At 58.3% G+C, this 461,373-nt stretch carries 384 protein-coding genes, 1 other RNA gene, 1 pseudogene and 1 riboswitch (2 of these 387 only partly in view); of the genes and pseudogenes, 212 read left to right on the top strand and 174 right to left on the bottom strand.

What is annotated here, in order from left to right; translation table 11 throughout:
• The 6 genes from QCD60_RS08645 to QCD60_RS08620 all read right to left on the bottom strand — a co-directional run.
• Positions 1-799 carry the start of an HlyD family type I secretion periplasmic adaptor subunit gene (locus QCD60_RS08645; protein WP_279784301.1) on the bottom strand. Its footprint begins 977 nt before the window's first position, so the window shows 799 of its 1,776 coding nt (coding positions 1-799); it begins with the start codon at positions 797-799; its stop codon lies beyond the left edge, outside the window.
• A 3-nt stretch (positions 800-802) separates the two neighbouring features.
• Positions 803-2,929, bottom strand: coding sequence for a peptidase domain-containing ABC transporter (locus QCD60_RS08640; protein ID WP_279784299.1), 2,127 nt, complete (start codon positions 2,927-2,929; stop codon positions 803-805).
• An 88-nt stretch (positions 2,930-3,017) separates the two neighbouring features.
• On the bottom strand, positions 3,018-3,335 hold the full coding sequence (locus QCD60_RS08635) for a hypothetical protein (protein ID WP_279784298.1): 318 nt from the start codon (positions 3,333-3,335) through the stop codon (positions 3,018-3,020).
• Positions 3,336-3,351: 16 nt separating this feature from the next.
• Positions 3,352-4,926, bottom strand: coding sequence for a TolC family protein (locus tag QCD60_RS08630; RefSeq protein WP_279784296.1), 1,575 nt, complete (start codon positions 4,924-4,926; stop codon positions 3,352-3,354).
• A 198-nt stretch (positions 4,927-5,124) separates the two neighbouring features.
• A complete protein-coding gene (locus QCD60_RS08625; RefSeq protein ID WP_279784294.1) occupies positions 5,125-6,861 on the bottom strand; it encodes an ATP-binding protein in 1,737 nt (578 codons plus the stop codon).
• Positions 6,858-7,538, bottom strand: a complete 681-nt coding sequence (locus tag QCD60_RS08620; RefSeq protein WP_279784292.1) for a response regulator transcription factor — start codon at positions 7,536-7,538, stop codon at positions 6,858-6,860. The genes QCD60_RS08625 and QCD60_RS08620 overlap by 4 nt, the downstream gene beginning before the upstream one ends.
• A gap of 243 nt (positions 7,539-7,781) precedes the next feature.
• Here QCD60_RS08620 and QCD60_RS08615 point away from each other — a divergent pair, with 243 nt between their 5' ends.
• From QCD60_RS08615 to QCD60_RS08505, 23 genes are all read left to right on the top strand, one after another.
• Positions 7,782-8,399 carry a hypothetical protein gene (locus QCD60_RS08615; RefSeq protein WP_279784290.1) on the top strand — a complete coding sequence of 206 codons (618 nt, stop codon included), beginning with the start codon at positions 7,782-7,784 and terminating at the stop codon, positions 8,397-8,399.
• 133 nt (positions 8,400-8,532) lie between these two features.
• Positions 8,533-14,796, top strand: coding sequence for a hypothetical protein (locus tag QCD60_RS08610; RefSeq protein ID WP_279784288.1), 6,264 nt, complete (start codon positions 8,533-8,535; stop codon positions 14,794-14,796).
• 469 nt (positions 14,797-15,265) lie between these two features.
• Positions 15,266-15,745: a type VI secretion system tube protein Hcp gene (locus QCD60_RS08605; protein ID WP_279784286.1), complete on the top strand. Its 480-nt coding sequence runs from the start codon at positions 15,266-15,268 to the stop codon at positions 15,743-15,745.
• Positions 15,746-15,832: 87 nt separating this feature from the next.
• Positions 15,833-16,855, top strand: coding sequence for a hypothetical protein (locus tag QCD60_RS08600; protein ID WP_279784284.1), 1,023 nt, complete (start codon positions 15,833-15,835; stop codon positions 16,853-16,855).
• A gap of 5 nt (positions 16,856-16,860) precedes the next feature.
• Positions 16,861-17,211 carry a hypothetical protein gene (locus QCD60_RS08595; protein ID WP_279784282.1) on the top strand — a complete coding sequence of 117 codons (351 nt, stop codon included), beginning with the start codon at positions 16,861-16,863 and terminating at the stop codon, positions 17,209-17,211.
• Between the two features lie 223 nt (positions 17,212-17,434).
• Positions 17,435-17,791 (top strand): hypothetical protein, encoded by a 357-nt coding sequence (locus QCD60_RS08590; RefSeq protein ID WP_279784280.1) that lies wholly within the window; start codon positions 17,435-17,437, stop codon positions 17,789-17,791.
• Between the two features lie 52 nt (positions 17,792-17,843).
• Complete coding sequence (locus tag QCD60_RS08585; RefSeq protein WP_279784278.1) at positions 17,844-18,119, top strand: hypothetical protein; 276 nt, start codon at positions 17,844-17,846, stop codon at positions 18,117-18,119.
• A gap of 2 nt (positions 18,120-18,121) precedes the next feature.
• On the top strand, positions 18,122-18,472 hold the full coding sequence (locus tag QCD60_RS08580; RefSeq protein WP_279784276.1) for a hypothetical protein: 351 nt from the start codon (positions 18,122-18,124) through the stop codon (positions 18,470-18,472).
• 52 nt (positions 18,473-18,524) lie between these two features.
• Positions 18,525-18,755 carry a hypothetical protein gene (locus QCD60_RS08575; RefSeq protein WP_279784274.1) on the top strand — a complete coding sequence of 77 codons (231 nt, stop codon included), beginning with the start codon at positions 18,525-18,527 and terminating at the stop codon, positions 18,753-18,755.
• 130 nt (positions 18,756-18,885) lie between these two features.
• A complete protein-coding gene (locus QCD60_RS08570) occupies positions 18,886-19,155 on the top strand; it encodes an AsnC family transcriptional regulator (protein ID WP_279784272.1) in 270 nt (89 codons plus the stop codon).
• A gap of 5 nt (positions 19,156-19,160) precedes the next feature.
• Positions 19,161-19,454 carry an Lrp/AsnC family transcriptional regulator gene (locus tag QCD60_RS08565; RefSeq protein WP_279784270.1) on the top strand — a complete coding sequence of 98 codons (294 nt, stop codon included), beginning with the start codon at positions 19,161-19,163 and terminating at the stop codon, positions 19,452-19,454.
• Between the two features lie 43 nt (positions 19,455-19,497).
• Entirely contained in the window at positions 19,498-20,454 is a 957-nt protein-coding gene (locus QCD60_RS08560) for a LysR family transcriptional regulator (RefSeq protein ID WP_279784268.1), read from the top strand.
• 177 nt (positions 20,455-20,631) lie between these two features.
• The gene (locus tag QCD60_RS08555) at positions 20,632-20,979 is read left to right on the top strand and encodes a RidA family protein (protein ID WP_279784266.1); all 348 of its coding nucleotides are present in this window, start codon (positions 20,632-20,634) and stop codon (positions 20,977-20,979) included.
• A 60-nt stretch (positions 20,980-21,039) separates the two neighbouring features.
• A complete protein-coding gene (locus QCD60_RS08550; protein ID WP_279784264.1) occupies positions 21,040-21,891 on the top strand; it encodes a PhzF family phenazine biosynthesis protein in 852 nt (283 codons plus the stop codon).
• Between the two features lie 195 nt (positions 21,892-22,086).
• Positions 22,087-22,236, top strand: a complete 150-nt coding sequence (locus QCD60_RS08545) for a hypothetical protein (protein ID WP_279784262.1) — start codon at positions 22,087-22,089, stop codon at positions 22,234-22,236.
• A gap of 152 nt (positions 22,237-22,388) precedes the next feature.
• The gene (locus QCD60_RS08540; RefSeq protein WP_279784260.1) at positions 22,389-23,408 is read left to right on the top strand and encodes a zinc-binding alcohol dehydrogenase family protein; all 1,020 of its coding nucleotides are present in this window, start codon (positions 22,389-22,391) and stop codon (positions 23,406-23,408) included.
• A 12-nt stretch (positions 23,409-23,420) separates the two neighbouring features.
• Positions 23,421-24,212 (top strand): fumarylacetoacetate hydrolase family protein, encoded by a 792-nt coding sequence (locus tag QCD60_RS08535; RefSeq protein WP_279784257.1) that lies wholly within the window; start codon positions 23,421-23,423, stop codon positions 24,210-24,212.
• 507 nt (positions 24,213-24,719) lie between these two features.
• Positions 24,720-25,508, top strand: a complete 789-nt coding sequence (locus QCD60_RS08530; protein WP_279784255.1) for an alpha/beta fold hydrolase — start codon at positions 24,720-24,722, stop codon at positions 25,506-25,508.
• 196 nt (positions 25,509-25,704) lie between these two features.
• Positions 25,705-26,100 carry a VOC family protein gene (locus QCD60_RS08525; protein WP_279784253.1) on the top strand — a complete coding sequence of 132 codons (396 nt, stop codon included), beginning with the start codon at positions 25,705-25,707 and terminating at the stop codon, positions 26,098-26,100.
• A 108-nt stretch (positions 26,101-26,208) separates the two neighbouring features.
• Entirely contained in the window at positions 26,209-26,721 is a 513-nt protein-coding gene (locus QCD60_RS08520) for a 2TM domain-containing protein (RefSeq protein WP_347950186.1), read from the top strand.
• A 36-nt stretch (positions 26,722-26,757) separates the two neighbouring features.
• Positions 26,758-27,189: a hypothetical protein gene (locus QCD60_RS08515; RefSeq protein WP_279784251.1), complete on the top strand. Its 432-nt coding sequence runs from the start codon at positions 26,758-26,760 to the stop codon at positions 27,187-27,189.
• A gap of 98 nt (positions 27,190-27,287) precedes the next feature.
• Positions 27,288-27,641 (top strand): VOC family protein, encoded by a 354-nt coding sequence (locus QCD60_RS08510; RefSeq protein WP_279784249.1) that lies wholly within the window; start codon positions 27,288-27,290, stop codon positions 27,639-27,641.
• On the top strand, positions 27,613-28,047 hold the full coding sequence (locus tag QCD60_RS08505; RefSeq protein WP_279784247.1) for an MAPEG family protein: 435 nt from the start codon (positions 27,613-27,615) through the stop codon (positions 28,045-28,047). The genes QCD60_RS08510 and QCD60_RS08505 overlap by 29 nt, the downstream gene beginning before the upstream one ends.
• 401 nt (positions 28,048-28,448) lie before the next feature.
• On the opposite strand, the gene QCD60_RS08500 is transcribed toward QCD60_RS08505, so the two are convergent.
• The 3 genes from QCD60_RS08500 to QCD60_RS08490 form a co-directional block, all read right to left on the bottom strand.
• Positions 28,449-29,054: a LysE family transporter gene (locus QCD60_RS08500; protein ID WP_279784245.1), complete on the bottom strand. Its 606-nt coding sequence runs from the start codon at positions 29,052-29,054 to the stop codon at positions 28,449-28,451.
• A gap of 83 nt (positions 29,055-29,137) precedes the next feature.
• Complete coding sequence (locus tag QCD60_RS08495) at positions 29,138-29,986, bottom strand: AraC family transcriptional regulator (protein WP_279784243.1); 849 nt, start codon at positions 29,984-29,986, stop codon at positions 29,138-29,140.
• A gap of 116 nt (positions 29,987-30,102) precedes the next feature.
• The gene (locus tag QCD60_RS08490) at positions 30,103-31,020 is read right to left on the bottom strand and encodes a LysR family transcriptional regulator (RefSeq protein ID WP_279784241.1); all 918 of its coding nucleotides are present in this window, start codon (positions 31,018-31,020) and stop codon (positions 30,103-30,105) included.
• 177 nt (positions 31,021-31,197) lie between these two features.
• On the opposite strand from QCD60_RS08490, the gene lysA reads away from it, so the two are divergent.
• The gene (lysA, locus tag QCD60_RS08485; RefSeq protein ID WP_279784240.1) at positions 31,198-32,445 is read left to right on the top strand and encodes a diaminopimelate decarboxylase; all 1,248 of its coding nucleotides are present in this window, start codon (positions 31,198-31,200) and stop codon (positions 32,443-32,445) included.
• 108 nt (positions 32,446-32,553) lie between these two features.
• On the opposite strand, the gene QCD60_RS08480 is transcribed toward lysA, so the two are convergent.
• The 3 genes from QCD60_RS08480 to QCD60_RS08470 all read right to left on the bottom strand — a co-directional run bounded on the left by QCD60_RS08480 (position 32,554) and on the right by QCD60_RS08470 (position 36,613).
• The gene (locus tag QCD60_RS08480; RefSeq protein WP_279784238.1) at positions 32,554-33,258 is read right to left on the bottom strand and encodes an HNH endonuclease; all 705 of its coding nucleotides are present in this window, start codon (positions 33,256-33,258) and stop codon (positions 32,554-32,556) included.
• A 299-nt stretch (positions 33,259-33,557) separates the two neighbouring features.
• Positions 33,558-34,946: an aspartate aminotransferase family protein gene (locus tag QCD60_RS08475; RefSeq protein WP_279784236.1), complete on the bottom strand. Its 1,389-nt coding sequence runs from the start codon at positions 34,944-34,946 to the stop codon at positions 33,558-33,560.
• 161 nt (positions 34,947-35,107) lie between these two features.
• Complete coding sequence (locus QCD60_RS08470) at positions 35,108-36,613, bottom strand: aldehyde dehydrogenase (RefSeq protein WP_279784234.1); 1,506 nt, start codon at positions 36,611-36,613, stop codon at positions 35,108-35,110.
• A gap of 355 nt (positions 36,614-36,968) precedes the next feature.
• Between QCD60_RS08470 and QCD60_RS08465 the strand changes: the two genes are divergently transcribed.
• From QCD60_RS08465 to QCD60_RS08430, 8 genes are all read left to right on the top strand, one after another.
• The gene (locus tag QCD60_RS08465) at positions 36,969-37,778 is read left to right on the top strand and encodes a gamma-glutamyl-gamma-aminobutyrate hydrolase family protein (RefSeq protein ID WP_279784232.1); all 810 of its coding nucleotides are present in this window, start codon (positions 36,969-36,971) and stop codon (positions 37,776-37,778) included.
• A gap of 321 nt (positions 37,779-38,099) precedes the next feature.
• The gene (locus tag QCD60_RS08460; RefSeq protein WP_279784230.1) at positions 38,100-39,497 is read left to right on the top strand and encodes a glutamine synthetase family protein; all 1,398 of its coding nucleotides are present in this window, start codon (positions 38,100-38,102) and stop codon (positions 39,495-39,497) included.
• Positions 39,498-40,405: 908 nt separating this feature from the next.
• A complete protein-coding gene (potA, locus tag QCD60_RS08455; RefSeq protein ID WP_279787901.1) occupies positions 40,406-41,551 on the top strand; it encodes a polyamine ABC transporter ATP-binding protein in 1,146 nt (381 codons plus the stop codon).
• Positions 41,548-42,453 carry an ABC transporter permease subunit gene (locus tag QCD60_RS08450; protein ID WP_279784229.1) on the top strand — a complete coding sequence of 302 codons (906 nt, stop codon included), beginning with the start codon at positions 41,548-41,550 and terminating at the stop codon, positions 42,451-42,453. Before potA ends, QCD60_RS08450 begins: the two co-directional genes overlap by 4 nt.
• On the top strand, positions 42,440-43,261 hold the full coding sequence (locus QCD60_RS08445) for an ABC transporter permease subunit (protein WP_279784227.1): 822 nt from the start codon (positions 42,440-42,442) through the stop codon (positions 43,259-43,261). The genes QCD60_RS08450 and QCD60_RS08445 overlap by 14 nt, the downstream gene beginning before the upstream one ends.
• A 213-nt stretch (positions 43,262-43,474) precedes the next feature.
• Positions 43,475-43,751, top strand: a riboswitch (yybP-ykoY riboswitch).
• Positions 43,752-43,761: 10 nt separating this feature from the next.
• Positions 43,762-44,340: a manganese efflux pump MntP family protein gene (locus tag QCD60_RS08440; RefSeq protein WP_279784225.1), complete on the top strand. Its 579-nt coding sequence runs from the start codon at positions 43,762-43,764 to the stop codon at positions 44,338-44,340.
• Positions 44,341-44,436: 96 nt separating this feature from the next.
• The gene (locus QCD60_RS08435; RefSeq protein WP_279784223.1) at positions 44,437-44,820 is read left to right on the top strand and encodes an STAS/SEC14 domain-containing protein; all 384 of its coding nucleotides are present in this window, start codon (positions 44,437-44,439) and stop codon (positions 44,818-44,820) included.
• Between the two features lie 169 nt (positions 44,821-44,989).
• The gene (locus tag QCD60_RS08430; protein WP_279784221.1) at positions 44,990-45,385 is read left to right on the top strand and encodes a VOC family protein; all 396 of its coding nucleotides are present in this window, start codon (positions 44,990-44,992) and stop codon (positions 45,383-45,385) included.
• 92 nt (positions 45,386-45,477) lie between these two features.
• Here QCD60_RS08430 and QCD60_RS08425 read toward each other — a convergent pair whose 3' ends face one another.
• On the bottom strand, positions 45,478-46,206 hold the full coding sequence (locus tag QCD60_RS08425) for a GntR family transcriptional regulator (protein WP_104153793.1): 729 nt from the start codon (positions 46,204-46,206) through the stop codon (positions 45,478-45,480).
• Between the two features lie 371 nt (positions 46,207-46,577).
• Between QCD60_RS08425 and QCD60_RS08420 the strand changes: the two genes are divergently transcribed.
• Complete coding sequence (locus QCD60_RS08420) at positions 46,578-47,336, top strand: hypothetical protein (RefSeq protein ID WP_279784218.1); 759 nt, start codon at positions 46,578-46,580, stop codon at positions 47,334-47,336.
• Positions 47,337-47,438: 102 nt separating this feature from the next.
• Here the strand turns inward: QCD60_RS08420 and putP are convergent, their stop codons facing one another.
• The gene (gene putP, locus QCD60_RS08415) at positions 47,439-48,932 is read right to left on the bottom strand and encodes a sodium/proline symporter PutP (RefSeq protein WP_279784216.1); all 1,494 of its coding nucleotides are present in this window, start codon (positions 48,930-48,932) and stop codon (positions 47,439-47,441) included.
• A gap of 803 nt (positions 48,933-49,735) precedes the next feature.
• On the opposite strand from putP, the gene putA reads away from it, so the two are divergent.
• A complete protein-coding gene (putA, locus tag QCD60_RS08410) occupies positions 49,736-53,698 on the top strand; it encodes a trifunctional transcriptional regulator/proline dehydrogenase/L-glutamate gamma-semialdehyde dehydrogenase (protein ID WP_279784214.1) in 3,963 nt (1,320 codons plus the stop codon).
• A 185-nt stretch (positions 53,699-53,883) separates the two neighbouring features.
• Positions 53,884-54,249: a phosphotyrosine protein phosphatase gene (locus QCD60_RS08405; protein ID WP_279784212.1), complete on the top strand. Its 366-nt coding sequence runs from the start codon at positions 53,884-53,886 to the stop codon at positions 54,247-54,249.
• A 54-nt stretch (positions 54,250-54,303) separates the two neighbouring features.
• Here QCD60_RS08405 and QCD60_RS08400 read toward each other — a convergent pair whose 3' ends face one another.
• The 4 genes from QCD60_RS08400 to QCD60_RS08385 form a co-directional block, all read right to left on the bottom strand.
• Positions 54,304-55,692 carry an esterase-like activity of phytase family protein gene (locus QCD60_RS08400; protein WP_279784210.1) on the bottom strand — a complete coding sequence of 463 codons (1,389 nt, stop codon included), beginning with the start codon at positions 55,690-55,692 and terminating at the stop codon, positions 54,304-54,306.
• Between the two features lie 258 nt (positions 55,693-55,950).
• Positions 55,951-57,390: an AdeC/AdeK/OprM family multidrug efflux complex outer membrane factor gene (gene adeC, locus QCD60_RS08395; RefSeq protein WP_279784208.1), complete on the bottom strand. Its 1,440-nt coding sequence runs from the start codon at positions 57,388-57,390 to the stop codon at positions 55,951-55,953.
• 1 nt (position 57,391) lies between these two features.
• The gene (locus QCD60_RS08390) at positions 57,392-60,544 is read right to left on the bottom strand and encodes an efflux RND transporter permease subunit (RefSeq protein ID WP_279784206.1); all 3,153 of its coding nucleotides are present in this window, start codon (positions 60,542-60,544) and stop codon (positions 57,392-57,394) included.
• Between the two features lie 11 nt (positions 60,545-60,555).
• Positions 60,556-61,755 carry an efflux RND transporter periplasmic adaptor subunit gene (locus QCD60_RS08385; RefSeq protein ID WP_279784204.1) on the bottom strand — a complete coding sequence of 400 codons (1,200 nt, stop codon included), beginning with the start codon at positions 61,753-61,755 and terminating at the stop codon, positions 60,556-60,558.
• A gap of 444 nt (positions 61,756-62,199) precedes the next feature.
• On the opposite strand from QCD60_RS08385, the gene QCD60_RS08380 reads away from it, so the two are divergent.
• The gene (locus tag QCD60_RS08380; protein ID WP_347950185.1) at positions 62,200-62,886 is read left to right on the top strand and encodes a TetR/AcrR family transcriptional regulator; all 687 of its coding nucleotides are present in this window, start codon (positions 62,200-62,202) and stop codon (positions 62,884-62,886) included.
• A 12-nt stretch (positions 62,887-62,898) separates the two neighbouring features.
• Here the strand turns inward: QCD60_RS08380 and QCD60_RS08375 are convergent, their stop codons facing one another.
• From QCD60_RS08375 to coaBC, 4 genes are all read right to left on the bottom strand, one after another.
• Positions 62,899-63,591, bottom strand: a complete 693-nt coding sequence (locus tag QCD60_RS08375; protein WP_279784201.1) for a DUF2461 domain-containing protein — start codon at positions 63,589-63,591, stop codon at positions 62,899-62,901.
• 189 nt (positions 63,592-63,780) lie between these two features.
• Positions 63,781-65,175, bottom strand: coding sequence for a phosphomannomutase/phosphoglucomutase (locus QCD60_RS08370; protein ID WP_279784199.1), 1,395 nt, complete (start codon positions 65,173-65,175; stop codon positions 63,781-63,783).
• 107 nt (positions 65,176-65,282) lie between these two features.
• A complete protein-coding gene (dut, locus tag QCD60_RS08365; protein WP_104153770.1) occupies positions 65,283-65,741 on the bottom strand; it encodes a dUTP diphosphatase in 459 nt (152 codons plus the stop codon).
• A gap of 57 nt (positions 65,742-65,798) precedes the next feature.
• Positions 65,799-67,082 carry a bifunctional phosphopantothenoylcysteine decarboxylase/phosphopantothenate--cysteine ligase CoaBC gene (coaBC, locus tag QCD60_RS08360; RefSeq protein WP_279784196.1) on the bottom strand — a complete coding sequence of 428 codons (1,284 nt, stop codon included), beginning with the start codon at positions 67,080-67,082 and terminating at the stop codon, positions 65,799-65,801.
• 249 nt (positions 67,083-67,331) lie between these two features.
• Between coaBC and QCD60_RS08355 the strand changes: the two genes are divergently transcribed.
• The 6 genes from QCD60_RS08355 (at position 67,332) to QCD60_RS08330 (ending at position 74,513) form a co-directional block, all read left to right on the top strand.
• On the top strand, positions 67,332-67,799 hold the full coding sequence (locus QCD60_RS08355) for an HPP family protein (RefSeq protein ID WP_279784194.1): 468 nt from the start codon (positions 67,332-67,334) through the stop codon (positions 67,797-67,799).
• 127 nt (positions 67,800-67,926) lie between these two features.
• A complete protein-coding gene (gene radC, locus QCD60_RS08350; protein ID WP_104153768.1) occupies positions 67,927-68,601 on the top strand; it encodes a DNA repair protein RadC in 675 nt (224 codons plus the stop codon).
• Positions 68,602-69,213: 612 nt separating this feature from the next.
• Positions 69,214-70,536 carry a surface lipoprotein assembly modifier gene (locus QCD60_RS08345; protein WP_279784190.1) on the top strand — a complete coding sequence of 441 codons (1,323 nt, stop codon included), beginning with the start codon at positions 69,214-69,216 and terminating at the stop codon, positions 70,534-70,536.
• On the top strand, positions 70,523-71,401 hold the full coding sequence (locus tag QCD60_RS08340; protein WP_279784188.1) for a FecR family protein: 879 nt from the start codon (positions 70,523-70,525) through the stop codon (positions 71,399-71,401). Before QCD60_RS08345 ends, QCD60_RS08340 begins: the two co-directional genes overlap by 14 nt.
• 159 nt (positions 71,402-71,560) lie before the next feature.
• Positions 71,561-73,576 carry an autotransporter domain-containing protein gene (locus QCD60_RS08335; protein WP_279784186.1) on the top strand — a complete coding sequence of 672 codons (2,016 nt, stop codon included), beginning with the start codon at positions 71,561-71,563 and terminating at the stop codon, positions 73,574-73,576.
• Positions 73,577-73,715: 139 nt separating this feature from the next.
• The gene (locus QCD60_RS08330) at positions 73,716-74,513 is read left to right on the top strand and encodes a hypothetical protein (RefSeq protein ID WP_279784183.1); all 798 of its coding nucleotides are present in this window, start codon (positions 73,716-73,718) and stop codon (positions 74,511-74,513) included.
• A gap of 26 nt (positions 74,514-74,539) precedes the next feature.
• Here the strand turns inward: QCD60_RS08330 and QCD60_RS08325 are convergent, their stop codons facing one another.
• From QCD60_RS08325 to QCD60_RS08305, 5 genes are all read right to left on the bottom strand, one after another.
• On the bottom strand, positions 74,540-75,514 hold the full coding sequence (locus QCD60_RS08325; RefSeq protein ID WP_279784181.1) for a calcium/sodium antiporter: 975 nt from the start codon (positions 75,512-75,514) through the stop codon (positions 74,540-74,542).
• Between the two features lie 424 nt (positions 75,515-75,938).
• The gene (locus tag QCD60_RS08320; RefSeq protein ID WP_279784179.1) at positions 75,939-77,783 is read right to left on the bottom strand and encodes a sigma-54-dependent Fis family transcriptional regulator; all 1,845 of its coding nucleotides are present in this window, start codon (positions 77,781-77,783) and stop codon (positions 75,939-75,941) included.
• Between the two features lie 230 nt (positions 77,784-78,013).
• Entirely contained in the window at positions 78,014-79,144 is a 1,131-nt protein-coding gene (locus tag QCD60_RS08315) for an NAD(P)-dependent alcohol dehydrogenase (RefSeq protein WP_279784176.1), read from the bottom strand.
• Positions 79,145-79,160: 16 nt separating this feature from the next.
• Positions 79,161-80,624, bottom strand: coding sequence for a benzaldehyde dehydrogenase (locus tag QCD60_RS08310; RefSeq protein ID WP_279784173.1), 1,464 nt, complete (start codon positions 80,622-80,624; stop codon positions 79,161-79,163).
• A gap of 186 nt (positions 80,625-80,810) precedes the next feature.
• Positions 80,811-81,434, bottom strand: a complete 624-nt coding sequence (locus QCD60_RS08305) for a class I SAM-dependent methyltransferase (protein ID WP_279784171.1) — start codon at positions 81,432-81,434, stop codon at positions 80,811-80,813.
• A 315-nt stretch (positions 81,435-81,749) separates the two neighbouring features.
• On the opposite strand from QCD60_RS08305, the gene cysP reads away from it, so the two are divergent.
• The 4 genes from cysP (at position 81,750) to QCD60_RS08285 (ending at position 85,601) form a co-directional block, all read left to right on the top strand.
• Positions 81,750-82,751, top strand: a complete 1,002-nt coding sequence (gene cysP, locus QCD60_RS08300) for a thiosulfate ABC transporter substrate-binding protein CysP (RefSeq protein ID WP_279784169.1) — start codon at positions 81,750-81,752, stop codon at positions 82,749-82,751.
• Positions 82,752-82,756: 5 nt separating this feature from the next.
• The gene (gene cysT, locus QCD60_RS08295; protein ID WP_279784167.1) at positions 82,757-83,587 is read left to right on the top strand and encodes a sulfate/thiosulfate ABC transporter permease CysT; all 831 of its coding nucleotides are present in this window, start codon (positions 82,757-82,759) and stop codon (positions 83,585-83,587) included.
• Between the two features lie 12 nt (positions 83,588-83,599).
• Positions 83,600-84,448: a sulfate ABC transporter permease subunit CysW gene (gene cysW, locus QCD60_RS08290; RefSeq protein WP_279784164.1), complete on the top strand. Its 849-nt coding sequence runs from the start codon at positions 83,600-83,602 to the stop codon at positions 84,446-84,448.
• Between the two features lie 67 nt (positions 84,449-84,515).
• Positions 84,516-85,601 carry a TOBE-like domain-containing protein gene (locus tag QCD60_RS08285; RefSeq protein WP_279784162.1) on the top strand — a complete coding sequence of 362 codons (1,086 nt, stop codon included), beginning with the start codon at positions 84,516-84,518 and terminating at the stop codon, positions 85,599-85,601.
• Positions 85,602-85,672: 71 nt separating this feature from the next.
• On the opposite strand, the gene QCD60_RS08280 is transcribed toward QCD60_RS08285, so the two are convergent.
• From QCD60_RS08280 to QCD60_RS08270, 3 genes are all read right to left on the bottom strand, one after another.
• Positions 85,673-86,704, bottom strand: coding sequence for a hypothetical protein (locus QCD60_RS08280; RefSeq protein ID WP_279784160.1), 1,032 nt, complete (start codon positions 86,702-86,704; stop codon positions 85,673-85,675).
• A gap of 128 nt (positions 86,705-86,832) precedes the next feature.
• Positions 86,833-87,222 carry a phasin family protein gene (locus QCD60_RS08275; RefSeq protein ID WP_279784158.1) on the bottom strand — a complete coding sequence of 130 codons (390 nt, stop codon included), beginning with the start codon at positions 87,220-87,222 and terminating at the stop codon, positions 86,833-86,835.
• 241 nt (positions 87,223-87,463) lie between these two features.
• Positions 87,464-88,663, bottom strand: coding sequence for a hypothetical protein (locus QCD60_RS08270; RefSeq protein ID WP_279784156.1), 1,200 nt, complete (start codon positions 88,661-88,663; stop codon positions 87,464-87,466).
• A 192-nt stretch (positions 88,664-88,855) separates the two neighbouring features.
• Here QCD60_RS08270 and argH point away from each other — a divergent pair, with 192 nt between their 5' ends.
• From argH to QCD60_RS08220, 10 genes are all read left to right on the top strand, one after another.
• Positions 88,856-90,271, top strand: a complete 1,416-nt coding sequence (gene argH / locus QCD60_RS08265; RefSeq protein WP_279784154.1) for an argininosuccinate lyase — start codon at positions 88,856-88,858, stop codon at positions 90,269-90,271.
• A 35-nt stretch (positions 90,272-90,306) separates the two neighbouring features.
• Positions 90,307-91,122, top strand: a complete 816-nt coding sequence (mutM, locus tag QCD60_RS08260; protein WP_279784152.1) for a bifunctional DNA-formamidopyrimidine glycosylase/DNA-(apurinic or apyrimidinic site) lyase — start codon at positions 90,307-90,309, stop codon at positions 91,120-91,122.
• A 271-nt stretch (positions 91,123-91,393) separates the two neighbouring features.
• A complete protein-coding gene (locus tag QCD60_RS08255; protein ID WP_279784150.1) occupies positions 91,394-91,609 on the top strand; it encodes a hypothetical protein in 216 nt (71 codons plus the stop codon).
• 170 nt (positions 91,610-91,779) lie between these two features.
• Positions 91,780-92,247: a hypothetical protein gene (locus QCD60_RS08250; protein WP_279784148.1), complete on the top strand. Its 468-nt coding sequence runs from the start codon at positions 91,780-91,782 to the stop codon at positions 92,245-92,247.
• A 28-nt stretch (positions 92,248-92,275) separates the two neighbouring features.
• Positions 92,276-92,752 (top strand): hypothetical protein, encoded by a 477-nt coding sequence (locus tag QCD60_RS08245; protein WP_279784145.1) that lies wholly within the window; start codon positions 92,276-92,278, stop codon positions 92,750-92,752.
• Between the two features lie 332 nt (positions 92,753-93,084).
• Positions 93,085-93,405 (top strand): hypothetical protein, encoded by a 321-nt coding sequence (locus tag QCD60_RS08240; RefSeq protein ID WP_279784143.1) that lies wholly within the window; start codon positions 93,085-93,087, stop codon positions 93,403-93,405.
• Positions 93,406-93,416: 11 nt separating this feature from the next.
• Positions 93,417-94,046: an SMI1/KNR4 family protein gene (locus QCD60_RS08235; RefSeq protein ID WP_279784141.1), complete on the top strand. Its 630-nt coding sequence runs from the start codon at positions 93,417-93,419 to the stop codon at positions 94,044-94,046.
• Between the two features lie 63 nt (positions 94,047-94,109).
• On the top strand, positions 94,110-94,940 hold the full coding sequence (locus QCD60_RS08230; protein ID WP_279784139.1) for a M15 family metallopeptidase: 831 nt from the start codon (positions 94,110-94,112) through the stop codon (positions 94,938-94,940).
• Positions 94,941-95,065: 125 nt separating this feature from the next.
• Positions 95,066-95,446, top strand: coding sequence for a VOC family protein (locus tag QCD60_RS08225; protein WP_279784137.1), 381 nt, complete (start codon positions 95,066-95,068; stop codon positions 95,444-95,446).
• A 98-nt stretch (positions 95,447-95,544) separates the two neighbouring features.
• Positions 95,545-95,901 carry a cupin domain-containing protein gene (locus QCD60_RS08220; protein ID WP_279784135.1) on the top strand — a complete coding sequence of 119 codons (357 nt, stop codon included), beginning with the start codon at positions 95,545-95,547 and terminating at the stop codon, positions 95,899-95,901.
• A gap of 84 nt (positions 95,902-95,985) precedes the next feature.
• Here QCD60_RS08220 and QCD60_RS08215 read toward each other — a convergent pair whose 3' ends face one another.
• From QCD60_RS08215 to QCD60_RS08200, 4 genes are all read right to left on the bottom strand, one after another.
• On the bottom strand, positions 95,986-97,146 hold the full coding sequence (locus QCD60_RS08215) for a lactonase family protein (protein ID WP_279784133.1): 1,161 nt from the start codon (positions 97,144-97,146) through the stop codon (positions 95,986-95,988).
• Positions 97,147-97,409: 263 nt separating this feature from the next.
• A complete protein-coding gene (locus tag QCD60_RS08210) occupies positions 97,410-98,345 on the bottom strand; it encodes a substrate-binding domain-containing protein (RefSeq protein ID WP_279784131.1) in 936 nt (311 codons plus the stop codon).
• Between the two features lie 22 nt (positions 98,346-98,367).
• Positions 98,368-100,344 (bottom strand): methyl-accepting chemotaxis protein, encoded by a 1,977-nt coding sequence (locus tag QCD60_RS08205; protein WP_279784129.1) that lies wholly within the window; start codon positions 100,342-100,344, stop codon positions 98,368-98,370.
• Between the two features lie 200 nt (positions 100,345-100,544).
• Positions 100,545-101,450, bottom strand: coding sequence for a DMT family transporter (locus tag QCD60_RS08200; protein WP_279784127.1), 906 nt, complete (start codon positions 101,448-101,450; stop codon positions 100,545-100,547).
• Positions 101,451-101,622: 172 nt separating this feature from the next.
• On the opposite strand from QCD60_RS08200, the gene QCD60_RS08195 reads away from it, so the two are divergent.
• Positions 101,623-103,056, top strand: a complete 1,434-nt coding sequence (locus QCD60_RS08195; RefSeq protein ID WP_279784125.1) for a PLP-dependent aminotransferase family protein — start codon at positions 101,623-101,625, stop codon at positions 103,054-103,056.
• A 17-nt stretch (positions 103,057-103,073) separates the two neighbouring features.
• Here the strand turns inward: QCD60_RS08195 and QCD60_RS08190 are convergent, their stop codons facing one another.
• The gene (locus QCD60_RS08190; protein WP_279784123.1) at positions 103,074-103,688 is read right to left on the bottom strand and encodes a nitroreductase family protein; all 615 of its coding nucleotides are present in this window, start codon (positions 103,686-103,688) and stop codon (positions 103,074-103,076) included.
• Position 103,689: 1 nt separating this feature from the next.
• On the bottom strand, positions 103,690-104,625 hold the full coding sequence (locus QCD60_RS08185) for an EamA family transporter (RefSeq protein WP_279784121.1): 936 nt from the start codon (positions 104,623-104,625) through the stop codon (positions 103,690-103,692).
• 80 nt (positions 104,626-104,705) lie between these two features.
• On the opposite strand from QCD60_RS08185, the gene QCD60_RS08180 reads away from it, so the two are divergent.
• The gene (locus tag QCD60_RS08180) at positions 104,706-105,221 is read left to right on the top strand and encodes a MarR family transcriptional regulator (protein ID WP_279784119.1); all 516 of its coding nucleotides are present in this window, start codon (positions 104,706-104,708) and stop codon (positions 105,219-105,221) included.
• Positions 105,222-105,264: 43 nt separating this feature from the next.
• Here QCD60_RS08180 and QCD60_RS08175 read toward each other — a convergent pair whose 3' ends face one another.
• Positions 105,265-107,133 (bottom strand): TonB-dependent receptor, encoded by a 1,869-nt coding sequence (locus tag QCD60_RS08175; protein WP_279784117.1) that lies wholly within the window; start codon positions 107,131-107,133, stop codon positions 105,265-105,267.
• 462 nt (positions 107,134-107,595) lie between these two features.
• Here QCD60_RS08175 and QCD60_RS08170 point away from each other — a divergent pair, with 462 nt between their 5' ends.
• On the top strand, positions 107,596-108,981 hold the full coding sequence (locus QCD60_RS08170; protein WP_279784115.1) for a GntP family permease: 1,386 nt from the start codon (positions 107,596-107,598) through the stop codon (positions 108,979-108,981).
• A gap of 60 nt (positions 108,982-109,041) precedes the next feature.
• Here the strand turns inward: QCD60_RS08170 and QCD60_RS08165 are convergent, their stop codons facing one another.
• Positions 109,042-109,494, bottom strand: coding sequence for an isoprenylcysteine carboxylmethyltransferase family protein (locus tag QCD60_RS08165; RefSeq protein ID WP_279784113.1), 453 nt, complete (start codon positions 109,492-109,494; stop codon positions 109,042-109,044).
• Here QCD60_RS08165 and QCD60_RS08160 point away from each other — a divergent pair.
• The 3 genes from QCD60_RS08160 to QCD60_RS08150 all read left to right on the top strand — a co-directional run bounded on the left by QCD60_RS08160 (position 109,493) and on the right by QCD60_RS08150 (position 116,287).
• On the top strand, positions 109,493-109,660 hold the full coding sequence (locus tag QCD60_RS08160) for a hypothetical protein (RefSeq protein WP_279784110.1): 168 nt from the start codon (positions 109,493-109,495) through the stop codon (positions 109,658-109,660). The two genes, QCD60_RS08165 and QCD60_RS08160, sit on opposite strands and share 2 nt — an antisense overlap.
• A gap of 239 nt (positions 109,661-109,899) precedes the next feature.
• Positions 109,900-114,726, top strand: coding sequence for an NAD-glutamate dehydrogenase (locus QCD60_RS08155; protein ID WP_279784108.1), 4,827 nt, complete (start codon positions 109,900-109,902; stop codon positions 114,724-114,726).
• 346 nt (positions 114,727-115,072) lie between these two features.
• Positions 115,073-116,287 (top strand): aspartate aminotransferase family protein, encoded by a 1,215-nt coding sequence (locus tag QCD60_RS08150; RefSeq protein ID WP_279784106.1) that lies wholly within the window; start codon positions 115,073-115,075, stop codon positions 116,285-116,287.
• Positions 116,288-116,396: 109 nt separating this feature from the next.
• Here QCD60_RS08150 and QCD60_RS08145 read toward each other — a convergent pair whose 3' ends face one another.
• A complete protein-coding gene (locus tag QCD60_RS08145) occupies positions 116,397-117,404 on the bottom strand; it encodes an AraC family transcriptional regulator (RefSeq protein WP_279784104.1) in 1,008 nt (335 codons plus the stop codon).
• Positions 117,405-117,829: 425 nt separating this feature from the next.
• On the opposite strand from QCD60_RS08145, the gene QCD60_RS08140 reads away from it, so the two are divergent.
• The 7 genes from QCD60_RS08140 to QCD60_RS08110 all read left to right on the top strand — a co-directional run bounded on the left by QCD60_RS08140 (position 117,830) and on the right by QCD60_RS08110 (position 125,591).
• Positions 117,830-119,077: a dienelactone hydrolase family protein gene (locus QCD60_RS08140; RefSeq protein WP_279784101.1), complete on the top strand. Its 1,248-nt coding sequence runs from the start codon at positions 117,830-117,832 to the stop codon at positions 119,075-119,077.
• 6 nt (positions 119,078-119,083) lie between these two features.
• Positions 119,084-119,890, top strand: a complete 807-nt coding sequence (locus tag QCD60_RS08135; RefSeq protein ID WP_279784098.1) for an SDR family oxidoreductase — start codon at positions 119,084-119,086, stop codon at positions 119,888-119,890.
• A gap of 78 nt (positions 119,891-119,968) precedes the next feature.
• Positions 119,969-121,204 carry a styrene monooxygenase/indole monooxygenase family protein gene (locus QCD60_RS08130; protein WP_279784097.1) on the top strand — a complete coding sequence of 412 codons (1,236 nt, stop codon included), beginning with the start codon at positions 119,969-119,971 and terminating at the stop codon, positions 121,202-121,204.
• Between the two features lie 75 nt (positions 121,205-121,279).
• Positions 121,280-121,816: a flavin reductase family protein gene (locus QCD60_RS08125; RefSeq protein WP_279784095.1), complete on the top strand. Its 537-nt coding sequence runs from the start codon at positions 121,280-121,282 to the stop codon at positions 121,814-121,816.
• Between the two features lie 208 nt (positions 121,817-122,024).
• Entirely contained in the window at positions 122,025-122,957 is a 933-nt protein-coding gene (locus tag QCD60_RS08120) for a transporter (protein ID WP_279784093.1), read from the top strand.
• Positions 122,958-123,071: 114 nt separating this feature from the next.
• Positions 123,072-124,565 (top strand): methyl-accepting chemotaxis protein, encoded by a 1,494-nt coding sequence (locus QCD60_RS08115; RefSeq protein ID WP_279784091.1) that lies wholly within the window; start codon positions 123,072-123,074, stop codon positions 124,563-124,565.
• Between the two features lie 27 nt (positions 124,566-124,592).
• Positions 124,593-125,591, top strand: a complete 999-nt coding sequence (locus QCD60_RS08110) for an AraC family transcriptional regulator (RefSeq protein WP_279784089.1) — start codon at positions 124,593-124,595, stop codon at positions 125,589-125,591.
• Here QCD60_RS08110 and QCD60_RS08105 read toward each other — a convergent pair.
• Positions 125,588-126,619, bottom strand: a complete 1,032-nt coding sequence (locus tag QCD60_RS08105; RefSeq protein ID WP_279784087.1) for an AraC family transcriptional regulator — start codon at positions 126,617-126,619, stop codon at positions 125,588-125,590. The genes QCD60_RS08110 and QCD60_RS08105 overlap by 4 nt on opposite strands.
• A gap of 361 nt (positions 126,620-126,980) precedes the next feature.
• On the opposite strand from QCD60_RS08105, the gene QCD60_RS08100 reads away from it, so the two are divergent.
• A complete protein-coding gene (locus QCD60_RS08100; protein ID WP_279784085.1) occupies positions 126,981-127,595 on the top strand; it encodes an endonuclease NucS domain-containing protein in 615 nt (204 codons plus the stop codon).
• 53 nt (positions 127,596-127,648) lie between these two features.
• Entirely contained in the window at positions 127,649-128,521 is an 873-nt protein-coding gene (locus QCD60_RS08095; RefSeq protein WP_279784083.1) for an HNH endonuclease signature motif containing protein, read from the top strand.
• Between the two features lie 83 nt (positions 128,522-128,604).
• On the opposite strand, the gene QCD60_RS08090 is transcribed toward QCD60_RS08095, so the two are convergent.
• Positions 128,605-131,490: an HD domain-containing phosphohydrolase gene (locus QCD60_RS08090; protein ID WP_279784081.1), complete on the bottom strand. Its 2,886-nt coding sequence runs from the start codon at positions 131,488-131,490 to the stop codon at positions 128,605-128,607.
• 333 nt (positions 131,491-131,823) lie between these two features.
• Here QCD60_RS08090 and QCD60_RS08085 point away from each other — a divergent pair, with 333 nt between their 5' ends.
• Entirely contained in the window at positions 131,824-132,420 is a 597-nt protein-coding gene (locus tag QCD60_RS08085; RefSeq protein WP_279784079.1) for a hypothetical protein, read from the top strand.
• A gap of 58 nt (positions 132,421-132,478) precedes the next feature.
• On the opposite strand, the gene QCD60_RS08080 is transcribed toward QCD60_RS08085, so the two are convergent.
• Together QCD60_RS08080 and QCD60_RS08075 are read right to left on the bottom strand one after the other, a co-directional pair.
• Entirely contained in the window at positions 132,479-133,882 is a 1,404-nt protein-coding gene (locus QCD60_RS08080) for an 8-oxoguanine deaminase (RefSeq protein ID WP_279784077.1), read from the bottom strand.
• Between the two features lie 266 nt (positions 133,883-134,148).
• Positions 134,149-134,640 (bottom strand): universal stress protein, encoded by a 492-nt coding sequence (locus QCD60_RS08075; RefSeq protein WP_104151879.1) that lies wholly within the window; start codon positions 134,638-134,640, stop codon positions 134,149-134,151.
• Between the two features lie 215 nt (positions 134,641-134,855).
• Between QCD60_RS08075 and QCD60_RS08070 the strand changes: the two genes are divergently transcribed.
• Positions 134,856-135,779, top strand: a complete 924-nt coding sequence (locus QCD60_RS08070; RefSeq protein WP_279784073.1) for an AraC family transcriptional regulator — start codon at positions 134,856-134,858, stop codon at positions 135,777-135,779.
• Here QCD60_RS08070 and QCD60_RS08065 read toward each other — a convergent pair.
• On the bottom strand, positions 135,754-136,524 hold the full coding sequence (locus QCD60_RS08065; RefSeq protein ID WP_279784071.1) for a helix-turn-helix transcriptional regulator: 771 nt from the start codon (positions 136,522-136,524) through the stop codon (positions 135,754-135,756). The genes QCD60_RS08070 and QCD60_RS08065 overlap by 26 nt on opposite strands.
• Before the next feature lie 96 nt (positions 136,525-136,620).
• Here QCD60_RS08065 and QCD60_RS08060 point away from each other — a divergent pair, with 96 nt between their 5' ends.
• The 7 genes from QCD60_RS08060 (at position 136,621) to QCD60_RS08030 (ending at position 145,768) form a co-directional block, all read left to right on the top strand.
• Complete coding sequence (locus tag QCD60_RS08060; RefSeq protein ID WP_279784069.1) at positions 136,621-137,442, top strand: inositol monophosphatase family protein; 822 nt, start codon at positions 136,621-136,623, stop codon at positions 137,440-137,442.
• Between the two features lie 190 nt (positions 137,443-137,632).
• A complete protein-coding gene (locus tag QCD60_RS08055) occupies positions 137,633-139,201 on the top strand; it encodes an ABC transporter substrate-binding protein (protein ID WP_279784066.1) in 1,569 nt (522 codons plus the stop codon).
• A gap of 3 nt (positions 139,202-139,204) precedes the next feature.
• Positions 139,205-140,158, top strand: coding sequence for an ABC transporter permease (locus tag QCD60_RS08050; RefSeq protein ID WP_279784064.1), 954 nt, complete (start codon positions 139,205-139,207; stop codon positions 140,156-140,158).
• Positions 140,155-141,006: an ABC transporter permease subunit gene (locus QCD60_RS08045; RefSeq protein ID WP_279784062.1), complete on the top strand. Its 852-nt coding sequence runs from the start codon at positions 140,155-140,157 to the stop codon at positions 141,004-141,006. The genes QCD60_RS08050 and QCD60_RS08045 overlap by 4 nt, the downstream gene beginning before the upstream one ends.
• On the top strand, positions 141,003-142,454 hold the full coding sequence (locus QCD60_RS08040; RefSeq protein ID WP_279784060.1) for an ATP-binding cassette domain-containing protein: 1,452 nt from the start codon (positions 141,003-141,005) through the stop codon (positions 142,452-142,454). Before QCD60_RS08045 ends, QCD60_RS08040 begins: the two co-directional genes overlap by 4 nt.
• Before the next feature lie 284 nt (positions 142,455-142,738).
• A complete protein-coding gene (locus QCD60_RS08035) occupies positions 142,739-144,730 on the top strand; it encodes a methyl-accepting chemotaxis protein (RefSeq protein WP_279784058.1) in 1,992 nt (663 codons plus the stop codon).
• Between the two features lie 123 nt (positions 144,731-144,853).
• A complete protein-coding gene (locus tag QCD60_RS08030; RefSeq protein WP_279784056.1) occupies positions 144,854-145,768 on the top strand; it encodes a glutaminase in 915 nt (304 codons plus the stop codon).
• 84 nt (positions 145,769-145,852) lie between these two features.
• Here the strand turns inward: QCD60_RS08030 and QCD60_RS08025 are convergent, their stop codons facing one another.
• Positions 145,853-147,148: a nitrate regulatory protein gene (locus QCD60_RS08025; RefSeq protein WP_279784054.1), complete on the bottom strand. Its 1,296-nt coding sequence runs from the start codon at positions 147,146-147,148 to the stop codon at positions 145,853-145,855.
• A gap of 153 nt (positions 147,149-147,301) precedes the next feature.
• Entirely contained in the window at positions 147,302-148,822 is a 1,521-nt protein-coding gene (locus QCD60_RS08020; protein WP_279784052.1) for a TrkH family potassium uptake protein, read from the bottom strand.
• A gap of 327 nt (positions 148,823-149,149) precedes the next feature.
• Here QCD60_RS08020 and QCD60_RS08015 point away from each other — a divergent pair, with 327 nt between their 5' ends.
• The 3 genes from QCD60_RS08015 (at position 149,150) to QCD60_RS08005 (ending at position 151,003) form a co-directional block, all read left to right on the top strand.
• The gene (locus tag QCD60_RS08015) at positions 149,150-149,578 is read left to right on the top strand and encodes a DMT family protein (RefSeq protein WP_347950184.1); all 429 of its coding nucleotides are present in this window, start codon (positions 149,150-149,152) and stop codon (positions 149,576-149,578) included.
• Positions 149,579-149,759: 181 nt separating this feature from the next.
• A complete protein-coding gene (locus tag QCD60_RS08010) occupies positions 149,760-150,395 on the top strand; it encodes a hypothetical protein (protein WP_279784050.1) in 636 nt (211 codons plus the stop codon).
• The gene (locus QCD60_RS08005) at positions 150,392-151,003 is read left to right on the top strand and encodes a hypothetical protein (RefSeq protein WP_279784048.1); all 612 of its coding nucleotides are present in this window, start codon (positions 150,392-150,394) and stop codon (positions 151,001-151,003) included. Before QCD60_RS08010 ends, QCD60_RS08005 begins: the two co-directional genes overlap by 4 nt.
• 93 nt (positions 151,004-151,096) lie before the next feature.
• Here QCD60_RS08005 and QCD60_RS08000 read toward each other — a convergent pair whose 3' ends face one another.
• The gene (locus tag QCD60_RS08000) at positions 151,097-151,834 is read right to left on the bottom strand and encodes an HNH endonuclease signature motif containing protein (protein ID WP_279784046.1); all 738 of its coding nucleotides are present in this window, start codon (positions 151,832-151,834) and stop codon (positions 151,097-151,099) included.
• Between the two features lie 124 nt (positions 151,835-151,958).
• Positions 151,959-153,449: a RimK family protein gene (locus tag QCD60_RS07995; RefSeq protein WP_279784044.1), complete on the bottom strand. Its 1,491-nt coding sequence runs from the start codon at positions 153,447-153,449 to the stop codon at positions 151,959-151,961.
• A gap of 206 nt (positions 153,450-153,655) precedes the next feature.
• Between QCD60_RS07995 and rimI the strand changes: the two genes are divergently transcribed.
• Positions 153,656-154,804: a ribosomal protein S18-alanine N-acetyltransferase gene (rimI, locus tag QCD60_RS07990; RefSeq protein WP_279784042.1), complete on the top strand. Its 1,149-nt coding sequence runs from the start codon at positions 153,656-153,658 to the stop codon at positions 154,802-154,804.
• A gap of 150 nt (positions 154,805-154,954) precedes the next feature.
• Positions 154,955-156,298 carry a PAS domain-containing methyl-accepting chemotaxis protein gene (locus QCD60_RS07985; RefSeq protein WP_279784040.1) on the top strand — a complete coding sequence of 448 codons (1,344 nt, stop codon included), beginning with the start codon at positions 154,955-154,957 and terminating at the stop codon, positions 156,296-156,298.
• Positions 156,299-156,377: 79 nt separating this feature from the next.
• Here the strand turns inward: QCD60_RS07985 and QCD60_RS07980 are convergent, their stop codons facing one another.
• Both QCD60_RS07980 and QCD60_RS07975 read right to left on the bottom strand, forming a co-directional pair.
• Positions 156,378-156,713, bottom strand: coding sequence for a hypothetical protein (locus QCD60_RS07980; RefSeq protein ID WP_279784038.1), 336 nt, complete (start codon positions 156,711-156,713; stop codon positions 156,378-156,380).
• A 126-nt stretch (positions 156,714-156,839) separates the two neighbouring features.
• A complete protein-coding gene (locus tag QCD60_RS07975) occupies positions 156,840-157,706 on the bottom strand; it encodes a LysR substrate-binding domain-containing protein (protein ID WP_279784036.1) in 867 nt (288 codons plus the stop codon).
• Between the two features lie 202 nt (positions 157,707-157,908).
• On the opposite strand from QCD60_RS07975, the gene QCD60_RS07970 reads away from it, so the two are divergent.
• From QCD60_RS07970 to QCD60_RS07960, 3 genes are all read left to right on the top strand, one after another.
• Positions 157,909-158,613 (top strand): glutathione S-transferase family protein, encoded by a 705-nt coding sequence (locus tag QCD60_RS07970; RefSeq protein WP_279784034.1) that lies wholly within the window; start codon positions 157,909-157,911, stop codon positions 158,611-158,613.
• Positions 158,614-158,788: 175 nt separating this feature from the next.
• Positions 158,789-160,612, top strand: coding sequence for a hypothetical protein (locus QCD60_RS07965; RefSeq protein ID WP_279784032.1), 1,824 nt, complete (start codon positions 158,789-158,791; stop codon positions 160,610-160,612).
• Positions 160,609-161,091 (top strand): type III secretion system chaperone, encoded by a 483-nt coding sequence (locus tag QCD60_RS07960; RefSeq protein ID WP_279784030.1) that lies wholly within the window; start codon positions 160,609-160,611, stop codon positions 161,089-161,091. Before QCD60_RS07965 ends, QCD60_RS07960 begins: the two co-directional genes overlap by 4 nt.
• Positions 161,092-161,177: 86 nt before the next feature.
• On the opposite strand, the gene QCD60_RS07955 is transcribed toward QCD60_RS07960, so the two are convergent.
• The 11 genes from QCD60_RS07955 to QCD60_RS07905 all read right to left on the bottom strand — a co-directional run bounded on the left by QCD60_RS07955 (position 161,178) and on the right by QCD60_RS07905 (position 172,052).
• Positions 161,178-161,636 (bottom strand): hypothetical protein, encoded by a 459-nt coding sequence (locus QCD60_RS07955; RefSeq protein WP_279784028.1) that lies wholly within the window; start codon positions 161,634-161,636, stop codon positions 161,178-161,180.
• 163 nt (positions 161,637-161,799) lie between these two features.
• A complete protein-coding gene (locus QCD60_RS07950; RefSeq protein ID WP_279784026.1) occupies positions 161,800-162,726 on the bottom strand; it encodes a DUF2167 domain-containing protein in 927 nt (308 codons plus the stop codon).
• Positions 162,727-162,879: 153 nt separating this feature from the next.
• A complete protein-coding gene (locus tag QCD60_RS07945) occupies positions 162,880-164,544 on the bottom strand; it encodes a phosphoethanolamine--lipid A transferase (RefSeq protein WP_279784024.1) in 1,665 nt (554 codons plus the stop codon).
• A complete protein-coding gene (locus tag QCD60_RS07940; protein ID WP_279784022.1) occupies positions 164,541-165,398 on the bottom strand; it encodes a phosphatase PAP2 family protein in 858 nt (285 codons plus the stop codon). The genes QCD60_RS07945 and QCD60_RS07940 overlap by 4 nt, the downstream gene beginning before the upstream one ends.
• A complete protein-coding gene (locus QCD60_RS07935; RefSeq protein WP_279784020.1) occupies positions 165,383-165,739 on the bottom strand; it encodes a diacylglycerol kinase in 357 nt (118 codons plus the stop codon). The genes QCD60_RS07940 and QCD60_RS07935 overlap by 16 nt, the downstream gene beginning before the upstream one ends.
• Before the next feature lie 328 nt (positions 165,740-166,067).
• A complete protein-coding gene (locus tag QCD60_RS07930) occupies positions 166,068-166,502 on the bottom strand; it encodes an META domain-containing protein (protein WP_279784018.1) in 435 nt (144 codons plus the stop codon).
• 57 nt (positions 166,503-166,559) lie between these two features.
• A complete protein-coding gene (locus QCD60_RS07925) occupies positions 166,560-168,905 on the bottom strand; it encodes an FdhF/YdeP family oxidoreductase (RefSeq protein WP_279784016.1) in 2,346 nt (781 codons plus the stop codon).
• 22 nt (positions 168,906-168,927) lie between these two features.
• Positions 168,928-169,794, bottom strand: coding sequence for a formate dehydrogenase accessory sulfurtransferase FdhD (fdhD, locus tag QCD60_RS07920; protein WP_279784013.1), 867 nt, complete (start codon positions 169,792-169,794; stop codon positions 168,928-168,930).
• Positions 169,795-170,100: 306 nt separating this feature from the next.
• On the bottom strand, positions 170,101-170,619 hold the full coding sequence (locus tag QCD60_RS07915) for a DUF6515 family protein (protein WP_279784011.1): 519 nt from the start codon (positions 170,617-170,619) through the stop codon (positions 170,101-170,103).
• A gap of 161 nt (positions 170,620-170,780) precedes the next feature.
• Complete coding sequence (locus QCD60_RS07910) at positions 170,781-171,305, bottom strand: hypothetical protein (protein ID WP_279784009.1); 525 nt, start codon at positions 171,303-171,305, stop codon at positions 170,781-170,783.
• A gap of 30 nt (positions 171,306-171,335) precedes the next feature.
• Positions 171,336-172,052: a TetR/AcrR family transcriptional regulator gene (locus QCD60_RS07905; protein WP_104156152.1), complete on the bottom strand. Its 717-nt coding sequence runs from the start codon at positions 172,050-172,052 to the stop codon at positions 171,336-171,338.
• A 469-nt stretch (positions 172,053-172,521) separates the two neighbouring features.
• Here QCD60_RS07905 and QCD60_RS07900 point away from each other — a divergent pair, with 469 nt between their 5' ends.
• The 3 genes from QCD60_RS07900 to QCD60_RS07890 all read left to right on the top strand — a co-directional run bounded on the left by QCD60_RS07900 (position 172,522) and on the right by QCD60_RS07890 (position 175,064).
• Positions 172,522-173,598: a BMP family ABC transporter substrate-binding protein gene (locus QCD60_RS07900; RefSeq protein ID WP_110186007.1), complete on the top strand. Its 1,077-nt coding sequence runs from the start codon at positions 172,522-172,524 to the stop codon at positions 173,596-173,598.
• A 94-nt stretch (positions 173,599-173,692) separates the two neighbouring features.
• Entirely contained in the window at positions 173,693-174,652 is a 960-nt protein-coding gene (locus QCD60_RS07895) for a 2-oxoglutarate and iron-dependent oxygenase domain-containing protein (protein WP_279784005.1), read from the top strand.
• A gap of 145 nt (positions 174,653-174,797) precedes the next feature.
• Positions 174,798-175,064 carry a hypothetical protein gene (locus QCD60_RS07890; protein WP_104156155.1) on the top strand — a complete coding sequence of 89 codons (267 nt, stop codon included), beginning with the start codon at positions 174,798-174,800 and terminating at the stop codon, positions 175,062-175,064.
• A gap of 38 nt (positions 175,065-175,102) precedes the next feature.
• On the opposite strand, the gene QCD60_RS07885 is transcribed toward QCD60_RS07890, so the two are convergent.
• From QCD60_RS07885 to atzF, 12 genes are all read right to left on the bottom strand, one after another.
• On the bottom strand, positions 175,103-178,255 hold the full coding sequence (locus tag QCD60_RS07885) for an efflux RND transporter permease subunit (protein WP_279784002.1): 3,153 nt from the start codon (positions 178,253-178,255) through the stop codon (positions 175,103-175,105).
• Between the two features lie 3 nt (positions 178,256-178,258).
• Complete coding sequence (locus tag QCD60_RS07880) at positions 178,259-179,350, bottom strand: efflux RND transporter periplasmic adaptor subunit (RefSeq protein WP_279784000.1); 1,092 nt, start codon at positions 179,348-179,350, stop codon at positions 178,259-178,261.
• Positions 179,351-179,601: 251 nt separating this feature from the next.
• Positions 179,602-181,191, bottom strand: a complete 1,590-nt coding sequence (locus tag QCD60_RS07875; protein ID WP_279783998.1) for a GGDEF domain-containing protein — start codon at positions 181,189-181,191, stop codon at positions 179,602-179,604.
• Positions 181,192-181,197: 6 nt separating this feature from the next.
• On the bottom strand, positions 181,198-181,734 hold the full coding sequence (locus QCD60_RS07870; protein ID WP_279783996.1) for a molybdopterin-dependent oxidoreductase: 537 nt from the start codon (positions 181,732-181,734) through the stop codon (positions 181,198-181,200).
• A 359-nt stretch (positions 181,735-182,093) separates the two neighbouring features.
• The gene (urtE, locus tag QCD60_RS07865; protein WP_279783994.1) at positions 182,094-182,789 is read right to left on the bottom strand and encodes an urea ABC transporter ATP-binding subunit UrtE; all 696 of its coding nucleotides are present in this window, start codon (positions 182,787-182,789) and stop codon (positions 182,094-182,096) included.
• Between the two features lie 11 nt (positions 182,790-182,800).
• Complete coding sequence (gene urtD / locus QCD60_RS07860) at positions 182,801-183,661, bottom strand: urea ABC transporter ATP-binding protein UrtD (RefSeq protein WP_279787899.1); 861 nt, start codon at positions 183,659-183,661, stop codon at positions 182,801-182,803.
• Positions 183,662-183,666: 5 nt separating this feature from the next.
• On the bottom strand, positions 183,667-184,803 hold the full coding sequence (gene urtC / locus QCD60_RS07855; RefSeq protein ID WP_279783993.1) for an urea ABC transporter permease subunit UrtC: 1,137 nt from the start codon (positions 184,801-184,803) through the stop codon (positions 183,667-183,669).
• A 2-nt stretch (positions 184,804-184,805) separates the two neighbouring features.
• On the bottom strand, positions 184,806-186,341 hold the full coding sequence (urtB, locus tag QCD60_RS07850) for an urea ABC transporter permease subunit UrtB (RefSeq protein WP_279787898.1): 1,536 nt from the start codon (positions 186,339-186,341) through the stop codon (positions 184,806-184,808).
• Positions 186,342-186,565: 224 nt separating this feature from the next.
• Positions 186,566-187,822 (bottom strand): urea ABC transporter substrate-binding protein, encoded by a 1,257-nt coding sequence (gene urtA / locus QCD60_RS07845; protein WP_279787897.1) that lies wholly within the window; start codon positions 187,820-187,822, stop codon positions 186,566-186,568.
• 242 nt (positions 187,823-188,064) lie between these two features.
• Positions 188,065-188,796, bottom strand: a complete 732-nt coding sequence (locus QCD60_RS07840) for a GntR family transcriptional regulator (RefSeq protein WP_279783990.1) — start codon at positions 188,794-188,796, stop codon at positions 188,065-188,067.
• Positions 188,797-188,823: 27 nt separating this feature from the next.
• Complete coding sequence (gene uca / locus QCD60_RS07835) at positions 188,824-192,465, bottom strand: urea carboxylase (RefSeq protein WP_279783988.1); 3,642 nt, start codon at positions 192,463-192,465, stop codon at positions 188,824-188,826.
• Between the two features lie 21 nt (positions 192,466-192,486).
• Complete coding sequence (gene atzF, locus QCD60_RS07830) at positions 192,487-194,301, bottom strand: allophanate hydrolase (protein WP_279783986.1); 1,815 nt, start codon at positions 194,299-194,301, stop codon at positions 192,487-192,489.
• Between the two features lie 835 nt (positions 194,302-195,136).
• Here atzF and QCD60_RS07825 point away from each other — a divergent pair.
• The 3 genes from QCD60_RS07825 (at position 195,137) to QCD60_RS07815 (ending at position 197,804) form a co-directional block, all read left to right on the top strand.
• The gene (locus QCD60_RS07825) at positions 195,137-196,186 is read left to right on the top strand and encodes an NAD(P)-dependent alcohol dehydrogenase (RefSeq protein WP_279783984.1); all 1,050 of its coding nucleotides are present in this window, start codon (positions 195,137-195,139) and stop codon (positions 196,184-196,186) included.
• 26 nt (positions 196,187-196,212) lie between these two features.
• Complete coding sequence (locus QCD60_RS07820; RefSeq protein ID WP_279783982.1) at positions 196,213-197,325, top strand: alpha/beta hydrolase; 1,113 nt, start codon at positions 196,213-196,215, stop codon at positions 197,323-197,325.
• Positions 197,326-197,462: 137 nt separating this feature from the next.
• Complete coding sequence (locus tag QCD60_RS07815; RefSeq protein WP_279783980.1) at positions 197,463-197,804, top strand: cyclophilin-like fold protein; 342 nt, start codon at positions 197,463-197,465, stop codon at positions 197,802-197,804.
• Positions 197,805-197,863: 59 nt separating this feature from the next.
• Here the strand turns inward: QCD60_RS07815 and QCD60_RS07810 are convergent, their stop codons facing one another.
• Positions 197,864-198,406, bottom strand: coding sequence for a TetR/AcrR family transcriptional regulator (locus tag QCD60_RS07810; RefSeq protein WP_279783978.1), 543 nt, complete (start codon positions 198,404-198,406; stop codon positions 197,864-197,866).
• A 527-nt stretch (positions 198,407-198,933) separates the two neighbouring features.
• On the opposite strand from QCD60_RS07810, the pseudogene QCD60_RS07805 reads away from it, so the two are divergent.
• Together QCD60_RS07805 and QCD60_RS07800 are read left to right on the top strand one after the other, a co-directional pair.
• Positions 198,934-199,560: pseudogene (locus QCD60_RS07805) on the top strand (Fe-Mn family superoxide dismutase).
• Positions 199,561-199,665: 105 nt separating this feature from the next.
• Positions 199,666-200,397 (top strand): SDR family oxidoreductase, encoded by a 732-nt coding sequence (locus QCD60_RS07800; protein WP_279783976.1) that lies wholly within the window; start codon positions 199,666-199,668, stop codon positions 200,395-200,397.
• 373 nt (positions 200,398-200,770) lie between these two features.
• On the opposite strand, the gene QCD60_RS07795 is transcribed toward QCD60_RS07800, so the two are convergent.
• The gene (locus QCD60_RS07795) at positions 200,771-201,124 is read right to left on the bottom strand and encodes a hypothetical protein (RefSeq protein WP_279783974.1); all 354 of its coding nucleotides are present in this window, start codon (positions 201,122-201,124) and stop codon (positions 200,771-200,773) included.
• 255 nt (positions 201,125-201,379) lie between these two features.
• On the opposite strand from QCD60_RS07795, the gene QCD60_RS07790 reads away from it, so the two are divergent.
• From QCD60_RS07790 to QCD60_RS07775, 4 genes are all read left to right on the top strand, one after another.
• Positions 201,380-201,847 carry a hypothetical protein gene (locus tag QCD60_RS07790; RefSeq protein WP_279783972.1) on the top strand — a complete coding sequence of 156 codons (468 nt, stop codon included), beginning with the start codon at positions 201,380-201,382 and terminating at the stop codon, positions 201,845-201,847.
• Positions 201,848-201,976: 129 nt separating this feature from the next.
• Complete coding sequence (locus QCD60_RS07785) at positions 201,977-202,951, top strand: AEC family transporter (protein WP_279783970.1); 975 nt, start codon at positions 201,977-201,979, stop codon at positions 202,949-202,951.
• 83 nt (positions 202,952-203,034) lie between these two features.
• Positions 203,035-203,571: a GNAT family N-acetyltransferase gene (locus QCD60_RS07780; protein WP_279783968.1), complete on the top strand. Its 537-nt coding sequence runs from the start codon at positions 203,035-203,037 to the stop codon at positions 203,569-203,571.
• Between the two features lie 91 nt (positions 203,572-203,662).
• Entirely contained in the window at positions 203,663-204,559 is an 897-nt protein-coding gene (locus tag QCD60_RS07775; protein WP_279783966.1) for an alpha/beta hydrolase, read from the top strand.
• A gap of 19 nt (positions 204,560-204,578) precedes the next feature.
• On the opposite strand, the gene QCD60_RS07770 is transcribed toward QCD60_RS07775, so the two are convergent.
• From QCD60_RS07770 to QCD60_RS07760, 3 genes are read right to left on the bottom strand one after another with little or no spacing between them, the layout of a single operon-like run.
• Entirely contained in the window at positions 204,579-206,138 is a 1,560-nt protein-coding gene (locus QCD60_RS07770) for a DHA2 family efflux MFS transporter permease subunit (protein ID WP_279783964.1), read from the bottom strand.
• Between the two features lie 21 nt (positions 206,139-206,159).
• Entirely contained in the window at positions 206,160-207,314 is a 1,155-nt protein-coding gene (locus QCD60_RS07765; RefSeq protein ID WP_279783962.1) for an HlyD family secretion protein, read from the bottom strand.
• Between the two features lies 1 nt (position 207,315).
• On the bottom strand, positions 207,316-208,794 hold the full coding sequence (locus QCD60_RS07760; protein ID WP_279783960.1) for an efflux transporter outer membrane subunit: 1,479 nt from the start codon (positions 208,792-208,794) through the stop codon (positions 207,316-207,318).
• 259 nt (positions 208,795-209,053) lie between these two features.
• Here QCD60_RS07760 and QCD60_RS07755 point away from each other — a divergent pair, with 259 nt between their 5' ends.
• A complete protein-coding gene (locus tag QCD60_RS07755; protein ID WP_279783958.1) occupies positions 209,054-209,659 on the top strand; it encodes a TetR/AcrR family transcriptional regulator in 606 nt (201 codons plus the stop codon).
• Between the two features lie 111 nt (positions 209,660-209,770).
• On the opposite strand, the gene QCD60_RS07750 is transcribed toward QCD60_RS07755, so the two are convergent.
• From QCD60_RS07750 to QCD60_RS07735, 4 genes are all read right to left on the bottom strand, one after another.
• Positions 209,771-210,322 carry a glycine zipper 2TM domain-containing protein gene (locus QCD60_RS07750; RefSeq protein ID WP_279783956.1) on the bottom strand — a complete coding sequence of 184 codons (552 nt, stop codon included), beginning with the start codon at positions 210,320-210,322 and terminating at the stop codon, positions 209,771-209,773.
• 241 nt (positions 210,323-210,563) lie between these two features.
• Entirely contained in the window at positions 210,564-211,880 is a 1,317-nt protein-coding gene (locus tag QCD60_RS07745) for an adenylate/guanylate cyclase domain-containing protein (RefSeq protein WP_279783954.1), read from the bottom strand.
• 321 nt (positions 211,881-212,201) lie between these two features.
• Complete coding sequence (gabT, locus tag QCD60_RS07740) at positions 212,202-213,479, bottom strand: 4-aminobutyrate--2-oxoglutarate transaminase (RefSeq protein WP_279783952.1); 1,278 nt, start codon at positions 213,477-213,479, stop codon at positions 212,202-212,204.
• Between the two features lie 139 nt (positions 213,480-213,618).
• Positions 213,619-215,097: an NAD-dependent succinate-semialdehyde dehydrogenase gene (locus tag QCD60_RS07735; RefSeq protein ID WP_279783950.1), complete on the bottom strand. Its 1,479-nt coding sequence runs from the start codon at positions 215,095-215,097 to the stop codon at positions 213,619-213,621.
• Between the two features lie 148 nt (positions 215,098-215,245).
• Here QCD60_RS07735 and QCD60_RS07730 point away from each other — a divergent pair, with 148 nt between their 5' ends.
• The 7 genes from QCD60_RS07730 to QCD60_RS07700 all read left to right on the top strand — a co-directional run bounded on the left by QCD60_RS07730 (position 215,246) and on the right by QCD60_RS07700 (position 223,827).
• Positions 215,246-216,190 carry a LysR family transcriptional regulator gene (locus QCD60_RS07730; protein ID WP_279783948.1) on the top strand — a complete coding sequence of 315 codons (945 nt, stop codon included), beginning with the start codon at positions 215,246-215,248 and terminating at the stop codon, positions 216,188-216,190.
• A 128-nt stretch (positions 216,191-216,318) separates the two neighbouring features.
• Positions 216,319-218,013: a thiol reductant ABC exporter subunit CydD gene (cydD, locus tag QCD60_RS07725; protein ID WP_279783946.1), complete on the top strand. Its 1,695-nt coding sequence runs from the start codon at positions 216,319-216,321 to the stop codon at positions 218,011-218,013.
• The gene (locus tag QCD60_RS07720) at positions 218,013-219,656 is read left to right on the top strand and encodes an ATP-binding cassette domain-containing protein (protein ID WP_279783944.1); all 1,644 of its coding nucleotides are present in this window, start codon (positions 218,013-218,015) and stop codon (positions 219,654-219,656) included. The genes cydD and QCD60_RS07720 overlap by 1 nt, the downstream gene beginning before the upstream one ends.
• 471 nt (positions 219,657-220,127) lie before the next feature.
• A complete protein-coding gene (locus tag QCD60_RS07715) occupies positions 220,128-221,156 on the top strand; it encodes a TRAP transporter substrate-binding protein (protein ID WP_279783942.1) in 1,029 nt (342 codons plus the stop codon).
• Between the two features lie 266 nt (positions 221,157-221,422).
• Positions 221,423-221,998, top strand: coding sequence for a TRAP transporter small permease (locus QCD60_RS07710; RefSeq protein WP_279783939.1), 576 nt, complete (start codon positions 221,423-221,425; stop codon positions 221,996-221,998).
• Positions 221,995-223,320, top strand: a complete 1,326-nt coding sequence (locus QCD60_RS07705) for a TRAP transporter large permease subunit (RefSeq protein ID WP_279783937.1) — start codon at positions 221,995-221,997, stop codon at positions 223,318-223,320. Before QCD60_RS07710 ends, QCD60_RS07705 begins: the two co-directional genes overlap by 4 nt.
• An 84-nt stretch (positions 223,321-223,404) precedes the next feature.
• The gene (locus tag QCD60_RS07700; protein ID WP_279783935.1) at positions 223,405-223,827 is read left to right on the top strand and encodes a universal stress protein; all 423 of its coding nucleotides are present in this window, start codon (positions 223,405-223,407) and stop codon (positions 223,825-223,827) included.
• A gap of 148 nt (positions 223,828-223,975) precedes the next feature.
• On the opposite strand, the gene QCD60_RS07695 is transcribed toward QCD60_RS07700, so the two are convergent.
• Positions 223,976-224,992 (bottom strand): LacI family DNA-binding transcriptional regulator, encoded by a 1,017-nt coding sequence (locus QCD60_RS07695; RefSeq protein WP_279783933.1) that lies wholly within the window; start codon positions 224,990-224,992, stop codon positions 223,976-223,978.
• Positions 224,993-225,129: 137 nt separating this feature from the next.
• On the opposite strand from QCD60_RS07695, the gene iolE reads away from it, so the two are divergent.
• The 3 genes from iolE to QCD60_RS07680 all read left to right on the top strand — a co-directional run bounded on the left by iolE (position 225,130) and on the right by QCD60_RS07680 (position 227,928).
• The gene (iolE, locus tag QCD60_RS07690) at positions 225,130-226,023 is read left to right on the top strand and encodes a myo-inosose-2 dehydratase (protein ID WP_279783931.1); all 894 of its coding nucleotides are present in this window, start codon (positions 225,130-225,132) and stop codon (positions 226,021-226,023) included.
• Between the two features lie 74 nt (positions 226,024-226,097).
• Positions 226,098-227,270: a Gfo/Idh/MocA family oxidoreductase gene (locus QCD60_RS07685; protein ID WP_279783929.1), complete on the top strand. Its 1,173-nt coding sequence runs from the start codon at positions 226,098-226,100 to the stop codon at positions 227,268-227,270.
• 193 nt (positions 227,271-227,463) lie between these two features.
• Positions 227,464-227,928: an ABZJ_00895 family protein gene (locus QCD60_RS07680; protein ID WP_279783927.1), complete on the top strand. Its 465-nt coding sequence runs from the start codon at positions 227,464-227,466 to the stop codon at positions 227,926-227,928.
• Between the two features lie 111 nt (positions 227,929-228,039).
• On the opposite strand, the gene iolG is transcribed toward QCD60_RS07680, so the two are convergent.
• Together iolG and QCD60_RS07670 are read right to left on the bottom strand one after the other, a co-directional pair.
• Positions 228,040-229,056 (bottom strand): inositol 2-dehydrogenase, encoded by a 1,017-nt coding sequence (gene iolG, locus QCD60_RS07675; protein ID WP_279783926.1) that lies wholly within the window; start codon positions 229,054-229,056, stop codon positions 228,040-228,042.
• On the bottom strand, positions 229,053-230,216 hold the full coding sequence (locus tag QCD60_RS07670) for a Gfo/Idh/MocA family oxidoreductase (RefSeq protein WP_279783924.1): 1,164 nt from the start codon (positions 230,214-230,216) through the stop codon (positions 229,053-229,055). Before QCD60_RS07670 ends, iolG begins: the two co-directional genes overlap by 4 nt.
• A gap of 159 nt (positions 230,217-230,375) precedes the next feature.
• Between QCD60_RS07670 and QCD60_RS07665 the strand changes: the two genes are divergently transcribed.
• A complete protein-coding gene (locus QCD60_RS07665) occupies positions 230,376-231,182 on the top strand; it encodes an AraC family transcriptional regulator (RefSeq protein WP_279783921.1) in 807 nt (268 codons plus the stop codon).
• A gap of 43 nt (positions 231,183-231,225) precedes the next feature.
• On the opposite strand, the gene QCD60_RS07660 is transcribed toward QCD60_RS07665, so the two are convergent.
• On the bottom strand, positions 231,226-231,540 hold the full coding sequence (locus QCD60_RS07660) for an antibiotic biosynthesis monooxygenase (RefSeq protein ID WP_104153703.1): 315 nt from the start codon (positions 231,538-231,540) through the stop codon (positions 231,226-231,228).
• 621 nt (positions 231,541-232,161) lie between these two features.
• Here QCD60_RS07660 and QCD60_RS07655 point away from each other — a divergent pair.
• On the top strand, positions 232,162-232,473 hold the full coding sequence (locus tag QCD60_RS07655) for an XRE family transcriptional regulator (RefSeq protein ID WP_279783916.1): 312 nt from the start codon (positions 232,162-232,164) through the stop codon (positions 232,471-232,473).
• 137 nt (positions 232,474-232,610) lie between these two features.
• Here the strand turns inward: QCD60_RS07655 and QCD60_RS07650 are convergent, their stop codons facing one another.
• Positions 232,611-233,135: an AidA/PixA family protein gene (locus tag QCD60_RS07650; RefSeq protein WP_279783914.1), complete on the bottom strand. Its 525-nt coding sequence runs from the start codon at positions 233,133-233,135 to the stop codon at positions 232,611-232,613.
• Between the two features lie 451 nt (positions 233,136-233,586).
• Between QCD60_RS07650 and QCD60_RS07645 the strand changes: the two genes are divergently transcribed.
• Entirely contained in the window at positions 233,587-234,300 is a 714-nt protein-coding gene (locus QCD60_RS07645; RefSeq protein ID WP_279783912.1) for a LuxR family transcriptional regulator, read from the top strand.
• Positions 234,301-234,353: 53 nt separating this feature from the next.
• Here QCD60_RS07645 and QCD60_RS07640 read toward each other — a convergent pair whose 3' ends face one another.
• The 6 genes from QCD60_RS07640 to QCD60_RS07615 form a co-directional block, all read right to left on the bottom strand.
• On the bottom strand, positions 234,354-235,622 hold the full coding sequence (locus QCD60_RS07640) for a DUF1302 family protein (RefSeq protein WP_279783910.1): 1,269 nt from the start codon (positions 235,620-235,622) through the stop codon (positions 234,354-234,356).
• Positions 235,623-235,753: 131 nt separating this feature from the next.
• Positions 235,754-236,620: an outer membrane lipoprotein-sorting protein gene (locus QCD60_RS07635; RefSeq protein WP_279783908.1), complete on the bottom strand. Its 867-nt coding sequence runs from the start codon at positions 236,618-236,620 to the stop codon at positions 235,754-235,756.
• A gap of 62 nt (positions 236,621-236,682) precedes the next feature.
• Positions 236,683-239,253 carry an MMPL family transporter gene (locus tag QCD60_RS07630; protein ID WP_279783906.1) on the bottom strand — a complete coding sequence of 857 codons (2,571 nt, stop codon included), beginning with the start codon at positions 239,251-239,253 and terminating at the stop codon, positions 236,683-236,685.
• Positions 239,254-239,328: 75 nt separating this feature from the next.
• Entirely contained in the window at positions 239,329-240,078 is a 750-nt protein-coding gene (locus QCD60_RS07625; protein ID WP_279783903.1) for a hypothetical protein, read from the bottom strand.
• A 19-nt stretch (positions 240,079-240,097) separates the two neighbouring features.
• Positions 240,098-240,961 (bottom strand): ThiF family adenylyltransferase, encoded by an 864-nt coding sequence (locus QCD60_RS07620; protein WP_279783901.1) that lies wholly within the window; start codon positions 240,959-240,961, stop codon positions 240,098-240,100.
• A gap of 255 nt (positions 240,962-241,216) precedes the next feature.
• The gene (locus tag QCD60_RS07615) at positions 241,217-241,978 is read right to left on the bottom strand and encodes a sulfite exporter TauE/SafE family protein (RefSeq protein WP_279783899.1); all 762 of its coding nucleotides are present in this window, start codon (positions 241,976-241,978) and stop codon (positions 241,217-241,219) included.
• A gap of 292 nt (positions 241,979-242,270) precedes the next feature.
• Between QCD60_RS07615 and QCD60_RS07610 the strand changes: the two genes are divergently transcribed.
• Positions 242,271-243,224: an aldo/keto reductase gene (locus QCD60_RS07610; RefSeq protein WP_279783897.1), complete on the top strand. Its 954-nt coding sequence runs from the start codon at positions 242,271-242,273 to the stop codon at positions 243,222-243,224.
• A gap of 13 nt (positions 243,225-243,237) precedes the next feature.
• Here QCD60_RS07610 and QCD60_RS07605 read toward each other — a convergent pair whose 3' ends face one another.
• The 6 genes from QCD60_RS07605 to QCD60_RS07580 form a co-directional block, all read right to left on the bottom strand.
• Positions 243,238-244,155 carry a LysR family transcriptional regulator gene (locus QCD60_RS07605; RefSeq protein ID WP_279783895.1) on the bottom strand — a complete coding sequence of 306 codons (918 nt, stop codon included), beginning with the start codon at positions 244,153-244,155 and terminating at the stop codon, positions 243,238-243,240.
• 116 nt (positions 244,156-244,271) lie between these two features.
• Complete coding sequence (locus QCD60_RS07600) at positions 244,272-245,723, bottom strand: aminoacyl-histidine dipeptidase (protein WP_279783893.1); 1,452 nt, start codon at positions 245,721-245,723, stop codon at positions 244,272-244,274.
• Positions 245,724-245,799: 76 nt separating this feature from the next.
• Entirely contained in the window at positions 245,800-246,960 is a 1,161-nt protein-coding gene (locus tag QCD60_RS07595) for a GGDEF domain-containing protein (RefSeq protein WP_279783891.1), read from the bottom strand.
• A 169-nt stretch (positions 246,961-247,129) separates the two neighbouring features.
• The gene (locus QCD60_RS07590; protein WP_279783889.1) at positions 247,130-248,275 is read right to left on the bottom strand and encodes a GGDEF domain-containing protein; all 1,146 of its coding nucleotides are present in this window, start codon (positions 248,273-248,275) and stop codon (positions 247,130-247,132) included.
• 177 nt (positions 248,276-248,452) lie between these two features.
• The gene (locus QCD60_RS07585) at positions 248,453-249,616 is read right to left on the bottom strand and encodes a GGDEF domain-containing protein (protein ID WP_279783887.1); all 1,164 of its coding nucleotides are present in this window, start codon (positions 249,614-249,616) and stop codon (positions 248,453-248,455) included.
• 152 nt (positions 249,617-249,768) lie between these two features.
• Complete coding sequence (locus tag QCD60_RS07580) at positions 249,769-251,271, bottom strand: carboxypeptidase M32 (RefSeq protein ID WP_279783886.1); 1,503 nt, start codon at positions 251,269-251,271, stop codon at positions 249,769-249,771.
• A gap of 202 nt (positions 251,272-251,473) precedes the next feature.
• Between QCD60_RS07580 and QCD60_RS07575 the strand changes: the two genes are divergently transcribed.
• Together QCD60_RS07575 and QCD60_RS07570 are read left to right on the top strand one after the other, a co-directional pair.
• Positions 251,474-252,136, top strand: a complete 663-nt coding sequence (locus QCD60_RS07575) for an NlpC/P60 family protein (RefSeq protein ID WP_279783885.1) — start codon at positions 251,474-251,476, stop codon at positions 252,134-252,136.
• Between the two features lie 169 nt (positions 252,137-252,305).
• A complete protein-coding gene (locus tag QCD60_RS07570) occupies positions 252,306-253,082 on the top strand; it encodes a fused MFS/spermidine synthase (protein ID WP_279783884.1) in 777 nt (258 codons plus the stop codon).
• A gap of 13 nt (positions 253,083-253,095) precedes the next feature.
• Here the strand turns inward: QCD60_RS07570 and QCD60_RS07565 are convergent, their stop codons facing one another.
• Genes QCD60_RS07565 through QCD60_RS07555 form a run of 3 tightly spaced genes read right to left on the bottom strand, consistent with a single transcriptional unit; the run spans position 253,096 to position 256,192 of the window.
• The gene (locus tag QCD60_RS07565; RefSeq protein ID WP_279783883.1) at positions 253,096-253,683 is read right to left on the bottom strand and encodes a histidine phosphatase family protein; all 588 of its coding nucleotides are present in this window, start codon (positions 253,681-253,683) and stop codon (positions 253,096-253,098) included.
• Positions 253,680-254,855 (bottom strand): glycosyltransferase family 4 protein, encoded by a 1,176-nt coding sequence (locus tag QCD60_RS07560; RefSeq protein ID WP_279783882.1) that lies wholly within the window; start codon positions 254,853-254,855, stop codon positions 253,680-253,682. The genes QCD60_RS07565 and QCD60_RS07560 overlap by 4 nt, the downstream gene beginning before the upstream one ends.
• The gene (locus QCD60_RS07555; protein ID WP_279783881.1) at positions 254,843-256,192 is read right to left on the bottom strand and encodes a glycosyltransferase family 4 protein; all 1,350 of its coding nucleotides are present in this window, start codon (positions 256,190-256,192) and stop codon (positions 254,843-254,845) included. The genes QCD60_RS07560 and QCD60_RS07555 overlap by 13 nt, the downstream gene beginning before the upstream one ends.
• Before the next feature lie 324 nt (positions 256,193-256,516).
• Here QCD60_RS07555 and QCD60_RS07550 point away from each other — a divergent pair, with 324 nt between their 5' ends.
• From QCD60_RS07550 to QCD60_RS07525, 6 genes are all read left to right on the top strand, one after another.
• Entirely contained in the window at positions 256,517-259,135 is a 2,619-nt protein-coding gene (locus QCD60_RS07550) for an ATP-binding cassette domain-containing protein (RefSeq protein ID WP_279783880.1), read from the top strand.
• Positions 259,136-259,217: 82 nt separating this feature from the next.
• Positions 259,218-261,467 (top strand): mechanosensitive ion channel family protein, encoded by a 2,250-nt coding sequence (locus QCD60_RS07545; protein WP_279783879.1) that lies wholly within the window; start codon positions 259,218-259,220, stop codon positions 261,465-261,467.
• 132 nt (positions 261,468-261,599) lie between these two features.
• On the top strand, positions 261,600-263,171 hold the full coding sequence (locus QCD60_RS07540) for an FMN-binding glutamate synthase family protein (protein ID WP_279783878.1): 1,572 nt from the start codon (positions 261,600-261,602) through the stop codon (positions 263,169-263,171).
• A 182-nt stretch (positions 263,172-263,353) separates the two neighbouring features.
• Positions 263,354-263,848 (top strand): CesT family type III secretion system chaperone, encoded by a 495-nt coding sequence (locus tag QCD60_RS07535; protein WP_279783877.1) that lies wholly within the window; start codon positions 263,354-263,356, stop codon positions 263,846-263,848.
• Between the two features lie 27 nt (positions 263,849-263,875).
• Complete coding sequence (locus QCD60_RS07530; protein ID WP_279783876.1) at positions 263,876-264,067, top strand: hypothetical protein; 192 nt, start codon at positions 263,876-263,878, stop codon at positions 264,065-264,067.
• Positions 264,068-264,126: 59 nt separating this feature from the next.
• On the top strand, positions 264,127-264,930 hold the full coding sequence (locus QCD60_RS07525) for a YopT-type cysteine protease domain-containing protein (RefSeq protein ID WP_279783875.1): 804 nt from the start codon (positions 264,127-264,129) through the stop codon (positions 264,928-264,930).
• Positions 264,931-264,946: 16 nt separating this feature from the next.
• On the opposite strand, the gene QCD60_RS07520 is transcribed toward QCD60_RS07525, so the two are convergent.
• Complete coding sequence (locus QCD60_RS07520) at positions 264,947-265,933, bottom strand: acyltransferase (RefSeq protein WP_279783874.1); 987 nt, start codon at positions 265,931-265,933, stop codon at positions 264,947-264,949.
• 248 nt (positions 265,934-266,181) lie between these two features.
• Here QCD60_RS07520 and QCD60_RS07515 point away from each other — a divergent pair, with 248 nt between their 5' ends.
• Together QCD60_RS07515 and QCD60_RS07510 are read left to right on the top strand one after the other, a co-directional pair.
• Positions 266,182-266,847, top strand: coding sequence for an SWIM zinc finger family protein (locus QCD60_RS07515; RefSeq protein WP_279783873.1), 666 nt, complete (start codon positions 266,182-266,184; stop codon positions 266,845-266,847).
• Positions 266,848-267,059: 212 nt separating this feature from the next.
• On the top strand, positions 267,060-267,983 hold the full coding sequence (locus QCD60_RS07510) for a HEPN domain-containing protein (protein WP_279783872.1): 924 nt from the start codon (positions 267,060-267,062) through the stop codon (positions 267,981-267,983).
• Between the two features lie 146 nt (positions 267,984-268,129).
• Here QCD60_RS07510 and QCD60_RS07505 read toward each other — a convergent pair whose 3' ends face one another.
• The 3 genes from QCD60_RS07505 to QCD60_RS07495 form a co-directional block, all read right to left on the bottom strand.
• The gene (locus tag QCD60_RS07505) at positions 268,130-268,786 is read right to left on the bottom strand and encodes a GAD-like domain-containing protein (protein WP_279783871.1); all 657 of its coding nucleotides are present in this window, start codon (positions 268,784-268,786) and stop codon (positions 268,130-268,132) included.
• The gene (locus tag QCD60_RS07500) at positions 268,787-273,670 is read right to left on the bottom strand and encodes a polymorphic toxin type 15 domain-containing protein (protein ID WP_279783870.1); all 4,884 of its coding nucleotides are present in this window, start codon (positions 273,668-273,670) and stop codon (positions 268,787-268,789) included.
• A gap of 371 nt (positions 273,671-274,041) precedes the next feature.
• Positions 274,042-275,940, bottom strand: a complete 1,899-nt coding sequence (locus QCD60_RS07495; protein WP_279783869.1) for an alkaline phosphatase PhoX — start codon at positions 275,938-275,940, stop codon at positions 274,042-274,044.
• Between the two features lie 414 nt (positions 275,941-276,354).
• Here QCD60_RS07495 and QCD60_RS07490 point away from each other — a divergent pair, with 414 nt between their 5' ends.
• Entirely contained in the window at positions 276,355-277,626 is a 1,272-nt protein-coding gene (locus QCD60_RS07490; RefSeq protein WP_279783868.1) for a hypothetical protein, read from the top strand.
• Here the strand turns inward: QCD60_RS07490 and QCD60_RS07485 are convergent, their stop codons facing one another.
• On the bottom strand, positions 277,627-278,655 hold the full coding sequence (locus tag QCD60_RS07485; RefSeq protein ID WP_279783867.1) for an LLM class flavin-dependent oxidoreductase: 1,029 nt from the start codon (positions 278,653-278,655) through the stop codon (positions 277,627-277,629).
• A 313-nt stretch (positions 278,656-278,968) separates the two neighbouring features.
• Here QCD60_RS07485 and QCD60_RS07480 point away from each other — a divergent pair, with 313 nt between their 5' ends.
• From QCD60_RS07480 to QCD60_RS07470, 3 genes are read left to right on the top strand one after another with little or no spacing between them, the layout of a single operon-like run.
• Positions 278,969-279,631, top strand: coding sequence for a CsgG/HfaB family protein (locus QCD60_RS07480; protein WP_279783866.1), 663 nt, complete (start codon positions 278,969-278,971; stop codon positions 279,629-279,631).
• A gap of 15 nt (positions 279,632-279,646) precedes the next feature.
• Positions 279,647-279,991 (top strand): DUF4810 domain-containing protein, encoded by a 345-nt coding sequence (locus QCD60_RS07475; protein WP_279783865.1) that lies wholly within the window; start codon positions 279,647-279,649, stop codon positions 279,989-279,991.
• A gap of 13 nt (positions 279,992-280,004) precedes the next feature.
• Positions 280,005-280,673, top strand: a complete 669-nt coding sequence (locus tag QCD60_RS07470; RefSeq protein ID WP_279783864.1) for a DUF799 domain-containing protein — start codon at positions 280,005-280,007, stop codon at positions 280,671-280,673.
• A gap of 234 nt (positions 280,674-280,907) precedes the next feature.
• On the opposite strand, the gene QCD60_RS07465 is transcribed toward QCD60_RS07470, so the two are convergent.
• Positions 280,908-281,918 (bottom strand): NAD-dependent epimerase, encoded by a 1,011-nt coding sequence (locus QCD60_RS07465; protein WP_279783863.1) that lies wholly within the window; start codon positions 281,916-281,918, stop codon positions 280,908-280,910.
• Between the two features lie 235 nt (positions 281,919-282,153).
• On the opposite strand from QCD60_RS07465, the gene waaA reads away from it, so the two are divergent.
• The 3 genes from waaA to gstA all read left to right on the top strand — a co-directional run bounded on the left by waaA (position 282,154) and on the right by gstA (position 285,329).
• Complete coding sequence (gene waaA, locus QCD60_RS07460) at positions 282,154-283,392, top strand: lipid IV(A) 3-deoxy-D-manno-octulosonic acid transferase (RefSeq protein WP_279783862.1); 1,239 nt, start codon at positions 282,154-282,156, stop codon at positions 283,390-283,392.
• Between the two features lie 85 nt (positions 283,393-283,477).
• Positions 283,478-284,347: a UTP--glucose-1-phosphate uridylyltransferase GalU gene (gene galU / locus QCD60_RS07455; RefSeq protein WP_104152021.1), complete on the top strand. Its 870-nt coding sequence runs from the start codon at positions 283,478-283,480 to the stop codon at positions 284,345-284,347.
• 367 nt (positions 284,348-284,714) lie between these two features.
• Positions 284,715-285,329 (top strand): glutathione transferase GstA, encoded by a 615-nt coding sequence (gene gstA / locus QCD60_RS07450; protein WP_279783860.1) that lies wholly within the window; start codon positions 284,715-284,717, stop codon positions 285,327-285,329.
• A gap of 65 nt (positions 285,330-285,394) precedes the next feature.
• On the opposite strand, the gene QCD60_RS07445 is transcribed toward gstA, so the two are convergent.
• The 6 genes from QCD60_RS07445 to QCD60_RS07420 form a co-directional block, all read right to left on the bottom strand.
• Entirely contained in the window at positions 285,395-285,757 is a 363-nt protein-coding gene (locus tag QCD60_RS07445; RefSeq protein ID WP_279783859.1) for a hypothetical protein, read from the bottom strand.
• A 117-nt stretch (positions 285,758-285,874) separates the two neighbouring features.
• On the bottom strand, positions 285,875-287,152 hold the full coding sequence (gene tviB / locus QCD60_RS07440; RefSeq protein WP_279783852.1) for a Vi polysaccharide biosynthesis UDP-N-acetylglucosamine C-6 dehydrogenase TviB: 1,278 nt from the start codon (positions 287,150-287,152) through the stop codon (positions 285,875-285,877).
• A 64-nt stretch (positions 287,153-287,216) separates the two neighbouring features.
• On the bottom strand, positions 287,217-288,014 hold the full coding sequence (locus QCD60_RS07435) for an ABC transporter permease (protein ID WP_279783850.1): 798 nt from the start codon (positions 288,012-288,014) through the stop codon (positions 287,217-287,219).
• Complete coding sequence (locus QCD60_RS07430) at positions 288,011-288,592, bottom strand: ATP-binding cassette domain-containing protein (protein WP_279783848.1); 582 nt, start codon at positions 288,590-288,592, stop codon at positions 288,011-288,013. Before QCD60_RS07430 ends, QCD60_RS07435 begins: the two co-directional genes overlap by 4 nt.
• Before the next feature lie 174 nt (positions 288,593-288,766).
• The gene (locus QCD60_RS07425) at positions 288,767-289,435 is read right to left on the bottom strand and encodes an ATP-binding protein (RefSeq protein WP_279783846.1); all 669 of its coding nucleotides are present in this window, start codon (positions 289,433-289,435) and stop codon (positions 288,767-288,769) included.
• A 26-nt stretch (positions 289,436-289,461) separates the two neighbouring features.
• A complete protein-coding gene (locus tag QCD60_RS07420; RefSeq protein ID WP_279783844.1) occupies positions 289,462-290,547 on the bottom strand; it encodes a response regulator in 1,086 nt (361 codons plus the stop codon).
• A gap of 708 nt (positions 290,548-291,255) precedes the next feature.
• Between QCD60_RS07420 and QCD60_RS07415 the strand changes: the two genes are divergently transcribed.
• The 14 genes from QCD60_RS07415 to QCD60_RS07350 all read left to right on the top strand — a co-directional run bounded on the left by QCD60_RS07415 (position 291,256) and on the right by QCD60_RS07350 (position 310,879).
• On the top strand, positions 291,256-291,741 hold the full coding sequence (locus QCD60_RS07415) for a chemotaxis protein CheW (protein ID WP_279783842.1): 486 nt from the start codon (positions 291,256-291,258) through the stop codon (positions 291,739-291,741).
• Positions 291,722-293,293 (top strand): CheR family methyltransferase, encoded by a 1,572-nt coding sequence (locus tag QCD60_RS07410; RefSeq protein ID WP_279783840.1) that lies wholly within the window; start codon positions 291,722-291,724, stop codon positions 293,291-293,293. Before QCD60_RS07415 ends, QCD60_RS07410 begins: the two co-directional genes overlap by 20 nt.
• Complete coding sequence (locus QCD60_RS07405; RefSeq protein ID WP_279783838.1) at positions 293,290-293,877, top strand: chemotaxis protein CheW; 588 nt, start codon at positions 293,290-293,292, stop codon at positions 293,875-293,877. Before QCD60_RS07410 ends, QCD60_RS07405 begins: the two co-directional genes overlap by 4 nt.
• A 10-nt stretch (positions 293,878-293,887) precedes the next feature.
• The gene (locus tag QCD60_RS07400; protein ID WP_279783836.1) at positions 293,888-295,642 is read left to right on the top strand and encodes a methyl-accepting chemotaxis protein; all 1,755 of its coding nucleotides are present in this window, start codon (positions 293,888-293,890) and stop codon (positions 295,640-295,642) included.
• Between the two features lie 41 nt (positions 295,643-295,683).
• Positions 295,684-297,561 (top strand): methyl-accepting chemotaxis protein, encoded by a 1,878-nt coding sequence (locus QCD60_RS07395; RefSeq protein WP_279783834.1) that lies wholly within the window; start codon positions 295,684-295,686, stop codon positions 297,559-297,561.
• 10 nt (positions 297,562-297,571) lie between these two features.
• Positions 297,572-300,109, top strand: coding sequence for a response regulator (locus tag QCD60_RS07390; protein ID WP_279783832.1), 2,538 nt, complete (start codon positions 297,572-297,574; stop codon positions 300,107-300,109).
• A 6-nt stretch (positions 300,110-300,115) separates the two neighbouring features.
• A complete protein-coding gene (cheB, locus tag QCD60_RS07385; protein ID WP_279783830.1) occupies positions 300,116-301,153 on the top strand; it encodes a chemotaxis-specific protein-glutamate methyltransferase CheB in 1,038 nt (345 codons plus the stop codon).
• A gap of 52 nt (positions 301,154-301,205) precedes the next feature.
• Positions 301,206-304,361 carry an EAL domain-containing protein gene (locus QCD60_RS07380; RefSeq protein ID WP_279783828.1) on the top strand — a complete coding sequence of 1,052 codons (3,156 nt, stop codon included), beginning with the start codon at positions 301,206-301,208 and terminating at the stop codon, positions 304,359-304,361.
• A 537-nt stretch (positions 304,362-304,898) separates the two neighbouring features.
• On the top strand, positions 304,899-305,360 hold the full coding sequence (locus QCD60_RS07375) for a cyclic nucleotide-binding domain-containing protein (protein ID WP_279783826.1): 462 nt from the start codon (positions 304,899-304,901) through the stop codon (positions 305,358-305,360).
• Between the two features lie 7 nt (positions 305,361-305,367).
• A complete protein-coding gene (locus QCD60_RS07370; RefSeq protein ID WP_279783824.1) occupies positions 305,368-306,027 on the top strand; it encodes a hypothetical protein in 660 nt (219 codons plus the stop codon).
• 269 nt (positions 306,028-306,296) lie between these two features.
• Positions 306,297-307,547: an adenylate/guanylate cyclase domain-containing protein gene (locus QCD60_RS07365; protein WP_279783822.1), complete on the top strand. Its 1,251-nt coding sequence runs from the start codon at positions 306,297-306,299 to the stop codon at positions 307,545-307,547.
• 185 nt (positions 307,548-307,732) lie between these two features.
• Positions 307,733-308,920 (top strand): glycosyltransferase, encoded by a 1,188-nt coding sequence (locus QCD60_RS07360; RefSeq protein WP_279783820.1) that lies wholly within the window; start codon positions 307,733-307,735, stop codon positions 308,918-308,920.
• Between the two features lie 65 nt (positions 308,921-308,985).
• Positions 308,986-310,131, top strand: a complete 1,146-nt coding sequence (locus QCD60_RS07355; protein ID WP_279783818.1) for a glycosyltransferase — start codon at positions 308,986-308,988, stop codon at positions 310,129-310,131.
• Positions 310,124-310,879, top strand: a complete 756-nt coding sequence (locus QCD60_RS07350) for a polysaccharide deacetylase family protein (protein ID WP_279783815.1) — start codon at positions 310,124-310,126, stop codon at positions 310,877-310,879. The genes QCD60_RS07355 and QCD60_RS07350 overlap by 8 nt, the downstream gene beginning before the upstream one ends.
• 53 nt (positions 310,880-310,932) lie before the next feature.
• Here QCD60_RS07350 and QCD60_RS07345 read toward each other — a convergent pair whose 3' ends face one another.
• The gene (locus tag QCD60_RS07345) at positions 310,933-311,412 is read right to left on the bottom strand and encodes a GNAT family N-acetyltransferase (RefSeq protein ID WP_279783813.1); all 480 of its coding nucleotides are present in this window, start codon (positions 311,410-311,412) and stop codon (positions 310,933-310,935) included.
• 509 nt (positions 311,413-311,921) lie between these two features.
• Here QCD60_RS07345 and QCD60_RS07340 point away from each other — a divergent pair.
• Entirely contained in the window at positions 311,922-312,920 is a 999-nt protein-coding gene (locus tag QCD60_RS07340) for a rhodanese-related sulfurtransferase (protein WP_279783811.1), read from the top strand.
• 116 nt (positions 312,921-313,036) lie between these two features.
• Here the strand turns inward: QCD60_RS07340 and QCD60_RS07335 are convergent, their stop codons facing one another.
• The gene (locus QCD60_RS07335; RefSeq protein WP_279783809.1) at positions 313,037-313,912 is read right to left on the bottom strand and encodes a LysR family transcriptional regulator; all 876 of its coding nucleotides are present in this window, start codon (positions 313,910-313,912) and stop codon (positions 313,037-313,039) included.
• 185 nt (positions 313,913-314,097) lie between these two features.
• Here QCD60_RS07335 and QCD60_RS07330 point away from each other — a divergent pair, with 185 nt between their 5' ends.
• Positions 314,098-315,306 carry an MFS transporter gene (locus QCD60_RS07330; RefSeq protein WP_279783807.1) on the top strand — a complete coding sequence of 403 codons (1,209 nt, stop codon included), beginning with the start codon at positions 314,098-314,100 and terminating at the stop codon, positions 315,304-315,306.
• A 15-nt stretch (positions 315,307-315,321) separates the two neighbouring features.
• Here the strand turns inward: QCD60_RS07330 and QCD60_RS07325 are convergent, their stop codons facing one another.
• Positions 315,322-315,876, bottom strand: a complete 555-nt coding sequence (locus QCD60_RS07325; RefSeq protein WP_279783804.1) for a GNAT family N-acetyltransferase — start codon at positions 315,874-315,876, stop codon at positions 315,322-315,324.
• Positions 315,877-315,881: 5 nt separating this feature from the next.
• Positions 315,882-316,355 (bottom strand): Lrp/AsnC family transcriptional regulator, encoded by a 474-nt coding sequence (locus QCD60_RS07320; protein ID WP_104152046.1) that lies wholly within the window; start codon positions 316,353-316,355, stop codon positions 315,882-315,884.
• A gap of 256 nt (positions 316,356-316,611) precedes the next feature.
• Here QCD60_RS07320 and exbB point away from each other — a divergent pair, with 256 nt between their 5' ends.
• The 6 genes from exbB (at position 316,612) to QCD60_RS07290 (ending at position 323,196) form a co-directional block, all read left to right on the top strand.
• On the top strand, positions 316,612-317,631 hold the full coding sequence (gene exbB, locus QCD60_RS07315) for a tonB-system energizer ExbB (RefSeq protein ID WP_279783801.1): 1,020 nt from the start codon (positions 316,612-316,614) through the stop codon (positions 317,629-317,631).
• A gap of 2 nt (positions 317,632-317,633) precedes the next feature.
• Complete coding sequence (exbD, locus tag QCD60_RS07310) at positions 317,634-318,062, top strand: TonB system transport protein ExbD (RefSeq protein ID WP_104152047.1); 429 nt, start codon at positions 317,634-317,636, stop codon at positions 318,060-318,062.
• On the top strand, positions 318,059-318,916 hold the full coding sequence (locus QCD60_RS07305) for an energy transducer TonB (protein ID WP_279783798.1): 858 nt from the start codon (positions 318,059-318,061) through the stop codon (positions 318,914-318,916). The genes exbD and QCD60_RS07305 overlap by 4 nt, the downstream gene beginning before the upstream one ends.
• Before the next feature lie 500 nt (positions 318,917-319,416).
• The gene (gene leuA / locus QCD60_RS07300) at positions 319,417-321,075 is read left to right on the top strand and encodes a 2-isopropylmalate synthase (protein ID WP_279783796.1); all 1,659 of its coding nucleotides are present in this window, start codon (positions 319,417-319,419) and stop codon (positions 321,073-321,075) included.
• A 263-nt stretch (positions 321,076-321,338) separates the two neighbouring features.
• A complete protein-coding gene (locus QCD60_RS07295) occupies positions 321,339-322,178 on the top strand; it encodes an AraC family transcriptional regulator (RefSeq protein WP_279783794.1) in 840 nt (279 codons plus the stop codon).
• 97 nt (positions 322,179-322,275) lie between these two features.
• On the top strand, positions 322,276-323,196 hold the full coding sequence (locus QCD60_RS07290) for a DMT family transporter (protein ID WP_279783792.1): 921 nt from the start codon (positions 322,276-322,278) through the stop codon (positions 323,194-323,196).
• A gap of 21 nt (positions 323,197-323,217) precedes the next feature.
• Here QCD60_RS07290 and QCD60_RS07285 read toward each other — a convergent pair whose 3' ends face one another.
• A complete protein-coding gene (locus QCD60_RS07285; protein ID WP_279783789.1) occupies positions 323,218-324,522 on the bottom strand; it encodes a D-amino acid dehydrogenase in 1,305 nt (434 codons plus the stop codon).
• A gap of 103 nt (positions 324,523-324,625) precedes the next feature.
• Between QCD60_RS07285 and QCD60_RS07280 the strand changes: the two genes are divergently transcribed.
• Positions 324,626-325,531: a LysR substrate-binding domain-containing protein gene (locus QCD60_RS07280; protein ID WP_279783787.1), complete on the top strand. Its 906-nt coding sequence runs from the start codon at positions 324,626-324,628 to the stop codon at positions 325,529-325,531.
• Here QCD60_RS07280 and QCD60_RS07275 read toward each other — a convergent pair.
• The 3 genes from QCD60_RS07275 to QCD60_RS07265 all read right to left on the bottom strand — a co-directional run bounded on the left by QCD60_RS07275 (position 325,514) and on the right by QCD60_RS07265 (position 328,230).
• A complete protein-coding gene (locus tag QCD60_RS07275; protein WP_279783785.1) occupies positions 325,514-326,179 on the bottom strand; it encodes a glutathione S-transferase in 666 nt (221 codons plus the stop codon). The genes QCD60_RS07280 and QCD60_RS07275 overlap by 18 nt on opposite strands.
• Before the next feature lie 38 nt (positions 326,180-326,217).
• Positions 326,218-327,180: a YihY/virulence factor BrkB family protein gene (locus tag QCD60_RS07270; protein ID WP_279783783.1), complete on the bottom strand. Its 963-nt coding sequence runs from the start codon at positions 327,178-327,180 to the stop codon at positions 326,218-326,220.
• 276 nt (positions 327,181-327,456) lie between these two features.
• The gene (locus tag QCD60_RS07265) at positions 327,457-328,230 is read right to left on the bottom strand and encodes a ferredoxin--NADP reductase (protein ID WP_104156110.1); all 774 of its coding nucleotides are present in this window, start codon (positions 328,228-328,230) and stop codon (positions 327,457-327,459) included.
• A 311-nt stretch (positions 328,231-328,541) separates the two neighbouring features.
• Between QCD60_RS07265 and QCD60_RS07260 the strand changes: the two genes are divergently transcribed.
• On the top strand, positions 328,542-328,973 hold the full coding sequence (locus QCD60_RS07260) for a potassium channel family protein (protein WP_279783780.1): 432 nt from the start codon (positions 328,542-328,544) through the stop codon (positions 328,971-328,973).
• Positions 328,974-329,090: 117 nt separating this feature from the next.
• On the opposite strand, the gene QCD60_RS07255 is transcribed toward QCD60_RS07260, so the two are convergent.
• Positions 329,091-329,639 (bottom strand): GNAT family N-acetyltransferase, encoded by a 549-nt coding sequence (locus QCD60_RS07255; protein WP_279783778.1) that lies wholly within the window; start codon positions 329,637-329,639, stop codon positions 329,091-329,093.
• Complete coding sequence (locus tag QCD60_RS07250) at positions 329,636-330,673, bottom strand: serine/threonine protein kinase (RefSeq protein WP_279783776.1); 1,038 nt, start codon at positions 330,671-330,673, stop codon at positions 329,636-329,638. Before QCD60_RS07250 ends, QCD60_RS07255 begins: the two co-directional genes overlap by 4 nt.
• A 314-nt stretch (positions 330,674-330,987) precedes the next feature.
• Here QCD60_RS07250 and QCD60_RS07245 point away from each other — a divergent pair, with 314 nt between their 5' ends.
• From QCD60_RS07245 to map, 3 genes are all read left to right on the top strand, one after another.
• Positions 330,988-331,428 carry a carboxymuconolactone decarboxylase family protein gene (locus QCD60_RS07245; protein ID WP_279783774.1) on the top strand — a complete coding sequence of 147 codons (441 nt, stop codon included), beginning with the start codon at positions 330,988-330,990 and terminating at the stop codon, positions 331,426-331,428.
• Between the two features lie 175 nt (positions 331,429-331,603).
• Complete coding sequence (locus tag QCD60_RS07240; protein WP_104156105.1) at positions 331,604-331,822, top strand: ParD-like family protein; 219 nt, start codon at positions 331,604-331,606, stop codon at positions 331,820-331,822.
• Positions 331,803-332,588, top strand: a complete 786-nt coding sequence (map, locus tag QCD60_RS07235; RefSeq protein ID WP_279783771.1) for a type I methionyl aminopeptidase — start codon at positions 331,803-331,805, stop codon at positions 332,586-332,588. Before QCD60_RS07240 ends, map begins: the two co-directional genes overlap by 20 nt.
• Before the next feature lie 128 nt (positions 332,589-332,716).
• On the opposite strand, the gene QCD60_RS07230 is transcribed toward map, so the two are convergent.
• Together QCD60_RS07230 and QCD60_RS07225 are read right to left on the bottom strand one after the other, a co-directional pair.
• Positions 332,717-333,124: a DUF2000 domain-containing protein gene (locus tag QCD60_RS07230; RefSeq protein WP_279783769.1), complete on the bottom strand. Its 408-nt coding sequence runs from the start codon at positions 333,122-333,124 to the stop codon at positions 332,717-332,719.
• Positions 333,125-333,197: 73 nt separating this feature from the next.
• Positions 333,198-334,109, bottom strand: a complete 912-nt coding sequence (locus QCD60_RS07225) for a DMT family transporter (protein WP_279783768.1) — start codon at positions 334,107-334,109, stop codon at positions 333,198-333,200.
• Positions 334,110-334,238: 129 nt separating this feature from the next.
• Here QCD60_RS07225 and QCD60_RS07220 point away from each other — a divergent pair, with 129 nt between their 5' ends.
• Positions 334,239-335,168, top strand: coding sequence for a LysR family transcriptional regulator (locus QCD60_RS07220; protein WP_279783766.1), 930 nt, complete (start codon positions 334,239-334,241; stop codon positions 335,166-335,168).
• Between the two features lie 193 nt (positions 335,169-335,361).
• Positions 335,362-336,708 (top strand): DEAD/DEAH box helicase, encoded by a 1,347-nt coding sequence (locus tag QCD60_RS07215; RefSeq protein ID WP_279783764.1) that lies wholly within the window; start codon positions 335,362-335,364, stop codon positions 336,706-336,708.
• 15 nt (positions 336,709-336,723) lie between these two features.
• On the opposite strand, the gene QCD60_RS07210 is transcribed toward QCD60_RS07215, so the two are convergent.
• The 7 genes from QCD60_RS07210 to QCD60_RS07180 form a co-directional block, all read right to left on the bottom strand.
• Complete coding sequence (locus QCD60_RS07210; RefSeq protein WP_279783762.1) at positions 336,724-337,350, bottom strand: TetR family transcriptional regulator; 627 nt, start codon at positions 337,348-337,350, stop codon at positions 336,724-336,726.
• A gap of 136 nt (positions 337,351-337,486) precedes the next feature.
• Positions 337,487-337,933 carry a hypothetical protein gene (locus QCD60_RS07205; protein ID WP_279783760.1) on the bottom strand — a complete coding sequence of 149 codons (447 nt, stop codon included), beginning with the start codon at positions 337,931-337,933 and terminating at the stop codon, positions 337,487-337,489.
• 4 nt (positions 337,934-337,937) lie between these two features.
• Positions 337,938-338,396 (bottom strand): cytochrome c, encoded by a 459-nt coding sequence (locus tag QCD60_RS07200; RefSeq protein WP_279783757.1) that lies wholly within the window; start codon positions 338,394-338,396, stop codon positions 337,938-337,940.
• Positions 338,389-338,934, bottom strand: a complete 546-nt coding sequence (locus QCD60_RS07195; protein WP_279783755.1) for a methylamine dehydrogenase light chain — start codon at positions 338,932-338,934, stop codon at positions 338,389-338,391. The genes QCD60_RS07200 and QCD60_RS07195 overlap by 8 nt, the downstream gene beginning before the upstream one ends.
• 37 nt (positions 338,935-338,971) lie before the next feature.
• Positions 338,972-339,562, bottom strand: coding sequence for a methylamine dehydrogenase accessory protein MauD (gene mauD / locus QCD60_RS07190; RefSeq protein ID WP_279783754.1), 591 nt, complete (start codon positions 339,560-339,562; stop codon positions 338,972-338,974).
• A 9-nt stretch (positions 339,563-339,571) separates the two neighbouring features.
• Positions 339,572-340,102 carry a MauE/DoxX family redox-associated membrane protein gene (locus QCD60_RS07185; protein ID WP_279783751.1) on the bottom strand — a complete coding sequence of 177 codons (531 nt, stop codon included), beginning with the start codon at positions 340,100-340,102 and terminating at the stop codon, positions 339,572-339,574.
• Complete coding sequence (locus QCD60_RS07180) at positions 340,099-341,253, bottom strand: amine dehydrogenase large subunit (protein WP_279783749.1); 1,155 nt, start codon at positions 341,251-341,253, stop codon at positions 340,099-340,101. The genes QCD60_RS07185 and QCD60_RS07180 overlap by 4 nt, the downstream gene beginning before the upstream one ends.
• 1,217 nt (positions 341,254-342,470) lie before the next feature.
• On the opposite strand from QCD60_RS07180, the gene QCD60_RS07175 reads away from it, so the two are divergent.
• Positions 342,471-344,600, top strand: a complete 2,130-nt coding sequence (locus QCD60_RS07175; RefSeq protein ID WP_279783747.1) for a FepA family TonB-dependent siderophore receptor — start codon at positions 342,471-342,473, stop codon at positions 344,598-344,600.
• A 186-nt stretch (positions 344,601-344,786) separates the two neighbouring features.
• Here QCD60_RS07175 and QCD60_RS07170 read toward each other — a convergent pair whose 3' ends face one another.
• Positions 344,787-345,392, bottom strand: coding sequence for a LysE family translocator (locus tag QCD60_RS07170; protein WP_279783745.1), 606 nt, complete (start codon positions 345,390-345,392; stop codon positions 344,787-344,789).
• Positions 345,393-345,536: 144 nt separating this feature from the next.
• Between QCD60_RS07170 and QCD60_RS07165 the strand changes: the two genes are divergently transcribed.
• The 3 genes from QCD60_RS07165 (at position 345,537) to QCD60_RS07155 (ending at position 348,709) form a co-directional block, all read left to right on the top strand.
• Positions 345,537-346,985, top strand: coding sequence for a PLP-dependent aminotransferase family protein (locus QCD60_RS07165; protein WP_279783743.1), 1,449 nt, complete (start codon positions 345,537-345,539; stop codon positions 346,983-346,985).
• Between the two features lie 203 nt (positions 346,986-347,188).
• The gene (locus QCD60_RS07160; protein WP_279783741.1) at positions 347,189-347,422 is read left to right on the top strand and encodes a DUF3820 family protein; all 234 of its coding nucleotides are present in this window, start codon (positions 347,189-347,191) and stop codon (positions 347,420-347,422) included.
• A 120-nt stretch (positions 347,423-347,542) separates the two neighbouring features.
• Positions 347,543-348,709, top strand: a complete 1,167-nt coding sequence (locus QCD60_RS07155; protein WP_279783739.1) for an aldose 1-epimerase family protein — start codon at positions 347,543-347,545, stop codon at positions 348,707-348,709.
• A 39-nt stretch (positions 348,710-348,748) separates the two neighbouring features.
• Here the strand turns inward: QCD60_RS07155 and QCD60_RS07150 are convergent, their stop codons facing one another.
• Complete coding sequence (locus QCD60_RS07150; RefSeq protein WP_279783737.1) at positions 348,749-349,312, bottom strand: cysteine hydrolase family protein; 564 nt, start codon at positions 349,310-349,312, stop codon at positions 348,749-348,751.
• Between the two features lie 104 nt (positions 349,313-349,416).
• On the opposite strand from QCD60_RS07150, the gene QCD60_RS07145 reads away from it, so the two are divergent.
• Entirely contained in the window at positions 349,417-350,403 is a 987-nt protein-coding gene (locus QCD60_RS07145) for a helix-turn-helix domain-containing protein (protein WP_279783735.1), read from the top strand.
• Positions 350,404-350,406: 3 nt separating this feature from the next.
• On the opposite strand, the gene QCD60_RS07140 is transcribed toward QCD60_RS07145, so the two are convergent.
• From QCD60_RS07140 to QCD60_RS07120, 5 genes are all read right to left on the bottom strand, one after another.
• Positions 350,407-351,147, bottom strand: coding sequence for a DUF1223 domain-containing protein (locus tag QCD60_RS07140; RefSeq protein WP_279783734.1), 741 nt, complete (start codon positions 351,145-351,147; stop codon positions 350,407-350,409).
• Between the two features lie 226 nt (positions 351,148-351,373).
• The gene (locus tag QCD60_RS07135) at positions 351,374-353,116 is read right to left on the bottom strand and encodes a flotillin domain-containing protein (RefSeq protein WP_279783732.1); all 1,743 of its coding nucleotides are present in this window, start codon (positions 353,114-353,116) and stop codon (positions 351,374-351,376) included.
• 72 nt (positions 353,117-353,188) lie between these two features.
• Entirely contained in the window at positions 353,189-353,863 is a 675-nt protein-coding gene (locus tag QCD60_RS07130) for a YqiJ family protein (RefSeq protein ID WP_104156087.1), read from the bottom strand.
• Between the two features lie 53 nt (positions 353,864-353,916).
• Positions 353,917-354,591, bottom strand: coding sequence for a PspA/IM30 family protein (locus QCD60_RS07125; RefSeq protein WP_279783729.1), 675 nt, complete (start codon positions 354,589-354,591; stop codon positions 353,917-353,919).
• A gap of 309 nt (positions 354,592-354,900) precedes the next feature.
• Complete coding sequence (locus QCD60_RS07120) at positions 354,901-355,650, bottom strand: EF-hand domain-containing protein (RefSeq protein ID WP_279783726.1); 750 nt, start codon at positions 355,648-355,650, stop codon at positions 354,901-354,903.
• A gap of 306 nt (positions 355,651-355,956) precedes the next feature.
• On the opposite strand from QCD60_RS07120, the gene QCD60_RS07115 reads away from it, so the two are divergent.
• Positions 355,957-356,682, top strand: coding sequence for a response regulator (locus QCD60_RS07115; protein WP_104156084.1), 726 nt, complete (start codon positions 355,957-355,959; stop codon positions 356,680-356,682).
• Positions 356,666-357,985 (top strand): ATP-binding protein, encoded by a 1,320-nt coding sequence (locus tag QCD60_RS07110; RefSeq protein WP_279783723.1) that lies wholly within the window; start codon positions 356,666-356,668, stop codon positions 357,983-357,985. The genes QCD60_RS07115 and QCD60_RS07110 overlap by 17 nt, the downstream gene beginning before the upstream one ends.
• A 99-nt stretch (positions 357,986-358,084) precedes the next feature.
• On the opposite strand, the gene QCD60_RS07105 is transcribed toward QCD60_RS07110, so the two are convergent.
• Entirely contained in the window at positions 358,085-359,431 is a 1,347-nt protein-coding gene (locus QCD60_RS07105) for a sigma-54 dependent transcriptional regulator (protein ID WP_104156082.1), read from the bottom strand.
• Between the two features lie 169 nt (positions 359,432-359,600).
• Between QCD60_RS07105 and QCD60_RS07100 the strand changes: the two genes are divergently transcribed.
• Positions 359,601-360,557 carry a magnesium transporter CorA family protein gene (locus tag QCD60_RS07100; protein ID WP_279783721.1) on the top strand — a complete coding sequence of 319 codons (957 nt, stop codon included), beginning with the start codon at positions 359,601-359,603 and terminating at the stop codon, positions 360,555-360,557.
• A 73-nt stretch (positions 360,558-360,630) separates the two neighbouring features.
• Here QCD60_RS07100 and QCD60_RS07095 read toward each other — a convergent pair whose 3' ends face one another.
• A complete protein-coding gene (locus QCD60_RS07095) occupies positions 360,631-361,602 on the bottom strand; it encodes a hypothetical protein (RefSeq protein ID WP_279783719.1) in 972 nt (323 codons plus the stop codon).
• On the bottom strand, positions 361,541-362,497 hold the full coding sequence (locus tag QCD60_RS07090) for a DMT family transporter (RefSeq protein ID WP_279783717.1): 957 nt from the start codon (positions 362,495-362,497) through the stop codon (positions 361,541-361,543). Before QCD60_RS07090 ends, QCD60_RS07095 begins: the two co-directional genes overlap by 62 nt.
• A 65-nt stretch (positions 362,498-362,562) precedes the next feature.
• Here QCD60_RS07090 and QCD60_RS07085 point away from each other — a divergent pair, with 65 nt between their 5' ends.
• From QCD60_RS07085 to QCD60_RS07075, 3 genes are all read left to right on the top strand, one after another.
• A complete protein-coding gene (locus tag QCD60_RS07085; protein ID WP_279783714.1) occupies positions 362,563-363,474 on the top strand; it encodes a LysR family transcriptional regulator in 912 nt (303 codons plus the stop codon).
• Positions 363,475-363,692: 218 nt separating this feature from the next.
• Positions 363,693-364,730: an NAD(P)-dependent alcohol dehydrogenase gene (locus QCD60_RS07080; RefSeq protein WP_279783712.1), complete on the top strand. Its 1,038-nt coding sequence runs from the start codon at positions 363,693-363,695 to the stop codon at positions 364,728-364,730.
• Positions 364,731-364,985: 255 nt separating this feature from the next.
• Positions 364,986-365,882, top strand: a complete 897-nt coding sequence (locus tag QCD60_RS07075) for an AraC family transcriptional regulator (RefSeq protein WP_279783710.1) — start codon at positions 364,986-364,988, stop codon at positions 365,880-365,882.
• Here the strand turns inward: QCD60_RS07075 and QCD60_RS07070 are convergent, their stop codons facing one another.
• The 4 genes from QCD60_RS07070 to QCD60_RS07055 form a co-directional block, all read right to left on the bottom strand.
• The gene (locus QCD60_RS07070; RefSeq protein WP_279783708.1) at positions 365,883-366,635 is read right to left on the bottom strand and encodes an ABC transporter permease; all 753 of its coding nucleotides are present in this window, start codon (positions 366,633-366,635) and stop codon (positions 365,883-365,885) included.
• Positions 366,632-367,573 carry an ABC transporter ATP-binding protein gene (locus tag QCD60_RS07065; RefSeq protein WP_279783706.1) on the bottom strand — a complete coding sequence of 314 codons (942 nt, stop codon included), beginning with the start codon at positions 367,571-367,573 and terminating at the stop codon, positions 366,632-366,634. Before QCD60_RS07065 ends, QCD60_RS07070 begins: the two co-directional genes overlap by 4 nt.
• Positions 367,570-368,733, bottom strand: coding sequence for an ABC transporter permease (locus QCD60_RS07060; RefSeq protein WP_279783704.1), 1,164 nt, complete (start codon positions 368,731-368,733; stop codon positions 367,570-367,572). The genes QCD60_RS07065 and QCD60_RS07060 overlap by 4 nt, the downstream gene beginning before the upstream one ends.
• Positions 368,734-368,820: 87 nt before the next feature.
• Complete coding sequence (locus QCD60_RS07055) at positions 368,821-369,741, bottom strand: ABC transporter substrate-binding protein (RefSeq protein ID WP_279783702.1); 921 nt, start codon at positions 369,739-369,741, stop codon at positions 368,821-368,823.
• A 317-nt stretch (positions 369,742-370,058) separates the two neighbouring features.
• Between QCD60_RS07055 and QCD60_RS07050 the strand changes: the two genes are divergently transcribed.
• A complete protein-coding gene (locus QCD60_RS07050; RefSeq protein WP_279783700.1) occupies positions 370,059-370,931 on the top strand; it encodes a hypothetical protein in 873 nt (290 codons plus the stop codon).
• Positions 370,932-371,037: 106 nt separating this feature from the next.
• Here QCD60_RS07050 and QCD60_RS07045 read toward each other — a convergent pair whose 3' ends face one another.
• Positions 371,038-373,224, bottom strand: a complete 2,187-nt coding sequence (locus QCD60_RS07045; RefSeq protein WP_279783698.1) for an NAD(P)-binding protein — start codon at positions 373,222-373,224, stop codon at positions 371,038-371,040.
• A 401-nt stretch (positions 373,225-373,625) separates the two neighbouring features.
• On the opposite strand from QCD60_RS07045, the gene QCD60_RS07040 reads away from it, so the two are divergent.
• The 8 genes from QCD60_RS07040 (at position 373,626) to QCD60_RS07005 (ending at position 388,870) form a co-directional block, all read left to right on the top strand.
• Positions 373,626-380,162 (top strand): hybrid sensor histidine kinase/response regulator, encoded by a 6,537-nt coding sequence (locus QCD60_RS07040; RefSeq protein WP_279783696.1) that lies wholly within the window; start codon positions 373,626-373,628, stop codon positions 380,160-380,162.
• Between the two features lie 21 nt (positions 380,163-380,183).
• Positions 380,184-381,104, top strand: coding sequence for a diguanylate cyclase (locus QCD60_RS07035; protein ID WP_279783694.1), 921 nt, complete (start codon positions 380,184-380,186; stop codon positions 381,102-381,104).
• A gap of 224 nt (positions 381,105-381,328) precedes the next feature.
• Positions 381,329-382,489 (top strand): glycerate kinase, encoded by a 1,161-nt coding sequence (locus QCD60_RS07030; protein ID WP_279783692.1) that lies wholly within the window; start codon positions 381,329-381,331, stop codon positions 382,487-382,489.
• 45 nt (positions 382,490-382,534) lie between these two features.
• The gene (locus QCD60_RS07025; RefSeq protein WP_279783690.1) at positions 382,535-384,268 is read left to right on the top strand and encodes an alpha-amylase family glycosyl hydrolase; all 1,734 of its coding nucleotides are present in this window, start codon (positions 382,535-382,537) and stop codon (positions 384,266-384,268) included.
• 423 nt (positions 384,269-384,691) lie between these two features.
• The gene (locus QCD60_RS07020) at positions 384,692-385,693 is read left to right on the top strand and encodes a TRAP transporter substrate-binding protein (protein WP_279783688.1); all 1,002 of its coding nucleotides are present in this window, start codon (positions 384,692-384,694) and stop codon (positions 385,691-385,693) included.
• Between the two features lie 104 nt (positions 385,694-385,797).
• Positions 385,798-386,442 carry a TRAP transporter small permease gene (locus QCD60_RS07015; RefSeq protein ID WP_279783686.1) on the top strand — a complete coding sequence of 215 codons (645 nt, stop codon included), beginning with the start codon at positions 385,798-385,800 and terminating at the stop codon, positions 386,440-386,442.
• Positions 386,439-387,722: a C4-dicarboxylate TRAP transporter large permease protein DctM gene (gene dctM / locus QCD60_RS07010; RefSeq protein WP_104156065.1), complete on the top strand. Its 1,284-nt coding sequence runs from the start codon at positions 386,439-386,441 to the stop codon at positions 387,720-387,722. The genes QCD60_RS07015 and dctM overlap by 4 nt, the downstream gene beginning before the upstream one ends.
• Before the next feature lie 278 nt (positions 387,723-388,000).
• Positions 388,001-388,870, top strand: a complete 870-nt coding sequence (locus tag QCD60_RS07005; RefSeq protein ID WP_279783683.1) for a carboxylate/amino acid/amine transporter — start codon at positions 388,001-388,003, stop codon at positions 388,868-388,870.
• A 53-nt stretch (positions 388,871-388,923) separates the two neighbouring features.
• On the opposite strand, the gene QCD60_RS07000 is transcribed toward QCD60_RS07005, so the two are convergent.
• The 3 genes from QCD60_RS07000 to QCD60_RS06990 all read right to left on the bottom strand — a co-directional run bounded on the left by QCD60_RS07000 (position 388,924) and on the right by QCD60_RS06990 (position 396,134).
• Complete coding sequence (locus QCD60_RS07000; RefSeq protein ID WP_279781589.1) at positions 388,924-390,255, bottom strand: IS4 family transposase; 1,332 nt, start codon at positions 390,253-390,255, stop codon at positions 388,924-388,926.
• Between the two features lie 112 nt (positions 390,256-390,367).
• Complete coding sequence (locus QCD60_RS06995) at positions 390,368-393,757, bottom strand: mechanosensitive ion channel domain-containing protein (protein WP_279783681.1); 3,390 nt, start codon at positions 393,755-393,757, stop codon at positions 390,368-390,370.
• Positions 393,758-393,812: 55 nt separating this feature from the next.
• Positions 393,813-396,134 carry an ATP-binding protein gene (locus tag QCD60_RS06990; RefSeq protein ID WP_279783679.1) on the bottom strand — a complete coding sequence of 774 codons (2,322 nt, stop codon included), beginning with the start codon at positions 396,132-396,134 and terminating at the stop codon, positions 393,813-393,815.
• 371 nt (positions 396,135-396,505) lie between these two features.
• On the opposite strand from QCD60_RS06990, the gene QCD60_RS06985 reads away from it, so the two are divergent.
• Positions 396,506-397,450: an AEC family transporter gene (locus QCD60_RS06985; protein WP_279783677.1), complete on the top strand. Its 945-nt coding sequence runs from the start codon at positions 396,506-396,508 to the stop codon at positions 397,448-397,450.
• Between the two features lie 59 nt (positions 397,451-397,509).
• Here QCD60_RS06985 and QCD60_RS06980 read toward each other — a convergent pair whose 3' ends face one another.
• Positions 397,510-397,971, bottom strand: a complete 462-nt coding sequence (locus QCD60_RS06980; protein ID WP_279783675.1) for an EVE domain-containing protein — start codon at positions 397,969-397,971, stop codon at positions 397,510-397,512.
• A gap of 221 nt (positions 397,972-398,192) precedes the next feature.
• Between QCD60_RS06980 and QCD60_RS06975 the strand changes: the two genes are divergently transcribed.
• Positions 398,193-398,324: a hypothetical protein gene (locus QCD60_RS06975; protein ID WP_279305890.1), complete on the top strand. Its 132-nt coding sequence runs from the start codon at positions 398,193-398,195 to the stop codon at positions 398,322-398,324.
• Positions 398,325-398,387: 63 nt separating this feature from the next.
• Here QCD60_RS06975 and QCD60_RS06970 read toward each other — a convergent pair whose 3' ends face one another.
• The 4 genes from QCD60_RS06970 to ltrA form a co-directional block, all read right to left on the bottom strand.
• Positions 398,388-399,059, bottom strand: coding sequence for a 5-formyltetrahydrofolate cyclo-ligase (locus QCD60_RS06970; protein ID WP_279783673.1), 672 nt, complete (start codon positions 399,057-399,059; stop codon positions 398,388-398,390).
• A gap of 215 nt (positions 399,060-399,274) precedes the next feature.
• A non-coding RNA gene (gene ssrS, locus QCD60_RS06965) (6S RNA) lies at positions 399,275-399,458 on the bottom strand.
• 48 nt (positions 399,459-399,506) lie between these two features.
• Entirely contained in the window at positions 399,507-399,824 is a 318-nt protein-coding gene (locus QCD60_RS06960) for a cell division protein ZapA (RefSeq protein WP_104156060.1), read from the bottom strand.
• 363 nt (positions 399,825-400,187) lie between these two features.
• A complete protein-coding gene (ltrA, locus tag QCD60_RS06955) occupies positions 400,188-401,876 on the bottom strand; it encodes a group II intron reverse transcriptase/maturase (RefSeq protein ID WP_279783670.1) in 1,689 nt (562 codons plus the stop codon).
• 1,459 nt (positions 401,877-403,335) lie between these two features.
• On the opposite strand from ltrA, the gene QCD60_RS06950 reads away from it, so the two are divergent.
• Genes QCD60_RS06950 through gcvH form a run of 5 tightly spaced genes read left to right on the top strand, consistent with a single transcriptional unit; the run spans position 403,336 to position 408,232 of the window.
• On the top strand, positions 403,336-403,914 hold the full coding sequence (locus QCD60_RS06950) for a UPF0149 family protein (protein WP_279783668.1): 579 nt from the start codon (positions 403,336-403,338) through the stop codon (positions 403,912-403,914).
• A 52-nt stretch (positions 403,915-403,966) separates the two neighbouring features.
• Positions 403,967-405,307, top strand: a complete 1,341-nt coding sequence (gene pepP, locus QCD60_RS06945) for a Xaa-Pro aminopeptidase (RefSeq protein ID WP_279783666.1) — start codon at positions 403,967-403,969, stop codon at positions 405,305-405,307.
• Positions 405,307-406,584 (top strand): 2-octaprenyl-6-methoxyphenyl hydroxylase, encoded by a 1,278-nt coding sequence (ubiH, locus tag QCD60_RS06940; RefSeq protein ID WP_279783664.1) that lies wholly within the window; start codon positions 405,307-405,309, stop codon positions 406,582-406,584. Before pepP ends, ubiH begins: the two co-directional genes overlap by 1 nt.
• A 12-nt stretch (positions 406,585-406,596) precedes the next feature.
• The gene (locus tag QCD60_RS06935; RefSeq protein ID WP_279783662.1) at positions 406,597-407,814 is read left to right on the top strand and encodes a UbiH/UbiF/VisC/COQ6 family ubiquinone biosynthesis hydroxylase; all 1,218 of its coding nucleotides are present in this window, start codon (positions 406,597-406,599) and stop codon (positions 407,812-407,814) included.
• A 25-nt stretch (positions 407,815-407,839) separates the two neighbouring features.
• Entirely contained in the window at positions 407,840-408,232 is a 393-nt protein-coding gene (gene gcvH, locus QCD60_RS06930; RefSeq protein ID WP_104156056.1) for a glycine cleavage system protein GcvH, read from the top strand.
• A gap of 101 nt (positions 408,233-408,333) precedes the next feature.
• Here gcvH and QCD60_RS06925 read toward each other — a convergent pair whose 3' ends face one another.
• Complete coding sequence (locus tag QCD60_RS06925; RefSeq protein ID WP_279783658.1) at positions 408,334-409,212, bottom strand: HDOD domain-containing protein; 879 nt, start codon at positions 409,210-409,212, stop codon at positions 408,334-408,336.
• 230 nt (positions 409,213-409,442) lie between these two features.
• Between QCD60_RS06925 and QCD60_RS06920 the strand changes: the two genes are divergently transcribed.
• Positions 409,443-410,639 carry a class I SAM-dependent rRNA methyltransferase gene (locus QCD60_RS06920; RefSeq protein WP_279783656.1) on the top strand — a complete coding sequence of 399 codons (1,197 nt, stop codon included), beginning with the start codon at positions 409,443-409,445 and terminating at the stop codon, positions 410,637-410,639.
• Positions 410,640-410,743: 104 nt separating this feature from the next.
• Here QCD60_RS06920 and maoP read toward each other — a convergent pair whose 3' ends face one another.
• Both maoP and QCD60_RS06910 read right to left on the bottom strand, forming a co-directional pair.
• On the bottom strand, positions 410,744-411,103 hold the full coding sequence (gene maoP, locus QCD60_RS06915; protein WP_104156053.1) for a DUF413 domain-containing protein: 360 nt from the start codon (positions 411,101-411,103) through the stop codon (positions 410,744-410,746).
• Positions 411,104-411,262: 159 nt separating this feature from the next.
• The gene (locus QCD60_RS06910; protein WP_279783653.1) at positions 411,263-412,126 is read right to left on the bottom strand and encodes a LysR family transcriptional regulator; all 864 of its coding nucleotides are present in this window, start codon (positions 412,124-412,126) and stop codon (positions 411,263-411,265) included.
• A gap of 352 nt (positions 412,127-412,478) precedes the next feature.
• Here QCD60_RS06910 and QCD60_RS06905 point away from each other — a divergent pair, with 352 nt between their 5' ends.
• From QCD60_RS06905 to hemW, 5 genes are all read left to right on the top strand, one after another.
• Positions 412,479-413,519, top strand: a complete 1,041-nt coding sequence (locus QCD60_RS06905; protein WP_279783650.1) for an NADP(H)-dependent aldo-keto reductase — start codon at positions 412,479-412,481, stop codon at positions 413,517-413,519.
• Positions 413,520-413,545: 26 nt separating this feature from the next.
• Entirely contained in the window at positions 413,546-414,253 is a 708-nt protein-coding gene (locus tag QCD60_RS06900) for a response regulator (protein ID WP_104156050.1), read from the top strand.
• 49 nt (positions 414,254-414,302) lie between these two features.
• Positions 414,303-415,709, top strand: a complete 1,407-nt coding sequence (locus QCD60_RS06895) for an ATP-binding protein (protein ID WP_279783647.1) — start codon at positions 414,303-414,305, stop codon at positions 415,707-415,709.
• Positions 415,710-415,814: 105 nt separating this feature from the next.
• Complete coding sequence (rdgB, locus tag QCD60_RS06890) at positions 415,815-416,405, top strand: RdgB/HAM1 family non-canonical purine NTP pyrophosphatase (protein ID WP_104156048.1); 591 nt, start codon at positions 415,815-415,817, stop codon at positions 416,403-416,405.
• Positions 416,406-416,502: 97 nt separating this feature from the next.
• Entirely contained in the window at positions 416,503-417,642 is a 1,140-nt protein-coding gene (gene hemW / locus QCD60_RS06885; protein ID WP_279783644.1) for a radical SAM family heme chaperone HemW, read from the top strand.
• Positions 417,643-417,881: 239 nt separating this feature from the next.
• Here hemW and QCD60_RS06880 read toward each other — a convergent pair whose 3' ends face one another.
• Positions 417,882-418,514 (bottom strand): arylesterase, encoded by a 633-nt coding sequence (locus QCD60_RS06880; protein ID WP_279783642.1) that lies wholly within the window; start codon positions 418,512-418,514, stop codon positions 417,882-417,884.
• Between QCD60_RS06880 and QCD60_RS06875 the strand changes: the two genes are divergently transcribed.
• The 3 genes from QCD60_RS06875 (at position 418,495) to QCD60_RS06865 (ending at position 423,121) form a co-directional block, all read left to right on the top strand.
• Positions 418,495-419,181, top strand: a complete 687-nt coding sequence (locus QCD60_RS06875) for an ABC transporter ATP-binding protein (protein WP_110185603.1) — start codon at positions 418,495-418,497, stop codon at positions 419,179-419,181. The genes QCD60_RS06880 and QCD60_RS06875 overlap by 20 nt on opposite strands.
• Complete coding sequence (locus tag QCD60_RS06870) at positions 419,168-421,708, top strand: FtsX-like permease family protein (RefSeq protein ID WP_279783638.1); 2,541 nt, start codon at positions 419,168-419,170, stop codon at positions 421,706-421,708. The genes QCD60_RS06875 and QCD60_RS06870 overlap by 14 nt, the downstream gene beginning before the upstream one ends.
• Before the next feature lie 531 nt (positions 421,709-422,239).
• On the top strand, positions 422,240-423,121 hold the full coding sequence (locus QCD60_RS06865) for a nucleoside-specific channel-forming protein Tsx (RefSeq protein ID WP_279783636.1): 882 nt from the start codon (positions 422,240-422,242) through the stop codon (positions 423,119-423,121).
• A 153-nt stretch (positions 423,122-423,274) separates the two neighbouring features.
• On the opposite strand, the gene QCD60_RS06860 is transcribed toward QCD60_RS06865, so the two are convergent.
• Positions 423,275-424,615, bottom strand: coding sequence for a HAMP domain-containing sensor histidine kinase (locus tag QCD60_RS06860; RefSeq protein WP_104156043.1), 1,341 nt, complete (start codon positions 424,613-424,615; stop codon positions 423,275-423,277).
• Between the two features lie 17 nt (positions 424,616-424,632).
• The gene (locus tag QCD60_RS06855) at positions 424,633-425,343 is read right to left on the bottom strand and encodes a response regulator (protein ID WP_104156042.1); all 711 of its coding nucleotides are present in this window, start codon (positions 425,341-425,343) and stop codon (positions 424,633-424,635) included.
• A 302-nt stretch (positions 425,344-425,645) separates the two neighbouring features.
• Here QCD60_RS06855 and QCD60_RS06850 point away from each other — a divergent pair, with 302 nt between their 5' ends.
• On the top strand, positions 425,646-428,429 hold the full coding sequence (locus QCD60_RS06850) for an EAL domain-containing protein (protein ID WP_279783629.1): 2,784 nt from the start codon (positions 425,646-425,648) through the stop codon (positions 428,427-428,429).
• Positions 428,430-428,495: 66 nt separating this feature from the next.
• Here QCD60_RS06850 and QCD60_RS06845 read toward each other — a convergent pair whose 3' ends face one another.
• Complete coding sequence (locus QCD60_RS06845) at positions 428,496-428,867, bottom strand: diacylglycerol kinase (RefSeq protein ID WP_104156899.1); 372 nt, start codon at positions 428,865-428,867, stop codon at positions 428,496-428,498.
• Positions 428,868-428,928: 61 nt separating this feature from the next.
• On the opposite strand from QCD60_RS06845, the gene QCD60_RS06840 reads away from it, so the two are divergent.
• Together QCD60_RS06840 and gshA are read left to right on the top strand one after the other, a co-directional pair.
• Positions 428,929-431,259, top strand: coding sequence for a Tex family protein (locus QCD60_RS06840; RefSeq protein ID WP_279783623.1), 2,331 nt, complete (start codon positions 428,929-428,931; stop codon positions 431,257-431,259).
• Positions 431,260-431,491: 232 nt separating this feature from the next.
• Positions 431,492-433,057: a glutamate--cysteine ligase gene (gshA, locus tag QCD60_RS06835; RefSeq protein ID WP_279783621.1), complete on the top strand. Its 1,566-nt coding sequence runs from the start codon at positions 431,492-431,494 to the stop codon at positions 433,055-433,057.
• A gap of 68 nt (positions 433,058-433,125) precedes the next feature.
• Here the strand turns inward: gshA and QCD60_RS06830 are convergent, their stop codons facing one another.
• From QCD60_RS06830 to hemC, 4 genes are all read right to left on the bottom strand, one after another.
• Entirely contained in the window at positions 433,126-434,367 is a 1,242-nt protein-coding gene (locus tag QCD60_RS06830; RefSeq protein WP_104156896.1) for a heme biosynthesis HemY N-terminal domain-containing protein, read from the bottom strand.
• Positions 434,368-434,369: 2 nt separating this feature from the next.
• Positions 434,370-435,500, bottom strand: coding sequence for a uroporphyrinogen-III C-methyltransferase (locus QCD60_RS06825; protein WP_279783617.1), 1,131 nt, complete (start codon positions 435,498-435,500; stop codon positions 434,370-434,372).
• Between the two features lie 307 nt (positions 435,501-435,807).
• Positions 435,808-436,611, bottom strand: a complete 804-nt coding sequence (locus tag QCD60_RS06820; protein ID WP_279783615.1) for a uroporphyrinogen-III synthase — start codon at positions 436,609-436,611, stop codon at positions 435,808-435,810.
• On the bottom strand, positions 436,608-437,558 hold the full coding sequence (gene hemC, locus QCD60_RS06815; RefSeq protein WP_279783612.1) for a hydroxymethylbilane synthase: 951 nt from the start codon (positions 437,556-437,558) through the stop codon (positions 436,608-436,610). Before hemC ends, QCD60_RS06820 begins: the two co-directional genes overlap by 4 nt.
• Positions 437,559-438,075: 517 nt before the next feature.
• Here hemC and QCD60_RS06810 point away from each other — a divergent pair.
• From QCD60_RS06810 to QCD60_RS06800, 3 genes are all read left to right on the top strand, one after another.
• Positions 438,076-438,456: a DUF423 domain-containing protein gene (locus QCD60_RS06810; protein ID WP_104156892.1), complete on the top strand. Its 381-nt coding sequence runs from the start codon at positions 438,076-438,078 to the stop codon at positions 438,454-438,456.
• Positions 438,457-438,524: 68 nt separating this feature from the next.
• Positions 438,525-438,728 (top strand): sulfur carrier protein ThiS, encoded by a 204-nt coding sequence (gene thiS / locus QCD60_RS06805; protein ID WP_279305891.1) that lies wholly within the window; start codon positions 438,525-438,527, stop codon positions 438,726-438,728.
• Between the two features lie 75 nt (positions 438,729-438,803).
• Positions 438,804-439,589, top strand: coding sequence for a thiazole synthase (locus QCD60_RS06800; protein WP_279783604.1), 786 nt, complete (start codon positions 438,804-438,806; stop codon positions 439,587-439,589).
• A gap of 106 nt (positions 439,590-439,695) precedes the next feature.
• Here QCD60_RS06800 and QCD60_RS06795 read toward each other — a convergent pair whose 3' ends face one another.
• The 3 genes from QCD60_RS06795 to QCD60_RS06785 all read right to left on the bottom strand — a co-directional run bounded on the left by QCD60_RS06795 (position 439,696) and on the right by QCD60_RS06785 (position 443,240).
• Positions 439,696-440,898: a DUF1501 domain-containing protein gene (locus QCD60_RS06795; RefSeq protein WP_279783602.1), complete on the bottom strand. Its 1,203-nt coding sequence runs from the start codon at positions 440,896-440,898 to the stop codon at positions 439,696-439,698.
• Positions 440,899-440,910: 12 nt separating this feature from the next.
• Positions 440,911-442,101, bottom strand: coding sequence for a DUF1800 domain-containing protein (locus tag QCD60_RS06790; protein WP_279783600.1), 1,191 nt, complete (start codon positions 442,099-442,101; stop codon positions 440,911-440,913).
• A 200-nt stretch (positions 442,102-442,301) separates the two neighbouring features.
• A complete protein-coding gene (locus QCD60_RS06785) occupies positions 442,302-443,240 on the bottom strand; it encodes an exopolyphosphatase (RefSeq protein WP_279783598.1) in 939 nt (312 codons plus the stop codon).
• A 291-nt stretch (positions 443,241-443,531) separates the two neighbouring features.
• On the opposite strand from QCD60_RS06785, the gene trmB reads away from it, so the two are divergent.
• Positions 443,532-444,251 carry a tRNA (guanosine(46)-N7)-methyltransferase TrmB gene (gene trmB / locus QCD60_RS06780; RefSeq protein WP_279783596.1) on the top strand — a complete coding sequence of 240 codons (720 nt, stop codon included), beginning with the start codon at positions 443,532-443,534 and terminating at the stop codon, positions 444,249-444,251.
• 5 nt (positions 444,252-444,256) lie between these two features.
• Complete coding sequence (locus tag QCD60_RS06775; RefSeq protein ID WP_279783594.1) at positions 444,257-444,589, top strand: 2Fe-2S iron-sulfur cluster-binding protein; 333 nt, start codon at positions 444,257-444,259, stop codon at positions 444,587-444,589.
• Positions 444,590-444,769: 180 nt separating this feature from the next.
• Here the strand turns inward: QCD60_RS06775 and argA are convergent, their stop codons facing one another.
• Together argA and argE are read right to left on the bottom strand one after the other, a co-directional pair.
• Complete coding sequence (argA, locus tag QCD60_RS06770) at positions 444,770-446,104, bottom strand: amino-acid N-acetyltransferase (protein ID WP_279783592.1); 1,335 nt, start codon at positions 446,102-446,104, stop codon at positions 444,770-444,772.
• Between the two features lie 88 nt (positions 446,105-446,192).
• The gene (gene argE, locus QCD60_RS06765; RefSeq protein ID WP_279783590.1) at positions 446,193-447,356 is read right to left on the bottom strand and encodes an acetylornithine deacetylase; all 1,164 of its coding nucleotides are present in this window, start codon (positions 447,354-447,356) and stop codon (positions 446,193-446,195) included.
• A gap of 206 nt (positions 447,357-447,562) precedes the next feature.
• On the opposite strand from argE, the gene QCD60_RS06760 reads away from it, so the two are divergent.
• The 4 genes from QCD60_RS06760 to QCD60_RS06745 all read left to right on the top strand — a co-directional run bounded on the left by QCD60_RS06760 (position 447,563) and on the right by QCD60_RS06745 (position 455,699).
• On the top strand, positions 447,563-448,906 hold the full coding sequence (locus tag QCD60_RS06760) for a deoxyguanosinetriphosphate triphosphohydrolase (protein ID WP_279783588.1): 1,344 nt from the start codon (positions 447,563-447,565) through the stop codon (positions 448,904-448,906).
• A gap of 69 nt (positions 448,907-448,975) precedes the next feature.
• Entirely contained in the window at positions 448,976-450,064 is a 1,089-nt protein-coding gene (locus tag QCD60_RS06755; protein WP_279783586.1) for a CYTH domain-containing protein, read from the top strand.
• A 267-nt stretch (positions 450,065-450,331) separates the two neighbouring features.
• Positions 450,332-451,351, top strand: a complete 1,020-nt coding sequence (locus tag QCD60_RS06750; protein WP_279783584.1) for a two-component system response regulator — start codon at positions 450,332-450,334, stop codon at positions 451,349-451,351.
• 13 nt (positions 451,352-451,364) lie between these two features.
• Positions 451,365-455,699, top strand: a complete 4,335-nt coding sequence (locus QCD60_RS06745) for a PAS domain-containing hybrid sensor histidine kinase/response regulator (protein ID WP_279783582.1) — start codon at positions 451,365-451,367, stop codon at positions 455,697-455,699.
• Between the two features lie 28 nt (positions 455,700-455,727).
• Here the strand turns inward: QCD60_RS06745 and QCD60_RS06740 are convergent, their stop codons facing one another.
• Positions 455,728-456,195 carry a hypothetical protein gene (locus QCD60_RS06740; protein ID WP_279783579.1) on the bottom strand — a complete coding sequence of 156 codons (468 nt, stop codon included), beginning with the start codon at positions 456,193-456,195 and terminating at the stop codon, positions 455,728-455,730.
• A gap of 165 nt (positions 456,196-456,360) precedes the next feature.
• Here QCD60_RS06740 and QCD60_RS06735 point away from each other — a divergent pair, with 165 nt between their 5' ends.
• On the top strand, positions 456,361-456,657 hold the full coding sequence (locus QCD60_RS06735; protein WP_279783577.1) for a winged helix-turn-helix domain-containing protein: 297 nt from the start codon (positions 456,361-456,363) through the stop codon (positions 456,655-456,657).
• 150 nt (positions 456,658-456,807) lie between these two features.
• The gene (glnE, locus tag QCD60_RS06730) at positions 456,808-459,741 is read left to right on the top strand and encodes a bifunctional [glutamate--ammonia ligase]-adenylyl-L-tyrosine phosphorylase/[glutamate--ammonia-ligase] adenylyltransferase (RefSeq protein WP_279783575.1); all 2,934 of its coding nucleotides are present in this window, start codon (positions 456,808-456,810) and stop codon (positions 459,739-459,741) included.
• A gap of 110 nt (positions 459,742-459,851) precedes the next feature.
• Here glnE and QCD60_RS06725 read toward each other — a convergent pair whose 3' ends face one another.
• Positions 459,852-460,847 carry a branched-chain amino acid aminotransferase gene (locus QCD60_RS06725; RefSeq protein ID WP_279783573.1) on the bottom strand — a complete coding sequence of 332 codons (996 nt, stop codon included), beginning with the start codon at positions 460,845-460,847 and terminating at the stop codon, positions 459,852-459,854.
• Positions 460,848-461,362: 515 nt separating this feature from the next.
• Between QCD60_RS06725 and waaF the strand changes: the two genes are divergently transcribed.
• Positions 461,363-461,373 carry the beginning of a lipopolysaccharide heptosyltransferase II gene (waaF, locus tag QCD60_RS06720; protein WP_279783571.1) on the top strand. The gene runs 1,021 nt beyond the window's last position, so the window shows 11 of its 1,032 coding nt (coding positions 1-11); the start codon lies at positions 461,363-461,365; its stop codon lies off the right edge, out of view.

The following is a 461,373-nucleotide window of genomic DNA, read 5'->3' as shown; positions in this document are numbered from 1 at the left end:
GCTGTTCGGCTGCCAGCCGGGCCATCTGCGCCTGAGCAGCGTTTAGCTGCTGGCGCACACTGTGCTGGTCGGCTTCGGCCACCGAGGGATCGAGCAGGGCCAGCAGCTGCCCCTGTCTGACGGCTTCACCTTCCTGCACCTTCACTTCTTTCAGCAGTGCCTGATCAAAACTCTGCACCACCATGGTCGGCACATCGGTGATCAGCCTGCCATGGCCGCTGATCACGGTCTGGGTTTTTGCCACGGCCGCCCAGGCAATCAGGCTCAGCAGCGCCGCACACAGGACCGGTACGGTCCAGCGCAGCAGCTGCGGCGCTTCATGCTGTTGCAGCAGCAGGTAGTCGGGGTTGAAGGCGCTGATCTGTGGCTCGGTAGCCGGTAGCAGTGAGGTGCTAGCCGCAGGTGCTGCCGTGGCGGCGGGCGTGATACGGGCCTGCTCCAGCAACTGCCGGGCGTAGTCGGCATCTTCCGCCATGCGGGCGATGATGGTATCGCGGTCGATAATCTGCAGGCGCGTCAGGGTTTCCGCCACGGCGTTGTAACGGCGTGGGTTGAGAGCAACCAGCTCGCTGTCGGCCAGCAGACTGCCAGCACCCAGACTGTCGCCGACGTCCACCTCGTCGCCATTGGGGCGCATCAGCGCCACCCGACCACTGACGATGCGATAGGCCTCGCGTGGGGCGCTGTCGAGGGCGTAGATCAGCTCGCCGGGGGCGAATTCCAGCAGGGGTGTGTCCCTGCTGTCGGCGTGATCGTCAACAGGAGAAATGATGGTAGGCACGGGTTGTGGTGCGTTCATGGCTTACCCCTGAGGATGCTGGATGCGCCACAGGCCGCGGTACAGGGCACAGCGTGACAGCAAGGTGGCGTGAGGAGCGAGGTCGAGCAGGCGACCCTGGTTGAGCACGGCGATCTGATCCATATCAGTCAGCATCGACAGGCGGTGGGAAATCTGGATCACGGTACGCTCGCGGCTGATTTGCTGCAGGCTCTTGCGGATCGCCGCTTCACTTTCCGGATCGAGGGCGCTGGTCGCCTCATCGAGAATCAGAATGCGCGGGTTGACCAGCAGCGCGCGGGCCAGTGCCAGCCGCTGGCGCTGGCCGCCGGACAGATTACCGCCGTGTTCTTCCAGCGGCGTGTCGTAGCCCTGTGGCAGCTGTTCAATGAATTCGTGGGCCTGCGCCTGTTTAGCCACCTGAATCACCTCATCCAGACTGGCCCAGGGCCGTGCCTTGGCGATGTTGTCGCGCACGGTGCCGCGGAACACCATGGCCTCCTGACTGACTACGCTGATCTGCCCGCGCAGGTGGCTGGCGTCGTACTCGCGCACGTCCTGACCGTCGATACGTACCAGACCGCTGCCCGGCTCCAGCAGGCCCAGCAGCAGCCTGACCAGTGTTGATTTGCCGGAACCACTGCGGCCGACGATGCCGAGGCTCTGCCCGGCCTTGAGCGACAGGCTGAGCTGGTCCAGCGCCGGACGCTGGCGGTCGGGGTAGCAGTAACTGAGATTGTCGATATCGATCTGGCCGCGAACCGGGCTGGTCAGGCCGCCTTCCTTCTGTTGCGCCGGTGCCTGATTAAGCAGGCGGGCGAGCATGCCCAGCGAGATGCTGGTCTGCTGGAACTTGCTCAGCAGCTGTACCAGCTGCACCAGCGGCGACGTCACCCGGGCAGACATGATGTTGAAGGCAATCAGGGCACCGGCGGTGAGCTGGTTGTCGAGCAGCAGCTGGGTGCCGACCCACATGCACACCACGTACATCAGTTTCATCAGCAGCTGGCTGACTTCACCGGCCAGCACCGTACGGCGACCGATCAGGTACTGCAGACGGGTAGCCTGCGCCGAGCTTTCCAGCAGCTGGCGTTGCTGGGTGGATTCCAGCGCCAGTGATTTGACCGTCTCGATGCCCTGAATGGTTTCGGTCAGCAGCGCCTGACGGGCGGATTCCGCCTCATACAGACTGACCAGCCGTGGTTTGTTGCTCCAGGCGCTGATCAGGGTAGTCAGGGCGATCAGGGCAGAAAACACCAGAACGATCAGGGTCAGCTGCCAGCTGAAGAAAAACAGGGTGGGCAGGATCACCACCAGCGCCAGCAGCTCGATCAGGGTCAGTAGCAGGTTGCCGGTGAAGAACTCGCGGATCTGCTGAGTCTGCTGAATATGCTTGACCAGCGTACCGGCCGCGGTGCGCTGGAACAGCCCCAGTGGCAGCTGCAGCAGGCGGCGGAAGCTGAAGGCAGTGGCACGCATATCCAGCCGGCTGGTGGCATGCAGCAACAACAGGCTGCGCAGGCCGCCGAACAGGGCATTGAACAGCAGGGCAATCAGCACTCCGGCAAACAGCACATGCAGGGTGTCGAGATTGTGGTAGGTGATGACCTTGTCGAACACCACCTGGGTGAAGATCGCCGGGGTAAAGGCCAGCACCTGCAGAAACAGCGCCAGCAGAATGACCTGAGTGAACAGCCCGCGCTGCTGACCGATTTCGGCGACGAACCAGTGCCAGCCAAAACGGGTGCTGGCCTGCTCGCGGCTTTCATCGCGCTTGAGCAGCAGCGCCTGCCCGGTGTAGGCCTGCTCGAAACGTTCGCGCGGCAGCCAGGTCAGGGCCACATCGGCCGACAGCGGGTCGAGAATCTGCACCTGCTCCTCGCCATCGACATGGCGGACGTTGACCACCAGTACCGACAGGCCATTGCGCAGCCGGGCAATCAGCGGCAGGGCATCGCTGGCCTTGAGCAGCGCACGCCAGTCCAGACTCAGGGCGCTGGCCTTGAGACCGAGCGCGGTGGCAATACCGGCCAGCGCCGGATAGGCCACTTCGGCATCGGTGATGGCATGGTCACGCTTGAGCTTTTCCACCGTGGTGGTGTGCCCCAGCTGGCGACCGGCCAGTACCAGACATTTCAGCGCTGAGTCCATGGAGTGTTCACTGCCTGTTTACAAAAGTTAAAGGGGTTTGTCGTCCTGCTGCGTTGCGTCGTTCAGCTGTGCTGAACCACGGCGGCGATCAGGCAAAGTTAGCGCTGCCCTGGGCACGCTGTACCGGTGGCGGGCTGTCCTGCTCCGCGCCGATCTGCAGCAGGGTCTCGTCAGCCGGCTGGCGGCGCTGCAGCAGGCCCTTGCCTTCCATCTGGCGCACCAGCTTGTCGAGGGTGTTGTACATCTGCAGAAAACCTTCCGGTGAGACCACCAGCCGTTCCACCACTTCGCGGGGTGGTTTGTTCTGCTCGTCACGGGCGCCGGCGGTGTAGCTGAACAGATCCATGCGGATCAGGCCGGAGACGATGGAGACTTCCTGGATACCGTCGATCAGTGTCTGTTTCATGGTCAGTGCTCCTGAATCAGGGAGTGGGGGTGCTTAGTGCCAGCGCCAGAGGCGCCGCCGGGTGAGCCGTAGCGGATGTGCTGGCCAGCGCGGCAGGCTGGATCGCCAGCAGCTGCTGTTGAATCTGTGCGGGCAGCTGCTGCCAGTACTGGCGCAGCTGCTGCTGTGAGCTGCTGGCGGACTCGGCCGCTCCGGCCAGGACCGCCGCAGGCACCAGCTGGATACCGCTGGCCTGCAACAGCTGCCAATAAGCCTGCAGCATGTCCTGACGGGCCTGATTGGCCGTCACCTGAGCCTGAATGGCCTGCACTTCAGCCCGGGCCCGGTCCAGCTCATCGTCTTCGTAGAAGGGCGTACGGGTGCGGCGGATGGCGGCGATATGCTCGGCAGCAGCGGCGCGCTGCTGACTTTCCAGCCAGCTGTCATGGCTCATCTGCAGGGCTTCCCGTGAGAGCCGTACCTGCTCGACAGTGAGATAACCCAGCGCCAGCTGTTTCAGCTCCAGCTGCTGTTGCTGCAGCACGATCTGCTTGTGCTGGACCACGGCAGACACCAGCCCGAGCAGATTGAACGCCAGGCTGAAGCCGTGCTGCTGCCAGCTGGGCGGGTCGAGGTTGATGTCGGTGTCGTATTCCCTGGCGTAGAACAGCTGCAGCCCCGGCAGGGCGCTGGTCCAGGCCATCCGCGCCTGTTCCCGCAGCAGCCGGGCCTGAATGTCGTTCTCGCGCAGATCATTGCGGAAGTAGAGGGCGTGCTGCTCCAGCTGATCTTCCGGTACACCCAGCAGGGCGCTGACCAGATCGGCTGCCGGCAGGCTGGTGTCATCGGTGGCAATCTGCACACGACGACCGGCACTGGCCAGCTGGGTGCCGAGGTTGCTGGCAGCCTTGTCGCCACGCAGGCGGGTGGTGCGAATCTGTGATTTCAGTGCCAGCAGGGTGTCGGCGTACTGCGCCAGCACCAGCGGGTCACGCAGCTGTGCCTGCTGCAGGCGTTGCAGCAATGCCTGAGTGCTGTCGATGCTGGCATCCGCGCGGTCCAGTGCGGCGGCCTGCTGCTGAAAATCGGCCAGTTGCTGCCATGCCACCAGGGTGTCACTGGCGACCTGATCGGCGGTGTCCTGATAGCGCTGGCGGTAGACCAGCTGGCGCTCACCGGCCTGCTGGGCTTTCAGCCATTGTCCGGCCAGTGCCAGTACGTTCCATGACACCTGCGCGGCGTAACTCTTACGGTTGAGCGGGTCGCTGCTGTCTTCCACCCGGTCGCGCAGGGTGTAGCCCGCCTGCACGCTGAAGTCGGGCAGCATCTGCAGCCGTGCCATGTCCAGCTCACCGCTGGCCAGCAGGGTGTCGAGGGCACTGACCTTGAGGCTGAGGTTGTTGTGCAGGGCGACGCTGACCGCCGCCGCGGCATCCAGCGGGGCTGCGGGCAGTTGTCCCTGCAGGGCTGGCATGGCCTGCTGCTGGCGGGCGACCCTTTGCTGCACATCCGCGGTGAGCGGCGCCACTTTCCCGGCACAGGCACTGAGCAGCAGGCTGGCAAGCAGCATGGCGGCAGGGCGCAGGCAGGCAGGAACGGTGGTGTGGTGCATGGTGAGACCCCTGTTAGCTAGAACGGCTTGCCGATCTTGCTGCAGCGGTCACTGGCGGTGGAAAAGCCGGTCGGCCTGCCCGTTCAGCTGGGCTAAACGGCATAGCGCGGTGCTTTTCGCCTTAGCGGACGCTGGCGCGTGAGATCGTGAGCTCGTTCGGGAACCCGTTACCGCTTCCGTAGAAGCGGTGGATGGGCGTCATACTAGGTGGGTCTCGGCGTGGGAACCAATTACAGTTTTGTCATGGAACGGCACGGTTTTCTGTCGGTTTTCCGTGCCTTCGGGGGCGGGCAGGGCGGGTAAGGTGAGGCGGAAACAGGCTTCGCCCGGCTCGGCGTGGAGCAGCACCAGATCGCCACCGTGGGCGCGGGCAATCTCGCGGGCAAGACCGAGACCGAGGCCGAGTCCATCCACCCGTCGTTCACCGCCCTGGCGGGCGATCTGCTGGGCACGGGGCATATCCGGTGTGCCCCCGTGGCGCCGTTCCGGCTGGGTGACGGTGGTGGGTATGCGGTAGAAGCGATCAAACAGGTGGTCACGAAACTCAATAGCGATACCCACCGAGGCGTTAGCCAGATCAAGGCACCAGAGATCACCCTGCCGGTGCGCCACCAGCCTGATCCAGCCTTCGGGCCGGCCGTATTTGATGGCATTGCTGATGAGGTTGTGGAACACCTGCCGCAGCAGGTCCGGGTCACCGCTGATCACCAGAGGACGCGGTACCTGCCAGTCAAAGTCGCGCTCTGGCGCGGCCATGGAGTAGTCCTCTTCCAGCTCCTCCAGCATGGCGTAAAGGTCAATGGGGCCTCGTTGCAGCGGCAGTCGTCCGGCGTCGGCCTGTGCCAGCAGCAGCAATTTGCCGATGATGGCATGCAGACGATGCGTCTCCTCCAGCAGTTTGCTCAGGGTGCTCTGCAGCGCTGAACCATCCGGCGCCTGTTGCAGTGCCTGTTCCAGCCCGGCATGGAGAATCATCATCGGTGTTTTCAGCTCGTGGGCGGCGTCACCGGAGAAGCGTTTGGCCTGATGGAAGCTGCGCTCCAGCCGTTCCAGCAGGGCGTTGAAGACGGCCACAATGGCTGCAAACTCGCGGTCATTATCAGCGTCTGACAGACGCTGGGTCAGATCAGCCACGTCGATACTGGCAATGTTGTCGCTGAGGTGACTGACCGAGCGCAGTGCCCGTCCCGCTACCACCCAGGCACCGAGCAGCATCAGCAGCAGCGCCGGTGGTACTACGATCCACAGCTGGCTGAGACTGATCAGCAGCTGGGTGCGCACCAGATCAAGATTCACCCCGGCGTAGACCTTCCACGCCGGATGCTCGATACCGCCCATGCGCCAGCGCACGCCGTCCACTTCGACCGTGCGCATGTCCACCTTCAGGTCTTTGTAGTACGGCGGCGCGGGGATGCGGTCCAGCTGCTGCTGTTGCATCTGGCCGTGGGGTACAAAGTTCCGTTCTTCATCGTAGGGAGGTGGCCGGTCAGCAGGCTGTGGGCGTTCTGCTCCGGCGGCTGGGGGCGGTGGGCTGGCCGGTCGCGAAGAGGGCTGACGGACATGAATGCTGGCCACCGGCGGCAGCTGCTCGGGTTGCAGATGCACGGGCCAGGTCTCGCTGCGAAAGGCCACCTCACGGTTCTGATCAAGGGCCAGCAGTAATACCCGCTGTGAGTCAGTGTTGGCCGGGGTGTAGCCACTGAAGGCGCCATCGAGCTGCTGGTAAATCGTTGGCCATACCTGACGGGGCAGGCGGCGGGACAGCTCGCCGGCGAATTCGGCGTACAGTGCGCCATCGATCTGCTGCAGCCGCTGCTGCAACAGGATATGCCAGGTCATGGCGGTGAAGATGGCCAGACTGAGCAGGGTAAGCAGCGCCGCCTGAAGGGCGACGCGCAGGCGAAAGGAGCGCAGGCGCAGGCTGGGAAATTTCACATCGAGCCATCCGGTTTGTTCAGACGGTAACCGACCCCCCTTATGGCTTCGATGGGGGTAGCACCCGTTTGTTCCAGTTTCTTACGTATGCGCCGGATGCAGACGTCCACCACGTTGGTCTGGGGGTCGAAGTCATAACCCCAGACATGTTCGAGAATCTGGGTGCGGGTAAACACCCTGCCGGGAGAACGCATCAGGTACTCCAGCAGGTTGAATTCGCGACCGGTCAGCTCGATCACTTCACTGCCGCTGCGGACTTCGCGGCTGAGGCGGTCGAGGGTGAGGCCTCCCAGACTCAGGGTGTTCTGCCGCTCACCAGTGGCTCGTCGCAGCAAGGCCAGCATGCGGGCCACCAGCTCTTCCACGTAGAAGGGCTTGGCGAGGTAATCGTCGGCACCGAGGTTGAGACCTTCGATACGGTCATCCAGCTCGTTGCGGGCGGTCAGCAGAATCACCGGCGTGGTGCTGCCCTGTTTGCGCAGTGCCTTGAGAATCGACAGGCCATCACGCCCCGGCACCATGATGTCGAGCAGAATGACATCGAAGGTGCGGGTGCTGGCGTAGTCCATGCCGGTGTTGCCATCGGCACAGTGATCGACACGAAAGCCCTGTTCTTTCAGACCTGCACAAACAAATTCAGCGATACGTTGTTCATCTTCGATCAGCAAAACATTCATTGGCTGAGTCGGGCTCCAGATATGTCGGTATGGCTCTGTACATCGCAATGACGGGGCTGACCGGCAGATTCTGGTGCCTGTCCGTCTGCTGTCGGGCCTTGTGCTCGCAGCAGAACGGACTGCAGTTATCTTGCCGCAGAAGTCGCCCCGTCTTCGATGACATTTTTGTCATCATTATGCACAGAATCATGTCATCCACACGCGTTTTACTGACCCTGCCAGATAACCAGAAGGGGACAGGGGATGGACTACGCAGCCAGTGTGCAATGGCTCGGAACAATGCGCGAAGACGGCGCGCACAACGCCAGTCAATTCGGCTTCGAGCTGGCCTGTGCGGTGGCTGCCCAGCCTGGTGGCCGCCGCCTGCTGCGCTGCCTGCAACCGCAAACCGGCGCGTTACAGTGGCTGCTGACCTTTGCTGGCGAACAGCCGCTGCAGCAGTTTTTCGATGACAGCCACGATCTCTGGTTCAGCCATTTCAGCCAGCTGACCAGCAGTGAATCCCCGACCACCCTGCGTACCCTGCTCAGCAGTTACCGCCAGCCTTTGCGTCAGGCGCGGGTGCTGCTGCAGTTCATCTTTCCGCTGCGCCAGAGCGCCCGCCTTGAGCACCTCGCCGACCAGCTGATCCCGGCGGTACAGGAAGCCCAGCACTATGCCGGTTTTATTGGTGCCGAAGTGCTGCTCAACGTGCAGGACAACAGCCTGCAGTTGCTGCTGTTCTGGCACGACAGCCAGGGTTGCCAGCGCTACACCGCCGACAAGCCCGCCATTATCACCCGCGCCATCGAGCAGCTGGCGGCGGTGATGTACAAGCCCCAGGCCTTCGTGGTGCTGGGCGTCAGCGGCGGCACACAGTGATTGTTAACAGCGGCACCCGAGCGGTGCCGCTGTGCGTTTTTCAGGTATGGGTTACGGGTCGAGCATCACAGGCCTGGTCACAACAGGACGCCAAGAGTCGCGACAGGATGTCGCCTGTTTGAGGAATGACACCATGAGTGTATGGAGTTGGATTAAAAAGAATGTAGTCGACCCGGTCGTCAGTGCAGGGGAAGACCTGTGGGATGACATCGGTGACGATCTGAACGATATCGGTGAGGCGTTCAGTGATCTGGGTGATGATCTGGAAGATCTGGCGGAGGATATTGCCGCGCTGGGTTACACCAACAAGAACCTGGGTAACGGTAACAATACCTATACCTCCTCGTCCCTGGGCGCCAATATCATCGACGGCGAGGGCGGTAACGACACCATTACCATCACCGCCGGTGCCTATAACAAGATCAGCGGTGGCTCGGGCGACGACACCCTGATCATCAAGGTGGGTGGCTACAACAAGGTCGATGGCGGCACCGGTAACGACACCATCAAGCTGTACTTTGGCCTCGACAACATCGTCACGGGCGGCGATGGCAACGACAAGATCTACCTGTACGCGGCGGCCGTGGCGGACATCAACGCCGGTTCAGGCGACGACTACGTTTACAGCAACGCCGGTTATAACGACGTCACCCTCGGCTCCGGCAATGACAGCGCCAGCCTGAACGGCGGTTACAACAAGGTCAGCGCCAGCAGCGGTAACAACAGCATCAACGCCAACGGTGGCGCCAACAAGGTGACCGTCGGTTCCGGCAATGACACCGTCAAGGTCTACGGCGGCAGCAATACCGTCACTGACAGCGGTGGCACCAACGCCTTTACCCTTGGCGGTGCCAGCAACACCCTGACCTCGGGCAGCGGTGCTGACACCGTGACCGCCGATGGTGCCTATAACAGCATCAAGACCTACGGCGGCAACGACAACATCAGCGTGACTGCGGCCAGCAACACCGTCTATGCCGGTGATGGCAACGACACCGTCAGCGCCACGGCAGCCTACAACAAGATCTATGGCGAAGGCGGTGATGACACCATCAGCACCACTGGCGGCTATAACAAGATCGATGCAGGTTCCGGCAACGATACCGTCACTGCCTACGGTGGTTACAACGATATCGACAGCAGCTCCGGCAACAACAAGGTCACTGCTTACGGTGGCGGCAACGATGTCAAGGTCGGCTCCGGCAATGACACCATCAAGGTCTACGGCGGCAGCAACAAGGTCACCGACAGCGGCGGTACCAACAGCTTCGTACTGGGCGGCGCCAGCAACGTGCTGACCTCCGGCAGCGGGGCCGATACGGTGACCGCCGACGGTGCCTATAACAGCATCAAGACCTACGGCGGCAACGACACTATCAGCGTGGCAGCGGCGGCCAATATCATCGATGCCGGTGAGGGGGATAACACCGTCTCGGCCAGCGGTGGCTACAACACCGTCAGTGCCGGCAGCGGCAGCGACAAGGTCACCGCCTACGGTGGTTACAACGACATCAGCATCGGTAACGGTACCAACACCGTCTATGCCGCTGGTGGTGGCAATGAAGTCACTGTTGGCAGTGGCAACGACAAGGTGGAAGTGTACGGTGGCAGCAACATCGTCACCGATTCCGGCGGCACCAACACCTTTACCTTTGGTGGTGCCAGTAACATTCTGACCTCCGGCAGCGGTGCCGATACCGTGACCGCCGACGGCGCCAGCAATGTCATCAAAACCTACGGCGGTAACGACAATATCACCGTCAATGCCGCCTCCAACGTGGTCAACGCCGGTGACGGTGACAATACCGTGACCGCCAACGCCGCCAGCAACGTCATCACCACCGGCAGCGGTGCTGATACCATCACCACCAAAGGCGGCTACAACGATATCAGTGCCGGAGATGGCAACGATACGGTCAACGCCTACGGTGGCTACAACAACATCGATGTCAGTAACGGTAACAACTACGTCTATGCCGCCGGTGGTGGTAATGAAGTAGATGCCGGTACCGGCAACGACACCATCAAGGTCTATGGCGGCTACAACGTGGTCGATGCCAGCAGCGGCAACAACGAAGTCTATGCGGCAGGCGGTGGTAACGAAGTGACCGTCGGCAGTGGCGACGACAAGGTCACAGCCTACGGTGGCAGCAATATCGTGACCGACAGCGGTGGCAATAACACCTTCGTTCTGGGCGGTGCCAGCAACGTGCTCAACTCCGGCGACGGTGTTGACAGCGTCACCGCCGACGGCGCCAGCAATGTGATCAATACCAGTGGCGGTGCCGATACCATCAGCGTCAATGCCGCCTCCAATGTGATCGATTCCGGCAGCGGCAACGATACCATCACTGCCAACTCGGCCAGCAACGTCATCACCACCGGCAGCGGTAACGACTATGTGGAAGTCAATGGCGCCAGTAACGTCATCGATACCAGTGGTTCTGCCGAGTATGGAACCGTCTACACCACCACCTACAAGACGGTGAAGGTGTTCGGTACCACCATCAAAATCCCCACCATCACCGCGAGCCAGGCCCAGATCAGCGATGACAGCGATACCGTGTATGCCGCTGGTGGCAGCAACGTGATCAATGTCGGTGACGGCACCAACAAGGTGACCGCTTACGGTGGCAACAACTACGTCACCGCAGGCTCCGGTAACGACACCATCGTGGCCGACGGCGGTGCCAACGAAATCGACGCCGGTGCAGGTAACAACAGCATCGAGGCGGCCGGGGCGGCGAACGTCATCACTACCACCAGTGGTAACGACAGCATCACCGCCTGGGGCGGCGCCAACGTTATTGAAGCGGGTAACGGCAAGAACGACATCACCGCCGGTGGCGGTGCCAACGTCATCACCACCGGTTCCGGCAAGGACAGCATCAATGCCTATGGCGGTGCCAACGTCATTACCAGCGGCGGTGGCAACGACACTATCCGTGCTTACGGCGGTGCCAACGTGGCCGTAGTCGGTAGCGGCAAGGATGATGTTATTGCTCTGGGCGGTGCCAACGTCATCACTGCCAGCGATGGCAATGATCAGATCATTGCCGCCGGTGGTGCCAACGTTGTGGTCAGCGACGGTGGTGACTCCACCGTGATCATGGGCGGCGGCCTCAACGTCGCCTACCTCGACGGCGGTAGCAACCTGGTCGGTGCGCTGGGCAGTACCAATGCGCTGCTCAGCGGTGGCGGCAACAACACCCTGATCGGTGTGGGGGCGGCCAACCTGATGTTCAGCAACGGTGGCGACAACCTGATGGTGGCTGCCGGTATCGGTAACCTGCTGGTGGCGGCAGAAGGTGATAACACCATGATCGCCCTCGGTGGCGGTAACGTGGTGCTGACTGAGACCGGTTCCATCATTGAAGGTCTGAGTCAGGGCCTCGGCGATCTGCTCAGCGAGGCCATCGACAGTGATGATGCCGATACCGTGATTGAAGCCGGGGTGGAGTACATCAAGGACGCCATCAATACCGGCTCCGGCGATGATATCGTGGTGGCCATCGGTGCGGGCAACCTGGTCTACACCGGTAAAGGCAATGACGTTGTCACCGCCATTGGTGCGGCCAACGTGCTGCTGGCCAACGGCGCCGATACCATCACTACCGCCATTGGTGAAACCAACGTGGTGCTCAATACCGCGGGCGATAACGTGGTCACGACGGTCGGTGCCAACAACGTGGTGCTGCTGGGTCTCGGCGATGGCCTGACCTGGCTGGCCGATACCCTGGCTGATAGCACCGACAGCGATGCACTGGATACCGTCAGTGAGTTCCTCGGCGACAATCTGGCCACTGGCGCCGGTACCGACATCGTCACCACTATCGGCTCGGTCAACGTGGTCTACACCGGCAGCGGCAACGACGTGATCACGGCCCTCGGCAGCACCAACGTACTGTGGTCAGGCACCGGTGATGATGTGGTGACGGCGATCGGTTCCAGCAACATTATCTACGGGGATTCAGGCTCCGACGTGATTACCGCGATTGGCTCCACCAACATTGCGGTCACCGGCGCCTATGACGAAATCGCGGCGACCGCGGTGGGGCTGGTCGACTCCCTGACGGCGGGCATCTATGCCACCGATCTGGTGAATGAGGCCGGGCTGTCCTCGGCGGCCGAAAGTGACGGCGGTACCGATGTTATCACCGTCATCGGCTCCACCAACGTCGTGCTGACCGGCAGCGACAGCAGCGTGATCACTGCTCTTGGCAGCAATAACGTGCTGGTGTCCGGCGCGGGGGATGATGTCATCACCGCCGTCGGCACCTACAACGGTATCGTCGCCGGCAGCGGCAATGATGTGGTGACGGTACTCGGTAACTACAGCGCCGTGGTGGCCGGTGAAGGCAATAACGTGGTGACGACCCTGGGTAAGGCCAATATCGTTACCGCTGGCGACGGCAATGACGTCATCACCACCATCGCCATGGGCGGTGACAGTGCCAACGTTAACGTGGTGTCTGCGGGTGACGGCAACAACGTGGTGACCCAGATCGGCACCTACAACGTTGCCGTGACCGGGGCCGACGATGACGTGCTGGTGATGGTGTCTACTTCCAGCAATTCCACGTCTACCAGTACCGCGGAAGAAGCCAGCGAGGAGGCCACCAGCACCTCGACCACTACCACCACCTACAGCACCGAGTTCAACATCGGCTGGACCGGTGACGGTGATGACGTGGCGGTGATCTACGGTGAGCACAACGTGGTGCTGACCGATGCCGGTGACGACACCATCGTGGTACTGGGTAGCAGTGGCACGCTGAAGAGCGTCACCGAAACTGAAACCACCGATACCGCCACTGAGGCAACTTCGACCAGCAAGTCGTCCATTACCGTCGATACCGGTTTCAACTTTGTTGAGAGCGGCAGCGGTGATGACACTCTGATCCTCAACGGTGAAACCACCATCGCCGTGGCCGACAGCGGCGACGACCTGATCGTCTCCAATGCCACCAACAACGTGGTGCTGGGCGGTGACGGCAACGACGTGATCATCGGTCTGGCGCAGTCCACCGTCTTCAATACTCTGGAAAGTCTGACCGAGAACGACTACACCAGCTGGAGCGACTGGGGCTCGGCACTGATGAACGCCAAGTATGTCGGGTCACAGCTGTACAGCTTGGCCAGCGGCTCCTTCGGTGATCTGAACCTGATCGGTAACGTGCTGATGGGCGGCGACGGTGACGACACCATCTTCGCTACCACCGCCGGTACCTATATCTCCGGTAACGACGGTGACGACGTGATGATCGGTCTGGGCTGGGGGTTGCTCGATACCCTCTTGCTGGACGGTGCCGACAGCCTCAACTCGGTATGGGAAAGCATCGGTGACGGCTTCGACGCCATTACCGAATACCTGACCGATACGCTGGTGGAAGATCTGTACGACGTCTGGGACAGCGTCGCCGGAGATATTTCCGACGTGCTGGACAGCGTGGTCGCGGCTACGGACAGTTTCGGTGACGATCTGGACAGTACGGCCAATACCGCGATTGGCTACCTCAATGACATCACCGGGCTGGATCTGGCTGATGTGGATATCGGCGATGCCCTGTCTGATCTGGTGGATGAAGGCGCTGACAGCCTGTCTTCCGCCATCAGCTCCATCAGCAGTGCCTTTGAGTATGTGGCCGATGCCGATGTCAGCGATGCCATCGACAGCGCCCTGTCGACCGCTGCCGATGGCGTCAGCACCGGTATCGACTGGACCTTCGATGGTCTGGACTGGATTGCCGAGCAGCTGGGCTTTGACAGCACCGGTCTGGCTGACTTCGATGATTTCGAAGGGCTGGTGGCCGCCATCATGGTCTACGAGATCGCCTACAACTACGCCGGTGACAATGACCTGTCCGGTGGTGCCGGTAACGACACCCTCTATTCCGGCATGGGCAACGATGACCTGCGCGGCGGTGAAGGCACTGACACCTACGTCATCTCGCTGGGCGATGGTAAAAACACCGTGTACGAAGAGGCCGGTGGCAATGATGTGATTCAGATTGCCGCCAACACCTTCTTCGACAAGGACATGACCAGTGACAACGTCTACACCGCCATTGATGGCAGTGATCTGCTGATCAACTACGTGGTGGATGGCGAATCCTACGCGCAGGTGACGATCAGCGATTACGCCAGTGTCGATGTGAAAGAACTGCAGCTGGTGGACAGCGATGGCAACACCGTCTCCACCCTCAGCATGGACCAGCTGGTGGCACAGGCAGATAACGCCAACACCAGCTTCGACATGGCAACCGTGTGGACCTCGGAAAACCTCGACCAGTTCGCTGAGCTGCTGTTGTCTGCCCTGACCGGCAGCAGCAGTACCGACACCACGGTCGATACCTATACCACCGCCACAGATGCCGGTCTGGAGGCGGCTGCGTAACGATGTTCTGACCGTTTGTCTGCAGGGGCTTCGGGCCGGCATGCGAGCCCGAACTCTCTGCAGGATAAACAGAAAATTACCTGCTGTAACAATAAAGGCCTTCTCCCGGATAATTCCGGCAGGAGGCTTTTTTCTTATCTGGATCAGTAAGTTATATCGTATTTAAGGGCGCTGGATTGTTGCCTGTAACAGGATGATGAGAAACATTTGTTTACCAATAATGCTCAATGCACTAAGGTAAGGCCCGCAACATAAGGGGCCCTCATTGACGAGGGTAATCCTCAAGGATGATCAGGTTGCCCGTCGGACAGAGAATGCATCGGTCCGTGCTGTACAGGGAACGTGGCTGGCATTCGCGAGGGGAGATAATGAGTGGGGCTGGGGCTGTACTGAGCGCCAAGACACCACCGTCGAACAAGGAAGCCCGCTCCATGAGCGGTTATCAACCCCCCATGCTTAGGAGAAAAGCATGCAAAGTAATACCTACCTGAACTACGAAGGCATCAAGGGCGAAACCTCTGCCGAACAGTTCAAAGACATGATCACCCTGCTGTCCATGGACTGGGCTATCGACCGTGTGGTAACCGCGCATACCGGTACTGCCATGGACCGTGAAGCCAGTGCTGCACGTCTGGGTGACATCACCATCACCAAATTCCAGGACCGCTCCTCTCCCGACCTGTTCAAGGAATCCACCATTGGCAAAGCCAAAAGTGCGATCTTCCACATGACCAAGCAGGGCGACAAAGTCGAAGAAATCATGAAGATCGAACTGACCGACGCCATGATTTCTCACTACAGCGTATCCATTCAGGATGACCGTCCCGTAGAGACCATCCGCATTTCTTACACCGAAATGATGATGACCGTGACCCCCACCGACGACGACAACAACGTCATGGCGCCGTTGGTCTACGGTTACAGCGGCCTCAAAGGCCAGCAGATGTAATCAGGAGACTGATTACGCTGTGCGAAAAGGCTCCCTCGGGAGCCTTTTTCTTATCGGCTTTGCCCTTGTCAGCATAAGGACAACCTCATGGGCCAACGCTGTATCGCCGGCGCCACGCGCCAGCTCAAACCCGGTGAATTGACCTCTCCCGACGCCTGGGAATGCTTTCTGCAAGACAACCCTCATTTGCGCCACAACGCCGTTATTCATCCTGGTACTCCCTATGTGGTGCGCACCTCGACTCGTGCGCCGGGCCACCAGTGCCTGGCGCAGCTGAATGAACTGACCGGCCTCACCCCCGGCGAGCGGGCCAATATCGCCGAACTGGTCAGGCAGCTGGGCCTCGAAGGCACACTGGCGCTGGCCGACTTCTATGAAGAGAGCATGGCACCGATCAACCACCACCTTGCTGAATGGCGTGACCAGCACTGGCGTGATGGTATCGGCGCCGCAGCGGGTGGCTGGGCAGCACGCAACACGGTGCTTATGGATCAGGTGACCGCCTATGAACAGGCCCTGCGGGACGTGCGCAAGGCCCACCAGAACAAGCAGCCTGCGCACGTACTGCGCCGTGTTGAAGGCGATACGCGCGCCGCGTGGCGCCGGCTGAATGAACAGTTCAGGGTGGCGCTGGAAAAACACTTCGCCAAAGTCAAAGGACGCGGCACGATCTGGAGCAGTGCTGACCGTGGCATTGACATCGCCAAAAGCCACCGCGACGACACCAAACTGAACCTCAGCGGCTCGCGGGATATTGCCCTGCTGCGCGGGCTGGCCCGCGCCTCGAACATCGCGGGTAACAGCATGCTGGTGCTGGAAGTGGGGGCGCGAGGTAAGAAAGTCGTGGACCAATACCGTCAGGGCGGCGACTGGATGCGCACCGCCACGGTGCAATCGACGGGCTTAGCTTTAGGGTTTTTAGGAGGAGCTTTAGGTGCAGGACTGGCCGCTGACGCTGCGGTTGCGATTGGCTTGGCGGCCACGCCACTGGGCTGGGTGATGGTGCTGGGGGTGGGGATTGCTGCCGCGTACTTTGCAGCTTCGGCTCTTGATACGGGCGGCCAATGGGCCTCATCCAGTATCTATGACCGCCGTTTTAATAGCTGGTAAAGACGATGAGTGAGCACTATCAGGGCATCTTCCTTATCGTGTCGATGGTAATTTTCATGTCTACCTGCTTATCAATGCTGATTTTCTCGCGCTTTAGCATGAGGCGCATTGAGAGAAAAATGGTGCAGGAAGGACTGGAATTACCGCGATGGGATGGTTGGGGCGGTTACCGAGTATATTTTTATGCCTCAAGCATTCTGTGGCGGCGTAAGCCCGAAAAAATGCCTTTTGTCAATGCTGAAGCCACACGCCGCCTGGCGACCAAGACAGACTGGTACCTGGCGCTATGGTATTGGGTGTCGGGGGTATTTTTTTTACTCTGCGGCGTTATCTTCGCGATATTTATTGATAAGTGATAGCAAGACCTCTGCCCGGTTGGGCAGAGGTCTTGTTTTTTCTGGGAGGGGTAGTGTTGGCATCTAATGCCGCAGTTGCGATTGGCTTAGCCGCAACACCGCTGGGCTGGGTGATGGTGCTGGGCGTGGGGATTGCTGCTGCGTACTTTGCTGGGTCTTTAGGGGACCACATTGGTCAATGGGGATCATCCAGTATCTATGATCGAAGATTGAATAGCTGGTAATGATGATGAGTGAGTACTACGGGTGGATATTCCTGATCGTGTCGATGGTAATTTCAATGTCCTGTTTTATCTCATTGCTGATTTTTTCGCGTTTTAGCATGAAGCGCATTGAACGGAGAATGGTGCAAGAGGGGCTGGCGTTACCGAGGTGGGACGGATGGGGAGGTTATAGAGTGTTTTACTATGCCTTCGCGATTGTGTGGCACTACAAAGCGGAAAGAATGCCTTTGATCAATGCTGAAGCCACACGCCGTCTGGCGACCAAGACAGACTGGTATCTGGCGTTATGGACTGTTGTATCAGGCGGAGGTTTTTTGCTCTGCCTTATCATCTTCGGGATTTTTATTGATAAGTGATGGCAAGGCATCTGTTCGGTTGAGCAGATGCCTTGTTTTTTGGAGGCAGCTCATGCCTGACGAAAACGGTAGAGGCGGCGACGGGATGCGTACCGCCACGGTGCAAACCACCGGACTGGCCACTGGTGTCGTGGGAGGATATGTGGGAGCAACGTTGGCATCTAACGCTGCGGTTGCGATTGGCTTAGCCGCTACCCCGCTGGGCTGGGTGTTGGTACTGGGTGTGGGGATTGCTGCTGCTTACTTTGCTGGTGCAGGCTTCGATTGGGCAGGGCAGAAATTGTCATCATCAATTTATGATCGCACTGGCATCTTTAGCGGATGGTAAATATGCACTACTCATTCGAAGACTACCTGTTGCTTGTCTTTGGTGCCGTGATGTTGTCCTTCTGCTTCTCATTGCTGATTTTTTCGCGCTTTAGCATGAAGCGAATTGAACGGAAAATGGTGCAGGAGGGGCTGGAGCTACCGAGTTGGGACGGATGGCGAGGCTACAGAGTAGGGTATTATGCCTTCGCGATTGTGTGGCACTACAAAGCGGAACGGATGCCTTTGATCAATGCTGAAGCCACGCGACGCCTCGCTACCAAGACAGACTGGTATCTGGCGTTATGGACAGTTGTGTCGGGGGCGGGGCTAATGATCTGTGTCGCTATTTTGAAGATTTTTTTTGATGACTAATGACAAGGCATCTGTTCGTTCGGGCAGAGGCCTTGTTTTTTGGAGGCAGCTCATGCCTGACGAAAACGGTAGAGGCGGCGACGGGATGCGCACCGCCACGGTGCAATCGACGGGCTTGGCTGCCAGTGTTGTGGGTGGCTACTTTGGCGCGGGAATGGCCACTGAAGCGGCCATTGCGATTGGCCTGGCCGCCACACCCCTGGGCTGGGTGATGGTGCTGGGGATTGCTGCTGCTTATATATGTAGATACCAAGCCGCAGGCTTTGGCATCCGATATCTATGATCGCAAGGGCAGATTTAGTGGATGGTAAATGTGGACTACACCTATGAAGAGAATGTGCAGCTAATTTTTGGGGTTTTATGATGTCCCGCTTTCTTTCCTGGCTGTCGATTTCAGAAGGTGATTGCACCAATTGTCAGAAGTTAACTGCACCAGAGGAAACCGTTACATCAGACCGGTGTTTGCGTTCTGCCCTACAGCATCTGTTGAAATCTTTCACGGCCGCTCGTCTCTTGACGACCAAATCGGGCAGGCGGACGATATTGACCGCCAGATACTGCGGGTGCTGGCAAGTGATGGCCGAGTGAACAATCAGCAGTTGGCCGAGCAGGTCAACCTTTCGGCGACGCCGTGCTGGAATCGAGTCACAGCCCTTGAGGAGGCCGCGGTCATCAGCGGCTAGCTGCCATGCTCGATCAGCATACCCTGGGCCTGCCGGACATCGTGATTATCGAAATCACGCTGGAGCGCCACGACGAGATATTCGGCCGCGTTGGCAAAGCGCTGGTCGAGCTTCCGGAAGTGATGGAAGCTTATCTGGTCACCGGAGAGTACGACTATCTGATCATGGTGGCAGTTGCCGGCACCGTCGGCTACGAGTGCTTTCTCCGAGAAAAGCTGTACAAACTTCCCGGGCTCCGGCACAGCCGTTCAACGTTCGCACTGCGCTGCCTCAAGCGCATTCATTCCGTGCTGCCGTGAACACCAGACACCTTCGATCAAATTGCGACGTCAGGATTTGCCCATGACCAAATTGGACAACCGCCATATCGACGAGATGGCCGCTTTGCTGGCGCTCGCCGCCACCCATTCCTTCGCCGCTGCAGGGAAAATGGTTGAACGCCATCCAACCATCATCTCGAAACGCATTGCTTCGCTGGAAGTGCGCCTGGGCGTTCGTCTGGTTGAGCGGACGACACGGCAAGTGCAACTGACCGATGTCGGAAAGCGTTTGGCCGACAAATTCAGAGCGGCAACAGACCTGATCCACGAGGCGCAACAGGAGGCAGCCGAGACGGCGGCAGAACTCCAGGGATGCTTGAAGTTGGCGTTGCCGGCGACAATGGGACGCTTGTGGCTTGCGCCCCAATTGCCGTTTTTTATGGCACAGCACCCGAAATTGGAACTTGATGTCGATTACAGCGACGCCTTCGTCGATCTTGTGGAGGGAGGATTCGACGCTGCCATTCGCATCGGCCATCTGCCCGATAGCGGATTCGTGGCGCGCAAGCTCGCCGATCATCGGCGTATCCTTACCGCCTCCCCGAGCTATATCGAGCGCTACGGCATACCACGTGAGCCCGCAGACCTGCTGACGCATAACTGCCTCGGCAATCCGCGCCTCAACTCCTTTCCCATCTGGCGCCTGTCTGACGGAGGCCGTGTAGAAATGATTCGTACGTGTGGAACGCTGCGGACCAACGACAGCATGGCATTGCTCGAAGCGGCGCGGGCCGGGATCGGCATTCTGGGCGCCGGCGAATGGCTGCCCGCTCGCGACCTTGCTGCGGGCACATTGGTTCGTGTCCTGCCTCAATGGGCTTTCGATGGTGATGGCGGCATCTACCTCGTCCGACCATCGCGTCGCTACGCTTCCGCGCGTACGGAAGCCTTTGTTGCCTGGATTGCCGAGATCTTTCGTTTGATCCCGTGGTCCGGTCCTGAGCAGCGGTCACATGATGGAGAATTGACTGCACGATAGCTGCACCTGATGCAGCATTGATCTGCATTTGAGACGGATTGTGTCACCTGACGCGAGTGCGCCAAAATACGTGCCCACACAGCCATAATGCCAAAGCCCAAAGAGGTGAAATGGCTTTCCACACGTGGCGGGTTTTCGTTGCGTTGGGTCTGGCTTTGCTCAAAAGGATGCTCACTCATGCCACATCTTTCTCCTGCCATCCGGACGGGTTCACTGCTTTTCCTGTCGGGCCAACTCGCATTTGACGATCAAGGCCAAATCGGGGGAGATATTGAAGCCCAAACCGCATTGACTCTCGAACATCAGTTCGCCGTGTTGGCCCAGCACGGCCTATCCCCTGAAAACGTAGTAAAGGCAGGCGTGTGGCTCACCGAGCCGGGAAATTTCCAGCGATTCGACCAGGCCTTTGCACGCGCTTTCGGTACGCACCGCCCTACGCGCTCCACCGTGATTTCCCAGCTTGCGATTGAAGGGGCATTGGTCGAAATCGATCTGATCGCGTCCTTTGAGCCGCTTGATCGCTAAGCCCGGTGCGGGAATGCGTGCCAGCCTCAATCATCGGAGAGAATGGAAAGGAGCAGGAAAATGATCGTCCAACACATTTCGGCCTTCTCGAACGGATCACAGGGCGGCAATCCTGCTGGTGTCGTACTTTGCGACGAGATGCCGGACGCTGCCGTGATGCAGAATCTGGCGAAGGACGTGGGTTATTCCGAAACCGTCTTCGCCACGCCAGTCGAAGGGGGCTGGCGGGTACGCTATTTCGCTCCTGACGTCGAAGTCGATTTTTGCGGGCATGCCACCATAGCACTCGGTGCCGCTCTGGCGCGTCGTGTGGGTGCGGGCTCCTTCACGCTGAAACTCAACCGCGCCGACATCACCGTCGAGGGATACTTGTCCGAGACGGCTTGGGGCGCATCCTTTCAATCACCGCCGACACGCAGCGGCCCGGTGTCGGACGCGGTATTGAACGAAGCCCTGGCTCTGTTTGCTTTGGACAGAGGTGCGCTGGATCCCCGGATACCGCCGGCGATAGCTCATGGCGGCGGCGATCATCTCATTCTGGCCCTCAAGGACCGGGAAACACTTCGCACAATGCACTATGACCTGGAAGAAGGTCGGAAGCTGGCTCAACGCCAGGGGGTGCTTACCTTCAGTCTGCTCTACGCCGAGCAGCCAAGAGTATTTCACGCGAGAAACCCCTTCCCCCTGGGCGGCGTCTATGAAGACCCTGCCACAGGCGCCGCAGCCGCCGCGCTGGCGGGTTATCTGCGAGACATCGGCTGGCCGCACGAAGGCTCAATCGTGATCTGCCAGGGTGAGGACATGGGCATTCCATCCCGCCTGCAGGCCGACATCACCTCGCAACGCGGTTCAAGCATCCGGGTATCCGGCGCAGCCAGATCCATTCGAGCCTCCCAGGAGGCGCCGTCGTGACGCCCGAGCAAAGGCTCGCATCATTGAATATTGTTCTGCCACCGGCCCGATTCCGGCAGGGCAGTACCGTCCGACACGTCTCGTCGGAAACATGCTCTGTCTTTCCGGGCAGGGGCCGCGAGACGCAAAGGGTTCGTTTCTGACCGGGCGGCCGCGGGCCGATATCTCGAGAGGAAGGGTGTGCGGCGGCACGCAATGCCTCTGCAACTGCTATCGGCGGCGAAGGCGGCACTGGGAGAGATCTCTCGCGTGGAAACAGGCGTCAAGGTGTTTGGCATGGTGAATGCTGAAGCGGACTGTGTGGATCACGCACGGAGGGAGCGGGTGCTCGGATTTACTGGTTGAAATATTCGGTGACGCGGGTTGTCACATCCGCTCAGTCGCTGGCATGGGATCCCTGCCCTTGGGGATGACGGTCGAAATCGAAGCGATCTTCTCGGTGAAATCCCAATGATCCGCGCAATCAATCGAGTTGAAATCACGGTAAAGGAATCACGATGAAAGCAGTTGGTTACTGGAAAAAAGGGTTGGCAATTTCCGATCCACATTCGCTTGAGGACATCGAGCTTCCAGAGCCTGAAAAGCCGACAGGCCGGGATATTCTGGTTAGAGTGCGCGCGGTTGCCGTCAATCCGCGTGATATCAAGAGTCGCATGAGCATCGAGCCATCGGGAGGGAAGCCGGTGGTACTTGGCTACGATGCGTCGGGCGTCGTCGAAGCGGTTGGAGAACAGGTGGAATTATTCCGGCCTGGCGACGAGGTCTTTTATGCGGGCGTTCTTGATCGTCAAGGCTGCAATGCCGAATTGCAGCGGGTGGATGAACGGATCGTCGGCCGCAAGCCTTCGACCATTAGCCATGCTGCCGCCGCGTCCCTCCCGCTCACCAGCCTGACCGCGTGGGAGATGCTTTTCGACCGGCTTCAACTTCCGATGGGTGGCGGCTCCGGCGAGGCGCTTCTGGTCATCGGTGGTGCCGGCGGCGTGCCCTCGATGGCGCTTCAGTTTGCCCGGCAGCTCAGCGACGTAGCCGTCGTTGCGACAGCCTCACGGCCAGAAAGTCAGTCTTGGGTACGTTCGCTCGGTGCACAACATGTTGTCGACCACTCCCGCCCACTGGCCGCGCAAATAGCAGCAATCGAAGGGCTTGCTCCCGTCAGCCGAATTTTCTCGACGCATACGAATACGGCCAGTTGGGCCGAAATGGCGGCGATCATCGCACCGCAGGGGCGCATCGGACTGATTGATGACCCCGACCCCCTCGACCTGCGCCTGATGAAGTTCAAGAGCGTTTCGATACATTGGGAGGCGATGTTCACCCGGCCGATGTTTGCCACCGTTGACATGCAACGGCAGCACGAGATCCTCAATACCGTGGCCGACCTGATCGACGCAGGAAAGCTGCGAGCTACCGCAGTAACGGACTACGGCAGCATCAATGCCGCAAATCTCAGACGAGCACACACCGCGCTCGAAGCGGGGCACGTCATCGGCAAAATCACCCTGTCCGGCTTCTGAGGGAGCGATTCAATGGAAATCGGATCAGCAAAGGCTGCGTCAGAACTCCTGGTACGACATTGGAAAGAGGGCGCGGTGCTGACATCCCTGCCACCCTCTGTGCGTCCGGCGAACCGGGAAGAAGGGTATCTGATCCAGGGGCAAATCGAAACGCTGAGTAACAGGCCGCTATTTGGCTGGAAGATCGCCGCAACCAGCACGGCAGGTCAGCAGCATATTGGTATCGACGGGCCAATTGCAGGCCGTCTGCTCGAAGAAATGGTGCACCATAACGGCGATGAAGTTCCGTTTGGCGCGAACCGAATGCGCGTCGCGGAAGCTGAGTTTGCCTTCCGTCTGGGACGAGACCTGCCGCCGCGCGTAGGTGGCTATGAAATGGCTGAGGTGCTTGACGCGATCTCCGGACTTTATCTCGCAATCGAGATACCCGACTCACGTTATGCAGATTTCGTCGCTGTCGGCGGCCCGCAGCTAATTGCTGACAATGCGTGCGCTCACCGATTTGTACTCGGTCCTAAAGCGCCCGCAATCTGGCGGCAACTCGATCTGGCGTCGCATCGCGTGGCCGGCAAAGTCGTGGGTCGTCTGGCGCGTGAAGGGGTCGGGTCAAACGTGCTCGGTGACCCGCGTATCGCTCTAACGTGGCTCGCCAACGAACTGTCCTCAATTGGCGTCACATTAGCAGCCGGTCAGACAGTCACGACAGGCACATGCCTGATCCCGCTCGACGTGAATCCTGGTGACGTGATTTCGGCCGATTTCGGTGTCCTTGGCCAAGTGGCCTGTCGCTTAACGGACCATTGAGTTTGCTTCCAACTTGTCACTGGAGGTGTCGCTCAGTCGCCATTGCTGCCCTTACAGAAGCTGGTCGATACTCAGTTCAACTGCGACGTCGGAGCCTGAGCCAGCACTAATTTATTGCACAGAAAGAAAAGTGTTCTGCATCAGACATGTGACCAAGCCTTGGCACTGTTGGGTCTTTGGTGAGACTCTCGCTCGGACGGCGCCTGGTGACCAAGACAGACTGGAACCTGGCGTTATGGTATTGGGTGTCAGGGGGGGCATTTTTTGCTCTGCGGTATTATTTTTTCGATCTTTATTGATCAGTAATAGCAAGGCATCTGTCCGTCACTTAACAGGTCGTTGAAAATCTATCTGCGTTGCCGAATACCGCGTCAAAAACAGGCTCAAAATGCTCATTTAGTCCATTAAACTCCGCTTTTTCGCCTGTTTCTTGTGCCCTCGGGGTATTTCCTTGTCTCGGTTGCCCCGATAACGTTTTTCAACAGCCTGTTAAAGGAACTATGCCCGATGTCTTACCCGCTGCTGCGTCTGTTGTGCTGGTCAGTACTGACCTTGCTGCTCATTTATCTGCTGATCTGTGCCGGGCTTTTTCTGTGGCAGCGCTCGCTGCTGTATTTCCCCCAGCCCAGCCATTATCGGGATGCCGCTCATACACTGATGCTGCCGGTGGCGGGTGCGACACTGCAGGTGACTACCGAGGTGCGCCCGGGGCCGCGGGCGCTGATCTACTTCGGCGGCAATGCCGAAGATGTCTCTCTTAATCTGGCTACCTTTGCTCAGGCTTTCCCTGACCGGGCAATCTATCTGCTGCATTACCGGGGCTACGGCCAGAGCAGCGGTGAGCCGGGTGAAGCGGCGCTGCAGCAGGATGCACTGGCGCTGTTCGATCAGGTGGCGCAGCAGCATCAGGATATTGCCGTGATTGGCCGCAGCCTCGGCAGCGGGGTGGCTACCTGGCTGGCCAGTCAGCGCCCTGTGTCGCGACTGGTGCTGGTAACACCTTATGACAGCATTGAAGCTGTGGCCGCCGGGCAGTATCCCTACGTGCCGGTATCCTGGCTGCTGCGCGATAAATATCTGTCGTGGCGGGATGCCCCGGCCATCACCGCCCCGACGTTGCTGCTGGTCGCCGCTAATGACCGGCTGATTCCGCCTTCCCACAGTCAGCGCCTGCTGCAGGCGTTTCGTCCCGGTGTGGCACAGCTGACGACGCTGGCCGATACCGATCACGCCAGCATCTCCACCAGCCCGCACTATCTGCCCTTGTTGCAGCAGGGGATCGGCTCTCCTCCCTAGCACAGGTTCTTGATCAGCCGTCGTCGGCCACAGGGCGTTCGCAGTTGTTTCAATTCGGCGCCGGGGTGCGGCGTTTCAGCCCGGCTGGTCTAAGCTGAATGGGCCTGTCGGCGGGAGACATCATGCAGTTCCTGACGCGGTTCACAGAACAATAACCAGTGGTTGAGTCGCCACCCTTTACTCAGGAGCCCATGCCATGAATCCTGTCGTCCATTTCGAAATGCCCTATGACGATGCTGAGCGTATGCAGACCTTCTACACCGCCGCCTTTGGCTGGCAGATGCAGGCGCTGGGTGAACAGATGGGCCATTATGTGCTGGCCACCACCACCCGGATGGACGCCAACCCCGGGATGCCTGCCGGGGCGATCAATGGCGGTTTCTATCCCAAGCGGGCAGACTGTCCGCTGTATCCGTCGGTAGTGATTGCGGTGGCTGATATTACCGAGGCCATGGCCAAGGTCAGTGTCGCAGGGGGTGAAGTGCTGGGTGAGCCGATGGAAATCCCCGGTATCGGGTTGTATGTGGCCTTCCATGACACTGAGGGCAATCGCGTCAGCATGCTGCAGGCATTTCCTCAGACGAGTATGTAACTATTTGATTTTTATGCAGTGTCAGGTTGATGTCGGCTGGCTGTCGTCACCCCGACAGCGGGTTTTCCGGCAAGGTTGGCAGTGAACTTCGAGACGAGAGAGGAAGGGATGATAGTACGCAAGTTACGGCTGCAACGGGGATGGTCACAGGAGCAGCTGGCACAACTGACGGGGCTTAGTGTGCGGACTATTCAGCGTATAGAGCGCGGCCAGAACCCCGGTCTGGAAAGCCTCAACGCCCTTGCTGCCGTGTTCGAAGTGCCTTTGAGCCAATTGCAAACGGAGAACGCTATGCCTATTCACACATCAGGCAGCCAGCCGGCACCGACCGAATCCGCCCATAGCACAGCAGGGCTGAGCCTGCAGGAACAGCAGGTCATGGAGCAGGTACGTGACATCAAGGGGTTTTATTCCCACTGCATCAAGTACGCGCTGATTATCAGCCTGCTGTTTGTGATCAACCTGTCCACCAGCCCCGGCCATATCTGGGCATGGTGGCCCATGCTGGGCTGGGGTATCGGCCTGGCCTTTCATGGTCTCAACGTGTTTGAAGTATTTCAGTTTTTTGGTCCGGCCTGGGAAAAGCGTCAGGTCGAAAAACGTCTGGGGCGCAAGCTGTAAAACCCGTACAGGCAGGGATGCAAGGAGTGTCAGGGAATGAAAACACACTGCGATTGCTGCAGCGGCAGGCTGCAGGCCACAGACCGCCGGGCATGGAAGCTGCGTTGTGAGCAGTGCGGTGCCCGCTACAAGGCGCAGCGTCTGATGCCTGCCACGGGGCGGCGCCTGCGGACTTACCCCTGGCTCACCTTTGCGGTGGTGGTACTGCTGCAACCGCAGATCATGGCTCTGTGGCTGCAGCCGCTGGGGCTGACGGTCACGCCGCTGCAGTCGGTCGGCGTGCTGTTGCTGTTTGCCCTGCTTTGGGGTAGCTGGCTTTACCGTATGTGGCGCCGGCTGATACCGGTCAGTTATCAGCTGATCGAAGCCCCTGAATGGGTGCTGCGCCGTCAGGATTTCTGGTGGCTGCTGTTTACCCTGCTGATGGCGCTGTGGGCGGCGACCAGTCTGTGGTCTGGCGCGCCTTAGGGCAGACTCCTGCTGTAGTCTGTGAGCAACACCTGTTCGTCAATAACGACCGCTCGTCAAACAAAACAGTAATAACAAGAACGATGGAGATACCGAGCATGAATGCGCACCATGCCCTGAATTACGTGGAGTTCGCTGCCTGTGATCTGCAGGCCAGCAAAGCGTTTTTCACCGAGGTCTTTGGCTGGCACTTTGATGACTACGGCCCGGACTACACGGCCTTCAGCGAAGCCGGGCTGAACGGCGGCTTCTATCGTGCCGAGCGCGCTTCGCGGGTCGCTGACGGGGCCGCCTTGCTGGTGCTCTACAGTGACAGTCTGGAGCACAGCCAGCAGCGGGTGGAACAGGCGGGCGGAGTGATCAGTACGGCGATTTTTGCCTTTCCCGGCGGCCGCCGCTTTCACTTTATTGAGCCCAGTGGCAATGAACTGGCAGTGTGGTCTGATCGCTGAACCGTTGTTGTCCAGAGGTGCCATGATGACCATCGGTTTATACGCAGGCCTGCTGGGCCTGATCTATATCTTCCTGTCTTATCGGGTGATTGCCGGGCGCCGTCACTATCGGGTGGCGCTGGGTGACAACCACATCGCCCCGCTGCAGCGGTGTATTCGGGTGCACGGTAACTTTATGGAATACGTGCCCTTTGCCCTGATATTGCTGCTTTTGCTGGAACTGAATGGCATGCCGCCGCTGTTGCTGCACCTGCTGGGCGGCCTGCTGGTGCTCGGCCGTGTGCTGCATGCCTATGGGGTGAATGCTGAGCAGGAGAACCTGCGCTTTCGTATCAGCGGGATGGTGGCCACGATCAATGTGCTGCTGGTGGCGTCGCTGGTATTGATAGGTTCGGCGCTGGGGTGAACTGGTTGTTTGTGAAGGATTGAGGGCGGTGCGGTTCGTTGCATTCACCACACCTGGCGTGGAGTTCATTCGGCTGTAATCCGGTGCGATTCGTTGCACCCTGCGTGGAGTTTGTGTGTAGCTATCCGGTGGGGCTTGTATTTGCCGTTGCGGCTTCAGTAGGGTGTGGTGAGGTACGAACCGCACCGCACCGTCAAGCCCCTTGCCCCCCTCAGCCGAGCTGACCCAAGTACACCTGCTTATAGGCCAGCGAGCCCGCGGCAAACGGTAACAGCGCCGCGATTCGTTGCACTCATCACACCCTGCGTGGAGTGTGGTGTGTCGCTATCCTGCCGTTGCGGCTTCAGTAGGGTGTGGTGAGGTACGAACCGCACCGCACCGTCAAGCCCCTTGCCTACTCCTCAGCCGAACTGACCCAAGTACACCTGCTTATAAGCCAGCGAACCCGCGGCAAACAGTAACAACGCCGCCATCAGCATATTGAACAGACGCAGATAGCCCGGATGCTGCAGGCGTTTCCCCAGTACGGCACCGGCTAGCGCATAGCTCAGCGGTGCTCCTCCGGCGAGGACGGCCAGCACCCCACATAACAGCAGCAGCTGACTGCCATGAGCACCGATAGCTGGCAGATGAATAGTGGCCAGCGGCAGCGTGGCGGCCAGCCCTTTGGGATTCAGCAGCTGCATCAGCATACCGTCGCGCCCGCTCAGGGCTCTGACCGACTGAGGCTGCACCTCCACCCTGAGGCTGGCGATGGCAATCTTCACTCCCAGATAAGCGATATAGAGACAGCCCAGAGCGCTGATCAGCGTCAGCCGGGCAGGGGTGATCAACCCCGCCCCCAGCAGGCTGAACGCCAGCAGCGGGATAAAAATGCCGAAACCCACGCCCACACAGAACCCCAGTGTTTGCCTGCCCTGGCCGTGCAGTCCGGCATTGAGCGCCAGAAAATTGACCGGACCGGGCGAATACATAATGCCAATGGCATAGGCGAACACATCCAACATGGTGAGTCCCATTTGTGCAGAGAAACAGAGAGCGCAGCGCGGATGCGCTGCTCAGAACAGGTGCTGAGGCTGAGCGCTGAGGTCTATGCCGAGTGCTGCAGGCAGCTCTGATACTGACGCGGCGTCATGCCATAGATGCGCTTGAAGCGGCGGTTGAAATGGCTGAGATCGGTAAAACCGTGCTGCAGCGCGACGTCTTCCAGCTTGCCCCCTGCCGACAGAGCGGAGCGGGCGGCATTGATGCGGCAGTTGAGCACGTACTGATGCGGCGTGATGCCAAACTGCTGCCGGAACAGCCGCAAAAAGTGGTACTTGGACAGATTGGCGGCGGCACTGATGGCATCCAGATTGATGTCTTCGTGCATGTGCGCCTGAATAAAATCCCTCGCCCGGCGCAGTAGCCGGTCGGTGCGGGGGCGCTGGGTGGATTCGGCCACACTGCCTTCACGCTGAGCCAGCCGTTCAGCGATACCCAGCAGTTGCTGTTCCTGTTCGATCTGGCTGCCCTGACCGCGCTGGATCATCTGCCCCAGCGTCTGCAAATGCTGGCGTAACGGTTCATCCCACAACAGGGTATCGCTGGCGCGAAAACGGCACTGTTCCGGGTGACGTACCGTTTTGCCCGAGACCGATGCCACCAGCGGGCCGAGTGTTTCCGGCGGGACATACAGCATCTGATATGACAGCGGCACCTCGCCGCCGGAGTTGCCGTCGTGCACTTCTTCCGGGTTGAACATGATGATCTGCCCGGGGTGGCTGCGGTGATGATGACCGCTGCTGAAGAATTCCTGCATCCCCGTCAGGGTGATACCAAAGGCGTGCTCTTCATGGGCATGACGGTCGTAGTGGAAGTCGTCCATATCGGCATGCAGCAGGGTGACGCCGGGCAAATGGCGGCTGCTGCTGAACTGAAACTGATTGTGATCGGTCATGGACGCCTCCTTTCCCGATTAGCCATGGCTGTTGAGTCCGTCATGGTCTGATGATCGAGAGGATGTACTGTAGCGCGTTCGGCGGCAGCGCACTTGGATAAAATTGCTCACTGCCGTCAGCCCGGCAGCTGCGCCAGCCGGGTGCTGATCTGCCCGGCAACGTCCTGCAGTGCACCGGTAAAAGCAGCGACCAGCGGCGATGGCGGGCGATGCAGAGGCCGCACCAGACTGACAGTAAAGGGAATGGTTACGCTGAAGCGCCGCACCAGCACACCCTGAGCGGCGTAGTCCAGCGCGGTCAGCGGGTTGACGATGGCCAGCCCGATGCCCTCGCGCACCATGGCGCAGACGGAGGCAGCGCTGTGGGTGTCCATCACCAGCTGGCGTTCGATGCCATGACGGACAAAGGTGCTGTCGATCTGCTGGCGGTAGCTGTCCAGTGCCGACAGGCTGATAAAAGGCTGGCCGCTGAAGTCTGCCGGTTCCAGCACTGCTTTGCTGGCCAGGGCGTGGCCCGGCGGCAGCACACAGACTTCATCCAGCACCATCAGCGCATCCAGCTCGGTGCCCTGCGGCGCCTGCGCCACTTCGGTCAGGCCGAGGTCATAGCGCTGGGCGGCCAGCCATTCCTCCAGCAGTGGTGACTCCTGCGGGGTGATGCTGATATTGACCTTGGGGAACTGCTCAACAAAGTGGCGGCATACCTGCGGCAGCAGTGACTGGGAAAACACCGGCAGGCAGGCAATGGCAAGCTGACCCTGATCAAACTGGCGCAGGGTGGCCGCGGTGTTGATGATGCGTTCCAGACCAAAGTAGGCGCGCTGCACTTCCTCAAACAGCAGCAGGCCCTGTGCCGTCGGGCGCAGGCGGCCCCTGCTGCGCTCAAACAGCGTCATCTGCGTCAGATATTCAAAGCGTGCCAGCTCGCGGCTGACGGTGGGCTGTGAGGTGTTGAGCATAGCGGCCGCGGCGGTGACGCTGCCACTGGTCATCACCGCACGAAAGACTTCGATATGGCGCAGAGTGACTGACATAAGCGCTCCTCAATAGCATCGCTGTGCAGTGGAAATGAGCTCCACCTTATATCAGATATGAATGACCTGTAGAAAAATTGATATTTTTCTGGAGGATTGCCGCCGTGCTTCAATACGCCTTTATTTTTTGGCTGCGGGTTAATCCGCCGCTGCCCACGCAATGCAGGAGTTAGCACGATGAGTACGCTGTCAGACCAGCAGATCGCCACCCTGGCGCAACAGCAGGGCACCCCGCTGTGGTGCTACGACGCAGCGGTGATCCGCGCCAAGGCGGCCCAGCTCAAGCAGTTCGATACCGTGCGTTTTGCCCAGAAAGCCTGCTCCAACATTCATATTCTCAGCCTGATGCGCGAGATTGGCATCAAGGTGGATTCGGTCTCGCTGGGTGAGCTGGAGCGAGCCAAACGTGCCGGTTACCGCCTGACCACCACCGAAGGGGAAGCGGAAGTGGTGTTTACTGCCGATCTGTTTGACCGCCAGACCCTGGAACGGGTGGTGGCCGATAAGATCGAAGTCAACGTCGGCTCGCTGGATATGCTGCACCAGCTTGGCCCGCTGTCGCCCGGCCACCGGGTGTGGATTCGCGTCAACCCCGGTTTTGGCCACGGCCACAGCCGCAAAACCAATACCGGCGGCGAGAACAGCAAGCACGGTATCTGGCACACCGAGCTGCCACAGGCGATTGCCGCCGTGCGTCAGTACGGCCTCAAACTGGTCGGCCTGCATCTGCATATCGGCTCCGGTGTGGACTATGACCACCTGCAGCAGGTGGGCGAGGCCATGATCGGGCTGGTCAAACTGGCGGATCACGATCTGGAAGCAATTTCCGCCGGTGGCGGCCTGTCGATCCCTTACCGTGACAGCGATGAGCCGGTCGATACCGCCCATTACTTCGAGCTGTGGGACGCCGTGCGCCAGCGTATCGCTGACCATCTGGGGCATCCGGTACGGCTGGAGCTGGAACCGGGTCGCTTCCTGGTCGCCGAGTCAGGCGTGCTGGTGGCCGAAGTGCGGGCCAGCAAATATATGGGTAGCCGTCACTTCACGCTGGTGGATGCCGGTTTTAACGAGCTGATGCGCCCGGCTATGTACGGCAGTTTCCACCGCATTTCCGTCGTGGCGGGGGATGGCCGTGACCTGAGTGACGCTGAGCTGCAACCGACCACCGTGGCCGGGCCCCTGTGTGAATCCGGTGATGTCTTTACGCAGGGTGCGGAAGGCGTAGTGGAAAGCCAGGATCTGCCCGTCGCGGCAGTGGGTGATCTGGTGGTGTTCCACGATGCCGGTGCCTATGGTGCCACCATGTCTTCCAACTACAACAGCCGCCGCTATGCCACGGAATATCTGGTGGACGGTGATGCATCACGGGTGATTCGCCGTCGTCAGACGTTTGAGGAATTGCTGGCAGCGGAAATGCTGGATTGATAACACTGACCACGCCATTTATGGCGAGGGAATACTTTTGAGATACATACCTTCGGTGTGATAACTCAAACTGTGGGGCGCTAAATATGCGTCCCCAGGTATTTCTTGCTAGGCGCTGCGAAAGATGAAACGGCGATGAAAGTCCATGTACACCTGATGTTCTACTTTCAAGCTCACTGACATTGACGAAAGAATGCCTAACTGCTCAGGAGCGTGAAGCTGGGGAGATATGAGTATGTTTCCAGATTCACTGAAGGATATGAGTCCTGCATCGAATGCTTTATCGATATTAGGCAACAGAAGTAAACCATTGTAGCGGTCTAGCCTTTCAGTATTTGATGATTTGCACCAAGGTTTGATGTGTGATGCCACTAGCATCGATATATCGTTGTAACCTGTTACAGCGCAACCACCCCAAAGTGATATCAATTTCTGTCGGAAATTTCCCTGCCCTATCCTAGTGTTAAGTAATGTCGCCTTCTCTGTCGTAGTAACGCTATCTTGGAGCAATATTGCTTCAATATCTGTCTCAATATCTGAGTCAAAACCCTCCTGTAAGTATTCTTCATACTTGTTGAGTGCGCTGGCATACATATTGTGGCCACGAGTGTTTCGTTCTTGGTACAGCGGCAGTTTTCTTATATCTAGAGCAATGGACTTGAAGCGGCTATAACTCAAAATAGAAGTTATTGGGCCATCTATGATTCCGTTATCTATGGCCCACTCGGAAATAACACCGCTGATAGCACTATTATATTTTCTGATGGATGATTCGGATAAATCACGAAACCTCATCCAGCTTTCAAACGTCATGATCGACTCCACTTCTTTGAAAGATTACACAGTGTTCAATAGTAGCCTGAGCGAAGATTATCTATGAAGCGCGTCAATTGATTTTACTAAGGCATATTTGTTTGGTTTTAGCCTTAACACCTATTTCTTATTTTTAACAGTTATTTGCTGATATTAGCCCATGCACTGCTGGCAACTACTAGATTCACAATAATGAGATGAGCGCTCGATAAAAAAGCCCGGATAGATCACTCTGGCCGGGCGGGGTAAACAGAACGCAGTGATTACAACAGGTATTCGGTGACGGCTAATAACAGTGATCAGCTCGCGATGGAGCGGGCGGTCAGGTCCAGACACTTCCATGCCTTGCTGACCAGCTCATCGACCTGCGCGTGGCTGATGATAAAGGGTGGAGCGATGATCATGGTGTCGCCGACGGCGCGCATGATCAGACCGTTCTGGAAGCAGTGCTCGCGGCAGCGCATACCGACGCCCTGTTTGCTGTCAAAGCGGCGGTGGCTGGCCTTGTCGGCCACCAGTTCGATGGCGCCAAACAGGCCCAGACCACGTACTTCACCGACCAGCGGATGTGCCTGCAGCGTGCGCAGCTGCTGCTGCAGATAAGGGCCGATGTCGTCTTTGATGCGGGTCACCAGATGTTCCTGGTGCAGGATAGACAGATTGGTCAGTGCCGCAGCACAGGCCACCGGATGCCCGGAGTAGGTGAAACCATGGTAGAACTCCCCGGCATCGCCCATCAGCACGTCACTGACCCGCTCGCTGACCATGACTCCACCGAGGGGGATATAACCCGAGGTGATTCCCTTGGCGACCGGCATCAGGTCGGGTTTGACGCCGAAATAGTCAGCACCGAACCATTTGCCGGTGCGGCCAAAGCCGCAGATCACTTCATCGGTCACCAGCAGGATGCCGTATTCATCACAGATCTTCTGGATTTCCGGCCAGTAAGTCGCAGGGGGGATGATCACACCGCCTGCGCCCTGAATCGGCTCGCCGATAAAGGCTGCCACCTTGTCGGCACCGATCTCTTCGATGGTGTCGCGCAGTTCGCGGGCGCGCAGCAGGCCGAACTCTTCCGCTGACATGTCCTGACCTTCGCCGTACCAGTAAGGCTGGTTGATATGGACGATATCGGGAATCAGATGGCCCATCTGCTCATGCACCACGCCAAAGCCGCCGAGGCTGGCGCCACCCAGGGTGCTGCCGTGATAGGCATTTTTACGCGAGATGACGACCCGGCGCTGCGGCTGATCGAGCAGCTGCCAGTAGCGCCAGATCATGCGCAGTACGGTGTCGTTGGCTTCGGAGCCGGAGCCGGTGAAAAACACCTGCTTGAAGCGCGGTGCCAGTGCCGTCAGCTGGCTGGCCAGCTCGATGGCTGGCGGATGGGCGGTCTGGAAAAAGTTGTTGTAGTAGGGCAGCTGCAGCATCTGCGCATAGACCGCATCGGCAATTTCCTTGCGGCCATAGCCGACATTGACGCACCACAGCCCGGCCATGCCGTCGAGTATCTGGTGGCCATCGACATCCCAGACATAGGCGCCTTCAGCGCGGCTGATAATGCGTGAACCTTTGCCGGCCAGCTCCTTGAAGTCGGTAAAGGGATGCAGGTGATGCTGGCGATCGAGGTGTTGCCACTCTTCACGAGTACGCTCGGGGTGTGCGGCAGTGCTCATCGGGTTGTTCATTGCAACGCTCCATAGGGTTGGCTGCGCGAAGCCTTATCGGACGAAATTGCCGGGCGCACTGCTCCGACTGCCGGTGGCTGGGCCATCAGCAGTACAACGCTGTTCGGAGTGCAGTGATACGGCCGGCCAGCGGGCTGGCCGGGGCGCAGCGAATAGCTGTCTTAACAGCCGGTTAAGCGAATCCAGGTGGTCTTGAGTTCGGTGTACTTGTCAAAGGCATGCAGCGATTTGTCGCGGCCGATGCCCGACTGTTTGTAGCCACCGAAGGGCACGGTGATGTCGTCGGCGTCATAGCAGTTGACGTACACCACGCCGGCACGCAGACCACGGCTGATACGGTGGGCGGTATTGATATTGCTGGTCCAGACGGCAGCCCCGAGGCCATAGCACACATCGTTGGCTACCTGCAGGGCTTCATCGGCATCCTTGACGCGGATGGCCGCCAGCACCGGGCCGAAGATTTCTTCCTGAGCGATGCGCATGCGGTTGTTCACATCGCTGAAGACCGTGGGTTGCACAAAGGCGCCGCCGGTGTCCTGCCGCACCTGCTGGCCACCCAGATAAAGGGTTGCACCTTCTTCCTGACCGATACGGATATAGTCCAGCACCCGTTCCATATGTTTGTGTTCCACCAGCGCTCCGAGCGAAGTGGCCGGGTCCAGCGGATCGCCGGGCTGCAGGGTGGCGGCGACCTCAGCAATTTTTGCCAGCACCCGGTCATAGACCTTTTCATGCACGATCAGGCGCGAGCCTGCAGTACACATCTCGCCCTGATTGAAGAAGATGCCCCAGGCGGCTGCGGTGGCGGCGGCGTCGAGGTCTTCGCAGTCGTCGAGAATGATGTGCGGTGATTTGCCGCCACATTCCAGTCCGACCTTCTTCAGGTTGGACTGACCGGCATACTGCATGAATAGCTTGCCGACATCAGTGGAGCCGGTGAATGCCAGCGCATCCACATCCATATGCAGGCCGAGAGCCTTGCCTGCCGTCGGGCCAAAGCCCGGCAGCACATTGAGCACACCCGCAGGAATACCGGCTTCCAGCGCCAGTTCCGCCAGACGAATAGCCGTCAGTGGCGACTGCTCGGCAGGCTTCAGCACCACCGAGTTGCCTGCGGCCAGCGCCGGGCCGAGTTTCCATGCGGCCATGATCATGGGGAAGTTCCAGGGCACCACCACGGCCACGACGCCGACCGGCTCACGGGTAATGGTGGCCAGCGCGTTGCTGGCGGTGGGAGCGATTTCGTCATAGATCTTGTCGATAGCTTCACCGTACCAGGCGATGCAGCGAGAGGTAGCGGGGACATCCACACTCAGGCTGTCGCTGATGGGTTTACCCATATTGAGGGTTTCCAGCAGAGCCAGTTCGTCAGTGTGCTCATCAATCAGTGCCGCCCAGCGTTGCATGATGCGCTTGCGCTGGCCCGGTGCCATGCCTGCCCAGCGGCGGTCTGCAAAGGCGCGACGGGCGGCTGCGACGGCGACATCCACATCAGCGGCGTCGCACTCGGCGACCTCACCCAGCGGCTGGCCGTTAGCCGGGTTGATGGGAGTAAAGCATTTACCGGACAGGGCGTCGCAGGCGTTGCCATCAATAATGGCCTGACCGGGAATACGGATGCGGTGGGCGAGAGCCTGCCAGTCGGCAAGGGTTTTACTGTTGCTCATGGTTATCCTCTCTGGCCGGAGCGGCGTAGCGTGCTGCTCGACGTGCCCATGGGGTGGCTGGGACGGATCTGCGAGTGACCTGACGGGCGGTGTTGGCTGCCATGCTGTTCTGAGTGTCACTGCAGAGGGGTGTCAAATTTGTGATCACAGGTTAGCACCGGGATAATGTGATCACAATATCGTGATGCCGACAAAAAGCCAAGGTGAGCCATTCTGCTGCCCTGAGGGCGCCGTAAAATCCGCCCTTAGCCTTGCTAATTCATGGGGTTAGCAGGGGGTGAAAATCGAGTGCTTGACAAGATTTCTAAAAAAGTGATCACTATATCTGTGTTCGGTAACGCGGTTGGAGGTGTTTATGGGCGAGCAGCGCCCGTTAATCGGAATTCAGGCCGATGTGTTTTTAAACGGCCAGGCCCCCTTTCACGGGGTGGGGGAGAAATACATCAACGCGGTGATCCATGGCAGCCAGGCGCAGGCCATGCTGATTCCCGGACTGAGCTTTGAGCAGGACGGACGCGAACTGCAGCAGGTGGATGATGATTACCTGCGCGATCTGATCTCTCGCCTTGATGGCCTTTTTCTTCCCGGCAGCCCTTCCAATCTCAACCCCCAGCATTACCACGAATCCCTGCTTCATCCTGATTCCCCTGCTGATCCTCAGCGCGATGCCACCAGCCTTCGTCTTATCCGTCTTGCCATTGAGCAGGGCGTGCCGCTGTTTGCCGTTTGTCGTGGCTTTCAGGAGCTGAATGTGGCACTGGGCGGCAGCCTGTATCAGGCGGTACATGAACAGCCCGAACTGCAGGATCATCGTGAAGACAAGCATGCCAGCCGGGCTGAACAGTATGCGCCCGCTCACGAGGTGACGCTGGTGGCGCATGGATTGCTGGCCAGCTGGCTGAGCTGCACACGCTGGAAGGTGAACTCCCTGCACGGTCAGGGGGTGAAGCAGCTGGCGCCGGTGTTACGGGTTGAGGCCCGTGCCGATGATGGTTTGATTGAAGCGGTCAGCCTGCCTTCGGCAGCGGCGCTGGTCGTCGCGGTGCAGTGGCACCCGGAATGGCAGTTTGCCGATGATGCGCTGTCTTCTGCGCTGTTCCATGCCTTCGGTGAGGCAGCGCGGTTGCGGCAGGCGCAGCGTCTGGCCACCAGCGGCCGCCGTTAGTATCGGTTTACGGCGTAAGCATCACGGCTTACTGCATAAGCATCACCGTTGCGTAATTAGACAGAGGTTTGGCTTACGCCAATGACCACCATGGATCCCCCGGTTTCTGCCGGCGATGCGGTGGAGGAACCACCCCCCGCGTCGACACGGCGCCGGTCCCGAACCGGCAAACAGCATTACCAACAAAGTACACAAGCGGGTCACCCAATAACGTATGACAGCTACATTGATAGCGGCCCGCACAGCACGATAGTCAGGCTCAACGCCTGAGCCGGATGTCTCTCCTGGGTGAAGACATCGGGCTTCATGAGGAGAGAGAAAATGTCGAGTGAGAGCACTATGGTTGCCGGTAGTCTGCAGACGAACCTGGACGATGCCCATGCTTTCCTCAATCAGCACCCCGATATCGAGGTGTTTGAATTGCTGATCCCCGATACCAACGGTGTGGTCAGGGGGAAATGGGTGCCGCGCAGTGCGGTGCCGAAGGTGCTGTCCAGCGGTATCCGTCTGCCCAGCTCCATGTTCGCGCTGGATATCTGGGGTAACGACGTATCGGAAAGCGGGCTGGTGTTTGAAACCGGTGACCGCGACGCCCTTTGTCTGCCGGTCAGTCGTTCCCTCAAGGAAGTGCCCTGGCTGAAACGCCGCACCGCGCAGATCGTCATGTCCATGTATGAGTCTGACGGTGCTCCGTTCTTCGGTGATCCGCGCCACCGTCTGCAGCATATCTGTGATCTGTTCAAACAGCTGGGGCTGACGCCGGTGGTGGCGATTGAGCTGGAGTTCTATCTGCTGGACCGTGACCCTGCCGCTGATGGCCGTCCGCAGCCACCCATGTCGCCTACCACGGGCCGTCGTCAGTTCACCAATCAGGTGTACGGTATCGAGGAGCTGCATGAGTTCGAGGACTTCTTCGACGGTATCTCCCGCGCGGCTTCCACCCAGGACCTGCCGGTGGATACCACGGTGGCCGAGCAGGCGCCGAACCAGTATGAAATCAACCTGCATCACGTCGCCAATGCGGTGCAGGCAGCGGAACACGCCATTCTGCTGAAGCGGGTAATCAAGGGGGTGGCTCAGGCCCATCAGATGAATGCGACCTTTATGGCCAAGCCATACGGCGATCTGGCCGGTAACGGTATGCACATCCACTTCAGCCTGATTGATCAGGAAGGCCGCAACGTGTTCGATAACGGCACGCCCACCGGCAGTGATCTGCTGCGTCAGGCCATCGCCGGTCTGACTCACTCCATGGCGGACAGCATGGCGCTGCTGGCACCGAACATTAACTCTTATCGTCGTTTCCAGGCGGGCAGCCATGCGCCGGTGCATCCGTGCTGGGGCTACGACAACCGGAGTACCGCAATCCGTATTCCATCTGGTGAGCGTTCGGCGATCCGTATCGAACACCGCGTGGGCGGTGCCGATGCCAACCCCTTCCTGTCGATGGCTGCAGTGCTGGCGGGCGCCTATCACGGCATCGTCAACAAGATGGAGCCGCCACCCGCTACCGTGGGTAACGCCTATGCACAGCATGAGGCGTCACTGCCGGACAATCTAGCCGATGCATTGCTGGCCTTTGAAGAATCAGAATTTATTAAAGAATATTTTGGTGAACCGTATCAGCGCCTATATAGCGCGTGTAAATGGCAGGAATTGGCGACTTTCGGAAGTCAGGTAACGCAATTGGAATATGACTCCTATTTGCGCACCGTGTAATTAAAAATAGCATGCGCTATTTTGGGGCGATCTGGTTTTTGGATACCTGTTTTGGTGCCTTGAACAGATCGCCCTTTTTATTTGTGACTGAATAAGCGTTGTCTGCTGCTGATTACCTTTCAGCTCAGGCATCATCTTTATGGAATTTATGTAACGTATTGAACATGCTGGTTTTTTGTTGCGATGCAGTAGTGTGGTCTGGGCGTTGGATATAGGGTGAATATTAAGCTGAATTTTTTCAGTTATATATTCTTCAATATTCCCATGGGGGTATTTTTAGAAATAGATGTTAGTTATTGGTAGTAATGTTTTATTGAGCTAAAACTGAAGATGGATGGGAAAGTATTTATCTGGTTTTTTAGCTCATGCACACTGAATTGGACTAATAAAAATAATTCGTCTTTTATATTCTTCGGCATAGCTTGTGCATAGTGGTTTTAGGTATAGATAACGGGATTATCAAATACGTGAGCCCTGGAGCGTGAACACGTTCCCGGCTGTTGCAGGCTGACCGCAAACCCACATCGCCGGTGGAATATTTACCGGTGACTCTGCGGTGCAGCGGGCAGGTTGATCTGCGGTGCAGCGGCTCGCTGCACAGATGAACGCAAAACCTTGTTCTAGCACTGGCGTCTGCTGTGCTTTCTGATATAAAGCGCGGTTTGGTTGCACATGTTCCGTCAGGCAGACTCTGTTACTCTTGGCGGTTCAGTAGCGTGGTAAGCGGCAGTCAGGCTGACTGCACAGGCTCCACGCGTCACAGGTTTACGATTCGTCGCAGAGATACGTCAGGTGCCGGTCAGCCGGCGCTCAGTGCCAAGCATCAGGCCGTCGAAGTATTAAAGGTTTCGGTAGCTCCCCCGGCGGTGGGGTCGCCAACAAGTATAAGTCAGGAGGTTATGTCGATAATGAATGTAGCTACCAGCACCGCTGCGATGGCGGACTCGGCCAAGAGGCCCGAGCAGACGATCCTGCAGATTCAGCAGGTCACCAAGATGTTTGGCGATACCAAGGCCGTCAATGATGTCAGCCTGGATATTCGTAAAGGCGAGATATTCGCCCTGCTCGGTGGTTCCGGATGTGGCAAAACCACGCTGCTGCGGATGCTGGCCGGGTTTGAGCGCCCCACCGCGGGCCGCATCATTCTCGATGGTCAGGACATTACCGCGCTGCCTCCCTACGAGCGCCCCATCAATATGATGTTCCAGTCCTATGCACTGTTCCCGCACATGAGTGTGGAGCAGAACATCGCCTTTGGTCTGAAGCAGGATGGCATGACCCGCAACCAGATCGGTGATCGTGTCGCACACATGCTGAAGCTGGTGCACATGAGCAAGTATGCCCGTCGCAAGCCGCACCAGCTGTCCGGTGGCCAGCGCCAGCGTGTCGCTCTGGCACGCAGTCTGGCCAAGCATCCCAAGCTGTTGCTGCTGGATGAGCCGATGGGCGCGCTGGATAAAAAGCTGCGTACCCAGATGCAGCTGGAAGTGGTGAACATTATCGAAAGCGTGGGTGTGACCTGTGTGATGGTGACCCACGATCAGGAAGAAGCCATGACCATGGCCGGTCGCCTCGGCATCATGGATTCCGGCGAAATCTGTCAGGTCGGCAGCCCCACTGAAGTTTACGAATACCCCAACAGTCGTCTGACTGCCGAGTTTATCGGCTCGGTCAATATCTTCGAGGGGGTGGTCGACGAACAGGCCGAGGATGCCGAAGAGCTGCTGATCACCAGCAGTGAACTCGAATGCCCGCTGGCACTGGGTCTGAACGCCTCGGTCAGTGCCGGTATGCCGGTCGCGGTGGCGGTGCGCCCGGAGAAAATATCGGTGTCGTTTGAGCGCCCTGAGCAGACAACTAACTGGGTTAAAGGCACGGTATCGGATATTGCCTATCTGGGCGGCATTTCTAACTATCACGTAGAAATTGCCGGCGGTCACCGCATTCAGTGTACCGTTGCCAACGTTGCCCGTTCGACTCAGGACCGCGCGACCTGGGGTGATGAGGTCTATCTGAGCTGGGATACTGCCAGCGGGGTGGTGCTCATATCATGACTAAACTGCTGAACTGCTTCTCCAAAGGGCGGACATGGATCATCTCCGTTCCTTACATCTGGCTGCTGCTGTTCTTCTTCATTCCGTTTGCCATCGTACTGAAGATCAGTTTGTCAGAATCGGCCATTGCTATTCCTCCGTATGAAGATCTGATCTCGTACGCCGACGATGTGCTTAATATCAAGCTCAATCTCGGCAATTTCCATTTCCTGCTGCAGGATGACCTGTACTTTCTGGCGTATCTGAACTCGCTGAAAACGGCGTTCTTTGCCACCGTGCTGTGCCTGCTGGTGGGTTATCCGATGGCCTACTTCATGGCCCGGTCTGAGCCCAGTGTGCGCAATGTTCTGCTGATGCTGGTGATTCTGCCGAGCTGGACCTCCTTTCTGATCCGTATCTATGCCTGGATCGGCATTCTCAAGAGCAACGGCCTGCTCAACAACTTCCTGATGTCCATCGGCCTGATCCACGAGCCGCTGGAAATTCTCAACACCAACGTGGCGGTGTATATCGGTATTGTCTATGCCTACCTGCCGTTCATGATCCTGCCGCTGTATGCCAACCTGCTGAAGATGGATCTGTCACTGCTGGAAGCCGCTTCTGATCTGGGTTGTCGCCCGTGGAAGACCTTCCTCAAGGTGACGCTGCCATTGTCCAAGGCGGGCATCATTGCCGGCTCCATGCTGGTTTTCATTCCGGCGGTGGGGGAGTTCGTCATTCCTTCGCTACTGGGCGGTGCCAATACCCTGATGATCGGTAAGGTGCTGTGGCAGGAGTTCTTCAACAACCGCGACTGGCCGGTTGCTTCGGCGGTGGCCATTGTCATGCTGTTGCTGCTGCTGGTCCCGATTGCCTTGTTTAACCGTTATCAGGCCAAGGAGGCAGCCAATGAAGCTAAATAAACTGTCACTGACGGTGCTGACGCTGGGCTTTGCGTTTCTCTATCTGCCCATCGTGCTGCTGATCGGTTACTCCTTTAACGAGTCGCGACTGGTGACAGTGTGGGCTGGTTTTTCTACCAAGTGGTACGGCGAGCTGTTTGCCGATGATCAGATGATGAGCGCCGTCTGGCTCAGTCTGAAGATCGCCATGGGCGCCTCCACCGGCGCTATCATTCTCGGCACCCTGGCCGCCTTTGCACTGGTGCGTTTTGGTCGGTTCTGGGGCCACACCCTGTTTGGTTCGATGATCAATGCGCCTCTGGTTATGCCTGATGTCATCACCGGGCTGTCATTGCTGCTGCTGTTTGTGGCGATGGGGCAGCTGTTTGGCTGGCCGGCTGAGCGCGGTTCGCTGACCATTCTGCTGGCGCATATCACCTTCTGTACCGCCTATGCTGCCATTGTGATCAGCTCGCGGCTGAAAGAGATGGATCTGTCGCTGGAAGAGGCAGCGATGGACCTCGGTGCTCATCCATTTAAGGTATTCTGGCTGGTCACGCTGCCCATCATTGCCCCCTCGCTGGTGGCAGGCTGGTTACTGTCGTTCACCCTGTCGATGGATGATCTGGTAATCGCCAGCTTTGTCTCCGGCCCCGGCTCCACTACGCTGCCGATGGTGGTGTTCTCCAGCGTGCGTCTGGGGGTCAGCCCCAAGATCAACGCGCTGGCGACCCTGATCGTGCTGGTGGTCAGTATTGCCGTGTGCGTGGCCTGGTGGTTTGCCCGCAAGGCTGAGCGTGATGCGCAGATGCTGCCGGATGAGGAATAACCCGCGCTGAGTCGCGGCTGTTGCCCGGCGTCGATCTGTGCTGATCAAGGAGCCATAGCGACCCTGTCGTTATGGCTCTTTTTTATTGGCGGGTTAACCGCACTGATTCGCTCTCTGAACTGTAGGGCTACGCTGCAGGCCGCGCCGTTTATGGACTTCGGCTTAAAAAGTTAACCATGGTTGATGTGTATTTTTTGATTGCCTAAGGGATTTCAACTTGGTAGGGTGGCGGCGTCTTTGGGGAGTAGCTGACTTTCCTCCGTGCTTCTGACCACCGCCTTCAAGCCACCACAGAGTGGCAGAGGTATGACGGCCTCGCTCCAGCAGGAGTGGGTTCGGCGGGTGGTGGGTGCGGTGAGTGAAAGTGTCTGAGTCAACATTCTCGGTCGGCAGACCGTGGCTCAGGCGACCGACAGGTTAGCGAGACCATGGACAGATCAGCGCCATAAAGGCCGGGCGCGCGATCTGTCATGGTTATTGCCCGGCCTGGATAACTAACCGTGAGCTTTATTTCCATCCTGCTGATCGCTTTTGCGATGTCTACCGATGCCTTTGCCGTTGCCGTGGGTAAAGGAATCTCTGCACAAGATCATCGTTTTTCTCATGCCTTAAAAACCGGACTGTTGTTTGGTGTGATCGAAGGCATTACCCCTGTCATTGGCTGGCTGCTTGGCCTGGGCACGTCGCACTTTATTGCTGAATGGGACCACTGGGTTGCTTTCACCGTACTGAGTTTGCTTGGGTTGCGGATGTGCTGGGCCGGCTTCAATGAAGAAGTCTGTGAGGTGGAAAGCGATACCCCCGCGGTAGCGCAGCCTGTCTGGATGCTGTGCCTCAGTGCGGTAGCCACCAGTATTGATGCGCTGGCCGTCGGTGTCAGTCTGGCCTTCGTCGAGGTGAACATCGCTGTTGCTGCGGTGGCTATCGGCTGTGCCACCACCATCATGGTTACCATCGGTATGCTGCTGGGTAAAAAGCTGGGTTGTGTCATTGGCCAGCGTGCCGAAGCCGTCGGCGGTATTGTGCTGATCATCATCGGCAGCGTCATTCTGTATGAGCATATGAGTGGTGCGGCCTGATACATTGCTGCCTTTCTGCTCCCGCTGACCGGGCAGGCCGGGCTTTCCTGTGCTAGCTTTTGCTGTTGGAGTCAGAAACTGCAAGGGAGACACAGCATGACAATCGCCCGGCATGGTCTTTCCATCGGTATTGAGCGTTTTGGTGAAGAGTTTTTCCTGTCGCTGAAAGCAGTAGGTAAGCTCACTCATGCCGATTATGAGGTGATTTCACCCATGGTAGATTCGGCCCTGGCACAGGTGCCGTCTCCACGGGTCAAAGCCCTGTTTGATGCTACCGAGCTGCTCGGCTGGGAGTTGCGTGCCGCCTGGGACGATCTGCGTCTGGGGTTGAAACACGGCAGTGAGTTCGAGAAAGTCGCGATTTACGGTAACCGCCACTGGCAGGAAGTGGCGGCGAAGATTGGTTCCTGGTTTGTCGGTGGCGAGGTGCGCTACTTTGAAAATCTGCAGCAGGCGCTGAGCTGGTTGCAGCAGGACTGATCAGCAGCAGCTGTAGGTCGTGGCTCTTACCATCGCGGTCACGTCACTGGCCTGCTGTAGAAGATTCCTGTCCGTCACCCACGGCCGGCCTGCCGGTCTATCTGCGTGAAGTGGCAGCAGGATTCAGACGTTCCCTACTTCATCCATTGCTCTGTAAAGGAAGACAACGATGATTGATCACCTCAGTACCTACGCCAGTAACTACCCCCTGACCAAGGCCTTTTATGATGCGGCCTTTGCGGCGCTCGGGCTGTCAGTGCAGATGGAGCTGGTCACAGAGTGGGATGCGGCGTTTCCCACCCGGCGCATGTGTGCCTATGGCCCGATCGGTAAGCCGGTGTTCTGGGTGATTGAGAGTCATGAGCCAAGCACACCGCGGCATGTGGCCTTCAGCGCCGGTAGTCGCGCGCAGGTAGAGGCGTTCCATGCTGCGGGGCTGGCGGCCGGTGGCGAGGATAACGGCAAGCCGGGGCTGCGCCCGCACTATCATGCGGATTACTACGGTGCTTTTTTGCTGGACCCGGACGGCAATAACGTCGAAGCCGTGTGTCATAGCCCGGTGTAAGCCGGGGTCAGGTGTCCGGCAGGGCACGTCTGAAGGGTGGAAAGCAACAGGGCGCCGCGTGGCGCCCTGACTGTCTGACAGGCAGTGAGGTATCAGTTATCGCGGGCGTTCGCCAGCAATTCTTCCTGGCTCAGTGAGCCCATACCATCGCGGATATCCCCTTCGATAGCCAGACGCAGCGCCAGCGGATCCTTGCGTTCAATGGCCTTGAGGGCTTCGGCATGGCGGTCAAGTACATAGGACACACCGATGCGGCCCAGTACCATGCGCATAAACGGGCCGAACTGCAGCCACAGGCTTTCAATCAGCGGAATCAGTACCTGAGAATCTCCGGCGCGGTACAGCGTCAGATGGAAGGCCTGATTTTTCTGCAGATAGGTGGTGACATCGCCGTCATGCAGAGCCTGATCCACTTCCTCATCCAGCGCCCGCAGGGTTTGCAGCAGCTCATCATTGATGGCTGGCAGGGCGCGCACGGCGGCCAGACTTTCCAGTGCAATACGGGCAGAGGCCAGCTCTTCCAGCTTGGAAGGGGTCATTTTGGGTACCGTCACCCGGCGGTTGCTGAGCAGTTCCAGCGCTCGCTCCGCCACCAGCCGGCGCAGGGCTTCACGCACTGGCATCAGGCTGACATTGAGCATTTCTGCGACACCACGAATGGTGACACTGTGACCGGGGACAAAGTGGCCGGTCATGATTGCCTGCCGCAGGGCGCGATAGACCCATTCCTGCAGGGTTTCGTTGTCATCCCGCTGGGGCGGTTGGATAACAATGGGGGCTTTGGCCAATATTTTCGCTCCACATTCCAGATTGCCAGACATGGCTGCCATCACACCGCAGGCAGGCTGAACAGGGTGACGCGCTGCGGTCGTGCAGGGAAGTGTAGCAAAATCCAAAATGTGAGCACATTTTTTTGCGATGGTGACTCCTGTTCGCTTCTTATTATCCGGTAATGCCTGAATTTTTCTGTTCTTGCGGCATGGAGGCAGGGAGAAAATGAGATCACTTTTTTGTGATGTTACTGCCACTGTTCCAATCGGAAACCGCTGTGCCCTTGCAGATGCAGGGGGGCCGCGGATAATCGGTGGAAGTACGGCTCTGCCCAGTTACTGCTGTGACTGGTAGGATGTGCCGCCGTAATTTGTTGCCCAGAAAGTCGAACGACAGTGCCTGTACAGGAAGGAGTCATGCCATGGGATTCAGGCCCACATTAGTGATGCTTGCCGGTCTGCTGGCGATTAACGCCCAGGCTGCGCAGCCGCCTCAGCCCAAAGCCGCCTATCAGGCGCAGGTGGATATCTGGGATGCCCGCAATAACCGCGTGTATCCCGCAGTGGTCAACGCCTACGCCAGCAAGACCCGTATCCGTATGCAGAAAACCCAGGAAATGCAGGATATGCCGGGTGATGCGGCCGTCGCCGTGTTTGATCCGGTCACCGGCGAAGCCTTTGTCTATCCCACCGGGCGGGTGGCTGCCGGTGAGCAGATCGTGATGAAGTTGGATATGCAGCGGGTCAGCGCCATGCTCGGTGGTGCCAGCTTCGATGTCAGCCATCTGCAGGGGCAGAAGATCGGTCACCGCACCGTGGCAGGCGAAGGCTGTGATGAGTGGCAGCTGGCCTCACCGCAGCAGCCTGCTAAACAGGGTGTGGCCTGTATTACGCAGGATGGCGTGGTGCTCTCGGCCCGTGAACTGAATGCCAGGCGCGATAACTATCTGGTCAGACAGATCAGTCGTGGCCCGCAGGATGCCAAGCTGTTTATGCCGCCGGTGGGTTATCGCACGGTGGATATGGGTTCGCTGCTGGGTGGTCTGCAAGGCTTGCTGGGCGGCTCCGGTGGCCAGAGCGGTGGCAGCATGATGCAGAATATGGACAGTGAAACCCTGCAGAAGATGATGGAGAACGTTGATCCGGAAACCTTGCAGAAGATGCTGCAAAGCGGTCAGTAAGGGCTTGCCGGACCTGTCCGGCATCGTTGAAATGTAAAAAAACGGGCCACAGTGCAGACTGTGGCCCGTTTTTATATGGTGCAGATAAACCGCTGACGGCGATTACAGGCAATGAGCTGCCTGATACTCCTTATCGGCGGTATCAAAGCGCTGCAGCATGGTGCTGGTTGGCGCCTTGCCCAGTTTACTGAAGAGCAGAATGGCAACGCTGGCGAAGATAAAGCCGGGGATGATTTCATACAGTCCCAGCCAGCCGTTCTGCTTCCAGACGATGACAGTCACCGCACCGACCAGCATGCCAGCCAGTGCGCCGTTGCGGGTCATGCCTTTCCATAGTACGGAAATCAGCACCACAGGGCCGAAGGCAGCACCGAAACCTGCCCAGGCGTAAGACACCAGCCCCAGTACGCGGTTCTCAGGGTTAGTGGCCATGAAGATCGCAACCAGCGCTACCACTAGCACCATCACGCGGCCAAACCACACCAGCTCATGTTCACCGGCATTGGGGCGCAGGAAGGCTTTGTAGAAGTCTTCGGTCAGGGCGCTGGAACATACCAGCAGCTGGCAGCTCAGGGTGCTCATGACGGCGGCCAGAATGGCAGACAGCAGTACGCCGGTGATCCAGGGGTTGAACAGCCACTTGGTCAGTTCAATAAAGATACGCTCGGGGTTCTCGCTGACCGGGCCAACCTGCTCAGGGTGTGCCTGGAAGTAGGCGATGCCGAAGAAGCCAACAGCCACCGCGCCCGCCAGACACAGGATCATCCACGCCATACCGATACGGCGGGCGGCAGGGATGGACTTGACCGAGTCGATGGCCATAAAGCGCGCCAGAATATGAGGCTGGCCGAAATAACCCAGGCCCCACGCCATCAGCGAGATAACGCCAACAAAAGAAGCGCCCTTGAACATGTCCAGATACTCGACGTTCTGGGCTTCGATCACGGCGACGGTCTGGTCAAAGCCACCGGTAGAAACCAGCACCAGTACAGGGGTCAGGATCAGGGCAAAAATCATCAGGCTGGCCTGCACGGTGTCGGTCCAGCTGACCGCCAGGAAGCCGCCGATCAGGGTGTAGGCGATGGTCGCCGCGGCGCCTGCCCACAGAGCGGTTTCATAAGACAGACCGAATGTGCTCTCGAACAGACGGGCACCAGCGACGATGCCGGAGGCACAGTAGATGGTGAAGAACACCAGAATGATCACGGCCGACAGCAGACGCAGCACGCGGCTGTTGTCTTCAAAGCGGCTGGAGAAGTAATCAGGCAGGGTCAGGGCATTGCCATTGTGTTCGGTATGCACCCGCAGACGGCCCGCGACGAACAGCCAGTTCAGCCAGGCACCGGCGATCAGGCCGATAGCGATCCAGGATTCAGACACGCCAGACAGGTAAATGGCGCCGGGCAGGCCCATCAGTAGCCAGCCACTCATGTCGGAGGCGCCGGCAGACAGTGCGGTGACGAAGCTGCCGAGACTGCGGCCACCCAGAATGTAATCGGAAAGGTTGTTAGTAGAGCGGTATGCAGCCAGACCAATAAAGATCATCAGTGCAATGTAGACCACGAACGTGATCAGGGTTGGTGTATTGGCAGTCATGCACAAATTCCCCTGTTGCAATAATACGGTCTTGTCACGGTGATCAGGTGCTACCACACACTCTGCCGTGCAAGCCGCGGGATGACTCGTCAGCGGGTTGAACCGGTTATTGCTGGCGTGGGCCAGTGCTGCTCAATCCGCTGTCATACAGCGACAACGCTTTGCCATCACCACCCTGTCGGGAAGGTGAAGAGGCTGCCTTTGTTATTGCCCTGATACTTCCGTTCTGCGCTGCACGAATGGCGGCGAAGAGCGAGGCGGCAAGGCTGTATTTCAGCGTCCTGCGTCGTGCCCTTTGATCTTCAGAAGACGCTCCATAACGCGATATCACCCGTTGTGAAAGTGATCTCTGGCGGCATGGCGAGATGTCATCTGGGATGGCGGGGCATTGGTTTCGCCAGGCTGTGCTATATACAAAGAGTGTCGATGAGGCCGCAGCGGGTATGCCCATACGGAAGGTAAGGGTTTAACCTGATTGGGGCTGGTAGCAACACTCGGATGGATTTAGTGCAACCTGTTATTTTTGTAGGGCACGGATGCTAAACAAGATTCTGTCGCAGGTACAAGGGAAAAACGCGCTTTTTGTTGCGACTTTAGTCTAATAAAAATGGCTTATAGATCAGTATCTTATCCATAACTTATTGATTGATATGATTTGTTTCCGTTTTATTAAACGACCGGTTGGAGGATGAAAAATAAGGTTGCACCTGGTTGCTCTTTTGCTGGGTTGCACGCTATTCTTTGCCACCTATACCTGTGATGCCAGGGCCTGATGATGTGCCCGGAGAGCGAGAGGAATACACATGGCCACCACAACCCTCGGGGTTAAACTTGACGATGTAACGCGCGAACGTCTCAAAGAAGCGGCGCGTTCCATTGACCGTACACCACACTGGGTGATCAAGCAGGCGATCTTCAGTTATCTGGAGAAGCTGGAGAACGGCGCAGCCCTGCCTGAGCTGAGTGCTGCCGAGCGCAGCGATAGCGCGGAAGTGCTGGAAGGTGTGGTGGAAACCAGCCGTCAGCCGTTCCTGGATTTTGCCGAAAGCATCCTGCCCCAGTCCGTACTGCGCGCCGCCATCACTGCGGCCTACCGTCGTCCGGAAAATGAAATGGTGGCCATGCTGCTGGAGCAGGCACGTCTGCCTGAGCCGACGGCCAAAGCAGCCTACAAGCTGGCTTATGACGTAGCAGAAAAGCTGCGCAATCAGAAAAATGTGGGCGGCCGTTCCGGTATCGTGCAGGGCCTGCTGCAGGAGTTTTCCCTGTCATCGCAGGAAGGCGTGGCACTGATGTGTCTGGCCGAAGCCCTGCTGCGTATCCCCGACAAGCCCACCCGTGATGCCCTGATCCGTGACAAGATCAGCAATGGCAACTGGAGCCAGCATCTGGGCCAGAGCTCGTCCATGTTCGTCAACGCCGCGTCCTGGGGTCTGCTGATCACCGGCAAGCTGGTATCGACCCACAACGAGTCCGGCCTGTCATCCTCACTGAACCGCATCATCGGCCGCAGCGGTGAGCCACTGATCCGCAAAGGTGTGGACATGGCCATGCGTCTGATGGGCGAGCAGTTCGTGACCGGTGAAACCATCGGTGAAGCACTGGCCAACGCCAGCCGTCTGGAGTCCCGCGGCTTCCGCTACTCCTATGACATGCTGGGTGAAGCGGCACTGACCGAAGCCGATGCGCAGAAATATCTGGCGTCCTACGAGCAGGCCATTCACTCCATCGGCAAGGCCTCTCATGGCCGCGGTATCTATGAAGGCCCCGGTATCTCCATCAAGCTGTCGGCACTGCACCCGCGTTACAGCCGTGCGCAGTATGACCGCGTAATGGACGAGTTGTACCCCCGTCTGCTGTCGCTGACCCTGCTTGCCAAACAGTATGACATCGGTATCAACATTGACGCCGAAGAAGCGGACCGTCTGGAAATCTCCCTCGACCTGCTGGAGCGTCTGTGCTTCGAGCCACAGCTGGCAGGCTGGAACGGTATCGGCTTCGTTATTCAGGCTTACCAGAAGCGTTGCCCCTTCGTGATCGACTACGTTATCGATCTGGCCCGTCGCAGCCGTCATCGTCTGATGATCCGTCTGGTGAAAGGCGCCTACTGGGACAGCGAGATCAAGCGTGCTCAGATCGACGGTCTGGAAGGCTTCCCGGTCTATACCCGCAAGGTATACACCGACGTGTCCTATATTGCCTGTGCCCGCAAGCTGCTGGCCGTGCCCGAGGTGATCTACCCGCAGTTCGCGACTCACAACGCCCATTCTCTGGCGACCATCTATCAGATCGCCGGGCAGAACTACTACCCCGGTCAGTATGAGTTCCAGTGCCTGCATGGCATGGGCGAGCCGCTGTACGAGCAGGTGGTTGGCAAGGTATCGGATGGCAAACTGAATCGTCCATGCCGTATCTATGCCCCTGTCGGTACCCATGAAACCCTGCTGGCCTATCTGGTGCGTCGTCTGCTGGAAAACGGTGCCAACACCTCCTTCGTTAACCGCATCGCTGATCAGTCGGTTTCCATTGATGATCTGGTGGCCGATCCGGTCACCTCGGTTGACGGTATGGCTGCCCGTGAAGGTGGCGTGGGCATGCCTCATCCACGTATTCCCAGCCCGGTTGAGCTGTACGGTGCTGCCCGCACCAACTCCAGCGGCATCGATATGTCCAACGAACATCGTCTGGCCTCACTGTCCAGCGCCCTGCTGAGCAGTGCCAATGAAGCCTGGCAGGCGGGCCCGATTCTGGGCTGTGCTGCAAGCGACGGTGCTCGTGAAAATGTACTGAATCCTTCTGATCGCCGTGATGTGGTTGGTCAGGTGCAGGAAGCGTCCATTGAAGACGTGGACAATGCCCTGAACTGCGCTATCAGTGCCGGCCCGATCTGGCAGGCCACTCAGCCCGCCGAGCGTGCAGCCCTGCTGGACCGTGCCGCAGAACTGATGGAAAACCAGATTCAGCAGCTGATGGGTCTGCTGGTGCGTGAAGCCGGTAAGACGTACCTGAACGCCATTGCCGAAGTGCGTGAAGCGGTGGACTTCCTGCGTTATTACGCGGCTCAGGCGCGTGATCATTTTGATAACGGTACTCACCGTCCGCTGGGTCCGGTGGTATGTATCAGCCCCTGGAACTTCCCGCTGGCGATCTTCACCGGTCAGGTAGCGGCGGCACTGGCAGCGGGTAATACCGTGCTGGCCAAGCCTGCCGAGCAGACCCCGCTGGTAGCGGCGCAGGCGGTACGCATCCTGCTGGAAGCCGGTATTCCTGAAGGCGCTGTGCAGTTGCTGCCAGGTCGCGGTGAAACCGTAGGTGCCCGTCTGGTCGGTGATGAGCGCGTCAAGGGCGTGATGTTCACCGGTTCTACCGAAGTGGCGGGTATCCTGTCGCGTTCCGTGGCCGGTCGTCTCGACAGCCAGGGCCGCCCCGTGCCGCTGATCGCCGAAACCGGTGGTCAGAATGCCATGATCGTGGATTCTTCTGCTCTGGCAGAGCAGGTGGTCGCGGATGTCGTGGCCTCTGCTTTCGACAGCGCCGGTCAGCGCTGCTCGGCCCTGCGCGTCCTGTGCGTGCAGGAAGATGTGGCAGATCGTGTGATCGAAATGCTTAAAGGGGCCATGGCGCAATGCCGTCTGGGCAACCCCGAGCGTCTGAATGTGGACATCGGCCCGGTGATCGACAGCGAAGCCAAAACCGGTATCGAAGCACACATCAAGGCGATGGGTGACAAGGGCCGCAGCGTCTATCAGGTCGCCATCAGCAATACCGATGAACTGAAGAACGGCACCTATGTGATGCCCACCCTGATCGAACTGGACAACCTGAGTGATCTGAAACGTGAAATCTTCGGCCCGGTACTGCACGTCCTGCGCTACAAGCGCAAGGATCTGGACAAGCTGATGGATCAGATCAATGGCACTGGCTATGGTCTGACCCTGGGTGTACATACCCGTATTGATGAAACCATTGCCCATGTCACCGAGCGTGCACAGGCTGGTAACCTCTACGTCAACCGCAACATGGTGGGTGCCGTGGTCGGTGTGCAGCCCTTCGGTGGTGAAGGCCTGTCAGGTACCGGTCCGAAAGCCGGTGGCCCGCTGTATCTGTATCGTCTGCTGGCGACCCGTCCAGCCGGTGCTGTCAGTGCCACCTTCAAGGCGGCTGATGCCCGCATTGAAGCGGACAGCCGTCTGCGTAAAGCCATGCTGGACAAGCAGGGCAATCCGCTGGTGGCGCTGCAAAGCTGGCTGGGTAAAGACTTTGCCGAGCTGGTCAGCATCTGCGAGAACTTTGCTGCTGAAGCACAGACTGGTATCAGCCGTCTGCTCGACGGCCCGACCGGTGAGCGTAACAGCTATGTGATCCTGCCGCGTGACCATGTGCTGTGTCTGGCGGAAGACGAGCGTGATCTGCTGACCCAGCTGGCTGCAGTGCTGGCCGTGGGTGGCTGCGCGGTGTGGACGCAGTCTGAGCTGACGCTGCGTCTGCGTGATCGTCTGCCTGCCGCTGTACAGGCACGTATCAGTCTGGTGGCTGACTGGAAGAAAGACGACGTGGTGTTCGACGCGGTATTGCATCACGGTGATGCTGACCAGCTGCGTGCTGTCTGCCAGCAGGTTGCCAAGCGCAGCGGACCCATCGTCGGTGTCCATGGTCTGGCCCGCGGTGAAACCACCCTCAGTCTGGAGCGCCTGTATATCGAGCGTGCCCTGAGTGTGAACACGGCCGCCGCTGGTGGTAACGCCAGCCTGATGACCATCGGCTGAGGTAAACAGGTTCGAGTCTCAACCTGTTCCGGCCACCCAGCCCTCGGGTGGCCAATGAGCAACTGTAGTACTCGCTTTGAGCGCAATCCGGCTTTGCTGGGTTGCGCTTTTTTATTGGCACGCATGGGGAAGGTGAGGGAAGCGAGCTACACTGGTCGTCGTTATTAGCGTGCAGGGAGATCAGGATGAAGCTGCTGTTTGTCTGCAGTCGCAATCAGTGGCGCAGCCCCACGGCCGAGCAGCTGTGGCGGCGGCGCCCGGGTTATGAGGCACGTTCAGCCGGTACCAGTCCGAAAGCGCGACGCACGGTGACGACCAGCGACGTGGTCTGGGCGGATGTCATTCTGGTGATGGAAAACAAGCATAGGCAGCGCCTGCGTGCCGAATTTGGCCGGTTACTGGAGCATAAACCCCTGTATGTGCTCGATATTGCTGATGAGTATCAGTATATGGACGCAACGCTGATTGAAGAGCTGGAGGCGCGGGTCGCAGCCGTTCTGCCTGCTGAGTCGTACAGCCCCGGGCTAGTGTTGCAACCCGTCGTAGTGTGAAGAACACTGCAGCCCGTCAGCCTGAGAGGCGGGCTGCAGTGGTAACAGGGTCGCTTACAGCGCCTTGTCCAGGGTAAAGATCCACAGTGCGGAATGGGCTTCAGCCCCTTTCAGCGGTTCCAGCTCGACCTTGCTGGCAACGGCCTTGCCGTCCAGCATCAGTTCACCCTTGCCATCGGTCTGGTAGTCATCAGCACCCTTGGCGCCTTCCACGGCATTGACGACCTCTGTGGACAGACCAAAGTCATTGTCGCTGGCCACGGCAAAGGTGTGATCATCGACAATCGCCAGACCTTCGGCCTTTTCCACCTGCCAGCCGTTGGCACGCAGATCGGCAACCAGCGTCTTGCTGGCCATCACCACGCCTGCTGCTTGCAGCTCATCAGCGCTGGCGAACTCAGGCTCCTTGCCGTTGATTTTCAGCTCGCTGAGGTCTGTGGCCTGGCTCAGGTCAATCTGATAGACCAGATTGTGCATCTTCTTATCTTTGCCTTTGCCCTGTTCGATGATCAGGAAGCGATGGTCATCCAGCGCGGCCAGATCGCCGATCTTGGCATCGCCCGGATGCTTGTAGCTGCCGACATCAATGGGATAGGCAAACATGCGGGTCTTGCCGGTGGCCGGGTCCAGCTCCACCAGACGGGTAAACTGCGCGACCTTGCGGGTTTCACCGTTGATGTCGAGGGTGCTCTGTACAGCACCATACACCTTGCCAGCCGGGGTAAAGGCCACGCCTTCAAAACCGCGGTTGGGCTGGCGCCATTTGAGAATATTGGGCAGGCCACCTGCGACTGCTTTCTCGCCAGCGCCGGCCTCGGGACCAAGTTTTTGGGTGATCTTGCCATTGCCGTCCAAATGGACCAGGAAGGGGCCGTATTCATCACAGATCCAGTAACCTCCCTTGCCATCCTTGACGATGCCTTCGCTGTCCAGACCGTTCGCCTTGTCGCTGGTTATTACGCTGAGGGTGTCACTGAGCGCCACTTCACTGGTGGAGCCGATCAGACTGGCTGGCAGTGGCAGGCCGGTGATCTTGCCCTGCTCATCACTCAGCTCGACTTTGTCCGAAGCAACCGCTTTGCCATCTTTGATGGTTACATCCATAAACGCAGGTACGAAAGCCGGGGCAGGGAACATCTTGCTGGCGGTCTTGCTGACGTTACCGTCACTGCCGGTCTGTACCAGCTTGGGCGAGTCGCCGTTGGGGCCACGATCAGTGATAGCGATGAACGACAGCGAGCCATCGGCGTTCTTGCCATTGAACAGCAGCCCAGAGCCGAGACCGGTGGTGAAGCCGTCGGGGAAGCGCCCGGCAAAGGCACCCTGATAGGGCACATAATCGGCTTTGGCCACCTCAATGTTGAATTGTTCCACTTTAGCCACACCCGCCAGAGCGGTGGTGGAGGTCAGGGCAATGGCGAGTGCCAGCAGGCTGTACTTCATCGGTGTCGTCCTTTTCTGAACCTGTTCTTGAGCGCATATACCGGGATGAGGCGGCAGGCAGCCGTCTTATGGACGGTATCTGCGCACATAAGTGAGTATTGTTCTGTCGCTGTGCAGGCGCTGCTGCACGGGGTGTGAAGAGATTACGAAGATCAGGTAACAGAATTATTGCAGTCTGACGGTGCGCTGCCTGTGCATAGTAAAACGCCCCGGCAGCAAGGCTGGCGGGGCGTTGTGAGCATGATGCTAAACAGAGACTCAGCGGGGCTCGCCGTTGCTCTGCTCCTTCCAGCCGCCACCCAGTACCTTGTACAGGGTGATCATGTTGGTCAGACGCGACAGGCGGGTAGTGATGATGTTCTGCTGCGCGGTGTACAGCGAGCGCTGCGAATCCAGTACGGTCAGATAGCTGTCGACACCACTGCGGAAGCGGGCATCGGACAGGTCGTAACTGCGCTGGGTCGCATTCAGCAGTGCCTGCTGAGCGGCCACCTGTTCATCCAGAGTGCCCTGATCGGCCAGGGCATCCGCCACTTCCTTGAAGGCGGTCTGAATGGACTGCTCATACTGGGCAACGTAGATATCCCGTTGCGCTTTGGCTGAGTCCAGATTGGCCTGGTTTTTCCCGGCATTGAAAATCGGCAGGTTGATCGTCGGTGCAAAGCTCCAGGCGGTGCTGCCACCGGAGAACAGCCCTGACAGCTCGGTACTTGAGGTGCCGTAGCTGGTGGTCAGGCTGATGCTCGGGAAGAACGCTGCCCGCGCCGCGCCGATATTGGCATTGGCGCCTTTGAGCAGGTGCTCGGCCTGCAGAATATCAGGTCGTTTGAGCAGCACCGTGGAGGGCAGACTGGCCGGGATGTCCTGCAGTGCAGTCACCGGGGTGGTGGTGTCCTGATGGGTATCAGGCAACAGTTCCGCCGGGATCTCGGTACCCAGCAGCAGACGCAGGGCGTTGATGTCCTTGGCGACGCTGCTGGTATAGACCGCGACGTCATAGCGCGCTGTTTCCACGCTGGTACGGGCCTGTTGCAGATCCAGCTCGGTGGAAACACCGAGATCGAAACTGCGCTTGGTCAGGTCATAGGAGGCCTGCTGGCTTTTCAGGGTTTCCTGGGCCAGACGCAGGTGTTCCTTATCGGCGGCAAGGGTCAGGTAGTCCGTCGCCACTTCCGATACCAGACTGATCTGGGTGTTACGCTTGGCCTCTTCGGTGGCCAGATACTGTTCCAGTGCCTGATCCTTGAGGTTGCGTACCCGTCCGAAGAAGTCCAGCTCGTAGGAGCTGATACCCAGATTAACCCCGTAGGTGCTGCTGTGGATTGCATCCGCCGTACCGGCAACGTCTGCCGGAGTCAGCGTCCGGCTGCTGCTGGCATTGCCGTCCACCGCCGGGAACTGCGCAGCGCGCTGTACCCGGAAGGTGGCACGGGCCTGCTCGATATTGAGCACAGCCACACGCAGGTCACGGTTGTTATCCAGTGCCAGCTGAATCAGCTGCTGCAACTTGGTATCGGTAAAGAAGTCCCGCCATCCCAGTTCGGAGACGTCGGTCTGATTGCCGTCCTGCGGTTTGTACGCAGCACCCTGCGGCCAGCTGTCAGACACTGGCATCGTCGGACGCATAAAGTCCGGTGCCAGATTGGCGCAGCCCGCCAGGCTGACCGCCAGGGTCAGGGGGAGCAGAGTTCGCATCATCTTAATGGCTCTCCTCAATGCGCGGAGTAGGGGCCTGCTCTTTGGCTTTCTTGCGGCCGAACACCTTGCTGATGACGACGAAGAAGACCGGAACAAAGATCACACCCAGAAGTGTAGACGACACCATACCACCAAGAACGCCGGTACCGATGGCGTTCTGGCTGCCGGAGCCCGCGCCGTTGGCAATAACCAGCGGCACCACGCCGAGGCCGAAGGCCAGCGAGGTCATGATGATCGGGCGCAGACGCATACGAATGGCTTCGATACTGGCCTCGATCAGGCTCATGCCGTGCTCGTGCAGTTCCTTGGCGAATTCGACGATCAGAATGGCGTTTTTCGCCGCCAGACCGACGGTCGTCAGCAGACCCACCTGGAAGTAGACGTCATTGGACAGCCCGCGCAGGTCAGTGAACAACAACGCACCCAGAACGCCCAGTGGCACCACCAGAATGACCGAGAACGGAATCGACCAGCTTTCATACAGCGCTGCCAGACAGAGGAAGACGACCAGTACCGAGATGGCATAGAGCATCGGTGCCTGGTTGCCGGAGATCTGCTCCTGCAGGGACAGGCCGGTCCACTCATAGCCGATACCGGCGGGCAGCTTGCTCATGATTTCTTCCACGGCCTTCATTGCATCGCCAGAGCTGACTCCGGGGGCGGGCTGGCCCATGATCTCGTAAGCAGACAGGCCGTTATAGCGCTGCAGCTGGGGTGAACCGTAAGTCCATTGCGCGGTAGCAAAGGCAGAGAACGGCACCATGTCGCCATCGCTGTTGCGGACGTACCACTGGTTGATGTCGTTGGGCAGCATACGGTAGGGTGCATCACCCTGCATGTAGACCTTCTTGATACGGCCCTTGTCGATGAAGTCGTTGATGTAGGAACCACCCCAGGCGACGCTCAGCAGGTTGTTGATGTCAGCGATGGATACGCCCAGCGCACCGGCCTTCTCCTGATCGATATTGACCTTGTACTGCGGTGAGTCTTCCTGACCATTGGGTCGCACGGCCATCAGACGATGATCCTGAGAGGCCATGCCCAGGAACATATTGCGTGCCTGCATCAGCGCATCATGACCTAGGTTGCCACGATCCTGAATGAAGAAGTCGAAACCGGTGGCATTACCCAGCTCGATGACCGCAGGGGGAGCGAAGGCAAACACCATAGCGTCCTTGATCTGCGAGAAGGCGCCCATGGCCCTGCCTGCGATGGCAGGTACCTTGTCGGCCTCTGCCTTACGCTGTGACCAGTCCTTCAGCATGATAAAGGCAATCCCCATGTTCTGACCGCGACCAGCGAAACTGAAGCCCGATACGGTGAACAGCGAGTTGACGTTGCGCTTTTCATCGTCAAGGAAATGGTGCTCAACCTTCTTCATCACTTCCAGTGTCCGCTCCTGCGTTGCTCCCGCGGGCAGGATAGCCTGCACCAGCAAAATGCCCTGATCTTCATCAGGCAGGAAGGAGGTGGGGATACGGACGAAAATATAACCTACGCCAACGACGATCAGGGCGTAGATCAGCAGCATACGGATGCCGCGTTTGACCATACCGCCGACCAGACTCTGGGTACCCTTATTGAAGCCATCGAAACCACGGTTGAACAGCCCAAACAGGCCCTTGTACTCATGGCCGGGGCCATGGCCTTTTTCCACAGGCTTGAGCAGAGTGGCGCACAGGGCCGGGGTGAGGATCATCGCGACCAGCACCGACAGCGTCATGGCGGAAACGATGGTGATGGAAAACTGCCGGTAGATAACCCCGGTCGAACCGCTCATAAAGGCCATCGGGACGAATACGGCCGACAGCACCAGCGCGATACCGACCAGTGCACCGGTGATCTGGCCCATGGACTTGCGGGTGGCTTCCTTGGGCGGCAGGCCTTCCTCACTCATGATACGTTCGACGTTCTCCACCACGACGATGGCGTCGTCCACCAGCAAACCGATGGCCAGTACCATGGCAAACATGGTCAGGGTATTGATGGAGAAGCCGCAGGCTGAGAGTACGCCGAAGGTACCCAGCAGCACCACCGGCACAGCGATGGTGGGAATCAGCGTGGCGCGGAAGTTCTGCATGAACAGGTACATGACCAGGAACACCAGAACGATGGCCTCACCCAGGGTTTTCACCACTTCTTCAATGGAAATCTTGACGAAGGGGGTGGTGTCATAAGGGAACACCGCTTTCAGGCCTTGGGGGAAATAGGGGGCCAGTTCGTTGATGGTTTTCTTCACACCAGCGGCGGTATCCAGTGCGTTGGCGTTAGTAGCCAGCTTGATACCTAAGCCTGCTGCGGCACTGCCGTTATAACGCGCGACCAGATCGTAACTCTGGGCACCCAGCTCGACACGGGCAACATCACCCAGGCGGACGATGGAACCATCGGATTCCACCTTCAGCTGGATTTTGCGGAACTGCTCCGGGGTCTGCAGATACGACTGCGCGGTAATGGTCGCATTCAGCTGTTGCCCGGGTATGGCAGGGGAACCCCCCAGCTGACCGGATGACACCTGCGCATTCTGTGCTTCGATAGCGGTACTGACATCAGCGGGTGTCAGCTTGTAGTTATTGAGCTTGCTCGGGTCGAGCCAGATACGCATGGCATAGGGCGCACCGAACAGTGTCACATCACCGACCCCGGGCACACGGCTGATGATGTCCTGCACACTGGAGGACACGTAGTCAGCAATGTCGGTCTGGGTCATGGAGCCATCTTCGGAATAGAAACCTGCCACCATCAGGAAACTGGCGGAAGACTTCGATACCGATACCCCGGCCTGCTGTACCTTCTGCGGCAGCAATGAGGTCGCCTGCTGCAGTTTGTTCTGCACCTGTACCTGCGCAATGTCAGGGTCAGTGCCGTTGTTGAAGGTCAGGGTGATGGAGACGTTACCGAACGAATCGCTGGTCGACGACATATATTGCAGATTGTCGATCCCTTTCATCTGTTGTTCGATGATCTGGGTGACGGAGTCCTGCACGGTTTGCGCCGATGCGCCGGTGTAAGAGGCGGATATGGTGACTGCCGGTGGCGCAATACTGGGGTACTGGGCAATAGGCAGCGTATTAATTGCCAGTAGGCCGGCCATCATGATGATGATGGCGATAACCCAGGCAAAAATAGGCCGGTCTATAAAAAAGCGAGCCATGTGTTTCTCCCTTAGCCTTGCTTAGCTGCAGCAGCTTGCGCCTGTCCTGCAGCTACCCCTTTGGCGGGTGCACCCGGGCGGACTTTCTGCAATCCTTCGACAATCACCTGATCGCCGGCTTTCAGGCCGTCGTCGATCAGCCATTTGTCGCCAATCGCGCGATTGGTCTTGAGGGTGTGCATTTCCACGATGCCCTGGCTGTTGATGACCATGGCAACGGCATTGCCTTTTATGTCGCGGGTCACACCCTGCTGAGGAACCAGAATGCCCTGCTCACGCACGCCTTCTTCAATCTCAGCGCGCACATACATACCGGGCAGCAGGATAATGTTGGGGTTGGGGAACACAGCACGCAGTGTCACTGCGCCGGTGCTTTCATTGACCGATACATCGGAGAACGCCAGTTTGCCCTCGTCGGGATAGAGGCTGCCGTCTTCCAGAATCAGTTTGACCTTAGCTTCATCGCTGGCAGAGGCTTTGCTCAGCTGGCCATTGGCCAGTTCACGCTTGAGGCGCAACATGTCAACACTGGACTGCGTAACGTCGACGTAGACCGGATCCAGCTGCTGCACGGTAGCCAGCGCGGTGGTCTGATTAGCGGTTACCAGCGCTCCTGGGGTGACGGAAGACTTACCGATACGACCAGAGATGGGTGAGGTGACCTTGGTGTAGTTGAGGTTGATCTGTGCAGAGCGAATGGCGGCCTTGTAAGCGGCCACATCGGCCAGTGACTGCTTCAGTGAGGCATCGGCGTCGTCATAGTCCTGCTTACTGACAGCATTGATCTGCACCAGTTCTTTGTAGCGTTTAGCCTTCAGGCGGGCTGATTCCACGTTGGCATCGGCCCGGGCCAGATTGGCTTTGGCGCTTTCCAGCTCCGCTTCATAAGTCGCCGGATCAATCAGATACAGTACATCACCGGCTTTGACGTCTGAGCCTTCGGTAAACAGACGTTTCTGGATGATACCACCCACTTGCGGGCGAACTTCGGAGACCAGATAAGCAGAGGTGCGACCTGGCAATTCAGTGGTCAGCGTGACCGCCTGTGGCTGCACGGTATAGATCCCTACTTCTACCGGCTGCTGTGCGCCTCCCTGCTGGGCTTGCTGGGCAGCCCCCGCTGATTCCTGCTGGTTACAGCCGCTCAATACCACGCTCATGGCACTGACCAGTACAGCCACTGCCAGCCGGGTACGTCTATTTACATGCATAAAGCCACCTCTAAATGCGTCGTCAAAACGGATTCTGTGCGCCGGTGCCGACCGCCACTGTCAACACGTACCTGCAATGCAGGCAGGAGCCTGCTGGCTCCTTACTTGGCGTTAAACTCTTGTCTGCGGGTCTTATTGTTCTGAAGTTCACACTCTTCCTGGCGCTGTCACGCTGTTCTGATCGTCCTGTCTGCAGCACTACCCGATCGGTCTGTATCGGGCAATGAATGAGTGGACGGCCCAGCGAACACATATCCAGCTGGTTTGTGCCAGTGGACCGCCATGACCGGTTGGGAGGGGGATATCCCTGCTCCGGATGAGGGTGTCTGCTTATGGCGTCATCGGCACGAGAAACAAAGCGCCGAATAGACTAGAATGAACGTTCGTTCATTCTATTTTTCCCTACCCGGCTGATCAATCCCGGCACAGCACATATCAACAGGAATGAGAGAGGGGCTTATGACCAAAAATCTCCCGCCCACGCAGGGTCAAAATACTGCCACTGCCAGTCAGCATGCCGCTCTCAGCGATAAGGAAAGTCGCAGTGAAGCCCGTCGCAATCAGATCCTCCAAGCCGCAACAGATTGTTTCTGCGCCCATGGATTCCATGGAGCAAGTATGTCAGCGATTTCCAAAATGGCCAGAATGAGCCCCGGCCATGTCTATCACTACTTTGACAGCAAGGAAGCCATTATCGAGGCTATCGTCGACCGAGACCTCCAGCAGTTCTATGAACTGTCTGAAAATCTGCTGCAGGTAGATGATCTTCTCGATTGTATGATGGCTCAGCTACATGTCGAGGAAGCGTTGCAGGTGACATCCTGCAATCCACTGATCATGGTGGAAATGTCGGCCGAGGCATCGCGCAATGCCCGCGTCGCTGCCAAATTGCACCACACGGACCAGCTGGTGCGTCAGCGCTTCCGGCAGCTGTTCTTTGGCACCACGGCAGTAAGTGAAGCGGAGCGTCTGCAGCAGGAGGCCAGGGTGGAGGTCATATGCCTGATCTTCGACGGCGTGATGGTGCGGGGTATTCATAATCCGTCGACTGCCCGTGAACCGCTGCGTGCGGTGCTGGGGCAGGTACTCCACCTGTTACTGAAAGACACGAGCGTCACGACGCCCACCTGAGTCTGATCATGCTCAGAAGGGCAGTTCCAGCGCCCGGCACAGAAAGCTCATGAACGGGCTGGCCGCGGCATAGGTCCGCAACAGTTCGTCGAAGAAATAATCCTGCTGCGCTTCTTCTGGCAGCCAGGTGGCAGAGACGATAAAGCTCTTGCGCCGCACATCCTCCTGATGCGGCATCTCCTGACTGAATCCGCGTGGCATGCCGCGCAGCTGTTCCCCTTCTATTCCGCCAAACAGTGCTGCCAGCGTGTCATCCGTCTTGATGCTCTGCCACTGGTCGGCTCGCTCGACGATGTGCTGACGAACCTGATTGAGCACCGGCGTGGGAGGCAGCCAGATCCCTGCTGCGATGATGACGTGCTCAGGGGCAAGCTCCAGATAGTAGCCGGGGGCGTGCACATCCTTACCGACGGCATGACGGAACTGACAGGCAGCATGGGTTTTGTAAGGTGTTTTGTCGTGGCCAAATCGGGTATCGCGGTAGATGCGGAACATCGAGCCATTATGAGCTTTAGGGATGACCCGAAAGTGTGGAGAGATGGCCTGCAGACCCGGCTGCAATGCGGTCATCATCGCAACCATCGGTTGCTGTACCTGCTGCTGGTAGCGCTCCTTGTTGTCGGCAAACCAGTCCTTGTTGTTATTGCTGCGCAGCTCCTGCAGAAACTGGAACAGCGCAGGTGAAAAGCCGGTAAATGCAGACATGCCAATACCCTTTGTGCCGAGGAGTGAAGGGCAGTCTGCGACGTGGCAGGCAGGATGGCAACGGGCAATAAAGGGACGTGTCGAAGCGCGGCCCGAAAACGACAACGGGCATCCTAAGATGCCCGTTGTGGTGACCTGAGAACTGAACACGCTCCTGGGTCATGTTGCTGGTCGCAGCAGTTTGTTGTCTTACTCGTGTGGAATCACCAGCGAGCTGTCGACTTCGTTCAGGCGCGCCTGGAACAGGCTGCGGATGCGCTCCAGTGCTTCAGTGGTTTCGGCCTCAAAGCGCAGTACCAGTACCGGGGTGGTGTTGGATGCGCGGATCAGGCCCCAGCCATCGGGGAAGTCCACACGAACACCGTCGATGGTGGACTTGTCGCCACCGGGGAAGTCCAGCTTCTGCAGGGCTTCGACGATGGTGAACTTGCCTGCGTCCGTCACTTCGATGTTGATTTCAGGGGTGCTGACATCTTCAGGGAAGCGCTTGAACAGGGTGTCAGCGTCGCAGTCGGCGTTGGACAGGATTTCCAGCAGACGGCAGGCGCTGTACAGGCCGTCATCGAAACCGTACCAGCGTTCCTTGAAGAAAATGTGGCCGCTCATTTCACCTGCCAGCAGAGCGCCGCTTTCCTTCATTTTGGCCTTGATCAGTGAGTGACCGGTCTTCCACATCATCGGCTTGCCGCCGGCTTTGCTGATGGCAGGAGCCAGCAGACGCGAGCACTTCACGTCATAAATGATCTGCGCATCGGGGTTACGGCCACAGACGTCCTGAGCAAACAGCATCATCAGGCGGTCAGGGAAGACCACATGCCCTGCGTTGGTGATCACGCCAACGCGGTCGCCGTCGCCATCGAAAGCCAGACCCAGATCCGCACCGTGCTCCTTGACCGCCTTGATGCAGTCCTGCAGGTTTTTCAGTTTGCCGGGATCAGGATGATGGTTGGGGAAGTTACCGTCGATCTCGGTAAACAGCGGGATGATCTCGCAACCCAGTGCCTTGGCCAGACGGGGGCCCAGTTCACCGGTGACACCGTTACCGCAGTCGACCACCACTTTCATCGGCTTGGCCAGCTTCACATCACCGGTGATGCGGTTGACGTAGTCGTCATCGATGCTGACGGCACGGTAGCTGCCTTCACCCTGACTGAAGTCTTTTTCCGCGATGCGGCGGTACAGATCAGTGATCTGCTCGCCAGACAGGGTTTCGCCCGCCAGGACGATCTTGAAGCCGTTATAGTCAGCCGGATTGTGGCTGCCAGTGACCATCACGCCTGATGGGAAACCCAGGTGATAGGTGGCAAAGTACAGGGTCGGCGTGGGGACCATGCCCACATCCACCACATCCTGACCGGCTGCGCGCAGGCCATCCATCAGCGCGGTGCTGAGGCTGGGGCCGGACAGACGGCCATCGCGGCCAACCACAACGGTCTTCTGACCACGGGCAGTGGCTTCGGAACCGATAGCCAGACCAATCTGATAGACGATGCTTTCGTTCAGGGTTGAACCCACCACGCCGCGTACGTCATAGGCGCGGAAGATTGACGGATCAACGGCTGCAAGGGGAGTGTACTGGCTCATCGCTTTTTCCTTTCCTTAGTCCTGGAATCCTGACTAGTTTTTTCTGGTTGAAGAGGTGTACGGCTATAAAACATGGGCTGGCATCTGTCTGGGCCTCAGTAACCCGCTTACTGGCGCCCTGAGTGGCCAAATCCGCCTTCGCCACGGGCTGTGGCATGAAACTCATCGACAATTTCCCACTGGGCCTGCACCACAGGGACCAGCACCATCTGGGCGATACGCTCGCCGGGCTCGATGACGAAGCTGGTCTGGCCACGGTTCCAGCAGGACACCATCAGCTGACCCTGATAGTCCGAGTCGATCAGCCCCACCAGATTACCGAGCACGATACCGTGCTTATGGCCAAGGCCGGAGCGCGGCAGGATCATCGCCGCCAGACCGGGATCGGCGATGTAGATAGCCAGACCTGTGGGAATCAGCGTGGTCTGACCGGGCTCCAGTGTCTGTGGGGCGTCCAGCAGTGCGCGCAGATCAAGGCCCGCTGAGCCATCAGTGGCGTAGCTGGGCAGGGGGAATTCGTTACCGATGCGCGGGTCGAGAATTTTTACTTGGAGATTCTGCTTCATGCCTGTCTGTTTCGGTTTGCGTTGAATAACAGTATGGGCTGCCTGAGCAGCCCGAATTCACTGGCTGGCCACAGCCTGCACGTCCGTCGCCTCAATGGTTTCGCCGGCCGGTGTGGCCGGGTCGTAGTAGGCGGCGGCCAGGTGTTCAATCAGTTTGCGCGCCAGCTCATGCTTGCTGGCACGCGGCAGGGTCAGCACGTGATGCGGTCTGACCAGGGTGACGGCGTTGTCGTCGCTGTTGAAGCCTATGCCTTCGGCAGACACATCATTGGCGATAATCATGTCGAGTTTTTTACGTGCCAGTTTGTCCTGCGCATATTCGATGACATCACGGGTTTCTGCGGCAAAGCCGACGGTAAAAGGGCGCAGGTCCGGTGTCAGGGCGGCGACGGTTGCCACGATATCGGGGTTCTTGATCAGCGACAGGGCCAGACTGTCCTTACCGCTCTGTTTCTTAATCTTGTGCTCGGCCACCTCGGCCGCGCGGTAATCGGCCACGGCCGCGGCGGCGATAAAGATGTCGCAGTGCTGGATACCCTCAAGGCTGGCACTGAGCATCTGTTCGGCCGATTCGACATTGACACGTTCCACTCCCACCGGCGTGGGCAGACTGACCGGGCCGCAGATCAGGCGCACCTGTGCGCCAGCTTCACTGGCGGCCTGCGCCAGCGCGAAACCCATCTTGCCGGAGGAGTGATTACTGATGAAACGCACCGGGTCCAGCGCCTCACGGGTGGGGCCGGCAGTGATCCAGACGGTTTTGCCCTGCAGTGACTGACTGGTCGGGCGACGATGATGGGACTGCAACTGGGCGACGATGGCCTGCGGTTCCAGCATGCGACCGGGGCCGATATCACCACAGGCCTGACTGCCGCTGTCGGGGCCGAGCAGATGCCAGCCGATACTGCTGAGGTAGTGGGCATTACGCTGGGTGCGCGGATCGCGCCACATGGCCTGATTCATGGCCGGAGCCAGATAGATGGGAGCTTCGGTAGCCAGCGTCAGGGTGGTCAGCAGATCATCCCCAAAACCGGCCGCAAAGCGCGCCATAATGTCGGCGGTGGCCGGTGCGACCAGCACCAGATCGGCCCATTTGGCCAGCTCGATATGGCCCATGCCGGCTTCCGCCTGCTCATCCAGCAGATGCTGATACACCGGGTTGCCGGACAGTGCCTGAAAGGTCAGCGGGGTAACAAATTCAGCCCCACCGCGGGTCAGTACGACTCTGACCTGCGCCCCGGCCTTGACCAGCAGTCGGGTCAGTTCGGCGCTTTTGTAGGCGGCAATACCACCACTGACACCAAGCAGAATATGTTTGCCTTGCAGGGATAAATCCACCATCACAATCCTGGCTGTACTCACTGTGCAATTGGCCTGACACCATATCACAAACCACCTGCAGTTTGAGCCGTCCTCAGCTACCACCGGTGCAATATCACCTGAGTTGATCTGTGCCATCGGCGAGATGAATTTTAATCAGGTTGCTGCTGCCGCTAGAATGCCTGTCCCGTAGTCGCCGCAACTGCCTCGCCGTGCCCTTGCTGAGGTATCAGAGCGTGCGGCGTTTGACCGCATAAGTGTTGGCAATCTATGAAAGTCGTCGTTTCCCACACCCTGAAGTCCCTCCTTGCTGGCAGTGGCGCTGCCCTCGGCATCGCTGCGCTGGTGGCTCTTGATCACTGGCTCAACTGGGTATTGCTGATGGTGCCGTTTGGCGCCAGCTGTGTTTTGTTGTTCGCGGTGCCGTCCAGCCCGTTGTCACGCCCACAGAACGTGATTGGCGGACATGTACTGACGGCCTGTATCGGTGTAGCCATCGCCCACATGGGCTGGCCGATGGAGTACGCCCTGCCACTGGCCGCCGGTGCTGGTGTGGCGGCCATGGTGGCATTGCAGGTGGTTCATCCACCGGCTGGCGCGAATCCGCTGCTGGTGCTGTTTTCCGGTATGAACTGGCACTTTGTCTGGCAAACGGTACTGCCGGGCAGTGTGCTGCTGGTGGTGCTGGCCTGGGCCTATCATCATCTGGCCGGCCATCGTCTCAGGACTACCGCGTAACGTCTCAGGACTACCGCGCAGCCATGGATTTTCGCGGCTGCTCTTTACTCAGTGAAAAGTGCCCGGCTAAATAGGGTCGCCTGCGCGGGCAAGGAGCCGGTGCAGTATTCACAGGGAGCAGGACAGGATGTCTATTCGTGACTGGCCCGCAGAGCAGCGGCCAAGAGAAAAACTGTTGAACAAGGGAGCGGCCTCCCTCACCGATGCCGAGCTGCTGGCGATCTTCCTGCGTACCGGCGTGGCCGGGCAGAGTGCGGTGGAAATGGCGCAACAACTGCTACAACGCTTCGGCAGCCTGCGTGCCCTGCTACAGGCAGATCTGCAGGAGTTCTGTCAGGCGCATGGCCTGGGCAGCGCCAAATACGCCCAGCTGCAGGCGGTGCTGGAAATGGGTCGTCGTCATCTGACCGAAGAGCTGCGTCGTGAGCAGAGCTTCACCTCCCCCGATGCGGTAAAGAATTATCTGCTGGCCCACTTGCGTGATCAGCAGCGCGAAGTTTTCGCCTGCCTCTATCTCGACAGCCAGCACCGGCTGATTCATTACGAGCCGCTGTTTCTGGGCAGCATCGACAGCGCTTCGGTTCATCCGCGGGAAGTCGTCAAGGCCGCCTTACGCCACAATGCCGCCGCCCTGATCGTGGCCCACAATCACCCCTCCGGCATTGCCGAGCCCAGCCGCGCCGACGAGCTGATTACCCAGCGTCTGAAAGAGGCACTGGCGCTGGTGGAAATACGCCTGCTGGATCACTTCGTCGTTGGTGCCGGACAGGTGGTGTCTCTGGCTGAGCGAGGCTTTTGCTGAGCGCAGCAAGTGAGTGGTTGCTGTGCACGATCAGTGCACATGGTGGTGCATGAACATGGCTACAGAGGCCATGTTCATGCTGCGATGCAGCGACGACGACATCAGGAAGCGGCGCCAGCATCGATCACCAGCGTACCTCCACCCATTGCTGCCAACATCCCGCATTTTCTCGCCAGTTTACTCATTCTGTCTGCGCGCAGGCGTGATCTGAACCACGCTTAGCAGGCTGTTGAAAAACGTTATCGAGGTAGCCGAGACAAGGAAAAAACAGGCGAAAAAGCGGAGTTTAGTGGGCTAAATGAGCATTTTGAGCCTGTTTTTGACGCGGTATTCGGCAACGCAGATAGATTTTCAACGACCTGTTAGGCGGTCAGTGATCGTTCTGTCTACTGCACTGGTAGTTGAGTGATTTGAATCTTCATGTCGCGCTGCAGTAAATATTTTCAGCATTGAATCGACGTGTCTTCCCTGCGAGGTCTTTTCACGCTGCTATCTTTATTGACGATTAGTTGACATTTTTTGCAACGGATTGACATAGAGGCGGTGATTCTGACCGCTGTGTCCTTTTCCAGTCGCACGACGCATCTGCATCCCCAATGCAAGGAGACGTCAATGAAGCGCTTTTACCTTTCTGCCAGCGGCCCTCGGCGACTGCTGCTGGGTCTGGGCCTGATGGGACTGCTGCCCTGGCAGTCGGGGCAGGCAGCAGACCCGCTGGACGCCCTGCGCAGCCTGCTGGCTCACGGCAATACGACTCAGGCCTGGTTTGTCGCCCGCCAGTTCCGTGGCGAGTGGGAGGGCGATCCGCAGTTTGATCAGCTCTATGCGCAGGCGGCGCTGGCCAGCGGTCAGACCGGGGAGGCGCTGTTTGCACTGGAGCGTGTGCAGCAAAGTACGGACAGTGCAGAGGTCCACTGGTTGCTGGCGCAGACCTATCTGGCCATGGAGCAACAGCAGCCAGCCAGGAAGGAGCTGTATCTGGTACTCAATCGCCATCCTTCACCGGGGCTGGCCACCGAAGCCCGCAAACGTCTGAGAGAGCTGGGCATCGGGGGGCGGCAGGAAGGCTTGCAGGGCTATGTCGAAGCCTTTATCGGGCAGGACTCCAACGCGACTCAGGGGCCTTATCAGCAGCCGTCACTGGCGGTAATCAACGCCGACAGTCTGGAAGAAAGTGACGGCTACTTCGGACTGGCAGCGGGCGGGCGCTATGACCATCCGTTGTCCGACAGCCAGACCCTGTTTGCTGACGGCCGGGCGGAGAACCTCAGTTACTTTGACCGTACCGATCAGGATACCTTCAAGCTAAACCTCAATCTGGGCAGTCGTTGGGACTATGAGCGGCAACACTGGAAAGTCACCCTGCAGTCTGGCCATGAACGGCTGGATGGCGACAACGCGCTGACCCGCGTCGGCGTCACCGGTGAATGGGGTTTTCAGAGCACGGCGCAGCTGCGTCTGGGCACCTTTGTCGGGGTGCATGATCTCAACTATGAGCTGGATGACCGCGACAGCGTGCAATGGCTGGGCGGGGTCAATCTGGTGTTCAGCGGGCCGACCGAGCAGTCGGCCACCTGGTTTGCCGGTGCCTACTACGGTCAGGATGAGGCAGATAACGACAGCGAAGAGGCGCACAACAATACCGACCGGCGCTTTATCGGCGCTCAGGCCGGGGTAGTGGTGCCCCTGCTGGAACAACTCGACACGGTCGTGTCTGTGCACTACCTCAACAGCCGCTATGACGGCACCAACAGCATCTACAACGAACGCCGTGAGGATGACTACAGCGCCTTCAATATTGATCTGCGCTGGCACTTCAACAAAGCCTGGAGCTGGACCGGCGGTTATCGCCTGATCCGCAATGACTCCAACATCGAATACTACGACTACACCCGTCATCTGATTCAGACAGGAGTGCGCTATGACTTCCGCTAAGCATGGGGAGCGCCCCGTCATGACAGCGCGGAGCCGGCAGGCCGCAGGATGGGCGCTGCAGGGAATGGCTCTGGCCAGTGCCATGCTGCTGATCAGTGCCGTGTCGCCGGTCGTGGCCGCCGACAGTGTTGGTAAGGTGCTGCTCAGTACCGGCCAGACGCAGGCGCGTGCCGCCGATGGCACCGTGCGGCCCCTGGCACGCCGCGATGCGGTTGTGGCTGACGATACCCTGGAAACCGCTGCCGACAGCCAGCTGCAGGTGCGGATGATCGATAACGCCATTATCGCCCTGACGCCGGAGTCGGTGTTTCAGCTTAAGACCTATCAGTTCAATGCCCAGCGTCCGCAGGACGGGCAGGCCTTTATGGAGCTGGTGAAGGGCGGCATGCGCACCCTGTCCGGCCAGATTGGCAAGAGCGATCCGGCCAGCTACCAGCTGGAGACGCCGGTGGCATCCATCGGTATCCGTGGTACCCACTATCAGCTGCTGTACTGCGATCTGCGCTGTGCGCGGGATTTCAACAGTCAGGAAGGGCTGGCGGGGGGCGTCTACTCCGGTGCCATTGGGATACGCCCGCATGGCGCCAACAGCCAGGAGCAGGTGGTCAGCAGTCCGCACTTTTTCTTTATTGATCGCCACACCGGCCGTCTGACCCTGCTCGATGTGCCACCGCCGATGCTGCGCGGGCTGGTGCCTGCGGGCGATGTCAGTGCGGAAGTGCAGCGCATGCTGGATACCGGCGTGCTGCCGGTGCGCGGTGATCATCTCAGTCAGCCCGAGGTGCTGTCGAAGGAGCCCTGCGATCGTTGCAGCGGCTCCAGCAATACCAACACGTCCTCGAATGAAACGCCGGTAGCGGACTGAGCGGGTCACGCAGTGAAGAATAAATGTAGCGAAGAATACAGGCGGTAACGGCAGGTGGCCTGCCACCTGCCCGCAGGAGTGAGTTGTCCCTGCCCAGACGATTTTTGCCAAGGTGTGCAGACAGGCACCGGCATTCAGGCACGAGCAAAGGAATCAGTCATGAAACTCACTCCCCTTGCCGCAATTCTTTGCGGCAGTGCGTTGTCTACCTGCGCCCTGGCGGCGTCGACCTTCGATATGGTGGTGGCCATTGATGAGTCGGGCTCCATGTCCGGTGAACAGGATTTTATCGGCAGCTATATCAAGAATATCGACCAGCTGCTCAATGATCAGGGTATTACCACCAATCAGTTCGGCCTGATGGGGTTTGGTGGCAGCCCCTCCGATACGGCAACGGCCAGTGAGGGCGGGCGTGAAACCACCTCCTCAGCGCTTTATCACTACTTCACGCTGGACAGTGCCAGTAATTTCGGAACCTCTGCTGAACTGGATGCGGTGACCCCACAGCTGGCCGTCTCGGGCAGTACCGAAGACGGCTACCGCGCCATCGACTACATCTATCGCAACTACGAATTCCGCGCCAATGCCGGATCATCCATTCTGCTGATCACTGATGAAGACCGTGATAATGACTCGGCTGATCTGACCCCCACGGTCGATAAGGCGTCCGTCGTCAGTCAGCTGACCACTAACAAGACCGTACTGCATGTGGTGGTCAGTCAGCATTTCACCGACAAGAATGGCAACACCGCCATTGCGGTGGTCGGTGCGGACCCCGATACCGGCTATGCCTATGTCGAGGATAGCAACGGGGTGATTTCCAAGGTGCAGGGCTATGTGCTGGTACCGACCTTTGACACTACCCAGTCTGACTATACCGAGATTGCCCTGAGTTCCGGGGGTACGGCCATGGACATTGATCAGCTGCGCAGTGTTTATCTCGACCCCACGGCGCTGGCGGCGCTGTCTGCCGAGTTTGCTGCGCTGATTGCGCAGATTGCCTCGGAGCAGCCGTCACTGGTCGGCATTGACTGTGACTCGGCGTCGGGGGCCGCAGCACAGGCCTGCGCGGTGCTGATCGTGACTGACTGTGAACCCCTGCAGGAGGTCGCTTCCAGTCTGGCAGAAAGCACCGACCCCGATGTGCTGCGCAGTCGTCTGCGTCGTCTGACACCGGTCAATAACGGCCAGCTGACCACCTCATCGATGCAGAGTGTGCAGGCCGTCCGGCGCTTGCTGAGCCTGCGGCTGGGCCAGAAGCGCATGGGCATGAACGGCGTGGGACTGGTGGGCGTGGGCGGCAGTGAGTTGCAGCTGGGTGGAGGAACAGGCAGCAGTGGCGGGGCCGCCTCGGCGGATGCGTCTGACTCCGGCATGTTTATTCAGGGCATTTATTCCCGCACCAAGCAGGGTGCCAGTGGCAATGCCGATGGCTACAAGAGCGACAACTACAGTCTGGTGCTGGGCTTTGACCGTTATGTCAGCAGCCGGACGCAGGTCGGCGCCGCCTTTGGCTATTCCAATGCCGATGCCAGCGTCGATAACGGTGATGGCTCCAATGCCGACACCTACAGTCTGATGGCCTACTCCTCCTATGAGATGATCCCGGCGCTGTTTCTGGAAACGGTGATCGGCTACAGCAACATCAAGTACGACACCAGCCGCAATACCGGGTTCGGAGTGGCCAATGGTGATACCCACGGCGACCTGTGGTCGGCATCGGTCGGCGTCAGCAAGGATCTGGCGTACGGCAAATGGGGGCTGCAACCCTTCGTGCGTCTCGATTATTCCCACCTGAAAATCAAGGGTTATACCGAGTCCGGCAGCTCGGCCGATCTCAGTATCAGCAGCCAGAGTACCGACTCAGTGTTGTCAGAAGTGGGCAGCCGTATTCTCTATACCTTCAATCCCACCACGCAGGGCGAGCTGTATCTGGCCTGGGAGCATGAGTTTAACGACGGTGGCCGCTCCATCTCGGCGGTGTTTGCCGGTGATCCGTCGCAGGTGTTGAAGACAGATATTGCGGGTAATCCCAGTGACTATGCCCGCATCGGCGTCGGGGTGCGCAAGGATTTCAATACCAACAGTAACCTGACCATCAGAATCGAAGGCTTGTACGGCAACGATGACTATCGCGAGCATTCACTGCAGCTGCGCTACAACTATCAGTTTTAGCTGTGTAAACCCACAGCTATCAGTTCTAGCCACAGCGGCCAGTTCTGGTTACCGCGATCAGTAGTCGTCACGGCGATCAGGTCTGACACATTACTTCTCCATTCCGGGCAGGGAGGGCAGCAACGCGTTGACAACAGGGATGAGCAGATTGCTGCTGGTGCTGGGGTGTCTGTTCGGCCTCACTGGCTGTGCCAGTCTGGCCGAACAGGCAAAACAGCGTGCCATTGCCGGTGGGTTGCGCAGTGAAGTGCTCACTGCCACCCCCTTTCATTTGCAGAGTTTTCAGCGCACGCCACGTGATCCGGCGGTGCTGCATATCTATATCGAGGGCGACGGGCGACCCTGGCTGGCCCATGGTCGTTATGTGTCTGCCGACCCGACCCCTGATCGTACTCCCGCGCTGGACTGGTTACTGCAGGATAAGGACGGTGCGCTGTATCTGGGGCGCCCCTGTTATTTCAATACCGATGCCAGCCCGCCTTGCTCTGCTCGTCTGTGGACACTGGGGCGGTACAGTGAAGAGGTCGTGGCGCGCATGGCTGTGGCGCTGCAAGGCTGGCTGGCACAGCAGCCTGTACCGCCGCGGCAGGTCAAGCTGGTGGGTTATTCCGGTGGTGGGGTGCTGGCGGTGCTGGTGGCGGAAAGGGTGCCCGCAGTGACGTCAGTACTGGCCATTGCGGCACCGCTGGATATTGATGCCTGGAGTCGCGCCCATGACTATTCCCTGCTGACCGATTCGATCAACCCTGCCACACAGCGGCAGTGGCGGGACGGCGTCAGACGTGTGCTGGTACTGGGGCAGCGGGATGACAACGTCCCGTTGGCCACGCTGACATCGGCGCTGGCCGCGATACCTATTGAGCTGACGGTGATCCCCGGGGAGGATCACCACTGCTGCCGCTGGTCGGTGCTGCAGCAGTGGCTGGTCAGGGAGTGATGACGCCTCGGCTCCTGAAGAGAAACTCAGGCGCTGATCACGGTGTAGGCCAGATAGCCGCTATAACCCAGATAGACGGCCATCAGCAGAGCGCCCTCCACCCGGTTGATCCGCCCCTGTTTGCCTTTGAAGCCGTAACCGAGCACAAACAGCGATGCTGTCAGCACGGCCATCAGCGTCCAGTCGCGCAGCAGCACGGTGTGATCGACCGCCAGCGGGTGAATGGCTGCCGCGATACCCACGACCGCCAGGGTGTTGAACAGGTTGGAGCCGATCACGTTGCCCAGGGCCAGATCATGCTCGTTCTTGCGAATAGCCATCAGTGACGACGCCAGCTCCGGCAGTGAGGTACCCACGGCCACGATGGTCAGGCCGATAATCAGATCACTGACGCCGAAGGCATGGGCAATTTCCACCGCGCCCCATACCAGAAAGCGTGAGCTGATGATCAGTAGCACCAGCCCCACCAGCAGCCACAGCAAGGCGCTTTTCAGTGGCATCGGATGTTCCAGCAGCTCGCTGTCCACCTCTGCGCCCAGGGCATCGTCCTTACCCTGCATGCCCTGATAAATACTCCAGCCCATCAGCGCGAAGAACACCACCAGCAACACTACCGCGTCCATCCGGCTCAGCTCGCCATCCCACAGCTGCCAGGCGGCCAGCAGGGTAACGCCCATCAGCACCGGCAGTTCCTTTTTCAGTACCTGAGAATGTACGGCGATGGGGCTGATGATGGCCACCAGGCCGAGGATCAGGGCGATATTGGTGATGTTGGAGCCGTAGGCGTTACCCAGCGCCAGGCCGGGATTGCCATCACTGGCGGCAAGGGCGGAGACCACCATTTCCGGTGCTGATGTACCGAAGCCGATGATGACCATACCGATAAGCAGGGGAGGCATGCCAAAGTGGCGGGCGGTGGCGGCAGCGCCATCGACGAATTTGTCGGCACTCCAGACCAGAACGGCGAGACCGCCGAGGATAGCAAGCAGGGCAAGTAGCATAACAGACTCTCAGGGTGGCTAAAGACGAGAGATACACCGCACCTTGCCACCCTGCAAAGGTCGGGTATCTCAGGTCTCATCAATTCCTGCCAGCAGGCTGGTATGGAACATGACTGCCACAAATCCGCTGACGGATTCGGAGACTGTTGACAGCCATCCCGGACAGGCCGGGTGATTACTCCCCCAAGAACGCTGCAGAATCTAGCAGATGACGGCAGTATGGCCAAGTCACCTGGCTACTATTTGTGCACAAAATGTGTAGCACAGGGCCGTCGTTCCCTTAGCAGGCTGTTGAAAAACGTTATCGAGGCAGCCGAGACAAGGAAACAACAGGCGAAAAAGCGGAGTTTAGTGAGCTAAATGAGCATTTTGAGCCTGTTTTTGACGCGGTATTCGGCAACGCAGATAGATTTTCAACAGCCTGTTAGTGCGGTCGCTCAGCAAGATGAGGGTTGGCGCGGATTTTCTTGTACAGCGTGGTGCGGGAAATACCCAGCTCCCGTGCTGCCGCTGCCAGATTGCCGTTGTGCATAGCGACCACGCTGGCAATTAGCTGCAGCTCGTTGTCGTGCAGAAGACCTGCCGTGCAGGGCGATGACGGTGTGGCCGCCTGCAGACCGGGCAGATGCTGTGGCTCTATCGTTCCGGCCGGGCTGGCCAGCACCGAAGCCAGATGCACACAATGCTCCAGCTGGCGGATATTCCCCGGCCAGGGCTGCGTGGCCAGCAGCTGGCGGGCGGTCAGGCTGATATCGGTGCCATAACGTGCACAGAGCAGATCGAGTATCTGGTTGAAATCCTGTCGCTGCCGCAGCGGCGGCAGGGTCACGGTGAGGCCGCTGAGGCGGTAGAACAGATCGGCACGGAACAGGCGCCTGGCCAGCATCTGCGGCAGATCACAATGGCTGGCGCTGATCAGCCGAAACGACACCGGCCTTGGCTGTGAACTGCCCAGCCGGGTGACCTGACGTTCCTGCAGTACACGCAGCAGACGGCTCTGCAGGGCCAGCGGCATGTCGCCGATTTCATCCAGCAACAGGGTACCCCCGTCGGCATCTTCCAGCCGGCCACTGGCACCGCCACGGCGGGCGCCGGTAAAGCTGCCGTCCTCGTAGCCGAACAGTTCGGCCTCGATCAGGCTTTCAGGAATCGCCGCGCAGTTGAGGGCAATAAATGGCGCATCCGGACAGCACTGATCATGCAGCTGGCGGGCAAACACTTCCTTGCCGGTGCCGGTTTCACCCTGCAGCAGCACCGGAATACCTGCCGCGAAGGCCTTGCTGGCCTGTTGCCAGGGTAACTGCAGCGCACTCATCTGCGGGGATGTGCGGACAGCCGGCTGACTGGCAGTGTGGCGTGGCCGTCGGTTGCTGAGTGGCTGATAGGGCTGGGCATACAGATGGGAACCGTCCTGCAGGGCCAGTCTGTCAGGTTCATCAGTGCGCAGCAGCCTGTGCAGGCGTTGACTGAGTTCATCCCGATGAGATTCCGGCAGAGGGCTGCTGCTCTGCCAGCCCAGCATACGTCGGGCTGCGGAGTTGGCCTGCAGTAAGCGGCCCTGATCATCTACAGCCAGCAGACCTTGTACGGTCGCCCCCAGCTGGCTGGCATCCGGCTGCAGGCTCAGCAGGCGGTAACGGGGTGCCAGATGATGGACAAACAGACGATTTTCGATGCACAGCGCCGCCCGCTGGAACTGCTCCATGACCAGTGGTGTATTGCGCTTGCCGATACCGGTCAGATCCAGCGCGCCAACCAGTTGATGCAGATGATCGTAAACGGGCACGGACACACAGTAAAAACGCTCGAACTCTTTCAGATAATGACCAGCACCCTGCAGTACCATGGGCAGCCCGTCGATCAGGGTAATGCTGGGAGCGGTGGTGCCGATGTCTGCCTCGTGGACCCGCACACCCTGACGCAGAGCATGCACACTGCCTCGGGGGCTGGCCTGACGCCCGGCGATCAGTACGCCCTGCAGATTCAGACAGAATACCGTCCAGTCATCACCACCGAAGGCCTGCCACAGTCGTTCCAGCTCGCCGGACATGACGTCGCACAGCAGCTGATCACTGTCGCTGCGACGTTCTTCCGTATGCAGCGGACGGCTGAGACGCGGCTCCCAGGGATGGATACCGGCATCACGCGAACGTGTCCAGGAACGGGCAATGCTGGCGGGGAGAATGCCGTCGGGAATGTGCTCGCCACGAATCAGCTGACGGCGGAGGTGATCCAGAGTAGCCGCAGGGGCCAGATCGAATGCCTTCATGAATGCTCCTGGAGACCCGTTATCAGCGGGACATATCATTGTTATTGAACCAGGCAGGCCGCGTTGACCTGTGAGGGGAGCATCGGCTGTTGTGCGAACGGGGCGGCAGGCAACAGCGGGCTCAGCAGCTGTATGTAGCCGTACGCAGCGGAGATATCAATATGCCCGGGCAGGAAAGCGTCAGCTTCCGGCCCGGGCTGAGCGGTGGCGGCACCGCCTGAAGTGGATGGTCAGTCGAGCTGACCAATGCGCAGCACCGGCTTCAGGGTGATGCCTTTTTCACTGTCTTCAGCGGCCTGGTTGATCTGCTCGAAGTCGTAGAACCTGATCAGTTTGTCGAAGGCAAAACGCCCCTGCAGATACAGTTCGACCAGTTGCGGAATAAAGCGTTTGGGGACGCTGTCGCCCTCGACGATACCGCGAATCGACTTACCACCGAGCAGCAGATCGTTGACATCGAATTCAGCAGGAGTGCCCAGCGGCGGGGCGCCAACAACGCCCACACAACCGAGTGTGCCAAGGGCATCCACGGCCTGGCGCAGTACCGCAGGCCGGCCGGTGGATTCCAGCGCAAAGTTGCAGCCGCCAGCAGTGATTTCGCGGATGGCGGCCACCGGGTCACTTTCCCGGCTGTTGATCACATGCGTGGCGCCCAGTTGCAGCGCCAGCTCCAGACGGGAGGGAACGACATCCACTGCAATAATAGTGGTCGCGCCCGCTGCTCGGGCCGCCAGTACGGCAGACAGGCCGACCGCACCGGCACCGAACGCGGCAAAGCGGCTGCCGGGAGTCACGCGGAGGGAGTTGATGACCGCTCCGGCGCCGGTCTGGATACCACAGCCGAGTGGGCCTAGCAGCTCCAGCGGCGCTTCCTTCGGTACCCGGATGGCGTTGTTTTCCAGACTGAGGGCATAGGTCGCGAAGGACGACTGAGCAAAGAAGTGATCATGCAGCGGCTGGCCTTCACTGTCTTCGAGGGCGCAGTCGCCATGGCTGTCGCAGCCCCCGAAGTTACGGCCGAAGAACTCCTGACAGTAGGAGGCGTGGCCATCACCGCAGGGCAGGCAGTGGCCACAGTAGCCGTAAGTCAGCACCACATGGTCACCGACGGCGAGGTCTTTCACCAGTGGTCCGACCGCCTCAATCACCCCGGAGCCTTCATGACCGAGAACCGCAGGCAGCGGCACCGGATAGTACTGATCACGGACGATCATATCGGTATGGCACATACCGGTGGCGATAATACGCACCAGCACCTCATCTTCCCGGGGAGCACGAATACGGGCTGATTCCAGCACGAAAGGGGCACCTTTGCTGCGGGTTACCGCCGCGCGGATAGAACGGAACGCAGAGCTTGTCATTGTTGTTGTCTCCTGTTCAGAGGGGATAGGCCGGAGCTTCGCCCTTGAGGGTCAGCCACTGCCATTGGGTGAATTCCTCCCAGTTGGCCGGGCCACCGATACTGGTGCCGTTACCCGAGGCTCCGGTGCCGCCAAAGGGGTTGATGACCTCGTCATTGACGGTCTGGTCATTGATATGCAACAGCCCGGTGTTGAGCTGTTCGCCAAGGCGCAGTGCCCGCCCTACATTGCTTGAGAGGATCGCGGCGGACAGACCGTAGTCGGTATCGCTGGCCAGGCGGATGGCCTCTTCATCACTGTCGAAGGGGATTACGATGGCCACTGGTGCGAACACTTCTTCATGGAAAATCGGGTTGCTGGCATCCACTTCGCTGATGACCGTGGGCTGGAACAGCAGGCCATCGTACTGGCCACCGGTATCCAGCCGTGCTCCGGCGGCGATGGCTGCCTGCACGGCCTGACAGGCGTGGTCGCGCTGCTGGGCGCTGATCAGCGGGCCGAGCGCCACTTCACCACTGGCCGGATCGCCTACGGACAGGCTGCGCGCTTTTTCTACCAGTCGCTGCAGCAGCTGCGGATACAGGCTGCGCTGTACCAGCACACGGCCGGTCGACATACAGATTTGCCCCTGATGCAGATAGACGCCCCAGGTGGTGTTGGCCACGGCCAGTTCCAGATCAGCATCGTCGAGAATGATCAGTGAATTCTTGCCGCCCAGCTCAAGGGATACCTTCTTCAGGTGGCGCCCGGCGGCTTCACCCACTTTGCGTCCGGCACTGGTCGAGCCGGTAAACTGGATCATGGCAATATCGGGGTCGGCTACCAGCGCGGCACCGGCGGCGCCATCCCCCGGCAGCACCTGCAGCGTGCCTGCGGGCAGGCCCGCCAGCTCAAACAACCGGGCAATGACAATGCCACCGCAGACCGCGGTGCGTGGATCAGGCTTGAGGACCACGGCGTTACCCACCGCCAGGGCAGGCGCAACAGCGCGCATGGCGAGATAGAGCGGGAAGTTGAACGGTGAAATGACCCCCACCACTCCCAGCGGACGGCGGCGGGCCAGACTGAGCCGGCCACTGGCGGATGGCAGCACTTCGCCCTGACTGCGTGAGGGCAGGGCGGCACTTTCAAACAGCGCCTTGATGGTCAGCGTCAGCTCAAAGCTGGCCTTGGGACGGGTCGAGCCGCTCTCTCTCACTATCCATCCGACGATTTCATCAAAATGCGTCTCTGCCAGCCCGGCCACCTTGCGCAGCAGCGCAGCACGCTGGTCGTAGCTCTGCCCGTACCAGCCGGATTGAGCCTGGCGGGCGCTGGCACAGGCGGTCCGAATCATGCCGCTGTCAGCCATGCCGATCTGCCCCAGTATCTGGCCGGTCGCCGGCTCCATCACGTTGGTGGCAGGGGCATCCTGCCAGTGTCCGGTAAAGACTTTGCCCTGCCAGAGGCTGGCAGGTTGCAGAAGTGTGTGCTCGGGCATGATTCCCTCTCTCTCTTTGTTATGCCGGCGGCAGCCCGGCCAGTGGGCCAGTAGCTGCAACTGTTGGGTTATCAGGAGAGGGCAGAGCATGGGCTGTGCCAGCCACGAAACATCATGGCTGGCACGGGGGGAGTGTGCAGAAACTGGACACTCAGGTGTGCAGGGTGAACATCGGGTTTACAGAGGTCAGCCCTTACGCCAGACGCTGGCCAGCCAGGGCTGCTGCTCACGTGGCAGGCCGGTGGGGCGGTAGAAGTGCTCCAGTTCACTGAAGCCGGCGGCCGTCATATAGGCATGCCAGCTCGTCCAGTCGTGGTAGTTGCAGTAACGCGGGCCATTCCAGCCCTCCTGATTGTCGCCGTGAGGGTTGGAACTGAACAGCACACCACCGGGCTTGAGAGTCTGCTGCAGCTGGCGCAGCACACGGGGCAATTCACTGCTGGGAATATGAAACAGCACGGCATTGGCGAAGATGCCGTCAAAATGTTCCTCAGGTAGTTGCAGATCGAGGAAGTTCTGCTGCCAGACTTCACAGCCACTGGCTTCTCGGGCCATCTCCACAAAGCGCGGTGTGCCATCCAGCCCCACGGGCTGATGCCCTCGCTGCCTGAAGTCGAGCAGGTCGCGGCCCGGTCCGCAGCCCATGTCGAGGATACGCAGGGGCGCTGGTGCCTGAATATGACGCAGCAGGGCCTCGATGTTCTGGCTGACGTCGTGGTCCCAGGTACCTTCACGGAAGGCGGCCGCCCGCTCGTTGTAGTGCTGCAGAGTCAGGCGGGTGATGGCAGACAGATCGTCATTGGCAGACATGATTCTTCCTGTTGGCTGGCGTGCTCAGCGTGGAGGCGGGTGCACCTGATGCTGACCGGTGTCCACGGCACCGTTACCTGTGGACGGATTACGTTACCCGTAGGCTGACTAAATAGTGTCAACGTCAATTAATTTCCAGCGGCTGCAACTTTATGCATCTGGATGATTTATTTATTCAATAATGATCTTAATGTGCGGTTTTATATCCATAGTTGTTCTATTAGCATGGTCATCCATCCAACTATGCACATACCTGTCAGCCGTATAACACCCTGTGCCTGTCTGAGGGAACGGCTGCGTCTGCGGAGATTATCCATGCGTCGTTCCCTGAAATGGCTGGGTGCTGTCACCCTGGCCGTGGCTGCTGCGGCTAGCCATGCTGAAGACCGTACCCTGCTGAACAGTTCCTACGATATTGCCCGTGAACTGTTTGCTGCCTATAACCCGCTGTTCGCTGAGCACTGGAAGCAGGAGCACAACGAAAACGTCGAGATCAAACAGTCTCACGGTGGCTCTTCCAAGCAGGCTCAGGCCATCCTGCAGGGATTGCGCGCCGACGTGGTGACCTACAATCAGGTGACCGATGTGCAGATGCTGCACGACAAGGGCAAGCTGATTCCCGCTGACTGGCAGAAAGCCTTCCCCAACAACAGCTCCCCTTACTATTCCACCACTGCCTTCCTGGTGCGCAAGGGCAATCCCAAGGGCATCAGGAACTGGGATGATCTGGTCAAGGGCGACGTCAAGATGGTGTTTCCCAATCCCAAGACCTCAGGCAACGGCCGGTATACCTATCTGGCGGCCTGGGGCTTTGCCAGCAAGCTGTACAACGGTGACGAAGCCAAAACCCGTGAGTTCGTCAGGAACTTCCTTGCCCATGTGGCGGTGTTCGACACCGGTGGCCGGGGCGCCACCACGACCTTTATCGAGCGCGGTATCGGCGATGTGCTGATCAGCTTCGAGTCTGAGGTGAACAATATTCGCAAGGAATACGGTCAGGATGACTACGAAGTGGTGGTGCCTGCCCAGTCGATTCTGGCCGAGTTCCCGGTTGCGGTGGTGGAGAAGAATGCCGAGCGCAATGGCAATGCCGAGCTGGCGAAGGACTATCTGAACTACCTCTACAGCGAACCTGCCCAGCGCCTGCTGACTACCTTCAACTACCGGGTACATAACGCCAAAGTGGTTGAGGAGACGGCCGCTCAGTTCCCTCAGGTAGAGCTGTTTGATGTCGACACCCAGTTCGGTGGCTGGGACAAGGTCAATAAAGAGCACTTTGCCTCTGGCGGCATTCTTGACCAGCTGCAGGCTCGCTGAGCGCGATGCCTGCCAGTACTAAACGGGTACTGCCCGGGCTCAGCCTGAGCCTGGGGACCAGCCTGCTGTTTGTCGCCCTGATTTTGCTGCTGCCCCTGTCGGGGCTGCTGGTACAGATGCAGGACATGAGTCTGGCGCAGTACTGGGCGGTGATTACCGACAGCCGGGTGGTGGCTGCCTACAAGGTGACCCTCTGGGCCGCGGCGCTGGCCTCCCTGTTCAATGCCGTGGTAGGGCTGCTGCTGGCCTGGGTGCTGGTGCGTTATGAGTTTCCCGGCCGCCGGCTGATGGATGCGCTGGTGGACCTGCCCTTCGCCCTGCCGACGGCGGTGGCCGGTATCACGCTGGCCACCCTGTGGTCCGGCAATGGCTGGTACGGCCAGTGGCTGGAAAGCATGGGGCTGAAAGTGGCCTATACCCCTCTGGGCATCGTGGTGGCCATGGCCTTTACCAGCCTGCCCTTCGTGGTGCGGACGGTACAGCCGGTGCTGGAAGACCTGTCGCCGGAGTACGAGGAAGCGGCCATCAGCCTCGGTGCCAGCGACTGGCGGGTATTCTGCAAGGTGGTGTTCCCGGCCATCTGGCCTGCCCTGATGACCGGGCTGGCACTTAGCTTTGTACGCAGTCTGGGCGAATACGGGGCGGTGGTGTTTATCGCCGGCAATATGCCCTATGTGTCGGAAATCATCTCGCTGATGATCTTCGTGCGCCTGCAGGAGTTTGACTACGGCGCTGCCAGTGCCATCGCCTCGGTGGTCCTGCTGGTATCGCTGGTACTGCTGTTCCTGATCAACGCCTGGCAGAGTCGCTGGTTCAGGCGCCTGCAGGGTCATTGAGGGAAATCTGACATGTCTGCCAAGAATACCCTGCGCGTAGGTACCCAACCGCTGGTCAAATGGACCCTGATAACCCTGGCATTGCTGGTCACCCTGCTGATGCTGGTGGTGCCATTGCTCAGCATCTTTGTTCAGGCGTTTGCCCATGGCTGGAGTGGCTGGCTGAGCAATCTGCTCGACGAGTACAGCCTTGCTGCTATCGGCCTGACCCTGCTGGTGGCGCTGATCACTGTGCCGGTCAACCTGGTGTTCGGCGTGGCGCTGGCCTGGTCGGTCACCCATTTCCAGTTTCCCGGGCGCAAACTGCTGCTGACCCTGATTGATATTCCCTTTGCCGTCTCGCCGGTGGTGGCGGGGCTGCTGTATCTGCTGCTGTACGGCAGCCAGAGCCCGATCGGTGGCTGGCTGGCCGATCAGGATATCCAGCTGATGTTTGCCTGGCCCGGTATTGTGCTGGTCACCATCTTCGTCACCTGTCCCTTTGTCGCACGGGAGCTGATTCCGCTGATGCAGGCCCAGGGCAGCGATGAAGAGGAAGCCGCCGTCACGCTGGGTGCCCGTGGCTGGACGGTGTTTTTCCGGGTATCCCTGCCACGCATTCGCTGGGCGCTGCTGTACGGTGTGATTCTGACCAATGCCCGTGCCATGGGTGAGTTTGGCGCGGTCTCGGTGGTGTCAGGTGCCATTCGCGGCGAAACCACCACCCTGCCGTTACAGGTTGAGCAGCTGTATCAGGATTACAACGCCGTCGGTGCTTTCACCTGTGCTTCGCTGCTGGCTTTGCTGGCGCTGTTTACCCTAGTGGCGAAAGCGCTGCTGGAGTGGAGTCAGGTCAGACGCGAACGACGCCGGGCACACTGAACGGCAGAGGCGCGGCAGCGACTGCCACCATGACTGAATTGATCCCGCCGTTTGCGGAGAGAACACCATGAGTATTCGTATTGAAGGGGTGAACAAGCACTTTGCGGCGTTCCATGCCCTGCAGGACATTAACCTCGACATCGCCGACGGCGAGCTGGTCGGTTTGCTGGGGCCATCCGGCTCGGGCAAGACCACCCTGCTGCGCATCATCGCCGGACTGGAACAGCAGGATAACGGCCGGGTGCTGTTTGCTGATCAGGACGTCTCGGCGGTACACGTGCGTGACCGGCGCGTGGGCTTCGTGTTCCAGCACTACGCCCTGTTCCGTCATATGAGCGTGTTTGAAAACATCGCCTTTGGCCTGCGTGCCCTGCCACGCAGCCAGCGCCCGGACGAAGCCAGCATTCGCGCCAAAGTGATGAACCTGCTGGACATGGTGCAGCTGGCCACCATGGCCGAGCGCCTGCCTGCCCAGTTGTCGGGCGGACAGCGCCAGCGTGTGGCGCTGGCACGGGCACTGGCCATGTCGCCACGGGTATTGCTGCTGGATGAGCCGTTCGGTGCGCTGGATGCCAGGGTGCGCAAGGAACTGCGTCGCTGGTTACGTGAGTTGCATGATGAACTGCACTTCACCAGCGTGTTTGTCACCCACGATCAGGAAGAGGCGCTGGAAGTGTCCGACCGGGTCGTGGTGATGAGTCAGGGACACATCGAGCAGGTAGGGGCGCCCCACGAGGTGTACGCCCGTCCGCGCAGCCGCTTTGTGTTCGATTTTCTCGGTCACAGCAACAGCCTGAACGGGGTTATCCGTGATGGCCGTCTGAGCAGCGGCGATGCCTGGCTGCAGGTACCAGGGCTGGCTGATGGCGAGGGGCAGGTCTACCTGCGCTCCCATGAGCTGGAGCTGTGCAGTACAGGCAACAGCGATGCTCATCTGCCGCTGAAGGTGCTGTCGGTCAGCCCGGTTGGCGCTGAAGTGCGGCTGGAACTGCAACCGCTGGGCTTCACCGCTGACCCCTGGGAAGTGGGCATCAGCCATGCCGACTGGGAAGCGCAGGATCTGCAGCGTGGCCAGACCGTGCAGGTGAGGCCTCGGGTTGGCCATCTGTTTGTCGCCGGTGAAACCGAGCCCAGAACCCTGCGCTGGGCCTGATAAGCTGAGGCGAGCCTTGCTGAGGGCAGCGCTCGCCGCTGGACAGGGCATGGCCCGTGCAGCGGGGCTGGTCAGTGGACCGGCTCCAGTGCCGCCAGTACCCACTGCAGCAACTGCTGATGCACCGCCTGTCGGCTGCTGGCTTCACCATCCTGACACAGGGCTTCCTCTTCTCCTTCCTCTCGCAATATCGCCGCGGCGTTGGCTGTGCACAGCGCCAGCGCACTGAAAGGGCTGGCTGCTGGCAGGCTGAGTGTCTGGCCCGGCAACGTGCTCTGTTCTTTAATGCTGTCCTGCCCCAGTGCGATGTGTGTCAGTGTGGCAGGCAGCGCGGTCAGGTCAGCCGGAGTCATGCTGTTCAGCAGTTCGGGATTGATCACCACGATGCGCTGCCAGTGCACGGCAGTGCTTTCCATTTCCCATGTACTGGCGGGTAGGGCGGCCTGTGGCAGCGACACCTGATGAGCGGTATACCAGCGGCAGTCGGTGCTGTCATTGCCATCACAGCTATGGCGATAGCGTGCCGGATCCAGCCGGATACCCGTTTGTTGCAGCATCGCTGTGGCACCGAGAAAGGCGCCGAGCAGATTCTGCCGCGCTGGATCAATGCGTGGCTGCCATTCACTGCGCTGCAGCCACTGATAGGCGACGCTGATATCGGCCGCCCGACGCCAGGGCTCATCAGTAGCCTGTTCCGGTAACAGCGATTCCGCTGCGGGCGGCTGAATCTGCATCACCAGATAGCCGTGCTGCGCCAGTTGCTGAGCCAGCCAGTGGCCCTGAAAGGGGGCAGAGCGCAGGCCGCCATAACTCATCAGCACCAGCGGTAATCGGCCTTCGACAGGCGCAGCATTATGTTGAGCGACTGTGCCCTGAAACAGGCCATTTCCCCCTGTCCGCTGTGCCGCACCCCTGCTGTGTGTGGGATACCACAACAGTAACTGCACGGGATGTGCACGATGGCTGACCGTGAGGGCCTGCTGCTGTACACCTGCGGCGGTTAGCACCTCAGCACGAGTGGTGAACGACAGGCACAGCAGCAGTGCCAGCCAGTACCAGCAGCCGGTGCGCACGATGTGGAAATGGCGGGAAGGAAATGTCATGGCAGCCTCTCAGGAGCGCTAGGGGGAGAGAGGCAGCATGGAATGGTGGAGAAGCGGCAGCGACCTGAAACAGGATTCAGTACCTGTCGACAGCTAAAACGGCAGGCCTCTGCAGTCTGGCAGAGGAATTACTTGTCTGAATCCGTGCCTTGAGAGCCCGACAAATCGCCAGCACGTTTCTTCAGCACTTCGGCGACATCGTCCTGATGGTCAGCCAGCAGCTCATAGACGTCACGCGAATAGTTGTTGAGCTGTTCCAGCCAGGGGTTGCTGTAATGGGTATGCCAGGTGGGCAGTTTGGTCAGGTCTTCGCTGCGGCCCCACAGATCGTTGAGCATGATCTTGCCGCTGCTTTCCAGCATCTGCTGGGAGTTCCTGAGATGCAGGGAGGACAGGCGCTGCAGGGTGTTCATGGCCGCCATGGCCAGCGCCAGCGAGCTTTCCAGGTTGGTTTTGACTTCGGCCTGTACGCGATCCTGAAGGTCCTTGATGTCATGGGATGGCTGTTCATCACTCATGGCCTTGCTCCTCCTGCGGTGGCTACACAGATCACCCGAGGTATCCCGTCGGGCACAGACGAGCCTTTACATTGGCACAGGCATCGCTGTTCAGCAATCAACAGGGGCAAATTGGCCCTGTTTCCACGCTGATGGCGGCCAGATTGGCGGGATAGGTAGCCTGTTACTGCGTTTGGGAGTGATAAACAGGCCGCAGGAGCGTGCTTGTTACAGCAGGCTATCGTTCACAGCGGGTTAGCGTTTACAGCTGGCTATGGTCGCCGTTCTGGATCCGGGCAGGCAGTGCTTTCATGTAGGCATCAATATGTGACCAGGGCGATGGTTGTGCGGAGTGATAGGTTTTTGCCAGCCCTTCGGCAAAGGCTTCTTCCAGACCCGCACGATAATCACCGTGCTCATCCTGCTGGCGGAAGTAACTGCCCAGTTGCTGAAAATCCTGTTCCCAGGCCTGACGGAATCCGGGCTGCTGGCTGAGCTTGCCGATACCCAGCGATTTGCCGAGCAGGGCATCGACGCCATGGGCGGTTTCATGCAGCACCAGATTACAGGCGCCGTGCTGTGGATTGATTTGCCAGTCACCCTGAGCATCCCGGGTCAGGGAAATGATCGTGGTGTTGTTCTTCATCTGATATGCCCCCGGCAGATTTTTGGCGCTACTCTGCCCCTGCCAGCCGCGCGCGTCTTCGCTGAGATGGCTCAGGTCAAAGTCGGACGCATTGAAAATCCGCTCATGGGTGACGGCCACCCTGAGACCCTGATGTAGCAGTGCATCCAGCAAGGGTCGTGGCATTTTCGCCAGCTCCGTGGTCACCAGACTTACCGCCTGCTGATCGAAGGGGCTGAGCAGGTCTTTTTTAACCAGTTGCATAGCGTGCTTGAATTGCGCAAAGACTGGGCTCTGCAGTGCTTTGAGCAACCCCGTCAGGGTGTCGTGTTGCAGCGGCGTGTCGCTGTTCAGGGCTGGTACCTTACGGGCGAAGAGCGCATAGGCCTGTTCGCCATGGACCTGTCTGACCAGCTGTAGCAGTGCGATATTGGTGTGGGCACTGCCCGCCAGCCCGAGCAAGGGGTCCTGCTGCCGCTGCCGGATCTCCTGCCTCAGCGCCTGTGCCTGTGCGCCACGGCTGCCGAACTCCCTGGGATGCTGATGCTGCCATTGATCCAGCTTGTGCTGCAGGCGGCTCAGGTTGTGCGGAGTGAGCTGGTGTTGTGTGTCTTTAAGCTGCACCAGCACCTGCTTCAGATCACTGCTCATAAAACCGATGCCGGGCTTCTTTACCGAGTCTTCGAAACGATGATCGTGCAGCAGGAGAAACTGCTGCAGCTGGTCGCTGGCACTGTGTGCTGGCAGCGCCGGTGAGTTGGTTGCTGAGGGAGTGGTTGCTGAGGGAGTGGTTGGCTGCGCCTGCGTGAAAGAAGCACTAATATTCGTCAGCATCATGAACGTCCTGTTGCAGCCAGAAGCCCGGTCAGGGGATAAGTGTCCTGTCCGGCATCAACGTTCCTGATTTTTGAGCTTTGCCCCTGACTCCCCGTATAATCGGCCACCAACTATTCATGTCTTGGCCGCGTGGCCCAGCCGACGCCGACCGATACGTCATTTGAACTGCGTATACCTGTGGGACCGTTCATCATGTCAGACAATCAGCACCAGACAGAGCAGACCAACCAGCAATGGGGTGGCCGTTTCAGCGAGCCCACCGACGCCTTTGTCGCCCGTTTCACCGCCTCTGTGGATTTCGATAAGCGCCTGTACCGTCAGGACATTCAGGGGTCCATTGCCCACGCCAAAATGCTGGCCAAAGTCGGGGTGCTGACCGAGCAGGAGCGTGACGATATTCTGCGTGGTCTGGAAGAAATTCTGATCGAGATCGAGCGTGGCCAGTTTGAATGGTCGGTCGCGCTGGAAGACGTGCACATGAACATCGAAGCGGCACTGACCAGGAAGATCGGTATCGCCGGCAAGAAACTGCACACCGGCCGCTCACGTAACGATCAGGTGGCCACGGACGTACGCCTGTACGTACGTGATGAAATCGACGTCATTCTGGATGAGCTGAGCCGTCTGCAGTTTGGTCTGGCTAATCTGGCGCAGAAAGAAGCCGACACCATCATGCCCGGTTTCACCCACCTGCAGACCGCCCAGCCGGTGACCTTCGGGCATCACCTGATGGCCTGGTACGAAGCGCTGCAACGTGACTTCGAGCGTTTCGTTGACTGCCGCAAGCGCGTCAACATCATGCCTCTGGGCGCAGCGGCGCTGGCGGGCACCACTTATCCTATCGACCGCCATATGACTGCCGAACTGCTGGGCTTCGAGCGCCCTGCCTACAACTCGCTGGATGCGGTATCTGACCGTGACTTCGCCATCGAATTCTGTGCCGCCGCCAGCCTGTTGCTGACCCACCTGTCACGCGCATCGGAAGAGCTGGTGCTGTGGACCTCTGCGCAGTTCAACTTCGTCAACGTGCCTGACCGCTTCTGCACCGGCTCATCCATCATGCCGCAGAAGAAGAACCCCGATGTACCCGAGCTGGTGCGCGGTAAGTCCGGTCGTACCAACGGTAACCTGATTGCCCTGCTGACCCTGATGAAAGGCCAGCCGCTGGCCTACAACAAGGACAATCAGGAAGACAAAGAACCCCTGTTCGACAGCATCGATACCGTCAAAGGCTGTCTGCGTGCCTTCGCCGACATGGTGCCCGCGCTGGAACCTCGCCGTGAAGTGATGCGTGAAGCGGCACTGCGTGGTTTTGCGACCGCTACCGATCTGGCGGACTATCTGGTGCGTAAAGGCGTGGCCTTCCGTGATGCTCACGAAATCGTGGGTAAATCAGTGGCCTACGGCGTCAGCACCAGCAAGGATCTGTCCGTGATGAGCCTGGATGAGCTGCGTCAGTTCAGTGACAAAATCGACGCGGATGTATTCGATGTGCTGACGCTCGAAGGTTCGGTTGCGGCCCGTGATCATATCGGTGGCACCGCGCCTAATCAGGTGCGCGCCGCCACGGCCCGTGCGCTGGCCGAGCTGGCACAGCGTCATGGCTAAGCGGGCATCGTCTCTGCTCAGACGGAGGCATTGCCGTGCCTGAATTACCCGAAGTCGAAACCACCCGGCGGGGGATCAGTCCTCACCTGCTGGGGCAGACGATCATCGCCGCGCGGGTGCATCACCCGCAGCTGCGCTGGCCGGTTCCGGTGGACCTGAGTGAGCGGCTGCAGGGCGCGACGGTGCTGAATATCAGCCGTCGTGCCAAATACCTGCTGCTGCAGACCTCGGCCGGGACATTGCTGGTGCATCTGGGCATGTCGGGCAGTCTGCGCTTTGTGGATGCTGGCGAACCGCGCCTCAAGCATGACCATGTCGAGCTGGAAATCAGCAACGGCATGGTGCTGCGCTACTGTGATCCGCGGCGTTTCGGGGCCTGGCTGTGGGCCGGAGAGGTGCCTGAGCAGCATGAACTGCTGATCAGCCTGGGGCCGGAACCGCTGTCAGATGCCTTTGATGGAGAACATCTGTTCCTGCGTTCGCGGGGTAAAACTCAGGCCATCAAGACCTTTATCATGGACAACCATGTGGTGGTGGGTGTGGGCAATATTTACGCCAGCGAGTCGCTATTTATGGCTGGTGTTCTGCCAACCAGAGCCGCTGGCAGCATCAGCCGGGCACGTTACGACAAGCTGGCCGAGTGCATCAAAGTCGTCCTTGATCGCTCTATTACCCAGGGCGGTACCACCCTGCGGGATTTTGTCGGTGGCGACGGTCAGCCGGGATACTTTCAGCAGCAGCTAAATGTCTATGGTCGTGAAGGTGAGGATTGCCGTAGCTGCGGTTCGGCCATCAGGAAAAAAGTGCTGGGCCAGCGCGCCAGTTTCTACTGCACCCGCTGCCAGCACTAGACCGACTTATTCCCGCTGGGTAAAGCCACTGCCTTGATTCGTTGTTGAGGCAGTGGCTTTTTTGTCACACAGATAAATAGCATTCGTGAGACGACCATAATTGCTTTATCTTTCTTCTGCTTAATTCTGTCACCTGGTTTGTTTTTGTGCTCCAGAGTATGAAGGTGGCCATGTGAGGAAGAAGGGTTTAGCCGCTGGCAGACTGCCGCTATGCCTCTGAGCAGGTTACGCGATAAAAACACATCTCTATTTTGATACTTTCAGGAATGCTATGGCAGACAGTAAAAAAGCGTTTATCCTGCAGCGCATCACTATTTTTGCGGGAAAAGCAATTGACCCTAATGCAGATGCACAGGTTCAGGAATTACTGAAGAATAAGTTTGATATCCTGTTACCACAGCGGCGGTCACTGAATGAATCGCTGGCAGCCAGTATGAGTGATCACGATATTGTCGGACTTATTCTTAAATATCGCACGATGAAATGATGTTCCCGGTATATCTGTTCTGACAAACAGCCTTTGGCTGGTTAATTCAAATAGCCAGCGATATTTAGTGCCTGCCTGTAGAAATATCTGGAGTGACTTTTTTCTCTCTTCTGCTTGGATTAAATTGTGTCAGCTTTGTGTAAGGCGTACTGAGTGCCAAGGAGAGACTGATGTACCAAAACAGACAGGCACTTGCTCTGGGATCACTGTTTTTGCTGCTGTTTACCTTTATTTTGCTGATTATTCTGGCGTTCTGGGCCTGGCCTAAATACAAGGTTTACAAGCTTGAGCTGGATGGTATCGCCGCTCTGAAAGAGGCCGAATGGAGCAAGCAGATTCTGATTGAAGAGGCCAAAGCCAAAGAGCAGGCGGCGCTGATGCAGGCCAAAGCCAAGGTGACGCTGGCTGAAGCAGAGGGCAAGGCCACCATCGAACGGGCCAAGGCAGAAGGTCAGGCTGATATTGAACGTGCCAAAGCAGCAGCGGAGGCCAATCGCATTATCGGCGCGTCCCTCAAGGGCAATGAAGAATATCTGCGCTATGTGTGGATAAAAGGCCTGCAGGATGGCAATGGTGAGCGGATCTATATTCCGACGGAAGCGGGGTTGCCCATTCTGGAAGCGGGTAAGGCGAAATAGTCCCCATTGCTGAATGGGAAGGAGTCCTATGAAAACAGCACTGATTCCACTTTTGCTGGCGTTGTCTGCCGCTACCGCACAGGCTGACGATATCGATCTGAAATCGCTTGGCCTGACGATGGTCGATAAGAATGGCTGTCGTTTGTCCGACGGCAGTGTTGAAATATCCACTATCAATCTGATGACGGCGGCCTATGATGAGCCGGGTCTCAGCCGTGAGTCGGTCGTTCGCGTCATCAAGAAAGCCATTGATGTCGGGTGTGATGTTAATGAGCCGGACCAGATTGGTGTATCGCCCCTCAACGCTGCCATTCTGTATAACCAGCCTGAGCTGGTCTCCCTGTTTCTTAGTCACGGTGCCAATGCCAAAGCCAAAATGGTCAGCCCCAAAGCCTCTATTAATGGACTGGACTCGTGTGGTTTTCTGAATTTGCTGGAAGGCAAAGAGAAAGTGCGGGGTAAAATCTGGAAGCTTTTGCCCGGTTGCAAAAATAAAGCCCAATAACGTTTTCTGCGACATGTGTACGTTTTTAAAACATCAGAATCCTGACTGCATGGAATATCTGACCCTGAGAGGACGATATGTTTTTTGATATATGGAAAGGCTGGTAAATCGCAGTAAGTTGTATTTTCGTGCCTGTTGCGATCATTTTTGCCGTATTTCACCCTGAGTCTGCTGGCGGTGCTGCTCTCTACTTTTTCCCGGTAATGGTGCCACTGATGGCCGCGCTACAGGGCGTTCTGGTAGCGGCTATTGTCTGTCTCGGTTTGAAGATTCAGACTGCGCTGAAAAATATAAAGAAATCCTGATTTTTAATTTTCTTTGCAAGGATAGTTATGAAGGTATTGGTTATTTTTACTGCTATTGCCGTCAGTATTGCAGGCTGTGCATCTGCACCGGAAAAGAAATTTGTGTTTACCAATGGCAATGTGGCAACTCCAGATCAGGTGGAAGAGGTCAAGGTTGCATGTCATTACGATGAGAAAATGAAAATCGTGAAGGATAACTTTACGGATTCTTATCATGAGGCAATGTACGACTCCAGTTATCAGTACGTGGGGAGTCAAAAAGCCAATAAGTATCTGGATAAGGCCAATGCCACCCTGGCTGAATTACGGCAATGCTTTGCAGAACATGGAATGACGCAATCGGATTAAGTGGTTTGACAATGAAGAGTAAGGAACGCTACTGGTCAGAAATTCATGACTGGCTTGAAGGGAATGCACCCAAAACGTTATCCGCATTAAACAGACCGGCAAGCAATGAGGCGATTGATTTGCTGGTGAGCAAGGTGGGTAAAAGCCTGCCTGATGAGGTGAGAAACTACTATTTGACGCACAATGGCATGTCTCAGGAGCAGACTGCCAGCCTCGTCTATGGTGTGCGCTTGAGTCCGGTAGAAAGCGCAGTCGGCTGGTTAGAGCAGCTGACCCGATTAACCATTGAGGAAACGCTGGAGTTTGCTGACCCGGGAATCAGGAAGGACTACCTGTTTGGCCCTTGCAGGATCCCTATTGCGGATGACAACGGGACGAGCCTGATCTGTATTGATCTTGATCCGGATGAGGGTGGCCAGTATGGCCAGATCATTTTGCTCGACTACGATTACAACGTTGCCCTGAAGCTGGCGACCAGCATCGACGAGATGTTCAGAAGTTTTGCCATGGATCTTCGTGCCGGGCGGTATACGTTGCAGGAAGAGGCCCTTGCGGATGGCAATGAATGGCTTCATCCAGCGAGGGAAATTGACCCCATAAACTGGTTCAATTCCCCTACATGGCGTTATGTGCGAGGCTAGTGCTGATCCTCAGCGACTATCAATGCACCGGATATGGGATTCCAGACTGGAAAGGATCGCTCAATGAAGCCCCGATACTTGCTCACTACCGTTTTATTTTGCCTTCCCCCTGCCTATGCGCTGGACCCTGCGGCCAGCTATCGCTCGCTCAGCACTGATGAATGCGCTGATATGGCGAGCAAAGGCGTGATTACCAGCGCTAATCCGGTGCCCTGCCAGCGTCTGAACAAAGTGAGCTTTCGCTATCTCAGCGATAATGGTGCGGTAAAGGACGACGGTGAGCTGGTGGTGCTGGATGTGATTGCACCGCAGATGGCGGCGGTGATGGATGAGCTGCTGGCACGGCATTTCTATATTGCCAGAGCCTATCCGGTTGAACGTTATAACGGCGATGATCAGGCCTCCATGGCCGACAACAACACCTCGGCGTTCAATGGCCGGCCGATCACCGGTGGCACCACCTGGTCGCTGCATGCTTACGGTGCCGCGGTGGACATCAACCCGTTGCAAAACCCCTTTGTCGATATTGCCGATGATGGCAAGGCGCAGATTTCACCCGTGGCCAGCGCTCATGCCTATATCAATCGTGCGGAGCCGCGCCCCGGCAAGGATGCCCGTGCGGGTATGGCGGAAACCGTGGTGGATGTGTTTACCCGTCATGGCTTCTTTATCTGGGGCGGCGACTGGAACTACCCCATCGACTATCAGCATTTTCAGGTAGGCCCACGTTCCTTTGTCGAGGCGCTGCTGAAAGAGGATGTCGACCATGCCCGCGCGCAGTGGCAGGGCTATATCAGCCAGTACGGGCAGTGCATGGCGGATGCAGGCAAGGCGGTACTGGCGGATCATGGCCGTGCCCTCTGTGTGGCTCAGGTGATCAAGGCCATGCCCTGATCTGACAGCAGGCGCTCAGGAGCAGCGTGCACAACCTGGACTACACTGTTAGTCCGTAAGCGTGCTGCTGCCGGTACTGACCGGTGCAATGGTGCAGTGCGGATGACTGTCCACGGAGCCCTGTCATGAGCCATAAACCGCAAGGTCACAATGCCGTATCCCCCTATCTTCTGGTCAGCAGTGTGGCCCAGATGCTGAGCTTTCTGCAGGCCACCTTCGCCGCTGAGGTGCTCTATCAGGCAGCGGCTGAGGATGGTGTCGTGCGCCATGCCGAGGTGCGTATCGATGACTCGATCATCATGATGGGAGAGCGCCCGAGCGACAGCGCTGCGGTGCAGTGTTCCACCCATGTCTATGTGGCCGATGTGGATGCGGCCTATCAGCGCGCCCTGTCAGCCGGCGCCAGCAGCGTGTCCGCACCCCGGGATCAGCCCTATGGCGACCGCACGGCAGGCGTACGCGATGAGGAGGGCAACCTCTGGTGGATAGGGGCTCATCTGCGCTGAGGTCGTGTTTTCTATTCCCGCTGGGGTATGGACGTGGCCAGCGCTCCTGCGTAAAACAACCTCTTCGCAGTTTAACCTGCCTACCATGAGAGCCATTTATGCCGGTCCACTCCCTTACTCAGCTCAATGTCGAGCCAGAACGGTATTTCCTGCCTGAAGAAAAGCTGCTGCAGGGCAATCCCCAGCAGACGCTGTGGACGCAGTACAGCGATCCCAGCGGCCAGTTTTTCGCCGGCGTCTGGGCCAGTGAGGTCGGTAAATGGACTATCCGTTATACCGAGGAAGAGTACTGCCTGATTCTGGAAGGGGAGAGCGTGATTACCGATGAGCAGGGTGTGGCGATGACGGTCAGGGCGGGCGACAGCTTTGTGATTCCCCGTGGTTTTGTCGGTACCTGGGAAGTGATCACGCCCACCCGCAAGAACTTTGTAATCTATGAGGCGGCGACTGCCTAGCGACAGCGCGCCTGTTAAGCGTACAACGCACTACCGGACATACCTTTCAGGTGCCTCCGCCGAACGACGGAGGCATGCTCCGTCTTAGCCGGCAAAATGGACGATAGTGACCCAGTTTGCTCCCTTGCCGCTGTCGGCTTCACCCAGACGGGTGGGCATGCCGCTTTGCTGATCGAGTCGGTACAGACCGATATGCGCGTCTTTTTCCCCGGCAACCACCATGAACTGGCCATCTTCTGTCAGAGCAAAGCCGCGTGGTTGCTGTTCAACCTGAATGCGGCCCTGATATTCAGGCAGGCCTGTGTCAGGGCTGATATGCAGCACACTGATGATGCTGCGGGTCCGCTCTGATACGTAGAGATACTGGCCATCCTTGCTCAGATGCATATCCGCTGCCCACACACGAGCCTGACCATCGGTGGGTTTCTGCGTCGGCGGCAGGCCATTCACCAGCCCCAGCTCGCCCGCAGGAACGCCAGCCGTCGTACCTTTCAAATCCAGCTGGCCGGTGCTGGCATCGTAGCCATAGGTGGTGACCGTGCCGGACAACTCGCCCAGCACATAGCAGTAGCGGCCATCGGCCGAGAACAGGAAGTGGCGCGGGCCGGTGCCTTCCGCCGTTTTGACGAACGCCGGGGTGTTGGCACTGAGAGTGCCGGTCTGTGGGTCGAAGTGGAACTGCATCAGCTGGTCGTCACCCAGGCTGGAGGAAATGACATAGCGGTTATCGGGTGAAGCATGAATCGCATGGGCATTGTGGCCGGTAGGTACCACCTGTTGCACCGGGCCCACCAGCCCGTCAGCCGCAATGGGGCTGACACTGACCAGATGATCGCCATAGGAGGCCGCCAGCAGATAACGGCCGCTGCGGTCGGTATCGATGTTAGCCATGCTGTTGGGCAGGGGTGTTTCGCCCTGAGGCTGCAGATTCCCTGACTGCGGATCAATCTGATAGCTGATCACCCTGAACGGTGCAGAGCGGACAGACGCATAGAGATGAGACTGATCCGGGCTCAGTGCCATCGGCATGACCTTGCTGGCGGCCTGGGTATTGCCCAGTACCTGCAGAGCACCTGCCTGTTCATCCAGCAGATAGCGCGAAATCGTCGCATCCTCGGCGTTAGAGACGTACACAAAGGTTTTGGCACTGGCCATGTCGGTTGTCAGCATGATTCCGGCAGCACAAGCGAGACTGAGTAAAGTGCGGTACCTGCGATGCAGGGTGGGGCGGTGCAACATCTTCATTATTTTTATCCTCAACAGATGTCAACGGTCGTCATAGAGCGCAGCTTCTCGTCGGGTTACGACAAGGTTATGTATAACATCATACATATCATGTATGCGCAATAAGCGTCTGCGACCTGGCATGAGCGAGGGCGATGCCGGATTCGGCAGTGCTGCGGTCAGAGGAGGGAGGTGCGTGGCTCATCAGAGAAAAGCCACAAGAGAAGAGCCAGAGAGAGGAGCGTTAGGCCAGCAGACGGTGGACTGCTGGCCTGAGAAGGAGGTTATTTAAACTCGGTGGCGTTTTCCGGGGTGATCAGCTTAAACGGAATCCAGTTCAGCGATTCGACCGGTGGTGAGCCCCAGAACAGTTTCAGGGCAACGTTGACGGCTTCACGGGCCTGCCCTTTTGCATCCTGTAATACGCTGACCTTGAGCTTGCCCTGATCCATCATTGCCAGTGCTTCCCGCGTGCCATCGACGCCACCGATCAGAAAGTCAGCAGGGTTTTTGGAGGATTTCTCCAGCCCCAGAATGGCCCCAATGGCCATTTCATCGTTGTTGGCGGCCACAATATTGAAGTCGACGCCCTCTTTCAGCCACTGACTGATGGTATTGGCGGCCTGACTGCTCTGCCAGTTGGCACTGGCCTGTTTGACCACTTTCATGTCCGGGTATTTGCTGACCACCTGTTCCACCGCCTTGGTACGGCCAATGGCGCCGGGGTGGCCTTTTTCACCTTCCAGAATCACCACCTTGCCCTTGTAGTTGGCCAGTTTGGCCAGCTGCTCCATTTCCAGCGTGCCGGCATCGGTTTCCTGCGAGCCGACAAAAGCACTGCCTGCGGGCCACTTGTCCGGTTCGGGATTGCTGTTGGCAAACACCACGGGCATTTTGGCCTGTGTGGCCATCTGCAGGATCTGCCGCCCGGTATCGGTATTGACCGGCAGGATGATCATGGCATCGACCTTGGTGGCGATAAAATTACGCACCTGACGCAGCTGCAGCTGCGGATCGCTGCTGGCATTTTCGATCACCATATCGATGTTGAGGTAGTGGCCGTAGTCCTGCAGATCCTGCCGGATCAGGTTACGGAAGTTGTCATCAAATTCCGACACGCTGACGCCGATCAGCGGCGTGGCGGCGAGGCTGCATTTGGCCCACAGCAGGATCAGCAGCAGACCAAGGTGACGGATAGCGGACGCGATGGATAAGTTCATGGCTGTTCTCCGTGGCTCTGGGTCAGACGCTGAAGCGGCGCAGCAGATTGAGCTGAGTGTCGGCCATGGCCGACAGCGCCTTGCTGTTGTCGGCAGTGCGCTCGGCGCCCTGTGCAGCCTGCTCGGCGCCGTCACTGATAAAGGTCATCATGCGGCTGGTTTCCTGCACGGTAGAACTTTGCTGTTCGGTCGCCGTGGCGATCTGGATATTCATGTCACGGATCGACTCTACCGAACCGCTCATGCTTGCCAGCAGCTCACCGGCCTTTGAGGCCAGCGCCACACAGCGGTCAGAACGTTGCTGACTTTCGCCCATGACCTGCACCACGGAATGAATCTTGTGCTGCATCTGTTCGATCATCTGCTGGATTTCACTGGTGGAGCTTTGCGTGCGGCTGGCCAGTGAGCGTACCTCATCGGCTACCACCGCAAAGCCACGGCCCTGTTCTCCGGCCCGTGCCGCTTCGATGGCGGCGTTGAGTGCCAGCAGGTTGGTCTGTTCGGCGATGGTGCGGATGGCATCGACAATGCCGTCGATGTTGTTACCGAACCCCTGCAGCTCATCGGTCTCCCGCGAGGCAGCGACGATCTGCTCGGCCTGTTCGCGAATACCGCCAATGGTATCGGTCACGCTGTGCTGGACCTGCTCGGCCAGCTGTCGGGTGGATTCGGCATGGTCGCGGGTTTCATTGGCCCGACGGGCGATTTCATGCACCGTCGATTCCATCTCATGCATGGCGGATGCGGCGGAGTGCAGCTGATCTTTCTGCTCGGCCACGGTCTGGGTGGTCTGATGGCTGATCTGTTCGGTGTCCTGCGAGGTCTGCGCCAGCCGCTCAGCGGAGTCGATCTGCTCACGCACGGTGGTCTGCAGCGCGGCCGTCAGCTCATTGAGATAGTCACCCAGCTCGCCAAACTCATCGCGGCTGTTGCTGCTGAAGCGTACTCGTAAATCGCCGTCGGTAACGCGCCTGAGAATGGTGCGGAACTGCAGCAGCGGACGGCGCAGGGTAAAGGCGACCCACCAGCCGATGATCAGCGTAAGCAACACGGCCAGCACTGCCGTCACTGACGACACCCAGTGGCTGCTGCGGATGGTGGCATCGGTATCGGCCCTGGCGCTGCGGGCGACATCCAATGCCTGACCGGCAAAGTCATTGATGCTGGCCAGCACCTGCTGCAGCTGCGCATCGGTTTGCTGCTGTTGCTGCTGCACCTGGGTGCTCAGCGCATAGCTGTGGTGATAGGCGGCATTAAGGCCATCGGCGCCGTTGAGATCGGTCAGCAGGTGATGGCCCAGCACCGCGGCCATGCGCCCGGCGCGGTCATCCTTGCGGCTGAAGGTCGCCAGCTTGTCAGTGATCACGTCGTCCAGCGAGTTGAGGCTTTTATTGAGGCTGGCCATGTCCTGATCCAGCTCAAAGCTGGCGAAGGCCTTATAACCCTTGTTGGCATCACGCAGCAAACCTGCTGCCAGTGCCGCGTCATCGCTGCCCTGATGGCTGTCGATAAAACTGCTGAGGAAGCTGGCCAGCTGGGTTTCCTGCGCGCGGCTGTAACTTTGCAGCGTGCGCGCCTGCTGGCGGGCCTGCAATAGCTGCACGTAGGACTGCAACAACCCATTGGCCTGTTCGGCATAGGCCTGTACCTGCTGACGCTGCTGCTCCAGACTGCTGAGCAGGCTCTGGCGGTCACCGGCATAACGCGGAATCTCCTGCAGCAGCGCATCAAACTGCGTGATGCTTTCCTGCAGGGGCGTGGCCTGCTGCTGGACAGCGGCAATGTCGGTACTGGCGAGTCCGGCCAGCAGGGCCTGATTGGCCCGTAGAATATGCACATAGAGTTCGCTGGCAGCCTGGCTCAGAGGGGCCGATTCTTCGGTGATGGTGAACAGTTTGTCGGTAATGGAGCGGGTGTTGGTGAAGTTGACGGCGACAATGCCGAGCAGAAGCACCAGCAGCAGGGCAAATCCTGCGATGATTTTGTGCAGAATGGTCATGAGGCAATCCCGACAGCGACTAAATTGTTATGGGGGGTGCTGTCAGCCCGGGAGGGCATTCCAGGCTGCAGGGCGGCTGCATTCTACAGGCAGTCGCTGCAAGTGTAGCTGGTCGGTGAGCGGGTCGCGTCCGGCAACCCGCATTGCATGAATCTAAATCAGTATTTTGGCGTCTTCGGTGTTGTATTCACTGCCCCCTGTTACGGCTGCCGTCTGGACAGCCATACGACACCGATCACCAGTCCGCAGACCGCGGCGGTCAGCCAGTTCCAGCTTTCACCCAGCAGCACGATGGAGTAGCCGTAAGTGAGGAAAGGCTGCAGCAGCTGTACCTGGCTGATGCGCGCTACGCCGCCCAGTGCCAGTGCTTTATTCCAGGCGAAAAAGCCCAGCAACGAGCTGACCAGACCGATGTACAGCAGTGCACTCCAGCCGAGCACAGGCAGCTGGCTCAGGCTACCGGGCGTATAGACCAGCAGCGACCAGGGCAGGCTGACCGGCAGGCTCAGCACCACTACCCAGGAAATCACCTGCCAGCCGGGCATTTGCCGCGACAGTTCAGCCCCTTTTGCATAACCGATGGCGCCGAGCAGTACCGCACCCACCAGTGCCAGATCCCCCAGATACAGACCGGAAGCGCCGCTCTGCCAGAGGCTGTACAACAGCACAATCAGCGCACCACTGCAGGCGTACAGCCAGAAGCGGCGGGGCGGGCGGATACCGCTCAGTACCGCGGCAGCCAGTGCGGTGGCCAGTGGCATGGCGGCAACGATGACCGCACCGTGGCTGACCGGCACATACTGCATGGCGACCGACGTCAGCAGCGGAAAGCCAAAAATATTCCCGGCGGACACAATGGCCAGACTCAGCCACTGATCACGTCGCGGCCAGGCGGCTCGCGCCAGCCACAGCAAAGGTATCGCTGCCATGGCCGCAATCACCGCACGATACAGGCCAATCTGCTGGGCTGACAGCATGCCGGTCAGTGCCTTGGTGGCAGGCAGGGTCATGGCGAAGCTGGCGACGGCAATCAGTGCCAGGGTATAGGCGCTGCTGTGGCCGTGTTCTGTGCCGGAGCGGGTGAGAGCGGATGTGGAAACCGTCATGGGGGTACTCCCTAACTTAACTGTATAAATGCGGCAGCCTGATGCCGACAGAGAGGCTCTGTACTGCTGCGATGCCCATGCTAAGCAAGTGTTAGGTCTGTGTACCTAGACACTTTGTGCGCAGGCGAGCAAACTGTGAGGTCTTTATACCTGTACAGTTGCAGGAGGTAGCATGTTTGCTCTGGACCGCCAGACCCCGACCCCGCTGGTTAATCAGATCTGTGATGGCATCGTCGCGCAGATCGAACAGCAGCAGCTGCATCCCGGCAGTCGTCTGCCTTCTGTGCGCAGTCTGGCCGACCGCCTCGGTGTCAGCAGTTTTACGGTCGCCAGCGCCTATGACCGCCTCAGTGGTCTGGGGCTGATCAATGCCCGCCGTGGCAGTGGCTACTATGTGGCCCCGCCACTGGCAGTACCGGTACAGCCGGCTGAACTGGCACCGATGCCCAGCGGCCACCCCGGAGTGGCCTTCCTGCGTAATTCCCTCAATACCCAGCGCTATCGCCTGCCAGCCAGCTGTGGGTTTCTGCCACCGGCATGGCTGGAGGATGCGATACCTTCATCGGTGACCGGAAGGCTGATGCGTAATGCCCTGATACAGGGGGCGCCAGCGCCGATTGCCGGCAGTGACGGGCTGCGTGAGCGACTGGCCTACCGCCTGCGCGAACAGGGGCTGCAGGCCGATGCCGGACGACTGCTGGTCACCAATGGGGTCACCCATGGATTTTTTCTGCTGTGTCAGGCGCTGCTGGGGCCGGATGACTATGTGGTGGTGGAAGATCCCAGCTATTTCCTGCTGCAGCTGCGCCAGAGCAACAGTCCGCTCAGCGGACGGCTGCTGACCGTGCCGCGCCGCCATGATGGCCCCGATCTGCAGGCGCTGGAGCAACTATGTCAGCAGTACCGGCCCAAACTGCTGCTGACTCAGACCCTGGCGCATAACCCCATTGGCGGTCATACCTCCATGGCGGTGGCTCACCGTTTGCTGGTGCTGGCCGAGCGTTATGGCTTTTATCTGGCTGAGGACGACATCTTCGGTGATCTTGCCAGCAGCGAGCGCTTCTATCTTTCGCAGCTGGCCGCCCCCCAGTACGGCACGGTGATGGCTGGTGGTATCGGCGAGCGGGTGTTCTATCTGAGCAGCTTCAGTAAAATTCTCAGCCCGGCGCTGCGTATCGGCCTGATTCTCACTCCCTCTGCCTGGATGCAGCCGCTACTGGAGCGCAAGGTGGCCAGTGTCATGGCCTGCTCACTGATCGATGAAACTGTGGTGCAGTATGTGCTGGAGGCAGGCCGTTTTCAGCGTCATGTCGATCGCGTGCGGGAGCGGGTGCGGGAAGCGCGCAGCAAGGCCAGTCGCGGCCTGAGCCGGCTGGGTTTTGCCATCGAGCAGGATGGTCGCGATGGGCTGTTTCTCTGGGCGCGGGTGCCGGAGGGCGTGGCGGTGCCCGCCTTGCTGGAGCAGGCCCAGCACGATGACATCTTTCTGGCCAGTGGTGAGGTCTTCAGTCAGCAGCCCGGTAGTGGGCAGTATCTGCGCCTCAACGCCAGTTACTGCCACCGTCCGGAGTTTCTGCAATGGCTGGGGCGACAGCTCAGGCGCTGAGCTGTCAGTGCAGTACATCAGGCCAGTTCCAGCACCTCGGCAACGGCGCGGCGCGGCTTCTGAGGCCAGTTGCCCGCTGCCGCCTGACCGACAGTGACCAGCATGACCGGCAGCTCGTGTGCTTGCAGGTGGAATGCCTGGCTCACTGCCTGTGGGTCAAAACCGCTCATAGCGCCTGAGCTGAGGCCCATGCCCTGCGCTGCCAGCATCAGGGTCATGGCTGCGAGGGAGGCGGAACGCAGGGCTTCGTCCCGTTGCAGAACAGGATTATCACGATGGCTGTGGGTGGCTTGCTGCACCCAGGCATCAGCGACCGCAGTGCCAATGATCCCCTGGCTGATGCTGGGCTGCAGCGCGTCGGCCAGCTCCCGGTAGGCTTCCAGCGTGCCGCAGATCACAAAGGTCACCGCCGCATCCAGCACCTGCTGCTGACCATAGGCTGCAGCATGCAGACGTATTTTGGCAGCGTCACTGCGAGCAGCGATAAAGCGCCAGTTCTGCAGGTTGTAGGCAGAAGGAGCCAGAGTGGCCAGCCGCACCAGCTCGGCAATGGTACTGTCACTGACGTTGCCCTGCGGGTCATAGCGACCGGTGCTTGAGCGGCTTTCGATGGCGTCGATGATGGTGGTCATATCAGGAGCGTCCTTGGGTGGTTGATTCAGAGATCTGCAATGGTGAGGAAGGGCTGGAGGCCGGTCGTGCAGACTGTGGCCGGTTGCTCCACTGCACCAGCGCAATACTGGCCAGCACGGTCAGCATGCCCAGCAGGGCGCTGCCGCGCAGCTGCTGATCCAGCAGCCACCAGCCCAGTACCACAGCGGTAATCGGGCTGAGCAGGCCCAGTGAGCTGACGGCCACCGGCGACAGTCGGTTGATACCGCGAAACCACAGCACGTAAGCCAGCAACGCACCGAGCAGCGACAGATAGACGTAGCCGGCAATGGCGGTGAGAGACAGGGCAGGCAGTGGCGGGTCGATCAGGCAGGCGACGGGGAGTAGCATCACGCCGCCCAGCAGCAGCTGCCAGCCGGTCATGGCCAGTAACGGCAGATCACTGCGCCAGCGTCGGTTGAGATAGGTGCCGGTGGCCATGCAACCGGCACCTCCCAGCGCGGCAGCAATGCCCAGCGGATCCCAGACCGTAGCAGGGGAAATCAGCAGCACGGCCATGCCAAGCACACCGGTGACCGCACCGATCACGGCCAGCAGGCCGGGCGTCTGGCGCTCCCAGCCCCAGGCCAGCAGCATTACGATCAGCGGTTGAATCGCGCCCATCACCGCAGCAAGCCCGCCCGGCAGCCGGTAGGCGGCCACAAACAGCAGCGCCTGGAAGGCGCCAATGTTGAGTGCCGACAGCAGCCATAAACGACGCCACTGACCGGAAGGTAAAGCATGGCGGCAAAGCACCACCAGCAGCAGTCCGGCCGGCAGGGTACGCAGCAGGGCAGCGGTAAAAGGCCGGTCCGGGGGGAGCAGTTCGGTCGAGACGATATAGGTGGAGCCCCAGATCATGGGCGCCAGAGCCGTCAGAACAATATCGAGCCAGCGATGAGCAGAGGATGTCTTCATGATTTTATCTTCAATTCAAGATAAAATGAGGGTGGCAGACATTTGTCTTGAGTTCAAGATATTTTTTGGGAGGAAAGCGAGTGGAGCAAAAAGCCGATGCTGTGGATGCCATTCTGGCGCAGTGGCGTTGTGAGCGTCCGGAGCTGGATGTCAGGGCGATGGCGACCATCGGTCGTTTGAAGCGCTGTTCAGCCCTGATGCAGCGCCAGCTGGACGTGGCGTTTGCCGCCTATGATCTGAGCAACTGGGAGTTTGATGTACTGGCGACGCTGCGGCGTTCCGGTGCGCCCTACTGTCTGGCGCCGACGGCCTTGTTCTCCACCCTGATGATTACCTCGGGCACCATGACCCACCGTATGCAGCAGCTGGAGAAGCGTGGCCTGATCGAGCGTCTGGCTAATCCGGACGATGCCCGCAGCAAGCTGGTGCAGCTGACGCAGAGCGGGCTGGCGCTGATTGACCGGGCAGTGGAAGCGCATGTCGATAATGAGCAGCGGATTCTGGCACCGCTTGCGGCAGAACAGCTGGCGGCGCTGGATCAGGGGTTGATCGCACTGCTGGCCCTGCTGGAGCCTGACCAGCCTCGTGACTGTTAGCCTGTGAGGTGAGCGGACGCTTACCGCGGTGTGTCTGTCTGCGTTACCACTGGGTATGCAGACCCAGCAGGTACAGCGCACCGATGCGCTCGTCCTCGTACTGGCTGACGCCATCGCGCATCTGTGTAAGCTCTTCGCGCCCTGACTGGGTCAGGTTGTAGGCGCTCAGCTGCAGGTAGACGTTCTGGTTCAGCTGATGGCGGGCGGACAGGTTGAGGGTCCAGCGCGGTGCTTCGCTGTCGGCTTCAGCGCCGTCGGTGAACTTGTTGAGGGTATCGTGGTACTGGGCTTCCAGCTTCAGCTGATCCTTGCTGGTGGCCTGCCAGCGGCTGTTGAGGTTGACCCGCCAGCGACTCTGATTAGGGAAGGGCGCGGTATTGCCGTCATCGGTGTGCAGCTTGCCATCGCTCCAGGTGGTGCTGGCACCCAGTTCCAGTCGCGGGGTGGGGCGCCAGCCCTGCTGCAGGGTGAGGCCATAGCGATAGCCGTCGCCGACATTACGCCACTGATACAGCGGACGGGTCAGCACCCGGGTACCGGTCAGGGCCTGGGCAATCACATCGTCCGCATGTTCACGGAACAGCGTCAGGCTGCTGTTCCAGGTGGGTTGCTGATAGCGGGCACTGACACTGAAGCGCCGGTGCGTTTCTGCATCCAGCTGCAGGTTACCCTGCGTCAGCTTTTTCTGATTGTCTTCAATCCACGGTGATAACTGATCGAAGCCGGGGCGGCTGAGCCATTGCTGCGCTTCGGCCTGCAGCTGCCACTGGTCGGTGGCCTGCCAGCTCAGGGCCAGTGATGGCAGCAGATCATGATGCTGGCGCTCGACACTGCCGTTGTTGCTCTGCATGCCTTGCAGGCTGCTGTACTGCAGGTGCAGGCCGGGAGTGAAGGTCACATCGGGGCGGATGCGGATCTGATCCCTGACGCCGATTCGGTAGAGGTATTCGGTGAAATCATCGTCGCCACTGTCGCTGGTAATCAGCATGCCGCTGCCATTGACTGCACTAGCAAGGCGCTGCTTCTGCCGGTCTTTGCGCTGCCACAGACTATCGACCGTCAGCTGATGTTCGGCATTGAGCTGACCCTGCAGACTGCCCTGCCACTGGTACAGATGCGACTGGGTCTGCTGCAGGTCGGTGACCCGCTGATCCACCGCAGCGCCCATCGGCGTGGCGTGGCTGATGGCGACATCTTTATCGCGATCATCGGCCATGCGATAGCCACTGAGCTGCTGCTGCCACTGCCAGCCTGACGCTAACCGGTGACGCTGCTGGATCTGCATACCGTAGAGATGACGGTTGTTGTCTTCTTCATCGAGCCGCTGTTGCTGGCGCAGCATGGTGATGGCGGCGGTGGTGAGCTTGTCGCGGCTGCCCACACCGTAAAGCGGCATCAGGTGCCATTCACCCCCGTCGTAATAATGGGTCAGGTCGAGACTCAAACGGGTGAGCTGGCGCGTCAGCTGCTCATCTTCATCCTGTTGCTTCAGCGTTGTGCCTGCGGCACGGGTGTCCTGTGACAGGGTCTGGCGCTGGGCAGGTAATACCTGTTGTTGCAGGCTGAATGTCAGCTGGGTCTGCGGGCTGACTGGCTGGCTGATCTGCCCCTGCAGGGTCAGGGCGGGCTCGCCTGCGTTGTTTACCCCCGTCATCAGCATCATTTCACCGCTGCTGCGGTCGCGGCGGATAGGCGGTGTGGTACTCCGTTGTGGGGGCTGGCCTGTAACAGGCTGTCCGGGCAGGTTATCCCCGATCCCGGTAACGATGCTGATGTCTGTCGATACCGGACGGCTGTATTCCGCGCCCGGTTCATACCAGGGCTGGCGCGGAGGCTGCCCGTTGGCAGCCAAAATCGGGGACGCACAGCAAAGCAAAGACAGCAGCGATGGCGTGAAGTAACGGAACGGCATAAATCAGCGTTGCTCGGGCCAGAGTGAAAGGGCGCTATTATCAATAATTTGTTGCTGAAACGTCAGCATAAGTTGCATTCAATGACGATGTGCTGAAAGAAGCCGTCTCCTGTCCGGGGGGGCCGGCGTGGTTTTATCCGGTCGGCAAATGTCCAGTCGACCAATGTTGCATCTGCACAACTTGAATCTGCAGGGAACTGCGCTACAAGTTTCTGAGTCACTTCCATCTGTTTCCATCGTTCGCTTAAATCTGAGCACAAGGCGCTGTTCTGCCTGCAAATAACAATAAGACAGTCATCCTTCGGGTAAGGGGGAGCAGGGAAGGCGGAGAAGCTGATGACGATGACGCATATGCAGCAATGAAGGCGAACTTCGCCGGGTGGTGCACAGGCTCTTCGTAGTAACGACACACGCAGTTTTCATCAGGTAAGTGCCCGCGGGCGCCAACAAAGAGAATCACCTATGAGCATACTGGCCATCGTTATTTCTCTGATTTTATTGATGTACTTTGCTTATCGCGGGGTCAGCGTACTGCTGCTGGCGCCGATCATGGCCTCGGTGGCGGTGCTGCTGAGTGGTGAAGCCAGCCATCTGCTGCCGATCTATACCCAGATATTCATGAAGGAGCTGGGCGGCTATCTGGTCAAATTCTTCCCGCTGTTCATCCTCGGGGCGCTGTTTGGCAAGCTGATGGCCGACAGTGGCTCGGCCACCACCATTGCCGACTGGGTGATGCACAAGGTGGGCAGGCGCTATGTGATTCTGACCACTGTGCTGGCCTGCGGCATCCTGACCTATGGCGGGGTATCGCTGTTTGTTGTGGCCTTTGCCGTCTATCCCATCAGTGCCGTGCTGTTTCGCCATACCAACACGCCCAAGCGCTATATTCCGGCAGCCATTGCGCTGGGGTCTTTTACCTTCACCATGACGGCGTTGCCCGGTACGCCGTCGATACAGAACGCCATTCCCATTCCTTATCTTGGCACTAACAGTTTTGCTGCACCGGGGCTCGGCATCATCGCTGGCCTGATCATGCTGTGCGGTGGGGTGTGGTGGCTGCAGAGCCGGGCCAGCAAGGCCATGGCGGCAGGAGAGGGCTACGGTGATCATCCCGATGAAAAGCTGGAAAGCATCGCGGAAGATACGCCACCGCTGTATCAGGCATTGCTGCCGATTGTGCTGGTGATCGGTCTGAACGCGCTGTTCACCTACTGGCTGCTGCCGTCGCTGGATTTGTCGTATCTGCAGGAAGAGCGCTTTGGCAAGGTGTCGCCGACCTCGGTGATCGGTTTATGGGCGGTACTGCTGGCGCTGATGGTGGCCATCGTGGTGCTGATCGTCATGCAGTGGAAGCGCTGGAAGAACCTGACGGCCACCATTAATGCCGGCTGTCTGGGCTCGCTGCTGCCGGTGTTCAATACCGCCTCGGAGGTGGGTTATGGTGCCATCATCGCCAGTCTGGCGGGGTTCGCCATCATCAAGGATGCCGTGCTGAATTTCTTCCCGCAGAACCCGCTGATCTCCGCCACCTTCAGTATCAATATTCTGGCAGCGCTGACCGGCTCCTCCTCGGGCGGCCTGAGTATCGCCTTCCGCACGCTGGGTGCGGAGTATCTGCAGATCATGCAGGCCGCAGGTATCAGCCCTGAGCTGTTCCACCGTGCGGCAGTTATCGCCGCCGGCGGTCTGGATACCCTGCCGCACTGCGGGGCCGTCATCACCCTGCTGTCGATCTGTGGGCTGACCCATAAGCAGTCCTATCCGCAGATACTGATGATGACCTCGGTCTTCCCCATTCTGGCGCTGATCACCATTCTGATTCTGGGGTCGCTGTTCGGCAGCTTCTAGGAATACTATCAACATGCCAGGCGCTGGTCGCACTGAGAGCACTCTGTGCGGCTGGCTCCGTTACAGCCAGCGCCTGACCTCCCGCTGATAACGGCGGAACTCATCGCCAAAGCGCTGCGCCAGTATCTGCTCTTCGGGAACAATCTGCAGCCATGTCACCACCCAGACGAACAGTGCCACAGTCATCAGACTGATCAGGTTGCCAAGCCACAGGCACCATGCCACTAACAGCAGCGTCATCCCCAGATACATCGGGTTGCGGCTGTAGCGGTAGATGCCGTGGGTGACAAGGGTGGAGGTACGTTCAGGACGGAGTGGATTGACGGTGGTGGCGGCACGGTGAAAGTGCCAGACAGCAAACAGATCAACAGCCAGCCCCAGCGATGCCAGCAGAGCCGTCAGCCAGTGTGGTACGGTGACCAGCCATAGCTGGCCGGTGCCGGTCCAGTGGTGGACAGCCCAGGCCAGTGCGGCACAGGCCAGTGCCTGCAGTGGGGGTGGAATGCGAATCATGGAACTCCTCCTCTGGCTGGGGGCTGGCAACACGACCGTGCCGTTTTTGCTGTATCCATTCTGCCAGCTGGATACGGTTCGGTTGCACTTTGCAATGATGAATATTCACTGCCTGGTTGCTCCAGGTGAAACCATTGCAGGCCCCGTCGTTTCTGGTTTGGCGTGATTATTCAGTCTCTTTGCCACAACCACGCGTCGTTTTTATTTAACTCCGTCCCTACCTTTGTCGACTTGATTCTTTGATAATTGTCCGCCATGCGCAGGGCACTATTCATAAAACGCGTCTATCCTTGTTTTGCCAGTGGAAGTCACTGACTGTCATTCCAGAACAAGAAAATACGCCCCTGGGCATCGTCCGGCGGAGTCCGGGTGTCACTGAGTCTGCACTAAAAGTTGAATAAAACCATGCATAATCCGATCAGTAAGAAGAAGGACGCCATCAACCGCGTCGTGGCGCTGATTGACGAGCGTCTGTCAGGGATACACAAGCAGCAAATCCGCAACCTCACCGAGTTGTTCTACTCGGAAAGCATAGGCAAGGAACTGCAGCGAACCTCAAGTGAAGATCTCTACGGTGCCGTCCTCTGTCTCTGGGACTTCCTCCAGCACCGCTCCCCCGGCGAACCCGCCATCCGCGCTTACAATCCCAACTACGAAGAACATGCCTGGCAGTCCACCCACACGATTGTGGAAGTGGCAACTGACGATATGCCTTTCCTGGTGGCTTCGCTGACCATGGGCTTCAACCGTCTGGACATGGCCATCCACATGACCACCCACCCGATCATGGCGGTGGTGCGTGATGACAAGGGCCAGGTGGTATCGATTCATGATCGCAACCATGCGCCGGAAAATGCCCGTCTGGAAGCGGTCATGCGCTTTGAAATTGACCGCCAGAGTGAGCCGGACGTACTGGAGCGTATCGTTCAGGAAGTACGGCAGGTGGTGTACGACGTGCGGGTGGCCGTGGAAGACTGGCCATCCATGCGTGACAAACTGGCGGACGTGGTCACCCGCACCCGCGCCCAGAACCTGCCGCTGCAGGCGGAAGACCGCGATGAGTCACTGGCGCTGCTGGAGTGGATGACCGATAACCACTTTACCTTCCTCGGTTACCGTTATTTCGATCTGGAGCGCAAGGACGACGGCCTGTGCGTGCTGCATCTGCAGGAAGAGGCCTGCCTGGGTACCTTCCGTGATGTCTCTCATCTGCCTGACGAGCGCCGCCACGTACAGCTGTCCGAGCGTCTGTCGGTACTGGCGGTCGAGCCTTCACTGCTGATCATCACCAAGTCGACCTCGCGTTCCACCGTGCACCGCCCGGCGCACCTGGACTACGTCGGCATCAAGGCGTTCAACGCGCAGGGCGAGGTGGTAGGTGAGCACCGTTTCTTCGGTCTGTTCACCTCCGACGCCTACTCCCTGCGGGTCAACGAGATTCCGTTGCTGCGCCTGAAGGAGCAGCGTCTGCTGCAGCATCTGCAGGTGCCGCTGAACACCCACAAGGGCCGTCTGCTGCGCAACATTCTCGACAACTTCCCCCGCGACGAAATGCTGCAGGCCAGTCAGGCCGATCTGGAAGACTCCGTGCGTGGCATTCTGGAGCTGGAAGGCCGCAAGCAGCTGCGTCTGTTTACCCGTACTGACGTCTATGGCCGTTTCGTTACCGCTCAGGTCTACGTGCCCAAAGACCGCTATAACACCGAGCTGCGTCTGGTGATGGAAGCGCTGATGCTGGAGGCCTTCAAGGGCAACTCCACCGAGTTCAGCGTGCGTCACATGGAAGGCGTGCTGGCCCGTGTGCACTTCACCATCCATACCCAGGATGCCCACGAACTGCAGTTCGATGTGGAAGACCTGGAAGCCAAGATGTCTGAGGCCATGCTGTCATGGGAAGACAAGGTGCATCTGGCCCTGCGTGCCAAAATCGGTGAAGAGAAAGCCAACAAACTGCACAAATACTATGGCGAAGCCTTCCCCAGTGCGTACCGGGAAGACTTCACCCCCAACCGCGCGGTGCAGGATATCCTGCGGCTGGAGACACTGGACGAGAGCCATCCGCTGTCGACCTACCTCTACCGTCCGCTGGAAAGCTTCGACGACAACCTGCGCTTCAAGGTCTTCGGCCACGGCCCCATCATGGCGCTGTCCGATGTGCTGCCGGTACTGGAAAACATGGGCGTCCGCGTCGTGGCGGCCCGTCCCTATGAGATTTCACCGCAGAACCGTGAAGAACGCTGGATGCTGGATTTCGACATCAGCGCCCGCACCGGTGAAACGCTGGATGCCGACGTGATCCGCGACCGCTTCCAGGACACCTTTATTGCTACCGTCTCCGGACAGGTCGAAAGTGATGGCTTCAACCGTCTGGTCGTGGCCGCCGGCCTGAGCTGGCGCAACGTGGTGATGCTGCGTGCCATCGGCAAATACCTGCTGCAGATCCGTGTACCCTTCTCACAGGCGTATATGGAAGACACCCTGGTGCGTAACGCGACCATCACCCACATGATGGCCGAGCTGTTTGTCACCCGCTTTGATCCGGCTAAAGGCCAGCAGGCGGCGGTTGATGCGCTGCTGGCACAGATCGAAGAAGCGCTGGAACAGGTCAGCAACCTCGATGAAGATCGCATTCTGCGTCACTTCCTGTCGGTGGTGCAGGCCATGCTGCGTACCAACTTCTATCAGCCTGCTGCTGATGGCAACCACAAGGGTTATATCTCCTTCAAGCTCAACCCCGAGCTGATCCCGGCGGTGCCGCTGCCCCGTCCCAAGTTCGAGATCTTCGTCTACAGCCCCTGGGTGGAAGGCGTGCATCTGCGTGGTGGCAAGGTGGCCCGTGGTGGTCTGCGCTGGTCTGACCGCCGTGAAGACTTCCGTACCGAGGTGCTGGGTCTGGTCAAGGCGCAGATGGTCAAGAACGCGGTTATCGTACCGGTCGGTGCCAAGGGCGGTTTCGTCTGCAAACAGATGCCTGCCAACGCCGGTCGTGATGAGACGCTGGCCGAAGGTATCCGCTGCTATCAGACCTTTATACGTGCGCTGCTGGATATCACCGACAACCTGATCAAGGGTGAAGTGATTCCGCCCAGATCAGTGGTGCGTTACGACGAAGATGACCCCTATCTAGTGGTGGCGGCCGATAAAGGCACCGCGACCTTCTCGGATATTGCCAACGCCATTTCGCTGGAATACGGCCACTGGCTGGGCGACGCCTTTGCCTCCGGCGGCAGCCAGGGCTATGACCACAAGAAAATGGGCATCACTGCCCGTGGCGCGTGGGAATCGGTCAAGCGCCTGTTCCGCGAGCAGGGTCACGACACCCAGACGCAGGACTTCACCGTCGTGGGTGTGGGCGATATGGCTGGTGACGTGTTCGGTAACGGCATGCTGCTGTCGGAACATATCCGTCTGGTCGCTGCCTTCAACCACATGCACATCTTTATCGACCCGACGCCGGACGCGGCTTCGTCGTTCGTTGAACGCAAGCGCCTGTTCGAGTTGCCGCGCTCCAGCTGGGCTGACTACAACGCCAGCCTGATTTCCAAAGGTGGCGGCATTTTTGAGCGTCGGGCCAAGTCCATCGCCATCACTGCAGAAATGCGTGCGGCGCTGGGGATCGAAGAGGGCGTGCAGCGCATGACCCCCAACGAGCTGATGAGTGCCATCCTCAAGGCGCCGGTCGATCTGCTGTGGAACGGCGGTATCGGTACTTACGTCAAAGCCGCGGGTGAAACCCATGCTGATGTGGGCGATAAGGCCAACGATGCGGTGCGCATTGACGGCAATGAGCTGCGCTGCAAGGTAGTCGGCGAGGGCGGTAACCTGGGCTTTACCCAGAAAGGCCGTGTCGAGTTTGCCCGCAACGGCGGCTACGTCACCACTGATGCTATCGACAACTCCGGTGGTGTGGACAGCTCCGACCACGAGGTCAACATCAAGATCCTGCTCGGCGGCGTGGTCGACGGGGGCGATATGACCGAGAAGCAGCGTAACCAGCTGCTGGCGTCCATGACCGATGAGGTGGCTGAGCTGGTACTGCGTCACAACCGCGGCCAGAGCAATATCCTCAGCCTCAGCAACCGTCTGGCCCGCTTGCGGGTCAATGACCAGCTGCGCCTGATCCAGGATCTGGAGAAAGAAGGCCGTCTGAACCGCAAACTGGAGTACTTACCCTCCGATGACACCCTGAATGAGCGCATCAAGCAGGGCGAAGGCTTTACCCGTCCGGAAATGGCGGTACTGCTGGCCTATGCCAAGATTCGCATGTTTGATGAGCTGAGCCAGGCCGACATCGCCAGCGATCCGTATCTGGTGCAGTCACTGCGCGAATACTTCCCCAGCGCCCTGCAGGAGCGTTTCGCCGAAGAGATTACCCGTCATCCGCTGCGTAACGAAATTCTGGCGACCCACCTGACCAATCAGATGGCCAACCAGATGGGTATCACCTTTACCCATTACCTGCAGGAAGAAACCAACGCCAAGACCATCGACATCCTGCGCTGCTGGATGGCTGCCCGGGCGATCTTCCAGACCGACAGCCTGATGGCCGAGATTCTGGCGCTGCCTGCCGACTTCAATGACGAAGTGCTGGCTGACATGCAGTTCAAGGTCAACGATCTGCTGGGCAAGACCACTCTGTGGCTGCTGCGCAGTCAGAAGTCACCCTACGACGTCCAGACCCTGATCGATCAGTACGCCCCGGGTATCCAGACCCTGAGCGAAGCGCTGCCAACCATGCTGTCTGAGGACGCGCTGACCTCCCATCAGGATGCCGTGGCCCACTGGCTGGAAAACGGTGCGTCCGGTGCGCTGTCACTGCGTCTGGCTGGGCTGGCATGGCTGAGTTCGGCACTGGATATCGTCCGTGTCGCCGCGGAAACTGGTATCTCCGTCAACGAAGCGGGCAAGGCCTACTTCTCTCTCGACGTGGAGCTGGATATGCACTGGCTGCGTCGTGCCATCCGCGCACTGCCGCAGGAAGACTTGTGGCAGCGTAAAGCCCGCGCCACCCTGCTCGATGAGCTGGACGGTGCGTTGCGTAGCCTGAGCATTGATCTGATCCGTCATGCCGGTGATGGTCAGGAACCGGTGGCCTGCATGCCGGTATGGCTGGAAGAGCACGCCGAAGGCGTCAACCACTGTGCTGACATCTTCCGTGGTTTGCAGTCGTCCGCGCAGGTCAATCTGGCCATGCTGTCGGTCGCTGTCGGCGAGCTGCGTCAGCTGCTGTAACGGTGGCAAACGACGGCTGCAGCCGTCATCACCACTGAGTGAAACACCGCCGACCTCCGGGTCGGCGGTGTTGTTTCTGCTTTCCGGCGGGCCGCATAATCCTGCTGCCGGTGCGCTGCGGACAGCGATTTGTGCTGTATTGGCAGATAGCTGCGGTCTGGCGGTTGTGCAGGCGCGACCTGCTCTTTATAAAAAGCTTTGGGGCGGCTTGGGCGAACAAAAACGGGTCGCCGGATCGCAATCTTTGCAAAGCAATTGACGATATAACAGGCACTAGAGTAAAACGCATAACCTGGCACGGGCGCAGTGTTGCGATTTGCCATTGAATGAATGATGAGGAACGACAATGACCACCAAGCAGGTAACCCGGTCGACTTTTGACGAAGTCATGGTACCCACCTACAGCCCCTCACAAATCGTGCCTGTGCGCGGTGAAGGTTCGCGTGTATGGGACCAGGAAGGCCGAGAGTACGTGGACTTTGCCGGCGGTATCGCGGTGACGGCGCTGGGTCATTGTCATCCAGTGATGGTCAAGGCACTGACCGAGCAGGCCAATAAAATCTGGCACCTGTCCAACGTCATGACCAATGAACCCGCTCTGCGTCTGGCCAGCAAACTGGTCGATGCGACGTTCGCTGACCGGGTATTCTTTGCCAACTCCGGTGCCGAAGCTAACGAAGCGGCCTTCAAGCTGGCGCGTAAGTATGCCTATGACAACTTCGGCCCGGAAAAGAACGAAATCATTGCTTTCACCAATTCTTTCCACGGCCGTACCCTGTTCACCGTATCGGTCGGTGGTCAGCCTAAATACCGTATCGGTTTCGAGCCTGCACCGGGTGGTATCACTCACGTGCCGTTCAACGATCTCGAAGCACTGAAGGCGGTCATCTCTGATCGCACCTGCGCGGTGGTGATGGAGCCTATTCAGGGTGAAGGCGGTATCCTGCCAGCCACTGCCGAATTTGCCAAAGCCGTACGCGAGCTGTGCGACCAGCACAATGCCCTGCTGGTATTCGATGAAGTGCAGAGCGGCATGGGCCGTTCCGGTTCACTGTTTGCCTACATGGAAATCGGTGTGACCCCCGATATCCTGTCTTCTGCCAAGTCACTGGGCGGTGGTTTCCCTATCGGTGCCATGCTGACTACTGACAAGGTTGCAGCCAGCTTCGGTTTCGGCAGCCATGGTTCCACCTACGGTGGTAACGCTCTGGCCTGCGCCGTGGCAGAGTCTGTGCTGGACGAAATCAACCGTCCGTCCGTGCTGGAAGGCGTGAAGCGCAAGCACGCCCTGTTCCGTGAAGCGCTGGAAGCCATCAACGCCAAGTACCATGTGTTCAAGGAAATCCGTGGTATGGGCCTGCTGATCGGTGCCGAGCTGGTTGAGCCCTATGCCAGCAACGCCAAGGCCTTTATCGGTGCCGGTGCTGAAGAAGGCGTGATGATTCTGACCGCCAGCACCAACACCCTGCGTTTTGCACCTTCACTGGTGATTCCTGAGGAAGACATCAAGGAAGGGATGGCGCGTCTGGAAAAAGCCATCGCCAAGATGGTCAGCCAGTAAGCGCCAGCGCTGACTGAGCCGCAGTCAACACAAAACCCCGGTGGTGTAAGCCCCGGGGTTTTGTTTTATCCGCTGTGCGATGTTCGGTACTGGCAGGGGCGTGGCCCGCTCAGCTCAGCCTTTTACCGTGGAAGCGCTGCGCCGTTTCTGACGGGCTTTCACCGAACAGCTTGCGGTAGTCACTGGCGAAGCGGCCAAGGTGATTGAAGCCCCATTCCATAGCAATGGCCGACACGTTACGGGTAGAGAAGTCTTCCAGAATGTCTCGCCGGGCGCACTCCAGCCGGTGCTTTTTCACATAAGCCATGGGCGACATCCCGGCGTGCTGGCGGAAGGCTTCAAACAGCTTGAAGCGTGACACGCCCGCTGCCTGCTCGATATCTTCCAGACACAGGGCGTCGCGGGCATGGTCATGGATGAACTGCCGGGCGCGCAGCAGATAGTGCGGCAGACGCGTATCGTAACGGCTGTGCAGCTCATCGGAATAGTTGCTTGGCTGGGCCAGAATCAGCCCCTTGATCAGTGCTGTCTCCATATCGCGGGAAAAGGCGGTGTGCTGGAACAGATCACGGGCACTTTCCATCTCATCCATAAAGTAACGCACCATCCGCCACCATGAGCCGGTGCCGCCATGGCCTGCCTCAACCCGCGAGGCAAACTGCAGCGGTTTGTCGACCTTGCGCTCCAGCATCGATTCCAGCACCGAGCGCATGGCGTTGCGCTCAATCGCCACCTGCACTTTGCGACAGTTACCGCCAATGGTCAGCTGCTGATGCTGATCGGGAGAAATAATCAGGCCGGTATCACGGTCGGAGATATGCCGCTCGCCATCCTTGCTCAACTCCTGCTGGCCGCTGACGGGCAGGCTGATGCTGTAGCAGTTGAGCTGGATGATGTCTTCCACGCCGATGGTGACATCGGTGCCGTACTCGATATGGCCGAGGGTGGTCGACATGGATTTGAAGCGGTTGCCGGTGTAATGAAACTGGATATGGCGCGGTACATCGGCCCGCAGCGAATGGGGGCCACAGATGATGGACATCCACGAGCGTGCGCCATCCAGATCATGATGATCGGCGTGCACATCGTGGAACTCAATGCAGTTGCTGGCTCTCATCGGGGTGATTCCTGACTCTCACGGTAATAGCAGGTCGCCGGGGTAACACCCTGAAGCCGCGTGGACGGCCCGCTTGCCTGCAACAGTGCTCTGTTGGCACCTGTTCACGATTCATGCAAATTCAGTGCCCTCGCCAGCCTCACTGGCAAGTGCTGGCAGCGCCGGGAAATGCGCTGAAAAAGAGTGAAAAAACAGAGAGATAGCCAGGGCAGGTTGATTCACGTCAGCGCAGCGCTATCGCTCCTGCACCTGAACGGACCAGCCCGGGTCACGGAAAGTAGCACTTTGAGGCGCCCGCGGTGCCGTTTATTGACCGTCAGCAAAGTCTGGCAGGGAGGGGATAGTCCGCGCATCCAGCGGATAGAGCGGCGGCGCCCATCCTCGCAGAATCAAAGGCAACCCCACTACAGAGCCGGAGTGTTGCCATGCAAGGTCGCTACGTGTCGATTACCGTACCCGAGGGTACTTTCTCTGCCTATCTTGCCCCTTCCATTGATGGTCAGGGGCCGGGTGTGGTGCTGTGTCAGGAGATATTTGGCGTTAATGAAGCCATGCGTCAGGTGGCTGATCATCTGGCCGAAGAAGGCTATACCGTGCTGGTGCCTGATCTCTACTGGCGGCAGACACCTGGTATCGAGCTGGGCTACAGCGAGGACGATTTCCAGCAGGCCTTCGCCCTGTATCAGAACTACAGCGAAGAGGGCGGTGTTGAGGATATCCGCAACAGTCTGGCCTTTCTGCGTACGCTGCCAGAATGCAGTGGCGATGATCTGGCCGTACTGGGCTACTGTCTGGGTGGCAAGCTGGCCTATCTGGCCGCCTGTCGCCTGCCGGAAGTGCGCTGCGCCGTGGGGTATTACGGCGTTGGCATCGAGAAGGCGCTGCACGAGCTGGAAGGGTTGCAGGGGCGGCTGGTGCTGCACATTGCCGGTGATGATGGCTTCTGCCCGGCAGAGGCGCAGCAGGCCATCGTCAGTGCACTGGCGGGCAAGGCCGGCACCGAAGTGTATATCTACCCCGGCGTCGATCACGCCTTTGCCCGTCCGGCTGGGCACCACTATGACAAAGCGGCGGCGCTGCTGGCCCATGAGCGCAGTGTGGCAGCGCTGCACCGGCAGATCGGCCCGGACTATGATCTGGCCGCCCTGTGGGAAGAACATATCCGCCACGAGTTTGATACCCGCAACGTACCCGCGACCATGGCCACCATGGTGCCCGAGCCCTACGTCAATCACATCCCCACCATGACCGGCGGTGTCGGTTACAAGCAGCTCAGCCGTTTCTACCGCTATCACTTTATCCACAACAACCCGCAGGACATGACGCTGTTGCCGATCTCCCGCACCGTCGGCGCCACGCAGATTGTCGATGAATTCATCATGCGTTTTACCCACGACACCGAGATCGACTGGATGCTGCCGGGCGTTGCCCCGACCGGGCGCTACGTCGAGATCCCCATGCTGGGTGTGGTGAAGTTTCGCGGACCCAAGCTCTATCACGAACACATCTACTGGGATCAGGCCAGCGTACTGGTCCAGCTGGGCCTGCTGTCGCCAGCGGGGCTGCCCGTTGCCGGTATCGAGACTGCGCACAAGCTGCTGGATGAAACCCTGCCTTCCAACACCCTGATGCCGGGCTGGGCAGCCAGCGAAGGCAAAGCCACCGACGCCTGAGGAACCATGATGATGTCAGCAACTGATAGCCAGACCACTCTGCCGCTGCAGGGCAAGATCGCCATCGTCAGCGGTGGTGCCACCCTGATTGGCGCCGCGGTGGCCGCGACGCTGATCCGCCAGGGGGCGCAGGTCGCAATTTTTGATATTGATCCGCAGGGGGAGGCGGTGGCTGCTCAGCTGGGAGCCTGCTTTGTGGCCCTCGACCTGACCGATGATGACGCCATCAAGGCTGCCATTACCGAGGTGCATGAGCGCCTCGGGCGGGTCGATCTGCTGATCAATATTGCTTGCAGTTACGAAGATGACGGCTTTGCCTCGACCCGAAGCCAGTGGCTGCGGGCACTGGATATCAATCTGGTCAGCAGTGTGATGCTGACGCAGGCCCTGCATGACGACCTCAAGGCCGCTGCCGGGGCGGTAGTCAATTTCACTTCTATTTCTGCTGGCTGTGCCCAGACCGGGCGCTGGCTCTATCCCGTCTCCAAGGCCGCCATCCGCCACCTGACCAAGAGCATGGCGATGGATCTGGCAGCCGATGGCATCCGGGTCAACTCCGTATCGCCGGGCTGGACCTGGTCGCGGGTGATCGCCGAAGTCAGTGGCGGCAATCGTCACAAGGCCGATCAGGTCGCCGCCGACTTCCATCTGCTGGGCCGTCTTGGGGAGCCGGAAGAAGTGGCTAATGTGGTCGCCTTCCTTTGCTCTGCGCAGGCCAGCTTTGTCACCGGTGCCGACTACGCCGTTGACGGCGGCTATTCCGTGATGGGACCGGAGCGCAGCCAGCCTGCCATCCCGCGGCTGGCAGAGTGATCGGTCTGCCGCCTTGATCTGATAACACCAGGTGCGCAGTGCGCCGTCTGCAAAGCACCGAGCAAGAGGAAGAGAGAAATGCGAAATATTGCCATCGTCGGGGCCGGACAGTCCGGCCTGCAGCTGGGGCTGGGTTTGCTGGCCAAAGGGTATGCCGTGACCCTGGTGACAAACCGCAGTGCCGACGAGGTGCGCGGCGGACGGGTGATGTCCAGCCAGTGCATGTTTGATGCAGCCCTCACCACCGAGCGTGAGCTGGGTATCGACTTCTGGCAGAACGACTGCCCGCCGGTCGAGGGCATCGGCCTGAATGTCTGCAATCCGCAGGCGCAGGGCGAGTCGCTGTTCAGCTGGAGTGCCGAACTGGCCAAACCGGCGCAGTCGGTGGATCAGCGTCTGAAAATGCCGGTGTGGATGGAGACCTTTGTCGAGCGCGGCGGTGAGCTGCTGCTGGAGGATGTCGGTATCGAGGCGCTGGAGCGACTGACCGCGACCTTCGATCTGGTGCTGCTGGCGGCCGGTAAGGGCGAGGTGGTCAAGTGCTTCGAGCGTGACGCCGAACGCTCTGCCTTTGCTACCCCGCAGCGCTCGCTGGCGCTGACCTATGTGCACGGCATGCAGCCCGCCGAGCCCTATTCACGGGTGGCGTTCAACCTGATTCCCGGTGTCGGTGAATACTTCGTGTTCCCCGCCCTGACCCTCAGCGGCCCGTGCGAAATCATGGTGTTTGAAGGGATTCCCGGCGGGCCGATGGACTGCTGGCAGGCGGCCACAACACCGGCCCAGCACCTGCAGATGAGCCTCGATATCGTCAGCCGTTATGCGCCGTGGGAAGCCGAGCGCTGCCAGCATGTCGAGCTGACCGATGAACAGGGTTATCTCGCTGGCCGCTTTGCGCCGACCATTCGCAAGCCGGTGATGACGCTGCCTTCCGGCCGACAGGTGTTCGGCATGGCCGATGCGCTGGTGGTCAATGACCCGATTACCGGACAGGGCTCCAACAACGCCGCCAAGTGCAGCAAGGTCTATCTGGAGGCCATTCTGCTGCGGGGGCAGCAGGCCTTTGACAGCGCCTGGATGCACGACACCTTCGAGCTGTACTGGAGTTATGCCCGTCATGTGGTGGCCTGGACCAACAGCCTGCTGCAACCGCCTGCGCCGCACATGCTGCAGCTGCTGGCGGCCGCGGCCAGTTCACCGCAGCTGGCCTCGACCATCGTCAACGGCTTTGATGATCCGCGCCGCTTCAACCCCTGGTGGTTCGATGCCAGTGAGAGTCTGGCACTGATTGAAGCCACCGCCCGCGCGGCCTGAGCCGGTACTGTACTTCCGCGAACCTGCCCTCACCGTGAAGAGCGGCAGGTCCACCACCCTGACAGGAGTTTTGCCATGACAACCACACCCCTGCTGCCGGAAGGGCTAGTCGCTGTTGGCGACAGCGATCCGCGCTCATTGCGCAACCTGCTTGGCCAGTTCGCCACGGGCGTAACCATTATCACCACCCTGGGTGCTGACGGCCGCAAGATCGGCATGACCGCCAACTCCTTTTCTTCGGTGTCCCTCGACCCGGCGCTGGTGCTGTGGAGTCTGGCGCGGACGGCGCCGAGTCTGGCCGACTTCGTCAACTGCAGCCACTTTGCCATCAATATTCTGCGCCACGATCAGCATGGGCTGTCGAACCAGTTCGCCCGCCCTGCCAGCGATAAGTTCGCCGGGGTGGAGTACGACACCGGTACTGCTGGTGTCCCTCTGATCCGTGATGCTATCGCCACACTGATTTGCCGCAACCACACCCGTTACGACGGCGGTGACCATCTGATCTTTATCGGTGCCATCGAGCACTACCAGCATGCCGGTGGCGCGCCGCTGGTGTTTCACGCCGGGCAGTACCGGGCCGTCAGCCCTCATCCGGACCTGCATTGCTGAATGTTGAGCATGTTCTGAATACAGCAGGGCTGAGGCTCCCGCCTTCTCGCCACCGTGGGCAGGCAGGCGGGGCCGTCACCGCATGATCCGCAGAGATTACCCGCCATCGGCCAGTGGCCGCATGGCGAGGATGGGTATTGCCCTGTTGTCGGTTGAGTCAAAGAGGTGAAACCAGGCGCCAAGCCTATCCCATGTGAGAGACGCTCCTATGAAACGCATCTGTTCTCTGGCCTTGCTGGCGGGTCTGACCGCTGGTCAGGCTAACGCCTACGATCTGCCGACCGTCAACCTCGGGCTGACCAGCTTTCTCGATGGCGGCCTGCCCGCCGGGCCGGGCTGGTACGCTCAGGAATACCTGCAGAACTACAGTGCCTCACAACTCAATGACCAGAACGGCGACAAGCTCGGCCTGCCGAAATCGAAGCTGCACTATCAGGTGTCGGTCACCCAGCTGAGCTATCTGTCGCAGCAGCGGCTGGGTAATGCCAGTCTGGGGATTAACCTGCTGCTGCCGTGGGTCAGCAAAATGGATATGGATGACGGCCTCAACCATGCCGCGCTGAAAAGCCAGAGCGGTATGGGAGACCTGATGGTCGGGCCGTTTATCCAGTTTGATCCGGTGATGGGCGACAACGGCCCGCGCTTTGTGCAGCGGCTGGAGTTTCAGGTCAATCTGCCGACCGGCGAATACGACCGTAACAAGGACATCAACCCCGGCAGTAATTTCTGGTCGCTGGACCCTTACTGGGCAGGCACCTACTGGTTTACGCCGAAGTGGACCGCCTCAGTGCGCTTCCACTACCTGTACAGCTTCAAAAACAGCGATCCGTCCTATGCCTTTGGCGATGTCGGCAGCACGCAGGCCGGACAGGCACTGCACGCCAACTTTGCCAGTGAGTATGCGCTGACCCCGCAGCTGCGGGTGGGCTTGAACGGCTACTGGCTGAAACAGATCACCGATACGCAGGTGGATGGCAAGGATGTGGAAGGGCGCCGGGAGCAGGTCTGGGCGATTGGCCCCGGCGCCATGTACAGCTTTTCTCAGGATGATCATCTGTTTGCCAACGCCTACTTCGAGCAGGACGTGAAGAACCGCCCGGACGGCTCCAGAGTGCAGGTACGTTTCGTTCACCATTTCTAAGCATCAGTGATGGCCGCCTGACCGGCGGCTGAACTGCTCCCCGCCATGCCGGTTTCCCCACCCAGGCGCTCTTTGCCTGCCCTTCGGGCAGGCCTTTTTCAGCAGGGCAAGCACATGACTGCAGCAATGATCTGTCGCACCGATCTCAACGGCGTTATCACCTTTACGACCCCGGCCTTTGCCGAAGCCCATGGGTACCGCAGTGATGAACTGTTGGGGCTACCGATGTCACGCCTGCGTCACCGGCAGATGCCCGCGGCGCTGTTTGCCAATCTGTGGCAGCACCTGCAGGCCGGGCAGCCGTGGCTGGGGCCGCTCTGCAACCTGACCCGTAACGGCGCCGAACTATGGCTTGAAGTCTATATCAAACCGGTCTGGGTCGATGGCCGCATCAGTGGTTACGGCGCGCTGTATGAACGGCTGGAACCCTCCCTGCAGCCGCGCATTGCTGCTCAGCTGCGCCGCTTTGCCCATCGTCATCCTGTGCGGGTGCCCGGCCGTCATCTGTTGCCCGTCGTGCTGGCAACCGCACTGCTGATGACACTGGCCACGTACGGCTCTCCTCTTAGCCTGCTGGTGGCCGCGGTGCTGCTGATCGCCGGGCTGTCGCTGCATCATCAGCGTCAGTTGTGGCAGGCGCGTCAGCAGCTGCTGGAGGAGCACAAACAGCTTTGTCAGGACGTACACATCGCCGGCCTTTACCGGTCTGGCTGGGCCGCCCCCCTGGCGCTGGCGCTGCGCGGTGAACGCTGGCGGTTGCGTACGGCTCTTAGCCGCATCGGTACAGCGGGCCAGCAGCTGCAGGGGCGGGCGGATGAAGTTACTCGGCTGATCCAGCATGAGGCGGCACGGCTGGAGCGGCAGCGGGACGACAACAGCCAGGCCGCCACGGCGCTGCATGAGCTGAGCCAGACCAGTCAGCAGGTGGCCGGCCATGCTCAGGCGCTGGCCGATGTGTCGCGTCTGGCGCTGCACGAATCCGAGGCCGGGCGGGAGCATTTGCATCAGGCCCGGCAGGCGCTGGATACGCTGGCCAGCGCCATTGATCAGAATGCGGTTGCTGCCGGGCAGCTCGACAGTGCCGCCCAGTCCATCAGCAGCATTACCGACATCATCGATGCCATTGCCACCCAGACCAATCTGCTGGCGCTGAACGCCGCCATTGAGTCGGCCCGTGCCGGTGAAGCCGGCCGTGGCTTCAGTGTGGTGGCCGATGAAGTACGGCAGCTGGCGGTGCGGACCCAGCAGGCGACGGGCAGCATTCAGCCGCTGCTGGTGCAGCTGCGGGATGCCAACAGCCAGACCCGGCTGATGGCCGAGCGCTGCCAGGGGCTGGTCAGTGGCAGCCATCAGGACATGGCGCATATTCAGCAGTCTTTTGCGCAGCTGCAGGATCAGCTGCAGGGGCTGTCTGACCGCGGTGTGCAGATTGCTGCGGCGATGCATGAGCAGGAACAGGTGGTGGCCATGCTCGACCGGCAGGTGCTGGCCAGTGCGCAGGAGGCAGAAACCAGCGCCGGTCAGGCGCGCGCAGCCGAGCAGATTGGCCTTGATCTGACGACGCAGGCCAGCAGCCTGCTGCGCCTCGCCACAGAGTTTGACCGCTAACGGGCCTGCAGGCCGGAGGAGGGAGAGATGAATCAGAATCCGCTGACACTGCACGCCAGCTCCTGCTCGGCCAGTGAAGCGCTGGCGTGGATGCGCAACATCTGCGGGCCGCACCGTCTGCAGGCCAGTGACCGGGCACCGGTGGTCTTTAGCCATCACGGTGTACGTCTGCCGGGCTATGGGGCGGTACTCGGTGAAATCAGCTACGGCACTGCCGTGCGTCTGCAGCTGGATGAGGTGGAGGCTCTGCAGGCGTACAGCATCAGCCTGCCGTTACAGGGGGCGCAGCAACTGTGCGGCAGCGGGGTGCGCTGGCGCTCGGCCAGACACTGCGGTCTGGTGATCTCACCAGCGGCACCGCTGCAACTGGATATGGATAGTGGCTGCCGCAAATTGCAGCTGGTGTTACCGCGTACGGCGGTCATGAAGGAGGCCGGGCAGTTGCTCGGACAGGCCCTGACTACCCCGCTGCAGTTTCAGCCGGATATGCCCATGCAGTGTGCCGCGGTGGCCGCCTGGTGGCAGTCGCTGCTGCATCTGCACCAGCACTGGCCGCAGCTGGCGGCGCTCTATACCCAGCCACCGATGGCACAGACACTGGAGCAGATGCTCATTCGTGGCCTGCTGCTGGTGCAGCCGCATAACTACTCTGCCGCTCTGCAGGCTGCACCAGCGCTGGCCGACACGCAACCCGCCTATCTGTTACGCGCCTGTCAGTTTATGCGCAGCCATGCGGCGGAAGAGATCAGTATCGAGGCGGTGGAGCAGGTAGCGGGCGTCAGCCGGCTCAAGCTTTATGAAGCCTTTCGCCGTTATCTGCATACCTCACCGATGGTCTGGCTGCGCCAGTATCGTCTGCAGGGCGTGCAGCAGGCGCTGGCCCATCCTGATGCGCACACCTCGGTTTCGGCCACCGCGCTGGCGTGGGGGTTCAATCACCTTGGCCGCTTTGCCAGTGCCTACGCCAGCACCTATGACGAACTGCCGTCACAGACGCTGGCGCTGGCCCGGCAAACCGCGGGTTAATCCGGCTCGTGGCGGAAGCGGCGGGTGGCTGATGGCAGCTCGCCGTAACGGCGTTTGTAGTCCTGAGCGAAGCGCCCCAGATGGGCGAATCCCCACTTGAATGCCACTTCTGTCACTGAGGCCTGCGCGTCACGCAGCAGCTCGTCATGAACCTGCTCCATACGCAAATCACGCAGCAGTGACATCGGGCTGGTATTGCGGAAGTTGCGAAACCCGGCGTAGAGCGTTCGTACACTGACCCCGGCCTGTTCGGCCAGCGACTCGATACTGAGTGGCTCGTGCAGATGGGCACGAATGTATTCTTCGGTGCGCTTGACGAAATAGGGTGACACGCAGCGTTCCTGCTGTTCATCCAGCTGCTGGCTGAAGTCGTGGCTGGCACCGTACAGCAGTGCCGTCAGCAGCGCCGACTCGAACTGCTTCTGCACCAGCGAGTGCTGGATCGGGTGCTGATCACAGCTGACAGCATCCACAAAGACCTTCAGCAGCTGCAGAAAATAGGCACCGCCGGCGGTGCTGAAATCCAGCCGCGGATCAAAACGTGGCAGTCGTTCGCGGCTGCGCGGCAGATGCTGGTGGCAGTGATAGGCCATGTCGTCCTGATCAATGCGGATAGCCAGCTGTGCAGCACTGGCCTGCCAGCACATGGACAATGGCAGCTGTGGCGAGATCAGCGACGCCAGCTGCGGGGTCGACTCGAACTGATGCTGACCGCAGCGGATGGCAGCACTGCCCCGCAGCGGGATCTGAATCAGATAGAAGCTGTCCAGCCGGGCCGGGTCGATATGCACATCAGTGCCGTATTCCAGCCGGTTAACGGACAGCCGTCCGCGCCGCAGATGATGCATCGACGCGCTGATGCTTTCCCCGTGCTGACGGGGTTTCAGCTCATGGGGTTTAAATATTCCGCTGACGTGCTGGCAGATCGCATCACGATCATTCAGCAGAAACAGCTGATTATGCGGGCTGAACAGCGGGGTCTGCAGCAAGGCATCCCCACCGGGCGATACGGCATTACTCTGGCTCATTGTTACCTCCGTGCACACTTTCGTGGCTCGCCGCACCTTGAGTGAATGTCCTTTCTGCAGTCGTGGGATAGTGCCTGCAGTATGTGGATAAACCCCGGTGCTTTTTCTGGTCGTTTTGGCTCATCAAAGGTGTTGCCAGAGTTACAAAGCAAACGCCAAGCCAGTGCGGCCAGTGTGTGGTTAAGGTCGGGGGTGGGGTGGAGCTGAAGAGATGGGACAGGTCAAGAACGTTGCTTATACGAAAGCGGAAATTCGCGAAGAGCAGGATGATCGTGCTCACTGAAGATCCTTGCAATCGATGTAAAGATAGCTAAATTTTTAGTGGGGTTTATATGAGTCGAAATGCTTTCATGGGGAAAATATGGGTAATTATCAAACAATTAAAGATTTGGTTATTGATTCATATGTTTCATTAGGTTGTATGCCGACCTATGAATCACTGACTGAAAAGGTCAGAATGTATTTTCCATTAAGTAAGTGGCAGAAGTCACACTACTCTTGGTATAAATCACAAATAAATACCGGAAAAATTAGTATATCTGAAGGGTTAGGGGAGGTTAATGGTTATTCTGAAATGGAAGTTGAAGAGGTTGTATCAGATTCAATTGAGTTTCAAATATCTCTAGAAAAAGATCTTCAAAATTATTTGGCTCAAAGAGTTTATGAAATAGAAAATGGTCTCAGCATTATTGAGGGTGGTGTTGAGTATGTTTCTGAGGCAGGGCGCATTGATCTTTTGGCAAAAGATAGTCAGGGTTTTATCGTAGTTATTGAACTAAAAGCAGGCAAGGCAAAAGACGCCGCGCTTGGGCAGATTTTAGGTTACATTGGTTGTTTATCTGAAAATTATGAACAAGTTAGGGGTATATTGGTAGCATCTGATTTTGATGCAAGAGTCATATTTGCAGCCAAGAATTTGCCGAACGTAAAGCTTGTAAAGTACGAACTGAAGTTCAATTTGCATGAACTGAAATAAAAACTGCCGTTGAACACAGTGTTAACGGCTGAAAGAAGATAAGGGGAAAGTGGGTGAATGTTCAATATGCTTGTGAAAAAATCGATGAATTCTGCAAAGGAAACGGATGGAGTGGTCGGGATCTGAAAAGTGGGAAAAATTACCAATGTAAAAGTAAGACTAAGACTAAGACTAAGACTAAGACTAAGACTAAGACTAAGACTAAGACTAAGACTAAGACTATTATCTCGGTTTATTTTGCTGAAACAGATGAGCCGGACACAGTCGAGGTAGCATTTGAAGTTGTAAATATTGCCGAAATTTCAAATAAAACCAAAGCTCAGGTTGAGTCGTGGATAAAAGAACTTCAGGGCTCTGTAGGGGCGTATGCAAAACCAAAAACGCGATACAAATATCCTCGCATATCTATATCAAGCGATGAAAAAGTAAGTGAATTTATAAATTATTTTAGTGGTTATATAACTGATGCGATTACGAGAGATATTGAGTATAAAGTAGATGAAAAAAATGAAAATGGTTTAGTCTTTTCCATAGATGAACATATCCCGTCGAGTATATTAACCAGGAGAGGCCAGTCTAAGTTTCGGGAGAGATTGATTCGCGTATACAATGGAGCATGCGCAATCAGCAACTGTACAGCAGAGGCTGCACTAGAAGCTGCACATATTACCCCTCATGCTCAAGAACAATCATACGAGGTAAACAATGGAATTTTGTTGCGTGCCGACATACACACACTGTTTGATTTGTTTCTAATATCCATCGATCCAGAAAGTCGAACGGTTCTGGTATCAGAAGAGTGTAGACCATCATATGACGAGTTTCATGGAGTGAAACTGTCTTTACCCTCTAGCCATTTGGATTGGCCCAATCCATCCTCACTAATGGATCATTATCTGAAGTGGAAAGAAAAAAATAGCAGCTGACAAGGTCACAAACTGCCCCTAAAAAGCACCACTCGTTCGCCTTCATGCATCGGCATCAGACACCCCCCATAATCGGGCGCAGCTCACGCACTGACGCCCAGCAATTCCTCCAGTTTCTGCAAATAGCCCGGAATATCCACCTCATCAATCTGCTCCGGTTTGAGGAAACGGTGGGCGTATTCCAGATAGACGCCAGACTCCAGAAACAGGTGCAGCAGGCTTGGGTCAAGATGCTGATCACGGGCCATAAAGAACAGGATACGGATCGACTCTGACAGCGGTTTGGCCGGTTTGTAGGGGCGGTCGGCAGCGGTTAGCGCCTCGAACACATCGGCAATGGCCAGCACCTTTTCCTGCACTGACATTTGCGGGCTGGTCAGGCGGCGCGGATAGCCGTTGCCGTCCAGCCGCTCATGGTGGCTGCCGGCAATGCGGGGCACGTCGCGCAGTGGCCGCGGCCAGGGCAGGGCATCGAGCATGATGATGGTCTGCACGATATGTTCGTTGATCTTGAAGCGTTCTTCTTCGGTCAGGGTGCCGCGGCGGATACCGAGGTTGTAGCGCTCGCCGAGGTTGTAGGCCACTTCCGGCGCACGCATATCGAAGCCCCAGCGGTTGGCCGGGTTATCGTGCTCGACCGGCGGACGGCGACCATGCCAGTGGAATACGTGGTCCGGCTTGTCAGCCAGCAGCTGCTCGGTGGCCGGTAGCACAGGGTGCGGTACACGGTCGTAGCGTTCACGCTCTTCCTGTGACAGGCCGAGACGGTCGTCAAAGTGGCGCACCCACAGCTGATCACCGATCTGCTGGATGCGCACCACCGCCTCTTCATCGAGGAACTCACCGCCAATATTGGTATTGGCAATAAAGGCAAAATCTTCCTGCAGTTGCTGCTGCCGTGCGTGCAGCTGGTCCTGCATCAGGGCTTCCGGCTCGCCGCTGGCAATGCCGCGCCAGTAGTCCAGCTCGGCATCGCGCCACAGCACTTCAAAACGGGTGCGGACTTCATGGATACGGTTGTACAGGGTTTCCAGTTTGGTGGCCTTGTCGACCACGTATTCCGGGCTGGTGATCTTGCCGCAGTCATGCAGCCAGGCAGCGATACGGAAGACGGTGCGATCCGCCTCGCTCATGGAGAAGTTGCGAAAGCGTGGCTGCTGGCTGCGGCTGGCGCGGTCGCTGAGCAGAATAGCCAGCTCCGGCACGCGCTGGCAGTGGCCGCTGGTGTGCGGTGATTTGGCGTCGATGGCATCGGCCAGCAGTTTGATGATGGCCTCCAGCAGCTGTTCCTGTGATTCGATCAGCTGACGGGTATCGATGGCGATCGCCACCACCCCCGCCATTTCATTGACGAAATAGTGGAAGTCGGCCTTGTCGGTATGCTGCATTTCCGCAGGCACTTTAAGGGCGACGACACCGAGCAGCTCCTGTTCCCGGTTGCGCAGCACCACTTCGTGCCAGCTGTCGCTGCCGGGCAGCTGGCTGCTGAGCAGCCGTTCGTTACGCACCACGGCGCCATCCGGCTGCTGTGCCAGCTGGATGCGTGTCGGGCAGTCACTGACAGCACTGGTGCCAGCCAGCAAAAAGCTGTTTTCCTGTTCGTTCCACAGATAAACCGCGCCGCCCGACAGGCCGGTAGCGGCGACCAGACGGCGCAGCACTTTCTCCAGCATCGCTTCAAGGCGGGTTTCCTGACTCAGTACGTGGGTAATGGCGAGGAAGTTGCGGATGGTGGCGGTCATCTTGTCGATCACCCCGCTGAGTTCGTGCACTTCCTTGAGGTGGGTGTTGATGCGGGTATGGCTGCCAAAGTTGAACTCAGTGAGGGCCTGAATCTGATCCGTCAGGCGCTGCAGCGGCCGGGTCAGGCGGTGGCCGAGTATCCAGCCGATGAGGATCAGCACCACTGCCATCAGGGCGGTGAGCTTGAGGTTACTGATCATCAGTGAGCGGGTCTGGGCCAGCAGCTCGTTGGCAGGCAGGCTGATGTACACCGAAGAGCGATTGCCGTGCACGGCGGTCAGCGGCTCGACGATGCCGAACCAGTCCTGGCCATTGACACTGAACGACTGCGGGCCGGACTGGCTCGGCGGGTTTTTATACAGATAGTCCAGTGCCGGTGCATTGAGCTGCTGCACCGTGGGCAGGCTGATATCGCTGCGGCTGCGCTGCAGATGTTCCTCAATCTGCGGATAGGCCATCACCTTGCCGTCGTCGGCAATGACCGCAATACGGGTATTGGGCGTCATCTGCAGGGAGCGCATTTCGGCACTCAGGTCCGACACTGAGGCGTCCATACCGATTACGGCCTGCCCGTCGGCAGTGCGCCGCGCCAGCGTCACCCCGATTTCATGGGTGCTGAAGAACACATAGGGCGGTGTCAGGGCAATGTCATCGCTCTGGTTGGCGCGCACATACCAGGGACGGCTGCGGGGGTCGAACTGGTAGGTGCTCATCTGCCAGCGGTCGAGCAGGCGCAGGTGGCGGTCATAGAAACGCCATTCGCCGATGATGCTGTCGTCCGGCTGCAGGCTGCGGCTCTGTACGATGTAGGCGCTGTCTGCCGGAGCGGAGAAGTAGTTGCGCTGTTTTTCCGTCGCCAGTTTGCGCAGCAGGAAAAACTCGCCATCAGGGTAGCCGACATAGACCGCCCCGATCATCGGATTGTTGGCCACCACTTCACTGAAAACCTGCAACCGCCCCAGACGCTCGGGCATGCTGGTGGCCGCGGAGATGCTGTCAAACGACAGCAGACGCAGGGTACTTTCCGCCGGTTCCAGCAGGCGGCGGATACGCTCGTTGAGGGTAGCACTGAGCTGGCGGGCAGATTCACCTGCCGCCGACACCAGTGCGGTTTCACTGCCACGCATGCCCTGATAGATAAAGATGCCGCTGGTCAGCAGCATCAGAAATACGATGGAGAAAATAAACAGGAACTGCAGTGACAAACGGCGTGTACTTCCTGACATCGGCGCGGTCCATAAACAGTGAGAGGGCAGCTGCACCCAGTATAGTCACGATTTGGTCAAGTGTGAGTGCGCCAATACAGCACTTTAGTGGGAGAAGTTGGCGTCGTTGCTACAGCGCAAGAAAGCGCTAGCACTTTTCATACCCGAAGCAGATAACCGTTCGCGTTTTTTGCCTGCAGGCGGGGCATTTGTTAGGGTAGGTGGCCCCGTTTTGCGGGCACCTGTTTCCGGGAACCTGTGCCTGAGCGGCAACAGCCGGCAGTCTCGGAGAGGTAGCGGTGGCTGTACCGTTACCCGGGTTTTTGGGATGAATCTGTTCGACAAGGAGTCGTTATGTCTACCACTGCGTCGCTGCTGCAGCGCTACCTCAATAATCCCCTCGCCATGCTGGTGCGGGTGATGGATCTCACCCCCTATGAACGGTCCCTGCGTGAGCAGGAAGGCAGCCTGACACTGCTGACCGGGCTGATGTGCTTCAGCCATTTACCCACCAATCATCGCTCCAAACTGAAAGAAGCCATTCTGCGCCTGCCAGATCAGCGGCTGGCCGATAAGCTCAATGTCATGCTGGCGGTATCAACCTCGCAGCCGTTCTGGTTCAACTGGCAACTGGATGATGAGGTGCTGAATGAGCATTTCACCGGCAGCCGTCGTCTGCAGGATGCCATCACCCAGATCGGGCTGGAGAGTACCGATAAACTGACTCAGGACAGTCTGGCGATGGCGCTGTTCGGTGCGACTCAGGGGGGCGTCAAGCATGCCCGTGGCGCGCAGCTCAGCGAAAGCCATCCGTCCACCCCCGGTGCGGATCAGGCCATTGTGATTGTGCTGATCGAGATGGTGCGGCTGATGGCAGCGGAAGATCAGACCGGCACGGCCGAGCGCATGCTGCGTCAGGGTGGCCTGACTGAGCTGCTGATCGCCGCCTGAGCTGTTGACTGAATAAGACAAGGCGGGCTGTACTGGCCCGCTTTGTGTTTCTGCCTGATCAGCTGGCCTGTGCGATCAGTCGCGCCTGCTGCTGATGACGCTGACGCAGGGCCGTTACATCCAGATCCAGCAGCTGCCCCTGCTGTACCCGCCACTGCCCGCCGACCATGACCGCATCGGCCTGCTGGGCACCACAGATCACCAGCGCTGCCAGCGGATCATGAGCACCGGAGAAGCGCAGCTCATCCAGGGTGAAACAGGCCACGTCCGCCTGTTTGCCGACCGCCAGTTCGCCAATGTCATCCCGCCCCAGTACCCGTGCGCTGCCCTGTGTGGCCCAGCGTAAGGCATCCAGATGGGTTACTTCATCGGCCTGATAACGCAGGCGGTTGATCAGCAGTGCCTGCCGCACTTCGGCGATCATATTGGAGCCGTCATTGGAGGCGGAGCCATCCACCGCCAGACCGACATGGGCACCGGCGGCTTCCAGCTCCCGCGTGCGGCAGATGCCTGAGGCCAGAATCATGTTGGAGCTGGGGCAGTGAGCGATACCCATCCGTTGCCGCCCCAGTTCCTGAATTTCTTCATCATTGAAATGAATGCCATGGGCCAGCCAGACGTCTTCGCCCAGCCAGTCGACCGAGGCCAGATAGTCCAGCGGTCGCTTGCCGAGGGTGCGCAGGCAGAAGGCATCTTCGTCCAGTGTTTCGGCCAGATGAGTGTGCAGCCGCACGCCGTACTGACGGGCCAGCGCGGCGCTGTCCTTCATCAGCTGCGGGGTGACGGAAAACGGCGAGCAGGGTGCCAGCGCAATCTGCACCTGACTGCCCGCACCACGCTGGTGGTAGCGCTTAATCACCCGTTCGCTGTCGGCCAGAATGGTGTCTTCATCCTGCACGGTGCTTTGCGGCGGCAGACCGCCCTGCTCCTGTCCGAGGCTCATGGAGCCGCGTGTCAGCATCAGGCGGGCGCCCAGACGGCTGGCGGCCTCCACCTGAATGTCGATGGCTTCGGTCAGCGCCTGCGGGAACAGGTAATGATGATCGGCCACGGTGGTGCAGCCCGACAGCAGCAGTTCGGCAATGCCGAGCTGGGTGGCGGCATGCAGCATCTGCGGCTGGAGCCGTGCCCAGACCGGATACAGGGTCTGCAGCCAGGGAAACAGGCGTTTGTTCAGGGCGGGCGGGAAGGCACGGGTAAGGGTCTGGTACAGATGGTGATGGGTGTTGATCAGCCCCGGCAGCAGCACGTGACGGCGGGCATCCCAGATCTGCTCGACCGGCCCGGTCGGCTGGCTGTCGGCGGCAACCAGCTCGACGATGGTGCTGCCCTGTACCACCAGACCGCCGCGGGCGTCCTGCTGATTACCGGTAAAAATCGCCAGCGGCTGCTTCAGCCACAGTCTTGGAGCAGTGGAAGTTGATGATGGTTGGGAAGAACGGGGAGACGGGGTTGTCGGCATGGGTCACCTCAAGCAACAGGTAACCGGAACAGGCACGAAGTGGGCCATGTACCGGTTACGTTGATGCAGCGACGCACGGCATCGCTGCAAACCTGTACATGGCAGTGACGAGAGCGGTAAACAGAGCACAGGGGCTCAGGCTCTCAGGTGGGGCCTCGGCATCACACCGGGGCCTTCACCTGGCGTGTTAATCTGCCAGCGGTGGCTACCTTAGCAGCAGGTGGCCGGGCTCACAACCCTGCGGGAGGTATGCCCGGCCAGTGACCTCAGTTCGGGTCCAGTGGCGCGATCAGCACGGGGCGCTTGCTCCGCTGCAGCACTTTCTGGGCGCTGGAGCCGAGGAACAGCTTGGTCAGGTTAGAGTGGGTACGGGTACCCATGACAATCAGGTCGGCATTGATATGGTCGGCGACGTAGAGAATTTCCTCTTCGACGTTACCCACGGCGATACGGGCTTCAGGCTTGCCTTTGGGGAAGGTGAAGTCCGCGGGCAACTCGTCCTGACAGAAGGCTTCGATACGTTTGACCATGGTGGCTTTCAGCTCGGTCACGCCGGCTTCTTTCAGTTCTTTGTACATTTCTGCCGACAGATAATTGGAGATGACGTTCTCCGCAGTGTTGTTCATCGGCTCGATAACGTGGAGGAAGGTGATGCTGGCATTGTTCTGCGCTGCCAGTTTGACGGCCAGACGAAAAGCGGGACGTGAGTTGGTACCGAGGTCTGACGCGTAAAGGATGGTGTTGATTTCCGGTAACATGGCTGGTGCTCCTGAATGGTGGCAGGATGGGCTCTGCCGGTCTTGGTCGGAATCATTATCCGTCGTACTGCCGCTATGAAGTGTAGACGTATATCAAGGTTTGGATATTTAACCGCCAGCACAGCAACGCCTGCCGACTGAGATGAAACAGCACTTTGGGTCAGGTTCGCCGGCAGCATCCGCCCTATGCTGAGCGTTATTGCATAGAGGTGCCGATGAGTCACAACCCGCTAGCCTGCCCGCCGCGTTTCAGTCGTTTGCTGCGCTATATCGATGAGCATCTGCAGAGCGAGCTGAGCATTGACCAGCTGAGTGAGGTGGCGTGCTGTTCGCGCTTTCATTTTCAGCGTCAGTTCGCGGCGTGGATGGGGCTGAGCGTCGGCGAGTACGTGCGTTTGTGCCGCCTGAAGCGGGCATCTCTGCAGCTGGCCTTCCGCCAGCTGCCGGTCACCTCTGTTGCGCTGGACTGCGGTTATCAGGCGCCTGAATCATTCAGCCGGGTCTTTACCCGGCTGACCGGGCAGGCACCGCGGCAGTTCAGGCTGCAGCCGGACTGGCCAGGCTGGGCCAGCCATTTTGACCCCTTGAGCAGGCACAGGAGCAGGCAGATGAAGCCCTTATTGACGATGACACAGGTGGACGTAGTGGAGGTGCCGGCGATCTGGCTGGCGGTGCTGGAGCATCACGGCGACCCGCGCTTGCTGGGGGATTCGATACGGCATTTTATCCGCTGGCGTCAGCAGCATGGGCTGTCACCGCAGCGCCACGCGACCTATAACCTGTTCTACAACGACCCCGAGCAGACCCCGGCAGAGGATTTCCGGCTGGATATTGCGGTGGCCGTGCCGCAGCCCCTCAGTGACAGTGAGGCAGGTATCGTCAGCAGGATGCTGCCCGCCGGACGCTGTGCACGGTTGCGCCATGTGGGCAGTGATGATGGCCTTGGCGCGGCGATGCAGTTTCTCTATGGCCAGTGGCTGCCGCAGAGTGGCGAGAGCCTGCGTGACTTTCCCCTCTATTGCCAGCGACTGCGCTTCTTTCCCGATGTGGCAGAACACGAGGCGGAGCTGGATCTCTATCTGCCCCTGGCATCCCTGGCAACTGAACAGCAGGCTAGCCCCGGTATTGCGTCGGGGTGACACCGAAGTGACGGCGGAAGGTGCTGATAAAGTTGCTGATGCTGTCATAACCCACTTCCAGCGCGATGGAGGTCACACTCTGGCCTTCCATCAGCAGCTGCACCGCACGGGTCATCCGTGCCTGAGTGCGCCACGCCACCAGTGACAGGCCGGTTTCGCTGCGAAAATGGCGGCTGAGGCCACGTTCTGACAGGCCACAGTAGCTGGCCCACTCGGCCAGCGAACGTTTGTCGGCAGGGTCTGCCATCAGCTGATATGCCATCCGGTACAGGCCGGGGTGACTCGGCATCGGCAGGCACATGGGTTCGGTGCGTGCCGCCAGCAGTTCATCCAGCAACACCGCCATCAGGCGCTGTTGTGCCGGGGTCAGATCATGGGAGGTGCTCTGGCCATAGTGATACCAGCTGTTGATACGCTGGATCAGCGCCTGAGTCAGCTCCGTCACCACAAAGACCGCAGGCTGCTCGGGAAAGGCATGGCACAGGTCCGGGCGCAGGTAGGCCATCCAGGCGTTGACCGCATGCTGAGTGCGGGCGGAGTGCACCACACCCGGCGGAATCCAGCAGATGCGCCCCTGCGGCAGGGTCCAGTGGCGACCGTTCAGTTCGGTGGTGACGATGCCCTCGAAAATCGCCCAGATCTGCCCTTCGGCGTGGCAGTGGGGGTGGACTTCGGTGTCTTCCGTCAGGCTGTGGGTATAGACCTGAATCGGCTGACCTTCGGCGGTTTTGGGCTGGGTATACATGCTTGGCCTGATTCGATTATTGAATGGCCAAATGATGTTATCCCGCCAGTTTCAAAAGCGCCATCATAGGCTGCCGTCGTTTGCCAGGAGCCTGTCATGACCATTCATCTTTCTGCTGACCTGTTCCAGTCCCGCCATTCCGTCCTCGACAGCCTCGGGGTCAGCCCCTTCCGTTGCGAGTCGCTGCTGCGTGAGATCACCGATCAGCTGTACTGGGAGATCAGTCGCCGCCGTCTGCAGGGCGGTATTGCCGGGCGTCTGCCCTATTGCCAGAGCAAGCAGCAGTGGGCCGCCAAGGTGATGCAGGCCAGCCTGACCCAGGCGTTCGGCCCCATTGCCTGGGTCGATGCCGAAGGTGCCAGCGACGGCGAGCCACCCCGAACCTACTGGTACTATCAGGCCATCGAAGGGCTGGAGCACTTCAGCCAGTCGATGCCCATGTGGTCCGCCTCGCTGGTACTGGTGCATCAGGGCCAGACGGTGCTGGCGCTGGTGTACGATCCCGCCGCGCAGGAAATGTTTTCGGCAGTGCGGGAAGAAGGTGCCTTCTGCAGCCATGAGCAGCTGCAGATCGGTGACAAGACGCAGCTGGCTGACGCCGTGGTAGCGACCTGTCTGCCAGAACAGCCGGCGCTGTTGCACACCGCCCTGCAGGGCGTGGCAGAACTGGCGCCCGCTGTGCACCGCCTGCGAATGATGGCCTCAACCTCCCTGCAGCTGGCCTATGTCGCCTGTGGTCGTCTGGATGGCTACTGGCAGCATACCGGCAGCTACAACCCCTGCCGTGCCGGTGCTCTGCTGGTGGAAGAAGCCACGGGCTACGTCAGCTATCTGCACCGTCAGGGGCAGGCGTTACTGGTGGCCAGCAACAGGGTGCTGTCGCCGCTGTTCAATGCCCTGCTGGGCTGGTCCTGCTAAGGTCAGGGTGTAAGGCGTATCAGGACGGTACGAGTGGATGCGCTGCTGCATCCACCTTTGCGGGAGGGGGAATACCTTCCCGCAGTCATGCCTTTCCCTCTGCGTTTTGCTTGCACATTGTTGACTTCATAGCGGCAAACGATAATCATGCGCGATTTGTTATGTCATAACATGTCTTAAGGGGCGCATTGTGAGTCGGCAACACATCAAACAGGGACGTAAGAGTTCAGGGGGTAATCTCAGGGTCAGGTCGGTCATGCTGGCCGCCGCACTGTTGGGAGGATTACTGTCGGAGGTGTCGGCCAGAACACTGAACGTGGTGGGGCCGTGGGAAATGACCGGCATTGAACCGAGCCAGTCCGGCTATGTATTCACCCGCATGCAGGTGGCAGAAACCCTGACCGGTGCAGACAGTCAGGGACATATCGTGCCGCAGCTGGCCACCGCGTGGCAGGTCAGTGAGGACGGGCTACGCTGGCAGTTTCAGCTGCGCGAGGGGGTGACCTTCCATGACGGCACGCCGCTGACCGCCGCTATCGTCGCTGCTGAACTGCAGCGTGCCCATCAGGGCGCCGGTGTGCTCAAACAGGTGCCCGTCAAAACCATTCGTGCCGAAGGTTCACAGCTGGTGATTGAACTGGAACGGGTCTTTGCGCCGCTGCCAGCCTTTCTCGCCAATTACAGCACCCTGATTCTGGCGCCGTCTTCTTATACCGCGGACGGTAAGGTCAGCCAGATCATCGCCACGGGTCCCTATCAGATCGAAGCTATGACCCTGCCGCTCAAGCTGGAACTCAGGCGCAACGAGCACTGGTGGGGTGGCAAGGTGGCCATCGACAGTGCCAGCTATCTGGCGGTAGGCAAGGGCGAAACCCGGGCGCTGATGGCGCAGAGCGGTGAGGCCGATCTGGTGTTTTCACTGCTGCCGGTATCGCTGGCTGCCCTGAGTCATGATCCGCGTCTGCATACCGAAGTGGTGACCCTGCCGCGTACCCGTATGCTCAAGCTTAACGCCGGGTCGCCCCTGTTCAGCGATGTAAGGGTGCGTCAGGCGCTGAGCCTGGCACTGGACCGTCAGGGCATGGCCAAAGCCATTCTGCGTAACGATAAGGTCGCTGCCAATCAGCTGTTTTCCCCGGCCATGGGCGCCTGGCACGACAGCCAGCTGGCTCCCATTCCGCGTGATCTGGACAAGGCCCGCGGGCTGCTGGCCGAAGCAGGCTGGCAGGCGGGGGCAGACGGCATCCTGCAGAAAGACGGCCAGCCGTTTCAGGTGAAGCTGCTGACCTACTCCAACCTGCCGGAACTGCCGGTGCTGGCCACGGCGATACAGGCGCAGCTGCGCGAGGTCGGCATCGCCGTCGAGGTGGCTGTAGGTAACAGCTCGGAGATTGTCAGCCAGCATCGTGATGGTGTGCTGCAGATGGCACTGTTTGCCCGCAACTTTTCACTGGTGCCCAATCCCCTCGGCACCCTGCTGCAGGATTACGGCCCCGAAGGAGGTGACTGGGGAGCGATGGGCTGGAGTGACGCGCAGATGCAGAGCAGCCTGCAGCAACTGCAGGTGATCACCGATGCGGCTCAGCAGGCACCGCTGCAACAGCAGATCAACCAGACCCTGCAGCAGCAATTGCCGGTGATCCCGGTGGCCTGGTCGGAGCTGGCCGTGGCGGCGAGCCGCCAGCTGGAAGGGCTGCAGGTTGACCCGTACGAGCTGAGTTATCACCTCACCGGCCTGCGCTGGAAGAGTGGGGAATAACCCATGCAGAGGTCTTCACTCTGGGGCAAGGTGCTGCTGGGTCGCGCCGTGCAGGCGCTGCTGGTCAGCCTGCTGGTCGGTTCCCTGTGTTTTGCCCTGATGCACAGCCTGCCCGGTGACCCGGCCATGCGTATCGCCGCCGGACGCTATGGTCCTGATGCCATGAGCCTGCAGGCAGCAGAAGCGGTACGGCAGGAGCTGGGGCTGGAGCAGCCGTTACTGCAGCAATACGGGCGGGCGCTGTGGCAGCTGGCGCAGTTCGATCTGGGCCACTCGCTGGTGACGGGCCGCCCGATTGCTGAGGAGCTGCGGGTGCAGCTGGGCCATTCGCTGTGGCTGGCGCTGGCCAGTCTGCTGCTGTCATTGCTGGGGATTCCCCTTGGCATTGTCGCCGGTGCCCGTGCCGGGGGCTGGCTGGATCGTGGCAGTCAGGCGCTGGCCATTGGCGTGCGGGCGCTGCCGCCCTTTGTGCTGGGGCTGCTGCTGATGTGGCTGTTCAGTATCCAGCTTGGCTGGTTGCCACCTGCTGGCTTTGGCAGCTGGCTGCACCTGCTGCTGCCCTCGCTGACGCTGGCACTGGGGCTGGCGGCGCTGTCCTGCCGGGTCAGCCGCGATGCCATGGCGGAGGTGCAGCAGTCAGCCTATTTCACCTTTGCCCGTCACAAGGGGCTGCGCGGGCTGACGCTGATACAGCGCCACGGCCTGCGCAATGCGGCCATTCCGGTGGTGGCCTATCTCGGTGTGCAGGCGGTGTATCTGATCGAAGGCGTGGTGGTGGTCGAGTCGATCTTCGCCTATCCCGGCATCGGCCATGCCATGGTGCACGCCATCATCGCCCGCGATGTGCCCATGGTGCAGGGCACGGTGCTGACGCTGGGGTTGCTGTTTGTACTGATCAATCTGCTGATTGATGCCGCCTGCCGCTGGATCGATCCCCGTCAGGGAGGACAACGATGAACTCTGCAATAACGTCATCCACAACGGATATCCACGCCGCACTGGCGCAGGCAGCCAGGCCGCAGCCGAGCCGATGGGCACAGCAACTGGGCTGGATGTTGCTGCTGATATTGAGCGGTTTTGCCCTGCTGGGCCCGCTGCTGATCAGCACTGACCCGGACCGGCAGGATCTGCTCAACGCGCTGGCGCCGCTCTGGGGCGACTACCTGCTGGGGAGCGATCCGTACGGTCGCAGTATGCTGGCGCGGCTGGCGCATGGGGCGCAGCTGTCGTTTCTGCTGGCGCTGCTGACAACGCTGATGGCCGTGGTGCCCGGCGTTCTGCTCGGTATCGTAGCGGCCTGGCGCGGTGGCTGGCTGGAGAAGGCGCTGGTGGCACTGGCCGATATGATCATGGCGCTGCCCGGCCTGCTGCTGGTACTGCTGGTGATCGCTTTCGCGCCCGGTCACTTTGTCCCGCTGTGTCTGGGCCTGGCACTGGCATTGTGGGTGGAGTTTTTCCGCATCAGCCGCGCCCGCAGTGCGGTGATCCTGCAGCAACCCTATATCGAAGCCACCCGCATGCTCGGTTTCGGCCCCGGTTACATCCTGCGCCGTCTGTTGTTACCGGCGCTGGCACCGACGCTGCTGACCCTCGGCAGCTTTGCCATGAGTACCGCCATCATCGGTATTTCCACCCTCAGTGCCATCAGTGTCGGGGTCCGGCCACCGACGGCGGAGCTGGGCAGCATGATCGTCGAATTGCTGCCCTATTACGCGGAGGCACCGGCACTGGTGCTGCTGCCATCGCTGCTGATTTTTCTGCTGGTGCTGGCGCTGCAACTGATCAGCGGAGGGCGCAAACCATGAGCCTGTCACTGCGTATCGAACATCTCTCCATCCGTGCCGGACTGACCCTGCTGGTGCGGGATATCAGTCTGACTCTGACGGCCGGAACACCGCTGACCCTGCTGGGCGAATCCGGCTCCGGTAAGTCGCTGGTGATGCACGCCATTATGGGCAGCCTGCCCGACGGGTTGCAGGCTCACGGCCAGATCTGGCTGCAGCTGCCGGGCCAGCCGGCACAGGAGCTGCTGCGTTTGCCGACAGCGCAGCGGCAGGCGCTGTGGGGGCGAACGCTGGCGCTGTTGCCGCAGGAACCCTGGCTGGCGCTGGACCCGACCATGACCGTGCGCCAGCAGGTGCAGGAAGTCCATCAGCAGGTGCGCGGCCTGAGCGCGGCGCAGGCACGTCTGCAGGCGCTGGATAACTTGCAGGAGGTGGCGCTGCATGACGCGGTTGCATCGCAGCCGCCGGTGGCGGAGCGTTATCCGTTCCAGCTGTCTGGCGGTATGTGCCAGCGGGTCGCCATTGCCATGGCGGATGCGGCGGGCGGTCAGGTCTTGCTGGCCGATGAGCCGACCAAGGGATTGGACGAAGTACTGCGCGACAGCGTGGCGCAACAGCTGCTGCGTGAGGCGGCAGGGCAGCGACTGCTGCTGACCATCACCCACGACCTGCAGCTGGCACAGCAGCTGGGCGGAATGATCGGCGTGATGCGTGGCGGAGAGCTGCTGGAAGTGACGCAGGCGCAACAGCTGCTACAGCAGCCGCGCCATGACTACAGCCGCCGTCTGCTGCAGGCTGACCCGAGCCGCTGGCCGCTTCGTCAATCGTCATGGACTGATGCTGGTGGGCAGTTGCTGGAGGGGCGCGGGCTGAGCAAATACATGGGTGGCCGCTGCCTGTTCAGTGGGCTGCATCTGCGCCTGCAACCGGGGCAGATCACCGCCATCACCGGCCCCAGCGGCTGCGGCAAAACCACGCTGGGCAATATTCTGCTGGGCTTGCTGCCTGCGGATCAGGGTCAGGTGATTCGTGCGTCGGGGCTGACGTCATTGCAGCTGCAAAAGCTCTATCAGGATCCGCCGTCGGCTTTTGCCCCTCATCTCACTCTGGCGCAGGGTTTTGCCGACCTGCAGCGCCGTCACGGTTGCAGTGACAAGGCGCTGGCGGTGTTGCTGGAGCGACTGGGGTTGCATCCTTCCCTGCTGCAGCGTCTGCCTGTGGCCATTTCCGGCGGTGAGCTGCAGCGTATGGCCCTGGCCCGGGCGCTGCTGCTCAAGCCCCGACTCCTGCTGGCGGATGAGGCCACCTCACGTCTGGACCCGATCAGCCAGCAGCAGGTGATGCAGTTATTGCGTCAGCTGTGTGACGACGACGGGCTGGCACTGGTGCTGGTCAGCCATGATCAGGCACTGGTCGCACGGATGGCCGATCAGGTGGTCAGTCTGGAGGCGCATCGAGTAACGGCATAACACCGCTGTGGGCAATGGCGACTCTCCCGGTTATTGCCCACATCTCTTTCTTCAGGATGACCTCCGTGCTTCAGCGCTGGCTCCGTGTGCCGGGTGTGGTGTGGCGTGATATTTGCCTTATATCAACGATCACGCCAAATGCCCGGCCAATAGCCCTCATTGGCAGTGCATCCCGACATTCTGGACTAGTCTGAAACAGGTCTGGTGCTGATGAGCGGGGCAGCGGTGCCTGTCGTGCGCCCCCTGTCCGCCTCTTTTCCCCGTCTGCAGAAGGAGAGCCGTAGATGAAGCCCATGCTGATGATTCGCCATCAGATCACACTGACCCTGGCCGCCATTATTGTGCTGGCCATGCTGGTGATCTGGGCGGTAGTGGAAGTAAAGGTCAAACCTGACCTGATCAACGAGCGGCAGCATCAGCTCACTCTGAGTCAGGCCAGTCTGAGCGAGTTATTCAGCGCCAGACTGGAGAAAATTCAGTTGCTGGCCAGCACACTGGCGCTGGAGGGCAACTCACTGCCCCGCGATGAGGCACTGTTCAAGCAGGTCTTCCCGGCGGTGATTGATAATCACGGTGACAAGAGCATTGCCGGTGGCGGCATCTGGCCTGAGCCCGGTGCTTTTACCGCGGGCGTGGAGCGACGCAGCTTCTTCTGGGGACGCTCGGCCAGTGGCATGGACTATCTGGACGACTATAACGATCCCAAGGGCAGCGGTTACCACAACGAAAGCTGGTATCAGGTCGGCAAGAGTGGCAAGGCCAATCACTGCAGCTGGTCGGATGCCTACGTGGACCCCTTTACCAAGACGCCGATGATCACCTGTACCGTACCGATGCAGAAGGACGGCAAGTTCACCGGCGTGGCCACCGTCGACATGATGCTGGACGGCATCACCGCGCTGCTGCAACGCATTGGCGACGAGAATGGCGGCTATATGTTTGCCATTGATGCCAGTGGCCAGATGATCAGCTTCCCCAAACAGGTGGCCAATGTGGTCAAGGCGGACAACTCGATGATGTCGGGCAAGGAGCTGAGTGCCCAGCAGCCCTGGCTGGCCGCGGTGATGCAGGCCGCGACCACGCTGCAGGGCCAGCGCAACATGGCTCTGCCGGATGACGGCGTGCTCGACGGTGATGCCTACGTCAGCCTGATCAGGCAGCCCGATACCGGCTGGACACTGGGGCTGGTGGTGCCTGAAACCCGCATGACGGATATTGCCAGCAGCATGGGGCGTTTCCTGATGCTGGCAGTGGGTGTGCTGCTGGTGCTGGTCGGCATGCTGGCGGTGCTGTTCTTCAACCGCATTCTGGCCGGGGTCAATCAGACCACCGGGCAGATCAATGAGCTGGTGGAAGGGTCGCACTCACAGGAGCTGAGTGTCGGCAAGCTCAATGAGCTGGGCCTGCTGCGCCAGTCGGTCAACGCTTACGGCTACAAGCTCAAGCAGCTGCTGGAGAAGATTTACGAAGAATCGGCCTATCTGCTGCGTGATGCCGAGAGCCTCAAGCACTTCAGCCGTGACTTCCTCGGTAAGGCCTCCAGCCTCAGTGACGAGAACCATACGCTGGCAGCAGCGACCGAAGAGTTCGGCGCGACCGCGCAGGATGTGGCGAACTATGCCGCCGAGACCCGCTCAACCGTCGAGCGTATCCATCAGGATGTCCTGACCAGCGGCCGCGAAATGGAAGCGGTTATCGCCACCATGCGGGTGCTGACCGAGGTCATGACCGCGGCGCAGAACAACATCATCAAGCTCGACGAAGACAGCCGACAGGCCCATGGCATGCTGAATGTGATTCGGGGTATCTCCGAGCAGACCAACCTGCTGGCTCTCAATGCGGCCATTGAAGCAGCGCGTGCCGGGGAGTCCGGTCGCGGTTTTGCGGTGGTGGCTGACGAGGTGCGTAATCTGGCGGCCAAGAGCGAAAGCTCGGCCATCGAGATCGAGCAGGTACTGGGCCGCCTGCAGACCGCCTCGAAAGAGTCGGTGGCATCCATGGAGCAGGGCCGCAGCGAGACCGATAACGCCATGGGCAAGGTCGAGTCCACCGCGGCGCATCTGCGTCATGTGGTGGAGGCGTTTGGCGATATTACCCATCAGGCCACGCAGATTTCGGTGGCCGCCAGCGAGCAGCAGAAGGTCTCCGACAGCCTCAGCCAGTTCGTCAGCCGCCTGCGCGAACTGACCAGCGGCAACGCTGATGACTCCAGCCAGCTCAGCAGCATGAGTGAGCAGATCGATGCCATCGCCCGCCGGCTGAATGCGCTGAAGTAAAGCCGGGATGAGATTTTCCTGCTGTGGCTAGGCATTCCTCTCTATGCGTGTTTTGATAAGCGCCCGACCTGGCCGACAGAGCCGGGCGGGCTGTCAAACCGTCAACTGAGATAACGATAAGAGATGGAATATCCCGAACTTCTGGAAGAAATCTTCCATGCTGTGAAGCCTTATGTCGGCAAGGGCAAGGTGGCCGACTATATCCCTGCACTGGCACAGATACCGGGCGACAAGTTCGGTATGTCGCTGTGCCTGATGGATGGCCGTGAGTATGTCATCGGCGACGCCGACGAGCCGTTCTCCATCCAGAGTGTGTCCAAGGTGTTCAGTCTGGTACTGGCGCTCAACCGGCTGGGCTCGCAGGTGTGGGAGCGGGTCGGCAAGGAGCCGTCCGGCAACGCTTTCAACTCGCTGGTGCAGCTGGAGTACGAGAACGGTATCCCGCGTAACCCCTTTATCAACGCCGGCGCGCTGGTGGTCACCGACTGGCTGCTGGGCTGCAGCGTCGATCCGACCATTGAGCTGCTGGCCTGGCTGCGTGAAGCGACCGCTAACCCCGCTATTCATGTGGATCTGGAAGTGGCTGATTCGGAGTGGGAGCACCGTGACCGCAATGCGGCGCTGACCCACTTCATGAAAAGCTGCGGCAATATCCACAGCTCGGTCGACCGCGTGCTGCGCACTTACTTCGAGCACTGTTCCATTGCCATGAGCTGTCGTGATCTGGCCCGTGCCGGGCTGCTGCTGGCCGGTCATGGCAAGTCGCCACGCTGCTCCGACCGCTTCCTGACCCGCAGTCAGGCCAAGGAAGTCAACGCCCTGATGCTGACCTGCGGCACCTATGATGCGGCAGGCGATTTTGCCTTCCGCGTCGGCCTGCCCGGCAAGAGTGGTGTCGGTGGCGGCATTCTGGCGATTATCCCCAACCTGATGAGTATTGCGGTATGGAGCCCGGCACTGGATGCCAAAGGGAACTCCATGGCCGGGGTCGAGGCGCTGGAGCGCTTTACCACGCTGACCGGTATCTCGGTATTCTGAGAGCGCCAGCGCGTACTGAGATGGTATGAGCAGGAGTGCATACAAGGGCAGCGGTGGCTGCCCTTGTTGTTTGTCGGTACAGGGTCAGGCCCGTGTGGTACGGGGGCCGTTCTTTACCCGTTCGGCGGCGGCAATCAGCCGTTGTGCCACATCCACCATCCGCACCCCGCCATCCATCGCCGAACGCTGCATTTTGGCGTGAGCTTCGTTTTCACTGAGGCCGGATTCGCTCATCAGCAGATGCTTGGCGCGGTCGATCAGCTTGCGTTCGTTAAGGCTGGCACGGGCTTCGGTGAGTTCATCATTGGCCTGCTGCAGCTGGCGGGTCTGCAGTTGCAGCAGATCGAGGATGGAGCGCGATACCTGCGTCGGCATCACATCCTGCGGCTGCGGGGTGATGTCGCCAGCCTGCAGACTGAACAGCCGCGCCTGTTCCAGCGGCAGATGCTGTTCAGCCAGCTGGCCGAGCAGGCGGCGGTGGCTGCTGACCTCATCGCGGATCTCCCTGATGCTGTTCTTGCACTGCTCCTGCAGCTGCTGCGTCAGGTATTGCTCCAGTGCCTGCATGGCATTGATGCGCTGGGTCTGCATTTCAAACCAGAATTCACAGAGGCCGGTGTCGACACTGGCGGCGGGGTGGGTATTGGCGGCAATCTTGCGGAAGCCCTCGGTCTGGGTCTGCACCTCATTGGTGCAAATGACCTGCCAGCGTGCCTTGGCATCGTCCGAGGCATAACGCAGAAACACCTCAAAGCTGCGCTCCTGATTGTCGATCAGGCTCTGCATGCGCTGCTTGTGTTCGTCATCGAAATAGCCTTGAGCAAACCCCGCGACGCCGGTCGCGCGCTCCTGTCCGGCCAGCTCTTTGCCCTGCATAAAGTTGAACAGTGCCACCAGCGAGCGGGTGATCTCCGGATCGGCGGCGCTGTCAGCGGCTTCAAACACCACGGCCAGCAGGCCCCCAATCAGCTGGGTAAAGGCGGCAGTGGCGTCGCGGGCGCTGATCTGATGGTCGCGGATACGGCGGCGCAGACTGCCCAGCGACTCCAGGCTGTAGAGCACATGGGCGATGCGGATATACAGACGCCCCCGTTCTGCTGAGCCGACGGCATCCAGATCCATCAGCTCAAAGCCGCTGCGGACGATACGCTCCTGCGCGTCGCCTTCCTCGCTGAACTGATCCAGCTCGGTGCGGTAGTGGGTGGCGTTGCGGCCCAGATAGATATTGGAGTAGCCCCTTTCCTTCTGCAGGGCATGCACCAGCTGGGCGATATTGGAAACCAGTTTGCAGGTGTGGACCAGCTCCTCCAGCCCCTGCAGGTCACAGCGTCGTGCTGCCAGCATAAAGCGCAGCGCGGCAGGCATATTTCGTTCAGCCATGGTGTTTCTTGGTGTCATCGCAGCTATCGGTAGCACAGCTGCTGCAAGATACAGTCCAGAGCAGAGGGGAGCGGGTGTCAGGGCAGGGGCAGAAGAAAAGTGCGGCAGGATCGACGGCGTCGCGCTGATCCTGCCACCGGAACAGATGCCGGTTTACCAGCGCCAGGCGTTGGGGATCAGCAGCACCAGCACGGTGAGGATTTCCAGACGGCCCATCAGCATGCCGAAGGCCAGCAGCCATTTGGCACCGTCAGGCAGGCTGGCAAAGTTACCTGCCGGGCCGATGATGTCACCGATGCCGGGGCCCACGTTGGATACCGCGGTGGCGGCGCCGCTGAGGCTGGTCAGTACGTCCAGTCCCATGGTGGTCAGCGCCAGACCGATCAGGGCCACGGTCAGGCAGTAGAAGAAGGCAAAGGCGATAATGGCGCGCAGTACTTCATCACTCACCGTTCTGCCGTTATAGCGCTGCTCACGGATGGCACGAGGGTGCAGCAGCTGATGCAGCTGGCCCATCAGGGCGCGGGTGCAGAGCTGGAAGCGGAACATCTTGATGCCGCCGCTGGTGGAGCCGGAGCAGCCGCCCATAAAGGTCAGGAAGAAGAAGGTCAGCACCGCGAACGCACCCCACTGGGTGTAGTCGGTATAGGCAAAACCGGTGGTGGTGACCACTGAAATGACGTTGAAGGTGGTGTAGCGGAACGCCTCTTCCCAGCTCATGTAGGCATAGGCCGGCTGCAGCTTCAGCCATACCGCCAGAATGACAATCACAAACAGCAGGAAGCGCAGCAGGCCCTTGACCTGATCGTCCTGCCAGATCGGCTTGTTGGTGCGCTTGAAGATGCGTCCGTAGAGTGCCAGCGGCAGGGCCGACAGCAGCATGAAGAAGGAGCCCGCCCAGGCCAGGAACGGCTGGGTGAAGTGGGCAAAGGAGTCGTCGTAGTTGCCGAAGCCGCCGGTGGATACGGTCGCCAGTGCATGCACCAGTGCATCGAAGAAGCGCATGCCGCCGATCCAGAAGGTCAGCAGGCAGAGCAGGGTAATGCTGCCGTACACCTTGCCGATGCTGGCCGCCAGGGCACGGGCATTGGGCAGGTGATTATCGGAGCGGTCGGAGGATTCGGTCTGGAACAGTTTCATCCCGCCGACCCGCAGGAACGGCAGAATCGCCATCGCCATGACGATGATCCCGATCCCCCCCATCCACTGCAGCAGGCCGCGCCACAGCAGCATGCCGTGCGACAGGGTAGGCAGATTGGACAGCACCGTGGAGCCGGTGGTGGTGATGCCGGAAACGGTCTCGAAGATGGCGTCGGTCAGTGACAGATGCAGGCGCGAGAACATGAAGGGCAGGGCGCCGAAGAAGCTCAGCACCAGCCAGCTCAGTACCGTCAGCAGGAACAGATGGCGGGCACGCAGGTGCATACGGGCTCCGTAGCCAAGACCAAGCATGGTCAGGCCACTGCCGAGGGCAAGGATAAAGGACAGGGCAAAGGCGCCGCGGTCGCTGTCGCCCTCGAAGATCAGCAGCAGCCAGGGCGGCAGCATAAACAGTGACAGGAAGCAGGTAATGGCACCAAGTACGAAGCCGAGGGCACGCAGACGTGACAGGGTCTTGGTCAGGGGGCGTTCCGGTCCATAGGACTCCGTGTAGGAGTAGGAGTTCTGATCCATGGCTTAGGGTTTCATTGTTGGGTTAGCAGGGTAGCGCTGGGCCGCATAAGGGGTATTTCCACCTGGTGTCGTACATTTTTTATCCCTATTCTCTGCAGTGCATCTGCAGTCGGCTACCAAGTGTGAGTAGAAAATCGGCCGCACTCTGAACATCGCGATCTAGCTGTTCCACAAACGCCGCTGTCAGTCGGTGAACGGGCAGGTATTTGCAGAGTACTGGCGGGAAAAGCCGTTATTGCCTGTGCTACTGCCAGTCTGGCTGGTAGCAGGGGCAGGGCTTGTTCCACGCCGTATTGGCAGCAGTATAATCAGCTCCGCCGCTGGAAAGTGAAAAATTTGCGAATTGCCCGGCTGTTCGGCGCGCTGTCCTGCGGAATCCTCACACCCTTTGCTCTGGAGCCTCAATTGAATCCCTACTGGATGACTGGCCTGCTGCTGGTGTGCAGCAACGTATTTATGACCTTTGCCTGGTATGCCCACCTGAAGAATCTGGCGCAGAAGCCGTGGCTGATCGCCGCGCTGCTGAGCTGGGGGATTGCTCTGTTTGAATACATGTTCCAGGTGCCCGCCAACCGTATCGGCCATTCGGTGATGAGTGTGGGTCAGCTGAAAATCATGCAGGAAGTGATCACCCTGATGGTGTTTGTGCCTTTCTCCGTGTTCTATCTGAAAGAAAAACTGACCCTCGATTATCTCTGGGCCGGGTTGTGCATTCTCGGTGCCGTATTCTTTATCTTTCGCTCCAAACTGGGGTGAATGGCAGCTTGATCGATTTAGACTGTGTTTGTTATAACAACACCTCTTCGATTGTCTCAGTATGGATGAGACTGTAACGACAAGGATGTAGCCCTTTGGCAGTGCGTTACCTCATATCCTTCTATGCCATGTTGCTGAGCCGATCGTTGTGTTTAAACGACTCACAATAAGGATGCTTCACATGGCCATGTACCCTAATACCCAGCCCACAGCAGAGCAGGTAAATAACACGGCAAGTTGGCTTACTCTTGGCGAACTTCGTTTGGGTGATGTTATTGCTGTGCGCTCCCAAACGGGTGGTTCAAGGATGATTCGTGCCACTACCGCGTCCCCTTTTAGTCATCTCATTCTCTATATCGGTAATGGCCGTTCAGTCGATGCGATGCCAAAACCTGGGGTTCAAACGGATACGCTGTATCACAAATTAATAAGAGGTCACTATTCATTTGCAGGTGTTTTTCGGCACAAAACGGCAACAGCAGCTCAATTGTCTTTGGCGACGAGCTGGGCAGCGTCTCAAGAGGGAAAAGCCTATGACAATGTAAGTGCTGCCCGTGTTGGCCTTCAGCCCGGTGCGAATACAAGCTTTCTGCGCTATAGCACCGTAGGGGCAATTGTTACCTTGAAGGACATCAATGACGCTTCCAATAGTCCGATGGGGGAAGATGCCAGCTTTATGTGCAGTGAGTTAGTATTTCGGGCATTTCAGATTGCGGGTATTCCCCTTAGTGACCGCCCTGCTGCGACGATTGGCCCGGGGAGTGTCTTAAATGTGCATCAACTCTATTTTGTTGGCCGTTTGGAGGGGGCAAAGTGACCAAGATATTTCACACTGCACTGGCCTTTTTATTTCTGGCTGCTGTCTCTGCTTGTGGGCAGGCTAGTTCTGATTATCCTTCTTCATTACCAGGTTCTGCTGATAGCCAACCGGAAGATCAGGGCTTGGTTGGACCTGTTCATATAGCAGATCAATGGCAAGTCTTTAAATTTTCTAGGCCTATGACAATTAACAGGCAAGAAAATCAGAACATTCTTATTGGTCTTGATCCCAAGATTTATACCAGTAGTTTGATATGGCATATAAAAAATACACCCGATTTTAGGACAGATAATCCCCTGTCAGAAGAAAAATATGGTGGTTTCGGAATAAGAAAGTTAAGTGATGGGGAACTTATTGAGCCAGATATAGAGCTGATAGGTGACAATAAAGAGAATGTCCCCTTGAAATTAATTGGATCGCAGGCTTGGCCCAGCGGTGCTTTTAGTATTAAAAGTGGGTTGATGCCTGACAACATTTATGAGCTAAAACCAATTAACTATCCTGAGACTATAAAAGCCTTTGTTGCGTTCCAAGTGAGGTCTAATGTTCCTCTGGATGTAGACTATTTTATCTGGCGTATGGATGATTATGCTGGTCGAAAATAGGTGATAATCTTAATAAGATTAGGCTTGATTTTATATCAAGCCTAATTTTTACGTGAAATATTTGGGGTGTTATTTCTCTTAATATGGTTATGGTTAATTGTTTTCCTCAAATATTTTGAAATGTTTTTCAATGTATTCCTTATCAGGCATCGGACTTATTGGCTTATCTTTATATTTATTATATTGTTGGCAACACGCGTTGCTAACCACGACTTTTCCGGTAGCTGGATTGATAGAAATTAGATGCATGTCAAATAGCGTATGTATGTCTGCTCGAAGTAATAATCCATTTCCTTCATGGTATGACTGCTCCTCTGAGTGTGGAGTGATATGTGCAGCTTCTAGTGCATATATTGTTTTACAGTCAGATATAGCGCATGAATAACTATATCGTTCAAGAAGTCTGTGACGAAATAGTGCTTGTCCTCTACGAGACATAATATCTCTAGAAATTTTCTCATCAATTGTTTTTATAGTGTTTCCATTTTCCATAAAAAGAAGATTTTCAGTTTGGTCTATAGCTACAAGTGAAATTAAATTTCCTTTGTTTGCTATTTCAAAATTTACCGTCTGATTTGATGAAAGATTAAGTGTTTTTATTAGCTCTGGATAGCTAAGTTTTTTTATTTCCTTTCCGTTTATCTTGCATTTTTTTGGTGCGTTAAGTCTATATTGTCTATCTCCAACAGTCGTGTGGATTTCTAAATTATTAAATATGACAATGATTTCTTCATTTACTTCTGGTAGGAGGCTCTTGAAGTTTGATTTTTGTTCTTTGAATGAAAATACATGGGAATCACCTTTAGGTTCAACGGTCGCTATTACTTTCATGTTCTTTCCATAGTTTTTTGAATGACTTTTCAACGGTTTGTATGTTTCTTCTTTTCTGTCAATCCAGTATAGAAGGTCGCTATCTCTGCTCAAGATCTCTGACTAGAGATATGCTGCTCACGCGCTATAGCCTTAACCGCTTTTTCTCCAGCCGACGTACAAACTCCTCCAGAATCACCCGATACAACTCTTCGCCGAGATAAGCGTCCTCTACCTCTGAGTCGATGCTGGGATTGTCGTTGACTTCAATAACGAATACCTCATCGCCGCGCTGCTTCAGGTCGACGCCATAGAGACCATCACCGATCAGCCCGGCTGCCTTGAGGGCGACTTTCAGCACCTGCTTGGGCACCTTGGAGGCGGGCATGGTTTCAAAGCCACCGCTTTCTGCTTCACCGCCTTCGTGATGATGGTAAATCTGCCAGTGGCCCTGGCTCATGAAATACTGACAGGCAAAAATCACCTTGTTGTTGAGAATGCCGATGCGCCAGTCGTAATCGGTGTAGAGAAACTCCTGCACCAGAATCAGGTAGGACTGCTCAAACAGCTGCTGCAGGCTGGTGTCCAGCTCGTTGCGGTCCTTGACCTTGAACACCCCACGGGAAAACGCCCCATCGGGAATTTTCAGCACCATGGGGTAGCCCAGCCGCTGCTCCAGTTCGCTGAGCAGATCAGCCTGATCACGATTGACCACCACGGTTTTCGGGGTGGGAATACGATGGGTGCGCAGCAGATCTTCCAGATAGACCTTGTTGGTGCATTTGAGGATGGAGTTGGGGTCATCGAACACTACCATGCCTTCACTCTCGGCCTTTTTGGCAAAGCGATAGGTATGGTGGTTGATGGCGGTTGTCTCGCGGATAAACAGCGCATCGTATTCGGCCAGCCGGGCGTAGTGGCGCTTTTCGATCAGCTCCACCTCCAGCCCCAGCTTCTTGCCTTCACTGATAAACAGCTTCAGGGCAGTGGCATCGGAAGGCGGCATCTTCTCCTGCGGATCGTAGAGTATCGCCAGATCGTAACGGGCACTGCGGCGGGCACGGGGTTTGCGCCAGATCCGGCGTGAGAAGCGGTCCAGCGCTTCGGCGAAGCGGTCTTCATCGCTATCCTGCAGCTGCTGCAGCGCGACCGGGCGGATTTTACTCAGCCGCCAGTGGCTGCCTTTGCCTTCTCCCTCCTTACGGAAGCTGGCCTTGAGGATCGGGCAGGGAAACAGCTCAAACAGCTGGCGGGCCAGATCGGCCAGCGCCGGTTCGTGGGTTTTGCCGAAGAAAATCAGGATATCGGCTTTGGCGATCTCGATACCTTTGGGCAGTACCTTGTTGATCAGGCTGTCGAGGTCGGCGGTATCGAGGCTGTAGATACTCTTGTGGCTGAGGTCATTGAGGGTGCGCACACTGGGAATCACCCGATGGCCGCGGGCTTCGGCCAGCAATGAGCAGTAGTAGCCGGAGCCGAGGTATTTGAAGCTGCGGCAGAGGTTGATGACCTGCATCGGTTTGCCTTCCAGATGCTGGCTGGCGGTCAGGTATTGCTGGGCAGTCATCAGATCATCGGTGGGGTAGTAGGCAGCCCAGTCGGCGCGGTCGTCGACCAGAATAATCAGTTTGCTCATGGCCTTTCCTGGCGTGGCGACGAACATCGGTAGTTCGCTGCCCTGAAGTGAATGGAGCGGTGTTGTGCTATTAGCGTCAGCCGCTTGCAAAGCCAACAAGTCGTGACCAAGCTTCCACATAGAGTGATATATCACGGGGACGTAACAGGATGAGGCTGAGTTACAGGTCATCCGTGCGCTCCTCTGACAACAAGAAAGGAGTCTCTATGACGGCGCCCTGGCATTTGCGTCCGGCAGGTCTGCGTGACCTGGAAGCCCTGATCGAGCTGGAAAACGCCGGATTTGCGGGTGATCGCCTGTCGCGGCGATCTTTCCGGCGGTTTCTGCAGAACGAACATGATCTGTTGCTGATTGCCGAAACCGATGGCCATCTGGCGGGCTACAGCCTGTTGCTGTGCCGTCAGGGCACCAGCCTGTGCCGGCTGTATTCGCTGGCGGTGTCACCGCAGTATCGGGGCCGGGGGCTGGGCGAGGTGTTGCTGCGGGCGACCGAACAGGCGGCGCTGGAGCGTCACTGCAGTCATCTGCGCCTCGAAGTACGGCCCGATAATCACGCTGCCATTCGACTTTATCGCCAGCTGGGCTATCGCCAGTTCCAGTTGCTGCATGATTACTACGAGGACCACGCGGATGCGTTGCGCTTCGAGAAGCGGCTGCTTTATCCCAGGCACGCGCGCCTGCCGCCGGTGCCGTTCTACGCCCAGACCACAGAATTCACCTGCGGCCCGGCCTGTCTGATGATGGCGATGAAAGCGTTGAATGGCCGTCTGGAACTGAACCGGCGACTGGAGCTGCAGTTATGGCGTGAGGCCACCACCATCTTTATGACCTCGGGCCACGGCGGTTGCAGCCCTCACGGGCTGGCGCTGGCGGCGCACCGGCGCGGCTTTGAGGTGCGACTGCATGTCAGCAGTCTGGGTGTGCCCTTTATCGATGGCGTGCGCAATGAGGGTAAGAAGGAAGTTATCCATCTGGTGCACGAGGATTTTCTGGCACAGCTGCAGCAGGAACAGATTGCCATTCACGACGAAGGCCTCAACAGCTCGATGCTGGAGCAGTTGCTGGTGCAGGGCTGGATTCCGCTGATTCTGATCTCCAGTTACCGCATTTCCCGCAGCAAGGCGCCGCACTGGGTGGTGCTGTCCGGCGCCGATGATCATTTTTTCTATATTCATGATCCGGACATAGAGTGGGAGAAAGATAAGTCCAGCACTGATAACGTCCATGTGCCCATTCTGCGCAAGAACTTCCTGCGGATGGCACAGTTTGGCAGGCAACAGCTGCAGGCGATGGTGCTGGTGCGTAACACAAAGGTCGCTATAGAGCATGATTTTGATCAGGAACAGACGGTGTAAGGTTACCTTAAGGTGGATATGTGTCGTGATTTAGGGCTGGTTGTTTTTTGTGCTGAACGTAAGCTGTAACGGTCAAGGAACCGATGTCACATCGGCCCCGACAGAGGAAGTGTTAGAAGCCGATTGATTTAAAACTGTCCGGAGTCTCCCATGTTTTCCACCAAGTTAAAGCAACAACTGGCGGCCAGTCAGACGGCACTGGAACAACATCAGTTTATGCTCCAGGCGCTTAACCGATCCATGGCAGTGATCGAGTTTGATCTGGATGGCAAAGTGCTGCAGGCCAATGACAACTTCCTGCGGCTGATGGGGTATGCCCTCGATGAGGTCGTGGGTAAACACCATAGCCTGTTCTGCGACAAGGCACTGGTGAACAGCCCTGACTATGCGGCGCGCTGGGCCCGCCTGCGCAAAGGAGAGTTTATTGCCGACCAGTTCAAGCGCCTGACCAAACAGGGTGGTGTGGTGTGGCTGGAGGCTTCCTACAATCCGGTTTTGGACAGTAATGGTAAGCCCTACAAGATCGTGAAGTTTGCCACCGACATCACGGCCAAAGTGAACGTCGAAGCGGATGCGCGGGCCAAACTGGAAGCGGTTGATCGCTCCAATGCCATTATTGAATTCACCCCCGATGGCACCATTCTGACCGCCAATAAAAACTTCCTGCAGACCATGGGCTATGAGCTGAGTGCCATCAAAGGCAAGCACCACAGCCTGTTTTGTGACGCAGATTATGTGCGATCCCATGAGTACACGCAGTTTTGGCAACAACTGCGCAGCGGGCAGTTTATGACGGGCCGCTATAAGCGCCTTGGCCGCAACGGGCAGGTGGTCTGGCTGGAAGCCAGCTATAACCCGGTGTTTGACCGTGATGGCAAGCTTTACAAAGTGGTGAAATTTGCGGTGGATATCAGCCGTGAGGTGGAACAGAACGAGAGTGAGGCGCGCAGTGCGTCACGTGCCTATCACATCGCAGCGGAAACCGAGCGGGTGGCTGAGCATGGCACGGTCATCATTCAGGATGCCGCCACGGAAATGCGCCAGATTGCCGATATGGTCAAGACCTCTGCAGATGTGATCGCTGATCTTGGCAGGCAGTCTGAACAGATCACTGCCATCGTCAACAGCATTCGCGGTATCGCGGACCAGACCAACCTGCTGGCACTGAATGCGGCCATCGAAGCGGCGCGAGCCGGTGATCAGGGCCGTGGTTTTGCGGTGGTAGCCGATGAGGTGCGCTCACTGGCGGCGCGTACCAGCCGGTCAACAGCCGAGATTGCCGAGATGATCGAGAAAATTCAGGGCGGCACCCAGGCTGCTATCAGCAGTATGAGTGGCAGTCAGGAACAGGCGCTGCGTGGTGTGGAGCTGGCCAATCAGGCGGGGTCGGCGATTGTGCAGATCCGTGATGGCGCGCGCGATGCGGTGCAGGCGGTCAGTATCTTCGCCAATGTGCTGGATGAGGCGGAAGTGGCCGCCAGTTATCACCACTGACTACAGCGCTCGTGATTCTGTAAAAAAACCACCCCGGCCAGTGCCGGGGTGGTTGTTTCACGCAGAGGGGCAGGATGTGTTACTCATGAAAGGTGTAGGAGCCCAGCTCACACAGATCCAGCCCGTACTCTTCCATCACATCCCCATCCGCAAATTCAGCGCGGATATCGTATTCACAGGTGGTCAGGCCGTCCTGAATGGTGACCGTGCCCTGTTCACCACTGCGTAGCACATCGCCTTCCAGCAGGTCATCCTGCCAGTGTTTGGACGTCCCCGGCGAGACGTGGAAACTGGTCATATTCACCGAGGTATTGTTGATCAGGGTGAATTCCAGATCCTCTGCCTGGGCACTGCTCTGATACAGCATCGCCAGTGTGGCAATAGCACTGGCGATCAGTGTTGTTCTTATCATCATGACTCTCCGGCTAGGGCCTGTTAGCAGGCTACTGACAACTATAGTTCAGCCCTGCACGGGCGCTGGCTGGACGCCGAAAAAGTTCCCCGGCCGGTAGCGTTGTTCAGTGATTTGACGTCATTGTGGTCAGCCTTTTGTCTGGATACGGTGCTGAAAGGTCGTCAGCAGCTGCTGTAGCTGCCGGGTGCCCAGCAGGGGATGAGGCGTGGCCCGGGTAGCCAGCACAATATCCGTGCTGGGCAGAGGCGGCAGGTCGAGAGCCTGCTGGCTCTGTAACAGGTCTGCCGGTGCCGAGCAGCGTGCCATGGCACTGATGGCCTGACCGTTGCGCACCAGGGTCGCCAGTAGCGTCGGGCTGCTGGCCGTGCAGATCACTTCATAGGCCCGGCCCTGTTTCTCCAGCCCATCGCGGGCCGCTGTGTGAAATTTACAGCTGGGCTCGTACAGTGCCAGCGGCAGGTGTTTATGTGCGGCCGGGTCGAAGTGGTCGGCGACCAGCCATACCCCCTCATCATGCAGCAATACATGGCCTTCATCGGTATCGGGCAGCCGGGTCAGCACGGCCAGCTCCAGTTCTCCCTGATCGAGCAGCGGGCGCAGATCGGGTGAGTTGGCGGTGATGATCTGGATACCCACCTGCGGTATCTGCTGCCGCAGTGCCTGAATCAGCGACGGGCAGATCATGTCCATGTAGTCGCTGGGGCAACCAAGACGAATAGGCTGATCGGCCCATCCCTGTTTGAGCCTGACTGCCGCCTCATCGTGCAGCAGCATGATGCGGCGGGCATAACCCACCAGTACTTTACCCGCTTCGGTCAGTACCAGATCACGGCCTTCCTTGCGGAACAGTGGCTGGCCACTGTGCTCTTCCAGTCGCTTCATCTGCATGCTGATGGCGGACTGGGTGCGGAAGCTGTGCTTGGCGGCGCGGGTGAAGCTGCCGGTATCCACTACCGCCAGAAAGGTTTTCAGCAGATCAATTTCAAGAGACATGAGGGTTCCAAAACGGCACCAAAGTGCCACTGTTTGCCGAAGTAGGCGTATTTTGCTCTATAAAAGCCGATCTATCACCGATTTTGATAGCTGCCTGCAAGACTATTCGTTTGTTACGTCCCGATGCTTCGCCAATAGTAAAGCGCATCAGCACTGACGCTGATGACCAACCCGTAAATCAGGATCAATGAGGAACAAGGCGATGGCAAACGGCCAGCAGGGGAGTGTGCAGGGGGAGTATCAGAGTGGCGTGGATGCGGCTGAACTGACACTGGTGATCGGCAACAAGAACTATTCATCTTGGTCGCTGCGCCCCTGGTTTTTCCTGAAGATGACCGGTATTCCCTTTAACGAAGTGCAGTTGTCGCTGGGAACGGACTTCAGGCAGCAGGTCACGCAGTACTCTATGGCGGGGAAGGTGCCGGTATTGCTGCATGAAGGGCAGGCCATCTGGGATTCGCTGGCCATCGGGGAATACATTTCCGAAACCCTGCTGGCAGGCAAGGGCTGGCCAGACAGCCGTCATCAGCGCGCATGGGCCCGTTCTGTCGTCGCTGAGATGCATTCTGGTTATCCCAATCTGCGTCGTGACATGCCGATGAACTGCCGCCGTATTGTCAGTGGCTTCGAGCCCGGTGTCGCAGCTCAGCAGGATATCCGCCGTATTGTTGAAATCTGGCATGACTGCCGCAAAGCCCATCATGCTGAAGGCCCCTGGCTGTTTGGCCGCTTTACACTGGCTGATGCGATGTTTGCGCCGGTCGCATCGCGCTTTCACTCCTATCAGGTGCCGCTGGATGCGTTAGCTGCCGACTACGTGCAGACCGTGCTCAATACTCCGGCCTATCAGCAGTGGCTGGCGGCGGCGAGAGCCGAGGAAGAGGTGTTGGCGGCAGAAGAAGTGTAAGGGGATGATTATATGAGTTGACTGGCAGCAGGGTCATACGAACACCCTTTGCTGCCCTTCACCATTATGGTGCGGATATAACAGCCTTTTGATGGGGACATAGTTATACGCCTGCTGGGAACTTCTCTTGTATAAAAAACACACAGTGGGAAATTTGTTCAGCAACGTATGACCTATGACTCCTATTCATTCATCCTCGACGATTGCCGCCTCACACCATCAAGAAGCGGGTCCTGACGTCGTCAACCATACCCATCAGGGACGTATGGGGGGCGAGCAACTGGAGGTCAGTACTTCCAGAGCGCTACCAGCGCAGTTAAGCAATACCTCAACCGCCTTCACATTGCCGCCTCATAGTGCTGTGACAGTGGCCGCTGCCACCCCCGACGAACTTGATCCCGCCGCTGGTTCCAGCTCTTCGGATACGGCCTCTGCGGGGGGGATCAAGCAGCGTTTACTGGGTTTATTTCGTAAAACGGATCTGGCAGCTGCTGTTGGGCAGTTCAACAACCGGGCGTATCTGGCCAGCGAGCGCCAGCAGGCTCACCTTCCTGCTTTCAGGCAGAGTGTGCAGACGCTGCATGATGCCTGTCAGCAGCCGCAGATTCCGGCCGGGATACGCAAGGAAATCAGTTCGGTCACCACCGGCCTGATGCACAAGCTGGAGCGGATTGCCAAGGATAAGCCCATGGGCTATCGCACAGCCGCTACTATGTTGTTCAGTCTGGGCAACGTGGGTCTGGCTTTACTGCCTACCCTGACCGCGCACAAGAATAAGGACAATCAGTACTTTGCCCTGCTGGTGGCAGGCTACACCAAGACCCTGTGCATGCTGATGGGGATTGCGCTTAATCCTGCCGCCGACAAACGCTCCTTCGGTCTGCATATGCAGGAGCGTCATGTCCCCTATCTGCCTCCTAATCTGCCCTACGCCATCAGCGCCTTTAATGACAAGGCCAAGGCCTTTGAACATAACAGTCCCATTCTGTTCCATTCCATGGCAGCGAGTTTTACCGCCGCGGTATTTGTACTGTCATCTGCACCTCATCTGGTGAGCAAACCCCTGGGCGCCATCAGTGACAAGATTAAAAGTTTGTTTCATAAGCCGGATGCTCAGCCCGCAGAGCAACTGACAGCTGAAATGACAGTACACATCACTGCATTGCTGGATGCAGTAAAGATTCAGCACGGTGATTTTCAGCAGCGTCGACAACAGTTTGAGGGGGATGGCAAGGAGCTGAGTGATAGTCTGAGTCTGCAGTTGAGCGAAATTGATGCGGCCAGTGACAAGTTGTCCAGTGTCGCGCAACGTATTCTCGGGCAGGGCGCTGAGGGAGAGTCTCAGACACCGGCCAATAATCGTGATTTTGCCCAGAAAATGGCCTTTGTTGCCATTGCCGGGGCGGTCTGTCTGAGTTCAGCTGCCACCTATTATGATGAGCCAGCGGGTTTGGTGGACTTGGGGATGGATGCGGGACTCACCGTATTTGAACTGACCAAGACGGCAAGAAGCCCGAGTGAAAATGCCCAGCAGGCTGCCAGCAAGTTTGCCAGCTACTCCGGCTTGTCGCCACTGCTGCTGCCTTTCGGCATCATCAACAAAATCCCTGCCACTCACTTTACTGACAGCCTGCCGGGGCTGGTGGCTGGAACGGTCTTTCTGACCGCTTGCAATCTGACCTTACCGCGTCCGGGTGGGGAAGCCATTGCTAATGCGGTGGTCAAACTACTGCAAAATTTCAAGACTACGACAGAGCAACAGCCGGACGTGGAGCTGGGCGTTGTCGACTCCGGTCGTTTTACTGAACTTGAGGATGCTCCTGGCTCAGTGGCCAGCAGTGACTCTGACCAGGAAGAGTTTTTCGATGCGCAGGAACAGTTTGCTAGCACAGAGCCACCCGCAATCGAGCAGGCAGAGGTGTTTGCTGATGCTTTGGGAAGTCCGCAACATTCGCCGCACGCTGAGCAGCGCGAGACAACCAGGGAGCCGCGCTCATGAGTCAGCCGCAACCGCTCTTCAGCAATCTGCTTGCCCAGATAATGGAGCGTCTGGGTATTCAGGATTTTGACCGGCAGGCAATCTGTTTCCGTTTTACCTTCGCTGCTGAACCGGCCCTCTTTCTGTGTCAGCGCGACAATGGCTGGGCGGAGCTGCAGTGCAGTGCAGCACACCTTACGGCACTGCAGGCACCACAAGTGGCACTATCGCTACTGGAGTTGCAGGGGCGTCAAGGGGGGCCGCTATTTGTCATTGCTTGCGAACGAGACAGTGGTGTCGTTCGCGTCATGTATCGTTTTTGTCTGGCGGGCAGTCAGGTTCATGAGGTGATCGACCTTATTCAGGTCATGCGTAGCTTTGTCAGCCAGGTGTGTGCTGTGGTTGCGCAGCAGCCTTCACCACATTCACGCAGTATTGCAGCAGAAGGAAACCCGGAGTCTTTCCGGCTTAATCCGTTACTGCGCTTGCAGAATCGTTAGGGGCCAGATCCATCCCTGACTAGTCCCGCATAGTCAGGGATGGTGGATACCGTCACCCGTCCTAACTACAGGCGTTAGAAGGCGAGTCAGCTGCAAGGCTCCGTGCTGAAATCAGTGTGACCCCTGTCAAACCAGCATCGCCATTGCATTTCTGCCTTTTGTATTTGCCATGCACCTTGCTGAAAAGTGAAGGTGAGCCGATGCCGATAGCCTGCGACAGAATCATCTTCCGGAATGCCATCTTCGGTAATGATAGCGACGTATTTGGCTAAATCGTCGTCGGGATGTTGAAGGGCGATGGTGTGATTTTTGAAGTTAAATCTGTCACCAAAAAAAACGTCAGCCAGAGCGGCAACAATAATGCCATTATCAGCCCCCCCGGACTGGCGCTGGCTGGCTTGAGTGAGGCTGCTCTCCATTTCCTTCGTTTCTTTTTCTCCCAGTGGTATGTACGTGTCGGGATCGTTTTGGAAAAAATGCCAGCCCAGTACGACCGCAGTGAGTGCGAGTCCCGTAACGAGTGACGCAAGCTTAGTGTGACGCATACTCAGAACACTCCAGACATACCTAATGTTTCGCGTAGCCGCATCACTACGGGAACCATGGCGTCGCCTGGACAACGTGTGGGTATGCCTCTTCTGACAGGGACCTCCCTGTGCATCAATTCACTCCTTGATTGATTTGGTACTTCTTGGGTGACGTTTTGTCTTAGTAAAAAATCCGTCGCTCACGTCCGCGGAACAGGCGGAAAAGCAGATAGAGTGCGGCTGGCACCGACAGATACCAGAACTGGCGCAGCAGGCTGATCACCATCGCCACACTGTCGGGCATTTCGCTGAGCAGAGCGGTGTTCTCTGCCGCTGTGCGGGGAGCTGGCTGAAGTGGCAGATCAGCCGGCAGACTGGCTACTTTCGCTGTTGGCGGCAGGGTATCCGCCGTGCTGCTGTCTGGCAGGAAATGCACCATGTCCAGCAGCGGTGGCAGTTGTTGACTGATAGCGGCGAGCTCGGTGACAGGTGCAACGATATTCATCACCAGTACGCCGTCCTGATGCTGCAGGCGGATATTGTAGTTCAGGGTATGTGTCGCCTTGCCGGGAAAGGCCAGCTCCTTGGCCCAGTAGAGAATATTGCGCTCAGCGTCGAAGTGCGGAGGAACAGCCCAGCCAGTCAGCTGCGGGCCCTCTGTGTCTGATGGATCCGCTTTTAGTTCACTCTGCATCTGGCTGAGCAGGGCCTGATAATCCAGCTGTGCGGCAATCCGCGGGTTGATGGCATAGCCTGCCTCATAATGCAGCACGACAGCCCAGGCATCGGCATCAAAGGGACTGGCATCGCTGGGGAACAGCATGCCCAGAGCGCCACTACGGGCAGGGTTGCCCCAGACCTCGGTCAGTACTCGTTCACTGTCGTGGGCATCGAGAAAGTAGAAACCGCTGGGGATGGTCAGCTCAGCATGAGCCGTGGGTAGTGTCTGTACACCGGACTTACGCTGCAGCGACTGCCAGAACTGCTGGGCCCAGGCGATAATGCGGTCGCGCGCCTGTTGATCAGTAGTCTGCTGCGTATCCGCTGATGCCAGTAATGGCACACAGCAGCACAACAGTAACAGCAGCCAGCGACGTGCGGTGTTCATCCTACGCTCCTTGCAGTACAGCCAGCATAAGAGGAACACTTAATCGATACACTGCCGGCGAGAGTGCCAAGGATCATACCCGGCCAAAGCGGAAATTCAATCAACAGACCGGATATGGCCAGTCAGCACTGGCCATATCGGTAGGAGACAGGCTCAGCCCTGTGGGCGGCACCCCTGGAACATGTCCAGTTGGGCGTCGTACACGCTGGTCTGAATATCGAGCATGCCCAGCACGGAGTGGAAGATGTTGTCCTGCGAGAAGGGCTGATGTTCTTTGCCAGCCAGACAGTCAGAGTTGATGTCATAGGTCTGCTCAAAGCCTTTCGACAGCCAGTAGAAGAACGATACGTGCTTCTGCTCTTGCGGAGCGATCATGTAAGGCATGCCATGCAGGTAAACATGGTTCTCACCCAGCGATTCGCCGTGATCGGCCACGTACAGCATGGCGGTGTTGTACTGATCACTGTGCTGCTTCAGCCATTCGATCACATTGTTGAGGAAGTAATCGGTATAGCGAATGGTGTTGTCATAGGTATTGACCAGTGACTCCAGACTGCAGTCCTGCAGCTGATTGGTTTTGCATTCGGGCTGATAGAAAGCCATGTCCTGCGGATAGCGATGGTAGTAGTCGGGGCCATGGCTGCCGTGCTGGTGCAGGACCACGAACATGTCACCGTTGGGTTTGGGCAGGACAGTGTCGATGTTGTGCAGCAGAACCTGATCGAAACACTCTTCGCTGTTGCAGTCTTCAGCCACGTTTGCCTTGGACATGTCTTCATAGCTGACGCGATCACAGGCGCCTTTGCAGCCTGAGTTATTGTCGCGCCACAGTACGGCATAACCCGCGTGATTCAGAACATCCAGCAGACCCTGCTGCGATTTGGCCTTCCGGTCGTCATAGTGCTGGCGATCCAGCAGCGAGAACATACAGGGCACGGAGACGGCTGTGGCGGTGCCGCAGGAGGTGAACTGCGTAAAGTTGAATACATCCTGCTTTGCCAGCAGCGGGGTGGTGTTGCGTTCGTAACCGTTGAGGCCGAAATGATCGGCACGACCGGTTTCGCCGACCACAAAGACCGTCAGCGTGGGCTTATGTTTGGCCAGTGCCAGTGCACCGGGTCGGGCATCTTCACCGATGGCCTTGACCACAATCGGGCCTTCCTTGTCTTTGACCGCAAAGGATACACCGGCATAGATGTAGCTCAGCGGCACGGCCATCTGCCGCACATTCTTGTTATTGCGGAAGAATGAGGCGTAATCCTGTGACAGGGCGAACAGCATCGCCGCAATTACCAGCAGGCTGGCAATGATGGCCAGCAACCTGACCAGCAGTTCGCGATGCCAGCGGCGATAGCTGATGCTGACCTTCCACACCAGCAGGCAGGGAACCACGCCCAGAAACAGCAGATACATGACCAGACGCGGGCTGAACAGCGCTGCAGCCTCGGCCGGGTCGGTTTCCACGACATTCTGTACCATGACGCTGTCGATGGCGATGCCGTAGGTATTCATGAAGTAGGAGGCTGCTGCACCGCTCAGCAGCACAGCGATGGCGATGGGCTTGAGCAGGTAAGGTACGGCGATCAGGTTGAGCAGAATAAACATCAGTAGCCCCAGCAACGCGCCGACGCTGAGGGTAAAGGCGCCACCGCGCAGGGTCAGCGGGTCAATGACCTGACCGAGGGCATGAAAGAATGCCGGGTTATAGGCCAGGACCAGCAGGGCAGAGAACAGCAGACAGAAGCGCACACTGCTGATCTGCCAGCGCTGACGGGAAGCTGTGCTGTTCATGGCGGTGGAAGTAGATAGCTGACTCATGAAGAAACCTTGATACCGGTTTCAGCCGCGTAGGCAGAAGGAGTGGAAGTGAAAACAGGTGAGCTGTTCGCAACGCCGCTGCTCAGGCTCAGCTTGTAGCTGCGGTACATGACCAGCCGGAACCAAACCAGTGCGGTAAACCAGCTGATAGCGAAGGTCCAGACATCATGGGAGATGAAGTGGGCACCACGCAGCTGCTGGGAAATGCCAAATACCACGCCCATAGTCACAGCCAGCATCAGCCCCATCCAGCGCCAGCCAGAGTGGCGATAGAGTCCGACAAAATACAATGCCAGCCAGGCGTAGCCCGCACTGGCATGGCCAGCAGGAAAGCAGCGACCGCTGTCGTTGTGGAGGAACTGATCGAGTTCACTCATGAACGGCAGATTGCCGCCATAGCGATTGAAGTCCCACGGGCAGGCAATATGGGTCAGCGACTTGGCGCTGACAATCAGTAACGAGCTGGTGGCGGCAGCCAGCAGCAGAAAGGTCAGCGGACGGCGCCAGTGACCTAATGCCGGCCTCACCCAGCTGGTTGCCAGCATCAGCAATGTCACCACGGCAATAGCAATCGAAAGATTCTTGCCGCCTTTGTGAATCAGGGTGGTGGTGAGCCAGCTATCCTTCAGTGCCCACTGATGGCCTTCCGCCCAGTACAGTGCATCTGCTACAACCCGGTCGAGGTGGAAAACGCTAATGATCAGTACCGCCAGTGCAAAAGCCAGCAGCGGATAAAACAGGTGATTGACCCAGAACTTCTGCATCGACAGATGAGCGGGTGGCTGAGGAGAGGAAGAACGATTGGCACAACGGCGTAATAACGAGGGGGGAGCATCGTTTACAGCAGGATGCATAACCAGACTCCGACAGCGGCCATAAGAGTAACCAGAACGGCAGCCGAACCCATGTCTTTGGCCTGACCGCTCAGGGGGTGCATTTCGTGACCGATACGGTCAACCACCGCCTCAATGGCAGAGTTCAGTAACTCCACCACCAGCACAGCAAAAACGCTGACAATCAGCAGAGCACGTTCCAGCGCAGTAACATGGAGCAGGCAGGCAACGGGGATCAGCACCAGCAGGGCCATGCATTCCTGGCGAATGGCCGCCTCATGGTGCCAGGCCAGCTTCAGGCCTTGCCAGGAGTAGATAGAGGCATGTATCAGGCGTGACATACCTTGCCGTTGTGGCTTCATGGGCACTTAACTCTGACAGCAAATTATAAGAAGAATGGTCGCAGAGGCTATCTGCTGAACCTTAAGACAAACTTAAGAAAACTGAGATAGTGCTGAAATAAAACTGACACAGATACAAATAGTCGTGATTTCTTGGATTGTCTAGTGGGCTTAGGTGCAGTGGTGTGCCAGAGAAAATTCAGGCAGTAGCTGTCGTTGCCGGGCCAGTGCTATCAAAATGTGCGTGGGCAGACCTGGCACCTGAAGACCGGTAAGGCATAGCCTGCTGGCTGCAGATCAGTCAGATCTGAGGTATGGAAAAGGGCCGTGCTGTACGGCCCTGTGCTGTTTATTTATTGCTTTCCTCAAACTGCAGCAGGGGCTGCTGCTGTGCGTCCAGCAGAGTCAGGGTGTGCCCGCTTATTTGCCAGCCCCGAACCTGTTCCAGAGCTTGTATATAGTGACTTTCCAGCGCCATGCCCTGCATGCAGGCCATGCGCGTGCTGATCAGCGGGCCCAGATGCAGCTGGCGGGCAGTCAGCTGATACTGACCCGCCAGCAGGTTACAGCCACTGAAACCCGTAACACGTTGCTGTTCCGGGCTGAGCTGCAGGTACGGCTCACGCATCCGGGTATCGGGCTGCACGGGGTCAGTGCCCAGCTGTGTGAGTTTCCAGTAGGTATTTTCCAGTGGCTGATCGGGGGTGGAGCTCTGTGGACGAGGAATGCAGGCGGCGAGCAGCAGGCTGCTGCCAAGCAGAAACGTATGCAGGAGGCGGGACATCGGGCAGTCCTTGGTGTGAGGGACTGCCCGCTGCTGTTAGCCGTAGTAAACGTCTGCTCAGGCAATCCGCATGGATTGATGTGCAGTCAGTATAACGGCAATACTTTTTGATGTTGGGGTGCGGCTGAAATCACCCACGCTGTTGAGCGGAACCAGCGGATTGGTTTCCGGATAGTAGGCGGCGACATTGCCTGCAGGAATATCGTAGGGAACCAGCTTGAAGCCCTCGACCTGACGCTGGATGTTATCACCCCACAGTGAGCGAATGCTGACTTCCTGGCCGGCGTGAAGACTCAGTCGCTCCATATCTGCCGGATTGATAAAGACCACCTTGCGCTCGCCCCTGATACCCCGGTAACGGTCATTCAGGCCGTAGATGGTGGTGTTGTACTGATCATGTGAACGCAGAGTCTGCATGATCAGGGTCTGGCTGTTCAGCTGGCTGGCCACCTCTTCCGGCAGGATATGTGCCGGCAGTGAGTGACAATGGGCAATGGCCTTGCTGGTCGGGGTTTGCCACTGCCGTTCACGGGCACTGTTGCCCAGATAGAAGCCACCGGGCTGATCAATTTTGCGATTGAACTCGCTGAAGCCCGGGATAACGTCAGCGATCAGGTCGCGAATGTGATCGTAGTCGGCCGCCAGGGCAGACCAGTCAACGGGCTGTTTGCCCAGCGTGGCCTCGGCCATCGCGGCAATGATGGCGGGTTCTGACCTGATCTCGGCAGACAGCGGCTCCAGCACACCACCGGAGGCATGGACCATGCTGAATGAGTCTTCCACTGTGACCCGTTGAGGGCCGCTGGCCTGCATATCAATGTCCGTGCGACCCATGCAGGGCAGGATCAGTGCCTGTTTACCGGTCACCAGATGAGAGCGGTTAAGCTTGGTGCTGATCTGGACCGTCAGCTCACAACGGCGTAATGCCTGTTCCGTCAGCGCGGTATCCGGAGTGGCGGCAGCGAAGTTGCCCCCCAGACCAATAAACACCTTACTGCTGCCTTCCAGCATGGCCTGAATGGTTTCTACGGTGGCATGGCCATGGTGACGCGGCACCTTGATATCAAAGCGGCGCTCAAGGTTGTTGATAAAGACTTCCGATGGGCGCTCATTGATGCCCATGGTGCGGTCACCCTGCACATTACTGTGGCCGCGTACTGGGCAGGCTCCCGCGCCGTGCTTGCCGATATTGCCACGCAGTAGTAACAGATTGACGATCTCATGCACGGTGGGGACCGAATGGCGGTGCTGGGTGACGCCCATCGCCCAGGTGCAGATCACCCGGTCGGCCCGGGCATACACCTGCGCTGCCGCAGTTATCTCCTCACGGCTCAGTCCAGACTGTTCGATGATGTGTTGCCACGGGGTGGCTGCCACTTCTGCCAGATACGCCGCCATGCCGTCAGTATGCTCAGCGATAAAAGCATGGTCGAAAATCGCCTCGCCGCGTTGCTGGGCGGCTTCCTCCAGCTCGATCAGGACCTTGACCATGCCTCGTACGGCGGCCATGTCACCGCCAATTTTGGGGGTGTAGTAGGCCGTATTCATGCGGGTGTAGCCGTTACTCAGCATTTCCACCGGGTTTTGAGGGTGGGTGAAACGCTCCAGTCCGCGCTCTTTGAGGTTGTTGAAACACACCACCTGAGCACCACGCTTGATCACTTCACGCAGTGTATCGAGCATACGTGGGTGATTGGTGCCGGGGTTTTGGCCAAATACAAAGACTGCGTCGGCCTGCTCGAAATCTTCAATCTCTACCGTGCCTTTGCCCACACCAATGCTGCTGGTCAGGCCATAGCCGCTGGCTTCGTGGCACATATTGGAGCAGTCGGGGAAGTTGTTGGTGCCGTAGGCACGGGCAAACAACTGATAGAGGAACGCGGCTTCGTTGCTGGCACGGCCTGAGGTGTAGAACTCCGCCTGGTCGGCATGGTCCAGGCCTTTGAGCGTCTCAGCAATCAGTGCGAAAGCATCATTCCAACTGATGGGAAGATAGTGATCACTGACCGGGTCGTAGCGCATGGGCTCAGTCAGACGGCCCTGATACTCAAGAAAATAGTCGCTCTGCTGATAGAGCCAGCTGACGCTGTAACGCGCAAAAAAGGCCGCATCGACCCTCTTGCTGGTGGCTTCCCAGTTCACCGCTTTGGCGCCGTTCTCGCAGAAACGGATCATGCTCGGATCATGTTTTTCACCCCAGGCACAGCCGGGGCAGTCAAAACCGTGGGGCTGGTTGGTCTTCAGCATGGTTTTGACGTTACGGGTGGAGTTGCGACTTTGCAGCCAGTGGCGGGTGGTGGCCTTCAGCGCTCCCCATCCTCCGGCAGAACCCTGGTAGGGATGGTAATACGTTTCAATAGTACTGCTGGCGCTGGGAACCTGATCTGATTTTGACTGATTCATCTCGATTTCTTGGTCGCAGGATTCATCCGGCTTGCTGTGCGGATGGAGAACAAACTTCTGGGTGACTGGTTTCAGGGTGGCTCGCATATATCCTGGGACTGCCCTGGCGGGGCAGATGGATAAGGTTGAGGCCATGGTGACGTGCCAGATCGACTGCCAGCTGGCTGGGTGAGGCCAGATTGACCAGCGTGGATACGCCGGCACGCACGGCTTTCTGGATCAGCTCCATGCTGCAGCGGCTGCTCATGACCACAATATGATCATAGAGCGCCAGACGCTGGCGCAGCGCATGCCCCAATAGTTTATCGAGGGCATTGTGGCGGCCGATATCTTCGCGGCTTGCCAGTACGTTACCGGCACGATCCAGCAGCATGGCGGCATGAATGGCGCCCGCACGATTACCCAGCGGCTGGTGTTGTTGCAGACGGTCACGCAAACCGGGGAAGAGTTCGGCGGGTGGCAGAGGGCATGAACGGAGGCGGGGTAAATCTGGCAGGGCTTCCTGCAGGGAGTCAATACCACACAGGCCACAGCCGGTAGCGCCCCGCAGACGCTGACGGCCCTGTTTGAAGCGTGACAGCAGTCTCGGGCTGAGGGTGAGATCAGCGTGCCAGCGCTGGTCATCAATTTGGGTAATGTCCCAATCACGCACTTCGTCTGCCCGCTCGATAATGCCTTCGCTGCGGCTGAAGCCGAACAGGAAGTCATCTATATCCACGGGGGTAATCATCATGACGCTGTGGCTGAGGCCGTTGTAGCTGATGGCTAATGCCACTTCTTCAATCAGTTCGGCAGAGTCCGCACGGGTTTGCGTCAGGGTATGGAATTCGTATCGTGCTATTCCATCGGGAGAAGGGGGGCTGTCGTGGAGTTCGAACACTGTGGTCATCGCTGAGTCCCGCTGCCAGCTAATCGGTACTGACCGATGCAAAAACACGATATGTGCTTCCAGCTAGCGTGTCGGCCAGACTACTCCTTGCAGGCTGAGGCGTCCAATTGCCAGTGTCGATGGAGTGATAGACAGGCTCGATGAGCGAATTGCGGGGATGTAAATATACAGCGCTGATGGCTGTATCAATCGCATTCAGGATGCAAAAGGTCTTGGGAGCCAGCTGCTCGGTCAATAAAAAAGGGCGAACAGACCAGGTCGTGTTCGCCCTAAAAGTGTTGAGCATTCGTTGGTTACCCTGGCTGACTACATATCCAGCATCAGGCGGAAGCCGCTGGAATGATTGTCGTACCAGTAGTAATCGCCACCATGGCGATAATAAGGTACACCGCCGATCATCACCTTTACCGAGCCACCAGGCAGACTGAACTGCACAGCGCCGAAAGGGGCAGGAACCACTTCATAATAGTCCCGCTGCGGACGGTAGTAGACGTCGTTATACACGTAGTAAGTCCGGTCACGAACAATAACTCTGCGTGCATGACGGGGTATTTCCCGAATCACGGTTACCCGTTCTGGACCACGATAACGGTCGTGACGGTTGCCCCAGCCATTGCCGCGGTCGTGCCAATCATGGTCGTTACGCCAACCATGATCATTGTGCTTGCCGTGGTCACGGTTACCGTCGCGGTCATAATTTTGGTTATAACCGTCTTCCTGCCAGTACCGACCGTGGTCACGGTCAGCGTAGGCAACACCGGTGCCCGCTGCCAACAGCAGCACCCCCGTCAAAATGCTGGTACCAAGGGGTTTAAGCAACTTCATGGTTTGATCTCCTGAGGACTGCCATCCCGTTGATGTGAAGATCAACAACGCCACCCACTTTGTATGCTGTTTTTCCCTGTTTACTACAAGCCAACCGGCTGGTTGACCTTGAGCAGCACTATATTGCTGCCGGAGAGGGGCGAGCCCCTCAGTGAACTCAATCAGGCCAGTACAGGCAGATTGATACAGAAACGTGTACCACCCAGATGGGATTCCTGCTCCTCGATGCGGCCATGATGGGCCTCAACAACTTCGAACAGGTCACTCAGTGGACGCAGGTCGTTCAGGGCACGATCCTGATCCAGTGTCAGCTGTAGCTGATTGTCCTGAATATCCATCTTCACCAGAACGTAGAATTTGGCAGCTTCGATGCTGACGCGCATCATATTGAGCAGACTGCGGCCGAGTGCTGTCTTGTCGAATACTGCAGCGACTGAGTTTTCGGGGAAGCTGACAGACAGCATCTTGTCGGTCTCAGCATGCAGAGGCAGCGTCAGTTGCTGTAACCAGCCGCTGAAGTTCTCTACCATGCGTAAAGGTTGACTGATCGCTCGCTGAGTCAGGGTGGGGATCACCCTGATGCTGTTGCTGAACTGCTCGGGGATAACGTTAAGCAGCAGAGAGCTGGCCATGGGCGCAACGACAGCTGGCTTGACAGTGTTCCGTGGGTTGTATGTGGCAGTCATGATATCCACCCTTCCTCTGTAATCTTTAATTCAGTGTGTCGCTGATACCAGTCGGCTCTTCTCGCATTGGGTGATGTCCTTGTGCCCTGTTGTTCCGGGCAGGTCATCATCGGCAATGGGGGCCACGATACTGGCAATGACAAAATTGGTGATAATGTCGAGAAACTGCTCCAGTGAGACATCGGAGTCAGGTATCTCCTGATATTCGTTACGCCAGATCTTGCCCATGGCGCCGTCGAATATGGCGTGGATGGGCAGAATCAGCTGCTCAACAGGGCGCTGTGGTATCTGACCACTACGCATGCCCTGCAGAAGCACATCGGCAAAAAAACCAAAGAAAGCACTGTCCAGCTCCTCGCCACGCACACGTAATGGATCGGGCAGGCGCTGGATGAAACTGTTGCAGCGACAGGCATAACTCACTCGGGCCGCTGCTGGATGGGCCAGATAATGATCGAAGGCCCGTCTGATCATGTCCCTGATCAGGCTCAGGGTGTTGGCGTTAGGTAACGCCTGCTCAAAGGTCTCCAGTAAACCTTGATGAAAGTCGAGCATGATGCGCCCGCACAGTTCTTCTTTACTGGCAAAGTGTTTGTAAACAGTGCCTTTGGCAATCTGAGCTTCGCTGGCGATGTCCGCCACGGTCACCTGCTGCCACTGGTCCTGATCGAACAGCTTCAGTGCAGCGCAGATGATGGCACCTTCGCGTTCCTGAAACTGACGTTGCTTGAGGCTTGGAGCAGTCATAAATGCTTTCGCTGTTATTCTGTGAACTTTTGGTCATTTTATGACTGCTGGTCACGAAATGAAAGTGCGGACTGTTTTCTATTTGCAACGCTGCGTGATGCAACCTTTACCAGAGGTTGCATCGGCAGTGACAAAGCAGGCGATTCCCTTGGTCATAGTTGGCGCGCCGTTAAGCCCGAAAACGGGCTTGTGCACTATTTTGGTGTGAACATTTGGCCGATGGGCTATATAAAGAAGCGGTTGTCTGTGAATTTGCAGGAAATTGACCAGTTGGCCAGTTTTTTGCTACCAGAGGGGTTACCTGTTGTCTGACTCTGCAACACTTTACTGTGTGCTGCTAAATGCGTTGCATCACGCAATGGCAGGCGCGGTAAAAAGATACTCAGGCACCGTTTTGAAGCAATTTATTCGCTAGTGACCGGGCACTCCTGCTCCGGCTCCCTCCAATAAGAGACGAGAGATCTGATTGATGAAACTCAAACTGAAGCAGTTGCTGGCAGGTCTGGGACTGATGACCTGTGCTGTGATGGCCCAGGCAGAAGAACCCTTGAAAGTAGGCTTTGTGTATGTTGGCCCGGTGGGTGATCTGGGGTGGAGCTACGAGCACGACCAGGGTCGTCAGGAAATGGAGAAATACTTCAACGGCAAGGTAAAAACCACCTACGTTGAAAACGTTCCTGAAGGCGCTGATGCTGAGCGTGTTATCACTCAGCTGGCCAAAGATGGAAACAAGGTGATCTTCACCACCTCCTTTGGTTTTATGAATGCGACTTACAAGGTGGCGAAGAAATTCCCCAACGTCATTTTTGAACATGCTACCGGTTACAAACGCCTGCCTAACATGGGCACCTACGTGTTGCGTACCTATGAAGGTCGCTACGTCTCTGGCGTTGCAGCAGGCATGCTGACCAAGTCCAACACCATTGGTTATATCGGTGCTTTCCCCATTCCTGAAGTGATCCGTGACATTGATGCGGTCTACATGGGCGCCAAGAGCGTTAACCCCAACGTCAAGCTGAAGATCGTCTGGGCTAACACCTGGTACGATCCCGGTAAAGAAGCTGACGCGGCCAATGCTCTGATGGATCAGGGTGTCGACGTGCTGATTCAGCACACTGACAGCCCTGCTCCGCTGATCGCTGCAGAGAAGCGTGGTGGCGTACGTGCTATCGGTCAGGCGTCAGACATGTCCAAGTTTGCACCCAATGCTCATGTTTACTCTGTGCGTGACCACTGGGCTCCTTACTACATCAAGGTTGTACAGTCTGTCATGGATGGTACCTACAAGCCTCAGGATTACTGGGGTGGCTTCCACGAAGACGTGCTGCAGCTGGCGTCCATCAACGACAACCTGCCTGCTGACGTGAAACAGGCTATCAATGATACCTATGCCAAGATCAAATCAGGCGAGCTGAAACCCTTTACCGGCCCGATCAAGGACAACACTGGTAAGGAAGTGGTTGCCGCAGGTCATGCTCTGACTGATGAAGAGCTGGCGCAGGTCAACTGGTATGTTGAAGGCATCGACGACAAGATCCCGCAATAACCCATTGCACCCATGCAATACACGAAAGGCTCCTGCGGGAGCCTTTCGTTTACATGCTTATCCTCTCACTGAGGATGCAGACAGGAAATTAACCATGAGCAGTATTCCGCTGATAGATATCTCCCCCCTGGCGCTGGAAGACCGTCAGGCCTGGCAGCCCGTCATTGACGCTATCGATACCGCCTGTCGCGACCGTGGCTTCTTCTACGTCACCGGTCACGGTGTCGATCCGGTTCTGGTACAGCAGGTATTTGACATGTCGGCGCGTTTCTTCGCCTTGCCGGATACCGACAAGCGCGCCATCGATATTACCCAGAGCCCCAACCATCGTGGTTATGGCTCCATCGGTGCTGAGCAGCTGGAGGAAGGCAGGCCAACAGACTGGAAGGAAACATTCGACATGGCGCTGAATTTGCCTGAGGAGCACGCCTATGTTGAGCGCTGCCCCAGCATGTATGGCCCCAATCGCTATCCGCAGCTGGAAGGATTTCAATCATTGATGGAGCGCTACTACGCTGAGCTGTTCCCCGTGGCGATGCGTATCCTCAAAGCGATGGCACTGGCACTTAAGATGCCAGAGGATTTCTTCAGTCAGTCGTTCTCCACCCATGTCACGGTGCTGCGGGTGATTCACTATCCACCCCGCCCCGAGCAGGTACATGACAATGGCGCAGGCGCCCACACCGACTACGGCTGCATCACCTTGCTGCGCCAGGATCAGATTGGTGGCTTGCAGGTACGCGGTGCTGATGGTCAGTGGATTGATGCCACCCCTATCGAAGACAGCTACGTGGTCAATATTGGTGACCTGATGCAGCACTGGACTAACGATATCTATCGCTCCACGGCTCATCGGGTAGTCAGCCCGCAGGCCGGAGTGCATCGCTATTCCAGCCCCTTCTTTGTGGAGCCTGACTTCGATACGCTGGTTACCACCTTACCCACATGCATCGATACGGAGCATCCATTGCGTTACCAGCCTGTTACCAGTGGTGACTGGATTCAGTCGCGGTTCAAGGCGACTTACAGCTATCGCAACAAGGAAACGAGCTAAACCGTTGATGTATAGCCAGTTACTTCAGGCTGACAGAGAAAGTAAGACGCCCTTTGGGTGAGTAAGTCGGCTGCTGGTACATATTTTGCTCAATATTAAGCAATAAATAGTGTCCGGCAGCCGCCGTAACCCACAGGTAGATTCCATGGTCAACATCAGCGCAGTGCAAAAACGTGTTCGTCACCACTATGTTGCCCATTTGTTTGGCCGCTTCTTTACCTTTGGATTTCTGCAGCAGTCGATGCCATCGCCTGTCCCTGATAGCCTCGACAAGCACCATTGCCTGTGCGAAGACGACGATCTGAGCTGTGGACGCGCAGGTCAGTGTACCGATGAAGAGGCGCGCTTCTATGTAACGCCGTCAGGTGTGAATCATCGCCACGCAGCACGTGCCTTCCCGCATCCGCTGTAACTCGACGGCCTTTAACTCCCTTCCAAACTACGCCGTGGTCAGCCACGGCGTAGTTGTTTGTGCTGATCGGTTTCCGCTGCGCCTGTGTCGACTGTACTATGCCCATTCACGGCCCTTGCTTTGCTGCGGCTAAGGAGCTGTTCGCCCAGCACCAGTAAACAGGGGGTCAGAAACAACGTCAGCAGGGTAGCGAAGGTCAGGCCTCCCGCGATGGCTGATGACAACTGCGTCCACCATTGCGTTGATGGCGCTCCCCAGGCAATTTGCCGGTTGAGCAGGTCGACATTGAGTGACAGCACCATCGGGATCAGCCCCAGCACTGTGGTGATGGCTGTCAGAAACACCGGGCGCAGGCGCAGCTTGCCGGTTTCCAGGGCCGCCTCCAGTGGAGCCATACCTTTGCTGCGCATCTCGTTGTAGGCATCAATCAGCACAATGTTGTTGTTCACCACTATCCCTGCCAGGGCAATGATGCCCAAGCCACACATGACAATGCCGAAAGGCTGAGCGGTAATCAGCAGCCCCAGCAGCACACCGGCAGTAGAGAACACGATAGCCGACAGAATCAGCAGGCTCTGATACAGGCTGTTGAACTGAGTCAGCAGAATCAGCGTCATCAGGAAGAGCGAAGTGACAAAGGCCAGTGACAGAAAACGCATGGTTTCGCGCTGATCTTCATCCTCTCCCTTGAACTCAAAACGCAGGGTCGCAGGCCAGTTCTCGCCCTGCAGTGACTGCTGCAGGGCGTGGACCTGATCATTGGCCAGATAGCCCGGCGCCACCTCACTCTTGATGGTCAGGGTGCGACGTGTATCAACCCGGGTCAGGGTGCCGGTTTTGGGCATGGGCTGCAGCCGGACGAAGTTGCTCAGTGCCACCATCCCCTGCTGGGTATTGATCGTCATGGTATCCAGCTGCCCCAGCGAGCGCTGTCCGGCGGGCAGGCGGACGCGGATATCCACCTCGTCATCACTGTCATCCGGGCGGTAGTCCGCGACCTTGATACCGGAGGTGATCAGCTGTACGGCGTTGCCGATGGTGACAATGTCAGCGCCGAAACGGGCTGCTTCTTCACGATCCACCTGCAGACGCCATTCGATGCCGGGCAGAGCACGATCATCTTCCGCCTCGGCAAAGCCACCGAGACTGTTCATACGCTGACGGATCAGTGCCACGGCCGCATTACGTTGCTCATCCGTACCGCCTGATATCTGCAGCTCGATGGGCTTGCCCTGGCCCGGACCATTCTCGGCCTTGTTGAATTCCAGCTGGATACCTGCAAGGTCTGCCGTGCGCTGGCGCATATCGGCAAGAATGGCATCGGCAGGGCGACGGCGATACCAGTCAATGAACTGAAACTGCAGCTGGCCGATGGTGTCTTCGCTCATCTGGGTATCACCCTGATTGAAGGAGCGTGCCGACAGCGCCTGCAGCTCGGTCATCCCCTGCAGGCGGGCTTCCACCCGGCGTACCAGCGTATCCTTCTCCTCGATCGACAGATCGCCACGGGCATGGATCAGAACCTGAGCAGATTCCGGCTCCACTTCCGGGAAAAACTCCACCCCGTGCCCCCAGTGGCCATAGGCAACATAGGCGCCAATCAGCATCAGCACCGCCGCCAGCAGGGTTAGTGCCGGACGGCGTAACAGGCGTGCCAGCAGGCTGGCATAGCCCCGGGTCAGTGCCGATGCCTGGGTGTTGAGCTGAATCAGCTGCCGTGGCTGGCGGCGACTGAGCACGGCGCCCAGCACCGGCATAAAGATCAGGGCCATGAACAGTGAGGCACTAAGGCAGATCAGTACCGTCATCGGGAGGTACTTCATGAACTGGCCCACCACACCGGGCCAGAACAGCAATGGCAGAAACACCACCAGTGTAGTGGCCGTTGAGGCAATGACCGGCCAGGCCATTCTCGCTGCGGCCTGAGTGTAGGCTTCACGTGCACTGTGGCCCTGTTGCTGCAGACGGTCAGCCAGCTCGATCACCACAATGGCACCATCCACCAGCATCCCCACCACCAGAATCAGTGAGAACAGCACCACGATATTGAGGGTGTAGCCGATGCCGTAGAGGATCAGGATACCGCTGAGAAAGGAGCCGGGAATGGCCAGCCCGACCAGCAGCGATGAGCGTACTCCCATAGCGGCAAGGATGATGATCATCACCAGAATGATGGCCGAAGCGACGTTATTGAGCAGATCGCTGAGCATCACCTTGATCTGCCCGGACTGATCAAGGATATAGCTCATGGCCAGTGGAGCGGGCCATACCTGCTGATGACGTGCCACCACCTGCTGCACGGCATCTATGGTGTCGATGATATTGGCGCCCACCCGCTTCTTCACCTGCAGGGTCAGCGCCGGCTGGCCGTTGACCCGGGCAAAGCCCTGTGGATCCTTGAAGGTACGGCGCACCGTAGCCACATCGGAGAAGCGCACCACCGTGCTGCCCACGGTCTTGACCGGCAATGACAGCAGGTCGTTGATATCTTCGATTACCCCCGGCACCTTCAGCACCATCCGCCCTGAGCCGGTGTCCAGCGCGCCAGCGGCCACCAGCTGATTGTTGTTCTGCACCGTGGCGAACAGATCGGCATAGTTGACCTGATAACTGTCGAGCACCAGTGGATCGACCAGAATCTCCAGCTGTTCTTCGCGATCACCGGCGATCTCCACTTCCAGTACACCGGGGATCGCTTCAATGTCATCCCGCAGGGCGCGGGCATATTGCACCAGCAGGTGCTCAGGCAAGGGTCCGGAGAGGGCGATGGACAGCACCGGAAACAGCGCCACATTGATTTCATGCACAACGGGCTCATCGGTGTCGGCGGGCAGTTTGGATTTGGCGGTATCGACTTTCTCGCGCACATCGTCCAGTGCTTTGCGAGCGTCGAAACCGGCATCGAACTCCAGCATGACCGAGGCATGGCCTTCCGAGGCGAAGGCGGTCATTTCCTTCACTCCCTCAATGGACTTCAGCTCGTTCTCCATCGGTCGCACCAGCAGGCGTTCGGCATCTGCCGGTGCGATGCCCTCGTGGCTCAGGGAGACATAGATCATGGGAATGGCGACGTCGGGGTCGGATTCCTTGGGAATGGCATTGAACGCCATCGCCCCGGCCAGCAGCAGGAACAGCAGCAGCAACAAGGTGGTACGGCTGCGATCCACGGCCGCCCGAATCAGCGTCAGCATACCTCAGCCTCCCTGTGCGGTCGGGGTGGTAACCGCGACAGGCTCTATGGGGTCGCCAGCACTGACGAAGCCCTGACCGGTGCTGATGACCTCCACCTCGGCGGGCAGACCACTCAGCCACACCCCGTCTTCGGCGCTACGCACGATGCTTACCGGATATTCCGCTACCTGCTGACGGCCATCTACGGCTTTGATCACCAGTTGGTTGTGACTGTTCAGACTGAGCAGTGCAGGGGAGAGCAAGTGCGCCATGACACTGGCGACAGGCAACTGCAACGTTGCCGACATGCCTATCAGGCGCTGGTGTTCGGGGTTAGCCACGCTGACTTCGACCCGATAGCTGCGGCTGCCACTTTCGGCTTCTGTGGCGATATAGCTGAGCGTCCCGTGCAGCTCACGACCGTCGAGCAGCCGGGCGGATGCTGGTTGACCCAGATGCAGGCTGGGCAGATGGTTTTGCGGCACCATCGCCGTGACCTTGACTTCCGAGTCATCCACCAGTGTGGCGACAGCATCACCGCGGTCGAGAAAGTCACCGACTTCCAGCGGGCGCTGATCAAGAATACCGTCGATGGGGGCACTGATGCGGGTATGGGCAATATCCTGCACGCTGCTGGCCAGGCTGGCACGGGCGGCCGCCAGTTGAGCGCGCAGCTCCATCAGCCGGGTATCTGCCTGCAAGCCTTTCTGCTTCAGGGTTTCGGCTGCCTTAAGCTCATATTCGTACTGGCGCACCTGAGCTTCTGCCTGTTGCCGCTGTGCTTCCCGTTCGTTCAGCTCCAGTGCGACCAGTAAAGTGCCGCTGCCGACCCGGCTGCCGCGGACGATGGGTAGCTCCTTGACCCGGCCGCTGGTCTCGGCTTTCAGGCGCACCACCCGGCGGGCCTCTACCTGACCCTGAATAATGACGTTGCGGGTGATGCTCTGGGCGGCTGAGTGCAGCACTTCGACCCTGACGGGAGCAGAGGAGGCAGGGGCATCGGCTTGCTGTGGCGCGGGAGGCTCAGTGGCGGCGGTGACGACTTCCCCACCGCTGACCAGCCATACGGCCAGGCAAATCACTAACAGCACGGCTATCCATGTGGCGCTTTTCATCAGTGACATCTCTTATTTTTTGCCTGGGTGCCTGTCTGCAAGGCAGACAGAGTCTGGGTTGAAGGGCGGCAGACCAGTCGAACCCAATCAGGCACAGCGACCGCCATGGCAGGCTGATTGTGCAGATCAGGCAAAGAATCAGGCAGTAATACGCAAGTTTACAGACCGGCGGTCAGTTTAGGAGTTATGTAAAGAATTGGAAAGGGCGGTTATGTAACCACCGGGCTGGCAGCATGAGCCGCCCGGAGGCGTCAGTCAGACCAGACGGCCACCCGGTTGCGGCCCATGGCTTTGGCCTGATAGAGGGAGGTATCGGCGCGCTCCAGCAGCTCTTCGATACTCATGGACGGGCGATAGAAGGCAGCGCCCACGCTGACCGTCAGATACAGGGTGTAATCCTGTATGGTCATGGGATGGGTTTCGATGCGCTGACGCAGGGCTTCCATCAGACTGAAGATGTCTTCGTTGGTACTGATGGGCATCAGCAGCGCGAATTTCTCACCGTTGATGCGGCCGAGGATTTCCCCTTTGCGCAAGCCCGCCTGCAGGGTATGGGCGACAGACTGGATGGCCTGATCACCGATGGTATGGCCGTAGTTGTCATTGATCTGTTTGAAGTGGTCGATGTCGATCATCAGCAAGGCACAGAAAGCAGGCTGAGCACTGTTGACCAGCCAGCAACGGGACTGCTGGATAAAGGAGTGATGGTTGTGCAGCCCGGTGAGGGTATCGGTGCTGGCCAGCTTGACCAGTTCCTGCTCCATCGCCTTGCGCTGGCTGATGTCATAGCTCCAGATCAGGTAAGCCGGTTCCTGCTCGATATAGAGTACCCGCCCGGAGACCACGCCCCAGTACGGGTCGCGGATGCCGATGCGCATTTCCACTTCATCGATCAGCTGCTGGGATGACAGGTTACGGCAGAAGGCACGGCCTGCATCGGCGTCGGCAAAGAAGTGGTCGAGCGAAAAGCTCTGGTACGAGGTGCAGTTCAGACGCTGCAGCAGGCGTTGGTTGACGAAATGCACTTTGCCATCGGGATGAATCAGGATGACATCGCTGGGGCTGGTTTCCAGAATCGCCTTAAGGCGTTCCTCCCGCTCCAGCACATCGTGAGCGCGCTCTTCCACCCGCAGTTCCAGGAAGCTGTTCATTTCGCTGAGGCTGTCGCTCAGGCGACGCTCGCGGAAAATGTAGCTGAGCAGATAGATCACCAGAGTCAAACCAGCTATACCCAGACCGCCCACGGCCCAGGCCAGCTGAATGAACAGCTCGCGATAGTGATAGCGCATGCTGTCGATCAGACTGGCTTGCGAGACGTTGGCTGTGCCCGCCAGATCGTTGATGTCATGCAGGAGTTTGGGCAGCTGCTGGCGGATATCGCCGGTCAGCTGATGCAGCTGGCCGTCACTGAGGGGCGTGCTGCTGGAGGCCTGCTGATCCCAGTGGTTGATCTGATCCATCATATGCAGCAGGGTGCGCTGACTTTCGCCCTTTTCATCGGTGGCGAAGGCGTCCTTTTGCAGACTGTGCACGATATCCAGCAGACTGGCGACGACCTGCAGCCGGATCGACAGCTTGTAGGGATCAAGCTGACCGGAGTCGACGCCTTCCAGCGTATTAGGCAGGTCGTTCAGTTCGTAATAGGCACGATAAAGGTGCCAGATCCCCCCTTTCACCAGCAGCTTGGGTTGCGCCAGAATGTCATTCTGTTCATTGACCAGCTTCAGGGCAGTGCCTGCCACCATAGCGCAGAAAAGCGCCAGGGCAAGCACCGTCACCAACACCATCCGCTGGCGTCGATCCTTCAGCATCTCGACGAACAGCTGCCAGAGATACCGCATCGTTGATTACTCAGCGTCTACATCAATCTTTTCTACCTGCCATACCATGCGGGCATAAATATCCTGATTACGCAGATTGGGCTTGTCATCCAATGGGTATATGACAATCAGCGGCCCATAGTTGCGTACCGCCATATAATTGCCATCGCGCTGATAGGCCACAATCGGATCGTATTGAGTGATATCGTCGGCAGGAATCGGATGAGAATAATTGTTCAATGCAAATATGTTGACGCCTTTGTCTTTTTCATCGACCAGCTTCAGCACTTCACTGAGGGGGATGCCACGCCACTGTGATGAATGATCGCTGTCGTTCAGGTTGGGGAAGAAGGCACCAATGGTTTTGGAGGGCATGGCTTCCAGCTGTTGCAGGGTAAGCACAACCTGCTCATGGTGGGCAGCCGTAATGGTCAGCACCGGGCGATCCGCGGGATAGGGTGCATCGCTGGCCTGAGCGCCTGACAGGCCAAAGGCGGCTGAAAAAGCTACCAGAACGGTAGCAACGACACGGAGCAGTGGTCGCGTGACTGCCTGACTGACCATGAGACATTCCTGAATGAGGTTAGAGTCCACCGGATGGACCAGGGTAATGCAAAGGGCATGCAAAATGCCGTGGTCTGATTCATCAGCAGGACTGATGAAAGAAGCAGCAGCACTCAGTCATGTAAAAAGTCTCAGTATTATGGATCAAAGCCGGGGAAATTCGAAAGCACCGGGGCGTTTTGTAGAAAAATTACTTTCTTTGTCGTGATAGACACACCCAAAGGCGCCGCCAGTCAGAGCATAAATGTATTTCCCGTTATGTCGTCAGTGTATGTCTATCTCCTTGCGGGCAAGTGCTTGGCTTTATTCATAAAAGTACCGGGCTGAAGTCGCTGTGGCAGCGACACTGCCGGTCTTTTTCAGACACTCAGATACTCTTTCACCACCCCGTCGGTCAGCTCGGCCATCGGCCCCTGTGCCACCAGCTGGCCCTTGTCGAGCAGGCGGAAATCACTGCCCACCCTACGCGCAAAAGGCAGCTTTTGTTCCACCAGCAACACGGTCAGCCCTTCCTGCTGATTGAGGGTACGGATCACCTCACCGATTTCTCGCACGATATTGGGCTGAATGCCCTCGGTAGGTTCATCCAGAATCAGCATCTTGGGCTCCAGCACCAGCGCGCGGCCAATGGCCAGCTGTTGTTGCTGGCCGCCGGACAGGTCACCACCGCGGCGATGACGCATTTCTTTCAGTACCGGGAACAGCTGATAGATCTTGTCGGGGATCTTCCTGCTGCGATCCTTGCGGGCACCGAGGGAAATCTGCAGGTTTTCCTCCACGGTCAGCATCGGGAAGATTTCCCGCCCCTGCGGCACGTAGCCGATGCCCGCACAGGCGCGGGCTTCGGTACTGAGGCTGTTGACGGGCTGACCGTCAAACTCGATCTGACCTGAGCGTATCGGTAACAGGCCCATGACGGCCTTCAGCAGGGTGGTCTTGCCGACACCGTTGCGGCCCATCAGGCAGACGCAGCCGCCCCTGGGAATGCTCAGGGACAGATCCCAGAGGGTATGGCTTTCACCGTAGAACTGATTTACTGCGTTGACTTCTAGCATGGCTGAATCCCTTACTCCCCCAGATAGACTTCAATAACCTTCGGATCGTTCTGGATCTTGTCCATTGACCCTTCGGCCAGCACCGACCCCTGATGCAGCACCGTGACAGTGCGGGCGATGGAGCGCACAAAGGCCATATCGTGCTCGACCACAATGACGGCATGGCGCCCGGCCAGTGAGGTCAGCAGTTCGGCGGTGCGCTCGGTTTCCTCGCCGGTCATCCCGGCTACCGGTTCATCCACCAGCAGGATGCGGGGGTTCTGCATCAGCAGCATGCCGATCTCCAGCCATTGCTTCTGCCCGTGCGACAGGGCTCCCGCCTGCTGTCTGGCCTGCGCGGTGAGGCGGATCAGGTGCAGCACTTCGGCAATACGGTCGCGCTGCTCACCGTTGAGTGTGTGCAGCAGGCAGGACCAGACGCCTTTATTGGACGCCATCGCCAGTTCCAGATTGTCGTAGACGCTGAGAGTTTCCAGTACGGTCGGCTTCTGGAATTTGCGGCCGATACCGCCGCGGGCAATTTCGTGTTCCTGCAGTGCCAGCAGATTGATGCTCTGGCCGAAATACACCTGACCCTGATCCGGTCGGGTCTTGCCGGTGATGACATCCATCATGGTGGTCTTGCCTGCGCCATTCGGGCCGATGATGCAGCGCAGTTCGCCGTCGTTGATATACAGCGACAGGTTATTCAGCGCTTTGAAGCCGTCAAAGCTGACGCTCACCCCTTCCACATAGAGAATCGGCCCCTTGCGGGTATCCACCGGCTGATCGAACTCCGGCCTCGGCTGCATGAACTCGAACACCCGGTCACGGGGATAACTGGCCCGCGCCCGCTCCAGCAGACTGGCGGGTTTTTCCAGCACACTCGACATATTCATCATGCAGACTCCTGTTGCTGGGGCAGGCCACTGAGGGCAGCCTTGGGCGTCCGCCGCCATTTACGCTGACCAGCCAGCCCGACCAGCCCTTTGGGCAGGAACAGGGTGACCAGTACGAACAGAGCGCCGAGCGCAAACAGCCAGGCTTCGGGATAGAGCGAGGTAAACCAGGTCTTGGCGTAGTTGACGCTGAAGGCACCGGCGATAGCGCCGAACAGTGTGGCCCGGCCGCCCACCGCCACCCAGACCACCAGTTCAATGGAGTTCAGCGGTGAAAACTCACCGGGATTGATGATCCCCACCTGAGGCACGAACAGTGCACCGGCAATCCCTGCCAGCATCGCCGACAGCACGAACAGCCAGAGCTTGAAGTGCTCAACCTGATAGCCGGAGAAACGGGTGCGGCTTTCGGCATCACGGATGGCGACGATCACCCGCCCCAGACGTGAGGTGACGACCAGGCGGCAAAGCAGATAGCCGAGCATCAGCGCCAGTACCGAAGCGATAAACAGGCCGATGCGGGTGGTGTCGGCCTGTACCGGAAAACCGAGGATATCCTTGAAGTCCGTCAGACCGTTGTTGCCGCCAAAGCCTGCCTCGTTGCGGAAGAAGGTCAGCAGCAGGGCATAGGTCAGCGCTTGTGTGATGATGGACAGATAGACACCGGTCACCCGTGAACGAAACGCCAGCCAGCCGAACACCAGCGCCAGCAGACCGGGTACCAGCACCACCATCAGCATGGCAAACCAGAACATGTCGAAGCCATGCCAGTACCAGGGCAGATGATCCCAGTTGAGAAAGACCATGAAGTCCGGCAGCTCGGGGTTGCCATAGACGCCGCGGTCGCCGATCTGCCGCATCAGGTACATGCCCATGCAATAGCCGCCGAGGGCAAAGAAGGCGCCGTGACCAAGAGACAGAATGCCGCAGTAGCCCCAGATCAGGTCAAGCGACAGAGCCAGCAGGGCGTAACACAGATACTTGCCGAGCAGGGTGACGTTATAGGTCGACAGATGCCAGGCCGAGGTGTCACTGACGCCCAGACTCAGCAGAGGTACGACCACCAGCAGGGCCAGCAGTACCAGCAGAACGATCTGACCGCCCCGGTCGTTTTCCAACAGACGACGTATCAGCATGATCAGGCCTCCGCTGCCCGGCCTTTCTGCGGGAACAGTCCGCGTGGCCGTTTCTGGATAAACAGAATGATGAACACCAGTGCCAGAATCTTGGCCAGCACCGCGCCGGAATAGGGTTCAAGGAACTTGTTGACCACCCCCAGGCCCATGGCGCCTACCAGGGTGCCCCACAGATTGCCGACACCACCGAACACCACCACCATGAAGGAGTCGATAATGTAGGCCTGACCGAGGTTGGGGCCAACGTTGGTCAGCTGCGACAGGGCCACTCCGGCGACCCCGGCGATGCCGGCACCGAGGCCGAAGGTCAGCGCATCAACACGGTTGGCTCGCACGCCAACCGCCCGCGCCATGGCCCGGTTCTGCGATACCGCCCGGACCTTGAGGCCGAGGCTGGTGCGCTTCAGGACCAGCATCAGGGCGAAGAACACGATCAGGGCAAAAATCAGGATATACAGACGGTTATAGGTCAGGGACAGGATCGGGTTGATCTGCCACGAGCCGCTCATCCAGTCGGGCGTGGTCACTGCCCGGTTCAGCGGCGAGAACAGACTGCGCACAGCCTGCTGCAGAATCAGGCTGATGCCGAAGGTGGCCAGCAGGGTTTCCAGCGGGCGGCCATAGAGGAAACGGATAACGCAGCGCTCAATGGCGATACCGACCAGCCCGGACACCACGAAGGCGGCGGGAATGGCGACCAGAATGCTGATGCCGATATGGTTGGGCATCAGCTGCTGCACCACCCAAGTGGTGTAGGCACCGATCATGATCAGCTCGCCATGGGCCATGTTGATCACCCCCATGACGCCGAAGGTGATGGCCAGGCCGACTGCCGCCAGTAACAGCACTGAGCCGAGGCTCAGGCCGAAGAAAATGTTCTGCAGCAGCAGGTTGAAATCAATCTTGCTCTGGATCGATGTAAGGGCACTGGCGGCGGCCTGCCGGACTTCGGCATCGCTGTCCTGATTCGCCACCTGATCCAGACGGGCGCGCACTTCCGGTGACAGCGAACCACGCAGGGTATCGACGGCCAGCAGACGCAGTGATGTGTTCGGGCTGCCCAGTTCTGCCACGGCGATCACGTCACCGAGGACGGCTCTGACCTGCTCGTCGGTTTCGGTGGCAAAGACTTTCTGCAGACGTGGCAGCTGAGCTGCGGTGGAGCCAGCACTGAGCAGGCGCTGTGCGGCCTGCAGACGGTCAGCAGGTTCTTTCGATAACAGGCTCATAAAAGCCAGCAGGTCACGCAGCTGGCCGCGCAGGGCGTTGTTGACGATCAGTTTCTTGCCACTGGCCTCGCTGACCACAGCACCACTCAGGGCATCGGTAAAGGTGTCGCCCTGCCTGATCAGCAGCTGCGCGGGGGTGTCCTTGCTGCTGTACAGCTCACCGTCAAGAAAAGCGCTGAGCAGGGCGGGCGCCCGTGGATCCTGGGTCTGGGCCAGCTGCTCCACCAGTTCGCCCTTCTGTTTGAAGCTGGCTGCTGCGAGCTGGCTGGCCAGGGTGTCGAAATCATTGGCGCGCGCCAGTGTGGTCATGCTCCACAGCATCAGCACGAGCAGGCCGATAAGCCAGTACCTTGCGGGGTTTGCTCTGTTCACAATCCTGTCTGCCTGTCTTGCGGGTGGATAATGGGGGCTGTCCCTCCCGGGAGGAAACGCACTTTTACCTGTTACAGATGCGCAGCGTGTGGCTGCCCTCTCCCTTGGGGAGAGGGACTTGTGTAGCGCCTGCGTGTCGGCTGAAAGAGCCAGGTCAGCGGCTAGCCGTTGTTCTGGCCACCGCTACAGACCTTGGTTTCGGTGTTGTAGTGGCCGCACTTGATCGGGTCGGTCCAGTCGGCGATGACGTTCTGGTCTTCCGGCAGGTAGTCGGACCAGGCATCACCCTTGACCAGTCCATCGGTTTTCCACACCGTGGCGAACTGGCCGTCTTCCTGAATCTCGCCGATCAGCACGGGTTTGGTGATGTAGTGGTTGGGCAGCATGACCGAGGTGCCGCCGGTCAGGTTGGGGGTTTCGATACCGACGATGGCGTCGATCACCTTGTCGGACTCGATACTGCCCGCCTTCTCTACCGCCTTCACCCACATGTTGAAGCCAATGTAGTGCGCTTCCATCGGGTCGTTGGTGACACGTTTTTCGCTTTTGATAAAGGCATGCCACTTCTTGATGAATTCGCTGTTTTCCCCTGTGTCTTCGCTCATGAAGTAGTTCCAGGCGGCGAGGTGGCCGACCAGCGGTTTGGCGTCGATACCGGACAGCTCTTCCTCACCGACCGAGAAGGCCACTACCGGGATGTCTTCGGCAGAAATGCTCTGGTTGCCCAGCTCACGGTAGAACGGCACGTTGGCATCACCGTTGATGGTCGACACCACCGCGGTTTTCTTGCCTTCAGAGCCGAAGCGCTTGATGTCGGCAACGATGGACTGCCAGTCAGAATGGCCGAAGGGGGTGTAGTTGATCATGATGTCGCTCTCGGCCACGCCTTTGGACTTCAGGTAAGCTTCGAGAATCTTGTTGGTGGTGCGCGGATAAACGTAATCGGTACCGGCCAGTACCCAGCGTTTTACCCCGCCTTCGTTCATCAGGTAATCCACCGCAGGAATGGCCTGCTGGTTGGGCGCCGCACCGGTATAGAACACGTTGCGGGACGACTCTTCGCCCTCGAACTGCACCGGATAGAACAGCAGGCCGTTCAGTTCTTCCACGACCGGCAGCACGGATTTGCGCGAGACTGAGGTCCAGCAGCCGAAAATGGCTGATACCTTGTCCTTTTCCAGCAGTTCACGGGTTTTTTCGGCAAACAGCGGCCAGTTGGAGGCAGGGTCGACGACGACCGCTTCCAGTTGCTTGCCCAGCAGACCGCCTTTCTTGTTCTGCTCCTCGATCAGCATCAGCATGGTGTCTTTCAGCGTGGTCTCGCTGATGGCCATGGTGCCGGACAGGGAGTGAAGTACCCCGACCTTGATGGTGTCACCCGCCGCCCAGCTGTTACGCAGGCTGATGCCCATGCCCATGGCAACCCCGGTGGCACACATGCTCTTGATTAAGCTTCTACGTTTCATTCGAACTGCTCCCTATCTTGTCAACTTGCTTGTCGTTTGTGGCGGTGATCGTTCGTACTACTTCGGGTACTGCGGGCATGGTGTGCACTTCAGGCTGCTGACTCTGTGCCGGGCGGCAGGCGGTGGCAGTCCTGTGGCGAGTGCATCTACCGGTCGTCGAAAAGCGTCGGTGTGCTTTTCAGCGGCCTGTTTCGTTATTCTCCTCGTGCCGTGTGCAGCATGTGCAGGGTGATCTTGCGCACTTCGGCCTTGCTTTCCTCAATGTGAGACTTCAGCAGCGACTGCGCCTGATCGGCACGACGCTGGATGATCAGCCCCAGAATTTTGGCGTGTTCGTTGTAGGTCGCTTCCACCCGGAACGGCTTGGTGAAGTCCAGCCGGCGGATAATGCGAATCTTCTCCGTCACACTCTTGTGGATGGCGGCCATTTCCTTGTTGCCGGTGGCTTCCACCAGCATCATGTGGAAGCGCTCATCCAGCCCGGAGACAGTGGGACCATCCTGCAGACGCTCTTCGGCAGGCACCATCCAGATGCGTTTCAGGTCTTCCAGCTGTGGTGCGGTACTCTCCCTTTCGCACAGGCGTTTGACCGCAGCGGTCTCGAGGATGATGCGCACGTCATACAGATCCTCGAAGTAGCGGAAGTCGAACGGCCTGACCTGCCAGCCACTGCGAAAGTGCACATCCACATAGCCTTCACGCTGCAGCCGGTACAGGGCCTCACGCACCGGCGTGCGGCTGGCGTCGGTCTGGGCAGCAATGTCCTGCTCGGTAAAACGGTCCCCCGGCAGCAGACGAAACTCGAAAATATCGTCCTTGAGCTGGGCGTAGATACGCTCAGCCAGGTTTTCCGGGCGACGCTTGAGCGGCTTTTTCCCCTCCGGGGCGCCGTTGCTGCTGGCGGTGCTGTCCAGGGATTCACTCATCAGAATTGTCCTTCGGTATACGCGCGGTTACGCAGGCTCGATAACCACCAGAGCATCACCCGCGTTGACGGGCTTGCCTGGGCGGCAATGTAAAGCCTTGATCGTACCGGATACCGGGGCATGAATGGCAAACTCCATTTTCATCGCCTCAACGATGACCAGCGGTTCGCCTTCCTCCACGCTGACGCCGTGCTCCACCAGCAGCTTCCAGATGTTGCCGCTGATGTCGGCCTGTACCACATGGCCGTCATGGTCGAGTGCAGGTGCTTCCTCTTCCTGCTCATGGCTGGCCTCATCGCCGTATTGCTGCTGCCACAGTGCCACTTCGGTGGTAAAGGCCTGTTGCTGGCGCGCCTTGAAGGCACTGATGGAGCCCTCGTTGTCAGTGAGGAACTGCTCATACAGGGCCAGATCAAACACTTCCTCCTCGATGCGGATGCTGGCCCGGCCCTGACGGAAGTCTTCACGCAGGCGGGTCAGCTCCTCTTCACTGACCGGGTAGAAGCGCACCTGATCGAAGAAGCGCAGCAGCCACGGCTCACCGGCGCTGAACTGGGTGTTCTTGAGGAAGGTGTTCCAGATGGGCAGGGTGCGGCCCACCAGCTGATAGCCGCCGGGTGAGTCCATGCCGTAGATGCACATGTAGACCCCGCCGATACCGACCGTGCCTTCGGCGGTGTAGGTGCGCGCCGGGTTGTACTTGGAGGTCAGCAGCCGGTGCCGCGGGTCGACTGGCACGGCACAGGGGGCGCCGAGGTAGACGTCACCCAGACCCAGCACCATGTAGCTGGCACTGAAGACCACATCACGGACATCGTCACGGCTGTCGAGGCCGTTGATGCGCTGGATGAAGTCAACGTTGTTGGGCAGCCAGGGCGCCTTGTCTTTCACGGACTGGCGATAGCGGGCCACGGCATCCAGGGTGGCGGAATCCTCAAACGCCATGGGCAGGTGCACTACCCGGGTGGGGATGCGCATGGAGTCCACCGCAGGCAGGGTGTCTTCCAGTGCCAGCAGCGCCTGCAGCAGCTCGCGCTGGTGGATCAGCCGGCTGTCGTAGCGAATCTGCAGCGAGCGTACGCCGGGTGACAGCTCCTCCACGCCTTTGATGGGCGTGCGTTTCAGCGCTTCCATCAGCGCATGCACGCGGAAGCGGAAACGCAGATCCAGCACCATGGGGCCGTATTCGAGCAGGAGGTACTTGTCTCCGGCCTGACGGTAGGCCACCTGCGGGCGATGACCTTTTTCCGGCAGTTCTGCCAGTACCGTGGGCGACACCGTGCCCAGCGGGGTGGGCGTGGCGACGACAGCGACCGGTGTGACCGGATGCAGGCTGGCGATGGCTTCGTCCTGCGCGTTTTCCAGTGCCAGAGCCTGATCGAAATTCATCGCCCTGAAGCGGATGCGATCCCCCGGTTTGACCTGTCCGACCTTCCACAGCTCGGCCTTGACGATGGTGACCGGGCAGACGAAGCCGCCGAGGCTGGGGCCGTCATGGGTAAGAATGACGGGCATGTCGCCGGTGAAGTTGATACTGCCGATGGCATATTCGCAGTCATGGACGTTGGAGGGATGCAGGCCCGCCTCGCCACCGTCACTGCGGGTCCACTCAGGTTTCGGGCCATTGAGGCGGATTCCCAGCCGGTTGGAGTTGTAATGCACTTCCCAGGCGGTGGCAAAGAAGGTGGTAATGGATTCTTCGGTGAAGAAGTCCGGTGCACCGTGGGGGCCGTACAGTACGCCGATCTGCCATTCCCGCGCGCCCGTGTCGGCAGGCTGTGGCAGGGCATAGTCGGGGATCAGCCCGGCTGCGGCGGCGCAGGGTTCACTGACGGGCGCATCGACATTACCGGGCAGCGCAGGGCGGCCGAGGGGCAGCATGTCACCGGTTCGCAATGGGCGCCCGGCATGGCCACCAAACTGGCCAAGGGCGAAGGTGGCACGACTGCCGAGGTAGACCGGCACATCGAAGCCACCACGAATGGCCAGATAGCTGCGGCAGCCCTGACTGGCCTTGCCGACCTTGAGCACCTGCCCGGCGCGGACGCTGACCGGTTGCCAGAACGGCACCTGCTGCTCGTCCAGCATGGCCTCACTGACCGCACCGCAGAGGGCGATGACGCTGTCCTGATGGAATTTCAGGGTCGGGCCGATAATGGTGCATTCCAGCCCGGCAGCAGATTCAGCATTGCCGACGATGCGGTTGGCCAGACGGAAGGCATAGTCATCCATCGGCCCGGACGGCGGCACACCGATATCCCAGTACCCTTTACGGCCGGGGTAATCCTGCACCGTGGTGTAGGTGCCGGGGCTGAGTACTTCCAGCACCTGTGGCTGATAGATAAAGCTTTCCAGTGCGCGGGTGGAGACTTTGCCAGACATGAAGACCTCGTCGGCAATCACCTGTCGCAGGTAATCCAGATTGGTGGCAATGCCGCTCAGACGGGTGGCCGCCAGCGCTTCATTCATGCGGATCAGCGCTTCGTTGCGAGTCGCGCCATGCACAATCAGCTTGGCCAGCATCGGGTCGTAATGGGGGGTAACTTCGGCGCCGGTGCTGATCCAGCCATCCAGACGCACATGGTCGGGGAAGCTGACTTCGGTGAGTACACCGGGTGACGGCTGAAAGTTCTTCGCCGGGTCTTCGGCATAGATGCGCACTTCAATGGCGGCACCCTGTGGCTGCACGGCGAGGGTGGCAAAATCGGGTGCCTGTCCGGCGGCGATTTCCACCATCCAGCGCACCAGATCAAAGCCCGTCACCATCTCGGTGATGGGGTGTTCCACCTGCAGGCGGGTGTTGACCTCAAGGAAGTAGAAGGCTTCGCGGGCGGTGTCGTAGATAAATTCAACGGTGCCTGCCGACTGGTAGTGGACGCTCTTGCCCAGACACACTGCCGCCTCCAGCAGCGCTTTACGGGTGGCTGCATTGATGCCGGGGGCAGGGGTTTCTTCCACCACCTTCTGGTTGCGGCGCTGCAATGAGCAGTCACGCTCACCCAACGCGATGACTTCACCCTTGCCGTCGCCGAAAATCTGCACCTCGATATGGCGGGCATTGTCCACATAGCGCTCGAGAAACACCCCGCTGTTGCTGAAGAAGCTCTTGCCCAGCCGCTGTACCGATTCATAGGCATCCACCAGCTCGGCCTCACTGGCGCAGCGGGTCAGGCCGATGCCGCCACCGCCTGCGGTGCTTTTCAGCATCACCGGATAACCCAGCGCTGCCGCGCTGTGGCGGGCTTCATCGAGACTGTTCAGCAGGCCGGTGCCGGGCGTCAGGGGAACGCCTGCGGCAGCTGCCAGCTCACGTGAGGTGTGTTTGAGGCCAAAACGGCGAATCTGATCGGGAGTAGGGCCAATAAAGACGATGCCAGCGGCTTCGCACTGCTCGGCAAACTCGGCGTTCTCTGACAGGAAGCCGTAGCCGGGGATGATGGCCTGTACACCGGTTTCCTGCGCCACATCGAGAATGACATCACCGCGCAAATAGCTCTCTGACGGGGCCGCCGCACCGATGCAGATGGCTTCGTCGGCCAGCGTGACATGGGGGCTGTTGCGGTCGGCTTCGGAGTACACCGCCACGCTGTGAATACCCATGCTGCGCAGGGTACGGATGATGCGTACCGCAATCTCGCCGCGGTTGGCGATCAGTATCTTGTTGAACATGGCCTTTCTCCCCTTCGCCGCTCAGGACTTCAGGCTGGCGATGTAGGCACGCCAGCCGCCAAACTCGGTAATGTCGCGGGCGCCCTGCAGGGCCCAGGGTTCACAGATAAAACCTTTCACCGTACGGCCATCGGCCAGGGTCAGGTTGCCAATCCCCAGCGGTGGCGGAATCAGGCCGACGAAGGAGCCAAAGGCCGTCAGCGGCATGTCCCACAGCTCGACGCTGATGGGTGCGCCTTCACCGGCGGCGACCTTAAGCAGGCCGGGTTTCGGCGGCGTGCTGTTGGGCAGGGCAAACAGGCGGTAGTCAGCACTGGTGGTGGTCTGTTCAGCGAGCAGGGCGTGGCGCTCGATCAGCTGGGTGTTGAGCGGCATGCCACTGAGATGAGCACCGACCACGGCCACCCGGATCCAGCCTGCGGGGGTGTCATGGCGAGGGGCGGCGGTGACGGGCAGGGCTTTACCGGTGGCGCCCCGGGTCCAGGGTGCGAAGGCCTGCCAGCGGCGGCCAAACTCCACCAGGGCAATGTCCTGCCAGGTCGGCGCAATCAGGGTGATGCCCGCAGGCAGGTCATCGGCACGTAACGGGCCGGGCAGTGCCAGCGCACACCAGTCAGCGAAGTTGACGAAGTTGGTGAAGGTGCCGTAGTGGCTGTTGAACAGGATCGGCTCCTGCTTCATCTGCTCACGGGTATAGATGGTCGGTGAGGTAGGCACACACAGGGCATCGACACTGCCGATGATGTCATTGGCGATGCGTAGCAGCTCCATGCGCCGGTATTCGGCCTTGAAGGTATCCACCGCCGTGAAGTTAGCGGCCTTTTCGATGATGGCGCGTACCACCGGGTTGATGGCATCGGGCTGCTGGCGGTAGAAGTCGTCGACGGCGGCCATGCGTTCGGCGACCCAGGGGCCTTCGTACAGCAGCGCAGCCATCTCGAACAGCGGGCTAAAGTCGATCTCCTTGAACGTGATGCCCATCTCCAGCAGCTGCTGTTTAGCGGCGGCGAAAGCGGCTTCGGCCTGCTGATCATCAAACCAGGGGATACTGGCAGGGATGCCGAACACCGGCTGTGCTGGCAGGCTGCGTGGCGCTGACAGGTCAGCCTCGCGGGAATAGGGATCACGGGGGTCAAAAGCTTCAGCGACCTGCAGCACGCTGGCGGCATCGTCGACGCTGTAGGCGAACACGGTGATGCAATCAATGCTTTTGCAGGCGGGCACCAGCCCGCTGTTACTCAGCGCACCGCGGGTGGGTTTCAGCCCGACCAGGTTATTGAAACCAGCCGGTACGCGGCCGGAGCCGGCGGTATCGGTGCCCAGTGAGAAGGTCACCAGACCGCGGGCCACCACCGACGCGGAGCCGGAACTGGAGCCGCCACTGACGTATTCCGGTTTGAAGCTGTTGGGCACTTCGCCGTAGGGCGAGCGGGTGCCCACCAGACCGGTGGCAAACTGATCAAGATTGGTTTTGCCCATCAGCACCGCTCCGGCCTTGCGCAGCTGGGCAATCACAAAGGCATCCTGTTCGGGCAGAAAGGCGAATTCGGGGCAGGCCGCGGTGGTGGCAATACCGGCGAAGTCGATATTGTCCTTGGCGGCGAAAGGCACTCCGTACAGGGGCAGCTGGCTGAGGTCGCCCCCGACGCTGGCCAGCAGCGTATCCAGCGCTTCCAGTTGCTGCTGCAGCTGGGCTGGCGTGATCACACTGATCCAGGCGGGGTCGTCGGCGGGATACTGCGCCAGCAGTGCAGGCAAGGCGTCGCGCGGCGTCAAAGCGGCGCTGCGGTATGCGTCCTGCCACTCTTGGATGGTCCAGCCCAGATCGATGTGCATGGTGAAAGTCCTTGGTATCCAATCTTGTATTCAAGATGGTATTCAGCAAGGCCTGTGCCATTTCTCACCTGCACTGCACAAAAGGAAAAAAGCTGAATGAGATCAATCCACTGCACAGGGAATGGAAAAAAGAGAGAGGGTTACGGCAGGGGGCTGTGTTCGCTCGGGCTGCACCAAAAACTGTCGAATATCCCGGCTAATGAACCGGATCAGGGCACAGGCAAGCGGTGTTGAAACACTGAATGCGACGCTCAGGGCAAAGGGCGGCCTTGCACCGCCCACATGGACCGCCGCGCTGTGTTTAGGCGCAACCATTTCGGGAGCTGCAGCGGTTCATTGTCCCGAGCGGGAAGCGCTCGGTGTCAGATTGTTTGCCAGCAAACAGGTGCTTCTCTCCCCACACCTTAATAACGACGCGGGGTACGACGATGCCTGTGCACACTGCGGTGGGCGGCTTGCGTCGAAAAGCGGGAGGCATTCCAGCGCGGCTGGCAGGTCACCCTCTTCGGCGATTCTGCAGCCGCTAACGTCCTTTCAATCCGTGCGAAGGGTGGCTGACGGCCGGTCTGTATCCGGCATAGGTGCTTCGCCTGCAGGCATGGAAATCCCCTTTGTTTTTGCTGACCCATGACATGCCATAGATGACAAAGGTTCGGCATCCGGGCTGAGATTGTTCGGTGGATCAGGCAAGCAAACGGCAGGATTCTGCTACCGGATGTCCGCCCGTCGGAATGAAAATTCACGCAACAGTAAAGCACTGTCCACGCCCGATGAGATGCAATCCTGACGGCTATGGCAGCGCTCAGTGGTCGACCAGCGACTGAAGGAGTGTTCCGTGAAAGTAAATGCCTACGGTGCTTATGCCGGCGATAAGCCGCTTGAGCCCATGCAGATTACCCGCCGTGAGACGGGAGCTCATGACGTTCAGATCGACATTGCCTATTGCGGTATCTGTCATTCTGATCTGCATCAGGTGCGCGCCGAGTGGGCCGGTACACAGTTCCCGTGTGTCCCTGGCCACGAAATCGTGGGACGGGTGTCGGCCGTCGGCCCTCACGTCGGTCATTTCAACGTTGGCGATCTGGTCGGCATCGGCTGCATCGTCGATAGCTGTAGGCAGTGCGAGGAGTGTGACTCCGGTCTGGAGAACTACTGCGACGGCATGGTCGGCACTTACAACTTCCCCACGCCGGATGCCCCGGGCTGGACGCAGGGGGGCTACTCACAACAGATCGTCGTGCACGAGCGCTATGTGCTTCGTATTCGTCACCCGCAGGCTCAACTCGCTGCCGTAGCGCCGTTGCTGTGCGCAGGCATTACAACCTATTCGCCGCTGCGCCACTGGCAGGCAGGGCCAGGCAAGAAAGTCGGTATTGTCGGCATCGGTGGCCTGGGTCATATGGGCGTCAAGCTTGCCCATGCGATGGGAGCGCATGTGGTGGCCTTCACTACCTCCGAGTCCAAGCGTGAGGCAGCGAAGGTATTGGGAGCGGACGAGGTGATCGTGTCACGCAATGCTGACGAAATGGCCGCTCATGCCAAGAGTTTCGATCTCATTATCGATACCGTTGCGGCAGCCCACGACCTCGATGCCTACCTTGTGCTGCTGAAGCGGGATGGCACGCTGACGTTGGTAGGTGCGCCTGCCACACCGCATCCATCACCCGAGGTATTCAACCTGATATTCAAGCGTCGCGCGCTGGCCGGCTCGATGATTGGTGGCATCGCTGAAACGCAGGAGATGCTCGACTTCTGCGCCACCCACAACATCGTTTCCGACATCGAACTGATTCGTGCCGACCAGATCAACAGCGCCTACGAACGCCTTCTGCAGGGCGACGTGAAATACCGCTTCGTGGTCGACAGCGTCACGCTCGCAGCTTAACTGACCACTCATCTGGAGAATTCAACATGAACAAGCACAATGAAACGGGCAGCACCGTTGCCTGCCAGGATATGCATGATGCGGAGCGTCGCAGTGTGCTGAAAATGACCGGTGCCAGCATCGCCGCGTTGAGCGTTGGGGTGCTGGCCTCGGGGCAGGCTGTTGCACAGTCGACGCTGGAACTCAGTGATAAGTGGGACAAGACCTTCCCGCGCAGCAATAAGGTTGATCACAAAAAGGTCAGCTTCACGAATCGCTATGGGATCACCCTGGCGGGCGATCTTTACAGTCCTAAAAATGCCAATGGTAAGCTGGCAGCGCTCGCCGTTGGGGGACCGTTCGGCGCGGTGAAGGAGCAGTCATCAGGCCTCTACGCACAGACCATGGCGGAGCGAGGATTCATCACGCTGGCTTTCGATGCTTCTTACACTGGGGAAAGCGGTGGCCAGCCAAGGAATGTCGCATCGCCGGACATCAATACCGAAGACTTCAGCGCAGCCGTTGATTTTCTGGGGTTGCAGCCTGACGTTGACCGCGAACGCATCGGCATCATCGGCATTTGCGGGTGGGGTGGCATGGCCCTGAACGCGGCTGCAGTGGACAAGCGTATCAAGGCCGTGGTGGCCAGTACCATGTACGATATGACCCGCGTGATGTCGAAGGGGTATAACGACAGCGTCACCCTTGAACAGCGTACTCAGGCTCTGGAGCACATGAGCCGCCAGCGCTGGGCGGATGCCGAGAGCGGCGCGCCGGCCTACCAGCCACCCTACAACGTGCTGAAGGGGGGCGAACCCCAGTTCATGGTCGATTACCACGACTACTACATGACCAAGCGTGGTTACCATGAGCGTGCCGTGAACTCCGGGAATTCCTGGTCGCAGACGACGCCGCTGTCGTTCATGAACATGCCGATCCTCAGTTACATCAAGGAAATTTCGCCGCGCCCTCTGCTGTTGATTCATGGCGAAAAGGCACACTCGCGCTACTTCAGCGAAACCGCTTATGCCGCTGCGGCGGAGCCCAAGGAGCTCATGATCATTCCGGGTGCGGTTCACACCGACCTGTACGACCGGGTTGAGGTGATCCCCTTTGACAAGCTGGTGTCCTTCTTTAATCAGCATCTGGCGCAGGCTTGAGAGTGCGCCGCCTGGCCTGTCTGCGAATGGGCCTGTCGCTGATGTGCCTTGCACTGTGCGTAAACCCTGTCGCTCTGGCGGCAGGGTCCGTGGCGCCGGCCCCTGCGCCGGCGATCAGGAAAGCGGAGGATGCGCGTATGTGGATGAAAGTCGGTGAACGCCGCTTCGCCATCACCCTTGCGGACACCGCGGCCGCACGCGCCTTCGCTACCCTGTTGCCTTTGACGCTGGAAATGGAGGAGCTCAACGGAAACGAGAAGAAGAAGGCGTTGCCACGGTCGCTGCCGACGGATGCAAGCCGACCCGGCACGATTCACAGCGGCGATCTTCTGTTATGGGGCGAACACACCATCGTGGTTTTCTACCAGACCTTCAGTTCACCTTATGCCTATACCCGGCTGGGCCGTGTGGACGATCCAGCCGGCCTGGCTCAGGTACTGGGCGCTGGTGACGTGCGAGTGGCATTTCTCCGACACTGAGGGGCAGTTCGCGCAGAACAGAAGGGAGCTGTGTCGTTGTGCATGCTGGGAACCCGTTATCAGCCGCAGGCGCTCTGCAGGCCAACGGCGTGACGCACCACGGCGACCATGCTCTGCTTGACGCCCGCGATGGGTTTACCTTCCAGAATCAGGTCATCTATTGCACCCAGTATTCCCCTGTAAATGAACGTCGCTGTCAGGTGCGGCTCCTGTACGATCCAGATCCCCCTTTGATGCCCTTCCCGCAACAGGGCAACAAAATCAGTCATAAAGGGCATATCCGCCGAGGTCCATCGCGACGCAGGATAGTTGCCATACACGACTTCGTATAATGGCCCGATGTTGATGTAGGCATCGAACGCAGCACCAACCCAGGTCTCAAGCCTCTCCAGCAGATCATCGCTTTGGTTCCCGGCCAGCACGGCATCCATATCTGTCTGGTACTGCTCAGCTACACGCTGCCGCAGCGCAATCAGCAGGGCCTGCTTGGATTCGTAGTGGTGATAGAACGTTCCTTTGGCGCTACCGGCGAGCAAGACGATTTCGTCGATGCTCGTTTCGTCAAAGCCTTTCTCCACGAATAACGAGGCAGCCGCTTCCAATAGCTTCTGCGCGCTCCGCAGGCCGCGTTTCTGCGGCTTACGTACTCGCGCGACGGCACCTTGGGTTGGAGGGGGCTGAATGGGGGGCATTAAGTGGTTCTCTCATGGCTAGGTGGTTATCGATGTACAGGAGGGCCTGGCACATATCGCTCAACGCGGCACTCAATCAACACAGTCTGCCCCGTGGTACTCACGCCGTCTCTCGGGAGCGACGCACCCTCCGGCCTCCCCATGCTGTTCGCGATCCTCTTGACAAAACCGACTCGAAGTCGGAAACCCTGATTGATCGACTGTAAGTCTGTTTTTATAGCCCTGTCGGCCTTATCACTGCCAGCCCGCTGTTCTCCGGTTTTTGATGGGAATGGCAGAAATAGCAGAAATGGCAGTAAGACAAGAAGCGCATCGGCAGTGAAGCTCGCTGCTTTTGCCTTTCCGTAACTGGCAACGCTTGATGAATCATTGCAGCACGCCACACGCGCTGTTGTGAACCGACACCATCAGGGCCTGGGATTGAGACTCACAAGGCAATTCCCGCCCGCTACCCTGCAACCACTGTTCTAGAGAGGAACCCGCAATGGAACCTACCCCCTCTGCCGTATCCGCTCGATGCCCTGGCTCCGTTTTACAGCCGTGAGACGCTCGAGTATCACCACGACAAGCACCACGCCGCCTACGTGTCGAACCTGAACAATCTGCAGAAGGGCACCGAGTTCGAAACAAAGACGCTGGAGGAAATCATCAAGACCTCCAGCGGCGGCATTTACAACAATGCAGCCCAGATCTGGAACCATACCTTCTTCTGGCACTGTATGAAGCCCAGTGGCGGCGGAGAACCCACAGGCGCGTTAGCCGCAGCGCTGGATGCCAGATGGGGCAGCTATGCCGCCTTCAAAGAGGCTTTCGTCAAGAGCGCCGTGGGCAACTTCGGTTCCGGTTGGACGTAGCTGATCAAAAGGCCCGACGGCAGTCTGGATATTCTCAATACCGGTGCCGCCGGCACGCCGCTGAAAAGTGGCGAGGGAAAGGCGTTGCTGACCGTGGATGTGTGGGAGCACGCTTACTACATCGACTACCGCAATCTGCGGCAGAAGTTCGTCGAAGTATTCCTCGATGAGCTGGTCAACTGGGCGTTTGCCGAAGCCAACTTCGCCTGAGTGAACCGGTGATCTGCCACCCATCTCATGGATGAGCTGGCAGTTCGCCAGCCGGGACACGCCACTCCAGAGTTACCTGTCGCAGAAAATCAACCAAGAACAACCATGAAGCAAAACCCATCACTCATTGCCCTTGTAACCGGCGCCACTGACGGAATTGGCAAGGAAACAGCCCGCCAGCTCGCAGAGAAAGGTGTGGCGGTCATTATCGGCGCCAGGAATCTGGAAAAAGGACAGAGCGTCGTCGCGGAGTTCAAGGCCATGGGGCTGGATGTTGAAACTGTGCAGCTCGATATTACCGATGAGGTCAGCGTTGAACAGGCGGCACAGACTGTCGATGCCCGTTACGGTCGTCTCGACATTCTCGTGAACAACGCCGGAATGTCAGTGGATCGCGGTCCTTTGAGCGAATTGCCGGTGCAGGACCTGATTGCGCTATTTGAAACGAATGTATTCGGCACTTTCCGCACCACTCAGCGATTTCTCCCACTGATTCGTCGTTCCGGGCATGGGCGGATCGTTAATGTGACCAGCAGCCTGGGATCGCTGTGGACAATGACCGATGAAACCAGTCCCTATTATCAGGTGTCGCTGCCCTCTTATGCGGCCTCTAAAGCGGTGCTGAATGTGCTGACCGTTCAACTGGCCCGCGAACTGAAAGAGTCGGGTATTAAGGTGAATGCAGTTGAGCCCGGCCTGACGGCAACCCGCTACATCACCATGCCGGGAGCACAGCCTGTCGAGGTCGGTGCCGAAGCTTCCGTGCATTATGCGCTGATCGGAGACGACGGACCCACCGGTGGCTTTTTTGACCGGCACGGCCCCTATAAATGGTGACAGATGTGCCCGTATAGCGAACTCGTGATGCGTTCGCTGATCCCGCAACGGAAACGGGCCAACCTCTCTGTATGCCGGACACCCTCAACGAACCGCGCGGTCACGTCGGAGAACCGTTGAGGGCCTATTGGTCACCTGCGCGCCGCATGGCAATAGTGAAGGAAGCCCCTTCACTCGCGCAGCCGAGGGGCTGCTCACCGGGCAATTCCCACTGGTGTGCATCAATGAAGCATCACTCTGCTGGAGTCAGTCGTCACTGTGCTTGCAGGGGGACTCGGGTGATGAAAGAGGAAGCCGCTAAAAAGGCTGGCCGGAAACAGCTGAACACTCCGGCTGGCCGCTTGGCAGAAAAAGCGGGATAGCGGGGGAAACGTCAGTGACGCGAGCGTGCCTTGTCTTTCTTCCGCATCACCCAGACCAGCGCCAGAATGCCCAGCACCCAGGGCAGCAGCGAGGGGGCGACCATAAAGGCAAGACTGACAAAGAAGAAGGCAAAGATACCGAGAAAAATCAGTGAGGCACCAATAAACGCCAGCGTACCCAGAACCACACCGACAACAACGAAAAGGACTGCAAGCAGAGGTCCGGCGAAGCCCGCCAGTGCTTTTTCCACACCGTCCAGCGGCTGGCCGTTGACGATCACTGTGGTGTGGGACGTCAGCGCGAAGCCGATGCCGATAATAGCGAGAAGAACAACCAGAGGGGTGAGCCACGAATGACTTTTCATTTACCTTGCCTGAGTGAACACAGTCAGAATTTGATACTCTTCCGCTTTAAGGATGACAAGTAACAGTTTGTTATATTCCGGTGACGGTCTGATGAATTTTGCATTGCAAAAGCCGTTGCTCCATACCGGTCAGCAAGCGGGGTGCGGCGGCGTTTCTGTCAATCTTGACTACACTTGAACTGCACACTGCAGGCAATAAGACACCTGCTGTGGCACAGCAAAACAAGAATTATCTCCGGCTACAGGACTGCTGCCATGCCTACCTCTCAGGTTGAACTGCAAGAGATCCCCGCGTTTACCGGTGTTGCCCTGCGCAAGACCATGACCCTGAAACAGATTCCTGATTTTGCCGGTGAGGCGTTACCTGTCATCCATGACGACATGAAGCGGCTGGATCTGCATTGTGCCGGGCCTGCGGTGTTTATCTATTACGGCGCCGATGGCAGTGCTGACACCGAGTTTGAGCTGGTCGTCGTGCAGCCCGTCGTTGCTGCAGGCGGCGCGCTGGAACAGTGCGAGTACTACCATGCCAGCGCGTTCAAATGCGCAACGCTGGAGTATGTGGGGCCAATGAGCGGTATTGGTGAGGGCTGGCATCAGCTGGTGGCCGCTGTCCATGCTCAGGGGCATCATCCGTCAGTGGAGTGCCGCGAAGTTTACAGCCATTGGGTGGCCCTCGGCAGTGATGAAAACGTGACGGCGTTGCAGATGGGCTATCTGTAACCGGCAGGCGCGGTGACTGAGCAGGGGAAGTATAGGAGACTTTGAAAATCGTCCTTTTTAATCAGGCGATTCAACAGTATCTTGAAGGACAGTCGCTCTCCCCCTGCTACCTGCCCATGGATGACCGCCGTGCTCGACATTCTTGCTATTACCCTGCCGATCTTTCTGATCATTATTCTCGGGTTCATTGCGGTAAAACGCGCCATCATCAACGCCGATGCCATCAATGGCATGGGCCGTTATGTGCTTACCTTTGCCCTGCCTGCACTGATTTTTCATGCCCTGTCAGGGGCCGATCTGGGCGCTGGCGACGGGCTGGTCTTTCTGCTGGTGTATACCGGTGGCTCATTGCTGTCATTTGCCTTGGGGTTCGCGCTGGTACGCTACCTGTTTGGCAGTGACCGGCTGTTCAGCAGTGTGCAGGCCATGGGCATGGCCATGTCCAACAGCGCGTTCTTCGGCTATCCGGTGCTGTCGTTCCTGCTTCATCAGGTGCCTGCTCAGGGGTTCACTATGACCCTGATCACCGAGAACCTGATCATGTTTCCCCTCAGTCTGTTTCTGCTTGAGTTGTTTCACCAGCAACAGCAGGGAGCCGCAGGTGGCCGGCAGGCGTTATTGCGCCAGCTCGGGGCGATTTTTCTGCGGGTAGTGCGCTCGCCCATCATGCTGGCCATCATTCTTGGTGGCCTGTTTTCACACTTCCAGTGGCCGGTACCGAAGGTCATTGATGACACCATGGCCATCCTGCTCAAGTCTTCAGCGGCGGTGGCGCTGTTTGCCATTGGCGGGTCACTGGGGGGTATGCGGGTAGCGGAGGTGCACCCCAACATGCTGGTGGTGGCACTGTGCAAACTGATCCTGCATCCGCTGTGCATCCTGCTGATGATGCTGTTGCTGCCGGCGATGGCCCTGGAAATGCAAGTAGCTGCCGTGGTGCTGGCAGCGATGCCGATGTTTTCGGTGTATCCGATTATCACCGGTCAGTTCGGTCATGGTAAGTTCACCAGTGGTGCACTGGTGGCAGCCATTGTGCTGTCGTTCTTCAGTATCACCCTGTGGCTATGGCTGATTCGACTCTATGTGCCGCAGCTGGCGGGCTAACCACCTGCATTTACATGGTCATCATCATTTGGGCAGTCTGTGGTGCGACACCGGCAGACGTCTACTGGAAGTAAGGAACCCTGATGAATCCAGATAACCCGATTCAGATCGCTCCCGGCCTGCGCATCCGCTTATGCACCGAGGAGGACTTCGCCCAGATCTGGCCTTTCTTCCGCAGCATCATTCAGGCTGAAGAGACCTATGCATTTGATCCGGCCATGAGTGAGGAGCAGGCGCGCCATCTGTGGCTGCAATTGCCCCTAAAAACCTACGTGGTGGAGCAGGATGGTCTGGCTCAGCATGGCAGCCGTATTCTCGCCAGTTACTACATCAAGGCCAATGCGGCAGGTCCGGGCAGCCATGTCTGCAACTGCGGTTATATGGTCAGCAGTGCGGCACAGGGCATGGGGCTGGCGCGGCAGATGTGTGAGCATTCACAACAGGTCGCCCGCGCGCTGGGCTTTCAGGCGATGCAGTTCAACTCGGTGGTATCGAGCAACAAGGTGGCCGTGCAACTGTGGCAGAAGCTGGGGTTTGAGATCGTCGGCACCCTGCCCAAAGCCTATCGCAGTGCCAGTCTGGGGCTGGTGGATGCCTATGTTATGTACAAGTGGCTTTAGCAAGCGCCCTGACGGGGTGGGATGTACGCAGCGGCTGCTCTGAAAGACGGTCTGCTGCGTACACAAAGCACCTCATTCAGATCACCTTTCTATGACACGTCTTGGTTTTCTGCTCGGTTTCACCGGCCTGCTGGCGGCCAGCACCACATTGGTGGCCTGCGGGCCGGTCAGAGTCATCAACGCCCTGACACCTACCCGTGATCTGCTCGTACACAAGGATGTGGCCTACGGCTCCCTGCCGCGCCAGCAGCTGGACATCTATCAGCCCGCCGCGCCACGACATAACGCCGTGGTGGTGTTTGTGCATGGCGGCTCCTGGGCATCCGGCAGCAAGGATGATTATCTGTTTGTCGGTCAGGCCTTTGCATCCATGGGCTTCACCACCGTGATTCCCAATTACCGGCTCTATCCCGACGCGGTATTTCCTGACTTCATCAATGATGTGGCACAGGCCATTGAGCGCCTGCCCACGCTGCTGAACACGCAGGAGGAGCCCTGTGCTGATCCACTGCGGGTGATTCTGGTCGGTCACTCGGCCGGAGCACATACGGTGGCTATGCTGGTGACGGATCCGCAGTACCTGCAGCGGGCAGGGGCGAAAGCCCAGGTGCTGGGCTGGGTGGGTATGGCAGGGCCGTATGACCTGCCGCTGGATGATCCGCTGGTGGTGGACAAGTTCAGGGCGGTGCAGGGTGACGAAGCCAATCCGTTACGGCTGGCCACAGCGGCAGTGCCACCCGCACTGTTGCTGCATGGCACAGCCGATGACACGGTCTACCCCTTTCACAGCGAGCGACTGGCGGCACGCCTGCAGCAGCTGGCAGTACCGGTTACGCTCAGAGAGTATGCCGGTACCAACCATACCCGTCTGCTTGGCAGTCTGGCCTCGACGCTGCGCTTTCTTAATCCTGCCTATGAAGATATTGAGCAGTTTGTCGACCAGCTCGATCCGCCCGGCCGTTGCCCGGTCAGAGCAACGGCTTCCTGAAGGCCGGTGTGTGATGGTATCAGTGGCCTGAGGCAGACGGATCGACAACGCGGGTCGGCTTCGGTGCCAGCCACACCGACATGGCGGCGACCACGAAGGCCATGGAGGTCAGCAGCATGATCTCATTGGTGGACAGCATGATGCTCTGGCTGTTGAGCATATTATTCAGTGTCCCCATGGCCGCATCCGGGCTCATGCCGCTGGCCAGCAGCTGCTGGTTGACGGCGCCGCTGGTATCGGTCAGCCCCACCAGTTCGGCATGGGCATAGGTCGCCTTGTCTTCCCAGGCGGTATTCACCAGTGAGGTGGCAACCGCCCCTGACAGTGTCCGCATGAAGTTCATCAACCCTGCCGATGAGGCTGTTTCCGGCTCGTCGACACTGGCCAGTGCCAGATTGGTCAGGGGCAGGAAGAAGAACGGCATCCCCAGCCCCATCAGCAGGATCGGCAGCGCCACATCCCAGTAAGTCATGTCGGTGGTGCCGAAAGCGCGAATCAGGGTGAACAGCCCCAGCCACATCATGCCGAAGAAGGCCAGCTTGCGCGGATCAAACTTGTTGACCAGATTGGCTACCATCGGCGCGACCAGTACCGCCAGCACACCCATCCAGGCAGTCGTCATGCCCGACCAGGTGGCGGTGTAGTTCATATAGCTTTGCAGCCATAGCGGGGTCAGCACGTTGGCAGCGAAGAAGGCGCCGAAGCCCAGACTGATAGCGATGACGGCTGCGGTAAAGCCGCGATGGCGGAATACACGCAGATCGACAATGGGGTGCTCTTCCGTCAGCTCCCAGATCAGGAAGGCGACAAAGCCCACCACTGCCAGTACCGCCAGCACACGGATTTCCAGCGATGAGAACCAGTCCAGATTTTTGCCTTCATCGATCAGGATCTGCAGTGAACCGACCCACAGGATCAGCAGTGCTAGACCGACCTTGTCGATTGGCAGCTTGATCAGCGCGGTTTCGTAGCGCTTCAGCATGGTCCACGCCGCCCAGGCGCAAGGCAGGGCAATGGGGACGTTGATCAGGAAGATCGCTGGCCAGGAAATACCATCACACAGCACACCCCCCAGAATAGGGCCGAGAATGGGGGCTATCAGGGTGGTCATGGCCCACAGGCCCATGGCTGCCGCTGCCATCTGCGGCGGGAAGATGCGCAGCAGCAGCGTTTGTGACAACGGCATCAGCGGACCACCGGCAAAGCCCTGCAGCACGCGTGCAGCGACCAGCATACCCAGTGAATCAGCCAGCCCGCACAGGGCAGAAAACAGACCGAACAGGAACATCGATACGGCGAACACCCGCACGGTGCCAAAGCGGCCGGCCAGCCAGCCGGTCAGCGGAACGGTGATGGCTTCGGCCACCGCGTAAGAGGTAATGACATAGGTGCCCTGACTGGTGGTGGCGCTGAGGCCACCGGCAATATGAGGCACAGAGACGTTGGCAATGGTGACGTCCAGCACCGCGATAAAGTTGGCGGTAGCGAGGACGATAGCGGCCAGCCACAGGGCTCCACCGCTCAGAGGTTGATCCAGCAGCTCCTCCATGGGAGCGCGGCTGGCAGTGCTGGTCGACATGATCTGCGCCTCGCGCTCAGCTTATCGGGGCGTGGAGTGGGTATCGATGGTGACATCCATCGACAGGCCGACACGCAGCGGGTGGGCTGTCAGATCAGCGGCATCCAGCTCGATACGCACCGGCAGACGCTGCACCACCTTGATCCAGTTACCGGTGGCATTCTGCGCCGGGATGGCGGCGAAAGCAGCGCCGGTACCGCCGGAGAAACCTGCCACGGTGCCGTGATAGACCACTTTGTCACCGTACAGATCAGCGATCACTTCAGCACTCTGGCCGACTTTCACCTCGGGCAGTTCATCTTCCTTGAAGTTGGCGTCTACGTGCATTTTCTGCAGCGGCACGATGGACAGCAGCTGGGCGCCCGCCTGAATCCGCTGGCCGACCTGAACCTGACGTTTGGCGACAATGCCGTCCACCGGAGCACGTACCAGGGTGCGCTCCAGATCCAGTCTGGCCTGATCGCGGCGGGCCCGCGCCAGTGCTACTTCAGGATGGGCATCGACGGTGGTGTTATCGATCAGTACGGTATTGGCTTCCCGTGAGCCCTGCGCCGCCAGCTGGTTGGCCTTGGCCTGCTCGGCGCTGGCTTTGGCCACGGCCAGATTGGCTTTCGCTGTGGCGTAGGCATTCTGCGCGCTGGTCAGTTCATCACCGGAGACGGAGCCTGAGCCTTTCAATGCTTCACGACGCTTAAGATCAACATCAGCCCGTTTGAAGTCGGCTTCGGCGGCGGCCAGCTGGGCTTCTGCACGTTGCTCATCAGCATCGCGGGCAGCAATCTGCGCTTTCAGCCCCAGGTCATTGGCGTAGTAACCACGCACCCGGCGCACGGCACTGGCCAGCTCGGCTTCAGTCTGTTGCAGCGCCAGACGGGCATCGCGATCGTCAATCACCACCAGCACATCACCCTGATGCACGGTCTGGGTATCGACGACTTTCACGTCCTGCACGGTGCCACCGACCGCAGGGGTAATCTCACTGATTTCCACTGCGGCATAGGCGTTGTCGGTGCTGACATAACGGGAGGCCTGCAGATACCACCAGACGCCATAGCCTGCAGCGGCAGCGATCACTACCAGCAGGAGCAGGCTGAACATGCGTTTGCGTGCCGTCTGACGCGGCGCTGCGGCGGCGGGCTCAGAGGTGTTAGATTGAGGCTGATCGTATTGCGACATCTTAATTTCCTTGGCTGACATGGACATCACTGGCCTGATAGCCCCCGCCGAGGGCCTGCACCAGGGTAACATCCAGAGTAAACAGACGGGATTGCAGATCACTCAGTGAGCGCCGGTTACTAAGCAGGGTGTCTTCGGCACTGAGTACATCGAGATAGTTGGACAGACCACCTTTGTAGCGGTTGTTGGCAATGCGGTAAGCCTCGGCTGCCGAGTCAACGGCTTCCTGTACCTTACTCAGTTGGCCATCCAGCGCTCGGCGGCTGGTGACCGCATCGGCGACATCCTGCAGGGCCTGAGTCAGGGTCTGGTCGTAGTTGGCGACCGCTTCGGCATAGTCTGCCTCACTGCTTTTCAACTGCCCCTTGAGGCGTCCACCGTTGAAGATCGGCAATGAAATAGCCGGGCCAACACTGCCAAGATCCGAGCCGTTTTTCAGCAGCTGATCAAGACCCAGCGACTGCACCCCGATAAAGGCACTGAGGTTGATGTCGGGGTAGAACGCAGCCTGTGACTGCTTGATGCGGCTGGCTGCGGCTTCGGTGCGCAGTCGGGCGGCAACAATATCCGGGCGGCGACCGAGCAGATTGGCCTTGAGTTGTTGCGGTAAACCGAAGGGCTGGTCCAGCTTGAGCGTGGGACGCTGGATGCTGAGGCCGCGATCCGGCCCCTGACCCAGCAGGGCGGCCAGACGATTTTTCTGCAGTGCCAGCTGTTCATCCAGTGACAGCAGGTCGGCCTCGGCACTGGCCCGGCGGGCTTCCACCTGATGCACGGTACCGAGGGTTTCCAGCCCGTGATCATAGCGCTGACGTACCAGCGACACGGTCTCCTGTCGCACCTTCAGGGCTGCACTGGCGGTATCGCGGGCACTATACAGACGGGCCAGCTCGGCATAGGCCGACGCCACCGAGGTGGCCAGTGTCAGCCGTGCCTGGGCAGCGTCAGCCTGAGCTGCGGCGGTTTCCGAGGTGGCAGCTGCCAGCGCTGCGCGGTTCTTGCCCCAGAAATCAAACTCCCAGCTGAAGTCCAGTGTGGCGCGTCCGTAATCTTTCCAGCCTTCAGGGGTCATGCTGGCAGGGGTCAGGTAGTTGTAGCTCTGCTTCTGTTCGGTGATGGAGCCGTTGCCACTCAGCTGTGGCTGCAATGCCGAACCGGCAATAGCGCCCTGAGCTTCTGCACGCAGCAGACGGGCCTGAGCGATGGCCAGACTGGGGCTGTTAGCCAGCGCTTCGGTAATCAGGGTGTTGAGCTGGCTGTCCTGATATGGCTGCCACCAGCTGTCAGTAGGCCACTGGCTGGCAGCGGCGGCAAAGCTTTGCTCAGCAGCATAGTGATCTGCCGCCTTGGTGTGTTGCTGGCTGATGGTCGACATCGGTGCACAGGCTGCCAGGCTCAGGCATAGCAGGGAGGCCATGCCCAGACGCAGGGCTGGCCTGTTGGCAGAGATAACGCGATGAAGGGGAGTAAGAGAGGGCATGGCGTCTGCTCAAAACTAAACTGTGCTGTACAGTCTACTTCTTTCCACCTATGGTGAGTCAATAGACTGTACAGTCCAGTTTTAAAAAAGATTGCCTTAAGGTTCGTGACTCACTATGTGGGTGGCTGCCCGGTCAGGAATAAAGACGAATAACCACGAGTCAGGATCAGCGTCTCGGGTTATACCGATCAAGTCGTTACAATGGATCACCGCCGTGCTGACTTCAGCCTGCAGCCACGGTGGCAGACAGAGACAGGTAATGAGAAGCAAAAGTGAAGAAAGGCGGCAGGCGATCATGGCGACCGCTGCTGAGGTATTTCGGGAGGTTGGCTTTGAACAGGCCTCGATGGCGCAGATTGCTGCGCGGGTAGGGGGGTCGAAGACGACTCTGTATAACTATTTCCCGTCCAAGGAAGACCTGTTCGTCAACATCATGATGCAGGCGGCAGAGGCAGATATGACGGCCTTGTTTGGTGGTCTGCAGCTGGGGCAGGGCAGTATGGAGGAGACCTTGCTGCGTTTCGGCCAGCGTTTTCTGCAACTGGTGTGCACTGACGAAATGCTGGCGTTGCGGAGACTGCTGATCACGGCTGCGGGTAGCAGTGATATCGGCAGGCAGTTTTATGCCAGAGGGCCGCAACGGGGAATGAACCAGCTGGCGTTGTATCTGCAGCAGATGATGGAGCAGGGCCAGCTGTGTCAGGAAGATCCACAGATTGCAGCCCGCCATCTGAAAGGTTTGCTGGAGTCTGAAATGCTGGAGTTGTGTACGTTGCGGGTAGAACAGCTGCCGACCGCACAGCGTATTGAGGCCGTCGCCCAGCGCGCCGTCCGCGTATTCCTGCGTGGCTATCAGCCAACATGAACGCTGTCGGTGTGACGGTGAATATGCAGGCCTGAAAGGCTGATGGCAGGCAGAAAAAAGCCGGAAGGGATTACCTTCCGGCTCAGAGCCTGTTCAGTTCAGTGATAACGATCAACCCGCGTTAGGCTGATTCAGTACCAGCTGTCCCTCCCTGACCGGGATGGTTGCGCCGGGTTTGTGGTCCATTTTCACGGTACCAATGCCGTCGCCCAGCTTGTACTTGACCTCGTACCCCACCACATCGGTTTTCTTGTCTGTTACTGTGCTACAGACCTGCTTGGTGGTGGTGTAGGTATCGCCGTTCTGCATGTTCTTCTGTACCTGATTACCGGCATAGCCGCCTGCGGCAGCACCTGCGATGGTCGCCAGGGTTTTACCATTCCCGCCGCCTACCTGATTGCCGAGTAGCCCTCCCGCCAGTGCTCCGATGACCGAGCCTGCTACGCGGTTCTGGTCCTGTACGGGTTTCTGATGGGTGACGACTTCGTCATGGCAAACCTGACGTGGTACATCAGTGGTATTGGTCAGGGTTTTGACATCCAGCACCTGAGCCTCGGTTGGCCCCTGGGGTGCCTGATTGAAGTATTGGTATCCACCAATGGCACCACCGGCAGTGACGCCGACAGCACCGATCACGATTCCAATCAACATCGATTTGTCCATGGTGACAGCTCCTGTCCTTAACTGGCTCTACTCATCAGAGCCCTGAATCTCGCCTGGGTGCCACCCCGCGCCTATTGTAATGAGCCCGCGACGGAAAAGTCATCAGCTGGCCGGGGCAAATGTGCAGCAACGTGCGAGGGTTCTCTTACTTTTTCTTTACGGGACAAGGCGCTGGCTTCAAGGCTGATTGCCGTTACGTTTGCAGCAGTTGGTAACCAAATGCTGCAGCAGGGTGTCGGGTTCAGGTTTTACTCAGGGTAAAGATGCGCAGAGGGGCTTTTCCGCCTCTGACCTGCGTTGTGTCCACTTCGATAAAGTGCGTGTCCGGGCAGCGCACCACCGTTGTTTCTGCAATCAGCACCTGCGTCTGATAGTCCTTGTTCATGCCTTCCAGCCGTGCAGCGGTATTCACTGTCGGGCCATGCACCGTGTAGTTCTGCCGCCCGCCGCCACCGATGCTGCCGGCAATCACCTGCCCGGTGCAGATACCGATGCGGGCTTTGATATGCTGGCCGGCGAAGTGCTGACTGGCCACCGTGGTCAGGATGGCGCGTGCCGCTTCCACTGCACGGCGGGCATGCTGGCGGTCTTCCACAGGCACGTTGAACGTAGCGAGAATGGCATCCCCCTGAAACTGGGTGATGATGCCGTTGTGCTCGCTGATGATGCGGGTCAGGGTATCGAAGTAACTGTTCAGTACATCCACCACGCCTTTAGCGCCGAGGGTTTCGGTGAGATGGGTGAAGTTGGCCATATCGGCAAACAGGATGGTGGCCTCGGCCTCCATCGGCTCCAGGCTGCCCTGATCTGAAATCAGCTGTGCTGCAATCACTGGCGGTACGTACTGGCCGAAGATGGTGGTGATCAGCTGCCGTTCCTGTTCACCGTGGATTTGTCGCCGTAGTGTCGTCCGCGCACGCCACATAACGATGGCTATCAGCAACGCCACCAGTACCAGCGCCAGGCTTTCCTGAATGCGGGCGGCGGTGCCGACAAAGTGGGGGTCGAAGAAATAGCGGACAAAATGGGCGGTGTCCGGATAGCGGCCAATGTCACTCCATTCGTAGGTCACGCTCATATCGTGGATGCTGTAGAAAAACGCGCCGAGCCAGCCCGCAGCGCCGCTGATGCCCGCCCAGAGCACCAGACCCGGAGAAAAACTGAAGGTGCTGGCGCCGAGTGCGACAAAGTAGAACGGGAAAAACGGTGCGCGAAAGATGATCGCCTGCGGCAAATCCAACCCGGCATAGAGCGGCTGGGTGGCGATCAGGCCGGAAAGCAGAGCGATATCGAGCAACACAAACAGGTATTTGACCCAGGGGCGGTCCAAAGGGCTGCCAATCACGCGATAGTGCAGCAGGCCGAGTGCGCCAAACACGCAGAGCACCAGTGCGTAGTTGAGGGCATGCTCTGGCGCGTCGGCACGGGTGGAAATCAGCCATACACCCAGCAGTAGCAGTGCAATGCCCCGGCCCTTGATGGCAAGACGCAGACCTTCCTGTTCCTGACGCTGAAATACGGTACCGAGTGTGAGGGGATCGACTAACGCAGCCGTCATCGACAATTCTCCGGGGGCCTTTCCGTGCCTGATTGGCGCAGTGCAACATGCTGTTATCTGGGGTTGAAGCGCAAGAGTTGGAAGGGCAGGACGGCGAGATTGGGTCAGCGGGAAGAAAAAAGCGGGCCTGAGGGAGCCCGCAATAGCCAAGGTACAGCATAGGCATCGACTGCTGAGTGGTTGTCGGTGGGCCATGGTTCCTGATGCTGGTGGTTTTTTGCGCAAAAAAAAGCGGACCACGAGGGTCCGCAAATAGACAGGATTGGGTAGCACAGCCGCCCGGCGGCACCTGTGCCGGGTGGCTGGTAAAAGCTAAGCGGGTTACACCAGCTCAGCCAGGATATCGCTGAACAGCTGCATGCCTTCGTCGATGATCTCGAACGGAGCCGTCAGTGCAGGCAGGAAGCGAATAACGTTAGCGCGAATACCGCAGGTCAGCAGGATCAGACCGCGCTTGGCCGCTTCAGCGGACAGCTTCTTGGTCAGTTCGGCATCGGGCTTGTCGATATTGCCGTCCTGTACGAACTCCACCGCGATCATCGCACCGAGATTACGCACTTCACCGATACGCTGAGGATACTTGGCCTTCAGGGTATTCAGGTGACCCACCATCTGCTCGCCGATAGCGACAGCACGCTGACACAGCTGCTCTTCTTCGATGACATCCATTACCGCCAGAGCGGCAGCACAGCCAATGGGGGAGCCTGCATAGGTACCGCCCAGACCACCGGGGTTGGCCGCATCCATGATCTCTGCTTTACCGACCACGGCAGACAGTGGGAAGCCACCGGCAATCCCTTTGGCCATGGTCATAATGTCTGCTTCGATGCCTGCGTACTCGATGGCAAACATCTTGCCGGTACGGGCAAAGCCGCTCTGGATTTCGTCACAGATCAGCATGATGCCATGCTCGCTGCACAGCTTGCGCAGAGACTGCAGGAAGCTGACCGGAGCGCGGTAGAAACCACCTTCACCCTGCACCGGCTCAATGATGATGGCCGCCACACGACCTGGCTCCACGTCGGTCTTGAAGCGCATCTGCAGGGCGTGCAGTGCGTCTTCCTCACTGACACCGTGCAGCGCGTTAGGGTAAGGCAGGCGGTAGATGTCGTTCGGGAACGGGCCGAAACCGGCTTTGTAGGGCACCACTTTACCGGTCAGACCCATGGTCATGTTGGTACGGCCATGGAAGCCACCGTCGAAGGCGATGATGGCACTGCGGCCAGTGTAGGCGCGGGCAATCTTCACCGCGTTTTCTACGGCTTCTGCACCGGTGCTGACAAACATGGCTTTCTTGGGCGTGCTGCCGGGAGCGATCTTGACCAGCTTCTCGGCCAGTTCAACGGCTTCGCGATAGGGGGTTACGGTCATGCAGGTGTGTGTCACCTTGTCCAGCTGGGCCTTGACCGCAGCAATGACCTTAGGGTGACAGTGACCGGTGTTGACCACAGCAATACCGGCACCAAAGTCGATGTAGCGTTTGCCGTCGGCATCCCACAACTCGGCATTGAGGGCGCGCTCGACGTAGATGGGAGCCATATTACCCATACCACGGGCAATCACGGCATCTTTGCGTTGTTGCAGGTCTGAATTGGACATTTACTTGACTCCGCGCTTCAGCACGCCCTGTCGGCGACTGCTGTCAGTGTTGGCGTTCTGCGCTGGCAGCGGGATGGCCGCTGCCAGCGTGGGTTTGATTAAGTTAAGTCGGTTTTATTGTCTGTAGCAATCAGGCAGGTTAAATGCCACCCATGCACAGATATTTGATTTCCATAAAGTCTTCGATGCCATATTTCGAGCCTTCACGGCCAAGACCGGACTCCTTGACGCCGCCGAAGGGAGCCACTTCGTTGGAAATGCCGCCTTCGTTGATGCCTACCATGCCATATTCCAGCCCTTCGCCCACCCGCCAGATGCGGCCGATGTCGCGGCTGTAGAAATAGGCGGCCAGACCAAAAGGCGTGTCATTGGCAATACGGACAGCTTCTTCTTCAGTGGAGAAGCGCACCAGCGGTGCTACCGGGCCGAAGATTTCTTCCTGACAGATACTCATATCTGCGGTGGCATTGATCACCAGTGTCGGCTCATAGAAGCCTGCACCGGCCGCATGACGCTGGCCGCCGGTGATGACTTCGGCACCGGCGGCGCGGGCTTCATTGACCAGCCGCTCAACCTTGTCGATGGCTTTGCTGTTGATCAGCGGACCGGTAGTGACACCGGCTTCAGTGCCGTTGCCCACCTGCAGTTTTTCCACAGCGATTTTCAGTTTGGCGACGAACGCATCGTAAACGCTGTCCTGCACCAGAATACGGTTGGCACAGACACAGGTCTGACCTGCGTTGCGGAATTTCGACAGCATCAGGCCATTCACAGCGGCATCCAGATCAGCATCATCGAAGACGATGAAAGGGGCGTTACCGCCGAGCTCCAGGCCCAGTTTCTTGACCGTATCGGCACACTGACGCATCAGAATCTTGCCCACCGGGGTCGAGCCGGTGAAGGTCAGCTTGCGCACCCGGCTGTCTTCACACATGACATTGCCGACCTCGGCTGCCCGGTTGCTGAGGATCAGGTGCAGCGCATCACGAGGCACCCCGGCCTGATAGGCCAGATTGGCCAGAGCAATGGCCGACAGTGGTGTTTCTTCCGAGGGCTTGATCACCACGGTGCAGCCTGCTGCCAGTGCCGGTGCCACCTTGCGGGTGATCATGGCATTGGGGAAGTTCCAGGGCGTAATAGCAGCAACCACGCCAATGCTCTGGCGAATAGTCAGCAGGCGGCGGTCGCCCTGAGGTGACGGAATCACATCACCGTAAGTCCGTTTGGCTTCTTCGGCGAACCACTCAATAAAGGACGCGCCGTACAGCACTTCCCCTTTGGCTTCTGCCAGTGGCTTACCCTGTTCCAGGGTCATCAGCAGGGCCAGATCATCGGCATGCTGGTTGATCAGGTTGAACCACTGACGCAGGATCACCGAGCGGGCCTTGGCCGTCAGTTTCTGCCAGGCGGGTAGTGCCGCACTGGCCAGGTCAATGGCGTGACGGGTATCTTCTGCGCTATGGTTAGCCAGCTGCGCCAGCACATCGCCATTGGCGGGGTTGGTCACCACAAAGCTGTCGTGCTGATCACCGCTGACCCAGTGGCTGCCTTCAGACTGGCACACTGGCGCGAGCAGATAATTCAGGTCAGCGATGTAGGCGGGCTGTGAAGATGACATCTGGATTCTCCGTAAGCGGCGAGCAGTAACTGCATCAGGTGGCAGCGGTTAGCTGCGATGCACATCATCTTAGAGTCTGGTATAAAGTTTTATAAATAACGAAGATTAAATATTTACTTTGAAGAACATAAAACAAACACAGGGTTCCGTGCCCTCTTCAGGTGCATCGCCCGCCAACCCCATGGCTGAGCTTGGGCAGGTCGGTGATTATGAAATTCGCCTGCTGAAAGTCTTCAAAACCGTGGTCGAGTGTGGTGGCTTCTCGGCGGCTGAGGCGGTATTAAACGTCAGCCGCTCCACCATCAGTGTGCACATGTCGAATCTGGAACAACGGCTGAAGCTGACGCTGTGCAGCCGCGGGCGTTCCGGCTTCGCCCTGACCGAAGACGGTATCATCATCTATGACGCTGTGCGCCGGCTGTTCTCGCAGATGGAAGACTTCCGCTCCACCGTCAATGCCCTGCACGTGCAGGTCAGTGGTGAGCTGAATCTGGTCGCCAGCGATACCATCAGCCTCGATGATCGCAGTCATTTCCCCGAGGTGCTGGGTGAGTTCTGCCAGCGCGCACCGGATGTCTACATCAACTTCGAGACGGCGCCGATGAATGAGATCGAGCGGCGTATCCTCAATGAAGAGGCCGATGTCGGTTTCATCCCCTATCACCGTGAGCTGGACGGCCTGCTGTATCAGCCCATCTATGAAGAAACCTGTTATCTGTACTGCAGCAATACCCATCCGCTGTTTCATGAGCCTGATCACAATGAAGTGCGGGTACAACTGGAGCAGCAGAAGCTGGTACACGCCGGGATTCAGACCAACCCGGATGTCACGGTGCAGCTGCGTGGCCTGACCAAGGCCGCATCGGCGTATTACTACGAAACCCGCACTGCCATGGTGTTGTCCGGCGCCTATATCGGCTTTCTGCCTGAACAGTATGTCGGCCACTGGGTGAAGGAAGGGCGGCTTAAGCCGCTGCTGCCCGATGAGCGCATGTACAAGCTGGGGATCGCGGCAATCACCCGTCAGTACGGGCGCCTCAACAAACCGCGTGATGTGTTTATGGAACTGCTGGTACGCCGGGGGCAGCGCTAGGCGCAGTCGTACCGCACGGGCCCGGGCATACCAGCACCCAATGCGCCCAAATCCCGTACCTGATCAAATCAATCTGCATCAGATTGCGCTAATGTACGCGTAACCTGATCTATGGCGGCCCAACACCTGTGAAACCTTCCGACAGCCTTTCCGAACCCGAATTTCAGCGGCCTGTAGCGTTGCTGCGCTATTTCAGCCGCTACGCCCGTAGCGACAATGCCATCGCCACCGTGCTGGGGCTGGTGCAGGTGGCGATGACCATTACCCTGGCCTACTGCGTCGCCAGCATGCTGGATGGTGCGATATTTCAGCCCGAGCACAGCTATCCGCAGAGCGCTGACTGGTTGTTACTGACAGCGGCACTGCTGCTGCGCAGTGTCGCAGGCTACGGCCAGACGCTGGTGGGCAACCGCGCCAGCCTGAAGATTCGCCAGGCGCTGCGCCGTTACGCGCTGCAGCGTTGCTTTGCGCTCAATGTGCGGCTGTTTCCGCAGTTCAACAGTGCGGAGCTGAGCAATCTGATTGCCACTGAAATCGACAAGCAGCGCGGTTACTTCGCTGACTATATTCCGCTGCAGCGTCTGGCGGTACTGATGCCACTGGCGATCCTGCTGGCTGCCTGCATGGTCAACTGGGTAGTAGCGCTGATCTTCGTCTTTACCGCCCCGCTGGTGGTGGTTTTCATGATCCTGGCGGGCTGGAAAGCCAGTGACGCCAGCCGTGACAACCTGCAGCAACTCAATCGTCTGGGCCATCTGCTGGCCGACCGCCTGAAAAACCTGCAGTGTCTGCAGCTGGCGCAGAGCACTGAACAGGAGGCCGACCGCCTGTTCGAGCAGTCGGAGAACTACCGCAAATCCACCATGGCGGTGCTGCGGGTGGCCTTTCTGTCGGGTACGGTGCTGGAGTTTTTCAGCGCCATCAGCGTGGCGCTGGTGGCGGTCTATCTCGGCCTGTATTTCCTTGGCAAGTACGACATCGGCAGCTGGGGCCCACTGGGGCTGTATGAAGGTGTGTTCCTGCTGATGCTGGCGCCGGAGTTCTACCTGCCATTGCGCCGTATGGGCACGCTTTACCACATGCGCTCCGACGCGACCTCCATGGCCGAACAGCTGATCAGGCTGGACCAGCTTTCGCGCACCGCCGCCCGTGCCGATCAGCAACTGCAGATCCCGCTGCTGCAACGGCTGGAAGTGGATCAGCTGCGCAGTGGCAGCGCTGACAAGCCGGTGCACAACCCGGTCAGTTTCACCCTGTTGCCCGGCCAGAAGCTGCTGCTGAAAGGGCCATCTGGGGCAGGCAAGACCACCCTGCTGGATACCCTGGCAGGCCTGCGCCCGCGTTATCAGGGGGAAGTCAGCATCAATGGCCTGACGCTGGATATCTTTCAGCAGCAGGGCTGGTTTGCGCAGATCGGTTATCTGTCGCAAAAGCCCGAGCTGCTGTTTGCCAGCATTCGCGACAACCTCACGCTGGGGCGACAGTACAGTGATACGCAGCTGCTGGCGGCGCTGCATGAGGCCAGAGTCGACGACGTCGTCAATACCTTGCCCGGTGGTCTGGACTATGTGATCAGCGATAGCGGTGGCTACCTGTCGGGCGGGCAGGCACAGCGTATTGCGCTGGCGCGGGTGTTCCTGCACCGGCCACGCCTGCTGCTGCTGGATGAGCCTACCGCCAACCTTGATCAGGACACGGCGATGGCCTTCATGGAGCGGCTGCAGAGTTATACCCGCAGTGGTGCGATGCTGATCATGGCCAGCCACCGGCCCGCTGATCAGCAGTTTTTTGACGCCGAAATCATTCTCAGCGGAGAGCACTGATGACGCCCCTGCAAAAGCACTATTTCGCTCTTCTCTGGCAGCACAAGGGTATGGCGCTGCTGGGCGTACTGCTGGCGGTGATCACTGCCATTGCCGGGATCGCTCTGCTGGCCGTTTCGGGCTGGTTTATCAGTGCCGCTGCACTGGCCGGGCTGACGGCGGTATCGGCTATCGAATTTAACTTTTTTACCCCCGGCGCCATGGTGCGGGGCTTTTCCATTACCCGTACCCTGGGGCGTTATGGCGAGCGTTATACCAGTCACGAGGCGACCTTCCGGGTGATCTCCCGGCTGCGGGCTGACCTGTTCCGCTTGCTGGCACGCCGTCACTGGCAGGAAGTGCAGATGAACCGCCACGAGTCGGCCAGCCGCCTGCTGCAGGATATTCAGCACATTGAGTCCATCTATGTGTCGGCGCTGCTGCCGGCGGTGGTAGTGCTGGCCACCACCGCAGGGCTGGTCATCAGTCTGGCGCTGCTGCTGCCGCAGGCACTGCCATGGGCGCTGCCACTGCTGGTGCTGGCTGTGGTGGTGATGCCCTGGCTTTACACCCGTCAGGTGCTGCAGCCACAAAATCAGTTACACCAGTTGCGGGTAGCACAATGGCAGTTTGCCAGTTCAGTGCTCAGCAGCATGCGTACCCTGAGCCTGCACCAGCAGCTGGAGCACAGTGGTGAGCAGATGACACTGCAGGCACAGGCCGGAGATCAGCAGGAGATTGCCACCGTCAACCGCCAGCAGTGCAGCATCCTGCTGGCACAGAGCTGCCTGACGCTGCTGGCCGTTGTTGTGTTCTGGCAGGCTGTTGTGGCTTATCAGCAGGGCATTGTGGCCGGTGCTGATGTGTTTATGTGGCTGTTACTGACTCTGGGCTGTGGCGAAGTGCTGATCGGCGCCAGCCCGATTCTGGCCTCGCTGCGACTGGGGCTGGCCGCGTTACTGCGACTGGAAGCGCTGCAGTCGGCACAGACCGGTACAGACCTGCGTCAGTTGACTGCCGGCGAAGGGCTGATTCAGTTGCAACAGCTCAGCTACGGCTATCCCTCACAGCCGCAGCCGGTATTCCAGCAGCTGGAGGTGAGCTTCACTGCTCCCGGCTGGTACTGGGTCTGTGGTGCCAGCGGCAGTGGGAAAAGTACCCTGATTGCCCTGCTCGCCGGGCAGTTGCAGGCTACCAGCGGTGTTGTCCGGATTCGTTCCGCCAGTGGCCGCCAGCCGGCGTTGATGCCGCAGCGCATCGACATCCTGCGGGCCAGTCTGCGCGACAATCTGTGCCTGCATCATGATCACAGCGATGAGGCCATCATGGCCGTGCTGCATCTGGTCGAGCTGGACTACTGGACACAGTCGCTGCCGCAGGGGCTGGATACCTGGCTGGGCGATGGTGAATGGCAGCCGTCTGGCGGTGAAACCAAACGCATCGGCCTGGCGCGGCTGCTGCTGCAGGATGCTGACATCATGCTGCTGGATGAGCCTGCCGCAGGGATGGATACCGCGCTGGCCGAGCGCATCTTCGCACGTCTGGCACAGCGCTGGGCAGGCAAACTGGTGATCGCCAACACCCATGACCGGCAGCTGATGCGTAGCGGACAGCTGCTGGTGGAGGTCGGGCGCAGCGCGTTTACCTGCAAAACCGTGCGCTGACGGCCACGACCAAAGGCGTACAGATTATTCCCACCAAAGTAGTAGTTAGTAAATCTGGCTGGAATTGTAAAAAAGGCCAGTGAATCCCGCCTGTTTTTTGACTCTGCAACAGTGATCAGCGCTAGCCGGACGGCTGGCCTGATCACTATCTGAACACAGACGCCACGGGCGCTGCAGCCCTGCGCTAGCCGCCGCATTGTCCTATAAATGCGCAATTTCTGAGCATTTCTGTCGTCTTGTTTCGCATCGTATTGGTGCATGTCGTTGCTTAAAGGTTTATGTCGTTTAACTTAAACATGGAATGTTTCATATTTATCCACGCTTTTGCCTCATGCAGACTCCCGCCCCAGGTTGTTGAACGCCACGCCCTGCTCAAGGCGTCAGTAACCCATCGCAATGCACTAAATAAAAAACAAGCGGCCGCCACGCAGCGGCATAGCAATGCAGTTAAAACTTTGGGGATTCTGATTTATGAAAGCTTTCTGGCAAAAAACGCGCAAAACACTGATCGCCTCCGTGCTGACCGTGACTGCAGGGGTAACCTCGCTGCAAGCCATGGCGGAGCAGACTTACAACTGGCGCTTCAGCAACCTCTACTCCCGTGGCACTGCCTACGGTGAGGTCTATGAGAACTTCGCCAAGAACATCGAAGCCATGTCCAACGGCCGCATCAAGATCCAGATGCTGTACGCAGGTGAAGGCGTGGGTGAGAGCGGTGTACTGGGTGCGGTGAAATCAGGTCTGGTGCAGATGGGCGCGATTTTCCAGCCCTCTCATGCCGGTGAAATTCCCTTCGGCGTAGTGGAAATCGGCCTGCCCGGTACCACCGCTGATGCCACCAAACTGAGCGCCCTGTTCCATGAACAAGGCTGGGAACCTGTACTGCAGAAGGCCTACAACCAGCAGGGCGTAGAGTGGGTTGAAGCCTACTTCCAGCCTGCGGTGTATGTGATCACCAAGAAGCCCGTCAACTCGGTTGAAGACTTCAAGGGTATGAAAATCCGTGCTCCCGGTGCTTACGGCAAGTTCTTCCGTGAGCTGGGCGCCTCTCCTGTTGCCCTGTCATGGAACGAGATCTACACCTCGCTGGCCACGGGCGTTATCGACGGTGCCGTCGGTTCCAACCTGATCGACCACCGCGATGGCAACCACGTTGAAGTGGCCAAGTACATGTACCGTCTGCCCGTCGCCGGTGCTCAGGCGATGCCCATCATCGTCAACAAGAAAGTCTGGGACAGCCTGCCGGCTGATCTGCAGGCCATCGTCAAGACAGCCGGTGCCCGTCACGCAGAGGAACAGCTGGACAAGTCCTCTGTATGGGTGAACAAGGCCGTCAGCGAAATGGAAGCCAAAGGTCTGCAGTGGAGCCCCGAGCCTTCTGATGCTGACAAGGCTGCCTGGCACGCCGCTGCCGAGAAGGTCTGGGCTGAATACGCTCAGGGCGACAAGGTCAGTGCTGAGCTGATCAAGATCATGGAAGGCACCGACGCGGCCAAATAAGCCGCGCCACACACCGCCCTTCATCAAGGTGAAGGGCGTTTCGCCGTTGTACCGATGGCTGTCTGCACCCGACTTCACCGTTCTTCGTCTGTCCGCCTCCGCAGTGGCAGGACAGGCAAAACGGCGGATCGTGGTGCCGTCCGTCATTGGCACAGGACGGCACTGTTAAAACTCCGAAACCCTTTCAAACGTGCTGCCTGTACTCACGAACGCTGCGGCGTGCACGTGTTTCGGACGTGGTTAGTTGCCGATGGAGCCTACCCGCCATGCTGTATTCCTTGCTTCGTAACTGGTGTCTGGGGGTGGAAGCCCTGGTGGTCTGGGTTGGCCGCCTGACTTCCCTGGCCGTCCCTCTGCTGGCCTTTGTTGTGGCCTTCGAGGTGGTTGCCCGTTATATCTTCAACCATCCCACTATCTGGGCTTATGACGTCTCGCTGTTTATCTTCGGCTATATCGGTGCCCTCTGCGGTGCCTTTGCCCAGCAGCGCAAAGCCCATATCAACGTCGATATTCTCTACCTGAGCGTATCGCAGCGCTGGAAGAACCTGTTCAACCTGCTGTCTTACCTGCTGGGCGGTTTCTTTCTGGTCATCATCTTCCAGCTGGCCTTTGGTAAGGCGGAAGAAGCCATCGAATTCGACTATCGCCGCCAGAGTGAATGGGCACCCTCGATGATCCATTTCTGGATCATGATCGATGTGGCCTCGGCACTGTTCCTGTTGCAGCTGAGCGCCGATTTTCTGCAGAACCTGTGGCAGCTGTTCACCGGCAAGCCACTGCTCGACAAATATGCACTGGACGACGCCGCTGATGCGGCCAGTGAAGGAGGTAAGGGCGCATGATCAGTATCGGACTCCTTACCGGTATCCTGTTTGCCTGTATTCTGGCGGCATTCGCCATGGGCGCTCAGGTGGGGCTGGCACTGGGTGGCATTGCCATGCTGGTGGGCTATTTCACCTGGGGCGATGCGGTGTTTAACGTGGTGCCGACCACCATCGAAGATAACCTGTTCAGCTTTATCCTGCTGTCGATCCCGCTGTACATCTATATGGGCCAGCTGCTGACCCGTTCCGGTATCGGCGAGGCCATGTTCAATGCCAGCCAGATGCTGATTGGCCGGGTGCGTGGTTCGCTGGCCATCAGCGTCATCATCGTCTGCTCACTGATCGGCGCCATGGTGGGCATCATCGGTGCCGGTATCATGACCTCCGGCAGTATCGCCCTGAAACCGATGCTGGATCGTGGCTACGACAAGCGTCTGGCACTGGGCGTCATCATGGCCGGTGGCGGTCTGGGTATTCTGATTCCGCCCAGCGTACCGATGATCATGTTCAGTGCGGTGACACAGAACTCGGTGGGCCGGCTGTTTATCGCCGCCATTGTGCCGGCGATTCTGGCCATCGTGCTGTTCATCACCTACATCGTGATTTCCTGCAAGCTGGACCCCAAGCGGGCACCGCTGGATGAAGAACCTGAGCAGCCGCTGACTGGTTTGCAGCGCTTCAAGACCATCCGTGACGGCGGTCTGGCCCTGCTGCTGATCATTCTGGTACTCGGCTCTATCATGGGCGGGATTGCCACGCCGACCGAATCCGGTGCCATTGGTGTTATCGGTGCGCTGATCCTGGCCGGTATCTACAAACGTTTCAAACTCACCACCCTGCGTCTGGCCGGTGTGGAAACCGCTCTGCTGGTGGCGGTGGCCATGTGGATCATCATGGGCGCCTCGGTGTTCAGTAACTTCCACCTGCTGATGGGAGTGCAGAGTCTGGTGGCGCAGTTCACCGCCGATCTGGGCCTGCCGCCATGGGGTGTGATTCTGCTGATGCAGGGCGTGATGCTGTTGCTGGGCTTTATCATTGATGAGTTCATCATCGTGCTGATGTGCGCACCGATCTTTACCCCGATTGCCGTCAGCCTCGGTTATGACCCGATCTGGTTCGGCATCCTGATGATTCTCAACATCGAGATTGCCATTCAGACACCGCCCTACGGTTTTGCTCTGTTCTATCTCAAGGGCATCGCGCCGCCCGGCGTGACCATGATGGATATTTACCGTTCCATCACCCCGTTCGTGCTGATCAAACTGCTGGTGCTGATCATCTGTATCGTCTTCCCTGACCTGGTGTTGTGGTTGCCCAACAAACTGATGGGAGCGGGTTAGCCCGTCTCTGCCTCCCCATCTCACAGGTCTGCAGCCGGCCCGTTGCTCTCTCGTGAACGGGCTGGCTTCTCAAGGAGAAAGCACATGTACAAACATATTCTGCTGCCGCTGGATCTGGATAATCAGGACGCGCTGCCACGGGTATTTGACACCGCCCTGCGTCTGCTTAACCCCGATGGCAGGATCAGCCTGATCAGCGTTAACTCGGTGACGGTGCATCCGGCGATGATGTCGTATGTCAGTGATGAAAAGCTGGAAGAGATGCGCCAGCAGATGAAGGCCACCCTGCGTGAGCTGCAACAGCAGTATCTGCAGGAAAGCCAGTGTGGCTATACGCTGGTGCGGGAAGGGGTGGTGTATGACACCGTCCTGTACGAAGCGCGCAAACGGGATGAGGATCTGATCGTGCTGCCTGCTTCCCGTCCCGGCGCGGTGACCTATCTGATCGGCTCAAACGCCTCCAAGATTGTCCGTCATTCGGCCTGCTCGGTGATGGTGCTGCGCTAGCGGTATGCTCCCGGCACAGCGCCGGGCTGTTCCTCAGCCATACTTTTTCCTGATTAACCGTTTCAGGCGTGGCGACTTCCCACGCCTTTTTTGTTTTATCGACCCATCTACCGATCCATTCGTACGACTGCTAATTATCCTGCTGCTATCAGCTGTTCTCGCGGGTATGCACGGATACCGGTGTCAGAGTAGTGATGGCCTCTGCTTCAATGCGACCGAAATGCTGGGCCAGGTATTTCACCGCCGTCATGGCCTCCAGCTCCGGGTTCTGATCAAGCACGATATCGATCACACCGTCGCGCAGCAGGGCGCGGCGCTCTTCGGTCAGTTCATGGGTAATAAATACCGTCTCCTGCTGCTGGGCGTAGGCCAGCAGCGCATCGGCAATGCTCTGGTCGCCGGTGGACAGATTGTAGATACCGGCCAGCCTGCCATGCTGGCGCAATAACTGGCGTACCAGCTGTCCGGCCTTTTCCGGCTGCTCACGGGTCTCCACCACCGCCAGCAGGTGGCAGTGGGGATAGCGCTCCGCCAGTACGGCACGAAAGCCCATTTCCCGTTCACCCTGGCCGATAAAGCTGTGCATGCCGGAGACCACTACGATATTGCAGGGCTGCGCACCCACATAGCGTCCCATCAGCTCACCGGCAGTGCGCCCGGCGGCGCGGTTATCGATACCGATGTATGCCAGCCGACTGGCCAGCGGCAGGTCTGACACCATGGTGATGACAGGCATGCGGCTGGCCACTTCCTGCAGGGCCTGATTGCTCAGCGGATGGTCGGGGACGATGACGATCAAAGCGTCACTGCGTTCGGCCACCCTGTGCATCAGTGCTGCCGTGTGTTTGATCGCCGTCACCTCAAAGTAATGCAGCTGAACCTGAATGTTCAGGCCGCCATACAGGCTGTTACAGCGCACAAAGGCCTGCTGCAGCGAGCGATAAAAAGGGTTGGCAGGCGCCTGCATGATCACCCCGAGGCGAAGGATACGGCTGGGACGGCGCTCCAGATTGCGGTCCAGCTGCAGTTTGCGCGCCCACTCCAGCACCTGCTTTTCTTTGTCCGGGTGTACGCCACCGCGTTTGTTCAGCACCCGGTCCACCGTCGCTGAGCTGACCCCGGCGGCTCTGGCCACATCGCTGAGTTTTGCTTTCTTTCCCGTCATCTGACCGTCCTTTGCAGTGTGGCGCCACGGTTATCTTGTTTGATTGAAAACCATCAAAAAGCCGTTTGAGGTGATGGAATTGATTCAATAGATTGAAGCCATCGAGGTCAACAGCTCTGTGGTGAGGACAACAACAAATGAGCAAGCCCCTGTTTCAGGTCGCGGTCAGCCCGCTGTCCTGGGTCAACGATGTACTGCACGATCTGGGTGCGGATACGCCGCTGGAAACCTGCCTCAGCGAAGCGGCCGGAGCAGGCTATGCCGGCGTGGAACTGGGGCGAAAGTTCCCTCGTCAGGCCGGGCTGCTCAAGCCCATCCTGCAGCCCTTCCAGCTGCAGCTGGCATCCGGCTGGTACTCGGGCTTTCTGGCTGAGCGCAGTGTCGAAGAGGAAATGGCATCAGTGGCAGACCACGCCCGCCTGCTCAGGGCCATGGGCAGCAAGGTCATGGTGTATGGCGAGTGCGGCAGGATGGTGGCCGATGCGCCTCTGGATGCGCCGATGACCTGTCGCCTGACCCTGAGTCAGGCGGAAATGACCGCCTACGCCCGCCGCCTGAGCCGTTTCTCTGCCTGGCTGATCGAGGCGTATGGGCTGCAGCTGGCCTACCACCATCACCTGATGATGGTGGCGGAAACCGCCGATGAGGTCTGTGCCCTGTTCGATCAGACCCGTCCGGAAGTGGGACTGCTGCTGGATACCGGTCACGCTCAGGCCGCGGGATTTGACTACCGTCAGCTGCTGCAACGCTATGGGCAGCGCATTGTGCACATCCATCTGAAGGATGTGCGTGCGGACATCATGGCCGCTGTGCGCAGGCAGGATCTGAGTTTCAACGAGGGGGTACGGCAAGGCATGTTCACCGTGCCCGGTGATGGCTGTATCGACTTCTCCGCGCTGGCTGATTTCGTGCGCACCACCGCCTACTGCGGCTGGCTGGTGGTGGAAGCCGAACAGGACCCGCAGCTGGCACCGCCACTGCCCACCGTCAGCCGTGCCCGAGCCTTTATTCGTGAGGTGTTTGGCGGCTGAGGCGGGCGCCCGCGCCATGCTATTCAGTCAGCCACCTTCTTCCTTCAGCCAACAACAAGAACGAGGAATTTTCCATGTCCAAACCCACTCTCAGGGTCGGTCTGATCGGCTCCGGCTTTATGGGGCAGGCCCATGCCGATGCCTTTCGTCGTGCCCGTATGCTCTATCCCAATCTGCCGATGGTGCCTGAGCTTTATGCTCTGGCCGATGCCAGCGACGAACTGGCGGCAGCGGCGGCCCAGCGTCTGGGGTTCAGCAAGTCCTATGGGGACTGGCGTCAGCTGGTCAATGACCCGAATGTCGATGTGATCGACATCACCTCGCCCAACCATCTGCATTGTGAAATGGCACTGGCGGCTATTGAGGCCGGCAAGCATGTGTACTGCGAGAAGCCACTGGCGGTGACGCTGGAGGATGCGCAGCGGATGGCCGCAGCGGCTCGCCGCAAGGGGGTGAAGACCTTCGTTGCTTTCAACAATATCAAGACACCGGCAGCGATGCTGGCCAAACAGCTGATTGACCGTGGTGATATCGGTACGCCGACCCGCTTCCGCGCCTGGTTCGATCAGGGCTTTTTCAATGATCCTGACCTGCCGTGGAGCTGGCGTTGCTCACGCCGCGATGCCGGTACCGGCGCGCTGGGGGATCTGGGCTCCCACGTGATCAGTGTGGGCCAGTATCTGATGGGTGACATCAGTGAAGTGACAGCCCAGGCACAGACCTATTTCAGTCAGCGGCCGATTCCTCAGGGGGGCTCAGGCTATGGCGCCAGGGCTGAACAGGGAGCACAGCAGGCCGAAGTGGAAAATGAAGACCAGATCCAGTGTCTGGTGCGCTTTGCCAGCGGCGCGGGAGGCACCATCGAAGCCTCGCGTATCGCGGCGGGCAAGGTGTTTGGTGTGTACTGGGAAGTGTCTGGCACCGAAGGCACCATCATCATGGACGGTGAGCGCTTCAACGAGCTGAAGATCTCCCGCTTCAACGATCCCAAGCCTGACCGTGGCTTCAAGACCATTCTGGCTGGTTCACAGGTGCCGCAGTTTGCCGGCTTCTTTGGCTTTGACTTCGCCGGTGGTGGTCTGGGCTACTTCGATGTCAAAGTGATTGAAGTGCATGACCTGATCAGCGGTATTGCCGGCACCACTGCCTGTTTCCCTGACTTCGAGTTTGGTCTGGCCAACGAGCAGATCATTGATGCCATGGAACGCTCTCTGACATCACGGCAGTGGGAGCAGGTGCAGGCTTAGCCGGCACGTTAATGCTCGCTGAGTGACTCCTTTCCCCCTGGCTCACCTCTCCGTTGAGTCAGGGGTTTTTGTTTTGCGCAACTCAGGCCGTGTTCTGCGCTGAGTGCCTGTCGCTATCGTCTGCCTGCATCTGGTTGCCAGAACAACAAGGGTTTACAGCGCTGTGCCAGCCGGTTAGCGTCTGCTGCAGTAAATGAAAGTGACTGTCAGCCTGAGTACCGTTATGACTCCCGTTGCCCTCAAACCCTATATCCATCGTTTTGCTCTGGCCTATGTGATTGCCTCGACGGCCGTGGGCTTTATGGTGACCTTCCTGCATATCGGCTCCAGCGCCTCGGCGCTGGCCATGCTGCTGGCGTCCTATGTGGTGACCTATCTGTTTGTGAAGAAGGAGAAGCGTGCACCCACTGTGGCTGAGCGCTGGCGCCTGATTGTCGGCTCGCTGACCAGCCTGTGGCTGATCACGCTTGCCGGGTTATGGATCATGTTTACCTTTGAGCCTGCCAGTGGCCCCCTGCATCAGCATCTGGTTACCCTGCCGCTGAAGGGCATGGTGGTGGTGTTTGTGCTGGTCAGTGTGATTTCTGTATTCCTGCTCAATCTGTCTTATGGCTGGTTCGCCCGCTCCATGAGCCGGTATTTTTATCCCGAACAGTGAGGCGTAGCACTGCACCGTGACAGACCGCCGCTGGCCTGCAGCCGGCCGCAATGCAAAAAACGGGATGGTCAGTGACCATCCCGTTTTTTAATCATGAACTGTCTGCGAGGATCAGGAGGCCGCGGGTGACCAGTTATCATGCAGCTGCACCGGCAGGCCGGTCTGCATTGACACCTGTGCCGCCTCGGCCAGTCGCTGGGCTTCCAGCCCGTCACGGATGCCTGCCAGCGGCGTACTGCCGTGACGCAGCAGGTCGATAAAGGCCACCATCTCGTTGCGATAGGCTTCGGCAAAGCGCTCGATAAAGTAGTTCATCGGCTGAGCCGTACGGAATCCTGTCGCATCTCCCACCCGCACGGCGTGCACACCGGTATTCTCCACATAGAGCACTTCACGGGCGCACAGGGCTTCCAGCCGCTGATCGTAGCCGAACGGAGCCCGGCGGCAGTTGTTCATGCTGACGAAGCGGCCGGAAACGGAGGTCAGGGTGATCATCGCGGTATCGATATCACCCGCGGCACCGATAGCCGGGTCAATCAGACAGCCCCCTACGGCATAGACCGTGCTGATCTCTTCGCCGAGCAGGTAACGCGCCATATCAAAGTCGTGGATCGCCTGATCACGGAACATGCCGCCGGAGCGCTCAACGTAGCTGACAGGGGGAGGCGAGGGGTCGCGGGTATGCATGACCACCTGCTCCAGCGGCCCGGCCTCACCGCTGGCGATCCGATCCCTCACCATGCGGAAGTTCGGGTCGTAGCGGCGCTGGAAGCCCAGCATACAGGGCACGCCTGCCTGCTCCACCTTGCGTGTGACTTCCTCTACCAGCGCAAAATTGAGACTCACCGGCTTCTCACAGAAGATGGCTTTGCCCGCTTGCGCCGCCTGCACCAGCAGCTCGGCATGGGTGTCGGTAGAGCTGGCGATAATGACGCCGGTGATACTGGCGTCGGCAAACACCGTGGCGGCATCGACCACCTGCGCTCCGGTCTGACGGGCAATACTGGCGCGGGCCTCAGAGGCGATGGGGTCGACCAGATAGACAATCTCCACCCCGGCGATGGCGGCGGCGTTGAGGGCATGCACGGCGCCAATACGGCCAGTGCCAAAAACAGCCAGACGAATCATTGCTGCAGCTCCTGTTGACGTTCTTCGATAGTGACCCAGCGGCGCTCGCGTTGTGACACCAGCACGGCATCGACCACCAGTGCGGTATGCACCGCATCACGGAAGGTCGGCCATAACGGCCGGTCAGCGACGATGCCTTCAATCAGATCACGCATCTCCACCACGATCATGTCGTTGTAGCCGAAACCATGACCGCTGCCGATGCAGAACTGGCCGTAGTCAGGGTGCTGCGGACCGATCAGCAGAGTCTTGTAACCACTGCGTTCGGCGGGGTCGGTGGCTGAATAGTATTGAAGCTCGGCCATGCGCTCCTGATCGAAGAACAGGCTGCCTTTGGTGCCGATGACTTCATAGGTCAGCCCCATTTTGCGGCCGGCGGCAATGCGGCTGGCCTCGAACGAGCCCAGCACTCCGCTGGCAAACTTCACCAGAAAGTTGGTCTGGTCATCATTCTCAACCTCGGTCGGTGTGCCATCGTCGCCGGGACGCTGACGGTGAATGATCTGACTTTCACCGATGACTTCGGCAATCGGGCCGCACAGATAGTGCGCCAGATTGATAATGTGCGAGGCCAGATCACCCAGTGCACCGGCCTTACTGGCGTAGCGCTCCTGCAGCCGCCAGCCGCCAGTGGCCTGCGGGTCGACCAGATAGTCTTCATTGTGGGTTGCGCGAAAGTGCACGATGTCACCAATTTCACCGTTGCTGATCATCTGTCTGGCCAGCTGGGTGGCGGGGTTCTTGATGTAATTGAAGCCGACCAGGGTTTTGACGCCAGCCTGTTCTGCTGCCTGAGCCATCTGTTCCGCTTCACGGGGAGAGAGAGCCAGCGGCTTTTCGCACAGCACGTGCTTGCCTGCGGTAATGGCAGCCAGTGCCATTTCCTTGTGAACATGGGTGGGGGAACAGATGCCGACTACATCCACTTCGGCATCCCTGACCAGGCTTTGCCAGTCCGCGGTGGCGCGATGGAAGCCCAGTGCGGCAGCCTTGCTGTCGGCACTGTGTTGCTGGGTAGTGGCGAGCAGCTCGCGCACCGGGTTGGCGGACAGCTCGAAGGTTGCACCGACGCTGCCAAGGGCGATGGCGTAAGCCTTGCCCATGTAGCCGGCGCCGATCACCCCGAACTTCAGGGTCTTACGCTGGGTGCTTGCAGACATGTCTCCATTCCTTTTTTTGTTGTGTGTTACGGTCCGGCAAGGCAAGCTGCGCCAGCAGACTGCACCGTTGTAGCGTCCGTAAACAGGGCGTTGGGAATGGAGTTACTCTAGAGGAAGAAGGAAAAGGCGGTACATGACTGAGGTTGGAGAAACATATCCATGATCACACTGCCGATCACACCCGAGGCCGGTTACTTTGGTCTGGCACGCTATCCGGCTGGCGGCACCCACGGGCCACGGATTCAGACCAGTGTGCAGTTCGTCTACATGATTTCCGGCGAGGTGGAAATTTTCGTGGATGATCAGCCGATGCGGGTGCCTGCAGGCTCGATGGCGTTACTGCTGCCGGGGCGGCGCGAGTTCTTCCGCTTTCATCGCAGCCGTCCGAGCGAGCACAGCTGGTGTCAGCTGGATTATGCGCAGATGCCGGAAGGGCTGGTGGCGGCCCTGAGTGGCCTGTCGCCACAGCTGCCGATCAATGCAGAGATTGAACAGCTGCTGGAGCTGGGGCTGGCGGTGTCGGCCTCCAGCCATATCGATCCCAGTGTTGCGGTCGTCAAGCTGGGTGAAGCGCTGTTCCAGTACTATGTGGCACTGGATGCGTTGCCGCCGAGCGAGCGACCGGCACCGATCCCGCGCAGTGTGCGGCTGGCCTGCCAGTACATCGCCCGCCACTATCCGGAACCGCTCACACTGGAGCAGATTGCCCGTCACGCCAACTGCTCGGTCAACCACCTGATCAATCAGTTCAAGCAACGCTTTGGTATCACGCCGGGGCGCTATCTGTGGCAGACCCGCATTGAGCGGTCTGCCTCGCTGCTGCGTCAGACCGACATTCCGGTAGCCGCGATTGCCGAGCAATGCGGCTTCAGCTCGCCTTTTCACTACTCACGGATGTTCAAGGATATTCATCAGGATTCCCCGCGCGCTTATCGGGCACGCTGGCGGGAACTGGCAGAGACGTGACAGGCAGGAGGGCAGGGGCGTGTAGTCAGCCCCTGCTGGAGCGCTATACCGGCATTTTTGCACCGACCACTTCGTAGTGGCGGACAAAGGTGTCGGGCTCCAGCTCATAGGCTTCGTCTTCCGGATACAGACGCGCGGTTTCAATATCATCACCCGCAAAACCGCTGACGGACTGCAGATCTTCCCAGAAGGTAATCAGCGTGACTTCTGCGGCCTGCTCAAGCTCTCGGGTGAAAATCTGGGCGCCACGGAAGCCGGGGGTCATGGCGGTATCCTTGACGCCGGTCTGGTACAGATAGTCGATAAAACCCTTCAGGTGATGAGCCGGACAACGGGCTTTCCACTCTCTGGCAATCATTTCTTTTCCTCAGATACTGCTGCTGGGTGATTCTAGCAGGTCGTTGAAAATCTATCTGCGTTGCCGAATACCGCGTCAAAAACCGGCTCAAAATGCTCATTTAGCCCACTAAACTCCGCTTTTTCGCCTGTTTCTTGTGCCCTCGGGGTATTTCCTTGTCTCGGCTGCCTCGATAACGTTTTTCAACGGCCTGCTAGGGGGCCATAAAGGCTGGCACAGATACTAATGTGTTGCGGCGCGGAAATGAATGTCCTGACTGTACTGAATGACTGTTAATTGCCGCGGCTGTTTGCATTCACACTGTCCTTTGGGACAGTTCTGGCAAGCGGAGTGACAGGGCACACTGCTGTACAGACAACCGTGGGTGACAGGTACGGATGTTATGCGAACAAAGGTGTGATTTAAGGAATTGAATAAAGAAATGGAATTTAATAACGGCGTAATAGATGTTTATCAAAAAATACAGACCAGCGTCTGAAATGAAACCAGTGCCATTACCGGCCTGTATCATTTTATTTTGTTGAACATTTAGCTGTTAGGTCAGGTCGCACTATCCTGCCACTTTAAACAGAGTCTGCGGATTCATTGCAGCGGCTCTTGATTAAATGAGGAAAAAAATAAATGCGACACTCCGCGAAAACAGAATTGGTAACGGATATTTCCCTGCTGGCAATCACTGCTGACGGGCAGGCAGACAGTCATATCAAGGATGGGCGAATGCGTATCGATGCCCGTTATCTGAAGCAATTGCGACGTTATCGGGGCCTGAGTCAGGAGCGTCTGTCTGATGGCTGTATTGATGCCGGGCACTATGTATCGCTGTCATCGATCAAGCGTGCCGAGGCGGGGAAGTGCATTCTCTATCGTACTGCGGGCAATCTGGCCCGTTACTTCAATATCAGTGTCGAGTCGCTGATGGGCAAGGACGACTGAAGTTCCTGCTTTCTGGCAGGTCAGTCTGTTGAACCCCTGCCACCGCTTTCCTGTCAGATGACCACCCCGCAGGCGATAACCTGCGGGGTGGTAGCGTTGAGCCGACGCGTTCAATGCCCCTGCGGGACGAGCCTGAATCAGGCAGATACGCTGATGAACGGATCCCAGTTGAAGTAACCGATCACCTGACCATTGGCGTTATTCACCAGCTGGAAGGACAGGGTGTACTGGATCTTGTTCTGTGGCTCGATCACCGTGCCCTGCGCTACGTAGGTGTAGTTATGGTAGAGCTGCACCGGGCCGGTCGGGTCAGAGCCAGACGGCAGATACAGGCTGGTATGCATATTGAAATAGGTCAGGGGCGTGATGCTCTGTGCCGGGTTGAAGTTGCCCGCATAGAGGAAGGCCGTGTAGTCGGCGTTGTTGTCAAAGGTGGTCATGGTCCAGCGGATGGTATCACCGGAGTTGGCTTTGACATCCAGTTCTGAGCCGCCCTGATCGTTCGCCAGAAAGCTGTTCTGGGTGATCATCGCGATATACAGATCGGACGACTGCCAGGAGCCCAGATTGGTGGGGCTGCTCTGGCTGCCTGGCTTCAGTGAGCCGTCTTTGAGTTGCTGCGCCAGATACTCGCCGTCGACGGCAATCAGAATATCGATCATGGTCAATTTCCTTCTATGCGGATGATGATGAAACATGGTGCGTTACCCTTTTTAGGGAAAGGCAGCGTGACTGAGGACAGCGGGACAAAAGACAGCTAATACAGTTTTTATGGGTATTGCCGTATTGGCCTGCTGTGGAAATAAGCATAAAAGGCCGACTCTGGCTAAACAGCGCCAATATGGATTCAGTAGCGGGTCGTATTGGGTTGGCTTTCTGGAGAGGCAGGTCGATACATTTTTAATTGTCAGCATTATTCGTCTTACAGACAGGGTTTACATTTATTAACCTGCGGCGGCTGGCGAATTGGGCGAATGACAAAAAAACAACAGACATTTGGAAGTGGCTCTTTACTATGAATGCCCAGTTCTGAATCGAATCAGTCTGAATTTGGGTATGACGGCGTTGACAGTACCCTCTGTGGTCTGGCCGTACGGAAGGGAGTCTTGTGTTATGGAATCTGCCCAGTTGGCGTATCAGGACGCCATGTCATTACTGGATATCAGCGTGGCCAGTCTGGCCGTGCGCAGCGAGGAGGACTTCCAGTCGCTGCTGCAGCAGGTCAAGAAGCTGCTGCCCTGTGTGCGGCTGACCTATCTGCAGCTGGCACGGGAAGCCCAGGGTCTCTACCCGCTGCTGTTGCAGGGTCTCAACCTCAGGGCGGAAGAAACCGCCAGCCTGCTGCGCCCTGATTATCTGCAATCCAATAAGGAAGTCGGTTTTGTGCTGGCCCAGCGCTGCCCGATCTGGCTGGAATACCGCGACCCCCAGTGCGAATACTCGGTACTGGGGCAGGATAACCTGATTGGTCATCTGAGCGGGCAGACACTGCACAACTGCAGCATCCTCAATGTTGATATCAGCCAGCACCAGCGTGAAGAGCACTTCCGCCTGATTCTGTCGTACCTGTTACCTCATCTGCATGAGGCGGGGCGCCGGGTAGCGGCACACAGTGATGACGGAGTGGAGAAGGTGGTGTTTTCCCAGCGCGAGGCCGAAGTGCTGCGCTGGCTGCACGAAGGTAAATCGAGCTGGGAAATCGGGGTGATTCTGGGGATCAGCGAGCGCACGGTGAAGTTTCATGTCGCCAACATGTGCCGCCGTCTGAACGTCTGTAATCGTATGCATCTGGTTTCCAAAGCCATGCATATGAAGATTTTGCACTGATCGTAAGCTCAGTACGCCTGCCACTGTCTTTCCTGCGGCAGGCGTACTCTGTGCTACCAGTAATAACTGCCCTTGATAAACACCCGGTTCTGGCTGCGGTAGCCGGAAAACAGTGCCTGATCACCCCAGAATAAATCACTGCCCACCGCTACCTTGACATCACCGTTGAGCCGATAGCTGGCCTGCATCTCATTGAGACCGCTGTGACCGGCCAGATCGACAATGGCCAGATTGCTCAGCACCAGATCGTCGTTATGCAGACGCTTCTCGCCATACAGTGACAGCATGCGCTGTTTGTTCTGCCAGTCCGGTTTTGACAGGCCATCACCCCACAATGCCTGCAGGCTGAGACTGTAGCTGGCGCCGTTGTAATCCAGTGCCAGCAAGGCTTTGGCCAGATCGCCACGATGCCGCACGCCATCACTGTCGGCTACGGCCTCGTTGAGATACAGCCCGGCATCACCGCGTACGACCCAGGCGTCGATGGCGCGGCTGAACGAACTGCCGATAACCTGCCGCCGTGCGTAGCGTTCATGCAGACCCTGACTGTCGAGTTGCAGCAGCGGGTCCGGATTCCAGCCATAGTAGCCGTACAGACTGACGTCGATGGCATCGCCGCTGTAACTGCCGCGCCAGCCGAAGCTGTGATCACGCAGGGCATGACCGGGCTCGCGCACGTCAGCCTGATCGCGCAGCTGCTGGAAAGTATGGATACCGGCAGAGGCAAAGTCGCTACCGTCGGCAGGCAGCGTGGTGGCGGCAAAATCAGGGATCCACAGCCATTGCTGGGTCCAGCGCTCACCGCTCCATTCGATATTGGCCATCCACAGGGAATGACGGGCCTGATTGAATTCCTCGACATAGCTCAGCAGGTAGTCGCTGAGATCCTGCGGGTTGACCACATCCAGCACGCGAAAGTAATCGGCCTCACCCCAGGTCACCTGTTGTTTGCCAAGGGTCCAGCTCCAGCTGTCACTACCATCACGCCAGTACAGCTCATGCAGCCAGAGATCATCACTCAGCTCATGGGCATCGGTACCGGCAAAGCGGGCCTGACGATAATAGGGGTCGATATAGCCACGGCCGACGGCAGTCCAGCTGGCCCCGGAATCCAGTTGCTGGCCCAGACTGAATTTCAGCTTGAGTTTTTGTTGTGCCCAGCCGCGCTCGGCTTCCGGCAGACGATAGTCGAGACGGCTGGACAGCTCGCCGCTCCAGTCCAGCGGCGCAGCCTGCGCCGCGTTGACCGGTAGCCACAGCGTCGTGGCCAGCAGCAGGGCAGATGCCGCAGCGCGCGGCATCAGGGCGAAGATGTACTGCATAGAAGGCTCATTTCACTGCCAGGGCTGCGGTGCTGCAAAAGTTCAGGATCAGTCCGTGGCAACCACCCATGCATAGCAGGGTGGCGCCAGCTGACTGACAGCGGAGGGCGGCAGCACCGCAGCAGAGAGGATTACCAGCGTTTACCCAGCTGCTGGCGGTTGAACAGGCGGTCATTGACGGCCACGTCGTAGCTGATGTTCTTCACGTACATCCGCGTGCTCTGGCCGCTCTGCAGGTTGTCCATACGCTGCTGGGTGATGGTCCAGATATTCTGAATCTGCTCAACCTTTTCCACTTCCATGCGTTTCAGCAGGCGTCCCTGCTCATCGTAGAAGTCGGTGGCGACGATCAGCTGATACTGCGGATCCACCCACAGCACCTTGCGGCTGTAACCGGTCTTCTCCAGCACGGTGTCCTGTCTGGCGGTGGCTTCCAGCTCGATGACCGGGCGGTCGTGCCACATCACCTGTCCCTTGCTCTGGTAACTGAAGTCTTCCGGGCGCAGCCATTCCAGATCAGCGTAGATAAATTCCGAACCAATAAAGCGCCCCTGCTTGTTGCGCGCGGCCAGCTGCTTGGCTTTGCGCAGGGCGGGCAGATACAGATAGATGCTGTCGTCGTCTGAGCTTTTTTCAGCATCGCTCTGGAACAGCAGGCTGGTGCCCGCCACGTCCTTGGGCTCACTGATATACATCAGGGTGTCGCGGCTCTGGCCTTTGTCCTGCTCCAGATAGCGTACCTGCCGGGTGTCGCGCAGTTGCTGGCCCTGCCACAGTTCAAGAGTGATGTCGGCCTGACGGCTGTTGCCATCGGCACGCCATTTGACGGCCTCCATCAGCTTTTCCGGCGTCAGGCTGGCCATCTCGCTGGTGTTAGCGGGTGCTTCTGCCGCCTGCAGCGTTGCCGCGGACAGCAGGCCTGTCAGCAGCAGTGAGCCCAGCCGGGCGTAGCGGGCGGTAAGGCGGTGTGCAGGTGAAGCTAAAAAAGAAAACAACATGGGCATTCCTTGTCTCAGGGAGAGGGCAGTCCCCGGCTGCTGTGGCAACCGGGAAGGGCGGCTCATTCCGGCAGTTCGCTCGGATAACCATTGATGCGCAGTGGGATAACACCGGGCAGGTCAGCGACCTGCGGCGCCGGTGGCTTGCGGCCAAACAACACACACAGCGGCAGTACCAGAAAGGTGAACAGGGCCGACAGCAGCATGGTGGAGCTGACCAGCCAGCCCAGATTGATCAGTGCCTGATGGCTGGAGAAGGTCAGCACCAGAAAGCCGCAGCCCAGCACCAGAGTATTGAACAGAATGGGGGCGAACTGCTGGCGGATGGCGTCGGCCACGGCTTCGCGGTTGCTGCCGGGGTGCTGGCGGCAGTGGTTGAGGAAGTAGATGGCATAGTCGACGCCGATACCGATGGCGATGGGCGCCACGATGGCGGTACCGACATCCAGATACTGCCCGCTCCAGCCGAGCAGGGCAAAGTTGCCCGCGACGACGCCGACCAGCGGAATCACACCGATCAGGGCATAGCGCAGGGAGCGGAACAGGGCCAGCAATAGCGCCGTCACCACCGCAAACGACAGCAGCAGACTGGTGATCTGGGTATAGATGATCTCATCGCGGGTGGCGATCAGCACTTCACCAAAGCCTGCCGGAATAATCTCCACCTCAGGCAGTTGCTGGTGAATCACCGGCGTGATGCGCTGGACGATATCGGCCATGGCCGAGGTCTGGTCGGTTTTGACGAAGACGATGATGCGTGCCAGCTGATAGCTGCTGTCCACCACGTTGAAAATCTCGTTGCCGTTGCTGTTCTCATAAAGGAACAGGTACTGAGCGTAGAGATCATTGCTGGCGGCGGGCAGGTGATATTGCTGCGGATCATCACCATGCATTGCCTTGTTCATCAGCTTCATGAAGTTGGGCAACGCATAGACCGCACCGACCTTTGGATGGTTCAGCAGTTGCTGCTGCACCTGTTCCAGCCCTGCCACATGCTGGCTCTGCTTGAAGTAGCCGGGATGCGGCGCACGTAACACGAACTCCAGGGTGGCGGCACCACCGAAGTCACGTTTGAATTCGCTGTTGTCCTGATAGACCCGGCTGTGGGAGGAAAAATAGCCGATCATCTCGTTATCGATCTGCAAACGCTGGATGCCCAGACCGCAGAGGATCAGCACGGCGATCACACCGATGCTGAGGGCGCGGGTATGGCGGGTGACCAGTTGCTGAGTCAGGCCGATCAGCCGTTGCATCAGTGCGGAAGGGCGGGCCTGTTCAGTCTGTCGGGCCGCAGGCAGCCACAGATACAGGCCGGGGAGCAGGGTCAGGGTGATGATAAAGGCGTAGGCCACACCGAGGGCGACGAAGGCACCGAACTGGGCGATAAAGTGAATAGGTGTCCAGCACAGTGACAGAAAGCCGCCAATGGTGGTCAGGCTGGTCAGCAGCATGGGCACGGTCAGGTGGTTCAGCACCTTGCCCAGTCGCTGAGTCTTGAGGCTCTGGCGGTCAAGGCTGGCATCGGCGGTGCTCCCTCCTCTGTGACGATAAGCCGCAATAAAGTGCACGCTGTCGGAGACGCCAATGGCAATCAGGAACACCGGCAGCATGGTGCTGACGATATTCTGCTGGAAACCCAGCAGCACCATGCTGCCCAGTGTCCAGATCACACTGAGGAAGGCCACGCCAATGGGGATCAATACGCTGCGTGGCGAGCGGAACAGCAGCCCCAGTACCACCATCACCACCAGCAGAATCAGCGGAAAGAAGCGATTGCTGTCCTGCTCCATGGTGGCGGAAGTCTGGGCGAAGATGGCCGGTGGTCCGCCGATGGCGTAGTGATCACGCAGCTGCAGCTGCTCGATCAGGGCCGCCGTGGCATCGTACATACGGCGCATGGCCGGAGCATCGTCCTGCGGAATCGACAGCTCCACCAGCGTATTCACCGCCTGTGGCGAGCGGGAAATCATCACATCCCGCAGCAGGCCGTTGGCCTGAGCTTCAGCAGCCAGTTTGCTGCGCCCGGCCTCGTCGGCGGGGACACGGAACATCAGCGGATGGATATCCAGCTCATCGCCATTGGCGGTGATGCTTTCAATGCGAACCAGCGAGCGCACTTTGGTGACCGGGTGAATACGGGTCTGCATTTCCTGCAGCCAGCGCTGGTCAGCCTTGTCCAGTATGCCCGCTTGCTGCAAACGCTGCTGCAGGGTGCGGATCTGATCGATCTGCCGTGGCTGTAGCGGGCTGGCAAACTCCAGACCGCTGCGGTCATGGGCGGGCAGGCGCTGCACCAGCTGCTGCAGGCGGCTGACATCGGTGGTGTTGGTCAGGGTCAGCTGCTCCAGCGCCAGGGTCAGTTTATGCAGGTCTTCCAGACTGTCGGCGTTGTAGATGCTCGCCTGCTCGGTACGGGTGGCGATCATCAGGTTCTCGCCGCTGCCGCTGAAGTGGCTTTTCAGAAACTGATCGGCCTGACGGCTGGGGTGGCTCTGGTCGAGAAAGTAGGGGGTGGCATTGGTCTGCAGACCGCTGGCCACATAGGCAAAGCCCAGGGTGATCAACAGCACCAGGGCAATCAGCAGTTTGTAACGGCGCTCCAGCAGGCGGAGATAGCCTTGTATCAGCTGCATGGCAGGCTTCCTTGTCAGTGGTCCGACGCGGGTCGGTGATCCACGGTGGTGAAGGGTTAAACGGTTGGCGGAGGCTCAACCGTGCAGCGCGAGACGCTGGTGGCTGCACGGCAGACTGGCAGCAGGCACGATGGCCGCCGCACTGAACGGCGTACCGAGTTCGATACGCGCATCCCATAACGTCTGGTAGTGCGCCATCCACTCCTGCGCGAGGGCGGTAGGGCGGCTGAACAGCATCATCATGGCCAGCTCGCTGTTAATGCTGTGCAGCTGGAAGTAAGGGTCGCAGCACACCGGCGTACAGCCCAGCTTGCTGAACAGCCGCTCGGTTTTCAGTCGCAGGGTGGCGGATACCACAAAGCGCCGGGGCTGGCTGTTGTGGTGATAGAGCATCCACAGGCCGTGCATGACCTTGACCACGGTCGCCGCCAGACGTTGCTGGCGGATAGCCGGGCACAGGGTAAAGGCACTGTCGTAGCCGACACCGCCCTGCGGGCTGTACTGCTGCACAAACTGCTGCACGGCTGCTACGGCGGAAGGGCTGCCGGACTGGCTGAGCAGCGTCACCGGCGGAAAGGCCAGCTCATGCTGCACACAGGCATCGTGATCGACGATACGGGCACAGGCCACGGCCTCGCCATTGCACAGCAACAGCAGATGGGAGGCGAAGTGATCGTAGATATCGACCGGAATGTAGCGGTGGCCGTGCTCGTGGAAGTAACCCTGAATACGCAGGGCCAGCAGTTGGCCGAAATAGTCCCTGACATCCTTGCTGCGTTCGCCATAACTGGGCTGGTGCAGCAGCACCAGTTGGAATCTGTCCATGATTGCGCTGTCTGCCTGTCTAGAGTACGTGGAGATCGTGCCGGTTGGCCCAGTGCTGGCGGTAGTGGCTGAGGGTGTGCTCATCACTTTGGCTGCCGAGCAGCTCCCAGATGTCCAGATAGACGGTCTCCGGCAGCGGTTCCTCCGCCAGGGATTTGAGAATCACACCGAGGGCCAGTACGCCGAACAGATTGGCGGTCATCGCCAGCTGGGAAATGAAGTCCTTCTCATGGCGGGCGTGGCGTTCCAGCTCCTCAAAGATTTCCAGCGGCATTTGTTCGGTGCCGATCAGTCTGATGCAGCACTGCAGCGGGTGCAGGGAGACGATATCCAGCGGAGTCAGGCGGCCCTTCATGACCTGCTCGCTGTCCTGCCGGTAGTCATGCACCACGATCAGCTGAGCGGCGGCCATGTCGTAACCGGTGATCAGCAGCTTGCGCTGTTCTTTGGCGTGGGCATGCAGCAGGTATTTGGCCTGCAGACCGTCACGGGTAGTGACATCGACGCCATCTACGATCAGGTCTGTCTCACGCACCAGCTGTTCAACGTTGTGCGCCTGAATGCCTTCGTCATGGACAGTGACCTGCACGCCCGGGTGAATAAAGCGGACTCGTGCTGCGTGCACCGAGGCTTTGTTGCGGCCGACATGAGCAATGCCCATGGACTGACGGTTGAGATTGCTGACTTCGTAGGTGCCGTTCTCGGCCAGCACCAGATGGCGGGCGCCGGTACGCACCAGCGGTTCGATGATGCTGCCGCCGGTGGAGCCACAACCGGCGACCAGAATCTTGCTCTGCCCGAGCCGTTGCTGGACGTCAGAGGCAATGAAATCCCTGTTGCGCAGGGTACTGAGGTATTCAATCTGATCCAGGCCCAGTGACATAAAAGTCTCCCTTGAGTGCTTGCCACAGCAACTTTTGCAGGCGGCAAACGTTAGGGATCAGCAGGCGTGGTCACAACTGTCCTATCGGACAGGTGCGGCGCGGCCTGATCAGTGACGGGGCAGCAGGTGTGGGATGAAGGGTGATGGATCGATTGAACAGGGAAGGATGGCAAAGTGACAGCGCGACAACGGCACAGGGGCGCGGCCGCCAGCGCAGAGAGGACGCTGGCGGCCACCGGCAGAGAGCAGGATCTGTCAGAGCAGGGCGCCCAGACCTCCCCACAGCAGTTTGACCCCCAGCACGCCGAGCAGTACATACAGGCTGATGTAAAACCAGCGGTCGGGCAGGTGATGGTGCGCCCAGACGCCGGCCTGAATACCCAGCAGGCCGATGGGGATCAGTGCCGCCGAAGTGCTGAGATTGCCGACGCTGAGCTGACCGAGCCAGGCGTAGGGGATCAGCTTGATCATGTTGGTGGCGGCAAACAGCAGCGCTGTGGTGGCCTGATAAGTGGTTTTATCCAGCTGACGGGGCAGCAGATAGACGTTGGCAGGCGGGCCGCCGGCATGGGCGACAAAGCTGGTGAAGCCGGTCAGTGACCCCCACAGCATGCCTTTGCGGATGTTGTGGGGCTGGCGCTCCCCGCCGATCCGGTGCCACTGTTTCCATGCCCAGTTGAGGGTAAAGCCAAGCGACAGCACGCCGAGCAGGACGCGCACCGCATCTTCATTGAGCCAGCGGAAGGTGAGGGTACCAATGGCAATGCCGAGTATGCCTGAGAGAATCAGCAGGCGCGCCTCGCGCACGTCCCAGCGGCCGCGATAGGCCCAGATGTTAAGCCAGTCCATGATGCACAGAATAGGCAGCATGATGGCCGCGGCCTGCACCGGACTGATGGCCACGGCCATGATCGGTACGGCAACCACGCCCAGCCCGCCGCCGAAGCCGCCTTTGGAGATACCATCGATAAAGATCGCCGGAATAGCGACCGCCCAAAACAACGGGTCGGTAATCATTATTGTGTCAGTCCCTGTTGGAGTTGCCGGGGTGGCGGTGCTGCCACTAAGCCGGGTTTCTGTATCGCAGTTTGCAGTGATGAGCACAATGGTGGAAATACGAAGGCTGTCTTTGGCATGGATGAATAATCAGTAACGCAGCATCTGCTGCCGTTTCTTTATCCGCAGCCCGACGGGAAAGCCATTCTTCCCTGCAGGCAAAAGGTGCTTTCAGCCCGCTGTACTGGTTCCCCCTGCGCCGGGGGAGTAAGGTCGCTGCATGATGTGGTGTTAACTCGAAAGGAGTGCAGAGATGAAAGTACGAGCCCTGGGTCAGTCAGGCCTGTCCATCGTCCCCCTGGTGTTTGGTGGTAACGTGTTTGGCTGGACGGTCGATCAGGCGCAGTCGTTCCGCCTGCTGGACGGGCTGGTGGATGCCGGTCTCAATGCCATCGATACCGCGGACTGCTATTCCCTCTGGGCGCCTGGTAATCAGGGTGGCGAGTCGGAAACCATTATCGGTCACTGGCTGGCGGCCAATCCGCATAAACGTGACAAGGTTCTGTTGCTGACCAAGGTGGGCTGGGATCTCGGTGGTGGCCGCAAAGGGTTGTCGCGGCAGCGTATTCTGGCTGGCGTCGAAGACTCCCTGCGCCGCCTGCAGACAGACTGTATCGACCTTTATCAGTCCCACTGCCCGGATGACAGCGTGCCTCATGAAGAAACCCTGCGGGCTTATGAAACCCTGATTAAAGACGGCAAGGTGCGCGCTATTGGCTGCTCCAACTACTCGGCGACGCAGTTGCAGGCGGCACTGGATATCTCCCGCGAGCTGGGCCTGCCCCGCTATGCCACGCTGCAGCCGGAATACAACCTCTATGACCGTGCCCAGTTCGACGGTGCCCTGAAGTCACTGGCGGTGCAGGAAGGGCTGGGCGTCATTACCTATTTCAGCCTCGCCTCGGGGTTCCTGTCCGGCAAGTATCGTAGTGAGGCTGATCTGCACAAGAGCCAGCGTGGTGGTGGTCTGGCGAAATATCTGAATGCCCGCGGACTGGGGATTCTGGCGGCGCTGGATGACGTGGCCGCCGAGCAGCAGGCCAGTCAGGCCGAAGTAGCGCTGGCCTGGGTGATGGCCAGTGAAGGGGTGACCGCGCCGATTGCCAGTGCGACCAGCACCGGGCAGCTTGCCAGTCTGGTACGGGCGGTGGCACTGGAACTGAGCACTGAGCAGATGGCGCGGCTGGAGCAGGCCAGCGCGCTGTAATTGCGCGCGGCTGTTATGGCTTTCGGGGCTGATCGAGGCTGGCCAGCTCATCGATCAGAAAGTCGATAAAGGCACGCACCTTGGCCGGTTGCTGGCGGTTGCTGGGATAGACCACCTGCACCGGCACCCAGGGGGAGTGCCACTCGGGTAATACTTCAATTAGCGCGCCCTGCTGTAAATCCTCGGCGACATCCAGCCACGACTTCCATACCAGCCCGGTACCGGCCAGCGCCGCGTTGTGGGCAATCTCACCATCATTAGTGCGAAAACAGACCGGTACTTCTACCTGCAGCTCGGCGCCATCTCTGGGGTCGATAAAGTTCCATAAGCTCAGCGGTGGATTGCCAATGGCAATACAGCGATGCGCCCGTAGTTCGTCGGGCGTGGCCGGTGTGCCGTGCTGCTGCAGATAGGAAGGTGCCGCACACACCACCCGTCGATTGGGTGCGATGGTGCGCAGCTTGAGGCTGGAGTCGGGCAGGTTAGCCTGACGGATAGCCAGATCAATCCGCTCCTTGACGATATCGACGATGGTATCGGTAGCCAGCAGCTCAATGACGATCTGTGGATAGAGTGTATGAAACTTCGGCAGGCGCGGGGCGATATGACGGCGGCCAAAGCCGCTGGTGCAGGTGATGCGCAACTTGCCGCGTGGTTCCTGAGAGTGCTGACCCAGCGCCTCTTCGGTGTCCTGCAGATCACTCATCAGTTTCTGTGCGCGCTGATAGAACTCGGCTCCTTCCTCGGTCAGGCTCAGGCGGCGGGTACTGCGATTGAGCAGCCTGACACCCAGCGCTTCCTCCAGCCTGGCCAGCCGGGTAGAAATAACGGCAAGGGACAGATTCAGTTCACGGGCGGCCGCTGACAGGCTGCCGCCACTGACGATATGCAGGAACATGTCGAGATCGCTGATGCGTTCGATGGCAGGCATGAGGTTGTCCTTAACGTTGGGCCAACCATCCTAGCATGAGCCTGCCGCAGGCGCTGTGATTGACCCGGCCACAGTCTGTTCAGGCGGACCGTGGCCGGGTATTTATGCTTGACGGGTCAGGCGCGGGCGGGAACAGCTTCCAGCAGGGCGACCAGCAGTTTCCAGTAGTCGGCAACCGACTCGATGTTGACCCGTTCATCCGGTGAGTGAGCACCGCGAATGATCGGACCAAAAGACACCATATCCATCTGCGGGTAAGTCGCGCCGATGATGCCGCACTCAAGGCCGGCGTGAATCACCTTGACCTCGGCGGGCTTGCTGAACACCTGCTGGTGCACGTCCTGAAACAGGTTCAGCAGCTGCGAGTGCGGGTTGGGGGTCCAGCCGGGATAGGCGTTTTCGCCCTGTACCTGACAGCCTGCGAGGGTGAACAGGCTGTGGATGCGGTCGGCCAGTACCTGAGTGGACTGATCGCGCAGAGAGCGCACCAGCAGGCAGCATTCAAACTGGCCGTCCTGCAGGCGCACTACGCCGAGGTTATTGGAGGTTTCCACCACATTATGGAAGTGCGGGCTCATGCGCTCCACACCGTGTGGTGCGGCGTTAAGTGCATTGAGCAGGGTACGGCTGGCATCACTGGTCAGGGCCTGAGTGGCGCTGGCGGTACGCTGGCTGATGACTACGCCTTCGTCCACGCCCATCAGTTCAGCCCGGTAGAGGCTGTTCAGCTGACTGATCAGCTGCACCAGTTTGTCTTCTTCATCGGCTGGCAGAGCGATGATGGCATGGGCTTCACGAGGCAGGGCATTACGCAGGGTGCCACCACTGAAGCTGGCCAGTCGCAACGAGCTGTCTTTGCCCAGTTCGATCAGCAGGCGCACCAGCAGGCGGTTGGCATTGCCGCGGCCCTTGTCGATATCGAGGCCGGAGTGGCCACCGCGCAGGCCTTTGATATCGATCTGGAATACCTGCCAGTCCGCCGGCAGGGGGCTTTGCTCGAACTGACCCTGGACATTGACGTCCATGCCACCGGCGCAGCCGACGTACACTTCGCCCCGGTCTTCTGAGTCGAGGTTGAGCATCAGCTGACTTTGCAGCCAGCCCGGTTGCAGCTCCAGTGCACCGCGCATGCTGCTTTCTTCTTCGATGGTAAACAGGGCTTCGATAGGGCCGTGCGCAATCTCGTCGCTTTCCAGCACTGCCAGCGCAGCGGCGACACCCATGCCGTTATCGGCGCCAAGGGTGGTACCGGTGGCATGCACCCAGCCATCGATAATGCGGGTGCGAATGGGGTCGCGGGTGAAGTCGTGGCCAGTGCCCTCATTCTGCTGGGCCACGATGTCCAGATGGCCCTGCAGCACCACACTCTGGCGGTTTTCCCTACCTGCACTGGCAGGTTTGCGGATCAGCAGATTGCCGGCGTCATCCGTCTGCCACTGCAACTGACGGCGCTCGGCCCAGTCGATCAGTTTGCTGCGGATGGTGGCTTCATGGCCTGAGGGGCGTGGGGTATTACAGAGGGTCTGAAAATGGGCCCAGAGCAGGGTGGGGGTCAACTGGCTCAACATCGTTATGATTATCCCGAATTAGCAATATGCCAGGGTGGCTTCTTACCGGCGACGGTATGTCTGCAGGCCGGCCACCTCACACGCCGAACAGACAGTCCCGACCGTTTTCCTTGGCGAGATACAGCTGCGCATCGGCATGGCGGTATAGAGTATCAAATTTTTGCTGATTGTCGTTCAGTTCTGCGAGCCCAGAGCTGAAAGTCAGACTAATGGGTATGCCATCCCACTCCATGGGCGACGATTTCAGGCTGTTTTGCAGTCGGTACAGGTGAATACTCGTTTCCCTGGCCGTCAGCCCCGGCCACAGCACAGCGAATTCTTCGCCGCCGATACGGCCTGTGATGGCCGGGCTGCCGTGGGTTTCACGCAGCAGCATACGGGCAAAAAAAGCCAGTACGTAATCCCCTGCCAGATGGCCATAGCCATCGTTAATCTGCTTAAACCAGTCCAGATCAATAATGGCCAGCGTGGCGCTGTGTTTACGCTGCCGGGCATCGCTGATGACCTGTTCTGCATGCTCCATGAACGCCCGGCGGCTGAGCAGCTGGGTCAGGTCGTCGTGGTCAGCCTGATGCTGCAGATGCAGCTGCAGGCGCTCGTCATGCAGCATCATGAAACCCAGCGGCAGCAGTGACAGATACAGCAAGCCGTTGAGAAAGGCCAGCGCCGTAGCATTGCTGCCAACACTGGTGAGCAGCCCGTGCTGCTGAGGCGCGGCCAGCGTCAGCCAGACCCGCAGCAGATTGACAGCAATGTCGATACTGGCCACGGTCAGCAGGACAAAGCGGGCGCTGCTGCCCCGGGGGTGCAGAGGGCGGCGCAGTTCATAAGCAAAGTAGCCGGTGATAATGACCACGGTCGCACTGTAGGTCACCACCCGCGCACCGACATCAGGTGTAATCAGGGTGAAATAGCCGGTGGCCAGCAGCATCGGCAGTGGCGTCAGCCAGTACAGCCAGCACAGGGGGCGCAGGTACAGCTGACGTGTGCCGTGGGCCAGCATGACGCCGCTGTACATCAGGCTGGCATTACCGGCGATGATACAGAAGGCGGCGGGCAGGAAGCGTAATCCCAGAATCAGAAAAATGCCCAGTGACATGCACAGACTGCTGCCGGCCAGCCATGAGAAAGCGCGGGAGCCCGGGTTGTTGCGCCACAGATAGATGAACACCGCCAGCGAGATGATGCTGGCAAACTGGGCGACGAAAGTCAGAGTCGGGATATCGAGCCAGTCCACTCCGGTACCTCGGTACGTCGTCATGGGCGTGGCGACGGTCGGCTGGTGGAAATGCGAATCAGATAACCATAGCGCAGCCGTGATCCGCCTGCTGTGCTGACCGGCAGAATGGCGTGGTGCGGTGAGTCTGCGGCGCTGGTGAGGGGCTGCGCCCCGGACGGCAATGAGGTTAAGCCATACTCAGGCAGTTACGGCCATTTTCCTTGGCCTGATAGAGCTGGCGGTCGGCTTCGCGGTACAGGCTGTCGAAGGTGCTGCACTCTGGCCCCAGACTGACCATGCCACAGCTGAAGGTGAGGGCGATGGCCTGTCTTTCCCAGTAGGGGGGCTGATGCTGAAGATGCTGGCGCAGTCGCTCCAGCCCCTCGCGGGCCTGTTCGCTGTCGTTGTGCCACAGCACCGCAAACTCCTCTCCACCGACCCGTCCGATGCAGGCGTCGGAGCCGTGCAGCGTCATGCTCAGCAGCTGGGCAAAGTACTCCAGCACATGATCTCCCGCCTGATGACCATAGTTGTCATTGATCTTTTTGAACCAGTCCAGATCAATCAGTGCCAGTGTGATGGCCTGGCGTCGTGGCGACTGCAGCAGTTGCTCTGCTTCCGTCAGAAAGGCCCGCAGATTGAGCAGGCCGGTGAGATGGTCATGAGTGGCTTCCTGTTTCAGCTGGCCCTGCAGGCGCTCGTTGTAGAGCATCATGAAACCCAGCGGGCACAGTACCAGATAGGACAGGCCGTTGATCAGTGCCAGTAATGAACCGGGATTGGCATCAAACAGCTGGCCATCCAGTGGGTAGGCCAGTGTCAGGATAATGCGGCCACTCTGTACCAGCAGGTCGGTCAGCGCGGCAACCAGCAGGGTCATACTGCCAAGGCGATGGCCCTGCCGATAGGCCAGACGCAGATCAGCAAGCAGCAGGGCGGAGACGACAATCGCAGAAAGGCAGAAGGCTATGACCCGGTAGCTCATGGACGGGATAACGAAGGTGAAAACCAGCAGCGCCAGCAGCAACGGCAGCGGCACCAGCCAGTACACGCCATACAGACGCTGGCGATACAGGCTGCGGACCGCCGTCAGGATAAAAATATGGCCGTAAAGAATGCCAATATTACCCACCAGAATACTGATCAGATCATGCAGCCAGGGGCGCAGCAGGAACATGCAGATACCGGTGAACAGACTGAGGCCGGAGCAGAAGGGCCATATAAAGCTGCTTTCTTCCGGGTGGTAGCGCCAGAGCGAAAAGAAAATGCCCATAAACACCAGACTGGCAAAGACATTGACGGCAATCAGGGTTGGCAGGTCGAGCCAGTTCAAGGTGTATCCCACTCCATTACAGCGTTTGGCGGAGGACTGTGGTCAGGTTAGCCGGGCGTTATGACCGGCTGATGTACAGTTCAGCGTTTTTTAGACGCGAGCGCTATTAATACCATTGCTGACCGGCAGTCACCACTGTACTTAGGTGCTGCCTGTAAGGCCGGTTAAGGTTCGGCCTCAGCCGAGGCTGAGGCAGTCCCGGCCATTATCCTTGGCGTGGTACAGCAGGTGGTCGGCACTGCTGTACAGCTCATCAAAGGTCTGCTGCTCTGCCGCCAGTTCAGCCAACCCGCAGCTGAAGGTAACCGTCAGTGGTACGCCATCCCATTCCAGCTGATGCTGGGCCAGTACATTGCGCAGGCGATGCATCTGCAGACTGGCTTCTTTGGCACTGAGGCCTAACCACAACGCTGCAAATTCTTCGCCACCTACCCGGGCTAGCAGAATATTCTGCGATCCGGTCGCATTGTGCAGTTCATGTGTCATCAGCCCGGCAAAGTGTGCCAGCGCCGCATCGCCTGCCTGATGACCGTAGCTGTCATTGATGCGCTTGAACCAGTCCAGATCAATCAGTGCCAGTGACAGCCGCTGTTGCTGCTGTTGTGCCTGCCGGAGCAGGTTGCTGGCCTGACGAATGAACGCATGGCGGTTGAGCAGTTCGGTCAGACCATCATGATCGGCCCGGTATTGAAGACGCTGATGCAGTTGCTGCTGATACATCAGCAGGAAGGCCAGTGGCTGCAGGAACAGATAGATCACGCCACCAAGGTAAATCACCACCGTGCCCGGGTGCTGCTGCAGCACGCTGGTTTGGGGATACATTTCGATCAGTATGATCCTGATCAGGTTGACCCAGAGCTCGACGATGCCCATGCACACCAGCAGGATCATGCCCAGCCCGCGGGCCCGGGTACGCAGCCGGTAGCAGTCCGCCAGCAGGATGACACTGATCAGCATGGCCACCAGAGAATAGCACTGGCCACGCAGGCCCAGCATCTCCGGCTCGAAACCGATCACACACATTACGGTGACCAGCAGCGGTGGCAGTAGCCAGGGCCAGCGGGCGATACGGGTATTCTGTAATTGCCTGAAGGCAGCCACGGTCAGCAGGAAGGCGCAGGGCAGAAGCAGATTGCCGCTGATGGCACTGACTGGTGTCCCTGTTACGGGTCGCAGCAGCATGGTGGCAATGCCCGTCAGGCAGGCCAGATTCGAGGCGGCCAGCAGAGGGAAGCTCTTTTCCCGTGGGAAGGTGTGCCACAGGGTACTGAAGATGGCCATCCCAACCAGCGAAGCAAACAGGGTGACGAGCATCAGCGAGGGGACATCAATCCAGTTCAAACCATTCTCCGATAAGCCAGCTCACATGCCGTCGGACACGGCGCGGTCATGCCGGCACGATGATACCTGTCCCGGGCAGAGGCAGGTACTTTTTCTCGACCAGTTGGTTTATCTGGCTCCGGCCAGCCTGCGCTGACCGGTACCTCACAGGGTCAGCCGAGGTAGCGGGCCTGCAGGTGAGCCCTGAAGAAGCGCGCTGACAGGTCCTCGCCGGTGGCCTGACGCAGCAGCTCGCTGGTTTCCAGCAGGCTGCCCTGCTGCCAGATATGCTGGCGTAGCCAGCCGAACACCTCGGCCAGCCGGTCCTGCGCGATCAGTTCACCGATATCTCCCAGCTGATCGCGCACACTGGCTGCCAGTTGGGCGGCAATCATGGCACCGAGGGTATAGCTGGGGAAGTAGCCAAAAGAGCCGTCGGTCCAGTGAATGTCCTGCATGCAGCCATTGCGGTAGTTGCCTGCGGTAGAAAGCCCCAGGTACTGCTGCATGGCGGCATCCCAGCGCTCGGGGATATGTTCGACCTCAAGCGTGCCATTCATCAGATCCCGTTCGATTTCATAGCGCAGGATGACATGGCAGGGATAGGTGACTTCATCGGCATCGACGCGGATAAAGCCCGGCTCCACCTGACTGTACAGACGCTGCAGATTAGCCAGGTCCATCCCGGGACGCTGGCCCAGATGCTCACCGATCAGCGGGTGGATACGTGCCAGAAAGGCCGGATGACGGCCCAGCTGCATCTCGAAGAACAGGCTTTGTGACTCATGAACACCCATGGAGCGCGCCGCACCTACCGGCAGTTTCAGCCAGTCTGCAGGCAGATTCTGCTCGTAGCGGGCATGGCCGGTCTCATGCACGATGCCCATCAGGCTCTGGGTAAAATCCTGCTCGCTGTAACGGGTGGTGATACGGACATCTTCAGGTACCCCACCGCAGAACGGATGGGCGGAGATGTCCAGACGGCCAGCATGGAAATCGAATCCCAGCAGCGCCATGACCGCCCGCCCCAGCTGCTGCTGTGCCGCCGGAGAAAAAGGCGGTTGTGGCTGCACGATACTGAGGCTGCGCTGCTTCTCCACCACGTCATGGATCATGCCCGGCAGCCAGGTCTTCATGTCTCCGAACAGGCTGTCGATGCGGGCACAGTTCATGCCGGGCTCATACAGCTCCATCAGCGCTTCATAAGGCGTGCTGCCGGTGGCTGCCGCTCGGATCTGCGCCTCTTCCCGTGACAGTGCCACCACTTCCTTGAGATTGGCGGCAAAGCCTTGCCAGTCGTTGGCCTTGCGCTGTTCACGCCAGGCATGTTCACACCGGGCACCGGCAAGGCTTTGTGCCTTCACCAGCTGTTCCGGTAATACCGCCGCCTGCCGCCACTGGCGCTGCATTTCACGCAGACTGGCCTTCTGTTTGGCATCCAGCGTGCTATCCTGTGCCGCCTGATTCAGCCATTCCTCCACCTGTGGTGCAGTCAGCTGCTGATGGCACAGGGTTTCCAGTTCGGCGATGGCGTCGGCGCGGGCCTCGGCACCGTGATCGGGCATCATCGTCGCCTGATCCCAGTGGGCCATGGCCAGCAGATGCTGAAAGTGGTGCTGGCGCTGGAACAGGCCTTGCAGAGGCAACATGCTCTCGGGCGTGGAGGACTTGGTCATGGGTACTTCCTGATCAGGACAAGACAGGGAGAGCGCGGCAACGTACCGGGTGGTGACGTGATCGCGCTCAGGCATGGGCTGAAATACTAGCGTAAATAGCAGTGAAATGGCTCCCAGGAGCATGTGACCCGGCAGTGGGCATTCGCCGGGAAATGGAATTACCCCGGTGGCAGGGGCGGATTGAAGGTTTAGGGGAAGTATTATGCAGGTCTGGGCGAGGATCAGTGGGACGCCTTTGGCACGATTTCAGGGGTGGTTGATACTGGTGCTGGCGGCGGTACTGGCAGGTTGCAGTGGCAATCAGACCAAGCCCGTCGCGAGCAGTAATCCGGGCAAACTTATCCACGGGGTGCAGTACGAGCAGGTGCCGCTGGAGCCTCAGGAACAGTTATCGATCATCAAAACCATCAGCACTCAGGTCGGTAAGCCGTACGTCTGGGGGGCCCAGTCACCCTCACGCGGGTTTGACTGTTCAGGGCTGCTGGTATGGTCTTATTCACAGCTGGGGCTGCGTGGCTTCCGTTACCAGAGCAAACTGGAAGGTGATGTCACCGCAGATGCCCTGTACAAATACAACACCTATCCGCTGACCGACATGGTGCAGCTGCGTGAAGGCGACTGGATTTTCTTTGACCCGAAAAGTCAGGGCTATGAGACGCACGTTGCGGTGTTCTCCCATATCGATGGTCAGGGCCGGGTGTGGGTATGGGATGCCTCTTCCACAGCGGGCCGCACCAGCCAGCGCCCGGTACCCAATTTCTGGGGTAAGAACCCAGTGTTTGGCCGTCCGATGAAGCTGGTACCTGCCACGCTGGGCGGTGTAGCGGTAGGGACGCATATCGGCCCGGTGCTGGTATCCAATTGAGCTGGCGCCTGAACAGGCGGTGGGCGGGACAATGACAAGGCAGGCGGATCGACCTGCCTTGTTTTTTTCATGATTGCACCACGGCGACTGACTTCGCTGCCGGACTGCGGTCAGTATAGAATGTGCGACTTTCCTTTCTGATTTCTCTTCTTTTCTGCGGAATACCCAGATGCTGGCCACCAATGAACGTGAAATATGGCGCGCGTATGACGCCTGGGGTGTTATTCGGGTAGTCGAAGCTGGCCCTTACCGCTTTCTGTGTTTTGGTGAGGAGCTGGAAACCGAGCAGGCCTGCATCCTGATTCACCGCCCTGACTGGGTGGAATACGACTATGTGCAGGCGATGCTGATGACGGGCGTGTTCCACTCCAGACCCAAACGGGCGCTGGTACTGGGCCTCGGTGCGGGTACGCTGCCCCGCGGTCTGCGCCGCCTGCTGCCGGAGTTGCAGATGGATGTGGTGGAGCTGCGCGGTCAGGTGTATGAAGCCGCCAAACAGTTCTTCGAGTTTCCCGAAGCTGACCCGCAGATGCAGATACATGTGATGGATGCGGTGGAGTTTATCCACAACGCCGAGCTGGATGCCTATGACCTGATTCTGGCGGATATCTATCTGGAAGAAGGCATGGCCTCCGCGCAGGGCACCGCTGCCTTTCTTGATCAGTGCAATCGTCTGCTCAAACGTGACGGCATCATTGTGCTTAACCAGTGGCAGCGTGGGCAGTCCGGGCACCCGCAGAACGAAGAGCTGTTCAAGGCCTGCTATCCCGGTCGTTACTGGTTGCTGCCGGTGGAAGAGGGCAATGTGGTGGTCTATGCCTTCCCGCACCAGACGCCTGACGCTCCCAGCCGTCAGCTGGTGGATGCCATGCGTCAGGCCGGGCGCAGGATGGAGCTGCCGTTCGGGCGCCTGCTCAGCCGGTTAAATATACCCAGCGCACAGTAAACGCTTTGGCTGCTCAGCAGTTGGCCTGTACCAGACTGAGCCTGCCCTGCTGCCAGCGGAACCAGTGAGCCCGCTGCCAGTCCAGTTTGACCGGCGCCTTGCCCAGCATATTCCAGTCACAGGCGGCTGCCAGTGCGGCGCGGATCACCCCTTTGTGCGTGACCGCGCCAACCCGGTATTCAGTCAGCTGGGATGCCTGCAGTGCCTGCTCTTCACACCAGCGATACAGACGCTGCTGTACCTGACGGGGGCTCTCTCCGCCGGGCGGACACAGGTCCAGACCCCGGTCTTCCATGGTCTGCATGGCAGAGCCGAGCTGTTGCCGCAGCTCCGGCAGGCGTTGTCCTTCCCATTCGCCCCAGTCCATTTCTATCAGCAGCGGGGCCAGCTGCACTTCAAGCCCCAGCGCAGCGGCCGTTTGCCGAGCCCGTTGCAGCGGGCTGCTGTACCACACAGCCTGCTGCCAGTCCGACGGCAGGCTGCGTTCGGCCTGCGCGTCGAGCCCTTCGGCAGACAGGGGAATATCGGTACGACCCTGAATGCGCTTCTCGCTATTCCACAGGGTGGGGCCGTGGCGCAGCAGTAAGATATCCACAGTCATTCTGTTCCCTCTGCCTGAGCCGGACTGGCGTATTTATCCACAAGTGCGCTGAGCAATTGCTGCAGCTGCTGACTGGCAGCGGGCAGGCCATGATGATCAAGTACATGCTGACGAGCCTGCAGGCCACGCTGATGAAGATCGCTATCCAGTGCGGCAGCCACAGCACGGGCAAAGGCCTGACTGTCCCGTGGGGTGACTGCCTGGCTGGCCTCGGGGGCGAGGATGGAGGCGACGCCACCTTCATCACCGGCGATCACAGCCAGTCCGCACGCCTGGGCTTCCAGTAACGCCATGCCGAAGGCTTCATTAACGGCGGGCCAGACAAACAGGTCAGCAGCACTGAGCCAGGGCTGCAGGGCTTCGGGGGGCTGGCGACCGAGCCAGCTGACCGGCAGGCCGCGGAAATCGTTTTCGATGTCAGTCCGGGCCAGTCCATCACCCAGCACCAGCAGTTGCCATGGCCGGTCAGGCAGCTGCCGCAACGCTTCGGCCAGCAGATGGTAGGACGCCTGCTTGTCACCCGGGCGCATCATCGCCGCAGTAATCAGCCAGGGGCGGTCAGCGGGTATCTGCCATTGTTCCCCCAGCTGCTGTCTGGCGAGCTGCCGTGCAGGGGCAGCCGCGGTGTCGAGCCGAAGGTAGGGGCTGAGATCCAGAAAAGGTGGAAAGCGATGCAGCGGTGCCTGCTCTCCCAGCAGCTGACGCAGGGCTGGCTGATCCTTGGGGTTGAGACAGAGCAGCGCATCGGCACGGCGCAGACCGCGAATACTGCCTTCCAGACCGTGCTGCCAGGGGCCGTGGTGCTGGCGGGCAGAATAGGACGCTTCGGCAATCACGTAGGGAATGTTCAGCGCATCAGCGACCTGCGGGCCAATCCAGTCAGGTGCCTTGTGATAGTGATGATAGGTGAACCACAGCTGTGGGCGCTGAGCCACTGGCAGGCGCTGATAGCGGCGGATCAGCCGTCGGGCCAGACCACTGGCAACCTGCCCGATACGCTGCTGGCGTAACAGGTCGCCCTTGCCGTCACGGCTGCGAAGACGGCTGGCGAGCTCAACCTGGCAGCCCGCCTGCTGCAGGGCCTGTATGAACAGCCGGGCGATCTGGCGGTCGCCGGAAGGATTGGGATGATCAGGCGGCTTCAGCGGCGCATAGAAGGCTACTCGCAGCATGAACAGGCATCCGCAGCCGTGTTGCCGGGCTTGGTGAAGTCATCGGCAGGATGGGCGGTGCCCTGCTGGAACAGCCCCATCAGCTGGTCGATGCCGCGTGCCATGGTGAACACCTGCCTGACCCGCTGATAGCCTGCCTCGCCCAGCTGCAGCCGCAGCTGCGGGGTGGTGATCAGGCGCTGCAGGGCCTGCGTCAGCGCTGTGGCATCCTGCTGGGGTACCAGCAGACCGGTCTGTTCATCCATGATCAGCTCTGGAATACCGGAAATATCTGTCGCCAGACAGGCCAGCCGCTGGCTCTGGGCTTCCATCAGTACATTGGGCAGACCATCCCGGTCACCGTCGGCCGTGATGCGCGATGCCAGTACGAACAGGTCAGCCTGACGATAGGCTTCCAGCACCTCTTTTTGCGGCAGGGCGCCACGCCACTCGATGCGCCCGGCGATGCCGAGTTGCTGAGCCTGAGCTTTTAGCTTATCCAGCTCACTGCCACCGCCGATATGCAGGAAGCGCCAGTGCAGGTCGGCAGGCAGTTGCGCCAGCGCCTGCAGCAGTACGTCGTAGCCCTTTTTCGGCACGGCCCGGCCAACGGATACCAGTGTCACTGGGGCGCTGGCGGTACGGCCATCGTGGCTAGAGTGGCTGACAGCCGGGCTGTCGAAGCGACTGAAGTCGAGACCGTGATAGACCAGCCGTACCTTGTCCGGGTCAGGGCTGAGACGTTGCAGGTAGTGATGGTTGGCGCCGGTACAGGTGGCAATCCATTCAAGATCAGCGAGCTTTTCCCGCAGCTCCCAGGGCTCAAGGGTCCAGATGTCCTTGGCGTGAGCCGAGGCGGACCAGGGCAGCTGGCAAAGCAACGCTGTGTAGCGGGTTACGGACGCTGGGGTATGAATGAAATGGGCATACAATTGCCGGTATTGTTGCGGCAGCTCCGCCGCGAGGACCAGCGCCTGACCAAAGCGTCTTACCCGGTTGGGGCTGCGGTCGCGATACAGGTCGCGCAGGAAAGCCCTGACAGCACTGGCAAAGCCCGGTAGTCTTACGCTTTTTACCAGGCCTTTACAGACACGCCAGGGTTCCTGATACAGATACTCCGGCAGGTAAAGCACTGGTGCGCGGATTTCATCATGAATCGGATGAGTACGTTTGTCGGTGGGGTGACGCAGTGAAACCAGCAGGATGTTCAGACCACGCTGCTCCAGCGCACGAATCTCCTGTGCAATAAAGGTTTCCGACAGGCGTGGGTAGCCTTTTAAAATCAGGGCTATATTGTTACCGACAGGGCGGTATTCCGCTGCCCCGGCTGTGGCGGCAGAATCACTAGGTGTTTCCAATGAGTGCTCCTCGAAAGCTGACGGAGCCTGTGAGCACCTACTGACAGTCAGCTTCGCCAGCGATGGTGGTTCTTCCCTATCCGGGCACAGGCTGCTCTTGGGTACAGAGCGTAAACAGACTCAAAACGTGCGCGCTGGCCATCGGGCATTGAAAAGAGTGGCAGGATGTTCATTTTCATTGAGAAAACTCCCCACTCTCAGCCATTGCTGCCAGCTCGCGAGATCGTCAGCACGTTCTTATAGTTAGCTTATATACAGTCAGTCTTTACAGTGTTTCGGCGGCAAGTGTGGTGCGGTCGCCAGGTCAGGTCAACAGGCGGGTACATGGAGTCATCAATATTTCGCTACATCCTCAAGCACACCCGGCGCGATCAGATACTGATCCTGCTGCTGACGGTGGCTTCTCTGCCGTTCATGTACTGGACGCTGGCAGTTCCCAAGAAAATCATCAACGATGCCATCGGTGGCGCCAACATTCCGGATACCATTCTGGGTTTTCCCATTGATCAGCTCACGTATCTGGTGCTGCTGTGCTCCCTGTTTCTGGTGCTGGTCATCATCAATGGGGTGATGAAGTACGTCCTCAACGTCTATCGCGGTGTGGTCGGTGAGCGGATGCTGCGGCGCCTGCGTTTTGATTTGTTTGCGCAGATGCTGCGTTTCCCGCTGCCGCACTACAAGAAGGTGTCACAGGGCGAGATGCTGCCCATCCTGATCTCCGAGACTGAGCCGCTGGGCGGTTTTGTCGGTGATGCCTATGCGCTGCCCGCATTCCAGGGCGGCATGCTGATTACCTACCTGTTCTTCATCTTTAACCAGTCGTTATGGCTGGGGTTGCTGGCGACGGCACTGTATCCGTTCCAGCTGTGGCTGATTCCGCGTCTGCAGCGGGTGGTTAACCGCCTGAGCAAGGAGCGGGTGCTGACGGTGCGCAAACTGGGTGATCGCCTCAGTGACTCCATCAATGGCATGCAGGAAATCCATGCCAACCATACCAGCCGCTATGAGAAGGCCGTGATCAGCTCCTGGCTGGGCACTATCTTCACCATCCGCTACGACATCTACAAACGTAAGTTCTTCATCAAGTTCCTCAATAACTTTCTGGCTCAGGTGACGCCGTTCTTCTTCTATTTGCTGGGTGGTTATTACGTCATCAATGGCCAGCTGTCACTGGGGGCACTGGTCACCGCCATTGCGGCGTTCAAGGAGCTGAATGACCCCTGGAAAGAGCTGCTGACCTATTATCAGAGCAAAGAGGACATCCGCATCAAGTACGAGCAGATTGTCGAGCAGTTCCAGCCGCCCGGCATGCTCGATGCCCATCTGCAGGATGCACCGGCTGCGCCGCTGGATATGTCTGCTGGCAGCTGGCAGGCAACCAATCTGAGCTACGCCGAGCATGTCGGGTTCAACCTGCTGGAGCGTATCAACTTCCGTCTGTCACTTGGGCAAAAAATCGCCATCGTCGGCAATGCCAGCAGCGGCAAGGAAGAGCTGGCGCGACTGCTGGCCAGACTGTATCAGCCAACCCAGGGCAAACTGCTGCTGGCCGAGGCGGACATGAATAGCCTGCCGCAGTCGACCATCGGCGAGAAGGTGGGGTACGTCAGCGACAACGCCCATATCTTTACTGGCACCCTGCGCGCCAACGTCTATTACGGTCTGTATACCGCGGCCCGCGAATACGGTGAGGAGCAGCGCTGGGATGCTCAGCAGGCCCGTCTGTCCGGTAACAGCGAAGATGACCCGCAGCAGGACTGGACCGATCTGCAGCGGCTTGGTCTGGATTCCATGAGCGAACTCCATGTGCGCCTGTCGTCGGTATTGGAGCAGGTCGACCTGAAGCAGGATGTGATTCAGCTGGGCTTGCTGGGCAAGCTGGATGAACACGCGCCGAAGGAGAAGATCGAGCGCATCGTTGCCGCCCGCCATGTACTGCGTCAGCGCCTGCAGGAGAAGGAGTACGAAGGGCTGGTGGAAGTGTTTGACGAACAGCGCTACAACACCAACCTCAACGTCATTGAGAACCTGATGTTCGGTGTGGTGATCGGCCGTGAGCTGGATTATCAGGTGATTGCCGGACGGCCCGGCTTGCAGCAGTTCCTGCGTGATCAGGAGCTGTTTGATACCTTCCTGCGTATCGGCATCGAGCTTACCTCCACCATGGTGGACCTGTTCTCCGATCTGGATGAGAACTCCGAGCTGTTTGAACGCTTCAGTTTCATTCGTTATGAAGACTTGCCTTACTACCGCACCCTGCTGACCAAGGTGCGTGATCAGACCAACCTCGACAGCCTCAGCGGCGAAATTGTCGAACGCCTGCTGGCGCTGACCTTCCAGGTGTCGCCTGCCCGTCATCGTCTGGGGCTGATCGACAAGGTGCTGCAGGCGCGCATTCTCTATGCCCGTCAGCTGTTTGCCAAACGCATGCGTGATCTGGGGCTGAATCACCAGCCCTTTGATCCTGATCAGTACAACCCCGGCCTCAGTGTGCAGGACAACCTGCTGTTTGGCCGTCCGGCGTATGGTCAGGCCAGAGCGCAGACCCGGGTTGGCCAGCTGATCCGCGAAATCATCGAATCGGAACAGCTGGAAAATATCCTGCTGGGGATCGGCCTGAATTATCACGTCGGCACCGGCGGCAGCCGTCTGACCCTATCGCAGCGGCAGAAAGTGGCGATCGTGCGGGTTCTGCTGAAGAACCCGGATATTCTGATCCTCAATCAGGCGACGTCCGGCCTCGACCCCATTGCCGAAACACGGATGATGGATGTGCTGCTGCAGGAGTATCCGGAAGCTACGCAGATCTGGGTACTGAACCGGGCCGAGCTGGCAGATCGTTTCGAGCAGGTGCTGGTGATGCAGCAGGGACAGCTGGTGGAGCAGGGCACCTTTGCCGAGCTTAGTCGCGAAGGGACGGTGTTCAGCAAACTGAGTGGCTAAGACAGGTCAAGGACTTCATGCCGGTCTGGCAGGCAGGGCAAAAACGGCCTGCAGCCTGCCAGTGGCATCACAGGAGCAAACAATGACAGTGCGGTACAGACCCGGTAAGCCAGCACTATGGCAGTTACTGATGGCAGGTATGACAGGGCTGCAGCACAGGTCAGTGATGCTGATCGCCACACTGCTGGCGCTGGTACTCAGCCTGCCGGCCATGGCGGCAACCACTACTGCCGAGGATTACAACGCGCTGGCCAATGCCCGCGCCGCCACCATGCTGCAGCAGGTACGGGATCAGTCCAATCTGTTCCAGAGTCGCCTGCAGGAGGCACATCAGGCTGTGGCGGACCTGTCGCCGCTGGAGCCAGTGTGGGGGCGGATGACCGATTATCAGAGCTACGGGCTGCTCAAGCTGGTGTTGCTGCTGATTGGCATGGTAGTGGTGGGTTACGTGCTGGAACGGCTCGTCAGCTGGCGTATGCTGCCGGTGGAGCAACGACTGCGCAGTGTGCAGTCGCTGACCTGGGGGGCACGGCTGGGCTATCTGGGCCTGCGGGTGATCCTCGATCTGATCCGCGTGGTGTTCTTTGCGCTCGGCGCCTGGGTGTGGGCCATCAGTGCGGTGGCAGAAGATAACCCGATGCGGGTGGTGATGCTGGCGGCCCTGCCGGTAGCGGTAACGCTGCGTCTGGTGGCGGTGCTGTCGCGGGCCATCTTTGCTCCCCATGCCCGCGGCATTCGTGCATTGCCGCTGGCCTGTGCCCCTGCTCTGTCATTCCACCGCTGGGTGCTGGGTTTCACGCTGGTAGCGGCGACAAATCAGCATGGCCTCAATCTGTTGCTGGATATGGGCATGCCGGAAATTTACGTCAGCCTGCTCGAACCCGTCAGTGGCATGCTGATGAACCTGATCGCACTAGGCTGTGTCCTGCATAACCGGGTGGCGCTCGAGCATATGTTCGACGACGGCAGTGCCTGCGCCGCCGACAGCCTGCGCCGGGCGGTACTGCAGGCCTGGCCGGTGATGGCCGGGGTCTGGCTGTTCGTGCTGTGGCTGGTGTGGAGCTACAACGTCTTTATCGGCAATTTCGGGCTGGCACAGAAGCTCGCGCTGGCCTGGTGGCTGACCATCGCTTTCCCGCTGGTAGACCGTCTCTTCAATGCCTGCCTGCGCCGGCTGATTACTCTGCCGTTTCTGCAGAGCCGCACTTTCCGCAGCCGTTCCGAGCGCTTTATCCGCATTCTGCAGAACGGTCTGCGTCTGATCATGTTGTCGGTCGCCGTGCTGACCCTGCTGGAAGTGCTGGGGTATGGCACCTGGCGCATGATGGAGAACAGCGTCGCCCACCAGCTCGGCCGGGCGGTGATTGACGTGCTGGTGATTGCGCTGGTGGCCTATGTGGCCTGGGAAATGATCCAGTCGCTGATCGAGCGTCATCTGCCTGATGAGTACAGCGATGATGGCAGTGCTCATCTGGAAGGCGAAGGGGGAGGCGGTGGTGCCAGTCGCACTGAAACCCTGCTGCCGCTGCTGCGTTCCTTCATTCTGGTGATTTTGGTGGTGACCACGGTACTGAGCATGCTCAATGCCGTGGGTGTGCAGATCGGCCCCTTGCTGGCCGGTGCCGGGGTGGTGGGGATTGCCGTTGGTTTTGGCGCGCAGAAGCTGGTGCAGGACATCATCTCTGGTGTGTTCTTTCTGGTTGACGATGCCTTTCGCCGTGGCGAGTACATCGAAGTGGCCGGGCTCAAGGGCACGGTGGAAAAGATTGCTCTGCGTTCCATGCGCCTGCGCCATCATCTGGGCGCGGTACAGACCATTCCTTACAGTGAAATCTCTACGGTAAAGAATCTTAGCCGTGACTGGGTGACGATGAAGCTGGAGTTCCGTCTGCCCTATGACACCGACGTCGAAAAGGTGCGCAAGATCGTCAAGAAAGTCGGCGAAAAAATGCTCGAAGACGAAGAAATGGGGCCCTGCTTCCTGTTACCGCTGAAGTCGCAGGGGGTGATGCGGGTGGAGGAGTCGGCACTGATTTTCCGCATGAAGTTCACCACCAAACCCGGTGAGCAGTGGGTCATCCGGCGCGAAGCTTACCGTCTGGTCAAAGAGGCGCTGGAGAACAACGGCATCAGCTTTGCCCATCGTGCGGTCCATGTGCTACTGCCGGGAACCGTCGCCAGCGAAGAGGGTCAGACTGTACAGATTGAGCCGCCCATGCAGCAACAGATTGTCTCTGCGGCCTCGGCGATGGCCGCGACCCTTGCTGCTGAGGATGCACGCCGCCATGAGCGTTTCGATGACATCAAGGAGGGGCACGGCGACGCTACCTGAAGGCTGAAGCAGAAACACCCAGAATAAGCCATTCAGTCGCCCCTCGAGCCCTGTTGTACGTGTTCATGATCTCGCCGTCAGAGCCAGACACGTTAATAGAACCTGATTAGCTTGAAAAAGGAGCCAACAACTATGACCTGGTTGGATGCCTATGGCATGCGCGCGCTGGAAGTCACCGCGCTGAGTTTGATGATACTGATGGGTATCGGTGTGCTGTGGCTGGTGGCGCTGTACATTATCGACCGCACCCAGACGACCCAGACCATACGTCATAACTACCCGATCATCGGTCGCTTCCGTTACTTCTTCGAGCACATGGGCACCTTCTTCCGTCAGTACTTCTTTGCCATGGATCGCGAAGAGCTGCCGTTCAATCGTGCGGAACGTTCGTGGGTGTACCGGGCAGCCAAGAATGTCGATTCCACCGTGGCCTTCGGCTCTACCCGTCCCCTGAGCGGAGTGGGGGCGGTGATGTTTGCCAACTGCGCCTTTCCCACGCAGGAGAGCCGGGCCGAGCCTGCCAGTCACCTGACGCTGGGCGCAGGCTATGCCCGCCAGCCCTATACCGCCAAAAGCATCTTCAATATCTCCGGCATGAGTTACGGTGCGCTGTCTAAGGCTGCCGTCACGGCGCTGTCCAAAGGGGCGGCTAAAGCCGGTATCTGGATGAATACCGGCGAAGGCGGGCTGTCTCCTTATCATCTGGCCGGTGGTGCGGATCTGGTGTTCCAGATTGGCACGGCCAAATACGGCGTGCGCAACGAACATGGGCATCTGTCTGATGACCGCCTGCGCACCATCGCCGGTCATGAGCAGGTGAAGATGTTTGAGATCAAGTTCAGTCAGGGGGCGAAACCCGGTAAGGGGGGGATTCTGCCGGCCATCAAGGTCAATGAGGAAATTGCCGAAATTCGCGGCATTCCGGCGGGGCATGACTCCATCAGCCCCAATGGCCATGAGGAGGTCAATAATGTCGATGACATTCTTGATCTGGTTAGCCGGGTACGTGATGTGACCGGTAAGCCCACGGGTATGAAGCTGGTAGTGGGGCAGTTCGAGTTCTTTGATGATCTGTTCGCGGCCATCCATCGTCGTGGTTTCGACAAGGCGCCGGACTTTATCACCATCGACAGCGCTGATGGTGGCACCGGCGCGGCGCCGCAGAGCCTGATGGATTATGTTGGCCTGCCGATCATCGAGAGCCTGCCTGTGGTGGTCGACAAGCTCAATGAATATGGCCTGCGCGAGCGTATCAGGGTGGTGGTCTCCGGCAAGCTGATTACCCCGGCGGGGGTGGCCTGGGCACTGTGTATGGGGGCCGATTTCGTGCTGTCGGCGCGCGGCTTTCTGTTCTCACTGGGCTGCATTCAGGCGCTGCAATGCAACAAGAACACCTGCCCCACTGGCATTACCACACATAACCCGGAGCTGATGAAGGGACTGGACCCGACCGACAAGGCCGAACGGGTCGCGCACTATGCCCACAATATGATGCATGAGGTGGAGATCATCGCGCACTCGGTAGGGGTGAAGGAGCCTCGTCAGTTTAATCGCAAGCATGCCCGCGAAGTGACCGAGTCCGGCCGTTCCAAGCGTCTGGATGAGCTGTATCCCAACGTTCATACCCGCCCTGAATACCGCATTCCGCTCACTGCTGTGGAAGAACAGGTGATCGACAAGATCACCGCCACGGTCGATGTCTGATCTCGTCGTCTGAGCTGTACGCTGCCACCCTGCTACAGGGTGGCCGTTCTGCTCCTCCACTTATCTTTATTCCCGCCTTCCCATCTGCCTGACAGCAGGAACCTGCCCGGATGCACCGCCACTGAAAAGAGGTACGGCTGCCGCGATGACGCAGCCCACACCTGCATGACAGAGGTAGAGCAATGTCCGGACTGAACGCCACGATTATCAGAGAACGGCTGGCCGCCTGGCTTGCCAGTAAGGGCATGGGTCAGCTGCGCTTTGGTGACGATGATCGCTGTGTGGTCAGCGACGATCAGGGGCAGGAGTGCCTGCTGTGGCAGCCTCAGGGCAGCAGCATGCTGCATCTGTTTATTCATCTGCAAAGTCTGGACGGCCAGCACGATATGGATGTGCTGGTGTTCGCCATGGCGCTCAATCTGGATCCCGGCCGGGTCGGGGAGCTGGTGCTGGGCTATAACCCGGAGTCGCAGCAACTGCTGGCCAGCATCCGGCTGGATATGGACGTGCTGTCGTTTGACCTGCTTGATCAGCGGGTTGAGACGCTCTTGCGGCAGGCCAGCCGTGTGCGTGACGAGCTGGATGCCTTTCGTCTGCACCGGCAGGTCGGGCAGGGTAAAAAAACGAACCTGTCAGTGCCGGTGTCGCTGTCACAGCGCCGCTCGCTGGGACTGTAGTCTTGGCGATCACCACCGGAGAGCATCATGACGACGGCCATTAATCACCTCAATCCGATAGCAACCAGCCCCGTAGCGGGTGCTTCGCAGAGCAGCGGCGTTGCGCTGCAGACGGGTAAGCCTGCCCGTTTCGAACATTTTCATCCCCGTTCACACCAGGTCTTTGCCGGTGATACCGCCGCCGCTGGCAGCCCGGCGAACGCCCCGGAACAGGCCTGAATCAGGCATCGTCTTCGTCGGCTTCCTGGCTGTCGCGGATCGGTGCCAAGGTTGCCAGCGTGGCCAAACAGGTGGCCAGCAGCGCGGCGGAGTCACTGGACCCCGCTCTGGCGGCAGAGCGGCATCTGCAGGCCACCGCGGAGCTGGCGGCGAAGCATGGCTGCCAGCTGAGTCAGCCTTTTCATCAGAGCAGCTATCTGTCGAACAAGTTATGGGCGCAGGACTTTGCCTTCAGCAAGAGTCTTGGTCTGCCAGAGGCGCGGCTCGACAAGGACACCCTGTCCTATGCCTGTCTGGGGTTATCGGCGACCTGGGTGCAAAGCCAGATTATGGGACAACCCAGCGAAGCGTATTTCAAACGTCTGGACAATCACCGCCAGGATCCCACCATGAAAAATGTGCTGCTGATCCAGCACCGCGAACAGCAGAAGTATCCCGGCAAAACCGACGACGCCCGGCCAATGCTGAAGGAACTGTTACCGAAGCTGGGGCTGAAGCCGGGGAGCAACAGCGACGGTAAACCACTGCACAACTTTATGCGCCTGAGTGAGCTGGATGTGATCCGTGACCACGCCCTGCTGCCCGGCCACAAACAGTCTTTTCTGCTGCTGACGCCTTATCACGCCATCGGGCTGCATCAGCATGCCAGCGGCAAGATGGAGTACTTCGACCCGGAATACGGTCTGGTTAAGGCGGATAACAAGCAGCAGCTGTTTGCCTTTCTCAAGGAGGTGACCCAGCGTGATATCAGCAGCCTGTTTGGTCCCTCGTTGTTTGGCATCCGCCCCACCGGTTTTCAGCTGGCCGAAGTGGAGCCGCAAACCCGTTCGCCTCAGGCGCCCTCTTCGTCGCGTACAGGCTGAGTGGTGGGGGATCATGTCAAAGCAGCAGTCGCAGGCGCTGATTCAGCCGCAGCAACAACAGCGCAGCGGCCAGTGACAGGGGAATGACTGCCAGTGTCAGCGGCGTCGCCCTGAGCTCGGTGTAGCGGTGCAGCAGGTGAATAACCATTGGGTGGATAAAGTACAGTGCCGCGGCCAGCCGCCCCAGCGGGGCTGAGCCGCGTAGCAGGTAACCGTTCGCCAGCAGAAACAGCGCCGGACACAGCAGGGCCAGCGACAGCAGCATATCGAAGCCCTCTTTGCCTCCCGTCAGCTGATAGTTCACATAGCTCTCCAGTAGTACCAGCCCGATACCCAGCAATACTAGCCTGCCGATGGCAGCAGGACTCAGACGGCTGCCGAGCTGACAGCGCTGCAGCAGTACACCGCAGAGAAAGTAAGGCAGGCCAAACAGCAGGAAGTTGCGGTAAACCATGGTTTTGTCGGGCAGTAACCCTGTCAGTTCCGGCCCCGCCAGATGGTAGCTGAAGGCATATTGCAGGGCGGTGCCGGTCAGTAGTGTCAGCAGCGCCACTATCGCCATCAGGCCGGCTGAGCGGCGGCGCAGGGCCCAGGTCAGCACGGCTGCGCCGATAGTGGCAGGCAGGTACCAGAGGTGATAGTAACCAAACAGCAGGACCACCAGACGGGTCCAGCCATCGGTGGGGACGCCGGTATCGGCAGGCAGCCAGAATACCGCATAGAACAGCATCCAGAAGGCATACAGCAGCACAATGCGGTAGAACCAGTCGCCTGATACCGGAGCAGCGGCTCCTGTTCCGGCACTGGCATCGCGCGGAGCCAGGGCCTGCCAGAAGAAGTAGCCATTGATGATGAAGAACACCGGCACTGCCGCCCGGAACAGGCCGTGAATCAGCAGGTAGGATGCCTCTGGTGCCAGATCGGTGAGAAAGCCGCAATGCAGGGCGACCACCATCAGCGCCAGGGTGATCTTGAGGCCATCGAGGGCAATATTGCGTTGCATTGATTGTTGTTCCTTCCATGGTCGCCCTGCCTGCCACGTTCAGTCGCTGCCGGGGTACCGGGTGGCTGCCACACCTTCCCTGATGCAGTGTGGCGGATGGCGCGTGCTGCGGGGGTTTCCAGACGCAAGCAAGGTTCTCGGTGTATTGCAGAGTTTGTCCGGCAGGTGGCTGGCTTTTCTTGTACAGGCCTTTACGACATGATGGGCAGCGCACACCGGCACCCGTACTTTGACAGGGATATCAGTTGATGGATTTAAGCCAAGACGCCGTTCTCGCACTGGCGCCCGACGAGGCGTCGATCAAAGCCGCCAGAGGATTGATGGCACCTGCCAAATGGCCATTGCTCGGCGCCGATGAACACGCCATCTGGGGAGAATGCCAGGGCAGTGGCAGTAAGCCTTATCAGGTGCAGGTGGACCGCTGCGGACCGGCCTTCAAATGCAGCTGCCCCAGTCGTAAATTTCCCTGCAAGCATGGTCTGGCCCTGATGTTACTGGTGGGGCAGCAGCCGTGCAGCAATAGCGTCCCCCCTGTGTGGGTGACGGAATGGCTGGACAGCCGTCGTCAGCGATCAGAAAAGACAGCCACCCGCCCTCAGGCACCTTCCGGTCCGGATCCCGCAGCACAAGCCAGACGTGATGCGCAGCGTGAGCAGCGCATGCAGGCCGGATTACAGGAGCTGCAAACCTGGCTATGCGATCAGCTGCGTCAGGGTTTGGCCCCCCTGATGGGCAATACCGCCCCTTTCCTGACCCTGGCCCAGCGCATGGTTGATGCCCAGCTGCCCGGGGTTGCACTGCGGCTGCGACGTCTTGCTGAACAGCAGGATCAGAATGCCGATGCCGCTCTGCTGCTGGCAGAGTTTGGTCAGCTGCAACTGCTACTCGACGGCTTTCTGAAGAGGAGCGGCTGACGGTGCGTCAGGTGTGGTTGCAGGGTCGCAGCACCAGCGCATGGCACTGCTGCTGGACTACGCTCACAGCCAGCGGCCCCCCGCAGGCCGATGGGGGCCTGGCTGATATAGCGGCCGTTATGCGAGTAGTTTCACCGCTTCCTGACGTGCAGACTCAAATGGCACTGTGCTATGGTCCCATCACTTTGCCAGATGAAAAATGAACAATGTCAATGAAAACCAGCCTCGATCACCTCCCCGAACGTAAGCAGCATGAAGTCCAGACCATTGCCACCCTGCTGCGGGACGAGTTTGAGCAGTTTGTGCAGCGTAAGACCAGCAGCACCAAGGCTGACTATCGCATTCTTAAGATCATTTTGTTTGGTAGCCACGCCAAGGGCACCTGGGTGAATGACCCCATCCATGGCTATGTCAGCGATTACGATATTCTGGTGCTGGTCAACTCCCCGGAGCTGGTGGAGGAGTACGGCCTGTGGAGCCACGCCGAAGACCGGATACAGCGCCGTATTCAGGCGCCGTTCAGCCTGCTGGTGCACACCTTATCGGAGGTGAACGACTGGCTGCATCAGGGGCATTACTTCTTTAAAGACATTCGCGAACAGGGTGTTGAGCTGTACCGCTATAGCAACAACCCCCTTGCGCAGCCGGGTAATTTGTCGGCACAGGAGCAAAAGGCTATCGCGGAAAAGCATTTTGGGCAGTGGTTTTTCCGTGCGGAGCAATTCTTCATATCATTTCGTGATGATTTAGACCGAAAGTGGTATGCCAAGGCTGCATTTGAGTTACACCAAGCCGCTGAGCGATTCTTAGCCTGCACATTGCTGGTCTGTACCAACTATTTGCCCCGTACCCATAATCTCAAACATCTACGTGCTTTCTGCACCCAGCAGGACAGACGCTTTTTTGAACTGTTCCCCAACACCAGTCGTTTTACCCGCCGAAGCTTTCAGCGCTTGAAACGGGCCTATGTAGACGCCCGCTATTCCGAGCATTACGAGATCACTACTGAGGAGCTGGAGTGGCTGGCCAGTGAGGTAGAGCGCCTGCGGCAACTGACGGAAGAGGTCTGTCAGGCCCGCATAACGGCGTTGACCGAGCAGGCCAGACAAGAAGAACTCTCCAGCCGGGAGGGGTGATGGCACGACTGTCATTTCGGTTCAGTGCCGTTCCCGGTGATGTCTTCGATGGCTTCGGCACAGAGGCCGAGCGGGTTGGCCCCGCTCAGGGAGAAGATTACGCCAGCCGCTTTAATTCAGCGGGCTGGCGTCAGGGTTGGCAGGTGTCAGAAGGCTGTTTTGATCAGGGCGTTGGTATCCATAATCTGGCGGTCCGCCAGCTGCGCCAGAATAGAAAGGTGAGTGAAGATATTCAGTTTTTGGATATGGTCGATGGTGTTTTCACCACCGGCAAATAAGGCCGGGACAAAGCCAAAGCATTCGTCTTCGTTGAGCGGGCCGAATTTTTCAATGCAGCGATCAAAGAGGGCTAGATCATTCTGATCAACCTCGTCGGTGTACTTGGGTTGTTGGCAGTAAAAGAAGCTACCCAGAACCTTATTTTCACCCTCAATGGCAATTTTTTCTGAGCTATCGCCCATATCGATAATCCAGCCTATCGAAGAATTAACTTTGTACTTATAGCCAGTTTTTTTTCCCCATAGATAGAGAGCACCAAAAGCACTTCTGGCAATTACGTAATATGCATCCTCTTCCATAGCAGGAGTATCACCAATCCATGCATCCAATGCATCTTCATAATCATCGGGATTCACGATCCAAAACAATCCATCTTTGAATCCACAAAACCCATATTTTTCCCAATACTGAAGCAACTGGTCTGGCAGTTTACCTCGGTACTTCTCAATAGACTTGGACGAGGCAGCCATTCTACTGACAGGCAGTCCAAAACGATGCATGAAACGATCAAAAGCCTTATCCATTTATTTACACCTCTCCAAGCTAACGTTCATTAAAGCATCTGATCCAAAGGTTTCCAGAGCCTCTTTAGCTGCTGAGTCCATACCTTTTACCCTGCCTGGCCACTGGCTACCAATAGATGAGTTGACATTGGTATTCCCCATTCTTCCAATCCCATCAGGATCACCACCTGCAATGATGTCAGGGTCATGTAGCGCTGCAAGCTGATCTAATTGCTCTTTCACCTTCTTGGCAATAATTCCTTCTTCCTCCTCAAATGATAGATTTCGACCTTCCAGTGACTCTGAAACCGAATTGGATATTTTCTCCTCTAGAGCTCGTCTCGCCTTGCTTTGCGCCTTACCGCCATTGGTCAATATCTGCCGGGCTTTCTCACCGCCGTACTTGTCCTTCAGCTCATTCAGTATCTCCCGGTTCTCCAGATAGCGCCCCACCGTCATGCTATTGATACCGGCTTCCTGATCTTTGAGCTGACGGTAAAACTCTTTCTCCATCTTCTGGGTGTTGTTGCCGTAGCTGTCTTTCAGGCTTTTGCCGGGGGTAAAACAGGGGACGTTGTATTTCTTCATGAGCTGCGTAGCTCTGGTGGCCACCTTGTCTCCGGCCTTCAACCAGTCTTCGGCATTCTTAAGCTTGCGTGCGGCTTCCTCGACCAGATCCAGCGCTTTGGCGCCTTTGCTCAGTACCCGTCCGAACGGGATGATGCTCATGGCTGCGCCGATGAGTTCACCACTGCGCTCCACACTTTCACCTGTCACCCAGTCAGTGCCGGTGATGGCCTGACCGACGGCTTTGAGTGTGCCCAGGCCGGGGATCATATCCAGCAAGAGGGAGCCGCCGCTGGCCAGCAGGCCCGGCTCGGTGCCGTTCCCGGCGATGTCTTCGATGGCTTCGGCACAGAGGCCCAGCGGGTCAATCCAGCTGAGCGGGTTGGGGCCGTAGCGGTAGGGGTTGAGGCCGCCCAGCAGGCCGATAGGGTCCTGGCTGATATAGCGGCCACTGTGCGGGTCGTAGTAGCGATAGCGGTTGTAGTGCAGGCCGCTTTCTTCATCCCAGTACTGGCCTTGCAGGCGCAGCGGGTTGGCGACGGTGCCGAGGCTGACGGTGGCCATGCCCCAGACATCGGGTTCGGCCTGCCAGACCGGCTGGCCCTGCTGGTCGAGCAGGGCTATCGGCGCACCGCGCTGGTCCAGCACGTAGTGGTAGGCGTGGCCGTGGTCGATCAGCAGCAGCGGGCGGTAGCTGTCGCGCTGGCTGTCCTGCGCGGTGGGTTCGTACAGATACCAGCGGTAGTGGCCGTCGGTCTGTTCGCCCAGCAGGTGGTGGCCCTGCCAGTAGTAGTGGGTGCGGCGACGGCTGAGCCGCTGGCGGGTCCAGTCGCCGGGGTCATCCCCGTCGCCCTCTTCCTGCACCCGCCGGTAGGTGGCGACGGTTTTGCTGATGCGTCGCCCCAGCGGGTCGTAGTCGTACCAGGCGCTGGTGCTGTCGCTGTGCACTTCGCGCAGCTGGTTGAGGGCATCAAACACCCGCCGCTGCAGCAATTCACCGGTGCGGCTGCGCACTTCGGTCTGGTTGCCGCGTTCGTCGTAGTGGTAGCGCCGCTCACCCAGCAGGGTCAGGCGGTCGTAAGTGGCTTCAGCAGGCTGACCGGCGATATGGCTGGGGTTGCCGAAGCTGTCGAACACATAGGCGTGGCGCTGCTCATGCCCGGCATCGTCGATCAGGTGGACTTCCTGCAACTGGCGCAAGGCGTCGTAGTGGTAGTTGACGGTGCCGCGGTGGCTGTCGCTGTGTTGCTGCAGCTGTTGGTGCAGGCCGTAGCGGTACTGGCGCTGGCGTGGCTGGTCGTGTTGCGTCCACTGCTGGCCGATCAGCCGGTCGCGGTGGTCAAAGGTCTGGCTGAGTAACGGCAGTTCACGGCCCGGCAGGGTGCGCTGGGTTTCGCTGCCAAACGCGTTGAGGGTGCGTTGCAGCAGGGGGCAGTGCTGGTGGCTCAGGCCGGTCAGGCGGTGATGGTCGTCGTAGTGGCGCTGTACGGTGGTGCCATCGGGCAGGTGCAGCTCCGCCAGTCGGCCCTGCTCGTCGTAGTCGTAGCGCAGCTGCCATTCGTGCAGGTCGCCGCGGGGGTCTTTGTACCAGCCCTGACCGGCGGCCAGACGGTTATCCGGGCGCCACTGCCATACCAGCCGGGCCTGTTCGTTATGGGCGGCGGTCAGGCGCTGACGCACATCGTGCTGGTAGTGGTCTGACTGGCAGGGGCTGGCATCATGGCGACGGGCATAGCTGTGGCGCTCGGTCATCATGCCCTGAGCATCATAGGCTAAGGCGATGCGCGGGCCGGGCTGCTCCGGGCTGCCTTCCTCAATGGCCTGTAACTGGCCACCGGGGGTCCAGTGGTAGTGGCGCTGGCGTTCATCAAAGTGCTGGCTGGATTGCAGCCGCTGGCAGGCATTGTAGCGCAACCGGAAAAACGCCTGATCACTGCGCAGCAGCCCGGTGAGCTGGCGTTCGGCGTTGTAGCTGAGCACCACGCTGCTGCCATCGGCCTGGGTGAGGGCCGTGGGCTGGCTCAGTCCGGCATAGGCCAGGTGTTCGGTCTGGCCATCGGGCAGGGTCAGCCGGGTCAGTCTCCCCGCCGTATCGTACTGATAGTGGGTTTCTTCCCGCTGGTCTTCACGGCCCGGTAAACAACGCCCCTGACGGATGATCTGGCCGCGCTCGTTGTACAGCCAGCTGATCACTTCGCGGGTCGGGCTGAGCAGGGCGGTGAGCTGGCCGGTGGCGCTGTAGCTGTATCGCCACCGCTGTTCACCGTGCCGGGCCACCAGTGGCATACCGGGGGCATTGGTAAAGGCCGCCGGACGGTGGGTGGAGACGCTGCTGTCCACCTTATCAGCCCGGTAGCTCAGGTGCAGGGCGGGCTGGCCGGGGCCTGTCACCTGACTGATCTGTCCCTCGCGATAGTGGTAGTGGCTGGCCAGCGGCTGATCAGGGTGATGAACATCATCAAAGCTCACGCCCTGCTGTTCGCGCACCAACGCGCCACGGGCATCGAATTCGCGCACAAAGCGAAAGCCCAGTGGGTCTGCCGTGGCGATGCGCTGCCCCAGGTCGTTATACACATGGTGCAGGTGCAGGTGCAGGTCGCCGTGGTGCTCTTCGCTGAGGCGGCCGTGAGGGTCGTAGACGTAGCGATGGTAGTGGCCGTCGGCATCAATATGCAGGGTCAGGCGCTGGTGCGGGTCATAGTGATAGCGCTCTTCACTGCCATCGGCGGCCACCTTGTGCAGCAGGCGACCGTGGCGGTTGAAGGTGTAATGCTGCGAATGGCCGTCAGGCAAGGTCACGGTGGTGTGCAGGTGCACCTGCCCAGGCTCCGGTTCCTGTTCTTCGTAGTGCATCTGATAGTGAAATGACTTGTCGTCACCGTACTGCTCGACGCAGCGGGCAAAGGGGCCGTTGCCACGCCAGTGCAAATGATGGCGATAGCCGGACGGCAGGGTGCGGCAGATCAGCAGGCCGTTGTCGTAGTCGTACTGCTCCTCACGGCCATACTGATCCACCGCCCGGACCAGCTCGCCGTGGTCGTTGTAGACATAGCGGGCCAGTACCGCCTGCTCGTACACCGGCTCGTGTTGCTCCGCCGGATCAGGCGCCACACGGCACTGATGGACAGCCACCAGCCGCTGCGACGGGTCATAATCCAGCCGCAGCAGCGTATGATCGCCACAGCGAATCTGCACCAGCCGTGACCCGTCATAATCACAGTGGTAGCGACCGTGATGGGGCGTCAGCCACAGGCTCAGGCGCCAGGGGCCGCGTTGCTCGGCGCGGGTGAAGGCTTTAACGTGGCCATCCGGGAAGTGGATGACCATCTCATCATCCCCACGATGCGGCTGATAGCGCCGGTGCAGACGCAGCCCCTCGGCAAGCTGATCACTGAAAGCACCACTGCGCACAGGGGCAAAGGACACCTTGCGCCCCTGCTCATCGTGATAGAGCAAGGAGGCGGGCTGGCCGTCACGGCCCGCTCGTTCCTCTACCCGTGAATGAAAGGGCGTGCGCCAGCCGCGGCCCAGGCCCACGTCACTCTCACATAACCGCGAACGGTACAACCGTTGCCACACCAGCCCCTCCTGCCCCGGCAGACGGGCATCCACCAGTGGCAGAATCTCCTCGCCAGTGGCCAGTGATACCGGGTCACCCAGCACCTCCTGACCCTCAATGGGCAGGTCACAGGCGCTGATGTCCAGCGGCGAATCCAGCACCAGTACGCCGTCTTCCATGTGCGACAGCGGCGCCTCGGTCAGGTTCATAATGGGGCCGGGCAAGGTGCCCATGCCCGCTGTACCCAGACTGCCGCCGGTCACGACTTTCGCCACCGTCCCCACCAGACTCAGGGCATTGCCGAGGTTCAGACCATGCTCCGCCACACTGGCCACCTGCTGGGCCACATCCACCATGCCGCCGAGGGAACTGATGCCATAGGTGGCGCCGGGAGCCAGGTTGGCATCAAAGCCGCCGATCTTGCCGGTGCCCATCATACTGTCAGCACCGATACCGGCAGGCATGGCCACGGTTTTGGGGGTAATGGCGGCATAGCCGCGGCCATGGCCTTTGGGGGCATTGCCCGCCGACAGAATAAACAGATGCAGCTTGCCCTGATCGACCGCCTCGGCGGCGGCCTGCCCCATCTGGGCAATATTACCCGCGCGGGCCGCAGGGCTGCCGAGGTAGCTCAGCACATCGGTCAGGGCACTGCTGGCCAGATCAGGCAGGTTGCGTAAGCGGGAAGACGGCGCGCGGGACAATCCTGTCACGCGGCTGGGGGAATCGACCAGCGCCAGCACGGCACCGGAGCGGTCCTGAAAGGAGATATACAGCATAGGCAGGCATCATCCATGCGGCCAGGGCTATCCATACAACGGAATTGGAAGCGAAACAGGGTAAAGCAGGAGGTCAGTCCATGGAGTGAGAGCCGCATCCTGCTGGCGAAAAACTGACCGGCGAGTGTAGGGAAGGGGGTGTGGATGGGTCAAGTGTCAGTTAGGGGGTGGTGTGAAAAGGGGAACCGCAAAGACAAAAAAAGACCCACTATACAGTGGGCCTGTGAGAGAAAGGTCGGGGAGCCCTGAATGGGTTCCCCGGCAGAGAGCGGAGATTCAAGCAAATTGCATACAACAGGTCAGCCCGCCGGGGTGAGGGGCTGACCCGGTAGGGCGTGATGTCACTGCCTGCTCCATCACACCCTGCCCGATTAACCCAGTTCGGGCATACCGGTGACATAACCCACAGCGGCGCCAAAACGGTCCTTATAGTTGGCACGTACCAGGGGATCCAGCGTGTCTTTCACTACATCGTGCAGGGGGCTTTCCCAGTCACCGGGGTGCTGCAGGTTGCTCATGATGTAGGTCCAGCCATTGATTTCATCTACCGCGTGCAGGCCGGTTGACTCGGCACCTGCCGGGCAGGACAGGATGCGGCTCAGTTCCTTGGTGTCGACGTTGTAAGCCCACAGGAAGTTGTTGACGTGGTTGCCACTGTCTTCACCGATGAACAGGGTGCGCAGTTTTTCCGAGAACTTCAGGTTGTCAGGGTTGGCAATCTTGTCAGCGTGGGCACTGTTGCCCAGCGCATCGGCCTTGGCCAGATCTTCACCTATCAGGGCTGCTGGCGGTTCCATGTGAGTTGATACCCACTCGCTGTCAATGGCATTGCCTTCGCTGTCTTTCTGGCCGCCCTGCAGGATGTGCTCGTACACTGCACCGGCTTTCGGGCCTTCGACGTGGATGTCGTTGCTGCCATCGGTCATGGTCTTGTAGACGTAGGACATGGCGGAGTAGGCGCGCTTGTCAGCGATGTTGACGGTGGTGCCTTCCATTTTGGTGAAGCCCAGGGTGCCGCCGACCAGGGCTGCATAACGGTGGGTTTCCAGGAAGGCAGCCGCTTTTTCCATACCAGGCTTGAGCTTGACCCAGTTAGGCTTGCCACCGAAACCGATCTTGGTGAAGGAGGCATCGCTGGGGTCTTTGTAAGCCACTTCCATGATGTCGGTGGGTTTGATGCCGCCGTCTACCAGCGCTTTGATTTCATCGCTGGTGGCATGGCCCAGTTTGATCCAGGAGATGTCGCCAGCGCCGGGGCCTTTGCCGGAAGTCTGAGTCCACTTGCCGACGTACAGGTTGCCGGAAGACAGGTCGCGTGCTTTGTCAGCCACGTACATGAACAGACCGCCGTTGGTGGCATCGTCGCCCATCAGTACGGTGCGCTCATCAGGCATGACCTGTACCAGCTCGTGAGAAATACGACCGATACCGTAGTGTTTCTGCACTGTGCCGGTGCCGTCGGGATTGACGGTTACTTCGGGCAGGTGGCCATAGTGGTAAGGGTTGGCTTTGCTGGCATCGCCGTACAGGTGCTTGCTGTAACCCTGGAACTGTTCGTCAGAGGCGGCCTTGAACGCATCGGGCTCATACTCTTCGCTGGACAGGTGGGTATTCCACGGAGACAGGCTGGCGCCGCAGGTGATCCACAGGCCGTGCACGCCGCTGGTATCCACATTGTGGTATTTAACCAGGCTCAATTCGCCGGTTTCAGGGTTCTGATCCAGAGACAGGATGGCGATGGGTGAAGGCAGTTTGCCGTACATGTCGGCACCTTCGGCATCGCGTGAGGTGTATTCGAACTGTACTACGGCGAATACCGGGTTGCCCTTGACGCCGTCGACCTTGGCATCTTTCAGGCTCAGCAGGCTGCTGCCATCGGGGCAGTCAGAGAAGAACTGCTTGCCGTTGGTGTTCATGATGGGCTGGTTGTTGATGTCGAAGTAACCACCGGCCAGTATCTGACCACCCTTGCCATCAGCCACCATGTCGCCGGTGACGAAGAAAGGCTTGTAACCCAGTTTGAAGGTTTTGCTGCTGCCGTCGGTGTAGTTCACCACCATGCTGGATTTGACGGTGGTGGTGGCCATTTCGGCAGGGTTGCTCAGAGTCGGAGCATCCATCGGCACAAAGCGCACGGAAGAGGCTTTCAGGTCCGCCGCGAAGACGCTGGAGCTGACCATGCCAGCCAGGCCGCCAGCCAGAGGCAGCAGGGGGGTGCCAGCGATAAATTTGAGAAGGTTGCGACGGGAACTGTCAACGCTATGGTTCATGGTCTGATACTTCCTTGGTCAAAGACTAGGCGATGCGCTTCTCGCCAGCCCGGAGCGGTGCAGCAGCTGTGCCTGCATGTAGCCTGAGCGAGAGTCACGGTGGTGTTTCCAGTCGACCGCGCCGGGCTACCTTCTGTTGGGTATGGGTGGCGGGCCATTGATTACGGCCACCTAAACTAACCACCCTTCGTGACAGATATTTGACAGTTTGGCGTTATTGTTCGTTTTTACGTTCACAACTATGCAACTGATAGGCGTCAAGTGTCTGGCTGATTTTTGATCATCCGGTCGGATTGGCTGTTGTGAATTTATCCTTCCCTGGTTCATATTGGTTGAGCATTCCATTGCCATTGTTTGAACAGAAGTTTGATTACGTGCGTGATCAAGTGGTTGCTGAAAACAGGTGGTGCTCCCATGAAGGTGATCCAGACGTTACAACTTCATGCGGTTCGCAGGTTATGGCTGGCACAGGTGCTGGCTGGCGTGGGTGATGAGTTCTATGCACTGGCGGTGGTCTGTCTGGCCACGACCAGCCTGGGCTATCAGGCGGGTTATCTGCTGGCGCTGCAGTCGCTGATCACCCTGTTGTCGACGTTGACTTCCAATCTGCTGACCCAGGGCAAGGACTGCCGGATACTGATGATGATCAGTGATGGCTGCCGTGTGCTGGTGATGGCCGGGCTGGCCATCGGCCTGTTGCAGGGGGGCGAGAGTGCTCCGCCACTCTTTCTGCTCGTGCTCGCCATGACGGTTATGGCCTATATCCGGCCGGTGTTTGATCCGAGCCTGCAGATGGCGCTGCCGCGTCTCAGCGGTGACAGTACACAGCTGTCTTCGATCAATGCCCTGTTCGATATTATGCGAAGACTGGCGCGCGTCCTCGGGCCGGGTTTAGGCGCCCTGTTATTCCCTCTGCTGCATTTGTCGCTATTTTTTCTGTTAACCGGGCTAACATACCTGGTGTCGCTCTGCACTCTGGGTTTGCTGCGAAAAGCACTGGCGCCGGTCGCCGCTGTTTCTGTTCCTGCCGATACGGCTTCCTGCCCGTTATCAGGCTGTCTGGCCACGGCGCTACGCGGCTTTATTCTGTTGCGGCGTGATCCTCGTTATTACTTTCATCTGCTGGCCTTCGGCATCTGCAGCGGCTGGTGGTATCTGGCGCTGTTTGTCAGCACCGCACTGTTACTCAAACAGCCTGACTATCTGCATAGTGGCATCACGCTGGGCAGTGTGATTGCGGTGTATGGCGTGGGCAATGTGCTGGCCAATCTGCTGGTGGCAGAAATGCGCATCATCCGGCCCTGGCAGTGGATGTCTGCCGGGCGGCTGGTGATGGCGACGGGCTTTCTGTGCATGGCCATGGGGCAGGATCACTACAGCCTCTATCTGGGAGCCTTTGTTGCGGCGGTGGGGGCACCGGTGACGCAGTTGCCGATGGCAAATCATCTGCAGAGCCGGTATCGCGGTGACGATGTGGCGGCCATTTTCAGGGTGCGGCTGTTTTTTGAGTGGGGTGGCAGCCTGCTGGCGATGCTGGCGTCTCCCTGGCTGCTGCAGCAATGGCAGCCATCCGGTGTGATACAGGCGGCGGGTATCAGCTATGCCATCGTGGGCGTGCTGGGCTGGTGTGTCATCCATGACCTGCCAGCCGGTCGGCGTACTGCCTGGGTATCTTATGAAAGCTGATCAGCCTGCCGCCTTGATCTCGGCCAGCAGAGAGTAGGAACGACGTCGGGCCTGCTGGTCATAGACGGCGCAGTTGATGATCAGCTCGTTGGCCTGAGTGCTGCGCAGGAACAGCGCCATCTGCTGCTTCACCTTCTCCGGGCTGCCGACGACGGAGCCCCCGAGAAAGCTCAGTACCGAATGCTTCTCATGTGCCTCCCACAGGGCATCCATGTTCTCCACCGGTGGCTGCAGCTTGCCCAGCGTGTTGCGGAACAGATTGAGCACATGCTGTTGCTGGCTGCTGAACAGGTACTGGGCCTCGGCATCACTGTCAGCCACGACCACATTCATGCCCACCATGGCATAGGGTTGCTGCAGCACCGCGGAGGGGGTGAAGGCCGTGCGATAAGCCTGCAGCGCCATCATCATGTGGTTGGGTGCAAACTGACCAGCAAAGGCAAAAGGCAACCCCAGTTGTCCTGCCAGACGGGCGCTGAAGTCACTGGAGCCCAGCAGCCATAAAGGAATATCCAGACCTTCGCCGGGAATGGCCCGCACCGGGCCGTTGCCTACCAGATAACTATGCAGCTCGTGCAGCAGCTGGGGGAAGTCGTCACCGCTGCTGTGCAGGTCGCGACGCAGGGCACGCATGGTCTTGCCATCGCTACCGGGAGCGCGGCCGAGGCCCAGATCAATGCGGCCGGGGTAGAGGGATTCCAGCGTACCGAACTGCTCTGCGATCACCAGTGGTGCATGGTTGGGTAGCATGATGCCGCCGGAACCAACACGAATACGTTCGGTACCACCAGCAATATGACCGATCAGAACAGCAGTGGCCGAACTGGCTATCCCCGGCATGCTGTGATGCTCAGCCAGCCAGATGCGCTGATAACCCGCCTGCTCGGCATGACGTGCCAGTGCCAGACTATTGGCAAAGGAGTCAGCCGCGGTATGGCCTTCAAGAATGGGTGAAAGATCCAGCACGGACAGCGGCGTTGTCGCCAGCGTGGCTTCCGCTGCGGCAGTGTGAGAAGGGATGTGCGACATAGATACGCCCGGTAGGATGAAAGTCCTGTTTATGGGGCGCCCGGGGCGATGAGGCAATGCTGGTGTTTGACAACACCCTGTTGATTTTGCGGCATAGAAAACGAATACAGCAATCACTGTTCGTATAAGAAAGGTTCATGACAAAGCCACATGGAGAATCTGTGGACCATATCACCTGCGCAGACTTTTGTCAGTTTTTGTTAATTTTGCAGAAATGTTTTGAATTACTTTGTGCTAAGATGCCGCGCTTATTTCCGTTTACTGAAATGCTGTAGTTTTCTTTGGATATGGGATTGATCAAATGAATTCTAGGATGAAATGGCTTTCTGCAATGGCTATGTCAGCCTTGCTTGTAGGATGTGCAACAGAGTCTTCACGTGTTATTGAAGCTCAACCCGTTGCAGTGGCACCTGCAACAGCATCAGCTGTGCGTAGCCCCATATCGGTCGGCAAGTTTGATAACCGCAGTAGTTACTTACGTGGCGTATTTTCTGATGGCAATGATCGATTGGGCAGTCAGGCCAAGACTATTCTGCTGACCAGTTTGCAGCAGACAAATCGTTTCAGTGTGCTAGATCGCGAAAATATGACGGAGACGAAACAGGAAAGTGCCATCCGTGGTAATGCTCAGCATCTAAAAGGTGCTCGCTATGTGGTCACTGGCGATGTCACTGAATTCGGTAGAAAAGAGGTGGGGGATCATCAGTTATTTGGGATTCTTGGTCGTGGCAAGTCTCAGATTGCATACGCAAAAGTCAGTTTAAATGTAGTCGATACGGACACTTCTGAAGTGGTTTACTCCTCTCAGGGCAGTGGTGAATACAGTTTATCTAATCGAGAGATTGTAGGGTTTGGTGGCACTTCTGGTTATGACTCCACGTTGAGTGGCAAGGTGTTGAATCTTGCCATTCAACAAGCGGTCAGCAATCTGGTTACAGGTATTGATCAGGGCGCATGGAAGCCTCAGGCCAACTAAGTGGAAAGCTGAACGATGAAAAAGACTGCACGCAGTGCTGCGCTGTGCCTGACTTTGCTGATGGCGGGTTGTGCCAGTCAACCTAAAACACTCTATTACTGGGGTGACTACAGTGCCTCTGTCGACGCATACATCATGAATGAAGGTGGAGACGTCGATCAGCAAATTGCGCTACTGGAGCAAACTGAGGTGAAGGCAAAGACAGGCAATGCTAAAACGCCACCGGGGTTCTATGCACAGCTTGGCTTATTGATGGTCAACAAAGGCGATCTTGATAAAGCGCGAGTTGCTTTTGAATCGGAGAAGGAACATTTTCCCGAATCTGCGACTTACATGGACTTTTTGTTGAAGAATCTGTAGCGAGATCACCACAATGATTATTTCTAAGTTATTGCGCCACGTAATCGGGCTCGCTGCTGTAGCTGTGCTAACCATAGTTGGAGGTTGTGCTACTCAACCAGCAGTGGACTATTCAGCATTTAAAGCCAGTAAGCCTGCCTCAGTACTGGTATTACCACCGATGAATGAATCGCCAGAGGTACAAGCGAGTGACGCGGTACTGGCGCAGTTAACCATGCCTCTTGCTGAAAGTGGCTACTATGTTATTCCCGTTGCCGTTGCTCGTGAAACTTTTCGTCAGAATGGTATGACCCAGCCTGCTGAGATTCAGGCACTCCCCATAGCCAAACTGAGAGAGATTTTCGGGGCTGATGCCGCGCTGTACATCAAAGTGCAGCGCTATGGAACTTCCTACTTCGTGATTGGTAGTGAGAGTGCTGTTGCTATGGAAGGTAAACTTGTTGATCTTCGCGACGGTAAGGAACTATGGTCTTCAAAGGCGGTGGCGTCCAGCGCAGAGGGGCGTTCATCAGGTGGGGGGCTGGCAGGGCTGCTGATAACGGCACTAGCGAGTCAAATCCTCGACAGCATCGGTGACGAAAGTTTCCGGCAGGCGGGCATTGCCAGCCAGCGTTTCGTTTCCGGTATGTTGCCCGGGCCTTATGCGCCGAACTACGCCGCAGTCTATGGCACGGTGCAATGAAGTCTAGTTGCTAGTGGGGTGCAAAGCTTTCTCTGCTATATGCTGCCCTGTGCAAGTAAAAAAACCGGTACCACACGTTGTTGTACCGGTTTTTTATTGACCGGGAATTGGCAGCAAAGTGACTGGGGGCAGCGATCATCCAATACTATTCAGCTTCGCTGAGGGCTGCCAGCCGGCACGCTATCAACAGGTCAATCTGATCAACGCTGGTATCTGATTAGCCGTTGTTTCTGGTTAGTAGTTGTAATAGTCCCGGTACCAGGTCACAAAGCGGCGGATACCTTCTTCTACCGGTGTGTTGGGCTTGTAACCAACATCCTGCACCAGTGCTTCAACGTTGGCGTAAGTGTCTGGCACATCGCCGGGTTGCATCGGCAGCATGACCTTCTCGGCTTTTTTGCCAAGCGCCTCTTCCAGCGCGGCAATGTAGTCAAGCAGTTCAACGGGATGCTGGTTGCCGATGTTATAGACCCGCCAGGGCGCCTTGCTGGTACCCGGATCCGGGGCCAGGCCGGACCAGCTGCTGTCACCTGCAGCCGTGTGATCAAGGGTGCGCAGAATGCCTTCAACAATATCGTCGATATAGGTGAAGTCGCGGCGATGGCGACCGTAGTTGTAAACCTCAATGGGGTTGTTTTGCAGGATGGCCTTGGTGAACTTGAACAGGGCCATATCAGGCCGCCCCCAGGGGCCGTAGACGGTGAAGAAGCGCAGACCGGTAGTGGACAGGCGGTAGAGGTGGCTGTAGGTATGTGCCATCAGCTCATTGGCTTTCTTGGTGGCAGCGTACAGGGACAGCGGATGGTCGACGTTGTCATGTACCGAGAATGGCATGGTCTCATTGGCGCCGTACACCGAGCTGGACGAGGCATAGACCAGATGCTGAATCTGATGATGGCGGCAGCCTTCAAGGATATTCATAAAGCCAACCAGGTTGGCTTCCACATAGGCGTGGGGATTTTCCAGTGAGTAGCGTACCCCGGCCTGGGCGGCCAGATGGACTACCTTATCGAACTGTTGCTCGCTGAACAGCTGCTCCATGGCGGCACGGTCAGCAACATCCATCCTGAGGAAGGTAAAGCTGCCAGAGTGGCTGTTAATCCATTCCAGACGGGCGTCCTTGAGGCTGGGGTCATAGTAGTCATTGAGGTTATCGATACCGACCACGATGTCGCCGCGTTTCATCAGTTCGATGCTGACGTGAGCGCCAATAAAGCCCGCTGCGCCGGTAACTAGAATCTTCATTTGTTATCCTCTTGGCCCTGGCCGTTGCCATGAAAGCGCCAGTTTACACTATCCGTTTGTGATGAATACCCCGAGGCTTTGTGCCCGCCGCTGCAGGGTTGACGGGCAGCCGCTAAGGCAGAAAGTCGGGGTAGCCGCTTGTCAGCCGGTATTGCCCCCTTACAATAGGCATTCTTCCGGTTGGCGGGCAGATGCCGCCATTGCGGACACGTTCTTTCCAGACAGGTTCATGTGGATGTCCCGAGCTTTGTATTCCCTGCTGTTCAGCCTGCTGCTACCGGCAGTATTGCTGCGTATGGCGTGGCGCTCCCGTCGTATACCTGCATATCGTCGCCACTGGAGCGAGCGCCTGGGTAAGGTGGCTTCCGCTATGCCCAGACAGGCTGTTATCGTACATGGCTGCTCGGTGGGGGAAACCCAGGCCGCGTCAGTATTGATCAACTGGCTGACAGAGCAGCACTCTGAGGTGCCGGTCATCCTGACCCACACCACGCCCACAGGCCGTGCCCGTGGTGAAGCCCTGCTACCTGATGTGGCACGTTGTTATCTGCCTTTCGATCTGCCCTGGCTGGTGTCGGCCTGGCTCGATCAGCTGCGGCCGCGTGCGCTGGTGCTGATGGAGACGGAGTTGTGGCCGAATCTGATCGCGGCCTGCCAGCAGCGCAATATTCCTGTCAGTCTGGCGAACGCACGTCTTTCCGAGCGCTCTTTCCGCGGCTATCAGAAGGTCCGTCGTCTGATGACGCCGGTGTGGCAGGCGCTGCACTGGGTGGGCTGCCAGTACCGTGCCGATGCCGACCGTCTGCTGCAGCTGGGAACGCCTGTCAGTCGCACCGAGGTGGTGGGAAATCTCAAGCTGGCCATGCCGGTAGCCGAGGCTATTAAACTCAAGGCAACAGAGTTGCGACAGCAATGGTGTGAGGGGCGCTCATGCTGGATTGCGGGCAGTACACATCCCGGCGAAGAGGAACAGGTACTGGATTTGCATATCAAGTTGTTGCAACGGCAGCCGTCACTTTTGCTGTTGCTGGCCCCACGGCATCCGGAACGGGCCAGGGAAATTATCGAATTGTGTCAGCAACGCCAGCTGCAGGTAGTGCGGCGCAGTCTGGGCGAGCAGCCCGGGCAATCGACACAGGTAGTGCTGATTGATACTCTGGGCGAGCTGATGCTGTTCTACGGGGTGGCAGATGTGGCCTTTGTTGGCGGCAGTCTGGTCGCCCATGGCGGACACAATCCCTTTGAGCCATTACAGATGGGACGGGTCGCTCTGGTTGGCCCGCACATGTTCAACTTCCAGAGTTTACTGGAGGAGTTGCAGCCTACCGGACGGGTGCGTCAGGTGGCTGATGTACAGGCATTGGAAGAGGCCGTCAGCCAGGCTCTGCTGGAGCCCGTGCAGGATGGTCTGGAAGGCGCCGGGGTGATGGCTGCCCCGGGCCACTGGATTGCTGCTATTCTGGCGCAAACCTGAATTACGGCGCCGATTCGAACAGTCGCCAGCCGGTCGGTAATATAGGACTGGCCACAATTAAACATCTAAACAAGAGAGATTGCGCATGATCGTACGCAAGGCAATATTCCCTGTTGCAGGTCTGGGTACGCGCTTCCTGCCTGCCACCAAAGCCATTGCCAAGGAAATGCTTCCGGTTGTGGATAAGCCCCTGGTGCAGTATGCGGTTGAAGAGGCAGTGGCTGCCGGTGTCACCGACTTCATCTTCATTACCAGCAGTATCAAGCGTTCCATTGCTGACCACTTTGACGTCAACGCTGGCCTGGAAGATCAGCTGGAAGAAGCCGGTAAGCATGAGCTGCTGAAGCTGGTGCGTGAAGTGATTCCCGAAGGTGTTTCATTCGCCTTTACCCGTCAGCCCAAGCCTTTGGGCCTGGGCCATGCGGTACTCTGTGCCCGTCCGCTGGTTGGTTACGAGCCGGTAGCGGTCATTCTTCCTGATGACCTGATCTACGCCGAAGGCAAAGGTACGCTGTCTGACATGCTGAGTCTGGCCAACCAGTACCAGCAGTCTGTGGTTGCCGTGGAGAAGGTGCCCATGGAGCAGGTGTACAAGTACGGTGTTATCGACCCCGAGCATCTGGAGCCTGGCGTCTACAAGATGAAAGGTATTGTCGAGAAGCCCAAGGTGGAAGACGCGCCTTCAGATCTGACCGTCGTAGGTCGCTATGTTCTGACTCCCCGTATTTTTGATCTGCTGGCAACCCAGGCACCCGGTGCGAATGGTGAAATCCAGCTAACTGATGCCATTGCCCGCCTGATCGAGAAAGAAGGTGTGATGGCGCATCAGTTCAAAGGCAAGCGTTATGACTGCGGCTCCAAGCTGGGCTATCTGCAGGCTAACGTTGAGTACGGCCTGCGCCACAAGGAACTGGGATCATCCTTCAGAAAGTATCTGGATGAACTACACGGCTAATTCGTGTGGTCTGTATCTCAAACAACGGCAGCGCAAGCTGCCGTTGTTGTTTCTGGTGAGTAGTAAGGTGTGATCAGACGGGATTTACTGTCTGTCTCGAACTGGCAGGTCGTTGAAAATCTATCTGCGTTGCCGAATACCACGTCAAAAACAAGCTCAAAATGCTCATTTAGCCCACTAAACTCCGCTTTTTCGCCTGTTTCTTGTGCCCTCGGGGTATTTCCTTGTCTTGGCTGCCTCGATAACGTTTTTCAACAGCCTGCTAGAGCGTTTCTTTGCAGCGGGCTATCTTTTTTTTCGCTATTTCCTATGCTGGTGAGCGTGTTGCCAATAGCTCTCCAGACTCACTGGTCAAAAGGAAAAGTTAATGAAGCTCTACTACAAACCCGGCGCCTGTTCTCTCAGCCCCCATATTGTTGCCCATGAACTGGGGCTCGATATCGAAGCCGAACAGGTTGACCTGATGAAAAAGGTCACCGCCAGCGGTGCAGACTATCTGCAGATCAATCCCAAGGGCCAGGTACCGGCGCTGGTGCTCGACAACGGTGAGCTGCTGACCGAAGGCCCGGCCATTGTGCAGTATCTGGCCGATCAGGCCGGTAAGCTGATTCCTGCTGCTGGCACCCTGGCCCGCTACCACATGATTGAAGCCCTGAACTATATCTCGACCGAGCTGCACAAAGGCTTCACACCGCTGTTTGCGGCGTTGTTTGGCAAGCGTGAAGAAGGTGTGGGTGAGCAGGTGTGCCGTGATCGTCTGAAACAGAACCTGACACTGACCAACCAGAAGCTGAGTCAGCAGGACTATTTCTGCGGAGCAGAGTTCAGTGTTGCCGATGCTTACCTGTTCACCGTGCTGAACTGGGCCAAGTACGTCAGGATCGATATTGCTGATTACCCGGCGCTACCCGCCTATCTGGCCCGGATCGCCGAGCGTCCTGGCGTGCAGGCTGCCCTGAAAGCAGAAGGTCTGCTCGGTTAAGGCAGCACAAGTGTGAGTGGGCAGGCTCTGACGGAGTCTGTCCTGCTGACAGGAGAGCTGAGTGATTAGTGAAGTGCGGTATGTGGAAAGCTGTAGTCAGACCAGAGGGCCGCCATCTCACCATCACTCAGATATTCTTTGACTGGCCCCAGTCGATACAGGGTAACCACCAGTTCTGGGACGGGGGCGGCGGGTTTGCGCGCCAGCGGCATATGCTCATCGCGGATGCAGTCAAGATCACGCTCGAACATCTCGGCGTAAAGGGGCTCCAGCTCGAACCAGATCGTCTCCTGCGATTCAGGCAGCAGGAAAAAGGTATGCAGTTCCTCGGTGCTTAGCAGCAGCCGCTGTTGTGACCAGTCTTCGCTGTGACACTGCACATCGACCACCAGCGGTTCAAGCAGGGGAGAAGGGCTAGCTCTATTCATTGGCACAGGCTTCAAGGACGTCAGGCAGCATGCCCGTCGGTAATGAACGGAAACATACTGCGCTTCCCACTTGTGTGCAAGGTCTGTGCGGTATTGCTGCATAGCCATCGCAAACATTTACAGACGGCCGTCACTGTCCTCTTTGGCAAAAACGCCTTTCACATCAAAGAACACATGGTTGGTCTTGCCAAACTGCCTGATGCCTGCCGCACCAAGTTCGGCAAACTGACGGTGCCCAACCGCCAGAATCAGCGCGTCATAGTGGGCTGATGATGGCTGGCTGACCAGTCTGACACCGTATTCCTGATAGGCTTCTTCACTGTCGACCCAGGGGTCATGGACATCTACCTCGATCCCTAGCTCCTGCAGTTCATGGATCACGTCGATCACCCGCGAGTTGCGCAGGTCCGGGCAGTTTTCCTTGAAGGTGAGGCCAAGTACCAGAGCGCGCGAGTGATTGACCAGAATCGACTTTTTCAGCATCTGCCTGATGACACGGATAGCAACATAGCTGCCCATGGAGTCGTTGATGCGTCGCCCGGCCAGAATCACTTCGGGGTGATAGCCGATAGCCTGGGCTTTGTGGGTCAGATAGTAGGGGTCAACACCGATGCAGTGGCCGCCGACCAGACCGGGGGTGAAGGGCAGGAAGTTCCACTTGGTGCCAGCCGCTGCCAGCACTTCCTGTGTATCAATACCCAGACGGTGAAAGATGATCGCCAGCTCGTTGATCAGCGCTATGTTCAGATCGCGCTGGGTGTTCTCGATCACCTTGGCCGCTTCAGCGACACGGATGGACGGCGCCAGATGGGTACCGGCAGAGACAACCTGCCGGTACATGCCATCAATCAGCGCGGCCGCCTCGGGTGTTGAACCTGAGGTGACTTTGGTGATGGTTTCCAGCCGCCGCTGTTTGTCGCCGGGATTGATCCGTTCCGGGCTGTAGCCGGCGTAGAAGTCCTGATTGAAGCGCAGCCCTGAGCCCTGTTCCAGAATCGGCACGCAGACTTCTTCCGTTGCTCCCGGATAGACGGTGGATTCGTAAATCACCAGATTACCCGGCGCCAGTACCTGTGCCACGCTGGCGCTGGCTTTGCGCAGTGGCGTGAGGTCGGGCTGTTTGTATTCATCGACGGGGGTCGGCACGGTGATGATGTAGGTATCGCAGTCGCGCAGCTGCTCAAGATCACAGCTGAAGCTCAACTGGCTGGCTTGCTGCAGTTCTTCTGCGCTGACCTCCTGGGTCAGGTCTATGCCCTGTTGCAGTTGCACTATGCGCTGCGGATTAATGTCAAAACCCACCACCGGCAACTGCCGCCCGAAGGCCACAGCCAGAGGCAGGCCAACATAACCTAGACCGATGATGGCAATGCGCTGGGGAGGGTTGGGAGACATGCGGATATCCTTAGCTAACTCGGAAAAATGGGCTGTCGATTAATATCTGTCGGGCTTACCAATATCAACTGCCGGGAGGCTGCAGGCGGTGCAGATCGAGACGCTGGCGCTCATCGAACAGCAGGCGCCGACAGCCAGACAACGCCAGCATGATACCCACACTGGTACAGACTGCCAGCAACAGCATGATCATCAGCTGATACTTGACGGCCTCCATGGGGGCGGCACCGGCCAGTATCTGGCCGGTCATCATGCCCGGCAGGCTGATCACCCCGGCACTGACCAGCATATTGAAGGTGGGGCGTAGTGCGGCCTCAAGACTTTGCCGGTACAGCGGCTGAATCGCCTCTGCGGCCGTCATGCCCAATGCCAGCCGCCATTCCAGTTGTGCCTGTTGCTGCCAGACCTGACGGTTGAAGTGATCCATGCCCATACTGACCCCCGTCAGGCAGTTGCCCAGCAGCATACCCAAAAGTGGCAGGAAGTAGCGCGGACTGTACCAGGGATCTGTTTGCAGCAGTGCCACCACAACCAGCACCGTCATGCTCAGTGCTGCGGTGCCCATGCTCATCAGTGCCAGGCCGTAGCGCCATGCAGCCTGCAATGGCACCGCCTGCCGGCGGCCAGCCTCCAGCGTGGCTGCGCCCAGCATGATCACGCTCATCAGTGCCACCCAGCCCCAGTGCTGACGGGTGAAAATAAAGCTGAGCCAGACACCCATCAGCAGCAGTTGCAGCCCGCAACGCAGAGCGCTGCCATACAGCTGTCGGGTCAGTGCCGGATGGTGCAGGGTCAGCAGGCCGCCGCAGGCGATGACCAGCAGGGCGCACAGCCCCAGATCGGTATAGCTGAGATGAATCATGCCGCTGCTCTCAGGGTAATGATGTGCTGACACAGCCGTTGCAATTGCTGCGGGTCATGGCTGATCCATAGTGCGGCAGCCTGATGTTGTTGCAGGTAATCCTGCACGTGCCGTTCCACACGTTCGACATTGACCGCGTCCAGACTGGCGGTCGGCTCGTCGAGCAGCAGCACGCGGGGTTGATTCTGCAACAGGCGCAGCAGGGCCAGACGCTGCTTTTCACCGGTCGACAGCTGCAGCAAGGGCTGGTGCCAGATACTGTCTGGCAACCCCAGACTGCCCAGTGGCGGCGGCTGAGTGAAGTGTTCGGCAACCAGGTTTCCCCACCAGTGTACCTGTGCAGGCAGATAGCCTATCTGCTGGCGCCAGTGGGCCGGAGCGATGTCCTGCTGTGCTTTGCCGTCCAGCCAGAGGTGGCCACGATGCGGTAGCAGATCGGCTACTGCCTTGAACAGCTGGCTCTTGCCGATCCCGGATGGGCCCGCTAGCCCAATAAGCTCACCACTGTGCAGGTTGAGTGATAAAGCAGGGCTGTTGGCCGTAGCGACATCTTCAATGCGTAACAGAGGGATGGTCATCAGTGGCACGGGCTCCAGGCCAGAAGGGGCATGAGCGGGGATTAGATCACAGGATGCAGGGCAGGGATAAGCCTGATGATGCAGAACAGGGGAGGGCGAGCTGCCGCGCAGTCACAACCGGCAATCTGGACCAGTGTTCTGGCTGAAAGGCCGGTGGCTACCTGCGACATGTTCCTAACAGGGTAACCACAGCTCAACGCATGCTCCGCCCTGTGCACGGTTGTAGTGGTGCAGCTGGCCATGGCGCTGCTGATGCTGGTGCTGATCCAGCGCGGCGGCGGCAAACTTCAGCCCCAGCCCGGTGCTGTATTGTGTCGCAGGCACAGTGGGATCGGCAGGGTTGGCAAAGCCTGCACCGTCATCCTCGATGCGGATTACGTTGTAGCCGTCTGCGATTGTGCTGCTGATGACAATCTGGCTGCGAGCATGGTCCAGCGCGTTGAACAGCACCGTGCTGATGGTCAGTTCCAGTAAGGTGGCGTCAAACCACAGCACCTGTTGTTCGTCGATGTGCAGTGCCAGCTGCAGCTGCTTGCTGTGGGCGATGGCAGTAAAGTGCAGCAACAGATCATCAATGAAATCGTGCAGCCCATGGCTGTCGGGCTGCAGGGGATAGCTGCTGCTTTTCAGATTGTAGAGATGCAGCATACGCACCAGATCGTGATTGAGTTTGCGTACGTCCTGCTCCATGGCCAGCAAGCTTGACGCCGCCTGAGGGTGGCTGGATGGCAATTGTTCGATAGATTGTAGTTGTTCAATCGTTTGCAGCAGATGCACCAGACGATTTTTGCTTTCATGTACGGTGCCGGCCAGCAACAGGCCGATATCAATCTTTCCTGGCATGGTTCTGCACTCGTTTCAACGGCCGGTCAGGGCTGACAGGCCTGATAGCGGCTGCGCAAGGCGTCTGTGGCGGTACCCTTGAAGTCGTTGTCGAGGGTATTCAGTGATTCCTCGACCTGATTAAGGGTGGCTTTGGGCAGCGTCTGCCCGGCCTCCAGCTGTTGCAGCACGGCCTCGATAAAGCCCAGATAGTTGTCGGCACAACGATAGACAGAATGGTTGGCCAGCATAATGGCGCGTTTGAAGCCCTGTTCGCTGGTAGTCCAGTCCTTGTTCAGTGCGGCCACCTTGCCCAGCTCCATCTGCCGTAATACCGCTTTGGGGGATTTGGCGATGGCGGCCAGCAGGATGTTCTCCGCACCGCGATAGTCGCCCTGTACCGTCAGCGTTTTGGCCATCCAGTCGTCGGCCTTGACGAAGTACTGGTTGTCCAGCATCAGCTTCTGCAGGTATTCCACTGCCTTGTCGTAGTCATGCATATGAAAGCAGGCACGGGCCAGACCAAACAGGGCCCAGGGCATATGGCGGTCTTTCAGCTGTGCGGCATAGAAACGGCGGGCATCATCGTAATACTCCAGCTCCAGCATCAGCGTGCCTTTGATGCGCAGTAACTTGCCGGCCAGCTGAGGCTTGCTGTCCAGCAGCGCTTCTGTCAGTTGCAGGGCGCTGGCCCAGTCCTGACGGTCGAGCAGGACATTAACCTCCCGCATCTGCTCCTTCTGTTGCAGCATGCGGTCGATACGACGGCGTAGTTCAGCACGGGTGAAGGGCTTGGAGATATAGCCGTCAGGCTGATACTCCAGTGCGCCCATGACCATTTCCGGCGAGGTTTCGGCGGTGATCATGATAAACGCGGCTGTGTGGGGAACAAGACGATTGTGGCGGGCTTCCTCAAGGATTTGCTGGCCATCCTTACCACGCCCCAGATTGTAGTCCGACAGAATCAGGTCGTAGTGACGGGTGCGCAGGTATTCCATAGCCGCATTGGCGGACATGGCGACGTCAATCTTGCTGGCCCCGGCTTCCTTCAACGTATCGCGTACCATGGAGCGGGCTTCTACCAGATCGTCGATGACCAGAAAGCGTTTTTTGTTGTAGTCAATCAAGGGCACGCTTGCTTCATTCCTACCTGGACCACCCACTGTCGGCGGTGGCCATGCTGGTTACGAACTCGGAGCGTAAACACGCTCCTGCGGATGCGAGTTGATCTCATCCTGGCTCGGACTGTCTTCAGGGAGAATAGCAGAAATAAACCTGTTGCAAAGAATCACGCCAGGTCTGAGCTCTCAGGCCGAAAGCACGATAAAAGTGCGATAAATGCCACCGGTCAAGATGCCGTACGACAGGTCAGAATCGTTCAGCTCAGCCTTGATGGTTTAACCGTATTGCTAATGGCTATACGCATCTGCACGATAAAAAAGAAACAGTCACTACCTGTTATAGAAAATGCCAATTCCTGTGCGAGAAATAGCGGCTATGTATAACGAGAAAGTGCTTTTCTAATTAGCTGTTCTGATGATGTATGAAACATGGCGGTATCGGCTGTTGTTACTATGGTTCTGATATTGCCCGCTTGCCGCTTTTTATTCTTCGCTGATTTTTCTAATTATCTGTTTTTAATAGCTTTATTTTTTATTGTGCAACACTGTGCCGTGATTGTTACTTGATGCTGGAAATTAGTTAATAAAAACAAAGCACTGTGATGGCGTAAAAAGGTGAGCAAATCACGACGAAGTATTTTTGAACTGTTCGCTTGAAAAAAATGGAGGGCATTACTTAACTTCTAGATATTTGTGATTTTTATTGTGGCGCTTTAATTCGTGTTTATTGGAATGGGCGACCACTATCAGGGGCTGACCATGGAGCTGCTGTGTTTTTTCGTTGACCAACATCGTTATGCTCTGGAGCTTCAGCACGTCTATCGCGTTTTCCCTGCCGTCACTGTATCGCCCCTGCCTGATGGGCCGGGCATATTGCAGGGTGTCGTCAATGTGCATGGCCAGGCTGTCGGCGTGGTGCGCTTACGTGAGCGTCTGGGTTTGCCAGCGCGAGCTTTGTCTGTCAGTGACAAGCTGATCTGGGTACGGAGCCATGAGCTGGACCTGCTGTTGCCGGTCGATGATATTGACGATGTGCATCTGCTGAGCCAGCCAAAACTGGCTGATACCCACGATTTTCCGGCGTTACCTGCGCTGGTAAAGGGTGTGGTCATCCTTCATGACGGTCTGATGTTTATTCAGGATCTGGCCAGACTGTTGAGCCTGCAGGAGCAGCGGGAGGCGCGTGATGCGCTCGCTGCCCTGTAACGCAGCAGCAGACCCCCTGCTGAACGATACGCTGCTGAGCGGTTGTCAGGATGCTATCGCCCTGCGCTGGGGCTTGCAGTTTGGCAATGAACGCCGCAGCGATCTGCTGCGTCATCTGCAACAGGCGGCAGCCCGCCTGGGCGATACCGAGCCTTTGTTGCTGGCGCGCAGTCTGGTGGCCAGTCAGCTGAGCCCCGAACAGCAGCAGGCGCTCTGTGCCAGCCTGACGGTCGGCGAGACCTACTTTCTGCGTGACCGACCTTTCCTGCAGCACCTTACTGAGCACTTTCTGGGGCCGTTGATTGCCGAACGTCGTCATACGGGGCAGCGACATCTGAAGGTATGGAGCGCAGGCTGCTCCAGTGGCGAGGAAGCCTACACCCTGGCCATCCTGCTGGATCAGTTACTGCCGGACGTTGCCGACTGGCAGGTGCAGATTCTTGCTACAGACATCAACCCGGATGCGCTGGCCAAGGCACGTCGTGGCTGTTACAGCGCCTGGTCATTCCGTAGCGCAGAGCCGCAATGGCGACAGCGCTACTTTGACCCGTGTGACGGCCAGCAATGGCAAATCAAACCCTACCTGCGCCAGCGGGTCAGCTTTTATTCGCTGAATCTGGCTGACGAAGCACTGTCAGCGATGTCATCAGAGGGTGTGGCTGGGCCGCCTGCCACGGCGCCGTCACCAGCAGAGTCGTTCAGAGATGTTGATCTGATCCTGTGTCGTCATGTGCTGATGTACTTTGTGCCGACACTGGGTCAGGCGGCCCTGCGGCGTCTGCATCGCTGCCTGTCGCCAGACGGGGCGGTCATTCTGGCCGCCGTGGAGAATACTCCCAGTCAGGTATTTGGTCTGGAGGTGAGCCTGTGGCCGGGGGCACTGTGTGTCTATCAGCAAGCCCGTTGTCGTGAACAGAATGCGATGTTGCCCGCGCCGCCCGAGGGGCTGGAGGCAGCTGATATTTCAACGTCTGTACCGGTTGCTATGCCGACTGCTGCGCCGCCCATGCCGGTCTTCAACCTCACTGAGTCAACGCATCCGCTGCCAGCTGAGCCGTCAACGAGCACGGTGGCCTCCGTCACTCCGCCAACGCAGGGTGCTGTGAGTGTTGTTCCGCCTCCACCAGACCAGCCTGATGCAGATCAGGGGGATGCGACAGAGATGACTCGTGCCAGGGCACTGGCCGATCAGGGCGACTATGCTCAGGCGGAAGACGTGTTACGCCAGCAGTTACAACAGCAGCCGACGGATGTGGAGGCACACTGGCTGCTGGCCATGATCCTGCTGCAGCAGGAGCGCTGGCCGGCGCTGCAGCAGCAGTTACGCAAGGTGCTGTATCTGTCCCCCCTGCAACCCATGGTTCACTACCACAGTGCTCAGCTGGCGCGCCGTCAGCAGCAGGCGGAGCTGTCGCAGCGGCATCTGCTGCAATGCCGGCGGCTACTGGCACGTTTGCCTGCTGACCAGGTGCTGTGGGGGAGTGATGGTTTGAGTGTGCGGGATCTGCAGCAACTGCTGGAGCGTCATTCGGATAACAGGGAGGCGTCATGAGCGCAACGACAGGTGAGGAACACTGGCTGGTGCTGCGTCAGCGTCTGGATCAGCTGAGCCGGATGCAAGCGACCGCGGATCCGGACGCCGTGCTGGCGCAACGGGCCAGACAGCTGGCTGTGCCATTGCAGAATGAAGAGCAGGTCGCCAGGGTGGCGCTGCTGGTATTCGAACTGAGCGGTGAGCGCTATGCCCTGTCACCCTACCGGGTGGTTGAAGTGGTACCGCTGCGGCAGCTTACCCCTGTGCCCTGCACGCCCGGTTATATCCTCGGGGTGGTGGCTGTGCGCGGGCGGCTGGTCTCGGTGCTGGATCTGCGCCAGTTCTTTGAGCTGCCGTTACGCAGCCTGTCGGAGCGCAACAGCGTGATTCTGATCAGTGACGGCCGTATGGAGTTCGGTCTGCTATGCGACTCCCTGTGTGGCACGCAGGAACTGCCTCTGGAGCAGATTCTCCCACCCCTCAGGCATCGCCATGACAGCCGTGAAGGATATTTGCTGGGGGTAACTGCCGAACACTGGGCCATTCTCGATACCGAGGTGTTGCTAGGTGATCCGCGTCTGGTGGTCAACCAGCAGGTATAAGGAACAGACAATGATGACGGCCTATCGCAATCTCAGTATTCGCAACAAATTACTGGTGTCTTTTCTGCTGCTGACCCTGCTGTTTTGCCTGTCTCAGCTGTTCAACTATCAGCAGTTTCAGCGCCTGCAGCAGGGCCAGCAACAGCTGATCGACGAACAGGTGCAGGTGCTCATGCAAATGAAGGATGTGCGGGTGCAGGCCAACACCATCAGGGCGCTGTTGCTTGGGCGTATCGTACGGGCCGGGCAAGGCGGCGGAGCCAGTGATGAACTCATCCAGCAGCAGCTGGATGATCAGTCCCGCAGTCTGCAGCTGCTGATGCAGAACAGTGCTGACAGCAAGGATATCGCCGGGTTGGTGCAGAGCCTGTATCAGGTGTGGAGCGAATATGCCACGCAAATACTGCAGGAAGAGCTGCCGCTGCTGAATCAGGGTAAGTTTGATGCCGCCCGTGAACAGAGCATTGGCATCCAGGCGCAGCGTATCAGCCGTATTCGCGATCTGGGCGAGCAGATCACCCAGATCAAACAGCAGCAGGTCCAGCAGCAACTGCAACTGGCCGCCCAGCAACTCACCGAACTGCGGGTGGAAATGCTCGCTTTCTTTGTCCTGGTGCTGCTGATCATCGCGCTGGTCATTGCCGTGACCTCGCGCTCTATTGCCCGCCCGCTGGAGAACCTCACCCGCTGGGCACGGCAGATCGCCAGTGGCGAGCTGGTCTCCGATGTAACCGTTGAGCGCCGTGCGGACGAAGTGGGCCGGCTGTCAGAGGCCTTTCAGCAGATGGGCGGTTATCTGCGCAGCCTGGCACAGTCATCGGAACGGATTGCCCGCGGCGACCTGACACTGGAAGTAGCTCCGCAGTCCGAACGCGATGTGCTGGGCAATGCCTTTGCCCGCATGGTGGTCAATGTGCGTGAGCTGCTGCAGGAGCTGCAGGAAGGGATCGGTGTGCTGGCGACGGCCAGTCAGGAAATTCTGGCCTCCACCGCTCAGGTGGCCAGTGGTGCCCAGCAGACGGCAGTCGCCATCACCGAGATCACCACCACCGTTGAGGAGGTCAGACAGACCGCCAGCACCGCCACTCAGAAGGCACGCCATGTCAGTGACAGTGCCCAGCGAACGCTGCAAGTCTCGAAAGATGGCAAGGCAGCCATCGACGCGACAATGGAAGGCATGACCCAGATTCGTGAGCAAATGCACTCTGTTGCGCAGAGCATTGTGCGCCTCAGTGAACAGGCACAGGCCATTGGAGACGTGGTGGCGACCGTCAATGAGCTGGCCGAGCAGTCCAACCTGCTGGGAGTGAATGCATCCATTGAGGCCACCAGGTCGGGGGAGCAGGGACGGGGCTTTTCTGTCGTGGCACAGGAAGTGAAAAATCTGGCGGTGCAGTCCAAGCAGGCGACCGGGCAGGTGCGCACTATTCTCAATGATGTGCAGAAGGCGCTGAATCAGGCGGTACTGCAGGCCGAGCAGAGCAGCAAGGCTGTCGACAGTGGCCACCGTCAGGCCCAGTCAAGTGCGGTCGCTATCAATACACTGGCCTACAGCATCGAGGAGTCTTCCGGGGCGGCGCTGCAGATTGCTGCTTCCAGTCAGCAGCAGATGGTCGGTATGGACCAGATGGTGGTGGCCATGGAAAGCATTAAACAGGCCAGCCAGGAGAATGTGGAAGGGACCAAACAGACAGAAGCGGCTGCCCGTAACCTGCATCAGCTCGGGCAGAAATTGAAGGGGCGGGTGGCTCAGTTCCAGCTTTGATGCCGTACTCACCGCGAACTGGCTCAGCAAAGGAGAACCCTGTGGAGCGATTGGAACATCTGACCACCAGAAGCAAGTTATTGCTGTCCTTTGGCGTCGTGTTTCTGCTGCTACTGGCCGTGTCCTGGTCGTCAGCTCACAGCCTGCAGCAGCTGCAGGCAGCCCAGCAGCGGCTGTACGACACCTATGTCGCCCAGCTGCTGGCGCTGAAGAATATACGCATCAATCTCAACAGCAATCGTGCGGACATTCTGCAACTGCTGATGAATAACGACACCAGCAACGACGAGAAGATTCAGCAGCGCATGCTGCAGCGTGGTCAGGATGATGAAAACGCCATGCAACAGCTGATGGTCAGTAATGCGGCAAAGCCACAGATGCTGGCCGTGCTGAACCAGATGGTGGAAGTGCGCCATCAGTATCAGGCGGTCCGTGAGCGTCAGCTGCAGGCCATTCGCAGTGGCGACAGCAAGGCGCTGGAACAGACACTGGCACTGGCGGTAGGCGAGCAGGCACAACGGGTGGAGCAAATGAGATCGCTGGCGGAGCAGGCCAGTCTGCTGATCGAGCAGAATGTCGCACTGTTGCAGCAACAGAGCAGTGACACCCTGCAGCGCCAGGAATGGCTGCTGTTGGGGGTGACCCTGCTGGCGGTGCTGCTGATCATTGCGCTGGTGATCTGGCTCAACCGTCAGCTTGCCTTACCGCTGGTGGGGCTGACGCAGTGGGCGCAACGCATTGCACAGGGGGAGTTGCCTGACCATATGACGGTCAGCGAGCGTCGGGATGAGGTCGGGCAGCTACAGCGGGCTTTCGGCCAGATGGGGGGCTATCTGACCACCCTTGCGTCTCAGGCCGGGCGTATTGCTGACGGTGAGCTGGATTTGTCCGCCAGACCGGTATCAGAGCGTGATTTGCTGGGGAGTGCTTTTGCCCGTATGACCGGCTATTTGCGCGAGCTGTCTGTTTCTGCTGCACAAATCGCCGGGGGAGATCTGTCGGTCACGGTCACGCCGCGCTCCGGGCGGGATGCGCTGGGAGCAGCTTTTGCGACCATGGTCAGTAATCTGCGGGCGCTGTTGCTGCAACTGCAGGGCGGTATCGATGTACTGGCCAGTGCCAGTCAGGAAATTCTGTCGATGACGGCGCAGGTCGCCGCCAGTTCTCAGGAAACCTCGGTCTCTATCAGCGAGATCAGTACCACTGTCGAGGAAGTGAAACAGACCGCCGGGCAGGCATCGGAGCGGGCGCGGACCATGACGGCGGCGGCACAGCAGGCCGCGCAGGTAGGGCAGCAGGGCAAGCAGGCGGTGGAAGTGACGCTTGAGCGGATGCAGCAGATCCGCGAACAAATGCAGGACGTGGCAGACAGCATTGTGCAGCTGAGCGAGCGTAGTCAGGCCATCGGCGAGGTGGTCACTACGGTCAATGGGCTGGCGGAGCAGTCCAATCTGCTCGGCGTCAATGCCTCCATCGAAGCGGCCAAGGCCGGTGAGGTGGGGCGTGGCTTCAGTGTGGTCGCACAGGAGGTCAAGCTGCTGGCGGAGCAGTCGAAACAGGCCACCAGCCAGGCTCGGGCCCTGCTGGGTGAGATTCAGAAAGCGATCAATATGGCGGTGATGACCGCAGAGCAAAGCAGCAAGGCGGTGGATAAGGGCCATCAGCAGGCCAGTCTGTCCGGTGTGGCCATTCATCAGCTGCTGGAAAGCCTGCAGGGATCATCGTCTGCCTCTCTGCAGATTGCAGCTTCCAGCCAGCAGCAGGTGCAGGGTATGGATCAGGTGGTGATGGCCATGACCAACATCCGCAAGGCCAGTGAGGATAACGCAGCCGGCACCCGTCAGGCTGAACAGGCGGCGCTCAACCTGCATGAGCTGGGGCGCAAGCTGATGAGCCAGATGGCCTCGTTCAAGGTCTGAGGGGGATGGTATGAATCCGGCGCAACAGGCTCTGCGACTGAAACTGCTGGCCGCTTTTCGCAGCGAGGCGGCTGAACGCCTGAACGTGCTCGGTGACGTGCTGGCGCAGGCGGAGCAGAGCGCAACGCAGGCGGAGGTGGAGCAGATATTCCGTGAGATTCACAGCCTAAAGGGAGCGGCCCGGGCCGTCAGCCTGCCGCTGATTGAGGAGCTGTGCCATAGCTGGGAAAGCCTGTTTGCCAGTTTGCGGCGGCGCAATGTCAGCCCGGCAGCGGCTCATCTGCAGCTATGTCGTCAGGCCAGTGGCATGCTGCGGCAGTTGCTGGCCGACATTGAGGCACCGCGCCCTGCTCAGCTGAGCGGGCTGTGCCGGCAGCTGGAAAGTGGTCAGCTGGCACCTGCGTCAGCGATAGAGACAGACTTTGTAGAGACAAAGACAGATCTAGAGACAAATACAGAGATAGAGAGTACGGCGGCAACCGCGACCGAACCGGTAGTGGCTGAACCAGAGGCAGAGACGGCAGTGCAGTCTGGCCCAGCGACCGCAACGCTGCCACCAGTAACGCCAGAGCCCGTCACGCCGCAGACAGTGACCTCACCCGTGACTGAAGAGGCACCTGTTGCCCAGGGTAAGGCGTCTGAGGTTTCTGTGCAGCCTGAACCTCTGGCCCAGCCTCAGCCGGTTGCGACGGGATTGCTGGAGCAGGACAGCCTGCAGCAATGGCAGATGCGACTGCAAGGCTTACTGCAGCCACCCGCTGCACCGCCGGTGACAGCAGAAGAGGAGCAGCGTCAGGTGTTGCGGGTGGATGTCAGCCGTTTTGACGGCTTGATGGCTGTGGCCGATACCCTGCAGCAGACCAGGCTCGACAGTCGTCAGTTGGTGCAGGACTGTCAGGGGTTGCTGCAACAGCTGGAGCAGTGGCGTCGCCATGGTCAGGATGCGCAGGTCATGCTGCGGCAATGGCAGAGTGACGGCCATCAGCCGCCACGACAGGCCAGCGCCACGGAGCCGCAACGTCTACAGGAGCTGATCGAAGCGCTGCGCGCCGGACTGGCCAGCTGGGAATATCAGCTGGGGCATATGAATCAGGCCATGCAGCAGCTGGAGCGCAACGTCGTCGGCGTGACAGAGCTGATGCAGCAGGAGCTGCAGGCCATTCTGATCTTGCCCTGCAGTTCAGTGACCGAAGGTATGGCGGGGATGGTGCAGGAGCTGGCGGAAACCACTGGCAAGGCCGTCAGGCTGCAGATCAGTGGTGCCGAGCTGAAGGTGGACAAGCGTGTGCTGGACGGCATCCGTACGCCTTTGCTGCATCTTCTACGCAATGCCGTCGATCACGGCATTGAGGCCGCAGCAGAGCGCCAGAAGCAGGGAAAAGCGAGTCAGGGCAGCCTCTGCGTGCGTTTTGTGCAGGACACCGCCGGGCGCTTTGAACTGCAGGTGGAAGATGACGGCGGGGGCATGAATATCGAGGTGCTGAAGCGCAAGGCGCTGGCCCAGCGCATTGTCGATGAAGAGGCACTGTCGGCGATGAGCGATGAAGCCGCCTGCCAGCTCGCTTTTCATTCCGGGCTGTCGACGTCCGCCATGATTACTGACCTGTCCGGCCGTGGGCTGGGGCTGGCGATTGTACGGGAGAAGGTAGAGCGGCTGGGGGGGCATGTCAGTCTGCTCAGTGTGCCCGGCCGGGGGTGTCGTTTCACCTTCCGTCTGCCGGTCAGTCTGGCCACCTATCGTGTTGTACTGGTGCAGGTCGCCGGGAACTGTCTGGCACTACCGGCAGGCGTGGTCGAGCGGGTACTGCGTATCAGTCAGGAGGCGCTGAAAACCATCGAGCGTCGGCTGTCGGTACGGGTGGGTGACCAACTGCTGCCCGTGTGGCCGTTAGCGACACTGCTGCATCTTGTGCAGGCACCCAGAGAGCGCCCCAGCCACTGGCAGATTGTGCAGCTGAGTGTCGGTAGTGAGTCGCTTGGCCTGCTGGTCGATGAGGTGGTGGGCGATCAGGAAGTGGTAATCAAGTCCCTGGGGCCGCAGTTGCAGCGGGTACCCAATGTGCTGGCCGCGACCCAGCTGGGCGATGGTCGGATTGTGCCGGTTCTGCACCCGCAGGATCTGTATAAGAGCGCCTGTCTGAGCGGGGTTACCGACATGCCCCTCGGTGAACAGGAGCAGGTTGCTCAGCCGCGGGTGCTGGTGGCCGAAGACTCCATAACCTCGCGCAGCCTGCTGAAGATGATTCTGGAAAGTGCGGGCTATCAGGTGATCACCGCCAACGACGGTGTGGATGCCTGGGAACGTTTGCGTCAGGAGTCGGTCGACCTGCTGGTGTCGGACGTGGAGATGCCGCGCATGGATGGTTTTGAACTGACTGCCCGACTGCGGGCAGACCGGCGGCTGGAAAATTTACCGGTGATTCTGGTGACGGCACTCAGTCGCAGCGAGGACCGCGAGCGTGGTCTGGAGGTGGGTGCCAATGCCTATATCGTCAAAAGTGGTTTTGATCAGGGCAATCTGCTCGACGTGGTCCGCCAATTGGTGTGAGGTGCGATGAACAACTTGCGCGTGTTGATAGTGGAAGACTCGCTGGTGATCCGCCAGTTGCTGCGCCACGTCCTTGAAGAGGCCGGGTTCGAGGTGATTGGCGAAGCGGGTAACGGTCTGGAAGCGGTGGAGTTTGTCAGCCGCATTCAGCCTGACGTCATCACCATGGATGTGCATATGCCGGTGATGGACGGCTACAGCGCAGCGCGGCGGATCATGGAGAGCCATCCGATTCCTATTGTGGTGGTCACGGCCAGCAGCAATATCGGCGACAGCGTCACTGCTATGCAGGTGCTGGAGGCTGGGGCCATCACCGTACTGCAGAAGCCGCAAGGGCCGGATCATCCTCATTTTCAGCAGGATGTGGCAGAACTGGTACGGACCCTGAAGATTGCCGCCGAGGTCAGACTGGTCCGTCGTCGAGGCTCACGGCAGGCGGATACCCAGACGGTGCCGGTGCAGGCCGCCGCGCCGCTCTTGCACCCGCGTATGGTACTGATTGGCGCCTCCACCGGAGGCCCTGCGGCGCTCAAGACCTTTCTCTCACATCTGCACCCGCAATTGCCCTGGCCGGTACTGATTGTGCAGCATATCTCTCCCGGCTTTCTGCCCAGTTTGTGTGAGTGGCTGAACCTGTCTTCGGCCATTCCGGTACGGGTGGCAGAGTTTGGCGAAACAGTGCAGCCGGGGCATGCCTACCTGGCCCCCGATCTGTGCCATATGCAGGTGGACGGTCAGGGGCGGGTACTGTTGTCTGAGGGCGATGCGCGCACCATGCTGTGCCCGTCGGTTGCTCAGCTGTTCAGCGGTGCACTGCGTTATCTGCAGGGGCAGTGCATTGCCATTCTGTTTTCCGGTATGGGGCAGGATGGCGTCGAGGAAATGTTGCAGCTGCGCCAGCTTGGCGCCCTGACCCTGGCCCAGCACCCGGACACGGTGGTGGTCAATGGCATGCCGGGCGAAGCAGTGAGGCGAGGGGCGGCCAGCCAGGTGCTCACTCCTGAGCAAATGGCCGAACTGGTCTTGAAGCTGGGCAGGCAATAGCCAGTCAGATCGGACGGACTGGCTTCAACAATCGGTAGAGGGAGGTAGAGGCGTGGACGGCAAACTTATTCTCATCGTCGAAGACAGCCTGACCCAGGCGCTGCACTTGCAGGCGTTGCTGGAAGCGCATCGCTGCACAGTTGCGGTGGCAGGTAACGGCGTTGAGGCGCTGGAGTATGTCGAGCACAGCCTGCCAGATGTCATCATCAGCGATGTCATCATGCCCAGGATGGATGGATATGAATTATGCCGGACGCTGAAGTCCCGCCCGGCAACCGCCTCCATACCGGTGATTCTGGTCACTTCCCTGACCGATCCGCGGGATGTCGTCAGAGGTCTGACCTGCGGTGCCGACAACTTCATCACCAAACCCTATGACGAACGCTATCTGGTCAGCCGCATTCGCTACCTGATCGTCAACCACGAGCACCGTGAGCACGAGCGGGTGCAGATCGGCATTGAGGTGATGCTGGCCGGCGAGCGTCATTTCATTACCGCGGCCCGCCAACAGATGCTGGATCTGCTGATTTCCACTTACGAGGAAGGGATTCGCCTCAATGCCGAGCTGAAGAGCAAGCATGAGGAGCTGAGCCAGAGCAATTCCCTGATTAACAGCCTGTTTCGCTTCACCTCAGATCTCAGTGCCGCCAGCAGTGAGAAGGATATCATTCAGCGTGGGTTGACCCAGTTGCTTAGCTTTAACGGGGTAGCCTGTGCCTGGCTGATGCTGACCAGTGACGAGCAGTGGCATCTGGCGGGGCTGGTCGGCGAAGGGCTGACAGCCAACCGCATTCTGCACTGTGGGCTGCAGTGCCCCTGCCACCATGCCTACGACACGGATCATTTTTGTGACCTGATCGAGGTGGCAGACTGTCCCGTACTGCAGGAGGTCTTCCCCCAGCAGCACCACGTCACTATTCCGTTGTTCTTTGGTAATGAGGTGGCGGGGTTGCTGAATGTTGCGCAGGAAGAGGGCGCTGCCTGGGATGAGCAGCAACGTTCGGCGCTGCGGGCACTGGGGCATCAGTTTTCGGTGGCGCTGGGACGTGCCCGACTGTTTGACAGCCTTGAGCTGCTGGTAGGGCAGCGCACAGCAGCGTTGCAGCAGGAAATGCATCGCCGCGAAAGTGCGCAGATCGCACTGGCCAAGAACGAAGCATTGCTGCGTCATATTCTGGAAACCCTGCCAGTGGGGGTGCTGGTGGCCGATGTGGATGGCCAGATGATTCTGCACAACCCGGAAGCGCGGCGTCTCTGGGATGCCACCCAGCAGGGTGCACAGACCTGCACAGGGCACTGGGAAGCCAGTGGTGAAGCGATTCAGGGCCACAACTGGCCGCTGCAGCACAGCCTGAGTAGCGGTCAGGCGTTTCTCAATCAGGTGGCGGAAATCACCCGTGAGGGTGAGCAGAAGACCCTGCTGGTTTCCGCTGTTCCCTTCGCGCTGGAGGGCGAAGAGCGCCACGGTGCCATCAGTGTGCTGCAGGATATCAGTGTGCAACGCCAGGCCGAGATGGAGCTGCGGTTGCGCAATCATGCGATCGAAGCCAGCGTCAATGCCATCATCATCACGGATGCCAGTCAGGCTGATAATCCCATTGTTTATGTCAATCCGGCCTTCGAGCGGATCACCGGCTATGCCACGGAAGAGGTGATGGGGTGTAACTGCCGCCTGTTGCAGGGCAATGACCGCGAGCAGATGGGGCTGGAAAGCATTCGCCGGGCGCTGCGTAATGGCAGTGAAGGGGCCGCCTTGCTGCGCAATTACCGCAAGGACGGATCGCTGTTCTGGAACGAGCTGCGGGTGGCGCCGGTGCGCGATGATCAGGGTCGCATCCGGCATTTTGTCGGGGTGCTCAATGATGTCACCGATGCCAAACGTTATCAGGAGCAGCTTGAATATCAGGCCAATTACGATGACCTGACCGGCCTGCCCAACCGTAATCTGCTGATGGATCGCATTCAGCAGTCAATCAACTTCAACAGTCGCCACCGTTCCGGGTTTGCGCTGGCGTTTATTGATCTGGATAACTTCAAGTACGTCAATGACAGTCTGGGCCACGTTGTGGGTGATCAGCTGTTGCGGCAGGTGGCTCAGGCACTGAGTGGTTGTGTGCGGGAGGGCGATACTCTGGCGCGTCTGGGCGGCGATGAGTTTGTGGTGCTGCTCAATGATATGGCGGATCTCGACAGTATCAGTATCACCCTGCGCTGCATGCTGGATGCCGTTGCTTCTCCCAAGGTGCTGGAGGAAACCGAAGTGCTGGTGACTTCCAGTATCGGCTTCTGTCTGGCGCCTCAGGATGGCAACGATCCGGTGACCCTGCTGAAGAAAGCAGACAACGCCATGTATCGGGCCAAGGAGCAGGGCCGCAATCAGATTTGCAGCTACAAGCAGGAAATGGATGAGGCAGTCAGGCGCCGTCTGGCGCTGGAACATGACCTGCGTCTCGGGCTGGAGCGCAATGAGCTGGTGCTGTATTACCAGCCGCAGTGGAGTCCTCACAGCCATACCACGGTAGGGGTGGAGGCTCTGGTGCGCTGGCGCCGGGGCGACCGCATGGTGTCGCCCGCTGAATTTATTCCGCTGGCAGAGGAGACCGGGCTGATCCTGGAACTGGATGATTGGGTGGTACGCACCGCCTGTGCCCAGGCCAAAGCCTGGCAGGAAGCCAATCTGCCGCGCATGACGGTATCGGTCAATCTGTCTGCCCGGCAGTTCAAAAGTGGCCGTTGTATTGAGCTGATCCGTGAGGTGCTGCAGAAAACTGAGCTGGAGCCAGAGTTGCTGAAGGTGGAGGTGACCGAAAGTCTGGTGATGCAGAATGCCGAAGATGCCCTGATGACGATGCAACAGCTGCGACAGCTGGGAGTAGGGCTGTCGATGGATGATTTTGGTACCGGTTATTCCTCGCTGAGCTACCTCAAGCGTTTCCCCTTCCAGCAGCTGAAGATTGACAAGAGCTTTGTGGACAACGTGGTGGGTGATCGTGAAGGGGCTGCCATCGTTCAGGCGGTGATCGGTCTGGGTAAGACGCTGGGGATCCAAATTGTGGCGGAAGGGGTTGAGACCATGGCCCAGTACAACTATCTGACACTGGCGGGCTGTGACCTGATTCAAGGCTACTTTTTCTCCCCGCCCCTGCCAGTGGATGCCTGCACTACCTTCCTGCAGCAGGATCATAACTGGAACCCCAGACTGCTGTAGCGGTGGAAAATAAGTAGACAGAAAACATCATTTGCTTTCCGGTCAGTCTGAATCGTTCAGCATATTTGAATGCTGGCTTCACCAGATGATCAAAAAACTGTCATGAGAGCGGGGTAAGCTGGTATCAAAACTGCATGGGTGAAATGTGTGTCTTGACTATTTCACCGTATGACATGCAACTAAGTGATAGTTGGCATGTTGTATCACTCTGGCAGACTTTGAACCAATCGGTTTGGCAGGCATGAACACATAAGGGGCAGAGCAGGCGTAGCTGCACCAAGAAGGGGAAGGTTTGTCTCCCCGGAAGTGACGTGAAGATGGTGTGGGGTGAGGTTGGATCCATTGCTGGTATGGGAAATTAAGTAACACGACGATTTCTCACAGACTGTTTCCAATCATTTAATTGTATGTTGAACACGGCTTGACCTCGCATAGTGCGAGTGACACTCTGTAGTGGCGTCACTTGTTTTATGACCTGTGTTCTGTAAGAAACAAGATGTAGTTGTGCGAAGTTTGTACGAGGTTTCAGGGGGCGTTTTGGATATCCATCAAGAAGTAGATCTGCTACGCAAGATCCCGATGCTGGCCAGACTGGATACGTCCAAGTTGAAACTATTGGCGTTTACCAGCCGGCTGATGCATTACGAAGATGGTGAAGTGCTTTTCAGCATTAATGATCCGGCGGACTCGGTTTATCTGGTAATTGAAGGAGAGGTGGAGATCATGGCCACCACCAAGGCGGGCGACTTTACATCCGTTGTTCGTGGGGTGAACTCCCTGGTCGGGGAGATGGCAGTGATTTCCAAAAGCAGACGCAGTGCCACCGTTCGAGCGAGTGGTCATGTGGCTGCGCTGTGCATGGAAGGCTCCATATTTCTGCAGCTGATTACGTCCAACCCTGATGTGGCTCTGGATGTACTGCGGCAGTTGAGTGACAAACTGGTTGAAGCGCATCATGCTAACGAAGCGCTCTACAGCCAACTGGAACTGCATTCATAGGCTAACCATGAATAAAGAACGCTTTCTCGCCTTATGGCAACGGACGCTGGGAACAGCCGCCATGGACGCGGAGCAGGCTTTTACGACGCTGGAAGAGCTGTACGCTGCTCCGGGTCGCCATTATCACAACGGTTGCCATGTGCAGCATTGCCTGCTGTGGCTTGACCGCTATCGCAGCCATGCCATCAATGCGGATGCCATTGAGCTGGCTATCTGGTTCCATGATGCCATTTATGAATTTCAGGCCTGTGATAACGAACAGCGCAGTGCTGAGCTGTTCCTGCAGTGCAGTTTAGGTGCGGACCAGACCCTGCGCCGCTATATCTATGACCTGATCCTCGCCACCACCCATCGCCAGCCGCCGACCAATCCGGATCAGGCGCTGATCATGGATGTCGATCTGTCCAGCTTTGCCTTGCCCTGGCACCCTTTCATCAAGGACTCCGTGCGTTGCCGCAAGGAAAAAGCGTTTCTGACAGACCCTGAATTCTTCGCTAAGCAAATCTGTTTCTGGGAAAGTTTGCTGGCTCGTTCTGCGTTCTTCTACACCCCGGTGTTTTTCCATGAACACGAGCAGCAGGCCCGTGAGAATGTAAAACGCATGCTGGAGTTGATGGTTGAGCGCGGCTATGACTGCTCTCTGAATAAACAGTGCCAAAGCGCCTGATGGCGCTTCTGTAGCCTGCGCAGCAATGGCTGCCGGGCTGACGGAAACCCCTCCTGATTCTATCTCGTTGCTGTATCTCTCTGAATTAATTGAGAATTCTTTCTGCCATTGGGTCAAAGTCCGCGCAATACAGAGTTGTGATGCTTGCTCTATAGTTAAGCATGGTGGCGTTGTTGAAATTCCCCTGTGGTGTCTCCATTTGCAGCGGCCTCTGTTTACCCATGCTATCCCATGCTTACAAGGCATGTTGTCTATCCGGGATATCGTTTATGAAGCCTGAACAAATTGCCCTTCTCACCGGTGGTATGGATCAGTTGCCTGGCTGGCCGCTGCGTCCTGTAGTGAGTTGGTTGCTGCAGTCGGCTGCCGATCTGGAGCAGCCGGGTGAACTCGTGAGTGGCCTGTGTGCCCGTTTAACAGAGGCGGGCGCTCCCCTGAAACGTGTGCGGGCCGGCATCAATGTGCTGCACCCGGAGGTAGTGGGGTGTTCTTACACCTGGTGGCGTGATCAGGGGGTGGTCGAGGAAGAGAGTGCACTGCATGGCGTTACCAATACCTCTGCCTATATTGGTAGTCCGATGGAAAAACTGCATCGGCGCCGTGAACCGGTGCGCTATCCGCTGAATGCTGGCGATGAACAAGAGCTCCATTCGTCCCTGCGCGAGCTGAAGGAGGCCGGATGCACTGACTATGTCGGCTTTCCCGTGGTCTGCAGTAATGGCAGGGTGCAGTCGTTACTGTTCGCCACCGACGCAGCAACAGGGTTTGATGACCATGATCTGGCCAAGCTGACACTGATTAAAGATCTGCTGGCACCGTACTGGGAGATTATTGCGCGCCAGCAGTTGTGCGATTCGCTGCTGAGTACCTATATCGGACCGCGTATTGCCAGACGCGTCATGAATGGCCAGATCAAGCGAGGCGACATGGAGCTGATTGAAGCGGCACTGTGGTTCAGTGATCTGCGCAGTTTCACCAGCCTTAGCGAACACTTGTCGGCACAGACCTTGCTCGATTCTCTCAACAGCTATTTTGAGACGGTCGCCGCTGAGGTGACTTCCCGTGGTGGAGAGATTTTGCGTTTTATTGGGGATGCCATGCTGATTGTATTCCCGGTCAGTGAGCAGGTCAGTCTGGCGCAAGCGGCAAATCATGCAGTGGCCGCCGCACTGGCGACCCTGTCACGTATGGATGATATCAACCTTAAGCGTGCACAAGAGGAAATGCCACCGCTGTTGTTTGGTCTGGGATTACATGTGGGCAGTGTGCAATACGGCAATGTCGGGGCGCCAAACCGGCTGGACTTCACGGTGATGGGGCCTGCTGTCAACCGTACGGCCCGTATTGAAGATATGACCAAGCTTCTGCAGCAGCCGGTGCTGATCTCTGCCGAAATGGCGGGTTTGCTGGAGCGGCCGTTGCAGCAGATGGGCAGTCATGAGCTGCGGGGTGTGGATGAGCCGGTCACGCTGTTTGCGCCATTGCCTGCTGGGCCAGCTCTGTCGCATTCGGCAACGTAGATGGCCTGCAAAGCGGTAACAGATGTTGCGCTATATAGCGGAAGTGTAAAGGAATTCGTGCTAGGCTCTGTCGTTCGCGCCGAGCCGAGGAAAATGCCCCCAGATGGTGTCAACTCGCACAGATTGGGCGGTTCAGGTAGTGAGATGGTTGTATGCCGCTAGAACCCACTTCTAGGGAAAAGACGATGTACCGATTGGACAATACCCGTGTGTTGATCTACAGCCATGACAGCTTTGGTCTGGGGCATCTGCGTCGTTGCCGCGCCCTGGCTCATGCGCTGGTGGAGCGCTACAAAGGGGTATCGGTACTGATCCTCACCGGCTCACCTATCATTGGGCGTTTTGATTTCAAGGCGCGGGTAGATTTTGTCCGGATTCCTGGCGTGATCAAACTGCATAATGGCGATTACACCTCACTGGGTTTGCACATCCGCCTTGATCAGACGCTGGCATTGCGTGAGTCCATCATTCTCAACACCGCCAAGGCCTTTGAGCCCGATCTGTTTATCGTCGATAAAGAACCGCTGGGCCTGCAGGGTGAGGTGGAATCCACCCTGCGGATGCTGCGCGATACCGAGTGCGTCAATGTGCTGGGTATCCGCGATGTGATGGATGAGCCCGTCAAACTGACCAAAGAGTGGGAACACAAGCAGGCCTTTCCTGCTCTGGCTGAACTCTACGACGAAATCTGGGTGTACGGCGATGAGTCCATGGGGAACCCCCTGCAGGGCCTGCCGCTACCGTCCAGTGTGCCGGAAAAAATGTTTTATACCGGCTATCTGCAGCGTCAGCTGCCGGTGCATACCCGCTCCCGTTATCTTGAAACCGTGGAACGGCCCTATTTACTGGTGACCCCCGGTGGTGGTGGTGATGGTGCCGAAATGGTGGACTGGGTGTTGCGTGCCTACGAAGCCGACCCCGATTTGCCTTGGGATGTCATGTTTGTGCTTGGCCCCTTCATGAACAGCCAGGAACAGCAGCAGTTTATGGACCGTGCTGAACCACTGCGCGGTGTACATATGATTACCTTCGATGCCAATCTGGAAAGTCTGCTGAGTGAGGCTGCCGGCATTGTGGCGATGGGTGGATATAACACCTTCTGTGAAATACTTTCCTTTGATAAGCCTGCCTTGCTGATCCCGCGTACAGAACCGCGTCAGGAGCAGTTGATACGAGCCCGCAATGCCAGTGAACTGGGCCTGCTCAGTATGCTGGATCCGCGCGAGCCCCATACCACCGAGCGTATGCTGGTCGCCCTGCGTGCCCTGCCACAGCAGAGTGCGCCATCACAACACATGCCTGCCAATATGCTGAGTGGTCTGGAGCAGGTGCAGTGCCGTGTTAAAGGCTTGCTCAGCGAACGTATCGACTGACAGCTGTTCATATCCGAAACCCAGCCCCACATTCAGGGCAACGGACCTACAGTTTAGGAAAGACCATGCGGGTAATGTTTTACGTCCAGCATCTGCTGGGGATTGGCCACATCAAACGTGCCGCACAGCTGAGCCTGGGTATGCAGCAAGCCGGGCTGGAAGTCTGGGTGGTGCAGGGGGGCGAAGCGGTCGCAGGTATCAATTTTGGTCAGGCCAACGTTATCAGTCTGCCAGCGATTCGTGCCGCAGATGCGCAGTTCAGTGGTCTGGTGGACGATCAGGGCAAGGCGCTGGATGACGACTTCAAGGCCAACCGGCGGTCCCTGCTGCTGCAGGCGCTGGAGCAGATTCAGCCCGATGCGTTGCTGATCGAGAGTTACCCTTTCGGCCGTGGCCAGCTGCGCTTTGAACTTGACCCCTTACTGCAGCAGGCGCACAGCATGTCGCCGCGTCCGTTGATCCTGTCATCGGCACGGGACATTCTGCAGCGCCGTCCGTTGGAGAAAGAGCAAAAAGCACTGAAGCTGCTGGAGCATTATTTCGATGGTGTGCTGGTGCATGGTCAGCAGGACTTTGTGCCGCTGACGGAAAGCTTCAGCCTTTGTGATCAGCTGAGCATACCGTTGCATTACACCGGCTATGTAACGGATACCAGCGTCAGTCCTGCAGCTGAGGGGCAGAATGAAGTTATCGTATCCGCCGGTGGTGGTGCGGTGGGTTTTGGCATCATGCAGGCAGCTTTATTAGCCCGACCGCTGACCGTACTGCGTGAACATCGCTGGCGCGTCCTGATCGGCCCCAATCTCCCTGCCGATCAGATTACGGCCCTGCAGCAGCTGGCGGCGGACGGCATTGTCCTTGAGCCTATACGCAGCGACTTCCGTGGCCTGCTGGCTAATGCAGCACTGTCCATCTCGCAGGGGGGGTACAACACCCTGATGGATATTCTGCTGACAGGTGTTCCCAGTGTCATTGTGCCGTTTGAAGGCAAAGGTGAGACAGAACAGATTACCCGTACCGCCAAGCTGGAGGCCCTGGGAATCTGTGCCATGGTGCGGGAGCAGGAGTTGCAGCCCGAGTATCTGGCCAGCGTGATTGACCAGACGGTGGCTGACCTTCATCAGCGTTCTCCCGCACTGTCACTGCAACTGGCCGGGGCCAGGCGCAGTGGCGATATTATTCGCTCACTGCTGGAGCAACGTCATGGCTGACTGGCAAAGTCTGGAACAGGAGTTGCGGCTGTGGGCACGGAGCCATCGCCGGCCAACATTGTGGTGGCGGGATGACGATGCGGAAGCGGATGTGCCCGAACTTCAACATCTGTTGCAGATCAGTGATGAACTGCAGGTGCCTGTGCTGCTGGCAGCGGTGCCGGCGAAAGTACAGCCGTCACTGGCGGCAGCCGTACAAGGACATGGTCTGGTAGGCATAGTGCAGCATGGATTTGATCATACCAACCATGCGCCACCCACTGAGCGTAAACATGAGCTGGGCGCGCATCGGCCTCTTTCAGTCATGATCGATGCGTTGCGTCAGGGGCGGGAACTGCTGGAACAGCACTTTGCCGGACGTTTTCAGCCTGTGCTGGTGCCGCCATGGAATCGCTATACCCCGACGTTGCGGCCTTATCTGCATGATCAGGTGGGATTGCGAGGTCTATCCACTCTGGGGCCGCGCGATGCGGCGGAGGTGGACGGCCTGACACAGGTGAATGTTCATGTGGATGTGCTGAAATGGAAGCCGTCTGCTCACTTCGCCGGGGAAGCTGACACGCTCACGGCCCTGATCACCCATCTGCAGCAGCGACGTCTGGGGCTGGTGGATGCGGCTGAGCCAACCGGCATCATGACTCATCATCTGGTCATGGATGCTGCAGCCTGGCGCTTCACCCGCCAGTTGTTCAGGGTACTGAACGATGCTGGCGTAGGCTGGATTGCCGATCTGTTACCAGCGGGCTAGCGTGATAAAGCGCCAGCCCGTCACTGCCAGCAGGCGTTGTCTGGCTGACGTGCTCAGTGCAGCTGCATCGGTAACTCGAAAGAGGGGAACCCCGTGTCAAAGGTGGTGTGGGGGTGATACTGCATCAGCAGCAGTGCCTGACCGTCCTGATTCTGCGTAAAGCGACGCTGGGTGACAAAACCATAGCGATCATAGAAGTGGCGGCCCTGTCGATTGGATTCATAGATGACTGCCTGCAGGTGCGGAAAGAACTGCCGCACATAGTTAAGCAGGGTGCAGCCAATGCCTTTACCGCGCAGCTCGGGTTGGACGCACAGGCAGACAATTTCGGTATCGACCAGACTGATAAATCCCACCACCTGCATCTGATGCAGATACACCCAGGTTTCTCCCTGCTCCAGTACCTGATCCAGTTGTTGCAGGCGCTCGTAGCTACGCCAGGCGGGGTGGTAAAAAGCACTGATCTCGTTGGCGGTATCTTCCCATAGCGCTTCTATGGCCGTCCGATCCGATGCTAGATAGGCGCGTATCATTTCTCACTTCCTATATAACAAGGCTAAAGGTTTACTCAGCGTCAGGAGGGTACGCACTTCCCGTGCGGGTCCGTTGGGGTCGCTGAGGTCTGCCTGAAAAGATCATTACTGGGCTGACTCAGGCTCAGACAAGGAGCGCTGGCTGGCCGCTGATGACGGCAAAATCTGTGGTTCGTTACGAAACGCCAGATTCACTTAGCATAGAGCAAAAAACGCAGCGGGGAAGCGGGGGGAGCGGGCTTTGTAGCGAGGGATCACGCCATTTTTCAGGTAGTGCAGGTGCAGGTCGCGGGCAAGTTACATCTGGTCGTAAAATAACCAGCCATTGTGGCGCAAGCCTTGGACTGAGGTAGAGAAGCAGGTAGAATGCGCGCCTTTCTGAACAGGTGCTCACGTTCTTCCTGATGTCGGTCATGGCTCATGAGCGGCTCAGATTGGCGAGATTGTAAGTGCCTGCTAACCCGCTGTCGTGCTCTGGTTTTACGTTCCAGACCGCATGGAGAAGTTCGATGTCACAGTTTGTTGTTTGTGCGCTGTATAAGTTCGTCGCTCTGGATGATTTTGAAGCCATCCGTCAGCCATTACTGGATGTGATGGAGAGTAACGAAGTCTGCGGTACCCTGCTGCTGGCGAAAGAGGGGATCAATGGTACTGTGGCCGGCTCCCGCGCAGGTATTGATGCATTGCTGACCTGGCTGAAGTCCGACCCTCGTCTGGCTGCCCTGTCCTATAAAGAATCCTTTACCGAGGTGCTGCCGTTCTACCGCACCAAGGTCAAGCTCAAGCGTGAAATCGTCACTATGGGGGTTGAAGGTATTGACCCTAACAAAGTGGTGGGGACCTACGTCAAACCTCAGGACTGGAATGCTCTGATTTCTGACCCGGACGTACTGCTGGTCGATACGCGTAACGACTACGAAGTGCAGATCGGTACGTTTAAAGGTGCCATCAACCCGATGACCGAAACCTTTCGCGAGTTTCCCGAATACGTGAAGCAGAACCTCGATCCGGGCAAGCACAAGAAAGTGGCGATGTTCTGCACCGGGGGTATTCGTTGTGAAAAATCCACCGCCTACCTCAAGGAGCAGGGCTTCGATGAGGTCTATCACCTCGAAGGTGGCATCCTCAAATATCTGGAGGAAGTCGCTGAGGCCGATACCCTTTGGGAAGGTGAATGCTTTGTGTTCGATAACCGTGTGGCGGTCAATCACAAGCTGGAAAAAGGCCAGTACGATCAGTGCAATGCGTGCCGTCGTCCGATTACCGAAGCCGACAAGCTGCGCCCTGAGTACAAGGCAGGTGTCAGTTGCCACCAGTGCCACGATCAGCTGAGTGAACAGCAGCTGACCCGTTTCGAAGAACGCGAAAAGCAGATGCAGCTGGCAGCCGAGCGTGGCGAAACCCATCTGGGCGGCGATGTGAAACACACCATCGAAGAGCGCCGCCGTGAAAAGCAGGCATGGCGTGAGCATCAGAAGGCTCTGAGCGAGCAGGGACAGACCGCGTAAGCATCGTTAAGCTGAAAGACGTATGCAGGATCTGAAGTAAGCACCGATGATTCAGAGCAGAAAGGGCACGTAACGTGCCCTTTCTTGTTTCTGTCTTTTCTTATTTTTGTCGTGGCTCACATCCTGCTCGATTCCAGCAGGAACTCCACAAACGCCCGATTGGCCCGCGACAGATAGCCGTCCTTGCGCCAGGCGATGCACAGATCAAGAAAGATCGGCGGCGCAAAGGAAACCGTGACCAGATCAGGGTCATCTGCCACGGCCATATTCAGCAGGGTGGAAATGCCGAAACCCTGTTTGACGATGGAGCGGATCAGCGGCACCAGATTGGTCTCAAAGCTGATGTTCGGTGTACAGCCGACCTCCCTGGCCAGCCTGTCCAGTACCTTGCGGTGAAAGTAGCCGGGCTTGAACATCACCAGCTCTTCGGTAAAGAACTCCTGCAGGGTGATCGAACTGCGCTCGGCAAAGAGGTGCTCGCGGCTGACGGTGGCGCGCATTTCCTCGCGCAGAATCGTCCGGGCTTCCAGAATGTCGGAAATGGTTTCCGATTCGATGACAGCCAGATCCAGTTCGCCCTTTTCCAGCATCTGCTGCAGCTGCCAGGTGCCGCCTTCCTGTACCGAGAACGTCAGGTTGGGATAGCGATGGCGAAATGCCATCAGTATGGGAGGGAAGTGGAACGAACCCAGCATACTGGGGATACCCACCCGCACTTCGCCGCGGCTCAGCCCCTTCAGCTCCTGCATTTCCAGCTCGGCATCGGCCACTACCTGCAGGATTTTTTCTGCCTGAACGAACAGACATTTCCCCTCGTCGGTCAGGGCAATGGAGCGTTCGTGACGATGAAACAGGGTCAGCTCCAGTTCATTCTCCAGCTTGCGAATCGCCATGCTGACTGCTGGCTGGGCGAGATTGAGCAGCTCTGCCGCGCGGGTAAAGCTGCCGAGGCGTGCGACCTCATAGAAGTAGCGCAGAGGTTTGAGTTCCATGGTGCGGGTCCGTCAGAGCAGGGGAATGTCAGGTCTGCAGTGGGAAGACTGTCACAACCGTACAGAATATAAAACTTTATTATCCTAATCATAATTTGCATATATTTTTATTATGACCAAGCGGTCGATATAGTGTGCCGTAGGCCCCGCTTTCCGGGCTGCTTCACTACCGCAGGACCGCCATCATGATTCAAGCAGGCAGTCGCGCTTACTGGCGTGCCACCCTGGCTCTGTGCCTGGGCTCCTTTATGATTTTCTCCAACCTTTATGTGACCCAGCCGCTGTTGCCCATGCTGGCCGCTGACTTTCAGGTGTCTCCTCTTTCCGCCAGCTACAGTTTTACCGTGTCCACCCTGACGCTGGGCTTATCACTGCTGGTGTACGGGCCGCTGTCTGATGTGCTGGGGCGTCGGGGCATCATGCTTGTCACGATGGCCGGGGTGATTGTGACGACGCTGGCGCTGTCGCAGACCAGCAGTTACGAAATGCTGTTGGGACTGCGTGCGGTGCAGGGCTTTTTCCTTGGTGGGTTGCCAGCGATTGCGGTGGCCTATATGGGGGATGAGTTTGACAAAGAGGCGCTGATGACCGCTGTCGGTCTGTACATTGGTGCCAATACTCTGGGTGGTATAGGTGGGCGTCTGATTGGTGGTTTTGCCGGAGAAAGCCTGGGCTGGGCCAATACCTTTCTGGTGATTGCAGGTGTCAGTCTGGTGGTATGGCTCAGTTTTGCCTCCCTGCTGCCACGCTCCCGCAACTTCCAGGCCCGGCCATTTCATCTGCGTACCATGCTCGGCAATATGCTCGATCACCTGCGCAACCCCGTCCTGCTGACCGCCTATCTGATCGGCGGATTCAACTTCTTTATCTTTATCAATCAGTACAGCTATATCACCTTTGTGCTGGGTGATGCGCCGTACTCATTATCACCGCGCTTTCTGGGCATGCTGTTTCTGACCTATCTGACCGGCACCCTTGGTTCGGCACTGGCTGGTCGTGCTGCCAGGCGTTTCCCGCAGCCGCTGTGCATGGCATTTGGCATCGTGGTACTGATGCTGGGCAGTCTCTGCACTCTGCTGCCCAGTCTGTGGGCCATCATTCTCGGTTTCTTTATCAACAGCTTCGGCTTCTTCTTTGCCCATTCCACCAACAGCAGCTGGGTCAGCCGTAACGCCCAGCATGCCAAGGCCAGTGCCAGTTCGCTGTACCTGGTGTTCTATTACACCGGCGCCAGTACCGGCGGTATCTATTTGCATCCCTTCTGGGAATGGCGTGGCTGGACGGGAGTGATCATCGGCTCTTTGGTGGTGCTGGTGGGTACGCTGAGCGCAGCGCTTTATCTGCACCGTAAAACCCGGGTTGCGGGTGAGGTGACAAACGCAGTGGTTTGCTGAAGGGCGTGTAGCGGGTCAGTCGGGCGTGAGAGTAAACCACCGATGCCAGTGTCGGCGCCAGATACTGGCAAAGTGCACGAATTCCCAGGCGTCCAGCTGTCCCTGGCGAGTGACGGCATGCTGGGGAACGTAGCGGCAGCGCAGAAAGGACTGTTTTTCCAGAACACGCTGTGAAGCGATATTGCTGACCGAGGCAAAAGCACGCAAATGGTCCAGCTTCATCTGCTCATAGCCCGCCCGGATCAGCTGCTTCAGTGCCGCCGATGCTACACCCTGGCCGCAGTAGGCTTCACCGATACGATAGCCGACGAAACCATAGCGCGAATCATTGAGCGAGCGACGCAGGTTGGCTCTGCCCATCAGCTCGCCCTGCTCATTCACAATCAGCAGCGGATAGATCATGCCTTCATGGTAACGCTGCACGTATTCATCAATATGCTCACGCACGCCCTGAAGGGAATAGAATGCCGGTTCGCGGGCCTCGATGGTCCGTTCAAACCAGGCCTGATTGCTTTCTTCAAAGGCCAGCAGCGCTTGCGCGTGGCGCTCGCTCAGTAGTTCAAATCGCATGATGATCAGGTCAGGTGGTTGAGGGGCAGGGCGGTACTGCTGATAGGGGTTTTCATCACAAAACTGGAATGCACCCCGGTCACGCCTTCAATCGTGGTCACCCGATTCAGCAGGAACTGCTGGAAGGCTTCCATATCCTTGACTATGACTTTCAACAGGTAGTCGGCCGACTGGCCGGTGATCAGGTGGCATTCCAGCACTTCCGGATAGCTGGCAATCAGCTCTTCAAAACGCTGGAATCGCTCCGGAGTATGACGATCCATACTGATGCCGATAAAGGCCATCAGGGTCAAACCGAGCTTTTTGGCATTGAGCAGAGCGCTGTAGCCCTCGATGATGCCCTCTTCTTCCAGGCGTTTGACCCGTCGCAAACAGGGGGAAGGCGACAGCTGAATGCTGTCTGCCAGCTCCTGATTACTCATGCGGCCGTCCTTCTGTAGTACTTCCATGATGCGCCGATCGTAACGATTGAATGTCATTTACTGGTCTCCCTGCGGTCTGGACGACAGATTAATGCGCGTTTGGCTATGGTAAAGCAATTTTGTGCTTTAGGCATTGTCAGGGCTTTGTTGCGATCCAAGAGACAATCTGAATCAATCATTAGATTGATCTTGTGATAGATAATGAGAAGCTTTAGCATTAGTAAAATCTATTGGATCGAATGGGCAAGCTTGGTTAGCCACTGGCAATGCGTCGGTTAACCGCCCAGCAGCCCTGTCGCCGTCGGGATTTCACATGAAAAATATCGAGCAGAACAAAGGCATGGCCAAACGCTGGGCCATGATCGTAGGGCTGAGTGCTGGCATGGTGCTGGCTCCGTTGAGCCACGCTGAATCGGATACGCTCACCGCTCCTGTTACATCGACCAGCGCACCTGCCAGCAGCGAATCGGCGACCTCTTCCAGCCCTGCTACTGTTTCTGCTCCTGCCAGCGATGCCGTTTCCGCGGCGGACACCCCAATGCAGGGATCAGCCTCTGCGCCAGAAGACCTCTCCCAGACCAATGAGCCTCTGCCCGGAGCGGTTGCCGACAGCAATGCCGTGGCATCCATGCTGCCACACGACCTGACCCCCATGGGTATGTTCATGGCCGCTGACTGGGTGGTCAAGGCGGTCATGCTGGGTCTGGCCTTTGCTTCCATCGTGACCTGGACCATCGCACTGGTGAAAAGTATCGAGATTGCTGCAGCGAAGAAACGCGCTCGCCGCACCCTGCGTAATCTGGGTGAGGTCGGCACGCTGCGTGAGGGGCTGAAGGCCGTTGAACATGACACCTGCCTGTCAGCATCCATGGTGCAGGCGGCCGAGTATGAGCTGGTGTTGTCAGCCAAGCACGAAGCCTTTGATAAAGGTGGGGTGAAGGAGCGTGTCGAATCCCGTCTGCATCGTATTGAGGCTGCCGCTGCGCGCCGCATCAATGTCGGTACCGGTGTGCTGGCCACCATCGGTTCGACTTCTCCCTTTGTCGGTCTGTTCGGTACCGTCTGGGGCATCATGAACAGCTTTATCGGTATCTCCAAATCGCAAACCACCAATCTGGCCGTGGTGGCGCCGGGTATCGCCGAAGCATTGCTGGCCACTGCGATCGGTCTGGTGGCAGCCATTCCGGCGGTCGTCATCTACAACCATTTTGCCCGCAGTATCGGTGGCTACCGCGCCATCATGGCCGATACCACCGCAGAGGTGGCGCGTATTGTCAGTCGCGATCTGGATCGCCAGCCACAGGTGACTCCCCTGCGTAAAGTAGGGAGCTGATCATGGCAGGTGGACTGCATCACGGTGATGATGATCTGGGTGAGAACCACGAGATCAACGTTACGCCCTTTATCGACGTCATTCTGGTGTTGCTGATCATCTTCATGGTGGCAGCACCGCTGGCCACCGTCAGTGTACCGGTGGATCTGCCTGCCTCGTCGGCACAACCGCAACCTCACCCTGACAAACCCGTCTATATCTCCATTCAGGCGGATCTCAGTGTCAGCGTGGGCGAAGAGAAAGTGCCGGAGCAGGGGCTGGGTGCAGTGCTGGATAAGGTGACTGCGAAGGATTATCAGCAGCGCCTGTTTCTGCGTGCCGATAAAGGCGTGCCTTACGGTGAGCTGATGAAGGTCATGGACCAGCTGCGAACTGCGGGTTATCTGAAAATTGGCCTGGTGGGTCTGGAGACGGTCGGAAGCGCTCAATGACAGAACCGCTGAACCCTTCCCCCGCAGCAGCCAGAGCTTCTGGGGTGCACAATCCCATGCCTGAAGCCCAGCCGCCGCTGAGTCTGCGCCGTGCCAGTGCCTGGGGGCTGGGCCTGACGCTGGTGGCAGGAGTGCATCTGGCACTGCTGCTGCCACTGGTCAAAGCGGCCCCTCTGCCTGCCAATCCACCGGCGGCACCGGAAGCAATCATGATTGAGCTGGCGCCAATGCCAGAAGTGGTCAAGCCTGAGCCGGTCCCGGAACCCGTTGTGGAGCCGGAACCCGAACCGGAGCCACCACCTCCCGAGCCTGAACCCTTGCCTGAGCCTCCGCCCCCTCCACCACCGGAGGTGAAACCGGAAGTGGTTATTCCTCCGCCACCACCGCCCAAACCGAAGAAGGTGGAAAAAAAGGTAGAGAAGAAAGTCGAGAAGAAAGTAGAAAAGCCAAAGGAACAGCCACCGAAGAAAGAGCAGCCCAAAGCGGCTCCACCTGCAGTGCAGGATGCTCCTCCGGCAACCCCAAAGGCACCGAAAGCCGTTGATCCCGGCGAGCAGCAGCGACGGGTGCAGGCACAGCGTAGCTGGCAGGGAGACCTGATGGCACATCTGGCTAAGCACAAGCGTTATCCTCGAGCGGCCCGGGTAAGGCGTCAGGAAGGTGTGGTCTATGTCCGTTTTGTCATGGACCGTTCTGGCAAGGTGCTGAGTGCTTCACTGAAGACCTCGTCCGGTTTTGAATTGCTGGATGATGCCGCGCTGGAGCTGATCCAGCAGGCCAGTCCGCTACCGGCACCGCCTGACAGTATCCCCAACGAGCTGGTAGTGCCGATCGATTACAACCTGCGCCGCTAGGCTCTGGCCTACGGCCAGCTACAACACCCTCGTCTGATCCGTCAGCGAGGGTGTTGTTGTTTATGCCATGGGGATAGAGGCAGATTTAACCTCATCAGGCAGGGTAGAAAGCTATACGTAATATGTATTTTTCAAAGAGTGGTCATAATCTGCCTTTAAAAAGGATTTTTAATAGTAAAGGTTGCTCAGCTTGAGAAAAAGACAGCAATTTTAGCAATCTTCTGCTGCTGGAAAATCCGTATACTGACATCCGTCTTCAGAGCAACCCGCCCCGGCGGAGCACTGAAGCCCAGGACTGGTCAGGGGCTCACAAGGCACCATCCGACCCTTTCTCTCCACCCGGGAGACTGCAAGTTGGCTGAAGGATTGGTTATCACCGAACTGTCAGTAACTGGAAGAGCTACCCATTCTTTCCGAAGTCAGCGCACCGTCTGTCGACGAGTCGAGTACCGAGCAGCGGGGCGCCACTTCAACTAACGGACAACACCAGGACATTCATCATGAGTTACGACCATCGCAAATACCGCCCCGCACCAACCATCAACATGCCTGATCGTCAGTGGCCTAATCAGGTCCTGACCAAGGCGCCGCTATGGTGCGCGGTTGACCTGCGCGATGGTAACCAGGCGCTGGTTGAACCCATGACCGTTGCACAAAAGCTGCAGATGTGGGACCTGATGATGCGCATCGGGTTCAAACATGTGGAAGTGGGATTTCCTGCGGCCTCTCAGCCTGACTTCGACTTTGTCCGTGAACTGATCGACAACAACCTGATTCCCGAAGACGTGACCATTCAGGTACTGGTTCAGGCTCGCGAAGACCTGATCGCCCGTACCTATCAGGCGCTGGAAGGTTCTAAGCAGGCCATCGTGCATGTTTACAACTCAGTCAACCCCACTCAGCGCCAGTACGTGTTCAATACTGACAAAGATGGCGTCAAAGCCATTGCAGTGCAGGGCGCACGCTGGGTGCGTGAGTATTCAAAACGTTATCCGCACACTGAATGGAGTTTCCAGTATTCACCGGAAAGCTTCAGCAGCACCGAAGTCGATTTTGCGGTGGAAGTCTGTGATGCGGTGATTGATGAGTGGCGCGAAACCGGCCGTCCGATGATCATCAACCTGCCCGCGACCGTCGAAGTGAGTACGCCTAACGTATTCGCGGATCAGGTCGAATGGTTCTGCCGTAACATGCGTGGCCGCAAGGATGTCAGCATTTCCATTCACACCCATAACGACCGCGGCTGCGGTGTTGCAGCGGCAGAGCTGGCAGTACTGGCGGGTGCTGATCGTATCGAGGGCACTCTGCTCGGCAACGGTGAGCGTACCGGCAACATGGATATCGTCACTATGGCGATGAACCTGTACAGCCAGGGCATTGATCCTGAACTGGATCTGTCTGACATGGATGCCATCGTATCAACCGTCAGTGCCTGCACCCAGATTGCTCTGCATCCGCGTCATCCCTATGCAGGTGAACTGGTGTACACAGCCTTCTCCGGCAGCCATCAGGATGCGATACGCAAGTCGCTGGTGGCCGAGAAGCCTGATCACTACTGGGATGTGGCCTATCTGCCCATCGATCCTGCTGACCTCGGTCGCAGCTATGAGGCGGTGATCCGTATCAACAGCCAGTCCGGTAAAGGCGGCGTGACCTACCTCCTTGAGCGTGATCTTGGCTTGCAGTTGCCACGCTGGTTGCAGATCGATTTCAGCCGCCGCGTTCAGGCCGAAGCCGAAGCGAGCTCCAGTGAGATCAGCCCGGATCAGATTCGCAGCCTGTTCGAGCGCCATTACCTGCAGCCTGCCCATGGCTATCAGGTCAAGCGCTTCCAGCTGGATCAGGACCAGCAGGAAAGTCTGCGGGTTGAGCTGCAGACGCCGAACGGCGCCGTACACATTGCCGGTGAGGGCGAAGGTGCCATCACCGCGCTGGCCAATGCCTGGGAGCGCGAAACCGGCATCCGTATCGACGTGCTGGATTACTCCGAGCATGCCTTGACCGAGGGCACTGAGTCCCGCGCTGCAGCCTACATCCTGCTGGCAGTGGAAGGTCAGCGTATGTGCGGGGTAGCCATCGGTCGTGACGTGGTAAATGCATCCCTGCAGGCGGTCATCAACGCCGCAGCGCAGGTGCCTTCACTGCGTAAAATCGCCTGAGGCAGGAACGCTTCGGCACAAGGCACACTCCACCCTGCCTGTGGCAGGTGAGACGCCAGTCAACATGACCATAAGAGGCAGGTCGCATTGCGGCACTGACCTCCACCAAAGCTGAATATACAGCTGCTGCACAAACAGGCCCCAGGCCTGTGAAGACGCAAAAAGCGGAGGAGCGCAGGCTCCTCCGCTTTTTGTTTTTGGGGCCGCTCAGGCATCTGCTATAACTCATCGTCTCAGGCGTGAACTCATTCAGGGAGAGTAGTGTGAGTCAACATCAGCTCAGGATGCTGCCTTCCTTGCTGGCAGACACGCAGGCGATGGTCATCGACAGCAACCGCCATTACCCCCGTCATAGTCATGACCAGTACGGCATCGGACTGATTCATCGCGGTGCCCAGCGTTCTGCCAGTGGCTGCGGCAGGGTGGAGGCCGGCCCCGGTGAACTGATCATGGTGAATCCGGGCGAAGTGCATGATGGTGTGCCACTGGCCGAAGAAGGGCGGCAGTGGAGCATGCTGTATTTTGAGCCGTCGCTACTGCATGAGCTGGCCAGTGAGCTGGAACTGCCCTTTTCTGCCGAACTCAGTCTGGTGCGGCCTGTCGCCCAGGATCAGCGCCTGCGGCAGCAGTTTGTTCAACTGTTTCAGCGAGTCACGTCGGTCAGACAGGCGCATCAGGCACAGGTGGATGTGGCCGCTCGTCTTGCCGCAGAGGAGAGTGCGGTCTCTACGCTGGTCTACCTGCTGGCACACCATAGTCAGGCCAGACCGCTGATGCCAGCCTCTGCCACGGTGGAGCAGGTCCGTCAGCGGCTGGCTGATGAGCCGCTGCAGGCACCTTCACTGCACGAGCTGGCCGCGATGGTGGGCGTCAGCCGCTTCAATCTGATTCGCAGTTTCAACAAGGCACTGGGGCTGTCGCCTCATGCCTATCTGCTGCAGCAGCGCCTGCATCTTGCCCGCCGTCTGTTGCTGAGTGGCCATAAACCTGTGGATGCCGCACTGGCGGCAGGGTTTGCCGACCAGAGCCATATGACCCGGTTGTTTCGGCGCCAGTACGGTATTACACCGGGCCTGTATGGGCAGATCGGCAGCCAGTCCTGATCGTCTCATCGTTGTCTGCCTCTCCCTGCAATTTCATTCAAGACCCGCCCCCGCGCGCTTTCTAAAGTGTCTCCTTTCAGGTTTAGAGGAGAAAACCATGAAGAGCTCACAGTGGCACGGTTACGGTTATCTGGCACTGGCCATGATGATGGTGGGGAGTACGGTGATAGCCAGTCGGCTGATTGCTACCGGGCTGCCTCCCTTTACCGCAACGGCGGCACGATTTGCCATGGCCCTGCCGATCTTTCTGCTGCTGATGAAGCTGACCGCCACGCCATGGCCACGCCCTCGTCGTCATGATGCCTGGGTGCTGATCTGTCAGGCAGGGGCGGGCAGTGTGGCCTACACCGTGCTGCTGATCAGTGGCATGGCGCACACTTCTGCCGCCAATGCCGGGGTGATCAGCGGTACCCTTCCGGCTGTTACCGGGCTGGTCGCCATGGTATTGCTGCGGGAGAAACCGGGGCGCAGCACCTGGCTGGCGGTGGCTCTGAGCTCACTGGGGGTCATGCTGTTACTGGTGCCTGCCCAACAGGGCTCTGCGCAGGCGGGCAGTCTTTACGGTGATGGGCTGATACTGGCGGCCATGGTCGCAGAGGCCCTGTTCATCCTGCTCAATCAACGTCTGCAGCAACCCATTCCCCCGCTGGCCTTATCGACCCTGATGAGCGCATTGGGATTGCTGCTGACGGCGATACCGGCACTGGCCGAGCGACCCTGGACGCTGGCGCCCATACCGCAGGCCTGGTGGGCAGTGCTGTACTATGCCGTGGTGCCGACAGTGATGGGCTTCTGCCTGTGGTATGCCGGCAGCGCTCGTATTCGCGGCTGTGCCGCCGCCCCCTTTACTGCCGTTGCACCGCTGACCACGGTGCTGCTGGCGGCGTTGTGGCTGGACGAGCCGATCCTGCTCTGGCAGTGGCTGGGCATGGGCTGTGTGCTGATGGCGATCCTGACGGGGCCGCTGCTGGCATGGTACCGGCGCTCAGGCGAGCCTGTTCAGGCGCGCTATGAGTAAAGCCGGATTGTAGCCGGGGCATCAGTACCCGAGCGTCAGACCATCCAGCGATATGCTGGCGGGTTGTCCGCTGAGCTGCTCAGCCAGCAGGGTGGCGCTGCCACAGGCCAGGGTAAAACCCAAAGCACCGTGACCGATATTCAGCCACAGGTTGCCCCAGCGTGTGGCGCCGATGACGGGCAGGCCGGTCGGTGTGGCCGGACGCAGGCCTGCCCAGCTATGAGCTTGCGCGAAGTCGCCCGCTGCCGGGAAGCTGGCCGTGGCCTGCTGGCGCAGACTCTGGATGCGTCGTGGGGTGATCAGGGTGTCCTGTACACCGATATCCACCATGGCCGCAACGCGCAGGCGCTGCGGCAGGGTGCCGGTAGCGGGCAGACGGGCATAGACCATTTTCCGTTCGTAGTCAGTCACGCTGATGTGCGGTGCGACTGCCTCTTCAGCCAGTGGCAGCGTGAGGCTGTAGCCTTTCAGCGGGTAGAGCGGCAGACGTAAGCCGAGCGCTCCGGCCAGTTCATAGCTGCCCATCCCGGCAGTCAGAATATAGTGATCCGCCTGTAACGGGCCGAGGTCGGTCTCAATTGCCTGAATCTGCCCCGCGTGCTGAGTCAGCGCAGTCACGGGGCATTGTTCTAACAGTTGAAAATGAGTCTGTTGCTGCAGGTAGCCAAGCAATGCCTGACAGAACAGATGGCAGTCGCCGACTTCGTCGCCCGGCGTAAAGATCGCCCCGCTCAGCTGCTCTGCCATACCCGCCAGACTGGGCTCAAGCGCCAGCAGTTGCTGCCGGTTCAGCACCTGCTGACTGTCGGGTGCGACCAGGCTGGCGGCGGCCCGGGAGAGGGCCTGTGGCCGCCGGTAGACCACCAGCTTGCCGTTACAGCGCCAGCTGAAATCCGCCAGTGGTGACTGCGCCTGCCAGAGATGCAGTTGCTGCTGACTGAGCAGTGCCAGTTGCAGCAGCCGCTGGCCATTGCGCTGATTGACCGAGCGCCGGCAGGCGGCAATGAAGGCGGCACACCAGCGCCACTGTTGCAGGTCGAGCTGGGGGCGAAAGGTCAGCGGGGAATCGCGGTTCAGCATCCAGCCCAGTGCCTGCAGCGGTACGCCGGCATCGGCCAGTGGCGCTACATAGCGGTAGCTGAGCTGGCCACCGTTGGCGTAGCTGGTGCCCATGCCGACCTCGCGGCAGGCATCTAGCAGCGTGACGCGGTGGCCGCGTTGCAGCAGGGCATAAGCGGTGGTCAGGCCGATAACACCTGCACCAATGATCAGGCAATGTGAAGACATGATGGGGAAATGGGCCTGCGTTGCCGAGAATGACGTCATTCTGGCCAGCCGACGGCAGGCTGACCAATGAATACTGTCATTTGGGTTATAACCCAGGGTTATGGACTATACTGCCCGCCATCATTGTTGTGGAGGGTCGCCGATGCGCTTGCGCCATATCGAGATTTTTCAGGCCATTATGCAAACCGGCTCGGTCAGCGGTGCAGCCCAGCTGCTGCATATCTCCCAGCCAGCGGTGACCAAGGCATTGCAGCATGCTGAGCTGCAACTGGGCTTTGCGCTGTTTCAGCGGGTCAAGGGCAAGCTGGTCGCCAGCGAAGAGGCGAAGATGCTGGAGCCGGAAGTGGCGCAGGTATTCGAGTCATTGCGGCGGGTACAGCAGCTGGCTGAGAATCTGCGTCAGCCTCTGGAGCGGCCTTTGCGCCTGCTGGTGATTCCCACGCTGGCGCAGTATCTGCTGCCGCAGGTGGTGCCGCTCTGGCATCAGCGCAGTCGCCAGCCGCTCAGCATTGCGACTCAGCACAGCCGCGAGATGGTGCAGAAGCTGGTGCTGCAGGAAGCCGACATGGGCATTACCTTCCATCCGGTGGCCCATCCCAACCTGCTGATGAAACCGCTGCTGCAGGGGGCGCTGCGGGTCATTGCCCGTCCCGGATACTGGACAGAGGAGGAGCTGCAGCAACCCTGCAGCCTGTCGTTACTGGCGGGGCAGCCCCTGATTGGCTTCGATAGTCATGATCCGATGAGCGGACTGCTTAACAGTCATCTGCAGCAGCTGCAACCGCCACCACAGATTCAGACCCGGGTGCAGAACTATCAGCTGGCCTGCACTCTGGTAGAAGCCGGGCAGGGGCTGGCCATTGTTGACCCCTTCACGCTGATTGGCTCACCGCTGCCAGGCCGTCCACTGGAACCCAGAATCAGTATTACCCTCTATGCCCTGTGCCGGCTGGAAGATGCGGATCAGCCTGCTCTGCAGCTTTGGCTGGAGTGCCTGACTCGCGTGGTTAAACAGGCTCTGGCGCCTGGCTCAGCCCAGCGGAGTTAGCTTGCCGCCGCGGGCAAGGGCGCGCTGATAGGCGGGCTGCTCCGTGACGCGGCTGAGAAAGCGGCCAATATGAGGATAGTCGCTGAGATCGGCCCGGCTGCTGGCCGCCTGCAGGGGAAAGCTCATCTGGATGTCTGCACCGCTCAGTTGCTCGCCGGTAAACCACGGGCGCTGCGCCAGCGTGTCGTTGATCAGTGCCAGCTGTGGCAGCAGGCGTGGCGTCAGGAAGATCTCCTGCACCTTGCTGCTCAGGCCGCGGGCGACCGGGCGAACAAAGAAGGGCATGGGGTTTTCAGGCATGCGGGTGAAGATCAGCTTCATCACCAGCAGTGGCATCAGTGAGCCCTCGGCAAAGTGCAGCCAGTAGCGGTAATCCAGCAGCGGCTGCCCCGATCCTGGGCGCAGACGTCCATCGTCATAACGATCCAGCAGATATTCGATAATGGCACCGGACTCGGCGATCACCAGTTCACCGTCACTGATAATCGGCGCCTTGCCCAGCGGGTGTATGGCCTTGAGGCTGTCGGGGGCGGCCATGGTCTGGGGATCACGGCGGTAGAGGCGAATGTCGTAATCCAGCCCCAGCTCCTCCAGTAGCCACAGAATGCGCAGGGAGCGGGAGTTTTCCAGATGGTGAACGATGATCATGAGGGATCCTTGTCAGGGTGATGGAAACCGACCGGCGCTCAGCTGTTCTGTAGTGCCTGTCGTTCAGCCTTGTGCTGCTTCTGTTCCTTGAGTCGCTGCTTGTAGGCCGTCAGTTCATCAATACGGATGGCAAAGCGATTTGGATGTATCTCATGGCCCCGCGCATGGGCATAGACCTGAGTGAATTCGGCGCCGAAAAACAGGATGCAGGCCGAGTAATGTACCCACAGCAGAATCAGCACAAAGGCACCGGCGGCACCGTAGGTGGAGACCGCACTTTCCCGCCCCAGATAGAGCGACAACCCCCATTTTCCCAGAGTGAAGAGCAGTGAGGTGATGGCGGCACCGGTCCAGACGTCCAGCCAGCGAATATCGGCATCGGGCAGAATCTTGAAAATCATGGCAAACAGCAGGGTGGTAACGGCAAAGCTGACCAGCAGGTTGAGCGCCTGCCAGAAGGCGCCGGGCAGTGGCATCACATCGCCGAGCCAGCCGGACAAGGCGCTCAGGCAGACGGTAATCACCAGAGAAGCCATCAGCAGAAGGCCGATACAGAACACCATGATCAGCGCCAGCAGCCGGTCAATCACCATGCCGCGAACTCCCCGGTCCGGTTTGGGCATGATGCCCCAGATGGTGTTCATGGCATCTTTCAGCTGACCGAAAATGCCTGTGGCACTGAAGATCAGCAGGCCGATACCGACAACGGCCATCAGCCCGCTGGAGGCGGTGGAGCGGGCGCTGTTGATCATGTTTTCCACCGCCGAGGCGCCCATCGGGCCGAGGGTTTCGGTCAGCTGTTCGCTGATGGCACCGCGCGCGGCGGCTTCGCCGAAGATAAAGCCCGCCACCGAGATGGCAATGATGATCAGTGGTGCCAGTGAGAAGATCGAGTAGTACGCCAGTGCCGCAGCCAGTCGCATGGCGCGGTCATCCAGCCATGCCGTGGCGGTCATTTTCAGCAGTGGCCAGAGGCTGGGGAGGGAGCGTCCCGCAGACATAATCGTTCCTTGGATAGCAATGCTGCAGGGCATGGCCGTGCAGTGAATAGACGTAAAGCGGTTATCTGCGGCAGATCACAGGAGCACAATGCTGGCCTGAACAGGTGAGTTTCTGTCGTCAGAAGATTGCAGCCAGGCTCTAGTCTATATGTCCGGATGGGGGGGAAGGCAAATCCGGGAGGTCGTTTCCGTGCGGAGACAGGCGGGTATACAGGAGAGAAAAACATCTGGGGCCGGGAGTCAGCCGCCCCAGACGGAAGGGGTATAAAGGAAAACTCAGCGCTCGACGAAGGCGCGCTCGATCACGTAGTGGCCCTGATCGCCGTGGCGTGACTCGACAAAACCGCGCTCATCCAGAATGGTGCAGAACTCTTTCAGCATGCTCGGGCTGCCACACAGCATAAAGCGGTCATGCTCGGGGTTGATATCGGGCAGACCGATATCGGCAGTGAGCTTGCCGGATGTCAGCAGATCGGTCAGGCGGCCCTGATTGCGGAACGGTTCACGGGTGACGGTGGGGTAATAGATCAGTTTTTCCCGCACCATGTCGCCGAAGAATTCATTGCCGGGCAGCTCTTCAGTGATGTACCGGGTATAGGCCAGTTCGGCCACGGTCCGGCAGCCGTGAGTGAGGATCACCTTGTCATAGGCGTCGTACACTTCCGGATCCTTGATAATGCTCATGAAGGGTGCCAGACCCGTGCCGGTGCTGAGCAGATACAGGTTGCGGCCGGGCAGCAGGTGATCATTGATCAGGGTGCCGGTGGTTTTACGACCGATAAAAACTTCGTCGCCAACCTGAATGTTCTGTAGTCGTGAGGTCAGCGGGCCATCGGGTACCTTGATGCTGAAGAACTCCAGCTCTTCCTCATAGTTGGCACTGGCAATACTGTAGGCACGCAGCAGAGGCTTACCTTCGACTTCCAGACCGATCATGGTGAAATGGCCGTTCTTGAAGCGAAAACCGCTGTCACGGGTGGTCTTGAAGCTGAAAAGATTGTCGGTCCAGTGGTGGACGCTGAGCACGCGTTCTACATTCAGGTTTGACATGGCGACCTCAGAGAAGTGTCGGAGCGCGGGTCCCGGTGAGAACGTCATCGCAGACTGCTGCAGTGTGACGTCGTTCCTGATGCGAAGAGGCGCGCTCAAAGAAGATGGGCTTCACTCTATGCCTGGGCCCTTTATATGGAAAATAGATAGTTTTTCTAAAGTTGATCAGCTGAACTGATTCCAGCAGTTCATAGCGCCAGCGGTTATAAAAACAAGAGCACCCATTGTGCTGACGATCTCGCAGACAAACGCAATGCCGTTTAGGCTTGCTCTTATAAATCAAATGATTAGCCGGGCTTGAGAGTGCATCTATGATGGTTGAGGTGTTTCTGGTCAATTCTGTGGTGGTGTCGCTGGCGGTTGGCGTGCACTACGAATTCCTCTATCGACTGACCACGCTGTTACCAAAAATGCGAATTTTGCACCGATCTCGCATCGTGCTGGGGGTGATGGGCGCGTTGGTGGCCCATGCGGTGGAAGTGTGGATTTTCGCCATCGCCTACTTCTTTATGCATCACACCGACGGCTGGGGGCAGCTGACGGGCAGCTTTGATGGTTCACTGATGGACTGTGCCTACTTTTCCTTCACGGTGTTCAGCACCGTGGGATTTGGTGATATCGAGCCTGCCGGACATCTGCGTTATCTGACCGGTATCGAGTCACTGACCGGTTTGTTGCTGGTGACCTGGAGCGCGTCTTTTCTGTTTCTGGAAATGGAGCGCTACTGGAAAACACGGCTGTGATGAAAGAAGAGCAGAACAGCAGCAAGAGCGCAGGGTCAACAGAGAAAGCGGGAAACAACTCAGCAGCTGACCTGCCAGCATGCGGTGGCAGGTCAGGGGTAAAGCGGCGGGCAGATACTATGCCAGCAGGTTATGGGTGACGTCTTCCCAGTAGAAACGATAGACCCAGGCGTGAATATTGCCGGCGACTTCCTCCAGCTCACGCTCAACTCGCTCACCGCCCCAGCGCAGATAGGCATTCACGGCGGTCTTGTTGGCTTCAAATACCCACAGGTGCATGCTCTTGCTGCCTGCTTCTTCCAGACTCCAGCGTGCACCACGCTGCGCCAGCTGGCGGCCCAGACCGCGGCCTTTCAGCTCCGGCTGCACATGCATGTTGTCCAGCAGGGTGCCCCAGCTGGGCTCTTCCGGCTTGCGACAGTAGACAAAACCGATCAGCTCACCGTGCTCTTCGGCGAGGCAGAGAAAATCATCCTTGCCCTGATAATCGGCCGGGCGGCCAGCCAGCACCTCCAGCCAGCGATTTTTGTGGATATTGGGTACCTGTTGATCAAGAAAGGCATCAGGCAGAATGCCGCGCAGGCTGGTTTGCCAGCTCAGGGTATGCAGTTTGGCAATGGCTTCCGCGTCTTCTGAATGCGCTTGTCGATATACGAGATTTGTCATTGTAATAACCATTCATTGCGGGAATTTTGCATCTCCAGAATCTGCAGATGCAGGGTGTTGAGGTGATCCTGCCAGTAGTCTTCCCGTGCCAGCCAGGGGAAGTGCATGGGGAAGGCGGGGTCAGCCCAGCGACGTGCCAGCCAGGCACTGTAGTGCATCAGCCTCAGGCTGCGCAGGGCATCGATCAGATGCAGCTGGCGTCGGTCGAAATCGTGGAAGGTCTCATAACCTTCCAGCAGCTCGATCAGCTGCAGGGACTGCTGCTGGTGATCACCACTGAGCAGCATCCAGATATCCTGTACCGCCGGGGCCATCACGCTGTCGTCAAAGTCAACGAAGTGCGGGCGTTCATCACGCCAGAGCACGTTGCCGGGGTGGCAGTCGCCGTGTACCCGAATCCATTCCACCTTTCCGATTTGGACAAAACGCTGCTCGATTAATTCCAGCAGCTGCGCCGAAATAGCGTCATAGCGGTCACGCAGGTGACGCGGCAGCAGCGGGCTTTGCAACAGGAAACTGCGGCTGTCGTGGCCAAAGCGCTGCACGCTCAGTGCTGGCCGTGCCACATAGGGCTGGGCTGCACCCACCGCATGAATACGGCCGATGGTCATCCCCAGCTGGAACAGATGATCAGGATTGTCCAGCTCCGGCGCCTGTCCGCCCTGACGGCGAAACAGTGAGAAGCGAAAGCCCTGATGTTCAAACAGTGTCTGACCGGCGTCGCCCGGCTGAGGTAGCGCGCTGTAGCGCTGCTCCAGCTGCGCACGGGTGGCCGGCGCCACCACTGACAGGTCCTGTTCCTGCAGCGCCTGACAGAAAGCGTGCTCCTCCAGAATGGCGGCATCGTCCCAGCGGGCAGGGCGGTAGAACTTGGCAATCAGCGGCTGATGCTCCTCAATACCCACCTGATACACGCGGTTCTCGTAGGAGTTGAGGGTAAACAGGCGGGCATCGCTGAGCAGGCCGGTACTTTCAACCGCGTCCAACACCAGTTCCGGCGTCAGGGCTTCATAGGGATGGGCAGTGGAGGTCATAGGTAATCCGGCCTACAGCGCTAACAGGTGGAGGAAACGGTCAGGTTCGCATTGCAGACAGCATTTCTGCCCAGAGGGTCTTGGGCTGAGTACGCTGCCTGCGCTGATGACGTGTGCTCCGGCCTGTTAAAGCCAATGTCATGTTAGTCAGGCCGATGATTGTAGGTGCAGGGCGGAGTGAAGTCCAAAGGCGTCCCATGCCGAAACGTAACTGAGCCTCTTTTCAGTGCTTGACCTCGAGTTAACTCTAAGTCTTAGGCTGCGAATACTGGCAGAGCAGAGGTGCTGCCTGCCGCTATCGACAGGAGCGAGCAATGAACAAGATATCGACCCAGCCTGGCAACGACGCAGCGAACAGCAATCCAGCATATAACGACCCGCGCTATCAGGCGGGCTGGCACAAACTGGCAGAAGTGGATGGTGAACAGGGGCAGCGGGTGATCGACAGCCTGCAGGGCATCGCCCCCGATATGGCGCGTTACATCATCGAGTTCGGTTTTGGTGACATCTATTCACGGCCGGGGCTGGACCTGCGCAGCCGCGAAATTGCCACCGTGGCTGCACTGACGGCCCTTGGTCATGCCCAGCCGCAGCTCAGGGTGCATATTCACGGCGCCCTGAATGTTGGCGTGACACCGACGGAGGTGATCGAGACCATCATGCAGATGGCGCTGTACGCAGGCTTTCCGGCAGCACTCAATGCCCTGTTCAGTTGCAAAGAGGTGTTCGCTGAACGGGGTGTATCGCCTGCCTGAAAGCAGCCCACCCTCTGCCGGAGCGTGATGACAGGCGGGTGCGAAACATCTTGAACCAGTTCCACCTGCCTGTGACAGGACAGCTCTATATGAAACATATATGATTCGCATACGTTTTATATGGGTGCTGTACAGCGGTGGTGGTCACCCTGCCCGGTACCCGCAGGAACCTGTCATGGGAATCGTCAATATCTCTGATGCCATGCATCAGGAAGTGCGTCGCGCCAGTCAGGCGCTGACGCGCTCTATCAATGCTCAGGCTGAGCACTGGATGAAGATCGGCATGCTGGCCGAGCTGAATCCCGAACTTTGCTATGCCGATATTTGCCGGCTGCTGATGAATTCACCCACTTTACCTCTGTCGGAGCTGGCTGATGTCCGCCATTCAAATTAAGACCCCTGAAGAACTGGCCCTGATGCGTGAGTCGGGCCGCCTGCTGGCGCAGGTGTTTGCCCATCTCAACGGCTTTATCCAACCCGGTATCAGTACCCTGGCCATCGACCGTGAAGTGGAGCGCTTTATCGTCGAGGAACTGAAGGCCCGCCCGGCTTCCAAGGGCCAGTATGATTTCCCTTTCTGCCTGAACACTTCCATCAATGATGTGATCTGCCATGGCATGCCCAGCGAAAGCGATGTCCTGCGCGAAGGCGATATCGTCAACTGCGATATCACGCTGGAAAAGCACGGCTTTATTGCCGACTCCAGCAAGATGTATCTGGTTGGCGAGGTCTCGGCGGCGGCCAGCAAGCTGGTCAAAGGCACTTATGAAGCACTGTGGAAAGGCATCCGGCTGGTACGCCCCGGTGCGCATCTGGGTGACATCGGTTTTGTGATCGAGCAGTTCGCCAAGAAGCAGGGCTACTCGGTCGTGCAGGAATACTGTGGCCATGGCATTGGCCGGGAAATGCATGAAGAGCCACAGGTGCTGCACTATGGCCGCCGTGGTACCGGCGTCAAGCTCAGGCCCGGTATGGTGTTCACCATCGAGCCGATGATCAATCAGGGCGTACGCCACAACACCACGGACGAAGACGGCTGGACGGTACGCACCCGTGACGGCAAGTTGTCGGCACAGTGGGAGCACACCATTGCTGTGACTGAAACCGGCTATGAAGTACTGACATTGCGTGAAGAAGAGCGTCTGGCCGGGCTCGGTTAAGGCTTCTCGCAGGTAATAACCCGAGACAGCTGACCTTCTGTGCAGCTGTCTGCCCTCCGCTTTTATTCCCCCTCGGTTTTACTGCCCGGCAATAGCAGGCGGTGAGCATGCGCTGACCCTGCGCCTGTTTATTTCAGTAATGGCAGATTGCCTGACAGTGAGGTCACCAGCGCTTTCGGCCCGAACAGCAGCAGACCGTGATAGGTCAGGCGGCGGCCATCCTGCTGCAAGCGTTCACTGTACTGCTCGTAGCTGCGGGCGGTCTGTGCTTCCTGACAGAAATCCACCACCTGTAAATCCGGCGCCAGCTCGGCGGCCTGCTGGCGCAGACTGTGCAGGCGTTCGACATCCGCTGCCAGAATGGGCAACGGCAACTGGGTGATGCCCTGATGCAGCAGCCCTTCACTGTCGGTAATCAGCGGGCCGTTGATGCTGGGTTGCAGCTTGCCGATACCGAGTGCCAGCACGGCGGCGGTGTTGGCGATCAGGCCAGTGGGCAGAGCAGGGTTGATGATCAGTACGCAGCGGTGGGACATGGTCTTTCTCCTGACGGTAAGACAGTCACCCTAACCGCTGCGCCTGTGGTCTGGATTGAAGGAAATTGCGCTTTTAGCAGGTTTTCTGCGCGGGCTGGGCAGAGGCGACCATGGGCTTGCTCAGGCTTGTCTGCTTTTTCAGCAAAACCGCCAGATTGGCCACCACAATCAGCCCCATACCGATGAGCTGCAACAGGCTGAAGTGCTCATGGAAGTAGAGAATATCCACCGCCAGCGCCGTGGCCGGGTAGACAAACGACAGCACGGTCAGGCGCTCCATGGCCAGATACTGAATGGCAAAGTACAGCCACAGATACTGCACCACGGTGTTGAGCACGCCGAGCAGGCTGACACTGAGCCAGTTCACCGAGGCCCAGTGCACATCGGCCAGCAGCACATAGGCGCCCAGTGGCAGCAGACACAGGGAGAGCTGGGTAGCTGCCTGCACTGCTGCCGGTACCGCCCTGACCTGGCGGGTCAGCAGGCTGGTGACAGTGTAGAGCGCGGCGGCCAGCAGGGCATAACCACCCAGCCACCACGGCGCATCCTGCTGCTGATCATGCAGCAGACCCGACACCAGAATCACACCGACGAAGGCCACGGCCATCCACAGCAGGCTGCGGCGGCTGATACGCTCACCGGTCAGCATGGCGCTGGCCAGCAACAGCATGAATGGCTGGGTGTTGTAGATGACGGTCGCGACGGATACCGGAACGTAGCGGTACGCCATAAACAGGAAGACCCAGTTAAGTACCAGGCAGAGGCCCGCAATGCCCGTCAGCAGCAGGCTGCGGCGATCACGGGGAAGGCGGTAGCCTTTGTAGCGGCAATACAGCCAGAGCCCGGCTGAGCCGATCAGACAGCGAAAGAAGGTCAGGGAGACTTCATCCATGTGGGAGGTTTTGACCAGCAGGCCAATCATTCCGGACAGCATCATGGCGCCGCACATGGCCCACAGCGCTTGCTGGGAAGAGGAGGTTGTCATGTTGTCACCTCAGCAGAGAACAGTCGTTGGACTATATCGTTCATATAAAGTGGACTGAAGTGGCATAAAATGAACCTCACGTTCATTTGAATGAACAGTTGTGGTGATTGGAGCGGGAGGTTTACCCATATGGAAATCAAAGAAGAAGCAGACTGGCTACTGTCCTTTCATGCCATGGTGCTGCATCAGGGCATCTCCCGCGCGGCGCAGGTGCTTGGCGTCGCCAAGTCGACCCTGTCCGGGCATTTACGTCAGCTCGAGGAGCGTTATGGTGTGCGTTTAATCCAGCGCACCACCCGCCAGTTTCAGCTGACGGCGGCTGGGGATGAGCTGTTTCGCCATGCCTGTACGCTGGTAGAAACACTGGAGCGCACCCGTAATCAGCTGTCCGTGTTCGCCGAGCAGGTAAAGGGCCTGATTCGCCTGACCGCGCCACTGTCGTCAGGGGCGCATATCATGCCGATCCTGATTCGTGAGTTTCGCGAGCGCTACCCGCTCACCCGCTTCGATCTTCGCCTGAACAATGACCAGCTCGATCTGCTGCAGGAGCGCATTGATGTGGGCTTTCGTGGTGGCGACCCGGGTGATGAGTCACTGGTGGCCAGACAGCTGACCCAGCATATGCGGGTACGGCGTATTCTGGTGGCCGCACCGGAGTGGCTGGCCCGCCACCCTTTGCCGGCTACACCTGAAGCGTTCGCTGATGACGCGGTGATCTATCTGCCGTTTGACCAGTGGCAGCTGCAGCATGAGCAGGGGCCACGGCTGACCGTTACCCCCGAACCTGTAGTGATCTGCAACACCATGGAGTCGGCGGTGCAGCTGTGTTGTCAGGGGCTGGGCGTCGGGCTGGTGACCGAGTTCAGTGCACGTGATGCCATTGCTCAGGGGCGGCTGGTGCGAGTGTTCAGCCAGTGGAGTGCCGAGGACTACCCCTATTATCTGGTCTACCCGAGCCGCATGGCGCCCTCGGTGGCGGTGCGCCGCTTTATCGACTTTACCTGCGAGGCGTTTGCTCAGGGGCGTTTCTACGGCATTCGTCCATTGATAAGCGTCTGACTGCCAGCCAGTGCAGGCGCGGCAGAAGTGGCGGTTTGCAACTACACTTAATGCCTGCAGATGGATGCGCGGTAGCATGCCGCCGCCATGAAGATTGCGAGTGGCGTTGCTTTGGGGCTAAATACGCCGCTTTGACGCCGCCCTTCGCCGTTTCAGCTCTGCGGCTGTCCATCCCTCTTCAATTGGAACCGTCATGACCCGCTTTAGCGAACTGGGCTTGTTACCCGAATTACTCAGCACCCTTGAGGCTCTGAACTATCAGCAAGCCACTGCGGTACAGGAACAGGCCATTCCGCTGGTGCTGAAAGGCCGTGATCTGATTGCGGCGGCCCAGACCGGCACTGGTAAAACGGCCGCCTTCACTCTGCCTATACTGCAGCAGCTGATGACAGGCAGTGCCGCGCGCAGTAACAGCGTGCGCGCACTGATTCTGGCGCCTACCCGTGAGCTGGCGGAGCAAATCCTTCAGGCGGTGCAGCGCTACAGTGCTCATCTGTCACTGCGCAGCTACGCCGTTTACGGCGGGGTCAGCATCAATCCGCAGATGATGGCACTGCGTAAGGGTGCAGACATTCTGGTGGCGACGCCGGGCCGGCTGCTTGATCTGTATCGCAATAACGCGGTGAAGTTCGATCAGCTGCAGATTCTGGTGCTGGATGAAGCCGACCGTATGCTGGATCTGGGCTTTGCCGACGAGCTGGACATGCTGTTTTGCGCGCTGCCGCGCAAGCGTCAGACCCTGCTGTTCTCCGCGACGTTCTCTGAGCGGGTGAAGGCCATGGCCGGAGTGATTCTGCGTGATCCGGCGCGGGTCGAAGTAGCCGCGCCCAATAGTGCGGCCGATACCCTTAATCAATGGCTGATCCCGGTGGATAAAAAGCGCAAGCAGGAGCTGCTGCAACACCTGATCGGCCAGCACTGTGCTACCGACAGTGCGGCGCAGCTGCTGATTTTCGTCAAAACCCGTAAGAGTGTTGATGAGCTGGAAGCACTGCTGAGTGCGCAGGGTTTCAGCATCGGCGCCATCCACGGGGAAAAATCGCAGGCCAGCCGGATGAGCGCCATGCAGGCCTTCCGTCAGCGCGAGGTGCAGATCCTGCTGGCGACCGATGTGGCGGCGCGGGGGCTGGATGTGGATGACTTGCCGCTGGTGATCAACCTCGAACTGCCGGTCAATGCCGAAGATTATGTGCACCGCATCGGCCGCAGCGGCCGTAAAGGCAACAGCGGCTCGGCCATTTCGCTGGTCTGTGCTGACGAGGTAGAACAGCTGGCGACCATTGAGACGCTGATCGGCCATGTTATCGAGCGCCGTGAGGAACCCGGCTTTGCACCTGACCACCGGGTGCCGGAAACTGTGGCCGGTGGGCAGATTGTCAAAAAGCCGAAGAAGCCCAAACAGAAGAAAATTCCCGGTATGGGGCAGGGCACAGCCAGCACCACTGGCAGTGCCAAAAGCGGCAGCAAGCTGCGCTTCATTGATCACCTTGAAGAGGGGCGTACCGGCAACCCTGACCGCCGCCGCAGACGGCGTAAGTAGGCCCTGTCGGCGTGGTTACTGGCCGCGCAGATGGGTGGCGACCTGCAGGGTTTCCAGACAGGTCGCCAGCAGGGTTTCGGCCATCGGCCAGAAGTCCTTGTCTTCAGTGAAAATCCACTCATCCAGTGAACCGATGCCGTCGGTGACCATCTGAAAGTAGAAATTGGCGCGGGTGATGTTGAGATCGGCAGGCAGCTCGCCCCGTGCTACCGCCAGACGCAGTACGCTGGCGGTCAGGGCCAGCACCTTGATTTCATGCTGGCGCTTGATCGACAGCAGCGGACGATTCTCTTCGGTGTTATCACACTTCTGATACAGCACTACCCACACATGGCGCATTGAGCCGGGCTGGCGCCAGAGCCGGAAGTAACGCATGGCCAGTGCATGCAGTTGCGGCAGTGCCGGGGCATCATTGTCGACCTCGGGCAGCGGGTTGTTGTCATAGGCACGCTGACACATGGCCAGACAGATATCCTGACGGGTTGCAAAGTGGCCATAGACCGCGCCGCGGCTGATGCCGGCGGCGCTGGCCACGTCGGAAATGGTGATCTGCGAGATCCCGCGTGCCATGCACACCTGTTCGGCGGCATCGAGAATGGCGTCGCGGGTGAGAAGGGCATCGGCTTTGCTTCGTCGGGCCATGGGTCACTCTTGGTCATGCTGAGTCAGTTTCCCGCCGGCCATGGGCCGGACAGCAAAAAGGCAGCATACCGTAATCACCCGGCGCGACACATCCTGCCTGTGCTGGTGCGCGGACACCTGTTACCGAAAGCAGGCATCAGGGCCAGGGGTAGGGGGCTACCGGCAGTCCCTGCGCTTGCAGGTCTTTGACGACCTCCCGCCGAAGTTTCACCACATCTTTCACCTCCTGCTGCTGCAGGCTGGCTACTTCCTGTTCGGTAAAGGGCGTGTACTGACGTGCATGAAAGGAGTCGCCGCCCCACTCATGCATGACGTAGTTCATCACGGCGGCAATCTCACGGTTATCCAGACTGGCGCTGACTACGCCGGGAACGTGCATCAGATACAGCCTGCCTGCCGGGGTAAAACTGAAGGAGGCGACAAAGCCGCGAAAGTCGGGAATGCCACCGGCCAGGCTGCCGGAGCCGTCCTGACCATGGCAGCCGGTACAGCGCAGGATAAAGTTGTTTTTCGCGCCGAGATCGGGAGAGGCCTGAGCCTGTCCCGTTCCCAGCAGTATCAGGCCCAGCAGCAGGGCCGCCATCCGCTTAGTGCACATCCTTTCTGATTGCCCTCACATCGGTATGAGACAGGGGATTCGCGCGGGCCTGCTCCAGCACCCCGGCATCCAGTGTGGTGCCGGTCTGGTTGAGGTCGTTGAGCACATAGTTCATCAGCTGGCCCATCTGCTCGGCACTGAGGTCGGCCTGGGTGGGCATCACCAGCCCGTAGTAGCCTACGCCATCCACCTCGATGGTGCCCGACAGACCGGAGTTGAGCACGGTGAAGAAATACTCCTGTGCCCGTTTGCCCAGCCCCTGCCACAGCGCGGCATCGACCAGTGGCGGTGCCAGACCCGGCGCCCCCACCCCCGCAGCCTGATGGCAGGCAGCACAGCGTTGATCGAACAGGGCCTTGCCCGCCTCGGCGGCATGCACCGCAGTGGCAGGCAAGGCACCCAGCAGCAGGCCGGAGACCAGTAACATCGCGCTGAGGGAGTTAGGCATTGTCGGCAATACCTACCAGTACGGCGACGGTGCAGTGATAGCCCATGGAGGTATTGGCCATGCACCAGTTGATGTCGTTATGTAATCCCATGCGATAACCGGGGCGCTCGCGTTCGCTGGTGACGCAGGAGGTGCCGTTGCACATGGCCTTGCCGCAGCAGTCGTTGTACGACACCAGATAGTCCTTGCCATCATTGGGGTTGCGGCAGGTGCCGACCCACGACACCTTGGAGGCTTCAGCGCCCGGTGGACAGCTGGTCAGGGTGCCGCCACAGTCATTGCAGAGATTGCCGTCCAGTGCGCAGTAGCGCCAGTAGTCGCAGGTGGCGGGGTCATTGGGGTCTTTCTTTTCCTCATCGGCATATGCCATGCCGAAGTTGCGATCAAAGGGTAGTACCGGTAGTACGCCACTGCCGACTACCAGCAGCCCCAGCTTGCTGATAAAGCTGCGCCGGCCATTCTTCTGTGCGACCTGACGGGTCATGTTTTCCGCCCGTTTGTCCAGGCGCGTCATCAGTGCATCAAGCAGTCTGTTCATCGTTGTCCTTCCTGTGTGCTTAGCATGCTAAACGTGCTCAGGCCTGGGTGTTTTCCAGATAACCCTGAATGGAACCCACCCCCATCTCATGGGCATTGAACAGGCTTTCCAGCTGTTCGCGGCTGTTGATCAGGCCTTTGGAGGTGATCACGCCATTGCTGTCGAGCAGCACCGCAAATGGCAGACGGGATACCCGATAGCCCAGACCCAGTTCGGTAGACAGTACGTAGGGGAAGTCGGTCAGGCCGGTATGGTTGATAAAGCGCTGGTGCTTGTCGGCTTCACCATCACTGGCGAGTACCACATCCAGCCAGTTGCCTTCGCTGTCACGCACGGAGCGCAGGATGGGCAGCAGTTTTTTGCATACAGGGCAGGTGGGGGAAAGGAAGAAAATCAGTTTGGCACGGTTGGCACCTTTGCCAATCAGCACCTTGCCGCCGGTCAGGCTGGGCAGATCGAAGGTGGGGCTGGTATCGCCGACCCGTGGGCCGGAGTCATTGACCAGTGCCCCCATGGGCGCAATCCGTTCAAACAGGATGCCGATCTGGCGGGCGAGGATGAAGAAGCCGATACCCAGGCCAATGACGGCGATAAACAGGAACGCAATCGCAAAATACAGTGCGGTCATGGGATTACCTCAGACTCGTTTTGAAGTTAGGGCGGCGTGAGTGGCATTGATCTGTTCCAGCAGGGCATAGAGCACCCACAGGCACACCCCGGCCAGTACCGCGACGGCGACATCGATACTGCCGCTGGCGTACGGCGTGATCGCCACAGGCAGCAGGGCCAGCAGCACCAGCACGGCGTTACGCAACAACAGGTTGCGATTGAGCAGTTGCGGTGTGCCGCCACAGCCGCACTCGATGCGGGTATGGCCGCGGCGCAGATTGAGCAGAATGGCCGCGCCATACAGACACAGCAGTGCTGCCGCCAGCAGCAGACCCAGACTGCGGCTGGCGCTGAACAGCAGCAGGGCTACGGTCAGCAGTTCCAGCGTGATCAGCAGGTAGGAGACCGGTTTCACCAGTGCTTCCGGCAGCAGATCGTAGTCAGCGACGAAGCCCTGAAACTCGAGCAGGTCGAAGGCCTTGTGCAGGGCGGCGCGCAGAAACAGCAGCAGGGTGAAGACCACGAAGCTCAGGCTGAACAGCTGTAGTACGTCACTCATGGCGTCACCAGCAGTGAAGTGGTCCAGCCTGCCTTGCTGTCGGAGGCAGCCTTGGTGAAGGTGAAATCTTTAGCGGAGCTCAGGGTGTACTCATCCGCGGTTTCCTCATCTTCGTTAGAGCCGAAGATTTTGGGTTCCTTGTCCTGGGTGACGGCAATGGCGACCAGATGCTCGGCAGCGGAGCGGCTGATCAGCTTGTGCTCTTTCAGGCTGTAGGCCCAGATTTCCTTGGAACCATCCTTGTGACTGCCTTCGTAGGCATCCGGATGCATGATCATGAACAGCACGTCATTGGCGCTGTTATAGGCACTGATGGCATAACCGCCGGGAGCCCAGTTGCCTTCCACACCTTTGCTGACTTCGATCTTCTCGGCCAGCTTGAAGGTGTCACTGCTGTCATCTACCAGATACAGGTTGCCGTTGAACGAGGTAAATACCAGCTTACCGGCGCTGGTACGCTGCGCGTGGATATATAGCGCATCGCTGTCGACATCGAAGAACTTGTCGGAGGTGGCGGTGCTGTACTGATCACCGGTGAGCGTGTAGGTGCGAGCCTGACCGGTGCCGCACAGGGTGCTGAAGGCATAGCCCGACAGGGAGGGATAGATGCCATAGCAACCGGGGGTGGGCACTTCGGTCAGCACCTTGCCTGCGCTCAGGTCGACTACCGTCACCGAGGTCGCGGGTGTGGCATTCTGCAGGTAGAGGTATTTTTCATCAGCACTGGCTTCGATCAGCCCCGTCATACCGATGGCCTTGGCGATCTTGTTGGGGACGATGATTTCCTGAATCGGGCTCAGGGTTTTGATATCGAAAACCTGCAGTACGCTTTCGATGGGGCCGTAGGTGTAGCGCTTCATATAGTCAGACAGGGCGTATGCCTTGCTGCCGTCTTTGGAAATGATGAATTGCGAGGTCAACCCCAGCGACATCAGACCCTTGTACGCCATGTCAGCCTGACCATAGACGTGAATCTTGCTGGCACCGTCCCAGCTGGCTTCGTTGACCAGCACGTTGGGGCCGGGTGAGATGGCCTTCTCCACCGACATGACTTCCGGCTTGAACGGCTCGGTATTGGCGAAGGTGGAAGCGTGGACGGTTAATAGTGAGGCAAGAGATAAAGCACTCGCGAGGAAACGTGTTCTTTTCATATCCGGTGGCTCTCATTCGTTGCTCTGCCAGCGGTTAAAGCACGCGGTGTGCCATCTGCTAAAAGGTGTTTTTATTTTTATAATCATGAATGTCGTTAAATGATTGAAATGGTACGAGTTCCTTCCTTGAATAAGGCCGGAAAAATAATGATGCCGGCCTGATGTCAAGGTTTTGTAAGGTTCTGAGGGGATTCGTCTTTGGTGCACAGAAGCTGCGGTCTGCGTATTCAGTGCACGTTTATGGTGATGAATATGGATGCTTGGTGAACGAAATGGTGAGGTGCTAATCAGGGTTCTTTAATCAGTAATAATGCTCGTTATTTTTTTGGTGTTGGTTATTCATGCATTACTGACTTTTCTTATATGAAACAGGCTATTGATAGATGCAGCGTTTGATCTGGTGTGCGGGAAGTTTTTAATCACCACTGTCTATAAATAACGGTGCGCGGGGGCGTGGTCGCACTGCTCAGTGGCAGTAGATGCCTTCCTTGTCGCTGTCTAATGGCGGCTGTGGCCAGAGATACGCCACTTGCCGTATCAGTGGCTATTGGCCTGAGTGGCAAAGTGGCACTTAAAATAAGTATGAAATGTGCAAAAAAGCTACGCTGCATGACAGCGCAGACAGAATGTTTACCTACCAACTATTTGCTGGTCAGCATATATCGTCGTGAACTGTGGCAAAACAGGCGTTAATGTCGCCTGATCTGGCCTGATGTTGAGACTGTCAATTTCGGCTTTTTATTACGATTTTTTCGATATATCGGTTGTATCTGCTGCAAAGTGCGACGGTCAGCCGGCGGACGGCAGCTCCTTAATTCCTCCTTGATATGCCATCTCCGTGTGGGATTCAGACGCGATCTGTACGATTTACAGATCTACACATTTCGATTTTGTAAATGAAATTTATTCTTATTAGCATTCGTTTCCCGTTCGTACATGACTCCGCATCTCTGTGCGGCAGATAGCTTGCTGATGCCTAACAGGCTGTTGAAAATCTATCTGCGTTGCCGAATACCGCGTCAAAAACAGGCTCAAAATGCTCATTTAGTCCACTAAACTCCGCTTTTTCGCCTGTTTTTTCCTTGTCTCGGCTGCCTCGATAACGTTTTTCAACAGCCTGCTAAGGCCTGTCAACGTTCTGCCTGGAGATCAGGCCCATCCCGCAGGGGAAGAGGCCGGGAGGGCTCTCTTGTTTACCCGTTCGACAGGAACCGACGATGTCTAATCACTTCAAGGCACTGGCCCCATCTGCCTCCACTGTGACTTCTCGTGGGGCTGCATTGCGCATCCAGCCTCTGTATGCCGCTGTACTTGCTGCCGGTATGGGTGCCGCCAGCCTGGTCCATGCGGATGACGCGCTGCAGCTCAATACCCTGAGTATCGAAGGCAATGTGCCGGAAGAAACCGTCTCGCCCGATGCCTCCGCAGGCACGCAGATCATCACTGCAGAACAGCTGAAGTCGCAGCCGAAGACCGATCTCAAGGAAATGCTGGCGACCCTGCCCGGGGTGACGGTGCAGCACAGCGGCAATAATTCGGAAATCAACATCCGTGGCATGGGCAGCGAGTACGCCCTGATTCTGGTGGATGGCAAGCGCGTCAGCTCGCGCGAAACGGTGCGTTACGAGCGTGATGGCGGACGCGATACCAACGGTGACCTGAGCTGGATCCCCACCGAAGCCATCGACCACATCGAAGTGATCAGTGGCCCGGCGGCGGCCCGTTATGGTTCCGGAGCCATGGGCGGGGTAATCAATATCATCACCAAGAAGAGCTATGCCAAGCCGCGCACTTCCGTCACCGTCACGACGGAGTTTCCCGAGAACAGCAAGCAGGGTGCCAGCAAGCGCATGGAGTTCAACAGCGCGGGCGGTATCAATGAGGCCTTGTCGTACCGGGTGTTTGGCAGCCTCAGCAAGACCGATGCTGACGAGGCCGACATTCACGACGACGGCACACTGGGCAGTGATGGCTCGCGTGACCGTAATATCGATGCGCTGCTGAGCTGGAAGGCCAATGAGCAGAATACCCTTGAGCTGGAAGGCATCTATGGCCGTGAGGAAACCCTCTACGCCGGTGACAGCGACTACGTTGCTAACGGCGATGTGCGAGCGGTGATGCGCCGCAAAGGCCTGAACCTGACTCACCGCGGTCACTACGGCGAGCTGGAATCCCGCGTCACGCTGGCCTATGACCAGACCCGCAATATCCGCCTGACCGAAGGTCTGGCCGGTGGTGGCGAAGGGGTGATCAACTCCGACGAATTTGGCCCTACAGTCAAACTGACCAGTGTGGGTCTGGACGGCGAAGCCAAATTCCCCCTGCAGGCCGGTGTGCCTCATGAGATCACGGTCGGTGGTGAAGTGAAGCAGCAGAAGCTGTATGACGCGACCAACTCGACTTACGCCGAAGATGGCTATGACCCCGAGTTCAAACTGAATACCAACGCCCAGTTTGTCGAGGATGCCCTGCATCTGACCGATGATCTGGTATTCACCGTGGGTCTGCGTCGTGATGATTCCGACCAGTTTGGCGACAACTACAGCCCCAGCGGCTATCTGGTCTATCACCTCGATTCACGCTGGTCGGTCAAGGGCGGTGTGGCCCGTGCCTACAAGGCTCCCAACCTGTATCAGATCAACCCCAACTACCTGCTGCTGAGCCGCGGTAACGGCTGTTATGGCAATGGCATGTGCTACCTGCGTGGTAACAGCGACCTCAAGCCGGAAACCAGTACCAATACCGAACTGGGCTTCCAGTTTGATGATGAGAAACTGCGCTTTGGCCTGACCTACTTCCACAACGACTTCAAGAACAAGATTGCCAGTGGCCGTACGTCTGACGGCAGCTACAACGGTTATACCGTGCTGCAGTGGACCAATATTGACAATGCCATCGTGCAGGGGGTGGAAGGCTCCTTCAATTACCGTATCAATGACGTGCTGAACTGGACCAACAGCTATACCCACATCATCGAAGCGAAAAACGAAGACACCGGTGCCACCCTGAGCCAGACGCCAAAAGACAGCCTCACCTCGTCGCTGGACTGGCAGACCACCAACAATCTCAACATGATTCTGGCGGTGAACTTTGTCGGCAAACAGCAGCTGGATGAACTGGATATCAAGAACTCCAGCTCTGCCGATGATCTGGCCATTGCCACCTATAAGCTGGGCGGTTATGCCACCTGGGATATTTCGGCTAACTACAAGATCAACGACGACTGGAAGGCGCGCATTGGCCTGAATAACGTTTTTGACCGCGAAGTGACTGCCAGTGATGACAACGATGCCAGCTATGACATCCGTTCGCGGACCCTGTTTGCCAGCCTGACGGCCTCATTCTGATCCGTCGGCAGACAAGGCTACCTGTTATCGCATGACAGGTAGCCCGCGTTACTCCACGTGCTCAGGCCAGCCGGCCCCTTCCGGCTGGCCTTTTTACTTTTTAGCGCTGTTACGAGCTGCCTGGCGCGAGCAGGCAGATGGCAAGGCGCACCTGAGCAGCGACTCGGGTGCTTTAATCTGCGACCATCACTGATTCTGGAAGAGCACAGGCAAAATGGTGGCAAAGGTCAGCGCGCTTAAACTGTAGTTAAAGCAGCGCACGCGCCCTGAGGTATTCAGCACCATCGCGGCGACTCGTCCAAGACACACCCAGCTTGAGTTAGCCGCAAACCCTGTGATGGTGTACACCAGCACAATACTCAGCACCGACCACCAGTATTCTCCGGCGATGGTATAGGTCGCCACCACCGACAGGCAGGATGCCCAGGCTTTGACGTTAGCAAGCTGAAACGCTGCTGCCTGACGCCAGCCTAAAGGTGTTGCTGCCACACGCTTTTCAAATTGACCCCCGGCCAGAATCAACTTCACCGCCAGGTAGCTCATATAGGCTACTCCCAGATACTTAAGGGCGTGGTAAGCGAAAGGTGAGTTTTGCACCAGGACGCCGACGCCTGCGGCACAGAGCACTACCAGCCCGATAATGCCCAGTCGAATACCCAGCAGATGACTCAGCGACTGACGAAACCCAAACTGCGCGCCGGAGCTTGCGAGCAGAAAGTTGTTAGGGCCAGGTGAAATGGCCATGACGGTTCCGAACAGAATGAGCGACGGCAGCAGTGTCCACAACATCATGTTTCTCCAGTGTGGATGGGACATGGCGCTGATCATAACGGAGCCTGTTACGACTGCTGCAGCACTTAAATGTCTCCATGACACTTTAGCCGTTCACTTCGCTACAGGCCTTGAATATGCTGGGGGCTCACTCAAAGTGTACCGATGGCAGTCATGACAGTTTTCGTACCGGATATTGAAGGGCGACCCGGGCCCAAATACAAAGTGTTAGCCGATGCACTGGAGGAAGCCGTCGAGCGTGGCGACCTGCCGGCGAACGCCAAATTGCCATCCCAGCGTATTCTTTCTTACAAGCTTGGTGTCACCGTGGGGACGATTACCCGTGCCTATCAGGAGCTTGAGCTGCGTGGCGTAACCACGCCGATTGTAGGCAGCGGCACTTATGTCAAAGACCGGCGTAAAGCCCAGGAGGAGTATTACCATCCGATTGTGGACCGCGGCGGCATTGACCTGTGCTTGTGTCGCCCGCTCATTATCGGCCAGCAAAAATACCTGATGTCCGCCCTGCAGGAACTGGGTAATGAGCCAGCAGCGCAACGCGCGGTACTGGATTATTTCACCGCTGACGGGCTGCAAGGCCACAGCGATACCTTGCAGCGCTGGATCAACCAGCGTTGGCATACCGCGATTGAGACTTCTCGGTTGCAGTGGACTTACGGCGGCCAGCATGCGCTGGCGGTGATACTGCAGGCCATCACCCGCAGTGGCGATGCCGTGCTTATCGAAGGTTTATGCTACGGCGAGTTTATCAATACCTGCGCCCAGCAAGAGCGCAAAGCCATCGCCGTGGCCATGGATGATGAGGGAATTATTCCTGAAGATTTGCTGCTGCAATGTCAGCGCCATCGTCCGCGTCTTCTGTACATTACGCCTGCGGTACAGAACCCGACCGCCGTGCGTCTGAGCGACTCACGCAGGCTTAAAGTGATCGAAATTTGCCGCCGTTTTAACGTCCTCATTATTGAAGACGACGTGCTTTATTGTCCGCCAGAGCACCGAAGCTCGCCGCTGGTCTCGATTGCGCCTGACATCACGATTTATGTGGGCAGTTTCTCCAAATACTTTGCCGGTGGTATTCGGGTGGGGTACATCATCACCCCGGCTAATCTGAAGCCCTCCATGCAGAAAGCCTTACGCTCTTCCTGTATGCACGTAAGCCCTGTGCTGATTGATCTGGTCTGCCGCTGGTTACAGCAAGGCGCCATGGCCAGGGTCGATGAAAGTATCATGCTGGAGTTAAGCGCGCGCCATCGCATCGTGCATGAGGTGTTCCCACAGGTAAAAGCGAGCAAGGCGATACCCGGCTTTAACATCTGGCTGTCCATTCCTGAAGCGTGCCCAAGCCTGGCACTGACTCAGGCACTGGCCAAAGAAGGCGTTTACGTGCGTGATGCCAGCTCATTCCGTGTGGGTACTTATCCGTTACCTAACGCGGTGCGAATTTCGCTGACGGGGCCGCTCGCGCGCACTGAGCTTGAACAGGGGCTCGTGGCGATTCGCGATAAAATTGCGCTGATGACCAGAGCCACTTATGGATTCGTCGAGTCTGGCGATACTCGATTGCGGGGCGAGCAAGGGCTTCTCACGCCGTGAGCAGACAATGGGGCCCGTGGCGCCCTGTGTGCGTCATTCTGCGCCAGTGCATGAGTGATGTCGTGACAGGCAATGCTCAGGCGTTGCCCCACATGCTCAGGCCAGCCGGCCCTTTTGCTTTTTAGCGCTGTCACGAGCTGCTTGGCGCGAGCAGGCAGATGGCGTAGTGTCTGCTGCCTGTTCCTCCTGCCGCGTAATGACCCATGCCTGACTTTGAAGACGGTCTGCTCAACCAGCAGAACCTGCTGCGCCTTGCCCGTACGCCGATGCCGTTTGGTAAGTATCAGGGCCGGGTGCTGATTGATCTGCCCGAAGAATATCTGCTGTGGTTTGCCAAAAAAGGCTTCCCCGAAGGCCAGCTCGGCGCGTTGCTGGCGCTGTGTCTGGAGCTGAAAATCGAAGGGCTCGACAAGCTGGTCAAGCCGCTCAAACAGTAGCCTGCCGACAGCGGCGCGGGCGGCAGCTGTAACTTTTGCAATGCGGTTCTGTGCTAGGCTCAAAACAGAGGGCTGTCTGCCTGTGGGGCAGAGGGGCCGAACTGTTCCGGTGAGGAGAAAATGATGGCGGAAACGGTGTTTCGCTGTGTGCTGCTGGATAGCGCGCTGAATCTGGATGTGGGTGACTGGTCGGTGGAGGGCGCACAACTGGGGTTGCCCGAGGTACCAGTGAAGATCAGCAAGCATCGGCTGCACGGCGGCAAGCAGCAGGGTGTTGACCTGCTGACGCTGGAAAACGGCGAAATGCAGATCAGCCTGATTCCTACCCGTGGCATGAGCATCTATGAAGTCCGCTGTGATGGTTATCGGCTGGGCTGGCAGTCGCCGGTGAAGGAAGTGGTCAATCCGGCGTTTATCAATGCCGAACAGCGCGGTGGCAAGGGCTGGCTGGACGGCTTCAATGAAATGCTGGTGCGCTGTGGTTTCGAGTGGGCCGGTCATCCCTGTGAGGAAGACGGCGTGCTTTACACCCTGCATGGCCGGGCCGCCAATCTGCCTGCCTCGCGCATGACGGTCGAGATTGATCTGGCGCCGCCCTATGCGATACGGGTGGTGGCGCTGGTACGGGAAAGCACCTTCAAATGCTGCGATCTGGAGCTGCAGACCACCCTGACGCTGGAGCCGGGCAGCCGTGACTTCCATATCCATGATCGCCTGACCAATCTGGGTGACTACAACCAGCCGTTCCAGCTGATCTATCACGGTAATTACAGTTCACCCTTTCTGGAGCAGGACGCCCAGTTTCTGGCGCCGGTCAAACGCGTCACGCCGTTCAATCAGCGTGCCTGCGAGGGGCTGGCCCAGTGGCAACGCTATGCCGGGCCCACCGCCGGGTTTGACGAGGAAGTGTTCCTGCTGGAGTGCTATGCCGATGAGCAGCACCGTACTCTGGCGCTGGTGCACAACGCCGCGGCGGATCTGGGGGTCAGTCTGGCCTACCGTACCGACCAGCTGCCCTACCTGACCCTGTGGAAAAACACCGACACCGTCAGACAGGGGTATGTCACCGGGGTCGAGCCGGGCACCTGCTACCCCTATCCGCGCCCCTTTGAGCGCGAACATGGACGGCTGGCGGTGCTGGCTGCCGGCGCCAGTCGCGAATTTGAGCTGACCTATGGCCTGCTGATGGATGAGCAGGAGGTCGGCATTGCCCGTCAGCAGGTGGAGGCCATTCAGAATGGCCATCCCTGTGAAGTAATCACTCATCCCCCGCGAGCCGGCTCCTGATCGCATCCTGACCTGACTGACGGCGTACTTTCAGCGTCGTCAGTTCAACTGCTGTAATAACTCATCGGTACTCATCACCTGGGCAAAGGTGCCATGCAGCGCTGCGGCGACGGTGGTTTTCACCTGTGCTGCGGGTATCTGCTGGTCAGCAAAGCTGAGGGCCGGGCAGGCGGTGGCATCCAGTGCAATACGCACGCTGTAGCCCAGATCCAGTGCGGCACGGCTGGTACTGTCGACGCACATATGGGTCATCATGCCGACCACCACCAGCTCCCTGACCTCCTGTTGTTGCAGATACCCATGCAGCTCCGTACCGGCAAAGGAGTTGGGCAGATGCTTGATAAACAGCGCTTCGCCTGCCTCGGGCTGCATATCCGGATGCAGCGCCATGCCCGGGCTACCGGGGATAAAGAACGCCGCCGGGCGCCCCGGACGGGACAGCATTTCATGCTGAATCTGTATCGCAGGCCAGCCCTGGGCGCGGAAGTGAGCGAGCAGGCGGTTGATCTGCTGTACCGCGGCGTCGGGATTCTCCAGCGGCATCAGGCCACCGGCAAAGTAGTCTTGCTGGACATCGATAACAATCAGGGCGGGATGGCTCATGGTGGCTTCCTCTGCAGGAGTAAGTGAAGTGACAGACGCTAGATTAGCGGAGCCGCAGCGGGCAGACTGTTGGCGTAAATGACAATCTCGGGGTGGATTACGACATGAAGACCTCTGGGGCGGTGCGTATCGCCATCGTTGCCTATGAGCATGCTCTGCCATCAGCGCTCTATGGGCTGAGCGAAATGCTGGCGGTGGCGGAGCAACTGCGGCTGGAAAACGGAGCTGACAGCTGGTTGCCGTTGCACTGCGGCTTTCTGTGTCTGGGGGCGAACCGGCTGGCCTTGCCGCACCACTGGAGTCTGCAGGATGAGGTCGATGTGGTGATCCTGCCGCCATGCAGCATGGGCGAGCGGGCGCAGGCGGATGAAGCCTTCTTTGTCTGGTTGCGACAGCAGTATCAGCGTGGCGCCCTGCTGTGTTCAGCCTGTGTGGGCGCGGCTTTGCTGGCGGAGTCGGGATTATTTAACGGGCGCCGACTGACGACCCACTGGCTGGCCGAGTCGGAGTTTCGTCAGTGCTACCCGCAGATTCACTGGGATACGGCGCCGCTGCTGATTGAGGAAGCCGATGTGATCAGTGCCGGCGGCCTGACCGCCTGGACGGATCTGGTGCTGCGCCTGCTGTTACGCTGCAGCGGGCCCAGTCTGGTGATGCAGCTCAGCAAGTATTTTCTGCTGGATACGGCCGAGCGCGAACAGCGCTTCTATCAGCGTTTTATCCCCCTGCTCAGTCATGGTGATGCCCAGGTGCTGCAGCTGCAGCGTCAGTTGCAACAGGCGCTGGCCACGCGCTGGAGTCTGGAGCAGCTGGCAGCGCAGATTGCTGTCAGCCCCCGCACCCTGCAACGACGCTTCCTGCAGGCCACCGGCCATAACCTCAGTCGTTATATTCAGCTGCTGCGCATTGAGAAGGCCCGTGAGCTGCTGGAAACCAGCCGGATGGCAGTGGAAAAGATCGTCTGGGCGATTGGCTACGACGACCGTACCTCATTCAACAAGCTGTTTCGCCAGCAGCTGGGCCTGTCACCCAGTGAATATCGGCGGCGTTTTCAGGCAAAGCCTGCGTTGCTGACGAGAGTGTCAGAGTAGCCGCTACTCCTGCAAATAACCTCCGGTGGCCTGAATCGCCTTGAGTGAGTTGGCGGGGGAGACCCACATCACCAGCGCGGTCTGTTGCTGGCCGAGCTGAGGTACCGGCGGCAGGGTCAGTTGCCAGTGGCCTGCCTCAGCAGGCGGGCTGGCAAATTGCTGCCAGTCCAGCACCACAAAATCATGCTGCAGGGTGCGCCCGCTGTTTTCCCCAGACTGTACCTTGCTGCTCAGGCCATTGCCCAGATAGGCCAGATTCAGCTGTTGCCCTGTGGCTCCGTGTTCAAAGCGCACGTCCAGCTGCTGCCCGGACAGACTGGCCTCCAGCACGCCGGGATGTTCCTCACTGGCCTGCCACTGGCGGGCACCGCCAAACCAGCTGCGCCATTCATGGTTATTGATGATAAAGCCGGGGGTATAGACCTGACTGGTCTGCCCCTGCGCGGCCTGCTGACGCTGACGGTCGCTGTATAGCGCGCGGGCGAAGCGGTCGGTCCAGCCAAGGTTATTCCAGTAATCAACGTGGAAAGCGACCGGGATAAAGCTTTTAAACAGCCCCGGCTGCTGACGCAGGGAGGACAGCCAGTCATCGGCGGGCGGACAGCTGCTGCAGCCTTCGGAGGTGTAAAGCTCGACCAGACTGGTAGCCTCGGGACCGCTGCGGAACGTCTGTGCCGCCTGCGCGGACGACAGACTCAGGGCCAGCAGAGCGATACTGAGAAATACGGATTGTGCAGAGCGCATGGCAAGGTCCTTCCGATGGTGATCGGTGCAGATCGGATGCCAGTTAGAAACAGAAATAACCATTGAGTTCCTATTGTGTGCGTCATTTCCACAATTGGAGCAGGTGGTTGGAAAAGGGGCGGGGTGCGGGTGGAGCCAGCGCTTGGCGCCAGGCCTGGGAGAGCATTGCAGGTAAGGCCGTTCCACCCTCCGGTGGTGGCCTTACCTGCAAAGGATGAACAGCGGGTTAGTCTTTTTTCAGGGGATTATCGTTCAGAGCCGTCAGGCCATTGATGTCTCCGCCCTTGAGGCCGATTTCCGACAGCAGGGAGTCCAGCAAGGGTGCCTGAGCACGGTAGCGCAGGGCACTGTTGACCATCTGGTCGGCCAGCGATCCTTTACCGGCATCATCCGCATTACCCAGCGCGCCGGATTCCTGACCCAGCCCCTGTACCTGCAGGATCTTGATGTCGCTGATCTGCTCCATGGGTTTGACCGACTCGCGGATGATGTTGGGCAACTGCTCCAGCAGAGCCAGACGGACCTGCATGGCAATCTGCTCGGCTGACAGCAGGTTGCTGGCTTCGTTGACGGCGCGCTTGCCTTCCGCTTCCACCGTGAACTGACGGGCCTGCGCATCGGCCAGCAGCAACTGCGCATCGGCCTGACCACGGGCCTGCAGACGGGCCTTCTCGGCTTCTGCTTCTGCGGCAATACGAATGGCTTCGGCCTGATCTTCCGCGGCCTTCTTCTCGGCTTCGGCGGCGACAACAATGGTGATGGCTTCTTTCTCGGCTTCCTGACGGGCGTTGACCAGCTCAATGGTCTTGGCACGTTCGGCGCGCTCGGTATCCCGCACGGTGATGACGTTCTCTTCTTCCTTCACCGCTGCAGCACGAGCACGGTCGGCTTCGGCCTTGGCTTCGGATTCAGCGCGGGATTTCTCGGCCACGGCAATGGCACGCTCCTGCTCAGCCAGCTCGACGGCTTTACGTCGCTCGATCTCAGACTGTTCCAGAGCGCGTTCCTTGCTGATTTCACGCTCTTTAACCGCCTGCTCTTTCTGGATGTTCTCGTTTTGAATATCACGCTCGGCGTTGATGCGGCGCAGGTCCACTTCACGCTGAGCGGCGATTTCCGCTTCTTCAGCTTCGCGCTTTTTCTCTGCCTGTTCGCGGGCGATTTCCGCTGACTGAGCGGCACGACGCACGGAAATTTCCCGCTCCTGCTCCAGACGGGCGTACTCCTCATCACGAGAGATTTGCAGCTTGGTACGCTCGGTTTCCAGATTCTTCTGCTTGATGGCGAGGTCAGTTTCCTGCTCGATATCGTTGCGTTTCTTGCGTCGTGACTCGATGGCTTCGGTCAGCTTGGTCAGACCTTCGGCGTCGAAGGCATTCTGCGGGTTGAAGTGCTCAAAGCCGGTCTGATCCAGGCCGGTGAGCGACACGGTTTCCAGCTCCAGACCGTTTTTCAGCAGATCTTCGGAGACCACCTGCTGCACTTTCTGCACGAAGTCGACGCGTTTTTCGTGCAGCTCTTCCATGGCCATCTCGGCCGCCACCGCACGCAGGGCATCGACAAACTTACCTTCCACCAGTTCCTTCAGCTCGTTCGGGTGCATGGTTTTCATCCCCAGCGTTTGGGCGGCGTTGGCGATGGATTCACCGGTGGGCTTGACCCGCACATAGAACTCGGCGGTGACGTCAACACGCATACGGTCACGGGTAATCAGCGCCTGTTCTGAAGCCCGGCGCACTTCCAGACGCAGGGTATTCATATTGACCGGGATGATCTCATGCAGCACCGGCAGCACCAGTGCACCGCCATTGACGATGACCTTCTCGCCACCGAAGCCGGTACGGACGAAGGACACTTCCTTGGTGGCTCGTCGATACAGGCGTACCAGAATCAGACCAATGGCGAACAGGGCGACAATCACCACTCCAGCGATGATGGCAATATTGAGCAGGTTGTTCAGATCAATCATGGGGAATTCCACTCCTTTGAGATTCGTGTTGCTAAGACTGATGCTTCTGATAGTGAGGCATCAGCGATCCTGTCAGGGCCGTCCCTGGCTGGCGGACAACTGCGGATGGGGGTTGGCAATCGCCCGGAAACGGCTGCCAAGTTGTCTGATCAGCAGGACTTCCTCGCCCTGCCTGAGGACGGCGTCCTCTTCGTCCGGCTCGACCATTACATAGTGGGTCTGACCGAACTGATCCCGGGTGCGGGCTTCGGCAGGGCTGCCGTGGCGCGCTTCGCCGAGGGTAATAATGGCAATACGCCCGACCAGCGCGTCGGAGCGAATGGCGGTGGTTTCATCCCGTGGCATCACCTTGCCCACCAGACTGCTCAGCGCCCGGGTACAGGGCAGGGTCAGCAGCAGACTGGGCAGGCACATCAGCCAGCCCGGCCACAGCAGGCCGGTCAGCTGCAAGGCGATGGCCTGCAGACCAATACCGATCAGCCCGAAGCAGGTGAGGAAGACGATCAGCACCACCAGCAGGGGCACTTCGCCGACTTTCATCCAGCCGAGCAGGCGTGACAGGGCATTACTGTTGTCAGGCAGGTGGGCATCGGTATGCAGGTCAAGGCCGGGGATAAGGTGCTCAAACAAGCCTGAAAGGCCCATGCCGAGCAGGGTGGCGCCGCCTTCCAGCACCGCCAGTATCAGCATGATGGCCAGAGCCACAGAGAAAATCAGGTTTTCATCAGCAAGCAGCAGATGCCACATGACGGGGTCCTTGGCAGGGTGAAAAGGAGAGCGTGGACTGGCTACGATGCGCTTCAGTGTTCATGGTTGCGCGGTCTGGCGACGTCGGCCGCAGCTGGCTCGGCTGTGGTGTGCTGGCGCTGCGCCTTGGTGGCAGCCAGCCGTTCGGCAATCTGCTGTTCCTGACTGAGTTGCTCCAGTTCGGCCAGCTGCTGGCTATGCACGGGTGTAAGGTGACTATCACCAATGATGCTGCCGAGGGGAGCGGTAGTGTTGCTGAACGGGCCGTGCGGGATGTCCTGCTGCTGGCTGTGTTCGCGCACCAGATCCAGTTCACTGCGCAGTTCGTACTGCTTGGCACTAAGAGCTTTGAGGAAGGTATTGAGTTCGTTTTCGCGGTCACTGAGGGTGCGCAGCTGCACGGCGATGGACTGGATCTGGCTTTCCAGTTGCAGCTGCTCGGCGATGATGGTCTGTGCCAGATCATCGCGTTGGCTGTCGACAGCCTGTGTCAGTGGCATGGCCAGCCGGCGGTGCTGTTGCTGTAACTGCTGACGTTGTTTGTCAGCCTGATATTTGCTGGCGCTGACCTGGCCAAATTCGTGGCGAATGCTGTCAGCCAGACTGTCCACTTCTGCCATGGCCTGAGTATAGGCCTGCTCCGGGCAACTGCGCTCCAGTGCGGCCAGCCAGTGGCTGAGATTGCTACTGATCAGGCGGCTGACGCGTTTCAAGAGTATGTCGGCCATGCACCTTCCCTCTGTGCGTTACTGCATCACGCAGTCGGTGAGTGGCGGCGATTATCTGCATCGGCAGGTGGCTGACGTCCTTGCGCCTTGCCTATCGCCATCGGAGTCGATGCATCATTCTTGGCGATTAACGGATGTCTTGCAACAAAATGTAATCAAGGATGGCGAAAAGGTTTATTTACCGTCTCGTTGCGTTAATGAAGTGCTGAGTGGCGGGCAAAAAAAGCGCGGCCCACTGGAGAGGGAGTGGCCGCGCAATGGTGATTATTGATGGTGACACTGCGTTCGACAGGGTCACGCTGAAAAAGTTCAGCCCTGATGATGTTGCTTGTGAGCCGCCTGCAGTTCGGTCAGGGTGACTTTGCCATCCTTGTCGGCATCGAGCTGTTCAAAGTGTTTAGCCAGACGTGGCATGGCTTTGTCGGCTTCGGCCAGCGACAGGGCGCCATCACCGTCGGTGTCGGCCTTCTTGAACTCATCCATTAACCTGGCCTGACGTTCGGCATCATCCATGCGGCCGTGTTTGCCGTCATGGTGCTTGCCACCGTGCATACGCATCTGACTGGTGATTTCTTCCCTGCTCAGCTGCCCGTCGCCATTCTTGTCCATGGCAGCAAAGCGCTGGGCGGCCTCGGCCTCAAACTCCTGTTTGGAGATCTGGCCATCACCATTGCTGTCAGCTTTCTTGAAACGTTCGTCAAAGCGCGCCTGCATCTTGCCCTGCATGTCTTTCATGCGTTCGTCATGATGCGCCTGCCAGTAGGTTTTCAGTTCATCGGGGGTCAGCTTGCCGTCTTTGTTGGCATCGATATCGTCAAAGTGCCTGGCCAGACGTGGTATGGCGGCATCCACTTCCGCTTTGGACAGTGCGCCATCGCCGTCGGTATCGGCTTGCTTGAAGTGTTCTTCCATCCGTGCCTTGCCGTCACCCAGCTTGCCGTTCATGTCGGTGCTGGCAGCGTAGACCGCGGTAGCGGCGCCCATCATGCCGATGACCAGCAGGGAGGTGCGCAGGATACGGTTAGAAGCGGTGTTTTTTAGATTGGTCAGTGCTTTCATGGTCGATTACCTCATCAGTTGACTTGCCACTGCGGTGGCGTGTGGGCGATTGCCCGTCGTTATCAAGGGCTGCGTTACCACTGGCTGAGCCCATGACCTGTACTTTGAGGAAAATCCAGCGTTGCAGCTGTTGCGCGCAATGACGTAGTGTCACAGCGGGGTGGTTTTGTCATCCTGTGTAATAGTTCGCCAACGGCAGCCTTCTCTGGCACGGCTATCATAAGCATCATCACACCGGACGCTGTACAGCGAATGCTGGCGGGTGCAGATGGCCAGTGCAGCCGGTTCTTATTGATAGGTGAAGTAATGGAACAAGAACGCGGAAAACTACTGATTCTCGATGACGAAGCCGATTTGCGTAATCTGCTCAGCCGCTATCTGGGTGGCCGTGGTTACCGGGTACGTCAGGTAGAAAATGCCGAACAGCTGGACAAGGTACTGAGTCGCGAGAGCTTTGATCTGCTGATTCTCGACGTCATGATGCCAGATGAAGATGGCCTCTCCATCTGCCGTCGTCTGCGTGCAGGTGGTGAAACCATCCCCATCATCATGCTGACCGCCCGGGGTGAGGCGGTGGATCGTATCGTCGGGCTGGAAATGGGCGCCGATGACTATCTGCCCAAGCCGTTTGAGCCGCGCGAGCTGCTGGCCCGTATCGAAGCACAGCTGCGTCGTCAGCATATGCTCGGCGCGCAGTTGCGACAGCAGCCGGAAGAAGTGGTGGTGTTTGGTCCCTACCGTTTTGATCCGGTAGCGCGCTCGCTGACCCGTGATGGTGAACCGGTGCAGATTCACAGCAGTGAGTTTGAGTTGCTGCGGGCGCTGGCGGCCAATGCGGGCCGGCCATTGAGCCGCGAACGCCTGATTGAAGTCAGCCGTGGCCGCAATGCGGAGATCACCGAGCGTAGCATCGATGTGCAGATCATGCGCCTGCGCCGCCTGCTAGAAGACAATCCCGCCGAACCCCGTTATATCCAGACCGTGCGCGCGCTCGGTTATGTGCTGGTGACCAAGAATGCCCCAGTGGACTAATGCCGAGCGCTGGCCACGCTTCCTGCGCTGGGCGGTGCACAGTCTTTTTGCCCGCCACCTGTGGGTGCTGATCGCCCTGATCCTGTTTGCCCAGATCAGCAGTCTGACCATCTTCCGTGAGGCAGTGGAAAAGCCCATGACCCGTGAGCTGGTGTCGCTGGTCGGGCGCCAGCTGCAGTCGGTACGTGCCGGATTGCAGGCTCTGCCACCGCTCGAGCGCAAGCGCTTCATCATGGCCTACAACGAGCAGGCCAAGCGTGCTGAACCCCGTACCGGCGGCATGTTCACCGTGCCGGCATTGCAGCGCATGCTGGTGCACCGGGCTTCGCGCATGCTGCGTCAGTACGGTATGGAACTGCTGGTGCGCCGTGAAGAGCCGGGCTATATCTGGATCAAGGTCGAGCTGGACGGTCAGCAATACTGGATGCTGGCGACCGCGTCGGAATTGCCGCTGGGCCTGTCGGCCATGACGCTGGCGATCTGGCTGACGGCCATGGTGCTGGCCATCGTCGGTGCCCTGTGGACCCAGCAGCTGCTGCATAAGCCATTGAAGCGGCTGGTGCAGGCATCACGACAGCTGGGGCAGGGGCAGCCGATTGAACCGCTGCCGGAGAAGGGCCCCACGGAAGTGGTGGAGGTCAGCCGCAGCTTCAACCAGATGACCCGCGCACTGATGGAACAAGAAAAGGAGCGCACCCTGATGCTCGCCGGTGTCTCTCACGATTTGCGCACACCACTGACCAAGATGCGGCTGGCAGCAGAAATCATGGAAGACATCGCTGATGAAGAGCTGATCGTCAGCATGCGTCAGAGCTGCCGGCAGATGGACAGCATCATCGACCAGTTCATGGACATGGCCCGCATCGGCGAAGGTGAAGAGCTGGTGCCTGGTGATCTGGTTTATCTGGTGGAGGATGCGGTATCGCTGATGGATATGCCAATCCGCTGCGATCTCAGGCCCCTGCCGCCGGTACGCCTCAAGCCGCAGGCGATGCAGCGGGTGGTGGTCAATCTGCTGGAGAACGCCCGTCGCTACGCTAAACCTGAGTTCGCGGTGGCGACCTGGCAGGAAGGCGAACGGGTGTATCTGGCGGTGACTGATCAGGGGCCGGGCATTCCTGAAGAGAAGATGGGGGCGATGTTCACCCCCTTTGTGCGCGGTAATCAGGCGCGCAGCGGGGTTCCCGGTGCCGGTCTGGGGCTGGCGATCGTACAGAAGATCGTCCACCAGCACGGCGGTGAGGTGTCTTTGCACAATCGCCCTGAAGGGGGGCTGGAAGTCCGTATCAGTCTGCCGGTGTAAGCCGCCACAGGGAGAACAGCGGGTACGCGTCAGCGTGCGCCCGCTTCACTCTGTCTCAGGGGCTGACGCCCTCCGGGGGAAGCGCGCCCCTGTCTATCGTTACTTGTAATCGCTTTTATCCAGACCGTATTTACGCATCTTGTCCGACAGGGTTTTGCGCGGCACGCTCAGGGCTTCCATGGTGTCCTTGATGGAGCCGCCGTGGCGCTCCAGTTCCGTCTGAATCAGCATTTTCTCGAACAGCTCCACCTGCTCAGGCAGTGACAGCGGGCTGGATGGCGGGCTTTGCAGCAGGCGGTCGAATTCAAAGGTACAGGCCTCACCCAGCAATACATAGCGCTCGGCCAGATTGCGCAGCTCGCGCACGTTGCCCGGCCAGTTATGGGTCAGCAGGGCATGTACCTGTGAGGCGGAAGGTGGCAGTACTTCGCGCTTGTAAAGGGCGGAAGCGACTAGCGTAAAGTGGTGGAACAGCAGCGGCACATCTTCACGTCGCTCACGCAGGGCGGGGATGTGCACCTCGACAATATTCAGGCGGTAGTAGAGGTCTTTGCGGAATTCGCCGGTTTCCGCCAGTTTCAGCAGATCAATCTTGGTCGCGGCGATAATGCGGATATCCAGCGGGATCAGCTCATTGGACCCCAGCCGCTCAATGGCACGCTCTTCCAGTACGCGCAGCAGCTTGATCTGCAATGACATCGGCATGCTCTCGATCTCATCGAGAAACAGGGTGCCACCGTTGGCGTATTCAAACTTGCCGATGCGTTTCTGCTTGGCGTCGGTAAAGGCGCCCTGTTCGTGACCAAACAGCTCCGACTCCATGATGCTTTCTGCCACCGCGCCGCAGTTGATGGCGACGAAGTTGTGATTGTGGCGCGGGCTGCTCTCGTGGATATAACGGGCGATCAGCTCCTTACCGGTGCCCGTTTCACCGTGCAGCATCACGTCGGCAGAGGTCGGGGCAATCTGGCTGATCAGTCGCCGCATGCGCTGCATCACTTCGGTTTTGCCCAGTACTCTTGGCCCCAGCGTGGCGTGGCTGGCCAGCTCCTGCCGTAACTGACGGTTCTCCAGCGTCAGTGAGCGCTTTTCCATAGCCCGTTTGACTACATCCAGCAGCAGGTCGGCGGGAAAGGGCTTCTCGATAAAGTCGTAGGCGCCGTCGCGGATGGCGTTGACCGCCATGGAAATATCACCGTGGCCGGTAATCAGGATCACCGGCAGGTCAGCATCATGCTGATGTACCTGTTGCATCAGGGCCAGCCCGTCCAGTCCGGGCATATTGATATCGGTGATCACCACCCCCGGCCAGTCTTCCACCAGCAGGCTCAGCACCTTGTCGGCGCGCTCCAGGCAATGCACTTCATAGCCGGCAATCTCCAGCGTCTGGCTGACAGCCATGCGGATATGCTGTTCGTCGTCGACAAAGATGATGGGCAGGGCCATGGCGTGTCCTTACAGGGTTCGGGTGAGATGCTGTGCTGACCGTCGCGACAGCCAGCGGATGCAGCAGGCTTGCATAATAGCAAAGTTGCCTTCACAAAGGAGAAGGGCGCTGTGGCCGTGATCAGGGCAGTTCACACTGCGAGACACGGAAAACCAACAAGGAGGCTAGATGCTGCGTATTTGCCATGCTGTTCCCTGTCAGGAAAAAGTGTTTACCGAAAACGTGCTGCCGGATCACTGGCCGCCTGCCAGGGACGAGCAGATCTGGATCGACATTGGTGCCATCGACAATGAGCAGGAGCGGCAGATTCTGCTGGCGCTGGGGATTGAACCGCTGATGGTGGAAGACATCCAGCATCCGCGTAAACCGCCGAAGCTGGAATACCACGACGACTATACCTTTATCCTGCTGCGCGGCATGGATCAGGAAAGTACCAGCCAGAATCTCAAGACCCTGCAGATTTCCTTTCTTATCGGTGACAACTTCCTTATCACCCGGCATCAGGGCCGTTCTCGCAGTGTTGAGGAAAGCTGGCAGGAGGTGATGGCCGCCAAGTCTCCGTTGCAGGCCGCCGATACCGCCCGGCGCATCATGCAGCGTATCCAGGATCGCTATGTGCCGATGCTGATGGATCTGGAGAATCGTCTTGGTGAAGTGGAAGAGGAGCTGGTCGAGAATGCCAACGATGAGCTGCTGTCGGAGCTGGTGGGTTACAAGACCCGTCTGCGGCGGCTGCGTCGCACCTTCAACTACCACGAGCGGTTGTTTTCACAATGGAAGGAGGATGTGGAGGAAGAGCTGGGCGAACCGGATCGCGCCATGACCCGGCTGTATGAGGCAGCGGAGCGCCTGCAGAGTCTGGTCTCACTCTATTACGACTGGGTTGGCGACCTCTCTGACGGTTATATTTCCCTCGCTTCCCACCGTCTCAACAACATCATGAAGGTGCTGACGGTGATCACCGCCATCTTTGTGCCCCTCAGTTTTCTGGCCGGTCTGTACGGCATGAACTTCGACAACATCCCCGAGCTGCACTTCCGCTACGGCTATTTCGTGCTGTTGCTGGTGATGACCGGCATTGCGGCAGCGCTGCTGTGGCTGTTCCGCAAGTCACGCTGGATCTGAGCTTGCGCCGATAACGCCTGATGCTCCTGAGTGCCCAGCCGGAGCTGGGCACGGTGGTCAGTGACGCTTGCGCTCAGGGTTTGACGGATTCCAGCATGGCCACAGTGTGGCCAATACTCTGGCCTGAGCGTAACGCCTCGTAGGCTTCAACGGCTGACAGTTCGTAGTACGACAGATAGTGATCGATCTCCCGTGCGTCATCAGTGCCATCCACATAAGGACGGGCTCCGAAGGCGTTGTGCAGGGCCTTGACCGGATAAAAGCGGAACGGCCCCAGCCCCTGTTTCTCCCACGCGGCATAGCCGCCAATCACGTCTTCAGGTTCTGACTGCACTTTCCAGGTGTAGAGCAGCAGGCTGCTGTCATAACCCAGGCTGCGCGACAGTTTGAGGATGATATCAAGGGGGATGCGGGCGCCGATAGACGACAGTACGCGCCCGCCATGGTTCAGCAGGGGGTAAGCCTGCTCAATGGCCAGATAGTGCAGGCTGATCAGATACTGACTGACGAAGGCAGGTAAGGCCTCCTCACGGCTGGCGATAAAGGTGGAGCTGTTTTGCCCCTCCTCCAGACGCAGCTCTTCATCGGCGGGAATATTGGGCAGGTTTTCATAGATCAGATCGAAGCTGACGTCGCTGCGTGTCATCGGTGACAGCAGGTCACCGGTACCTGCCAGCAGATGCAGGGGGTAGTCCGGCAGGGTGTTCTCCAGAATATTGTGCTGGGCCTGCTCAATCACATCGGCATGAATGTCAGTGATGCCGACTTTCTTCGGGCGAAAGACTTCAATCGCTGCCAGTGCATCCAGACCGGTGCCGGTGCCAACAGTGCAGAAGTTTTCAACGCGGATACCCTGTCTGGCCAGCAGCCTGAATGACGGCGCAGCGACGGAGGCTACCCAGTCGCTGCGGGGGTCTTCTGCTTTGGGTAGGTATGAGCGGTCAGTCATCCCCAGTAGCAACGTATCCTTGATGGCGGCGGGCCTATCCACTCCTAGAAACGTCATCGTGGGGATGGCGACTGATTCCTTGGCTCGCTGGTTCATATACCGTGTTTCTCCTAGGGCGTACGGTCAATGACAGGCCAATAGCAATCACTATTGCGCCTGCAAAAGCATGGGGTTGCAGTGGCGTTCCCAGAACCCAGTGGGATAGCAACACACCAAAAAAGGGGTTCAGCAAATGGTAGGACGAGGCCGTGGCCGCGCCGCTGATGCGAATCAACAGCAGCCACAGTGCAGTGCCACCCATGGTGACGATGATGGCGAGGTAGAGAATCGCCCAGATTGAAGCAGGCGATGGTGTCAATTCGGTGTCAGACGTCAGCAGTGTCAGAGGCGCCAGGGCCATCACTCCGGCAGCTGACTGCCAGAAATTCAGCTGCAGGATGGGCAGGCCACTGGCCTTGCCGCGAAACAGCACGGTGCCGGTGGCAAAGGCACAGGTACCGAGCAGGGCGAGGAAGATGCCCAGCGGATCAGGGCGAATGGCATCCAGACCCACAATGATCAGTACGCCCGCAAAGCCCAGGGTGATACCCAGCAGGGTGCGACGGTTGAGCTGCTCAAGACGGCATACGGCAGACAGCAGCAGGGTGATAAGCGGCGCACAGCTGACCATGACCACCACCAGTGCGGCAGAAATGTAATGCAGCGAGGTAAAGGTCAGGCCGAGATAGAGGGCATTGTTGAGCAGGCCCAGCAGCAAACCGGTACGGATGACGCCCGGGTCCAGCAATGAACAGATGTTGCCGAGGCAAAGTGGCAGCATCACCAGACAGCTGAGCAGGAAACGTGCGGTCAGCACCAGCATCGGTGGCAGCTCATGGACGGCGATCTTGCCGCCGATAAAGGCTGAGCTCCAGATGGCGCTGAAGGCGATGATCAGCGGTATAAGCAGATAGAGGCGTGTTGTGTTCATGGCAGCGATTATCAGTCGCATAATTTTCCTTGAGAAATTAATTATGCCTTCACTAAAATCACTTTGATTAATGTTGAGGGCGCGCTATGAACAATGGCCTACTGCTGGGGAACCGCCAGATCACGCTGGAGCAACTGCGGGTGTTCGTCTGTGTGGCGGATGACAAGAGCTTTGATCGTGCCAGCCGTGAACTGCATCGCACCCAGTCGGCGGTGACCCAGAGCCTGAAGAAGCTGGAGCAAATCCTCGACTGCACACTGCTTGAGCGCAAACAGGGGCGGGTACTGGGGCTGACGCTGGACGGCGAACGCTTCCTGCCGGCCGCCAAGGAAATTCTTGCGCGGGTGCTGGATGCGGTCAGTGCCATTCAGCATCCGGGTCTGGGTGGGCATATCCGCCTGGGTGTACCGGATGATTTTAATGTCGTGGACATCCACGGTGCCCTGTCGCGTTGCATGGTGATCAACCGCGGGCTGGGGATTCAGGTCACCTCGGCCCTGTCTTCCCGCATTGCCGACATGCTGCAGGCCGATCAGCTGGATGTGGCCATCTTTAAACGGGTCGCCGACGAACAGGTGCAACACAGCAGTCAGGCGGAGGTGCAGGTGCTGCGCAAGGAGCCGCTGTGCTGGGTAGGGCGTGAGCCGGTGCAGTTCGATGAATTGCCGCAGCTGTCGCTGGTGGCCTTCCCCGATGGTTGCACTTACCGGCGGGCAGCGTTACAGGCACTGATGGCCACCGGTAAGACAGTCAATTTTGCCTATGCCAGCGCTGCCTATGAAAACATCCGCAGCGCCGTCAGTGCCGGCCTTGGGATCAGCGTGCTGCCGCAGGGTGCGGTTGGCCCGAAGCATGTGGTGCTGGGCAGGGAACAGGGCTTCCCGCCACTGCCGTTTGTCGAGCTGGTGATGGTGGTGCGCAGTAAGGATGAGCTGTATCAGCGCTTTGCTGAATACCTGCAGAACTCCAGCAGTTTTGCCGGTCTGCGGGTTGCCTGAATAAGCACCATCAATCCGTGACCCGGCACAGTCGGCAGATATCTTTCTGCTGCAGACTGGCTCTTTTTACCTGATTTTCTGTTGTGTTTAGCCAAAAAAGTACCAGTAATCAGGATGATGTTATTAGCTGAGCTTCAGCACTCCTCTGATAATGCCCTCATGGTTCAGGCCGCTGCCCGGCTCTTCAAGGCAGCGTATTAGATGATATGAGGTGAGCTATGAAGGCCGTGGTATTGCAGCCATCACGTCAGGTGGTGATTGAAGATATTCCTGCACCGGGCGCCCTGGCGCCTGATCAGGTACGCATCCAGATTCGCAATGTGGGCATCTGCGGCAGCGATGTGCATTACGTCAATCATGGCCGGATCGGTCCGTTTGTCGTGGAGCAGCCCATGCTGCTGGGGCATGAGGCGGCGGGCGTGATTACCGAGGTGGGCAGTCAGGTGCGGCAGCTGCAGGTGGGTGACCGGGTCTGCATGGAGCCCGGTGTGCCGGACCTCAGCTCAGCGGCCAGCCGGCGTGGTCTGTACAATCTCGACCCGGCGGTGACGTTCTGGGCAACCCCGCCAGTGGATGGCTGCCTGACCGAAGAAGTCATTCATCCGGCCGCCTTCACCTACAGGCTGCCGGAACAGCTCAGTCTGGCCGAAGGGGCGATGGTGGAGCCCCTCAGTATCGGGATGCAGGCGGCGACCAAGGCGCGGATTCAGCCCGGTGATCTGGCGGTCGTGATCGGTGCAGGTACCATCGGCATCATGACTGCGCTGGCAGCATTGAGCGGAGGGTGCAGTCAGGTGATCATCGCAGACCTGCAGGAAGAGAAACTGGCACTTATCCGCCAGCATTATCCGGCCATCCGCACGGTCAATATCCGCCAGCAGCCATTGCTGGAGGTAGTGCAGCAGGTCTCAGCGGGCTGGGGTGCCAATATCGTGCTGGAAGCCAGCGGCAGCCCGCGTGCCTTTGACGGCATTGTTGATCTGCTGTGTCCAGGCGGTTGTCTGGTACTGGTGGGCATGCCGCCTGAGCCGGTGGCGATGGACATCGTTGGCCTGCAGAGCAAGGAGATTCGTATCGAGTCGGTGTTCCGTTATGCCAACCAGTTTGAACGGGCGCTGGCACTGATGGCCTCTGGACGAATTAACGTAAAACCGCTGATCAGCCGGGTCTATCCTTTCGCACAAAGTGTTGAGGCGTTTGCCCGGGCGGTGGAAGGGATTGCCGGGGATGTGAAAATTCAGATTGAGCTGGCATAAGCAGACACGTTGCAAAGGGGTTTATGCTTTAGCAGGTCGTTGAAAATCTATCTGCGTTGCCGAATACCGCATCAAAAACAGGCTCAAAATGCTCATTTAGTTCACTAAACTCCGCTTTTTCGCCTGTTTCTTGTGCCCTCGGGGTATTTCCTTGTCTCGGCTGCCTCGATGACGTTTTTCAACAGCCTGTTAGTGAGCACATTCTGTGATGTACAGGGCGGGTATGACTGCCTGCCAGTCAAGACGGGAGGGACGATGGCCAAGGCTGTCAGGAAGGCGCTCAGTCCGGAGCTGGAAACCATTGAGCCGGGCACGCTGCGTTCATTTCGCTGGTGCCGTCATGGTTATCCCCATGCGCTGGCTAGGTGGCACTGTCATCCTGAGTATGAGCTGCACGCCATTCTGGAAAGTGCCGGTAAGGTGTTTGTCGGTGACTATATTGGCACCTTTCAGCCCGGCAATCTGATTCTCACCGGGCCGGGTCTGCCGCATAACTGGATCAGTTACAGCGACGGGGACAAGGACTATCCCCAGCGTGATCTGCTGATCCAGTTTCATCCTGATCTGCTCAAACGCAGTATCGATATCTTCCCCGAGTTACGTGAGGTGCGATCACTGCTGGCGCAGTCGCGCCGTGGCATTGAGTTTGGCCTGAAGACGTCGGCCCGGGTGACCGCCCTGCTGCAGGAGATGGAGCAGGCCAGCGGCGCCGGGCTGATCCGCCGGCTGCTGGAGATTCTGGAAATTTTGCAGCAGGCCGATGATGCCCGCCTGCTGGCCAGTGAGCATTATACGCCGAGCTTTAATCTTGACAGCTCGCCCAAGGTCAACCGCATCATGCACTTTCTGTTCGAGAACTTTAGCCGCGACATTGCCATGGCCGAGGTCGCCTCGCTGGTAGGCATGAGCGACAGCGTGTTTTCCCGCTTTTTCAAACAGAACACCGGCAACAGCTTCGTGCGCTACCTCAATACCCTGCGTATCAATCGTGCCGCGGAGTTGCTGCACAGCACCGACATGCCGGTCTCGAATATCTGTTTTGAAGTCGGCTTCAACAACCTGTCCAACTTCAACCGTCAGTTTATTCAGCGCCAGAAAGTCACCCCGACGGCTTACCGTCAGCGCTTTCTCGAGACCCTGCAGCAGCTCTGATCAGGGGCGCGCAGCCGCGCTGTACAGCCGCCGGCCAAGATAGTCGAACAGGCTGTCGAGGCTGATGGCCAGCAGCCCCACCAGTAACGCACCCTGCACCACGTACGCCAGATTGAAGTTGATCAGCCCGGCGATGATCGGGTCGCCCAGCGTCCGGGCACCAATGGTCGAGCCAATGGTGGCGGTGGCAACATTGATGATCAGCGAGGTCCGCACGCCGGCCAGAATCACACTGGCCGCCATCGGTAGCTCCACCTGCCACAGTTGTTGCCATGGCGTCATGCCCATGGCCTGTGCCGCTTCCTGTACCGCGGGGGCGATGCCCTGAATCCCTGCAATGGTGTTGCGCACCACCGGCAGCAGGCCGTACAGCAGCAGGCTGAAGAAGGCTGGCTTGAAGCCGAACCCCAGCGCCGGTACCGCCAGTGCCAGCACCGCGACCGGCGGGAAGGTCTGGCCAACGGAGGCCAGGGTGCTGACCAGTGGAAGGAAGTCGCGGCCACTGTCACGGGTCACCCATAACCCCAGACCGATGCCGGTCAGGCTGGCTGCCAGCCCGGAACTCAGCACCAGCAGGAGGTGGCTGCCCAGCAGGGTGAAAAAGCCGTCACGGTTGTAGATCACCTGTTTACTGTCCGGTTGCAGCCAGTGAAACAGCCCCTGCCAGTGCGGCAGGCTCAGCGTCACCAGTAACAGCAGGCTGACGCTGAGCAGCAGGGCGACCGGCCACTGACGTGTGCTGGCAGTGGTCATGGCTGCTGCTCCAGAATGCGCTGCATGTTCAGCTCGCCGATTACCTGCCCGCTGTCATCGCAGACGGGCAGGCAGTCCACCTTGTGCCACAGCATCTGCGACACGGCCAGTTTGAGGCTGTCGCTGCCGCGCAGTCGTGGCTGATCGGTGTGCAGGAGCATTTGCGTCGGCTGCAGCAGCTCCGCCACGGTGGTGCAGGCGGCGGCCTTGAGGCCCCGGTCCTGCTGGCCGATCAGGTTGGTGACAAAGTCATTGGCGGGATGTTGTACCAGCTGTTGTGGACTGGCGTTCTGGATGATCCGGCCCTGATCCATCACCACGATGCGGTTGCCGAGCTTCAGCGCCTCGTCGATGTCATGGGTGACAAAAACGATGGTTTTGTGCAGTTCGGCCTGAATCCGCAGCATCTCTGCCTGCAGGCTGTCACGGGTGATGGGATCCAGCGCGCCAAAGGGTTCGTCCATCAGCAGGATGTTGGGGTCGGCCGCCAGCGCCCGCGCTACCCCCACCCGCTGGGCCTGCCCGCCAGACAGCTGGGCCGGCAGTTTGTCAGCGAACTGGGCCGGGTCGAGGTGCAGCAGCTCCAGCAGCTGGTGGACCCGCTGGCGGATGCGCTGTGGCTCCCAGCCCAGCAGCTGCGGAACAACGGCGATATTACGTGCCACCGTCCAGTGGGGGAACAGACCGATACTCTGGATGGCATAACCGATACGCCGGCGCAGCAGCTCCGGCCGCAGCCCGGCGATGTCTTCGCCGTCAATGCGGATTTGGCCATGGCTCGGTTCGATCAGCCGGTTGATCATGCGCAGGGTGGTGGATTTGCCACAGCCTGAGGTGCCGATAAAGACACAGAAGTCCCCCGCCTGAATGGTCAGCGACAGCGCGTTGACTGCGATGCTGTCGCCGTAGTGTTTACTGACCTGATCCAGTTCGATCATGGCGTTGGCTCCCGATGGCAAAGGCGGGTCAGCAGACCCAGCAGAACGTCAGCCAGCAACGCCAGTACGATGGTGGGGATGGCACCCAGCAGCACCAGATCCATGGCGGCCTGTCCCAGCCCCTGAAAAATAAAGGTGCCGAGCCCGCCGGCCCCGATCAGGGCGGCCACCGAAGTGAGGCCGATCGCCTGAATCAGGGTGATCCGGATACCTTCGATAATGACCGGCAGGGCCAGCGGCAGGCGCACGGCCAGAAAGATCTGCATGGGCGCCATACCCATACCACGGGCGGCATCCAGCACCTGCGCCGGAACTTCCTGCAGGGCGACAAAGGTATTGCGGGTGATGGGCAGCAGGCTGTAGCCCACCAGAGCGATCAGCGCCGGTGCCCAGCCAATGCCGCGCACATTCAGGGCCTGCAGCAGGGGGGAGTGGGCGGCCAGATAACTGAGCGGCACCATCAGCAGGCCGAACAAGGCCAGACTGGGAATGGTCTGCAGCAGATTGAGCAGCTGAAACAGCGGCTGTCGCAGGCGCACGGAGGCCTGAGCGGCAATCGCCAGCGCGATGCCGCACAGCAGGGCAATCAGTACCGCAGCCCCCGCCAGCTGCAGGTGTGTCTGCAATTCCACCGCGAACTGGGCATGACGCTGGCGGTATTCCTGCAGCAGCGACAGGCGATCCAGCGCGCCGCTGGCACACAGTGCCCAGAGACCGACCGTGGTCATGACGATGACCAGCCATGGCATGCCGACCAGCCGATACTGCCGGGCCAGTCGCTGGCTGGCCTCGACCACCAGCAGTGCCAGAAACACCCCCATGCACCAGAAGCCATTACCCAGACCCACCCGGGCATAGGGCATGTCGGCTGGCAGATGCTGATGGGCATAGCTGGCGACGGCCAGCGGTAAACCGATCAGGGTCAGAGTGGTCAGCAGCAGCAGGGTGAGGTAACGGTTGCGTGACGGCCGCCAGCTCAGCATGGCCATCAGCCCCAGCAGTGCCATCAGCAATAGCGTGGCCGGCAACCCTGCTGCCGTCAGCAGGCTGATATCCTGGCCGGGAGCAATGCGGTTGGGTTGGAAGGTAACGAAGTTCAGCAGCAGCGCTGCTGCCAGAGCCAGCCCTGTCATCGTCAGGATGACGCGGTTGTAGGTCATGGGGTTTCCTTGTTGTCTCCGCCCGGCTGTCGTCTTGGCAGGCCGGGCGGATCAGCGTGTCACTGTAATGAGAGCGTGAGTACGCTCTTACAGCCCCTGACTGGTGAGAAAGTCCTGCGCCACCTGTCTGGGGTCCAGACCATTCACCGCTACATCGGCGTTGAGTTTTTGCAGGGTGGTCAGATCGAGCTTGCTGAATACTGTATTGAGCTTCTCAGCAATCTGCGGATGGGCATCCAGCACCTCCTTGCGGATCACTGGCGCAGGCTGGTACACCGGCTGCACGCCCTTGCTGTCCTCCAGTACCACCATATCCAGTGCGCTCAGACCGCCATCGGTGCCGTAGGCCATGGCAGCATTGACGCCATTGGTCTGCAGCGAAGCTGCGCGCAGGGTGGCTGCGGTGTTGCCGCCGGACAGCACCACCAGCTGATCACTGCTGAGCTTGAAGCCGTAGGAGTTCTGGAAGGCAGGCAGGGCACTGGGGGATTCGACGAACTCACTGCTGGCGGCCAGTTTGAAGTCACCGCCTTTGGCCAGATAGTCCTGCAGCTGGTCTAGCCGGGTCAGCTGTTCCTTGCGTGACAGGTCCCCGCGCACACTGATGGCCCAGGTGTTGTTGGCATTCGCCGGTTGCAGCCATACCAGCTGATGGGCTTCCAGATCCTTGGCTTTGACGGTTTGGTAGGCTTTATCGGCATCCTTCCACAGCGGGTCGTCTGCCATGTCGTAGAAGAAGGCGCCGTTGCCGGTGTATTCAGGGTAGATATCGATTTCGCCACTGATCAGGGCCTTGCGCACGATACTGGTGGCGCCGAGCTGAATCTTGTTCTCGGTCTTGATCCCCAGCTTGTCGAGGGTGAGGAGAATCATGTTGCCCAGCACCGAGCCTTCGGTGTCGATCTTGGAGGAAACCACGACGCTGTCTTTGGCCATCGCACCGCTGGCAGCGAGAGCTGAACTCAGCAGGCCCGCGCCCAGCAGTTTTTTCCATTTCTTGTGTTGCATCGTACTACTCCGATTGTGAGTTGATTGGCGTGTTGTTTCAGGCAACGTGCGCCGATCTCCAGATGAGGGGAAAGTGCGGTACAGCAGACAGTGTATAAGAGCCTTTGCGCAAAGCGCCAATCTAACGGCAGCTGATTCACGTTTGGCAAAGCGATCTGCCTGTCGAATACAGCCTGTTAGGGTCTGGCAGGCCAATAAACAAGAAAAGCTGAATTTCCGTGCGGAGATGGCTAAGTTGGCAGATGGGTCTATACCTTTTGACGAGATACGCAGATGGGCGTATCCCCCTGCGTTTTGCGAACAGACAAGGAGTAACGATGGCAACGACGGTGACGTATGACGAGCTGGTCGCTCAGACGCTGGCAATGTGTGCAGCAGTCAGCAATTCGCCACAGGGCCGGCTGCAACTGCGTGAGGCGTACTATGGCAAGTACGGCTTTCCATTACTGGCCCGGCAGGAGCTGGGGAACGCTTTTGACAAACCCGGTGCGGTGCATGGCGTCGATCTGCCTGATCTGGGATACGGCAACTCGGAAATTGCCTTTCTCAAGTGGGAAATCAAACGGGGTGTGCTGAACCCTATGGATGATGCCTCCATGCCTGCGGGCAGCCCCTGGTGGCGCGATGTTAACCTGCGTTTTATCTATTACTCCGAGCTGGCCGGGCTGATGTTCGAGAATAACGTCAGTGAACCGGAGGCGCCCGTGGCGACCCTCAACTGGCTCAACTATCTGCACAGCCCCTCTGCCAAAACCTGGTACTGCGCCCACAACACCTCGATTCTTGCCGGGTTTGAGCGTTACAAGGCGCAAGCCGCCCAGGAGGAGAGCGTTGAACAGGTATTCCTCAACATCACCCTGTACCGGCTGATGTTTGCTCAGGCGCTGGTGGAAGATGCCACCATGTTCGGTGAGCTGGGGGCGATCATGGCGGATCCGCGTGGTTTTGCGGTGGCGCTGATCACGCATCTGCCCGATTTCTACCCGCTCAATTATCCGCTGCATGGCCTCAACGATCTGCGCATCATTGAAGGCTGGGAGCTGAACCTGCAGGGCTTGGGCATTCGTATTCTTGATCACGATATCATCCTGCCGCATCTGACCGCGCTGTATCAGGCCTGTGCCCACTGGGACAGTGCACCGTTCATCAATGGTTATGTGAAGGATGGCAAGCCGGTTTATCCGCAGTAAGAAGAGGTTCATGCTCGTGTGAGGAAGGTCTGACCGCCGCAGGCAACAGACGAAAAAAAGCCGGAGTGATCATCTCACTCCGGCTTTGTTCTCTGTGTGGTGCGGCTTACTGGAACAGATCTTCGCCAGGAATCAGCTCGGTGCTGCCGCTGACGGCACGGGCGGTGAGCAGGCCCGAGATGGTGGCCGACTCCACACAGCCCATGTTGAAGCCGTTGCGAATCCAGTCACCGGTCAGGTACAGGTGACGGAACCCCGACCCGTCGGTTTTCAGCCGGTACTGTGAGCTGCCGACGGTGGACTGCACATAGCGCTCGGACGGATCGATATTGGCCCGCCAGTACTGGGCATCGAAGCGCGCCTGACCTTCCAGACTGTCCGGCGCAATCAGATACTGCCACTTGAAGCCATCGGCATCGGTGGCGTTTTTCCACAGCGACCCAAGTGTAGTGTTCATCATGGTGATGCACTGTGCTTTTACCTTGTCAGCCTGACTCTGCACATAGGCAACGTTGGGCGCGGGTGGCGGAGCATCGGGGTTGAACACGCCGCAGAAGTAGCTGATGTCCTTGGGCTCGTCGGTGACTGGCCAGGTTTCCCGTGCCACCAGATAGCTGACGTCGGCCCATGAATCCATGGCCTGCGCATCGAAGCCCAGAATCTCCGGCGCTTCCTCATCGGGCTGATAGTTGATCCAGCCCAGCTGCTCAACGTCCTGATTCAGCCATAACTGCATGGCCTGCGTGGCGACGGTCGAGATATTTTCGGTCATGGCGGCGAACGCCGGATTGGCCGCCATCAGGGTGGGGCAGAGGGACGGCAGCGACGCCACGGAAATGCCCAGAATCACCTCGTCGAAATCCACCCCCTGTTTCAATATCACCTGAGGCTCGTCGTAGATTTCCGGCCAGTCGCTCCAGAACGAGTTGAGGTTGATATGGTTGGCTTGCAGCTTGGCGGCGACGGCATCATCAATCTGATCGTAGAGCGGTTCTGACGGCCAGCAGGGCAGGCCCTTGACCATCACCAGCGGCTCGTATTCCTTGCTCGGGTCTTTCAGCGGCACCTGCTGGGCCAGCCGGATATGGCTGATGTAGTCGCCCTGGTCATCCTTGTCGGCAACCACTTCCTCCACCCGGTGGAAGAATTTGAACTGCACGCCGCGGCGCTTCAGCACTTCGTAATAAGGGCCAAAAACGGTGTCACCCATGCCGGCCTGCATGCGCCAGATAAAGGACTGTTTGGAGCAGGACAGGGCGTTGAGGCCAGCACGGATCACGGTGCCGGTTTCGACGTTGGGCTGGTCCAGCAGGCCATCCTTGTAGGCAAATACACCACCGTAAAGTGAGGCCATGATCGGGCCGTCGAGGGTGATCTGGCTGGCGCCGTTCTGCTGCAGCCAGTCGCGCAGGTTGATGTCGTTGGCCGAGTTCAGACCATAGTGATACAGCTCATCAGCGAGGATGCCGATCAGCCCGGTCAGGCCAAAGTCGGCCATCATCCACAGCCGGCTGACCTTGACCGACAGATGCAGAAACGGTGCGGTCAGATCGCGCAGGGCAGTGCGCACGCCGGTCAGCAGTTCGATCAGCGCGGCATGGGGCTCACCCGTTTCCAGACCTTCCAGCGTTGGCAGGGTTTTCTGGGCCTGCTGCAGACGGGCGTTGATATCGGCCAGTGCATCCTTGTCGAGCAGCTCCAGCATGTCATCTTCCAGACGCTGGAACAGCGGCAGCGCAGGTGGCTCACTGCCATCCAGCTGCTGGGCGCCGCCGGTGTGGTTGAGGATCCAGGCCACCAGCATGGCCAGCGCCGTCATCAGCGGTTTGGGGTTCCAGCCATCCCCAACGATGCCCGGCAGGGCAAAGGTCTGGATGGGCCAGGCGCACCACTGCTTGTCGAACTTCTGCGCGAAGGCCGTGGTATGGTGCGGCTTGAAGGCGTCATCGAGGGTCGCCAGCGGCTGGTCGGGTGATCGGCCCAGTTCCTGATAGCAGGCACGCATGTAGTGGAAGGAGTTGTAATAAAAGCCAAACCAGACATGGATACCATGCTCTTCGATGCGCTCATGATCATCGGCGTTGCGGCCACTGGCACCTTTTCCGCCCAGCAGCCAGCCCATCTGATAGAGAGTGATATCGTATTTTTCCTGCCAGTTGGCCTCACTGGTCAGCTTGAAGGCGGCGGTGATGGCAGAGACGCCACCACCAAGGATGACAATTTTGCGCTTTTTCGCCACCGGACTATTTGAACCGGTTGGATTGATTGACTCAGATGGGCTAGGTATAACCATTACGCTTTCTCCAGCGGTCTATACTGTGCAAACAGAGTGAAACCAATTGACTCCCAGTATTCACCCAGACTGAACCTGTGTTCTGTGTACCGACGGAGTATTTACCGGCAGGTGGTATGCAGAACGGCGTGAGCAGTTAAGTAAACGCTGGAGTGAGTGGCCCTGCGCCAAGGTTAGTTGTTTTTTTTTACCTTGCCATGTCTGTGTGTGAACACACAGTCATTGCTGACAAACAGACAGAGCAGTACCGATACAGGTCTTACCGGCGTCTGTGGGCATGACACCAGCGGTGGCCGTGATAACTGGCGCAGGAATTGCTCTACAGTTTTGGCAGATGTGAGCCGCTAACACCGTAGTTTGGACTGAACGTGAATCATCAAAACAAGTGGCGATGATAAAGAATGCTGTTGACCGTCCCCGGATATGAATTTGCGGAAAAACTCTTTGAAGGTCGGCACTCGCTGATTTACCGGGGTATTCGTTTGCGCGATGGCCAGACGGTCATCCTTAAGGCGCTCCGCCACGAATACCCGACGCCTGATCAGCTGGCAGCTTTTCGCCGCGAATATGCCATCGCCCGTAAACTGAAAGACTGTGGTGGCGTGGTGCCCGTGCTGGCGCTGGAAAAATACGACAACACCCTGGTGATCGTCAGTGAAGACATGCACGGCGAATCGCTGGCCACCCTGCTGGCCCGCCGTCCACTGGCACTGGATGCCGCACTGAAAGTGGCCATCGGTATCGTTGATGCCCTCAGTAAGGTGCACCAGCAGCAGGTGATGCATAACGACATCAACCCGCGCAATATCATCTGGAACCCCCACACCGGGTCGGTGCGTCTGACGGACTTTGGGATTGCCACCGAGCTGCCGATGGATGTGCCGGTGGTGATGCATCCGCTGCAGCTGGAAGGCTCGTTACCCTATATCGCGCCGGAGCAGACCGGCCGTATGAACCGGGCGATGGACTATCGCACCGATTACTACTCCCTTGGCGTCACTCTCTATGAAATGTTCACTGGCAGTCGGCCCTTCCTGACGGTCGATCCGCTGGAAATGGTCCACTGCCATATGGCGGTCAATCCGCAGCCATTGCATGAAGTGGACAGCAGCATTCCGCCGGTGCTGTCGGATATTGTCCTGAAACTGATGGCCAAGGCTGCTGAAGACCGCTATCAGAGTGCCTTCGGCGTCAAGGCTGACCTGGTGCGCTGTCTGGAACGCTTGACCGCCCATGGTCACATCCGCTATTTCCCCATTGCCCGTCAGGACATCTCACCGCACTTTCGTATTCCGCAGAAACTCTATGGCCGTGAGGCACAGGTTGAGCAGCTGCTGGCCTCCTTCAACCGGGTCAGCGAAGGTGCTTGTGAACTGCTGCTGGTGGGGGGCTATTCCGGCGTCGGTAAGTCGGCACTGGTCAATGAGATCCAGAAGCCAGTGGTGGCACGCCGTGGCTACTTCATCAGCGGCAAGTTTGATCAGTACAAACGCGATGTGCCCTACGACGCCCTGCGTCAGGCAGGGGCTGAGCTGATCCAGTTGGTGATGGCGGAGAGTGAGCATCAGATTTCCCGCTGGCGCAGCCGCTTGCAGCAGGCGCTGGGCGCTAATGCCGGGATCATGACCAGTCTGTTGCCAGAGCTGGAGCTGATCCTCGGTCCACAGCCAGAGGTGCCGGTGCTGCCTGCGGCAGAGTCGCAGAACCGCTTTAACTATGTCTTCCTGCAGTTTATCCGGGTGTTTTGTTCCGCGGAGCATCCGCTGGTGATCTTCCTCGATGATCTGCAATGGGCTGGCAACGCCTCGATGAAGATGATCGAGCTGATGATGACTGATCCGCAGGGGCGTCATCTGCTGCTGGTGGGCTCCTATCGCAGCAATGAAGTGGATGATGCCCATCCGCTCAAGCTGCTGCTGGACAGCCTGACCCAGGCCCATGCTGCCAGTCATGCATTGCAGCTCAATCCGCTCAGCCTTGGCGATGTGCAGCAGTTGCTGCATGACACCCTGCCGGGCGCCAGCACCCAGCTGTCGGCGCTGGCCCAGTTGTGCTTTGCCAAGACGCTGGGGAACCCCTTCTTTCTCAATCAGCTGTTGCACTCGCTCTATCGTGAACAGCTGATCACCTTCGATATGGAAAGTGGTACCTGGCACTGGGACCTGCAGCAGATCAGCGGCTGGAGTGTCAGTGACAACGTGGTTGAGCTGATGGTGCGCAAGATTCGCCAGCTCTCTGCCGAAAGCCAGCGTATGCTGCAGCTGGCGGCCTGTATCGGTAACCGTTTTGAGCTGAATACTCTGGCGCTGCTGGCGGGCGGCCTGCCCGTGGCGACCATGAAACAGTTATGGGAGCCTCTGGTTCAGGGGCTGATTCTGCCGCTGGACAAGCACTATTTTGCACAGGAAGAAGATGGCGAATGGGAAGAGGAGCAGGCGCGCCTGCATCACTACCTGAAGCAACAGCAGGCCATGGATGAAGCCGATTCAGTGACCCATCTGACCACCCTGAGTCAGCTGCCAGGGCGCAGTCGTTATCGCTTCCTGCACGATCAGGTGCGACAGGCGGCTTACTCGATGCTGGCCGAAGACGAGCGCAAGCATGTGCATCTGCAGATCGGCCGTTATCTGCAGGCGGCAGGGCACATCGACGAAGAAACCCTGTTCGATCTGGTCAATCATCTTAATGTCGCCCGCGATCTGCTGGTGCGTCGCCGTGAGCGGGTGCAGCTGGCCGAACTCAATCTGCAGGCCGCGCGACGGGCTAAACTGTCCAACGCCTACGAAGTGGCGATGCATTTCCTCGATATTGGTATTGAGCTGCTGCTGGCAGTGACGACGCTGGAAAGCGGCTGGCAGCTTAATTACACCCTGGCGGTGGAGCTGCATGCCGAGCACATAGAGTGTGTCTATCTCAGTGGCCGGGTGGAGCAGGCGCACCTGCAGTGTCGCTCTTTGCTGGAGTGGGTGACCGAGCCGATGGACCGGGCGCGGATACTCAGTCTGCAGACCGTGCTTTATGCCAACCACGGGCGTTTTGCTGAAGCGCTGGATACCGCCATCAAAGGCCTGCGCAGCCTCGATGTGGAGTGGCCGGACGAACCGCCACTGATCGAAGCGGCGATGACCGCAGAGAATCAGCGGATTCAGGCCTATCTGGCGGAGCACCGGGTAGAGGAATTGCTGGAGTTGCCAGCGATGTCTGATCCGCGCCAGCAGATGATCAGCCATCTGCTGGGGTTGCTGTGGCCGCCGGCCATCAACGTCAATCTGCCGATGAGTACCCTGGCGGTGGTGCGCATGGTGACCCTGTCGATGGACTACGGCAATGCTGAGGTTTCGCCGTTTGGCTACGGCAACTACGGCTCGATGCTGTCCGCTTTCTTTGGTCAGTACCAGCTGGGGCGGCAGTTTGGTCAGCTGTCGGTGGATCTGATCGACAAGACCGACAATCTGGTGTGGAAGTGTAAGGTCTACACCATGTTTGCGGTGACCAACAGCCCCTGGTCCAGCCATCTGCCGGCGAATATCAGTCTGCTGCAGGATGCCCTGCGCGCCGGGCTCGACAGCGGTGATGTGATCTGGACCGGCTACAGTTCGTTCCACATTCTCAAACATATGCAGCACAGTGGTCATTCCCTGACGACCCTGGCGGAGGAGTGTGATCGCTTCCTGCCGATTCTGCAGAAGGTCAACGACCCGAATACTCTTGAGGTGTTCTGGATATTACGGCGCAGCATCCTGCTGTTGCAGGGGCAGACCGACAGCCTCAGCAGCTGGAATGGCGGTGGCTTTGACGAAGATGCGCTGCTGGCGGAAATTCAGGCCAATCAGCATGCGCTCTGCCTCAACTATTTCCATTACAACAAGATGCAGGCGGCGTACCTGTTCGGTCGTTACGATGAGGCGCTGGATTTCGCCGAACAGGCCAAGGCGACGCTGGGGGCCACCTTCGGCTGGTTCAGCATCGCTGAGCATAATTTCTATTACTCCCTGATCCTGACCGCGCGTATGGCCGGACTGGACGATGCCCAGCAGCAGGCCTGCTGGAAGCAGCTGGAGGAAAATCAGCAGCGTATGGCCGACTGGATGGCCAGCTGCCCGGCCAACTTTGCCCACAAGTACTATCTGGTGGCGGCGGAAATGGCGCGGCTGCGCGGTGACGTGCAGCAGGCCATGGACTATTACGATCAGGCCATTGATTCGGCTTACGAGCAGGGTTTCAGTCAGGGGCTGGCAATCGCCAACGAGCTGGCCTCGCTGTTCTGGCTGCAGCAGGGCAAGAACAAGCTGGCGCGGGTGTATATGCTCGATGGCCACAATGCCTATCTGCAGTGGGGCGCCACTGCCAAGGGACAGCAGCTGGAGACCCGTTACCCGCAGTGGATGCTGAGAGGTCAGGACAGCCCCGGTACCCTGCTGCGCAGTGTCACCACCTCGACCAGCAAGAGCAGCAGCGGCAATCTTGATCTGCTGTCAGTGATGAAGGCCCTGCAGATCATCTCCACCGAAATCGTGCTGGAGCAGCTGCTGCAAAAAATGATGCAGACCATCATTACCGAGGCAGGTGCCCAGCAGGGCACACTGGTGCTGCGCGACAATGACCAGTGGCTGATTCAGGCCCGTGGCAGCATCAACGCCAGTGAAGTGGCGGTGCTGGAGGGCATCCCGGTGATGCTGGGGCAGACCCTGTCACTGCTGGATGAAGACAGTGAAGTGCCTTCGCTGCCACTGTCGATCATCGCCTACGTCACCCGCACCCGCGAACCGCTGATTCTCGATCAGGCCACCGAGCACAACCAGTTTGTCCATGACCCCTATATCCAGCACTACCAGCCACGCTCGGTGATCTGCCATCCGCTGCTGCGCAAGGACCAGCTGATCGGCATTCTCTATCTGGAGAACAACCTGATTCCGGCGGCCTTCACCCCGGAGCGTCTGCAGGTACTGGATATTCTGGCTTCACAGGCTGCCATTTCCATCGATCATGCGCTGCTGTACGACACGCTGGAGCAACGGGTCAGCAACCGTACGCTGGAGCTCAATCAGGCCAAGCTGCGTGCCGAGGAGGCGAACCGCGCCAAGTCGTTGTTCCTCGCCACCATGAGCCACGAAATTCGCACACCGATGAACGCCGTGATCGGCCTCAGCCGCCTGATGCAGCAGTCCCCGCTGGAAGGGGGGCAGCGCAATATGCTGGAGCAGATTCAGGAGGCTGGAGAAGGGCTGCTGGGGGTCATCAACGACATCCTCGATTACTCCAAGAATGAGGCCAATCAGGTCACGCTGGAACGTATCGACTTCCGGGTGCGCAAGGTCATTGAACGTACACTGGTGATCTGCTCACTGCGGGCAAGAGAAAAGAACCTGAACCTGCGGGTAGACGTCGCCGAAGACGTCCCCGATGAGCTGCAGGGCGATCCGCTGCGTCTGCAGCAGATCCTGATCAATCTGGTCAGCAACGCAGTGAAATTTACCGCAGAAGGGGAAGTCTGCCTGCGTCTGGAGCGGATGCGTTACGAAGATGGCCGCCCGGCACTGCGCTTTATCGTCAGTGACACCGGCATTGGCATCGACCCGCGTCAGCTGGGCAAGCTGTTCCAGCCCTTCTCGCAGGTGGATGACTCCATTACCCGCCAGTTCGGTGGTACCGGGCTGGGGCTGGCGATCTGCAAGCAGCTGGTGGAGCTGATGGACGGCACGATTCAGGTGCAGAGTGTGCAGGGGGAGGGTTCCACCTTCACCATCACCCTGCCAATGCAGCTGGCGGGTGGCGCGGTGGAAGCGGACAGCGAAGGTTTGCTTGGGCCACTGGCCGCTCCGGATCTGCACGGCATCCGGCTGTTGCTGGTGGACGACAATGCCATCAACCGGCAGGTTGCACTGGGCTTCCTCAAGGATACCGCGGCGCTTATCGAGATTGCCGGTGACGGTCAGGAAGCGGTGGACAAGGTACTGGCCAATCCCTTCGATCTGGTGCTGATGGATATTCAGATGCCGCGCAAGGATGGTCTCAGCGCCGCGGCGGAAATCCGCCGTTACTTCGACAAGTCTGAATTGCCGATCATCGCCATGACCGCTCATGCCCTGCCGGAAGATCGCGAACGCAGTCTGGCTGCAGGTATGAACGGACACCTCAACAAGCCGCTGGAGCCTGATGAACTCTATCGTGTACTGCGCCGCAGTCTGGCAAGGCAGCGCACGGTGCGCGGTGGTGAAAGCCCGGCCGAGGTGGCACTCAGTGATCAGCAGCAGGCCTGGCTCAATGCACTCAAACCGCTGCTGGACATCAAGGGAGCGATTCAGCGTCTGCAGGGAAAAGTGGATACCTACCTGCAACTGGTAGAGGACTTTAGTGCCACTCATCAGAGCGAAGCACAGCTGCTGGTGGAACTGGCCCACCAGCAGCAATGGCCGGTTCTTTACCGGCGTGTGCATACCCTGCGGACTTCGGCGGCCTATCTCGGTGCAGCCAGTCTGGTCCGCGCGGCGGATGAGCTGGAACGCCTGCTCGGCCTGGAGGGCTGCACCGCAGCACAGCAGAGCTGCGAAGTGCAGCTGCAGCGTCTGTGCCGGGGGTTGGAGCAGCTTTTACCGGCCCTGCAGCGCATCTGCAAGGTCTATGGCCGACCAGTGGCGGATCATAGCAGTCGCTTTGATGTACAGGAGTTTGTCAATCTGTTACAAAAGGCCAGTCAGTATTTGGATAACTCTGATTTTGCGGTCGAGCAGCTGGCGCAGACGCTGACGCGGATGGCCAGAGGCACGGAGTATCAGTCACAGATAGAGCAACTCGGTCTATGGATTGACGAGGTAGAGTTCGAGCGGGCAGGGGAGAGCGTAAGCCTTCTGCTGCAGCAGATAGCGGGCACTGGGCAGGTATCTGCGTTTGAACAGGTAAACACGCTTGATGGCGGACCTTTCGTTAGTAGTCAATGAGTCAATAGATAGAGCAGCATTGTGACGATAAACCACCAGACCGTACTCATCGTGGATGATGAGAAAAGCAACCTGAAGATCCTCAGTGACCTGCTGCGTGATGACGTCCGGGTCATTCTGGCCAAGAGCGGTGAGCAGGCCATTGCCAAGGCCGAGCAATACCGCCCGGATCTGGTCCTGCTGGACATCGTGATGCCGAAGATGAACGGCTTTGATGTGATCCAGCATCTCAAGCAGCAGGCCTCTACCAGTACCATTCCGGTGATCTTCGTCAGTGCGCTGGGAGATACCGACAACGAGGTCCGCGGTTTTGATCTGGGTGCCTGTGACTATATCCAGAAACCTTTCCAGAGCAGTCTGGTGCGGGCGCGGGTAAAACTGCATCTGCAACTGGCCAAACAACGCCTGCTGCTGGAAAAACTGGCCAATATCGACCCGCTTACCGCTATCGCCAACCGGCGCAAGTTTTCCGACAAGCTGCAGCTCGAATGGTCACGCTGCCAGCAGGATGACCGGCCGCTGTCGCTGGTGATGATCGATATCGACTACTTCAAGCAGTTCAATGACCGCTACGGCCACGCCGCCGGTGATGAGGCCCTGAGTAAGGTGGCGCAGGCACTGGAAGGACAGCTGGAGCGCAGTACAGACTTTGTTGCCCGCTATGGCGGTGAGGAGTTTGTGCTGGTGCTGCCGGATACCGATCAGAACGATGCGCAGGCAATTGTAGAGCGTTGCCGCGCGGCGGTCGCCGCACTGAAAATTCGCCATGAGACGGCAGGCGGCGAGTGTCTCACCATCAGTCTCGGTGGGGCGACCTGCAGTGGCCGCGATGGCGAGGCGCACGAGCAGCTGTTGCAGCGTGCCGACGCTATGCTCTATCAGGCCAAGCAGCAGGGGCGTGACTGCGTGGTATGGGAAGAGGAGCTGTGCCAGCAGCGTTAGTCTGCTGGCAAATACGTTGTTGGTACTACGCTGGTGAAGGTAGGCCGTCTTGCTGTTGTTCAATTCCGATCCCTTCTGCTGGTTGCACTGCAATTGTGCGAGCAGCTGTCTCTCCTCCTGATCTGCCCGTTTAAAGACTGAATCCAGACGACATCCTGCCTCTGGACGGGATGCACGCTTCTTGCAAGCAGCTTAGTAAACGCCTTATGCCGTCAGGACATGCCATGAAGTTACTCATCGCACCCGCCGCCTTTAAGGGCAGCCTTACCGCTCTGCAGGCCGCGCAGGCCATCGAGGCGGGCTGGACCAAGGTGTTTGCCCGTCATGAGCTGACGCTGTTTCCCTTTGCCAATGGCGGGGAGGGAACTGCCGCGCTGTTGACTCGACAGTTGCAGGGCACCCTGCATCATTATGAGGTACGCGACCCACTGGGGAGGCCGGTGCAGGCGGCGCTGGGGCTGGTCGACAACGGCCAGACAGCGGTAATCGATGTTGCCTCTGCCTCGGGGCTGCATTGCTTGCAGAGGGAGCAACGCGATCCTATCCACGCCAGCAGTTATGGCACCGGGCAGCTGATCCGCCATGCACTGGATCTGGGGGTCGGCAAGATTATTGTCGGTCTGGGTGATTCCGCCACCAACGAGGCGGGAGCCGGATTGTTTCAGGCGCTGGGCGGTCGTCTGTTTGATGCCCACGGCAATCTGCTGGGGGATCCCTGTCAGGGCGGCAACATGCTGGAACTGGCTCAGGTGTTTCATATCGATCTGTCAGAGTTTGACCCGCGTATCGCCAAGACCCGCTTCGAGCTGGCCTGTGATGTCAGTAATCCCATTCTTGGGGCCGATGGTGCGACCCGGGTCTATGGTCCGCAGAAAGGGGTGGCGGAGGATCAGATGCCTGCCTTTGAGGCGGCACTGACCGCCATGGCCGCGGTGCTGCACCGTGATCTGGGTATTGATGCTACCCGCCGCACGCACAGTGGCGCTGCCGGTGGGATAGGCGCCATGCTGATGGTGGCCTGTCGTGCCACTGCCTTTCCCGGTGCCAGCTATGTGATGGACATCTGTGGTCTGGAGCAGAAGGTGGCGGAGGCTGATCTGATTCTGACTGGCGAAGGGCAGAGTGATCAGCGCTCGGTGCAGGAAAAGGTGCCGCTGCTGGTGCTGGATCTGGCACGCAGGCAGCGCAAGCAGGCCATCATGCTGTCGGGGGCTATTCGTGATGCCAGCAATCTGATGCTGAGCTGGCCGGCGGCTTCGATGTTCGCCACCCTGACCGAGAACAAGGCGTGGGAGGAGATGCTGGCCAGTGCCGGTGCCGATCTGGAGATGTGCGCCTACAACCTGGCGCGCACCCTGAAAATGGCTCGCGAACTGCCACTGTAACAGGGCAGTGAGAGAGTCAGAGATAACCAGATAAGGGAGTAGCCAATGATCCCATTGCGCCAACAGCAGGATTTTGTCGGGTCGTTGCACATCCTGTTGCAGCGACTGTATCCGCATCAGCACCCGCAGGTACTGGAGCAGATGCTGGAACGGCTTGAGCCCTGGCAGCCACGGCTGGCGGATGCCAGTGCTCGCCTGCGGCAGCAGCCGGAAGTGACAGAGTGCGATGCGATGCTGATCACCTACGGCGATACGCTGATCAATGACGGCGAGCCGACCTTACGCACACTGATGGCCTTTCTTGATACCTATGTTGGCGAGCTGATTCCCAACGTGCATATCCTGCCGTGTTTTTCCTACAGCAGTGATGATGGCTTTTCGGTCATCGACTATCAGCAGATCAATCCGGTGCTTGGCCAGTGGCGCGATATCCGCCATCTGGCCAGCGAATATGGGCTGATGCTGGATGCAGTCGTCAATCATATTTCCCGCTGGAGCCGTTGGTTTCAGGGCTATCTGCGCGGGGAGGAACCCTGGCGTCAGTATTTTATCGAGGCTGATCCGAGCCTTGATTACACCATGGTAACCCGCCCCCGTACTTTGCCGCTGCTGACGGCAGTGCAGACTGCAGCGGGGCAGAAACATGTGTGGACCACCTTCAGTGCTGATCAGGTGGATCTTAACTTTGCAGAGCCACGGGTATTGATGGAAGTGATGGACGTGCTGCTGGGCTATGTGGAGAACGGCGCCCGCTTTATTCGTCTGGATGCTGTCGGCTTTGTCTGGAAGGAACTGGGCACCCGCTGTATGCACCTGCCGCAGACCCATGCCATCGTGAAAATGATCCGGCTGGTATTCAATACCCTGGCCCCCGGGGCGATGATCATTCCCGAGACCAACGTGCCTCATCAGGAGAATATCTCCTACTTCGGTTCGGGCAGCGACGAGGCTGATCTGGTCTATCAGTTCACCCTGCCGCCGCTGGTGCTGCACAGCTTTGTGACAGCCAGCCATACAGCCCTGCATGGCTGGCTGCAGCGACTGGAGGACTGCCCCGGCGACAGCATGTTCTTCAATTTTCTGGCATCCCATGACGGCATTGGCATGCGCGCCACCGAAGGCATTCTCAGTGATGAGGACCGGCGACGGCTGATGCAGCAGTGTCTGGATAACGGCGGCAGGGTCGGCTACAAGTCCAACAGTGATGGCTCACAAAGCCCTTATGAACTGAACATCAGCTACATCGATGCCTTGTCACCGCCGACCGCCAGTATGGATGAGCGTATTGGCCGGATGCTGGCCGCGCACTTTATCCTGCTCAGCCTGCAGGGTTTGCCTGCCATCTACATTCACAGCCTGCTTGGCTCGGGAAGTGATTTTCACGGCATGCAGGCCTCCGGCGTTAGTCGTCGGGTCAATCGTGGCAAGATCAGCTGGTGTGACGTGCAGCGGGTGCTGGAGGACAGCGGCAGCGAAAACAGTCAGCAGTTTCGCCGGCTGCTGGATCTGCTGGCGGTGCGGCGGCGGGAACCGGCATTTCATCCCCGTTCACCGCAGCGGGTACTGGATGTTGATAGTCGTCTGTTTGCCCTGCAGCGTACCTGTCATCGCAGCGGTCAGCGCCTGTGGTGTCTGGCCAATCTCAGTGCTGAGACCCTGACACTGCCTCTGCCTGACGAGGCACAGGATCTGTTGCAGGGGAAAGCGGTGGCGGAGGTCAGTCTTGGCGCCTTTGCCTATGCCTGGCTGAAGCTGCCTGCTGAGGCACAAAGCGCATAATGTCTGTCTGAACCGCCTATGTGTTGCAGTTTATGTGGGTGTTTTTCAAATTGGCGGAATGTCGCCATCCTGCTGAAATTGGGGTGGCGGCATTCCGCCAATTTTGTTTCCTGTCCTCACCTGCTTTTGGCGGTTATCCCTCTGAAACCCGCGCCTCATAAGGCTTTATTCGCTTTGGCATAACGGTTGCTTGTAGGCAGGTGTAAGAGGGAAAAAGGCCTGCCGCCCGCCAGGGCTGACAGCAGGTATACCGGGAGTGTCATTTGCCTTTGATGGAAGTGCGCCTAGACTTTTTCATACCTCCTGCGGAATCCGCAGCTCGCAGCCAGCTTTGACTTCCAAGGCAGCTGACGTGGCGGTGGTTCAGAGTGAAGTGCTGACCCATAACGTAAGTACCAACAAGTACAATAACGAGGAAAACTCATGTTCAAGTTGACTGCCAAAGCGCTGGTATGTGCCGTATCCCTGGGTATCGCTGGTTGGGCTCAGGCTGCTGACCCCATCCTGATCAAGTTCTCCCACGTGGTTGCCGACAGCACCCCCAAAGGTCAGGGCGCGCTGCTGTTCAAGAAGCTGGTTGAAGAAGACAAAGTGCTGAACGGCCGTGTTCAGGTGCAGGTGTATCCCAACTCTTCACTGTTCGGTGATGGTAAGGAAATGGAAGCACTGCTGCTGGGTGACGTACAGATGATCGCTCCGTCACTGGCGAAATTCGGCCAATACACCAAAAAGCTGCAGATTTTCGATCTGCCCTTCCTGTTCGACGACATCAACGCGGTTGACCGCTTCCAGAACGGACCTGCTGGTCAGGCCCTGCTGAAGTCCATGGAAAACAACGGCATCACCGGTCTGGGTTACTGGCACAACGGTATGAAGCAGCTGTCTGCCAACAAGGCACTGCATGAGCCCAAGGATGCCCGCGGTCTGAAGTTCCGTGTGCAGGCGTCCGAAGTACTGGAAGAGCAGTTCAAGGCACTGAAAGCCAATGCCCGTAAGATGAGCTTCTCTGAGGTGTATCAGGGTCTGCAGACCGGCGTCGTCAACGGTGCAGAAAACCCCTGGTCCAACATCGAATCACAGAAATTCTACGAAGTGCAGAAGTACATCACCGAATCCAACCACGGTGTGCTGGACTATATGCTGATCACCAACACCAAGTTCTGGAACGGTCTGCCTGATGACATCCGTACCGAACTGGGCAAGATCGTCAACGAAGTCACTGTCGAAGTGAACAAGCAGGCTGCCGATCTGAATGACAAGGCCAAGGCTAAGGTGGTTGCTGCTGGTACCTCCGAAGTGATCGAACTGACTCCAGAAGAACGTGCCAAGTGGGTAGAAGCCATGAAGCCGGTATGGAGCAAGTTTGAAGGTGACATCGGTGCTGATCTGATCGAAGCCGCGCAGGCCGCCAACAAAGCTCAATAAGGGTCGCGCATCCTTTCACGGATGCCATCCTGGCAACCCTCATCGTCCGTGCGGGCGGTGAGGGCACCTCTTCGTGATTAGCTGTTTTGATATCGGAGCCGCCAATGAGCGCAATCAAACACGTCTGGGCTCGACTGGAGGAGTGGCTGATCGCCTTCCTGCTGGCGGCAATGACGTTGGTGACCTTTGTCTACGTGGTCCTCAATAACCTCTATCCGGTTTTCTACTATTTTGGTGACACCTTCGCTGAATCATCCGTCTCTGTCAGTGATTTCTTTTATGCGGTGGGTGACTTCTTTATTACCCCTGCACAGGAAATGACCTGGAGCAACGCCCTGGTCAAAGCCATGTTTGGCTGGCTGATCTTTATTGGTATCTCCTACGGTGTGCGCACCGCTGGCCACATCGGAGTAGACGCGCTGGTCAAACTGGCCAGTAAGCCTGTGCAGCGTCTGATCGGCATCATCGCTACGCTGGCCTGTGTCGGCTATGCCGGCTTGATGACGGTATCCAGCTTCGAGTGGATTCATACCCTGTTCCTGCATCCGACCGAGGCAGAAGACCTGGGGCGCTTTGGTGTCGAGCAATGGCATATTGGCATGATTGTGCCTGTCGGTTTTGCCCTGGTGGCGATCCGTTTCATTGAAGTGCTGTACCGCATTCTGACCGGCCAGCAGTCGGGCCTCGGTCTGGCTGATGAAGCAGGCGATGCGCTGAAACTGGCAGAAGAGCAGGAGCATAAATCGTGACTATCCTATTCCTGTTTTTCGTGCTGTTTGGCTTGATGCTGATTGGCGTACCTATCGCTATTTCTCTGGGGCTTTCCGGTGCCCTGACCATTCTGCTGTTCAGTCAGGACTCGGTCAGCGGTCTGGCTATCAAGCTGTTTGAAACCTCTGAACACTACACCCTGCTGGCGATTCCGTTCTTCCTGCTGGCAGGTGCCTTTATGACCACCGGCGGCGTGGCCCGCCGTCTGATTGATTTTGCCAATGCCTGCGTAGGTCACATCCGTGGCGGTCTGGCGATCGCAGCGGTACTGGCCTGCATGCTGTTTGCTGCACTGTCAGGTTCATCGCCTGCCACGGTGGCGGCGGTGGGCTCCATCGCTATTGCCGGAATGGTGCGCTCGGGTTATCCGCAGGAGTTCGGTGCCGGTATCGTCTGTAATGCAGGCACACTGGGGATTCTGATCCCGCCTTCCATCGTCATGGTGGTCTATGCCGCCGCCACAGAAAGCTCCGTTGGTAAGCTGTTCATGGCGGGCGTGGTGCCGGGCTTGCTGCTGGGTCTGATCCTGATGGTGGCGATCTATATTGTGGCGGTGAAGAAAAACCTGCCTGCCATGCCTCGCGCCACGTTTGGCGAATGGATAGGCAGCGCACGTAAAGCCTTCTGGGGCCTGCTGCTGATGGTCATCATTCTCGGTGGTATCTATTCCGGGATGTTTACCCCGACTGAAGCGGCCGCTGTGGCGGCAGTCTATGCAGGCTTCATTGCACTGTTTGTCTACAAGGACATGACAGTGAAAGAGACGCCTCATGTGCTGCTGGAAGCCGGCAAGCTGACCATCATGCTGATGTTCATTATTGCCAACGCCATGCTGTTTGCGCACGTACTGACTACCGAGCAGATTCCTCAGCATATTGCCGAGTGGGTTACCGGACTGGGCCTGTCACCCTGGATGTTCCTGCTGATCGTCAACATCGTGCTGCTGATTGCCGGTAACTTCATGGAGCCTTCAGCCATCATCCTGATTCTGGCGCCGATCCTGTTCCCAATCGCCATGAAACTGGGTATCGACCCAATTCATCTGGGGATCATCATGGTCGTCAACATGGAAATTGGCCTGATTACTCCGCCTGTGGGTCTGAACCTGTTCGTGACCTCGGCGGTAACAGGTATGCCACTGAGTGCCACTATCCGCGCGGCCTTGCCGTGGCTGATGATTCTGCTGGGCTTCCTGATGCTGGTGACTTACGTACCTGCGATCTCCTTGTCGCTGCCTAACTTGCTGGGTATGCCATAACAGGTTTGTTGAAACACCCATTGCTGACAGGTCAGACTCGAACCCTGACGATGCTTTTTTGAAAGCCGGTTTGGTTAGCAATTTGAGCACAGGCTCGACCCCGCCCAGGCGGGGTTTTTTCTTTTTAGAGAAAGTAGTTAACCAGAGCCTCTGGAAAGGTTTGCCACTGTTCGTCTTCCATACCGCGATGGGTTCTTATCAGAATGTTTCTGTCGCTATAATGGCGGTTCTCGCTGTATGGCGTGTCCTTCTTTTCTTTCCTGTTAACGGAGCAAACCATGACCTATCTGGTCGGTGTAACCCTGCTGTGGGCGTTTTCCTTCAGTCTGATCGGCGTCTATCTGGCCGGACAGGTGGATGCCTACTTTGCCGTGCTGACCCGTATCGTGCTGGCCACGCTGGTCTTTCTGCCCTTTCTCAAGTGGCGCAATGTGCGCCCGGCGCTGGCGGCCAGGCTGATGACGGTGGGCGCGCTGCAGCTGGGGATCATGTATGTGTTCTACTACAAGTCCTTCCTGCTGCTGAGCGTACCGGAAGTGCTGATCTTTACCATCTTCACCCCGGTGTACGTGACGCTGATCTATGACCTGCTCAACAAGCGCTTTTCTCCCGGCTTTCTGCTGGCGGCCGTCGGTGCCGTCGTCGGGGCGGCGATCATTCGCTACGACAATCTGTCAGAAGACTATCTGCTCGGTTTTCTGGTGGTGCAGGGGGCCAACCTCTGCTTTGCCATGGGACAGGTGGGTTACAAGGTGATCATGGAGCGGGAGCGTGCCGATCTGCCGCAACATACAGTGTTCGGGCTGTTCTACATGGGCGCACTGGTGGTCGGCGTCATTTCCTTCCTGATCTGGGGAGGTGAGAAATACCCCACCACCAGCACGCAATGGGGCGTGTTGCTGTGGCTGGGCGCGGTGGCCTCTGGTGCGGGCTACTTCCTGTGGAACAAGGGGGCTACGCTGGTCAATGCCGGAACACTGGCGGTCATGAATAATGCCCTGATCCCGGCCGGACTGGTGGTCAACCTGCTGATCTGGAACCGCGAGGCGGATATGCCGCGCCTGCTTATCGGCAGTGGAGTCATGTTTGTCGCGCTCTATGTTGCCGAGCGGTATTTCCGTAACAGGGCGCTGCAAGCCGCCAGCTGAGCGACGGACTGGATCAGCAGACACAAAAACAGGCACCCGCGGGTTAATGCCAGTCAGTTAAGCTGACTGGCATTTTTATTTCTGGTCGGATACTTGGACGGCTTGGGCTTGACCACCCGCGGGTAACTGCGCTCCTCACGTCGATGAGGCAGGACGTAGTGCATGGCCGAAGCCTGTAGTTCAGCCAGGTAGCGAGGGATGTTGCCTGGATGATTCAAAGAGACCCCGTTCAAGAAGCCCAGGATCGCCCAGGTGCAGGCGGTGAAACTCATTTCGCAGGGGGAGATGCCAGGGCAGTGGCGACTCATTTCCAGCATTTGATAACGCAGCAGATTGTACCCCAGCAGTACGCCCCACAGCTCTTGTTCAATCATCTCCGGCGTTTTACTGCGCAGTGTGTAGTGACCCGCGAGCATGCCTTGCTTCATTTCTCGATAGCCCAATTCGATTTCCCAACGCTGGCTGTACAGATCCACGATGTCATCTGGCGGAAAGCGCAGAGGATCGATCATCGAAGTCAGTACTTGCCGGACTTTGCCCTTGATGGTCTTGCTTAATAACCTGGCCTGTAGCGTGTCGGGCAGCTCGGGCCATTGCTTACGCGCCTGCGGCGAGGTCTTCAGCGAGACGATGGCATCCTGGCGCCCCAGCTTGTATAGCACCTCATATTGAGCATCCTTGCGCAGCGGCAGTAGCCAATGGCGCTGAGTGCCTGTTTGTTGCCAGCGATGAAGAAGCCCCAGCGAATAGAAGCCACGGTCGAACAAGGTCAGCGAGTGATCGGGTGTGCTGTCGATCAGTTGTTCGGCCAGCTTCATCTCGTTGCTGTGATAACCGGCAAAAGCACTGCTCACCAGCATGTGACTGGTCAGTTCCATCTGGCAGACCATGCGCACTTGGGGATAGCCGGTATCGCCATGCTGATTACTGGCGCTGCCATAGTGCTTGCGGTTGTCGTCCGTATCCGCTGTGCGCCAGACCACGCCATCGACACTGAGCAGGCGCAAACCCGCCCAGGTGGGGTGATTGGCGCTGGCATGCCAGCGTTGTTGCGTCAGGGAAAAGACTTCTCGCACCGCCGCACTGCCCAGGCGCTGCCGACCTTGCACGATGGCACTGGGTGCCACCAGTGGCCTCTGCCCAGGCAGCATGATGTCCATACGACTCGCAGCATCCCAGGCCGACATCCGGCGAAACAACGCCATGGCGATCACGCACCAGATCATGGACTCAAGAGGGAGGCGTCGCTTACGTATGGTCGCCACTCCCGCCGTTTCCAGTGCGGTGCTGACCAGGTCTGGATCAAGCAGCGCCCCCAGTTCATCAAGGGCGTGAGTAGTAGAAGCGGCTTCGTGAGTCAGTGCCAAGGCGCGGGACAGTCGCATAAAAAATCCGATGCTCAAAACAAGCATCGGATTTTCGTTTCAGGGCGCAAAAGGTCAAGCTGTTGGGCTTAACTGACTGGCATTAACCCGCGGGTGCCTGTTTTGTTTACCGCTACTTGCCGATGGCGTTCTTGTCGATACGGGTCGGCCAGTCGCGCTTGATATGGATATCCAGTTGCGGGAAGGCAATCTCGATATTGTTGGTGCGGAACAGATTATTGATACGGTTGAGAATCTGGTGCTGCGAAGGCAGCCGGTGTCCCAGTTCGTTGACGTAGTAGCGCAGCTCGAAGTCGAGAGTGGAGTTATTGAATTTGGTGAAGAACACCTCCGGCAGCGGATTCTCCAGCACCAGATCGCATTCATTGGCCGCCTGCAGGATCAGATACTCGGCACGGGCCGTATCCGTACCGTAGGCCACACCGATATTGACCACGATGCGGGTGATGGCGTCACTCAGTGACCAGTTCACCAGCTGCTGGGTGATGAAGGTTTTATTGGGGACGATGATTTCTTTCCTGTCCCAGTCGACGATGGTAGTGGCACGAATCTGAATTTTGGTCACCGTCCCCGACAGGCCGTTGATAGTGACGGTGTCACCGATGCGGATGGGCTTTTCAAACAGCAGGATCAGACCAGAGATAAAGTTGGCGAAGATTTCCTGCAGACCAAAACCCAGTCCCACACCGAGTGCTGCTACCAGCCACTGCAGCTTCGACCAGTCAAAGCCGAGGATGGAAAAGCCCACGAGAATACCGACCAGCACCAGAATGTATTTGGTCAGGGTAGTGATGGCATAACCGGTGCCGGGAGACAGCTCGATACGCTGCAGAATCAGCAGTTCCAGTACCCCCGGCAGGTTACGCACGCCAACGAAAGTCAGCAGGAATACCGCCAGTGACAGCAGTGCCGCCTTGAGTGAGATCGGTGCCAGCTCGGTACTGCCGTTGACAGTGACGGAGCTGTCCCACAGCTTGATCTGATCAAGGAAGGAGAGGGAGGTGAACAAATCGGACCAGATGCCCCACAGCACGACCACCAGACCGAACATAATCAGCAGGTTCAGCACTTTGCGTGACTGCTCACTGACAGTCTGCAGATCGATCAGGTTTTCTTCCGGCGGGTCGATGGACATCTCGGTGCTGGAAACCTGGCTGTTGGGATTGGCTTCCTTCTCCTTGGCACGCTGTGCCAGCAGTTCTGCACGCTTGGACTTGGCGCGGCTGAACGCCAGGCGGCGTTCTTCAATCAGCAGCCAGCGGATCGCCAGACTGTGGATGCAGATACAGACAAACCCGGCAAAGCAGGTCAGGTGCAGTTTGATGTTCATCAGCATGGCGCTGAAGTAGTAGCCCTGCAGCGTCAGGCCCAGCATCACCAGCTGGCTGAGGGGGAAGAACCAGTGCACGGCGAGAAACAGACGTCGCTGGGAGGCCGTGGGGTTCTGCCCAACCCATACCTTGCGATCCTTGAACACACGCCAGTAGTAAAGTGCCAGACCGATGGTGAGGATGATGAAGGCCATCCTGCCCAGGGTGTTACGCAGATCATCACCCAGATTGTTCTCTGTCAGGGCAATGATGAAGATGGACGGCAGGGCCACCGGAAATAACCGGCGTGATACCCGGCGAATCAGCGTGACCTGCACCTCGGGCCAGTTAAAGTGGGCAATGAACAGGTTATTGGGGCGGTTGAACTTGCGCATCAGCAGATGCAGGCCGGTCAGCATCGCCATAACGACCAGCGCCTGCTGCAACGCGTAGGACAGATTACTGTCGCTGATCTGGTGCAGATACCAGGCCAGTGTCAGCTGAATCACACTCCACGGCAGGGTGTAGAACATACACACCACGATCAGGCGCAGGGTCAGCAGGAAACCGTCCTGCGTCACCTTGCCCAGCTTGCCCTGAATCTCTGCCGCCACTTCGTCACAGCGGTTGGCCGCCACCCGTCGCAGCGACAGCATCAGCAGAATCATGAACAGCGCTGCGGTGGTGCTGAGGGCATCAGGGTTGATCGAACTCAGTACGGCTTTCCAGTAATGGGGCATCAGCAGAGCGCTGACGGCTACCAGACAGTCCATCATCCAGCTGAAGTTGACCGGGCGGGCCGAGGGGACCCACAGCAGGTGCTCGTCGATCAGGCTGCGGAACTGCTGCAGCTGTTGCTGCAGCTGGTTGTTGGACAGGTCCACCTGCGCCAGCACGCTGACATAGCTGCTGGCGCTGGAGGACAGTTTGGTAAGAATTTCTTTGCGCACGTCCAGCAGCTCGGTGAAGGTCTTGCGATCAGCCTCGCTGAGATTCTGAAACTCGGGATCATCCTGATACTGTTCCAGCAGGACGTCGCGATTATCGAGCTGATTGAGCTGCTGGTCGTAGTCATAAATCTTCAGCTGCAGCTGATCCAGCTGATCGCTCAGCTGCTTGGCGGGCAGGGCGGGAGGCAAGTCGCGCAGTTCGCTGCGCAGGGTCTCGCCGAAGGCCACGCTGACCTTGAGCAGGTCCAGCTGCTTTTTCAGATCCTGATAGCGCTGGGTCAGCATACGCGACTGGCCATCAATCTGGTCTGACTGCTTTTGCGCATTCTCGATATTGGTGGTCATGGTGCTGAGCTCATCACTCAGCTGCTGGTTCAGCTCCAGCTGCTTCTTGATCAGTGGTGGGCTGTCGCTGGCCTGATCCGTCAGCTTGCGGTTGGCCTCCACGGTCTTTTCGGTGTCCTGGCGACGCAGCAGGCTGATCTGCTGTTGCAGGGTATCGACCTGGGTACTCATGTCCTTGGTCTGCAGCTCCAGCAGCTGGCGCTTCTGTTCCGCCAGCGTGGCGCGGTTGGGTACGCTCAGCAGCTCCAGTTCCAGCATGCGCAGCTCGGCGGTCAGTGCATTACGTTTGGCCGACAGCATGATCATGGTCGCTTCACTCAGTACATCGGCGGCACCGGCGCGGTTAGCCTGAGTGATCTGTTCATTGACCTGATCAATTTCCGCCTTGCGCTGGTTCAGCTCTTCACGGGCGGTCACACTGCGACTGGTGAGGGCGCTGACCGCGTTGCGTGCGGTGGTCAGGCTGTTTTGCAGGTTGTAGAGATCAGCGTTGCGAATCGACAGCTCCTGCTCCAGCTGGCTCTGATTCTTGTCGTATTCGTAGGGGGCCGGGGTGCTCTTGAAGTTGTCGATCTGGCGCTGCAGTTCGCGGGTCTGCTGGGCAAAATTTTTCAGCAGCTGGTCGTAGCCGTTGGCCTGATCGACGTATTCCTGACGATCCTGACTGAGCTGGATGGCCTGGGTGTAGAGGTCGCGAAGTTGCTTGGTATCGGCACTGGTATCGTTGCTATCCAGCGCATCAAGCTTGCGCTGTGCCAGCTTGCCGGGATCGTAGTTGTCGGGTTCAGCCTGAGCCGGGCCCGGCAGCAGGCTGCTGCAGAGCAGGGTGACGACCATCAGCAGTAACGGCCAGAGCATGGCCTGACGCAAAGAGGGCACGGTGTTGGCTGTGCTCATGGGTATCCTGATCCTGACAAGGTGCCTGAAGTAGCGGAGCGCAATGGAATGGGCGCTACCCTATCATGGGACTAGTGCGCTGCACAGGGTGAGCCGCGGGCAGGCTGATACGAAACAGCGCGCCCCCCTCGGGATGGTTCTCCGCACTCAGCTCACCGTGCAGGTTGTCGACGATGCGATGGGAGATCGACAGGCCGATGCCGAGCCCCTGGCCGATGGGCTTGGAAGTGAAAAACGGTTCAAATACCCGGGGCAGATGGGTGTCCGGTATGCCCGGGCCATGATCGCGGACGCACAGCGTTACCCGGTCTGGGGTGGAGGTGTCCAGATAGATATCGATACGATTGGCGCGTGACGGAGCCGCCGCTGTATGGCTACTTTCATGCATGGCCTGCAGGGCATTGGTGAGGATATTGATCAGCACCTGCTCCAGCTGCAGCATGTCGCCCTGAACCCAGGCATAGGGACTGGCCGGTTCAATATTGATGGTGGTGTGATACTTCTCCAGCTGGTTGTGCAGCATAGCCAGTGCCCCGTCCAGTACGGTCTTCCATTGCAACGGCTCTGGCTGGCCGCTGGATTTGCGGGCAAAGACCTTGAACTGGGCAATCATCCTGGCCATACGCTCCGTCAACTGGATGATGGTGGCCAGATTGTTGTGAGCCCGTTCATATTCCTGCCGTTCGACAAAGTGCCGGGCGTTTTCGCTGAAACTGCGAATGGCTGCCAGCGGCTGGTTCAGCTCATGATTGATGCTGGCGGACATCTGCCCTAACAGGGCCAGTTTGGCCGTCTGTATCAGTTCATTCTGGGTCTGACGATGCTCATTAATTTCCTGCAGCAGCCGGGCGTTGGTCAGGCTGAGGTCGGTGGTGCGTTCTTCTACGCGTTGCTCCAGCTCATCACGGGCGTGATGCAGCGCCTGTTCATAACGTTTGCGCTCGGTAATGTCGTGAATAGTAATCAGAAACTTGCGTTCATCCTGCAGGTGCATGTCACCAATCACCCATTCAATGGGGAATTCACTGCGGTCAGCACGCAGCCCCCTGGCTTCCAGCAGCAGCTCTGCAGCAGGTGCATCATGAGGGGTCTGTTTAAGGGTTTCGATCCGCTGCCAGCACTGGCTGCGGTTGGCTTCGGCAAACAGCTCGCTGATAAAGTGGCCCTTGATGTGTTGCCAGTCATAGCCGAACAGGGCTTCTGCCATGGGGTTGAAGGACTCGATACGACCATCGGTATCCAGCGTGACAAGGCCTGCGTGGGTGTTGTCGATGATGGCCTGAATACGTGCCTTGTTGAGGGCGCGGTTCTGGCTGGACTGGTGGTGAAAGGCTTCACGTTCTGAGCGGATGCGCCGGCGCAGGCGTATAAAGACACCGATCATCACCAGAATGACGTAGAGGGTCGTGACCAGTACCACATGGTTGAGCACCTGACTGTAGAGGCTGCTCAGGCGGGTAAAGGTGCGCAGGGTGAAATCATAGTTGGGAATGGGCCGCTGTTGCTGCAGGTAGGCTACGGTATGAATGTCTTCGGCCATACTGCTTTGCGGCCTGCCGTTGCCGGCTGAATCCAGAATGGTCACCAGCGATGAGCTGGCACTGAGCTGGCGTTTCTCGACAATGGACAGCGAGGTCAGTTCGCGTGGGCCATAGCGCTGGCTTTCAACAATGCGCTGCTGCGCTGCAGGCGTCAGTGGTGTCAGGGTCTTCAGCTGCCAGTTGGCGCGGGTACTTATAAAGATGACGCCGTCCTTGTCCGTGACGATGGTGGTGGAGTGATCATTCTTCCACAACGACTCCAGACGATTGACGGCCACTTTTACTACCAGCACACCGATGATGCGATCATTTGCGCGCAGCGGGTAGGCAAAGAAGTAACCGCGGATATTGGACGTGGTGCCCAGGGCAAAATAACGTCCGGTCTGCCCCTGCATGGCCTGAGTAAAGTAAGGGCGATAGTTAAAGTTCTTGCCCACGAAGGAGTCGTCGTCCTGCCAGTTACTGGAGGCAATGGTCTGGCCATCGGTGCTCATCAGGTACATCACCGAGGCGCCAGCGACGGCATTGGAGCGATGCAGCTGCTGATTAATACGCAGCTGCAGGCTCGCATCATCAGGGTGCTGGGCCAGCCGGATCAGTTCCGGGTGGGTCGACAGCAGTTCTGGCAGGTATTCGTACTTCGACAGCTCACGCTCAAGCCCGGTGGAGAAGCGGTCCATCATGTTTTCACCCTGGGCTTCGAGGCTTTCCAGAGTCGAGCGGTAACTCCACAGTGCCGTAATGGCGATCAGGGCAATGCCAAGCAGCAGGAGCAGTCCACCGATCAGCCAGGGAACGGGATTGCGCAGGCTGTGATGGGAGGGGGTGAGCTGCATGGGCGACGCGCTATCAAAGTGTGGAGTCTGCCATGATACGGGAATTTTCCTGTCGCTGTCGGCAGCAGAGTGACTCTGGTCGTGACGTGTTCAGACATTACTGCGCACGTGCCGTATTTCAGCCGCTATCAACTCAGGCAATGTCCATTTGTGACGACGGAGTTCTAGCAGGTCGTTGAAAATCTATCGGCGTTGCCGAATACCGCGTCAAAAACAGGCTCAAAATGCTCATTTAGTTCACTAAACTCCGCTTTTTCGCCTGTTTTTTCCGTGTCTCGGCTGCCTCGATAACGTTTTTCAACAGCCTCTAGGCTGTCCCGGGGCGCTCTGCTATAAACACGGTGGTCCTTCACTCTATCGATGCTATCGCCATGACTGCCACTCTTGATGCCCTCGGTCCGATCTTTCTGCTGGTGTTGCTTGGCTTTGCCCTGCAGCGCTGGCAATTTCCCGGAGATGGCTTCTGGCCGCTGGCAGAACGCTTTACCTATTACCTGCTGTTTCCGGCACTGCTGATTCACAATCTGGCCCCGGCACACTTCGCCGGGGTGGCAGTGAGTGACATCGTGCTGCTGGTCGTGACCATGCTGCTGGTGGCGACGGTCATGCTGGTGGCCGTGCGGCACTGGGTTTCGGCGACACCTGCCGCTTTTACCTCCTTCTATCAGGGGGGGATCCGTTTCAATACCTATGTCGGGCTGGCGGCAGTCAATCAGTTGTACGGTGATCAGGGCATGGTCGTGGCTGCGGTCACCATTGCCATCATGATTCCGCTGATCAACGTGCTGTGTGTGCTGATCTTTGCCTTTTATGGCGGGCAGGGGGAAAAGGTCAGCTGGGGTGCAACCGCGATGCAGATTGCCAGGAATCCACTGATCCTTGGTTGCGTGATTGGTGTGCTGCTGAATGTCAGTGGTATTGGTTTGCCGTTCTGGAGCAAACCGGCCTTAGGCATTCTCAGCCAGGCAGCGTTACCTGTGGGTCTGCTGGCGGTGGGCTTTGCACTGAATCTGCGCGCATTGCGTGGTGCTATCGCACCGCTGGGATGGGCCTGTGTGGCGAAATTCCTGGCGTTGCCACTGGTCGCTCTGATGCTGGCCCGAATATGGGGGGCTGAGCCGCTGGTGACGCAGGTGCTGATTCTGTTTGCTGCGCTGCCAACGGCCTCGTCGTCCTATATTCTGGCGCGGCAGATGGGCGGCGATGCTCCCCTGATGGCGGGGATCATCACTGCGCAGGCCCTGCTGGCGATGGCAACCCTGCCGATCACCCTGATGCTCTATCCGCTGCTGGGGCTGAGTCTCGGTACGGGCTGAGTATCTGTTCTGCGCTGTTCAGTGCTAGTGGGGCGTTTCAGTGTTAGTGGAGGGCAGTGTCAGTGAGAATAGTGGCTCAGGATATGCCGCCAGTGCTCTTCACTGACGGGCTGTACTGACAGGCGGCTGCGATTGATCAGCGGCATACTGGCCAGCTGGCTGTCCAGCTTCAGGGCCTGCAGGGGGATGACGTCAGTGAACTTTTCTCTGAGCTGGACATCGACCTGATACCAGCGAATTTTGCCGGGTTCAGACTTGGCATCAAAGTACTTCGATGTCGGGTCAAACGCGCTGGAGTCAGGGTAGCCCTCGCGCACAATCTCAACGATGCCGACGATGCCTGGCTGTGGGCAGCTGGAGTGGTAGAAAAAGGCCAGGTCGCCCAGTTTGATCTGATCGCGCAGGAAGTTGCGGGCCTGGTAGTTACGCACGCCATCCCAGCCACTGCGCTGATCTGGTTGCCTTTCAAGATGCTCAATGCCGAAGGTGTCAGGCTCACTTTTCAATAGCCAGAATGTCATGGTTATACCTCTCCTGGGTGCATTTTTTGCGGCGCGAAAAGTCGGAATTTACACCGTCTTTACTTCGACCTTAGTCGCAAAAAAAAATTACAAATCTTACCTTTTCAAGCGGTCAGAAAGTGTTAATTTTTAGCGCACTTTTTATATGGCTTCCCGTTTGTTTCGGGGATAAATCCAGTGTGGCTGGCGTCGGTTTTTGAGTTAAGAGGAAAGGTTACGCCATGAATAGTCGGCCCGATATGCTGACCCTGTTGTTTCTCGTATTTGTTGTCGGTTTCTGCATCACCGGTTACTCACAAAGTGATGTGCAGTTGTTTGCGCTGATCCAGTCGTTGCTGGGGTCAGTCGGTTAAGGACCTTTGATTCAGGTCTTCAGCCGTTATGCCGTCAGACATCCCTGACGGTGCAGTGGTGTGTCAGCGGTGTCCCTCAGTGCCTGATGCGGGACACCAGCCACCGTCCGTCATGATCCCCTGTAATGGAATGTCCCAGCTGGCTACAGGCAGTTGCGGTACTTCTTGCCCCTGATGTGCCAGTCCTACCATGCGTGTTGACAGATAACCACGATGCAGGAAGGCAAACGCCCGATCATAGAAGCCACCCCCCATTCCCAGCCGATTTCCACTCGCGTCAAACGCCACCAGTGGCATGCAGATCAGATCCAGCGTCCAGGCCGGGCGCTGGGCTGACACATCAAAGCGTGGCTCTTCAATACCAAAGCGATTGCGCACCATCGGTGTGTCCGCGGTGTAGTGCTGGAACAGCATACGATGGGCATTCAGTGGGTGCAGTACCGGCAAATAAACGTGCTTGTGCATTGACCAGGCTTTGTGGATCAGTGGACGCGGATCAATTTCACCATCATTACTCAGATACAGAGCCAGATGCTTGCTGCTGATAAAGGTGGGATGAGCGGCCATGCGGCGTACCAGCGACCTGGCAGCATGTCGTTGTTGCTGGGCTGACAGGCTGCGGCGCAGACGACGCATCTGCCGACGCAACTGCTGCTTCTGTTGCTCCAGTAGCTGCAGATCATCGACAGATGCAGATGCAGAGCGGGTAGGTAGACTGGCAACGGTTGAGTTCATCACGCTGTGCGCCATCCGGTGGTTGGGAAAGTGCTGAATAGGTGATAGCCAATACTAGCGGCTGTTGCGCTAGTGGTCATGCCTGCTGGCGACAGATTTGTGATTGCTGGCAACGTGCGATGCGCTTGCCAGTCGTTACAGCAAAAATTGAGAAAGGCTGTGTAATGAGCTGTGTAGCTAACATAAGTCAGCTGACGTGCTAGGAAAGGAGAAAAGGACTCCCCGATGATGCCGTTATCCGCCTGTACCCTGAACCAAAGGTTCAGAGTGGGAACGCCTGAGTCTTCAGAAGGCTTTCCGTCAAGCGGACATGCACAAAGAAAACCACGAGACATTCCCTTAATAAAGTGATTATCGGCTCGAGGGATCTAGCAGATGTATCGAACACCCCAGGGAGTTGGGTGCGATTATACACACTTGCATGGGGATGTCAGGCCTTGAAATTTATTATTCCTTGCCTTCCTCGGCATCTGCCGGGGTTGGGTTCAATACCTGATCAACCCGCTCAGCCAGAGCGCGGGCCTGACGATCAGCTTGCTCGTTGGCGCGTTGCATGCCCAGCAGTTCATAAGACAGATTCAGTGCCGTCATGATGGCGATGCGCTCCATGCCATGCACCTTGCCGCTCTGCCGTACCTGACGCATGCGCTGATCGAGCAGTTTGGCCGATAGCAGCAGCTCGTCCTTGCTTTCCTCTGGGCAGTTAATCAGGAATTCCTTGTCCAGAATGGTAATTGCCACAGTAGTGGCAGTTTGACGACTCATACCTAGAAGCTCCAAACCTTTTCGATGGCTTGCGGAGTGATTGTGTTATCTGCTGACTTCTTTTATCCAGACCAGTGTCTGAATTGTTGTGGCCAGCATGGCGCAAATGAAGCAGCGCCTATGAATTATAGTGCCGACAGCCCAGCTGGTGTTCTGCAGGTAAAGCAGTGTAACTCAGTGTTAGTGCGGGAAGGGCGCTATTTGGTTACGAGGTCTTTCCATTGACCTTGATCCTAAGCGTGCCACACAGGTTTTCCACTCTGGATGTAGGGTAGGGACAGCACATTACTGTGCCATCCCCCCCGTAGAACCGTGCGTGCAGCTTTCACCGCACACGGCTCGAACAGATTAAGCTAAGCCCACTTAGTGGACCGGCTTGTTTACTGTTAAACCACAGCTATGAACCTGAGCATGACACACAGGATGCAAAAGTACCCGATTCTTCAGTGTATCGTCACCCCCTTGTGAGCGGTAAACGATATGATGGTCGTGCCATCCTGTTTCTTTGGTAATCGGTTCCTTGCATAACGCACAGCGACCTTTCTGCTGGGTGTACAGACTGGCAACCTGCTTACGATACTTCAGCTTATTCAGCATCCGACTCATCCGCAGCGCCTCACCTGTGGCTTCCATGTCGGGATCGAAGGGGTTGTAGTCCCCCGCGATCTTTCTGTGTCGTTCTATCGGTGTACTGGCCAGCGCGTACAGCGCTACCACCGACTTGTTGCCCCACTCATTCTTTACCGTGGCGGCAAACACCCTTGAACGCTCCCCGATGGGCTGGAAGTATTTCTCCATGACCCATAAGGCATTCTTGTTCGGGTGCCGACGCTTGGCCCATTTTCGTACCGCCTGAAAAATCAGGTCGTCTAAACGGCTGAACGTTGCCTTGGCCACCACCGGCTGATGGTACAAAGCCCATCCTTTCAGCACCGGGTTCAGCAGGCGAATCAGATTCTCCTGCTTAGCGGTTTTATTGGCGTCGATGATTTCCTTGACCTTGCGATAGAACGCTTGCACGTTTTTCTTGCTTGGTTTGATCAGGAGCTTGCCGCCGTATTTGCGGAAATTCCATCCCAGAAAATCAAAGCCATGGTCAATGTGGACAACATGCGTCTTTTCCCCGGACAGTTGCAATCCCCGCGTGTGCAGGAATGTTTCTACCCAAGGCCGGATGTCATTTTCCAGTACCTCTTTCGAGGCGCCTGTGATGACAAAATCATCCGCATACCGCACAACATTAACCTTGTCCTGTTTGGAACGCTTTCTCCCCAGATACTGCTGAAGCTCACGTTCCAAACCGTCCAACGCCATATTAGCCAAGGTTGGAGAAATAATTCCCCCTTGTGGCGTTCCTGCCTCTGTCGACTGGAGCTGGCCCTTGTGGACCACCCCCGCTTTCAACCACTTGGTCAATACCTGCCTGTCCGTAGGGACATGCTGGACCAGCCAGTCGTGATTGATATGGTCAAAACAGCCTTTAATGTCTGCCTCTAACACCCATTGGGCTGACGCCTTTTTGGCGAGGCACACAAAGAGCTGACCCATGGCGTCCGCAGTTGACCGTTCGATCCTGAAGCCGTAGCTGTTGGGATCGCCCCGTGTTTCCGCGACAGGAGCCAATGCCAGCAGGTATAACGCCTGCATGGCCCGGTCATACATGGTGGGGATGCCCAGAGGACGTTCCTTCCCATTACTCTTGGGGATATACACCCTGCGCAGAGGCAGAGGGCGATACCCCCGGCGTTTCAACGTTTCCGCCGCCAGTTGTTTACTTTCGGGCGTATCCCAGAGTACGCGGTCGACTCCCGCCGTGCGCTTACCCTGGTTCTCAGTCACTCGCCGCACCGCCAGTAATCTGGCTGAACGTGAGCGGGTCAGCAGCCGTTGGAGGGCTTTCACCCTCCGCCATTTGCCTTCCTTACAAGCCTTCGCAATACGAATCTGCATTCCTCTGACGTTCCGTTGCACACGTTGCCAATCGACCTCGTGCCACACCAACGGTCCGCCGGTAGGCGCAGACATCACGCTTTCGCGCGTCAGTTCTTTCATGCTGCCTTCCTTATTCAAGACCATGATCCTGAACGAAGACAGCATTCTCCCTGACGGGAAAAACTGTCCCGTCAGGGGTAGAGCAACAGGCAGACTCAGGGTCTGCCGAGTGTGTAGTAGGGTGAACTCAGGGTTCACCGAAGTGTTTAATGGTCTCAAAGGTAAGAGGGTAACAGCCGCCTTACGACGATCTGCCAAGTGGAAGTCTGCCCGGTTTCCCGTGGGGTGACATTAAAACCCCTATCCATCCTATTACCGGATGGCCTTCGCTTTCTCCACCCTCCCATAACCGCACAGCCAACAGATTGCCTCACGGCGCTCCTGCCCCGAAGGGCAGCTATACGGTCTTACCACGTTCCCTGCTTACCACACGACTGGGTTAGGGACTGCTTATTCGCCGATGGCTCTATAAACGACGTATCTCCACTACCGACGGAGATAACCGGCCACACACCTTTTGGTTCAAGCCTGTCAGCAGTTTAGGCTTGTTCATACTTACGACGTTTATCAGCAGTTCACTTACGTTTCCCCTACCAGTCAACCTAGCCCCTCATCCCGGTACTGCTCCGAGAATCCGCTGCCACTTCTCACAAAGTGCCAGCGCCCCTTGCGGGAGGGTTACATTCCGGGGGAGCTTCACACAAGGCAGTTACCCGCCCTGCATGTCCCCGTGGGTTACTGTTGGTCGTACAACAGGTCGACTTGTCCGCCGAAACGGACCCCGACAATGGTAAACAGAGCTTTAGCTCTGAACCTCTTGATTAAGTGAAAACGGAAGACGGGCTTCCGCTATGGCACCTACAGCTCTTCCTGAGCGACGTCCAATTTTTCATTGTGCTGATTGGATTTGGGCTCCGATCCTTGCAGTGTCCCTTTACTGTTTCCTGATCATCCCGTTACCGGAATACGCCGTACAACCCTGTACGACGACAACAATAGACCGAGGTCCATTAATCAGGTATCTCTGAACATACCGGCTAAGATATGCACTCCTGTGGCGAACCGCAGGACTGACGTGCCGAGACAGGCGTCAGGGTGGGTACATCCGTACCAAAAGGCTCTTCTCGTCCTTGCGGACAACCATCCTGCATTAGGATGGCCCCGGCAGCCGAAGCGTCTGCCCGTCCTCTGCCATATAGACCTCCAGCCGAGACTGGATTGACGTATCGAGGAGACCGTCGGGTGGGCACATCCGTGCCAAAAGGACCTTCGTATCCTTGCGGACAGCACTGCCCACTGGCAGCGCCCTGATAGCCGAAGTAACTACCAGTGCTCCTGTCTCTTCAGACAACAGCTCAACGAGCTGCCCCCACCTGCCGGAGCTGGTTGTGGGTATCAAGAGGACACGCTACACGTGTCGCACCGGCAGTAGTATGATAGTGGACCTGTATCAAATTTGCATAAGTCTTTGTTGTCCCCGTTGGCGGGACTCCATGCACCGTCCAGGCAGAGCGTATTCATGTCCTCGTCCACCGCGTTACCTGATTTTGACTCCTTGAGTAATCTGTTCATTCAGATTGGTGCTCTGGGCTCTCCCTCTGAATTGCATGGCACTCTCTGCGGTTTCCTGACAGCCGGGCGACGCTGGAGTACTGATGACTGGCTCAAGCAGTCTGCTCAGTTGCTGGATATTGATGTCCCCGAGTCTGCGCAGTCGAAAACGGCTCTGGCGCAGCTTTACGATGTCACCCTGCGTCAGCTGGAGGAAGGTGTTTTCGAGTTCACCCTGATCGTGCCTGATGACGACTATGCCGTTGCGCAGCGGTCACAGGCCCTTGGTAGCTGGTGCTATGGTTTTCTGCACGGCTATGGCATGGGCGGTGGTCAGGTGGATGAAAATCTGGATGAGGATGCGCGTGAGTCGATTCAGGACCTCAGTCGTTTCACCCAGTTGAGCGATATGGCCCTGGAGGAACAGGAGTCCGACGAGGCTGACCTGATGGAATTGCTGGAGTACGTGCGGGTGGTGGCCATCATGCTATTTACTGCCTGTAACCAGCAGGAGCAACCGGTCAACCCCAACCGCACCTTGCACTGAGTGGATCATTCGCTGGCAGCCTGATGGCTGCTGGCCGCATCAGGGACCATCTATGCAGACACTTCCCCTTGCCGAATACGCCAGTCGCCGCCGTCGCCTGCTCGACACGCTGCCCGAAGGTAGCATCGCCATTGTTGCTGGCGCCGAGCTGAGCCCGCGTAACCGTGACGTTGAATACTATTTCCGTCAGGATAGCGATTTTTATTATCTGACCGGATTTGCTGAGCCATCCGCCTGGCTGGTGCTGGTACCGGGGCGCGGTGAAGGCGAGGTGGTGATGTTCTGCCAGCCTCGTGATCCGGCCATGGAGATCTGGGAAGGCTATCGAGCAGGCCCTGAGGGCTGTATGGCCCGCTATGGTGCCGATCAGGCCTTCAACGTCGATGAACTGGATCAGCAGCTGCCGCAGCTGCTGGCCGGCAGACAACAGCTGTTCTATAGCTTTGACAGTCGCGACTCCGTGGTGCAACGCATCGGCCAATGGCTGACGAGCACCCGACGTCAGGCCCGCAGCGGTGTTCAGGCCCCTGCACAAGTGCGGCAACTGGATGATGTGCTGCATGAGATGCGCTTATTTAAAACCCCCGCTGAACAGCAGCAGATACGTGAAGCCGGGCGTATTACCGCGCTTGGCCATCGCCGTGCCATGACGGTGTGTCAGCCGGGGATGTGGGAATACCAGCTGGAAGGGGAAATTCTGCACGAGTTTTCTCGTCACGGCAGTCGCTGGCCCGCCTACGGCAGTATTGTCGGTGGTGGTGCCAATGCCTGTGTGTTGCATTACATCAATAATGATCAGCGTCTGCGAGACGGTGATCTGGTGCTGATCGACGCGGGTTGTGAACTTGACTACTACGCGGGTGATGTGACGCGTACCTTCCCGGTCAATGGCCGTTTTTCAGCTGAACAGCGCGCTGTCTATGACATCGTGCTGGCAGCGGAGCTGGCCTGTATTGAACAGTCCCGCAGTGGTGTGGGCTTTGATCAGTTGCACGACGTGTCGGTAAACATTCTTACGCAGGGTCTGGTCGATCTGGGGATACTGCAAGGTAGTGTCGATGGCCTGATTGAGCAGGGTGCTTATCGTGATTTCTACATGCATCGTATTGGCCACTGGCTGGGTATGGATGTTCATGACGTCGGCAGTTATCGCCAGCAGGAGCGGTGGCGGGCCCTGCAGCCCGGCATGGTGACGACCATTGAGCCCGGGATCTATATCAATCCGGCAAATACCAGGGTTGAAGAGCGCTGGCGTGGTATCGGCATTCGCATAGAAGATAATGTACTGGTCACGGATGCGGAGCCTGAAGTTCTGACGGCACTGGCTCCCAAGACGGTCGCTGAGATCGAGGCACTGATGGCAGAGGCACTGATGGCAGAGGCGCGAGGCTGATGGCAGGCAGTATGAACAGTGAAGTACAGCATTTCGATGTGATTATCGTCGGCGGTGGCCTGGTGGGGGCCAGTCTGGCTTGTGCTCTGCTGCCTATAGCCAAACGCCATGGCATGCGTATTGCTGTGGTGGAGGCCGTTCCCTTACCCTCTTTGGCCAGCGAGCCTTATCAGCCGAGCTATGATGCGCGCGGCACAGCACTGTCTTATGGTACCCGGCTGATCTATGAGGAGATGGGGGTATGGCAGGCATTGAGCGAGCGTGTCTGCGCCATTGAACATATTCATGTGTCTGACCGTGGTCATTTTGGCACTACCCGATTGCATGCTGCCGAAGAGGGTGTGGCGGCTCTGGGCTATGTTGTGGAGAACCACTGGATTGGCCGCGTGCTGCTCAGCCACCTGCAGCAACAGGGTGGTGAGGCGATCAGCTGGCTGTGCCCGGCGGAAGTGACCGCCATCACTATGGCTGCTGAACGGGCGCAGGTCACTATCCATTATCAGGATCAGCAACAGCAACTGAGTACAGCTCTGGTGGTACTGGCAGAGGGCGGGCGTTCCAGCCTCAGCGAGCAGCTGAGTCTTGATTATCAGGAAGCTCCCTACAACCAGTTTGCTTTGGTCAGCACCCTGACACCGGGCAAGGCTCATGCCGGGGTCGCCTTTGAGCGATTCACCGCTGAAGGCCCCCTTGCTCTGCTGCCGCTAACTGACAGTGATGACGGCAGTCATCGCTGCGCGCTGGTGTGGACCACGCCGGATGAGCTGATCGGTGAACGCATGGACTGGGATGATGCGACCCTCCTCAAAGAAGTTCAGCAGGTCTTCGGTTACCGCCTCGGGCGTTTCAGTCGTATCGGTGAGCGTTATTGTTATCCTCTGGCGCTGAAGCAGGCCCGGGAGCAGGTCCGCAGTCGTCTGGTGGTGTTGGGTAATGCAGCGCACGCCCTGCACCCGATTGCCGGACAGGGCTACAACCTGGCCTTGCGTGGTGTGGCTGATCTGGCCGAGCGCCTTGGACAGCTGCATCAGCAAGGCGAAGATCTGGGGCAGCTGACTCATCTCAATGCATTTGTCGAGCAACGTCGTCAGGATCAGATGCGTACCATCGCTTTCAGCGACAAAGTTATGAAGGTCTTTGCTGAACCCCGCTTCCCAGTGCAACTGGTGCGTGATCTGGGATTGGTGGGCCTGAACATGTTTGCCCCTGCACGTCATCGTCTGGCACGCGCTGCCATGGGACTGGACGGCACGCGGGCGCGTCTGCATGGCGCCTGATGGAGTTATCCGATGTCTGCTTCAACTCAGCATTTTGATCTGATTATCGCCGGTGCCGGCATGGTCGGTGCTGCTCTGGCCGTAGGGGCCAGTCGCCAGGGCTGGCATGTGGCGCTGGTGGACGCTGTGCCCATGCCACTCAGCCTTGCGGTCGAGCAGGGGCAGGGTGTGGGTGACTATGATCTGCGCGTCAGTGCGCTGACAGAAGCCAGCCGGCAGTTACTGGTCAGTCTCGGCATCTGGCCACTGATGCAGGCTCAAAGGGTGAGTCCCTATCAGCATATGCAGGTATGGGATGCTGCGGGGGTCGGGCATATCCGTTTTTCTGCAGCCGAAATGCACTGGGCTGAACTGGGACATATTGTCGAGAACCGCGTCACCCTGGCGGCACTGCATGAAGCAGTGGCACGCAGCGAGGTTGTCTGTTTTGCGCAGCGGCGCGTGCGGGCACTGTCGTTGCTGCGTGATGGTCAGCGCGTGGTGGCACTGGATGATGGTGAGCAGCTGACCGCTAAGCTGGTTGTCGGTGCTGATGGGGCTCAGTCCCGCATCCGGCAACTGGCGGGCCTGACCCAGTGTGAGCGCGATTACGGCCATCATGCTATTGTCGCCACCGTTGCCACAGCCCTGCCGCACCAGCAGACGGCATGGCAACGTTTTATGCCTGATGGTCCGCTGGCGTTACTGCCATTGGATCACCCGCAGCGCTGCTCGATTGTCTGGTCCACGGAAGCGGACCATGCCAGAGCCCTGCTTAAACTCGACGACGATGGATTTTGTGCTGCCCTGACCGAAGCCAGCGAACATCGTCTCGGCCGTATCGAAGCGGTCAGCGAACGCAGTAGTTTTGTGCTGAAGATGCGTCATGCCTGGCAGTATTACAGTGACGGTGTGGTGGTGGTGGGCGATGCCGCTCACACTATTCATCCGCTGGCTGGGCAGGGTGTCAATCTGGGCTTCAAGGACGTGGCAGCATTATTGCAACAACTCGCGCAGGCACGTCAGCGTGGTCAGTCACCGGCGGCAGAGCGTTGGCTCAAGGCCTATCAGCGTGCCCGCAAGGGGGACAACTGGATGACCATGGCGGGTATGAGCGGTTTCAAAGCGTTATTTGGTAATAAGGATCCCGGTTTGACCCTGATGCGCAATCTTGGTCTTTCCTGGGTAGATGGTCTACCTTTGCTGAAACGCCAGCTGGCCGCACGGGCCATGGGCGTGCCGGCAATCTGAAGTGGTTTGAAGAGGAAAAGTTGAAATGAGCCAGATTCCCAGCGAGCTCAAATATGTTAGTACCCACGAGTGGATTCGTACCGAAGATGATGGCACCGTCACCATCGGTATTACCGATCACGCCCAGGAGTTGTTGGGTGATGTCGTGTATGTAGAAGTGCCCGAAGAAGAGACCTCTCTGGCCAGTGGCGAAGAGGCAGGTGTCGTGGAGTCAGTAAAGGCTGCTTCAGATATTTACTCTCCCCTGTCTGGTGACGTGGTGGAAGTAAATACCGCGCTGGCAGATGCGCCGGAGCTGGTCAATCAGGATCCCTACGGCGCAGGCTGGATCTTCCGTCTGCGCCCGACTGATCCTGATGAGCTGGAAGACCTGATGGATGCCGAAGCTTACGCAGAGTTGTGTGAGGAAGAGGAATAACCTCTCTTTCAGGTATTTGTCCAGACTGTCTAGTCTATCCAGAGCCGGTATTCCCGGCTCTGGTCGTTTCAGGTTCTGCTATCTGAGATAGTGTGTCGTGGTTACCACTGATAGTTATCGCTACGCAGGCCCATGTCATTAAGGCGCTCGGTCAGATTGGCCAGTTCGTCCTCGTCAATGTGCAGCTGTTCCAGAATTGCATCGCGATACTGCAGCCACTCATTATCGACCTGTTGATTGCCAAGAATGCGATAGAGTCCGCAGACATGTTCGGCTACTTTGAGAATGGCTATCAGGGTGCGACGCTTGCTGTTGTTGGCCGGTCCTTCAAAGATTTCTGCCAGATCATGATGCTGCAGGATGGTTTCGGCAAGATCATCCGGCAGGTGCCAGACTCTGGCCATATAGTAGCCAACCGTTGCGTGGTTGGTCTTGAGGAACTGGTCCTCCACCCGGGTAATCGCGCCTTTCTTGTAGCCGACTGACATCACTGCACGGTAGTCCTTGAAGCGCATCAGCATCAGTGGCACGCCCACATTGTGGAAAAGACCAAGGGTGTAGGCTTCTTCGGGGGTAGAAAAGTTCAGTTCACGTGCCAGCGTGATACAGGCCAGAGCGATGTCCTGCGCGGTATCCCAGAAGCGCTGTAAGGCCGGGTTGTCATCGCTGCGCATGGTTTCGCGCAGAGCCAGGGCATTGGCGACGTTGATGGCATTCTGCAGGCCGAGCATGGCAACGGCATGTTGTACCGTTGAGACTTTGCGGCGCAGGCCAAAAAAGGGCGAATTGACGGTCTTCAATACGGCAGCTGACAGGCCGACATCCGTACTGATGATGTCGATGATCTCTCCCACCCGGGGCTCGGGCTGGGCGCACTCCAGATGGAGATCCACCAATACCTGGGGCTGGGGGGGAATGGAGATGCCTTGCAGGGTCTTGGCGATATCGCTTTCTGACAGGGCGTTCGATGCATCGGACATGGTAGTGGCTTCCTGAACTACAGCGCGACAAGTATAGCCCAGATGGCGATAGTCTCTTAAGAGCAAGGGTGACTAAAATGTCATTTTCGATGTCGCCCGCTGGATCCAGATCAATCTTTGCTGAGCTGAACCTCAGTACCACACTGATTTTATCTCACTGGATTTATACCAATACCACCGGGGTTTCTCGTTATAATGCTGCCTTTTGGTTCGGTAGTAAGAGGTCAGTTATGAACCTGCCCGTTCTGCGTTTGCAAGCCAAAGCCGATCGGCGCTTGCGTGGTGGTCATTTGTGGATTTACAGCAATGAGGTCGATATTGCTGTCACGCCACTTAAAGGTTTTCAGCCTGGTGAACAGGTAGTGGTTGAGAGTGCAGTAGGTAAGCCGCTGGGCATCGCCTACGTCAACCCCAATACCCTGATCTGTGCCCGCCTGGTCAGCCGCGATCTGTCCCTGCAGCTAAACAAGTCACTGCTGGTCCATCGTCTGAACCAGGCGTTGTCACTGCGTCAGCGTGCATTTGCTGAGCCCTACTATCGTCTGGTCTTCGGTGAGGCTGATGGCCTGTCAGGGCTGGTGGTGGATCGCTTTGGTGATTATCTCGTAGTGCAGATTTCTACTGCGGGTATGGAGCTCGTCAAAGATGAGATCGTGGCGGCTCTGTGCCAGGTGCTGAAGCCTGCCGGTATCCTGTTCAAGAATGATGGCAAGATGCGCGCGGTGGAAGGCTTGGATGAATACGTCAGTGAAGCCTGGGGCAGTGTGCCTGACGAAGTGATACTGCGTGAAAATGGCGTCGAGTTTGCGGCGCCTGTGCGGGAAGGGCAAAAAACTGGCTGGTTCTATGACCACCGCATGAACCGCGCGCGCGTACAGCACTATGCCAAGGGCCTGCGGGTACTGGATGTTTTCAGTTATGTCGGTGGCTGGGGGGTGCAGGCTGCTGCTGCCGGTGCAGAGTCAGTGACCTGTATCGACGTATCGCAGTTTGCCATTGACCATATCAACGCTAACGCCCGTCGCAACGGCGTGGAAGGTAAAGTCAGTGCCCTCAAGTCCGATGCGTTTGATGCGCTGAAGGCCATGGTGGCCGAGAAGCAGCGTTTCGATATGGTCATTCTGGATCCACCTGCCTTTATTCAGCGTCGTAAGGATGTAGCTAAAGGTGAGCAGGCGTATCAGCGCGCCAATCAGCTGGCCATGCGTCTGCTGGAAAAGGACGGCCTGCTGGTATCGGCATCCTGCTCAATGCATCTGCAGCGTGAGCGCTTGCTGGATGTGGTCAGAAGCTGTGGCCGTACGCTGGAGCGTCATGTCACCTTGCTTGAGCAGGGCGGACAGGGTGCCGATCACCCGATACATGCCATGATCAGTGAAACAGACTATCTCAAGTCGATGATCTTCCGCGTCTTGCCAGCACTGTAAGCCTGAAACCCGGGAGCTCACCTGCTGCTGGCCGGTGAGTGCCTGCCAAAACAACAACGCCCGCATGTGCGGGCGTTGTCATATCGGGTTCGCGATATCAGCGATCAATCGTCGTCGTAATCGCTACCGCCTTCAGAGAAGTCGGTCTCTTCGCCATCACGTACGGTCGACAGGCTCATTGAAGCAATGTAGCCGTCTTCATTGATCTTGGTCAGGTACTTGGCCCAGGCCTTTTCCAGGTCGGTAGTGGGCACTTTCTCGTTACGGCAGATGGCCAGCAGATCCTTATCTTCGCTGTTCTCAGGCGACAGTCTGCCGTCCATCAGAGCGCGCGCCAGGTTGCCGTACTGAGTGATGAGTTTGGCTTCTTTGATGGAAAAATCACCAGAGCTATCCAGCCCGTATGGATAATGCTCGTCATCAAAGAAGGACTTTTTCAGAAAATATTGACGATCTTTATTCATGGGACCTTTGCAATACCAGCGTGCTAATACTGTTTAGCCTCTTGACATTGAGGCCACCCTGTAATTTTGCGGCGATTGTCCAAGATGGCTTGAGGGCAGTACAACGAAAATTTTTTATTTTATCAATAAATAATTTTTGTTGATGCGCGCTTCCTCCACCTAGCTCTGCTCGCTTTGACGTGCGCTTTGCAGCAGGATTCCCATCACTTCACTGATCTGCTCCTGATACGCCGCGCTGGCATGATATACACCATAAACGTCCCGTTTGAAACGGGGACTGCCCTCAACTGCAAAAAGTTTTTGTTCAGCCAGCCAGGGTTTGACCAGTCGACGGGGCAGATAACTGCAGCCACCCTGCGACAAAATCAGGTCCAGTGCCATCCTGCTATGGCTGGTATGCAGCCATGGCGGCGTAGGGGAGTTAAAGTGCTGATCATGGCTGATCTGAAATGCTGTCCCCCAGTCAACCATGATGTAGCCGTGTTGCTGGGCCTGGCTGGGGGTCTGGTCTGGCAGGCTGGAAACCAGCATCAGCTCCAGGCTGGTCAGCGGCACGGATACCAGTTCCTGTGCTTTGGGCGGGTCATAAAGCAGAGCAATATCGAGGGTGCGTTCAAGCAGCTTCCGCACCAGCACATCACCACTGTGAATATCGGCTCGCAGCACCAGATCTGACAGGCGCTGATGAATCGCGCTGATCCCGGTCTGCAGCAAGGTGTCCCACAGACCAGGGGTGCTGGCTAGCGTCAGGCTGACGGTATGGCGATTATGCAGGGCGACGTCCTGCCGTGCTCTTTCCCAGGCGGCAAGTACGCTGTCAGCGTGCAGCAGCAGACGTTCGCCCGCCGCCGTCAGCTGGATGTTGTTGCGCTGACGGCTGAACAGTTCACTGCTGAGCAAGGTTTCCAGTTGACGGATGCGCGCACTGACAGCCGACTGGGTGAGAAACAGATTGTCCGCAGCCCGGCCGAAGTGGCGGGTTTTACAAACCTCCAAAAAGGTTTTAAGAAGTTCTATGTCCATTGAATAGGCCGACAGTGTGGGCTACAGCTGGCTGACGGAGTCGCAGTGCTGACTGACAGGGTGTGCACGCGGGAGCGCTGTGACACAGATATCCCTGCGGATTTGGATTTCAGCGCATTTTGCCTTATTAAGGTAGGCCTTGGAACTACTGGCCTCAAGACATCACCTGACAAAGGTCATGTCATGTCATGTCAGTCGTTCCCTCTGACGCTGCGTAATAATGAACTACCTGCCTGTGCACTATTGGCTGGTAGCCTCTTCGGCAACTGGCTGTCACATTGTATGTGTCGCCTGTCGGCACTATTAAGTTGGGCTTATTCGCTGTATCGCACCTGAAAAACGAGGAGTGGTTGTGATCTACCATCAGATTCCCCATACCGACCTGAAGGTCAGCAAGATATGTCTCGGTACCATGACCTACGGCGAGCAGAACACGGAAGCCGAAGCTCATGAGCAGCTGGATTATGCCGTGGCTCAGGGTATCAATTTTATTGATGCAGCTGAGATGTACCCGGTTCCCCCTCGTCCCGAAACACAGGGACGGACGGAAACCTACATTGGTAGCTGGCTGGCGAAACGTGGCAAGCGTGATGATCTGATTATCGCCACCAAGGTGGCTGGCCCCAGCAGTCGTGGTGTTGATCATATTCGCCCTGATATGCGTCTGACGCGGGCTTCCATCCTTTCCGCCATCGATACCAGCCTGGCTCGCCTGCAGACGGATTATGTTGACCTGTACCAGATCCACTGGCCGGGGCGCAGTGCGAATTTCTTTGGCAGTCTGAATTACGTGCATGGCGAAGACCCGCATGATGTGCCTATGGAGGAGACACTTTCGGCACTGGGGGAACTGGTCAAGGCGGGTAAGGTGCGTTATATCGGCTTATCCAATGAAACACCCTGGGGCGTGATGCGTTTTCTGCAACTGGCCGATAAGCTGGGCTTGCCCCGGGTGGCGACCATTCAGAACCCCTATAACCTGCTGAACCGCACTTTTGAAGTAGGTCTGGCCGAGGTGGCGCATCGGGAAGGAGTGGAATTACTGGCCTACTCACCGCTGGCATTCGGTATGCTGACCGGCAAGTACCTGCATGGAGAGCGCCCTGCAGGGGCCCGTCTGTCGCTTTACAGCCGCTTTTCGCGTTATTTCAAGGCGCAGGGCGAGAAAGCAACGGAAGCCTATGTAGCGCTGGCACAGGCTCATGGTCTCAGCCCGGCACAACTGGCACTGGCCTACGTCAATACCCGTCCCTTTGTAGCCTCCAATATCATTGGTGCTACACAGATGGCACAATTGCGGGAAAATGTCGCCAGTCTGGATGTAACCCTGAGTGATCCCCTGCTGGCTGAGCTTGAAGCCATTCATGAGCTTTATCCCAATCCCTGCCCCTGATTGCAGAAGAGACCTGATAGCGCCGTATGACAACCCAAAAGCGTATCTTGATCGTGGATGATGACGAAGACATTCGTCAGCTGATTTCAGATTATCTCAGCCGCCATGGCTTTGAGTGCCACACCGCTGCCGACGGCAGCTATCTCGACGACAGTTTTGCCCGTCAGGCACCGGATCTGGTCATCCTCGATCTGATGCTGCCGGGGGAGGATGGTTTTTCGCTGTGCAAGCGCCTGCGACAACAGTCGCAGGTGCCTATCATCATGCTGACTGCCAGTGCCGATGATACTGACCGTATTCTGGGGCTGGAGCTGGGTGCGGATGATTATCTGGCGAAACCCTTCAATCCGCGGGAGTTACTGGCGCGCATCAAGGCTATTTTGCGGCGTACCCAGAGCTTTGGTGGTCAGGCGCGCTTTCAGCGGTTTGGCCCCTGGCGTCTGGATCGCACCACGCGGGAGCTGATTGGTCAGGCTGGTGAGCGAGAGAGCCTGAGTGGGGCTGATTTTTCCCTGCTCAGCGTCTTTCTCAACCATCCGCAACAGGTCCTGTCGCGAGACGACCTGTTTGATCTGTCCCGTGGCCGCGACGCACCGCCGCTGGACCGTTCCATTGATGTCCATATTTGCCGCCTGCGTGCCCGTCTGGGGGAGGATGCCAAAACCCCGCAGCTGATCAAAACGGTACGTGGTTCTGGTTACATTCTCGCCGTGCCCGTGGAAAATGTCGGCTAACTGGCGTTGTCGGCTGCCGCTTTCTTTGCGTGGCAGGTTTGTTTTGCTGATGCTGGGGGGCGTGCTGCTGGCCCAGCTGATCAGCTATGGCGTCTGGACTTCGCAGGTGCGTGCCAGCCATCTGGAGCTGGTAGACCGGGTGTCGCGCAACCTCACCTACAGCATTGCTTCCACGGCACGCTTTTTTATTTCACTGCCCATCGAATATCGCCATCTGGTGTTGGATCAGTTGCGCAAGATGGGAGGCACGCGTTTTTTTGTCAGTATCAATGATCATCGCATTCCGGTGCAGGACATCGACGACACTCAGGAAAAGCATCTGGTGGTGGATAATGTCGCCAGTATCATGCGGCAGGAGATGAACGTTGAACGGGTCTGGGTGCAGTTTTCCGAGCCGACCACGTTACGCGTGCTCAATAGTGAAACCCTTGCACTGGACTTGCCGCCACGCTGGGCGCAGTCGCTGTTTCTGGACCCGCTGTCGCCGCCGGTGATGGTGGTGCAGATGCAACTGGAGAAGGACACCTGGCTGTACATCGCCACCCTGTTGCCGGTACCGGGCTTTCTGCAAAAAGGAAGCTGGCTGGATGCTGACAAGCTGGTGTTTCTGGCATTAATGCTGATTGTGGTGATTGCAATGAGTCTGGTGGGCATACGCTGGATGACCCGGCCACTGGCCGATATTGCCCGCGCAGCCGAAGACTTCGGGCGTGACATTGATCATCCGCCGTTGCTGGAGCAGGGGCCATCTGAAGTGATCGCCACCGCGCGCGCCTTCAATCATATGCAGGAACGTATCCGGCGTTATCTGGCCGAACGGGAACGGTTGTTTTCCGCTATCTCCCATGATCTCAAAACCCCTATTACCCGCCTGCGCCTGCGTGCAGAGCTGCTGGACGATGATCTGCAGCGTGAGCGCTTCAGCAAGGATCTGGAAGAGCTGGATCTGATGGTTAAAGGCGCTTTGCAGTACGTCAAGGATACCGACATTCACGAAAACACCGAGACAGTGCACGTGCCTGACCTGCTCGACTCGCTGCTGACCGATTTGCAGCAGCAGGGGCGAGAGGTACAGCTGCTGGGTGACTTCGAGCCGTTGCAAGCCAAACCGCTGGCACTCAAGCGCTGCCTGACCAATCTGATCGACAACGCGCTGTTCTATGGTGGCAGCGCGGATATCAGCATGTGCAGTACTGACCTGCAGTGGCTGGTGCAGGTCCGGGATCGTGGTCCGGGGATCCCGGAGGAGCAGATCGATCTGGTCTTTGAACCCTATGTCCGACTGGAACCATCACGCAATCGCCATACGGGGGGCAGCGGTTTGGGGTTGGGTATTGCCCGCAGCCTGGCCCGTGCTCACGGAGGTGATCTGATGCTGCAGAATCATCGCGAGGGCGGGCTGGAAGTGACACTGATCCTGCCCCGGATTTTGCCCGTCGACATTACGGGTGCCTGAAGTGGCCTGTCTGTAGCGCACAGCGTGCTATCATTACTGCCACGGACATGATTGATGTGCGCCCGCAACGGCTTGGTGATGCGGCTATTCTTCGAGGACCTCCCCATGAAACAGATCGTGCTGGCCAGTGGCAACAAGGGCAAATTGCGTGAGTTCAATGAGCTGCTTGGCGGCCTGGATTTTGAAGTCATACCCCAGTCTGCGTTCAGTGTGCCCGATGCCGATGAAACGGGTCTGAGCTTTGTTGAGAACGCTATTCTCAAAGCACGTCATGCGGCACGTCTTACCGGTTTGCCAGCCCTGGCTGATGATTCGGGTTTGGAAGTGGATGCCCTCAAAGGGGCACCTGGCATCTATTCGGCACGCTTTGCCGGTGTGGGGGCCAGTGATGATGACAACTGTGAGCTGCTGCTTGAGCGCCTGCGGCATACGCCGGAAGATGAGCGCAGTGCCCGTTTCCAGTGTGTGCTGGTGTTCATGCGACATGAGACGGATCCTACGCCGCTGATCTGTCAGGGCAGCTGGGAAGGCCGGGTGCTGTTTGAGGCACGCGGGGAAGGTGGCTTTGGCTACGACCCGCTGTTCTGGGTGCCTGATCAGCAGTGCAGCGCTGCTGAGCTGACTGCCGAGCTGAAAAATCGCCTCAGTCATCGTGGTAAAGCACTGCAGCAACTGATGCAGCGTTTTAATCCCTGAATCGGATCGGGTTTCTCCACCGGTGTGAAACCTACGGCAGTTGCATGGTCCTGGCGCTGCCGTCATACCAAGGATCTTAGCCTTTGAGATCGCCAGTTTGTTGCAGTTACCTCCTCTCAGTCTGTACATCCACATCCCCTGGTGCGTGCGTAAGTGCCCGTACTGTGACTTCAATTCTCACGCCGTGCGTGACGAGCTGCCAGAGCAGGAATATGTTGCGCGTCTGCTGGAAGACCTCGAACAGGAGCAGGTGGCGGCGCAGGGGCGAGAAATTACCAGTATCTTTATCGGCGGTGGTACGCCCAGCCTGTTCAGTGAGCAGGCTATTGATCAGCTGCTGTGTGGTATTGCCCGGAGAGTGACACTGGCTGATGACTGTGAAGTGACCATGGAGGCCAACCCCGGCACCTTCGAGGCTGAGCGTTTTGCGGGTTTCCGTCAGGCCGGTGTCAATCGCCTGTCGGTTGGCATCCAGAGTTTTGATGATGACAAGCTGCAACGACTGGGAAGGATACACAGTAGCCGCGATGCCATTGCTGCTGTGGAAAAGCTGCATCAGCTGGGCTTCGACAACTTCAATCTGGATCTGATGCACGGTCTGCCGGAGCAAACCCTGCAACAAGGGCTGGCGGATTTGCGGCAAGCGATCGCACTGCAGCCCGCACACATTTCCTGGTATCAGCTGACTATTGAGCCCAATACCGAGTACTACAGCCGTCCACCGCAGCTGCCTGAGGATGAGGCGTTGTGGGCTATTCAGGAAGAGGGTCATGAGCTGCTGCAGGCGGCAGGATACGGCCAGTATGAAACCTCAGCCTACGCACAAGCTGGTCGACGTGCCCGCCATAACCTTAATTACTGGCAGTTTGGTGATTATCTGGGGATTGGTGCGGGCGCACACGGCAAAGTCAGCTGGCAGGCCACAGGGCAGATTGTACGCCGCTGGAAAACTCGTATGCCGCAGCATTATCTGGATCGCAGCCGGTTGCTGGTAGCGGGGGAACAGCAGGTAGAGGCAGATGAGCTACCGTTTGAGTTCATGATGAATGCGTTACGACTGGTGGACGGTGTGCCGTCAGCTTGGTTTGAGCAGCGCACCGGACTGACCAAGGCCATAATTGACGATGCCGTCAGACTTGGTCAGGACCGGGGGCTACTCGATCGTAACGAAGATGCATTCAGACCCACTGCCCTTGGGCAGCGTTATCTTAATGATTTGCTGGAGCTTTTTCTGTGATTCCGGCCTGATTCGTTCATCCTGAAGTCGTCAGGCCATCATCATCTCATCCATGGGCGTCCTGCTGATTTCGCTCAGTGAAATCGGCATCCTGCCTCCCTTGAGGGTCGTCTCTGACCCTGTCCATTGGCGCCAGATTACTGTTGTGCGGCTGCGGAACCTATAGGAAAAAGTCTGAATTTTCTGGTTGCAATTAAGCTACTTCTCATTTGCATGAAAGCCGCATGGCGTCTGGGTTTTTACTGACCGCTGGTCGTTTTCAGCAGCGGTTGCAGCCACTGCCAGACGCGCTCAGCCATCAACGGCTGGCCCTGCTCATTGGGGTGAATATTGTCGGCTTGCATCAGCTCCGGATGCAGTGCGACATCCTCAAGAAAGAACGGAAGTAACGGAATATTCAAAGTGTTACTGACATCTTGATAGCTTTGTGCAAAAGCCTGAGTGTAAACAGGTCCATAATTGGGAGGCAGGCGCATGCCGAGCAGCAGTGGCCGGGCTCCGGCATGCTGGCTGAGTTCAGCCATCCTGCTCAGGTTTTGTTGCAGGCTTTGTGGTGGCAGGCCACGCAGACCATCGTTACCCCCCAGTTCGATCAGCACTATCTGTGGCTGATGCCGTTGCAGTAATGAGGGCAGGCGGGTCAGGCCTCCGGCACTGGTGTCGCCACTGACACTGGCGTTGATCACCTGCCAGCCCAGAGGTTGCAGCTGCTGGCGGACCAGTGCTACCCAGCCTTTGTCGGGATTGATGCCATATCCTGCACTGAGGCTGTCACCCAGTATCAGCAGGGTATTTGCCGCGGCGCTGCCGCTCACCAGCCACAGCAAAACCAGTGTTCGTTTAAGGAAGGTCATGACAGCAGCGCAATCCATCTCCGTTCTCCTTCGTGCAGAGCAGCTATGTAAGTATGTCGATACCCAAAGTGGCACCCTGACCCTGCTTGATCAGGTGTCGCTGAGTGTGGGGGCCGGGCAGAGTCTGGCCATATTGGGACGTTCCGGAGCAGGTAAGTCAACCCTGCTGGGCCTGCTGGCCGGGCTGGATGTACCCAGCCGTGGTGAGGTCTATATCGAACAGCACTGCCTCAGTGCCATGGATGAAGACCAGCGGGCGGCACTGCGTGCAGCCGCTATCGGTTTTGTATTTCAATCCTTTCAGCTGCTGCCTGATCTGACGGCGGCAGAAAACATTAGTCTGCCACTGGCGCTTTGTGGCGTTGCCGATGCCGCTCAAAGGGCTGAGCAATGGTTGCAGCGTGTCGGGCTGTCGCACCGCTTGCATCACACGCCACGCCAGTTATCGGGTGGGGAACAGCAGCGTGTTGCGCTGGCGCGGGCCTTTGCCAATCAGCCGCGTATCCTCTTTGCTGATGAGCCTACCGGTAATCTTGATGAGGCCACCGGCAAACAGATCATGGATCTGCTGTTTGAGTTGAACCAGCACGAAGGCACTACCCTGATTCTGGTGACCCACGATGCGGTATTGGCAGAACGTTGCCAGCAGCGCGTTTATCTGGAGGGTGGCCGTGTCCAGTCTTGAGCAGTCATACAATAATTCGGTCAGCAGGTTGGCACTGACCTCCGCTCGGAAGCCCTCATGGCGTGCCAGCTGGCGTTATGCCCTGCTTGGCTGGCGTGACAATGAACTGCGCCTGCTGGTGCTGGCTATCTGGTTAGCTTGTGCTGCGACGACATTGCTGGGCTTTTTTGCGGATCGGCTGGAACGCGGGTTACAGGCGCAGTCGCAGCGTTATCTGGGCGCACCGCTGGTGATTCGCAGCAGCCGGGAGGCGCCTGAGGCGTGGTGGCAGCAGGCTCAGCGGCTGGGCATCAAACCACCTCTGACGGTGGCCGAGTTTGTCAGCATGGCCAGCAGTGCTCAGGGCTTTCAGCTGGCCGGCGTCAAGGCAGTACCTGCGGGGTATCCGTTAACGGGCACAATCCGTGTGCAACAGGCGGATGGTCAGGTACAGGAGCTGAGTCAGGGCCCATTGCCGGGCGAGGCCTGGCTGGCACCTCGTCTGATGAGCATGCTTGCCGTGAAAATGGGCGATCAGGTACAGCTGGGCTATGCCGATCTGAAAGTAACCGGCGTGGTGTTGCAGGAGCCAGACCCCTCTACTGACTTCCTCAGTCTCAACCCGCGCCTGCTGGTAAATAGCGCAGATCTGGCCAGATCACAGGTCATCCAGCCCGGCAGCCGTATTCGCTATCGTTATCTGCTGGACGGGCCTGCACCGGCCATACAGGCCTTTACTCGCTGGGTTGCTCCCCAGCTGGCCCCTGCGGCCCGCATCCTTGATACCGACAGTGACAGTCCGCGGCTGGCCAGTGCGCTGCAGCGAGTCAATCAGTACCTGGCGTTAGGCAGCATCCTTTCTGTCCTGCTGGCGGCAGTGACGCTGGCACTGGCTGCGCGACACTACAGTCTGCGACATCAGGACGAGGTGGCACTGTGGCGTTGTCTGGGGTTGTCACGCCGCCAGTTGGGGCAGATGCTACTGTTGCGGCTGGGGTTGCTCAGTCTGGTGGCTGTGGGGCTGGGCGTCCTCACCGGGGCGCTGGCACAGCAAGGGCTGGTGCAGTTGTTTCGCGACTGGTTGCCTGACCCTCTGCCCGAGCTGAGCTGGCTTCCTGCTTGTAATGGTGTGCTGACAGCGGTGTTGCTGCTGGTGGCTCTGGTCTTGCCAGACTGGTGGTTACTGCTGCGCACCAGTCCGCTGCGTGCACTCAAGCATGAAAGCCGTGGAGCTACGGTAGCGACACGTCTCTGGCTGGCAGGAGCGCTACTGGCCCTGCTGTTCTGGCTGTGGTGGCAAAGTCGGCAGCCGGTACTGACATTCAGTGTGGGTGGCGGTCTGCTGCTGTTACTGGGCGTACTGTTTTACAGCAGTCGCTGGTTACTTGCACGGCTGCTGCGCCGTCTGGGGCAGCTGGATAATGCCCGTCTGAACTGGCAGGCACTGCAGGTGACCGCTTTCGCGCTGGTCAGTATGGCGATTGGCCTGGTGATGCTGTTACGGCTTGACCTGTTGAACAGCTGGCGAGAGCAGCTGCCTGAGAAAGCGCCCAACTACTTCGCCATCAACCTTCAGCCTGATCAGCAGGCCGATTTTCTGCACTTTCTGCAGCAGCAGGGCTGGCAGAGCAATCCACTGTATCCGATGCTGCGCGGACGTCTGATTGAGCGTAATGGCCAGCCGCTGAAAGCTGAGGAAGACGATGGTCGTGATGAAGATAATCGGGAGCGTAATGGTAACCGGGCGCCTGGACGCGAGCTGAATCTGACCTGGGCGGCAGAGCCTGGGCGTGACAACAGGATAGTCCAGGGCAGCTGGTGGAATGCTGGTGAGCAGCAGCGGCTGATTTCCATTGAAGAAGGCTTTGCCAGGCGTTATGGGCTTGAACTGGGTGATCAACTGACCTTCGATATTGCCGGTGAACCTGTGACCGCTAAGGTGAGCAGCGTGCGTAGTGTTGACTGGAACTCCTTCAATCCCAACTTCTTCGTGATCTTCACACCCGGTAGTCTGACTGATTTTCCGGTGTCACTGATGACCAGCTTCTATGTACCGCCTGACCATGGCACCGAGATTACAGCGTTAAGTAAAACCTGGCCGAACATAACCCTGATTGGGGTGGAAGCATTACTGGGACAGTTACGTGACATCCTTACTCAGCTGACGGAAGCCGTGCAGTATCTGTTTATCTTTGTCTTGCTGGCCGCATGGCTGGTGCTGGTGGCCGTCATTCAGATTAGCTTGCCGGAGCGGCGGCGTGAGGCTGCATTGCTGCATACGCTGGGGGTTGCCAGACAACGCTTACGCCAGCGTCAGCGGCAGGAGCTGTTATTACTGGGGGCCGTTGCTGGTGCCTTGGGGGCCATTGGCTGCACGGTGCTGGGCTGGGTGGTGTTTACCCGCGTGCTGGAGCTACCGTTCGCCGGGCCCTGGTGGCTGCTTGGCTGGCCGCCTTTGTTCGCCGTTGTGGTGGCCCTGCCGGGGCTATGGATGTTGCGGCAAATCGGCCGTGAGCCACCGTTGCAGGCGTTACGCAGATTACTGTAGCGATTGGCTTTTGACTTGGCATAGCCAATATCCGTACCGGCCTGGGAGGTTATCCGTTTGCTTTCCAGGCCCTCTGCCAAAGATGAAGACTGCTACTGTATCTGGCGGTACTGCTTCTTTTCCATTCACATGTTCCGGTAATTTTTTCGGATCCATGCTCCCTGTTGACCCTCCAGACCTTTCGTTGACGTGCTGCTGGCGATGCATGCTTTTGCTCTCAATTGGCGCATGCTTTTGACCGTATGGTCAGTTTTAGACCTTTCGCATCATTTAATGCTTTATTTAATTGAAAAATATGCGGAAAATCTGCCGCCCCAATTGGCACCGATATTGCTCATCCCAAAACTCCGATGAGCAAGCCGGGCTGTTGACAGGTTGTTGACCTGTTCCGCTCAGAGCGTCGCTGACTTCACTCCACGGGATCCAGAAGTCGGCATGCAAGACGCCGTTGCAGGGAAGTACCGCGGTTATGCCAGCCATCGGATGAGATTTCCCTGTTTATCCCTTCAAGTTGTAGAGCGGAAGAAGTAGATGATGAGCGTTGAGAGCAAACTCAAGACCGTCGCCGTGGCGGTGACCACTCTGGCTGGACTCAGTGCCGGTACGGCACAGGCAGCCGCTAACAATGCCAGCTGGTTTGCCCAGGATCTGACCCTGATCCACAGTCACAATATCAAGTTCAGTCCTCGCCCCAACTCCGATACTTATCTGGAGTATGAGTACGTTGGCCGTCAGGGGCCGGTTGAGCTGTATGGTTATGTTGACGTACCCAAGGTGCTGGGCGACAGCAGCCATGGCAGCAAGTATGACACCGGCGTGTGGGATGATGGCTCACCGGTATTCATGGAGCACGAGCCTCGTATCTCCATCGACAGCCTGACCGGTAAAGACCTGAGTTTTGGCCCTTTCAAAGAGTGGTATGTGGCGTTTGACTGGATTTATGACAACGGCGATAACCGCGCTTCCCGTCAGAACACCCTGTATGCCGGTATTGGTACTGACATCGACACGCATTCGCCACTGATGCTGTCAGCCAACGTCTATGCTCGTCGTCAGTGGGAAAACTACGGCGCTGCCAACGAGAACTCATGGGACGGCTACCGCCTGAACCTCAAGTACATCCTGCCTCTGAACCAGATCGCAGAAGGCCTGACCTACATCGGCTTCACCAACTATGACTTTGATTCTGATCTGGGCGAGCTGTCAGGCCCTGACCGTACCAACAATGCACTGGTATCGACTAACGTACTGCACTACAAGATCAATCCCAAGGTGCATGTGATGGCTGTGGCGCGTTACTTCCACAACGGTGGCCAGTGGAAAGACGGCCAGACGCTGAACTGGGGTGACGGCAACTTCACTGCCAACTCCAACGGCTGGGGCACCTATTTCGGTATCGGTTACGATTTCTGATCGGTTACCGGGACATATGGCTGTTTAGCCACCACCTGGTACGCTGAATTCAGGCACAGTTAGCCCAGTGGCAAAACTGCCAGAGACAAAGCCCGCCTGCTGAGCATTCAGCAGGCGGGCTTTTCATTTTTACGAGCATGTATTCAGCGGCTGCTATGATCCGCTCTGCGGAGCAGGGAGTGCCTCGGTATCGGGAGACTCGGCCAGCAGCGACAGCTGCATCATGGTGCCTCCTGCTGGGTTGTCGAGGACGGCCAGGTGCCAGTTATACATCTCGCACAGCTGTGCAACGATGGCCAGGCCCAGTCCACTGCCGCCGGTATGCTTGTTACGCGATGCTTCCAGTCGATAAAAGGGTTCAAAAATCTTGGCCTTGGCTTCCGCAGGAATACCGGGGCCACGATCAAGAACGGTCAGTGTTATCTGCGGACCTTGCATGGTGACCTCCAGAGTAACAGGGCCCGGTGCGCTATAGCGCAGGGCATTCTCGATCAGGTTGGTCAGCACCCGCTTCAGCGCCAGAGGCGGTAGCATCAGCTTTTCCGGCAGTGCGGTCAGGCGGATCAGGCGAAGACGGTCATTCTGGAAGCTGTTGACCAGATCGGTAAGCCAGGGGCCGGGGGGCAGGGCTTCCAACGGCGCCTGTTCCATTCCCCGTGACAGTGCCAGGGTATCGCCAATCAGGGTATCCATTTCTGTCAGGTTACGCTTCAGGCGCTCAACCAGCTCATCATTGCTGCCGTCATCCAGCAGTTCGATAGCCATCTGCATCCGCGCGATGGGGGTCCTGAGGTCATGAGAAATGCCAGCGAGCAGGGTGGTTCGATGTTCCAGCAGCTCACGCACCTCTTTCCCCATTTTGTTGAAGCTGCGGGCCAGCACAGCCATTTCCTCAGGGCCAGTCTCGTCCAGCGGCTCGAAGTTGAGCCCCTTACCGATGCGTCGTGCGGCTCTGGATGCCGCCACCAGTGGGCGGGTGATGCGGCTGACAATGGTCAGTGAAGTAATCAGTACCAACAGCGAAGCAAAGGTCAGGATCAGAATGGCGGCGATGGGAATGGGGAACGCCCTTCGCTCGCGGGCAAAGCCGATATATACCGTGCCGGTAGGCAGATCGAAGGATGCCCAGACCAGGTTGTTGTCGTCTTTGTCCAATCGCAGACGGATGTCGGTTTCCAGACGCCGGGCCAGCGCTGCCGTAAGCATGTCCAGAAACATGTTGGACTTGAGCAGCGGGCGGGTGGTCGGTGGCGTTTTGGTCAGCAGCAGCAGGTGTTGCCCTGCCAGCTCCAGCTGATAGTAGCTGCGCGCATAGGGTGGCAGTTCCACCCAGGTTTCCGCCGCCAGCTTCATCAACGCCGCCTGATCATCTGCCGATTGGCGGGCAACCGGCAAAATGATGAACTGGGTAACAATCAGGGTGTAACACAGCAAAACGGCCAAGACGGTCAAGGCCAGTATCAGCCACGTCTTGGCCAGGAGAGATCGAAACATTACTGTGCTCTAGCCTTTCAGCCTTCTGGATTCGGTACGAACAGATAGCCTTTGCCCCAGATGGTCTGGATATGGTGCGGTGAGCCCTCGGCTTTCTCCAGCTTGGCACGCAGGCGAGTAACGCGCACGTCAATACTGCGATCGAAGGGAGAGCGGTCATAGCCTTTTAGCTTGGATACCAGCATATCGCGGTTCAGAACCTGATTCGGATGCTGTACCAGTATTTCCAGCAGCTCATATTCGCTGGTGGTGAGGTGCAGCAGCTCGCCTTTGTGAGTCAGCTGATGGCGTTGGGTATCCAACACAAAATCGCCAAACGAAAAGCGCTGGGTGCTGCCTTCATTCTCTTGCTGCTGACCGGGGCGTCGCATCACCGCACGGACACGGGCCAGCAGTTCACGCGGGTTGAAGGGTTTTGACAGGTAGTCATCTGCACCGACTTCCAGGCCCACGATGCGATCAACGTCTTCGCCCTTGGCAGACAGCATGATGATCGGAATATTGTTGTGGCTGGCCTTCAGGCGCTTGGCAACGGACAGACCATCTTCGCCGGGCATCATCAGATCCAGGATCAGCAGCTCCGGAGTGGTTTCCAGCAATACCTTATCCATGGCGGGTGCGCCGTCCACGCAGATGACCTGAAAGTCATGGTTCATCAGATAACGGCTTACCAGTTCACGCAATTCGGCATCATCGTCAACCAGGAGAATCGTCGGCTTATTACTCATAGTTTTGCATTCTCTAAAGACGGTTGAAAAAGATAATAAAGGCTTCTGTAAATGTTTCTAGGGTAGCTGTCTTTTGCTGTGTATCACAGTGTAACCTATAAAATGTAAACTTCAGTTACTCTGTTTCAGGCGTCGCCGAATTAATTGCAGGCTCGCGCAGAAGTGTTTCAATTCACTTTGCAAACGCTATCTTGGAAACACATTTTAGTTGGTATCCGGAGCAATCTCAGGTTCTTTGTACCAGAATTTGAGAGCGCATTTGGCTAGCGTATCCCTTCAGTTGGCTGATAGGCATTGATGCCATGTTCAATGGGTTATTTAACCGCGTTATTCGATCTTCCCCCTGGCATCTGGCTTTACTGGCCGGGGCGGGTGTTCAGATTCTCTTTCTGATTTGTCTGAGCTGGCTCTACGTGAAAGCCTCGGAGGAGCAGTTCAACACCATCCGTATGGATGTCGCCAGACTGTCTTCGGTGATCGCGCAGGAGGTGGATGGTGACTTGCATCAGCAGCTTACCTCGACAGTGCAGACAGGGTCGCCTCTCTATCGGCAGGTCATCGCGCCCCTGGTCAGGGCACACAAGATCATGCCGGACGTGTATTACCTCTACACCATGGTGAGAAAGAACGGCTCCCTGTATTTCGTACTGGACACTGCTGTCTATGCCGACGAGCTGGATTCCCCCTACAAGCTGCGAGACAGCAAGGTGATGGAGCGTTTCGATACCGTCAACCCGGAAGATCAGGCCATGTTTGCCGCGATCGATGCGGGAGAACCCTATGTGTATCGCACTCCCTATAATGATCCCTTTGGGACGTTTATCAGCGGTATGGCGCCGATCAAGAACAGTAAAGGTCAGGTGGTTGCCATGCTCGGGATGGATATCAGCGCCGATGAGCTGGCGCGACGCATGATCCGGATTAAGCAGGCTTACTACAGCTCACTGGGAATCTCTGTGGTGCTCAGTCTGCTGGTCATGTTGTTTACCTACCGTGCCCGTCATACCGCCGCCAAGCTGGAAAACGAAAGGATGCAGAGCGAGCAGAGTGCCCAGCAGCATGCCCGCCGTACTGAGCTGATCATCAACAGCATCATGGATGGAGTGCTGGGGCTGGGTCGCAATGGCGATATTCTCACCATGAGTTCTGTTGCAGCGAATATCTGGCAAGTGGATACCGAACAGTGCCTCAATCGTTCCTTTTGTGAGTTGCTGGACGGGCCTGATCAGCCCGCGATTCTGGCAGCCATCGAGCAGGCCGACAAAGGTCAGCATTCGCAGTTGCAGGTGCAGGGCGTGCGTGAGGGCGAGGCTTTCCCCATGCGTCTGGTGATCAGCCCTGGTCTTGAGGGGGAGGATGCACGTTATGTAGTGACCGCACGTGATCTCAGCCGGGACATGGCGCTGGAGGATGATCTGCATCTCGCCGCTCAGGTGTTTTCCAACATGAATGATGCCGTGGTCATTACCGATGCTCGCGGTATCATCCTGATGGTCAACGATGCCTTCTCGCGCATTACCGGTTACAGCAGCGAGGAGGTCAAAGGCCGGTCGTCACAGATACTGCAGTCTGATCGTCAGGACAGCCGCTTCTATCTGGCAATGTGGCAGCGCATCGAACAGACCGGGCAATGGCAGGGCGAGCTGTACAACCGTCGCAAAAATGGTGAGATATACCCGCTGGCACTGTCGGTAAAAGCGCTGCGTGATCGTCATGGCCAGCTGGCGCGAATGGTGAACGTGTTCACCGATATCACCCTGCGCAAGGAGCAGGAGCAACGCCTGCATGATCTGGCTAACAAGGATGCGCTCACGGGGCTGCCCAACCGCACGACCTTTGCCAGTAATTTCGAACAGCTGCTGGCGGACTCTCGTCGCCATGGTCAGGGGATTGCTCTGTTGCTGCTGGATGTGGATGGCTTCAAACGTATCAATGAAACGTTAGGGCATGCGCAGGGAGATCAGCTACTAAAACAGCTGGCAGAGCGTCTGCAGACACTGGTGGTAGATCACCTGTCACTGGCACGTATGAGCGGAGATCGTTTTGCCCTGCTGATGCCGACACAGGAGCCCACCGATGTCTTACCTCTGGTCAATCGCATTCTGGCTGAGGAAAAGCAGCCCTATATGCTGAATGAACAGGAGGTCACGGTTTCGGTCAGCGTTGGCATCAGTCGTTACCCCAACGATGGACAGGATCGTGAAACGCTCTACAAACAGGCAGACATCGCCCTGTTTGAGGCGAAGTCCAGCGGCGGCAACAGTTATCAGTTCTTCACCACCGCCATGCATGTCCGTGCCATGGAACGTATGACCCTTGAGGCTCAGTTACACCATGCGCTGGCCCGACATGAGATGCGTCTGGTCTATCAACCCCAGGTGTGTATTCGCAATGGCCGTCTGATGGCGATGGAAGCGCTGCTGCGTTGGGCTCATCCTGAGTGGGGCGATATTGAGCCCGAACGCTTCATTCCCGTGGCAGAGGAATCCGGGGTGATTAATGCATTGATGAGCTGGACGCTGGAGCAGGTGTGTCTGCAACTGCACGAGTGGGATGAGCGCAATATCAAGATTCCCCGGGTTAGCATCAACCTCTCAGCACGACAGTTCATCCAGCGCGGACAGTTGCAAAAGATGCTGGCCGCGGCGCTGCAGCGACATGGTCTGCAGGCCGAGCGTCTGGAACTGGAGGTGAAGGAGTCGTTGCTGACTGATGCAGCGCCGAACGTACAGTCGACCCTGCAGGAGATCAAGGCATTGGGGGTGCAACTGTTGATTGATGACTTCGGTACTGGTCAGGCCTCGCTGCATGACTTGCAGCAGCTGTCACTGCAGCGCCTGAAGATAGATCAGTCGCTGATCGAGAAGGTTATGGTCGACAGTAAAACCCAGAGCATGGTCAAGGCTATCGTACAGATGGGCCATGCCCTGGGGATCAAGGTGATAGCTGAAGGTGTGGAGACGGCTGAGCAGCTGATCACCTTGCAGCAATACGAATGTGATGGTGTTCAGGGATTTCTGTACTCGCCACCAATGGAAGGCACAGAAGTCGAGAGCTTCTATCAGCAATTCCAGCTGGCGGTCTAGATTCCCTCAGGAATGCTTCGCCACTGCCCTGAGCCTGTTCTGGGCTCAAGGCAGTGGCTTTGGCTATCAGCCAAACAACTTCAGATACAAACAACTTCCCCACACGCACGCTGCCAGAAACAGGCTGAGAAAGACCGCTGCCGACCCCATGTCCTTGGCCTGTCCAGACAGCGGGTGAAGCTCTTCGCCAATGCGATCCACGACGGCTTCGATAGCCGAGTTTAATAATTCACAGATCAGAATCAGCAGCAGGCTGGTCGCCAGCAACAGCCACATCACCAGACTATCGGCCAGCCACCAGGAAAAGGGCATCAGTACCAGACACAGCCCCAGTTCCTGACGAAATGCGGCCTCCTGTCTGAAGGTCTGTCGCAGGCCCTGCCAGGAGTAACCTGCGGCGCGGATAACGCGGGTCATCCCGCGGTGTTTGTTAGCCATGGAAAAGACTCATGTTATGCTCGTTGCCATCTGATTCTGCTGAAGTTGAACTGTATAGCCTATGAGCGTGAACAAAGCATTGCAGGTTGCACCATTGAGCCAGCGACTGGCTGCCCAACTGAAGATCCAGTCCTGGCAGGTAGAGGCCGTGATGACCCTCCTGGATGAGGGGGCAACAGTGCCCTTTATCGCCCGTTATCGCAAAGAACGTACCGGTGCACTGGATGACGCGCAGCTGCGCGATCTCAATGATCAACTGAGTTATGGGCGAGAGCTCGACAAACGACGTGAGTCCATCTTTGCCAGCCTGCAGGAGCAGGGGGTGCTGAATGATCAGCTGCTCAGGGCGCTGACTCAGGCTGACAGCAAGCAGGCACTTGAGGATCTGTATCTGCCGTTCAAGCCGCGTCGTCAGACCAAGGGGCAGAAGGCCATCGAGGCCGGTCTGCAGCCTCTGGCTGAGGCTCTGCTGCAACCTCAGGCCAGACCTTTGCAGCTGGCAGCGGGCTATATCAGCAGCGACAAAGGTATCGAGAATGCTGAGCAGGCGCTGGAGGGCGCGGAGGCCATCCTGCAGGAGCGCTTTACCGAGCAGCCGCAGGTGCTGGGCACATTGCGTCCCTGGCTGGCACGCAGTGCCTGGCTGGCCGTCAGGGCCAAGCGTGGGCAGGCAAAGGACGACAGCAAATACCGTGATTACTTCGCTCATCAGGAAAGTCTGAGCAGGGCACCGTCGCACCGGATGCTGGCTATCCTGCGTGGTGAGCGTGAAGGGGTGTTGCATATCGACCTGCAGGACGGGCAGGAGAGTAATGGACGTGCCGAAGCCAGTGCGCTGCTACTGCGCAGTCTGCAACAGGCAGGACAGATTGGCAGTCAGCTCAATAGCTGGTTACAGGAGGTACTGCAGCGTACCTGGAGTGATCGCTTGCTGCCGTCGCTGGGTAAGGATGTGTTGCAGGAAGTACGTGAGCGTGCCGAGCAGGATGCGGTTGCCGTTTTTGCCCTTAACCTGCGCGATCTGCTGATGGCCGCGCCTGCAGGAGGGAGGGCAACGCTGGGGCTGGACCCTGGCCTGCGTACCGGCGTCAAAGTGGCGCTGATTAGTGCCACGGGGCAGGTGGCCGCCACGACGACTATTTACCCTCACGTTCCTCAGCAGCGCTGGCAGGAGTCTTTGACGACGCTGGCTTCACTGTGTCAGCAAGGTAAGGTGGAGCTGATTGCGGTGGGTAATGGCACGGCTTCGCGGGAAACCGAACAGCTCGCCCGCGAGCTGGCCGCCTTGCTGCCGAGCAAGCCACAGGTGGTGATGGTCAGTGAAGCGGGGGCCTCGGTGTATTCCGCGTCGGCTCTGGCTTCTCAGGAGCTGCCAGAACTGGATGTCAGTTTGCGGGGAGCGGTATCCATTGCTCGTCGCTTACAGGATCCGCTGGCAGAGCTGGTGAAAATCGAGCCCAAGGCCATTGGCGTTGGTCAGTATCAGCATGACGTCAACCAGACCCGCATGGCGGTTTCCCTTGATGCGGTGGTGGAGGACTGCGTGAACGCGGTCGGCGTGGATCTGAACACTGCATCGCCCGCCTTGCTGGCCCGGGTAGCAGGGCTTAACTCCGGTCTGGCTGAAGCTATTGTCGGCTATCGTAACCAGCATGGTCCTTTCCAGCAACGTCAGGAGCTGCTCAAGGTGCCACGTCTTGGGCCAAAAACCTTCCAGCAGGCAGCCGGCTTCCTGCGTATCCGCAATGGTAAACAGCCACTGGACGCCTCAGCAGTACACCCGGAGTCCTATGCCGTTGTTGAACAGATGGCGCGTAGTCTGGGCTGCAAGGTGGAGCAGTTGCTGGGGCAGAGTGACAAGGTGCAGCAGCTGGACCTGCGTCAGTTTGTCAGTGCCGACGTCGGGGACTTTACCCTGCGTGATATTCAGCAGGAGTTACTCAAACCTGGACGCGACCCCCGTCCGACCTTTGCCACGGCTCGCTTTGATGAGCGGGTACAGCAGATTAGCGACCTGCAGCCAGATATGCAGCTGGAAGGCGTCGTTACCAACGTCACTGACTTTGGCGCTTTTGTTGATATCGGTGTGCATCAGGATGGTCTGGTGCATATTTCCCAGCTCTGCGACCGTTTTATCAAGCATCCACGGGAAGTGGTACAGAGCGGGCAGATTGTGCAGGTGCGTGTGCTGGAAGTGGATGCGCCACGCAAGCGCATCAGCCTGTCTATGAAGTCACCGGAAGGACAACACGCAGGCGGAGCCAGAGGGCGGCAGGACAAGGCACCGCAGACAGAGGTCCGTCCGGCACGCAGCAGCAAGCCTGCCAGTACGGAACCAGCACCTCAAGGGGCACTGGCCGCCGCATTATTGCAGGCCAAGAGCAAGCGCTGACGCAGGCTGGACGCAGGCAGAGGGGTGTGGGTCGCATCAGACAAGGCGGAGTAGGGCACTTTGTGCCAGACTCCACTTGAATCCTTGGGTTTTTGGCCCAATTTGCTGCCAGATATTCCACCATCTGGTGTGGGTTACCGGTCTTCGGTGTGACCTGCAGCACGGGTGATCTGATATTCCAGACAATCTGCTTCCGTATCCGGGGGTGGGTGTCCGCAAGCGAGAAACGATCTTGAGCGCATTATTACAACAGCGATTGGCTTGGTTACGCTCCCATAACGCAGACAAGGCACTGCTCGGTATTCGGCGCGGACTGGAAAAGGAAGGGCTGCGGGTTGACCCGCAGGGGCGCCTGTCCCATCAGGGGCATCCGCAGGCGCTGGGTTCCGCACTGACCCATGGTGCGATCACCACGGATTACTCCGAAGCCCTGATGGAGTTCATCACCCCGGCCTATGATTCGCCAGAGCAGGTCATGCAGTACATGGAACAACTGCATCGTTTTGCTTATCAGCATTTGCAGGATGAAGTGGTGTGGGCTGGCTCCATGCCTTGCTACCTCGCTGGTGAAGACGATATTCCTGTCGCTCAGTACGGCGAGTCCAACATCGGCCGGATGAAAAGCATTTATCGCGAAGGTCTGGCTTACCGCTATGGCAAGGTGATGCAGACCATTGCGGGTATTCATTACAACTTTTCTTTCCCAGACAGTTTCTGGGCTACCTATCAGCAAATGACGGGGGTCGAGGGCGGCACGCGTGAAGTGCGCTCGGAAGGCTACTTCCGCCTGATCCGTAATTTCCGCCGTCATTTCTGGTTGCTGCTTTATCTGTTTGGTGCGTCACCTGCGGTCAGCAGCAGTTTCCTCAAGCGCAACAGCTTTGGTCTGGACGTCTGGGATGACAGCACGCTGGTGGCACCGGCAGGGACTACGCTGCGAATGAGTGACATCGGTTACTCCAATAATGCGCAGTCGTCCCTGAACATCTGTTACAACCAGCTCGACAGCTACGTGCAGTCGCTTTCCCATGCCATGCACACACCCTATCCGGCTTACACCCATATCGGCGTCAAGGTGGAAGGTGAGTACCGGCAGCTGAATACCAATATCCTGCAGATCGAAAATGAGTATTACAGCGAGATTCGTCCCAAGCGCACCACACGTAGGGCAGAAAAGCCGCTGGATGCGTTGCGTGAGCGCGGCGTTGAATACATCGAAGTACGCTGTCTGGATATCAACCCCTTCCTGCCAATTGGCATTGATGCACGGCAAATGCGTTTTATGGATGCCTTCCTGGTGTTCTGTCTGCTGGTTGATGATGGCGATATTGATCGTCTTGAATGCGAGCGTCTGGCCTATAACCGCAAACTGGTAGTGCGCGAAGGGCGTAACCCGGAGCTGCGTCTGGTCGGTGAGGACGGCATGATCAGTGTGGCTTCAGCAGGTCAGCGGATGCTGGATCAGATCATGCAGGTGGCTCAGGTGCTGGATGAACAGTACGGTGGCACGGCGCATATGGATGCCGTGGTGCAGGAGTCTGCCAAGCTGCTTGATCCGTCATTGACGCCCTCGGCTCAGGTATTGCGTGAGTTGCAGGCCTGTGGTTGCAGCTACGAAGAGTGGATGTTGCAGCAGTCACGTCAGCAGCGCGAATACTTCCAGCAACTGCCGGTTGATCAGCAGATGCAGGCCAGTCTGGTACAGCAGAGCCTGCAGTCACTGCAGCAGCAGCGTGATCTGGAAGAGCAGGACAAGATGGAGCTGGATGAGTTCCTGCAGCACTATTTTGTTAACTAATGCTCTTGTTCATTAAATGCAAAGGGCGCCTGATGGGCGCCCTTCGTTTTTCTTGATGCAGTGGTTGATTATCCTGCTTTGCGCTCCGGCATGGGCAGGCGCGGCAGATCCTGATTGAGCAGGTCTGCATGGCGCAACAGCAGATTGGTGCTGCTAACCTGCTCGCCCAGATGCAGCAGCAGTCGCGCCAGTTCCTGCAGGGTTTCGTAGCGTGGGTTTTTAGCCATGCTGCTTTCCAGATACTGGCGTGCCTTGTGCCATTGACCAAGCTGAATACTCAGACGCCCCAGCGTGAGCAACAGGACCGCGTTATCCGGCTGGTTTTTCAGCCATTTCTCGGCGGTGGCCAGCTGGCGGTCGAGTGACGGACTTTGAATCAGACCGTACTGATAGGCCAGATCGTCATTCCACTGCTGGTTGAGCGCATTACGGATGACAATCTCTGCCTTTTCAATGGCGCTCAGCTGGATCAGACGGTTAACGTATAGTGTCAGGATGGCGCCGTGTTCCTGCAAACTGGTTGGCATCGCCTGCCAGGTGTCGAGGACTTGCTGTACACGGGCGTCGTCACTGGCTTCTGCCTGCAGACCTGTCTGTTTCAGTCGCTCCTGCCAAGCCCGGGCTTCGAGTTTCCTGATCGCTGCATCATCCATGGCGGCGGTGCGTTTGATATCAACTAACACATCACAGACCACCAGCCAGTCCTGCAATTGCACGCAGCAGTCTTTCAGCATACGCAGCACCTGGGTATGGCGTGGCGCCTGTTTGCGCAGCACCAGCAACAAGGCGCGCGCCTTGTCCAGCTGACCACGCTGCAGCAACAGTTCAGCCTGCGCCAAACCAACCGCAACTTCGGCCCCCTTGGTCGTCTCCGCTGCTTTTTTCAGCCATTTGTCGGCATTGTCTTCCTGACCTAGCTCCTGTGCGGCGCGAGCGGCAGACAGATAGTTGATCAGAGGCTGTTCACTGTTGCTGGCCGACTGTGACAGCCAGCGTTCAGCCTGCTTCCAGCGACCATCTGCCAGTGCCAGTAAGCCACGCGTGGTCTTGATGCTGGCACTGGCCTGCTGACGTGAACTGCGCCAGCGACGCAGACGCTCACCTGGCAGACGCAGCTTGTAGAACAGCAACAGCAGACCATGGCCGATCATGAACAGGATCAACCCCAGCAGAGCGCCGACCCACAGGCTGGTTTCCACCGTCCAGTGTTTGAATGCGATCAGTACGTAACCGCTATCCTGAGTCATCTCATAGCCGATCCAGGTACCCAGCAGCAGGACGATCAGAACGAAGAGGAAGAACTTTTTCATCCTTAACCTCCGGTACTGGCAGCAGGCTGGGCCTTGCCGTCTTTGCTGTGAATGCTTTGCAGGTACTGCTTGAGAACATTCAGTGACGTGCTGATATCAGGCAGTTCAGGGGAGACCTTGACGGTCTGCAGCTCCTTGATGCCATCGATCAGAGCCTGAGTGGAAGACTGACGCTTGTCAAAGTAGCGGGGCAGCCATTGTTCAGCTTTCTGCAGGCTGCTGTCGTAGGCCTGTTGTTTGCCTTGCAGCAGAGCCAGCTGCGCCTGCTCCAGCATCAGGTGTAGGTTCTGCTGCAGATAGAAATGCTCCTGCGGTGACAGCAGCGGCTGTACTTCACCATCACGACGATGAATTACGACCAGTTCGTTAAGCTTGTGCCAAGCCGTATCCCAGGCTTTGCCGAGGTTTTCACTCCAGCTGGCGGCGGTCTGCTCATCCGTCACTTCCTTGAGTACATCAGGCAGCACCTTCTGCTCAGTGACGGGCAGCAGGTCAAGGTGGTTGACCTGCTCATTGAGGGCTGCCAGACGCAGGAATAATCCCTCGGTGTCCAGCTTCGGTACGGCTTCGAGCCTGGCCAGGTCTTCAGCCACAGCCTTGCGTACCGGATAGGCGGAAACATCATCCAGATCACGCAGAATCGTGTCGGCAGACTTCAGCATCGCCAGTGCACCGGCGGCGTTCTTTTCGGTCATGATGCGCTGGTTGGCCAGACGCAGCAGGTACTCGACTTCAGCCAGGTCCCAGTCGCTGCGGCTGGTGCTGGTAAGGGCACGCATCTGCTGCAGGCCCTTGTCGACACGCTCCTCGACTTGCTGCATGGCATCGGTAGTGCTTTTGGTCTGGGCAGTGGCCTGCTGGATATCCGCTGACAGGGAGGCCTTGAGGCTGTCAATGCTGCTGCTCTGACTGGACTGTAGTGCGCTCAGACGGCTGTCGAGGTTGTGCTCACTGGCTGCACTCTGCTGTTTGAGTTGATACTGTTGCCATACCGCATAACCGCCGAGACCCACCCCTCCAAGGGCCAGGATGATTGCCAGCCAGAGGGGGCCCTTGGCAGTCTTGGCAGGGGTCGGCTCAGCAGTGGAGATACTGCTGTCTTGGGGCGCGCTTTTGGGGGTCGATTGGCTCACTCTGTCGTTCCCGGTTGAGCTGGTGGAAGGCGAAGAAGGGGGCGTTGCGGTTGTGCGAGTAACGTTACCAACCGTGGCAGCATCTGCCGCTTTCTGATGGTCAGTCGCATCGGGTTCATTGCTTACAGCTTCTGTGACTGTCGCTTCGCCGCTACTGCTGACATCAATGGTTGTATTGTTGTTAGATCTGGACTGACGGGGTTTGTGTTGTCGACCGCGCCCTTTTGACGGGCGGGTAGTCTCTTCCTGAGACTCTTCAGCCGGAGTTGTCGGTTTCTGCTGATCTGTCATGCGAACATCCGTCCTGTTAGCAGATGGCGTCGTGGCGCCAACGGTTTATACATTCCAGCATGGCATCATCGCCTGCCCCTGTGCTCTGCCAGACATTGTCCCATCCCAGTGCTCTGGCCATATCAGCCAGACGCAGGCCGGGAACGATCAGAGCGACATCGCGCAGGCCCTGATAATGCTGGTTAAAGTGCTGCAGGGCTTCACCACTGGTCAGCATGACCAGATCAAGATGAGCCAGTTGCTGCATCGCTGTTGCGGGCCAGGGGAGCGGACGACGCTGATAAAGTTCGGCATAGTCGACTCGGGCACCTCTGGCGGCCAGCGTTTCGCCCAGAAGGGCACGCCCAGCTGTACCCCGCAAAATTAATATTCGTTGCTCGGCAACCTGATCTGCCTGCAATGCAGGCAAGTCGAGCAGTGCTTCGCTGTCTTCGCCCTCGCTGGCCGTTACCGCCTCTATATCCCATTGGCGTAACTCGGCGGCAGTACCTGCCCCCACGGCCAGCCAGTCTATTCCCAGCGGTAGCTGAGGCCAGTAGGTGTCAATCAGCGCACCGCCAAAACGGGCCGCTGGGCGACTGACGCAGATGACCTTAGCATAGAGGTCGAGGTCGAGAATATACGACTTTGTTTGCGCAAAGCCGTTATCGCCTTCGTTCAGCGCCTGAGTTTCCAGCAGCGGCAGCCAAAGTGCCTGTGCGCCATTCTGCTGTAGCCGCTGCTGAAGTTGGGCTCCCTGCGGGGCGGGACGGGTAACCAGAATGGTTACACCATCCAGCCGTGCTCCCGGTACACAGTCAGCAGGTTGCTCGCTACTCATTGTTTAGTGGAGCCGTAAACTGTTTGCAGAATCGTCGCGGCCCCCTGAGACAGCAACGCTTCGGCGACCTGAATACCAAGGGCTTCGGCGTCAGATACGGGTGCGGAGGCTTCCGCACGCAGCACCTTTGAACCATCAGGGAGACCGACCAGACCACGCAGCCAGAGTTGTTCACCGGCTTCGGTATGCTGAATCTCTGCGAAACAGCCGATAGGTACCTGACAGCCGCCTTCCAGATGGCGGTTCAGGGCACGCTCGGCAAGGACTCGGGCTGCCGTCGGGCTGTGGTGCAGTGGCGCGAGTAGTGCCATCACACGCTCATCCTGCAAACGGCATTCAATGCCCACTGCGCCCTGGCCTCCGGCAGGCAGGCTTTGTACAGGAGAGATCTGCTGGCGGATGCGATCCTGCATCTGCAGGCGAATCAGCCCGGCACAGGCCAGAACAATGGCATCAAACTCACCGGCATCCAGTTTGGCCAGACGGGTATTGACGTTACCCCGAAGGTCTCTGAGTTGCAGGTCAGGGCGATGGGCTCGCAGCTGTACCTGCCGACGCAGGCTGGACGTGCCGACGATCGCGCCGCTGGGCAGTGCATCAATACTGTCATAGCGATTGCTGACAAACGCATCGAACGGGTTTTCCCGTTCACAGATCACTGCCAGACCCAAGCCTTCCGGAAAATCCATCGGTACATCTTTCATGGAGTGCACGGCAATGTCGGCATCACCTTGCAGCATGGCGTGTTCCAGCTCCTTGACGAACAACCCCTTGCCACCAATCTTGGCGAGCGGAGTATCAAGCAGCTTGTCACCCCTGGTGGTCATGCCCACCAACTCGACGTCGAGCTCTGGATGCACAGCCTGCAAGCGTGCCTTGACGTATTCGGCCTGCCACAGGGCAAGAGGGCTCTGACGGGTGGCAATGCGCAGACGTTGTTGAGTCATGGTCCTGTTCTTCGAGCTGAGGTCGATGGTTGCGTCTGTTGAAGCGGATACGGGCCATTCAATGAACAACCGGTCTGAGCGCTCTCTACCCTTCGCTTTAAAACCACTGATAGTCTTCAGAAGGGGTAAACGCAGCCACACAACGGATTATTCCTTGTTTCGACCGATTGGTTTCAACGGGCTACCTGCAACCGTCAAATGAGCCAAGCCACCGGTGAAAAACTCAGCACCAGTGAACGGGGTGTCACGAAAATGGGCCTTATTCTAACAAAAGAACCCGGTCGAACCATGATCAAGATGCGCTATTTGGTTACTGTGAGCGAGTGAAATGAATGATTTGCCGGGCTTATGTCGTGCAAAAGCAAGGTGGATGTCGTTGTGATCCATGAAGATTGGAGTCGTGGTCGGGCTGACAGCGGATTCTTGCTCGTTTCTGAGGTTTTGCCCTCGCCATGGCTGGAGTATGATGCTGGCCCAGTCTTTTTCCCATGATTCCCCGCCTGCTGAAGGAGTCGTCATGAACCCTGCTCTGGCCATTCTGCTTGCCGCCCTCAACGGTTTTTGTGCTGTCGCCATGGGAGCCTTTGCTGCCCACGGTCTCAAAGCACGCCTTGATGACTATCATCTTGGCGTCATTAATACCGCTGCACATTATCAGCTGGCCCATGCGCTGGCGTTGTTGCTGGCCGGTTTGCTGATGATTCACTGGCCTGCTGCTGCTTTACGCTGGGCAGCCTGGGGCTGGTTTGTCGGGACGCTGATCTTTTCAGGCAGCCTCTATGTACTGGGAATGACCGGTATCAAATGGCTGGGTGCCATCACACCTGTTGGTGGGCTGGGATTGTTGCTCGGCTGGGGGTTGGTCGCCTGGGCTGCCTGGCGGCAGTTACAGGCATGAATATGTTCATGCTCTGAAAATAGCTGGAAACGCATCCATCACATACTACGCATTGAGGCTCTCTGGAGATGATTGAAGTATCGGTAAACGGTGAGAACACACAGCTGCCTGAGGGGGCCGTGCTGGCCCATCTGTTGGAGCAGATGGAACTGTTGGGCAAGCGTATTGCCGTCGAACTCAATATGGAGATCGTGCCCCGTAGCCTGCATGGTGAGACCGTGCTGCAGGCCGGTGACCGTGTGGAAATCGTCCATGCCATCGGTGGTGGCTGAGGCGGACGCTGAACTACCTTTCTGCCCACTACAGATTATTCTTGCTCTATCGCTCGCCTGATCAGGAGAAGCATCGTGTCACAGGACAACCTGGTAATCGCCGGAAAAACCTATCAATCCCGTCTGTTGGTGGGAACCGGCAAGTACAAGGATCTGGAAGAAACCCGTCTGGCCATTGAGGCCAGCGGGGCTGAGATTGTTACCGTGGCGGTGCGTCGTACCAATATCGGGCAGAACCCGGGCGAACCGAATCTACTGGATGTCATTAACCCTGAGCGTTACACCATCCTGCCCAATACCGCGGGCTGCTTTAATGCCGAAGAAGCCATTCGTACCTGCCGTCTGGCACGTGAACTGCTGGATGGGCATGATCTGGTCAAACTGGAAGTGCTGGCTGATCAGCAGACCCTGTACCCCAATGTGGTTGAAACCCTGAAGGCAGCAGAAGTACTGGTCAGGGAAGGCTTTAAAGTGATGGTCTACACCAGTGATGACCCGATCATCGCCAAAGAGCTGGAGCAGATCGGCTGCGTCGCGGTAATGCCGCTGGGCTCTCTGATTGGTTCTGGTCTGGGTATCGTCAACCCTTACAACCTGCGCATTATTCTTGAGCGGGCAACAGTGCCTATTCTGGTTGATGCGGGAGTAGGTACTGCATCGGATGCGGCCATTGCTATGGAGCTTGGTTGTGAAGGTGTGCTGATGAATACGGCGATTGCTGCCGCTCAGCAACCAGTGCTGATGGCATCGGCCATGAAGAAGGCCGTAGAAGCCGGCCGTGAGGCTTTTCTGGCAGGACGCATGCCCCGCAAGTTGTACGGTGGCGCATCATCACCGGTCGATGGCACGATTTTCCGCTAACGGTTAACTCCGGTTTCTGTACCTGCAACGCGGCGGCCGCGCATACGGTTGCGCGGCCGCCGCTTGGGGTCTGTATAAGTACACCGGATCGATAACGTCTTCCGCTTCAGGCTGTCAGTAATTTAAAGGGCAACGGTGCAGGCTTGTCCGGCAAGGCATAGTCCAGCTGCCAGACCTCACTGACCACGCTCTGGTAGAGCGAGTGGAAGTCCAGTCCGTACGTCATGTTGCCATTATCGGTCAGCTGAGACAGATCGAAGGTATCTCCGTACACGCCCCCTTTGACCTGCCCGCCCATAACAAATACGGGCGCACCGGTACCGTGATCGGTGCCACCGGAGCCATTTTCCTTCGGTCTTCTACCAAACTCCGAAAAGGTCATGACCAGTGTGTTGTCCCAGTGACCGCTGTCGATCAGTGCGGTGCGCAGGGCTGACATGGATTCAGCGAAGACTTTCAGCAGCTGGGCGTGGGTATTAGCTTGCCCCCGATGGGTATCAAAGCTTCCCAGTGCCAGCTTGTACACCGGCAGTTCTGCTCCCATTCCCATCAAGCGGGCAACATTGTTGGCCTGCATACCGAACGGATGCCTGGGGAAGGTGGTGTTAACGGGTTGCTCACTGTCATGCAGTTTGTTGAGCCAGGCAACACCCTGATTCACTTGCTGTTGCAGCCTTACAATAGCCTGCTGTTCGCCACTACTCTGTTGGCCATACTGCATGTTGAAGACATGCTGGCGCTTAAGAAACTGATCCAGATTACCATCCAGTGCCAGTACACGTCCGCGGGTGCCATTGAGAGGCCCCAGCGCCCCGCCAAGCACGATGGCGTCGCAGGGCAGAGGGTTGGCCATGTGCGGCAATACAGGGTCAAGCCAGCCACTTTTCAGGTATTGATCACTGGCGGATGCGGTTTCCCAGATCTCAATGGAGCGAAAATGCGAAAGGATGGGTGAGGGGTAGCCGACATTCTGCAGCAGGGCCAGTTGCCCCGCATTCCAGCTGGGCAGCAAGGCTTGCAGTGAGGGGTGAAATGCCAGTTCGTCATTCAGGGTAAGCTGCTGCTCCTTGTTGATATGCAGTGTCGGGCGCAGCGCGTAGTAGCTGTCCTGGCGGTATGGGATCAGGGTGTTGAGGCCGTCATTACCGCCCTGCAGCTGGACCAGAATAACGGTCTTTCTGCTGGCTTTCGGTGCCGAATCGGCCCAGGCCAATACCGGTGAGACAGCATGAATCGCCGCCAGCCCGGCACCGAGTTGTAATAAACTGCGACGAGTAGGGTTAAAGGCCTTGGATGTGTTGTGCTTCATACATCCTCCAGATTATTTAAGTTGGAAGGACGGGTCAGTCAGCCACTGCACGATTTTTTGCGGGCAGCTGCTGGCAAACGTTTTGCGTAATGGTGGAGTGGGCATCAAATCAGCAAGGGGCTCGGTCGAGCAAGCCTGCTGTTGTTCTGTCAGACGCTTTCCATAGTCCCTGCCATAACTTGCAAGAATATTTTGCCGGTCTATCAGATAGGTCGAAGTCAGCCAGTCATTACCGCTAGGCCATCCCTTGACATTGGGTGGGTTGAACAGGTCCTGCCCCAGCGTGCGCAGTTGTTTGGCTACAGCTGCGGAGGGGAGGTCGTTTCCGGTCTTCACCAGTATGGGGATCAACAGCTCCACAGGTGATTTGACCTGATTGCGTGGCCGGTTGCGATATTCATCTGTGGCCTTGATAGCATCAATCAGATCAGCGATTTCATAGTTCTGATAAAACCCCTGTGCCAGCTGGTTAACACGTTGTGGTGCCGGCTTCCCTACCCAGTAGGCCCATAACTTTTCTGTAATAAAATGCGCTGTTTCGGGATTGTTGAGCACAATGTCGAGAATATCATCCCCGTTCAGCTTGCCGCTGTGATCCATAAAGATCTTGTCACTGTCATCGTGCTGTTTGAGGTTAAACATGAACTGACGCTGTTTATTCAGACTCCAGCCAGTGAAAGCACGGGCGGCTTCCTTGACGTCCTGCTCACTGTAGTGGCCTTCGCCAAGAGTAAAGAGTTCCAGCACTTCGCGGGCAAAGTTTTCATTGGGAGCCTGCCGCAGATTACGCACGCCATCGAGGTAAATCAGCATTGCCGGGTCTTTGGCAATCGCGTGCAGGAACACACGAAAATTACCCATGGCATAGCGGGTGATCAGCTCATGCTGTTGCCAGATCAGATTGGGTAGCCTGACTTTCTGGATGCTGGAAGTGAAGTGATTGTGCCAGAACACCACCATGCGAGTGCTATCAGACTGGTTGTCTGCACGCATTTCGTCTACCCAGGCGGCTTTCAAATCCTGATTGCATTGATTGAGGCTTTTGTTATATGCAGGCCTGTCCTCCTGCGGAATCTTGCCTGGCAGCACCCACTCGCGCGACAGACAGTCTGGTGGGGTGGCAGCTTGCGCAGCAATGGGCAGGAACAACAGGCACAGGCTCAGCAAACCGACACTGTGAAGATGCGTTAATACTTTAGACATGATGACTGGCGGCTCCCTCTACGACATCAAACAATCATGGTAGCGGGAGAGAGGTCCTGACTTCCGCCACCTCCTCAAGAGTTTAATGTTGGCGCTGTCAGGGTGTTAGCGGCAATGCGGTATAAAACGTATCGATGTGTACAAAAAATGAACGCTCTGTAGGGCGATTGCGCACCAACAGAGCGTTTAGAGCGATTGAATCAGCCGTCCTGATTGATCTTGCTGATCAGTTCCTGCAGTACGGTGCTGGCCTGATCATTGGCCACCTGACAGGTCCCCGCGTTAGCATGACCGCCACCACCATATTGCAGGCAGAGCTCACCGATATTGGTGTTGGAGCTGCGGTTCAGAATCGATTTGCCAACAGCAAATACGGTGTTCTGCTGCTTTAGCCCCCACATCTGGTGGATGGAAATATTGCACTCGGCGAACAGGGCATAGATGGTGAAGCGATTGGTGGCGTAGATGGTTTCTTCGTCACGCAGGTCCAGTACCACCAGATTGCCATGTACGGTGGCACAGCGTTTTAACTGGTCCACTGCTTTTTCAGCATGATCGAAATACAGTTCCACCCGTTCTTTAACATCGGGCAGTGCCAGAATGTCTTCGATGCTGTGGTTGGCGCAGTAGGCAATCAGTTCCATCATCAACTGGTAGTTGGAGATGCGGAATTCACGGAAGCGGCCAAGGCCGGTGCGGGCATCCATGATGAAGTTGAGCAGTACCCAGCCCTCGGGGTGCAGAATTTCTTCACGGTTGAAGCGGGCGGCATCCCCCTTGTCAACGGCTTCCATCATATCGTTCCAGGAGGCCGGAAAACGCTCGGTACCACCGTAATAGTCATAGACCACGCGGGCCGCAGAGGGCGCTTCGGGGTCGATAATATGGTTGTCAGCCTTGTCCTTGTTACGCAGGGTTTCGCTCAGGTGATGGTCGAAGGCCAGATGGCAGCCGGCCACATAGGGCAGGTTGGTGGTGATGTCCCGCTCGCTGATATCGACCAGCCCGTCCTGCATATCCTTGGGGTGTACAAACTTGATGTCATCGATCAGACCAAGATGGCGAAGGAGCACGGCGCAGACCAGGCCGTCGAAATCGCTGCGGGTGACCAGACGATAGGTGGTGGGTGTCGACATCATATCCTCCCATGGAATCGGTTTTACGTCGGAATGGTGGGTGGCGGTCAGTCCTGACCTGTTCCGCGTGTACTCAAAGCTGCCTTTGTTTATAACGTATTCCTGAAATAACGCTAGCCGCTCTTCGTTGTGTGATGCATCTACAGGATGTGCAGTTGACCGCTATGGCTGGCGCGCTAGAATAGCCGCCTATTTTTTCATCAGTGTTAAGGCAGGGCTGTGACCTGCGACACTACTCTGGTAGAAAGGCCTCCTATTGAGGGCCGCTACTTTCTCTTCACTCATGGCATGGCAATGACCGACGAACAACAATCTGACCTCCCCGCTGAACCGCAACGTCATATGCGCGAAGTGCGCTCTTTCGTAAAGCGGGTAGGTCGCCGTACTCCCAGCCAGGAACGCGCCCTGGAGCAGCACTTTGCCGTTTATGGTCTCAAGCTGGACAACGGCCTGATCAACCCTGCCGACATTTATGGCCGTGAAGCGCCTCTGGTGGTGGAAATTGGCTTTGGTATGGGCGACTCCATGGTTGCCATGGCCGCTGCCATGCCCGATAAAAACTTCCTCGGAATTGAAGTGCATGAGCCCGGTGTGGGCCGCCTGCTGAACAATGTCAGCCTGCAAGGTCTCAGTAATGTCCGGGTGTATTGTGACGATGCAGTCAAAGTGCTGGCTGACTGTCTGGCGGATGCCAGTATAGATACCCTGCAGCTGTTCTTCCCTGATCCCTGGCCGAAGAAAAAACATCACAAGCGCCGTATCGTTCAGCCTGACTTTGTCGAGAAGCTGCGCAGCAAACTGAAGCTGGGTGGCGTATTCCATATGGCTACAGACTGGCAGCCTTATGCCGAGCACATGATGGAAGTGATGACCATGGCTCCCGGATACAGCAATGTGCAGGGCGTGGGCGAGTATTCGCCGCAGCCGGAATGGCGGCCGGTAACCAAGTTTCAGCGTCGTGGTGAAAACCTCGGCCACGGAGTCTGGGACCTGATGTTCGAGCGCACGGAGTAAGTCGCGTGCCCTGGTTGCGACTGCCCGAACTGGCACTGGAGATCGATCTCGGTGCCACTGATCTGCAGGCGCAACCCCTCTCTGCTGATGTATCTTCCTCACCGACCCTGCTGGCGGCTTTACAAGCCCGGGCGGTCCCTGTCCGTCAGGCCTGTCGAAATGGCGTCTGCGGAATTTGCCAGTGTACCCTGCTGTCCGGAGCGATCAGTTACCGTGGTGTTACGCCCCATGGTCTCAACCAGCGTGAGCTCGCTGCCCATCGTGTTTTGACCTGCATTGCCTATGCGGACAGCGAAGAAGTTGTGCTGAGCAAACCTTGCTTTCCTCCCCGTAATTAGCCGATATGTTCGCCGTATGAAAAGAATGCACGACAGGATACGGCGTCTGTTGAAGAAAAGTGCAGGGATGGGGCAGGCTGTGGGGTGGCAGAGCCAATGAGGGTACAAGGCCGTTGAGTCGTGTCCCTGGCAAAAACGGTACAGAATGGGTCTGTACCGTTTTGCGGGAACTCAGATCAGCTACAGGGTTTTGAAAAACACCTTGGAGTTGCGCTGGTAGTTGTAGAGTTCTTTCTTCTTCGCAGGCAGACGGGTCAGCGGACTCAGCACAAAGCCGTTTTCTACAAACCAGTGAGCCGTGCGTGTGGTCAGTACAAACAGTTCACTCAGGCCCATTTCACGGGCCCGTCGCTCAATATGTTCCAGCATCTGCAGACCGCGATCATCGCCCCGATACTCAGAATGCACGGCAACACAGGCCAGCTCAGCACAACCTTCATCGGGGAAGGGATAAAGCGCCATACAGCCTATGATGGTGCCGTCACGATCCACCACGGTAAAACGCTCAATCTCAGCCTCCAGCAGCTCGCGTGAACGGCGCACCAGAATGCCTGCCTCTTCCATCGGACGCAGCAGCTCAATCAGGCCACCGACATCCTCAATAGTGGCCTGACGCATCTGTTCATACGATTCCTGAATCACCATGGTGCCGGAGCCTTCGCGGCTGAACAGCTCGGTAAGCAGCGCGCCATCGGTCTGGTAGGAAATCAGATGGGTGCGTTTTACCCCTCCCCGGCAGGCGTCCACCAGTGCTTTCAGGATACGCGCCAGCTGGCTGATGGGATCATGCTCACCCAGACTGGCCAGATGCTGTTTCACCAGACGCTCGGCTTTGGCTGCCAGCAGCTCGTTGATCACCTCACCATCCTTGTTGACCACCCCCGGCTCATCGCCAAAGGCAATCAGCTTGTCTGCCCTGAGGGCCGTGGCGGTGCGGGTAGCCACATCTTCCACTGACAGGTTGAACACTTCACCGGTGGGGGAGTAACCCAGGTTGGACAGGACGACAATGTTACCCTCTGCCAGCAAACGATTGATGGCGTTGGCATCCACCCGCCGGACTTCGCCGGTGTAGCACATGTCCTGCCCGTCACGGACTCCCAGAGGGCGGGCCGTCACCACATTGCCACCGATCACGCGGATCTGGGCATTGAACATCGGTGAGTTGGCCAGACCGAGTGACAGCTGGGCCTCGATATCAATACGGGCGAGACCGACCGCTTCTTTCACACAGTTCAGGGTGGCTTCGTCGGTGATGCGCTGGTGCTGATACATGCGGCTTGGCAGGCCTCGCTCCTGCAGTCGAGCCTCGATCTGCGGGCGGGTGCCATACACCAGTACCAGTCGTACCCCCAGACTGTTGAGCAGGCTGATGTCGTGAATGATATTGGCGAAGTTGGGGTGCTCCAGCGCCTCACCCCCCAGCATCAGTACAAAGGTTTTGCCACGGTGGGCATTGATGTAGGGCGAGCTATGGCGGAACCAGCTGACGTTTACCTGTGCCTGGTTGTTCACGTTGTTCTGTTTACCTCAATTGGGTTGCGAAGCTGCTCCAGCTCCGCGGTGGTAAAGGAGCCTACTATGGGAAAAACAGCCCGGATCATCAAGCCTCAGTCTGCAGACAGTAGCGTTTGATCAGACCGCGCAGGATGCGTACAGCAGGTTCGATCTGATCAAGCGCCAGAAATTCATCGGGCTGATGGGCCTGATCAATGGAGCCGGGGCCGAGTATCAGGGTTTCCATGCCCATTTTCTGCAGGAACGGGCCCTCAGTGGCAAAGGCCACGCTCTCGGCGCTGTGGCCGGTCAGGCGTTCGCAGGTCTGGATCAGTTCCAGTTCGCGCTGATTGGAGAACGCCGGAATATGCGGGAACAGAGGATACAGCTCGAATTTGACATTATGGCGCTCAGCCACAGGTTGGAGCCGCTGTTGCATCTGCGCGAACAGTTCATCGTTGTCCATGCCGGGTAAGGCGCGCAGGTCGAACTCCAGTTCACACTGGCCGCAGATGCGGTTCGGATTGTCGCCACCATGGATGCAGCCCAGGTTGAGGGTCGGTACCTGTACGGTAAAGTCGGCATTGCGGTAGCGACTCTGGATATCCTGACGGAAGCCCATCAGCTCGGTCATGACGCTGTGCATGGCTTCCATGGCACTGTTACCCAATGCCGGGTTGGAAGAGTGGCCCGCCTGCCCGGTAATGCGCAGACCATTCATCATGATGCCTTTGTGCTGATAGATGGGCCGCAGGCTGGTTGGCTCCCCGATCACTGCCTTGCGGGCCTTGAGGCGACCGGATTCGGCCAGGGCGCGTGCCCCTATCATTGAGCACTCTTCATCAGCGGTAGCCAGAATGATCAGGGGCTCCTTGAAGCCTGCCGGGCCGGGTTGTTCGAGGAAGGGCAGCAGCGCTTCGATGGCGACGGCGAAGAACCCCTTCATGTCACAGCTGCCCAGACCATACAGTTTCTGGTCGCGCTCAGTCACCCTGAACGGGTTGCTCTGCCACTTCTCCTCATTGCAGGGCACGGTGTCGGTATGGCCCGACAGCACCAGTCCACCGGGGCCGCTGCCCAGCGTGGCCATCAGGTTGAACTTGCCGGGGGCGACTTCCATCACTTCAGTGGTAAAGCCCAGATGGCTGAGCCAGCCTTCCAGCAGCTCGATCACCCCCCGGTTGCTCATGTCGAGATCCGCACGGGTACAGCTCACCGAGGGGCTGGCGATCAACTGTTCGATTTGCTGGCGAAGGCTTGGCAGGGCCATGGTTTTCTCCGGGGCGATTGATTCTCAGATGCGTCACAGCCTGTTAGGCTAAAACCATTCCACCGCTTTGTATAGGCGCCACGCGATGGCTGGGCGGCCTGTGGTGGGGTGATCAGCCGTTGATCGCCCGTTTTTTTGTCGTCTTTGCGGGTGTGATTCTGCCGTGCCGCACTGACAGCGTGTCCATACCTTTAGGATAGTCACCGATGACCATGATGCAGTGGCATGACCTGCTGAGCACCGAACGCCTCGGCAAACAGGAACAGGAGCAGCGTGAGCCGGGACGCACGCCGTTTCACAAGGACCATGACCGCATCGTCTTTTCCAATGCCTTCCGGCGCCTGACCAAGAAAACGCAGGTTCATTCACTTTCCCATAATGACAACGTCCATAACCGCCTGACTCACAGCCTGGAAGTCAGCTGTGTCGGTCGTAGTCTGGGGATACAGGTCGGCCAGGCCATTGCCGGACAGCTACCTGCACACTGCAGTCCCTATGATCTGGGGGCCATCGTGCAGTCTGCCTGTCTGGCCCATGACATTGGTAATCCGCCCTTTGGCCATTTTGGCGAAGCCTCTATTCGCCACTGGTTTACCGAAGCGCGTAAGCGTGGCCTGCTGGACGGTCTGACCGATGCCCAGCAACAGGATTTTCTGGTGTTTGAGGGCAATGCGCAGGGCTTCCGTGTACTGACGCAGCTGGAGTATCACTACCAGCGCGGCGGTATGCGCCTGACTTACGCCACTCTGGGCGCTTTTCTCAAATACCCCTGGGTATCGGATCATCCGATGGTCGCGGTGAAGGAAAAGTACGGCTGCAATCAGGCGGAGCAGGGCATCCTGCAGCAGATTGCCGACAGGCTCGGCCTGCTGCCCCGCACAGATGGCGGCTATCACCGTCATCCGCTGGTGTATCTGATGGAAGCCGCTGACGATATCTGCTACGCCATTCTTGATCTGGAAGACGGTGTCGAGCTGGGTTTGCTGCGTGAAGACGAAGTGGTGGATATTCTGCGGCCGTTGGTGGGGCAGGCCAAACTGGATGAGTTGCGGCATAACACCTTTGAGGCGGCGTACTCCCCCAACTCCACCAAGAAACTGTCACTGCTGCGTGGCAAGGCTATCGAGCATCTGGTCAGTGCGGTATGCGATGCCTTCGTGCTGCATCATCAGGCGATTCTGACAGGTCAGCTGGACGGTGATCTGATCAGCCATTGCGATGAGGCGACCCGCACCAGTGTGCAGCAGGCCAAATCCGTCGCCCGTGAGCGTATTTTCCGCCACAGCGCCCGTACCCGTTCTGAACTGGCGGCGTATGCCACTCTGGAAAAGCTGCTGACCCATTTTATTGACGCAGCGCGTGAGCAGGCGCTTCACCCCGGTATAAGCTTCAAGAGCGAGCGCCTGCTGATGCTGATGGGATCGACCCGACCGGTGGCAGGCGATGATCTGTACACCTGCTATCTCAAGGTGCTCGATTTTATCAGTGGCATGACAGACAACTATGCGGTTGCCACGGCGCGAGAAATTACCGGACATTTTCCTGCCTGATCTGGCGTGTCCCAACACGTTGTTATAGCAAGCTGATCGAGGCAGACGGATACACAGGAAGCCCTAATAATGAGTCATGAAACCGAACTGAAACTGAGCCTGACGCCTGCCTTTGTGGATGCGCTGCGGCACCACCCGCTGCTGCAGCAGGCGGAGGATCAGGGCAGTAAAACTCTGTTCAATACCTACTTCGATACCCCTGATCTGGCACTGCAACGCAACCGGGTGGCACTGCGTATCCGTCGTGCTGGTGAGCAGTACCTGCAGACCCTTAAAACCCAGGGACATAGCCTTGGCGGGCTGCACCAGCGAGGCGAGTGGGAATATCCGCTGGCAGGGCCGGTTCTGGATCTGTCGTTGCTGCCGGAAGGGTCCTGGCCCGTATCGTTGGAGCAATGCCTGGAAAAACTGACCCCAGCTTTCACGACGGATTTTGTGCGTCATCAATGGCGGCTGCGCTGGCGTGACAGTGATATCGAGCTGGTGCTGGATCAGGGCAAGGTACTGGCAGGTGAGCGCACGCAGGTCATTTCCGAAGTGGAAATGGAGCTGAAGCAGGGGCAGGTGGCAGACCTGTTCAGTCTGGCTGAGCAGCTGGCACAGGACTTGCCGCTCTATGTCTGTGATATCAGCAAGGGTGAGCGTGGTTATTGTCTGTTTCTGCAGCAGGAGCCGCGAGATCAGGCGGTCCCGCAGTTGGAGAGTGATGCCAGCCACGAACAGGTATATGAGCAGTTGTTTGGCTATTATCTGAATGGCTGGCAGCGCCACTGGGAAATCTATGCCAGCACCGGGCTTAGCCGCCATCTTGAGCTGGTACGGAGCCATATTCGCTCGCTGATTGACGTCATTCTCAGTTTTGCGGCGGTCATCCCGACGCCGGACAAGGCAGTGGCACAGCAGCTGTCCCTGCTGGAGGCGCGCTTGTCAGGAATGCTGGCATTTCGCACCATTCAGGGGCTGACCGGTCTGGAGCACAGTCCGCTGTTGAAGCAGGAGCGCCTGAACTCACGTCAGGCCTGGCAGCAACTGCTGGATGAGCCCTGGGTGGGGGCATTGCTGCTACAACTAAGTGCCTGGCTGGTGCTGAAGCAGTGGCGATTGCATGCAGATGCCGAACAGCAGGCTCAGCAGGCCGCCAGCTTTATTGGTTCGTGATGATTTATTCGGACTGGCTGTCCAATACTGTCAGGGCAGAAATAATTCTGACTAAATGACAGAGGTACACTTACTCTTTTTCGCTGCTGTACCGCAGAGGCTGCTAGTGACAAAGGCTGCCGCCTCTGAGAGCGTGAATACGATCTGAGGCTGTGTTGCTGGCAATGCTGACCGCACTGCAGAAACTGACCACCGGACAACGGTGGGTGCTGATATCTCCTCGACAGGCGCGCTGACTGGCGGCTGTTCATGAATTAAGGAACAGGCATGGGCAAAGCAACGATTCTGGTGGTGGATGACAATCCGGAAAATATTGACGTACTGGTCGGCGCGTTGGGGGAGGGCTACCAGCTACGGGTGGCCCTCAGCGCTGAGAAGGCATTACAGATTGCCCAGCGTCAGCCATTGCCGGACATCATGCTGCTGGACGTGATGATGCCAGGGATGGACGGCTATGAACTGTGCCGCCGTCTCAAGCAGGATCCCCTGACCCAGCGTATCCCGGTGATGTTTATCACTGCCCGCAACTCCAGTGAAGATGAAGTCAAAGGGCTGGAAGCGGGGGCGGTCGACTTTATCTCCAAACCCATCAATCCACGTATCGTCAAGGCCCGTGTGGCGGCACAGCTGGCTCTCTACGATCAGCAGAAAAGCCTGTCGCAGCTGGTGCAGCAGCGCACCTCCGAGCTGCAGCTGGCGCAGCAGAAAATTATCCAGTATCTGGGCAAAGCGGCAGAGTACAAAGACAACGAGACAGGTATGCATGTGGTGCGGATGAGCCACTACGCCTATCTGCTCGCGCATGCCATCGGTATGGATGAAGAAACCGCCCAGCTGCTCAAGCAGGCTGCCCCCATGCATGACATCGGTAAAATCGGTATTGCGGATCATATCCTGCTCAAACCGGGCAAGCTCGACGCCACCGAGTGGGCCGAAATGCAGCGCCATGTGCAGTACGGTCTGGAGATCATGGGGGATGATGATTCCCATCTGTTACTGACGCTGGCACGGGAAATCATTGCTCATCACCACGAAAAGTGGGATGGCAGCGGTTACCCTCAGGGTCTGCGGGGTGAAGAAATTTCCCTTGCCGGGCGTATCGTGGCGCTGGCCGATGTGTTTGATGCCCTGACTTCAGTGCGGCCTTATAAGCCGGCCTGGAGTGATGAAGACGCTATCGGCTTTATTCGCGACCAGTCAGGTCAGCATTTTGAGCCGAGGCTGGTGGACGCGTTCGTGACACTGATGCCACAGATTCTGGAAGTCCGCTCCCGTTACGGCGATTGAAGGGAAACTGGGTATGCAGCTTGGCGATCAGACACAACAACCGCTTGCCGTGCAGGGAGCGGGTGCCCATCACAGCATTCGTAGCAGCATGACCTGGGTCATGGTCACTCTGATTACCCTCATCGTGCTGCTGTTTTTCCTCTTCTTTCAGCAGCTGATCATCAGCCCCACCCTGCGTAATATCACCCAGCTGCAGCTGGATAAGGTCAATACCCGTGTGGGCCGCCAGGTCGACAGCCTGCTGGACGAAATTCAGTCACAGCAAAGCATGGTCCGCAGCTGGCTGCAGGCCGGTCTGCTGCGGCCGTTCACGCTGGAAGACTCCAGTCAGTGGCTGTATCCGCTGATGCGTGAGTATCCGTACATTTCTGCGATCAGCTTTTATTCTTCTTCCGGTAAATACTTCGTCGCTGCGCCGGTGGCACGTCAGCAGTGGCAAAATATCTCTGGCTACTGGAATGCGCCGGAGTTAGCGACCTGGCGCAAGGTGTGGGATGAGCGTAGTGGCGACGTCAGTGCACAGTCCGGTCAGGGGATGCCTGCCCCCGATGCTGTCTGGATGCAGAGTGTGCAGGAGGCCCTGCAGCCAGGCACCGGCGGGCAGCGTTTCAGCTGGTCGGTACCGTATCTTGATCCACGCAATGATCAGCCCGTCATCGACCTTGGCAGCACCCTTGACCTGAGCAACGGTGAACGTCTGCTGGTGCGCTTCAATGTGCGTCTGGATCTGCTGATCCGCAGTCTGGACAGCACCTATGTCAGTTATAACGGTCGCTCCACAGTGCTGGTGGGTAGTGGTAGCAGCCAGATTGCAGCCGATACGCTCGATGAGGATCCGATCAACCGTTACCTGATCCAGCATGCTCAGGCTATACCTGCCGCGTTCTTTAAGCAGGGACTGCGTTTCAGCCGGCAAGGGCAGGCGGAGGTGCATTTTGATAATGGTGGACGCTGGACGGGTCTGGTATCGCGTTTTCGTCGTGGCGAGCTGGTCTTTCTTGGTATTGCTCTGGCACCGGACGATGATTTCGTACCGGATTTCAGTCAGCGCTATTTGTACAGTCTTGGCCTGTTGCTGTTGTGTCTGCTGGTCGCAGCTCTGGCCATCGGTCTCTATGCACGGCGATTGTCGAAGCCGCTGACGGCACTGGCGCGGCTGAGCCTGCAGTTTGCCGAGGGCCAGTTTGCTGATCAGCCGATCAGGGGTAACCGTATCAGGGAGCTGGAGCAGCTGCTCAGTGCTACCCGGACCATGGGCATACAGCTGGAGCGCTCTGCCCAGCATCTGCAGGCGACCAACACCGAGCTTGAAGAGCGGGTGGAGCGTCGCACCCGTGAGCTGAGCGGGCAGCTGCAATTCCTGCAACTGTTGCTGGATACCCTGCCTTACCCGGTATTCGTCAAAGATGGCGAAGGTCGCTATGTGCTGTGCAACCGGGCCTTTGAACAGTTCAACGCGCTGCAGCGCGAGGAGATCATCGGCAGGACGCTGATGGACGTCGGCTATCTGCCTGAACAGGCCAATCTTGACACGCACAACAGCGATATGGCGCTGATTCGCAGTCAGGGGGAGTATCAGGACGAAGGGCTGCGTGTCTGCGGTGACGGCATCAGTCGCTATTGTCTGTTCTGGGGCAGGGGGTTCCGTCAGGAGGACGGGCATTCGGGCATGATCGGTATTCTCGTTGACCTGTCACAGCAGAAGGAGGCCGAGGAGCAGCTGCGGGTAATCTTTGACGCATCGGCTGATGCCTTGTGGCTGCTGGAGGGTGAACAGTTACTGGAAGGCAGTCCGGCGACGCGCTCGCTACTGCGTCTGCCTGCCGATACGGTACTGGCGGGGATGCGGCCGTGGCAGGAGCCGTTCTCCCTGCAGCGTCAGGCAGATGGACGTCTGTCTGCCGAGCTCTTGGGCGAATATATGGAGCAGGCGCTGCACAGCGATTATCCGGTACGCTTTGAATGGCTGTTCCGTTGTAGCGACAACAGTCTGCTGCCTGCTCAGGTCGCTCTGCGCCGTGTCGTGCTGCGTGGTCGTCCGGGAGTGATGGCGGTGGTGCATGACATGAGTGAGTTCAAACAGCTGGAGATCATGCTGCGCCGGGCCAAGCAGGCGGCGGATGAAGCCAATCGCATGAAAAGTGATTTTCTGGCCAATATGAGTCATGAAATTCGCACCCCGATGAATGCGATCATCGGTCTGGCCCATCTGGCGCTGCTGACCGAGCTGAACCCAAGGCAGCATGACTATCTGCAGAAAATCCACGGCTCGGCGCAGAGTCTGCTGGGCATCCTCAACGACATTCTCGATTTCTCCAAGATCGAAGCGGGCAAACTGCATCTGGAGCAGGTGCCCTTTGACCTCAACGACATTATCCAGCAGGTGCGGGTGCTGATTGGCGGGAGTGTCGCTGCCAAGGGGCTGACATTACAGCTTCATCAGGACAGCGATGTACCGGTTGGTCTGCTGGGTGATCCGCTGCGACTGCAGCAGGTGCTGCTCAATCTGATGAGTAATGCGGTGAAGTTTACCCATCAGGGTGAAATCAGCCTGCATATCCGACGTTGTGCCGATTCGGCGCTACAGCTGGGGGAGGTGCGACTGGGCTTTGCCGTGCACGACAGTGGTATCGGTTTGACTGCCGAGCAGCAAGGCAAGCTGTTTGAAGCATTCAGTCAGGCAGACACCACCACGACCCGTCGCTATGGCGGCACCGGATTGGGCCTGAGTATCTGCCAGCGGCTGGTGCGGATGATGGGCGGTCAGGTTGAGGTAGAGAGTGAGGCCGGTGTCGGCAGTACCTTCTCGTTCTCGGTGGTACTCCGCGAGGCAGAGATCCAGAGCCTGCCGCGGCCCACGCTGCCTGTGGAGCTGAAGGGGGCTGAAGTGCTGGTGGTGGATGACCATCTCAGTGTGCGTTACGTGCTTGCCCAGTATCTGGAAGCAATGGGCTTTCATGTGACTCAGGCCAGTTGTGGCGAGGAGGCCCTGGCCTGTTGTGCTGACCGCCACTATGCGCTGGTATTGCTGGACTGGAATATGCCGGATATGGATGGCTGCGCGACGCTGGAACTGATCCGTCATCTGCCCGGACCGCCACCTGCCGTCATCATGGTATCGGCTTACAGTGATCAGGAGGTGAAAGACCAGGCGACGGCGCTGCAGGCGGCTGATTATCTGGTCAAGCCCGTCAGCCAGTCACAGCTGGCAGATGCCATTATCAAACTCTTCGGCAGTGGTTGGGTGGACGGGATACCTGAGCAGACTATGATCAGTGAGACCCTGGAAGGGGGGCAGCTGCTGGCTGGGCGGAAAGTGCTGGTGGCCGAAGATAACGAGATCAATCAGCAGATCATCAGTGAGTTACTGCACCATGCCGGTATCGATGTGGTGCTGGTGGGCGATGGGCAACAGGCGCTGGCGGCGCTGGCAGAAGACGATTTTGATGCATTGCTGATGGATGTGCAGATGCCTGTCATGGATGGCCTGACGGCGACCCGCCAGTTGCGCCAGCAAGCTCGCTGGGCATCACTTCCGGTTATCGCCATGACTGCCAATGTCATGAGCCGGGATCGTCAGCGCTGCCTGGATGCCGGGATGAATGATCATATCGGCAAACCTATCAACGTGGCTGAACTGTTCAGAACCTTGACTCAATGGCTGCCGACACCCACCCGCGACGGCGACAGGGCGGTCGACAGCACCGCTAAAGTAACAGGCCAGAAAACGTCTGCTGAGCCGTCTCTGTTTTTACCGGATATGGCCACCGTGCTGGATAGCGAGTCCGCCATCGCCTATATGGGCGGCGATCGCGCACTCTATCTGCGGGTATTACAACGGGTAGCAGAGTCTCACAAGCAGACCTGTGATGAGCTGAAGCAGGCCTACCAGCAGCAGGATTGGTCGCAGCTGGGTCTGCTGCTGCATACCCTGAAAGGGTTAAGCGGCACCATTGGTGCAGGCGCTCTGGCTGAACTGAGCCAGCGGCTGGAGCTGCAGGCCGGCAAGCAGCAGCTCTGGTCCGCCACTGAACAGCAGGTGTTGCTGGATGGGATGCTGCAGGTACTTACTGCTATTGAGGCGCAGCTGCGAGATGAAGAAGACGGGACGCCATCACCAGACGTGATGCCGATTGAAGCTACTGCAGGAGTGCCTTCAGCCGGGCAGCTGAGTGCACTGCGCAGGTTACTGGAGGACGATGATGCTCAGGCAGCGCAGATGGCACGCGAGTTATACCAGCAGTATGGTCAGCTGGCCCAACTGCAGCGTATTGCGTCGCTGGCCGGGAGTTATCGTTTTGAGGAGGCGTTGCAACTGCTGGTGCAGATGGATCAGGGCGAGAGCTAAACGCGCTCTCGCCTGAGGTGTTTGCAACTTAGTTGCCGTGCTTGGTCAGGGTCAGGGTGCCAGGGCAGCCCGCATTACCGGTTCCCATGGCAAAAATCATTTTGCCGGTGCCTGCTGTCTCGCTTAGATCAATGTTCATCAGAATTCTGCTACCGGGCGCATCGCTTGCGGGGGTATCGAGCGAGAACCCTTCCTCAGAGTGAGATGATACGAAGTAGATATGGCCATTGGCGTCAACATAGGTGGGTTGTTCTGACTGCAGGTCACCCGTTACTTCACCATTATTGATTTTGATATTCAAAGTGCCTTTATCGCCTGAGCAGGTGTAAAGCACATGTCCAATACGCTGCTCGGTTTTATGCATGACATAGTTAAGAGTCCATTGACCATCAAACTTGCCCGTTTGATCGCGATTTTCCTGCTTCACTGCCGTGCTGACACAGGCGGTTAGACTGGAGGCAATAGTTAACGTGATAACAGAGGAGAGCAAACGCATAGGTAGCCTTTCCTGGTTTAAAGTTTTCAAAATGTTACATTTGGAGTGCAATATATCAGTCAATGTAAAGAATGCAAATGACTGATTTTGTTGGTTGCCAGCCGCCGGGCAACAGAGTCTGGTTTCGCTCTTGATGGGGTGAATTAACAAAGGGATACAAAAGCAGTGGTGTCAAAACAGCAGAAGGCCTTTTACCGCAAACTTTATCTCAGCTGGCTGGTAGCTCAGCAGGAGCACAGCCTTTCCAGTCTGGTTGAGTTGACCGCCATGCCGCGGCGTACGATTCAGGATACGCTGGCGGATTTGTCGGATATTGGTATCGACTGCCAGTTTGTGCAGCGTGAAGGGGGACGGCACAATGAGGGTTATTACCAGCTGCGCAGCTGGGGGCCGATCAATCCTTCGTGGGTAGAAGAGCACCTGCCAGCGTTACAACAGGCGCTGGCTCCGGCTGACATGTAATCATCGCAGGCTGGCTTCATCGAAAGAACAGCAGAGTGCCAATCCTGATTTGGCTAGAATATGCCGAGCTAAATGCCCTTGTGGTCATGCCCTGACGCCTTCGTTTAAAGGCGGAGGTCTGACCGACAGACAATAAGAAAGGAGGGGCCGATGGGCACTCTTATTCCCGCCACCCGATATTCCCCGCCTACTGCTTCGTTACCCACTGAGCTGGCGGAGCTGCTTCAGCTACAGTTGGCCAGACTCGCTGAAAGCCCCTTCTGGACTCCGGCACAGTGTGAACAGTTGCTGCAGGCCTCACCTGCAGATCATCCGGCATGGTGCCAGGTCGCGTTGGGCAGCGACTATGTTGTCGACCAGTGGCGGCGCCATCCCGACTGGTTGTTCTGTCAGTTGCAGGACCAGACACTGACATCGGTCGATATCTGGAGTGAGGAACTGCAGGCGCTGGTGTCGACAGCAGGTGATGAGCAGGCGCTGCAGAAAAGTCTGCGTCTGTTCCGCCATCGGGCAATGACCGACATCATCTGGAAAGACCTCAACCGTATTTATTCCACCCAGCAAACCACTGCGGTGCTGTCCCTGCTGGCAGACAGTTGCATCCAGGCTGCAATTGACTGGCATTATCCGCGCCTGTGCGAACGCTTTGGTGTGCCTGCCGGCAGGGAGTCCGGCAGGCCGCAGCAGCTGGTCGTGCTGGGCATGGGCAAGCTGGGGGCGGAAGAGCTGAATCTGTCGTCCGATATCGATCTGATCTTTGCCTTCGAGGAAAAGGGCGATACGCAGGGCGGCAAGCGTGAGCTGTCTAATGAGGAGTTCTTCGTCAAGCTGGGGCAGAAGGTGATTCAGGCACTGGATCAGCAGACGGTGGACGGTTTCGTTTTTCGTGTTGATATGCGTCTGCGCCCTTACGGTACCGCCGGTACGCTGGCACCCAGTTTTCTGGCCATGGAGACCTATTATCAGGAGCAGGGAAGGGACTGGGAGCGCTACGCCATGATCAAGGCACGGGTGGTGGCCGGCGATAAACAGGCCGGTGAACGTCTGCTCGACAGCCTGCGTCCCTTCGTCTATCGCCGTTATCTGGACTACAGCGCCTTCGAGTCGCTGCGCAGCATGAAGCAGATGATCAATCGTGAAGTGCGGCGCAAAGGCGTTGAACATAACGTCAAACTGGGACGGGGTGGCATTCGTGAAGTGGAGTTTATCGCTCAGGCGTTTCAGCTGATCCGTGGCGGGCGTGACAAGCGTCTGCAGCAACGGGAACTGCTGGCCATCCTGCCATTGTTGCCTGAAGCGGTGGGTATGCCGCGAGCGGTGGTGGATCTGCTGACCAAGGCCTATCTGTTCCTGCGTGATACCGAGCACGCCATTCAGGCCCAGGCCGATCAGCAGACCCAGTTGCTGCCCGATGATGGGCTGTTACGCCAGCGTCTGGCCTGGGTGATGGGCTGTGAATCATGGGCATCATTCAGTGTGTTGCTGGAGTCACATCGACAGCAGGTGCGACATCACTTTGATCAGGTGATCACCGATGTGGAGGAAGAAAATAACGAGGCTGACAGTGGAGGCGAAGCCTGGATAGGCTGCTGGGATGCTGAGGAAGGCGATGAGGTCTCCACTGCCTGGCTGCAGGAGCAGGGTTTCACTGCACCAGAGCGGGTGTTCAAAGCCATAGCCCATCTTAAGTTGAGCAAGGGCTATCAGGTGATGCAGCCGATGGGACGAGAGCGGCTGGTGGCACTGGTGCCGTTGCTGATGCCGCTGGTGGCCAGACAGCCCGAACCTGAGCAGACGCTGGAGCGGGTACTGCTGCTGGTAGAGGCGGTGCTGCGCCGGACTGCCTACCTGTTACTACTTAGCGAGAACCCGCAGGCATTAGAACAGCTGGTGCGGTTGTGCGCCGCCAGCTCCTGGTTTGCTGAGCACCTGTCGCGTTATCCGGTATTGCTGGACGAGCTGATCGATACCCGCGCGCTCTACAAACCGATGGACAAACAGCATCTGCGTGATGAGCTGAACCAGTTGATGCTGCGTATTCCGGAGCAGGACACGGAACAGCTGATGGAAACCCTGCGCTATTTCAAACACGCCCAGGTGCTGCGCACGGCGGCAGCTGACATTACTGGAGTATTGCCCCTGATGAAGGTGTCCGACAGCCTGACCTGGCTGGCGGAAGTCATTCTTGAACGGGTGTTGCAGATGTGCTGGCAGGCGCTGGTTGATCGCCATGGCAGGCCACGGCGTGAGGACGGCGAGCCGTGCGACCCGGACTTTATCATTGTCGGATATGGCAAGCTGGGTGGCATCGAGCTGTCCTATGGCTCTGATCTGGATCTGGTGTTTGTGCATGATGCGTCAGTGAACGGTGAAACCGAAGGGCCAGACAAACCGGTGGCCAATCAGGTTTTCTTTACCCGGCTGGGACAAAAAATAATCCACAGTCTGACGACCTTCACGCCATCCGGAACCCTGTATGAGGTTGACATGCGTCTGCGGCCCTCTGGCGCTTCCGGACTGCTGGTCAGCTCACTGAAAGCCTTTGTCAGCTATCAGGACAATGAAGCCTGGACCTGGGAGCAGCAGGCGCTGGTCAGGGCGCGGGTGGTCGCGGGGTGCCCACGACTGGCACACCGCTTTGAGCAGGCCCGAGTGAACTGTCTGGCGCGGGTACGCGAGCTGCCAGCCCTGCGGCAGGATGTACTGCAGATGCGGCAGAAGATGCGCGAGAGTCTGGGCAGCGGCACCGGTGGTGAAGAACAGGCTTTCCATCTGAAGCAGGATCAGGGAGGCATTGTCGATATTGAGTTTCTGGTGCAGTTCATGGCGCTGGCCTATGCCGAGCGTTATCCCCAGCTGGTTCAGTATTCCGACAACATCCGTATTCTGGATGCCGCTGAGCAGGTGGCTCTGTTGAGCGAGCCGGAAGCGGAGACCTTACGTGAAGCCTACAAAACCTATCGCGCTGCAGGACATCGACTGACGCTGCAGAATCAGTCCGGAGTAGTGACCGATGGCCAGCTGGATCAGTTACGTGAGGCGGTTAGTGCACTGTGGGAGAAGCTGGTTGTGGCCGGCATGTGAAGGATCCTCAGCAGGTCGTCAGCAGCGGATGGTGACTGCACCGGATACTCCAGATGCAACAAAGGGAATCATTCGATTCCCTTTGTCATTTCTGCGGCTGAGTGGCCGTGTCAGATACTGGTCAGCCAGCCAAACTTGTCTTCACTCACGCCCCACTGCAGGTCGTTGAGTGCTTTGCGCAGCCTGACAGTGGTGGTGCCCACGCCGCCAGAACCGATAGCAATATCCTGACCACGGTGAATCAGTGTACCGACAGGTGCCAGGACGGCAGCGGTGCCAGACAGGGCAGCTTCGGTGCCGGGCTTGGCGGCACGTTCCAGCAGCTCGTCCACGCTCAGCTCACGCTCACTGACCTTCATGCCCAGATCGCGTGCCAGGGTCAGGATAGAGTCACGGGTCACACCGTGCAGGAAGCTGGAGTCCAGGGCTTTGGTGATAATTTCATCGCCGTCGATCAGCAGGAAATTGGCGGCGCCGGTTTCCTGTACATCACCGTTGGGGCAGAACAGCACCTGATCGGCCTTGTATTCAGCCTTAGCCTTCAGGGTTGGCATCAGGGCTCCGGCATAGTTGCCGCCGCTCTTGACCATGCCCATGTGCGGTGGGCAACGCATGCCTTCATCATCCACCAGCAGACGCAGTGCGCGGTCGCCACCAGCGAAGTAGTCGCCGACCGGAGACAGCAGAACGTACATACAGGAGGTAAGTGAAGGCGCAGCTGCCTTGCCAACAGCGGCTTCAGTGCCGATGTGAGTGGGGCGGATATACATGGAGCCGGGGCGGGCGGGCACATCTGCTGCAAAGCGCGCGACGATGGTCTTGATCATGTCGGCCAGCAGATCTTTATCCACTTCAGGCAGCGACAACAGCTGTGAGCTCTGCGCCAGACGGGCAATATTGCGGTCCATGCGGAAAATTTTGATGGAACCGTCTTCGTGGCGGAAGGCTTTCAGCCCTTCGAAACAGGTGCTGGAGTAGTGCAGCACATGGGCACCGGGGTGCAGCTGCAGGCTGTTGCTGGGCACCACATCGGTACCACTCCACTGTTCACCATCAAACCAGGAAATTGCCATTTCAGGCATGAAAACGGAGCCAAAAGCCGCCATAACAGATCATCCTAATGTTGTCGCTGTTAAGCCTGACCCACGAAATGCTTCGATCAGTGAAGAAGGGTTCGTGAGGTAGCTTGGGAGTTGCTGGTTTCGGCCCCGAACGCTGCTGACGGTTGGCTGTGGCTCTACCTTTTATTAAATAGGGTGAGAGGTACTGGCAAACATCATCTCTGCGAGCTGAGCAAAGGTCGATACCCGAAAAGTCCTGCAGTTGAGCTGCAAGGCTTTGATTGTATGCATCCCGACTGAAAATGGAATTGGCGTGACCAGGATTATCTTGCGTCGGGCTGGATTATAGTGTTGCGCTATGCTTGGAATGGGTCAGCAGAGTGCAAGGGATGGCCTTTACAGTAGTTTTTCCAAGGAGGGTTAATTATCATGGCCTGCTTTCGGGGTACGACACTTTTTCGGTGCTTTTCTGCTCAATTTCGACGTAGTGCGCTGGTTTTTTCAGTGTTGCAGGTCTGATCGGGGGAAAAGGCTTCCGGCAACTTCAAAATGGTACGTGAGTGAAGATACT

It is taken from the genome of Pokkaliibacter sp. MBI-7, assembly GCF_029846635.1.
GTDB lineage: Bacteria > Pseudomonadota > Gammaproteobacteria > Pseudomonadales > Balneatricaceae > Pokkaliibacter.
The sequence above is the reverse complement of the archived record's forward strand: the minus strand, read 5'-3'. Positions and strand labels throughout refer to the sequence as shown.

Coding starts and splice junctions, on each gene's coding strand:
- QCD60_RS08640 (WP_279784299.1), bottom strand. CDS start 2,929: ATGGACTCAGCGCTGAAATGTCTGGTACTGGCCGGTCGCCAGCTGGGG.
- QCD60_RS08635 (WP_279784298.1), bottom strand. CDS start 3,335: ATGAAACAGACACTGATCGACGGTATCCAGGAAGTCTCCATCGTCTCC.
- QCD60_RS08630 (WP_279784296.1), bottom strand. CDS start 4,926: ATGCACCACACCACCGTTCCTGCCTGCCTGCGCCCTGCCGCCATGCTG.
- QCD60_RS08620 (WP_279784292.1), bottom strand. CDS start 7,538: ATGAATGTTTTGCTGATCGAAGATGAACAACGTATCGCTGAATTTGTT.
- QCD60_RS08615 (WP_279784290.1), top strand. CDS start 7,782: ATGGACTACGCAGCCAGTGTGCAATGGCTCGGAACAATGCGCGAAGAC.
- QCD60_RS08610 (WP_279784288.1), top strand. CDS start 8,533: ATGAGTGTATGGAGTTGGATTAAAAAGAATGTAGTCGACCCGGTCGTC.
- QCD60_RS08605 (WP_279784286.1), top strand. CDS start 15,266: ATGCAAAGTAATACCTACCTGAACTACGAAGGCATCAAGGGCGAAACC.
- QCD60_RS08600 (WP_279784284.1), top strand. CDS start 15,833: ATGGGCCAACGCTGTATCGCCGGCGCCACGCGCCAGCTCAAACCCGGT.
- QCD60_RS08595 (WP_279784282.1), top strand. CDS start 16,861: ATGAGTGAGCACTATCAGGGCATCTTCCTTATCGTGTCGATGGTAATT.
- QCD60_RS08590 (WP_279784280.1), top strand. CDS start 17,435: ATGATGATGAGTGAGTACTACGGGTGGATATTCCTGATCGTGTCGATG.
- QCD60_RS08585 (WP_279784278.1), top strand. CDS start 17,844: ATGCCTGACGAAAACGGTAGAGGCGGCGACGGGATGCGTACCGCCACG.
- QCD60_RS08580 (WP_279784276.1), top strand. CDS start 18,122: ATGCACTACTCATTCGAAGACTACCTGTTGCTTGTCTTTGGTGCCGTG.
- QCD60_RS08575 (WP_279784274.1), top strand. CDS start 18,525: ATGCCTGACGAAAACGGTAGAGGCGGCGACGGGATGCGCACCGCCACG.
- QCD60_RS08565 (WP_279784270.1), top strand. CDS start 19,161: ATGCTCGATCAGCATACCCTGGGCCTGCCGGACATCGTGATTATCGAA.
- QCD60_RS08560 (WP_279784268.1), top strand. CDS start 19,498: ATGACCAAATTGGACAACCGCCATATCGACGAGATGGCCGCTTTGCTG.
- QCD60_RS08555 (WP_279784266.1), top strand. CDS start 20,632: ATGCCACATCTTTCTCCTGCCATCCGGACGGGTTCACTGCTTTTCCTG.
- QCD60_RS08550 (WP_279784264.1), top strand. CDS start 21,040: ATGATCGTCCAACACATTTCGGCCTTCTCGAACGGATCACAGGGCGGC.
- QCD60_RS08545 (WP_279784262.1), top strand. CDS start 22,087: ATGCCTCTGCAACTGCTATCGGCGGCGAAGGCGGCACTGGGAGAGATC.
- QCD60_RS08540 (WP_279784260.1), top strand. CDS start 22,389: ATGAAAGCAGTTGGTTACTGGAAAAAAGGGTTGGCAATTTCCGATCCA.
- QCD60_RS08535 (WP_279784257.1), top strand. CDS start 23,421: ATGGAAATCGGATCAGCAAAGGCTGCGTCAGAACTCCTGGTACGACAT.
- QCD60_RS08530 (WP_279784255.1), top strand. CDS start 24,720: ATGTCTTACCCGCTGCTGCGTCTGTTGTGCTGGTCAGTACTGACCTTG.
- QCD60_RS08525 (WP_279784253.1), top strand. CDS start 25,705: ATGAATCCTGTCGTCCATTTCGAAATGCCCTATGACGATGCTGAGCGT.
- QCD60_RS08520 (WP_347950186.1), top strand. CDS start 26,209: ATGATAGTACGCAAGTTACGGCTGCAACGGGGATGGTCACAGGAGCAG.
- QCD60_RS08515 (WP_279784251.1), top strand. CDS start 26,758: ATGAAAACACACTGCGATTGCTGCAGCGGCAGGCTGCAGGCCACAGAC.
- QCD60_RS08510 (WP_279784249.1), top strand. CDS start 27,288: ATGAATGCGCACCATGCCCTGAATTACGTGGAGTTCGCTGCCTGTGAT.
- QCD60_RS08505 (WP_279784247.1), top strand. CDS start 27,613: ATGAACTGGCAGTGTGGTCTGATCGCTGAACCGTTGTTGTCCAGAGGT.
- QCD60_RS08500 (WP_279784245.1), bottom strand. CDS start 29,054: ATGTTGGATGTGTTCGCCTATGCCATTGGCATTATGTATTCGCCCGGT.
- QCD60_RS08495 (WP_279784243.1), bottom strand. CDS start 29,986: ATGACCGATCACAATCAGTTTCAGTTCAGCAGCAGCCGCCATTTGCCC.
- QCD60_RS08490 (WP_279784241.1), bottom strand. CDS start 31,020: ATGTCAGTCACTCTGCGCCATATCGAAGTCTTTCGTGCGGTGATGACC.
- lysA (WP_279784240.1), top strand. CDS start 31,198: ATGAGTACGCTGTCAGACCAGCAGATCGCCACCCTGGCGCAACAGCAG.
- QCD60_RS08480 (WP_279784238.1), bottom strand. CDS start 33,258: ATGACGTTTGAAAGCTGGATGAGGTTTCGTGATTTATCCGAATCATCC.
- QCD60_RS08475 (WP_279784236.1), bottom strand. CDS start 34,946: ATGAACAACCCGATGAGCACTGCCGCACACCCCGAGCGTACTCGTGAA.
- QCD60_RS08470 (WP_279784234.1), bottom strand. CDS start 36,613: ATGAGCAACAGTAAAACCCTTGCCGACTGGCAGGCTCTCGCCCACCGC.
- QCD60_RS08465 (WP_279784232.1), top strand. CDS start 36,969: ATGGGCGAGCAGCGCCCGTTAATCGGAATTCAGGCCGATGTGTTTTTA.
- QCD60_RS08460 (WP_279784230.1), top strand. CDS start 38,100: ATGTCGAGTGAGAGCACTATGGTTGCCGGTAGTCTGCAGACGAACCTG.
- potA (WP_279787901.1), top strand. CDS start 40,406: ATGAATGTAGCTACCAGCACCGCTGCGATGGCGGACTCGGCCAAGAGG.
- QCD60_RS08450 (WP_279784229.1), top strand. CDS start 41,548: ATGACTAAACTGCTGAACTGCTTCTCCAAAGGGCGGACATGGATCATC.
- QCD60_RS08445 (WP_279784227.1), top strand. CDS start 42,440: ATGAAGCTAAATAAACTGTCACTGACGGTGCTGACGCTGGGCTTTGCG.
- QCD60_RS08435 (WP_279784223.1), top strand. CDS start 44,437: ATGACAATCGCCCGGCATGGTCTTTCCATCGGTATTGAGCGTTTTGGT.
- QCD60_RS08430 (WP_279784221.1), top strand. CDS start 44,990: ATGATTGATCACCTCAGTACCTACGCCAGTAACTACCCCCTGACCAAG.
- QCD60_RS08425 (WP_104153793.1), bottom strand. CDS start 46,206: ATGTCTGGCAATCTGGAATGTGGAGCGAAAATATTGGCCAAAGCCCCC.
- QCD60_RS08420 (WP_279784218.1), top strand. CDS start 46,578: ATGGGATTCAGGCCCACATTAGTGATGCTTGCCGGTCTGCTGGCGATT.
- putP (WP_279784216.1), bottom strand. CDS start 48,932: ATGACTGCCAATACACCAACCCTGATCACGTTCGTGGTCTACATTGCA.
- putA (WP_279784214.1), top strand. CDS start 49,736: ATGGCCACCACAACCCTCGGGGTTAAACTTGACGATGTAACGCGCGAA.
- QCD60_RS08405 (WP_279784212.1), top strand. CDS start 53,884: ATGAAGCTGCTGTTTGTCTGCAGTCGCAATCAGTGGCGCAGCCCCACG.
- QCD60_RS08400 (WP_279784210.1), bottom strand. CDS start 55,692: ATGAAGTACAGCCTGCTGGCACTCGCCATTGCCCTGACCTCCACCACC.
- adeC (WP_279784208.1), bottom strand. CDS start 57,390: ATGATGCGAACTCTGCTCCCCCTGACCCTGGCGGTCAGCCTGGCGGGC.
- QCD60_RS08390 (WP_279784206.1), bottom strand. CDS start 60,544: ATGGCTCGCTTTTTTATAGACCGGCCTATTTTTGCCTGGGTTATCGCC.
- QCD60_RS08385 (WP_279784204.1), bottom strand. CDS start 61,755: ATGCATGTAAATAGACGTACCCGGCTGGCAGTGGCTGTACTGGTCAGT.
- QCD60_RS08380 (WP_347950185.1), top strand. CDS start 62,200: ATGAGAGAGGGGCTTATGACCAAAAATCTCCCGCCCACGCAGGGTCAA.
- QCD60_RS08375 (WP_279784201.1), bottom strand. CDS start 63,591: ATGTCTGCATTTACCGGCTTTTCACCTGCGCTGTTCCAGTTTCTGCAG.
- QCD60_RS08370 (WP_279784199.1), bottom strand. CDS start 65,175: ATGAGCCAGTACACTCCCCTTGCAGCCGTTGATCCGTCAATCTTCCGC.
- dut (WP_104153770.1), bottom strand. CDS start 65,741: ATGAAGCAGAATCTCCAAGTAAAAATTCTCGACCCGCGCATCGGTAAC.
- coaBC (WP_279784196.1), bottom strand. CDS start 67,082: ATGGTGGATTTATCCCTGCAAGGCAAACATATTCTGCTTGGTGTCAGT.
- QCD60_RS08355 (WP_279784194.1), top strand. CDS start 67,332: ATGAAAGTCGTCGTTTCCCACACCCTGAAGTCCCTCCTTGCTGGCAGT.
- radC (WP_104153768.1), top strand. CDS start 67,927: ATGTCTATTCGTGACTGGCCCGCAGAGCAGCGGCCAAGAGAAAAACTG.
- QCD60_RS08345 (WP_279784190.1), top strand. CDS start 69,214: ATGAAGCGCTTTTACCTTTCTGCCAGCGGCCCTCGGCGACTGCTGCTG.
- QCD60_RS08340 (WP_279784188.1), top strand. CDS start 70,523: ATGACTTCCGCTAAGCATGGGGAGCGCCCCGTCATGACAGCGCGGAGC.
- QCD60_RS08335 (WP_279784186.1), top strand. CDS start 71,561: ATGAAACTCACTCCCCTTGCCGCAATTCTTTGCGGCAGTGCGTTGTCT.
- QCD60_RS08330 (WP_279784183.1), top strand. CDS start 73,716: ATGAGCAGATTGCTGCTGGTGCTGGGGTGTCTGTTCGGCCTCACTGGC.
- QCD60_RS08325 (WP_279784181.1), bottom strand. CDS start 75,514: ATGCTACTTGCCCTGCTTGCTATCCTCGGCGGTCTCGCCGTTCTGGTC.
- QCD60_RS08320 (WP_279784179.1), bottom strand. CDS start 77,783: ATGAAGGCATTCGATCTGGCCCCTGCGGCTACTCTGGATCACCTCCGC.
- QCD60_RS08315 (WP_279784176.1), bottom strand. CDS start 79,144: ATGACAAGCTCTGCGTTCCGTTCTATCCGCGCGGCGGTAACCCGCAGC.
- QCD60_RS08310 (WP_279784173.1), bottom strand. CDS start 80,624: ATGCCCGAGCACACACTTCTGCAACCTGCCAGCCTCTGGCAGGGCAAA.
- QCD60_RS08305 (WP_279784171.1), bottom strand. CDS start 81,434: ATGTCTGCCAATGACGATCTGTCTGCCATCACCCGCCTGACTCTGCAG.
- cysP (WP_279784169.1), top strand. CDS start 81,750: ATGCGTCGTTCCCTGAAATGGCTGGGTGCTGTCACCCTGGCCGTGGCT.
- cysT (WP_279784167.1), top strand. CDS start 82,757: ATGCCTGCCAGTACTAAACGGGTACTGCCCGGGCTCAGCCTGAGCCTG.
- cysW (WP_279784164.1), top strand. CDS start 83,600: ATGTCTGCCAAGAATACCCTGCGCGTAGGTACCCAACCGCTGGTCAAA.
- QCD60_RS08285 (WP_279784162.1), top strand. CDS start 84,516: ATGAGTATTCGTATTGAAGGGGTGAACAAGCACTTTGCGGCGTTCCAT.
- QCD60_RS08280 (WP_279784160.1), bottom strand. CDS start 86,704: ATGACATTTCCTTCCCGCCATTTCCACATCGTGCGCACCGGCTGCTGG.
- QCD60_RS08275 (WP_279784158.1), bottom strand. CDS start 87,222: ATGAGTGATGAACAGCCATCCCATGACATCAAGGACCTTCAGGATCGC.
- QCD60_RS08270 (WP_279784156.1), bottom strand. CDS start 88,663: ATGATGCTGACGAATATTAGTGCTTCTTTCACGCAGGCGCAGCCAACC.
- argH (WP_279784154.1), top strand. CDS start 88,856: ATGTCAGACAATCAGCACCAGACAGAGCAGACCAACCAGCAATGGGGT.
- QCD60_RS08255 (WP_279784150.1), top strand. CDS start 91,394: ATGGCAGACAGTAAAAAAGCGTTTATCCTGCAGCGCATCACTATTTTT.
- QCD60_RS08250 (WP_279784148.1), top strand. CDS start 91,780: ATGTACCAAAACAGACAGGCACTTGCTCTGGGATCACTGTTTTTGCTG.
- QCD60_RS08245 (WP_279784145.1), top strand. CDS start 92,276: ATGAAAACAGCACTGATTCCACTTTTGCTGGCGTTGTCTGCCGCTACC.
- QCD60_RS08240 (WP_279784143.1), top strand. CDS start 93,085: ATGAAGGTATTGGTTATTTTTACTGCTATTGCCGTCAGTATTGCAGGC.
- QCD60_RS08235 (WP_279784141.1), top strand. CDS start 93,417: ATGAAGAGTAAGGAACGCTACTGGTCAGAAATTCATGACTGGCTTGAA.
- QCD60_RS08230 (WP_279784139.1), top strand. CDS start 94,110: ATGAAGCCCCGATACTTGCTCACTACCGTTTTATTTTGCCTTCCCCCT.
- QCD60_RS08225 (WP_279784137.1), top strand. CDS start 95,066: ATGAGCCATAAACCGCAAGGTCACAATGCCGTATCCCCCTATCTTCTG.
- QCD60_RS08220 (WP_279784135.1), top strand. CDS start 95,545: ATGCCGGTCCACTCCCTTACTCAGCTCAATGTCGAGCCAGAACGGTAT.
- QCD60_RS08215 (WP_279784133.1), bottom strand. CDS start 97,146: ATGAAGATGTTGCACCGCCCCACCCTGCATCGCAGGTACCGCACTTTA.
- QCD60_RS08210 (WP_279784131.1), bottom strand. CDS start 98,345: ATGAACTTATCCATCGCGTCCGCTATCCGTCACCTTGGTCTGCTGCTG.
- QCD60_RS08205 (WP_279784129.1), bottom strand. CDS start 100,344: ATGACCATTCTGCACAAAATCATCGCAGGATTTGCCCTGCTGCTGGTG.
- QCD60_RS08200 (WP_279784127.1), bottom strand. CDS start 101,450: ATGACGGTTTCCACATCCGCTCTCACCCGCTCCGGCACAGAACACGGC.
- QCD60_RS08195 (WP_279784125.1), top strand. CDS start 101,623: ATGTTTGCTCTGGACCGCCAGACCCCGACCCCGCTGGTTAATCAGATC.
- QCD60_RS08190 (WP_279784123.1), bottom strand. CDS start 103,688: ATGACCACCATCATCGACGCCATCGAAAGCCGCTCAAGCACCGGTCGC.
- QCD60_RS08185 (WP_279784121.1), bottom strand. CDS start 104,625: ATGAAGACATCCTCTGCTCATCGCTGGCTCGATATTGTTCTGACGGCT.
- QCD60_RS08175 (WP_279784117.1), bottom strand. CDS start 107,133: ATGCCGTTCCGTTACTTCACGCCATCGCTGCTGTCTTTGCTTTGCTGT.
- QCD60_RS08170 (WP_279784115.1), top strand. CDS start 107,596: ATGAGCATACTGGCCATCGTTATTTCTCTGATTTTATTGATGTACTTT.
- QCD60_RS08160 (WP_279784110.1), top strand. CDS start 109,493: ATGGAACTCCTCCTCTGGCTGGGGGCTGGCAACACGACCGTGCCGTTT.
- QCD60_RS08165 (WP_279784113.1), bottom strand. CDS start 109,494: ATGATTCGCATTCCACCCCCACTGCAGGCACTGGCCTGTGCCGCACTG.
- QCD60_RS08155 (WP_279784108.1), top strand. CDS start 109,900: ATGCATAATCCGATCAGTAAGAAGAAGGACGCCATCAACCGCGTCGTG.
- QCD60_RS08150 (WP_279784106.1), top strand. CDS start 115,073: ATGACCACCAAGCAGGTAACCCGGTCGACTTTTGACGAAGTCATGGTA.
- QCD60_RS08145 (WP_279784104.1), bottom strand. CDS start 117,404: ATGAGAGCCAGCAACTGCATTGAGTTCCACGATGTGCACGCCGATCAT.
- QCD60_RS08140 (WP_279784101.1), top strand. CDS start 117,830: ATGCAAGGTCGCTACGTGTCGATTACCGTACCCGAGGGTACTTTCTCT.
- QCD60_RS08135 (WP_279784098.1), top strand. CDS start 119,084: ATGATGATGTCAGCAACTGATAGCCAGACCACTCTGCCGCTGCAGGGC.
- QCD60_RS08130 (WP_279784097.1), top strand. CDS start 119,969: ATGCGAAATATTGCCATCGTCGGGGCCGGACAGTCCGGCCTGCAGCTG.
- QCD60_RS08125 (WP_279784095.1), top strand. CDS start 121,280: ATGACAACCACACCCCTGCTGCCGGAAGGGCTAGTCGCTGTTGGCGAC.
- QCD60_RS08120 (WP_279784093.1), top strand. CDS start 122,025: ATGAAACGCATCTGTTCTCTGGCCTTGCTGGCGGGTCTGACCGCTGGT.
- QCD60_RS08115 (WP_279784091.1), top strand. CDS start 123,072: ATGACTGCAGCAATGATCTGTCGCACCGATCTCAACGGCGTTATCACC.
- QCD60_RS08110 (WP_279784089.1), top strand. CDS start 124,593: ATGAATCAGAATCCGCTGACACTGCACGCCAGCTCCTGCTCGGCCAGT.
- QCD60_RS08105 (WP_279784087.1), bottom strand. CDS start 126,619: ATGAGCCAGAGTAATGCCGTATCGCCCGGTGGGGATGCCTTGCTGCAG.
- QCD60_RS08100 (WP_279784085.1), top strand. CDS start 126,981: ATGGGTAATTATCAAACAATTAAAGATTTGGTTATTGATTCATATGTT.
- QCD60_RS08090 (WP_279784081.1), bottom strand. CDS start 131,490: ATGTCAGGAAGTACACGCCGTTTGTCACTGCAGTTCCTGTTTATTTTC.
- QCD60_RS08085 (WP_279784079.1), top strand. CDS start 131,824: ATGTCTACCACTGCGTCGCTGCTGCAGCGCTACCTCAATAATCCCCTC.
- QCD60_RS08080 (WP_279784077.1), bottom strand. CDS start 133,882: ATGCCGACAACCCCGTCTCCCCGTTCTTCCCAACCATCATCAACTTCC.
- QCD60_RS08075 (WP_104151879.1), bottom strand. CDS start 134,640: ATGTTACCGGAAATCAACACCATCCTTTACGCGTCAGACCTCGGTACC.
- QCD60_RS08070 (WP_279784073.1), top strand. CDS start 134,856: ATGAGTCACAACCCGCTAGCCTGCCCGCCGCGTTTCAGTCGTTTGCTG.
- QCD60_RS08065 (WP_279784071.1), bottom strand. CDS start 136,524: ATGTATACCCAGCCCAAAACCGCCGAAGGTCAGCCGATTCAGGTCTAT.
- QCD60_RS08060 (WP_279784069.1), top strand. CDS start 136,621: ATGACCATTCATCTTTCTGCTGACCTGTTCCAGTCCCGCCATTCCGTC.
- QCD60_RS08050 (WP_279784064.1), top strand. CDS start 139,205: ATGCAGAGGTCTTCACTCTGGGGCAAGGTGCTGCTGGGTCGCGCCGTG.
- QCD60_RS08045 (WP_279784062.1), top strand. CDS start 140,155: ATGAACTCTGCAATAACGTCATCCACAACGGATATCCACGCCGCACTG.
- QCD60_RS08040 (WP_279784060.1), top strand. CDS start 141,003: ATGAGCCTGTCACTGCGTATCGAACATCTCTCCATCCGTGCCGGACTG.
- QCD60_RS08035 (WP_279784058.1), top strand. CDS start 142,739: ATGAAGCCCATGCTGATGATTCGCCATCAGATCACACTGACCCTGGCC.
- QCD60_RS08030 (WP_279784056.1), top strand. CDS start 144,854: ATGGAATATCCCGAACTTCTGGAAGAAATCTTCCATGCTGTGAAGCCT.
- QCD60_RS08025 (WP_279784054.1), bottom strand. CDS start 147,148: ATGGCTGAACGAAATATGCCTGCCGCGCTGCGCTTTATGCTGGCAGCA.
- QCD60_RS08020 (WP_279784052.1), bottom strand. CDS start 148,822: ATGGATCAGAACTCCTACTCCTACACGGAGTCCTATGGACCGGAACGC.
- QCD60_RS08010 (WP_279784050.1), top strand. CDS start 149,760: ATGGCCATGTACCCTAATACCCAGCCCACAGCAGAGCAGGTAAATAAC.
- QCD60_RS08000 (WP_279784046.1), bottom strand. CDS start 151,834: ATGAAAGTAATAGCGACCGTTGAACCTAAAGGTGATTCCCATGTATTT.
- QCD60_RS07995 (WP_279784044.1), bottom strand. CDS start 153,449: ATGAGCAAACTGATTATTCTGGTCGACGACCGCGCCGACTGGGCTGCC.
- rimI (WP_279784042.1), top strand. CDS start 153,656: ATGACGGCGCCCTGGCATTTGCGTCCGGCAGGTCTGCGTGACCTGGAA.
- QCD60_RS07985 (WP_279784040.1), top strand. CDS start 154,955: ATGTTTTCCACCAAGTTAAAGCAACAACTGGCGGCCAGTCAGACGGCA.
- QCD60_RS07980 (WP_279784038.1), bottom strand. CDS start 156,713: ATGATGATAAGAACAACACTGATCGCCAGTGCTATTGCCACACTGGCG.
- QCD60_RS07975 (WP_279784036.1), bottom strand. CDS start 157,706: ATGTCTCTTGAAATTGATCTGCTGAAAACCTTTCTGGCGGTAGTGGAT.
- QCD60_RS07970 (WP_279784034.1), top strand. CDS start 157,909: ATGGCAAACGGCCAGCAGGGGAGTGTGCAGGGGGAGTATCAGAGTGGC.
- QCD60_RS07965 (WP_279784032.1), top strand. CDS start 158,789: ATGACTCCTATTCATTCATCCTCGACGATTGCCGCCTCACACCATCAA.
- QCD60_RS07960 (WP_279784030.1), top strand. CDS start 160,609: ATGAGTCAGCCGCAACCGCTCTTCAGCAATCTGCTTGCCCAGATAATG.
- QCD60_RS07955 (WP_279784028.1), bottom strand. CDS start 161,636: ATGCGTCACACTAAGCTTGCGTCACTCGTTACGGGACTCGCACTCACT.
- QCD60_RS07950 (WP_279784026.1), bottom strand. CDS start 162,726: ATGAACACCGCACGTCGCTGGCTGCTGTTACTGTTGTGCTGCTGTGTG.
- QCD60_RS07945 (WP_279784024.1), bottom strand. CDS start 164,544: ATGAGTCAGCTATCTACTTCCACCGCCATGAACAGCACAGCTTCCCGT.
- QCD60_RS07940 (WP_279784022.1), bottom strand. CDS start 165,398: ATGCATCCTGCTGTAAACGATGCTCCCCCCTCGTTATTACGCCGTTGT.
- QCD60_RS07935 (WP_279784020.1), bottom strand. CDS start 165,739: ATGAAGCCACAACGGCAAGGTATGTCACGCCTGATACATGCCTCTATC.
- QCD60_RS07930 (WP_279784018.1), bottom strand. CDS start 166,502: ATGTCCCGCCTCCTGCATACGTTTCTGCTTGGCAGCAGCCTGCTGCTC.
- QCD60_RS07925 (WP_279784016.1), bottom strand. CDS start 168,905: ATGAATCAGTCAAAATCAGATCAGGTTCCCAGCGCCAGCAGTACTATT.
- fdhD (WP_279784013.1), bottom strand. CDS start 169,794: ATGACCACAGTGTTCGAACTCCACGACAGCCCCCCTTCTCCCGATGGA.
- QCD60_RS07915 (WP_279784011.1), bottom strand. CDS start 170,619: ATGAAGTTGCTTAAACCCCTTGGTACCAGCATTTTGACGGGGGTGCTG.
- QCD60_RS07910 (WP_279784009.1), bottom strand. CDS start 171,305: ATGACTGCCACATACAACCCACGGAACACTGTCAAGCCAGCTGTCGTT.
- QCD60_RS07905 (WP_104156152.1), bottom strand. CDS start 172,052: ATGACTGCTCCAAGCCTCAAGCAACGTCAGTTTCAGGAACGCGAAGGT.
- QCD60_RS07900 (WP_110186007.1), top strand. CDS start 172,522: ATGAAACTCAAACTGAAGCAGTTGCTGGCAGGTCTGGGACTGATGACC.
- QCD60_RS07895 (WP_279784005.1), top strand. CDS start 173,693: ATGAGCAGTATTCCGCTGATAGATATCTCCCCCCTGGCGCTGGAAGAC.
- QCD60_RS07890 (WP_104156155.1), top strand. CDS start 174,798: ATGGTCAACATCAGCGCAGTGCAAAAACGTGTTCGTCACCACTATGTT.
- QCD60_RS07885 (WP_279784002.1), bottom strand. CDS start 178,255: ATGCTGACGCTGATTCGGGCGGCCGTGGATCGCAGCCGTACCACCTTG.
- QCD60_RS07880 (WP_279784000.1), bottom strand. CDS start 179,350: ATGAAAAGCGCCACATGGATAGCCGTGCTGTTAGTGATTTGCCTGGCC.
- QCD60_RS07875 (WP_279783998.1), bottom strand. CDS start 181,191: ATGCGGTATCTCTGGCAGCTGTTCGTCGAGATGCTGAAGGATCGACGC.
- QCD60_RS07870 (WP_279783996.1), bottom strand. CDS start 181,734: ATGGTCAGTCAGGCAGTCACGCGACCACTGCTCCGTGTCGTTGCTACC.
- urtE (WP_279783994.1), bottom strand. CDS start 182,789: ATGCTAGAAGTCAACGCAGTAAATCAGTTCTACGGTGAAAGCCATACC.
- urtD (WP_279787899.1), bottom strand. CDS start 183,661: ATGTCGAGTGTGCTGGAAAAACCCGCCAGTCTGCTGGAGCGGGCGCGG.
- urtC (WP_279783993.1), bottom strand. CDS start 184,803: ATGCTGATACGTCGTCTGTTGGAAAACGACCGGGGCGGTCAGATCGTT.
- urtB (WP_279787898.1), bottom strand. CDS start 186,341: ATGACCACACTGGCGCGCGCCAATGATTTCGACACCCTGGCCAGCCAG.
- urtA (WP_279787897.1), bottom strand. CDS start 187,822: ATGGGCATGGGCATCAGCCTGCGTAACAGCTGGGCGGCGGGTGACACC.
- QCD60_RS07840 (WP_279783990.1), bottom strand. CDS start 188,796: ATGAGTGAATCCCTGGACAGCACCGCCAGCAGCAACGGCGCCCCGGAG.
- uca (WP_279783988.1), bottom strand. CDS start 192,465: ATGTTCAACAAGATACTGATCGCCAACCGCGGCGAGATTGCGGTACGC.
- atzF (WP_279783986.1), bottom strand. CDS start 194,301: ATGCACATCGATCTGGGCTGGACCATCCAAGAGTGGCAGGACGCATAC.
- QCD60_RS07820 (WP_279783982.1), top strand. CDS start 196,213: ATGAACAAGCACAATGAAACGGGCAGCACCGTTGCCTGCCAGGATATG.
- QCD60_RS07815 (WP_279783980.1), top strand. CDS start 197,463: ATGTGGATGAAAGTCGGTGAACGCCGCTTCGCCATCACCCTTGCGGAC.
- QCD60_RS07800 (WP_279783976.1), top strand. CDS start 199,666: ATGAAGCAAAACCCATCACTCATTGCCCTTGTAACCGGCGCCACTGAC.
- QCD60_RS07795 (WP_279783974.1), bottom strand. CDS start 201,124: ATGAAAAGTCATTCGTGGCTCACCCCTCTGGTTGTTCTTCTCGCTATT.
- QCD60_RS07790 (WP_279783972.1), top strand. CDS start 201,380: ATGCCTACCTCTCAGGTTGAACTGCAAGAGATCCCCGCGTTTACCGGT.
- QCD60_RS07780 (WP_279783968.1), top strand. CDS start 203,035: ATGAATCCAGATAACCCGATTCAGATCGCTCCCGGCCTGCGCATCCGC.
- QCD60_RS07775 (WP_279783966.1), top strand. CDS start 203,663: ATGACACGTCTTGGTTTTCTGCTCGGTTTCACCGGCCTGCTGGCGGCC.
- QCD60_RS07770 (WP_279783964.1), bottom strand. CDS start 206,138: ATGTCGACCAGCACTGCCAGCCGCGCTCCCATGGAGGAGCTGCTGGAT.
- QCD60_RS07765 (WP_279783962.1), bottom strand. CDS start 207,314: ATGTCGCAATACGATCAGCCTCAATCTAACACCTCTGAGCCCGCCGCC.
- QCD60_RS07760 (WP_279783960.1), bottom strand. CDS start 208,794: ATGCCCTCTCTTACTCCCCTTCATCGCGTTATCTCTGCCAACAGGCCA.
- QCD60_RS07755 (WP_279783958.1), top strand. CDS start 209,054: ATGAGAAGCAAAAGTGAAGAAAGGCGGCAGGCGATCATGGCGACCGCT.
- QCD60_RS07750 (WP_279783956.1), bottom strand. CDS start 210,322: ATGGACAAATCGATGTTGATTGGAATCGTGATCGGTGCTGTCGGCGTC.
- QCD60_RS07745 (WP_279783954.1), bottom strand. CDS start 211,880: ATGACGGCTGCGTTAGTCGATCCCCTCACACTCGGTACCGTATTTCAG.
- gabT (WP_279783952.1), bottom strand. CDS start 213,479: ATGTCCAATTCAGACCTGCAACAACGCAAAGATGCCGTGATTGCCCGT.
- QCD60_RS07735 (WP_279783950.1), bottom strand. CDS start 215,097: ATGTCATCTTCACAGCCCGCCTACATCGCTGACCTGAATTATCTGCTC.
- QCD60_RS07720 (WP_279783944.1), top strand. CDS start 218,013: ATGACGCCCCTGCAAAAGCACTATTTCGCTCTTCTCTGGCAGCACAAG.
- QCD60_RS07715 (WP_279783942.1), top strand. CDS start 220,128: ATGAAAGCTTTCTGGCAAAAAACGCGCAAAACACTGATCGCCTCCGTG.
- QCD60_RS07710 (WP_279783939.1), top strand. CDS start 221,423: ATGCTGTATTCCTTGCTTCGTAACTGGTGTCTGGGGGTGGAAGCCCTG.
- QCD60_RS07705 (WP_279783937.1), top strand. CDS start 221,995: ATGATCAGTATCGGACTCCTTACCGGTATCCTGTTTGCCTGTATTCTG.
- QCD60_RS07700 (WP_279783935.1), top strand. CDS start 223,405: ATGTACAAACATATTCTGCTGCCGCTGGATCTGGATAATCAGGACGCG.
- QCD60_RS07695 (WP_279783933.1), bottom strand. CDS start 224,992: ATGACGGGAAAGAAAGCAAAACTCAGCGATGTGGCCAGAGCCGCCGGG.
- iolE (WP_279783931.1), top strand. CDS start 225,130: ATGAGCAAGCCCCTGTTTCAGGTCGCGGTCAGCCCGCTGTCCTGGGTC.
- QCD60_RS07685 (WP_279783929.1), top strand. CDS start 226,098: ATGTCCAAACCCACTCTCAGGGTCGGTCTGATCGGCTCCGGCTTTATG.
- QCD60_RS07680 (WP_279783927.1), top strand. CDS start 227,464: ATGAAAGTGACTGTCAGCCTGAGTACCGTTATGACTCCCGTTGCCCTC.
- iolG (WP_279783926.1), bottom strand. CDS start 229,056: ATGATTCGTCTGGCTGTTTTTGGCACTGGCCGTATTGGCGCCGTGCAT.
- QCD60_RS07670 (WP_279783924.1), bottom strand. CDS start 230,216: ATGTCTGCAAGCACCCAGCGTAAGACCCTGAAGTTCGGGGTGATCGGC.
- QCD60_RS07665 (WP_279783921.1), top strand. CDS start 230,376: ATGATCACACTGCCGATCACACCCGAGGCCGGTTACTTTGGTCTGGCA.
- QCD60_RS07660 (WP_104153703.1), bottom strand. CDS start 231,540: ATGATTGCCAGAGAGTGGAAAGCCCGTTGTCCGGCTCATCACCTGAAG.
- QCD60_RS07655 (WP_279783916.1), top strand. CDS start 232,162: ATGCGACACTCCGCGAAAACAGAATTGGTAACGGATATTTCCCTGCTG.
- QCD60_RS07650 (WP_279783914.1), bottom strand. CDS start 233,135: ATGATCGATATTCTGATTGCCGTCGACGGCGAGTATCTGGCGCAGCAA.
- QCD60_RS07645 (WP_279783912.1), top strand. CDS start 233,587: ATGGAATCTGCCCAGTTGGCGTATCAGGACGCCATGTCATTACTGGAT.
- QCD60_RS07640 (WP_279783910.1), bottom strand. CDS start 235,622: ATGCAGTACATCTTCGCCCTGATGCCGCGCGCTGCGGCATCTGCCCTG.
- QCD60_RS07635 (WP_279783908.1), bottom strand. CDS start 236,620: ATGTTGTTTTCTTTTTTAGCTTCACCTGCACACCGCCTTACCGCCCGC.
- QCD60_RS07630 (WP_279783906.1), bottom strand. CDS start 239,253: ATGCAGCTGATACAAGGCTATCTCCGCCTGCTGGAGCGCCGTTACAAA.
- QCD60_RS07625 (WP_279783903.1), bottom strand. CDS start 240,078: ATGGACAGATTCCAACTGGTGCTGCTGCACCAGCCCAGTTATGGCGAA.
- QCD60_RS07620 (WP_279783901.1), bottom strand. CDS start 240,961: ATGTCACTGGGCCTGGATCAGATTGAATACCTCAGTACCCTGCGCAAC.
- QCD60_RS07615 (WP_279783899.1), bottom strand. CDS start 241,978: ATGATTACCGACCCGTTGTTTTGGGCGGTCGCTATTCCGGCGATCTTT.
- QCD60_RS07610 (WP_279783897.1), top strand. CDS start 242,271: ATGAAAGTACGAGCCCTGGGTCAGTCAGGCCTGTCCATCGTCCCCCTG.
- QCD60_RS07605 (WP_279783895.1), bottom strand. CDS start 244,155: ATGCCTGCCATCGAACGCATCAGCGATCTCGACATGTTCCTGCATATC.
- QCD60_RS07600 (WP_279783893.1), bottom strand. CDS start 245,723: ATGTTGAGCCAGTTGACCCCCACCCTGCTCTGGGCCCATTTTCAGACC.
- QCD60_RS07580 (WP_279783886.1), bottom strand. CDS start 251,271: ATGACCAAGTCCTCCACGCCCGAGAGCATGTTGCCTCTGCAAGGCCTG.
- QCD60_RS07575 (WP_279783885.1), top strand. CDS start 251,474: ATGCAGGTCTGGGCGAGGATCAGTGGGACGCCTTTGGCACGATTTCAG.
- QCD60_RS07570 (WP_279783884.1), top strand. CDS start 252,306: ATGCTGGCCACCAATGAACGTGAAATATGGCGCGCGTATGACGCCTGG.
- QCD60_RS07565 (WP_279783883.1), bottom strand. CDS start 253,683: ATGACTGTGGATATCTTACTGCTGCGCCACGGCCCCACCCTGTGGAAT.
- QCD60_RS07560 (WP_279783882.1), bottom strand. CDS start 254,855: ATGCTGCGAGTAGCCTTCTATGCGCCGCTGAAGCCGCCTGATCATCCC.
- QCD60_RS07550 (WP_279783880.1), top strand. CDS start 256,517: ATGGAGTCATCAATATTTCGCTACATCCTCAAGCACACCCGGCGCGAT.
- QCD60_RS07545 (WP_279783879.1), top strand. CDS start 259,218: ATGACAGTGCGGTACAGACCCGGTAAGCCAGCACTATGGCAGTTACTG.
- QCD60_RS07540 (WP_279783878.1), top strand. CDS start 261,600: ATGACCTGGTTGGATGCCTATGGCATGCGCGCGCTGGAAGTCACCGCG.
- QCD60_RS07535 (WP_279783877.1), top strand. CDS start 263,354: ATGTCCGGACTGAACGCCACGATTATCAGAGAACGGCTGGCCGCCTGG.
- QCD60_RS07530 (WP_279783876.1), top strand. CDS start 263,876: ATGACGACGGCCATTAATCACCTCAATCCGATAGCAACCAGCCCCGTA.
- QCD60_RS07520 (WP_279783874.1), bottom strand. CDS start 265,933: ATGCAACGCAATATTGCCCTCGATGGCCTCAAGATCACCCTGGCGCTG.
- QCD60_RS07515 (WP_279783873.1), top strand. CDS start 266,182: ATGGATTTAAGCCAAGACGCCGTTCTCGCACTGGCGCCCGACGAGGCG.
- QCD60_RS07510 (WP_279783872.1), top strand. CDS start 267,060: ATGAAAACCAGCCTCGATCACCTCCCCGAACGTAAGCAGCATGAAGTC.
- QCD60_RS07505 (WP_279783871.1), bottom strand. CDS start 268,786: ATGGATAAGGCTTTTGATCGTTTCATGCATCGTTTTGGACTGCCTGTC.
- QCD60_RS07500 (WP_279783870.1), bottom strand. CDS start 273,670: ATGCTGTATATCTCCTTTCAGGACCGCTCCGGTGCCGTGCTGGCGCTG.
- QCD60_RS07495 (WP_279783869.1), bottom strand. CDS start 275,940: ATGAACCATAGCGTTGACAGTTCCCGTCGCAACCTTCTCAAATTTATC.
- QCD60_RS07490 (WP_279783868.1), top strand. CDS start 276,355: ATGAAGGTGATCCAGACGTTACAACTTCATGCGGTTCGCAGGTTATGG.
- QCD60_RS07485 (WP_279783867.1), bottom strand. CDS start 278,655: ATGTCGCACATCCCTTCTCACACTGCCGCAGCGGAAGCCACGCTGGCG.
- QCD60_RS07480 (WP_279783866.1), top strand. CDS start 278,969: ATGAAATGGCTTTCTGCAATGGCTATGTCAGCCTTGCTTGTAGGATGT.
- QCD60_RS07475 (WP_279783865.1), top strand. CDS start 279,647: ATGAAAAAGACTGCACGCAGTGCTGCGCTGTGCCTGACTTTGCTGATG.
- QCD60_RS07470 (WP_279783864.1), top strand. CDS start 280,005: ATGATTATTTCTAAGTTATTGCGCCACGTAATCGGGCTCGCTGCTGTA.
- QCD60_RS07465 (WP_279783863.1), bottom strand. CDS start 281,918: ATGAAGATTCTAGTTACCGGCGCAGCGGGCTTTATTGGCGCTCACGTC.
- waaA (WP_279783862.1), top strand. CDS start 282,154: ATGTCCCGAGCTTTGTATTCCCTGCTGTTCAGCCTGCTGCTACCGGCA.
- galU (WP_104152021.1), top strand. CDS start 283,478: ATGATCGTACGCAAGGCAATATTCCCTGTTGCAGGTCTGGGTACGCGC.
- gstA (WP_279783860.1), top strand. CDS start 284,715: ATGAAGCTCTACTACAAACCCGGCGCCTGTTCTCTCAGCCCCCATATT.
- QCD60_RS07445 (WP_279783859.1), bottom strand. CDS start 285,757: ATGAATAGAGCTAGCCCTTCTCCCCTGCTTGAACCGCTGGTGGTCGAT.
- tviB (WP_279783852.1), bottom strand. CDS start 287,152: ATGTCTCCCAACCCTCCCCAGCGCATTGCCATCATCGGTCTAGGTTAT.
- QCD60_RS07435 (WP_279783850.1), bottom strand. CDS start 288,014: ATGATTCATCTCAGCTATACCGATCTGGGGCTGTGCGCCCTGCTGGTC.
- QCD60_RS07430 (WP_279783848.1), bottom strand. CDS start 288,592: ATGACCATCCCTCTGTTACGCATTGAAGATGTCGCTACGGCCAACAGC.
- QCD60_RS07425 (WP_279783846.1), bottom strand. CDS start 289,435: ATGCCAGGAAAGATTGATATCGGCCTGTTGCTGGCCGGCACCGTACAT.
- QCD60_RS07410 (WP_279783840.1), top strand. CDS start 291,722: ATGCGCTCGCTGCCCTGTAACGCAGCAGCAGACCCCCTGCTGAACGAT.
- QCD60_RS07405 (WP_279783838.1), top strand. CDS start 293,290: ATGAGCGCAACGACAGGTGAGGAACACTGGCTGGTGCTGCGTCAGCGT.
- QCD60_RS07400 (WP_279783836.1), top strand. CDS start 293,888: ATGATGACGGCCTATCGCAATCTCAGTATTCGCAACAAATTACTGGTG.
- QCD60_RS07390 (WP_279783832.1), top strand. CDS start 297,572: ATGAATCCGGCGCAACAGGCTCTGCGACTGAAACTGCTGGCCGCTTTT.
- cheB (WP_279783830.1), top strand. CDS start 300,116: ATGAACAACTTGCGCGTGTTGATAGTGGAAGACTCGCTGGTGATCCGC.
- QCD60_RS07370 (WP_279783824.1), top strand. CDS start 305,368: ATGAATAAAGAACGCTTTCTCGCCTTATGGCAACGGACGCTGGGAACA.
- QCD60_RS07365 (WP_279783822.1), top strand. CDS start 306,297: ATGAAGCCTGAACAAATTGCCCTTCTCACCGGTGGTATGGATCAGTTG.
- QCD60_RS07360 (WP_279783820.1), top strand. CDS start 307,733: ATGTACCGATTGGACAATACCCGTGTGTTGATCTACAGCCATGACAGC.
- QCD60_RS07355 (WP_279783818.1), top strand. CDS start 308,986: ATGCGGGTAATGTTTTACGTCCAGCATCTGCTGGGGATTGGCCACATC.
- QCD60_RS07350 (WP_279783815.1), top strand. CDS start 310,124: ATGGCTGACTGGCAAAGTCTGGAACAGGAGTTGCGGCTGTGGGCACGG.
- QCD60_RS07345 (WP_279783813.1), bottom strand. CDS start 311,412: ATGATACGCGCCTATCTAGCATCGGATCGGACGGCCATAGAAGCGCTA.
- QCD60_RS07340 (WP_279783811.1), top strand. CDS start 311,922: ATGTCACAGTTTGTTGTTTGTGCGCTGTATAAGTTCGTCGCTCTGGAT.
- QCD60_RS07335 (WP_279783809.1), bottom strand. CDS start 313,912: ATGGAACTCAAACCTCTGCGCTACTTCTATGAGGTCGCACGCCTCGGC.
- QCD60_RS07330 (WP_279783807.1), top strand. CDS start 314,098: ATGATTCAAGCAGGCAGTCGCGCTTACTGGCGTGCCACCCTGGCTCTG.
- QCD60_RS07325 (WP_279783804.1), bottom strand. CDS start 315,876: ATGCGATTTGAACTACTGAGCGAGCGCCACGCGCAAGCGCTGCTGGCC.
- QCD60_RS07320 (WP_104152046.1), bottom strand. CDS start 316,355: ATGACATTCAATCGTTACGATCGGCGCATCATGGAAGTACTACAGAAG.
- exbB (WP_279783801.1), top strand. CDS start 316,612: ATGAAAAATATCGAGCAGAACAAAGGCATGGCCAAACGCTGGGCCATG.
- exbD (WP_104152047.1), top strand. CDS start 317,634: ATGGCAGGTGGACTGCATCACGGTGATGATGATCTGGGTGAGAACCAC.
- QCD60_RS07305 (WP_279783798.1), top strand. CDS start 318,059: ATGACAGAACCGCTGAACCCTTCCCCCGCAGCAGCCAGAGCTTCTGGG.
- leuA (WP_279783796.1), top strand. CDS start 319,417: ATGAGTTACGACCATCGCAAATACCGCCCCGCACCAACCATCAACATG.
- QCD60_RS07290 (WP_279783792.1), top strand. CDS start 322,276: ATGAAGAGCTCACAGTGGCACGGTTACGGTTATCTGGCACTGGCCATG.
- QCD60_RS07285 (WP_279783789.1), bottom strand. CDS start 324,522: ATGACGTCATTCTCGGCAACGCAGGCCCATTTCCCCATCATGTCTTCA.
- QCD60_RS07280 (WP_279783787.1), top strand. CDS start 324,626: ATGCGCTTGCGCCATATCGAGATTTTTCAGGCCATTATGCAAACCGGC.
- QCD60_RS07275 (WP_279783785.1), bottom strand. CDS start 326,179: ATGATCATCGTTCACCATCTGGAAAACTCCCGCTCCCTGCGCATTCTG.
- QCD60_RS07270 (WP_279783783.1), bottom strand. CDS start 327,180: ATGTCTGCGGGACGCTCCCTCCCCAGCCTCTGGCCACTGCTGAAAATG.
- QCD60_RS07265 (WP_104156110.1), bottom strand. CDS start 328,230: ATGTCAAACCTGAATGTAGAACGCGTGCTCAGCGTCCACCACTGGACC.
- QCD60_RS07260 (WP_279783780.1), top strand. CDS start 328,542: ATGATGGTTGAGGTGTTTCTGGTCAATTCTGTGGTGGTGTCGCTGGCG.
- QCD60_RS07255 (WP_279783778.1), bottom strand. CDS start 329,639: ATGACAAATCTCGTATATCGACAAGCGCATTCAGAAGACGCGGAAGCC.
- QCD60_RS07250 (WP_279783776.1), bottom strand. CDS start 330,673: ATGACCTCCACTGCCCATCCCTATGAAGCCCTGACGCCGGAACTGGTG.
- QCD60_RS07245 (WP_279783774.1), top strand. CDS start 330,988: ATGAACAAGATATCGACCCAGCCTGGCAACGACGCAGCGAACAGCAAT.
- QCD60_RS07240 (WP_104156105.1), top strand. CDS start 331,604: ATGGGAATCGTCAATATCTCTGATGCCATGCATCAGGAAGTGCGTCGC.
- map (WP_279783771.1), top strand. CDS start 331,803: ATGTCCGCCATTCAAATTAAGACCCCTGAAGAACTGGCCCTGATGCGT.
- QCD60_RS07230 (WP_279783769.1), bottom strand. CDS start 333,124: ATGTCCCACCGCTGCGTACTGATCATCAACCCTGCTCTGCCCACTGGC.
- QCD60_RS07225 (WP_279783768.1), bottom strand. CDS start 334,109: ATGACAACCTCCTCTTCCCAGCAAGCGCTGTGGGCCATGTGCGGCGCC.
- QCD60_RS07220 (WP_279783766.1), top strand. CDS start 334,239: ATGGAAATCAAAGAAGAAGCAGACTGGCTACTGTCCTTTCATGCCATG.
- QCD60_RS07215 (WP_279783764.1), top strand. CDS start 335,362: ATGACCCGCTTTAGCGAACTGGGCTTGTTACCCGAATTACTCAGCACC.
- QCD60_RS07210 (WP_279783762.1), bottom strand. CDS start 337,350: ATGGCCCGACGAAGCAAAGCCGATGCCCTTCTCACCCGCGACGCCATT.
- QCD60_RS07205 (WP_279783760.1), bottom strand. CDS start 337,933: ATGGCGGCCCTGCTGCTGGGCCTGATACTGCTGGGAACGGGACAGGCT.
- QCD60_RS07200 (WP_279783757.1), bottom strand. CDS start 338,396: ATGCCTAACTCCCTCAGCGCGATGTTACTGGTCTCCGGCCTGCTGCTG.
- QCD60_RS07195 (WP_279783755.1), bottom strand. CDS start 338,934: ATGAACAGACTGCTTGATGCACTGATGACGCGCCTGGACAAACGGGCG.
- mauD (WP_279783754.1), bottom strand. CDS start 339,562: ATGACCGCACTGTATTTTGCGATTGCGTTCCTGTTTATCGCCGTCATT.
- QCD60_RS07185 (WP_279783751.1), bottom strand. CDS start 340,102: ATGAGTGACGTACTACAGCTGTTCAGCCTGAGCTTCGTGGTCTTCACC.
- QCD60_RS07180 (WP_279783749.1), bottom strand. CDS start 341,253: ATGAAAAGAACACGTTTCCTCGCGAGTGCTTTATCTCTTGCCTCACTA.
- QCD60_RS07175 (WP_279783747.1), top strand. CDS start 342,471: ATGTCTAATCACTTCAAGGCACTGGCCCCATCTGCCTCCACTGTGACT.
- QCD60_RS07170 (WP_279783745.1), bottom strand. CDS start 345,392: ATGATGTTGTGGACACTGCTGCCGTCGCTCATTCTGTTCGGAACCGTC.
- QCD60_RS07165 (WP_279783743.1), top strand. CDS start 345,537: ATGGCAGTCATGACAGTTTTCGTACCGGATATTGAAGGGCGACCCGGG.
- QCD60_RS07160 (WP_279783741.1), top strand. CDS start 347,189: ATGCCTGACTTTGAAGACGGTCTGCTCAACCAGCAGAACCTGCTGCGC.
- QCD60_RS07155 (WP_279783739.1), top strand. CDS start 347,543: ATGATGGCGGAAACGGTGTTTCGCTGTGTGCTGCTGGATAGCGCGCTG.
- QCD60_RS07150 (WP_279783737.1), bottom strand. CDS start 349,312: ATGAGCCATCCCGCCCTGATTGTTATCGATGTCCAGCAAGACTACTTT.
- QCD60_RS07145 (WP_279783735.1), top strand. CDS start 349,417: ATGAAGACCTCTGGGGCGGTGCGTATCGCCATCGTTGCCTATGAGCAT.
- QCD60_RS07140 (WP_279783734.1), bottom strand. CDS start 351,147: ATGCGCTCTGCACAATCCGTATTTCTCAGTATCGCTCTGCTGGCCCTG.
- QCD60_RS07135 (WP_279783732.1), bottom strand. CDS start 353,116: ATGATTGATCTGAACAACCTGCTCAATATTGCCATCATCGCTGGAGTG.
- QCD60_RS07130 (WP_104156087.1), bottom strand. CDS start 353,863: ATGTGGCATCTGCTGCTTGCTGATGAAAACCTGATTTTCTCTGTGGCT.
- QCD60_RS07125 (WP_279783729.1), bottom strand. CDS start 354,591: ATGGCCGACATACTCTTGAAACGCGTCAGCCGCCTGATCAGTAGCAAT.
- QCD60_RS07120 (WP_279783726.1), bottom strand. CDS start 355,650: ATGAAAGCACTGACCAATCTAAAAAACACCGCTTCTAACCGTATCCTG.
- QCD60_RS07115 (WP_104156084.1), top strand. CDS start 355,957: ATGGAACAAGAACGCGGAAAACTACTGATTCTCGATGACGAAGCCGAT.
- QCD60_RS07110 (WP_279783723.1), top strand. CDS start 356,666: ATGCCCCAGTGGACTAATGCCGAGCGCTGGCCACGCTTCCTGCGCTGG.
- QCD60_RS07105 (WP_104156082.1), bottom strand. CDS start 359,431: ATGGCCCTGCCCATCATCTTTGTCGACGACGAACAGCATATCCGCATG.
- QCD60_RS07100 (WP_279783721.1), top strand. CDS start 359,601: ATGCTGCGTATTTGCCATGCTGTTCCCTGTCAGGAAAAAGTGTTTACC.
- QCD60_RS07095 (WP_279783719.1), bottom strand. CDS start 361,602: ATGAACCAGCGAGCCAAGGAATCAGTCGCCATCCCCACGATGACGTTT.
- QCD60_RS07090 (WP_279783717.1), bottom strand. CDS start 362,497: ATGCGACTGATAATCGCTGCCATGAACACAACACGCCTCTATCTGCTT.
- QCD60_RS07085 (WP_279783714.1), top strand. CDS start 362,563: ATGAACAATGGCCTACTGCTGGGGAACCGCCAGATCACGCTGGAGCAA.
- QCD60_RS07080 (WP_279783712.1), top strand. CDS start 363,693: ATGAAGGCCGTGGTATTGCAGCCATCACGTCAGGTGGTGATTGAAGAT.
- QCD60_RS07075 (WP_279783710.1), top strand. CDS start 364,986: ATGGCCAAGGCTGTCAGGAAGGCGCTCAGTCCGGAGCTGGAAACCATT.
- QCD60_RS07070 (WP_279783708.1), bottom strand. CDS start 366,635: ATGACCACTGCCAGCACACGTCAGTGGCCGGTCGCCCTGCTGCTCAGC.
- QCD60_RS07065 (WP_279783706.1), bottom strand. CDS start 367,573: ATGATCGAACTGGATCAGGTCAGTAAACACTACGGCGACAGCATCGCA.
- QCD60_RS07060 (WP_279783704.1), bottom strand. CDS start 368,733: ATGACCTACAACCGCGTCATCCTGACGATGACAGGGCTGGCTCTGGCA.
- QCD60_RS07055 (WP_279783702.1), bottom strand. CDS start 369,741: ATGCAACACAAGAAATGGAAAAAACTGCTGGGCGCGGGCCTGCTGAGT.
- QCD60_RS07050 (WP_279783700.1), top strand. CDS start 370,059: ATGGCAACGACGGTGACGTATGACGAGCTGGTCGCTCAGACGCTGGCA.
- QCD60_RS07045 (WP_279783698.1), bottom strand. CDS start 373,224: ATGGTTATACCTAGCCCATCTGAGTCAATCAATCCAACCGGTTCAAAT.
- QCD60_RS07040 (WP_279783696.1), top strand. CDS start 373,626: ATGCTGTTGACCGTCCCCGGATATGAATTTGCGGAAAAACTCTTTGAA.
- QCD60_RS07030 (WP_279783692.1), top strand. CDS start 381,329: ATGAAGTTACTCATCGCACCCGCCGCCTTTAAGGGCAGCCTTACCGCT.
- QCD60_RS07025 (WP_279783690.1), top strand. CDS start 382,535: ATGATCCCATTGCGCCAACAGCAGGATTTTGTCGGGTCGTTGCACATC.
- QCD60_RS07020 (WP_279783688.1), top strand. CDS start 384,692: ATGTTCAAGTTGACTGCCAAAGCGCTGGTATGTGCCGTATCCCTGGGT.
- QCD60_RS07015 (WP_279783686.1), top strand. CDS start 385,798: ATGAGCGCAATCAAACACGTCTGGGCTCGACTGGAGGAGTGGCTGATC.
- QCD60_RS07005 (WP_279783683.1), top strand. CDS start 388,001: ATGACCTATCTGGTCGGTGTAACCCTGCTGTGGGCGTTTTCCTTCAGT.
- QCD60_RS07000 (WP_279781589.1), bottom strand. CDS start 390,255: ATGCGACTGTCCCGCGCCTTGGCACTGACTCACGAAGCCGCTTCTACT.
- QCD60_RS06995 (WP_279783681.1), bottom strand. CDS start 393,757: ATGAGCACAGCCAACACCGTGCCCTCTTTGCGTCAGGCCATGCTCTGG.
- QCD60_RS06990 (WP_279783679.1), bottom strand. CDS start 396,134: ATGCAGCTCACCCCCTCCCATCACAGCCTGCGCAATCCCGTTCCCTGG.
- QCD60_RS06985 (WP_279783677.1), top strand. CDS start 396,506: ATGACTGCCACTCTTGATGCCCTCGGTCCGATCTTTCTGCTGGTGTTG.
- QCD60_RS06980 (WP_279783675.1), bottom strand. CDS start 397,971: ATGACATTCTGGCTATTGAAAAGTGAGCCTGACACCTTCGGCATTGAG.
- QCD60_RS06975 (WP_279305890.1), top strand. CDS start 398,193: ATGAATAGTCGGCCCGATATGCTGACCCTGTTGTTTCTCGTATTTGTT.
- QCD60_RS06970 (WP_279783673.1), bottom strand. CDS start 399,059: ATGAACTCAACCGTTGCCAGTCTACCTACCCGCTCTGCATCTGCATCT.
- QCD60_RS06960 (WP_104156060.1), bottom strand. CDS start 399,824: ATGAGTCGTCAAACTGCCACTACTGTGGCAATTACCATTCTGGACAAG.
- ltrA (WP_279783670.1), bottom strand. CDS start 401,876: ATGAAAGAACTGACGCGCGAAAGCGTGATGTCTGCGCCTACCGGCGGA.
- QCD60_RS06950 (WP_279783668.1), top strand. CDS start 403,336: ATGTCCTCGTCCACCGCGTTACCTGATTTTGACTCCTTGAGTAATCTG.
- pepP (WP_279783666.1), top strand. CDS start 403,967: ATGCAGACACTTCCCCTTGCCGAATACGCCAGTCGCCGCCGTCGCCTG.
- ubiH (WP_279783664.1), top strand. CDS start 405,307: ATGGCAGGCAGTATGAACAGTGAAGTACAGCATTTCGATGTGATTATC.
- QCD60_RS06935 (WP_279783662.1), top strand. CDS start 406,597: ATGTCTGCTTCAACTCAGCATTTTGATCTGATTATCGCCGGTGCCGGC.
- gcvH (WP_104156056.1), top strand. CDS start 407,840: ATGAGCCAGATTCCCAGCGAGCTCAAATATGTTAGTACCCACGAGTGG.
- QCD60_RS06925 (WP_279783658.1), bottom strand. CDS start 409,212: ATGTCCGATGCATCGAACGCCCTGTCAGAAAGCGATATCGCCAAGACC.
- QCD60_RS06920 (WP_279783656.1), top strand. CDS start 409,443: ATGAACCTGCCCGTTCTGCGTTTGCAAGCCAAAGCCGATCGGCGCTTG.
- maoP (WP_104156053.1), bottom strand. CDS start 411,103: ATGAATAAAGATCGTCAATATTTTCTGAAAAAGTCCTTCTTTGATGAC.
- QCD60_RS06910 (WP_279783653.1), bottom strand. CDS start 412,126: ATGGACATAGAACTTCTTAAAACCTTTTTGGAGGTTTGTAAAACCCGC.
- QCD60_RS06900 (WP_104156050.1), top strand. CDS start 413,546: ATGACAACCCAAAAGCGTATCTTGATCGTGGATGATGACGAAGACATT.
- QCD60_RS06895 (WP_279783647.1), top strand. CDS start 414,303: ATGCTGGGGGGCGTGCTGCTGGCCCAGCTGATCAGCTATGGCGTCTGG.
- rdgB (WP_104156048.1), top strand. CDS start 415,815: ATGAAACAGATCGTGCTGGCCAGTGGCAACAAGGGCAAATTGCGTGAG.
- QCD60_RS06875 (WP_110185603.1), top strand. CDS start 418,495: ATGACAGCAGCGCAATCCATCTCCGTTCTCCTTCGTGCAGAGCAGCTA.
- QCD60_RS06880 (WP_279783642.1), bottom strand. CDS start 418,514: ATGGATTGCGCTGCTGTCATGACCTTCCTTAAACGAACACTGGTTTTG.
- QCD60_RS06865 (WP_279783636.1), top strand. CDS start 422,240: ATGATGAGCGTTGAGAGCAAACTCAAGACCGTCGCCGTGGCGGTGACC.
- QCD60_RS06860 (WP_104156043.1), bottom strand. CDS start 424,615: ATGTTTCGATCTCTCCTGGCCAAGACGTGGCTGATACTGGCCTTGACC.
- QCD60_RS06855 (WP_104156042.1), bottom strand. CDS start 425,343: ATGAGTAATAAGCCGACGATTCTCCTGGTTGACGATGATGCCGAATTG.
- QCD60_RS06850 (WP_279783629.1), top strand. CDS start 425,646: ATGTTCAATGGGTTATTTAACCGCGTTATTCGATCTTCCCCCTGGCAT.
- QCD60_RS06845 (WP_104156899.1), bottom strand. CDS start 428,867: ATGGCTAACAAACACCGCGGGATGACCCGCGTTATCCGCGCCGCAGGT.
- QCD60_RS06840 (WP_279783623.1), top strand. CDS start 428,929: ATGAGCGTGAACAAAGCATTGCAGGTTGCACCATTGAGCCAGCGACTG.
- QCD60_RS06830 (WP_104156896.1), bottom strand. CDS start 434,367: ATGAAAAAGTTCTTCCTCTTCGTTCTGATCGTCCTGCTGCTGGGTACC.
- QCD60_RS06820 (WP_279783615.1), bottom strand. CDS start 436,611: ATGAGTAGCGAGCAACCTGCTGACTGTGTACCGGGAGCACGGCTGGAT.
- hemC (WP_279783612.1), bottom strand. CDS start 437,558: ATGACTCAACAACGTCTGCGCATTGCCACCCGTCAGAGCCCTCTTGCC.
- QCD60_RS06810 (WP_104156892.1), top strand. CDS start 438,076: ATGAACCCTGCTCTGGCCATTCTGCTTGCCGCCCTCAACGGTTTTTGT.
- thiS (WP_279305891.1), top strand. CDS start 438,525: ATGATTGAAGTATCGGTAAACGGTGAGAACACACAGCTGCCTGAGGGG.
- QCD60_RS06795 (WP_279783602.1), bottom strand. CDS start 440,898: ATGAAGCACAACACATCCAAGGCCTTTAACCCTACTCGTCGCAGTTTA.
- QCD60_RS06790 (WP_279783600.1), bottom strand. CDS start 442,101: ATGTCTAAAGTATTAACGCATCTTCACAGTGTCGGTTTGCTGAGCCTG.
- QCD60_RS06785 (WP_279783598.1), bottom strand. CDS start 443,240: ATGATGTCGACACCCACCACCTATCGTCTGGTCACCCGCAGCGATTTC.
- trmB (WP_279783596.1), top strand. CDS start 443,532: ATGACCGACGAACAACAATCTGACCTCCCCGCTGAACCGCAACGTCAT.
- argE (WP_279783590.1), bottom strand. CDS start 447,356: ATGGCCCTGCCAAGCCTTCGCCAGCAAATCGAACAGTTGATCGCCAGC.
- QCD60_RS06760 (WP_279783588.1), top strand. CDS start 447,563: ATGACCATGATGCAGTGGCATGACCTGCTGAGCACCGAACGCCTCGGC.
- QCD60_RS06755 (WP_279783586.1), top strand. CDS start 448,976: ATGAGTCATGAAACCGAACTGAAACTGAGCCTGACGCCTGCCTTTGTG.
- QCD60_RS06750 (WP_279783584.1), top strand. CDS start 450,332: ATGGGCAAAGCAACGATTCTGGTGGTGGATGACAATCCGGAAAATATT.
- QCD60_RS06745 (WP_279783582.1), top strand. CDS start 451,365: ATGCAGCTTGGCGATCAGACACAACAACCGCTTGCCGTGCAGGGAGCG.
- QCD60_RS06740 (WP_279783579.1), bottom strand. CDS start 456,195: ATGCGTTTGCTCTCCTCTGTTATCACGTTAACTATTGCCTCCAGTCTA.
- glnE (WP_279783575.1), top strand. CDS start 456,808: ATGGGCACTCTTATTCCCGCCACCCGATATTCCCCGCCTACTGCTTCG.
- QCD60_RS06725 (WP_279783573.1), bottom strand. CDS start 460,847: ATGGCGGCTTTTGGCTCCGTTTTCATGCCTGAAATGGCAATTTCCTGG.